General features: G+C 58.2%; 394 protein-coding genes and 8 tRNA genes (2 of these 402 cut by a window edge). 215 read left to right on the top strand and 187 right to left on the bottom strand.

Features of this window, described 5'->3' with window-relative positions:
- Nucleotides 1-389 carry the 3' portion of a 3-deoxy-manno-octulosonate cytidylyltransferase gene (gene kdsB, locus MJQ68_RS07185; RefSeq protein WP_238750351.1) on the top strand. It extends 346 nt beyond the left edge of the window, so the window shows 389 of its 735 coding nt (coding positions 347-735); the start codon falls outside the window, past its left edge; its stop codon occupies nt 387-389.
- Here the strand turns inward: kdsB and MJQ68_RS07180 are convergent.
- The 3 genes from MJQ68_RS07180 to MJQ68_RS07170 form a co-directional block, all read right to left on the bottom strand.
- Nucleotides 386-928, bottom strand: coding sequence for an NUDIX hydrolase (locus tag MJQ68_RS07180; protein ID WP_238750350.1), 543 nt, complete (start codon nt 926-928; stop codon nt 386-388). The two genes, kdsB and MJQ68_RS07180, sit on opposite strands and share 4 nt — an antisense overlap.
- An 83-nt stretch (nt 929-1,011) precedes the next feature.
- Nucleotides 1,012-2,580, bottom strand: a complete 1,569-nt coding sequence (locus MJQ68_RS07175; protein WP_238750349.1) for a RagB/SusD family nutrient uptake outer membrane protein — start codon at nt 2,578-2,580, stop codon at nt 1,012-1,014.
- A gap of 74 nt (nt 2,581-2,654) precedes the next feature.
- Nucleotides 2,655-5,798, bottom strand: coding sequence for a SusC/RagA family TonB-linked outer membrane protein (locus tag MJQ68_RS07170; protein ID WP_238750348.1), 3,144 nt, complete (start codon nt 5,796-5,798; stop codon nt 2,655-2,657).
- Between the two features lie 372 nt (nt 5,799-6,170).
- Here MJQ68_RS07170 and MJQ68_RS07165 point away from each other — a divergent pair, with 372 nt between their 5' ends.
- Genes MJQ68_RS07165 through MJQ68_RS07155 form a run of 3 tightly spaced genes read left to right on the top strand, consistent with a single transcriptional unit; the run spans nt 6,171 to nt 9,323 of the window.
- Nucleotides 6,171-7,442, top strand: coding sequence for an aspartyl protease family protein (locus MJQ68_RS07165; RefSeq protein ID WP_238750347.1), 1,272 nt, complete (start codon nt 6,171-6,173; stop codon nt 7,440-7,442).
- A gap of 35 nt (nt 7,443-7,477) precedes the next feature.
- On the top strand, nt 7,478-8,380 hold the full coding sequence (locus MJQ68_RS07160) for a septal ring lytic transglycosylase RlpA family protein (RefSeq protein WP_238750346.1): 903 nt from the start codon (nt 7,478-7,480) through the stop codon (nt 8,378-8,380).
- Between the two features lie 10 nt (nt 8,381-8,390).
- Nucleotides 8,391-9,323, top strand: coding sequence for an OmpA/MotB family protein (locus MJQ68_RS07155; RefSeq protein ID WP_238750345.1), 933 nt, complete (start codon nt 8,391-8,393; stop codon nt 9,321-9,323).
- On the opposite strand, the gene MJQ68_RS07150 is transcribed toward MJQ68_RS07155, so the two are convergent.
- Nucleotides 9,300-10,340, bottom strand: a complete 1,041-nt coding sequence (locus tag MJQ68_RS07150; RefSeq protein WP_238750344.1) for a DUF3810 family protein — start codon at nt 10,338-10,340, stop codon at nt 9,300-9,302. The two genes, MJQ68_RS07155 and MJQ68_RS07150, sit on opposite strands and share 24 nt — an antisense overlap.
- Nucleotides 10,341-10,491: 151 nt before the next feature.
- Here MJQ68_RS07150 and trxA point away from each other — a divergent pair, with 151 nt between their 5' ends.
- From trxA to MJQ68_RS07130, 4 genes are all read left to right on the top strand, one after another.
- Nucleotides 10,492-10,818 carry a thioredoxin gene (gene trxA / locus MJQ68_RS07145; protein WP_238750343.1) on the top strand — a complete coding sequence of 109 codons (327 nt, stop codon included), beginning with the start codon at nt 10,492-10,494 and terminating at the stop codon, nt 10,816-10,818.
- A 215-nt stretch (nt 10,819-11,033) separates the two neighbouring features.
- Nucleotides 11,034-11,732: a succinate dehydrogenase cytochrome b subunit gene (locus tag MJQ68_RS07140; protein ID WP_238750342.1), complete on the top strand. Its 699-nt coding sequence runs from the start codon at nt 11,034-11,036 to the stop codon at nt 11,730-11,732.
- A 26-nt stretch (nt 11,733-11,758) separates the two neighbouring features.
- Nucleotides 11,759-13,753, top strand: coding sequence for a fumarate reductase/succinate dehydrogenase flavoprotein subunit (locus tag MJQ68_RS07135; RefSeq protein WP_238750341.1), 1,995 nt, complete (start codon nt 11,759-11,761; stop codon nt 13,751-13,753).
- A 7-nt stretch (nt 13,754-13,760) separates the two neighbouring features.
- Nucleotides 13,761-14,528, top strand: coding sequence for a succinate dehydrogenase/fumarate reductase iron-sulfur subunit (locus MJQ68_RS07130; RefSeq protein WP_406612747.1), 768 nt, complete (start codon nt 13,761-13,763; stop codon nt 14,526-14,528).
- A gap of 554 nt (nt 14,529-15,082) precedes the next feature.
- Here MJQ68_RS07130 and MJQ68_RS07125 read toward each other — a convergent pair.
- The 5 genes from MJQ68_RS07125 to MJQ68_RS07105 all read right to left on the bottom strand — a co-directional run bounded on the left by MJQ68_RS07125 (nt 15,083) and on the right by MJQ68_RS07105 (nt 19,228).
- Nucleotides 15,083-16,024: an energy transducer TonB gene (locus MJQ68_RS07125; RefSeq protein ID WP_238750339.1), complete on the bottom strand. Its 942-nt coding sequence runs from the start codon at nt 16,022-16,024 to the stop codon at nt 15,083-15,085.
- Between the two features lie 65 nt (nt 16,025-16,089).
- Complete coding sequence (locus MJQ68_RS07120) at nt 16,090-16,458, bottom strand: DoxX family protein (RefSeq protein ID WP_238750338.1); 369 nt, start codon at nt 16,456-16,458, stop codon at nt 16,090-16,092.
- A gap of 8 nt (nt 16,459-16,466) precedes the next feature.
- Nucleotides 16,467-17,381 carry a DUF4421 family protein gene (locus MJQ68_RS07115; protein WP_238750337.1) on the bottom strand — a complete coding sequence of 305 codons (915 nt, stop codon included), beginning with the start codon at nt 17,379-17,381 and terminating at the stop codon, nt 16,467-16,469.
- Nucleotides 17,382-17,406: 25 nt separating this feature from the next.
- Nucleotides 17,407-18,705, bottom strand: a complete 1,299-nt coding sequence (locus MJQ68_RS07110) for an amidohydrolase (protein WP_238750336.1) — start codon at nt 18,703-18,705, stop codon at nt 17,407-17,409.
- A 52-nt stretch (nt 18,706-18,757) separates the two neighbouring features.
- Complete coding sequence (locus tag MJQ68_RS07105) at nt 18,758-19,228, bottom strand: ribonuclease H-like YkuK family protein (RefSeq protein WP_406612754.1); 471 nt, start codon at nt 19,226-19,228, stop codon at nt 18,758-18,760.
- A gap of 147 nt (nt 19,229-19,375) precedes the next feature.
- Between MJQ68_RS07105 and MJQ68_RS07100 the strand changes: the two genes are divergently transcribed.
- Nucleotides 19,376-22,039 (top strand): AAA family ATPase, encoded by a 2,664-nt coding sequence (locus tag MJQ68_RS07100; protein ID WP_238750334.1) that lies wholly within the window; start codon nt 19,376-19,378, stop codon nt 22,037-22,039.
- Nucleotides 22,040-22,041: 2 nt separating this feature from the next.
- Here the strand turns inward: MJQ68_RS07100 and MJQ68_RS07095 are convergent, their stop codons facing one another.
- Nucleotides 22,042-22,833, bottom strand: a complete 792-nt coding sequence (locus MJQ68_RS07095; RefSeq protein WP_238750333.1) for a DUF6503 family protein — start codon at nt 22,831-22,833, stop codon at nt 22,042-22,044.
- A gap of 18 nt (nt 22,834-22,851) precedes the next feature.
- Complete coding sequence (locus MJQ68_RS07090; RefSeq protein WP_238750332.1) at nt 22,852-23,946, bottom strand: endonuclease/exonuclease/phosphatase family protein; 1,095 nt, start codon at nt 23,944-23,946, stop codon at nt 22,852-22,854.
- A 34-nt stretch (nt 23,947-23,980) separates the two neighbouring features.
- On the opposite strand from MJQ68_RS07090, the gene bshC reads away from it, so the two are divergent.
- Nucleotides 23,981-25,591 (top strand): bacillithiol biosynthesis cysteine-adding enzyme BshC, encoded by a 1,611-nt coding sequence (gene bshC / locus MJQ68_RS07085; protein ID WP_238750331.1) that lies wholly within the window; start codon nt 23,981-23,983, stop codon nt 25,589-25,591.
- Here bshC and fmt read toward each other — a convergent pair.
- On the bottom strand, nt 25,588-26,538 hold the full coding sequence (gene fmt / locus MJQ68_RS07080; protein WP_238750330.1) for a methionyl-tRNA formyltransferase: 951 nt from the start codon (nt 26,536-26,538) through the stop codon (nt 25,588-25,590). The two genes, bshC and fmt, sit on opposite strands and share 4 nt — an antisense overlap.
- 104 nt (nt 26,539-26,642) lie before the next feature.
- Between fmt and MJQ68_RS07075 the strand changes: the two genes are divergently transcribed.
- Both MJQ68_RS07075 and MJQ68_RS07070 read left to right on the top strand, forming a co-directional pair.
- Complete coding sequence (locus MJQ68_RS07075; RefSeq protein ID WP_238750329.1) at nt 26,643-27,485, top strand: alpha/beta hydrolase; 843 nt, start codon at nt 26,643-26,645, stop codon at nt 27,483-27,485.
- A 302-nt stretch (nt 27,486-27,787) separates the two neighbouring features.
- Entirely contained in the window at nt 27,788-29,302 is a 1,515-nt protein-coding gene (locus MJQ68_RS07070) for a hypothetical protein (protein ID WP_238750328.1), read from the top strand.
- A gap of 4 nt (nt 29,303-29,306) precedes the next feature.
- Here the strand turns inward: MJQ68_RS07070 and MJQ68_RS07065 are convergent.
- Nucleotides 29,307-29,391 (bottom strand) — tRNA-Ser (locus MJQ68_RS07065).
- A 178-nt stretch (nt 29,392-29,569) separates the two neighbouring features.
- Here MJQ68_RS07065 and carB point away from each other — a divergent pair.
- Nucleotides 29,570-32,404, top strand: a complete 2,835-nt coding sequence (carB, locus tag MJQ68_RS07060; protein WP_238750327.1) for a carbamoyl-phosphate synthase large subunit — start codon at nt 29,570-29,572, stop codon at nt 32,402-32,404.
- A 14-nt stretch (nt 32,405-32,418) separates the two neighbouring features.
- On the opposite strand, the gene MJQ68_RS07055 is transcribed toward carB, so the two are convergent.
- Nucleotides 32,419-33,111, bottom strand: coding sequence for an L-type lectin-domain containing protein (locus tag MJQ68_RS07055; RefSeq protein ID WP_238750326.1), 693 nt, complete (start codon nt 33,109-33,111; stop codon nt 32,419-32,421).
- A gap of 202 nt (nt 33,112-33,313) precedes the next feature.
- Here MJQ68_RS07055 and MJQ68_RS07050 point away from each other — a divergent pair, with 202 nt between their 5' ends.
- Both MJQ68_RS07050 and ccsA read left to right on the top strand, forming a co-directional pair.
- Nucleotides 33,314-33,712: a cytochrome c maturation protein CcmE domain-containing protein gene (locus MJQ68_RS07050; protein ID WP_238750325.1), complete on the top strand. Its 399-nt coding sequence runs from the start codon at nt 33,314-33,316 to the stop codon at nt 33,710-33,712.
- A gap of 7 nt (nt 33,713-33,719) precedes the next feature.
- Nucleotides 33,720-36,590, top strand: coding sequence for a cytochrome c biogenesis protein CcsA (gene ccsA, locus MJQ68_RS07045; RefSeq protein ID WP_238750324.1), 2,871 nt, complete (start codon nt 33,720-33,722; stop codon nt 36,588-36,590).
- Here ccsA and MJQ68_RS07040 read toward each other — a convergent pair.
- From MJQ68_RS07040 to MJQ68_RS07030, 3 genes are all read right to left on the bottom strand, one after another.
- The gene (locus MJQ68_RS07040) at nt 36,553-36,897 is read right to left on the bottom strand and encodes a single-stranded DNA-binding protein (RefSeq protein WP_238750323.1); all 345 of its coding nucleotides are present in this window, start codon (nt 36,895-36,897) and stop codon (nt 36,553-36,555) included. The two genes, ccsA and MJQ68_RS07040, sit on opposite strands and share 38 nt — an antisense overlap.
- A complete protein-coding gene (locus MJQ68_RS07035) occupies nt 36,890-37,270 on the bottom strand; it encodes a single-stranded DNA-binding protein (RefSeq protein WP_238750322.1) in 381 nt (126 codons plus the stop codon). Before MJQ68_RS07035 ends, MJQ68_RS07040 begins: the two co-directional genes overlap by 8 nt.
- A 145-nt stretch (nt 37,271-37,415) precedes the next feature.
- Complete coding sequence (locus MJQ68_RS07030) at nt 37,416-37,901, bottom strand: hypothetical protein (RefSeq protein WP_238750321.1); 486 nt, start codon at nt 37,899-37,901, stop codon at nt 37,416-37,418.
- 59 nt (nt 37,902-37,960) lie between these two features.
- Here MJQ68_RS07030 and MJQ68_RS07025 point away from each other — a divergent pair, with 59 nt between their 5' ends.
- Both MJQ68_RS07025 and trxB read left to right on the top strand, forming a co-directional pair.
- Complete coding sequence (locus tag MJQ68_RS07025; protein ID WP_238750320.1) at nt 37,961-38,659, top strand: pseudouridine synthase; 699 nt, start codon at nt 37,961-37,963, stop codon at nt 38,657-38,659.
- Nucleotides 38,660-38,734: 75 nt separating this feature from the next.
- Nucleotides 38,735-39,673 (top strand): thioredoxin-disulfide reductase, encoded by a 939-nt coding sequence (trxB, locus tag MJQ68_RS07020; RefSeq protein ID WP_238750319.1) that lies wholly within the window; start codon nt 38,735-38,737, stop codon nt 39,671-39,673.
- Nucleotides 39,674-39,682: 9 nt separating this feature from the next.
- On the opposite strand, the gene MJQ68_RS07015 is transcribed toward trxB, so the two are convergent.
- Entirely contained in the window at nt 39,683-40,555 is an 873-nt protein-coding gene (locus MJQ68_RS07015) for a bifunctional 5,10-methylenetetrahydrofolate dehydrogenase/5,10-methenyltetrahydrofolate cyclohydrolase (protein ID WP_238750318.1), read from the bottom strand.
- Between the two features lie 89 nt (nt 40,556-40,644).
- Between MJQ68_RS07015 and MJQ68_RS07010 the strand changes: the two genes are divergently transcribed.
- The 5 genes from MJQ68_RS07010 (at nt 40,645) to MJQ68_RS06990 (ending at nt 47,715) form a co-directional block, all read left to right on the top strand.
- Nucleotides 40,645-45,282, top strand: a complete 4,638-nt coding sequence (locus MJQ68_RS07010) for a proprotein convertase P-domain-containing protein (RefSeq protein WP_238750317.1) — start codon at nt 40,645-40,647, stop codon at nt 45,280-45,282.
- Nucleotide 45,283: 1 nt separating this feature from the next.
- A complete protein-coding gene (locus tag MJQ68_RS07005) occupies nt 45,284-46,351 on the top strand; it encodes a PorP/SprF family type IX secretion system membrane protein (protein WP_238750316.1) in 1,068 nt (355 codons plus the stop codon).
- 147 nt (nt 46,352-46,498) lie between these two features.
- Nucleotides 46,499-46,756: a hypothetical protein gene (locus MJQ68_RS07000; RefSeq protein WP_238750315.1), complete on the top strand. Its 258-nt coding sequence runs from the start codon at nt 46,499-46,501 to the stop codon at nt 46,754-46,756.
- Nucleotides 46,757-46,787: 31 nt separating this feature from the next.
- The gene (gene pyrF, locus MJQ68_RS06995) at nt 46,788-47,591 is read left to right on the top strand and encodes an orotidine-5'-phosphate decarboxylase (protein WP_238750314.1); all 804 of its coding nucleotides are present in this window, start codon (nt 46,788-46,790) and stop codon (nt 47,589-47,591) included.
- 48 nt (nt 47,592-47,639) lie between these two features.
- Nucleotides 47,640-47,715: transfer RNA gene (locus MJQ68_RS06990), tRNA-His, on the top strand.
- A gap of 42 nt (nt 47,716-47,757) precedes the next feature.
- Here MJQ68_RS06990 and MJQ68_RS06985 read toward each other — a convergent pair.
- Nucleotides 47,758-48,858, bottom strand: coding sequence for a putative type IX sorting system protein PorV2 (locus tag MJQ68_RS06985; protein WP_238750313.1), 1,101 nt, complete (start codon nt 48,856-48,858; stop codon nt 47,758-47,760).
- Nucleotides 48,859-49,013: 155 nt separating this feature from the next.
- On the opposite strand from MJQ68_RS06985, the gene MJQ68_RS06980 reads away from it, so the two are divergent.
- The gene (locus tag MJQ68_RS06980; protein WP_238750312.1) at nt 49,014-50,186 is read left to right on the top strand and encodes an AI-2E family transporter; all 1,173 of its coding nucleotides are present in this window, start codon (nt 49,014-49,016) and stop codon (nt 50,184-50,186) included.
- Here MJQ68_RS06980 and MJQ68_RS06975 read toward each other — a convergent pair.
- Both MJQ68_RS06975 and MJQ68_RS06970 read right to left on the bottom strand, forming a co-directional pair.
- The gene (locus MJQ68_RS06975; protein ID WP_238750311.1) at nt 50,119-51,369 is read right to left on the bottom strand and encodes a proline dehydrogenase family protein; all 1,251 of its coding nucleotides are present in this window, start codon (nt 51,367-51,369) and stop codon (nt 50,119-50,121) included. The genes MJQ68_RS06980 and MJQ68_RS06975 overlap by 68 nt on opposite strands.
- 81 nt (nt 51,370-51,450) lie before the next feature.
- On the bottom strand, nt 51,451-52,230 hold the full coding sequence (locus MJQ68_RS06970; RefSeq protein WP_238750310.1) for an outer membrane beta-barrel protein: 780 nt from the start codon (nt 52,228-52,230) through the stop codon (nt 51,451-51,453).
- 62 nt (nt 52,231-52,292) lie between these two features.
- Between MJQ68_RS06970 and mazG the strand changes: the two genes are divergently transcribed.
- Complete coding sequence (gene mazG, locus MJQ68_RS06965) at nt 52,293-53,081, top strand: nucleoside triphosphate pyrophosphohydrolase (protein ID WP_238750309.1); 789 nt, start codon at nt 52,293-52,295, stop codon at nt 53,079-53,081.
- 85 nt (nt 53,082-53,166) lie between these two features.
- Entirely contained in the window at nt 53,167-53,736 is a 570-nt protein-coding gene (locus MJQ68_RS06960; protein WP_238750308.1) for a bifunctional nuclease family protein, read from the top strand.
- A gap of 7 nt (nt 53,737-53,743) precedes the next feature.
- On the opposite strand, the gene fabD is transcribed toward MJQ68_RS06960, so the two are convergent.
- The gene (fabD, locus tag MJQ68_RS06955) at nt 53,744-54,625 is read right to left on the bottom strand and encodes an ACP S-malonyltransferase (RefSeq protein ID WP_238750307.1); all 882 of its coding nucleotides are present in this window, start codon (nt 54,623-54,625) and stop codon (nt 53,744-53,746) included.
- 120 nt (nt 54,626-54,745) lie between these two features.
- Between fabD and MJQ68_RS06950 the strand changes: the two genes are divergently transcribed.
- The 12 genes from MJQ68_RS06950 to MJQ68_RS06895 all read left to right on the top strand — a co-directional run bounded on the left by MJQ68_RS06950 (nt 54,746) and on the right by MJQ68_RS06895 (nt 67,172).
- Nucleotides 54,746-55,141 carry a DUF423 domain-containing protein gene (locus MJQ68_RS06950; protein ID WP_238750306.1) on the top strand — a complete coding sequence of 132 codons (396 nt, stop codon included), beginning with the start codon at nt 54,746-54,748 and terminating at the stop codon, nt 55,139-55,141.
- A gap of 10 nt (nt 55,142-55,151) precedes the next feature.
- Complete coding sequence (locus MJQ68_RS06945; protein ID WP_238750305.1) at nt 55,152-55,913, top strand: 5'-nucleotidase C-terminal domain-containing protein; 762 nt, start codon at nt 55,152-55,154, stop codon at nt 55,911-55,913.
- On the top strand, nt 55,910-56,824 hold the full coding sequence (locus MJQ68_RS06940; RefSeq protein WP_238750304.1) for a bifunctional metallophosphatase/5'-nucleotidase: 915 nt from the start codon (nt 55,910-55,912) through the stop codon (nt 56,822-56,824). The genes MJQ68_RS06945 and MJQ68_RS06940 overlap by 4 nt, the downstream gene beginning before the upstream one ends.
- Before the next feature lie 330 nt (nt 56,825-57,154).
- Complete coding sequence (gene dnaA, locus MJQ68_RS06935; protein WP_238750303.1) at nt 57,155-58,552, top strand: chromosomal replication initiator protein DnaA; 1,398 nt, start codon at nt 57,155-57,157, stop codon at nt 58,550-58,552.
- A 60-nt stretch (nt 58,553-58,612) separates the two neighbouring features.
- Nucleotides 58,613-59,008, top strand: coding sequence for a c-type cytochrome (locus MJQ68_RS06930; RefSeq protein ID WP_238750302.1), 396 nt, complete (start codon nt 58,613-58,615; stop codon nt 59,006-59,008).
- A gap of 42 nt (nt 59,009-59,050) precedes the next feature.
- Nucleotides 59,051-61,417, top strand: a complete 2,367-nt coding sequence (locus tag MJQ68_RS06925) for a T9SS type B sorting domain-containing protein (protein WP_238750301.1) — start codon at nt 59,051-59,053, stop codon at nt 61,415-61,417.
- A complete protein-coding gene (locus MJQ68_RS06920) occupies nt 61,417-62,769 on the top strand; it encodes a hypothetical protein (RefSeq protein WP_238750300.1) in 1,353 nt (450 codons plus the stop codon). The genes MJQ68_RS06925 and MJQ68_RS06920 overlap by 1 nt, the downstream gene beginning before the upstream one ends.
- Nucleotides 62,770-62,880: 111 nt before the next feature.
- On the top strand, nt 62,881-63,444 hold the full coding sequence (locus tag MJQ68_RS06915; protein ID WP_238750299.1) for a YceD family protein: 564 nt from the start codon (nt 62,881-62,883) through the stop codon (nt 63,442-63,444).
- A 12-nt stretch (nt 63,445-63,456) separates the two neighbouring features.
- Complete coding sequence (gene rpmF / locus MJQ68_RS17910; protein WP_253073860.1) at nt 63,457-63,684, top strand: 50S ribosomal protein L32; 228 nt, start codon at nt 63,457-63,459, stop codon at nt 63,682-63,684.
- 104 nt (nt 63,685-63,788) lie between these two features.
- Nucleotides 63,789-64,175, top strand: a complete 387-nt coding sequence (locus tag MJQ68_RS06905) for a Rid family detoxifying hydrolase (protein ID WP_238750298.1) — start codon at nt 63,789-63,791, stop codon at nt 64,173-64,175.
- 14 nt (nt 64,176-64,189) lie between these two features.
- Nucleotides 64,190-65,050 carry a homogentisate phytyltransferase gene (locus tag MJQ68_RS06900; RefSeq protein ID WP_238750297.1) on the top strand — a complete coding sequence of 287 codons (861 nt, stop codon included), beginning with the start codon at nt 64,190-64,192 and terminating at the stop codon, nt 65,048-65,050.
- Nucleotides 65,051-65,093: 43 nt separating this feature from the next.
- The gene (locus tag MJQ68_RS06895) at nt 65,094-67,172 is read left to right on the top strand and encodes a S9 family peptidase (RefSeq protein WP_238750296.1); all 2,079 of its coding nucleotides are present in this window, start codon (nt 65,094-65,096) and stop codon (nt 67,170-67,172) included.
- Nucleotides 67,173-67,200: 28 nt separating this feature from the next.
- Here MJQ68_RS06895 and MJQ68_RS06890 read toward each other — a convergent pair whose 3' ends face one another.
- Complete coding sequence (locus tag MJQ68_RS06890; protein WP_238750295.1) at nt 67,201-68,391, bottom strand: hypothetical protein; 1,191 nt, start codon at nt 68,389-68,391, stop codon at nt 67,201-67,203.
- A gap of 79 nt (nt 68,392-68,470) precedes the next feature.
- Nucleotides 68,471-69,403 carry a citrulline utilization hydrolase CtlX gene (gene ctlX / locus MJQ68_RS06885; RefSeq protein ID WP_238750294.1) on the bottom strand — a complete coding sequence of 311 codons (933 nt, stop codon included), beginning with the start codon at nt 69,401-69,403 and terminating at the stop codon, nt 68,471-68,473.
- A 53-nt stretch (nt 69,404-69,456) separates the two neighbouring features.
- Between ctlX and ggt the strand changes: the two genes are divergently transcribed.
- The gene (gene ggt, locus MJQ68_RS06880; RefSeq protein ID WP_238750293.1) at nt 69,457-71,142 is read left to right on the top strand and encodes a gamma-glutamyltransferase; all 1,686 of its coding nucleotides are present in this window, start codon (nt 69,457-69,459) and stop codon (nt 71,140-71,142) included.
- On the opposite strand, the gene MJQ68_RS06875 is transcribed toward ggt, so the two are convergent.
- On the bottom strand, nt 71,139-72,344 hold the full coding sequence (locus MJQ68_RS06875) for a pyridoxal phosphate-dependent aminotransferase (protein WP_238750292.1): 1,206 nt from the start codon (nt 72,342-72,344) through the stop codon (nt 71,139-71,141). The genes ggt and MJQ68_RS06875 overlap by 4 nt on opposite strands.
- A 117-nt stretch (nt 72,345-72,461) precedes the next feature.
- Between MJQ68_RS06875 and MJQ68_RS06870 the strand changes: the two genes are divergently transcribed.
- Complete coding sequence (locus MJQ68_RS06870) at nt 72,462-73,829, top strand: MFS transporter (protein ID WP_238750291.1); 1,368 nt, start codon at nt 72,462-72,464, stop codon at nt 73,827-73,829.
- A gap of 16 nt (nt 73,830-73,845) precedes the next feature.
- On the opposite strand, the gene MJQ68_RS06865 is transcribed toward MJQ68_RS06870, so the two are convergent.
- Genes MJQ68_RS06865 through MJQ68_RS06845 form a run of 5 tightly spaced genes read right to left on the bottom strand, consistent with a single transcriptional unit; the run spans nt 73,846 to nt 79,126 of the window.
- A complete protein-coding gene (locus MJQ68_RS06865) occupies nt 73,846-75,141 on the bottom strand; it encodes a TRAP transporter large permease (RefSeq protein ID WP_238750290.1) in 1,296 nt (431 codons plus the stop codon).
- Nucleotides 75,138-75,632 (bottom strand): TRAP transporter small permease subunit, encoded by a 495-nt coding sequence (locus tag MJQ68_RS06860; protein ID WP_238750289.1) that lies wholly within the window; start codon nt 75,630-75,632, stop codon nt 75,138-75,140. The genes MJQ68_RS06865 and MJQ68_RS06860 overlap by 4 nt, the downstream gene beginning before the upstream one ends.
- A complete protein-coding gene (mnmH, locus tag MJQ68_RS06855) occupies nt 75,625-76,641 on the bottom strand; it encodes a tRNA 2-selenouridine(34) synthase MnmH (RefSeq protein ID WP_238750288.1) in 1,017 nt (338 codons plus the stop codon). Before mnmH ends, MJQ68_RS06860 begins: the two co-directional genes overlap by 8 nt.
- A gap of 3 nt (nt 76,642-76,644) precedes the next feature.
- Complete coding sequence (locus tag MJQ68_RS06850; RefSeq protein ID WP_238750287.1) at nt 76,645-77,895, bottom strand: FG-GAP repeat domain-containing protein; 1,251 nt, start codon at nt 77,893-77,895, stop codon at nt 76,645-76,647.
- Nucleotide 77,896: 1 nt separating this feature from the next.
- Nucleotides 77,897-79,126, bottom strand: coding sequence for an FG-GAP repeat domain-containing protein (locus MJQ68_RS06845; protein ID WP_238750286.1), 1,230 nt, complete (start codon nt 79,124-79,126; stop codon nt 77,897-77,899).
- A 122-nt stretch (nt 79,127-79,248) separates the two neighbouring features.
- Between MJQ68_RS06845 and MJQ68_RS06840 the strand changes: the two genes are divergently transcribed.
- From MJQ68_RS06840 to MJQ68_RS06810, 7 genes are read left to right on the top strand one after another with little or no spacing between them, the layout of a single operon-like run.
- A complete protein-coding gene (locus tag MJQ68_RS06840) occupies nt 79,249-80,121 on the top strand; it encodes an ATP-grasp domain-containing protein (RefSeq protein WP_238750285.1) in 873 nt (290 codons plus the stop codon).
- The gene (locus MJQ68_RS06835) at nt 80,118-81,098 is read left to right on the top strand and encodes a succinylglutamate desuccinylase/aspartoacylase family protein (protein WP_238750284.1); all 981 of its coding nucleotides are present in this window, start codon (nt 80,118-80,120) and stop codon (nt 81,096-81,098) included. The genes MJQ68_RS06840 and MJQ68_RS06835 overlap by 4 nt, the downstream gene beginning before the upstream one ends.
- A gap of 21 nt (nt 81,099-81,119) precedes the next feature.
- Nucleotides 81,120-82,034 (top strand): gliding motility-associated ABC transporter ATP-binding subunit GldA, encoded by a 915-nt coding sequence (gene gldA, locus MJQ68_RS06830; protein ID WP_238750283.1) that lies wholly within the window; start codon nt 81,120-81,122, stop codon nt 82,032-82,034.
- Between the two features lie 13 nt (nt 82,035-82,047).
- Nucleotides 82,048-82,698, top strand: coding sequence for a hypothetical protein (locus MJQ68_RS06825; RefSeq protein ID WP_238750282.1), 651 nt, complete (start codon nt 82,048-82,050; stop codon nt 82,696-82,698).
- Nucleotides 82,699-83,430 carry a gliding motility-associated ABC transporter permease subunit GldF gene (gldF, locus tag MJQ68_RS06820; protein ID WP_238750281.1) on the top strand — a complete coding sequence of 244 codons (732 nt, stop codon included), beginning with the start codon at nt 82,699-82,701 and terminating at the stop codon, nt 83,428-83,430. It abuts the gene before it with no gap.
- A 47-nt stretch (nt 83,431-83,477) separates the two neighbouring features.
- A complete protein-coding gene (locus MJQ68_RS06815; RefSeq protein ID WP_238750280.1) occupies nt 83,478-85,376 on the top strand; it encodes a RecQ family ATP-dependent DNA helicase in 1,899 nt (632 codons plus the stop codon).
- Nucleotides 85,373-86,503 (top strand): glycosyltransferase family 4 protein, encoded by a 1,131-nt coding sequence (locus MJQ68_RS06810; RefSeq protein ID WP_238750279.1) that lies wholly within the window; start codon nt 85,373-85,375, stop codon nt 86,501-86,503. Before MJQ68_RS06815 ends, MJQ68_RS06810 begins: the two co-directional genes overlap by 4 nt.
- Here the strand turns inward: MJQ68_RS06810 and MJQ68_RS06805 are convergent.
- On the bottom strand, nt 86,466-87,662 hold the full coding sequence (locus MJQ68_RS06805; RefSeq protein ID WP_238750278.1) for a ribonuclease D: 1,197 nt from the start codon (nt 87,660-87,662) through the stop codon (nt 86,466-86,468). The two genes, MJQ68_RS06810 and MJQ68_RS06805, sit on opposite strands and share 38 nt — an antisense overlap.
- A 158-nt stretch (nt 87,663-87,820) precedes the next feature.
- Between MJQ68_RS06805 and MJQ68_RS06800 the strand changes: the two genes are divergently transcribed.
- On the top strand, nt 87,821-91,012 hold the full coding sequence (locus MJQ68_RS06800; protein ID WP_238750277.1) for an AsmA-like C-terminal region-containing protein: 3,192 nt from the start codon (nt 87,821-87,823) through the stop codon (nt 91,010-91,012).
- Nucleotides 91,013-91,061: 49 nt separating this feature from the next.
- Here the strand turns inward: MJQ68_RS06800 and MJQ68_RS06795 are convergent.
- Nucleotides 91,062-91,134: transfer RNA gene (locus tag MJQ68_RS06795), tRNA-Met, on the bottom strand.
- 89 nt (nt 91,135-91,223) lie between these two features.
- Entirely contained in the window at nt 91,224-91,559 is a 336-nt protein-coding gene (locus MJQ68_RS06790) for a 2Fe-2S iron-sulfur cluster-binding protein (protein ID WP_238750276.1), read from the bottom strand.
- A 102-nt stretch (nt 91,560-91,661) separates the two neighbouring features.
- Between MJQ68_RS06790 and MJQ68_RS06785 the strand changes: the two genes are divergently transcribed.
- The 5 genes from MJQ68_RS06785 (at nt 91,662) to MJQ68_RS06765 (ending at nt 98,954) form a co-directional block, all read left to right on the top strand.
- Nucleotides 91,662-93,197, top strand: a complete 1,536-nt coding sequence (locus MJQ68_RS06785) for a SulP family inorganic anion transporter (RefSeq protein ID WP_238750275.1) — start codon at nt 91,662-91,664, stop codon at nt 93,195-93,197.
- Between the two features lie 36 nt (nt 93,198-93,233).
- Nucleotides 93,234-93,815 (top strand): dephospho-CoA kinase, encoded by a 582-nt coding sequence (gene coaE / locus MJQ68_RS06780; RefSeq protein WP_238750274.1) that lies wholly within the window; start codon nt 93,234-93,236, stop codon nt 93,813-93,815.
- Between the two features lie 48 nt (nt 93,816-93,863).
- Complete coding sequence (locus MJQ68_RS06775) at nt 93,864-94,472, top strand: hypothetical protein (RefSeq protein WP_238750273.1); 609 nt, start codon at nt 93,864-93,866, stop codon at nt 94,470-94,472.
- A gap of 51 nt (nt 94,473-94,523) precedes the next feature.
- The gene (locus tag MJQ68_RS06770; RefSeq protein ID WP_238750272.1) at nt 94,524-96,887 is read left to right on the top strand and encodes a choice-of-anchor B family protein; all 2,364 of its coding nucleotides are present in this window, start codon (nt 94,524-94,526) and stop codon (nt 96,885-96,887) included.
- 255 nt (nt 96,888-97,142) lie between these two features.
- On the top strand, nt 97,143-98,954 hold the full coding sequence (locus MJQ68_RS06765) for a hypothetical protein (RefSeq protein ID WP_238750271.1): 1,812 nt from the start codon (nt 97,143-97,145) through the stop codon (nt 98,952-98,954).
- Here MJQ68_RS06765 and MJQ68_RS06760 read toward each other — a convergent pair.
- Together MJQ68_RS06760 and MJQ68_RS06755 are read right to left on the bottom strand one after the other, a co-directional pair.
- Nucleotides 98,941-100,473, bottom strand: coding sequence for a glycoside hydrolase family 113 (locus MJQ68_RS06760; protein WP_238750270.1), 1,533 nt, complete (start codon nt 100,471-100,473; stop codon nt 98,941-98,943). The two genes, MJQ68_RS06765 and MJQ68_RS06760, sit on opposite strands and share 14 nt — an antisense overlap.
- A gap of 326 nt (nt 100,474-100,799) precedes the next feature.
- Nucleotides 100,800-101,636: a glycerophosphodiester phosphodiesterase family protein gene (locus MJQ68_RS06755; protein WP_238750269.1), complete on the bottom strand. Its 837-nt coding sequence runs from the start codon at nt 101,634-101,636 to the stop codon at nt 100,800-100,802.
- Nucleotides 101,637-101,693: 57 nt separating this feature from the next.
- On the opposite strand from MJQ68_RS06755, the gene MJQ68_RS06750 reads away from it, so the two are divergent.
- Both MJQ68_RS06750 and MJQ68_RS06745 read left to right on the top strand, forming a co-directional pair.
- Complete coding sequence (locus MJQ68_RS06750) at nt 101,694-102,149, top strand: DUF2059 domain-containing protein (protein ID WP_238750268.1); 456 nt, start codon at nt 101,694-101,696, stop codon at nt 102,147-102,149.
- A gap of 4 nt (nt 102,150-102,153) precedes the next feature.
- The gene (locus MJQ68_RS06745; RefSeq protein ID WP_238750267.1) at nt 102,154-102,927 is read left to right on the top strand and encodes a sterol desaturase family protein; all 774 of its coding nucleotides are present in this window, start codon (nt 102,154-102,156) and stop codon (nt 102,925-102,927) included.
- Here the strand turns inward: MJQ68_RS06745 and MJQ68_RS06740 are convergent.
- Nucleotides 102,918-103,568 carry a class I SAM-dependent methyltransferase gene (locus MJQ68_RS06740; protein ID WP_238750266.1) on the bottom strand — a complete coding sequence of 217 codons (651 nt, stop codon included), beginning with the start codon at nt 103,566-103,568 and terminating at the stop codon, nt 102,918-102,920. The genes MJQ68_RS06745 and MJQ68_RS06740 overlap by 10 nt on opposite strands.
- A 90-nt stretch (nt 103,569-103,658) precedes the next feature.
- Between MJQ68_RS06740 and MJQ68_RS06735 the strand changes: the two genes are divergently transcribed.
- Nucleotides 103,659-104,678, top strand: coding sequence for a Smr/MutS family protein (locus MJQ68_RS06735; protein WP_238750265.1), 1,020 nt, complete (start codon nt 103,659-103,661; stop codon nt 104,676-104,678).
- A gap of 25 nt (nt 104,679-104,703) precedes the next feature.
- Entirely contained in the window at nt 104,704-105,483 is a 780-nt protein-coding gene (locus tag MJQ68_RS06730) for an OmpA/MotB family protein (protein ID WP_238750264.1), read from the top strand.
- On the opposite strand, the gene MJQ68_RS06725 is transcribed toward MJQ68_RS06730, so the two are convergent.
- From MJQ68_RS06725 to MJQ68_RS06715, 3 genes are all read right to left on the bottom strand, one after another.
- Nucleotides 105,449-107,185: a hypothetical protein gene (locus MJQ68_RS06725; RefSeq protein ID WP_238750263.1), complete on the bottom strand. Its 1,737-nt coding sequence runs from the start codon at nt 107,183-107,185 to the stop codon at nt 105,449-105,451. The two genes, MJQ68_RS06730 and MJQ68_RS06725, sit on opposite strands and share 35 nt — an antisense overlap.
- Nucleotides 107,186-107,266: 81 nt before the next feature.
- A complete protein-coding gene (locus MJQ68_RS06720; protein WP_238750262.1) occupies nt 107,267-108,310 on the bottom strand; it encodes a PA0069 family radical SAM protein in 1,044 nt (347 codons plus the stop codon).
- 1 nt (nt 108,311) lies between these two features.
- The gene (locus tag MJQ68_RS06715; RefSeq protein ID WP_238750261.1) at nt 108,312-110,435 is read right to left on the bottom strand and encodes a heavy metal translocating P-type ATPase; all 2,124 of its coding nucleotides are present in this window, start codon (nt 110,433-110,435) and stop codon (nt 108,312-108,314) included.
- A 73-nt stretch (nt 110,436-110,508) separates the two neighbouring features.
- Here MJQ68_RS06715 and MJQ68_RS06710 point away from each other — a divergent pair, with 73 nt between their 5' ends.
- Complete coding sequence (locus MJQ68_RS06710; RefSeq protein WP_238750260.1) at nt 110,509-111,336, top strand: hypothetical protein; 828 nt, start codon at nt 110,509-110,511, stop codon at nt 111,334-111,336.
- Nucleotides 111,337-111,413: 77 nt separating this feature from the next.
- On the opposite strand, the gene MJQ68_RS06705 is transcribed toward MJQ68_RS06710, so the two are convergent.
- Nucleotides 111,414-112,997 (bottom strand): alanine/glycine:cation symporter family protein, encoded by a 1,584-nt coding sequence (locus MJQ68_RS06705; protein ID WP_238750259.1) that lies wholly within the window; start codon nt 112,995-112,997, stop codon nt 111,414-111,416.
- Between the two features lie 103 nt (nt 112,998-113,100).
- Between MJQ68_RS06705 and MJQ68_RS06700 the strand changes: the two genes are divergently transcribed.
- The 4 genes from MJQ68_RS06700 to MJQ68_RS06685 all read left to right on the top strand — a co-directional run bounded on the left by MJQ68_RS06700 (nt 113,101) and on the right by MJQ68_RS06685 (nt 118,332).
- Entirely contained in the window at nt 113,101-113,679 is a 579-nt protein-coding gene (locus tag MJQ68_RS06700; RefSeq protein WP_238750258.1) for an RNA polymerase sigma-70 factor, read from the top strand.
- Between the two features lie 114 nt (nt 113,680-113,793).
- Nucleotides 113,794-114,678 carry a FecR family protein gene (locus MJQ68_RS06695; RefSeq protein ID WP_238750257.1) on the top strand — a complete coding sequence of 295 codons (885 nt, stop codon included), beginning with the start codon at nt 113,794-113,796 and terminating at the stop codon, nt 114,676-114,678.
- Nucleotides 114,679-114,692: 14 nt separating this feature from the next.
- Nucleotides 114,693-117,380 carry a TonB-dependent receptor gene (locus tag MJQ68_RS06690; protein WP_238750256.1) on the top strand — a complete coding sequence of 896 codons (2,688 nt, stop codon included), beginning with the start codon at nt 114,693-114,695 and terminating at the stop codon, nt 117,378-117,380.
- A gap of 25 nt (nt 117,381-117,405) precedes the next feature.
- Nucleotides 117,406-118,332, top strand: a complete 927-nt coding sequence (locus MJQ68_RS06685) for a DUF4249 domain-containing protein (RefSeq protein ID WP_238750255.1) — start codon at nt 117,406-117,408, stop codon at nt 118,330-118,332.
- On the opposite strand, the gene MJQ68_RS06680 is transcribed toward MJQ68_RS06685, so the two are convergent.
- The 4 genes from MJQ68_RS06680 to MJQ68_RS06665 form a co-directional block, all read right to left on the bottom strand.
- Nucleotides 118,309-118,920 carry an RDD family protein gene (locus MJQ68_RS06680; RefSeq protein ID WP_238750254.1) on the bottom strand — a complete coding sequence of 204 codons (612 nt, stop codon included), beginning with the start codon at nt 118,918-118,920 and terminating at the stop codon, nt 118,309-118,311. The genes MJQ68_RS06685 and MJQ68_RS06680 overlap by 24 nt on opposite strands.
- Nucleotides 118,921-118,977: 57 nt before the next feature.
- Complete coding sequence (gene dnaG / locus MJQ68_RS06675) at nt 118,978-121,047, bottom strand: DNA primase (RefSeq protein ID WP_238750253.1); 2,070 nt, start codon at nt 121,045-121,047, stop codon at nt 118,978-118,980.
- A 256-nt stretch (nt 121,048-121,303) separates the two neighbouring features.
- Nucleotides 121,304-122,134 (bottom strand): anti-sigma factor, encoded by an 831-nt coding sequence (locus MJQ68_RS06670; protein WP_238750252.1) that lies wholly within the window; start codon nt 122,132-122,134, stop codon nt 121,304-121,306.
- Nucleotides 122,135-122,163: 29 nt separating this feature from the next.
- Entirely contained in the window at nt 122,164-122,784 is a 621-nt protein-coding gene (locus tag MJQ68_RS06665) for an RNA polymerase sigma factor (RefSeq protein WP_238750251.1), read from the bottom strand.
- Between the two features lie 128 nt (nt 122,785-122,912).
- Here MJQ68_RS06665 and MJQ68_RS06660 point away from each other — a divergent pair, with 128 nt between their 5' ends.
- Genes MJQ68_RS06660 through MJQ68_RS06650 form a run of 3 tightly spaced genes read left to right on the top strand, consistent with a single transcriptional unit; the run spans nt 122,913 to nt 127,639 of the window.
- Complete coding sequence (locus MJQ68_RS06660; protein ID WP_238750250.1) at nt 122,913-123,851, top strand: lytic transglycosylase domain-containing protein; 939 nt, start codon at nt 122,913-122,915, stop codon at nt 123,849-123,851.
- Between the two features lie 36 nt (nt 123,852-123,887).
- Nucleotides 123,888-125,378: a GH3 auxin-responsive promoter family protein gene (locus MJQ68_RS06655; RefSeq protein ID WP_238750249.1), complete on the top strand. Its 1,491-nt coding sequence runs from the start codon at nt 123,888-123,890 to the stop codon at nt 125,376-125,378.
- Nucleotides 125,379-125,398: 20 nt separating this feature from the next.
- Nucleotides 125,399-127,639 carry a glycoside hydrolase family 3 N-terminal domain-containing protein gene (locus tag MJQ68_RS06650; RefSeq protein WP_238750248.1) on the top strand — a complete coding sequence of 747 codons (2,241 nt, stop codon included), beginning with the start codon at nt 125,399-125,401 and terminating at the stop codon, nt 127,637-127,639.
- A gap of 5 nt (nt 127,640-127,644) precedes the next feature.
- Here MJQ68_RS06650 and MJQ68_RS06645 read toward each other — a convergent pair whose 3' ends face one another.
- Nucleotides 127,645-129,204, bottom strand: a complete 1,560-nt coding sequence (locus MJQ68_RS06645) for an amidohydrolase family protein (protein ID WP_238750247.1) — start codon at nt 129,202-129,204, stop codon at nt 127,645-127,647.
- Between the two features lie 127 nt (nt 129,205-129,331).
- Between MJQ68_RS06645 and MJQ68_RS06640 the strand changes: the two genes are divergently transcribed.
- The 3 genes from MJQ68_RS06640 to truB are packed head-to-tail and all read left to right on the top strand — an operon-like array spanning nt 129,332 to nt 131,210.
- Complete coding sequence (locus tag MJQ68_RS06640; protein WP_238750246.1) at nt 129,332-129,685, top strand: DUF3098 domain-containing protein; 354 nt, start codon at nt 129,332-129,334, stop codon at nt 129,683-129,685.
- Nucleotides 129,686-129,688: 3 nt separating this feature from the next.
- The gene (locus tag MJQ68_RS06635) at nt 129,689-130,486 is read left to right on the top strand and encodes an undecaprenyl-diphosphate phosphatase (RefSeq protein ID WP_238750245.1); all 798 of its coding nucleotides are present in this window, start codon (nt 129,689-129,691) and stop codon (nt 130,484-130,486) included.
- 10 nt (nt 130,487-130,496) lie between these two features.
- Nucleotides 130,497-131,210, top strand: coding sequence for a tRNA pseudouridine(55) synthase TruB (gene truB, locus MJQ68_RS06630; protein ID WP_238750244.1), 714 nt, complete (start codon nt 130,497-130,499; stop codon nt 131,208-131,210).
- Nucleotides 131,211-131,248: 38 nt separating this feature from the next.
- Here the strand turns inward: truB and recN are convergent, their stop codons facing one another.
- A complete protein-coding gene (gene recN, locus MJQ68_RS06625) occupies nt 131,249-132,913 on the bottom strand; it encodes a DNA repair protein RecN (RefSeq protein ID WP_238750243.1) in 1,665 nt (554 codons plus the stop codon).
- Nucleotides 132,914-133,009: 96 nt separating this feature from the next.
- Between recN and MJQ68_RS06620 the strand changes: the two genes are divergently transcribed.
- Together MJQ68_RS06620 and cysM are read left to right on the top strand one after the other, a co-directional pair.
- On the top strand, nt 133,010-134,131 hold the full coding sequence (locus tag MJQ68_RS06620) for a ComEA family DNA-binding protein (RefSeq protein ID WP_238750242.1): 1,122 nt from the start codon (nt 133,010-133,012) through the stop codon (nt 134,129-134,131).
- Nucleotides 134,131-135,003, top strand: a complete 873-nt coding sequence (gene cysM / locus MJQ68_RS06615; protein WP_238750241.1) for a cysteine synthase CysM — start codon at nt 134,131-134,133, stop codon at nt 135,001-135,003. Before MJQ68_RS06620 ends, cysM begins: the two co-directional genes overlap by 1 nt.
- Here cysM and MJQ68_RS06610 read toward each other — a convergent pair.
- Nucleotides 134,993-136,333, bottom strand: coding sequence for an HTTM domain-containing protein (locus MJQ68_RS06610; RefSeq protein ID WP_238750240.1), 1,341 nt, complete (start codon nt 136,331-136,333; stop codon nt 134,993-134,995). The two genes, cysM and MJQ68_RS06610, sit on opposite strands and share 11 nt — an antisense overlap.
- Before the next feature lie 110 nt (nt 136,334-136,443).
- Complete coding sequence (gene lipA, locus MJQ68_RS06605) at nt 136,444-137,316, bottom strand: lipoyl synthase (RefSeq protein ID WP_238750239.1); 873 nt, start codon at nt 137,314-137,316, stop codon at nt 136,444-136,446.
- 156 nt (nt 137,317-137,472) lie between these two features.
- Here lipA and MJQ68_RS06600 point away from each other — a divergent pair, with 156 nt between their 5' ends.
- The 3 genes from MJQ68_RS06600 to MJQ68_RS06590 are packed head-to-tail and all read left to right on the top strand — an operon-like array spanning nt 137,473 to nt 141,414.
- The gene (locus MJQ68_RS06600) at nt 137,473-138,711 is read left to right on the top strand and encodes an ABC transporter permease (RefSeq protein WP_238750238.1); all 1,239 of its coding nucleotides are present in this window, start codon (nt 137,473-137,475) and stop codon (nt 138,709-138,711) included.
- A gap of 34 nt (nt 138,712-138,745) precedes the next feature.
- Nucleotides 138,746-140,695, top strand: coding sequence for a DUF294 nucleotidyltransferase-like domain-containing protein (locus MJQ68_RS06595; protein ID WP_238750237.1), 1,950 nt, complete (start codon nt 138,746-138,748; stop codon nt 140,693-140,695).
- A gap of 44 nt (nt 140,696-140,739) precedes the next feature.
- Nucleotides 140,740-141,414, top strand: coding sequence for a 3'-5' exonuclease (locus MJQ68_RS06590; protein ID WP_238750236.1), 675 nt, complete (start codon nt 140,740-140,742; stop codon nt 141,412-141,414).
- Nucleotides 141,415-141,430: 16 nt separating this feature from the next.
- On the opposite strand, the gene MJQ68_RS06585 is transcribed toward MJQ68_RS06590, so the two are convergent.
- Nucleotides 141,431-143,161 (bottom strand): DEAD/DEAH box helicase, encoded by a 1,731-nt coding sequence (locus MJQ68_RS06585; protein ID WP_238750235.1) that lies wholly within the window; start codon nt 143,159-143,161, stop codon nt 141,431-141,433.
- Nucleotides 143,162-143,378: 217 nt separating this feature from the next.
- Here MJQ68_RS06585 and MJQ68_RS06580 point away from each other — a divergent pair.
- A tRNA-Leu gene (locus tag MJQ68_RS06580) sits at nt 143,379-143,464 on the top strand.
- Between the two features lie 95 nt (nt 143,465-143,559).
- On the opposite strand, the gene MJQ68_RS06575 is transcribed toward MJQ68_RS06580, so the two are convergent.
- Nucleotides 143,560-143,841 (bottom strand): hypothetical protein, encoded by a 282-nt coding sequence (locus MJQ68_RS06575; RefSeq protein WP_238750234.1) that lies wholly within the window; start codon nt 143,839-143,841, stop codon nt 143,560-143,562.
- On the opposite strand from MJQ68_RS06575, the gene MJQ68_RS06570 reads away from it, so the two are divergent.
- Complete coding sequence (locus MJQ68_RS06570; RefSeq protein ID WP_238750233.1) at nt 143,840-145,468, top strand: acyl-CoA carboxylase subunit beta; 1,629 nt, start codon at nt 143,840-143,842, stop codon at nt 145,466-145,468. The two genes, MJQ68_RS06575 and MJQ68_RS06570, sit on opposite strands and share 2 nt — an antisense overlap.
- Before the next feature lie 31 nt (nt 145,469-145,499).
- Here MJQ68_RS06570 and rbsK read toward each other — a convergent pair whose 3' ends face one another.
- Nucleotides 145,500-146,381, bottom strand: coding sequence for a ribokinase (gene rbsK / locus MJQ68_RS06565; RefSeq protein WP_238750232.1), 882 nt, complete (start codon nt 146,379-146,381; stop codon nt 145,500-145,502).
- 22 nt (nt 146,382-146,403) lie between these two features.
- Nucleotides 146,404-147,399, bottom strand: a complete 996-nt coding sequence (locus MJQ68_RS06560) for a GRP family sugar transporter (RefSeq protein ID WP_238750231.1) — start codon at nt 147,397-147,399, stop codon at nt 146,404-146,406.
- 103 nt (nt 147,400-147,502) lie between these two features.
- Between MJQ68_RS06560 and hemE the strand changes: the two genes are divergently transcribed.
- Together hemE and MJQ68_RS06550 are read left to right on the top strand one after the other, a co-directional pair.
- Nucleotides 147,503-148,525: a uroporphyrinogen decarboxylase gene (gene hemE / locus MJQ68_RS06555; RefSeq protein ID WP_238750230.1), complete on the top strand. Its 1,023-nt coding sequence runs from the start codon at nt 147,503-147,505 to the stop codon at nt 148,523-148,525.
- A 45-nt stretch (nt 148,526-148,570) separates the two neighbouring features.
- Entirely contained in the window at nt 148,571-149,287 is a 717-nt protein-coding gene (locus MJQ68_RS06550; RefSeq protein ID WP_238750229.1) for an SGNH/GDSL hydrolase family protein, read from the top strand.
- Here the strand turns inward: MJQ68_RS06550 and MJQ68_RS06545 are convergent.
- The gene (locus MJQ68_RS06545) at nt 149,246-150,481 is read right to left on the bottom strand and encodes a pyridoxal phosphate-dependent aminotransferase (RefSeq protein WP_238750228.1); all 1,236 of its coding nucleotides are present in this window, start codon (nt 150,479-150,481) and stop codon (nt 149,246-149,248) included. The genes MJQ68_RS06550 and MJQ68_RS06545 overlap by 42 nt on opposite strands.
- Before the next feature lie 59 nt (nt 150,482-150,540).
- Here MJQ68_RS06545 and MJQ68_RS06540 point away from each other — a divergent pair, with 59 nt between their 5' ends.
- Nucleotides 150,541-150,831 carry a hypothetical protein gene (locus MJQ68_RS06540; protein WP_238750227.1) on the top strand — a complete coding sequence of 97 codons (291 nt, stop codon included), beginning with the start codon at nt 150,541-150,543 and terminating at the stop codon, nt 150,829-150,831.
- Complete coding sequence (dapF, locus tag MJQ68_RS06535; protein WP_238750226.1) at nt 150,832-151,626, top strand: diaminopimelate epimerase; 795 nt, start codon at nt 150,832-150,834, stop codon at nt 151,624-151,626.
- 105 nt (nt 151,627-151,731) lie between these two features.
- Here the strand turns inward: dapF and rpsP are convergent, their stop codons facing one another.
- Entirely contained in the window at nt 151,732-152,415 is a 684-nt protein-coding gene (rpsP, locus tag MJQ68_RS18000) for a 30S ribosomal protein S16 (RefSeq protein ID WP_406612746.1), read from the bottom strand.
- 249 nt (nt 152,416-152,664) lie between these two features.
- Between rpsP and fsa the strand changes: the two genes are divergently transcribed.
- From fsa to MJQ68_RS06510, 4 genes are all read left to right on the top strand, one after another.
- Entirely contained in the window at nt 152,665-153,330 is a 666-nt protein-coding gene (fsa, locus tag MJQ68_RS06525; protein WP_238750225.1) for a fructose-6-phosphate aldolase, read from the top strand.
- 86 nt (nt 153,331-153,416) lie between these two features.
- The gene (locus MJQ68_RS06520) at nt 153,417-153,770 is read left to right on the top strand and encodes a hypothetical protein (protein WP_238750224.1); all 354 of its coding nucleotides are present in this window, start codon (nt 153,417-153,419) and stop codon (nt 153,768-153,770) included.
- Nucleotides 153,771-153,796: 26 nt separating this feature from the next.
- Entirely contained in the window at nt 153,797-155,356 is a 1,560-nt protein-coding gene (locus MJQ68_RS06515) for a glycosyltransferase family 39 protein (protein ID WP_238750223.1), read from the top strand.
- Nucleotides 155,357-155,366: 10 nt separating this feature from the next.
- Complete coding sequence (locus tag MJQ68_RS06510) at nt 155,367-155,870, top strand: metallophosphoesterase family protein (protein WP_238750222.1); 504 nt, start codon at nt 155,367-155,369, stop codon at nt 155,868-155,870.
- Here MJQ68_RS06510 and MJQ68_RS06505 read toward each other — a convergent pair.
- Entirely contained in the window at nt 155,867-156,973 is a 1,107-nt protein-coding gene (locus MJQ68_RS06505; RefSeq protein WP_238750221.1) for a CNNM domain-containing protein, read from the bottom strand. The genes MJQ68_RS06510 and MJQ68_RS06505 overlap by 4 nt on opposite strands.
- A 45-nt stretch (nt 156,974-157,018) precedes the next feature.
- Complete coding sequence (locus MJQ68_RS06500; RefSeq protein ID WP_238750220.1) at nt 157,019-158,665, bottom strand: LysM peptidoglycan-binding domain-containing protein; 1,647 nt, start codon at nt 158,663-158,665, stop codon at nt 157,019-157,021.
- 212 nt (nt 158,666-158,877) lie between these two features.
- Between MJQ68_RS06500 and MJQ68_RS06495 the strand changes: the two genes are divergently transcribed.
- Nucleotides 158,878-159,378: a hypothetical protein gene (locus tag MJQ68_RS06495; RefSeq protein WP_238750219.1), complete on the top strand. Its 501-nt coding sequence runs from the start codon at nt 158,878-158,880 to the stop codon at nt 159,376-159,378.
- Between the two features lie 3 nt (nt 159,379-159,381).
- Here MJQ68_RS06495 and MJQ68_RS06490 read toward each other — a convergent pair whose 3' ends face one another.
- The gene (locus MJQ68_RS06490; RefSeq protein ID WP_238750218.1) at nt 159,382-160,686 is read right to left on the bottom strand and encodes a dicarboxylate/amino acid:cation symporter; all 1,305 of its coding nucleotides are present in this window, start codon (nt 160,684-160,686) and stop codon (nt 159,382-159,384) included.
- A gap of 95 nt (nt 160,687-160,781) precedes the next feature.
- Nucleotides 160,782-161,276: a hypothetical protein gene (locus MJQ68_RS06485; RefSeq protein ID WP_238750217.1), complete on the bottom strand. Its 495-nt coding sequence runs from the start codon at nt 161,274-161,276 to the stop codon at nt 160,782-160,784.
- Between the two features lie 47 nt (nt 161,277-161,323).
- Between MJQ68_RS06485 and MJQ68_RS06480 the strand changes: the two genes are divergently transcribed.
- Nucleotides 161,324-161,770 (top strand): DMT family transporter, encoded by a 447-nt coding sequence (locus MJQ68_RS06480; RefSeq protein WP_238750216.1) that lies wholly within the window; start codon nt 161,324-161,326, stop codon nt 161,768-161,770.
- A gap of 70 nt (nt 161,771-161,840) precedes the next feature.
- A complete protein-coding gene (accD, locus tag MJQ68_RS06475) occupies nt 161,841-162,698 on the top strand; it encodes an acetyl-CoA carboxylase, carboxyltransferase subunit beta (protein WP_238750215.1) in 858 nt (285 codons plus the stop codon).
- On the opposite strand, the gene MJQ68_RS06470 is transcribed toward accD, so the two are convergent.
- The 4 genes from MJQ68_RS06470 to MJQ68_RS06455 form a co-directional block, all read right to left on the bottom strand.
- Complete coding sequence (locus MJQ68_RS06470; protein ID WP_238750214.1) at nt 162,660-164,513, bottom strand: hypothetical protein; 1,854 nt, start codon at nt 164,511-164,513, stop codon at nt 162,660-162,662. The two genes, accD and MJQ68_RS06470, sit on opposite strands and share 39 nt — an antisense overlap.
- Before the next feature lie 4 nt (nt 164,514-164,517).
- Nucleotides 164,518-164,892, bottom strand: a complete 375-nt coding sequence (locus tag MJQ68_RS06465) for a hypothetical protein (protein WP_238750213.1) — start codon at nt 164,890-164,892, stop codon at nt 164,518-164,520.
- Nucleotides 164,893-165,012: 120 nt separating this feature from the next.
- Nucleotides 165,013-165,771, bottom strand: coding sequence for a PPK2 family polyphosphate kinase (locus MJQ68_RS06460; protein ID WP_238750212.1), 759 nt, complete (start codon nt 165,769-165,771; stop codon nt 165,013-165,015).
- A gap of 30 nt (nt 165,772-165,801) precedes the next feature.
- Nucleotides 165,802-167,646, bottom strand: coding sequence for a sodium:solute symporter (locus MJQ68_RS06455; protein ID WP_238750211.1), 1,845 nt, complete (start codon nt 167,644-167,646; stop codon nt 165,802-165,804).
- A gap of 145 nt (nt 167,647-167,791) precedes the next feature.
- On the opposite strand from MJQ68_RS06455, the gene MJQ68_RS06450 reads away from it, so the two are divergent.
- The 4 genes from MJQ68_RS06450 to MJQ68_RS06435 are packed head-to-tail and all read left to right on the top strand — an operon-like array spanning nt 167,792 to nt 170,959.
- A complete protein-coding gene (locus MJQ68_RS06450; protein ID WP_238750210.1) occupies nt 167,792-168,790 on the top strand; it encodes an SMP-30/gluconolactonase/LRE family protein in 999 nt (332 codons plus the stop codon).
- A complete protein-coding gene (locus MJQ68_RS06445; RefSeq protein ID WP_238750209.1) occupies nt 168,787-169,218 on the top strand; it encodes a UPF0158 family protein in 432 nt (143 codons plus the stop codon). Before MJQ68_RS06450 ends, MJQ68_RS06445 begins: the two co-directional genes overlap by 4 nt.
- A 6-nt stretch (nt 169,219-169,224) precedes the next feature.
- Nucleotides 169,225-170,118, top strand: coding sequence for a hypothetical protein (locus tag MJQ68_RS06440; protein WP_238750208.1), 894 nt, complete (start codon nt 169,225-169,227; stop codon nt 170,116-170,118).
- Nucleotides 170,119-170,173: 55 nt separating this feature from the next.
- Entirely contained in the window at nt 170,174-170,959 is a 786-nt protein-coding gene (locus MJQ68_RS06435) for an Fpg/Nei family DNA glycosylase (RefSeq protein WP_238750207.1), read from the top strand.
- Between the two features lies 1 nt (nt 170,960).
- Here the strand turns inward: MJQ68_RS06435 and argS are convergent, their stop codons facing one another.
- Together argS and MJQ68_RS06425 are read right to left on the bottom strand one after the other, a co-directional pair.
- A complete protein-coding gene (argS, locus tag MJQ68_RS06430) occupies nt 170,961-172,811 on the bottom strand; it encodes an arginine--tRNA ligase (protein ID WP_238750206.1) in 1,851 nt (616 codons plus the stop codon).
- Complete coding sequence (locus tag MJQ68_RS06425) at nt 172,808-175,678, bottom strand: Npt1/Npt2 family nucleotide transporter (protein ID WP_238750205.1); 2,871 nt, start codon at nt 175,676-175,678, stop codon at nt 172,808-172,810. Before MJQ68_RS06425 ends, argS begins: the two co-directional genes overlap by 4 nt.
- Before the next feature lie 47 nt (nt 175,679-175,725).
- Here MJQ68_RS06425 and msrA point away from each other — a divergent pair, with 47 nt between their 5' ends.
- Nucleotides 175,726-176,316, top strand: a complete 591-nt coding sequence (gene msrA / locus MJQ68_RS06420) for a peptide-methionine (S)-S-oxide reductase MsrA (protein ID WP_238750204.1) — start codon at nt 175,726-175,728, stop codon at nt 176,314-176,316.
- Nucleotides 176,317-176,393: 77 nt separating this feature from the next.
- On the top strand, nt 176,394-176,975 hold the full coding sequence (locus MJQ68_RS06415) for an FKBP-type peptidyl-prolyl cis-trans isomerase (RefSeq protein ID WP_238750203.1): 582 nt from the start codon (nt 176,394-176,396) through the stop codon (nt 176,973-176,975).
- 2 nt (nt 176,976-176,977) lie between these two features.
- Here the strand turns inward: MJQ68_RS06415 and MJQ68_RS06410 are convergent, their stop codons facing one another.
- Nucleotides 176,978-177,157 (bottom strand): hypothetical protein, encoded by a 180-nt coding sequence (locus MJQ68_RS06410; protein WP_238750202.1) that lies wholly within the window; start codon nt 177,155-177,157, stop codon nt 176,978-176,980.
- A gap of 168 nt (nt 177,158-177,325) precedes the next feature.
- Between MJQ68_RS06410 and MJQ68_RS06405 the strand changes: the two genes are divergently transcribed.
- Nucleotides 177,326-177,991 (top strand): YggS family pyridoxal phosphate-dependent enzyme, encoded by a 666-nt coding sequence (locus tag MJQ68_RS06405; RefSeq protein ID WP_238750201.1) that lies wholly within the window; start codon nt 177,326-177,328, stop codon nt 177,989-177,991.
- Here the strand turns inward: MJQ68_RS06405 and MJQ68_RS06400 are convergent.
- On the bottom strand, nt 177,988-178,884 hold the full coding sequence (locus MJQ68_RS06400; protein ID WP_238750200.1) for a phytanoyl-CoA dioxygenase family protein: 897 nt from the start codon (nt 178,882-178,884) through the stop codon (nt 177,988-177,990). The genes MJQ68_RS06405 and MJQ68_RS06400 overlap by 4 nt on opposite strands.
- A 50-nt stretch (nt 178,885-178,934) precedes the next feature.
- Nucleotides 178,935-179,771: a 23S rRNA (adenine(1618)-N(6))-methyltransferase RlmF gene (gene rlmF / locus MJQ68_RS06395; RefSeq protein WP_238750199.1), complete on the bottom strand. Its 837-nt coding sequence runs from the start codon at nt 179,769-179,771 to the stop codon at nt 178,935-178,937.
- A gap of 73 nt (nt 179,772-179,844) precedes the next feature.
- Here rlmF and MJQ68_RS06390 point away from each other — a divergent pair, with 73 nt between their 5' ends.
- Entirely contained in the window at nt 179,845-180,915 is a 1,071-nt protein-coding gene (locus MJQ68_RS06390) for a zinc-binding metallopeptidase family protein (protein ID WP_238750198.1), read from the top strand.
- Nucleotides 180,916-180,947: 32 nt separating this feature from the next.
- Nucleotides 180,948-182,174: an exodeoxyribonuclease VII large subunit gene (gene xseA, locus MJQ68_RS06385; protein WP_238750197.1), complete on the top strand. Its 1,227-nt coding sequence runs from the start codon at nt 180,948-180,950 to the stop codon at nt 182,172-182,174.
- Here xseA and ribH read toward each other — a convergent pair.
- From ribH to MJQ68_RS06365, 4 genes are read right to left on the bottom strand one after another with little or no spacing between them, the layout of a single operon-like run.
- Nucleotides 182,171-182,692 carry a 6,7-dimethyl-8-ribityllumazine synthase gene (gene ribH / locus MJQ68_RS06380; protein ID WP_238750196.1) on the bottom strand — a complete coding sequence of 174 codons (522 nt, stop codon included), beginning with the start codon at nt 182,690-182,692 and terminating at the stop codon, nt 182,171-182,173. The two genes, xseA and ribH, sit on opposite strands and share 4 nt — an antisense overlap.
- 43 nt (nt 182,693-182,735) lie before the next feature.
- Nucleotides 182,736-183,707, bottom strand: a complete 972-nt coding sequence (locus MJQ68_RS06375; protein WP_238750195.1) for a threonine/serine dehydratase — start codon at nt 183,705-183,707, stop codon at nt 182,736-182,738.
- Entirely contained in the window at nt 183,704-184,624 is a 921-nt protein-coding gene (locus tag MJQ68_RS06370) for an alpha/beta hydrolase (RefSeq protein WP_238750194.1), read from the bottom strand. The genes MJQ68_RS06375 and MJQ68_RS06370 overlap by 4 nt, the downstream gene beginning before the upstream one ends.
- Nucleotides 184,621-186,936, bottom strand: a complete 2,316-nt coding sequence (locus tag MJQ68_RS06365) for an SPOR domain-containing protein (protein ID WP_238750193.1) — start codon at nt 186,934-186,936, stop codon at nt 184,621-184,623. Before MJQ68_RS06365 ends, MJQ68_RS06370 begins: the two co-directional genes overlap by 4 nt.
- A 111-nt stretch (nt 186,937-187,047) precedes the next feature.
- Between MJQ68_RS06365 and MJQ68_RS06360 the strand changes: the two genes are divergently transcribed.
- The 8 genes from MJQ68_RS06360 to MJQ68_RS06325 all read left to right on the top strand — a co-directional run bounded on the left by MJQ68_RS06360 (nt 187,048) and on the right by MJQ68_RS06325 (nt 193,188).
- Complete coding sequence (locus tag MJQ68_RS06360; protein ID WP_238750192.1) at nt 187,048-187,575, top strand: 2'-5' RNA ligase family protein; 528 nt, start codon at nt 187,048-187,050, stop codon at nt 187,573-187,575.
- A 58-nt stretch (nt 187,576-187,633) separates the two neighbouring features.
- Nucleotides 187,634-188,083: a DUF2452 domain-containing protein gene (locus MJQ68_RS06355; protein ID WP_238750191.1), complete on the top strand. Its 450-nt coding sequence runs from the start codon at nt 187,634-187,636 to the stop codon at nt 188,081-188,083.
- Nucleotides 188,084-188,109: 26 nt separating this feature from the next.
- Entirely contained in the window at nt 188,110-188,394 is a 285-nt protein-coding gene (gene gatC, locus MJQ68_RS06350; RefSeq protein ID WP_238750190.1) for an Asp-tRNA(Asn)/Glu-tRNA(Gln) amidotransferase subunit GatC, read from the top strand.
- Nucleotides 188,395-188,418: 24 nt separating this feature from the next.
- A complete protein-coding gene (locus MJQ68_RS06345) occupies nt 188,419-189,150 on the top strand; it encodes an ABC transporter ATP-binding protein (protein WP_238750189.1) in 732 nt (243 codons plus the stop codon).
- A 39-nt stretch (nt 189,151-189,189) separates the two neighbouring features.
- Nucleotides 189,190-190,578 carry a bifunctional UDP-3-O-[3-hydroxymyristoyl] N-acetylglucosamine deacetylase/3-hydroxyacyl-ACP dehydratase gene (locus MJQ68_RS06340; protein ID WP_238750188.1) on the top strand — a complete coding sequence of 463 codons (1,389 nt, stop codon included), beginning with the start codon at nt 189,190-189,192 and terminating at the stop codon, nt 190,576-190,578.
- Nucleotides 190,579-190,624: 46 nt separating this feature from the next.
- Entirely contained in the window at nt 190,625-191,425 is an 801-nt protein-coding gene (gene lpxA, locus MJQ68_RS06335) for an acyl-ACP--UDP-N-acetylglucosamine O-acyltransferase (protein WP_238750187.1), read from the top strand.
- Nucleotides 191,415-192,041: an ABC transporter ATP-binding protein gene (locus MJQ68_RS06330; protein WP_238750186.1), complete on the top strand. Its 627-nt coding sequence runs from the start codon at nt 191,415-191,417 to the stop codon at nt 192,039-192,041. Before lpxA ends, MJQ68_RS06330 begins: the two co-directional genes overlap by 11 nt.
- A gap of 61 nt (nt 192,042-192,102) precedes the next feature.
- Nucleotides 192,103-193,188: an arginine-tRNA-protein transferase gene (locus MJQ68_RS06325; protein ID WP_238750185.1), complete on the top strand. Its 1,086-nt coding sequence runs from the start codon at nt 192,103-192,105 to the stop codon at nt 193,186-193,188.
- Here MJQ68_RS06325 and MJQ68_RS06320 read toward each other — a convergent pair.
- Nucleotides 193,185-193,397 (bottom strand): hypothetical protein, encoded by a 213-nt coding sequence (locus MJQ68_RS06320; protein ID WP_238750184.1) that lies wholly within the window; start codon nt 193,395-193,397, stop codon nt 193,185-193,187. The genes MJQ68_RS06325 and MJQ68_RS06320 overlap by 4 nt on opposite strands.
- A 326-nt stretch (nt 193,398-193,723) precedes the next feature.
- On the opposite strand from MJQ68_RS06320, the gene MJQ68_RS06315 reads away from it, so the two are divergent.
- Nucleotides 193,724-194,317, top strand: coding sequence for a pyridoxamine 5'-phosphate oxidase family protein (locus MJQ68_RS06315; RefSeq protein WP_264758996.1), 594 nt, complete (start codon nt 193,724-193,726; stop codon nt 194,315-194,317).
- A 1-nt stretch (nt 194,318) separates the two neighbouring features.
- Here MJQ68_RS06315 and MJQ68_RS06310 read toward each other — a convergent pair whose 3' ends face one another.
- From MJQ68_RS06310 to MJQ68_RS06300, 3 genes are read right to left on the bottom strand one after another with little or no spacing between them, the layout of a single operon-like run.
- On the bottom strand, nt 194,319-195,902 hold the full coding sequence (locus MJQ68_RS06310; protein ID WP_238750182.1) for an FAD-dependent oxidoreductase: 1,584 nt from the start codon (nt 195,900-195,902) through the stop codon (nt 194,319-194,321).
- A 40-nt stretch (nt 195,903-195,942) separates the two neighbouring features.
- A complete protein-coding gene (selD, locus tag MJQ68_RS06305; RefSeq protein ID WP_238750181.1) occupies nt 195,943-196,977 on the bottom strand; it encodes a selenide, water dikinase SelD in 1,035 nt (344 codons plus the stop codon).
- Nucleotides 196,977-198,605, bottom strand: coding sequence for a S8 family peptidase (locus MJQ68_RS06300; protein ID WP_238750180.1), 1,629 nt, complete (start codon nt 198,603-198,605; stop codon nt 196,977-196,979). The genes selD and MJQ68_RS06300 overlap by 1 nt, the downstream gene beginning before the upstream one ends.
- A gap of 324 nt (nt 198,606-198,929) precedes the next feature.
- Here MJQ68_RS06300 and typA point away from each other — a divergent pair, with 324 nt between their 5' ends.
- Both typA and MJQ68_RS06290 read left to right on the top strand, forming a co-directional pair.
- Nucleotides 198,930-200,735, top strand: a complete 1,806-nt coding sequence (typA, locus tag MJQ68_RS06295) for a translational GTPase TypA (protein ID WP_238750179.1) — start codon at nt 198,930-198,932, stop codon at nt 200,733-200,735.
- 128 nt (nt 200,736-200,863) lie between these two features.
- Nucleotides 200,864-203,371, top strand: coding sequence for a T9SS type B sorting domain-containing protein (locus tag MJQ68_RS06290; protein WP_238750178.1), 2,508 nt, complete (start codon nt 200,864-200,866; stop codon nt 203,369-203,371).
- On the opposite strand, the gene MJQ68_RS06285 is transcribed toward MJQ68_RS06290, so the two are convergent.
- On the bottom strand, nt 203,360-204,142 hold the full coding sequence (locus tag MJQ68_RS06285) for a (Fe-S)-binding protein (RefSeq protein WP_238750177.1): 783 nt from the start codon (nt 204,140-204,142) through the stop codon (nt 203,360-203,362). The genes MJQ68_RS06290 and MJQ68_RS06285 overlap by 12 nt on opposite strands.
- A gap of 75 nt (nt 204,143-204,217) precedes the next feature.
- On the bottom strand, nt 204,218-205,567 hold the full coding sequence (locus tag MJQ68_RS06280) for a (Fe-S)-binding protein (protein ID WP_238750176.1): 1,350 nt from the start codon (nt 205,565-205,567) through the stop codon (nt 204,218-204,220).
- A 109-nt stretch (nt 205,568-205,676) separates the two neighbouring features.
- Between MJQ68_RS06280 and MJQ68_RS06275 the strand changes: the two genes are divergently transcribed.
- Nucleotides 205,677-206,978: an aspartate kinase gene (locus MJQ68_RS06275; protein ID WP_238750175.1), complete on the top strand. Its 1,302-nt coding sequence runs from the start codon at nt 205,677-205,679 to the stop codon at nt 206,976-206,978.
- A 6-nt stretch (nt 206,979-206,984) separates the two neighbouring features.
- Here the strand turns inward: MJQ68_RS06275 and folE are convergent, their stop codons facing one another.
- Genes folE through MJQ68_RS06260 form a run of 3 tightly spaced genes read right to left on the bottom strand, consistent with a single transcriptional unit; the run spans nt 206,985 to nt 209,936 of the window.
- Nucleotides 206,985-207,581, bottom strand: coding sequence for a GTP cyclohydrolase I FolE (gene folE, locus MJQ68_RS06270; protein WP_238750174.1), 597 nt, complete (start codon nt 207,579-207,581; stop codon nt 206,985-206,987).
- Between the two features lie 3 nt (nt 207,582-207,584).
- Nucleotides 207,585-208,010, bottom strand: coding sequence for a 6-pyruvoyl trahydropterin synthase family protein (locus tag MJQ68_RS06265; protein ID WP_238750173.1), 426 nt, complete (start codon nt 208,008-208,010; stop codon nt 207,585-207,587).
- Between the two features lie 30 nt (nt 208,011-208,040).
- Complete coding sequence (locus MJQ68_RS06260; RefSeq protein ID WP_238750172.1) at nt 208,041-209,936, bottom strand: GNAT family N-acetyltransferase; 1,896 nt, start codon at nt 209,934-209,936, stop codon at nt 208,041-208,043.
- Between the two features lie 113 nt (nt 209,937-210,049).
- On the opposite strand from MJQ68_RS06260, the gene pyrR reads away from it, so the two are divergent.
- The 3 genes from pyrR to MJQ68_RS06245 are packed head-to-tail and all read left to right on the top strand — an operon-like array spanning nt 210,050 to nt 212,784.
- The gene (gene pyrR, locus MJQ68_RS06255; RefSeq protein ID WP_238750171.1) at nt 210,050-210,607 is read left to right on the top strand and encodes a bifunctional pyr operon transcriptional regulator/uracil phosphoribosyltransferase PyrR; all 558 of its coding nucleotides are present in this window, start codon (nt 210,050-210,052) and stop codon (nt 210,605-210,607) included.
- 8 nt (nt 210,608-210,615) lie between these two features.
- Nucleotides 210,616-211,560, top strand: coding sequence for an aspartate carbamoyltransferase catalytic subunit (locus tag MJQ68_RS06250; RefSeq protein ID WP_238750170.1), 945 nt, complete (start codon nt 210,616-210,618; stop codon nt 211,558-211,560).
- A gap of 3 nt (nt 211,561-211,563) precedes the next feature.
- Nucleotides 211,564-212,784 (top strand): lysophospholipid acyltransferase family protein, encoded by a 1,221-nt coding sequence (locus tag MJQ68_RS06245; RefSeq protein ID WP_238750169.1) that lies wholly within the window; start codon nt 211,564-211,566, stop codon nt 212,782-212,784.
- Here the strand turns inward: MJQ68_RS06245 and MJQ68_RS06240 are convergent.
- On the bottom strand, nt 212,773-213,195 hold the full coding sequence (locus tag MJQ68_RS06240) for a Dabb family protein (protein ID WP_238750168.1): 423 nt from the start codon (nt 213,193-213,195) through the stop codon (nt 212,773-212,775). The two genes, MJQ68_RS06245 and MJQ68_RS06240, sit on opposite strands and share 12 nt — an antisense overlap.
- A 52-nt stretch (nt 213,196-213,247) precedes the next feature.
- Between MJQ68_RS06240 and MJQ68_RS06235 the strand changes: the two genes are divergently transcribed.
- The 3 genes from MJQ68_RS06235 (at nt 213,248) to MJQ68_RS06225 (ending at nt 215,445) form a co-directional block, all read left to right on the top strand.
- Nucleotides 213,248-213,877 (top strand): rhomboid family intramembrane serine protease, encoded by a 630-nt coding sequence (locus tag MJQ68_RS06235; RefSeq protein WP_238750167.1) that lies wholly within the window; start codon nt 213,248-213,250, stop codon nt 213,875-213,877.
- Nucleotides 213,878-213,914: 37 nt separating this feature from the next.
- Nucleotides 213,915-215,012: a redox-regulated ATPase YchF gene (gene ychF, locus MJQ68_RS06230; protein ID WP_238750166.1), complete on the top strand. Its 1,098-nt coding sequence runs from the start codon at nt 213,915-213,917 to the stop codon at nt 215,010-215,012.
- A 133-nt stretch (nt 215,013-215,145) separates the two neighbouring features.
- Nucleotides 215,146-215,445 carry a putative quinol monooxygenase gene (locus MJQ68_RS06225; protein ID WP_238750165.1) on the top strand — a complete coding sequence of 100 codons (300 nt, stop codon included), beginning with the start codon at nt 215,146-215,148 and terminating at the stop codon, nt 215,443-215,445.
- Nucleotides 215,446-215,527: 82 nt separating this feature from the next.
- Here the strand turns inward: MJQ68_RS06225 and MJQ68_RS06220 are convergent, their stop codons facing one another.
- The 4 genes from MJQ68_RS06220 to MJQ68_RS06205 are packed head-to-tail and all read right to left on the bottom strand — an operon-like array spanning nt 215,528 to nt 219,523.
- Complete coding sequence (locus MJQ68_RS06220) at nt 215,528-216,604, bottom strand: chorismate mutase (protein WP_406612733.1); 1,077 nt, start codon at nt 216,602-216,604, stop codon at nt 215,528-215,530.
- 6 nt (nt 216,605-216,610) lie between these two features.
- Nucleotides 216,611-217,453: a prephenate dehydrogenase gene (locus MJQ68_RS06215; protein ID WP_238750163.1), complete on the bottom strand. Its 843-nt coding sequence runs from the start codon at nt 217,451-217,453 to the stop codon at nt 216,611-216,613.
- Nucleotides 217,450-218,664, bottom strand: coding sequence for a pyridoxal phosphate-dependent aminotransferase (locus MJQ68_RS06210; RefSeq protein WP_238750162.1), 1,215 nt, complete (start codon nt 218,662-218,664; stop codon nt 217,450-217,452). The genes MJQ68_RS06215 and MJQ68_RS06210 overlap by 4 nt, the downstream gene beginning before the upstream one ends.
- A 4-nt stretch (nt 218,665-218,668) precedes the next feature.
- Complete coding sequence (locus MJQ68_RS06205; protein WP_238750161.1) at nt 218,669-219,523, bottom strand: prephenate dehydratase; 855 nt, start codon at nt 219,521-219,523, stop codon at nt 218,669-218,671.
- Nucleotides 219,524-219,875: 352 nt separating this feature from the next.
- Here MJQ68_RS06205 and MJQ68_RS06200 point away from each other — a divergent pair, with 352 nt between their 5' ends.
- The 5 genes from MJQ68_RS06200 (at nt 219,876) to MJQ68_RS06180 (ending at nt 225,494) form a co-directional block, all read left to right on the top strand.
- On the top strand, nt 219,876-220,358 hold the full coding sequence (locus tag MJQ68_RS06200) for a hypothetical protein (protein ID WP_238750160.1): 483 nt from the start codon (nt 219,876-219,878) through the stop codon (nt 220,356-220,358).
- Nucleotides 220,359-221,321: a DUF368 domain-containing protein gene (locus MJQ68_RS06195; RefSeq protein ID WP_238750159.1), complete on the top strand. Its 963-nt coding sequence runs from the start codon at nt 220,359-220,361 to the stop codon at nt 221,319-221,321.
- A gap of 76 nt (nt 221,322-221,397) precedes the next feature.
- Nucleotides 221,398-222,153: a shikimate dehydrogenase family protein gene (locus MJQ68_RS06190; protein WP_238750158.1), complete on the top strand. Its 756-nt coding sequence runs from the start codon at nt 221,398-221,400 to the stop codon at nt 222,151-222,153.
- Between the two features lie 34 nt (nt 222,154-222,187).
- A complete protein-coding gene (locus MJQ68_RS06185) occupies nt 222,188-224,131 on the top strand; it encodes a sialate O-acetylesterase (RefSeq protein WP_238750157.1) in 1,944 nt (647 codons plus the stop codon).
- 31 nt (nt 224,132-224,162) lie between these two features.
- On the top strand, nt 224,163-225,494 hold the full coding sequence (locus MJQ68_RS06180) for an MATE family efflux transporter (protein ID WP_238750156.1): 1,332 nt from the start codon (nt 224,163-224,165) through the stop codon (nt 225,492-225,494).
- A 15-nt stretch (nt 225,495-225,509) separates the two neighbouring features.
- Here the strand turns inward: MJQ68_RS06180 and atpG are convergent, their stop codons facing one another.
- From atpG to MJQ68_RS06105, 15 genes are all read right to left on the bottom strand, one after another.
- The gene (atpG, locus tag MJQ68_RS06175) at nt 225,510-226,427 is read right to left on the bottom strand and encodes an ATP synthase F1 subunit gamma (RefSeq protein ID WP_238750155.1); all 918 of its coding nucleotides are present in this window, start codon (nt 226,425-226,427) and stop codon (nt 225,510-225,512) included.
- 91 nt (nt 226,428-226,518) lie between these two features.
- Entirely contained in the window at nt 226,519-228,105 is a 1,587-nt protein-coding gene (gene atpA, locus MJQ68_RS06170) for a F0F1 ATP synthase subunit alpha (RefSeq protein ID WP_238750154.1), read from the bottom strand.
- Nucleotides 228,106-228,115: 10 nt separating this feature from the next.
- Nucleotides 228,116-228,685 (bottom strand): ATP synthase F1 subunit delta, encoded by a 570-nt coding sequence (gene atpH / locus MJQ68_RS06165; protein ID WP_238750153.1) that lies wholly within the window; start codon nt 228,683-228,685, stop codon nt 228,116-228,118.
- Between the two features lie 7 nt (nt 228,686-228,692).
- Nucleotides 228,693-229,205 carry a F0F1 ATP synthase subunit B gene (gene atpF / locus MJQ68_RS06160; RefSeq protein WP_238750152.1) on the bottom strand — a complete coding sequence of 171 codons (513 nt, stop codon included), beginning with the start codon at nt 229,203-229,205 and terminating at the stop codon, nt 228,693-228,695.
- A 158-nt stretch (nt 229,206-229,363) separates the two neighbouring features.
- On the bottom strand, nt 229,364-229,564 hold the full coding sequence (gene atpE / locus MJQ68_RS06155) for an ATP synthase F0 subunit C (RefSeq protein ID WP_116105365.1): 201 nt from the start codon (nt 229,562-229,564) through the stop codon (nt 229,364-229,366).
- A gap of 40 nt (nt 229,565-229,604) precedes the next feature.
- On the bottom strand, nt 229,605-230,951 hold the full coding sequence (gene atpB, locus MJQ68_RS06150) for a F0F1 ATP synthase subunit A (protein WP_238750151.1): 1,347 nt from the start codon (nt 230,949-230,951) through the stop codon (nt 229,605-229,607).
- Between the two features lie 120 nt (nt 230,952-231,071).
- Nucleotides 231,072-232,277 (bottom strand): saccharopine dehydrogenase family protein, encoded by a 1,206-nt coding sequence (locus tag MJQ68_RS06145; protein ID WP_238750150.1) that lies wholly within the window; start codon nt 232,275-232,277, stop codon nt 231,072-231,074.
- Between the two features lie 81 nt (nt 232,278-232,358).
- A complete protein-coding gene (locus MJQ68_RS06140) occupies nt 232,359-233,819 on the bottom strand; it encodes a PQQ-dependent sugar dehydrogenase (protein ID WP_238750149.1) in 1,461 nt (486 codons plus the stop codon).
- A gap of 65 nt (nt 233,820-233,884) precedes the next feature.
- A complete protein-coding gene (locus MJQ68_RS06135; protein WP_238750148.1) occupies nt 233,885-235,252 on the bottom strand; it encodes a PQQ-dependent sugar dehydrogenase in 1,368 nt (455 codons plus the stop codon).
- Nucleotides 235,253-235,366: 114 nt separating this feature from the next.
- Entirely contained in the window at nt 235,367-236,710 is a 1,344-nt protein-coding gene (locus MJQ68_RS06130) for a PQQ-dependent sugar dehydrogenase (protein ID WP_238750147.1), read from the bottom strand.
- Nucleotides 236,711-236,934: 224 nt separating this feature from the next.
- Complete coding sequence (miaA, locus tag MJQ68_RS06125) at nt 236,935-237,810, bottom strand: tRNA (adenosine(37)-N6)-dimethylallyltransferase MiaA (RefSeq protein ID WP_238750146.1); 876 nt, start codon at nt 237,808-237,810, stop codon at nt 236,935-236,937.
- A gap of 9 nt (nt 237,811-237,819) precedes the next feature.
- Nucleotides 237,820-238,608 (bottom strand): tryptophan synthase subunit alpha, encoded by a 789-nt coding sequence (gene trpA, locus MJQ68_RS06120; protein ID WP_238750145.1) that lies wholly within the window; start codon nt 238,606-238,608, stop codon nt 237,820-237,822.
- 70 nt (nt 238,609-238,678) lie between these two features.
- Complete coding sequence (trpB, locus tag MJQ68_RS06115) at nt 238,679-239,875, bottom strand: tryptophan synthase subunit beta (RefSeq protein ID WP_238750144.1); 1,197 nt, start codon at nt 239,873-239,875, stop codon at nt 238,679-238,681.
- Nucleotides 239,872-240,468, bottom strand: coding sequence for an anthranilate synthase component II (locus MJQ68_RS06110; RefSeq protein ID WP_238750143.1), 597 nt, complete (start codon nt 240,466-240,468; stop codon nt 239,872-239,874). The genes trpB and MJQ68_RS06110 overlap by 4 nt, the downstream gene beginning before the upstream one ends.
- Nucleotides 240,469-240,527: 59 nt before the next feature.
- Complete coding sequence (locus tag MJQ68_RS06105; RefSeq protein WP_238750142.1) at nt 240,528-241,973, bottom strand: anthranilate synthase component I family protein; 1,446 nt, start codon at nt 241,971-241,973, stop codon at nt 240,528-240,530.
- A 336-nt stretch (nt 241,974-242,309) separates the two neighbouring features.
- Here MJQ68_RS06105 and MJQ68_RS06100 point away from each other — a divergent pair, with 336 nt between their 5' ends.
- The 7 genes from MJQ68_RS06100 to MJQ68_RS06070 all read left to right on the top strand — a co-directional run bounded on the left by MJQ68_RS06100 (nt 242,310) and on the right by MJQ68_RS06070 (nt 250,352).
- Nucleotides 242,310-243,374, top strand: coding sequence for a saccharopine dehydrogenase family protein (locus MJQ68_RS06100; protein ID WP_238750141.1), 1,065 nt, complete (start codon nt 242,310-242,312; stop codon nt 243,372-243,374).
- Nucleotides 243,375-243,431: 57 nt separating this feature from the next.
- On the top strand, nt 243,432-244,166 hold the full coding sequence (locus MJQ68_RS06095) for a DUF4197 domain-containing protein (RefSeq protein ID WP_238750140.1): 735 nt from the start codon (nt 243,432-243,434) through the stop codon (nt 244,164-244,166).
- Between the two features lie 143 nt (nt 244,167-244,309).
- Nucleotides 244,310-247,585: a TonB-dependent receptor gene (locus MJQ68_RS06090; RefSeq protein ID WP_238750139.1), complete on the top strand. Its 3,276-nt coding sequence runs from the start codon at nt 244,310-244,312 to the stop codon at nt 247,583-247,585.
- A 120-nt stretch (nt 247,586-247,705) separates the two neighbouring features.
- Entirely contained in the window at nt 247,706-248,155 is a 450-nt protein-coding gene (locus MJQ68_RS06085; protein ID WP_264758995.1) for a YsnF/AvaK domain-containing protein, read from the top strand.
- Nucleotides 248,156-248,202: 47 nt separating this feature from the next.
- Entirely contained in the window at nt 248,203-249,048 is an 846-nt protein-coding gene (locus MJQ68_RS06080) for a YsnF/AvaK domain-containing protein (RefSeq protein ID WP_238750137.1), read from the top strand.
- Between the two features lie 84 nt (nt 249,049-249,132).
- On the top strand, nt 249,133-249,774 hold the full coding sequence (locus MJQ68_RS06075) for a hypothetical protein (RefSeq protein WP_238750136.1): 642 nt from the start codon (nt 249,133-249,135) through the stop codon (nt 249,772-249,774).
- A gap of 41 nt (nt 249,775-249,815) precedes the next feature.
- Complete coding sequence (locus MJQ68_RS06070; protein WP_238750135.1) at nt 249,816-250,352, top strand: YlmC/YmxH family sporulation protein; 537 nt, start codon at nt 249,816-249,818, stop codon at nt 250,350-250,352.
- Between the two features lie 60 nt (nt 250,353-250,412).
- On the opposite strand, the gene MJQ68_RS06065 is transcribed toward MJQ68_RS06070, so the two are convergent.
- Nucleotides 250,413-253,112 carry a putative LPS assembly protein LptD gene (locus MJQ68_RS06065; protein WP_238750134.1) on the bottom strand — a complete coding sequence of 900 codons (2,700 nt, stop codon included), beginning with the start codon at nt 253,110-253,112 and terminating at the stop codon, nt 250,413-250,415.
- Between the two features lie 250 nt (nt 253,113-253,362).
- Between MJQ68_RS06065 and MJQ68_RS06060 the strand changes: the two genes are divergently transcribed.
- Nucleotides 253,363-254,769 (top strand): HEPN domain-containing protein, encoded by a 1,407-nt coding sequence (locus MJQ68_RS06060; protein WP_238750133.1) that lies wholly within the window; start codon nt 253,363-253,365, stop codon nt 254,767-254,769.
- Here the strand turns inward: MJQ68_RS06060 and MJQ68_RS06055 are convergent.
- Complete coding sequence (locus MJQ68_RS06055; RefSeq protein ID WP_238750132.1) at nt 254,747-256,726, bottom strand: OmpA family protein; 1,980 nt, start codon at nt 256,724-256,726, stop codon at nt 254,747-254,749. The genes MJQ68_RS06060 and MJQ68_RS06055 overlap by 23 nt on opposite strands.
- A 170-nt stretch (nt 256,727-256,896) precedes the next feature.
- On the opposite strand from MJQ68_RS06055, the gene miaB reads away from it, so the two are divergent.
- From miaB to lon, 5 genes are all read left to right on the top strand, one after another.
- Nucleotides 256,897-258,333, top strand: coding sequence for a tRNA (N6-isopentenyl adenosine(37)-C2)-methylthiotransferase MiaB (miaB, locus tag MJQ68_RS06050; RefSeq protein ID WP_238750131.1), 1,437 nt, complete (start codon nt 256,897-256,899; stop codon nt 258,331-258,333).
- 3 nt (nt 258,334-258,336) lie between these two features.
- Entirely contained in the window at nt 258,337-259,623 is a 1,287-nt protein-coding gene (locus MJQ68_RS06045) for a sigma-54 interaction domain-containing protein (protein ID WP_238750130.1), read from the top strand.
- A 119-nt stretch (nt 259,624-259,742) separates the two neighbouring features.
- On the top strand, nt 259,743-260,786 hold the full coding sequence (locus MJQ68_RS06040) for an MlaD family protein (protein WP_238750129.1): 1,044 nt from the start codon (nt 259,743-259,745) through the stop codon (nt 260,784-260,786).
- Between the two features lies 1 nt (nt 260,787).
- Nucleotides 260,788-262,293: an NAD(P)H-hydrate dehydratase gene (locus MJQ68_RS06035; RefSeq protein WP_238750128.1), complete on the top strand. Its 1,506-nt coding sequence runs from the start codon at nt 260,788-260,790 to the stop codon at nt 262,291-262,293.
- A gap of 57 nt (nt 262,294-262,350) precedes the next feature.
- Nucleotides 262,351-264,726 carry an endopeptidase La gene (gene lon / locus MJQ68_RS06030; protein WP_238750127.1) on the top strand — a complete coding sequence of 792 codons (2,376 nt, stop codon included), beginning with the start codon at nt 262,351-262,353 and terminating at the stop codon, nt 264,724-264,726.
- Here lon and MJQ68_RS06025 read toward each other — a convergent pair.
- A complete protein-coding gene (locus MJQ68_RS06025; protein ID WP_238750126.1) occupies nt 264,723-266,129 on the bottom strand; it encodes a hypothetical protein in 1,407 nt (468 codons plus the stop codon). The genes lon and MJQ68_RS06025 overlap by 4 nt on opposite strands.
- A 210-nt stretch (nt 266,130-266,339) precedes the next feature.
- On the opposite strand from MJQ68_RS06025, the gene MJQ68_RS06020 reads away from it, so the two are divergent.
- Entirely contained in the window at nt 266,340-267,296 is a 957-nt protein-coding gene (locus MJQ68_RS06020; protein ID WP_238750125.1) for an SPFH domain-containing protein, read from the top strand.
- Nucleotides 267,297-267,302: 6 nt separating this feature from the next.
- A complete protein-coding gene (locus MJQ68_RS06015; RefSeq protein WP_238750124.1) occupies nt 267,303-267,797 on the top strand; it encodes an AAA family ATPase in 495 nt (164 codons plus the stop codon).
- On the opposite strand, the gene MJQ68_RS06010 is transcribed toward MJQ68_RS06015, so the two are convergent.
- Nucleotides 267,794-271,303, bottom strand: coding sequence for a pyruvate carboxylase (locus MJQ68_RS06010; RefSeq protein ID WP_238750123.1), 3,510 nt, complete (start codon nt 271,301-271,303; stop codon nt 267,794-267,796). The genes MJQ68_RS06015 and MJQ68_RS06010 overlap by 4 nt on opposite strands.
- A 246-nt stretch (nt 271,304-271,549) precedes the next feature.
- Between MJQ68_RS06010 and MJQ68_RS06005 the strand changes: the two genes are divergently transcribed.
- The 4 genes from MJQ68_RS06005 to MJQ68_RS05990 all read left to right on the top strand — a co-directional run bounded on the left by MJQ68_RS06005 (nt 271,550) and on the right by MJQ68_RS05990 (nt 277,668).
- Complete coding sequence (locus MJQ68_RS06005; protein WP_238750122.1) at nt 271,550-272,770, top strand: DUF4856 domain-containing protein; 1,221 nt, start codon at nt 271,550-271,552, stop codon at nt 272,768-272,770.
- A 6-nt stretch (nt 272,771-272,776) separates the two neighbouring features.
- Nucleotides 272,777-273,802 (top strand): imelysin family protein, encoded by a 1,026-nt coding sequence (locus tag MJQ68_RS06000; protein WP_238750121.1) that lies wholly within the window; start codon nt 272,777-272,779, stop codon nt 273,800-273,802.
- A gap of 13 nt (nt 273,803-273,815) precedes the next feature.
- Complete coding sequence (locus MJQ68_RS05995) at nt 273,816-275,090, top strand: HTTM domain-containing protein (RefSeq protein WP_238750120.1); 1,275 nt, start codon at nt 273,816-273,818, stop codon at nt 275,088-275,090.
- A gap of 154 nt (nt 275,091-275,244) precedes the next feature.
- Nucleotides 275,245-277,668 carry a TonB-dependent receptor family protein gene (locus tag MJQ68_RS05990; protein WP_238750119.1) on the top strand — a complete coding sequence of 808 codons (2,424 nt, stop codon included), beginning with the start codon at nt 275,245-275,247 and terminating at the stop codon, nt 277,666-277,668.
- A 16-nt stretch (nt 277,669-277,684) separates the two neighbouring features.
- Here MJQ68_RS05990 and MJQ68_RS05985 read toward each other — a convergent pair whose 3' ends face one another.
- The 13 genes from MJQ68_RS05985 to MJQ68_RS05925 all read right to left on the bottom strand — a co-directional run bounded on the left by MJQ68_RS05985 (nt 277,685) and on the right by MJQ68_RS05925 (nt 291,367).
- A complete protein-coding gene (locus tag MJQ68_RS05985; protein WP_238750118.1) occupies nt 277,685-278,173 on the bottom strand; it encodes a phosphoribosyltransferase family protein in 489 nt (162 codons plus the stop codon).
- Nucleotides 278,174-278,182: 9 nt separating this feature from the next.
- Nucleotides 278,183-280,459 carry a glycogen debranching protein GlgX gene (glgX, locus tag MJQ68_RS05980; protein ID WP_238750117.1) on the bottom strand — a complete coding sequence of 759 codons (2,277 nt, stop codon included), beginning with the start codon at nt 280,457-280,459 and terminating at the stop codon, nt 278,183-278,185.
- A gap of 78 nt (nt 280,460-280,537) precedes the next feature.
- On the bottom strand, nt 280,538-280,894 hold the full coding sequence (locus MJQ68_RS05975) for a CoA-binding protein (RefSeq protein ID WP_238750116.1): 357 nt from the start codon (nt 280,892-280,894) through the stop codon (nt 280,538-280,540).
- 35 nt (nt 280,895-280,929) lie between these two features.
- Nucleotides 280,930-281,580: a MarC family NAAT transporter gene (locus MJQ68_RS05970; protein WP_238750115.1), complete on the bottom strand. Its 651-nt coding sequence runs from the start codon at nt 281,578-281,580 to the stop codon at nt 280,930-280,932.
- 25 nt (nt 281,581-281,605) lie between these two features.
- The gene (locus MJQ68_RS05965; RefSeq protein ID WP_238750114.1) at nt 281,606-281,917 is read right to left on the bottom strand and encodes a hypothetical protein; all 312 of its coding nucleotides are present in this window, start codon (nt 281,915-281,917) and stop codon (nt 281,606-281,608) included.
- Between the two features lie 40 nt (nt 281,918-281,957).
- The gene (locus tag MJQ68_RS05960) at nt 281,958-283,130 is read right to left on the bottom strand and encodes a thiolase family protein (RefSeq protein ID WP_238750113.1); all 1,173 of its coding nucleotides are present in this window, start codon (nt 283,128-283,130) and stop codon (nt 281,958-281,960) included.
- Nucleotides 283,131-283,148: 18 nt separating this feature from the next.
- Entirely contained in the window at nt 283,149-285,545 is a 2,397-nt protein-coding gene (locus tag MJQ68_RS05955; protein ID WP_238750112.1) for a 3-hydroxyacyl-CoA dehydrogenase/enoyl-CoA hydratase family protein, read from the bottom strand.
- 63 nt (nt 285,546-285,608) lie between these two features.
- Nucleotides 285,609-286,397, bottom strand: a complete 789-nt coding sequence (locus tag MJQ68_RS05950) for a hypothetical protein (RefSeq protein WP_238750111.1) — start codon at nt 286,395-286,397, stop codon at nt 285,609-285,611.
- On the bottom strand, nt 286,394-288,877 hold the full coding sequence (locus tag MJQ68_RS05945) for a YfhO family protein (protein WP_238750110.1): 2,484 nt from the start codon (nt 288,875-288,877) through the stop codon (nt 286,394-286,396). Before MJQ68_RS05945 ends, MJQ68_RS05950 begins: the two co-directional genes overlap by 4 nt.
- A gap of 9 nt (nt 288,878-288,886) precedes the next feature.
- Complete coding sequence (locus MJQ68_RS05940; protein WP_238750109.1) at nt 288,887-289,927, bottom strand: NAD(P)H-dependent glycerol-3-phosphate dehydrogenase; 1,041 nt, start codon at nt 289,925-289,927, stop codon at nt 288,887-288,889.
- A 200-nt stretch (nt 289,928-290,127) separates the two neighbouring features.
- On the bottom strand, nt 290,128-290,526 hold the full coding sequence (locus MJQ68_RS05935; protein WP_238750108.1) for an RNA-binding S4 domain-containing protein: 399 nt from the start codon (nt 290,524-290,526) through the stop codon (nt 290,128-290,130).
- Nucleotides 290,526-290,747 carry a hypothetical protein gene (locus MJQ68_RS05930; protein ID WP_238750107.1) on the bottom strand — a complete coding sequence of 74 codons (222 nt, stop codon included), beginning with the start codon at nt 290,745-290,747 and terminating at the stop codon, nt 290,526-290,528. The genes MJQ68_RS05935 and MJQ68_RS05930 overlap by 1 nt, the downstream gene beginning before the upstream one ends.
- Nucleotides 290,748-290,803: 56 nt before the next feature.
- Nucleotides 290,804-291,367, bottom strand: coding sequence for a GNAT family N-acetyltransferase (locus MJQ68_RS05925; RefSeq protein WP_238750106.1), 564 nt, complete (start codon nt 291,365-291,367; stop codon nt 290,804-290,806).
- Nucleotides 291,368-291,494: 127 nt separating this feature from the next.
- Between MJQ68_RS05925 and MJQ68_RS05920 the strand changes: the two genes are divergently transcribed.
- From MJQ68_RS05920 to MJQ68_RS05885, 8 genes are all read left to right on the top strand, one after another.
- Nucleotides 291,495-293,129, top strand: a complete 1,635-nt coding sequence (locus MJQ68_RS05920; protein ID WP_238750105.1) for a cryptochrome/deoxyribodipyrimidine photo-lyase family protein — start codon at nt 291,495-291,497, stop codon at nt 293,127-293,129.
- 26 nt (nt 293,130-293,155) lie between these two features.
- Nucleotides 293,156-294,574, top strand: a complete 1,419-nt coding sequence (uxaC, locus tag MJQ68_RS05915; protein WP_238750104.1) for a glucuronate isomerase — start codon at nt 293,156-293,158, stop codon at nt 294,572-294,574.
- Nucleotides 294,571-295,605, top strand: a complete 1,035-nt coding sequence (locus tag MJQ68_RS05910) for a sugar kinase (protein ID WP_238750103.1) — start codon at nt 294,571-294,573, stop codon at nt 295,603-295,605. The genes uxaC and MJQ68_RS05910 overlap by 4 nt, the downstream gene beginning before the upstream one ends.
- Before the next feature lie 42 nt (nt 295,606-295,647).
- A complete protein-coding gene (locus MJQ68_RS05905; protein ID WP_238750102.1) occupies nt 295,648-296,316 on the top strand; it encodes a bifunctional 4-hydroxy-2-oxoglutarate aldolase/2-dehydro-3-deoxy-phosphogluconate aldolase in 669 nt (222 codons plus the stop codon).
- Nucleotides 296,313-297,293 carry a TRAP transporter substrate-binding protein gene (locus MJQ68_RS05900; protein WP_238750101.1) on the top strand — a complete coding sequence of 327 codons (981 nt, stop codon included), beginning with the start codon at nt 296,313-296,315 and terminating at the stop codon, nt 297,291-297,293. Before MJQ68_RS05905 ends, MJQ68_RS05900 begins: the two co-directional genes overlap by 4 nt.
- Nucleotides 297,283-297,714, top strand: a complete 432-nt coding sequence (locus tag MJQ68_RS05895; RefSeq protein WP_238750100.1) for a TRAP transporter small permease — start codon at nt 297,283-297,285, stop codon at nt 297,712-297,714. Before MJQ68_RS05900 ends, MJQ68_RS05895 begins: the two co-directional genes overlap by 11 nt.
- Entirely contained in the window at nt 297,714-299,000 is a 1,287-nt protein-coding gene (locus tag MJQ68_RS05890; RefSeq protein WP_238750099.1) for a TRAP transporter large permease, read from the top strand. The genes MJQ68_RS05895 and MJQ68_RS05890 overlap by 1 nt, the downstream gene beginning before the upstream one ends.
- Before the next feature lie 90 nt (nt 299,001-299,090).
- Nucleotides 299,091-299,972, top strand: a complete 882-nt coding sequence (locus MJQ68_RS05885) for a Brp/Blh family beta-carotene 15,15'-dioxygenase (RefSeq protein WP_238750098.1) — start codon at nt 299,091-299,093, stop codon at nt 299,970-299,972.
- Nucleotides 299,973-299,980: 8 nt separating this feature from the next.
- Here the strand turns inward: MJQ68_RS05885 and MJQ68_RS05880 are convergent, their stop codons facing one another.
- Nucleotides 299,981-300,664: an SDR family NAD(P)-dependent oxidoreductase gene (locus MJQ68_RS05880; protein ID WP_238750097.1), complete on the bottom strand. Its 684-nt coding sequence runs from the start codon at nt 300,662-300,664 to the stop codon at nt 299,981-299,983.
- A gap of 70 nt (nt 300,665-300,734) precedes the next feature.
- Between MJQ68_RS05880 and MJQ68_RS05875 the strand changes: the two genes are divergently transcribed.
- A complete protein-coding gene (locus tag MJQ68_RS05875) occupies nt 300,735-301,148 on the top strand; it encodes an OsmC family protein (protein ID WP_238750096.1) in 414 nt (137 codons plus the stop codon).
- 74 nt (nt 301,149-301,222) lie between these two features.
- On the opposite strand, the gene MJQ68_RS05870 is transcribed toward MJQ68_RS05875, so the two are convergent.
- The 15 genes from MJQ68_RS05870 to MJQ68_RS05800 form a co-directional block, all read right to left on the bottom strand.
- Complete coding sequence (locus MJQ68_RS05870; RefSeq protein WP_264758994.1) at nt 301,223-302,242, bottom strand: LacI family DNA-binding transcriptional regulator; 1,020 nt, start codon at nt 302,240-302,242, stop codon at nt 301,223-301,225.
- 36 nt (nt 302,243-302,278) lie between these two features.
- Nucleotides 302,279-303,211, bottom strand: a complete 933-nt coding sequence (locus tag MJQ68_RS05865) for a DUF302 domain-containing protein (protein WP_238750094.1) — start codon at nt 303,209-303,211, stop codon at nt 302,279-302,281.
- Nucleotides 303,212-303,399: 188 nt separating this feature from the next.
- Nucleotides 303,400-304,869, bottom strand: coding sequence for a cell division protein FtsZ (gene ftsZ / locus MJQ68_RS05860; protein WP_238750093.1), 1,470 nt, complete (start codon nt 304,867-304,869; stop codon nt 303,400-303,402).
- Nucleotides 304,870-305,040: 171 nt separating this feature from the next.
- Nucleotides 305,041-306,369 carry a cell division protein FtsA gene (ftsA, locus tag MJQ68_RS05855; protein WP_238750092.1) on the bottom strand — a complete coding sequence of 443 codons (1,329 nt, stop codon included), beginning with the start codon at nt 306,367-306,369 and terminating at the stop codon, nt 305,041-305,043.
- Nucleotides 306,370-306,442: 73 nt separating this feature from the next.
- Nucleotides 306,443-307,258: a cell division protein FtsQ/DivIB gene (locus tag MJQ68_RS05850; RefSeq protein WP_238750091.1), complete on the bottom strand. Its 816-nt coding sequence runs from the start codon at nt 307,256-307,258 to the stop codon at nt 306,443-306,445.
- Nucleotides 307,248-308,630 carry a UDP-N-acetylmuramate--L-alanine ligase gene (murC, locus tag MJQ68_RS05845; RefSeq protein ID WP_238750090.1) on the bottom strand — a complete coding sequence of 461 codons (1,383 nt, stop codon included), beginning with the start codon at nt 308,628-308,630 and terminating at the stop codon, nt 307,248-307,250. The genes MJQ68_RS05850 and murC overlap by 11 nt, the downstream gene beginning before the upstream one ends.
- Nucleotides 308,617-309,744 (bottom strand): undecaprenyldiphospho-muramoylpentapeptide beta-N-acetylglucosaminyltransferase, encoded by a 1,128-nt coding sequence (gene murG / locus MJQ68_RS05840; protein WP_238750089.1) that lies wholly within the window; start codon nt 309,742-309,744, stop codon nt 308,617-308,619. Before murG ends, murC begins: the two co-directional genes overlap by 14 nt.
- Nucleotides 309,734-310,894 carry an FtsW/RodA/SpoVE family cell cycle protein gene (locus MJQ68_RS05835; RefSeq protein ID WP_238750088.1) on the bottom strand — a complete coding sequence of 387 codons (1,161 nt, stop codon included), beginning with the start codon at nt 310,892-310,894 and terminating at the stop codon, nt 309,734-309,736. The genes murG and MJQ68_RS05835 overlap by 11 nt, the downstream gene beginning before the upstream one ends.
- On the bottom strand, nt 310,891-312,210 hold the full coding sequence (gene murD, locus MJQ68_RS05830) for a UDP-N-acetylmuramoyl-L-alanine--D-glutamate ligase (protein WP_238750087.1): 1,320 nt from the start codon (nt 312,208-312,210) through the stop codon (nt 310,891-310,893). The genes MJQ68_RS05835 and murD overlap by 4 nt, the downstream gene beginning before the upstream one ends.
- Before the next feature lies 1 nt (nt 312,211).
- The gene (gene mraY / locus MJQ68_RS05825) at nt 312,212-313,468 is read right to left on the bottom strand and encodes a phospho-N-acetylmuramoyl-pentapeptide-transferase (protein ID WP_238750086.1); all 1,257 of its coding nucleotides are present in this window, start codon (nt 313,466-313,468) and stop codon (nt 312,212-312,214) included.
- Nucleotides 313,458-314,924 carry a UDP-N-acetylmuramoyl-L-alanyl-D-glutamate--2,6-diaminopimelate ligase gene (locus MJQ68_RS05820; protein WP_238750085.1) on the bottom strand — a complete coding sequence of 489 codons (1,467 nt, stop codon included), beginning with the start codon at nt 314,922-314,924 and terminating at the stop codon, nt 313,458-313,460. The genes mraY and MJQ68_RS05820 overlap by 11 nt, the downstream gene beginning before the upstream one ends.
- 4 nt (nt 314,925-314,928) lie before the next feature.
- Nucleotides 314,929-317,052: a penicillin-binding transpeptidase domain-containing protein gene (locus MJQ68_RS05815; RefSeq protein WP_238750084.1), complete on the bottom strand. Its 2,124-nt coding sequence runs from the start codon at nt 317,050-317,052 to the stop codon at nt 314,929-314,931.
- 3 nt (nt 317,053-317,055) lie between these two features.
- On the bottom strand, nt 317,056-317,367 hold the full coding sequence (locus MJQ68_RS05810) for an FtsL-like putative cell division protein (RefSeq protein ID WP_238750083.1): 312 nt from the start codon (nt 317,365-317,367) through the stop codon (nt 317,056-317,058).
- A 118-nt stretch (nt 317,368-317,485) separates the two neighbouring features.
- A complete protein-coding gene (gene rsmH, locus MJQ68_RS05805) occupies nt 317,486-318,391 on the bottom strand; it encodes a 16S rRNA (cytosine(1402)-N(4))-methyltransferase RsmH (RefSeq protein ID WP_238750082.1) in 906 nt (301 codons plus the stop codon).
- On the bottom strand, nt 318,392-318,871 hold the full coding sequence (locus MJQ68_RS05800; RefSeq protein WP_238750081.1) for a division/cell wall cluster transcriptional repressor MraZ: 480 nt from the start codon (nt 318,869-318,871) through the stop codon (nt 318,392-318,394). It abuts the gene before it with no gap.
- Nucleotides 318,872-319,200: 329 nt separating this feature from the next.
- Between MJQ68_RS05800 and MJQ68_RS05795 the strand changes: the two genes are divergently transcribed.
- Together MJQ68_RS05795 and MJQ68_RS05790 are read left to right on the top strand one after the other, a co-directional pair.
- Complete coding sequence (locus tag MJQ68_RS05795; protein WP_238750080.1) at nt 319,201-319,695, top strand: sterol desaturase family protein; 495 nt, start codon at nt 319,201-319,203, stop codon at nt 319,693-319,695.
- 12 nt (nt 319,696-319,707) lie between these two features.
- Nucleotides 319,708-320,277 carry a hypothetical protein gene (locus tag MJQ68_RS05790; protein WP_238750079.1) on the top strand — a complete coding sequence of 190 codons (570 nt, stop codon included), beginning with the start codon at nt 319,708-319,710 and terminating at the stop codon, nt 320,275-320,277.
- Nucleotides 320,278-320,304: 27 nt separating this feature from the next.
- Here the strand turns inward: MJQ68_RS05790 and MJQ68_RS05785 are convergent, their stop codons facing one another.
- From MJQ68_RS05785 to mdh, 5 genes are all read right to left on the bottom strand, one after another.
- Nucleotides 320,305-321,144: a histone deacetylase family protein gene (locus tag MJQ68_RS05785; RefSeq protein WP_238750078.1), complete on the bottom strand. Its 840-nt coding sequence runs from the start codon at nt 321,142-321,144 to the stop codon at nt 320,305-320,307.
- A gap of 67 nt (nt 321,145-321,211) precedes the next feature.
- On the bottom strand, nt 321,212-322,726 hold the full coding sequence (locus tag MJQ68_RS05780) for an ABC transporter substrate-binding protein (protein WP_238750077.1): 1,515 nt from the start codon (nt 322,724-322,726) through the stop codon (nt 321,212-321,214).
- A complete protein-coding gene (gene guaA, locus MJQ68_RS05775) occupies nt 322,683-324,224 on the bottom strand; it encodes a glutamine-hydrolyzing GMP synthase (RefSeq protein ID WP_238750076.1) in 1,542 nt (513 codons plus the stop codon). Before guaA ends, MJQ68_RS05780 begins: the two co-directional genes overlap by 44 nt.
- 65 nt (nt 324,225-324,289) lie before the next feature.
- A complete protein-coding gene (locus MJQ68_RS05770; protein ID WP_238750075.1) occupies nt 324,290-324,610 on the bottom strand; it encodes an ArsR/SmtB family transcription factor in 321 nt (106 codons plus the stop codon).
- A 180-nt stretch (nt 324,611-324,790) separates the two neighbouring features.
- On the bottom strand, nt 324,791-325,723 hold the full coding sequence (gene mdh, locus MJQ68_RS05765; RefSeq protein WP_238750074.1) for a malate dehydrogenase: 933 nt from the start codon (nt 325,721-325,723) through the stop codon (nt 324,791-324,793).
- Nucleotides 325,724-325,884: 161 nt separating this feature from the next.
- Here mdh and MJQ68_RS05760 point away from each other — a divergent pair, with 161 nt between their 5' ends.
- Nucleotides 325,885-329,010, top strand: coding sequence for a glycoside hydrolase family 2 TIM barrel-domain containing protein (locus MJQ68_RS05760; RefSeq protein WP_238750073.1), 3,126 nt, complete (start codon nt 325,885-325,887; stop codon nt 329,008-329,010).
- Here the strand turns inward: MJQ68_RS05760 and MJQ68_RS05755 are convergent.
- From MJQ68_RS05755 to alr, 3 genes are read right to left on the bottom strand one after another with little or no spacing between them, the layout of a single operon-like run.
- Nucleotides 329,007-331,166 (bottom strand): S46 family peptidase, encoded by a 2,160-nt coding sequence (locus MJQ68_RS05755; RefSeq protein ID WP_238750072.1) that lies wholly within the window; start codon nt 331,164-331,166, stop codon nt 329,007-329,009. The genes MJQ68_RS05760 and MJQ68_RS05755 overlap by 4 nt on opposite strands.
- Nucleotides 331,159-332,118 carry an NAD(P)-dependent oxidoreductase gene (locus tag MJQ68_RS05750; protein WP_238750071.1) on the bottom strand — a complete coding sequence of 320 codons (960 nt, stop codon included), beginning with the start codon at nt 332,116-332,118 and terminating at the stop codon, nt 331,159-331,161. The genes MJQ68_RS05755 and MJQ68_RS05750 overlap by 8 nt, the downstream gene beginning before the upstream one ends.
- 21 nt (nt 332,119-332,139) lie before the next feature.
- Complete coding sequence (gene alr / locus MJQ68_RS05745; protein ID WP_238750070.1) at nt 332,140-334,494, bottom strand: alanine racemase; 2,355 nt, start codon at nt 334,492-334,494, stop codon at nt 332,140-332,142.
- Between the two features lie 26 nt (nt 334,495-334,520).
- Between alr and MJQ68_RS05740 the strand changes: the two genes are divergently transcribed.
- The gene (locus tag MJQ68_RS05740; protein WP_238750069.1) at nt 334,521-335,219 is read left to right on the top strand and encodes a hypothetical protein; all 699 of its coding nucleotides are present in this window, start codon (nt 334,521-334,523) and stop codon (nt 335,217-335,219) included.
- A gap of 2 nt (nt 335,220-335,221) precedes the next feature.
- On the opposite strand, the gene MJQ68_RS05735 is transcribed toward MJQ68_RS05740, so the two are convergent.
- Nucleotides 335,222-336,013 (bottom strand): hypothetical protein, encoded by a 792-nt coding sequence (locus MJQ68_RS05735; RefSeq protein ID WP_238750068.1) that lies wholly within the window; start codon nt 336,011-336,013, stop codon nt 335,222-335,224.
- Nucleotides 336,014-336,268: 255 nt separating this feature from the next.
- Between MJQ68_RS05735 and MJQ68_RS05730 the strand changes: the two genes are divergently transcribed.
- Nucleotides 336,269-336,703: a hypothetical protein gene (locus tag MJQ68_RS05730; protein ID WP_238750067.1), complete on the top strand. Its 435-nt coding sequence runs from the start codon at nt 336,269-336,271 to the stop codon at nt 336,701-336,703.
- Entirely contained in the window at nt 336,663-337,775 is a 1,113-nt protein-coding gene (dinB, locus tag MJQ68_RS05725; RefSeq protein ID WP_238750066.1) for a DNA polymerase IV, read from the top strand. The genes MJQ68_RS05730 and dinB overlap by 41 nt, the downstream gene beginning before the upstream one ends.
- A gap of 63 nt (nt 337,776-337,838) precedes the next feature.
- On the opposite strand, the gene MJQ68_RS05720 is transcribed toward dinB, so the two are convergent.
- The 6 genes from MJQ68_RS05720 to rpsO all read right to left on the bottom strand — a co-directional run bounded on the left by MJQ68_RS05720 (nt 337,839) and on the right by rpsO (nt 341,337).
- The gene (locus MJQ68_RS05720; protein ID WP_238750065.1) at nt 337,839-338,663 is read right to left on the bottom strand and encodes a class I SAM-dependent methyltransferase; all 825 of its coding nucleotides are present in this window, start codon (nt 338,661-338,663) and stop codon (nt 337,839-337,841) included.
- Between the two features lie 60 nt (nt 338,664-338,723).
- Nucleotides 338,724-339,053, bottom strand: coding sequence for a hypothetical protein (locus MJQ68_RS05715; protein WP_238750064.1), 330 nt, complete (start codon nt 339,051-339,053; stop codon nt 338,724-338,726).
- Nucleotides 339,050-340,144: a vWA domain-containing protein gene (locus MJQ68_RS05710; protein ID WP_238750063.1), complete on the bottom strand. Its 1,095-nt coding sequence runs from the start codon at nt 340,142-340,144 to the stop codon at nt 339,050-339,052. The genes MJQ68_RS05715 and MJQ68_RS05710 overlap by 4 nt, the downstream gene beginning before the upstream one ends.
- 47 nt (nt 340,145-340,191) lie before the next feature.
- Nucleotides 340,192-340,833, bottom strand: coding sequence for a uroporphyrinogen-III synthase (locus MJQ68_RS05705; protein WP_238750062.1), 642 nt, complete (start codon nt 340,831-340,833; stop codon nt 340,192-340,194).
- Nucleotides 340,834-340,904: 71 nt separating this feature from the next.
- Nucleotides 340,905-340,978: transfer RNA gene (locus MJQ68_RS05700), tRNA-Lys, on the bottom strand.
- Nucleotides 340,979-341,061: 83 nt separating this feature from the next.
- Entirely contained in the window at nt 341,062-341,337 is a 276-nt protein-coding gene (gene rpsO, locus MJQ68_RS05695) for a 30S ribosomal protein S15 (protein ID WP_238750061.1), read from the bottom strand.
- Nucleotides 341,338-341,488: 151 nt separating this feature from the next.
- On the opposite strand from rpsO, the gene MJQ68_RS05690 reads away from it, so the two are divergent.
- The gene (locus tag MJQ68_RS05690; protein WP_238750060.1) at nt 341,489-342,934 is read left to right on the top strand and encodes a T9SS type A sorting domain-containing protein; all 1,446 of its coding nucleotides are present in this window, start codon (nt 341,489-341,491) and stop codon (nt 342,932-342,934) included.
- A gap of 5 nt (nt 342,935-342,939) precedes the next feature.
- Here MJQ68_RS05690 and MJQ68_RS05685 read toward each other — a convergent pair whose 3' ends face one another.
- On the bottom strand, nt 342,940-343,938 hold the full coding sequence (locus MJQ68_RS05685) for a polyprenyl synthetase family protein (protein WP_238750059.1): 999 nt from the start codon (nt 343,936-343,938) through the stop codon (nt 342,940-342,942).
- A gap of 94 nt (nt 343,939-344,032) precedes the next feature.
- On the opposite strand from MJQ68_RS05685, the gene MJQ68_RS05680 reads away from it, so the two are divergent.
- The 12 genes from MJQ68_RS05680 (at nt 344,033) to ruvB (ending at nt 358,944) form a co-directional block, all read left to right on the top strand.
- Nucleotides 344,033-345,001, top strand: a complete 969-nt coding sequence (locus MJQ68_RS05680; RefSeq protein WP_238750058.1) for a YpdA family putative bacillithiol disulfide reductase — start codon at nt 344,033-344,035, stop codon at nt 344,999-345,001.
- Nucleotides 345,002-345,056: 55 nt separating this feature from the next.
- Nucleotides 345,057-346,418: a dihydrolipoyl dehydrogenase family protein gene (locus MJQ68_RS05675; RefSeq protein WP_238750057.1), complete on the top strand. Its 1,362-nt coding sequence runs from the start codon at nt 345,057-345,059 to the stop codon at nt 346,416-346,418.
- Nucleotides 346,419-346,432: 14 nt separating this feature from the next.
- A complete protein-coding gene (locus tag MJQ68_RS05670) occupies nt 346,433-348,079 on the top strand; it encodes a DNA polymerase/3'-5' exonuclease PolX (RefSeq protein ID WP_238750056.1) in 1,647 nt (548 codons plus the stop codon).
- A 361-nt stretch (nt 348,080-348,440) separates the two neighbouring features.
- On the top strand, nt 348,441-351,572 hold the full coding sequence (locus MJQ68_RS05665) for a SusC/RagA family TonB-linked outer membrane protein (protein ID WP_238750055.1): 3,132 nt from the start codon (nt 348,441-348,443) through the stop codon (nt 351,570-351,572).
- A gap of 86 nt (nt 351,573-351,658) precedes the next feature.
- Nucleotides 351,659-353,110, top strand: a complete 1,452-nt coding sequence (locus tag MJQ68_RS05660) for a SusD/RagB family nutrient-binding outer membrane lipoprotein (RefSeq protein ID WP_238750054.1) — start codon at nt 351,659-351,661, stop codon at nt 353,108-353,110.
- 24 nt (nt 353,111-353,134) lie between these two features.
- A complete protein-coding gene (locus tag MJQ68_RS05655; protein ID WP_238750053.1) occupies nt 353,135-353,656 on the top strand; it encodes a hypothetical protein in 522 nt (173 codons plus the stop codon).
- Nucleotides 353,657-353,780: 124 nt separating this feature from the next.
- Nucleotides 353,781-354,317: an NADPH-dependent FMN reductase gene (locus MJQ68_RS05650; protein WP_238750052.1), complete on the top strand. Its 537-nt coding sequence runs from the start codon at nt 353,781-353,783 to the stop codon at nt 354,315-354,317.
- 30 nt (nt 354,318-354,347) lie between these two features.
- Nucleotides 354,348-356,966, top strand: a complete 2,619-nt coding sequence (gene topA / locus MJQ68_RS05645; RefSeq protein ID WP_238750051.1) for a type I DNA topoisomerase — start codon at nt 354,348-354,350, stop codon at nt 356,964-356,966.
- A gap of 1 nt (nt 356,967) precedes the next feature.
- Entirely contained in the window at nt 356,968-357,300 is a 333-nt protein-coding gene (locus tag MJQ68_RS05640) for a DUF3467 domain-containing protein (RefSeq protein ID WP_238750050.1), read from the top strand.
- A 75-nt stretch (nt 357,301-357,375) separates the two neighbouring features.
- A tRNA-Val gene (locus MJQ68_RS05635) sits at nt 357,376-357,450 on the top strand.
- A gap of 10 nt (nt 357,451-357,460) precedes the next feature.
- Nucleotides 357,461-357,537 (top strand) — tRNA-Pro (locus MJQ68_RS05630).
- A gap of 378 nt (nt 357,538-357,915) precedes the next feature.
- Nucleotides 357,916-358,944 carry a Holliday junction branch migration DNA helicase RuvB gene (gene ruvB / locus MJQ68_RS05625; protein WP_238750049.1) on the top strand — a complete coding sequence of 343 codons (1,029 nt, stop codon included), beginning with the start codon at nt 357,916-357,918 and terminating at the stop codon, nt 358,942-358,944.
- Here ruvB and MJQ68_RS05620 read toward each other — a convergent pair whose 3' ends face one another.
- The 5 genes from MJQ68_RS05620 to panC all read right to left on the bottom strand — a co-directional run bounded on the left by MJQ68_RS05620 (nt 358,945) and on the right by panC (nt 363,584).
- A complete protein-coding gene (locus MJQ68_RS05620; protein WP_238750048.1) occupies nt 358,945-360,357 on the bottom strand; it encodes a coiled-coil domain-containing protein in 1,413 nt (470 codons plus the stop codon).
- A 162-nt stretch (nt 360,358-360,519) separates the two neighbouring features.
- Nucleotides 360,520-361,530 carry an aspartate-semialdehyde dehydrogenase gene (locus MJQ68_RS05615; RefSeq protein WP_238750047.1) on the bottom strand — a complete coding sequence of 337 codons (1,011 nt, stop codon included), beginning with the start codon at nt 361,528-361,530 and terminating at the stop codon, nt 360,520-360,522.
- 113 nt (nt 361,531-361,643) lie between these two features.
- A complete protein-coding gene (locus MJQ68_RS05610) occupies nt 361,644-362,156 on the bottom strand; it encodes a fasciclin domain-containing protein (protein WP_238750046.1) in 513 nt (170 codons plus the stop codon).
- 152 nt (nt 362,157-362,308) lie between these two features.
- Nucleotides 362,309-362,653: an aspartate 1-decarboxylase gene (panD, locus tag MJQ68_RS05605; protein WP_238750045.1), complete on the bottom strand. Its 345-nt coding sequence runs from the start codon at nt 362,651-362,653 to the stop codon at nt 362,309-362,311.
- Between the two features lie 43 nt (nt 362,654-362,696).
- Nucleotides 362,697-363,584, bottom strand: a complete 888-nt coding sequence (gene panC, locus MJQ68_RS05600; protein ID WP_238750044.1) for a pantoate--beta-alanine ligase — start codon at nt 363,582-363,584, stop codon at nt 362,697-362,699.
- 94 nt (nt 363,585-363,678) lie between these two features.
- On the opposite strand from panC, the gene MJQ68_RS05595 reads away from it, so the two are divergent.
- The 4 genes from MJQ68_RS05595 to MJQ68_RS05580 all read left to right on the top strand — a co-directional run bounded on the left by MJQ68_RS05595 (nt 363,679) and on the right by MJQ68_RS05580 (nt 368,594).
- Nucleotides 363,679-364,503, top strand: a complete 825-nt coding sequence (locus MJQ68_RS05595) for a glycogen/starch synthase (protein WP_238750043.1) — start codon at nt 363,679-363,681, stop codon at nt 364,501-364,503.
- Nucleotides 364,504-364,537: 34 nt separating this feature from the next.
- A complete protein-coding gene (locus MJQ68_RS05590; protein ID WP_238750042.1) occupies nt 364,538-365,911 on the top strand; it encodes a DUF4270 family protein in 1,374 nt (457 codons plus the stop codon).
- Nucleotides 365,912-366,030: 119 nt separating this feature from the next.
- Nucleotides 366,031-367,869, top strand: coding sequence for a glutamine--fructose-6-phosphate transaminase (isomerizing) (gene glmS, locus MJQ68_RS05585; RefSeq protein WP_238750041.1), 1,839 nt, complete (start codon nt 366,031-366,033; stop codon nt 367,867-367,869).
- Nucleotides 367,870-367,901: 32 nt separating this feature from the next.
- A complete protein-coding gene (locus MJQ68_RS05580) occupies nt 367,902-368,594 on the top strand; it encodes a DUF4290 domain-containing protein (protein ID WP_238750040.1) in 693 nt (230 codons plus the stop codon).
- An 80-nt stretch (nt 368,595-368,674) separates the two neighbouring features.
- Here MJQ68_RS05580 and rpsT read toward each other — a convergent pair whose 3' ends face one another.
- The 4 genes from rpsT to MJQ68_RS05560 all read right to left on the bottom strand — a co-directional run bounded on the left by rpsT (nt 368,675) and on the right by MJQ68_RS05560 (nt 374,330).
- Nucleotides 368,675-368,929, bottom strand: a complete 255-nt coding sequence (gene rpsT, locus MJQ68_RS05575) for a 30S ribosomal protein S20 (RefSeq protein WP_238750039.1) — start codon at nt 368,927-368,929, stop codon at nt 368,675-368,677.
- A gap of 84 nt (nt 368,930-369,013) precedes the next feature.
- Nucleotides 369,014-371,293 (bottom strand): carboxypeptidase-like regulatory domain-containing protein, encoded by a 2,280-nt coding sequence (locus MJQ68_RS05570; RefSeq protein ID WP_238750038.1) that lies wholly within the window; start codon nt 371,291-371,293, stop codon nt 369,014-369,016.
- 182 nt (nt 371,294-371,475) lie between these two features.
- A complete protein-coding gene (locus MJQ68_RS05565; RefSeq protein ID WP_238750037.1) occupies nt 371,476-372,489 on the bottom strand; it encodes a serine hydrolase in 1,014 nt (337 codons plus the stop codon).
- A 254-nt stretch (nt 372,490-372,743) separates the two neighbouring features.
- Nucleotides 372,744-374,330, bottom strand: coding sequence for a peptide chain release factor 3 (locus MJQ68_RS05560; RefSeq protein WP_238750036.1), 1,587 nt, complete (start codon nt 374,328-374,330; stop codon nt 372,744-372,746).
- A gap of 35 nt (nt 374,331-374,365) precedes the next feature.
- Between MJQ68_RS05560 and MJQ68_RS05555 the strand changes: the two genes are divergently transcribed.
- Nucleotides 374,366-374,438 (top strand) — tRNA-Thr (locus MJQ68_RS05555).
- 87 nt (nt 374,439-374,525) lie between these two features.
- Here the strand turns inward: MJQ68_RS05555 and MJQ68_RS05550 are convergent.
- From MJQ68_RS05550 to MJQ68_RS05535, 4 genes are all read right to left on the bottom strand, one after another.
- Complete coding sequence (locus MJQ68_RS05550) at nt 374,526-374,894, bottom strand: hypothetical protein (protein ID WP_238750035.1); 369 nt, start codon at nt 374,892-374,894, stop codon at nt 374,526-374,528.
- Between the two features lie 18 nt (nt 374,895-374,912).
- Nucleotides 374,913-376,094: a baeRF7 domain-containing protein gene (locus MJQ68_RS05545; RefSeq protein WP_238750034.1), complete on the bottom strand. Its 1,182-nt coding sequence runs from the start codon at nt 376,092-376,094 to the stop codon at nt 374,913-374,915.
- Between the two features lie 39 nt (nt 376,095-376,133).
- A complete protein-coding gene (locus MJQ68_RS05540; RefSeq protein ID WP_238750033.1) occupies nt 376,134-376,343 on the bottom strand; it encodes a hypothetical protein in 210 nt (69 codons plus the stop codon).
- Between the two features lie 78 nt (nt 376,344-376,421).
- A complete protein-coding gene (locus MJQ68_RS05535; RefSeq protein WP_238750032.1) occupies nt 376,422-376,586 on the bottom strand; it encodes a DUF1328 domain-containing protein in 165 nt (54 codons plus the stop codon).
- Between the two features lie 156 nt (nt 376,587-376,742).
- On the opposite strand from MJQ68_RS05535, the gene MJQ68_RS05530 reads away from it, so the two are divergent.
- From MJQ68_RS05530 to MJQ68_RS05515, 4 genes are read left to right on the top strand one after another with little or no spacing between them, the layout of a single operon-like run.
- Complete coding sequence (locus tag MJQ68_RS05530) at nt 376,743-377,336, top strand: M48 family metalloprotease (protein WP_238750031.1); 594 nt, start codon at nt 376,743-376,745, stop codon at nt 377,334-377,336.
- Between the two features lie 13 nt (nt 377,337-377,349).
- Nucleotides 377,350-377,625 (top strand): hypothetical protein, encoded by a 276-nt coding sequence (locus MJQ68_RS05525; RefSeq protein WP_238750030.1) that lies wholly within the window; start codon nt 377,350-377,352, stop codon nt 377,623-377,625.
- A gap of 19 nt (nt 377,626-377,644) precedes the next feature.
- Nucleotides 377,645-378,256 carry a TIGR02117 family protein gene (locus MJQ68_RS05520; RefSeq protein ID WP_238750029.1) on the top strand — a complete coding sequence of 204 codons (612 nt, stop codon included), beginning with the start codon at nt 377,645-377,647 and terminating at the stop codon, nt 378,254-378,256.
- Nucleotides 378,257-378,303: 47 nt separating this feature from the next.
- The gene (locus MJQ68_RS05515) at nt 378,304-380,727 is read left to right on the top strand and encodes a S9 family peptidase (RefSeq protein ID WP_238750028.1); all 2,424 of its coding nucleotides are present in this window, start codon (nt 378,304-378,306) and stop codon (nt 380,725-380,727) included.
- Between the two features lie 15 nt (nt 380,728-380,742).
- Here the strand turns inward: MJQ68_RS05515 and MJQ68_RS05510 are convergent, their stop codons facing one another.
- Both MJQ68_RS05510 and MJQ68_RS05505 read right to left on the bottom strand, forming a co-directional pair.
- A complete protein-coding gene (locus MJQ68_RS05510; protein WP_238750027.1) occupies nt 380,743-382,563 on the bottom strand; it encodes a M61 family metallopeptidase in 1,821 nt (606 codons plus the stop codon).
- A 33-nt stretch (nt 382,564-382,596) separates the two neighbouring features.
- Complete coding sequence (locus tag MJQ68_RS05505; RefSeq protein ID WP_238750026.1) at nt 382,597-384,432, bottom strand: S8 family serine peptidase; 1,836 nt, start codon at nt 384,430-384,432, stop codon at nt 382,597-382,599.
- A 165-nt stretch (nt 384,433-384,597) separates the two neighbouring features.
- Between MJQ68_RS05505 and MJQ68_RS05500 the strand changes: the two genes are divergently transcribed.
- The 3 genes from MJQ68_RS05500 to MJQ68_RS05490 are packed head-to-tail and all read left to right on the top strand — an operon-like array spanning nt 384,598 to nt 388,357.
- A complete protein-coding gene (locus tag MJQ68_RS05500) occupies nt 384,598-385,149 on the top strand; it encodes an RNA polymerase sigma factor (protein ID WP_238750025.1) in 552 nt (183 codons plus the stop codon).
- Nucleotides 385,150-385,153: 4 nt separating this feature from the next.
- The gene (locus tag MJQ68_RS05495; RefSeq protein ID WP_238750024.1) at nt 385,154-386,704 is read left to right on the top strand and encodes a hypothetical protein; all 1,551 of its coding nucleotides are present in this window, start codon (nt 385,154-385,156) and stop codon (nt 386,702-386,704) included.
- Nucleotides 386,705-386,758: 54 nt separating this feature from the next.
- Entirely contained in the window at nt 386,759-388,357 is a 1,599-nt protein-coding gene (locus MJQ68_RS05490; RefSeq protein WP_238750023.1) for a M28 family peptidase, read from the top strand.
- Here the strand turns inward: MJQ68_RS05490 and MJQ68_RS05485 are convergent.
- Nucleotides 388,354-389,640: a Pycsar system effector family protein gene (locus MJQ68_RS05485; protein ID WP_238750022.1), complete on the bottom strand. Its 1,287-nt coding sequence runs from the start codon at nt 389,638-389,640 to the stop codon at nt 388,354-388,356. The two genes, MJQ68_RS05490 and MJQ68_RS05485, sit on opposite strands and share 4 nt — an antisense overlap.
- Before the next feature lie 130 nt (nt 389,641-389,770).
- Between MJQ68_RS05485 and MJQ68_RS05480 the strand changes: the two genes are divergently transcribed.
- From MJQ68_RS05480 to MJQ68_RS05470, 3 genes are read left to right on the top strand one after another with little or no spacing between them, the layout of a single operon-like run.
- On the top strand, nt 389,771-390,130 hold the full coding sequence (locus MJQ68_RS05480; RefSeq protein ID WP_238750021.1) for a YkvA family protein: 360 nt from the start codon (nt 389,771-389,773) through the stop codon (nt 390,128-390,130).
- Between the two features lie 53 nt (nt 390,131-390,183).
- Nucleotides 390,184-390,705 carry a hypothetical protein gene (locus tag MJQ68_RS05475; RefSeq protein ID WP_238750020.1) on the top strand — a complete coding sequence of 174 codons (522 nt, stop codon included), beginning with the start codon at nt 390,184-390,186 and terminating at the stop codon, nt 390,703-390,705.
- A gap of 18 nt (nt 390,706-390,723) precedes the next feature.
- The gene (locus MJQ68_RS05470; protein WP_238750019.1) at nt 390,724-391,755 is read left to right on the top strand and encodes a PspA/IM30 family protein; all 1,032 of its coding nucleotides are present in this window, start codon (nt 390,724-390,726) and stop codon (nt 391,753-391,755) included.
- Between the two features lies 1 nt (nt 391,756).
- Here MJQ68_RS05470 and MJQ68_RS05465 read toward each other — a convergent pair whose 3' ends face one another.
- A complete protein-coding gene (locus tag MJQ68_RS05465; RefSeq protein WP_238750018.1) occupies nt 391,757-392,806 on the bottom strand; it encodes a serine protease in 1,050 nt (349 codons plus the stop codon).
- 76 nt (nt 392,807-392,882) lie between these two features.
- Between MJQ68_RS05465 and MJQ68_RS05460 the strand changes: the two genes are divergently transcribed.
- From MJQ68_RS05460 to MJQ68_RS05440, 5 genes are all read left to right on the top strand, one after another.
- Nucleotides 392,883-394,655, top strand: coding sequence for a MutS-related protein (locus MJQ68_RS05460; RefSeq protein ID WP_238750017.1), 1,773 nt, complete (start codon nt 392,883-392,885; stop codon nt 394,653-394,655).
- Nucleotides 394,656-394,664: 9 nt separating this feature from the next.
- Entirely contained in the window at nt 394,665-395,681 is a 1,017-nt protein-coding gene (galE, locus tag MJQ68_RS05455; RefSeq protein ID WP_238750016.1) for a UDP-glucose 4-epimerase GalE, read from the top strand.
- Nucleotides 395,681-396,442, top strand: a complete 762-nt coding sequence (locus tag MJQ68_RS05450) for an MBL fold metallo-hydrolase (protein WP_238750015.1) — start codon at nt 395,681-395,683, stop codon at nt 396,440-396,442. The genes galE and MJQ68_RS05450 overlap by 1 nt, the downstream gene beginning before the upstream one ends.
- A 64-nt stretch (nt 396,443-396,506) precedes the next feature.
- Nucleotides 396,507-398,375 (top strand): OstA-like protein, encoded by a 1,869-nt coding sequence (locus MJQ68_RS05445; protein WP_238750014.1) that lies wholly within the window; start codon nt 396,507-396,509, stop codon nt 398,373-398,375.
- Nucleotides 398,376-398,388: 13 nt separating this feature from the next.
- Entirely contained in the window at nt 398,389-399,156 is a 768-nt protein-coding gene (locus tag MJQ68_RS05440) for a hypothetical protein (RefSeq protein ID WP_238750013.1), read from the top strand.
- Here the strand turns inward: MJQ68_RS05440 and MJQ68_RS05435 are convergent.
- From MJQ68_RS05435 to MJQ68_RS05425, 3 genes are read right to left on the bottom strand one after another with little or no spacing between them, the layout of a single operon-like run.
- Nucleotides 399,153-399,371 carry an AtpZ/AtpI family protein gene (locus tag MJQ68_RS05435; RefSeq protein ID WP_238750012.1) on the bottom strand — a complete coding sequence of 73 codons (219 nt, stop codon included), beginning with the start codon at nt 399,369-399,371 and terminating at the stop codon, nt 399,153-399,155. The genes MJQ68_RS05440 and MJQ68_RS05435 overlap by 4 nt on opposite strands.
- On the bottom strand, nt 399,343-399,831 hold the full coding sequence (locus tag MJQ68_RS05430; RefSeq protein ID WP_238750011.1) for a bactofilin family protein: 489 nt from the start codon (nt 399,829-399,831) through the stop codon (nt 399,343-399,345). The genes MJQ68_RS05435 and MJQ68_RS05430 overlap by 29 nt, the downstream gene beginning before the upstream one ends.
- 45 nt (nt 399,832-399,876) lie before the next feature.
- The gene (locus MJQ68_RS05425; protein WP_264758993.1) at nt 399,877-400,920 is read right to left on the bottom strand and encodes a PorP/SprF family type IX secretion system membrane protein; all 1,044 of its coding nucleotides are present in this window, start codon (nt 400,918-400,920) and stop codon (nt 399,877-399,879) included.
- Nucleotides 400,921-401,149: 229 nt separating this feature from the next.
- Between MJQ68_RS05425 and MJQ68_RS05420 the strand changes: the two genes are divergently transcribed.
- Nucleotides 401,150-402,040 (top strand): bile acid:sodium symporter family protein, encoded by an 891-nt coding sequence (locus tag MJQ68_RS05420; RefSeq protein ID WP_238750009.1) that lies wholly within the window; start codon nt 401,150-401,152, stop codon nt 402,038-402,040.
- Here the strand turns inward: MJQ68_RS05420 and MJQ68_RS05415 are convergent.
- From MJQ68_RS05415 to alaS, 3 genes are all read right to left on the bottom strand, one after another.
- Nucleotides 402,027-404,771, bottom strand: a complete 2,745-nt coding sequence (locus tag MJQ68_RS05415) for a gliding motility-associated C-terminal domain-containing protein (RefSeq protein ID WP_238750008.1) — start codon at nt 404,769-404,771, stop codon at nt 402,027-402,029. The genes MJQ68_RS05420 and MJQ68_RS05415 overlap by 14 nt on opposite strands.
- A 126-nt stretch (nt 404,772-404,897) precedes the next feature.
- Complete coding sequence (locus tag MJQ68_RS05410; RefSeq protein WP_238750007.1) at nt 404,898-405,194, bottom strand: SCP2 sterol-binding domain-containing protein; 297 nt, start codon at nt 405,192-405,194, stop codon at nt 404,898-404,900.
- Between the two features lie 27 nt (nt 405,195-405,221).
- Nucleotides 405,222-407,858: an alanine--tRNA ligase gene (alaS, locus tag MJQ68_RS05405; RefSeq protein ID WP_238750006.1), complete on the bottom strand. Its 2,637-nt coding sequence runs from the start codon at nt 407,856-407,858 to the stop codon at nt 405,222-405,224.
- A gap of 348 nt (nt 407,859-408,206) precedes the next feature.
- Between alaS and MJQ68_RS05400 the strand changes: the two genes are divergently transcribed.
- The 9 genes from MJQ68_RS05400 (at nt 408,207) to MJQ68_RS05360 (ending at nt 417,131) form a co-directional block, all read left to right on the top strand.
- Complete coding sequence (locus MJQ68_RS05400; RefSeq protein WP_238750005.1) at nt 408,207-409,244, top strand: rod shape-determining protein; 1,038 nt, start codon at nt 408,207-408,209, stop codon at nt 409,242-409,244.
- A complete protein-coding gene (gene mreC / locus MJQ68_RS05395) occupies nt 409,245-410,063 on the top strand; it encodes a rod shape-determining protein MreC (RefSeq protein ID WP_238750004.1) in 819 nt (272 codons plus the stop codon).
- Nucleotides 410,060-410,584: a hypothetical protein gene (locus tag MJQ68_RS05390; RefSeq protein WP_238750003.1), complete on the top strand. Its 525-nt coding sequence runs from the start codon at nt 410,060-410,062 to the stop codon at nt 410,582-410,584. The genes mreC and MJQ68_RS05390 overlap by 4 nt, the downstream gene beginning before the upstream one ends.
- A 17-nt stretch (nt 410,585-410,601) precedes the next feature.
- Entirely contained in the window at nt 410,602-412,479 is a 1,878-nt protein-coding gene (gene mrdA / locus MJQ68_RS05385) for a penicillin-binding protein 2 (RefSeq protein WP_238750002.1), read from the top strand.
- Nucleotides 412,480-412,668: 189 nt separating this feature from the next.
- A complete protein-coding gene (locus MJQ68_RS05380) occupies nt 412,669-413,127 on the top strand; it encodes a ferritin-like domain-containing protein (protein ID WP_238750001.1) in 459 nt (152 codons plus the stop codon).
- Between the two features lie 107 nt (nt 413,128-413,234).
- A complete protein-coding gene (gene purU, locus MJQ68_RS05375; protein ID WP_238750000.1) occupies nt 413,235-414,092 on the top strand; it encodes a formyltetrahydrofolate deformylase in 858 nt (285 codons plus the stop codon).
- 1 nt (nt 414,093) lies between these two features.
- A complete protein-coding gene (locus MJQ68_RS05370; protein WP_238749999.1) occupies nt 414,094-414,744 on the top strand; it encodes an ABC transporter ATP-binding protein in 651 nt (216 codons plus the stop codon).
- On the top strand, nt 414,745-416,178 hold the full coding sequence (locus MJQ68_RS05365; RefSeq protein WP_238749998.1) for a DUF389 domain-containing protein: 1,434 nt from the start codon (nt 414,745-414,747) through the stop codon (nt 416,176-416,178).
- Nucleotides 416,179-416,213: 35 nt separating this feature from the next.
- Nucleotides 416,214-417,131: a mechanosensitive ion channel family protein gene (locus MJQ68_RS05360; protein WP_238749997.1), complete on the top strand. Its 918-nt coding sequence runs from the start codon at nt 416,214-416,216 to the stop codon at nt 417,129-417,131.
- A 120-nt stretch (nt 417,132-417,251) separates the two neighbouring features.
- Here MJQ68_RS05360 and MJQ68_RS05355 read toward each other — a convergent pair whose 3' ends face one another.
- Genes MJQ68_RS05355 through MJQ68_RS05330 form a run of 6 tightly spaced genes read right to left on the bottom strand, consistent with a single transcriptional unit; the run spans nt 417,252 to nt 422,934 of the window.
- Nucleotides 417,252-417,653: a LysM peptidoglycan-binding domain-containing protein gene (locus tag MJQ68_RS05355; RefSeq protein WP_238749996.1), complete on the bottom strand. Its 402-nt coding sequence runs from the start codon at nt 417,651-417,653 to the stop codon at nt 417,252-417,254.
- 41 nt (nt 417,654-417,694) lie between these two features.
- Nucleotides 417,695-419,329, bottom strand: a complete 1,635-nt coding sequence (locus tag MJQ68_RS05350; RefSeq protein WP_238749995.1) for an Ig-like domain-containing protein — start codon at nt 419,327-419,329, stop codon at nt 417,695-417,697.
- Between the two features lie 56 nt (nt 419,330-419,385).
- Nucleotides 419,386-421,017: a lectin-like domain-containing protein gene (locus tag MJQ68_RS05345; RefSeq protein ID WP_238749994.1), complete on the bottom strand. Its 1,632-nt coding sequence runs from the start codon at nt 421,015-421,017 to the stop codon at nt 419,386-419,388.
- Between the two features lie 9 nt (nt 421,018-421,026).
- Nucleotides 421,027-421,755, bottom strand: coding sequence for a CDP-alcohol phosphatidyltransferase family protein (locus MJQ68_RS05340; RefSeq protein ID WP_238749993.1), 729 nt, complete (start codon nt 421,753-421,755; stop codon nt 421,027-421,029).
- Nucleotides 421,756-422,640, bottom strand: a complete 885-nt coding sequence (locus MJQ68_RS05335; RefSeq protein ID WP_238749992.1) for a hypothetical protein — start codon at nt 422,638-422,640, stop codon at nt 421,756-421,758.
- Complete coding sequence (locus MJQ68_RS05330) at nt 422,641-422,934, bottom strand: hypothetical protein (protein ID WP_238749991.1); 294 nt, start codon at nt 422,932-422,934, stop codon at nt 422,641-422,643.
- A gap of 142 nt (nt 422,935-423,076) precedes the next feature.
- Between MJQ68_RS05330 and MJQ68_RS05325 the strand changes: the two genes are divergently transcribed.
- The 3 genes from MJQ68_RS05325 (at nt 423,077) to MJQ68_RS05315 (ending at nt 428,270) form a co-directional block, all read left to right on the top strand.
- Nucleotides 423,077-424,288: an acetyl-CoA C-acyltransferase gene (locus tag MJQ68_RS05325; RefSeq protein ID WP_238749990.1), complete on the top strand. Its 1,212-nt coding sequence runs from the start codon at nt 423,077-423,079 to the stop codon at nt 424,286-424,288.
- A complete protein-coding gene (locus MJQ68_RS05320; RefSeq protein ID WP_238749989.1) occupies nt 424,285-426,411 on the top strand; it encodes a 3-hydroxyacyl-CoA dehydrogenase NAD-binding domain-containing protein in 2,127 nt (708 codons plus the stop codon). Before MJQ68_RS05325 ends, MJQ68_RS05320 begins: the two co-directional genes overlap by 4 nt.
- Nucleotides 426,412-426,473: 62 nt before the next feature.
- The gene (locus tag MJQ68_RS05315; protein ID WP_238749988.1) at nt 426,474-428,270 is read left to right on the top strand and encodes a sigma-54 interaction domain-containing protein; all 1,797 of its coding nucleotides are present in this window, start codon (nt 426,474-426,476) and stop codon (nt 428,268-428,270) included.
- Here the strand turns inward: MJQ68_RS05315 and MJQ68_RS05310 are convergent.
- The 3 genes from MJQ68_RS05310 to MJQ68_RS05300 form a co-directional block, all read right to left on the bottom strand.
- A complete protein-coding gene (locus MJQ68_RS05310) occupies nt 428,267-431,566 on the bottom strand; it encodes a chemotaxis protein CheB (RefSeq protein ID WP_238749987.1) in 3,300 nt (1,099 codons plus the stop codon). The two genes, MJQ68_RS05315 and MJQ68_RS05310, sit on opposite strands and share 4 nt — an antisense overlap.
- An 86-nt stretch (nt 431,567-431,652) precedes the next feature.
- On the bottom strand, nt 431,653-432,030 hold the full coding sequence (locus tag MJQ68_RS05305; RefSeq protein ID WP_238749986.1) for a hypothetical protein: 378 nt from the start codon (nt 432,028-432,030) through the stop codon (nt 431,653-431,655).
- Nucleotides 432,031-432,202: 172 nt separating this feature from the next.
- Nucleotides 432,203-433,255 (bottom strand): chemotaxis protein CheB, encoded by a 1,053-nt coding sequence (locus MJQ68_RS05300; protein WP_238749985.1) that lies wholly within the window; start codon nt 433,253-433,255, stop codon nt 432,203-432,205.
- 85 nt (nt 433,256-433,340) lie between these two features.
- Between MJQ68_RS05300 and MJQ68_RS05295 the strand changes: the two genes are divergently transcribed.
- From MJQ68_RS05295 to MJQ68_RS05265, 7 genes are all read left to right on the top strand, one after another.
- On the top strand, nt 433,341-434,441 hold the full coding sequence (locus MJQ68_RS05295) for a mandelate racemase/muconate lactonizing enzyme family protein (RefSeq protein ID WP_238749984.1): 1,101 nt from the start codon (nt 433,341-433,343) through the stop codon (nt 434,439-434,441).
- Nucleotides 434,438-435,823: a class II fumarate hydratase gene (gene fumC, locus MJQ68_RS05290; RefSeq protein WP_238749983.1), complete on the top strand. Its 1,386-nt coding sequence runs from the start codon at nt 434,438-434,440 to the stop codon at nt 435,821-435,823. The genes MJQ68_RS05295 and fumC overlap by 4 nt, the downstream gene beginning before the upstream one ends.
- Nucleotides 435,824-436,033: 210 nt before the next feature.
- A complete protein-coding gene (locus MJQ68_RS05285; RefSeq protein WP_238749982.1) occupies nt 436,034-438,052 on the top strand; it encodes a vWA domain-containing protein in 2,019 nt (672 codons plus the stop codon).
- A 27-nt stretch (nt 438,053-438,079) separates the two neighbouring features.
- Nucleotides 438,080-439,354 (top strand): dihydroorotase, encoded by a 1,275-nt coding sequence (locus MJQ68_RS05280; RefSeq protein ID WP_238749981.1) that lies wholly within the window; start codon nt 438,080-438,082, stop codon nt 439,352-439,354.
- Nucleotides 439,339-440,292 (top strand): glycosyltransferase family 2 protein, encoded by a 954-nt coding sequence (locus MJQ68_RS05275; RefSeq protein WP_238749980.1) that lies wholly within the window; start codon nt 439,339-439,341, stop codon nt 440,290-440,292. Before MJQ68_RS05280 ends, MJQ68_RS05275 begins: the two co-directional genes overlap by 16 nt.
- A complete protein-coding gene (locus tag MJQ68_RS05270) occupies nt 440,285-440,728 on the top strand; it encodes a nucleoside deaminase (protein ID WP_238749979.1) in 444 nt (147 codons plus the stop codon). Before MJQ68_RS05275 ends, MJQ68_RS05270 begins: the two co-directional genes overlap by 8 nt.
- Before the next feature lie 79 nt (nt 440,729-440,807).
- Nucleotides 440,808-441,341: a hypothetical protein gene (locus MJQ68_RS05265; protein ID WP_238749978.1), complete on the top strand. Its 534-nt coding sequence runs from the start codon at nt 440,808-440,810 to the stop codon at nt 441,339-441,341.
- On the opposite strand, the gene gmk is transcribed toward MJQ68_RS05265, so the two are convergent.
- Both gmk and MJQ68_RS05255 read right to left on the bottom strand, forming a co-directional pair.
- Nucleotides 441,338-441,916, bottom strand: a complete 579-nt coding sequence (gmk, locus tag MJQ68_RS05260) for a guanylate kinase (RefSeq protein WP_238749977.1) — start codon at nt 441,914-441,916, stop codon at nt 441,338-441,340. The two genes, MJQ68_RS05265 and gmk, sit on opposite strands and share 4 nt — an antisense overlap.
- Nucleotides 441,906-442,787 carry a YicC/YloC family endoribonuclease gene (locus MJQ68_RS05255; RefSeq protein WP_238749976.1) on the bottom strand — a complete coding sequence of 294 codons (882 nt, stop codon included), beginning with the start codon at nt 442,785-442,787 and terminating at the stop codon, nt 441,906-441,908. The genes gmk and MJQ68_RS05255 overlap by 11 nt, the downstream gene beginning before the upstream one ends.
- 210 nt (nt 442,788-442,997) lie before the next feature.
- Between MJQ68_RS05255 and MJQ68_RS05250 the strand changes: the two genes are divergently transcribed.
- The 3 genes from MJQ68_RS05250 to MJQ68_RS05240 all read left to right on the top strand — a co-directional run bounded on the left by MJQ68_RS05250 (nt 442,998) and on the right by MJQ68_RS05240 (nt 446,360).
- Nucleotides 442,998-443,315 (top strand): HU family DNA-binding protein, encoded by a 318-nt coding sequence (locus MJQ68_RS05250; RefSeq protein ID WP_238749975.1) that lies wholly within the window; start codon nt 442,998-443,000, stop codon nt 443,313-443,315.
- A complete protein-coding gene (locus MJQ68_RS05245; RefSeq protein WP_238749974.1) occupies nt 443,315-444,100 on the top strand; it encodes a tetratricopeptide repeat protein in 786 nt (261 codons plus the stop codon). The genes MJQ68_RS05250 and MJQ68_RS05245 overlap by 1 nt, the downstream gene beginning before the upstream one ends.
- Nucleotides 444,101-444,806: 706 nt before the next feature.
- Nucleotides 444,807-446,360 carry an Rne/Rng family ribonuclease gene (locus tag MJQ68_RS05240; protein WP_238749973.1) on the top strand — a complete coding sequence of 518 codons (1,554 nt, stop codon included), beginning with the start codon at nt 444,807-444,809 and terminating at the stop codon, nt 446,358-446,360.
- 71 nt (nt 446,361-446,431) lie between these two features.
- Here the strand turns inward: MJQ68_RS05240 and mscL are convergent, their stop codons facing one another.
- The gene (gene mscL / locus MJQ68_RS05235; RefSeq protein WP_238749972.1) at nt 446,432-446,848 is read right to left on the bottom strand and encodes a large conductance mechanosensitive channel protein MscL; all 417 of its coding nucleotides are present in this window, start codon (nt 446,846-446,848) and stop codon (nt 446,432-446,434) included.
- A 67-nt stretch (nt 446,849-446,915) separates the two neighbouring features.
- Nucleotides 446,916-447,347 carry a DUF4293 domain-containing protein gene (locus MJQ68_RS05230; RefSeq protein WP_238749971.1) on the bottom strand — a complete coding sequence of 144 codons (432 nt, stop codon included), beginning with the start codon at nt 447,345-447,347 and terminating at the stop codon, nt 446,916-446,918.
- 48 nt (nt 447,348-447,395) lie between these two features.
- On the opposite strand from MJQ68_RS05230, the gene MJQ68_RS05225 reads away from it, so the two are divergent.
- Entirely contained in the window at nt 447,396-449,432 is a 2,037-nt protein-coding gene (locus MJQ68_RS05225; protein ID WP_238749970.1) for a peptidylprolyl isomerase, read from the top strand.
- Nucleotides 449,433-449,474: 42 nt separating this feature from the next.
- Nucleotides 449,475-450,656, top strand: a complete 1,182-nt coding sequence (locus MJQ68_RS05220) for a M20 metallopeptidase family protein (RefSeq protein WP_238749969.1) — start codon at nt 449,475-449,477, stop codon at nt 450,654-450,656.
- On the opposite strand, the gene MJQ68_RS05215 is transcribed toward MJQ68_RS05220, so the two are convergent.
- Nucleotides 450,649-451,578: an SMP-30/gluconolactonase/LRE family protein gene (locus MJQ68_RS05215; RefSeq protein ID WP_238749968.1), complete on the bottom strand. Its 930-nt coding sequence runs from the start codon at nt 451,576-451,578 to the stop codon at nt 450,649-450,651. The two genes, MJQ68_RS05220 and MJQ68_RS05215, sit on opposite strands and share 8 nt — an antisense overlap.
- Nucleotides 451,579-451,828: 250 nt before the next feature.
- Between MJQ68_RS05215 and rsmA the strand changes: the two genes are divergently transcribed.
- The 5 genes from rsmA to MJQ68_RS05190 all read left to right on the top strand — a co-directional run bounded on the left by rsmA (nt 451,829) and on the right by MJQ68_RS05190 (nt 458,729).
- Nucleotides 451,829-452,623: a 16S rRNA (adenine(1518)-N(6)/adenine(1519)-N(6))-dimethyltransferase RsmA gene (gene rsmA, locus MJQ68_RS05210; protein WP_238750597.1), complete on the top strand. Its 795-nt coding sequence runs from the start codon at nt 451,829-451,831 to the stop codon at nt 452,621-452,623.
- Nucleotides 452,624-452,870: 247 nt separating this feature from the next.
- Nucleotides 452,871-453,329, top strand: a complete 459-nt coding sequence (locus MJQ68_RS05205) for a hypothetical protein (protein WP_238749967.1) — start codon at nt 452,871-452,873, stop codon at nt 453,327-453,329.
- 75 nt (nt 453,330-453,404) lie between these two features.
- A complete protein-coding gene (locus MJQ68_RS05200) occupies nt 453,405-454,445 on the top strand; it encodes an HlyD family secretion protein (protein ID WP_238749966.1) in 1,041 nt (346 codons plus the stop codon).
- A 266-nt stretch (nt 454,446-454,711) separates the two neighbouring features.
- Nucleotides 454,712-457,360 (top strand): SMEK domain-containing protein, encoded by a 2,649-nt coding sequence (locus tag MJQ68_RS05195; RefSeq protein WP_238749964.1) that lies wholly within the window; start codon nt 454,712-454,714, stop codon nt 457,358-457,360.
- Between the two features lie 406 nt (nt 457,361-457,766).
- On the top strand, nt 457,767-458,729 hold the full coding sequence (locus MJQ68_RS05190) for a S1 family peptidase (RefSeq protein WP_238749961.1): 963 nt from the start codon (nt 457,767-457,769) through the stop codon (nt 458,727-458,729).
- 841 nt (nt 458,730-459,570) lie between these two features.
- Here MJQ68_RS05190 and MJQ68_RS05185 read toward each other — a convergent pair.
- Entirely contained in the window at nt 459,571-460,821 is a 1,251-nt protein-coding gene (locus tag MJQ68_RS05185) for a hypothetical protein (protein WP_238749960.1), read from the bottom strand.
- Between the two features lie 165 nt (nt 460,822-460,986).
- Between MJQ68_RS05185 and MJQ68_RS05180 the strand changes: the two genes are divergently transcribed.
- Nucleotides 460,987-461,373, top strand: partial view of a TRAP transporter substrate-binding protein gene (locus tag MJQ68_RS05180; protein ID WP_238749959.1) — the start only. It continues 606 nt past the right edge of the window; only the first 387 of its 993 coding nucleotides appear in the window; its start codon is at nt 460,987-460,989; its stop codon lies beyond the right edge, outside the window.

The raw sequence follows: 461,373 nt of genomic DNA, 5'->3' as shown, positions 1-461,373 counted from the left end.
ATGAAGCTGTAGCAATCGCAACACTGGCTACAGTAATCAGTGAGGAATCACAGCTACTCTCACCCAACGTGGTCAAGGTCGTACGCGACAGCCGCGGTGGGGCCCTATACTTCAGTCGACACGCAATCCCATTTCTACGAGATGTACCGCTGGGACGGTGGATACAGGAAGGCAAGCACCTGCAGCATATCGGCGTATACGCATACCGCGCGGATGTACTACAGTCCCTCACGAAGCTCGCGCCAGCGGCGCTGGAAACGGACGAATCGCTCGAACAACTACGGTGGCTAAACGCCGGATACCGTATTCACGTCAGCCTTACCGATCACCCCGCTATCGGGATCGATACTCCCGCTGATCTGGAGGCCGCACTGCGCATGCTATCCTAAGACCGTACGGCTGGATACGATGCCTGGTGTAGTAGTTTTCGAGGAATACTACGGTCGTGGAAGTAGTTACGCAGGGTGAATTCAGATGAGGTGAAGGCGATCTCATCCCAGGGCACGTTTTCTTCGGTAAAGAGTTGTGCATCAAGGCTTTCCTCCCCTACTCCGAAGCGACCTTCTATCAGATGACCTACGTATTGAAGGTAGACCTGATTGATCCGCTCGATGTCGTAGAGTGTGATCAGATAATCCAGCCTCACTTCCGCTAGGGCTTCTTCCTGAACTTCGCGCTTCGCGCCGGCGCGGACGGACTCTCCGTTCTCAAGGTATCCACTCGGTACGTTCCAAAGGCCGTAGGCCGGCTCGATGGCGCGTCGGCAGAGTAGAACTTTGTCCTCCCAAACGGGCAGGCACCCCGTCACCACCTTGGGGTTGCGGTAATGAATCGTCTGACAGGCCTCACATACATGACGCTGGTGCGTATCTCCCGCAGGCTGCTGGTAGCTGAGATCGGCGGAGCCACAATTGGAGCAGAAGTTCATAGCGGGTAAAGGTAGGGATAATGCAAAACGCCCCGCTACCAGGAGGTAGCGAGGCGTTGTTTAGTGTGAACTATCAGCTAGTCCTAGTAGCCAGGATTCTGGGTCAGGTTCCGGTTAGCGTTCAGCTGTGGCTGAGGGATTGGGAAGAGCTTAGCAGTCTCGGGTGTTTGCCCCTTGGCGAACCAGGGAGAGGTGAACTCACCGAAGCGAATCAGGTCCTGACGGCGGGTGATCTCGAAGAAGAACTCACGGCCCCGCTCTGCGAGCATATCGTCCAGGCTCATATTATCGTCCATGTCTTCCAGCCCGGCGCGTTCGCGGACCATATTGACGAGCATGGAGAAACCACCGGTACCCTGCCGCTGCATAGCTTCGGCTTTGTTCATCAGCACCTCGGAGTAGCGAATGATGGGGAAGTCATTGCGGATCGTGTTAGGCGAACCGATCTCGTAGCCGAACTTGAATACACGGGCGCCGGCCTGGCGGTATGCATTGGGCTCCAGCGTATTGATTTCGGGGGTAAATACTAGCTCGACTCCACCGGGATCGTCAGCCGATCCGTCGATGATTGGCGTCTCGCCGTCCTGGGCGTACTGTGGTCCGGCAAGGAAGTTACCGCGTACCTGCTGGTTGCCGTACTCACCTTTGCGGAGGTCACCGTCTTCGTAGCTGTCGTAGAACTCCTGCTGCGTACAGTAGCCGTTCCAGGGCTGATCCTGTAGGTCGAAGGTCGCCTGACTTGCGTAGTGCAGGGTCATCTGTGGGATATTGAATCCAGCTGCTACGGAAGGCTCATCGTAGGGAATTACCCACATGTTCTCCGACGTTCCGCGCAGACCGTTGTCGTTGCCCGGATCGAAGTTCTCGAAGTAGTCTTCCGTTAGGCTAAACTCTCCACTATTGATAACCTCGTCAGCAGCAGCTTCCGCTTCTGCGTAGCGGGGACTGCCGGTCATCACCTCTGCATTCAGCAGAAAGCGACTGGCGAGTGCGCGGTTAACGTAGTAGTTGATCTTACCGTAGCTGGCCGAACCGGTTTCCCGGCCTAGGTCGCCCGCTGCAGCATCGAGCTCAGAGATGACGAAGTTGTAAATCTCAGCGCGTGGCGTGGCGTTGGGTTCCTGGTTCGTAGCGTCGGAGTCTTCCGTGATCAGGGGTACGTCGCCGAAAGCGTCCGTAAGCTGGTAATAGAAGTACGCCCGCAGGGTACGCAGTTCAGCAACCCGGGGAGCCTTCTGATCTTCGGGTAGGTCCGAGTTGTTGATCAGCGCGATGACCAGATTAGCCTTCAGTGCGCCACGGTAGAGAAAACTCCAGGCGCCGTTGAACTGATTATCCTGAGCGTCGAAGGTCTGTTGGTGCGTACGCAGCCAAATACCTCCATCGAACCAGTCCGATCCGCGCTGTGGGATCAGCAATTCGTCCGAAGAGATCTCCATGATGGACATGTATCCACCGTGGTTCATCATACCGTATAGATCGGTATAGACAGACAGGTAAGAGGAGACGATGTCATCGTTGGAGGCCGGGAAGTTTGCCGGCGTCAGAGTAGAGAAAATTTCCGGCTCCAGATCCGTACAGGACTGGGTAGGAACGAGTAGCGCGCTTGCGAGAAGCACCCCACCGATTCGAGTAAATAGTTTTTTGTACATAATGATATATAGTTAGTAAGGAGAGGCGTCGACCGAGGCCGAGCCTCTCCGTCACTTAGTATGATTGGGTACTGTTAAAATCCAACCGCGATACCAAAGGTTGCGGTGCGGGTGCGGAAGAATGTATTCCGGCGGTCAATACCGGGCGCCAGGGCGTTCGGGTTGAGCGGATCTACCGTATCGGTGAAGCGAACGTTAGGATCAACGCCAGAGTAACCGGTAATGTAGAACAGGTTCTGTCCGGCAACGTAGGCGCGCAGTGTGCGGAAGCCGCTGTTGCCACCCAGACGGAACGTGTAGCCCAGCTGCGCATTGTCAAGGGCCAGGAAGCTGGCATCCTCTACGAACGTCTGGTTCAGACGGGGAGCTGAGATGATACTCTCGTTCAGGTCGGTGGTGATGATGTTATCGATCGGACGACTTACTGCATTACCCAGCTGGCTGTAGAAGTTGCGGGGTAGGTTCACCAGGTCATGACCGAAATCACCACGCAGGAAGAAGCTGAAGTCGACGTCGCCGTAGCGGAAGCTGTTAGCCAGACCGAGGCTGAAATCAGGCAGGCCATTACCCACCCGTACCCGGTCGTCGTTGTTGATCACACCGTCGGCCGCATCGAAGATGCCGTCGCCGTCCGTGTCCACATTGAGCGCCTCTACATATACGTAGCGACCTTCCTGACTGGAAGCTTCTTCGTCGATGATGAGGGTGTAGATGCCACCGAACTCCGTACCGATCTCGACACGGGTGATGGGGAAACCATTCTGACCGGGGGCTCCGGGAACAGTGGAATTAATGTCCACACCGTTACCATCGCCGAAGTTAAAGTCAGCTACTTCATCGTTCTGCTTGATCTCCGTGCTAAACGTACTGAAGGTCAGTTGAGGATCCCAGATGAATTTGTCACCCGAGGCTACGGAGTAACCCAGCGATAGCTCTACACCCGTGTTGATCAGGTCAACGTTGTTCAGATTCGCTAGTACGGAGTTGAACAGGAAGGGCGGTGTGGGCAGCTGCGTATTGAATAGCAGGTCCGAAGTCTGACGCACGTAGAAATCTAATGCACCATTGAGGCGGTAGTCCAAAAACGCGAAGTCAAGTCCAGCATTGAATTCGCCCTTCTTCTCAAACCGCAGGTTGGGGTTACCATTGGTCTGGGGAGCAACGGTGGGTAGGTAGGAGCCATTCACTGGGAACAGCGCACCGACTGCAGGAGCGAACTGCTGCAGGTAGTCGATGTCACCAGATGGCAGCGTTCCCGTGATACCGTAACCTACGCGGAACTTCAGTTCATTAGGTCCACCATCGAGAGCGAGGGCGTCGACTAAGTCGGCGCTAGCAGAAATGGCGGGGAATACATCCCACTTGTTATTGGGAGCGTTCCGGCTGGTACCGTCGCGGCGCACCGATGCGGTAATGTTGTACGCCGAGCCAATGCCCAGACGAGCGCGACCGAAAAAGCCTATGACTTTGTAGCCACTCTGGTTACTGGCCAAATTGGCTTGTCCGGTAGAAATATCATTCAGCTCGTTGAGGCGGTTGAATCCGAATACATCGGAGACAAGGCCGCTACCACCCGTGCTAAAATTTTGGAAGTTGTACTCCTGCCAGGAGTAACCGGCGAGTAGTTCCAGGCTATTGTTGCCCAGATCCAGGTCGTAGGTCGATGTCACCTCGAAAAGTTCGTTTCTGTTGTCGTCCGCACGGCGACTAGCGTTGCCCAGGCGACTGGCAGATCCACCGGCACCGCCGTTGGCCAGGCTAGTGCGGCTGCCGAAGAAGCCACCGGTGATATTTGTCCGCTGACGGCTGTAGTTGACATTCAGTACCCAGTCGTCGGTGATATCGTAACCCGTACGGAAAGAGTAGAGGATATCGGTACGTTGCTCTTCATTCGTCTGCTGTTCGGCGATGGAGACGGGGTTAATGTAATCGAAGTTCTCCACCTGGAAGTACCCGCCGTAGACGGCATTAGCGCGGTCGGCGATTTCTGTTGGCACGTTGAAGCCTGCATCATCTACACGGATAGGTGCGGTAGGATTATAGGTTGTGGCGAACTTGAAAACGTTGGAGTCAAAAAACTGCGTCTTGCGATCCGTGGTAGTGATGTCTACCCCGATGGACAGGCGATCGTTGAGTGCCTTCTGCGTTACGCTGAGGCGGCCGTTCAGTTGCTGGAAGCCATCGTTGATGAAGCCGATACCCTGGATGTCGCGGTAGTTGACCGAGGCGCGGTATGTGGTAGCACCCGAACCACCGGAGTAGCTGAGGTTGTGTACGTGGCTGATGCCGGTACGGGTCACTTCGTCAACCCAGTCCGTGTCGCCGCCGTAATCGTTTGCGGCACGCACGCCTTCCGAGGTAGGTAGATCCTGTGCATCGGGGTTCTGCGCGCGGTTCAGATCAGCAGCCCGGCCGATCAGGCGCAGGTACTCGTTGCGGTCGGCCAGTTCCGGGGACTTACCTACTGATTCAGCAGACACGTAGCCACGGTAGTCAAGTTGACCTTCACCTTCACGACCACGCTTGGTGGTAATGATGATTACGCCGGCAGAAGCCTGGATACCATAAATGGCAGCAGCTGAACCGTCCTTCAGTACGTTGACCGATTCGATGTCGTTGGGGTCCACCGTACGCAGGTCAGCGCCTACCACACCATCGATGATGATGAGGGGGGAGGTGTTACCACCGAAACTGGAAAGTCCGCGAAGACGGATGTTAGCTCCACCGTTGACGTCGCCGCCTACTTTGGAGATCGTCAGACCGGCTACCTTACCCTGAATGAGCTGGGTGGGGTCGTTGATGTTACCCGCGTTGAAGTTTTCTTCGCTGATGGTCGTTACGGCACTGGTGACTTCGCGCTGCGTAACGGTACCGTAACCCACTACGACTACTTCGTCCAGCAGTTCCCCGGAGGTAAGTTGCAGGTCGACAGTTGTCTGGCCGGTAAACGGTACTACAGTAGTGGCATAGCCGGTGTAGGATACGGTCAGCGATTCGGCATCAGCCGGTACGTTGAGCGTAAAGTTGCCGTCGAAATCGGTGACCGTACCCGTAGAGGTACCCGTCACCAGGATGCTGGCGCCGATGAGGGGGTCGCCGCTATCTCCGTCCGTAATGGTGCCGCTCACACTGGTCTGCGCTACGGCAGCTGAGGTGGTAAACAGTACCAGGAGCAGGAAGAGGCACCCGCGGTAGGCATGGTGTAAATTAAGCTTCATACTAAAGGTTATATATGTGAATGATAGTGCGGTGGGAGCACAGTAGCTCCGTACGGACCGGATGGCCCGTGAGTCGTTATCCATGGATTGGCGAACCCTAGGGTCCGGGGAAACGCAGTTCAAAACGCGTAGGGAGTTACATGATCGAATAAAGGGGTTGCTTAGAACCCTAAAACGCTACGGTTTGGCAGCGCAAGTTGCACCATTTTTACTACCTAAGCAAGCGGGGCACGCACATATGCATGTACGTACGACGATTTTTGCCGGAAGGTTTTACGATGGCTCACCGTGGCTACTGTAACCTAATTAACGTCGCCAACTTCGTTTCGCTGCCTAATGTTTATCTAGTACGTAGTTTATCCCGCTCGATCATTGCCACGCCATCCTCAAATACACCGCACCTGCGCGCCCGCCCCCCCTGCCTTTCTGCTGCTGCTGGTGGGCCTGCTGCTGAGTAGCGCACTTCAGGCGCAGCGGCTGGATATGAAGGTGCTCGGCAAGCGCAAACTGATCGAAATTCCCTTCGATCTGGAGAATGACTTTATCGTCATCGCCGTATTGCTGAACGGCACGATGCCCCTGCGTTTCATCGTGGATACCGGAGCGGAAAATACGGTGCTGCTGGATCGCTCGATGACCGATGCCCTAGCAATAAGCTACCGCCGCACCTTCCAGGTGCGCGGGGCGGACGTCAATAACGAGCTCACCGCCCACCTGGCCACGGGGGTTGACCTGCGGCTGGCGAACCGACTGCTCGCCAGAAACCGGACCGTGCTGGTGCTGGAGGAAAACTACTTCAACTTCGAGCGCATCACCGGTACCAATATCCACGGGATTCTGGGGGGTGACTTTCTGATGCGCTTCATCGTAGAGCTGGACTTTCGACGGCAGGTGATGATACTGCATGACCCCGGCAAGTTCAGGGTCCGCAAGAGCTGGACGGAGGTGCCCACGACCTTCATCCGTAACCGGCCCTACCTGAACGTTGACATAGGCGTACTGGGTGACAGTGCCTCGGCCCGCCGACTGCTGATGGACACCGGGGCCGGCCTGAGCCTGCTGCTGCACACTTACCCGGAACGACTAAGCGGCGATCTACCCGAGCAGACCATACCGGCCACTATCGCTAACGGTCTGGGGGGTACCATGGAGGGCAACGTAGGCCGTAGCCGGGTCGTCGAAATTGGCAAGCGGCGCATGGACAACGTAGTGACCTACTTTCAGGAGGTCGATACTACTAACCTCAAGTTCCTCAACAAACGGGAGGGCATCCTCGGTAACCGAATTCTGAAGCGGTTCAACGTGATCATAGATTACGTGAACCGCCGGGTGTACATGAAATCGGTGGGCAAAGCGTACAAGCGCAAATTCACCTACGATCGATCCGGACTCACGCTGCTGGCCGGAGGTGCAAACCTGCGTAAATTCAGTGTAAGTCACGTCATTCCCGGTAGTCCGGCCGATCGGGCAGGGGTGCAGGTGCAGGATCGGTTGCGGGTCATCAATGGAGTGTCGACGGGCTTAATGAGTCTACAGTCCATCGTACGTAAGCTGGAGGGCAAGCCGGGTCGCCGCATCAAGCTACGTGTGTACCGGGCCGGGCGCCTACTGGATCTTACCTTCATTTTGGAGGATCTTATTTGAGAACAATGTTTCCCACCAACACCTTACAGCAGGGCATGAAACGATACCTATTCCTTACGGTCTTTACCGCCCTGACCGGACTGTTGTCCGCACAATTACTGGGTGACAAGCAGAGTGGTCTGGCCAGTTACTACTCTACCGAGTACGACGGGGCGGAGACCGCCTATGGCGCGGTGTACGACAAGACCGAACTGGTCGCCGCGCACAAAACCTATCCATATAATAGTACGGTGCGGGTACGTAACGAGGAAAACGGGCGTAGTGTAGTGGTACGCATCATCGACAAGGGTCCCTTCATCCGCGGAAGGATAGTAGAACTAAGCGAGCGCGCAGCCCAGGAACTGGGTATGCTCGGGGAGCGTACCGTGCCGGTAGAGCTGACCCTGCTTTCTACGCCAGACCAACGTCCGGCATCGAGCAGTGAACCGCCGCCGCAGGTGCAGATCCGCCCCGCCCCACCCCGGGCAGTATCTAGCCCGCCAGCGATTGCTGCCCCTGCCCCACCGGCATATGATCCCGCACCACGCGCAGACACCCCCACACCTTCCCCGCCACCCGCACGGGAGGAAACTTCGCCCCCTCCCCCTACCCCACCGAAGCAAACCGCTACCCCGACCGCTAAGCCAATCCGTAAACCGGCAGCAACGTTCGGGGCTGGAACCTATTCCATCTCGCTGGATAAACCGACAGCAGGTGGCTACGGGGTGCAGGTCGGCAGCTTTTCTACCCTGGAGTCCGCGCTAGACAAGGTCGTCGAATTGCAGGGACGCTACTTTGACGATGTGCTACTCGTCAAGTTAAGTCAGGGACCTACGGCTAGCTATAAGGTGGCGCTCGGCCCCTTCAGCGATCAGGACAGTGCGCAGCACTACGCCCGGGACCTGAAGCAACGCTACGGCATTAGCGGCTTCACCATTACGCTAGATCGACGTCCATAACACCCACTCCATGAAGTATTTACCCGGTTGGATTATTCTTTTCTGTTGTATCACGGCCTGCGTCCCCAAGGCCCAGTACGATACCCTAGTCACCGAACGCAACTACTACCGGACACAAAGCCTGGAAACCGATAGCATAGCCACCGTCCGCCTACGCACCGCGCGAGATAGCGCGACGGCGACAGGAGTCGTGCAGCGCAGTGAACTGCGGCAGATCGAAGATCTTACGGCAACGAACCTGGCGCTCAACACGCAACTGAGCGAAGTGCGTGCCGCCTACCGTGACCTACTGAAGCAGGAAGGGCAGCTGGGCTCTGCAGTCAGTGGCGATCAGGAAGTAGCGCAACAGTCCGCACTACTCAGTCAGCGTGAAGCTGCTCTAGAGCGCCGGGAACGCGAGCTGGATGCGATGTCTCAACAGCTGAATAGTCTGCCCCGTACCACACCGACTACCTACAATAGCAAGAATGCAACGGCAGCTGATCCTATGGCCCCGCTGCCCACCCGCGACCGGCTGGCGGAAGAACTGCGGCAGGTCCTTCTCGCCGCGGCGGACTCCAACTATGTGATCCGCCTGGATGCAGTGAATGCCGCACTACGCGTGACGCTGGGGGAGCAGCTTCTGTTTGAAGATGACCGACAACTGAGCCTATCCGGTCGGCAATTGTTGCGGCAGTTGGCGACTACCCTGCGGGCCTACCCAAAAAGTTACCTCACGGTGGTCGGCCACGCTGAAAGCGTAGACGGGGATGCCCGGCTAGCGTACCAGCACAGCACCGAGCGGGCCATTGCCGTAGTGACGCAGTTGCAGCAGTTTGGTCTGGACGCCGGTCGCATGGTGGCCGGCGGCACGGGCTTTTACGGTACTACCGCTGCGGAGGATCAGCTGCGCGGCGCCGGGGTGGACCGACGCACCGACCTACTGATCGTAGTCCGAGACTGAGCGCTGCCGGTAGCCCTCTACGAGTTGCACTACCCTCCCGTAGTTTAGTAATCCTTCGTGAATGCCCTGTGCCTTGAGGTATACGGTATAGGTTGCGTCACGCAGCACGGGTGCGATGTCGGTATAGAGCGCACCGTTGTCGTAGATGGCCTGGAGGTCGTTGCGTATGCCCGGGTCAAGCGATTCGGCCCGCCACTTCAGATAGGTTTCCGGCTCCGCGTAGCGTAGTAAGCCGGCTATGGTGCGCCAGTAGGCCAGTTCCAGCGTGTACTGGAGCAGGGGATCGTCCGATTCGGCGGCAGCCAAGTAGGCCCAGAACGAGCAACTCCCCTCGTCGCCAAAACCGTAGGCGTGACTTAGCTCGTGAGCCAGCACCGCCGGACGCTGTAGGGGGTGTAGTCCAGCGTCAATATTACCCTGCGCCGCCCAGGGCCAGTACACACCGGCCGTGCTCAGACGCAGCAGGATCCCCCGGGGATAGAGCTGCCACCCCCGGGGGCGACCCGGTGCATTGAAGCCGTGACGTTGCAGCGCACTAGCGACCAGTGGTCGAACGCTAGCCTCCAGATCGTCGGGGAATACTGATAGGTCAAGGGCAAAGGTATCTGAAGCGATATTACTTCGCAGTCCGGCTAACCGCTCCGCACCTGCGTATACACGCCCCCGTAGCTCGTTGACGTCCGGCTGGTACAGGCCAAATCCCAGTTGCTCCTCTACCGGTACGCGGCCGTAGTTGTACCCCCAGAGCCACAGGAATAGAAGTATCAGGGACAACACGGCGACGACCAGCCGGCTAAGCAAGCGACGTACGCCACGGAAATATCTCCACTGATAGACGAGCCAAGCTGATACTCCGAGCCAGAACACATAGAATAGGGGGATGGGCAGGAAGCCGACGGTGTAATCCAGCACCGCTCGCACACCTACGAAAACGCCGCGGCTGTAGTACGTCTCCAGGACCGCCGGGGGTAGGAACACACGGAGCAGCACACTCAGCACGGTCAGTAGCAAGAGCACATACAGTGTGCGGTATGAACGGCGGCGGGGTGGGTGTGAAGGTGGAGCGGGATGAGTCACTTGACGAGGGCGCGTGCGCGTAAACTCAACCAATCCGGAGAGGCCCGCGTTGGTTGGTCGTGCGATCTGCACAAACATAAAGTATACCACAATGGCATTTGAACTCACCGATAGCAATTTCGAGCAGGAGGTCCTCAACAAGAAGGGCATCGCACTGGTCGACTTCTGGGCCGAATGGTGTGGCCCCTGCAAAATGATCGGCCCCGTCGTCGAGGAACTCTCCAAGGACTACGACGGTAAGGCACTGGTCGCAAAGGTCGACGTAGACGAAAACTCGGAGCTGACGGCCCGCTACGGCGTACGTAGCATTCCTACCATTCTTATTCTGAAGGATGGCGAAGTAGTAGACAAGCACGTCGGCTATGCCACCAAGGAGGCACTCGCGCAGAAGATCGAAGCGCAGCTACAGGCGGCATAGTACGCCCAATAGTAGACAAAGCCCCAGTGCCAAGATGGCGCTGGGGCTTTTGTCGTTAGATGGATCAAGTCTAAATAAGGGGGTGTGGCAGCTCCATACGGCAACCTCCCGAGCCGTCTAGCGATTTACTAGTAGCTTTGCCTTCATTCTGCAAAATATAGTTCTAGCGCATGGCATCTAGCACCGCAAAACGTAGCGTATCCCGAGTTGGTTGGATGGGTAAGTTTTTGTCCAGTAGTATCGGACAGAAAGTTATCATGTCCCTCACCGGTCTGTTCCTAATCACCTTTCTGATCGTCCACTTGATCGGTAATCTTCAGCTCATTCTATCGCAGGATGAGGGGTACAGCTTCAACTCCTACGCCTACTTCATGACCAACAACCCGGTCATCAAGCTCACTTCTTACGGACTGTACGCCTTTATCCTGCTGCACGCCATTCAGGGTACGTATCTGTACATCCAGAATAAGAAGGCCCGGGGCAGCCAGGGCTATGCCGTGACCCGCTACCGCACGGCGGGGGAGAGTAAGAACTCCATCTATATGGGTTCCCTCGGCCTGGTCATTTTGGCTTTCATCATTGTCCACATGGTGCAGTTTTGGGCACAGATGCACTTCACCGATAACGTGGGTGCCTTTACCGCCGAGGGATATGAAGGAGCTAAAGATCTTTACGCCCTGGTCAGCAAGACCTACGAGAACATCTGGATCGTCCTGTTCTATGTGGCCTCCATGGTATTCATCGCCTTTCACCTGTGGCACGGCTTTCGGTCTGCCTTCCAGACGCTCGGCCTGAACCATAAGAAGTACACTCCATTCATCAAAGCACTGGGGTGGTCGTACGCCGTCCTCGTACCCTTTGGCTTTGCGGTGATTCCCGTCGTGATGTACCTGCGCCACCAAGGCATCCTATAACCTATCTACCTACTAACCCCTCCCCCATGCCGTTTCAGTCTAACGTCCCCCCCGGTGAGCTTTCCGATAAGTGGAAGCAGTACCGCTCGTCGATGCCCCTGGTCGCTCCGAACAACAAGCGTCGGTTAGAGGTGATCATCGTAGGTACCGGTCTGGCCGGTGGTGCCGCCGCCGCCACCTTCGGCGAGCTGGGGTACAATGTGAAGGTGTTCACCTTTCACGACAGCCCCCGCCGCGCACACTCGATCGCCGCCCAGGGTGGTATCAATGCCGCCAAGAACTACCAGAACGACGGAGACAGTGTCTACCGCTTGTTCTATGATACCATCAAGGGAGGTGACTACCGCAGCCGGGAGGCCAACGTACACCGCCTGGCGGAGGTCAGCGTCAATATCATCGACCAGGCCGTAGCCCAGGGCGTACCCTTCGCCCGCGATTACGGTGGACTACTCGCCAACCGCTCCTTCGGCGGCGTACAGGTGTCTCGTACCTTCTACGCACGGGGACAGACGGGGCAGCAGCTCCTACTCGGTGCCTATCAGTCCCTGTCCCGGCAGATCAGTCTGGGCAACGTGCAGTTGTTCAACCGCCACGAGATGGTCGATCTGGTCATGGAAGATGGCAAAGCGCGCGGCATCATCGCCCGCAACTTGCTCACCGGCGAGACCGAGCGGCACGCGGCCCACGCCGTGGTTCTTGGCACGGGTGGCTACGGTAACGTCTTCTACCTCTCGACCAATGCCATGAACTCCAACGGCTCCGCCGCCTGGCGGGCCGTCAAACAGGGTGCCTATATGGCCAACCCTTGCTTCACCCAGATCCACCCCACCTGTATCCCCGTCTCGGGAGAGTACCAGTCGAAGCTCACGCTCATGTCGGAGTCGTTGCGCAATGACGGCCGGGTATGGGTGCCCCGCAAGCAGGACGACGCAGCCGCCATCCGTGAGGGTAAGCGGACCGGCCTGGATATCGCCGAGGGCGACCGGGATTACTACCTCGAGCGCCGCTACCCGGCCTTCGGTAACCTGGTACCCCGCGACGTGGCCAGCCGCGCCGCCAAGACAGCCTGTGACGAAGGACTCGGTGTGAGCCCCACCGGACTAGCCGTATACCTCGACTTCGACGCCGCCATCGAGCGCTACGGAAAGTCACGTGCCCATAGCCTGAACGAGTACTCGGCTGACGACATGCGGATCCGCGAACTCGGTGTAGCCGTGATCGCCGAGAAGTATGGTAACCTCTTCGAGATGTACGAAAAGATCACCGGCGAAGACCCCTACGTCATGCCGATGAAGATCTACCCCGCCGTGCACTACACTATGGGCGGACTCTGGGTCGACTACAATCTCCAGACCAACATCCCCGGTCTGTTTGCCATCGGCGAGGCCAATTTCAGTGATCACGGGGCCAACCGACTCGGTGCCTCCGCCCTGATGCAGGGGCTAGCCGACGGATACTTCGTGCTCCCCTACACCATCGGCACCTTCCTCTCGCAGGAGATCCGCAACCCGATGGTCGATCCCGAAGGACCGGCCTTCAAGGATGCCGAAGCCAAAGCGCAGGCCCGGATCGAGAAGATCATGTCGATCAACGGTACGAAGTCTGCGGAGACCTTCCACCGTGAGCTGGGTAAGATCATGTGGGAATACTGTGGTATGGCCCGCAACGCCGAAGGCCTGCAAAAAGGCCGCCGCATGATCCGCGAGCTGCGGGACGAATTCTGGTCGAGCGTTTACGTGCCCGGCCGCATCAAGGAATACAATCCCGAACTGGAGAAGGCCCTGCGTGTAGCCGACTTCCTGGAGCTAGGTGAACTCATGATGCTCGACGCACTGGACCGCAACGAGAGCTGTGGCGGTCACTTCCGCGAGGAATATCAATCCGAAGAGGGTGAAGCACTGCGTCGGGACGACGAGTACGCCTACGTCAGCGCCTGGGAATGGGATGATAACGACCCTATTCTGCATAAGGAAGAACTGATTTTCGAAAACGTGGAACTGAAGACCAGGTCCTACAAATAATCCCGCCATGGAGAATATGAAATTGAAGCTAAAGGTCTGGCGACAGGGCGGTAAGTACACCAAGCCACAGTTCGTGACCTACGACCTGGACGGGGTAAGTGACCACATGTCCTTCCTGGAAATGCTCGACGTGCTAAACGAAAAGCTGATCAACCTGAAGGAAGACCCCATTGCCTTCGAGCACGACTGCCGGGAGGGAATCTGCGGCACCTGCTCGCTGGTCATCAACGGCTACCCCCACGGGCCCATGCAGCAGACCACCGCCTGCCAGCTTCACATGCGGCACTTCCGCGATGGAGAAACCATTACCATCGAACCCTGGCGTTCCCGCGCCTTCCCGATCGTAAAGGACCTGGTCGTCAACCGCGATGCCTTCGATCGCATCATCCAGGCCGGTGGCTATATCAGCGTGGATACCGGACAGGCACAGGATGGCAATGCCATTGCCATTGAAAAGGACCAGGCATCCCACGCCTTCGATGCGGCAACCTGCATCGGCTGTGGCGCCTGTGTGGCTGCCTGTCCTAACGCGAGCGCTATGTTATTTACGGCCGCCAAGGTCAGTCACCTCGCCCAGATTCCCCAGGGTAAGGTCGAGGCCGATAGCCGCGTTCAGCGCATGATAGCCCAGCACGACGCCGAAGGGTTCGGCAAGTGCAGCAACATCACGGCTTGTGAAGCGGAGTGCCCCAAAGCCATCTCCGTAGAGCACATTGCACGCCTCAACCGGCAGTATATCGCGTCCAGCTTGGGCAGCGAGAAGGTTGTCAGCTAGCCGTACGCCTGTGGTGGTGATATAGCTGCGGCAGGATAGCCAGAGCTGCACCTCCGATAAGCATTAAGAGGAGCCATCTTCGATCCGCTGGTCGCTCCCCCATATGTAAATACGTCACTGGGCTATGTAGGGCAATGCCCTGCGTAGCCCAGTTTGGTATACGGTCACCCACCCCCTTGGGCGTTTCAATAAAGCCACGGACCTCCTGATCGATCGCAGGGGGTGTCCCGTCATCAACGGCCACCCACGCTATGACTGAGACTGTTACCGGATTAGAGCGAACAGCCGCAGCAGACGTGCCGGAAGCAACCAGTGGATACATAAGTACTTGTTGCGATCCGCTTTGGACCGTCATGGGCAGAGCTCCTGGTTCAGCATCTGTGATCTGAACAAAATCGGCATCTCCTACCCCCGTAGTCGCTTCTGCCAGCGTAAGACTGCGCAATTTTTGGGTGCCGAACGTGCCAGTCAGCAACCCGTTACAGCCATTGATCATCAGCATGATGCCGGCAAATAGAAGTAGCAGTCTCAGCATGGGCGCAAGATAGCCTCAGCTACTGCACCTTGAAGTTGTACGAGATCCGCCCACACTGCTCGGCGGGGGCCAGGGCGTTAGCGGCAAACTTCCACTGTTTGGCATTCTTAATGGCCGCAGCGACCAGGCTAGGATCGGCCGTAGTACTACCGTTCTGGGTATAGTTGGCCTTCGTGATCTGTCCGTCTGGGTTCACGCAGACGTCTACTACCACCGTGCCGGACGATTGGGAGTTTTCCCGCACCGGGGGCGAGGCGAGTACGCCGCGTCCGCCCAGACCGCCACTTACACGTCCGCTTCCGGTAGATATACCGCTGAGTCGGTCGGCATTAGGATCTCCGTCTTCGACGCCTTGATTACCGGGCTTGCCGGTGTTACCGTTACCACTACCGGTACCAAAACTTCCGCCGAGTTGTCCCTTCAGGGCATCGGCCTCGGCCTGCCGTTTGCGTTCGGCCTCTGCTTCCGCGCGACGGGCGGCTTCGGCGGCATCCGCCTGTCGTTTGCGTTCGGCGGCTTCGGCTTGCTCGCGGCGGCGCTCGGCGTCCGCTTCCTCCTGCTGCCGGCGGCGTTCGGCCTGGCGGGCGGCTTCTTCCCGGGCTTTCTGTTTGCGCAGGGCGATGGCAGCGGGGTCTTCGGTCACTAAGACCTCCCGCTGCTTAGGCTTTGGCTCGGGTTCGGCACTGGTAGGTGGTGGGGGCGGGATCGCGGGTGCAATGGGTGGAGTAGGCTCCGGCACCGGATCAGGCTCAGGTGTGCTGGGAGCGGCGGCGTTTTCTTCTCCCTGTCCCATATCCACGAAGCCCAGATTCACTAGGATGCCGGGCTGACCGGGCGGAGGATTCTGGAAGGAAAAGATATTGGCGAGTAGTAGGAGGATCACGAGGACCAATCCTATGGTGGCGGCAATCTTACCGACCCGGTCGCCCCTGATTTCGCTTTCGCTGAGTACTGTGTTCATAGACGATCGTATGCGCTTGGGTAAGAAAACAGCTTCGCCGTTTAGTTTATTTTATGTTTCGCTGGCTAGCGGATGGGTCCCGCACCGTAGTTTCTGGCAGAGTAGAACAACCAGCCGATGAGGACGACTTGTATAATAAGACGAATCGTCGCATTGAGTTTACTCCCCATCAGCGGCCGGTCGCGCAGCAGATCGATAACGTGAAGGGGTAAAAAAACGAGCATCAGCCCCGCTGCAGCGTATAGGCCGGCCACCCGGGTAGCTGGTACCAGCATAGCGATACCAATCAGGATTTCCGCCCCACCGCCCGCGATATTCGCCAAATCCTTAGGGAACCAGGCGGGCATAAACGGGTGATAGAACTGCGGGTTAACGAAATGGTAAATTCCGGCACCGATAAGGATGAGCGCAAAACCGTAGGCGAGTAAGGACATGCGGCAAGTTAGTCCTTCACACCGATACGGTGGCCTATCCTGAGCTCGATCTGTACCTCGTCCACCCGGGTATCGAATGCATCACTGTTGTCCGCACTAGGAAGGTACGAAGCGCTGAGTGCGATGTAATTGCGGATGCCGTTCGCACCGACGGAGATACGTCCGCGTACGCGGGCACTCAGGCGCAGACGTTCCACCTCCCGCTCGGTACCCAAAGGATCAAATGCGATAAAGCGTATCTCCGGACCTGCAATAAGCAGTGGAGTAGCAAACCAGTACTTACCGAATATGAAGGTATAGGCGTAGCCCACACCGGTACCGATCTTAGTTTGACTGAAGCGATCAATTACCGAGGTACCGGCCTCCCGGAGCGGCAGTTCAAGGCTGTCTGCCTTTATCACCTGGCGAGCTACCGCCCCGCCGACCAACCAGGAACCGGCACTTCGCAGTTGACGGTTGCGCAGCCTAAAACTCGATCGCAGACTGAAGCGCTTAGAATTTAGAATCCGGAACCCAAACAGCAGGGCGTTAAGGAAGCGAATGTCTTCGCGAAATTCCGGCGCCCGATCGGGAGAGTCTCGCTCGAAGCCTATTGTACGGCGAACATTTGCGTTGAGGTAAAAGGTGTTGCGGTAAAACTGGATGTTGGCACCCAAGGATTTAGCATCTCCCAGCTCCGATCCTGTACCTAGGTCACTGATCGGAATGCTGAAGGTGTAACCGATCCAGCGGTACCTGCCGCCGATACGCAGGGCGAGCCCCCGATTCGTCAGCGTAAGCTCCTCGCGGTCGTTGACCGAAAAGACCGCCGAGTTGTCTCGGTAGCGTATGCCTCCGTTGATACGGGAACGTTCACCGAACGTTTCTACGAAGGTAGAGTCGAGCTGCGCGGATAGTACGGACGAACTAAGTATACATAGCACCAGCCACCAGCCAGCGGATCGCTGCCTATTTTCCACGTTGACCGTGCAGGTAGTCCATCGCCAAATTGGTGTACAATTGTACGCCATAGGTCAGTCCGTCCTCATCAATAACAAAGTCCGGTGTATGGTGGCCAGGGGCGGTAGCGGGATCCATAGCGGGCGACATGCCGCCTAGAAACAGAAATAGCGAAGGCACTTCCCTGGCGTAGAACGAAAAGTCTTCCGCTCCGGTGATTGGCCGCACCAAGTGTACGTTCTCCTCCCCCACCGTGGCCTGTACGGTAGGCAGCATGCGGGCCGTCATATCGGGATGGTTGTAGGTCACGGGATACCCATCATCAATACTGACCTCGGCGGTAGCGCCGCTGCTCCCGGCGATGGAGCTTGCGGTCTGCCGGATGCGTTCGAAGATCTCTTCTTTCATCCCCTCATCCAGCGTGCGGATCGTACCGATCAGGGTCACCTGTTCCGGAATGATGTTGCTCCGCACCCCACCTTCGATTTTGCCCACACTGATGACGGCTGGTTCCTTTGTTAGCTCGGTCTGCCGGGCTACGATCATTTGTAGTCCCACGACGATCTGTGCAGCGGCGGTGATCGGGTCTACCCCCGCCCAGGGTGTTGAGCCGTGGGCTTGCTTGCCGTGCACGTCGATGCGGAAGCTGTTGCTTGCCGCCATGGCTCCACCGGGCTTGTAGTTTACGTGGCCCACTGGGGTTTGCGAGTTAATGTGGATGCCAAAAGCTGCCTCGACGCCGTAGTCCGAGAGCACACCTTCCTTGACCATCAGTTCCGCACCCCCTTCTTCACCCTCCGGAGCGCCTTCCTCGGCGGGTTGGAACAGGAAAACAATAGTCCCGGGGATTGACTCCCGCCGGGCGGTCAACAGTTCGGCCGCTCCCATCAGCATCGCTACGTGGGTATCGTGACCGCAGGCGTGCATGACGCCGACTTCCTCCCCCCGGTATTCTCCCGTAGCCTTACTGGCGTAGGGCAGATCCGCCCGCTCGGTGACGGGTAGGGCATCGATATCCGCCCGCAGGGCCACTACCCCACCCGGCTTTCCGCCCCGCAGGACGCCAACAACGCCAGTGTGCGCAACGCCGGTATGCACCTCCATACCCAGCGTCTGCAAGTGGGCGGCAATGTATTTGCCGGTTTCCGTTTCGCGATTGCTGAGTTCAGGGTACTGGTGTACGTGCCGCCGCCATTCGACGACCTTGTCTTCGATGGATGCAGCGGATGCCGTAGTGGCCGCGTAGTCGGTTTGGCCAAGGGCCAACAGCGAGATACACAGGCAGCTAAAAAGTAGTGGGTAGCGCATAGATGGAGCAGGGTTGAGGTTGGAAATATACGAAGAAGGCCAGCCGCACAAGTTAACAGACCTTATCCGCGCAGGCCGAACTGGCGAATGCATCCGGCTTAGCCTTAAAGACGAAGCCCATCCCGAGAATGTAGCCCATGGCTTCCTTGAGGGCCACATTGCTCTCGAAGTGCGGATCGGTGTTGATGTCAGCGTGCACCTCCAATTCCACGTCGTGCTTGTCTAGCGTACCGCAGAGGGCGTAGGCGATTTCTACCGAACGGCCAACCTCCAGGATCATCCGCTCGCGTAGGCTCATTTTCTTCTCGCTCTTATAGTTAGCAATGAACATGAAGCCCCCGCGTTTTTCCCGCAGAAAGACGATGACGGTAGCAAATTCTACTGTCTTTCCCCGTACCTGACTATCGGTGCCGATGCAGACCTTGAGCCGGTAACCGTCGGCACGCTCCTTTATTATTGTCGCTTCCACAGCCTCGCCGATGGGTAATTCGATGCGGCGGCCATCGTAGCGGCGCCATTTCATATCGGTCAGGGAGGTGGTGTTCATCCGTTTGGTGTTTGGGGTTGCGTAGCGTGAAGATAACTAATAGCTTAGGGCCTAAAGTTGCCAGAAGCTTACCCATCTGACAATTGCCCGACATCCGGGTAGCCGCTTAGAAACCACCCAGGTATGCTGGAACGCAAGGAACAACCCACTACTTCCGCACCCTTTAAGTTCAAGGAACTCAAGGTGTACAACTCGACGGAGTATCTGTGGGGTAACCATAAGAAGTACCGCCAGGTCTTCGATCGCTACGAAACCGCATACATCTACGCCGAGCTATCCGTATTCAATAAGCGCTTTGACGAGTCGGACTGGTCCCTACGGGTCAATTTGAAGTGCTACCGGGTACGCGAGAAGGAGAAGTCGGAGGTGTGTAGCCTCACCGTAGACAAGGAAGTGAGCAAGTTCGACGCCGTAGTACACCTGCGGGAAGGCTGGGGCAACCAGAAGAAGGGAACGTTCTGGAAGGCCGGCACCTACTTCTGGGAGGCTTACATCGACGGACAGCGTGTCGGCAGCAAATACTTCTACATCATTCAGTCGCAAAATGGTCCCCCGGATGCGGACGACAACCCGGGGCCAGGGAAGCCGCGGATCTGCGACGACTACCTGGAGCTCACCTCCGTCAAGCTGTACGAAGGCCCTTACGATGACGTCACCGTCGATGATCGGGTATACCTCAAGGCCTTCGCCAGCCAGGATACCCGCTACGTATACCTTGAGTTGGAGTTTAGAAACAAGCAGACTGAATACCCCTGGCAGTTGGAGCTATTCACCAAATTCGTCAACGAATCGAGGGAACTGAAGGGACACATCGCCCGACTACAACAGGTAGATGCCGGACAGGAGATCATCAAACTCACGGCAGGCTGGGGTGCCGCCAACCCTAATCTGTGGCGGGAAAACGCGTACACCGCCGATATCATCTTTCTAGACAGTCTGCTCGTCTCCGTACCCTTTACCGTGGGTGACGAAGCTCAGCCAGGCTTTCCCTCGGTCGTATTGCCCGGCAAAAAGCGGGGGATGATCCTCAACCCCGAGGTAGAGCAAGATGCTACATTCGAAGATATTATGGTCCGTCTGGATGCCCTGATTGGGCTTCAGGAAGTCAAACAGCAGCTTCGCGACCATGCTGTATACATTCAGTTCCAGCAACTGCGGCAGGAACGCGGCTTCGCCATGGACACTGGTATCGAGGTACACTCCGTGTTCAGTGGCAACCCGGGTACCGGTAAAACGACGGTAGCCCGCATGATGGGCAAATTGTACAAAAAGATGGGGCTGCTCAGCAGGGGCCACACCGTTGTCGCCGACCGTGTAGACCTAGTCGGTGAGTACATCGGCCAGACCGCCCCCAAAACTCGGGAGGTTATCGAGAGTGCCCGGGGTGGCGTACTCTTCATCGATGAGGCCTATGCACTGGCCCGCAGCAACGACGACGGTAAGGACTTCGGCCGGGAAGTGATCGAAATACTTGTCAAGGAGATGTCGAATGGCGCCGGTGACCTGGCGGTAGTAGTAGCCGGGTACACCGAGGAAATGAAGCGCTTTCTGGATAGTAATACGGGACTAAAATCGCGCTTCAAGCACCATTTCGAGTTCAGGAACTTTTTACCGCAGGAGCTCAGCCGGATTGCCGATTACGCCGCCCGCCAACTGGGTGTCACCCCCACCCTGGAAGCTAAGGCCCTGATCGACGAAACCATTACACTGGCCTTCCGCAACCGCGATCGCACCTTCGGTAATGCCCGCTACGTGCACGACCTGCTGGAAAAAGCCAAGGTGCAGATGGCACTCCGCCTGATGCGCAGCGATGAATCCGGTGTATCCCATTCCAATGATGCCCTCAGCACCATCGAACTACAGGACGTTGTCGCCATCAAGTCCGTGCTCAAAGCAGAGCGGCCCGCCATTCCCGTCAACGAACAATTGCTGAAGGCTGCACTGGCGGAACTGGATGAGCTCGTCGGAATGGAAAATGTGAAGGGACAGCTCCACGAACTCGTTCGATTAGTACGCTACTACCGGAAGACCGGACGGGACGTACTGAACGCGTTTCACCTACACACCGTGCTGGTAGGAAACCCCGGCACGGGCAAGACCACCATTGCACGCATCCTTGCGCTGCTGTACAGCGCCCTCGGCATTCTGGAGCGCGGTCATATTATCGAGACCGACCGGCAGGGCTTGGTAGCCGGGTACGTAGGCCAAACTGCCGAGAAGACCGCCAAGGTTATTGAAAAAGCGATCGGTGGCGTGCTGTTCATCGACGAAGCGTATGCGCTTACGCAAACTAAAACCAGTCAGCGGGGAGACTTCGGGGATGAGGCCATTCAGACCCTCCTAAAGCGTATGGAAGATCAGCGCGGCCAGTTCTATGTGTGCGTGGCGGGTTATCCAGATAACATGGATTCCTTCCTCAAGGCCAATCCGGGACTAAGTAGCCGGTTCGACAAGATTTTGCGCTTCGAGGATTACTCCCCTGCGCAACTCAGCGAGATCGCCGATCGCATGTTCCGGCAACAGAAGGCTCAGCTCACTCCTTCGGCCCGTACGCACTTAACTCGCTACCTGGAGTTTCTGTATAAATTTCGGGACGCCTACTTCGGCAACGCCCGAACGGTGCGGCAGTTAGTGATCGATATAATGCGCCGTCACGATCTGCGCAAGGCAGAGCAAGCATCCACCACAGGCAAGGGAGGTACCCTACGCATCCTGAAGGTCGATGTAGAGCATCTCAAACTGGATACCAAAGAGCTATCGATCCAACGAAAGCGAATCGGTTTTTAGGCCTAGAATTGGGTAAATACCGTATCGTCCATCTCATTGGTTACTACAATATCCGTGAGTTGCTTGGGTCCGCCACGGTCACCGCTCAGCAGGAGACCTTCATACTCCCGGTACCCATCGAAGGGGGACTCAATGGCGGGTTCGGTATCGTCCGCACTACGGAAGAAATGCCAGGTATTGATGCGATAGGTTTCTCCGTCTACATACAGCTGGTATGCGTTGCCGGGCGTATCCCCGACATCCTTGAAGGTGAGCCGCAGTACGTGTGACGCACGATCCTTCAGGGGATCGTTCATCTCGCCTACGTACTTCAGGGTAACCCCGCTATCCTTCAATTTGAAGGGCTGGACCAGCCAGTAGCTATCATTGATGAACATTGAGTTGGCCGACTGCAGATAGATCGACAGACTGTCCGGATCCGTCATCTCTACCCCCTCCTTACGCACGGCACCGGTCAGATCGTCGTTGCTGTAGTCCAACAAGTAGATAATATCCTTTGAGGGTACCTCTATGCGAACCCGCTGCTCCTCTTTATCCCAATCTAGGGTACGCGCACCAAAGAAGTTCCAGCTGAAATAGCGTGCATCGTCGTAGGCCTTGCGACCGCCGTGGTATTTCACTACACTGTCGGCAATGGCGATGGCACGTTCATCCGATCCGCTGAGATCAAAGCCATCGGCCGCCGGGTTGACGTCTACCGTTGCGACGGTAGCGTCGATACTCGACGTATCGGCAGTGTTCTGGCAGGCAGTGAGTAGGCCAACAAGTAGCAGGGGGAGGAAGTAGCGATTCATGCAGGCACTAACCGCAAACTAACGCAGCAGTTCGGCTTCCAGGTAAACGGGCTGGTGATCGCTGTAGCGGAAATCCTGTTCGATGGTCTTGAGCTGTTGAAGGCGGATGTCCGGACTGGTCAGGTAAAAGTCAATGAGGCTGCGTTCGCTGCGGTGCCGGTCGTACGCCGCATCGCTCTTTCGCACCGTGGCCCCGGTCGGGTCGTAGGCCCAGCTCCAGCCGGGCGGCATGAAATCATAGGATATGCCGGGGGGAAGCTGCGTCTCTTCTACCGTAGGGTTGAGCGTGAACCAGTTGTAGCCCGGGGGCAGCTGGTTCCAGTCCCCCCCGATGATCACGTACCGCCCGGCGGCCTGATCCTCCAGCGCGCGCTCGCGCAGGTAGCTCATCTGCTGCCGGCGTACCGATCCGTCCGCGTCGTAGGCCGACAGGTGGACGTTGTAGATCACCAATTCCTTGCCCCAGGCCGTGCGGAAGACCTGCCGCAGGGCACAGCGGTCGAGTTGAAACAACTTGGTGGGCCAGGGGAACTCCCCCGGCAGCTGCAGTCGCTCGGCCTCCACCGGGACGAAACGGCTCAGCGTGAGCAGGCCGCTCTGTACCGTACCGTAATGGTCCCAGGGCTGGAAGATGGGTAGCGGCACGTGCTTGGTCTGAAAGTTGGGGGCGTAATAGGCCGCAAAGGCAGGTAGCGTCTTGCGGGCACTTGCCAGTTGATTGGTGTAGTAGCTTCGCCGGCTGGCGGTATCTACTTCCTGCAGTAGAAAGAAATCCGTCCGCGTGCTCTGCAACGTCAGTTGCTGGCCCTCCACGTATGCATCGACGTGCGCGCGACTGGCCCGGGCCCGCCCCAGATCCGTCCAGAAAAAATCGCCGCGATTGTAGTAGAAATACTCCTCGGCCCCGAGGCCACCGTAGCCGACGTTCCACGTTGTGAGGGTGAGCAGGGAATCGGTGATCACCCGGGGGGCCGTAGCCGGGGCCTGCTGTGGATTCAGGGCTACTATACCCTTAGGCTGCCAGTCGGTGACGGTGCCGTAAAGGAGAATACCGGCGACGTAGACTACAACGGCTACTACAAGCCAGGCAATGATTTTGAGGGTACGGCGCATACCGCAAAAGTACGCGGGCAAACCTTTGCCAGCTTTGCGCGTACCCAACACCATGCAAATAGACCGGATCCCCTACACCGAAGTACCCCAGTTCTCCAACCGCGATGTAGCCTACGCATCTGGCGAGCAAGCCCTGCAGCCCTTCTATACCTATCCGGTCAGTCTAGATGAGTTCGCCAACGTACTGGAACAGCGGGCGAAGCAACCCACTGACCGCGATCTATTGGTCGACGAACTGGAGAAACAGTACGCCGCGCTGCACACCGGTGTCGCCGTTCCGGACCAACTCCAGCACCTGCGGTCGCGCAATACTTTTACCGTGATCACGGCACACCAGCCGGCGCTTTTTACCGGTCCGTTCTACTACATCATCAAGATTTGCTCGGCCATCAACCTGGCGCGTCAGCTCAATGAGCGGTACCCGGAGCACACCATCGTACCCGTATTTATCACGGGTGGCGAAGACCATGATTTTGCGGAGGTCAACCACACCTACGTGTACGGTAATCGGATCGAGTGGTCTACGGAACATGCCGGCGGGCCGGTGGGGGCACTAGCTACGGACTCGCTCGGTGAGGTATTGAAGCAGTTGAAGGAGGTACTCGGCGACCGACCTACGGCCAGGGAGATCTACACGATCATCGAGCGTACGCACACTGAGCATACGACCTACGGTGCCGCCTCGGTCGCCCTGGTCCACGAGCTGTTTGCCAAATATGGCCTGGTAGTAGCCGACATGAGCCGCCCCGCCTTCAAGCGAGCGTTCGCGCCGCTGATGGAGCGCGAACTGTTTGAATCGGTGAGCCAGCCGCTGATCGAATCCGCCCAGCAGGAACTGGAACGAATCGGCTACAGTGGACAGGCCCACGCCCGGGAGATCAACCTCTTCTACCTCACCCCCGGCCGCCGCGACCGCATCGTACGGGAGCAAGGCAGCTATCGGGTGCTGGACACGGACCATACCTTTACCGAAGACGAACTGCGGAGGGAACTCCACGATCACCCAGAGCGCTTCAGTCCGAACGTAGTGATGCGGCCGCTCTTCCAGGAACTGATCTTTCCTAACCTCGCCTACATCGGTGGCGGCGGAGAACTGGCCTACTGGCTGGAGCGCAAGGAGCAGTTCGCTGCATTCGGGCTACACTTCCCCATGCTGATCCGGCGGGCTTCCCTGCTGTGGATCGACGGGGGCAACCAGAAGAAGCTCGGTAAGCTAGACCTCGACTACCGCGAATTGTTCCGCGACGCCGATCTGATCATCCGAGACTATGTAGCCGCACAGTCCGATAACGAACTGAGTTTGGCGCAAGAACTCCGGCAGTTGGAGGATCTTTTTCAAGGTATTGCGACCAAGGCAGAAGCGATCGACCCCACCCTGGCCAAGGCCGTGATGGGCGAGCACGCGCGGCAAGCCAAGGCCGTGGAGAACCTGGAGGGACGCCTGCGCCGCACGGAAAAACAGCGGTTCGAAACCGCGATGACTCAGATCCGTGGACTGCGGGATAAGCTGTTTCCAGACAACGGCCTACAGGAACGGTACGACAGCTTTCTCAATGTGTACCTACAGGAAGGCGAGCAACTCTTCGAGACCCTCGTCGAGCAACTCGATCCGCTACAGCCGGGACTAGTGGTCATTCAACCTTAACCAAGTACGGTATGGGGCGCGACTGATGTACCGCGTAGAAACTCCTGCGTAGTCATGCGCCGGCGTCCCGCAAGCTGAAGTTCCTGCACATCTAGGTAGCCACCGGGGCAGGCTACGTGGAAGTAGGTCTTATCGTCCGTCAGTACGGTCCCCGCCCGCTCTTGGTGGTCAGTCAGGACCACCCGGCAGCGGATGAGCTTCAGTTGGGCGTTATTCATACTGGTATAGGCCGCCGGCCAGGGACTCAGGCCGCGCACGAAGTTGTGCACTTCCGCCACCGGCTTGGTCCAGTCGATGCGGCACATATCGCGGTGCAGCTTAGGGGCCGGCGTGGCGGCACGGTCGTCTTGCGCCTGCAGCGTATAGTTATCCGTTTCGATAAGCCGCACGGTCGCCAGGACCAGGTCGGCTCCCTCCTCCATCATGCGGTCGTGTACATCACCCGCGGTATCGTTTTCACCGATCGGAATACGGTGCTGCAGCAGTACATCGCCCGTATCGATCGCTTCCTGGATGAAGAAAGTCGTAGCGCCCGTCTCCCGTTCGCCCTGCATCACAGCCCAATTAATGGGCGCCGCTCCCCGGTACTTGGGCAGTAGACTGCCATGAAGGTTGAAGGTACCCAGGCGGGGCATCTTCCACACCGCTACCGGTAGCATACGGAAGGCTACTACGATCTGAAGGTCGGCCCGCAGATCCGCCAGCTCAGTTAGGAAATCTTCTGCCTTGAGGTTTTTAGGTTGTAGGACCGGGATACCTAGTGCAACGGCCGCCCGCTTTACTGGCGATTCGAGCAGTTGTTTGCCGCCCCGTCCCCCCAGTTTATCGGTTGCGGTGATCACTCCCACCACCGGATAGTCGGCGGCTACCAGCGCGCGCAGACTCGGCACGGCAAAGTCGGGCGTACCCATGAAAACGATCCGTGGCTTAGGGGCGGTAGTAGACATAGGGCGGGGCCGCAGGTGCGGTGGTTGTAGAGAGAGCGGGAGGGCGAAGATAGATCGCTGACTAGCTTTAGCCTTACTTTAGGCCCCATACCCTGGTAGCTATTATGACAGAATTTTCCTGGACGAACGATCTTGGTCACCGTATTTACGCGGTAGACTGGAGCCACCCGAAGCCGCAGGCTGTTGTGGGCATTATTCACGGTCTGGGGGAGCACTGTCGGCGCTACGATGCCGTGGCGGACTATTTTAATGAACGAGATGTAGCCGTCCTAGGCTATGACCGGCAGGGATTCGGGCGGAGTGAGGGGCAGCGGGGGCACGCGCAGGATTACCGCCACTACATCGATGGGGTGGCCCAACTGTTGGTGCAGTGCGAACGGCGGTATCCGGGCGTACCGGTATTCCTCTACGGGCAAAGTATGGGGGGACAGCTACTGCTTCATTACCTGATCAAGCGCAAGCCGCGCATCGCCGGAGCTATAGTGACCTCTCCCCATATCGATACGGGCTTTAGGCCTAATCCCTTCATTGTACAGTTGGGAAAAATTCTGCGTCGACTTCGCCCGAGTCAAACACTGGACAATCAGCTGGACCTTAGTCAGCTTAGCCGCGATCCCGCCGTAGCGCAAGCGTACCGCCAGGATTCCTTCACCCACCAACGCATCAGTGCCCAGGTCGGCATGGACCTGCTGGAGCGTGCGCGCTACCTACAGACCTACGCCGATGGCCTGCCCGTACCTACCCTGCTACTACACGGGAGCGCGGATGGGATCACCTCTCACGATGCGAGTCGGGACTTCGCTGTACGCAATCCCGGAGGTTTGACGTGGCGCAGCTATTCAGGCTACTACCATGAATTGCACAATGAGCCGGAGCGCGCTGAAGTGCTGGAGGATATTCTGCTGTGGATACGGGATCGGCTTACTGGTTCTTCAATTTCGAACTAGTCAAATTTGCCAGGAGGCGGGCGAGAAGGTAGACCCAGGTGTGAATGTAGGCGTATCGTCAATAAGCATCACAATATCTCTAATACAGACATGTACGGTACGCTTTATTCCCAATGTTGCACTTTGTTCCCCTCGTATGGTCACTTATGCTACCTTGATTGTCCTGCAGATCGCATTGACATTGCATCGCAAGCAGTACTTTAGGCCCAGAGACACCCCACATCCAAGGAGTACGTAAGCTCCTATCTTAGTTTTTTGCCTGTTGCACAGCTAGTTAGCGACCGGCGCGCTTTGAATAACACATGCGAGAGTTGAGCGAATTGATTGCGCTCCTTGGCCCGGACTTTAGTATCGAGCGGCCGAATGATAGTATTGATCCTAATGTAGTAGACCTATTCCACTTATTACACCGGCCAGATCCCGCCTGCGGTGATGCCATTGCCGCCCATTTTGAACTCGACCCATCTTCAACTGCCCTGTGTGCGCTACGCGAAGATCTCCAGTTGCGACTGCTCGACGCGGTCACTTCGGTGCATCGTCCGGGCGCGGCGGACAACCGCAGGGACCGAGACTTCAGCTATGTATGGAAGCTGATCACGGTGGCGAAACAGCTGCGCAAGCACATAGCCAGTGAGGTGCTACTTCCCTATCTGGAGGAAGCGTTCCGGATGGCGGAAGACCTGGAGTTCGTAGAAGCAGCCTATACATCTGCTACCATGCTCAGGCGACAGTACGCCAACCGACGGTTCGATGCAGAGAAGTACCAGTACTACCGCGAGCGCGCCGCGCATCATCAGGACGTCTCCCGGGCGTACCAGGACATCGTGGCCGTTGTAAACGAACTCTTCTACCTCAGAAACACCCAGGCAGCGGAGCAAGAGATCAGGACACTGGCGCTCAAAGCCCATCGACGGTTCGCGCCCTGCATCGAAGCCTACGACGTCACTATGGTGTCTTACCTGGTGTACTTACTCGAGCTCAACGTCCACCTGGTAGATAGTGCGTACCCGGCAGTGATCGAGGTAGCTACTACCGCGCTACGGTATCTAGCGCAACGCCCACGGGCACTTCCTACCATGTACCAGGTATTCGAGGCAAACCTAGCCATGGCGTATGCGCAGATCAACGATTACACCAACGGGATGACCTTTGCCCGCCGGATGCTCAATAAGACGTCGGCGGGAGAGCACAACTACTTCAAGGTGTATGAATTGATGCTGATCCTCGCCCTGCGTGCTGGACGGTTTCAGACGGCCTACGAAATCTACCACAGCATGGATACCGAGGTGATGGAATCCAATATGGTGAGCTATTACCGGGAGACCTTCCGGATTCTGGAGGCCTATCTGTACCTGCTGGTAAGCATGGAGCAAATTGTGCCGGAAGCCGGCGACCTGACCTTCCAACGCTTCCGCATCGCGCGCTTTATCAATTCGTTCGAGCACGCTTCATCGGAGAAAAGTCACCGCAACGTACACCTGCTGATTATTCAACTGGTGGATCAGGTCATCCGTCAGCAGCATCAGAAGTCGGCCCTAACACTGGAGGCCGTAGCCAAATACGCCCAGCGATACCTGAACGGTAAGGGCTACGAGCGGCTGCGGTATTTTCTGAAGGCATTGGCACAGTTATCGACCCAGGGCTACCACCGGGCGGCCGTGGAACGCCACACGGAAAAGCACATCACTGCGCTGAAGCGCTACTCGCTGGAAACAAGTACACTGGAGTACTACATGGAGGTAATCCCCTTCGAGCTGCTATGGAGCCTGCTTCTGGACCAACTGGGGTACAAACGGATCCGGATGCGGCGGGGCTAATGGGCGGAGGAAGAGGGATTCGAACCCCCGGTGCCTTGCGACACGTCGGTTTTCAAGACCGGTGCATTCAACCACTCTGCCATTCCTCCTAAAGAACGTGGGCTGCTAAGCGGCGACAAAGGTACGTGCGCTCCCGCAACTGTGCAACGTGCTCCCGCTCACTCCCCCACCGAGTCCCGGTCAGCCACCGGAGCATTGGCGCACGTAGCTATCCGACTACGTCGCAATCCACTACCTTCGCGCCAGTTTACCCAAAACGCTCCCGCTATGCCTAAGGATACCTCGATCTCTTCCGTGCTCATCATCGGCTCCGGACCCATTATTATCGGACAAGCATGCGAGTTCGATTACTCCGGCACACAGGCCAGTAGGAGCCTCAGGGAAGAGGGCATCGAGGTAAGTATCCTGAACCCCAATCCGGCTACGATCATGACCGATCCGATGACGGCCGATCACGTATTCTTGCTGCCGCTTACTATCGACAGCGTAGAACAAATCCTCAAGGAGATCAAGCCCGATGCCGTGCTACCTACTATGGGTGGACAGTCAGCGCTCAACCTAGCCATCGAGTGTGGTGAAGTAGGTCTGTGGGAGAAGTACAACGTTCGGCTCATTGGTGTAGACCTGGAAGCCATCGAGTTGGCCGAAAACCGTGAGCTGTTCCGCAAGCACATGGAAGCCATCGGCCTGAAGTGCGCTCCGGCTATGATCGCTAACTCTTTCCTGGAGGGCATGGAGGCTGCTCAGGAGATCGGTTACCCACTGGTGATCCGCCCAAGCTATACCCTTGGCGGCTTCGGCGGAGGCTTCTGTTTTGAAGCAGATGAATTTCCCGATATGCTACGGCGGGGGTTAGAAGCGAGTCCTACCCACGAAGTGCTCATCGATAAGGCTGTCCTCGGCTGGAAGGAATTCGAGTTGGAGCTGCTGCGGGATGCTGCTGACAACGTGGTCATCATCTGTACCGTGGAAAACTTCGACCCCATGGGCATTCATACCGGCGATTCCATCACGGTCGCACCGGCTATGACCCTCAGCGACACGGCCTACCAGGATATGCGCAATCAGGCCATCCTGGCGATGCGGTCGATGGGCAACTTCGCCGGTGGCTGTAATATCCAGTTTAGTCAAAATCCGGAGACGGAGGAGCTGATCGTCATCGAGATCAACCCCCGGGTGAGCCGCTCTTCCGCATTGGCTTCGAAAGCCACGGGCTACCCCATCGCCAAGATTGCCGCCAAACTCGCGCTAGGTTACCGGCTGGACGAACTCAAAAATCAAATCACCAAAACCACCTCGGCCTACTTCGAGCCCACACTGGATTACGTAATTGTCAAGATCCCCCGCTGGAACTTCAATAAGTTTCCCGGAGCGGACCACAAGCTGGGACTGCAGATGAAGTCAGTCGGTGAGGTGATGGGCATCGGCCGCAATTTCTTGGAAGCGCTACAAAAGGCCTGTCAGTCACTGGAAAACGGCCGTGCAGGACTAGGCTCCGACATCAAGGAGTGGATCAAAACGGATGATATTCTGGATCGGCTAGAGAACGTCAGCGAGGACCGGATCTTCCGTCTCAAGGATGCATTACGACTTGGCGTACCCCGCAAGACCATTCAGAAGCTCACCAAGATCGATCCCTGGTTCATCAATCAGATCAAGCGGCTGGTAGACTACGATGCCCAAGTGCTTAAGTACAATGTGCCGGAAGACCTGCCCGAAGCATTCTTTCGGGAGTTAAAAGAAGTCGGTTACTCAGACATCCAGATCGCCTACCTACTGCGCGTCAATGAGGAAGCCGTGACCAAACGTCGCTACGAACTCGGTATTCGGCGGGTATATAAGATGGTCGACACCTGTGCGGCCGAATTCGAGTCCACCACCCCCTACTTCTACTCCACCTTCGATGGGGAAAATGAGAGTGTCGTTACGGACAAGAAAAAGATTATCGTCTTAGGCTCCGGTCCAAACCGGATCGGACAAGGCATTGAGTTCGACTACTGTTGTGTACACGGACTTAAAGCAGTGCAGGAAGCCGGCTTTGAGTCGATCATGGTCAATTGCAACCCGGAAACGGTATCGACGGATTTCGATACGGCCGACAAACTCTACTTCGAACCCGTCTTCTGGGAACACCTCTGGGAGATCATTGAACTGGAGAAACCAGAGGGTATCATCGTGCAGCTCGGCGGTCAGACGGCGCTCAAGTTAGCCGAAGAACTCAGCCGCCGCGGTGTCCAACTGATGGGCTCCAGCTACGAAGCACTTGACCTGGCCGAAGACCGCGGCCGTTTCTCCCAACTGCTCAAAGAACTCGACATCCCCTACCCCAACTTCGGTACCGCAAAGGATGCCGATCAGGCGCTGGAGGTCGCCCACCGTGTCAAGTATCCCGTGTTGGTACGCCCCAGCTACGTGCTCGGCGGTCAGGACATGCGCATCGTGATCAACGATGCCGAGCTCGAACGGCACGTACTGTCCATTTTCAAGAAGGCCCCCGACGACGAAGTTCTGGTAGATCATTTCCTGGACCGTGCCAAGGAAGCCGAGATCGACGCGATCTGTGACGGAGAGGAAGTACATATCATGGGGATCATGGAGCACATCGAGCCTGCGGGCATCCATTCCGGGGACTCCTCCGCGGTGCTGCCCACGTACTCGCTTAGCGTCGATGCGGTGAATAAGATGCGGGAGTACGCCGAAAAGCTCGCCTACGCCCTCAAGATCAAGGGCCTCCTGAACGTACAATTTGCCATCCGCACCGATAAGGAAACCGGAGAAGAGACCGTGTACGTCATAGAGGCTAATCCCCGCGCTAGTCGTACCACGCCCTTCATCGCCAAAGCGTATCGCGTGCCCTACCTGAACATCGCTACCAAGGTGATGCTCGGTACGCACAAGCTGAGCGACTTCGACATCAATCCGCAGCCCAGCGGCTATGCCATCAAGGTACCCGTCTTTAGCTTCAATAAGTTCCCGAATGTCGATAAGCAACTGGGGCCGGAGATGAAGTCTACCGGCGAGTCGATCCACTTCGTCAAGGACATGACAGATCCGTTCTTCCGGGAGTTGGACCGTAACCGCAGTGTGTACCTGACGCGGTAGCGAACTCTGTAGTACTAGTCTACCAGAGCGTACACCAGTTTGCGAATACACACGTCCTGGAAGTTCATCTTCCGTCCGGTCGCCGCCGTAGCACCCCAGTAGACCTTGCTATTTCCACCGAATACGTTGGCGATTATATCGCCAGTGTAGCTAGCCCGCAGTTCACCGTCCAGGGTCACCTGCAGTGTCTGAGTTCCCGGACTCCAACTGACCGTCAGCGGCCGCTTACCCCCGTTCTCCAGATTAGGAACGCTGGTGGGTCCGGCCAGGCTACGGCCGTGGTGCAGTTGACCGTGGACCATCACCGCGACGTGATCCTCTACCGGGTCACCGAGGTGTATGTTTTGATAGGTGTCAAATTCAATACCCAGGGAGGGATACAGACCGGCAAAACCCATTCCCTCTCCGCGATAACCGGTCTGCATGGTCGGGTGGAACACAAAGACGATGCCATCGGCACCCAGATCGTTGTTCTCCCCGAGCACCAGATCGACGGTCAGTTCGAAGGGGTATTCCAGGTCCATTGGGTTCTGAAACCATGCCGACCCCGTCACGTAGGGTGTAGCGGGGGTGAGGCGTATGCACTCCTCGTTCAGGATGCGGGCCACACCGCCGAGTCTAAACTCCTGCACGCTATTCTGCGCCGCGAGCGCAGGTGCCAGCGACAGGAGAAGGGCAAGCGACAAAAAGCGGACGGCAGGGTGCATAAGAAATTGCCTGTGAGGGATTTGGTACAAAATACGGATAGTGGGTAAATAGTTGTCCGTCAGTTTACAGTAGACTGTACCGGGCCTGGCCACTAGCCTGTGCACGACACGTGCACTATGACCCAATGTTGACCGGATCGCACAACGACCGGACTACCTTCGTGTTGATAGGTTACCCTTATCGCCCGTCACAATCACAGTCATGAAAAAGTCCTACGTTCTCGCCCTTATGTTGGTCGTCATCGCCGCGATCCTATTCTGGCAGACTGGCAATGCTACCTCGGAGTACGCCAACTTCGAAAAGGCCGCTACAAGCGGAGACAAGGTCCAATTGGTGGGTACCTACGTGAAGGACAAACCCACCATTTACGATCCGCTGACCGATCCTAACTACTTCAGTTTCTTCCTGGAGGACCTGAGTGGTGCGGAGCGCGAAGTGGTTCTGCTTATGGGCAAGCCGCAGGACTTCGAGATGAGCGAGAGTATCGTGCTCACGGGCCGGATGCAGGACGAGCGGTTCATCGCTAGCGACATTCAGATGAAATGCCCCAGCAAGTACAAGGACGATGAGGCGATGATTAAGAGTTTGACGGAGAGCTAATCCCCCTATGGACGTACAATACCTCAACGAGCATCTAGGTCCTCGTTACATCGGGCACTTCGCCCTGCTGGTAGCGTTTTTTGCTGCCCTGCTCAGTTTGGTGAGCTACTTCATGGCCACCCAGACCCGTGGGGAAGTACTACGTAGTCGCGGCTGGCAACGGCTCGGTCAGTTGAGCTTTCTGGCGCACGGTGCAGCGGTCTTTACCGTGATCGGCTGCATTTTCTTTGCTATGCTCAACCAGTACTATGAGTACGAGTACGTGACGGCCCACGTCGACGGGCAGTTGCAGCAGCGCTACATCTTCTCGGCCTTCTGGGAGGGACAGGAGGGTAGCTTCCTACTCTGGATGTTCTGGCACGTCATACTAGGCTACGTGCTGATGGTCACTGCCCGCAGTTGGGAGAAGCCCGTAATGGCAGTGGTCTGCTCGGTACAGGTGGTCATCGTGTCCATGCTACTCGGGGTCCACTTTGGCCTGGGAGATATGCTGATCAAGCTGGGGTCTAACCCCCTCCTCCTGCTGCGGGAAACTGTCAATGCGCCGATCTTTCAGCAAGCCGACTACGTGGATCTCCTACGGGGTAATGGGCTTAACCCCAGTCTGCAGAACTACTGGATGACCATTCACCCCCCTACCCTATTCCTTGGCTTTGCCAGCACGGTCGTACCATTCGCTTATGCCGTAGCCGGGTTGTGGACGGGACGCCACAAAGAGTGGCTGGCTCCCGGCCTGCGGTGGAGTCTGTTTAGCGCCGGCATTCTCGGCATTGGTATCCTGATGGGCTCGGCCTGGGCGTACGAAGCACTGAACTTTGGTGGTTACTGGGCTTGGGATCCGGTGGAGAACACCAGCTTGGTTCCCTGGCTCATGCTAGTGGCGGGCATCCATACTAATTTGATCAGTAAGGCCACCGGACAGGGCATCCGGGCGACTTACATGTTCTACCTCGGCACATTCGTACTGATTGTCTACAGCACCTTCCTGACCCGTTCAGGGGTGCTCGGTGACACCAGTGTACATGCCTTCACCGAAATGGGCCTGGAGGCGCAACTACTCTTCTTCCTTGGATTTTACTTTCTGCTGAGCATCGGTCTGATGATCTGGCGGTGGAATCATATCCCCGTTCCGGAGCGTGAGGAAGCGACGAGTAGTCGGGAGTTCTGGATGTTTATCGGCAGCCTGACGCTGTTCATGTCGGTCATCCTCATCACGGGGGCCACCAGCCTGCCCGTGTATAACTCCATTCGGGAGTGGATCAATCCGGCCTTCGACGGTCTGACCCTAATTGAGCCCGAAGCTCACCACAACAAGTTTCAAATCTGGATCGGCATATTCATCGGTTTAATGAGTGGTGGTGCGCAGTATCTCCGCTGGCGCGAGCGCAACTTCGGTAAGTACTTCCGCTCCTTTGCCCTGCGCACCGGTATCGCTGTCGGCGGCTCGGTCCTACTCACCTTTTTGACCTTGCTTTGGATCCAGGCCCCTAGTATTGCCTACAAGCTACTGGTCTTCTCCGGCTGGTTCGCCATCTGGACAAACTTGGACTACCTGATCTTTTTTGCCCGTAAGGATGCGCGTATTACCGGCAGTGTAGTCAGCCACGTAGGTTTCGGCTTTATGCTGATCGGCATTATGGCCAGCGCCGGAAACAAACGAGTTGTCAGTCAGAACCAGTTCCTGATGGAAGGACTGACCGAAGACGAAGAGCTAGCCCGCAGCACCGTGCGGCTCTATCAGGATATTCCGCTAGGGATGGAGGATTACGTGGTCACCTTCAAGAGCGATACCATCGAGGGCCTTAACCGACGCTACTTCATGGACTACCAGCGAATGGATAAGGCCGGGAATGTAGTAGAAGAGTTTCAGCTGGCTCCTAATGTCCTGTACGACAAAGGTTTCGAAAAGATCGCCATCACGAATCCCAGCACCAAGCATTACTGGAACAAGGACGTTTTCACCGTAATTATGGGCCTACCCCCCGAGGAACAGAGTGTGAAAATTCGGCAGGAGACCGAGGATAGCCTCAAGTACCGCGTACTCGCCCTCGATATCGGTGAGCGAGCAACCTTCGTCGATACCGTACCGATCCCACAGCGGAATAGCTCGGTCATCTATACCTACGGGATCGAACTGACGGATTTTTCGCGGCGACCTACTCACCCGGACTATACGGCCGAGCCAGGCGACATCGGACTGAGCGCCCGCGTACACGCCGACCGCAGTGGAGGTATCGGAAGTCACGATACGGTAGCTAGCGTAGCTCTGATCTTACGTGAGGGTCTTTTGTACCATTACCCCGCTCAGATCAACGACATGTCGCTACGCATAAAGATCGACGAGAGCGTATTCGAGCAACTACTCGTCCGTGATACTGACCTGGACTATCAGGAGTATACCCTCGAGCCCGGTAGTTCGATCACGGTCGGTGATCAGGTCCTAACCTTCGAGCGGTTCGTATCACAACCCCAGGTCGATCACTTCCAACCGCAGGAAGAAGACATCTGGGTCAGCGCGCTACTCTCTACGGCCGATGGCCAGCAGATGCAACCCGTGTTTCTGATCCGTGGCAAACAGCCCAGTGGAGTACGGGACGAAATCACCAATCTAGGGCTGTACGCCCACCTGGTGAGTATCGACCCCAACACGAACGAAGCTACGCTGCGTATCGCACAGGCAAATCCAACTACGGCCCTGTCCATCCCCCTTGCGGTGGCACCCAGGAGTTATCGCACGGACTACATTACGCTACAGGCCATCGAGTTTCCTGGCATCAACCTGTTCTGGTTCGGTACGATCTCGATGATGGTCGGTCTACTGATCAGTATGGTGGTGCGGATCAGGACGCGTGTGCCCCGCCGGGCCGTGCAGTCGTAGGCTCAGCCTGCTCTACCTGGCCCAGGTAGCTATGCTCGGTAATCCGCACATAGGGTAGTTGTACCGTCTGCCGGCCCAGCCGCCGCGTTCGGTAGGCCAGGGAGCCCCGGACCATGGACCACTCACCAACACGGAGATTAGCGTGGAGATTTATGGCTAGTGGGCCCCACGCCAGACAGTGATGCACGCTGATGCGGCCACACGATTCCTTGGTTCGCAGTTGAAAGCGGGTAAGGTCTCGTCCGCGGGACGTACAGAAGTAGGTTGGTGCGGCAACCAGTTCACCGATGAGTGTCAGCTTATTCATGGTTGCGGTGGAAGGTGTGCACCGGTTCGGCAGCAAGACCGAGGTTGCGGGTGATCGATCGGGAAGACAGGACACGGAACTCGGAGAGGTGGACCTCCGACTTGATGAGCACATGCCCGTTCACCAGAAGCTTTCTGTTCACTAGGCGTCCCTGTACTAATACTGTATCCCCCCTGCGGACCCGTGCCTGCAATTGGTGCGCTAGATTGTGCCAGCCGATGAGGGTGTGTACCTGGGTTTCATTGGGCTGCTCGGAAGCGGCAGCGTCCTGATAAATCCGCAGATTAGCGCGTGGGGTGCCATCCGTGAGGGAGACTAGCTCGGGGTCGTGCCCTACCCGGCCGATGAGCTGAATGTGATTACTAAGTAGCATGGGTGCTGTGGTTAGTGATGGGACAAAAGTCCGGCAACTCACCACAGATAGTCGTCATGTAGATGAATACTTGCGTTTATAGTCGTATATAAACGATTATAGATGCGTCATCCTCACATGCATTTTGCTAATTCAGCAGTACTGGTCACACCATCCGACTGTGCCAGCTGTCCTCCAGGGGGCGCTCGAAAATCTGCCGCAACTCCCCGAGTTCCTTGACCAGGGGATCGAAGACGATGCTCTCGTTGGTGAGCTGTCCCTGGGCGTAGAGTAGCTTGAACTCTTCGCGCCCGACGGTGTGAATGCCGCCCTGTTCATCCCGGTAGCTAAAGCGCATGCGATTGAAAAAGTCTACGCCGATCTGTGCACCCAATTCCTTCACGAAGCGGACACTACCGTCGATGGAGCAGCCACTCGCTTCCGCCTGGGTCTCATCCACACCCAATACCAAAAATCGCTTGTGCAGTACATCGGCTGCCGAGGTAAGCGCCTGCTGGTGACTGACCCACTGCTGCACGAACTGCTGCGCCTGGCTGCGCACCAGCTTGGTCTCGGCGTCGGTCAGGGCACGCTCGGCGCCGTAGATCCAGATACGGCTTTCGGAAGACAATTGATCAAGTGGGCTGCTCATAAAGGCGAAGGTTGCGGCCGCAAAGATAGGTGCTAGATCCTGCGTAGCTTGCCCCGGCTATGGCAGATTCCATTTCGCTCAATAAGTTCTTATCCAGCACGGGTATCTGCTCCCGCCGGGAAGCCGATCGCTGGATCGAGGCCGGTCGTGTCACCATCAATGGCCGGGTGGCGATAAAGGGTAATCGGGTGGAGCCGGGTCAGATCGTCCGCCTGGACGGTAAGCCCGTGGGTGCGCGACCCGCCCCGGTGTACCTCGCCTTCCACAAGCCGGCCGGTGTCACGAGCACCACCGACCCAAAGGACCCGGATAATATCATCGACTTCATTAATTACCCGGAGCGGATCTTCCCGATCGGCCGGCTGGACAAGGCCTCGACTGGTCTGATCTTACTGACCAATGACGGGGACGTGGTGAATGAAATATTGCGCGCAGAGAACGCGCACGAGAAGGAATACATCGTGACGGTGGACCGTCCGGTGACGCCAGATTTCCTGCAACGTATGAGCCGGGGCGTCCCGATCCTCCAGGTGCGCACCAAGCCATGTACGGTGGAGCGAATCGGGCGGCGCAGCTTCCGCATTATACTCACTCAGGGCCTCAACCGGCAGATCAGACGCATGTGCGGCTACTTCGGCTACACGGTACTGACCCTAAAGCGTGTGCGCATCATGCACATCGAGCTCGGTACGCTGCCCGTAGGGAAGTATCGCCGGATCGACTTTCCCCTCGCACCTGCGGACGCGCCCGACCGGTGAGCGCCCGTACAACCCAGCCGGCCCACGGGTGTTAGTGAGTTAAGCTACTTTTGCACCCCGAAACGAACTAGACCCATGGGTAAAGAACCTCAAAAAACCGTCATCATCGGCTCCGGACCGGCCGGCTACACCGCAGCCATCTATGCGGCGCGCGCCAACCTCAGCCCCGTACTCTTTACGGGCCGTGAACCCGGTGGCCAATTGATGATCACGACCGACGTAGAGAACTTTCCCGGTTATCCGGAAGGCATCATGGGCCCCCAGATGATGGAGGACCTGAAGAAGCAGGCCGAACGCTTCGGAACCGAGATCAAGTACGAGCTCATCGACCGGGTCGACTTTTCTGACGATGTCAAGAAAATCTACACCGAGAGCGGCGAAGAGATCGCCGCGCACAGTATCATCGTGAGCACGGGCGCTACTGCCCGCTGGCTGGGTCTGGAGAGTGAGCAGCGGCTGACCAACAACGGCGTCAGCGCCTGCGCGGTCTGTGACGGCTTTTTCTACCGCGGCAAGGACGTAGCTATCGTAGGAGCCGGGGACAGCGCCTGCGAGGAGGCCCTGTACCTGAGTAACCTCTGTCCGGTAGTCCATATGCTGGTACGGCGCGACGAGATGCGGGCCTCCAAGATCATGCAGGACCGGGTCATGAAGCAAAAGAACATCAAGATCCACTGGAATACGGAGACCGAAGAGATCCTGGGGGACACTGAGGTGACCGGCGTCCGGGTGCGAAACCGCGTCACCGACGAAGTGTCGGAGCTTCCCATCGCGGGCTTCTTCGTAGCCATCGGCCATATTCCCAATACCAAGTTGTTCGAGGGGGTGCTGGAGATGGAAGAAACCGGCTACCTGGTACACGAGCCTAACTCCACCCACACCAATGTGGAGGGTGTATTCGTCAGTGGAGATGCCGCCGACCATGTGTACCGCCAGGCCATCACCGCGGCGGGTACCGGTTGTATGGCCGCCCTGGATGCGGAGCGCTACCTGGGCGAAAAGGGTGTGATCTAGCCTGTCTACCTACCGCTTCTGGCTAGCCTTTAGGGTGTTCATGAGCAGACTCACGACCGTCATGGGCCCTACTCCTCCGGGTACGGGAGTCATGGCGCTTACTTTGTCCTTCAGTCCCGCGTAGTCTACGTCTCCGGCCAGGCGATAGCCTTTGCTGCGGCTCGCGTCATCTACCCGGTTGATGCCTACGTCGATCACTACGGCGCCTTCTTTGACCATATCAGCGGTGACCATTTCGGGGATGCCGATGGCCGCAACGATGATGTCGGCGTGTAGGGTATGAGCCTTCAGATCCTTCGTGCGGCTATGACATAGGGTGACGGTGGCATTGCCCGGGTTGCTCTTGCGGCTCAGTAATACCGTCATCGGCGTACCCACGATGTTGGAGCGGCCCAGCACGACGACCTCCTTGCCACTCGTTTCGATACCGTAACGGTCGAGCATGACCATGATACCATTGGGGGTAGCCGGCAGGTACGCATCCAGCCCGAGCGTCATGCGGCCGATATTGACTGGGGTGAAGCCGTCCACATCCTTACGGGGGTCGATGGCCAGATTGATGGCGTCCTCGTCGATGTGTGCCGGCAGCGGCAGTTGGACGATGTAGCCATCGATGTCGGGATCTGCATTTAGTTCGGTCACGATCTGCAGTAGCTCGGACTGCGTAATGTCCTGCGGGCGGCGAAGTAGCGTGCTGCGAAAGCCGACGGCCTCGCAGCTGCGTACTTTGTTGCGCACGTACACCTGACTGGCCGGATTTTCACCCACCAGGACGGCGGCCAGGTGGGGAATTTTGCCCCCTGCTTGCCGGATCGCGTCGACCTTCACCTTCAGTTCTTCCTTAATCGTTTGGGCCAGCGCTTTTCCGTCCAATACTTGCATACTATCCTTCGTTTGCGCCAAAGATAGTGTGGGCTCCTAGTTACCCTTAGTGTATGTCGCAGTTTTACCCCCGGTGTGTTTTATTCCTGGTGTCTTGTCTTGTTACCGTTCTGAGCTTTGGTCAGGATATCGTGCGTATCGGTCAGACCGGCGGGGAGGTCGCCACGTGCAGCGGCCGGTTCGTCGACAGCGGAGGTACCGCCGGGGCACATGCGGGGCCCGGCTCCTTGCAGTCCGTGACGATCTGCTCCGATAATTCCGATAATACCAACGTTGAATTGAGCTTCAGCGTAATCGACATTCAGGGAACGCTAAGCTTCCATAATGGTCGTACGAGCGCAGCGCCCGTCCTGCGGCAACTCACGGCAGACAACAACGGCGACCGAACCACCATATCCGCTACGGCGCGCAATACATCGGGCTGTCTGACGATGACCTTCCTCAGTAGTGGCACGAAGACCGGCTGGGACGCTGCTATCCGCTGCGTAGCGGCCTGCCAGCCCATCATCGCAGTCCTCGAGCAGAGTGATCCGGGCGTCGGACCGGGGCCGGATGAGTTCCTGGACGCCTGCCTGGGTGAGGCGATCGCGCTGACGGCTACGGGGCGCTATCCCGAACGAGGCGTTACCTACCCGCAGAGCGATGCCACTACGACCTTCACCTGGACCTTTGGGGATGGCAGCCAGCAAGTCGGACGGTCCATCGATCAGCTGTATGCCAAGCCAGGAGGCTACCTCGTCAACGTTACCCTGCGGGATCAACGGGGTTGCGAGAGCCGGAACAGGATCGACCAGCAGGTCCGCGTATCGGGGCCGCCGGATGTCGGACCGAGCAGTCAACGCGATTTAGTCGTATGTCCGGGTGAACCGCTGGTACTGGGGGTAACGGGAGTAGATGACGCAGCGGTCACCTATCGTTCCAGTGGCCGCACCTACGGATTCGGCAGCCCGCAGCCCGTAGCCTCCCGCGTTGTAATTCCGGAAACCGCCAATCAGCTACGTACGTCCGTGCTGCCGCTGCGTAGTTTCGCTTCCGACCAGCGGCTAGGATCGGGCGACGGCATCGTAGAGATCTGTGTAGACATCGAGCACGACTACGTGGGTGACCTACATCTGAGCGTGGAATGCCCCAGTGGTGATTCTGTGACTCTACTAGAATACCAACGTCCACCATCGGGTGCGGAGGGTCAGTACTTTGGTACACCGACAACCGAGCCTAACTCTCCTGTGGCTGGTCAACCGGGAAAATACTGTTTTAGTGCAAGTGGTTTATTGACCATCAATGATGCCGCTACCTCGGTGCCTTCGCAGACCAAGTTCCCGGAAGACGTGCTATACAAGCCTAGTAGCTTGAACTTCTCAGCACTCATCGGCTGCCCCCTGAACGGCGACTGGAAACTGAACGTACTCGACAACGGTATCGGCAACGGCGGCACCGTATTCAACTGGTCTATTCGGTTCCAAGAAAAGCTGCAGCCCCCACGCCGTGAGTTCTCGGTACCAGTAGTCACTACCGAGTGGGAGAATAACGATCAGCTGAGCGACTATTCGGCCGAGCGGATCGAGTTCACCGGAGCCGGCCCCGGACGCTTCGATCAGGTGCTGACCAGTACGGATGATTTCGGATGTAGCTACGATACGCTCATCCCGGTGACCGTACGATCCCCCTACGCAGCGGGATGCTTCAGCTGTCCTCCACCGGTGGTAGTAGCGGCCCGGGACACCGTCGTCTGCCTGGGCGGGAGTTTCAGGGCTAGGCTGGACCTTGATATTCCCAGCCAGGTCGATACCATCCGCTGGGCTGTACAAACTGCGCGCGCTACACAGCGCAACGCTGCCGGACAGCCCGCCACACTACGGTCCACGCTCACTGTCACCGATCAGTCGCCCGACATATTTACGGAGCCGGCCCGCACCCTTACGGGCGTTTGCATCGACTACCGGTCGAGTGAGTCCCTGGCCTCCGTGCGCTTTCGGCTGGTTTCGCCCGGAGGTGTTCGAATTCCGCTGCCGCTCCCACAGGGCGCGGCGGGTAGCACCTTCAATGGTTGTATCGTACCTACCACCGGCAGTCCCTGGACCGCCCTAACTAACCAGCGTATCAATGGAGGCTGGACCCTGGAGATCGACGATGCCAGTACCAGCAGCACGGGTCAGCTACTCGGCTGGTCACTTGACCTTGTCCGCGAATCTTCTACTATGTACCGCTGGTCACCCGCCAGCTCTGACTTCAGTTGCACCGATTGTGAAAACCCCACCGTCCAACCCACCGCTTCCGGGACGTACACGCTGCGGGCTACCACCGCCGACGGCTGCACGGGCTCGGCCCAACTGACTATCGATGTACAAAATATCGCGGCAGAACTTTCGGCAGACGTATACGCGGGGTGCGCCGGCCAGAACAACGGGAGTATCACGCTTCCCGCCCCGTCGGGCACTATGCCACTGAGCTACGCCTGGAGTACTGGCAGTACCGAGCGGAACCAAAGTGGACTAGCGCCGGGCACCTACCGGCTGACCGTCACTGCGGCGAATGGCTGTCAGGATTCCGCTGTCTATACAGTACCCGCACCTACTCCCCTGACACTCGAAGTGCGCTCCATCACGCCCGTGCGGTGCTTCGGCGAGGCCACCGGCCGGTTTAAAACATCCGCGCGGGGGGGTACTCCGCCCTATACGTTCTCCTGGAGTGACCCGTCGATCGGACCGGGCGGGGACGCAGGTGCGGTATCGGCCGGAACCTACCGTGTGCGTATCACCGACAACAAAGGGTGTACCGTTGACTCCTTTCTGACCGTCCCGCAGCCTGCCCGGTTAGAAGTTGCCTTCGATACCACCCCCGTGGCGTGCAGAAATGGATCATCGGGTGCACTTACCGCCACCGGCATGGGTGGCATACCCCCCTACAGTTACCAGTGGTCGACTGGTGCGGAGACCGCCAGTATTAGCAATCTGACCGCCGGTACCTACCGGCTTACCGTGACCGATGCTGTCCGCTGTACGTTTGATACGCTAGCCGTAGTAAGAGAACCCGCTGCGACCTTTGCGATCGCACTGATCGATACACTCGCACCCTGCGCCGGCGAACGAAACGGTCAGGCCGCCGTGTTTGCCAGTGGTACGGTCGCGGCGACCTACATGTGGAGCAGTGGCGAATCTACTGCCCGGGCCACCTCCCTAGCAGCTGGTCTAAATAGTGTCACGGTAACGGACGAAAATGGATGCGCCAGGGCCTTAACTTTCTCGCTCGGTGTGCAGGACAGTGTAGCGCCAGTCATCCAGTTCGAAGGGGATAACGTGTGCGATCCCGATGTACCCGTTTACTTATCCAGCGCTACACCCTATGCTTCGTACGCCTGGTCAACCGGCGATACTACGGCCCGTGTCGGTCCGCTCACCGATGGAGAGACCTACCAGCTCACGGTGACGACCGCCCAGGGCTGTAGCGGGGACACCAGCTTCCGCTACCGGGCATCGTCCCGAATAACCTTCGCCGTGGCGATCGACTCCGTACAGTGCTTCGGTACGCGTACCGGAGCGATCGAGATCTCCAGCGTTCGGGGACCGGTCTCCGGGCCGTACACCCTGGAGTGGGGGGAAAGTACCGACTTTGCCACTGGACCCCGAGTGGACGGTCTGCTTGCCGGTGACTACACCGTCACGATCAGCAATGGCGCACAGTGTGCCCTCGATACTACCTTCCGCATACCTAGTCCCGATCTACTTATCCTTTCTACCCGGAAGCGAGACATCAGTTGCTTTGGGGCTATAGATGGCACGATCCGCACGTTTGTTTCCGGTGGTAGCCTACCCTACCGCTACATATGGTCCAATGGTGCCTTTACGGAGCAACAGACCGGTCTGGATCGGGGCACCTATACCCTACAGCTCGTGGACGCCAACGGGTGCACGGAATCGGATACGCTGGTGTTGGATAGCCCGGGGGAGATCGTGGTTTCTTCTACTACCAGTTCGGGTATTTGTGGTGGCACCGCGAGCGGTCGGATCGATGTGTTGGCATCTGGTGGACAGGAGCCGTACGAATATGCACTGGACGGTACGCAGTTTGGACGGTCCCCGTCCTTCGTAGGAGTAAATGAAGGGGATTACTCGATCGTAGTGCGGGACACGGCCGGCTGCACGGCGGTTACTTCGATCCGCGTAGAGGACGGACCACCGCTTACCGTGGACCTTGGTGAAGACATCGACCTAGTGTTCGGTGATAGTGTACGCCTGCAGTCTACCGTAACCGGATCTACCGGACCGATCGATTACCTCTGGGAGCAAAGCGAACCGGGGGGATTAAGCTGCCTGTCGTGCCCCGACCCGGTGGCGCGTCCGCCCTACGTCGCTACCTACACCGTCAGCGTGATGGACAGCCTGGGCTGTGAGGACAGCGATGTCATCACCGTACGGGTAGAAAAAATACGGGAAATCGCTGTGCCTACGGGCTTTACACCCAACGAGGATGGCAGCAATGACCGGCTGCTGGTACATGGTCGACCCGGCACCCGGATCGAGTCGCTGACCATCTTCGATCGCTGGGGAGGCGTGGTCTTCTTCGATGAGGCGGCCGATTGGATGGTAAATGATCCGGACCGTGGGTGGGATGGCACCGGAACGAACAATAAACCCCTTAATGCCGGAGTGTACCTCTACAAACTTACGGTAGTGTACGAGGACGATAGTCGCGAGACCCTGAGCGGACAGACCACCTTAATCCGCTGATATGCAAACTTCCTTTACTACTCACCTGCGCTGCTGCTTGGTACTGCTTACCGTAGTTTGCTTCTGCACCTGCGGCCGCGCCCAGGATGTACGCTATAGCCAGCTGCACGCTACGCCACTGCTGAATAACCCGGCGCTGACGGGGGTTATGAATGAGGCCCTTCGGGTGACCCTTAACTATCAGACCCACTACATGACGCTGGCCGATACCGAAGGGTTTCAGAACGTAGCGGCGGCGGTAGAGGTAAGACGCTCCGTAGGGCGACAGAACTTCTTCGGGCTAGGCGTACAGGTGCAGCACGACCGGGCGGGCAGCAGTGACTTCGTGCGTAGCCAGGGCCTGCTCAGCGGTAGCTACCAGCAGCAGATAGCCGATGGCCACTACCTGAGTGGGGGGGCACAGCTAGGCGTAGGGCAGCGCGGCTATGACCTCAATAAACTGTGGTTTTCGGAGCAGTACTTCGTAGATCCCGTGAGCCGGGCGGCCTACATCGACCGCAGTCTGCCGTCCGGCGAACCCTTCGGAGGGCGGGGCATGCAGCTGTATATGGACGTCAACGCAGGCCTAGCGTATTACGCTACTTTGGGCGAACGGCGGGGGTTCTACCTCGGGGGTGCGGTGTATCATTTAACTGCCCCTAACGTATCTCCCATACCCGAACAGAGCGATGTGCTCGCCCGGCGGTACGTCCTGCAGGGAGGCGGCGAGCTACCGCTTGGTGAGGGGGACATGAGCATCTTACCGGCGCTGCGGGTGGCCGTGCAGGGTCCGAGTAGAAGTACGTTAGTCGGGGCGAATCTGCGCTATACGGAGGGTCGGTGGCGCGAAGTAGCCCTTCGGTTCGGTAGCTATCTACAGTTTACTAACGATCGAGACGATCGCACGGGGCTGGGTGCTGTCGTAGCGATGGCCGGACTCGAGTACGAGGCGTATCAGCTGGGCTTGAGTTACGATGTCATCGTTGGAGCGCTCCAACAGGTAACGGCTAGCCGGGGAGGGTTCGAGCTAAGTATGATCTATACGCGGGCAGGGAGCAGACGACAACGCGTGACGTGCCCTACATTTTAATTACAGAATAACAAGGCATAAAATACACGTTATAAAGAATAATGTTGCTACATTAAACTAAATACAAATTTATGTATTGATTTATGGAAGAGTAGTGAACGTTTGTATGTATCATATGGTTTGTACAGAGCGCCTACTCTCAGATCTATGCAACACCATAACTTTAAAGGCTCTAGTGAGCTAGTCACCTTTGCGGCTTACGATCCAAACCAACAACAACTGTTTCTCACCTACACGGCGGGAGGCGTGACTATTGCCTATCAGAATGTAGCACCCGTGCTGTATGAGGAGCTGCTACGCTCGGCCTACCCCGATGTGTGTATCCGATTTAAGGTACAGGCCCGCCACGCATTCCGCCGGATCGAACCGGCCTATGAGCCGATCCCGAGTACGCTGATCAAGTGATCCCTACCTTCGCCGGCCACAACCCCCAGGTATGGACCGCGCGGAACTTTTCCAACGAATACAGCAAAAACGAAGCTTCCTCTGTGTAGGCCTCGATCCCGATCCGGATCGGATCCCAGCCTCCTTCGACGGCGACGTGCTCGCCTTCAACCGATCCATCATCGACGCTACGCGGGAGTACGCCGTAGCCTATAAGCCCAATACGGCGTTCTACGAAGCCCTGGGGCTGGATGGTATGCGCATCCTCCACGCTACCATCGACTACATCGGTCGGGACCATCTGATCATTGCCGACGCCAAACGCGGCGATATCGGCAATACGTCCGGCTATTACGCACGCTTTGCGTTTGAGACGCTAGGTGCGGATGCGATCACGGTGGCCCCTTACATGGGGGAAGACTCCGTGCGGCCATTCCTAAGCTACCCCGGCAAGTGGGCTATCGTGCTGGCCGTCACCAGCAACGAAGGCGGTGACGACTTCCAGCACACCGTGCAGCAGGATACCGGAACGGCGCTCTACGACAAGGTGATGCGTCGGGTCATGGAGTGGGGATCGCCGGACCAGCTCATGTTCGTGTGCGGTGCTACGCGGGCCGAAACGTTTTCCACTCTTCGGAGTATCGCTCCCGACCACTTTTTCCTGGTCCCCGGTATCGGAGCGCAGGGGGGCGATCTGCAGGCGGTGTGCCGATTCGGTATGAACGCCCAGTGCGGATTACTGGTAAACAGCAGCAGAGGCATCCTGTACGCACAAGACCCTGCGCGTGCCGCCCGCGAGTTGCAGCAGGAAATGCAGTCAGCTTTAGAAAATTATCTGCCGGAAGTTTCGCAATAAGGAGGAACTATTTACCTTTGCGGCGCCTTCATACGAAGCAGCCTATCTGGTGGTTGTAGCTCAGTTGGTTAGAGCGCTGGATTGTGATTCCAGAGGTCGCCGGTTCAAACCCGGTCTTCCACCCCCCCTTTCAGAACCCTCCGCCTCACCGTGGGGGGTTCGTCATTTACCGGGCATCCGCCGTGCGTGGACTGATCCCAAGCCGCAGACTTACGATGTGGCTATAGGTCGACCGGCCGGAATCGTCGCCGAGGTCCGTATAGGCGTAATCGACGAAGAGCTGTCCGACCTTTAGACCCAGGCCCAGGGACGGGCGCGAATTGATGGCCTCCACGTTATCGAAATCCCGGATGCGCTGCAGTTGGCTGACTCCCGCGCGCAGGAAGACGAACTTACCGTAGTCGGCCTCCAAGCCAAAGGCGGGATCCAGACTGATGGGGTCGGCACTCACCAGCGTATTGCGCGCACCATCGGTAGTTGCGATCAGGTTGAGCTCCGCGTTCAGCCCGATCTGTTCCGTAATGGAAAAAGCGCGGGCTACCCCCAGTATGAGGGTTGGATTGGTGGTCTCCACACTGTTGATTGGTACTACGTTGTCCGTCAATTCCAGGATGTCGCGCTCCGCATCGGTGAAGGAAAAGCTCCATGCATTAAAGGTGGTGGTGATGTCTCGACCCAGTAGCGCAAAGGTCCAGTCGCGCCGCTGTAGTTGCACGCCCAAATCCAGCCCGAACCCCCAGCTGCTGGCAAACTCTCCGATGTTACGGTGAATGACCTTGACATTACCGCCTACGCGGAGGGTCTGCTTACCCCTGACGTAGGCCCGGGCGTAGGTACCGAGAAAGGCATAGTCGGCGGCCGAGAATTCGGTGACGTTGTCGAAGTTGATGGTACCATCCGCTTCGTACAGCGATAGGGTATTGGGGATCTGATCGATGCCAAAGCGGATCAAACTGAAGCCCAGCCGCTGGTTCTTACTGCTGAGGGGAAGGGTCACGCCCAGGTAGTCGAAGTTCCCTACCCCACCGAACCATTCGGCGTGCATAGCTCCGATTTCCAGTCCGCGGTCCGGGTCCAGGCCGGCGAGACCGGCGGGGTTCCAGGCGGCGGCATAGATATCCTGCTGGGATGCGATCACGGCCGTACCCATGCCGTGGGCCCGGGCGCCGACACCGATGGAGAGAAACTCATTACTATACTTCTGCGCGTGAAGGAAACTGAAGCTTAGTAAGCAAACGGACAGACAAAGGCGTAGGGGTAGCTGCATAAGTAGGCAAGGTAAACACGGTACTAACGGTGGAGCGTCCGGTAGGGTACCTAAGACACACAAAATCTGGATGCTTCGGACTTATATTTTGTGGTCTGACTGCTCCACCCGAACACCGTAGGCCAGGCGGGGTACTAGTACACTAAATGCGCAACATGGGCACCGAATCTTCCCGACAGCTCGCCCGGCGGGTAAAACGGAACATCTTTTTTCTGTTGGTGGCCCTCACCACCATCGGATTCTTTGGCCTGATCGGGCCGTTCCTCCTCACCTGTTTCTGGGGGGCGGTACTGGCTATCATCTTCTTCGGCGTGTACCGCAAACTACGCGTATGGCTCGGTGGCCGCGATGGCTTAGCCGCCGGACTCACTACCCTGCTGGTCGTGCTCTTCGTGCTGGTGCCACTGGCCTTACTCACGCTGGCGCTGGTCGAGCAGGCCATTGCGGTGTACAACGATATCCAGGCGGGCAACTTCAATACCGAGATCATCTTCGACTTCGTCGACGACAACCTGCCCCGCGTAGCGAGTGCGCTCAGCGAGTTTGGCGTCAGTACCGACGATCTGCGCACGAACCTGAACGAGACCGTCGGACAAGCCGGACAGTACGCCGCCAACTGGGCCCTGGCCTTCGGCAGCGGACTGCTCAATACGATCATTCAGTTCACTCTGGTGATCTACCTGCTCTACTTCTTTTTGGTAGATGGCTGGAAGATCGAACGGGCCCTGGTGCATACGATCCCCATGGGCGACAACCGGGAACGGACGCTGTTCGCGCGCTTCGCCCTGGTGGCCCGGGCTACTCTGAAGGGTACCCTCATCGTAGCCTTCGTGCAGGGTGCCATCGGAGGTATCATGTTCGCCTTTTTGGGCATCCCGGCGGCCCTCCTGTGGGGGGTGGCTATGATGTTACTAGCTTTGCTTCCCGTCGGTGGCTCGGCCATTATCTGGGTGCCGGCGGCTATCATCATGTTCATACAGGGTGACATCACGAGCGGCATCATCATCGTAGTGGTCGGTGCGCTCATCATCGGTTTGGTAGACAACCTGCTACGCCCCCTACTGGTCGGGCGCGATACCCAAATGCCGGACTACCTGGTCCTGATCTCCACCCTAGGGGGAATAGCCATGTTCGGCCTGAGCGGGTTCGTGATCGGCCCCACATTAGCAGCCCTATTCATTACCGTATGGGAGATGATGGGTCGTGATTACGGAGGTCAGCGTGCGCTCATGGAGGGTCATACCGTACAGGCGCCAGCCGTTAAAGGGCCGCCCGCCGCTGCAACTCCTCCTCCAACATCCGCAGTTCCCGACCCGCCTCACCAGTAACGGAGGTGTTCTCCTGGGCTCGCCTTACCAGGTAGGGAAGCACTTCCCGTACCGGGCCATAGACCATGTATTTGCTCACGTTGTAGCCTCCCTCCGCTAGATTGAAGGTCAGGTGACCGCTCATTCCCAGCAGCTGGCTGAAGCGAACGTTCGGATGGTTGCGCGCCACCTGCGCGCTGCGCATAGCCTCCAGCATCGTCATCACGCTATCCTGATTGTGGCTGGCCACACAGCAGGCGATCTCGTCGTGGTGCGACAGGCAGTAGGCGGCTGCTGCATCAAAATCGCGGTGGGTACTCTGTATATCTGGCTGAATGGGCGAGGGATACCCCTGGTCGGCGGCACGTTGCCGCTCCTTCACCATGTAGGCGCCCCGCACGATCTTGAGGGCAAACTTGTAGCCTCCCTGGCGGGCACGCAGGTGCGCTGCCTTGAGGTAGGCCAGGCGATCGTGCCGGTAGAGTTGGCAGGTAGTGAAGACTACGTGTCCCTCCTGATTGTACCGGCTCATCAGGTACTCGGCCGTCTGATCGATGGTGTGCTGGATCCAGCTCTCCTCAGCATCGAGGTAGACTTCGCACCCGCGGTCGCGCCCGAGTGCGCATATTTCTTCCAGGTGGGCTACTCCGGCAGCGAGTGCAGGATGCGGTAGATTGGAAAAGTCGAGTATCGTGTCGTTGTACTGCTCCAGTACCTCATTGGGTACGAGGCTGGTCATCTTTACGACCGAGCCGATCGCGGCAGGCGTCTCGGAGGCAAATCGGGTGGCCCGCAGGCTCTCTTCAAAGGCGGCCTGCATGCCTTCGGAAGTGTCCTTGCCTTCCGCCCCGTAATCTAATATACTGTCCACCTCACGCGTAGCCAGGCGGGCGATCGCCTGTTCGGCGGCCTCGAGCGTGGTGCCGCCGACAAATTGCTTGTATAGGGTGTTTTTGACCATCCACTTAGCGCCGGGTAGACCCCAGTTAATGGCCTGCACGCCCATGGAACCCATGATGCGGGTGAGCCAGGGCAGACCCATCAGTCGAAACAGCTCCCGCGTGGCGCGCAGCCGAGTATTATCGAGGTGGCTAAAGGTGAGTTGGGTGTCGGTGAAGTCCGGCAGGGGCTGCTCGGTGGCCCACTCGGCACGTGCGCGTTCGGCGAGGGGGAAGTTCGGCACCGGGCCGTTCATGTCTTTCATAGGATAGGCTAGATGATGTCGCCGTAGGCTACATACAGGCAAAACACGAAAGTCGTAAAGAGGTTGGTGATTTGGTAGCTCCTATTCCGGGCGAAAGATAATTCCGGCTACCGGAGTCAGACCGAGTTGTTCGTGGTAGGCGGTTGTCAACGCGAGTTCTACACCTCCGTCCATAAGGTACCCTATGCCACCACTCACTTCCCGTCTACCCGAATCGACACCGATCCGCAGTACTACCCGTTCGGCCAGCGTGTATTCGATACCCATGTGGAACTGTAGACTCGTGCGTCCGGTATAGCTGACCTCTGCGTGTAGTGCTAGCTGCGCACCCGGTCGGTAGCCGATACCGAGTCGGTAGGTGCTGTAGGGTTGTTCGCCCACGAATGTGCGGTAGCTCGCGGCCACGCTCCAGTTCTCTGCCATCCGATAGCGTGCCCCCAGTCCGGCCGTTGCTGCTGACCGACCTTCGTGCTGTGGTACGGCCAGCATAGCCCCCCCGAGTTCGAGCCCAATATCCAGACGGTTCGTCAGGCTACGGCCATACATCCCCACTAGCGTAGTCTGCGCGTATCCAGCGTAGCCGTAGTGTGCTAGGCGCAGCCCGAATCCACCCGGCACCGCAAGGGCAATGCCCGCAAGTCGCAGGTCCGACAGGCCGAAACGCTGCTCTACGGTGGCGTTGCCGCTGAACTGCGCAGTACCGGCCAGTCCGGCGGGGTTAGTCCAGAGGGCAGCGGCGCCCGACTGGGTCAGGCCGGCACCGCCCAGCGCGCGGGTAGCTACGTCGGGAGGCAGCAGACCGGGCGACTGCGCATATAACAGGTTGCCAGCACATACCAGCAACCACCAGAAAGAACGCAAACGGATGGGTTTTAGGAATTCAAATATAGACCGCCGCACGAAAATTGCGGACCTTTGCTGCCATGACTGCCGCACAGACCGCCTTCCAACGCTTGCTCACCATCATGGACGAACTACGCGAGCAGTGCCCCTGGGACCGCAAACAAACGTTCCAGACGCTGCGCAAACTCACCATCGAGGAAACGTATGAGCTAGCCGACGAACTGCTCTCGGAAGATCTCGAGGGCATCAAGGAGGAAGTGGGTGATCTGATGCTGCATCTGGTATTCTACGCCAAGATCGCCTCCGAGCAGAAGGCCTGGGATATCACCGATGCGCTCAACAGCGTATGCGAAAAGCTGATCGTACGCCATCCCCATATCTACGGCGATGTAGTGGCAGACGATGAGGCCGCCGTCAAGCGCAACTGGGAGGCCATCAAACTAGCCGAGGGGAAGGGCAAGAAGACCGTACTATCCGGGGTCCCCACCGCGCTGCCGGCCGTCATAAAGGCGATGCGCATGCAGGAAAAGACCGCCCAGTTCGGTTTTGACTGGGACAATACGGAGCAGGTTTGGGACAAGGTGCGGGAAGAACTGGAGGAGTTCCGGCTCGCCGATACAGTCGCGGAGCGGGAAGCAGAGTTCGGCGATCTGCTGTTCAGCTTGATCAACTACGCCCGCTGGCAGGGCATCGATCCCGAGACCGCCCTGGAGCGCACTAACCGGAAATTTCGTCAGCGCTTTGAGTACGTAGAGCAACGGGCCGGACCGGGCGGACTGGAGGCGATGGACCTGCCCGCGATGGAGCAACTCTGGCAAAAAGCAAAAAACGAAGTATCTTCGCCGCCGCTTAGCGCGAAAGGCGGGTGACAAAACCAAGTCGCCGGCCCACTCGTTAAACACATCTAACCGGACTCACCGCAGTAGCAGCATGGACAAGATCGAGCTTAAAGTAATGGCTATTAGCCGCAGCGTCTCCCAGTCGCCCAACTACGCTGTGGTGCTGGGTGAGCTCGAGGGTACCCGTCGGCTCCCCGTCATTATTGGTAGTTCCGAAGCCCAGGCCATCGCCATCGCCATCGAAGGGATGAGCGGACCGCGCCCCATGACGCACGATCTGTTTAAGAATACGCTGGAAACGCTGCGGGCCGACCTACGCGAGATCATTATCAGCGACATTAAGGAAGGGATTTTTTACGCCCGCCTGGTGCTGGACCGCGATGGTGAGATCATCGAGGTAGACAGCCGCACCAGCGATGCGCTAGCACTGGCTACCCGCTTCGACTGCCCCATTTATACCTACGAGTTGATCCTGCAGAACGCCGGTATCGTACTCGAGGGTGACGAGGAGGAGAATATGCAGATGCAGGATGTTGCGGACAGCAGTGGCGGCGGCCGGTCGGATAAGCTGAGCAGCTATACCGTAGGAGAACTGAATGACCTACTCGAAGAAGTACTCAGCGAAGAAAACTACGAGCGGGCCGCGCAGATCCGTGATGAGATCAAGCAGCGCAGCAAGAGCTAGCTGTTCCTTAAGCCAGTTGCTCGACGGGGGTCTTTCGATCCACCTTACGGATCAGACCGGCAAGTATGCCCCCCTTTCCCCCTACTTCTACGAAGCGGTCAATGCCTGCCGCTAGCATGCACTCGATGGTCTGCGTCCACCGCACCGCTCCGGTAAGCTGCGCGATCAGCTTTTCTTTAATTTCTGTAGGGTCCAGGCTAGCCGCGGCGTCGATATTTTGGTACACCGGGCAGACTGCGGGATCGAAGCGGGTAGTCTCGATGGCTTCGCGAAGTTGCTCCCGTGCAGGTGCCATCAGGGGGCTATGAAACGCTCCACCGACCGGTAATGGTAGGACCCTCCTAGCCCCGAGATCGGTGAGCACCTTAGTGGCCGCTTCTATCCCCGCGACCGAGCCGGATATGACCAGCTGTCCGGGGCTGTTGTAGTTGGCGGGCACCACTACATCGGCGAGTTCCGCACAGGCTGCCTCGATCATAGCGTCGTCCAGTCCCAACACCGCAGCCATAGTTCCTGCCTCGGCCTCGGCAGCAGCCTGCATGGCCAGTGCCCGTTTGCTGACCAACCGCAGGGCATCGGGAAAGCTCAGTACACCGGCGGCTACCAGCGCGGAAAATTCACCCAGACTATGACCGGCCACCGCGTCGGGTGCGGGGGGTACTTCCGCCGTCAAATAAGCGATGATCGAGTGTACGAAGATGGCCGGCTGCGTGATCTTGGTCTCGCGGAGGGCTTCCTCCGTACCCGTAAACATCACATCGGATAGCGAATAGCCAAGTACGTCATTAGCCTGCTCGAAGAGTGCTTTAGCCTGTCCGCTGAGGTCATAAAGCGACTGGCCCATGCCGGTGAACTGAGCACCCTGGCCGGGGAATACGTATGCGGTCATATAACAATAAGTGTGGGGTGTATGGACGTGTGGCCGACAAGGTAGGGGACGTCCGCCATAAACGCGTCAGAACAGTTCGCTGTGGTACACTGCCGCTAGCGTCCGCCGTACTTTCGCCCCATGAGTCAGTCAAGCCTGCTGCGTACCACCGCCATTCTGGGAGCTCTGAGCGTAGGCATCGGCGCCTTTGCAGCCCACGGACTGCGCAGCCTGGTGGATCCGGCACAACTAGTCACCTTCGAGACCGGCGTACGGTATCAATTCTACCACACGTTCGCGCTGGGATTGGCTGCCGTAGCCTATACCCTACCGGCCGTGGATCCCAGAAGGATACGGCTGGCAGCCTGGCTGTGGTTGATCGGTATCGCGCTGTTCAGCGGCTCGCTGTACCTGCTCAGTTTGCGTGAGGTACACGGTGTGCCGGTCAGCTTCCTTGGACCGGTCACCCCTATTGGCGGACTATTCCTCATCGGTGGATGGGTCGCTCTTCTTTTCTCCCCCCGCCGTACCACCTAGTCTGGCTATTATGTTCCGCACCGCACACGCTGCTCTTGCCCTTACGCTATGCTGCACGCTGGTATCGTGCAATCGTTCGCTGGGCCCGCCTACGGTACAGCCGCAGTTCTACCCCATCACGCAGGTCACCGATACGCCCGCCACCGAAGCGGGGCGGGCCGTAGCAGCCACGATCTCCCCCTATTCCGCTCAGCTGACGGACCAGATGAACCGAGAACTAGCCGAGGTGGGGAGTCCGTTGCGCAAGGGGCAGCCCGAAAGTGGACTCGGCAATTGGGTGGCTGATCTCCTGTCCGAGGCGGCCACGGACCTCTTCCCGGACTACCCCATCGCCTTCGCCGTACAGAACTACGGAGGGCTACGCGTCAGTGAGATCGGAACCGGACCGCTACTCGTCTCGGAGATCTACGAGCTTATGCCATTCGACAACGAACTCGTCTTGGTAGAAGTGGATGGTGCTACCCTGCTATCCTTCGTCGACCTGATGATCCGGGATGGTGGCTGGCCGGTCAGCGCGGGCTTATCCGTACAGCGGCAGGACGAGCAGCTTACCGTCCTAGTACACAATAAAGAGATCGAGCCGACCGCCGCCTACTTCATCGCCGCCCCCGACTACGTAGCCAACGGAGGCAATGATGCGGCCATGCTAGTGGACCGGCCCCAGGTTGCCAGCGCGCGGATGGTCAGGGATCTGCTCATCGAGTACGCTGCCCAGGCCACGACTCCCATTACCGTGGTTTCGGACGGCAGCCGTTTCAAATTACAGCCATGACCGTAACGCGCCGCACCTTTCTCCACCGCGCTGCCGTAGGCGGCGGCCTGCTGCTGTTGCCCGGGCTTCTCCGCAGCGAAGTGGCTTCCCGAACGCCGCGCCTGACTATTCTACACACCAACGATTGGCACAGCCGGATCGATCCCTTTCCGGATGACGGAGGCCGCAACGCCAATCAGGGCGGAGCGGTACGCCGAGCGAACCTCATCGCGCAAGTGCGCAACGCGGAGCCCAACGTTCTGCTCTTCGACAGCGGGGATATCTTCCAGGGCACCCCCTACTTCAACTTTTTTCAAGGAGAGCTGGAGATGAAGCTGATGAGCCAGATGGGCTACGATGCCGGCACGATCGGCAACCACGACTTCGATGGCGGCATCGATAATCTGGCCACCCAGCTACAGCACGCTACCTTCCCCCTGCTGAGCGCCAATTACGACTTCAATGGTACACCCCTGCAGGACCGGATCGCTCCGTATAGGGTGTTCGTCAAGCAGGGTATACGCGTAGGGGTGTTCGGACTCGGCATAGAGCTGGACGGTCTGGTGCCGAAGTCGCTGTACGGAGCCACTGCGTACCAGGATCCCATCGAGCGGGGCAACGACACCGCCCGGCACCTGCGTACGCGCCAAAAGTGTGACCTCGTGGTGTGTCTGAGCCACCTCGGCTATCGCTACACCGGCAGCAAGGTGGATGACGTCAAACTGGCTGCGGCTTCCCGAGGCATCGACCTGATATTGGGCGGTCACACGCATACCTTTCTCGATGCGGCGGTAACGGTACCAAACGAATTGGGGGAGCCGGTGATCATCAATCAGGTCGGTTTTGGTGGCCTGCGGCTCGGGCGACTGGACATCACGTTTCCCGGGGGCGGGGCACGCCGGTGCGTTGCTTGTAGCAATTTGCGGGTATAAGTACGTGTAGGACGCGACCTGCTTATGCCATAATTGCCGGTACCTGACCCCACGGCAGGCGGACCAAATTTTTGCAATAAAAGTGGCACGATCTTTTGTCGGAGTGACGTTGAAAGTGTCATATTTGCTTTGCGCCCGAATCACTCCGGGTAGTTCGTCCTACCGAAGCCCTGGTCGTTGACCGACTGGTTACTGTCTCTGGATACTCACCTTACTCCAGATTTTGCTTGGTACAGACAGCTTACTGATCACTGAATATAGTCTTTACATCACCTGCGGCAGTGTTTACTGCTACAGGCCAGAACGTTTACTGTGCAACTGGGAACACAAATGGATCATGCTGCTGTCTGGGAAAAGTGCTTACTCATCATTCGCCAAAGCGTTGACCCACAGAGCTATCAGACCTGGTTTGCGCCCATCCGGCCGATCGCGCTGGCGACCAACGAGCTTACCATCCAGGTGCCCCACCGCCTGTTCTACGAGTTCCTGGAGGAGCACTATATCGACGTACTGAAGCGTGCCCTGCTGGCGGCACTAGGTACGGCCGGCCGCCTACAGTATCGGATCAAGCCTGCCCGTCAGGAAGCCAGCAACTTTCCCGTGGGCAAGAACGTCGGTCATCAGGCCCCTACCCCGAGCAACCCCTTCGTGATCCCCGGCATGACCCGCCCCCGGGTGGAGAGCAATCTGGACGGCAAGTACACCTTCGAAAACTTCATCGAGGGCGACTGCAACAGCCTGGCACGCAACGCTGCTAAAGCCGTATCCGATAATCCGAACAACACTGCCTTTAATCCGCTTGTCATCCACGGACCGGTCGGTTTGGGAAAGACCCACCTGCTCAAAGCCGTCGGTAACCGCATTACGGAGAAGTTCCCGCACAAGTCGGTGCTCTACGTGACCACCGATCAGTTCACTAACCAGCTGGTGACCAGCATCGGAAGCAACACCACCAACGAGTTGGTCAATTGGTATCAGAACGTGGATGTGCTGCTCGTAGACGATATCCAGCAGCTCATCAAGCGGAAGAAAACGCAGGATGTATTCTTCAACCTATTTAACGTGCTGCGGCAGCACAACAAGGCGATCGTCATGACCTGCGACCGCCCCATTATCGAGTTGGATATCGAGGAGCGACTGCGCAGCCGCTTTCAGTGGGGTCTTACCGCCGATCTGAGTGCCCCTGCTTTGGAAACCCGGATGGCTATTCTGGCCAGTAAGGCCAACGCCAATGAGGTCCTGATCGCCCCTCCGGTCATGGAGTTCATCTGTTACCACATTCAGAATAACATCCGTCAGCTCGAAGGAGTACTTAACAACCTGGTGCTCCATAGCGGAGTAAACAACGGCAAACAGATCGATCTGGAGCTGGCCCGCCAGGTGCTGAAGAACTTTGTCACGGAGATCAACCGGGAAGTCACTCCAGAGGTGATCCAGCGCACGGTAGCCGAGTACTATAATCTGGACGTAGAGAAGTTGGCCAGCGCTACCCGCCGACGCCACGTAGTGCTGGCCCGGCAGATCAGTATGTTTCTGGTCAAGCAGTTTACGGACGAGAGCCTGAAGGCCATCGGTCGGCTGTTCGGGGGTCGGGATCACTCTACGGTGCTGTACTCCATTAAGACGGTCCGCGACCTGATCGAGACCAACGACGAGATCAAGAACGACCTGGCGGACCTGGAGCGGCGCATCCGTGCCGGACAGGGTGACGGACCCGGCGAACTGTAGGTTTTGACCCAGGCGTGAGCAACCATGCATCGGGTGTGGGGTTCCCTTAGAAACGCCGCCATGCTGCGCTCGCTGCTTGCATTCTTTACGCTATTGACCACGCTCCTACTCCTAGCTTCCTGTGGTAAGACGGCCCACCTACAGGGCAAGGCACTCTACGTGACGCACTGCAACAACTGCCACCTCGAGGAAGGACAGGGCATTCGCCAACTGATCCCGCCCCTTGCGGGTGCCGACTATTTGCGCGATCATCCCGTCGAGGTCGTGCGGGGGATCCGCCACGGCATGCAGGGGCCAATGGTAGTAAACGGCGTGACCTACAACCACGAGATGCCCGGCAACATCGAGCTGACGGAGTTCCAGATCGTCAACATTCTTAACTACGTTCACACTTCCTGGGGCAACGATGTACCCCTGGTGACGGTGGAGCAAGTACGGGGGTATCTGGCGGAATAATTGCGTACTTTGGCCATCGTTCCACTCACTTGGTGCTACGCTATGGCTCGACGTTTCCTTCCCCTTTTTGCATTTTGTCTTCTATTCAGCTTCGCGGGTTGGGCGCAGACCGATCCCTGTGGATTAGTCTCGATCCTGAACAACGACGAACTGGCCATCTGCCAGGGGGACGAGGTGACCTTTCAGCTCAGCCTGCAGCTACCGGGCGCTACGATCAGCTGGTCGCCGGCCAGTGAATTCGGCGATCAGGTGAACGATTCCCAACCGACGATCGAACCGCAGTTCTCGGGCTTCTACCGCGTCACGGCCTCCGGCCCCGCCGGCTGCGTGCTCACGGACAGCGTATTTATCGACGTAGACCGCCTGGTGGTCCCGCAGCTCATCGACGCCCAGACAGTGTGCCAGGGGAGTCGGATCAATCTGCTGGATAGTCCGCTTACCGATACCGGTGATACCGAGTACGAGCTTCAGGGAGATGGACGCACCATAGTCACGGCTACCGCTCCTAACTTTCGCGTACAGGTCGACAGCGCTACGACCTATACCCTGATCGCGCGATCGGAGAATGGATCGTGTACTGAACGACAGACCGTACGGCTCGAGGTCGTAGACGGCTTCTTCGACATTCCTCAGGACACGATCTTTGCCTGCCTCGGTTCGGACTCGTTGGTCCTTACAGTTATCGATACCCCCGCGGTGGATCGCGTGATCACCTGGTCGCCGGACCGATTTAGCAACGGACGGCCTACGGGTAATCAGTTTGTGGTGCAACCGGTAGCGGACATCACCTACTTTGCCCGCACGACGATCAATGGGTGTGAGCGGGTCGACTCCGTTGCCGTACGGCTGGACAGTCTACCGCAGGATCTGGGTCTTACAGTCGACCCCGTCAAAGATCCCTACTGTCAGGGCGATACGTTTACGGTGCGCACGCCGACCTTCGACAATGGAGACTTTCCGCTGATTGAGTCGGAATGGGTGGTCGCGCCCGGGCTACAGTCACCCCGCGAGTTGCTAAGCGCGGTATTTATCGCGCAGGATACCGCGCTACTTACGCGGGTGACCCGCAACGGGGCGTGCCTCGATACGGCCCAGACGCTGGTCAATGTAGTAACGCCTCCGGTAGTCAGCTTTTCACCTATTGACCCAGTGGTATGTCCGGACGAGCCGCTGCAGATCACCGCCACGTTCGAGCAGGGGGAGGGCGAGCTGGAGTGGACCGATGCAATGGGTACCCTCAGTTGTACGGACTGCCTCAATCCGGTGGCGCGTGTCAGCAGTGATATAGAGTACACCGTAAAGGTGCTAAGCGGAGGATCGGCCTGTACCTCCGATCTCACGTATGCTATCACAGTAGATCCAGCGGTGAACCCCATCCTTACCGATGCGCTGACCCTCTGCCCGGGGGATTCCCGGCAGCTTATCGTAGGAAATATCGACTCGACCAGCACGTACCGCATCACCGGCGGCGGGGAGGAACTGACTGACCCCTTCGGCCTGGTCACCCCTACGGAAACTACGACCTATACGATCGAGTCTACCGGCGACTGCGGTACGTTCACTCAGGAACTTACACTGGTCGTAGGTGGTGCCTATACGGTCACGGCCTCCGGTCCGGAAACGATCTGCGCCAACGAAAATATTACCCTCAGCGCAGTAACTGATCCCGAAAACACAACGGGAACATTTAGCTGGACACTCCCCGGCGGGGTGGTACAGACCGGTCAGGAAATCACTGTTTCCGATCCAATTCCCGGTACATACGTAGTCACCTTCCGCGATGCAGCTGGCTGTGGCTCAGCGACGGACTCGATCAGCGTCACCATCCTTGACGACGACATTTTACCCATCATACAGGGTACATTGGAAGATGGCTCGATCGTGCCTACCAACGGCACTGTGTTCGCCGGCAGCACTATAGAGCTTAGCGTAACCAATCTACCCGTCGACCGGAACTACAGCTTCGCCTGGGAGGGCAACTACGATCCAACCTCCGGAACCGGCGACCCCTTGCGGGTGAATTTACCTAGAACACTAGACGGCCAGCAGCCGGAGAATCTGTCCTACACCGTGACCGTCACGACGGATGAAGGAGGATGCACCTTCGAAGCCCGCTACTTCCTGAACGTAGAGCAGTCGCAGGTGCAGGTCCCCGACTTCTTTACGCCGGACAACGACGGACGCAACGATCGCTTTCGCCTGTTTTTCAACGGACAGATCAGCGACTACACCATGATCGTCTACAACCGCTGGGGCCAGAAAGTATTCACCAGCAACGACCCCCTAGAGGGCTGGGACGGCACAAAGGACGGCACACCACAGAACGCCGATGTATACCTCTACCTCGCTAAATTTCGTCAGGACGGTGCGGAGCTACAGGAGGAAGGTCAGGTAAGCCTGATCCGGTAGTGGCCGGCGACAATCAGAACGATCTGGTTGCGACAGAGGCTCCAGCTTCTACCGTCGCGAAACCCAAGTGGCTGAGAAAACTGGAGCGGGAAAGTTGGCAGGCGGAACTCATCATTTCGGGTGCGGCCATTCTAGGTAGTCTGCAGCTTCCGGATCTGCTAGAACAGGCAGAAGTATACTGCCTGCTAAATTTCGACCGGGATACGATCTATGTGGCCTATATCGCCATGATCTACTGGCGCATACTGATCTATTCCCTGATCGCGGCCTTCGTCTTTCATTTCGTGGTCCGGGCATTGTGGATCGGCATGGTGGGGCTGAACTCCGTGTACACGGAGGGCTTCAAACCCAACAAGCGGTTTGCGGAGCACTACCAGGAAAAGCTTAGGGAGGAATATGGCGACATCGATGGTTTTATCCGGCGGCTTGACCGGCTCGGTAGCGGGGTCTTCGGGGTAAGTTTTGCTACTGCCCTGGTCTTCTTTAATTTCGGACTTATCGGCTCCCTGGTGGTGTACCTCCACAGCTGGCTAGTGTCCTTCGATCTACCGCCGAGGTGGATTTTACTGGGTTTGGGGCTTCTGTTTTTACCGGTGTTCCTGCTCTCCCTTGGATCCATGATCCTACAGTTGAAGCAATTCAAAAATGGAAAGATCGCACGGCGCTACCTGTGGCCGATCGCTCATATAGTTTCGCGCATCACCTACTTGGTGGCGCGCCGGTACGTCATAACTTCCAGCAACCTCGTCACATCGTACCATGCAGATAATAAGTCGTTCGGACGCTTCGCCATCGGTGGCTTCATAGTTTTTCTAGTACTGGTAATGGCTACGATCTTCAACGCGCGCTATACCTCTTATTTCATCGATCCGGTGTATCACCGCATGGGAAGCGATTCGACCAGGCTGCTTACAGCGTATGCGGATGATCTGGCCTATACCGGTATCTACGTGCAGCCGGAACTAGACGAAGTCACGCGCTCGTCGGTGAGCTTCTGGATACCGGCACCGGAACGCGAATGGGTCTATCTGGAACGACAGTGCAACGTGCCGGAGGCATCGGACGAGCTGGAGCGAATGGAGCAGCGTGTCATCAACCGTCAGCGTATCATAGACTGCGCCCGGCGTTTTTACCGCATATCCATCAACGGAGAAGAGATCACCGACTACAGCATCAAGCGGCAAAACCGGGTGAACGAAGCCGCCGCACAGGTCGGCTTCGGCGTGTATGCTGCAGTTGGCGAGCTTCGTCCTGGTCCCAACCTTATCGAAGTGGTCAGTTCATACCCCCACGACGAAACCGGTCTGCCTCGTATCACCTACACGCCGTTTCACTTTTCGCCGGCGCAATAACGCACCCTACACCCTTGCGTATAGAATTCCAAACGTTTCGTATCTTTGCGCCCACTTTGAAACGTCCCTGTGGCACCAACGGGTGCCATTGCGGTTCAAATCGTATACCCTATGTCCACTCCCGCAGCATTTGTCTTACCTCTTAAGGGGCTTGGTAAAGGATTGTACGAGTACGATCTAACCATCGATCGCGCGTTTTTTGCCGAGTTCGAGGAGAGCCCGATCCAGCAGGCGCAGGTTGAGCTTCACCTTACGGTCGATAAGCAATCGCGGGAAATGGTGATAGACTTTGACTTCACGGGCACCGTCAATACGTCCTGCGATCGCTGTCTGGCGGCCATCGATCTGCCCATTGCGGACCGGCGGCAGCTCATCGTGCAGTTCGCCGCCGAGTCTGAAGATCAGGTAGATGATGGAGACATTGTGTACCTGCATCCGGATACCAATGATTTCAACCTGGCCCCCTTCGTCTACGAAATGGTGGTGCTGGCGGTACCGATGATCAGCGTCTACGATTGTCGGGAAGGGCAGCCTCCCTACCCCTGTGACGAAGATCTGCTCAATCGGATCGAGGCGTCCTACGCAACGGCCGAGGATGCACCACTGGCAGACCCAGGGGACGAAGCAAAACCTAGTCCCTGGGACGTTCTGAAGAAACTGAATAACAACAATTAAAGCGTTTACATTATGGCACATCCTAAATCCCGGATCTCGAAGCAGCGCAAGCGTAAGCGTCGTACCCACTACAAGGCCACCGCTCCCACGCTGACGACCTGCCAGACCACCGGCGAAGTGCACCAGCCCCACCGGGCCTATACCGACAGTGAGGGCAATATGTACTACAACGGCAATTTGCTGGTGAAGGCCCCCGAGCTGGTAGTAGAATCGGAAGAAACTACGGAGGACGAGGACTAGGTTCCCGTCCGACTGCTTAATCAACCACATCCGCCCGCTGGCATACCGCCAGCGGGCTTTTCGTGTTTGCCCTACAGCGGCTATCTTGCGCGCAAACCCCGCCCATGCCAAAACAGATCATTCAGACCGACCAGGCCCCTGCCCCCGTCGGTGCATACAATCAGGCCACCCTGGCCGGTAACGTCCTCTACGTCAGCGGACAAATCGCACTACACCCCGCATCCGGCGAGCTGCTCACCGGCGACATTGAAACCGAGACCCGCCGGGTGATGGACAACCTAAAGGCCATAGTAGAAGCTGGCGGTAGCAGCATGGCTCAGGTATTGAAGTGCGAAGTATTCGTAAGCGATATGGAGAACTTCGGTCGCATCAATACGGTCTACGCTACGTACTTCGAGGAGGCCACCGCACCGGCGCGCGCGCTAGTACAAGTGGCGAACTTACCGAAGTACGTCAACGTTGAAATCAGCTGCATCGCGCTAGTCGACTAATTCACTGGCTGCCTATGATCACGTTTCTCCGTTTTGCCCGCGCCCACACCATCGTAGGTACTACCCTATCGCTGCTGGCGCTTTACCTGATGGCCTGCCGCCACCTGCATACGAGCGACTGGAGCATGTTTGCCCTCACGCTCTTCAGTTGCCTGTGCGCCAATGTGTTTATCACGGGGCTGAATCAGCTGACGGACGTAGAAATAGACCGCATAAATAAGCCCTACCTACCCCTGGCGAGCGGCGCTTACACGATGACTACGGGCTACCTGATCGTAGGCCTGTGCCTGATCGCCTCCCTGGTTACCTGCTTTGTCTACCCCCCCTTTTTACCGGCCACCGTCGTGGCTAGCCTGTTGATCGGCACGGCCTACAGCGTGCCTCCGGTGCGGCTGAAGCGCTTTCACTTCTGGGCGGCGTTCTGCATTATCGTGGTGCGTGGCCTGATCGTCAATCTCCTTCTCTACCTCCACTTTCGGTGGTGGTTGGGGGAGAATGCCGTTATACCGGATACCGTCTGGCTACTCACCGCCGCGGTGTTCTCCTTCGGTATCGTTATTGCCTGGTTCAAGGACCTGCCGGATACGGAAGGAGATGCGGCTTACGGGATCCGAACGCTATCCCTGGTCAAGAACCGCCGGTGGGTATTTCGAGTCGGCGCGTGGGTATTTCGGGCTACGCTAATAGGGGTAGCCTTCTTTGCGCTACGCGAACAGCTGCTTGGCATCTGGGTCGGGCAGCTCCTGCTCCTGATCGGTTTTGAGCTAGCGGCCAGAAAGCTCGATCTGGACCAGCAGTCCAGCATCGCGCGGTTCTACCAAAACATCTGGCTCTTATTTTTTGCCGAATATGGGGTGTTCGCCGCTTTCGGCTAGACTGTATTCGTCCCCTCTGCCCTCCCCTACCAATATCTACCCCATGCAAGCCCCCCTACCCAAGAAAATCCCTACATCCCTAGTCCTGCACGGTGACTCCCGAACCGATGACTATTACTGGATGCGGGAGCGCGAGAACCCCGAGGTGATCGCCCACTTGGAAGCAGAAAATGCCTACTTCGAGGAGCAGACTGCGCACCTGCGCGATTTCCGCGAACAACTGTTTCAGGAAATTAAGGGACGAATCAAGGAAGACGACAGTAGCGTACCCTATACCAAACGGGGCTACGTCTACCGGACTGGCTACGAACTCGGCGACCAGTACCCTCGCTACTACCGCACCCCCGTAGATGGTGGGGAGGAAGCACTGATGTTCAACGTAAATGAGATGGCTGAACCCTACGACTTCTACAACATCGGGGGGCTGAACGTAAGCGACGACAACCGCTACGTAGCCTACGGTGAAGACACCATCAGCAGGCGCATCTATACCATCCACATCAGGGACTTACTGACCGGACAGAATCTGCCGGACCAGATCCCCAACACCACGGGCGGCAGCGTCTGGAGTGCGGACGGACAGTACCTCTTCTACTCCGTCAAGGACGAAGCGCTACGCCCCTACAAGATCATGCGGCACCGGCTGGGAACTGCCCCGCAGGACGATGCCGTAGTGTACGAAGAGACGGACGAAACGTTCCGGGCCTATGTGTACCGCAGCAAGTCGCGCAAGTATATCATCATCGGATCGGCTCAAACCGTCAGTACTGAATACCGATTGCTACAGGCTGATGATCCGCTCGGAAAACCCCGTATGTTCCAGGCGCGCGAGCGGGATCTGGAGTACGGGATCGAACACCTTGACGACCACTTCTACGTACTCACGAACTACCGGGCCAAGAACTTTCAGTTGATGGTCACTCCGGAGGACCAAACCGAAAAGGAACATTGGAAAACGGTCATACCCAACCGCCCTGATGTGCTGCTGGAAGGCGTAGAACTGTTCCGCGACTACCTGGTACTGAGCGAGCGGCAGAACGGCCTGACCAAGCTTCGCGTACGGCCCTTCGATGGCGAAGAATACTATCTAGACTTTCAGGATGCAGCCTATATGGCCTATACCAGCGTCAATCCGGATATCGATAGCCATGTGCTGCGCTATGGGTACCAGAGCATGACCACGCCGCCCACCACCTATGACTTCGATCTGCGCACCCGCGAGCAGGTACTGCTGAAGCAGCAGCCGGTACTGGGTCAGTTTAGCCCGGACGACTACCGTAGTGAGCGGGTTTGGTCGGAGTCGCGCGACGGAATCAAGGTGCCGCTGAGCATTGTGTACCACAAGGACACCCCGCGCGATGGCAGTGCAGCCCTGCTACTGTACGCCTACGGTAGCTACGGCCACAGTATGGACCCCAGCTTCAGCATCACCCGCCTGAGTCTACTGACCCGGGGCATGATCTTCGTCATCGCGCACATCCGAGGGGGTGAAGAGATGGGTCGGCAGTGGTACGAGGACGGCAAGCTACTCAAGAAGAAAAACACCTTTTACGACTTTATCGATGCCGGGGAATGGTTGGTCAGGCACGGCTATACGAGTACGGACCGCCTTTATGCCATGGGGGGTAGCGCCGGCGGCCTGCTGATGGGCGTAGTGGCTAACCTGCGTCCAGATCTATGGGCAGGTATCGTGAGTCAGGTGCCCTTCGTCGATGTGGTCACTACGATGCTGGATGACACTATACCACTCACTACCGGTGAGTATGACGAGTGGGGCAATCCCAATGAGGCGGAGTACTACCACTACATCAAGTCGTATAGCCCCGTCGACCAGGTAACAGCCAGGGACTACCCCAATGTGTTGGTGACCACCGGCCTACACGACAGCCAGGTGCAGTACTGGGAGCCCGCCAAGTGGGTAGCCAAACTGCGCGAACACGCGACCGGCACGAGTACCATCCTGTTTCATACCAATATGGAGGCCGGTCACGGGGGGGCGTCCGGTCGCTTCGAGGCGATTCGCGAGGTGGCACGTGACTATGCATGGATGCTGGATCAGGCCGGCCTGGCGGACGAAAAAACTCCCGCCGGCGAGGAAGCGCGGGGCGGGAGCGAAGCCTAAATACGGAATGACTAACAAGTAAACGAGATCAGATGCGCCGGGCGCTACTAGCTAAGCGATCGGTCAGCTGCGGTTTCAATAGGGTCAGGGCATCAAAAATTAGCAATTCGTTGGTCGGGAAGGGCACGGGTTGGCTACCGATGCGTCGGCGGCTATCGGACGTCAGCGCCCGCTCGTCTCCCCGGAAGGTGCTGGCGTAGTGCTCGAACACGGCTTCAGCGCTTAGTTCGTCCTCGTCCAGCAGTCGACCGGTGTGCAGGTCGAGCAGCTGTACGCGACCGGTAACGAGGGCCGACTTCTGCTGTAGCACCTCAAGGACCTGCGCCTGTACGACGACGACTCGTGGCTGGGTGATGTCGTTACCTAAGCTATCCTTGGCGACATTGCCGCGCTCATCCAGTACGTACTCTTCCCCATCGGTAATTTTGCGCTCGTCTACATAGCTGCGCTCCGAGAGCTGATCGGCACTCACCCGTATATCGCGGAGGACGATGCGCGCACGGTAGTCGTACGAGCGATCGGATCGCGGCTCGGTGTCGAAGGTGCGCCACTGATCATCTAGTTCAGACACCCGTACGCGAAGTACTTCATCGGCAAGTTCGCGGGGTAGGTAGGCACCGCTTTCGTTGACCAGCTCCAGGGTGATGTATACCTGTCCGAGTTGCTCGGCTTCCCGGCTCAGGGTAAATGCATCGCGGTAGTTTGCGTCGTACGGCCGGATGCGCCCGAAAGAGCGATAAGCAGCCCGGGCGGCGTCCTTATTCCCCTTGCGACCCGCACTCAGCTGCGCCGCCCCCTGTCGGTACAGCTGCTCGGCGGCCTGTTTGGCGGCATCGGCGACTAAGCGTTCCACCCTGACGAAGCGAAAATTGGCCTTGCGCCCGTTCTTATCGATCAGGGGCAGGAGTGGCCGCAGGGCGTTCTGCCGGCGCATGATATTGTCGTACAGGTCGTGGACGCGGACCCAGTCCGTAGCATCCGACCGCACCATAAAGTCGGCGCGGTTCACGTCCGCTTCGTTGGCCCGGTTCACCGCTTCCTCCAGAGCGGCTACGTACTTAGGGTTCTTCTTTTGCTTGCCGGTCAGCTTACGTTGCGCTACCTCGATGGCTTGCTCGTAGTTGCCGAATTCTACGAGGGTCTGTACGGACGTACAGCCGGGCGCCAGCACCAGTAGTCCCAGCGCAAGGAGCAACGGAGAGAGGGGCGGGCGTTTCATGTCGTATACGTTTACGACAAATTTAGGCCGGCACCCTGCGCGCGGATACTACGGTAGGGTTAAGATGAATTAAGGTTTGTTAATGCTGCATGGGCAGGAAAATTTCCCCCAGCATGCAGCGGGCACTCCCCCCACCGTAGCGTTCGATGGTACCCAGGTCGCTATGCAGGATGCGGGTACCGGGCGGTTCCAGCAGGGCATCAAGCTGGGCCTGATCGAGTGCGGCGTGCGCGGAGGTAGACATCACCCACAGCGGGCCCTGCGCGGTCTCTACTTCGAGCATGTTGCCCGCGAACTGGTCCATCTGGTCCTGGGACAAGCCCACGATCCGCTTGCCGGATAGTGCAAGACTATCGGTGACCTTAGACTTCTCTCCAGCATCCGTAATGGCATCCAGGCAGATGACGGCGTGGGTAGTTCCCAGAGCCATCATTACGTTGGTATGGTAGATCACCGCGCCCCGCTGGTCATAGCCATGAAAGGTGATGGGCTTGTAGTCCATGCGCTCACACCATGCATGGACGGCCTCCGGACTACAGCGCTGGGAGATGCAGGCGTACGCTATGCGCGCTGTACGATCGAGTAGTAGGCAGCCCGTGCTTTCCAGGTAGCGCTCCTCCGCTTCCCAGGACGACAGATCGATATGATCGCTGATCGTACACCGCTCCCCCAGTTGCTCGATCACGTCCGTGCGACGTTCCATGCGGCGTTGCGGCCAGAAGGTCGGATAGGTCACGAGTACGCCATCCGCATGGGTACTGAACCAGTTGTTCGGGAACACGGCATCCGGTTTTACGGGACTAACGGTATCCTCGATGACGGTCACCTGCACACCCGCCTCCCGTAGCAGAACGACGAATTGATCGAACTCCGCTACCGCGCGCTGGCCGATGGCCGTAAAACTTTCATTGGCTACGACCTCCTGAAAGGAATTGTCGGCAACGGTCTCGCTGGCGCGGGCAAAATTAGCCGGGCGGACCATGAGTAGGTGGTGGGTGGTTTGCTTCTCCATAGGGGCTTGCTACCCTGACGGGCGGCGCTGTACTTTACACGCAAATGTAGACCATGAAGTACCTACCCCTGCTCCTTGTCCTGTTATTTGCTTGTCGGGACAAGCCCCGGATAGATTACGAGGCCCAAAAAGCAGAGGTATTCGATCACGCCGCGGTGGTCGGCCCCCACCCCCTGGCCACTGAAGTTGGCCTCGACATCCTACGACAGGGTGGCAACGCCATCGACGCAGCCGTCGCCGTCCATTTCGCTATGGCAGTCGTTTATCCCCGTGCCGGCAATATCGGCGGGGGTGGATTCCTGGTCTACCGCCCGGCATCCGGCGAGGCCATCACGCTGGACTATCGCGAGACTGCCCCCGCAGCCGCCAGTCGCGACATGTACCTAGACTCCGCCGGCAACGTAGCGGATGGCCTCAGTACCCTCGGGCATCTTGCCGTTGGCGTACCGGGCACCGTAGCCGGCATCGCCAGTATGCACGAGCGCCTCGGCAGTCTGCCCTGGGATGTCCTGGTCCAGCCCGCCATCGACCTGGCCGTAGGCGGCTACCACCTCAGCGCCTCGGAAGTAGACCGCATCAAACGCTACCACGCCGACTTCGCCGCCCAGAATACCACTACCCCGTTTTCCGACACTACCGTAGTGCCGGGGTCGCAGGTGCAGCAACCGGAGCTGGGGGCCACTCTGGTCCGTATCCAAACGGACGGACGCGACGGCTTCTACCGGGGTGAAACAGCTGCTCTCATCGCCGCCGAGATGCGCAGCGGCGGCGGACTTATTACCGTAGAAGACCTGGCAGCCTACCAGCCCAAATGGAAAGCCCCCATCAAAAAAGAGTACAAGGATTACACCATCATCTCCATGCCCCCCAGCAGCAGCGGCGGCGTTGCACTGGCGCAGATGACCGAGATGCTCGAAGACTATCCCCTGGCGGAGTACGGCTTTCAGAGCCCCCGCGCCACGCAGCTTACCGTGGAAGCCATGCGGCGCGCCTACGCCGACCGGGCGGAGTACCTGGGCGATAGTGACTTCTACCCCGTGCCCGTCGACAGCCTGCTCGACGATGCCTACCTGCGTGACCGCATGGCCGACTACCGCAGCGATACTGCCGGCACCAGCACCGCCATCGTAGCCGGCCTGATGCCCATGAAGGAGACCTTCGAGACCACCCACATCAGTATCGTAGACAGCCTCGGTAATGCCGTCAGCATCACCACCACGCTGAATGGCAACTTCGGCAGCAAGGTCATGGTAGACGGAGCCGGCTTTTTTCTCAACAACGAAATGGACGACTTTAGCGCCAAGCCCGGCGTGCCCAACATGTTCGGCCTGGTCGGTAAGGAAGCCAACGCCATACAGCCCGGTAAACGGATGCTCTCCAGCATGACCCCCACTATCGTAGAGCGGGAGGGTGAGCTCTTTATGGTCCTCGGCGCACCGGGTGGATCTACCATCATCACCGCCGTACTACAGACCTTTCTCAACGTCGTGGAATTCGGCATGGACCTGCCCGAGGCCGTCGGAGCACCCCGCTTTCACCACCAGTGGCTACCCGATCAAATTCTGTACGAGTCCGCGGCACTGACCGGCGGTACCATAGACAGCCTGACCGCCCTCGGCTACCAATTTCGTGAGGTAGAGTCGATGGCAGTGATTAAAGCCATCCTGGTGTTACCCGACGGCCGGCTCCAGGCCGCAGCCGATCCCCGCAATGCGGACGATGATGTAGCCGGCTACTAGTTGAGCGACCGTAGGGCCTCTCCGATCCGTTGTACGGCCTGCTTTAATTGCTCCTCGCTAGCTGCGTAGCTGATCCGCAGACAGCTCGGTGCACCGAAGGCGTCTCCAGTCACGGTGGCCACGTGGGCGTTCATCAGCAAGTACTCAGCCAGGTCATCGGCATTGTTGATCGTGTACTCGCCGCTAGACTTTCCGAAAAAGGCGCTGACGTCCGGGAAAATGTAGAAGGCGCCCTGTGGTCGGTTCACTTTAAGTCCCTCGATTTGCTCCAATCCCTCGATAATCAGTTCCCGACGCCGGGCAAAGGCTTCCTTCATTGCCTTGGTGGGCCCTAGGTCGCTATTAAGCGCGTGCGCACCGGCGTACTGCGCGATACTATTCGCTCCGCTGGTGCTCTGTCCCTGCAGCTTGCTGCAGGCGCTGGCGACCTCCTGGGGTGCACCCAGATAGCCCAGGCGCCAACCGGTCATCGCAAAGCCCTTTGAGAATCCATTCACGGTGATGGTCCGGTCCTTCACTTCCGGAAACGTACCGATACTGGCGTGCGCACCCGTGAAGTTGATGTGCTCGTAGATTTCGTCGGCCACCACGTACAGGTCGGGGTAGTCGGCCAGCATCCGGGCGATGGCGCCGAGCTCTTCGGAGGTATAGACCGATCCCGTAGGATTACAGGGTGAGGAGAACAGGATGAATTTGGTGCGGTCCGTGATGGCTGCTGCAATGTCGGCAGGACTCACCTTGAAGTCATCCTCGATGCCCGCACCTACGATGACGGGCTTGCCCCCGGCCACCTCCACCATAGCGGAGTAGCTGACCCAGAACGGCGCCAGAATAATGACCTCATCTCCAGGGTTCAGTAGCGCATAGCAGACGTTCGCGATACTCTGCTTAGCCCCGGTACTTACCACGATCTGTCCTGGGGCATAGTCCAGTCCGTTCTCGCGCTTAAACTTGTCCGATACGGCCTTCTTCAAGTCCGCGGTACCCGGTACGGGGGTGTACTTGGTCAGGCCCAGATCGAGGGCTTCCTTAGCCGCCTGCTTGATGTGCTCGGGGGTATCAAAGTCTGGTTCACCCAGGCTCAGGCTGATCACGTCATGGCCCTTAGCCTTCACCTCCCGGCCCAGCTGGGCCATGCGCAGCGTAGCGGATTCTTCCATTTGTAGTACGCGATCGGAAAGCAGGGAGGTCGTGGTAGCCATAGGTGGGTTGATTTCGCGGGCCAAGATACGATAGCCACTCATCGATAGTTAGGTCTGCCGCGGCCGCAGGTGCAAAGATTTTACCGATGTGGAGTCGCTAAAGCTATATTGGCCGTCATGTCACAGGTATCGATCGGTTCAACCAAGCCCAGGCTCAGCTTCTGGCAAATTTGGAACATGAGTTTTGGCTTCTTGGGGATTCAGTTTGGCTTCGCGCTACAGAACGCCAACGTCAGCCGCATCTTCGAAACACTGGGGGCTTCGCAGGACGAGCTACCCATCCTCTGGCTGGCCGCCCCCGTGACCGGCCTACTCGTACAGCCCATCATCGGCTACTACAGCGACCGTACCTGGAGCGAGCGTTGGGGCCGCCGGCGACCCTTCTTTGCCGTAGGCGCTCTACTGGCTACGGTTGCCTTGTTCCTCATGCCCAACTCCACGGCCCTCTGGATGGCCGTGATCATGCTCTGGCTACTCGATGCGTCCATCAACATCAGTATGGAACCCTTCCGGGCTTTCGTTGGCGATATGCTACCGAATGAGCAGCGGACCAGTGGATTCGCCATGCAGAGCTTCTTCATCGGCACCGGAGCGGTGATCGCCTCGGCCCTCCCCTGGATACTCACCAACTGGCTGGGCGTCGAGAACACCGCACCGGACGGTGCTATCCCGGACGCCGTACGGCTATCTTTCTACCTGGGTGGCGTGGCCTACTTCCTGGCCGTCATGTGGACGGTGTTCAATACCCAGGAGTACCCGCCTGACGATCTTACCAAGCTGCGGGAGGAAAACGCTGCGGTAGGCATTTTCGACGGCATCAAGGAATCCTTCCTGGGTATCTTTCACATGCCGAAGACGATGGTGCAGCTGTCCGCCGTACAGTTCTTTAGCTGGTTTGCGCTGTTCGCCATGTGGATCTATATGACCTCCGCGGTGACCAGCTATGTGTACGGTACTACCGACACCACCTCTGCAGTATACAATGAGGGGGCCGACTGGGTGGGCGTGTGCTTTGCCGTTTACAACGGAATAGCGGCCCTGGTGGCCTTTGTACTGCCGGTAGTAGCCAAGCGTATAAGTCGCCGGATCACCCATCTGCTAGCGCTGTTCTGTGGTGGTCTGGGGCTGCTCTCCGTACTCTTCATCAGCGACGCTAATCTGTTGTTGATCAGTATGGTTGGCGTGGGTATTGCCTGGGCTAGCATTCTCTCCATGCCCTACGCCATCATCTCCAGTATACTTCCGGCCAATAAGATGGGCTACTACATGGGGGTGTTCAACTTCTTCATCGTCATTCCGCAGATCGTAGCGGCGGGCATCCTGGGCTTCATTCTGCGCACCTTTTTCGGCAACGTATCCATCTACGCGCTGGTGATCGGCGCCGTGTCCTTCTTCCTGGCCGGACTACTCTGTCTGATTGTAGATGACAACGACGTAGTGGTCGATTTCGCCGTACCCAAGAACGCCATCGAACCGATCACCTAGACCGTGACCGCCGACATTAAACTATTCCGAGCCAGTGTGGGAAAAACACCACCACGATTAGGAGCAGCACTTGGATAATCAGGAAGGGCACGATACCCCGGTACAGGTGACCGGTAGTCACCTCCGGCGGAGCCACCCCCTTCAGATAGAAGAGTGCAAAGCCGAACGGTGGGGAGAGGAAGCTGGTTTGTAAGTTGATTCCCAGCAAAATACCCAACCAGATCAGGTCCGTCCCGTAGGCTACGAAAACCGGCGTCACGACCGGTACGATGATGAAGACGATCTCGATGAAGTCGATAAAGAAGCCTGCCACAAACACGACGACCATCACGAGGGCCAGGAACTGATATTCCGGCAGGTCACTACGCTCGATCAGGCTGACCAGGAAACGGTCACCCCCCAACTCCCGAAATACCAGGGAGAAGGTCGTAGCCCCCAGGAGAATCATAAAGACCATACTTGTCAAGTGCGTCGTATCCCGACACACCTCGCGGGTCACCAACCAGCTTAACCGGCCCTGCATCCAGGTCAATAGCACCGCACCGGCGGCCCCGACCCCCGCAGCTTCCGTCGGTGAGGCAACGCCGGCCAGGATACTACCTAGTACTGCGACGATCAGCAAAAGGGGCAGAAATAAACTCTGCAATACGCTGACCATCAGTGCCCGGTTCCATATGAGCTCTTTATCCGCTGGAGGAAATTTACTAGGTTGTAGTACACCCAGGACTAGAATGTAGACGATGTATGCGCCTACCAGCAAGAGGCTCGGATAGAGGGCCGCACGGAAGAGTCCACCGACACTGACCTGCAGCACGCTGCCGAGCAGAACCAGTACTACCGACGGGGGAATGATCTGCCCCAGCGTACCGGAGGCCGCAATCACTCCCGTAGCTAGAGCGGGCGGGTAACCCCGGCGCAACATGGGGGGCAGGCTGATCAGTCCCATCGTGATTACCGTAGCTCCGACAATACCCGTCGATGCGGCCAGCAGCGCACCCACCACTACGACCGAGACCGCCATACCACCCCGGACCGATCCGAACAGACTGGCCATACTATTGAGCATACGCTCGGCAAGACCGCTTTTCTCCAGCATGATGCCCATGAAGACGAAGAGGGGGACAGCCAGCAGCACCGCATTATCCATCACACCCATCACCCGGTTGGGGAGTAGCGTAAGGACATTGATGTCCAGGAAACAGAATGCGTAGAGCAGGCTCAGTCCGCCCAGTGTGAAGGCGACGGGGTAGCCGTACAGCACCAGTAAAAAGATGCTGACGAACAGGATGAGCGCTATAACTGCTAGGCTCACGTGACGCTGGCTTGGCGCTCCTTCCACAACTGCGCAAGTCCCTGTACAAACAACAGGGCCGCGGCGAGTGGCACGACCGCCTTGATGGGAAAGAAGTAGGGGATGCCGTTCGGATTAGGACTCCCCTCCCCCGCCCGCCAGGCCTCGGCGGCGTACTGCGAGCTGGTGATGAACAGTACGGCGGCCCAGGGTAGCAGGAAAAGGAGGGTACCGATCACGTTTACCGTGCGCTTGTCCCGGGGCCGGAAGCGCTCGTAGAACAGGTCTACCCGTACGTGACGATCCTGCTGCAGCGCATACGGTATTCCCAGCAAGAAAACGAGTGCGAAGAGGTGCCATTCCAGTTCGATCACCCAGGCGGCGGTAAGGGAAAATGTCCAGCGGAGGAAGACATCCACTACCACCAATACGATCAGCACCAGGTTGAGGTAGCCGGCGGCGGTACCCAGGTACGCTACGAGCCGTTCCACGTGATGGATCAGCCTACGCATCAACTAACAGTTGACGGGCGATATCGGTAGCATGGGGAGAGGTAGCCTCTACGGTACGCACCGGTTTGTTTTCCTTGCGTTCGCCATAGTGCGCGTAGGCTTTATCGTAGTAGACCAGCGCGATCCGGCAGGCGGTGGCGAAGTCCTGCTGCTCCAGCGCTTCCAGGGCACGTTGCAGGTGCTGTCCGCCGAGTTTCTTCCGTAGCCGCGTGAAGGCTGCAGCTAGTCCTTCGGGGGGATAGCCAGCGTAGTCGCGCACGAGATTATCAACCCGCCAGTCTAGCGGCTGCCGGAGCTCTACGGCGGGTGCCGTCACTAGCCGGTCGTAGAACGCATCGGGTTGGCATACCCGTCCGATGAGCCGGCTCTCGTCTTCGACCCACACCGGACGATCGGTAGGCAGTACGTGCAGCGCGGCGAACAGCATGTTCTCGAAGGCTTCGGAACTGGGTTGCGGATCTTCGCCGAGTGATCCGAAGGAGGACCCCTTGTGATTAGCCAGCCCCTCCAGATCCACGACCGAAGCGCCTAGCTCCCGCAGGGCAAGCAGCACCCAGGTTTTGCCGGAACCGGTCGGACCGCTCAGCACCCGCAGCTCGTGCGGACTCTCGGCCAGATACTGCCGCGCGTAGGCCCGGTATGCTTTGTAGCCGCCAGACAGCTGACTGACCTGAAATCCCGCCTGCTCTAATAGCCAGCCGACGCTGGCACTACGCTGACCGCCGCGCCAGCACTGCACCACTACGCGGTTGGACGGGGCGGCGGTTCTGGCTTGTTCCACTAGTGGCCGCATCTTGTTGCCTACCAACTCGAGTCCGCGCAGTAGGGCCGCGTCGGGGCTCGTCCGCTTGTATAGGGTGCCCACCTCTGCCCGCTCCGTATCATCGAATAGCGGTAGGCTTACGGCCCCGTCGATGTGTCCCTGCTGGTACTCCGCAGGACTGCGCACATCAAGTAGGGTGTACTGGTCCTGTTGGGTGAAATACGCTGCGGGACTGAGTTGATTCATAGGCTATTGAATGGCGTCGTTGCGCCACACGTGTACGTACTGGTGTTGGTCCCAGCCGATACTGATCAGGTCCAGGTCGCCGTCGCCGTCGAGGTCGTAAGGCTGGGCTCCCAGGTGGCTTTCTTTGCCACCGTCAATTTCCTGACGGGTGAAGTTAGCCCCACCGTCATTTAGCCAGACCTGCAGGCTAAGGCCAGGTCCCTTGTGTTCGCTGGTGACTATATCGGCGTATCCATCCTGGTTGAGGTCAGGCAAACTCAGATTATTCATGCTGTACTGCGTTACGACTTTAGTACGCACCCAGCCGGTGTCCTGCTGTAGGTAAGCGAACAGACTCGCGTCGGGCTCCAGACCGGGGTACCGCTCCTCGGCCACTACTACGTCGGTTTTGCCGTCTCCATTCAGGTCGGCGGCCTCCACGCGGTCGGTAGCGTGTACGGTAGTGCCAATTTCGTGGCGGGTCCAGTTTGGCGTGATGGTCCCCGGGTTTTCGAACCAGACTACGACGGTAGGTACCTCAGGATCACCTCCTTCGGTCCGGAACCCGCTGATCAGGTCCAGGTCGCCGTCGCCGTCGATGTCAGCTACTCCGAAGCCTTCATCCGAGGCATCCTTTCCCGCCAGCGTTACCGTCCAGGGTTCGGGAGTGCTGGGATCGAGGATGTATAGTCCCCCGAGACTGGCGTAGATCACCTCCTCATCACCGTGCTCCGCGAATACGTCGGCTACCTTATAACCCTGACCGTTGTGATGCCCGGTGGCGGGTACCTGGGCGACGATTCGCTGCTCCGTCCAGTCCGTACCGTCAGCATTGCCGGTAAAGAGTACCACGTCGGGTAGTGCTTCGGCCAGGATGGCCGGCCGGTCCTGGTAATCGATAATCAGGTTGGCGTCCACGTTTCGTCCTAGATCGAGCTTACGCCAGCTACCCGTCATACTATCGCCCGCGTTGAGGTAGACATTGCGCCCGGTCACGATATCCAGGTAGCCATCGCCGTTCAGATCGCCCGCAGCGAGGCCGAAGTAGCGCAGCCAGTCGGGACTGTCGTAGTCGCCCCACATGGTTTTTGCGCTGTCTACCTCGATGTATGTCCAGCGGTCGGTGGGCAGTTGTTCGGTATCATCGCTGTCTGCGCTACGTGCAGTACCGGCGTCTGCGTAGCCGCGCCTGAAGTCATCGGCGGGATTGCCGCAGGCCAGGAGCAGGTAGCTGAGGGCCAGCAGTAAGGCATAGCGGTAGTACACTTTAGTCATATTAGTTGGGCTGGTCGGTTTTGTTCTCTAACAGGTATAGGCTCGTGGCTTCATGCTCCGGCAGGCGGAAAATGTCGTAGTCGCCGTCTCCCTCGAAGTCTGCTACGCGGCCGTTGTAAATACCGTCCTCCGCTACGACTTCGGGGGTGAAGGTTCCGTTACCGTCGTTCACCAGCACCATCACCTCGAAGTGGTCTACACTGAGGTTGACCGCGCGCCCCTTATTGATGCCGGTGACGATGTCCAGATCTCCATCGCCATCCATATCGAAGACCTGCAGGGTATGGGCGGCGGGAATACTATCCAGGATGATGGTCTCCATCCAGTTTCCATCAGCATCCCGCTTATAGACCGCCAGGGGGTAGCCGGCGCGCTCGCTGTGACTGATGAACACCTCAGGACGCCCATCGCCGTCCAGGTCCGCTACCGCGTTCTTAGTACCGTTGGCTGACCAGTCACCGGTTTGGTTGTGCCAGCGATCGCTCAGGGTTTCACGGGTCCATTCGCCGCTCAGATCTCCCCCCGGGTTCATGAATGCATACCCGTTGACGGCTACGTCGGTATCCCCGTCGCCGTCCAGGTCGCCCACATCCATACCCTCGTGCAGACCCGGGGCGGTCAGATCCGCCACCAGCGTAGAGGTGCCGTCCGGATTGCTACGGTGGATGCGCAGGTTCTCGTTTTCGAAGGTCAGCACCGCCAGGTCGTTACGCCCGTCTGCGTCGAAGTCGGCGATACTCAAATCCTTTACCGCACCCCGGGCTTCACCTACGGTGTGGGGGGTCCAGTCGGGCGCTTCGTACCAGAATACCTCGGCGGGTGCTGCTGCATCGTCCCACTCACCAGTATGCTTTACGGCTAGTACGTCCACATCCCCATCGCCGTCCATGTCGCCGGTCTCCAGGTCACCGGAGGCGAAGGTGCCGCCAGTCGGTGGGGCCTGCGCAATAATGGTTTCTTCCCACATGCCTACCTCGGATTGTCCGCTGCGGTAGGCGAGATGACCTCCGTGGGCATTGTTATTGATGTACACTGCATCCATCAGTCCGTCGCCGGTGACATCACCGATGGTGAGAGCCCACCAGGTGTTGACGGTATCCACGATCTCGTGACTACTGAAGGCGAGTGGACCGGACTCGGAGGCTTCTGTCGTAGGTGACTCGGCAGCGGGTGCGGAAGTATTTGCGCAGCCGTATGCCGCCAGGAGAAGAAGATATGCCAGGTAACGCATGTCGGTGATTTATCGTGCGGATGCGGCCCCGATAGCGATCGAGACGCGCTGCTGTGTATACTATCGTGAGGAATATGGTCGGTTCGGAAAGATAGACAAAAAGCCAACTTACCTTTGCGGCCATGCGGATAACCGTTTTCTCCCGTGGCCCCAGTCTGTACAGCACCCGCCGGCTGGTAGAGGCCGCAGAACAGCAGGATCATTCGGTAGACATCGTCGACCATGCCCTGTGTAGTCCCTTTCTAAACGGCAGTAAAAGCGCGCTACTCCATAATGGTTCCGCCCTGCGGATAGGGCAGGTCGCTATACCGCGTATCGGCGCTAATATTACCCACCGAGGCGTGTCAATTATTCGCCAGTTGAACGTACTCGGCATCCCGCATACGCTGTCGGCGGACGCCCTACTGCTGGCACGCGACAAGAGCTGCTGCCTGCAACGCCTCACCGAAGCGGGTATAGATGTGCCACGCACGGTACTCTGCCACTCCATCTTTGAAGCCCGGCTCATTGCCAAGAAGCTGGCTCCATTTCCGGTAGTGGTCAAATTGTTGGAGAGTACCCATGGGGTAGGCGTAGCACTGGCCCACAACATGCACCAGCTGCAGCGGCTCGTGGAGGGATTCCTTCAGCTACAGCCCAGCGTGCTACTACAGGAGTACGTGCGTGAGTCCGAGGGTAAGGACATCCGTGCTTTGGTTGTTGGTGATCGCATCGTAGCCGCTATGGAACGCACCGCGGCCCCCGGTGAGTTTCGGGCCAACATGCACCGCGGTGCTACTGCCACATCCGTTACGCTAAGTGCCGAAGATCAGCGCACCGTACTACGCACCGCCGCCCTGATCGGCGTAGAGGTGGCCGGGGTGGACCTTATTTCCAGCAAGCGTGGCGCGCTGGTCATGGAGGTCAACGCCAGTCCGGGTCTGGAAGGGATCGAGACGGCCACGGGGGTAGACATAGCGGGGGCAATTATCGAATACGCAGTACGCAAAGTATGAAAGACATCGCTCCACTCACCGTCGCGAATGGTGAATTCTACCCCGGGCAGTCCGGCGTGGTCGAACTCGTGGCCGGTCAGCTGCCGAGCGGTAGTGCCGTATCCATTGTAGCTCACGTATTCCGCAGCTTTAAACCGGGCCCCACGATCCTGTTTCTTGCCGGTGTACACGGCGACGAGATCAACGGCGTCGAGATCCTGCGGCGTAGCCTGCGACAGAAAGTCTACAACAAGCTTACCGCGGGTACCGTCGTAGTAGTGCCCCTGCTCAACGTCTACGGCTTTGACAACTTCAGCCGCGACGTACCCGACGGTAAGGACGTGAACCGCAGCTTCCCGGGCAGTGTAAGCGGATCCCTCGCCAGCCGGATCGCCAGCGGACTTAGCCGCAACCTGCTAGCCCACTGCGATCTGGCCGTCGACTTTCATACCGGCGGCCGCGGCGTATTCAATTATCCCCAGATTCGCTATACCCCCGACGATGAGGTGGCCCTACTGGCTGCCCAGCAGTTCGCACCCCCGGTGCTGCTAGCCGCGCGCGCACCGATCAAGTCGCTGCGCCGCTCGGCCCGTAAGGCCCTGAATCTATCGGTGTTGACCTATGAAGGCGGTGAAAATCTTCGGTACGACGGACAGAGCATCACCGAAGGACTGGCGGGCATCAAGCGGCTTTTAGCCGCACGCGGTATGCTCGAACCGGTCTCCGATCCCTTTGCCCGCGTACCGCACGAAGTCACCCACAGTGCCTGGGTACGTGCTAGTCGCGCCGGTCTGTTTCAGTGGACTAAGCGCAGCGGCTATCCAGTGCGCAAAGGCGAGCCCATCGGTACCATCTTCGATCCCCACGGGGTGAAACCCAACAAACGCATCCTGTGTCCCCGCAATGGCTTCATCATTGGCCACAACAATGGGGCGGTGGTCGGTCAGGGTGACGCGCTTTTTCACATCGGGTACCGGGGCGACCCCACACCAGGCTAGGGCCGGCAACGTTACAGCAGTATGTCAGTACAGGTCGACTCCCTCACCAAACGCTACGGTAAGCAGCTGGCCCTGGACGGGATCAGCTTCCGCGCCGAGCCGGGTCAGGTACTGGGCTTTCTGGGTCCGAACGGGGCCGGAAAAACGACCACCCTTAAAATCCTTACCGGCTACCTTTCGCAGAGCAGTGGTACGGCTAGCGTGGCGGGCTACGACGTGACCACGCACAGCCTGGCCGTCCGCCGCTCGGTAGGCTACCTGCCCGAGCACAACCCGCTCTATAAGGATATGTACGTGCGGGAGTACCTGCAGTTTGCGGCCCGCGCCAACCGGGTACCGGACGCCCGTACGCGGATCGCTACCCTGATCGACCGCACCGGACTCGGGCGGGAAGCGCATAAGCAGATCGGTGCCTTATCTAAGGGCTACCGGCAGCGGGTGGGTCTGGCACAGGCGCTACTGCACGACCCGCAGGTGCTGATCCTGGACGAACCTACCAGCGGACTAGACCCCAACCAGTTAGCCGAGATTCGCACCCTGATACAGGAGTTGGGCCGCGAAAAGACCGTCATCTTCAGTACTCACATCATGCAGGAAGTGCAGGCGATCTGCGACCGGGTGGTCATCATCGATCGCGGCAGGCTGGTGGCTGACGACCCCATCGAACGACTGCAGCGGCGGATGCGTGGGGAGCGGTCACTGCTGGTAGAATTTGACCGGTCTGCGGAGCCCGCCGACCTGGCGCAACTGGACGGCGTGCAACGCATCAGCGCCGGTAGATCGCCGCATACCTATCGGCTCCACCTACGGGAGGGAGCCGATATTCGGGCCGCGGTCTTTCACTTTGCGGTAGCGAATCAGCTAACCCTACTTACGATGAGTCCGGAAGAGCTGAGCGTGGAGGAGGTCTTCCGGGCCCTCACTGCCCCCGGATAACTACCTTTGGATCGTGACCCAGACCCTATTCCTACTCCTGTTGCCGGTGCTTCTGTTCGCTCAGGATCGAGTATTCACCGCTGACCTACGGTTTGCAGACGGCGTATACCTTGACAATGATGCGCTGCTGGCCAATACGCCAGACCTAAGCTGGGATAATATTGAGGGCGAGATGGTGCAACTACCCGATGACTACCGGGTGCAGATCGACAACTTCGGCTACCGCGCAGGTACGCATGACGCTCCTTACGCGATCGTCCTGGATGGTCTACCCTACTACTTCGTGCGGGAGGATGCCAAGCGAGGCTACCATGAATTCGCCGGTCTGCGCACGGCCGGCCGCTACGCTACCCTGCAGTACGATACGCTAGTGCACAGCCGGCAACTCATGAAGGCATACAATCCGGCCACGGGCCAGCCCTTCCGGCAGGCCTTTGTGGAGCGAGACCGGCAGCGGCGCCTGTACCGGGTGCTGGAGGTAGCCACCGGCCGGCGGGTACCCCTGGACCGGCCTACGGTGCTTCGCCTCATCGCCACGGAGGAGGACCTGGTCACTGCCCTGGAACGGGCCCCGGTCGATGATACGGCGCGGTTGCTGCGGGCGCTGCAATTGTACAACGACCGCCACCCCCTCTACCTCTCCCCCCCACCGCGCACGCACTAAATGCTAGCTATATACCGCAAGGAGATATCCGGATTCTTCGCCAGCCTGATCGGCTACGTCGTGATCGGCGTTTTCTTGATAGTGATGGGTTTGTTCCTGTTCGTCTTTCCGGACACAAGCCTGCTTACTTATGGCTATGCAAGTCTGGGCCCCTTCTTCCGGCTCGCTCCCAACGTGCTACTCTTTCTGATCCCGGCCATCTGTATGCGCGCGCTGGCGGAGGAACGACAGACGGGAGCCATCGAACTACTGCTCACCCGTCCGCTCCGGGACTGGGATATCGTGCTGGGTAAGTTCCTGGCCTGTTTGACCCTGGTCGTGATCGCACTACTCCCCACCCTACTCTACTACTACACCGTGTACCAACTCGGTGAGCCAGTTGGCAACATCGACATGGGCGGCACCCTGGGTAGCTACCTCGGACTGTTATTTCTCAGTATGGCCTTCGTGGCGATCGGACTGTTTGCCAGCGCGTTGACTACCAATCAGATCGTGAGCTTTCTGCTAGCTCTGGCCCTGAGCTTCTGGTGTTACTTCGGCTTCGACTACCTGGCCGCCCTGCCAGTATTCTATGGCAACGGCGATCAGCTCATCGCAAGCCTGGGTATGCAGGACCACTTTCAGCGTTTAGGCCGCGGACTTATCGACACGCGTGACGTCATGTACTTTATGACGCTTACGGCACTGTTTCTACTCTTAACGGTGCTCTCCCTAGACCGCCGGCGCTGGTAATACAGCTGCACGGGACCCGGGCGGAAGTCGTAGCTTACCACCACGGTATGGAGGCACCTCTCGACATTTTACGGCGCTACTGGGGATACCCGGCCTTTCGTCCGCTGCAGGAAGAGATCATCAGCAGCGTCCTGGCTGGAAAGGACACACTTGCGCTGCTGCCAACCGGTGGCGGGAAGAGCCTTTGTTTTCAAATTCCGGCGCTGGCGTTGGAGGGTGTGACCCTGGTCGTATCCCCTCTGATCGCCCTGATGAAGGATCAGGTACGTCAACTGCGTGAACGCGGTATTGTGGCCGAGGCTATCTACAGCGGACTCCGCAATCAGGAAATCGACCGCATTCTCGACAATGCGGTCTACGGAAATACCAAGCTGCTCTACCTCAGTCCGGAGCGCCTGCTTACCGACCTGGCCAGGGAGCGCATCCGTAGGATGCCGGTAGTACAGATTGCGGTAGACGAAGCCCACTGCATCAGTCAGTGGGGCTACGACTTCAGACCAGCCTACTTACGCATCGCCGAGCTGCGGGAGCTTCACCCCGACGTACCCCTCATCGCCGTCACCGCTACGGCGACTCCGGAAGTGATCACCGATATCCAGGAGAAGCTTGTCTTCGGTGACCGGCGGGGAGTGTTCCAGCAAAGCTTTGCCCGCGAGAACCTGGCGTACATCGTGCGCCGTCCGCCCGGCAAAGAAGACCAGCTCGTCCGCGTGCTGGAGGGCGTTAGTGGTAGCAGCATCGTGTATGTCCGCAGCCGGGGCCTCACCAAGGAACTGGCCCATAAGCTTAGTCGGAGAAATATACCGGCTGCGGCCTTTCATGCGGGTCTCGAACCTGCGGAAAAGGACCAGCGGCAGGGCGACTGGATCGAGGATAAGCTACGCGTCATCGTGGCCACCAACGCCTTTGGCATGGGGATCGACAAGCCTAACGTGCGTTCGGTGATCCACTATGGTCCTCCGGATAGTCCCGAGGCCTACTTTCAGGAGGCTGGTCGCGGCGGGCGGGATGGGACGACGAGCTACGCGGTCATGCTATACCACTCTAGTGACGGGGAACGACTGATCCGTAACTGGACCTACTCCTACCCCCCCATACCCGAGATCAAACGCATGTACCGCGCGCTGGGCAGCTACCTACAACTCGCCGTCGGTGGGGGGCAGGGCGAAACCTATGCGTTCGACCTTACCCGCTTCAGTCAGAACTTCGGATTCGATATTCGGCAGGCCTACAGCGGACTCAAAGCACTCGAGCAGGCGGGGTATATCATTCTCACCGAAGACCTGGTACAAGCCGCGCAGCTTCAGTTCATTGTGACCAAGCAACAACTCTACGACTACCAGCTCAAAAACCCCCGGATCGACCGTATGGTGAAGTCCATTCTACGCACTACCCAGGGAGCGTTTACCAACCCGGTGCAGTTGCGGGAGGGCAGCCTGGCCAACTTCCTGCAACTCACCGTGGAAGAACTGCGCCGAATCCTGCATAAGCTGCGTGGCGACGGCATCATTGATTACATCCCCGAGCGTGAGGGACCGCAGATCGTGTTCGTCGAGGAGCGCATCGATCCTACTAATCTGCGCATCGATGAAGTCCGCTACCGCTTCCTGAAAGAACGCACCCGGCACCGGGTCGATACGATGATCGCTTACTGTGAGGGCGATCAGCAGTGCCGCTCCCAACTCTTACTGCAGTACTTCGGAGAGTCGGACGCTCCGGCCTGCGGCAACTGCGACGTGTGCCGCAAAGCGCAGGTAGCCCCCCCGAATAACCGGCAGGTGTACGTGAAGGTCATGGAACTTCTCGAACCCACCGGAGAGGTGAGTATCCCTGAAGTCGTGAGTGCATTCTCCAGTCTGACTGCGGAAGCCGTCACTGGCTACCTACAGACCCTGCTGAACGAAGGCATCATCGTAAAAACTGGAGATAAGCTGCGTCACCCATGAGAATCATCTGCACGGTCACGAATGACCTGAGCCACGATCAGCGGATGGACCGGATATGCACGACCCTGCAGGCCGCCGGTCACGACGTTCTCCTGCTAGGACGGTGGCTACCCGGTAGCCCCCCACTTGAGTCGCGCACCTACCGTACGCATCGTCTACGCTGCCGCTGGCACTCTGGGAAGCGGTTCTATCTCGAATACACGTACCGCCTAAGGAACTACCTCCGCCAGCAGACCGCGGAGGTAATCTGTGCAGTCGATCTGGATACTTTATTGGCGGTCAGCTTCCTGCGTAGTCCCGACACTAAAATTGTGTACGATGCGCACGAATGGTTTAGTGAGACGCCCGAGGTGGTCCACCGCCCCCTCATCCGTCGGATTTGGCGAACGGTAGGCCGCCGGCTCGTTCCTCGTACCGATGCACGCTATACGGTCGGCCCTGCGCTGGCCGAGCTACTTGAGGAGGACTATAAGATTACATTTGAGGTCATTCGAAATGTACCAGAGCAGATCGAGTATACAAATAAAGAAAATTCTGAAGGAGTAATACTGTACCAGGGTATGCTCAACCCAGGGCGCGGTCTAGCTACAGCCATTGAAGCGCTACCCCTCTTACCATCTAGTTGTAAGCTATGGATCGTAGGCTCCGGTCCTGAACTCGAACCACTCCAGCGCATCGCCGTGGAATTTGGCGTCAGCAACCGGGTATGGTTCGCCGGCTTTACACCACCAGCCGACCTGCCAGCGCTCACGGCGCAAGCCTGGCTAGGCCTCAACCTACTGGCCGATTCTAGTCCGAGCTACTACTACAGTCTCGCCAATAAGTCGCTCGATTACATACAGGCTGGCCTGCCCAGCGTACAGATGGACTTCCCGGAATACCGGGCGATTCACGTACAGTACGATGTGTTCTCACTACTCCCTACCCTTTCTCCGACAGCGCTGGCAGCGGTCATACGAGAACTTATCGATCAGCCCGATCGGTATGTACAGTTACAGGCCAACTGCCACGCAGCAGCGCGCGACCTCTGTTGGGAAGTCGAAGCTCCTAAGCTCCTGAAGATCTATTCAGATTTAGCCCGCCAGGTGACTACTTCACCGGCTCGGCTTCCCGCACGTTCAGACTGATCTTGCCGCCCTCGATGCGCATGGCAAGCCGGTCGAAGTGCTTTAGCCAGCCCACGAAATCCTCCCCGAGTAGCTCGCGGCGCCAGCCGGAGCCCAGAATACTCTGGCGGATAGATTCTTCCTGCTTCATCCGCTTGATCGCATTACGGGGCATGACCAGGGCATGGCTGATATTAGCCTCTGCGGCCCGGTACTTCATGAGCAGGTAGAGCAGTTCGATGATCATATCGTCATCCTCATCCTCCTGGGTAGTACGCTGGATCTGTTTGACGATCGTGAGTTCCTCCGGCGTGGCGGGAGTGTTGTAGAAGTCCACGAAAAGATCTCCGTGCCGACTCACGGTCTTGCCCGGTAGTCGCCGGTTTTCCATCATACTCTCCTTGCCGCCGCGGACGCCGCGCACGAGCTGACCGATGATCTTTCCCGGCAGGATCATTTCCTTCGAGTAGTTCCGCTTTTCAGCCTGCGAACGGCGCCATTCGAATAGGCGCAGCAGGAAGACCCGATCTTTCGTTTTACTGCTACGGGCGATGTTGCTGTGCAGCAACTCGTGGTTCGGATCGCGGTAGTAGTAATCGCCGTCCGTCATCAGTGCACACTCTTCCAGGGCCCAGTCCAGGCGATCGTTGGTGCGCAACTTGTCCGTAATGATATCGTACAGCTGACGCAGGTATACTACATCGTACAGTGCGTACTTGATCTGCTTGTCGCTCATGGGGCGGCGCGACCAGTCGGTGACGGCGTAGCCCTTCCCTACGCTCTCCCCCGTCTCCGCCTCGACCAGCTTAGCAAAGCTCGTAGGATAGCGGTGGCCGATGAAGGCGGCGGCTACCTGAGTATCGAATACGTTGGCCGGGGTGATACCGTGTGCGCGGTAGAGCAGACGGTAATCGTTGTCGCCGGCGTGGGTGATCTTGACCACGGCGGGGTCCTGTATGATGTCTAGAAAGGGGGTAAGATCGTCTACGGCCAGGGGGTCGAGCAGGTAGTATCCGTGTTCGCTGCTGATCTGTATCAGGCACAGCAGGGTGTGGTAGCGTTTCTCGCCGATGAATTCCGTGTCGAAGCCCATCCAGTCCACCCCCCGGTGAAGATCGGCAAACTGTTGTAGGCCCTGCGGACTGTTAATAAGTGTGTAGTCGATACCGGCTGCGGTCATGAGAGATACTTAAGGACTGGGATAACCTACTGCGATCATCCCCGGGGTGTGACGCAAAACTACGTTCAGAGTCACTCTAGCGGCACTAACAAGCCGCTACCACAAAGGTTATACCCAACCAGCCACCCCACCAAGCTGTTCCCGCTAAAATTTATCTTATGAAACTCGCCAAACGTCTGCTCATTGGTTTTGCCGTTTTTTTCGTCCTGTTGATCGGATTCCTGGTTGCCGCCCCCGTGCTGTTTAAAGATCAGATCGTCGCCAGAGTCAAGACTGCCGCCAATGAGAACCTGAACGCCCGCGTCGACTTTGCGGATGCCGATGTGAGCTTCCTGCGTAGCTTCCCGGACATCTCACTCGTCGTCGAAGACTTCTCCGTAGTGGGCATCGACACCTTCGCCGGTCTGCCCCTAGTGACCGGTCAGGAGGCCCGTGTCGACCTGGGTTTTTGGTCCGTCATCGCCGGAGGGGGCCGCTACCAGATCGATGCCGTCACCCTGGAGCAGCCCGATGTGAATATTTTAGTTCTCACGCCTGAGCTCGCCAACTACCTCATCACCATCGACGATCCAGCGGGCGCGGACGCCGGTGCGAGTGCTTCTACGGAAGGCACTATGCTCATAACGCTGGACCACTTCGCCATTAATGACGGTAGCCTAGTATACGATGATCGTACCACCGAGACCTATATCAAACTTACCGGTATGCAGGCTACCGGCGACGGTGACTTCACGGCCTCCGTATTCGACCTCACGACTCAGGCCCAGGCCGATGCCTTTACCCTACAGCAGGGCGGACTGACCTATCTGGATGAAGTGCGCCTGGACGCTGATGCTATCGTCAACATCGATGCCGACGAATTTCGCTACACCTTCAAGGACAACCGCGTAGACCTCAATGCGCTCCGTCTGGAGTTTGGTGGAAGCATTGACCTGCAGGAGAATGACGACATCGACTTCGACCTGACCTACCAGGCCCCGGCCAATGATTTTCGCCAGCTCTGGAGTATCGTCCCCGCGGCGTATACCGAAGGCTACGAACGGGTAAAGACCGGCGGCACCTTCACCCTGTCGGGAACCGTTGACGGTACCTTTAATAGTGAGCAGGAAGTCTACCCCGCCTTCACGGTTCAGAGTGATATAAGCGGAGGCAGCGTGCAGTACCCGGGCCGACCAGTTGGCATTACGGGTATCGATGCCCAGCTAGCTGTAACCAGCCCGTCCAGCGACCTCAACCAACTGGTGGTCGATATCCCACGCTTCGATTTCAACCTGGGGGGTGACCCCTTTACCGGTCTCTTTAAACTACGTACCCCGCTGTCCGATCCAAACATAGACGCCCGCATCAAGGGCACGCTCGACCTGGCGAAGTGGTCTTCCGCTATTCCGCTGGAGGGCGTCAGTGAATTAGCCGGCCGCATCGTGGCCGATATCACGGCCGCCAACGTACGGCAAAGCGCCATTGACGCCGGCCGCTACGCCGAGGTCGACCTTGCCGGTGATGTGCTGATCAGCAACCTGGTGTACGCGGCGGAGGGTACCCCCCCGGTGCGGATCGCCCAGGCGCGGGCGGAGTTCAGTCCGCAGTTCGTTGACCTGCAGCAGTTCACCGCTACCCTGGGGCGCAGTGACATCTCCGCATCCGGTAAGATCAATAATATACTGGCCTACTTTAGCCCCGAGCAGACCATGCGGGGCAGCGTCACCCTGCGCTCCAACTTCTTCGATGCCGACGAGTGGATGGTCGAGGAAGAGCCCGACCGGGTGAGCAGTCCGGCTGAATTAAACGGTCCGGCCACTGCTTCCACAGCGGAAAGCGAGTCTATGGAGATCTTCGATCGCTTTGACTTCGACGTGGATGCTGACATCAAGGAGCTCGCCTACGGCACCTACCGACCTAAAGACCTCCGCGTGACGGGCAACATCAAGCCCAACCGCCTGGAGATCGCCAATGCCGCTGCTACCCTGGAGCAAAGTAGTTTCACCGCTTCCGGAATCGTCAATAACCTGTTCGACTACACCTTCGACGATGGCGTGCTCACGGGTGATCTATCCGTCCGTTCGGGATTCTTCAACGTTGCGGATTTCATGGAGGACCCCGCCTCGGACTCCGCACCTGCGACCTCGCCCTCAGACTCCGCGCAGGCTGCCGCACCCATTCCTATTCCCCGGAACATTAACCTACAGGTGGATATGCTGGCTGACCGCGTACAGTACACGGACATCACGATGAACAACGTGAAGGGCATCATGCGTATACGCGACGGGGCGGTAGTGATCGAAGACGGACGGGCCAACCTACTGGGTGGAGCGATGGGTTTCACCGGCTCCTACGACACGGCGGAGGGAGACGAGCCGGGCTTTCATTTCTCGTACGATATGGAGAACCTGGACTTTTCCCAGGCATTCAGTAGCCTCAATACCTTTGCCATCCTGGCGCCGGTAGGTAAGTTCATTTCCGGCACCTTTAGCAGCCAGTTGGTGATGGAGGGCAAGCTAGGGGCTGATATGTTCCCCGATCTAAAGAGTATCGACGCGAAGGGATTGTTGCGCACCGCAGAGGCCCGTATCGCATCCTTCAAACCCCTGCAGGTCATCGGCAACGCGCTCAACGTGAACGAGCTGAAGAACAGTACGACCATCCGGAACATCATCGCTGCCTTTCAGGTAAACGACGGTAAGGTCACCGTGAACCCCTTCGATTTCAAGCTGGCCGGCATCCCCATGCAATTGGGGGGTACCCACGGTCTGGATACCGACATGGACTACCGTATCCGTGCCGCCGTTCCACGTACCCTAATCCAGGGTAATTTGGTGACCGGCACGGCACTATCCGCGCTAGACAAGCTATCCGGTCAGGCAAGCAAGCTGGGACTCAATATCTCCCCCGGTGACACCCTGAATCTCAATATTAAGCTGACCGGTACGCTGGCCAGTCCGCGGGCCGGCTTCGATCTGCTGGGTACGGAAGGTAGCGGTGGCGATCAGTCGCTGGCCGGCTCGGTCACCGATGCGGTAAAGGACCGCGTACAACAGGAGTTGGACACCCGTAAGGAGGAAGTGCGCAATGAGCTGGAGAATCGTGTAGACTCGGCCAAAGCGCTCGCGGGCAACCGGGCCAAGCTGGTCGAAGACAGTCTGCGCAGTGCCGCCGCCCAGCAGGCCGAGCGCCTGGAGCGCGAAGCGGCCAATCAACTGAAGGGAGCGCTAGGACTCGGACGCGACACTACGGCGAGTGCCGACAGCCTTGCCCTACCCGGGGCTGCCAAGGATGCGGTAGACGATGTGAAAAAGGAGCTGGAAAAATTCAACCCCTTCAAGCGGAAGAAGTCGGGGGACGGCGGGCAGTAAAACGCAAAAAGCCGTTACGGACGATCGTCCGTAACGGCTAATGCTAAAGTAGCGGGGGCAAGACTCGAACTTGCGACCTTCGGGTTATGAGCCCGACGAGCTACCAACTGCTCCACCCCGCGATGTAATTTTTACCACGCTACCTTCGTAACGGGCTGCAAAGATAGATACAATCCGCAATCCGCAAAAGTTTGCCGCACTTTTTAGAAAATTAATCTTCCGTTTCGGGAGCCAGCTGAACGCGCAGCCCGTCGAGCGCCTCCGTGATCCGTAGCTGACAGCCCAGTCGGCTGTTGTCCTCCACAAAGAAGGCCTGGTCGAGCATATCCTCTTCGTCGTCCCGCATTTCCGGTAGCGGGGTGTCGGACACGACGTAGCAGTGGCAGGTGCTGCACAGCGCCATGCCCCCGCAGGTCCCCTTGACGGGCAGTTCGTAGGCCTTACAGACTTCCATGACGTTCATATTCATGTCCGTAGGCGCTTCCAGTTCGTGGATCTCGCCGACGCGGTCGATGACGGTCAGCAAAATGTTTCCGGGTTCGGGCATGGGCTTGATTTGCGGGGCAAATATAGGTCGCTGCGGCGTACCTTTGCGCGCTCTTAGGCGGGGTCGTGGCATGTGTCACGTAGGTAAGTCCTTGATGCACAGATGGAGAAATATATAAACCTCTTTGATTTTTCGCAGAAGGTCAACTACCGGATCGAGATCCTCTCGGGCATTACCGTAGCCCTGGCCCTGGTGCCGGAGGCGGTTGCCTTCGCATTTCTTGCCGGGTTGCCCCCGCTCACGGGTCTGTACGCGGCCTTCGTGATGGGTATCGTCACGGCCATCTTCGGCGGTCGGCCAGGCATGATCTCCGGTGCTACCGGTGCCGTTGCCGTGGTGATCGTATCGCTGGCGCAGTCTCACGGCATCGAGTACATCTTCGCCACCGTCGTACTGGCGGGTCTGTTCCAGGTGCTCGCCGGTGTGCTACGATTGGGCAAGCTGATGCGGCTGGTCCCCCACCCTGCCATCTTCGGCTTCGTCAACGGACTGGCGATCATCATCTTCATGTCGCAGCTGGATCAATTCAAGAATCCCGCTACGGGCGATTGGCTCACGGGTAGTGCGCTGTATCTATTTGTCGGACTGGTCCTGCTCACCATGGCCATTATCTGGGGTCTTCCGAAGCTGACCAAGACCGTACCGGCTTCCCTCGTTGCTATTCTCACGGTATTCGGCGTAGTAGCTGCGCTGGGCATCGACACCAAGACGGTGGGCGACCTGGCCAGTATCTCCGGTGGCTTCCCACCCTTCCACATCCCGCAGGTTCCCTTCACTTTCGAGACGCTGCAGGTCATCCTGCCCTATGCCCTGATCGTAGCCGGCGTTGGACTCATCGAAAGCTTGCTGACTCTCAACATCATCGATGAGATCACCGAAACGCGGGGTCGCGGTAATAAGGAGGCGGTGGCGCAGGGTGCGGCGAACATTCTGTCGGGCTTCCTCTCCGGAATGGGGGGCTGTGCCATGCTCGGCCAGTCGCTGATCAACATCAGTGCCGGTGCGCGGGCGCGGCTTTCCGGTATCGTAGCGGCGGTGATGCTGCTGGTATTCATCATGTTCGGCAGTAGCCTGATCGAGCTGGTGCCCATGGCGGCGCTGACTGGTCTGATGATCATGGTAGCCGTAGGCACCTTCGAATGGGCCAGTCTGAATGCCTTCGGTAAGATGCCGAAGTCGGACCTGCTGGTGATGGTCCTGGTCACCCTGGTCACGATCTTCCTGCACAACCTGGCGCTGGCGGTCATCGTGGGCGTAATCATCGCAGCGCTCAACTTTGCCTGGGAAAGTGCAAAACGCATTCGTGCCCGCAAGCACGTGGACGAGCGGGGCGTGAAGCACTATGAGATCTACGGCCCGTTATTTTTTGGCTCGGTGGCCGTGTTCAACGACAAGTTCGATGTGCTCAACGATCCGGACGAGGTCGTGATTGACTTTGAGGAAAGCCGTATCGTAGATATGTCAGCCATTGAGGCGCTGAACAAGCTCACCGAGCGCTACCACAAGGTGGGTAAGAAGGTGCACCTACAGCACCTCAGTAAGGACTCCCGTCAACTGCTAAGCAAAGCCAGTGCCATTATTGAAGTCAACGTACTCGAGGATCCTACCTATAAGGTTGCGGTAGATCAGCCGTCGTAGGTCCGCAGGCTATCTTGCCCGGCAAAGCAGTATAGCATGGCCAAACGGATCGGTATTACCGGAAACATCGGGGCGGGAAAGACCACGGTCTGCCGGGAGTTTGAGCGCTTAGGCGTGCCGGTGTACTACGCGGATGTACGGGCAAAGGCACTAATGACTGACGATCCGGACCTTCGTCAGGCAATCATCCAACGGTTCGGAGTCCAGTCGTACAGTGCCGGCGGTCTCAACCGGGCCTATCTAAGCGAGCGGGTCTTTGGAGATGCGGATGAGCTTAGGGCGCTGAATGCCCTGGTCCACCCGGCGGTAGCCCGTGACGCCAGCCGCTGGTACGCCGATCAGGATGCCAGCTATACCCTACACGAAGCCGCTATTCTATTCGAGATTGCCGCGGCTACTCTATACGATGCTACTATCGTCGTAGCCTGCCCGGAGCCCATACGCATGCAGCGGGTCACGGCACGCGATGGGATCACGCCGGCCCAATTCAACGAGCGGGCGGCCCAGCAGTGGACGGATGCTCGAAAGGAAGCCGCTGGTACGTACCTGATCCACAACGATGGAAAGCAACTGCTGCTGCCGCAAATTCTGACCTTGGACCGCCTGCTTCGCACTTAAACAAGCGGGTGATCGTTACTGGAGCACTTAGCCTAGAATAAACCGTCCATGCGCTACCTCCTTGTTCTTGCCACCGCCTACCTATTTACTGCCTGCGCGGCTGAATACGCCGTAGAGGACCAGGCTGGTGCCCAGGGCACGTTCGCCGTATCGGGCCAGGGGGAAACACTGGGGCAGTACCCCCTCACCAATCCTGACTCAGTGCCCATCCCTGAAGCCGGATTCAATGACTCCCTCGGTGGTAGTGGAGCTAATGCTCCCACTCCGTACGGACTCACCATTCGTGAAGAAGGAGATGCTTATGCGGGCAGTAAGGGTGGCACTACGGGCCCGGCCTCCGCACCTGCGCTCGCGGCCCAGCAGTTACTTGCCGGACGCTGGATCAGCACGGACGATGCGCAGGAACAGGTAGAGCTAACGCCTACCCACTACAAGACCTACTACGAGGGTGAACTGCTGGTGGAGGAAAATATGGTGTTTCACAACGTCTGTCCGGGAGCGTGTAGCGGGGGGAGCAGTACGGGCGAGCCGTGCTTCACTATTTCAGGTGCGGCGCAGACCGATTGTTACGGTATCGTGCGCCTCGATGAGGAGGTACTGGAGCTGCAGTTGCTGGGCGTGAGCAACGAAACCATCGTTTACCGTAGAGCGGACTAACTATTCATACCTCCGGGCGCGCAAGCGGGTCCGGTAGGCGTATATACTAGCATGAAATATACCTATACCCTGCTATTCGCTTTAGCGGGTAGTCTGTACCTGTCCGCTCAGTTGAACACTACCCTATTGGGTCAGTTGGATTACGATGTAGACGTCAACGATGTATGGGGCTACGTAGCCCCGGACGGTACAGAATACGCGCTGCTGGGATTGTACGACGGCGTAGCAGTGATCTCCTTAGCTGACCCCAGTAACCCGGTAGAAGTGGCCCGCACGGAGGGCCAGAACAGCAACTGGCGGGACATGAAAACCTACGGGGAGTATGCCTACGTCGTGGCCGATCAGGGCAACGAGGGATTGACCGTGCTGGATTTGCGGGGGCTGCCGGACACCATCAGCTATACTAATAACCGGTATCGGGTGCCGGGCTTCGACCGCGCATTGGTACGTGCCCACAACGTGTATGTAGATACCGAGCAGGGCTTACTCTTCACCGCTGGGGGAGACCGCAACCTCAATGACGGCGGCATCCTGATCTTCGACGTGAAGCAGAACCCCCTCGCTCCTCCCCTGCTGGCGGTAGGTCCGGATACCTACAGCCACGATGTATTCGCACAGCATGGTCTGATGTACGCCTCCGAGATCTATAAGGGTGAACTAGCCGTGTATGACATCAGCGATCTGGCAAACATTCAGGAAGTAGGCCGTACGTCTACGCCCTTTCGCTTTACCCACAATTCCTGGGCTACGGACGACGATAAGACGGTCTTCACTACGGATGAGCGGTCGAACGCCTCGGTGGCTTCCTTCGACCTGACCGATCCGACTGACATCAGGAAACTAGACGAGTACCGCCCGCTGACGAGTCTCAATACCGGCACCATTCCCCACAACGTCCACGTGATCGGAGACTTCCTTTCAATAAGCCACTACACGGACGGACTCCGCGTAGTAGATGCCAGCGATCCGGCTAATCTGATCGAGGTAGGTAATTATGATACCTGGCCGGGAGCCGACGGAGGGTTCAACGGTGCCTGGGGTGCGTATCCTTTTCTGCCGAGCGGGCTGACGCTAGTTTCGGACCGGGCCCGCGGGTTGTTCGTCATCGATGTCGACTACGTTCGTGCGGCGCGGCTGGCGGGCAAGGTCACGAATGCTATGACCGGAGCGGCCGTCAATGGTGCGCAGGTAACTATACTATCCACGCGACTAAATATAGGTAGCAGCGGCACCGCCGGCAACTACCGTACGGGTGTGGTACTCACGGATAGCGCGGGTATGCAAACCACACCCGTTGGGGACGGGACCTATGCCGTGCGCATCAGTGCTCCCGGCTACTTCGACGATACGGTATCCGTGCGTCTAGTCAGCGGTGAAGAGGTACTACAGGATGTAGAGTTACTGCCGCGTATACTGGCTAGTATCGACGTACGGCTACTGGATCGGGCTACTGAAGCACCGATCACCGAGGGTACACTACAATTGGTAGCTGACTCGCTGCGGTTTACTGGAACAACGGATACGTTGGCCCGGGTAACCTTGCTAGATATACCTAATCGCAGCTACCGGGCCATCGCTACGGCCTGGGGGTATCTGCCTACTGTAGTAAACAGGATGGAGGCGGTCGACCTGGACCAGGACGTGATCTATCTGGACCGGGGTTATGCGGACAGTTTTGTCAGTGATTTGGCTTGGACTACGCAAAGCGACACCGCGACCGGTACCTGGCAGCTCAGTAACCTCCGGGAAGCGGAGCTTTTAATTGGTGACGTACAAATCAAGCTGGATACTCAGGCTTACCTGGTAAACTTAGACAGCGGACGCGCGGTGCTACAATCCCCCTACTTCGATTTACGAGACTACGCCGACGACGCTACGCTTTCCTATGCGTACTTCGCGGCCCAGGCTGAGAACACCGGGCAGGGTGAGCTGACCGTACAGCTGCTGCATGCCGCGGATACGGTGCTTCTAGCCAGCTACGCGGATGGTACGACGACTTGGCAACGGGACAGCTTTATGCTTACCGGTAAGCTGGCCTTCACGGATTCCATGCAGATTCAACTTACGGCCTCATCGATGGACACCGCAACGATATTCCGCGCCGGATTCGATGACTTCAGCATTCGCGGCACGCGCCTGATCTCATCGGTGGGTGATGACACAGGCGGTTCTACGCGGGTTTCAGTATTTCCCAACCCTAGTCCAGCAGCCTTTACCCTTCAGCTGGAGGATGCGAAAGCTCAGGATCACCAGCTGACGGTGTATCGGCTCAGCGGGCAGCTAGTAGAGCGGCGCTTACTGACCGCCCGGCAGCAGCGCATTGACCTCGGCGCCAGTTACCCGCCCGGAGTATATATAGTACGCCTGACGACGGATGGTAAACTGACCACTACCCTGCGGATGATCAAACAGTAGACTAGCCCAAATTTATATTTTGTTTTAAATTTGGTGTTTATTAAACAAAATGTATATTTACAGTAAATCACCTTGCTATGGCGTCTACTGGTCCCCGATTTACTGCAACTTATCTGTTGGATCGCTTATCCGGCCAACGAAATACCTCGCAACTATTGCGCAGTGCGTCAGATCGCCAACAGTACCTCACCAAACTGAGTATTTCGGCCTCCCCGAAGGGGTGATGCTGCCTCGGCTGCGCGTACCTTCGGTGGCGTGAAGCGTCGAAGCCGTGCCGCCCTGATTGCCTGTTATGTACTCATCGTACTTACGCAGCTGTACTACCCTAAGTGGCAGTACGTTGGCGGTGATGCGACCATCAGTTATGATGTTTCGGGCTACTATATGTACCTGCCCGCCGTCTTTATCTACCACGACTTGCGCGAGCTGCGCTTTCTGCCTGAACTGGTCGCGAAGTATCGCATGAGCGAAGCCGCGGACCAGGCGTTCACTACTCCCGAGGGGCACCGTGTGCTGAAGTACAGTGCTGGCATGGCAATCATGTATGCGCCGTTTTTTGCCCTTGCGCATGGTTTTGCCGTGCTCTCGTCGGCGTACCCTGCGGACGGATTTTCCCTCCCCTACCAAGTGGCGCTTAGCCTGGCTAGTCTACTTATCAGCTTCGCGGGGCTGTATGCGCTACTTACGCTGCTGCGACGGTATTATTCCGAGAGCGTCTGCGCGGTCACCCTACTCATCATCACCTTCGCCACGAACTACCTGAACTACAGCGCGCTGGACGGTGCGCTCTCGCACAACTACCTGTTTACGCTGTATGCCTGCCTCCTTTTAGCCTGCGACCGGCTGTATCGAGACCCGGAAAATCCACCAACACGTACGTTCGTCCTCATCGGCTTGCTGGTCGGGATGATGGCATTGATTCGACCCACGGAAATACTGGCTGCATCTATCCCCCTGCTGTGGTCGCTTCGGTTGACACCCAGTGGAGTAGTACAGCGTGCAAAGTTCTTCACGCAAAACAGTTTGAGAATCGCTATGGCGGTGCTGATCTGCCTGGCTATAGGGTCGATTCAGCTCCTGTACTGGAAGTACGCAGCGGGGCACTGGCTAGTGTATAGTTATCAGGAGCAGGGCTTCGACTGGTCTACCCCCCACCTTACCGAGGGGATACTCAGCTACCGGGCCGGGTGGTTAACCTATACACCAGTGATGTGGTTTGCGCTGCTCGGGTTCCTCCCCCTGGGCTTCCGCCGGCAGGGTACATTCGCCGCATCGCTGCTGCATACCCTTGCGTTCATATACGTGGCCTTTTCCTGGAGCGTGTGGTGGTACGGTGGCAGTCTGGGCCAGCGAACGATGGTCCAACTGTATCCCGTACTGGCCTTTCCGCTGGCCGCCATGGTATCCTGGGTCAGTCACCGGCCACTCTGGCTCAGTACTGCGTTTGCCGCCCTCTGTCTCTTGTGTACGGCCCACAACCTCTGGTTTACACACCAAGCCCACCGGGGGGGACTGTTTGTGGCAGAATGGATGAATAAGCCCTACTACTGGCGCACCTTATTTACATTCAAAAAGGATACGGATAACTTCCTGCTCCTTGACAATCCAGAATTCTTTCGTGGTACGCCCAAACGCATCGACACCCTCTACGTCAATGACTTTGAAAATGAAAGTGCACGAAGCTGTGACGGCCTATCACCCCGGATCGGAAACCGCGCCTACTGCATGTCAGACACGGTACAGTTTACTCCGGAATACCACATCCCCGGTCCTTTCGCCCGACGTCAATGGATTCGTGTCTCAGCTGATATGGTGAGTAGTGCATCGCGCTGGGATGTCCACAACAGCACGCAGCTTGTCTTGCGCTTCTACCGCGGCGGTGTAGTGCATAAGGAACGGCTCCATCGATTGCACCGGGTGTTGAATGACGAACCGGCCCGCAGTGTCATGCTAGAAGCACGGGCTCCCTGGGACGGCGCGGATGAAGTACGGGTCATGTTGTGGAATGGCGGGGCCACGCAACCACCGGTTCTGATTGATAACCTGATTGTTACTACTCTCGAGTAGTCTGTGGTCGTGTACGGTAGAATGATTCCAGTAGCGCAGCAGCCGGTTTACCACCGGGCGTAAAGCCGCGATCCTCCGGTTCCGTGCGGTCTGAGTAGCCGAGATAGCTTGGCCACTTCCAGACAAAGATCCCCTGCAAGCGACTGGATGCGTCAGCAGCTGCGAGCAAGGCGGCGTAGCAGCGCGCTTGATCTATAGCACTGGCGGGTCGGTCGCCGGCGTCCGCATGAGGATTAGTCCAGGCTCGTTCTACCGACCGGTAGCCTACTTCGGTCAGCCACAACGGTCGCTCAACAGCTAAGCTTATACTATCCGCCAGTTGCATCCAGGATTGGGCGCCCTGGTGAAGTTCATCATCTGTCGGATTTGTGCCTGTCGCCAGTGGGTAGTAGCTGTTGAGTCCGACGGCGTCGAGCTCCTTCCAAAAGGATAGTTGTTCGAATTCTTCCCCCCAGTTTGCCGCATAGGTGAGCTTTCCGTCGTACACTCGGCGCAGATGCTTGATCATGGTACGCCACCGGTCCGGATGGTCCAGGGTGGCGTGAACCAGCTCGGTGCCGATACACAGCGCCGCAATCCCCTCCGCCTGGGCCATGCGGGCGTAGTGAAGCATCCACTGCTCGTAGGTGGTGAAGAATTGGTCCCATTCGGTCTCCGTCGCGAACTGCACATCTCCCGGCCAGGCTCCACCTACCCAGATTTGGGGTTTGAGTAAAACGGCTAGCCCGCGCGCGTGTGCCTGCCGGATGGCATACGTTACGGCGGCATCGTTTTCCGATCCGGCGCCCGTAGGTACCGGCAATTCACCCACGCGGTTCGCTGTCTGCATGAAGGTGTAGGGCACGATGGCCAGGGCGTTTACACGAAGCGATAGCAAGCTATCCAGACTGGGTGCTACTTCCCGGCCCCCATAGCCATTGAATACTCGATAGCCCTCGTGTGCAAAGGTCATACCGGCGTAGAAGTCCGGAGTATTCTCGGTAGCGTAGATGGTGCCGGGAAGTGCGTCCGGTACGACGTGCAGGGAATTATCATCTACCTGCACAGCTTCCATACTTCCCCGCCGCAGACCAATGCGCTCTACCGTAGGGTACAGATAGATGGCCCGCAGATCGCCTACCGAGTCATTCCATATCGCTAGCCGGGGTAGCAGACTGTCGATGCGGTCAGCGCTAGCGTTGTCCACTGAATAGATCAGCAGCGTATCCACTTCCCGGACCGGTGGACCGATAGCCGGAAGCCGTATTTCTGCCTTGGCATCATAGGACCAGTCTCCCCTACTGTAACTGCCCAAGCGCCGCGTTCCCTCCCTATTGGTGACCTCGTACGCCCACTGTCCACTAAAGATGCTCCACCAGCCATCTTCGGCTGCTTCCTCTAGCTCTTCGATAAGTGTCGGTGTATCCTGGTTCAGGCGGACGGTCACCGTGCTTGGAAGTGAATCCGTAGTTGTAAGCGGGTTGAGTATGTTGTACAGCGTCAGGGTATTATCATCACTCGCTTGGAGCAGGTCAAGCACATCCCTTAACTGCGTTCGCAAGCGTGGTGGCAGATGGTCTCCAACAACCAAGGCGGGGAGCTTGGGGTCAAGACTTGCGCAATCCGTGATCCGCAAGGTTTTATTGAGCGGCCGGGCCGCAACCGTTCGCTCCGCCCACCGCAGTAGGCTGGAATCCGTAGTGCAGAGCACCAATTGCCAAGTTTCCGCCCGCAAGTTTGCACGCTGGACGGTGCGCCGATCCGGGGGATTGACAGCCACCTGCTCTGGGGAAGGCGTTGGGCGGTTGCACTGCATGGCACCTGCGGCCGCGCACAGGAGGATGAACAGCCACGCGACGTATGGCTTCATGGCGTATCGACTGCTTCCGCGATCCGGTTCGGGTAGTCCGTAATAATGCCGTCGACGCCCTGGCTGCGGAGCTCCCGCATTCGGGCTACATCATTGACCGTCCAGGGGATGACGCGCATACCCACCGCTTTGGCCTCCGCGATGATGGCCGGTGTGAGCTTGACTTCCCAGGGACTATAGATGGCCGGTACGAAGCCTATCTGACTCATCTTTTTCGCTATACCACCGGGAGCTTCGTCCAGGTATGCAAGCTGCAAACTGCTGTCCCGCGCGTGGATCACGGCCAGTGTGGAGGGGTCGAAACACTGCAGCGTGACTAGCTCGGGGTGCCCCCAGGCAGCTACGTCATCGAGTACCAGGTCGACAAACACTTCACGGGAGGGTACCAGGGCAGGCTCCCAGTCCGCTTGGTACTTCAGTTCGATATTGTAGCGGGGAGACGGGCGATTTTGCTGTACGCAGTAGCGATCGACCGCGGCGAAGACGGCAGCTAAGGTCGGCTTATGTGCGGGGCGGCTCAGCTGTTCGGGAAAGCGGGCATGCGGAAGCTGTCCGCAGTCGTACCGGGCGATCTCCGCTGCGGTCAGCTCGATAAGTCTCACCTCGGCGGTGATCGAGTCCCCACTCGGTGACTGACAGATACCGGGCTCCATCCAGGGGTCGTGACTGACGATGACACGGCGGTCGGCCGAGATGACGACGTCCAGTTCCAGGGTAGTGACCTCCACATAGCTGAGCGCGCGTAGAAAGGCGGGAATAGTGTTTTCCGGTAGCAGTCCGCGGGCGCCGCGGTGCCCCTGCCAGTCGAAGGCGGGCGCAGTAGTCAGCGGCATAGCAGTACGGGTAGTGCCGCAGCAGAGCAGCAGGAGAATGACGCTATATTTGAGGCCATGAAGCACTTAATCGTATTGGTATTGGTATTTACCATGGGCAGCGCAGTGAGCGCACAGACCACCGATAGTCTGGAGGCCAAGATAGCCCGTTTACTGGAGCTCAGCGGGGCCGAAGCACAGTTCCTCACCGCGGTGGATAATATGATCCTCATGCAGCGTCAGCAGGTCGATGCAAGTACTGTGAGTCCTGCTTTCTGGGATGAGTTCAGTAAAGAGATTCACGAAGAGGGCTGGCAGCTTATTCTGCCGGATTTGACGGCCGTGTACCGCAACAATTTGACGGAAGCGGAGATTGATCATCAGATCGCTTACCTGAGCGATCCCCTGAGTCAGCAGATCGTAGCCAAGCAGAGCACCCTGATGCAGCAGAGTATGGCCGCCGGTCAGCAGTGGGGCATGAAAATGGGCGCCCGCGTAGCACAGCGGCTACAGGAAGCCCTGGAAAAAGACTGAGCGTATGTGGAGCCACTGGCTGTTTTGGGTAGTCGCCCTGTTCGTGATCATTTTCGTACGCTACGTAGCCTTCAGCGGTGGCTATCACTATCTGCTGCGCGACCGGTTTCGCGACCGCTTCCGGCACCGCATCTTCCACCCCGAGGTAGGGGCGCGCGCGCAGGTGCATCGGGAAATCTGGCGCTCGGCCGTAGTATCGCTGATCTTTGCCGCCTTCGGCATCGCCGTGCTGGTACTGTGGCAGTATGACTACACCAAACTCTACCTGTCTCTGGATGGTAGCCGGGACTGGATGTGGTTGGTGGCCGGTCCCGTGCTATTCCTTTTGGCTCAGGAAACCTACTACTACTGGATCCACCGGTGGATGCACCGTCCCGGCGTGTACGAGCGGGTGCACAGCTGGCACCACGAGAGCATCGAGACCACGGCCTGGACGGCCTTCAGCTTTCACCCCATCGAAGCCGTACTGCAGGCGGCCTTTCTGCCCATCAGCGTGTGGCTCATTCCCATGCATGCATTTGCCTTTCTGACCTTGCTGGCCGTGATGACGCTATCGGCTACGATCAACCACGCCGGCATCGAGGTATTTCCCGCTAGCTGGACCCGTTTGCCGCTGCTCCGCGGGCTCATCGGTGCCACCCACCACGATGCCCACCATAAGCAGGCGCGCTACAATTTTGGTCTGTACTTCACCTTCTGGGATCACTGGATGGGCACGGAAAGCCCCAAATTTCGCGAGCAATTTCATCGCTACACCAGGCGACAGGATCAGGCATAAGTACAAACCCAGGCCCGGTAACTGAAGATGCGCTCGCGGCGCAGTTCTTGTTCACGGTCAATGCGCCACCCTCTTCGACTTAATGCGTTTCTATAATCAGCTGCGAGGTGCTGCTGTGGATGCAAGGCGTCCCCCGGTAGCGCCCGAAAGATCGGAAGTAGCCAGTCATGCCGGTGTACGTCACTGCTTAGGATGAGTCGCGTACCCGGTCGGGCCAGGCGCGTGAGCGTGTCCAGGCTTTGCGACCAGTCGCTGACGTGATTGATGGCATTGAAGCAGTAGATGGTACTGAAGGTCTCGTGCAATCGGGCTTCCTCCAACGGCTCGGGGAGGAAGGTCACGGTGGGGTAAGCTTCGAAGGAGAAGATGGGTAGCGTGACGTATCGCGGCAGCAGCGGATCGAGTGCCGTCACGCGCTGGCGGTCGTGCAGTAGGGTGAACACTCCGGCGGGTCCGCAACCGGCATCGAGCACCTGGGCATCGGGGTCGATGGTGAACTGGAGTTGATCCAGCAGGCGCTGCCAGTAGGCTTGCTTATCCACCAGATAGGTAGCCGGCGATCGCCCGCGCAAGTACCAGCGCCACCAGCGTAATTCCAGGTACTGGGCCGTGCGCCAGCGGAGCGTGCGAATCCACTTCATAAACTGCAAGGTATCTACTCCGATCCGAGCGCTTCGCCGCACAACATCGTGCACCCGCCATGCCTTTACAAAGACCACAACGATCAACCCATGAACTTCAAAATAGGCGACCGCGTCAAACTCGATAAAACCGGCAAAACGGGCACGATAGCCACGCTGCTGGACAAGGATATGTTTCAGGTCCGACTGGATGGCGGACTGGGTCATCTCCCCGTACCATCTCATGCTATCAGCTTGCTGGACGGACAGTCCCCGCCCCCTACTACAGACAGACAGCCAAGCGCAGTACAGCAGACTGATAACTCGCGAAAGGAGAGCGGTGTGCAGCTTGCCTTTGACCCGGTGTATAATGGAGAGGGCGAGCCGGAGAGCTACCAATTGTATCTGCTGAACGGCACCGGACACCGCATCCTTTTCGAACTGAAGGTCAGGACGGGCGATACCGCACGCTTCAACAAATTCGGTCCCCTACCCGCCCACGATAAGCTCAAACTCACCCAGGTCGCCTACCACTGGCTGAACGAACGCCTGACGCTCGACCTGGACGTGCGCGCCGCCGTGGAGGGGGGCACCGGGCCGCGCCACTTCCAGCAGCTTAAGATCAAGCCCAAGCAGTTCTTCAGCAGCTTCCGTGATGTACCCGACCTGAGTAGGGGCGCGCATGTCTATACTGTCTTCGCCCGCCTTGATAGCAGTTCGGTAGCGGACCGATCGACCGGGCCCAGCCTGAAGGAGCTCACCCGCGCTCAGCTGCAGAAGCAGCCTAAATCGGCGGCAACAAACAAAAACGCTGCAGCCCCCTCCACCCTGCAGGCTCGCACGGAATTCAATGAAACGCTCGACTTACACCTGTCCGCCCTCGTGGACGACCCTGGCCAAATCCCCCGCGACGAAGTACTCGCTACCCAGCTTCGCGCGTTCGATGCCTACATGGATCAGGCCCTACGGCTGGATGTCAAGCAGGTATACATCATCCACGGCGTGGGTGATGGAATTCTTAAAGCAGCTATTCACAAGCGTCTGCCTACCGTACCCTTCATCCGCAAATTTCACAATAGCTACCACCCACGCTACGGCTACGGCGCTACCGAGGTACTCTTTGAATCGTAACTTGCCCCGCCCAAACTATCTGATTATGAAAGCCCTCCCCCTCCTACTTCTCGTACTCACCCTCGTGGGTTGTAACAAGGCCAAAGTCACCGAATTGGAAACCAAGCTCAACAGTGCCGAACGGGAAAACGCGCTCATACGTAGCCAGCTTGAGAACGTACAACGCACCAACGGCGACCTGCTAAATCGCATGGAAGATCTGTCCGTGATTTCCAAGGAAGGTGCCACCAGTATCCGGGAGAGCATCAAGGGCTTTAGCTCACAGACCGAGCGGGTCAATGAGCTCAACCGCAGCATTCAGCGTAAGGACAGTCTTAATCTAGCCCTGGTCCGCAACCTCAAACGCAGCCTCGACAACATCAATGATGAGGACGTGCAGGTAGACGTGCGCGGCGGTAAGGTGTTCGTAAGTATCAGCGACCGTCTGCTGTTCGCCAGTGGCGCCAGCACCTTGAATCCGGCTTCCTCCGAGGTACTGGACAAAGTCAGCCAGGTCCTGAATGACCACCGCAATATCGATGTGATCGTGGAGGGCCACACCGACAATGTCCCGGTAAACAGCCGCTCCGTGAAGGATAACTGGGAACTCAGCACGATGCGTGCCGCATCGGTGGTCCGTCAGCTGGTTAACGAGTTCGGTGTAGATGGTTTCCGCCTGACTGCGGCGGGCCGTGCGGACAATGACCCCCGTGGGGACAACAACACCCCCGAGGGTCGTGCCATGAACCGCCGTACGGAGATCGTGATCACCCCCGCCCTGGATGAGTTTTTCAACCTTGCGCAGGATTCGGCACAGGCGGGTTGAGCCGGGGTGCTTCCAGCAGTGCGGGAGCTGGTGCAACGCGAATACGGGGTACGGCCAGGCGAGCGGTCACCAGCCGGCGGCAGTCGCTGTACCCACCTTCGACCGGAAGTAATAGTTCGGCTTCCACGGGTAGCGATTGCATATGCTGATCATCGATGGCACGGAGTGGCCAGCTGCGTTCGCTTTCCAGGGTCACCGTTAGCGCTCCACGGCGTGCATCGTAGGTAGCCCGGACGACGCGCGCATCTAGGACCTCACCGTGTCTGCCGTGTAGCTGAAGGGCTCCGGCCGCAAAATCCCCGGATTCGTCCAGGGGGTTTTCCCCATCTTCTACATTGATCGTCAGGTGCCACTGAAAGGCGTATTCACCGCTATTGCGACGACGAAGCTCGAAGCGGGTGCCAGCAAGGTCCACCAGCGGGTGTGCGGAGGTATTCACACGGAGCTGCACGGGAATACGAAGTTCCGGCATACCGTCGCGTGGTGACAGCACGAGATCATATCCGATAGTGACCGGCTCAACTTGCTTGTCCTGGAATAGCGCTGGAGCCGTCTGCCCCTGAATGACAAAGTGCAGTCCACCGTCACTCGTCCGGACAGATACCGTGGGGGCATCCTGATAGGCCCCGCCCCGCAGGTTGGCGATGGTCCAGCCTGCCTGCGCTAGCTCCTCCGGCAGCCCCTTCAGTTCTACGGTATGCCGGTGCGTGGCTGCTTCGCGTAGGGGTACCACGGCAGTAGAGGTAGCCGGTAGCTGACTGAAGTAGGCCGCAATCTGCTGCGGGGTAGGCAGCGGCGCAAACAGTGCAGCTCGGGAGTACGGACCGGTAAAGTCAGTATAGACAATGGTTTCCCAGTCGCTAGCCGAAAAGCTATTCTGCTGCTCCCGTCGGTGACTCAGCGAGCTGTTTATGGAGGCGCTAAGGGGGAGGTTTACATTGATGCCCACAGACTGCTCGGCTGCAACTACCTCCTCGGTGTCCGTAAGGTGTTTGATGAGTACACCTTCGAAATGCTGCAAATAATAGGCCTCTTGGCGTAGTTCGGGGTGCAGTACGTAAAACTGCCAGAGTTGGCCCAGTAGGGCGGTAGTTCGTTCGTCGCCTGCACCCAGTGCCTGTACGATGGGACTCTGAAAGGATCCGGCCATCGCCAGCACGCTGCTGCTGCGTTTAGCATCGGTATCCAGGGCAGCAGCAAAGGCTGCGTACGGTGGTTTGAATCCGCCATCAAGCGCAGCTTTTAGATAGCCACCACAATTCTTTGTGAATACAAAGCTATCGAAGCCGGCACGTGGCTCGGGCAGTACGCTTTCCTGATCCGCGGGAAAGAGGACGTTGGCGGGTGAATAGCGGAGGGCATCCAGGGGGGCAGCTATTTCGCGTTCACTGAACACATAACTCATCAGACTACCACCGTGAATATCCGCCCGCTCCACGCGTGTGCGTAAGCTCCGCTTACCCAGGAAGTTCTCGATCGTAGGTGGTGTATAGTCGCGCTTACCCTCCGCTCTACTGAATCCACAAAAGTCGTAGTGCCGGGCGAATACGTCCTGCAGCGCGCCACCGAGAAACAGCCGGCTATAGGCCCGCTCGGGGGGCCAGGACGGTTCGTCGCGCTTGCGCCGCTTCTGGGCATCGAGCAAGCCCGGACCCAAGAGTGCGAGCAGGAATAGGACAAGTAGTCGGGGGGAGGTACGCATAGACCGGTGAAGTGATCGGGTGTATGGGTACTAAAGGCATTTGTCTGCGCCTTATTGTGAGTGGCATGATGCCACGCATTCCTAAAACAGGGAGAGTTGGGGGCGCCGCCGCTGCTCGAATGGTTCGAAGTTATAGTCCGGCCAGTCTACTGGCTCGGGAAAGTACTTGCGCTGCGCGAGGCGAAACTGCTGGGCGATCAGATCAGCCAGCGCGCCCTCCCCCCGATGGCGGATCCCGAAGCGTTTCTCGCCCAGTGCACCACCCCGGCAGTCGCGAATGCGATTGAGTACGCGTTCCGCCCGGTCGGGATAGGTTTGTCGGATCCAGTCCACGAAAATATCGGCGATCTGGTCGTTGAGTCGCACGATGGAATAATTGATGCGGCGTGCACCTGCCTCAGCGGCCCGTTTGGCAATTCCCAGCACTTCGTGATCCGTCAGTCCCGGAATGATGGGGGCAATATTCACCATGACGGGTATCCCGGCAGCGCTCAGCGTTTCTACTGCGCGGAATCGCTGCGCAATACTGGCCGTACGGGGTTCTAACAGTCTACGCACATCCTCCTCCAGGGTCGTGATGCTAAAGCAGACGTGCAGCAGGTCCTCACTGGCAAGGTCCTTCAACAGGCCGAGGTCGCGAACGATAAGGCTGTTCTTGGTGATCAGACCCACCGGATGTCGAAGTTCGGCCAGTACCTGCAGACACTGCTGGGTAAGCCGGAAGGTCCGTTCGGCGGGTTGGTAGCTGTCCGTATTACCGCTCATCATGACCGGTAAAGGCTGGTAGGTCTTCTTCAGCAGGGCCTGACGGAGCAGGACTGGTGCTTCAGCCTTATACAGGATCTTAGTTTCAAAGTCCAGTCCCGCGCTGTAGCCCCAGTAGGTATGCGTGGTGCGCGCGAAACAGTACACGCAGCCGTGCTCGCAACCCTGATAGCTATTGAGCCCGTAGCCGCTACCTAGATCAGGGCTGGTGATCTTATTGAGGATGGTCTTGGGATGGGTAGGTAGATAGGTGGTGCGCAGCGCATCCTCCGGGTCGGGCAGCTCGTCGTACCGCAGGTTGTGGTAGGGATTGGCGATGTTGACCTGCGCACCCCTCCCCTTTCGGTAGCTCTCTTCCATGTTAGCGACGGTGTTTCAGACGTATCGCATTTCCAATCACTACTACATCGGAGAAGGCCATGAAGAGGGCGGCCCACATCGGGTTCAGATAACCCAGGGCTGCAAGGGGAATAGCGACGATGTTGTAGCTGAAGGCCCAGAACAGACTCTCGCGGATCGTCCGCACCGTGAGCGCTGCAATCCGCCGGCCCTCCACCAGCAGGGAAAGATCGTCGCGCATAAGGACTACCTGCGCCGCATCCAGTGCCACTGCACTCGCCCCGCCCAGGCTGATCCCTAGATCGGCCCGACTCAGCGCGGCTGCGTCATTGATGCCATCACCGACCATGGCCGTAGGTTGCTGGGTACTTAGCTGCGTGATACGCGCTAGCTTCTGCTGGGGTAACTGCCCGGCATAAATGGTGTCGATTCCCACTGCCTCGCCTACCTGCGCCGCTTTTTCTTCCCGATCACCGGTAAGCATCACAGGCTTTATGCCCACCTCCTTTAGCGATTGTATCAGTACGTCCGCCCCTTCCCGTACCTGATCGATCAGCGTAAACTCCGCGAGTACCTGCCCGTCACGCGTCAGCACAACATCGGCGTTCTCGCTGATCCCCGTAGCTGATCCTAGATAGAACGGCCCGGCGGTAAGACCACTCCCGGCAGTTTCGTGTACATCCAGCGGACCGGCAAACGCTTGGTAACCGGGGTTAGCCGGATCAGCCAGCTTTTCTTTCCATAAGTGATTGCGGATGGAAGTGGCAATAGGGTGGGAACTGTAGCCCTCCAATTCGAAAATCAGACGACCCACTAATTCGGGATCCTGTCCTTCCGTGACGAGGTATCTACCGACCGTTAGTGCTCCGGTAGTTAGCGTACCGGTCTTGTCGAACACCATAGTCTTGATGCCCGCCAGCGTTTCCACAGTACGGCCACCGCGAATAAGCACGCCGAGTCGTGCTAGTCGACCAACACCAACCATCACAGCTGTCGGAGTGGCCAGTCCCATGGCACAAGGACAGGAGATCAGGAGCACCGCGATGGCATTCATCAACGCTTGTGTAGGACTAGCATATCCACTGAGCCAGCCGAGCAGGAAAGTTAGGATACTAATGCCCACCACGACGGGGACAAATACCGCGCTGATGCGATCAGCCAAACGCTGCAACTGCGGCTTGTCGGCCTGTGCGGTCTTGACCAGTTCGATGATCCGCGCTAGAGTGCCATCACGGTAGGCCTGGGTGACTTCCAGCGTGGCCTGTCCGTAGACGACCAGACTACCTCCGAGCAGCCGGTCACCGATTTGCTTTTCTACCGGCATACTCTCGCCGGTCAGCATGGCTTCATCGACGGCAACTCCCCCCTGCCGGAGAATGCCGTCCAGCGGAATCTTATCGCCGGTATTCGCCCGCACCTGCGTGCCCGGCTGCACTTCTTCTACGGGCAACTGGACCAAGGTGCCGCTGGGCATAACTGCAGTAACGCGTTCTGGCCGCAGGGCGGTCAGGGCTCCGATGGCGGTAGTCGTGCGCTGCACGGCGCGCGCTTCCAACCAGTTGCCTACCAGGACCAGGGTGATGATGGTGGCGGCCGTCTCGAAGAAGTAGTAACGGGGCTCCTGCAGGGCTAAACCGACCAGGCTGTAGACGAAGGCCGCGGTCGCGCCCAGGAATATGAGAACGTCCATATTTAAAAAGCGCTGCCGCAGACCAGCCAGTGCAGACCGGCCAAAGTGCAGCCCCCCGATCAGGTAGACGGGCAGTGCGAGGGCAAATTGCGTCCACCCGAGCTCTAGCCACTGCAGGTGTATACCGGCTACCATGAGCAGGTGACCGAGCAGGAGCGGGAGGGTGAAGGCGGTACACAGCAACAGACGTTGCCGAGCGGTGAGTGACCAGGATCTACCGGTGGTCTCCGTCGGCTGATCGTCCACTACCCGGAAGCCAAGCTTCTGTATGCCGGCCCTGACCGAAGCGGCATCGGAGATTTCATCGTTGGGGCGGTAACGCACCTCACGGGTCTGAAAGTTGACCTGTACGTCCTCCAGACCCTGACGTTCCAGATAGCGGTGGATAGACTGGGCGCAGTTGTTGCAATCCATTCCATCGACCCGTAATTCTATGATGTCTGCGCGTTTGGTCACGAACTAAAGCTTGGTTATTACCTTCTACACGGAACGCCCGAACGGGCCAAACAGTTACTACAAACTACACGATATGAAGACTTTAACCCCACTACTGCTGCTGCTCGCCCTATTCGTATCCGGCTGCGGCGGAGATACCAACGAGATGGCCATGGATCAGGGCGGCGTCGAGGAAGAACACCCCGACGAGCTGATCGGATCGGGCAATCCCAGCAACGATGATATCCGCCTCACCGACTTCCCCGCCTCCACCGAATTTCCCGACGCGAGCATCGACAATTGGACGTTTGATGCCGGCACCTTTGACTACGAAGTGAGTAATTACGAATTCGGCGTGCAGACGCCGGACGCCGAAGAGATCATGTGCGCCAATTCGGCGAAGGGGCAGCACGTTCACCTCATCGTTGACAACGAGCCGTACATCGCAAAGTACGAGCCGACCTTCGAGCACGTCCTGTCTAACGGGCAGCATTACATCCTGAGTTTCCTGAGCCGCAGCTACCACGAGTCGATCAAAACGCCCGCCGCCCACCGTGCCGTACTGGCGAATGTCATGAACGGGGGATTCAACGAGCCGACCGACATCACCGAGCCAATGCTGTTCTATAGCCGCCCCAAGGGCACCTACGTCGGTGAGCGGGAGACGGAGCAAGTGATGCTCGACTTTTACCCCGTCAACGCGGAACTCGGCGAAGACTACCAGGTCAAGGCCAACATCAACGGTAGGGAGTTCATGATCGATGAGTGGAAGCCGTACTTCATCGAGGGACTGCCCCTGGGCGAAAACACCGTAACCCTTACCCTCATGGCCGGTGACAGTATCGTAGACGCGCCACTGAACCCCGTACGCCGCACTTTCACCCTCGAAGCCCTCCCGGCCGAGCAGGGCGATAGCAAATAGGCTACCCGTACATACACACGCAAAAAGGCCCGATCACCGTAGTGATCGGGCCTTTTCTATCTGCGGTCCTTTGCGAGTTATTCGAAGCGCGTGATCTCACCGCTCTTGATGCGTGCGCGGTAGCTGGTCAGCGCGCGCCGCACGTTGGGCATGAGGAGGTACAGCCCGAACACATTGGGAAAGCACATGGCGAAGATCATCGCATCACCGAAATCGAATACGGCGCTGGCCGAGATCGCCGAACCGATGACTACGAAGATGCAGAAGATCACCTTGTAAATGGCCTCGTTGATTTTTGATTCGCCGAACAGGTAGGTCCAGCACTTAAGGCCGTAGTACGACCAACTGATCATCGTAGACAGGGCGAATAGAATCACCGCCACACCCAGTACCATGGGGAACCAGCTGATGACGCTTTCGAAGGCCGCCGAGGTAAGGGTGATGTCACCCACCGAGTCGTTGACCTTGTTTTCAAACGCCAACTCCGCACCGTAGCCTCCGTAGTTCGTAATAATAATAACCAGCGCCGTCATCGTACAGATGACCACCGTGTCGATAAATGGCTCCAGGAGGGCTACAATGCCCTCGCTGATGGGTTCGTCGGTCTTGGCGGCAGAGTGCGCGATGGATGCCGAACCCACACCGGCCTCGTTGCTGAAGGCGGCGCGACGGAAACCCTGAATAAGCACACCGATGATGCCACCGTAGAGGGCATCCGCGTTGAAGGCACCGCCGATGATAGTACCGAAGGCTGCGGGAATATCCGCGAAGTGGTAGCCTAGTACTACGAGCGCGCCGAGTACATAGATGCCTACCATGAAGGGCACGACCTTGTCCGTGACGCGAGCAATACTCTTGATACCGCCGATGATGATGAGTCCTACCGTAAGGGCCATGGCAACACCGAAGATCCACCCCCTGCCGTAGAAGAAGCTGTCCACCCCACCGGTCACTTCGGTCAGCTGCTGGGTAGCCTGGTTGATCTGCACCATATTGCCGCCACCGAAGCTACCGCCGATACAGGCGATAGCGAACATTACGGCGAGCACCTTGCCGAGCACGGCCCAGCCCGGGCCTTTCTCCTTCAGGCCCTTGTCGAGGTAGTACATGGGACCACCGGAGACCGAGCCATCGGCGTGCACATCCCGGTACATCACACCCAGCGAGCACTCTACGAATTTAGAGGTCATGCCCAGTAGTCCGGCCACGATCATCCAGAAGGTGGCACCGGGCCCGCCCAGGGCAACTGCGTAAGCTACTCCGGCAATATTGCCTACACCGACCGTACCGGAAAGCGCCGCCGTGAGGGCCTGAAAGTGGGAGACTTCACCCTGGTCGTCCGGATCGTCGTACTTGCCCCGCACCACATCCAGGGCGTGCTTGAAGCCCGTGATGTTGATGAAGCCCATATAGAAGGTGAAGACGGTGGCACCGATGATGAGCCAGGGCAGCACGAAGGGGATCTGAACGCCGGCAATACTCACCTCGAAGAACACCACCGACTCCACTACCGCGGTGACGGGTTCGAAAATGGCCTGCAGCCGCTCGTCAATGGTCGAACCACTGGTGCCGGCCTCTTCGATCAGATCGGATTCATCCTGCGCCAACAGGTAAACGGGGCCTAGCAGAAGCAGGATGAGGGAGAATAGACGTCTGACCATGTGGGGAGTGTGAAGTAGCAAATGCGCAAGGTAGCAACTTTTCCAGAGCAACATTCCGGTCGCTTTATCAATTACGGCAAACCGACTACCTTACGGACCCGCTATGCGCAGTGCACCTTCTACCACCGATTCCGAGCTTTTTTCCGCACTGCGGCAGGGTCAGAGTAGCGCACTCGACGCGCTGTTCCGCCGTCACTACGTAGACCTGTGTCGCGTAGCCCTACGGCTCCTGAACGATGAGGCCGCGGCGGAAGACGTGGTACAGGTCGTATTCACTAAACTCTGGACGCGCCGCGACACACTGCCGGCGCACATCCCCGCCGTAGGCCCGTACCTGCGGCGCAGCGTCCGCAACCGCAGTCTGAACTACCTGCGCGACCGCAGCCGCCTGCCGCTGGATGACGGTGAGTTGCCCGACCTGCCGTCCGATCCCAGCCTGCAACCCGGCGCGGCCCTGGAAGCGGAGGAACTGCAACGGCGACTGCATCAAGCCATCGATCGGCTACCCGAACGCTGTCGACTGGTCTTCGTCATGGCCAAGGTGGAGGAGATGAGCCACCAGGAGATCGCCGCAGGCTTAAACATCAGCGTCAAAACCGTAGAAAATCAGATGACCCGTGCCTACAAGTTTCTCCGCCAGTGGCTGGCGTTCATCCTCTTTCTAATCGTACAAAATGCTTAATTTGCTATTCCCCCGTCAGCTAACGGACCAAAGCCGGGCAAAACCCGCTCAATCCCTTAGGGGGGAGGCGTACCTTTGGGGTCCTCTCCGTGAAGCGACCACTCACTTTGTTTTATGAGCCTAAATAATGACGACATCGACCGTTTGGTCATCGGGTACCGCGAGGAGTTCACGCCTGACGTAGAGCAAGGACTGCACCGTCTACGCCGCAGTCTTCGGGAGGGCGGCACGGTCGTACGTCCCATCCAGTCGGCACCTAAGTCTACCTCACGCCGTACCTTCTTAGGTATCGCTGCCGCCGTAGCGCTTTTGGTAGGCTGTTTATCCATCTTCTACTTCAATCAGGACAACCGTACCTACCTCAGCAATCCGGACCGGGCGTTCGCCATGTTCGACCTGCCTGACGGCAGCCAACTTACGCTACAGCAGGGGGCCACGGTGAGTTACGATGCCGATACCTACAACACAGCCACCCGAGATCTTACGCTTGCCGGCCAGGCTTACTTCGAAGTTCAACCCGACGCCGCGCGGCCCTTTTTAGTACAACACGCAGCCGGTGTGCTCCGCGTCACGGGTACAGCCTTCAACTTACGCACCGAGAGCGACCTGCTAGAAGTAGAGGTATCGGAAGGTGCCGTCATCCTGGAGCAGAACGGTAAGCGTATGCAAGTAGCCGCCCGCGAGTGCGGACTATTAGCCCCCGGGCAACCCATGGTACACAAACCTGCTCCTAACCTCAACCACCATGCCTGGCGGACCGGAGAGCTTAAGTTCGATCATACGCCCATCGATGAGGTCCTATCCTACTTCTACGATAATTGGTCCATTGAATGCACCTGGGCGGAAGGTGCGGCCTGCGACTATACCGTAAGCGGCAAGTATCAGAGCGGGGACGCCGGTGCCGTGTTATCCGACATCGCCAAGCTTGGAGGAGCTACCCTGACTCCTATGGACGACAGCGGTAAACGCTACACCCTCAGTGGGCCCTGCACGGAGTAAACCTATCCTAACCTATGCTGCGGCCCCTACTTCTCCTATTCGTACTGGCCGCTGCTCCGATACTTTTAGTGGCCCAGTCCGAAGCGGACCGCTATACCCTGCCCCGGCGGGTGATGCCATTGGAGGAAGCGCTCATCAGACTTACCGAGGCGGGTGCCGATCTAAGTTACCGTCCGGACCAACTCCCCAGGGTCGCCGTCCGCGTACCCGGTGGTACACGTAACCTGGAACGCTGGCTGCAGATTTTACTGCGCGGTACGGAATTCAGCTACCACCGGGGAGCAGCCGGCTACCTCATCTTGCTAGATCCGCACCTACACGGGCGTTCCTTCAATCTCTACGGTACGGTCACCGACGCGCAGTCCGGAGAGCGGCTGATCGGTGCCAGCATACAGGCCGTGTCCGCAGCCGCAGGTACTCAGACTAATGAGTATGGTTTCTATACGCTTCCCGTGGAGGGAGGCCGCCAATCACTTCGCGTCACGTATGTGGGTTACTTCCCGCTGGAGGTGGAGTTTGTCCTGCGCAGTGACAGTCTGCTGAACCTGCCTTTACAGCCCAATCTTGAGTTGCCTCAAATCATCGTTACTGCCACAGATATGGTTGATCCCGGCAGCGCTAAGCTCGAAACCGGCACGCGGATCGGCCACGCGGAGGTCGCTCAACTGGGGGGCCCGGGCGGCGAAGACGACCCCCTGCAGCTCGCCCGCCTCCTGCCCGGCGTCACCTCCGGATCCGATGGAGTGGGTGGCATCTTCATTCGTGGTAGTGAAGCAGGTCACAATTTGATCCTCCTCGACGGGGTACCGGTGTATAGTCTGAGTCACGCGGGTGGCTTGTTGAGCATGTTCAGTAATCAGGCGATCCGTCGCATCGACCTATATAAGGACGCGGTGCCTGCTCGCTTCGGGGGGCGGATCGGTGGAGTACTCGATGTGCACACCCGCGACGGCAATCTGTACGAAAACGAATTTACCCTCGGCACTACCCTACTCTCCAGTCAGGTCGCCGCGGAGGGTCCGATACGCGAGGGAGAGAGTTCGTTTTTGCTCACGGGACGGTACTTCTGGGCCGGCCGCCTGCTCAGACAGTTCAGCGAGAGCTATAAGGCAAATCGAGGGCGCAGCGGCCATACGGACTATGATGTATACGACCTCAACTTCAAGTTGAACCAGCGGGCGGGAAAACGGGGCCGGGTGTACCTGAGTCTGTTCCGGGGTGTAGACGACTACACGAACCTGAGCTACATGTCCGATACCCTGGAACGACGAGTGGTAGGCCAGACGGTGTTTGAGAACGCCCAGGTGACCGGTCGCCAGGAGCAGTCCAGCTGGAGCACTACCGTAGCGGCCCTGCGGTACAACCACGTATTCAACGACCGCACGTTCGGCAATTTCCGCCTGAGCTATTCTAATCTGGATACTGAGTCGGCCGTGGAGCGCTACGATAGTCTGGTCGAGCGCTCGCAGCCCCGACTGGATGAAGGCTTCATTTACAGTGGCTACTACGCTTCCGGTATCAAGCAATTCGGTCTGGCCTTCGACGGGCAGTATTCGGCTGGGCCGGCCGGCACGTTTCGCTTCGGCATCGAGGCCAACGCCCATACGTTCACGCCAGCGATGTACAGTGGTAAAGTGGCGCTGCGCACCTTCATCAACGAATTCGACCGGCAGGACGACGGCAGTCACCGGCCACTGCAGTTTACCGCTTACGGTAGTCAGGAGGGCTTGTTCCGCAGCATCCACTACCGGCTGGGTCTGCGGGCCAGCGTCTGGAGAAATACGGGACGGAGCTACCCTTCGCTTTCCCCCCGGCTGGTTTTTTCTGGACCCATTACGGCTAGCTCGGACTGGCAGGCCAGCTATGACCGCAGTGTGCAGCCGGTACACCTGCTAAACAGCTTCATCATCGGTATGCCGAGCGATCTCTGGGTGCCGGCCACCGCAGACATTGCACCTGCGACCGCGCAACAGTGGAGTAGCAAATGGAGGAAGCAACTGCGGGGATGGAAGCTGGAAGCAGGTGCCTACTACAAGCGCATGCGCAATCTGGTCACCTATGCCGAGGGCTCACAGACCAGCACCAACTGGTCCAGCAACCTGAGCCAGGGGCGCGGCAGAGCCTACGGCCTGGAGACGATGGTGCAGCGCAGCCGGGGAAAGCTGCGCGGCTGGCTGAGTTATACGCTGGCGCGCAGCCAGCGTACGTTCGGACGCGAGATCAATCAGGGTGAGACCTTCCCCTTCCGGTACGACCGGCGCCACGCCATTAACCTTTTATTAATTTATCAGCTCGGGGAGCGGACTACGCTGACCGGTAGCTGGCGGTTCGAAACTGGATTGGCCTACAGTCTGAGTACCGAAGTAGTGGAGAATCCCCTCGATCCCGTAGGACCCGATCTGCCCATCGTGGAGCGGCGCAACGGGTTTCGCCTGAAGCCTAATCACCGCCTGGACCTCAACCTACACACCGTTTTGAGTAAGCCAGACTCGAAATTTACCCACGCCATTGATGTAGGACTGTACAACACCTACAACCGGCGTAACCCGGTGTACTACGAAACGCAACTCGACTATTCAGTGGTGGACAACCAGCCCGTCAGCACCCAAAATTACTTCCAGATCTACGTGGCGCCGGTGCTGCCGTCCCTCAGTTACCAGCTCACCTTTGGCAGCGGACCGCCGCCCGACTTTGGAAGATAGTCGACAAAGGCGTATTTTTACTTTCATGCGAGCACGCTTTCCAGCCTTACTTCGTACTTCCTTTGCACTGGCGGTTGCCGCATTTCTATGGTCCTGTGAGGAGCCCATAGAACTGAACCTGGAGCAGCAAAAAAGCCGGCTGGTCATTAACTCTAATTTCTTTCCCGGCGAGCCGGTGCGACTGCGCGTGTCCGCGACCCGGCCGGCCGGCACGATGGCCGTACCAGTGACCAACGCACAGGTATTCCTGTACGAGGGCAACGAAATGGCCGAAGAACTCGTCTTCGTACCCAGCACAAACGATCAGACGAGTGGGAGCTATCAGACGATCGACTTCCGCCCCCAGGTAGGGCAAAGCTATACGGTGCACGTCAGCGCCGAAGGCTTCGACCCGGTCACCGCCGTCAGTAGCATACCCGCTCCGGTACCCATCACCTCACTGAGTATTGCAGATCTCTCCATCGAGCGAACTGATGAAGAACTGGTCTACGACTACCACTTGCTGGTTGACTATGCCGATCCCGAGGAGGTAGGTAACTACTATGACCTGCGCATCTACCAGCGCGTCACTCCCTATCGGGTCACGGCCGTAGGCGATACGGTGCTGCAACAATCTTACCTCAAAACGGTAGGCACGCCCACCCACCAGGCGGAGCAGTCGAAGACTATCAGCGTGCTGCTACAGGACCTGGGGCGGGGCGCGCCGGTGCGAATTCACCTACAGAGTCGCATCGATCCCAGTCGGGAATTCATCGGCGCGGTGGTAGCCGAGCTTCGTACGGTCAGTCCGGAATACTTCTTCTTCCAGCGCAGTCTGGGACCCGACCTGAGCGGAGTGAGCAGCGGGCTGTATGAGCCCCTCATCCTGTTCAACAATGTAGAGAGTGGCCTGGGCATATTTGCCGGCTATACCTCGGTAGCTCTGGACCTACAGCTTGTCGCCCCCCTGTAGTGTTGGCCCCTCCCCCTCAGTTATCCGTGGTTTGCGGGTGACGAAAGTCTCCGCCCAGCGATCGTGTAGAGCACGACTCCAGGGGTCGAGGATCATCCATACGGCGGAAAAGACCGGAAAATTGTTGCAGAGATTTACGGCAAAGCTCTGATTTAGCGGATAGTAAGTCGTGTAGTTCACATAGCTCTGCAGGCCGTCTACCTCGGCCAGCTCGGTGGAATGAAACATGCGGATCAGTACGAATAAGGTGGCGAACTGCGAGATGGCGAAGGGCAAGAAACGGACAAAGCTCTGATTGAGCGAAATCCGCCGATAGGTGGCCCGATCCACTACCCGCAATTTGAGGACCCATTTGCCCAGCGTAGCGCCAAACTGTGCTTCGCCCAACGGTTTATAGAGAAACTGCGCACCCCAGAGAGCGATCACCAGGACTAGACTCGGCCGGACGACCATAAAATAATACACCGGCAGAATCAGCACCATGAGTACTACCTGATCAATGAACCAGGCGGCCAGCCGCGGCAGGAAGCCAACGGTCGGTACCGTAGTAGGATCAGGTAAGTCGGCGTACGTATTGGTCGAGGTCACAAGGTCATCGTATTCGCCTACTATACCGTGCGGATGTTCGGATAGTTTTCGTTGCGGCTATTTACTCAGCACCACGGTACCGAGTTCCTTAGCCAGCGTGAGGCGTAGCTTATCCAGTTTCATTTGCACCTTAAGGTGGGTGCGAAGCAGATCGAGATTTCCCTCCCGCTCAAGCCGCGCGATCGTGACGGCGTTCTGCTGTGATTTGCGTTCGATCTTCTCCATACGAAAGATGTACAAGAAGGTTTCCGCCGCCAGGCGGTGGTTGTCCTCCGGGAGCTTCTGGCTCAGGTGCAGCCCGTATACCTTCTTCCAGTTAGGGCTATACGTGTAGGGACTCACCGCGGCATCAACAGCTAACTGGCGCAGCGCCTGATCGGGCTGACTAGCGTACCAGGTAGGCTCCGGGGCCTTGCTGGTAGAGCGGACGCGTTCCGTCACGGCTACTACCATGTCGCGGTACGTGCTATCGTCGAAATCCCCGAGCAGGTCTGCGACGTTGCCGGTCAGGTAAGCCGCTACGCTACTCCCTGTCTCCTCATCGTACACCTGGTGGCCATGGCGGATGAGCAGTTCTACCAGGTGCCGCTCCTGAAAGGCGTGTCCTACCGGGATCGCGGCGGGCTGCTCCTGCACATCATCGGCGGCTCGGGCGGCGGTAGGCGTGGAGGCAACCTCAGGACTGTCCGCCTCACCACCGTACCACGCTGGTTCCTCCAACCCGGCCCAACCATCCTCCCCACTGGTCCGATCGGCGGTGGGTTTACTCGTTTGGCTGCCGCCCGCTCGGCGTGCACGCCGAGCCTCACGCTCCTGATCTTTCCGCTGTTCCTTTCGCCGGTCGCCGATGGCTTTATTCACCAGGTTGACCAGCAGTGATTCCTCCAGCCCGAGACGAGCACTGAACTGCTGTAGGTAGCCGGCACGCTTCAGGGGGTCGGTAACCAGCGCGAGTGTGCTGCCGATATCCCGAATTGCCTCGGTACGCTGCCCTACATCGTCCTTGGCCTCCTCCAGCAATAGATCCGCCTTGAAGAACAGGAAGTCCTGGGCCGTAGTCTGCAGGTGAGTCTCGAAGGCCGTAGTACCTACTTCCTGCAGGTAGCTATCCGGATCGTGACCGTCGGGTAGTACCACCACCCGCACATTGAGATCGTTAGTAAGCAACACGTCTACACCACGGAGGGCGGCTTTGATGCCCGCCTTGTCTCCGTCGTATAGCAGGGTGACGTTCTCCGTAAATCGCTTCACCAGTTGTGCCTGACCGCTAGTCAGACTCGTACCGGAGGTGGCCACCACGTTCTTGATGCCATTCTGGTGCAGGCTGATCACGTCGGTGTATCCTTCCACCATATACACCAGATCCAGCTTACGCACCGTTTGCCGGGCCTGGTACATACCGTACAGCACGTCGGACTTGTGGTACACCTCCGTTTCCGGACTGTTGATGTACTTCGGTGCCTTGACGTTCTTCTTCAGAATGCGCCCGGCAAATGCGATGGGTTTGCCCGCTACGTTGTGAATGGTGAACATGACGCGATCAAAGAAGAAATCCCGTCCGTTGCGTACCAATCCCAGCTTTTCCAGCTGCTCCTCTTTGTAGCCGGCGGCGGTGGCGGCCTTGAGCAGCCCATCCCGCTGCATCGGAGCGTAGCCCAGCCCGAAGGTTTCCAGCGTTTCCTTGCGAAAGCCACGCTGCTTGAAGTAGCTCAGGCCGATACTTTTACCCTCCTCGGATTGTGTCAACTGTTCCTGGTAATAGGCCCGGGCGAAGTCGTTGGTGATAATCAGACTCTCGCGCTCCTGCAGCTCTTCCCGGAACTCGGGGCTGACCTCCTTCTCTTCCAACTGGATGTTGTACTTACCGGCGATCCAGCGGATGGCATCGGGAAACGTAAGCTGCTCTAGCTCCATCAGGAACTTGACCGGATCGCCGCCTACACCACAGCCAAAACACTTATAAATGTTGCGGGCGGGGTTGACGTTGAACGAGGGCGTCTTCTCATTGTGGAAGGGACATAGCCCACTGTAGTTGTTGCCGCGACGCCGCAGATTCACGAAATCCCCGACCACATCCTCGATCCGGGCAGAATCGATCACCTCCCGTACGCTGTCCTCCGTAATCATAGCGTAAAGATACGGACTATTATCGTCGGCCACGTGTCACACGTTGGCACACCTAAATTTATAACTTACTGATTGCCAGTATACTTAACCAACCTTTAACTAGGTGAGGGGGGGCTCGCGATGCATACAAATACAGTCCCTGTTTGTCTTATTAGTAGAATACGGCAATAGCCGCTTTACTGGAAAGAATTTAATGGGTGTTCTCATAGTGTGTGTACTGCTCCGGCCGCTTTTTTGCGGACTGGGGCAGTTTTCATTACGATCCCGTGGGGACGTTACCGATGACCTGTAGTTGCGAAAGGTCGGGGCTCGGTTTCCCACCCGCATCTTCCAGCGTGATGGCGAATGCAGCGGCGTCGGGCACGAAGCGGACGTCCAGCAAGGTCCCCGCACTGAGTTCTTCATCCAGAACGCCGAGGTCTTGCGGACCATTCGCGTCGATGGCCCAGAGCTGGTACTGCTTGCCGGCGGGGGGAGCGGGCAGATTGGAGGCTGAGAACAAGATCTCGCCGGCCTGCGGATTGTAGAACACTACCGCGCGGCTGTTAGGGGCATTGTCGGATCCGGCCAATACAATACCACGGGTGTCTGCATCACTCAGCAGGGCTAGCTGCTGTACGTTCTCCTGATTGGTGTCACGGATCTGTTCACAATCCTGCTCCAGGGTGGTAAAACGCTGTTGCAGCTCCTCGAGCGAGGTGGTCTGTGCGTTTGCCTGTTGCAGGAAGTAGTAGAGTCCGAAGAGCGCCATTCCCAGGGCCAGGGCGAGTAACCAGACGATCCAGTGAGGTCCGCTACGCCCCGCGGGGGGCTTAGGGGTCTTGCTCGATGGAGTCTTGGCCTCGGCTACCTTGGCCTGACTAGGCAAGACGGCGAGCACGCTCGTCAGAGTGGTAGAGCTGGGGGGGGTAAGCTGTCCGTTAAGGACAGCATAGCGTTCCAGGGCCAGTTCGATCTCTTCGATTTCCTGCCGCACTTCCGGGTACTGCTCCGCATACGTCTCCACCTGCCGACGTTCGTCGGGGCTGAGGCGGTCGAGAACGTAGAGTTCCAGAGCGCCGGAGTTTATGTATGCTTGAATGTCCACAGGTAGTTAGAAGTCGATTGGGAGGTTATTTAGAACAGGAAGAGGATGAAGAGGATGAGTAATTCGTGTTTTAGCAGCTCGCGCAGCTTTTGCAGGGCACGGCGTGACCGGGTCTTGACCGTACCCAGGGGCAGGTCAAGGGCCTCGGCAGTTTCGGCCTGCGTGTAGTCCTTAAAGTAGAGCAGGTCAATGATTGACCGGTAGTTGTTGTCCAGGCTATCTAGTAGCTTCGTCAAGCCGATGTGCTCTACGGGCATCGTCTCGCTGAGTGTAGTATGGTTAACTACGATGGCATCGATTGTATCGGTTTTATCATTCTGCCGGTAGCTCTTGGAGCGTACGCGGTCGATTGCAGCGTTTCGAGCGATGCGGGCCATCCAGGTGAAGAGCCTGCTCTTTTCCGGTTCGTACCGATCGATGTTCTCCCAAATGCGGAGCAACACGTCGTGCAAAACCTCCTCCCCCACTTCGGGTTCGGTGACGATACGGCTTATAATGTTGTTGAGGGCGCCCCCGTAGTGGTCGAACAAATAACGCATACCGGCCTCATCCTTGCGCAGGAGCAGCTCGTGTAGCGTGTTCTGTTGATCCTTATTCGCCGGTGAGGGCATACTGGGGGTGACAATTAGTGCGGCGGTGCGCAGGTGCAAAGTACTTAAAAAATAGTTGCGGCCCGGCATGAAATTAACTTTCAGGGGAGCAGTTTCGATAGACCATACTGGGTGATTTACTTTGTGCCCGACTTCACAAGCCACGTACACATGATAAAAACCTACGGATGAAAGCAGTGCTCGGCGGTATCGGCATCAGCCTGATAGTTCTCCTCGCCTGGTTGGTCCTACTAAGCACCAACCACGATCATCCCGCAGTGTCGCCCGGTGTACAACCCACCGGACCCGATACTACAACGCGTGGTCTGCCACAGCTGGTACACCCCATGGACCTCCATGGTCCGTTCTCGTTTGCCGGGCAGTCACTCGATCTTGCAAACTTCGACGTGCGGGAACGGCTCGATCTGGAGCTGATGCGCAATACCTACTTCCACCGCAACACGCTGCTACTACTTAAGCGCCGGTCCCGCTACTTCCCCACCATCGAACGCATCCTCCGCGAAGAGCAGCTGCCCGACGACCTGAAGTACCTCGCCGCCGCCGAAAGCGGACTGGCCAACGTGCGCAGTCCCGCCGGCGCCCGCGGCGTCTGGCAGTTCATGGCGCCCACTGCCCGGGCGTACGGACTGGAAGTCACCGCAGAGGTAGACGAACGCCTTCATCTTGAAAAGGCTACCCATGCCGCGGCGGCCTACCTTAGGGAGTATCACCGGCAGTTCGACAATTGGCACCTCGTAGCCGCCGCCTATAATATGGGTGGGCCCAATCTGAAGAAGTGGCTAGCCAAACAACGTGCGGAAGAGCTCTTCGATCTGGACATCAACGCCGAAACCATGCAATACCTCTTCCGCATCGTCGCCCTGAAGTCGATCCTGCAGCAGCCCGAAAAGTTTGGGTACCACCTGGGCGCGGACCAGGGCTACCCCGCACTCGACGCCTACCGTCTTATCACTGTAAGCCAATCGGTGCCTAACCTGGGCGACCTAGCCCGGGCCGAGGGTACGACCTACCGCATGCTGAAGCTTTACAATCCCTGGCTGGTAGCCGGAGGCCTGACGGTACGTCCGGGCAGGAGCTACGAGCTGCATATTCCCACCGCCAAATGAGGTGTCACGCCCGCACGACCTACAGTTAAATTTCCTATGCTCGCTACCCTGCTCAAACCTTATGCCCACATCATCCGCCGCCGCCTACGGTGGAAGGCCGGCCTAGCCGTGGCGCTACAGGAGGAGATCCGTCGTGACCTGGTCCGTACCGCCCGCCACACCGCTTTCGGGCGCGATCATGACTTCGGCGCGATCCACACCTATGCGGATTTTAAACAGCGCGTACCCATCGGTGACTACGAGGACTTTCGCAGTTACGCGGACCGGATCAAGATGGGGGAAGCAGATGTGAGCTGGCCCGGCACACCCGCCTACCTGGCCAAGACCAGCGGCACCACCAGCGGCGTGAAGTATATCCCCCTGACCCGGGATAGCCTGCCGAATCACTTTGGTTCCGCCCGCAACGCACTATTCAATTATGTAGCCGAAACGGGCCACAGCCGCTGGCTCGACGGCAAGATGATCTTCCTGAGCGGTAGCCCGGAAATGGGCGATACGAACGGTATCCCCACCGGCAGACTCTCCGGCATCGTCAACCACGAGGTACCGGCCTGGCTACGTCGCAGTCAATTGCCGTCGTACCAGACTAACTGCATCGAGGACTGGGAGACCAAGCTGGAGCGCATCGTCGACGAGACCCTGCAGGCCGATATGCGGCTCATCAGCGGCATCCCGCCGTGGGTACAGATGTACTACGAACGCCTGCTAGCCCGTACGGGCAAGAACACGATTAAGGAGGTGTTCCCTAATCTGGAGATGTTCGTCTACGGAGGGGTCAACTTCGAGCCCTACCGCGATAGCCTGGAGCGCCTGGTCGGCAGCCGCATCCCGAGTGTTGAGACCTATCCGGCTAGTGAAGGATTCATCGCCTTTCAGGATAGCCAGACCGAAGCCGGGCTGCTCCTGAATACCGCCAGCGGCATCTTCTTCGAGTTCGTGCCTGCGGACGAGATAGCCAACTCGCGGCCTACCCGACTTTCCTTGGGGGAAGTATCTACGGGGGTCAACTACGCGATCCTGCTGTCTACCACGGCCGGACTCTGGGCCTACAACATCGGCGACACGGTGGAATTCACCTCCCTTAGGCCGCACCGGATCCGCGTCACCGGGCGCATCAAGCACTTCATTTCCGCCTTCGGGGAGCACGTGATCGGTAAAGAAGTAGAGGCCGCCCTACGGGAGGTAGCCCCCCGGCACGGTGTGGAGGTCACGGAGTTCACGGTGGCGCCCCAGGTGAGCCCACCGGAGGGCCTACCCTACCACGAATGGCTGGTGGAGTACGGCCGGCCACCCGCGGACCCGGCCGCGTTCGCCCGTGAGCTAGACCGGGCTATGGTGCAGGCCAACAGCTACTACCGCGACCTGATCGAGGGCCGCGTACTGCGGCCGCTGGTGCTAACCGCCCTACCCCCGGGAGCCTTCCGTGAATACATGAGGCAGCAGGGTAAACTCGGCGGACAAAACAAGGTGCCCCGCCTGGCCAACGATCGCAGGATCGCCGATGCCCTGCGAAATTCTTTAGCTTAGCGCCGAACTAGATCCTTCGTATGCGCTCCTCACTTACCCTGCTTTTTGCCATCGTCCTTTGCACCTGCGGCCGCGCCCAGCAGACGTTTTCTTTTTTGACGGACGAGCAGAATGCCTTCGTGCAGTCGGAAGTGCAGCGGTTGACGCTGAAGCAGAAAGCCGGCCAGATGACACAGGTAGCGGTCGACCTGATCTTCGAAGGCCCCACCTACGTGCTTACCGTGCCCCCCATGCTCAGCGAGGAACGGCTGGAGCGCGTCGTGGGCGAGCTCGAGATAGGCTCTATCCTCAACCACCCTAGCCGGACTTACCCGACGCCGGCCGAATTTCGGGAGTACATCGGGAAGATCCAGGAAAAGGCGATGGCCACTACCGGCGTACCGGTACTGTACGGACAGGATGCGATTCACGGGGCGAACTACGTGAAGGGGGCTACCCTCTACGCCCAGCCGCTGGGCATTGCAGCTACCTTCGATACTACTCTGGCACGTGAATTAGCAGAAATCACCGCCTATGAGCTGAAGGCGGCAAGCATTCCCTGGAACTTCAGTCCGGCCATGGACGTGGGGCGCCAGCCGGCCTGGCCGCGCAACTATGAGAGCTTCGGCGAAGATCCGTACGTCAACAAGCTGTTCGGTCTGGCGATGCTACGGGGGTATCAGGGGGATGGCGTGGGCGACTCCGTCAGCGTAGTGGCCTGCCTGAAGCACTTCACCGGTTACGGCTCGCCGCTGAGTGGCCGCGACCGCACGCCCTCCTACCTGCCCGAGCGGCAGCTGCGCGAGTACTACCTGCCGCAGTACCAGGCAGCCATCGACGCTGGTGCGCTGACCATGATGATCAATAGCGGGGAAGTCAACGGTATACCCGTGCACTCCAGCAAGGAACTGCTAACTGATATTCTGCGCGGAGAGATGGGCTTCGAGGGCTTACTGGTGTCAGACTGGCAGGACGTGCGCTACCTGTACGAGCGCCATATGGTGGCTGCCGACCTGAAGGAGGCCGTCAAGATGGCCATCGACGCAGGTATGGATATGAGTATGACGGCGGTGACCACGGACTTCCCCAAGGCGGTCGTTGAACTGGTCCAGGAGGGGCAGGTGAACGAATCGCGCATCGACACCTCGGTGGCCCGGATCCTGGCCGTAAAGGTCGCCCTGGGACTGTACGAGCAGGCGCTCTACGACCCCGAAGCGTTCCCGGACTTCGGCAGCGAGCGCTTTGCCCGACGGGCCCTGCAATCGGCCGAGGAATCGATTGTACTGCTGAAGAACGATGGGCTACCGCTGCCCATTAAGTCCGACCAGCGCATCCTCGTTGTAGGACCCACCAGCGACAATATGCGCAGCCTGAACGGGGGTTGGACCTACAGCTGGCAGGGACAGGAAGCGGACACCTACCTGACCGACTTCAACACCATTCGCGAGGCGGTCCAGCAGGAATTTCCCGGCAAGGTGACCCATACGGAGGGTGTTGGCTTCGATACCCTGATCGACATCGACCGTGCCGTATCGCTGGCGCGCGCCTCGGACATTATCGTTCTGTGCGTGGGCGAACTGTCCTACACCGAGGACCCGGGCAACATCAATAGTCTGCTGCTACCCGCTGCCCAGCGCAGGTTATTCAACGCACTGGACGCGCTAGACAAGCCCATCGTGCTGGTCATGGCCGCCGGTCGGCCCCGCCTGATGAGCGGTATGTCCAGCCGCTCGGAGGCCGTGCTGTATGCACCCTACCCCGGTCCCCACGGCGGAGACGCGCTGGCGAGCATCCTATCCGGCCGGGTCAACCCCAGCGGACGGTTGCCCCTCACCTACCCCCGGGAACCGAACTCCCTGGTCTTCTACGACCACAAGCATACGGAGGCGCGCAACGGCACGTTCAACCCCCTCTACGAATTCGGCCACGGTCTGAGCTATACCGATTTCTCCTACAGCGACCTCGAGCTAAGTAGCCGCGTGCTGCGTCCCGCCGATACACTGACCGTAAGCCTGCGGGTCACCAACTCGGGCGACCGGGCCGGCCGCCACTCCGTACTGCTCTACGCTAGCGATCTGGTAGCCAGCGTGACGCCCAGCGTGAAGCGGCTGCGCAAGTTTACCAAGCTGCATCTGGAGCCCGGGGAGTCGCAGACCGTCACCTTCCAGCTCCAGCCCGAGGATCTGTCGTTCATCGGCCGCGACATGGAGTGGGTTACCGAGCCGGGTACGTTCCGGCTGACGGTGGGTGAGCTGACAGAGGAGTTTGACTACGAAGAGTAGGTGAGTTACCGCTTGGCTTCCTGTACCATCTCCTTTACTGCCTCGCGCAGCTTCACGGCGTCGTACACGATACCGTCCTTGATGGTGTAGCGGATGCCCTCCGTGGTTGTTACTTCGTTGTCTTCCGTAAGCCGTGTAGCCCCCGTACCGTAGAGGACTTTGAGGTCTGACAGAGGATTCTCGGCTACGAGCACGATATCGGCCAGTTTCCCCGGCTCGATGGTACCGATGCGGTCGGCCATTCCTAGCGCCTCGGCACCGTGTAGGGTAGCAGACTGGATCACCTCCAGCGGATGGAAGCCCGCCTCACGCAGCAATTCCAACTCGCGGATGTAGCCAAAGCCATATAGCTGGTAAATGTAGCCGCTGTCGGAGCCGGCCGTGACCCGTCCGCCGCGGTTCTTGTACTCGTTGACAAAGGTCATCCAAAGCTGGTAGTTGCGTTTCCAGGTCACCTCCTGCTCCGTGCCCCAGTGGTGCCAGTAGCTACCGTGGCTCAAGCGGCTCGGCGCATAGAAGTTCAGCAGACTGGGCAAAGTATACTCCGCGTGCCAGTCGGCATTGCGGGCCCGCATCACGTCGCGGTTGGCATCGTAAATGTTGAAGGTGGGATTGATGGTGAAGTCCAGCTCGATCAGCTCGTCCATGACCGCATTCCAGTGGTCGCTGTAGGGTTCGGCGGCCTGCTCCCAGAGTCTGCCGGCCTCGCCGAAGCGGTGCTCCTCGTTCTGGTAGTTGTAGTCTACGGGATAGTCCTGTACGTTGCGGTCCTCGAAGAGCGCCTCCGGCAGACCGTACCAATGTTCCATGGTGGTCAGGCCGGCGCGCGCTGACTTCAGCACGTTCCACTCCCCTACGTTGAGCTGGGCGTGGTGGCAGGCGCTGCGCAGTCCGATGGCCTTGTTCGCGGACAGGGCGGCTTCCATCAGGTCTGGTCGCAGTCCGAAGAGTTTGATACCATCGGCACCGGCGGCCTTGTTTACTTTGATCCATTCAGCTACCTCTTCGGTAGTCGTGAAGGGCTCTTCCACCCCCATTCCGAAGCCGGTGTAGGCCATGATGCGGGGGGCGGCAATTTCATTGGCTTCCGACCGCCGTTTGTGCGCCAGCGTCCAGTCGCGTCCATTGAAGCTGCCTGGCTCGCGCACGGTGGTGATGCCGTGACCCAGCCACAGTTTGTAGACATAATCCGGCGTCGTACCCTGCGCACGCCCGCCCGTATGTCCGTGCATATCCACGAAGCCGGGTAGCGCATACATACCCGTCGCATCGATCTCTCGGCCACCGGCCTGTAGTTGAGGTCGTGTGCCAGGGTCGATCTCCACACCCGGAAAACCGACGGTACTGGTCGAAACGATCCGGTTTCCCTCGATCACGATATCGACCGGGCCGATCGGCGGAGCCAAGTTCCCGTTGATCAGTGTCACGCCGCGGATGATCAGTTGCGCGTGCGGTCCGTCGCCGAAGGCCTCCCCCCGGTCCACGGCATCCGACATTTGCGCCAGCACGGGGGCGGGGACGCAGGTGCAACACAAATACAAAAAGACCGCAAGAAAACGTGCCATGGGAGAGTTTGATACGTGGATAGGGAAGCAGCGAATGTAGCACTTCCCCGCTAGTGGGTCGGCTGCAATGGGTGACCCTAGTGGTACGTCCCGTACCTTTGAGCCCGCGTAACTGAATTATCGCCGCATGAGCAAGCGTAAGAAGCAAAAAGGCCGTTCCAGCACCAGCGTCGCCGATCCGACCCCCCAGGCAGCTGCCCCCATCCGGGTAGTAGCCACGCCTAAAGTGGCCGAACGGCGCACCACCGCTACGGTCGACCGGTCTGCCGCACCCCTAGTGTTCGGTCCCGATACCTACCGTTGGTTGGGAGGCGGATTTCTTCTGGTCGTAGTAGGCTTCCTGTTCATGATCGGTGGGCGTGGGGATGACCCCACCGTATTCGACGAGGATGTCATCTATAGCTTCCGGCGTATCACCCTGGCTCCCCTCATTATTCTGAGCGGACTGGGCGTAGTCGTTTACGCGATCTTCAAAAAATAGCCTGTGAGTGATATTCTTCGTGCACTGGTCCTCGGGATCGTGCAGGGCCTGACCGAGTTCTTACCCGTCAGCAGTAGTGGCCACCTGGAGTTGACCAAGTGGTTATTCAACGATACCAGTCTGGCGGAGGACAGTATGCTCATGACCGTGACGCTACACGCCGCCACCGCGCTGGCGACTATCGTCGTCTTCCGCAAGGACATCGCCGAGATCCTTTCCGATCTGCTTAGGTTCGAGTGGAACGGCGGCACCAAATTTGCCCTGCTGATCATCGTCAGTATGGTACCGGCCGCCATCGTGGGGGTTATGTTTGATACTATCCTGACTACGCTATTCGACCGACAGATCGTCCTGGTCGCTTTCATGCTGATCGTTACGGGTCTGCTGTTGTTCCTTGCCGATCGCGCCAAGCGTACGGAAAAGAGTGTAGACTGGACCGACGCTATTCTCATCGGCATTGCGCAGGCTATTGCGATCCTTCCGGGGATCAGTCGGTCCGGAGCCACTATCTCGACGAGTGTGCTCCTGGGCATCGACCGGGAGAAATCGGCGCGCTTCTCCTTTCTCATGGTCGTACCGCTCATTCTCGGTAAGATGGCTAAGGACCTGCTAGACGGTGACTTCTCGGCCACCACCTCCGCCGTAGAATTGAGCGTAGGATTCGTAGCCGCCTTTTTCACCGGCATCGTAGCCTGTGTATGGATGATCAAGCTAGTCAAGAAGGCCGAGCTGAAATATTTCGCCTACTACTGCTTCGTCGTTGCCCTGATCGTACTGTGCATCAAGACCCTCGGCACCTAAGTTTATCTATATGCTTCCCGCTTCTACTACCCCACCCTTTTCCTTCCGGGACGGGGCGCTTGTTCTGATCGACAAACCGCAGGGATGGACCAGTTTCGATGTGGTCAATAAGCTGCGCTGGCGGATCCGCAAGCACCTGGGCGTGAAAAAATTCAAGGTCGGTCACGCAGGTACGCTCGACCCTATGGCCACTGGTCTGCTCAATCTATGCGTAGGTCCCTGGACGAAGAAGTTACAGCAGCTGGAAGGGCTCGGTAAAAGCTATACCGGTACCATCAAGTTAGGCGCGACTACACCATCCTACGACGCGGAAACAGAGGAAGATCAACAGTACCCTACGGACCACCTCAGTCTGGACCTACTGCGCGAGCACGCGGTGGCCTTCACCGGTGCGATCGAGCAGATTCCACCCATGTACTCAGCGATCAAGGTAGACGGTCAGCCACTCTACAAACGCGCGCGGCGTGGCGAGACCATCGAGGTTAAGCCCCGCTCGGTCGAAGTAAATGCGTTTGCCCTGTCCAACTTTACGGGGGATGCGGTAGACTTCGAGATCAGCTGCAGTAAGGGTACATACATCCGCTCACTGGCCAACGACCTGGCGCGGGCAGCCGGTAGTGGAGGGTATCTGACGGCACTACGGCGCACGGCGGTGGGGCCGTATCGGATCGAGGATGCCTGGGTGCTGGAGGATCTGCTGGAGGCTATTCCACTTGAGATTTAACCACGGATTGCGCGGATTAGGCACGGATTCTTCTAGGCCTAAACTGCCTCTATGAGTTCGCGGGCGTTCTTGAGGGCGGCGTCGCTGGGGGGGTTCTGGCTGAGCATGGTGGCGATGGCCTTTACGCGTTGCTCCTTATTTAATTCACGGACCTGAGTGATGGTGCGCTCGGCGTCCTGCTTATCAGTCTTGTAGACGAAGTAATGGCGGTGGGCCCGGCTAGCAACCTGGGGTGAGTGCGTAATGACTACGACCTGGTGGTGGGCACTGAGGTCGGTGAGGATTCGTCCCATCTTCTGGGCTACGTCGCCACTCACGCCCGCATCGATCTCATCAAAAATTAGGGTAGGCAGCTCCATGGCACTGGCTACCAGGCTTTTGGTCACCAGGGCTAACCGTGACATCTCACCCCCCGAGGCGGCGTCCTTGATACTCTGTAGCTTACCGCCCTTATTGGCGCTGAAGAGGAAGCGCACTTCGTCCAGACCATTTAGTCCCGGCTTATCCAGTGGTTTGAAGTCTACTTCGAGGCGGGCATTGGCCATGCTGAGATCGGCCAGCTGCTTGCGCACATTGGTGGCAAACTTGGGGGCTACCTTTTCGCGCCCCTTACGGAGTACCTCACCCTGCTTCAATAGGCTGGCCGTGAGACGTTCCTGCTCTTTTTCCAGCTTGATGATCTGGCTGCCTAGATCGGCAAACTCACCCAGACGTCCGGATAGCTCCAGATATACCGCGATGAGTTCTTCATTGTCCTTGACGGCGTGCTTGGTCTGTAGTTTATACAGCAGGTTCAGCCGCTCCTCTACTTCTTCCAGACGGTTGGGATTCACCTCCGTGTCTTCACCAAATGCATCCAGGTCGGAGGCAACCTCCTCGAGTTCCAGGCGGAGACTTTCGAAGCGTTCGCTGATGGACTGTAGCTTTTTATCACCCGCCGCCAGTGGGGCTAGCTTATTAGCGATGGCCATAAGCCGGTCGGTGACCGGGCTGTCGCCTTCCGTGAGGTAATGGAACGCACCGGCGGTGAGCTGCTTGATCTCATCGGCGTTGGCTAGTCGGTGGCGTTCGCCCTCCAACTCCTCCTGCTCGTTGGCCTGTAGGGAGGCTTCTTCAAGTTCCTGGACCTGAAATTCGAGAAACTCCTGCTCGCGGCGGGCCTGGGCCTGCGCCTCACGGAGTTGGCGGAGCCTGCGCTGGGCGTCCTGGAGCTTGTGGTAGTCGCTGCGGTAGTCCTTGGTAGCGGGTTGCTGTCCAGCCAGTGCATCCAGGAGTTCCAGCTGAAACTCGCTGTTGTTGATGTACAGCGTATCGAATTGCTGGTGAAGATCGATGAGGGTGGCTCCCAGTTGCTGTAGCACCTTGAGGTTGGCCGGCGTGTCGTTGACGAAGGCGCGGCTCTTGCCCGAGGGGGTGATCTCGCGACGAATGATCAGATCGGGATCGTAATCCAGATCATGCTCTTCAAAGAAAGGTTGGAGGGCGTAGGCTGCTACGTCGAACCGGCCCTCGATGACGCACTTTTGCGTATCATCGAAGAGCGTTTTGGTATCTGCTCTGCCTCCAAGAATGAGGTTAAGCGCGCCGAGTACGATGGATTTTCCCGCGCCGGTCTCGCCGGTAATGATGCTCAGGCCGTCGGCAAAGTCGAGGGTGAGTTCCTCGATAATGGCGTAGTTGCTGATGTGCAGCCGTTTGATCATACCTGCTTTTTGTTTGAAAAGTCCAAATTTACAACGGATTCGCGCAGGGCTGCAAGGTCGGGACAGATTTTGTATTCTTGTACCTCAGTTTACACCTTGCCCGCTTCTACACCTCCCCGCCAATCATCTACCTGGTCCTATACCCGCGCACAACGCGCCGGTCTGCTTCTGCTGCTGGTCTTCATCGCTGCCTGCGCGGGAGTAAACTGGTATTTCAATCAGTCTACGACCGCGTTTGTCACCACGGACGATGACACGCTGGTGCACCTGGCGGATAGTCTGCGTAACGCGCATCCTGAGCGAACCGTAAGTACACAGCGGGTACCGGAGTCTTTCCCCTTCGATCCTAATACCGTAACGGCGGCTGACCTCCAACGTTTAGGGCTGAGTGAGAAGCAGGCCGCTTCCGTACTGCGCTACCGGAGCAAGCGACCGTTTCGCCGAGCGGAAGAACTGGCTAGCCTGTACGTCCTTCGGCCCGAGCAGGCGGCACGACTTGCGGCGCTGGCGCGCATTCCGGAGCTGTCTACGGAACCTACCTCCTCAGGAGATGCTAGCTCAGTGCCGCGGCCCCCCGCCCAGCGCTTCCCCTTCGATCCCAACACCCTACCCGCCGATAGCCTGCAACTGCTGGGACTGAGCGAACGGCAGGCGCGGGCGCTGGTGAAGTACCGCAGCTACCGGGAGATGACCTTCCGCCAGCCACAGGACCTGTACCGTATGGGCGCGCTGGACAGTCAGCTAGTAACCGACCTGCTGCCACTCATGCGTATTGCCCTTCCAATAGACACCGCACCGGCGGCCCCGCCCCAGGTAGCTCAGGAGCCCATAGATGTAAACAGTGCTTCCGTTATGGACTGGCAGTCGCTGCCGGGTATCGGACCGTTTCGAGCCGCGCAGATCGTCAAGTACCGCGACCGTCTTGGAGGCTTCGCGGCACCGCAGCAAGTGGCGGATACATACGGTCTGCCTGATTCGAGCTACCAATTGATACTACCCCTGCTACGCGTCGTGAGCCCACCCCGCCCGCTGTACATCAACCGGGCGGATGCGGCTACGCTAGCGGCACACCCGTATCTGGACCGACGCACGGCCGAAATCATCGTGCGGTACCGCAATAACCACGGGGCGTTCATTTCGGTGGCCGATCTAGAAAAAGTGCGGGCACTGACGGCCGAACGCAGCGCACGCCTGTTGCCCTATCTCAACTTCGACTGATGAATAGCCTGCTCGACCTGATCGGCAACACGCCGCTGGTAGATATTTCCACCCTCCAAGCCAATCCTACGATCAGACTGTACGGCAAGCTGGAGGGGCAGAACCCCGGTGGGTCGGTCAAGGATCGTGCGGCACTCAGTATGGTCCGCGGTGCACTGGAGCGCGGCGTGATCGGTAATGGAACGCGTATCGTGGAGGCTACCAGCGGCAACACGGGTATCGCCATCGCGATGATCGCGGCGACCTACCGCGTACCCGTCACGCTGATCATGCCGGAAAACAGTACTGAGGAGCGCATCAAAACGATGCGGGCGTACGGGGCGGAAGTGATCCTGACGCCGGCCGATCGCACCATTGAATATAGTCGCGAGCTGGCCCAGGAGATGGAGGACAGCGGTGAGTATGTACAGCTGAACCAGTTCAGCAATGATGATAACTGGCGGGCACATTATGGAAGCACGGGTCCGGAAATTTGGCGAGATACGTCCGGTCAAGTGACTCACTTCGTGAGTAGTATGGGCACTACCGGTACCATTACTGGAACTGGCCGGTACCTGCATGAGCAGTCCGATCAGGTACAGATTGTGGGTGTACAACCTACGGACGGTAGTAGCATCCCGGGTATACGTAGGTGGAGTCCTGAATTTCTACCGGCTATCTACGATCCTACCCAGGTCGATCGGGTCATCGACGTAAGTGAAGCGGAGGCGGTGGCCACCATGCACCGTCTGGCCACCGAGTGCGGGGTGTTCGCCGGCACGAGCTCCGGGGGCGCGACGGCTGCTGCGCTGCGGCTAGCTGAAGGGCTGGACGAGGCGCTCATCGTATGCATCATATGTGACCGGGGCGACCGTTACCTATCTACTCTCTAGCTTCCGGCAGAACCCATGGCTTGGTAGTCATCCAGCTCCACTCGGTGCGCGCGAGATCTACCGAGGGATCGATAAATTGCTGGTATCGGCGGCCATTCAGGCGCACGGTAAAATCACCGTATACGGCTACATCCTGACCGACGCTAGCCCGCTGATCTCGCAGGTGATGAGCATACTGTAGTATCATGTCGGGATGGGTGCACATCTTGTAGTACTGCCGGCGGTCCAAACTGTCTGCGGGTTCAATTAAGGTCACCGCTCCGGTTTCACGGTCTACCAGCCGGTAGTCTCCTTTCCCCTGTTTGCTGCGCAGCATCATCCGCCAGCTGTAGCGATGGCCTTCCTCACTCCAGTTCACGTCAGAGGCAAACAGGTAGTTCCTCAGAGGAAGGAATACGTGCAGGAGTACTAATGACGCAAGAGCTATACCACGGTACTGGCTACCGAACAGCGAGCTTACCCCGGCCGGCAACTGGTGTGCCACGCACGCTACCCAACCGTCTCGCCACCTTCTGATACGCTTGCTTCGCGCGGCGAGCCACTTGACCAAACGCAGGGGCCAGTCCGGCGCGAAGAACATACTGGTGAGTACCATGGACAAGTAAGGGAAGATGCCAATATTGAAGATCAGGTGATTGGTAGCGTGAAACAGGATGAGAAAACCCAAGGCTACCCACCGCAACCGCCGGTGGATCAGCATGAACGGACACAGCAGATCGAGTAGCATACCACCCCAGGCCATGACATAGGCAGTCTCCTTCAGTGCGAAGAGTGGTCCCAGTATAGGCATGCTCTCCCGTCGTTCCAGCCACATGTGCAGTGGCATCGCTTCGATGAGCCAGTCGTGGTTGATCTTGTTGATTCCACCGAAGAAATACACGAGTCCCATCAGTAGGGGGAAGACGTATACGTCCCACTTCGGCACGGCGGGCGTCCACTGACTAGGATCACGGCGCACATCGAGCGACCATTCCCGCCAGGCCGGGGAAAAAGCCAACAACCAGGCGAGCCAGGCGAATAGGTAGGCATGGTTGAGGTAGTGCGCCTTTTCGAGTAGAAAAAGATAAGTGAACGCCAGTGCGAAAAGCGGGGCGGTGATACGAAATCGCCAACCCAGGGCTACGGCGATACCTAATCCAAAACCTACGATGAAAAACAGACTGAGGAAGGGTTCCGGAAGGGGATGTACCCATTCGAAGCCGAAGTAGCGAAAGGTGAATCCGGAAAAGCTGTCGAGGTACCAGTGGTAGTAGATCCCATTGCCCAGGATGTCGCCGGCACCCAGTATTCCCAGCGCAATGCGGAGCCACACCAGGGTGTAGATGGGCACTACCGGAGTCTTCCGATCGGGACTTCGGGAAATTGATATACCATGGGGTCCGGCGGTGGTTCCTGAGGACATGGTTGTTGTTCCTTGCCGCCTCGGCAGACGAGCCTAAGCTAGAGGTGACGCTCGGCGTGGTAGCTGCTGCGTACCAGCGGGCCGCTCTCTACAAAGTCAAAGCCCTTGGCCATGCCTACGGCTTTGTAGTGTGCGAAGGTATCGGGGGTGACGAAGCTATCTACGGCCAGGTGCATTGCGGTGGGTTGTAGGTACTGCCCGATGGTGACCACATCTACGCCGACAGCGATCAGGTCATCGAGGATGCGCTCCACTTGTGCTTCGGTTTCGCCGAGTCCGACCATGAAGCCGGTCTTAGTCCGCTTGCCGGCTTCCTTGATCCGACGCAGCTCCTCCAGACTACGGGCGTACCGACCCTGCGGCCGCACCTTTCGGTAGAGCTCCTCCACGGTTTCCATATTGTGGCTGACTACTTCCTGGCCACCGTCGATCATGCGGTACAGCGCATCCCAGTTACCGCGAACGTCTGGAATGAGTGTTTCGATGGTAGTCTGTGGGGTACGCTCTTTAATCTGGCGTACGGTCTGGTACCAGATCTCGGCGCCGCGGTCCTTGAGTTCGTCGCGGTTGACGGAGGTAAGTACGGCGTGCTTGACCTGCATGAGGTCGATGGCTTCGGCTACACGGCGGGGCTCGTCGGTGTCGTACTCCGTGGGGCGGCCCGTTTTGACGGCGCAGAAGCTGCAGGAGCGGGTGCAGACGTTACCCAGGATCATGAAGGTAGCCGTACCGGCGCCCCAGCACTCGCCCATGTTGGGGCAGTTGCCGCTCTGGCAGATGGTATTGAGCTTGTACTCGTCGACCAGCTTGCGCACCCGCTTGTAGTCGGGTCCGATGGGTAGCTTGACACGTAGCCAGTCGGGCTTGCGCTGGCGTTCGGCACGGGAGGGGGCTAGGGGGAGATCGATCATCGGCGTTCGGTGGTCATCAGGCGCACGGTCCCGGGAGTATCAGCGGGGCGTCGACCGACTACTGCAACTACAAAGCTAAACCCCTTTTAGTTGAAGCTAGGCCGTTGGTCGAAAAAGCCCGGAGCGTGGCCTACTAAGGCCCTACATTTGGGTCCTATGGATACGATGGAAAATATCCGCGTCGCGTTGCGGAGCGTGGGTGCCAATTGGCTGCGTGCACTGCTGACTACACTAATTATTGCGGTAGGTATTATGGCCCTGGTGGGCATACTCACCGCCATCGACGCAGCGATCTACTCGCTGTCGTCCAATCTGTCTAGTCTGGGTGCCAATACCTTCGAAATCGAGCGCAAGAGCGAGCAGGTGCGGTCGCGCGGTGGACGCAACAACCGGGGCAAGCGGTCTGAACCCTTCACCTTCGATCAGGCGATGGATTTTGCCGAGAGCTACAATTACCCCGCCAGCGTCAGCATCAGTTTTTTCGCCCGGGGAGCCACCACGGTAGCTTATGAAGACCGGGAGACCAACCCGAATGTATCCCTGTTTGGTATGACCAGCAACTACCTGACTAGCAAGGGGTACGAAGTGGAGGCCGGACGGAACTTCACGCGGCGAGAGGTCACCGAAGGTGGAAACTTTGCCATCCTTGGTGCCGATTTGGTAGATGAGCTCTTTTCCGGTAAGCATCAGTTTGCCGTAGGTAAAGAAATCAGTGCAGCGGGCGTGCGGTACACCATCGTCGGCACGCTGGCTAGTAAGGGCAGCAGCCTGAACAACAACGACAAGCGCGTACTGATCCCGCTACAGACCGCGAAGCGCTACTACGGCTCCAATCGTACCAACTACGATATACTAGTTGCCGTACCGGACCCCAGTGGCATCGACGCAGCCATGTCAGAAGCTACCCTCACCATGCGCCGCGTGCGGGGGCTGCGGGCCGGTCAGGAGAATGACTTCGAGGTAGAGAACAGCTCCGATCTGGTCAGTATAATAAAGGAGAATACCGTTACTCTGCGACTGGCCGCCATCAGTATCGGACTCATGACCCTACTGGGTGCTGCCATCGGACTGATGAACATCATGCTCGTATCCGTTACCGAACGGACCCGCGAGATCGGTGTGCGTAAAGCGCTGGGAGCCACACGTCGGAACGTACTCCTCCAATTCTTGGTGGAGGCGGTTATCATTTGTCAGCTCGGGGGTATACTCGGTATCATTCTCGGCGTGATGGCCGGTAACGCCGTAGTCTTCTTCACCGGAGGTAGCTTTTTGATCCCGTGGTTATGGATTGGACTTGCGCTCGTCGTATGTACGGTGGTAGGTCTTATCTCCGGACTCTACCCAGCCCTGCGGGCTGCGGCGCTGGACCCCATCGAATCGCTTCGGTACGAGTAATGACGTGCGGGCCGTCGGGCTTACCTTAGCTCCCATGCCTAATCAGGTTGCCTTCCGCATTTACGACTACCTCAAGGACATCGAGCCGTTCAGCTACCTCGAGCAGACCGTACTACTACGGGTAGCCTCCAAGGTGGAGGTACGCTACCAGCCTCCGGGTACTGTGGTGTTCTGTCCCGGGGAGCCGCCGCGCGATCGCTTCTTCGTCGTTAAGGAGGGAACCATCGAATTATTCAGTGAGGAGACCGATGGGAGCGAACTGCTGGTGGAGCGCTGTGGGGAGGGCGAGGTGTTTGGTATCCGCCCCCTCCTGGCCGGCGATAATTATGTCTTTCTGGCTCGCGCGGCGGAAGAGAGCTTGCTATATGCCGTAAATAGCGAAGGCTTCCAGGAATTGATCGCTGATAATCCCCGCGTGCTACAGTACTTACTGACTAGTATGGCCGGCAGCTCGCGGTATGCCCGTGAATACCGGGCCGCCGCTGCAGCCAAAATTGCGGTAGCGGATGACAACAGCGGAGCGCAGCGAACGCCTGACCTTCAGTCCATGCAGTTTGTCCGGCAGACCCGGGATCCGATCGTATGCCGCCCGGATCAAACCATTATCGATGCAGCCCGGTATATGACGGAAGCCGAAGTAGGTTCTATTGTAGTGGTGGATGATGCACGCCGGCCGGTAGGTATCGTCACCGATCGCGATCTGCGACAGAGTGTAGCTACCGCGCTGGTAAGCCGGCAATCGCCAGTGGCTGCGATCATGTCCAGTCCCGTACGGTGTATTGGTACGCGCGCTACGATCGCGGACGTGCAGATCGAGATGCTTCGCAGCGGCGTCCATCATCTGGTACAGACCGAGGACGGTACCAACCGTTCGGCCGTCGTAGGCGTGGTGAGTGAGCACGACGTGCTACTCGTACAGGGAAACAATCCGGCGGTGCTGATTCAAGAGATCGGACGGGCCCAGTCATCTCGTTACCTGCGGGACCTGCGCGATCGGGCGGAAACCATTCTGGCAGGCTTCCTGGAAAAGGAGGTAGCTATCTCGTACATCACTACGGTGATGAGTCAGATCAACGACGCGATCATCCGCAAGTCGATGAAACTGGCGCTTGCACGTATGCAGGCGGATGGCCACGGTAATCCGCCAGCCCTGTTCGACTGGCTAGCGCTCGGTAGCCAAGGACGCGGCGAACAACTACTGCGAACCGACCAGGACAACGCCCTGATCTTCGAGGATGTACCGGAGGAGAAGTACAATCAGGTCAAAGCCTACTTTCTACAGCTGTCCGACTACGTGACTGAATACCTCAACGACGCCGGCTACAGCTACTGCGACGGAGACATGATGGCCAGTAATCCCAAGTGGTGCCTGAGCGTAAGCAAGTGGAAAGCCCAGTTCAGCCGGTGGATGCACGATAACACGGCCGAGAATATGCTGCATACGTCCATCTTCTTCGACTACCGCGGGGTATGGGGTGACGGTAGCCTACCCGATAAACTGACGGCCCACATCTTCGCAGAGATGGAAGACCACTCGACGCGCTTCCAGGCCTCCCTGGCACAAGCCGCACTGCAAAATCCCAGTCCACTTACCTTCTTCCGAAACTTCGTAGTCGAGCGCTCCGGTGAGCACAAGGATCAGTTCGACCTCAAGGCCCGCGCCATGCGACCGCTGACCGATGCAGCCCGCGTACTGATCCTCACCGCGCGACAGGGCAACATCAACAATACCTTCCTACGCTACGAGGCGCTGGCCAAGTTGGAACCACAGAACGCACAGCTCTATCACGATGCCGCCGAAGCCTACGAAGTACTGATCCGCCTGCGGGCCGTGCTCGGTCTGGCCCGGGGGGATTCTGGCCGCTTCGTAGCCCCGGCCGAGTTGTCGCGTGTACAGCGATTACTGCTCCGTAACAGCTTCACTCCGGTACGGGAGATTCAGCAACTGCTGGAGATGCGCTTCCAGCTCAACTTCCTGCGCTAGTGGCGAATGGCAAGTGGATGGAGCGATTAAAGCGGCGGTTGGGTTTGCACCCTACCGACGCGGATTCGGAAGATTGGCCCCCGTGGTACCGCGCCTACCGCGATATCTTAGCCCAATCGGAAGTACCCGCCGCGGATAGACTGCTCAATACCATCACCATAGTTGTACTGGATGCGGAAACTACGGGACTCGACGTTCGCACGGACCGCATCCTCAGCCTGGGGGCACTGCGGGTGTACGGTAACAGCATTCACCTGGCGGAAAAATTTGAAGCTTATCTACCCAGTCCGAGCAGCGTAGAGAATAGCCACGCTATTCCTATTCATGGAATTATTCCAAATTCGCGCCGGTATACCTACAGCGACGAGCCCAGTATGCTAGCCGAGCTACTGGACTACTTGAGGGATAGCGTCATAGTAGGCCACCATATCGGCTTCGACATCGAGATGATCAATCGGGCACTGGCCAGACATGGCGCCGGCCCGCTCAAAAACCGCGTGGTCGATACCGTTGGATTAGCCAAACGGCTACGCCCCGCCGGATACTGGACGCCCGAAGGCGATTACTCCCTCGACGTACTGGCTAGGCGCTACCGCATACCACTGTCCGACCGGCATACGGCCCTAGGCGATAGCTATATCACGGCGGTACTGTGGCTCAAGCTACTGACCCGACTGGCGGTCAAGCTGGATCGCGATCTTCGCATCTCCGACCTGTAGCGCACGGGTGTAGGAGCTATTTGCCCTGCCCCTTGCGGTGCTTCTTCTTGCCCTTGCTGAAGCCACCTTCGAAGCCGCGGTACTTGTTGCGCTGCTGGCGATCGCCGTCGCCCCCTCCCGCGTTGCTGGGCATATTGCCATCGTATACGCTGAGGTTGATGTCCTGCCCCTTGTCCTGCACACCACTGAGGGCGGCCACGACACGGCTGGCTTCCTTCTCGTCCACGTCGATGAACGTTAGGTTGTTCTGCAGGTCGATCTTACCCAGGTCGATCTTGCGGCCCGGTACGTTCTTGTTCAGCATGCCGATGACCTGGGGTACGGTGTAACCCTGTCGCCGACCGGCGGCCATGCACAGGCGGGTGTAGCTGACATTGCTCCTGCGCTCGCGGCGCTCCGTCCGATCGCGGGGATCGTCGCGGGGCGATTCTACTTTGCGTACGCTGCCTAGTTGCTTGGAGAAGTCGGCCAGACTGTAGGCAATGAAGTGCTGGATGAGTTCTTCCCGATCCAGACTTTCGAGTCCCTCAGTGATCTCGGGAAGTAGCTGCTGAAGCTTCTTGTCCTTCAGTTCGGCTTGCTGGATGGAGGTGACGAAGCTCATCGCACGGCGGCGGTACACTTCATCCTGGCTCGGGATAGGAGCCTCACTGATCTCCAGCTTACCGTAGCGCTCGATATCGCGGATCTTGCGGAGTTCCCGACCGGTGACGATCGATACGGCGATACCCTCCTTACCGGCCCGACCGGTGCGACCACTGCGGTGCACGTACACCTCGGGGGCGTCGGGTAGGTTGTAATTGATAACGTGGGTGAGGTCGCTCACGTCCAGTCCGCGGGCAGCTACGTCGGTGGCCACCAGCAGTTTGATGCGCCCCTTGCGGAAGCGCTTCATGACATCGTCGCGCTGGGCTTGGCTCATATCACCGTGTAGGGCATCGGCAGCGTGTCCGGCAAAACGCAGGTCTTCGGCTACACCATCTACTTCCCGCCGCGTACGGCAGAAGATGACGGCGTACATATCCTCATTCAGCTCCACCAGCAGCTTGACCAGACTGAAGCGGTCGCTGCCCTTCACCTTATAGTACACGTGGGTGATGTTGGAATTTCCGGCATCCGTATGATCGATGCTGATCTCCTGCGGGTCGTTCATGTAGTCCGTAGAGATCTTGCGGGCCTCCCGGGGCATGGTGGCCGAGAAGAGCAGGGTCTGCTTTTCCTTCGGCGTGGCGTCCAGAATACCGTTAAGCTCTTCCTGGAAGCCCATATTGAGCATCTCGTCGGCCTCGTCCAGTACTACCCGCTTGAGCGAGTCCACGACGAGCTTGCCGCGATTGATAAGGTCAAGGGTTCGACCCGGCGTGCCGACTACGATGTTGCCCCCCGAGCGGATGGCCCGAATCTGGTCGCCAGCGCTGGCACCACCGTATACGGCAACCACGTTGACGCCCTTACGGAAGCGAGCAAACTCGATTAGGTCGCGTGCGATCTGTAGGCAGAGCTCACGGGTAGGACAAAGGATGAGCGCCTGTACCGCGTACGTTTCGGTGTCGATACCGTTGACTACGGGCAGTCCGAAGCCGGCCGTCTTGCCGGTACCCGTACGGGCCAGCGCGATCAGGTCGCGGTCGGAGTCGAGAATGGCCGGGATGGTCTTTGCCTGGACCGGCGTGGGGGTCGTGAAGCCGAGTTCGGCCACGGCGCGTTTGACGTCATCGCGGAGTGACGTCTCGTTAAAGCTTTCCATTTCACCTGTTTTATACGGGTGAAACGGTCTACTACAATGTGCATCTAGGCACCCCAGCGTAAGCCCCTAACCCACCCGTGTGTGCTAAGAAGCCGCAAAGGTACGGAAAAAGGAGTTAGGGGGTTAAAGGGATAGGGACTATATGTCGGGGCCGTGGGCCCTTAAGACGCACCTAACACCGATCTCTCATAAACTTCAATTACCTTTGTCCCGTGCCGCCCGGATGGCGGAACTGGTAGACGCGCTGGACTTAAAATCCAGTTCTCAGTACTGAGAGTACGGGTTCGATCCCCGTTCCGGGTACATACACATAGGTGAGGCAGCAGGTGGCACTGGTCCGCTCTGCTGCCTTCCTGTTTTAGCACTGCACCGGCGGCCGCGCCCGGCGTGTTGAGTGCTTAGGCGAACAGGGCCTGGACGTCGAATAGGAGATTGAGTAACATGACGGCTGCCAAGGCGAGCCCCAGGTAGCGCATCCAGGTGGCGTTCTCTTGGCGGAAGGACTCGGCGCGGGCCCTGGTCTCTGGGGTGCCGGCCTGGACGAGCCCGCGGGAGAACAGGTAGAGGTACACCCCGATCGCGAGAAAGATGAGGTGAATGACGAGGCCGACGATGCTGCTGTCCATGCTGGGAGGGTTACTGCGAATATCGTACTTTTCGGCCGCCCAACCCCCGATCATGACCAAAGAAGAACGCACGGCTGCCGCCCACGAAGACGGTATGCTCCTCCAAGTAGCTCGCCTCAACCACCGCCTCGAACGCATTCTCGAGGGTGGCGGGGCCAAACGCGTAGCCAAGCAACACCAAAAAGGAAAACTGACGGCCCGCGAACGGGTCGCAAAACTCATTGATCCCGGATCCGAATTTTTGGAGTTCGGCGCCTTTGCCGGCTACGATATGTACCCCGAACACGGTGGCTGTCCGGCAGGCGGCGTAATTACGGGCTACGGACGGGTAGCCGGCCGACTCTGTGTCGTCGTGGCCAACGATGCCACCGTAAAGGCCGGTGCCTGGTTCCCCATCACGGGCAAGAAGAACCTGCGCGCCCAGGAAATCGCCATGGAAAACCAGGTGCCGATCATCTACCTGGTCGACAGCGCCGGAGTCTTCCTGCCGATGCAGGAGCAAATCTTTGCCGACGCCGATCACTTCGGCCGCATCTTCCGCAACAACGCCCGGATGAGCGCCCTGGGCATCACGCAGATCGCGGCCGTCATGGGCAGCTGCGTGGCGGGTGGCGCCTACCTGCCCATCATGTCTGATGAAAGCCTGATTGTCGACGGCACCGGCAGCATCTTCCTGGCCGGACCCTACCTGGTACGTGCAGCCATCGGCGAAAAGGTGGAAGCCGAAGCCCTGGGGGGTGCCGAGATGCACACCTCGGTCAGTGGGGTGATCGACTATAAGTGTACCGACGATACGGAGTGCCTGTCCACCATCCGCGACCTCATGGGTCGGGTACCCGAGAAGATCCTTTCCCCCTTCGATCGCAGCGAACCCGTAGCGGTAGATGAAGCAGCTATTCTGGGTGTACTTCCGGAAGAGCGCGCCAAGCCCTACGACGGCCGTGCCCTCATCGGTGCGCTGGTCGATGGCGGCAAGTTCACGGAGTACAAGGCCGAATACGGCAAGACGATACTCTGCGGTTATGCGCGGATCGATGGCTGGTCCGTAGGCATCGTGGCCAACAACCGCGAGGTCGTCAAGAGCGGCAAGGGCGAGATGCAATTCGGCGGCGTGATCTACAGCGACTCGGCCGACAAGGCGGCGCGCTTCATCATGGTGTGCAATCAGAAGGAAATCCCGCTGGTGTTTCTGCACGATGTGTCGGGCTTTATGGTCGGTAGTCGATCCGAGCAGGGCGGCATCATAAAGGATGGCGCCAAGATGGTCAGCGCGGTCAGTAACAGCACCGTACCGAAGTTTTCTATCGTAGTAGGCAACAGCTACGGGGCGGGGAATTACGCCATGTGCGGTCGGGCATACGATCCGCGGCTGATGCTGGCATGGCCTACAGCCCGGATCGCCGTCATGGGTGGCGAGCAGGCCGCCAAGGTGCTACTACAGATCCAGGTGAGCAGCCAGAAAGCTCGTGGCGAAGAAGTCAGCGAGGAGGAAGAAAAGGCGCTGCTGAAAAAGATCATGGAGCGCTACGATAGTCAGACGAGTCCGTACTACGCCGCGGCGCGCCTGTGGGTAGACGAGCTGATCGATCCACGGATGACCCGGGCGTACATTTCGGCGGGCATCGAGGCCGCTACGCACGCACCTACGGAGCGGTTCAATGTAGGTGCGGTGCAGACTTAAGGGGGGCGTTCAATCGCAGATTCTTGCGGAATTAGCGCAGCTCCGTCAGGTAGGGGGCGGAGGTCTGGGCGCCCATGCGGGTCACGGACAGGGAGGCGGCACGGATAGCGAAGGCGACGGCGTCCCGCATGCTGCGCCCTTCGGATAGTGCTACCACCAGTGCTCCGTTGAATACATCGCCGGCGGCCGTGGTGTCTACGGCCTTAACGCATGGCGCGGGCGTTATGAAGGAAGATGCAGGCCCCTGGTAGTACGCGCCGGCGGCACCCATGGTGATGATGACGTGCTGCACGCCTTTTTGACGCAGGAGGGTGGCCGCGGCGGTTGCACTCTGCTGGTCGGTTACCCGAACACCGGTGAGGAGGCGGGTTTCGGTTTCGTTGGGGGTAATCAGGTAGACGCGCTGGAGCAGATCATCGGGCAGTTCGCGAGCCGGGGCGGGATTTAGCACTAAGCGGTCGGTACGCTCAGCCAGCGCCATCACCGTTTCGAGGGGCGTTTCAAGTTGTGTGAGAACGTACTCGTTCGCTTCTAAAGAAATGGGCGCGAGCAACGCGGAACGGAGCGCATCGTTGGCTCCGGAAGCTACCACGATGGTATTCTCACCGGCCTCGTTGACCGTGATCAGTGCTGTTCCCGAAGCTAATTGTGGATCGGTGCTGACGGCACTACAGTCGATGCCCTCGCGCTTAAACCCCTCGAGCGCTTGCCGGCCAAACAGGTCATCCCCTACCCTGGCTACGAACCGCACATGCCCGCCCAGGCGTGCCGCGGCCACCGCCTGGTTGGCTCCCTTGCCCCCGGCAAACAGGAAGAACTCGCCGCCCAGTAGGGTTTCTCCGGCCTGTGGAAAGCGGGGCGTTCGCACGACCATGTCGGTATTGCTGCTTCCTACTACGGTAATTCGGGGCATGGATAGAGGGTTTTGGTATGAGTCATCCCGCAGCTACGATGAGCCCCAGACCGATGAGGTAGCAAACTAGCATCAGATTTAGGATGGTCTGCGTGCCGGATGGAGCACCGGCAAATTCGCGCCATACATAGATGCCCCAGAGGGCCGCCACAATCGTGGCCCCCTGACCGAGACCGTAGCTGATGGCCGGTCCCGCCTCGTCACTGGCCAGTATGCTGAACGACATGCCGATGCACCAGATCACGCCGCCCAGTACGCCCATCAGGTGATTGCGGGTGGTACCCCGAAAATAGTCTGCGAACCGCAGCGGAGGACCCTCGAAGGGGTAGCGCATCAGCAGGGTATTGAACAGGAAGTTGCTCAGTGCTATGCCTACGGCGAACACCAGCACGGCGGAGTACGGACTCAGTTTGCCCGGTACCGGCACCTCGAAGTCTTCAAACATGGAGTTAGCCACATATTTGTAGAACAGCCCCATCAGACAGCCGGCTACAACGGCGAGTACTAGGCCCCTGGTCGGCGTGCTGTTACCCCCTGCACCCGCCCGACGGTACGCATAGGCGTTGAGCAGGATAGCTACGGCCACCAGAAAGGTGCCGCCAAATAACAGCGTAGCATCCCCCTCGGGCCGGTCCAGGTAGTTCACCACCACGCCGATCACCAGGGCCAGCCCGATACCGGTCGGGAAGGCCACGCTCATCCCCGCAAGCGCGATACTAGCCACCAGCAGAATATTGGCCGCATTGAAGAGCACCCCGCCGAGCAGTGCCGAGCCTACGTTTGACCAGTCCGCCTGCAGCAGATCGGGGAACATGCTGCGGCCCACCGCACCCGCGCTCCCCGCCGTAAGTCCGAACAGCAGTGCAAACAGCAGGATACCGATCACGTAATCCCAGTAAAACAGCTCGAAGCGCCAGCCTCGCGCCGCCAGCTTCTGGGTATTGGCCCAACTGCCCCAGCACAGCATCGTGATGATGCAAAAAAAGACGGCCAGGGAGTAGCTACCGATGATGAACATACGCGGGTGAGTGTGTAGTGAATGTAGTAATTGTTCGGTCAAATAAGGGGGCGCCGTCAGGTTGCGCCGCACTCCCCCACCCCAAACTGCCTACTTTCGCTGCATGTATACCAACGACCTCTTCCTACGCGCCGCCCGGGGCGAAACCGTCGAACGCCCCCCCGTCTGGCTCATGCGCCAGGCCGGCCGCATCCTGCCGCAGTACCGCGCCCTGCGCGCCAGCCTGAGTGGCTTCAAGGAACTGGTCTCCACGCCGGACCTAGCCGCCGAAGTCACCGTACAGCCGGTAGACGAACTGGGGGTTGACGCCGCCATCATCTTCAGCGACATCCTGGTCATCCCCGAGGCTCTGGGACTGGACTACACCATGATCGAAAAAGTAGGTCCCCGCTTTCCCAAGACGATCGCCAGCGCCCAGGACGTAGCTGCCTTGCGCCCCCCGGAAGAAGCGCCCCAGCACCTGCGCTACGTCTTTGACGCCCTCGACGCGACTAAACAGCGACTGGACAATCGCGTCCCCCTGATCGGTTTTGCCGGAGCGCCCTGGACGATCTTCGCCTACATGGTCGAAGGCGGCGGCAGCAAGACCTTCAGCAAGGCGCGTCGCATGCTGTACCAGGATCCGAAGCTCAGTCACCAGCTGCTGGAAAAGATCGCCATTGCCACGGCGGCCTACCTGAAGGAAAAGGCCCGCCACGGCGCCGACCTGATCCAACTATTCGACAGTTGGGCGGGCGTGCTGCCTCCGGCGCACTACCGGGAGTTTAGCCTGCGCTACATCGACCTGATCTGTAAGGAACTGGGTGATACCCCCGTCACGGTATTTGCCAAGGACGCCCGTCACGCTATCCCCGACATCGGCCGTCTCGACTGCCAGGTCGTGCAGCTCGACTGGATCGCGGACATTGAGGCGGCGCGGTCGCAGGTGCAGGGCCAGGTGCTACAGGGCAATATGGATCCCACCCAACTCTACGCCCCGGTGGAAGACATCGAGCAGGCCACCGTGCGTATGCTCGATGCCTTCGGCCGTAAGCACATAGCCAACCTTGGGCATGGAGTATATCCCGACACCCCCCTGGATGGGGTGAAGGCCTTTGTCAACGCCGTTAAAGGGTATCGGTACTAGCTGCTGCAGGACTATAGTCAGGACGAGCAGGCCCAAAGTCACCTCATGCGTACTACCCTACTTTACCTGGTTTTACTGCTCTTACTGGTAGGCTGTAGTCCGGAGGCCCCGATCGAAATCACCCCACCCATGCCTACCACCGCCGTGGATACGACCATCTCCTTTCTGGCGCTGGGCGATAGCTACACCATCGGTACAAGCGTCAGCGAAAGCGAACGCTGGCCAGTGCAGCTGGCGCAACTCCTCCGAAGTCGGGAAGGTATCGAGGTTGACCCCCTGACGACTATAGCACGCAACGGCTGGCGGACCGACAATCTGTCCATCGCCCTGGACGCTGACCCGCCGGAGCAAACCTACGATCTCGTCTCTTTATTGATTGGGGTAAACGATCAGTATCAGGGCTTCAGCCAGTCGGGCTACGCAGCGCGCTTCGAACGCCTGCTACAACGTGCCATCGGCTATGCTGGGGAGGACAGCAGCAAGGTCTTCGTCGTGTCGATCCCCGATTACGCCTTCACCCCCCTGGGCGGAGGCAGCGAAGAGATCAGTCAGGAAATCGGCTCGTTCAACCAGGCAGCCCGTACGGTAGCTGATCGCTACGGCGTGCCCGTATACGACATCACGCCCATCTCGCAGCGTGGACTGGCCGAGCCCCAATTGGTAGCTTCGGACGGACTACATCCCAGCGGGGAGCAGTACCGGCTTTGGGTCGAAGAAGTACTACTGGGCCAGGTGACTACCCAGATCCGCCGTCGCAACTGATGCGGTACGGCCTGGATACAACAGTAAAGCCGCCTGCAGGCAATCCATCGCTCGCTCCAGATCATCTACGTTGAGTACGTAGGCGATGCGGCATTCGTCCTGCCCGAGCCCCGGTGTAGCGTAGAATCCCGGTCCCGGACTGAGCATTACCGTGGCACCGTGGTGATCAAACTCTTCCAATAACCATCGGCAAAAGTCCTCGCTATCGGCTACGGGGAAGCGCGCGAAGCAGTAGAAGGCACCGCCCGGCTTATAGGAAAACACTCCGGGCATGGCCTGCAGCCGGCGGTAGACCGTGTCGCGCCGCAGGGTGTAATCATCCTTCACGCCCTGTAGGTAGGCCCCATCGTCCTGCAGCATGAGCTCACTGAGTCGCTGTCCTAGACCCGGGGGACTGAGCCGCAGTTTCGCGTACCGGTCCACACTTTCCCGTACCGACGCATTGCGGCAGATCAGGGCACCCACCCGTGCGCCGGTGGCGCTGTACCGCTTTGATACCGAGTCAATCACTACGGCATGCTGATCTAATCCGGGTAATTGAAGAATACTCTGCAGGGGACTATCGTAGCTGAACTCCCGGTACACCTCGTCGGCACAGAAGAACAGGTCGTGTTCCCGCACGATGGCCGCCAATCCATCCAGCGCCACTCGGCTGTAGCAGGCCCCCGTCGGGTTATTGGGATTCGTGATAACGATAGCCTTGGTGCGCGGCGTGATCTTTTGCGCAAACTCTTCGGGGGCGGGCAGGCGGAATCCCCGTTCGATGTCGCAGGTGATGGGCACCACTCGGATCCCGGCCATGTGGGCAAAGCCGTTGTAATTGGCATAAAAGGGTTCGGGAACGATGATCTCGTCGCCGGGGTCCAGGCAGGACAGCAAGAAGAACAGGATGGCCTCCGAGCCACCCGTGGTGATCATGATCTCGTCGGCTGAAAGGGTGACCTCAAAGCGCGCGTAATACTCCCGCAGGGCCTCCCGGTACGAATCTATGCCGTTACTAGGGCTGTAGTCTAAAATTTCCCAGGGTAGCTGACGAAATTTAGCTACGGCCGTCGGGTGTGTCGGTATGTCCGGCTGCCCGATGTTCAGGTGGTAAATGTGCTTACCGGTAGCGCGGGCGCGATCGGCCAGCGGTATCAGCTTTCGGAAGGGGGATAGCGGTACGGACTGAGAGCGCTGGGAGATGTGCGGCATAGTACGGAAGGCAGTAAGCTGTAGCGAAGATACGCCGGCCTGCTTATGGCTTTTGTAGAATGCTATTCCCCTGGCTGAGCACGGAGCATTACTTTTGTACGGTGAAGTTCAACTCTCCTACCGAACAAGAGCCACCTGCCTCGGGCAACATCTTTGGCTGGCGCATCAGTCTGATCGGTCTGGCGGTGATCCTATTCCTGGCCGGACTGGCTGCCTATCGCACCTACTCGCTGGACGTACCCGTCGGATTCGATGACCCGCTCGCCCAACCCGCCGAGCGCGACTACTATCACGAAAAGGCCGATCGCGAAGCCGCCCGGGAAGACTCCATCCGCAACGCCCGCCAGTAAATGATCCTCGACTTCCATAAGTACCACGGTGCGGGAAATGACTTTATTTTACTCGATGACCGACAGAGCGATCTCGTAACCACACTGACCCAGCCCCAGATCGCTCACCTGTGCCACCGACACTTCGGTATCGGTGCGGACGGCCTGATGCTCCTTCGCCACGCCCCATCGCCCTACGATTTCGAGATGGTCTACTATAACAGTGATGGCCGTCCGAGCAGCATGTGCGGCAACGGTGGACGCTGCATCGTGCGGTTCGCCGCAGACCTGGGCATCGCTCGCTCACGCTATCACTTCCTGGCCGTCGATGGGGCCCACGACGCATACCTTACCCCCGAGGGCAATGTCTCATTGGGTATGAACAAGGTCGATGAAGTGCGCCGGATCGGCGAGGACTGGGTATTGGATACTGGCTCCCCCCACTACCTTCAATTTGTAGAGTCTGTCGATGCCGTAGACACGGTGGAGCAGGGACGCAAAATCCGCTACTCACCGACATTTGCCGAAGCCGGTATCAATGTCAACTTCGTGCAGCAGACCGCCGATGGCCTGAGGATCCTGACCTACGAGCGCGGCGTAGAGAACGAAACGCTGGCCTGCGGCACGGGGGTAACTGCCGCCGCCATCGGTTCCATACTCCGCCAACCCAACACGCAGGACGGACCGTTTCGCATACCGGTAGAAGCCCGCGGTGGCCAGTTGTATGTCAATGGGAAGCGGCAGGGGGATACGTTCAGTCACCTTCAACTGATCGGTCCGGCAGTAGCAGTATACACTGGCACGATCAGACTTTAACGGCCAGTACACGCCGACCACGGGGCCGGGCCGCAGGTGCGGAGTAGACACAACAATGCCCCGATTGCACGTGAGCAAACGGGGCATGATTGACTAGTCTTTAGTCTAGACTTCCTTAGCGATGTTTCCGGTACCGGAGTCGTCCTTCCCTTCGTTGGCGGCTTCGAGTGCTTCACCGGCAGCCTCGGCGGCTTCCGCTTCGGCCTTAGCTTCTCCGGCTACATCAGCAGCGGCGGCTTTAGATTCAGGAGTACTTCCTTCAGCTTCGGCGCGGGCGGCATCCAGTTCGGAAGTGGCCGAAGGTGGGGTGGTGTCCTCTGCGGTAGCTACATCGGTAGCTTCTTCCGTAGCGGGCTCTGGCTCGGGCTCGGGGGGTGGCGGAGGCGTACCCGATACTTGGGCACGGAAGTCGGCGTCCTTCTGCTCCTGGGCGGCACGGCGCTCGGCTACGGTACCTTCCTTCTCAGCGATCCATTCGTCGAACTTGCGGTCGGCGTCTTCCTGCGATAATGCACCTTTATCTACACCACGCTGCAAATGCTTGCGGTAGAGTACGCCCTTAAAGCGCAGAATGGCACGGACGGTATCGGTGGGCTGTGCGCCCTTGAGCAGCCACTGGTAGGCGCTGTCACGATCCAAATCGATGGTGGCGGGAACGGTCATGGGATTGTAGGTCCCGATCTTCTCGATGAACTTACCGTCCCGGGGAGCGCGAGCATCCGCAATGACGATGTGGTAGAATGGGCGCTTGCGGCGGCCCTTGCGCTGAAGACGAATTTTAACTGGCATGGTGACAACTGTCGTTAGTTAGTAATACCGACCTACTCCCGCAAGGGGGCAGCCGGTTTTGCCGGGGCGCAAAGGTAGGTATTTTATCCGTGCTACCCTGTACCTTACGGTAGAAGTTTCTTTCCATACCGTAGCATGCCCGATCCACCACTCAGCGTAGCGGTGCAATGGGGTCCAAGATACCCGGCATGGGGGGAAACATCGCAGCGGGTGCTATGTTAGCGCCTTAAACCAAGCAAATTCCGCCGCATGAAATTCTTTATCGATACCGCCAACCTCAAGGACATCCAAGAAGCCGAAAGCCTCGGCATCCTCGACGGGGTCACCACCAACCCCAGCCTAATGGCCAAGGAGAGCATCAGCGGTGACGACAACGTACGGGCACACTACAAGAAGATCTGCGACATCACCCCCGGCGACGTAAGTGCCGAGGTTATCTCTACCGACCTCGAAGGCATGAAGCGGGAAGCCGCCGCGCTCGTCAAGATCGCCGACAACATCGTAGTCAAGATCCCCATGATCCGCGAGGGCGTCAAGGCCCTGGCCTGGTGCCGCGATCAGGGTATCCGCACCAACTGCACCCTGGTCTTTAGCGCAGGACAAGCCATTCTCGCCGCAAAGGCCGGTGCGACGTACGTGAGCCCCTTCATTGGCCGCATCGATGACATCGGCTGGGAGGGCATGACTCTGATCAGTGACATCGCCGAAGTCTACGCCGTGCAGGGTTTTGATACCGAAATCCTGGCCGCTTCCATCCGCAGCGGTAGCCATATCGTAGCTGCCGCCAAGGCGGGTGCCGATGTGGTCACCTGCCCACTGAGCAGCTTCGAAAGCTTGTTCAAGCACCCCCTGACCGATATCGGACTCGAGAAATTTCTGGCCGATCACAAGAAAGCCCTTAGCGTAGTATCTTAGATTAGATCAATGGTCGCCCGAAGTCCTCACATAGACTTCGGGCGATGTATTGTCAAGCACACCAAGTACGTCCCACCTACCCGCGCATGAGTAAGCCCCGTGTCATTAAAAACTATGACAAGCTCGACGACGAGCTGCTCGAGCAGATCAAGCTCAATTACCCCAATGGCTTCGACCGCAACCTGATCCGGTTCACGGATGTCAACGGTCGTATGGCCAGTGCCCTACCCTTTGAAACCGAGGAAAAGTACTACCTGATCCGTATGACCAAGACGGAGGCGCTTCTCATCATCGAAGAGGATGATGACTACGACGACGATGGAGTACTCACCGATGAGGCACGCGAAGGCTACGAGGACAAATTCGATGATGATATCGAAGAGGCCGACATCGACCTGGATGAATTATCGGAGGAAGACCTGAATCGCGACGAGGACTAGTACTTTTACGCATTCAATGCCCTTGTTTGCGTACCCATCAGATTGTCACGCTGCTAGTATTTCTGGCCTACTTCGCGGTAGGTTGGGCGGTCGTAGATGACTACGGCATCACTTACGATGAAGCTGTGCAGCGTCGACATGGCCACGTCACGGTTACCTATGTCGCTGACGCACTCGGCATGGACCATCCGCCGCTGGATACCGAAGGGCGATCCTTCTCGGAGTACGGTATGATCTTCCAGATGGTGGCTACGCTGATCGAAATTCAGCTCGGCGCTCTCGACGATCCCTATCAATATTACCGCATCCGGCACGTGCTGGGCTACCTGCTCTTTGGCATCGCCCTGTACTTTTTCTACCGCACCCTGCGTCTGCGCTGGCCCGCCACCACCTGGTACCCCCTGCTGGGCACGGTGATGCTGATGCTGAGTCCACGCATACTAGCCCATGCCTTCTTTAACCCCAAGGATCATATCCTCCTGGTTTTCTACGTCGTCGCCACCTATACCCTGGCTAGATTTCTGAAGCACAGGACGTACGCCGCCCTGGCCTGGCACGTCCTGGCTACCGCACTCGCGCTCAATACCCGTTTTCCGGCGCTCACCCTGGTGGGTGCTACCGTAGCGTTCCTGATCTGGGAGCAAGTGTTCGACCGACCGGGGAATGTGAAACGCATCGTACAGGTAGCGATCTACCTGCCGGCTACCCTGCTGTGTATGCTCCCCTTCTTTCCCTACCTGTGGGTAGATACCGGTAGTCGGCTCACCGGGGCGATCTCCCACATGAGCTCTTACACCTGGGATAGCACCAATCTGCTTTTCGGCGATAGCCTGAGTGCCGTCGACTTGCCGGCGTACTACGTGCCCGCATGGATCTTGATCACCACCCCCCTAGTATACCTGCTGCTCCTGTTTACCGGCCTGACGCGCACCATCACCGCGTCATTACGACACCTTCGGCAGGGCAAGCTGTGGAGTGACTATAGTTCGCAGCTGGATTTTATGCACCTGGGGCTGTCTCTTGCTCCGATCCTGGCGATCATAGTCCTTCACTCCACGATCTACAACGGGTGGCGGCATCTGCACTTCATCTATCCGGGATTGATCTTCCTGGCCATGAGCGGCTTCGCCTGGCTACACAGCCGCTACCGTCTACCCGCCGCACTGCTGCTTGCACTCGGCATAGTCGGCACAGCCGTAAATATCGTGCGGATGCATCCGCTGCAACAGGTGTACTTCAACGTACTGGTAGGAGGCCAACTGACTGCGCGATTCGATATGGACTACTGGGGAGCTGGCTACCGGGAGGCCCTGCTGCAGCTTGCCGAGCAGGTTCCGGACGGTGCGACCGTGCGGGTTAAGTGTCAGAACTGGCCGTGCGTCGACAACATCAATGCGCTGCCACCCGCTGCCAGGGCAAAGATTATCCATGAACCCGACTGGGGGAAGGCAGACTACGTAGCCACCAATTTTATGTATCCCCAGGAATCAGTCGACGTCGCGAATCGTGTGCTGATGTTTGCTCATCCAGCCGTCGAGCTTGCTCCACGGGGGGATCTGGTGGTTGGTATTTACCATAATCAATAGCACTCTCTGCATGCGTATCGGCCTTCTATCGGACACCCACTCCTACCTAGACCCGGCTATCCTGACCCACTTCGCCAACTGCGACGAGGTGTGGCATGCTGGTGATGTTGGAGATCCGGCCGTGCTGGACCAGCTGGAAGCATTCCGACCGCTACGGGCAGTCTACGGCAACATTGACGATACGGTAGTACGCCAGCGGCTGCCGCTCAACAATGCATTCGAAGTAGCCGGTCTCCCCGTGCTGATCACCCACATCGGCGGATACCCGGGGCGGTATACCCCACGGGTACGCAAGCTACTGGATACCCTTCGCCCCACGCTGTATATCTGCGGACACAGCCATATTCTGAAGGTCATGATGGACAAGCCCCGCGGTGTGCTACACATCAATCCCGGTGCCTGCGGCCGTCAGGGATTCCACAAGATGCGTACCGCAATACGCTTCACGATCGCGGCGGGGCGGGTACAGGATCTGGAAGTGATCGAGCTGGGCCTACGGGGTAAGATCGACTAATCGGTCATCGTCTCCGGCAATTCCAGTCCCATCAATTTTGCCCGGGCTTTCCACCGTTCGCGGGCAAGGGATTGCATGTCTCTGGTACTGTCCATCTCATCCATAATTTCCAGGCCCAGCAATGTCTCCATGGCATCCTCCATAGTGACCAAACCTTCCAGGCCCCCGAATTCATCCACGACCATCGCGATGGGTTCCCGGCGCTCCAGCATCAGGTCGATCAGTTGGTGCAGGGAGGTCTCCTGAGCTACCGAGAGTAAGGGTCGGATCAGACTCTCAATGGTATTGCTATCTCGCTGTTCGATGATTGCCTTGTACACCATATCCTTCAGGACGTAGCCCTTTACCTGATCACGTGTTTCACCGAATACGGGGTAGCGACTGAACGGACTGTTATCAAACTTCTCGTAGAACTCACGAATAGTGAGCTGAGCTTTCGCTCCCACCACCACGGTGCGCGGCGTCATCACATCGTGCACGGTCAGTGATTCGAAGTTCAGCAGATTGCGCAGGATACGACCTTCTTCTTCCTTGAGTCCACCGCTTTCCGTTTGGGCCTCGGCCATCATGGCAAACTCCGTACGCGTGAGTGCCGTACTGTGCGCGTCGCCTCCACCCAGCACGCGGTTGATCTGGTTCGATAACCAGACAATGCCAAGTACGCGGAATATTTTGACCAGTATGTTGAGCGACTTGACCGTAAACGGCGCGAGCTGCTTCCAGTACATGGCCCCCAGGTTCTTAGGGATTATCTCGGAGAAGATGAGGATAGCCAGCGTCATCACTACACTGACCAGGACTTCGTACGAAAGCTCGTACCCGATGAAGGGTATTTCGATACCGCCCTCTCCAAACGCAGCACCCGTACTGGCACCCACCAGGATGGCACCTACGGTATGGGCAATCGTGTTGAGGGACAGAATAGCGGTAAGCGGCTCATTCAGTTCGTTCTTGAACTGTTGCAGCAGGCGCCCCATCTGCTGCCCCTCCTGCTGCTTGATCTGCACGTAGCTGGGCGTAATAGAAAGCAGCACAGCCTCAAAGATGGAGCAGAGAAAGCTGAAGGCGATAGAGAAGAACGCAAAGAGGAGTAACGAGACCATAAATACATCTACGAGTTGTGCCCATAGAAGGCAGCCCCTACGGTATTAGTTTACGTACAGCTTCTGGTGAGGCACGATGACCGCCGAACTGCCCAGTGCATTCAGCCGCTGCAGATCACTCACCCCTACCCCATACTGCCGGGCAATGGCGTAGAGGCTCTCCCCCTCCCGTACCACGTGGGTCGTGCGTCCGCCACCATAGGCGGGAGGCAGCGGCGTGTTCGGAGCCGTTGTATCCTGTCCTACGCCGGCCAGCGGACGGGCGGGGGGCACCACGATCTGGATCACGTCGGGTCGGGGAGCCGGAGCAGGGGGCGGACTATATGGGTTGGCCGTAGCGGGCGCTTGCTGTTGTACGAACTGAGCGGGCGAAGCCGACACCGTATGCGGACAACTACAGTGGGAGGTGCGCAGCTGTTGGCCTACTAGTGCCACCTGCTGTCCCTCTATACCATTGAACGTCCTGAAGCGCGACTCGGTGTAGCCAAAGCGCAGGGCCAGGCTAGCAATCGTTTCACCCGGCTGTACCACGTGGTAGTCTCCGGAAACCGGGCTCGCCGGCAGGTTGACCACTGTGGGTACGCTGACTGGGGCGCCAGGTGTCTCATACCGGTCGGCTACCGGCGGGGTGGCCGGTGCGACTTCGGGAGTTTGCTGTGCGATGTATCCTTCATCTGATCGTGACACCACCAATTGCTGACCCACGTATATAGTATTGCTGCTCAGGTCATTGAGCGACTTGATCGTATTTACGTCCACCCCGTACCGCACGGATACCCGGTAGAGCGTCTCTCCCGCCACCACGGTATGCACTACGTCCGTCATGGGGGGCGGGGACGCAGGTGCGGCAGCAACTGGCGCCGGCTGGTATGTCGCAGTCTCAGGCGCGCTGTTAGCTATCTGAGGTATTTCGGGTGCTTGATCCGCCTCCACGTAGTAGGGTGTGTAGGTGGTCACAGGCGGCGGCGTAGGAGCCTCGTCGCGGGCGCATACGTCGGCGATATAGGTGCTTAGCGGTAGATTATTTACCTCCAGTGCGCTGATCCGCTCCGATGTAGTGTAGGTACCATTTCCCTCCAGGACACGTTCGGTGATACCCAACCGGGGGGTAAATTTGTAGCGAATCGTGGGATAGGCACTGTTGCTGTTCTGTTGCACGAATAGGTAATCGCCGCTACAGTCGCCACCCTGTCGTCCTTCGAAGTATACGCGAGCACCTTCGGTACCACGATCCAGGTTTTCCCCGATTACCGTGGCGCTAAGGTTAAACGCAAAATCTGCCATAGGGGAATGATAGCTTACATCCTCACCGTCCTGCGTGACTACGGCGGCCATCACTACGGGTTGCACTTGATAGGTTGCCCCACCGTTTTCTGCGATCAGCACTGTGAGCTGGTCAGTACCGGCGTTGATCCGATCGATCAGAGCATCAGAAAGTACTGCGGTAGTGCAGCTCAGGTAACTGTCGGGTAGGTCGGAGCGATTGCTACTGCCTTCGCTATCCGTCTCCAGAATGTAGCGGCTACGCCCGTCGGTGAAGACGTAGGCATAGTAATCGGGTGCGGACTGCTGTTCGACGCTACGGCGGTAGCGAATTTGCTGTCCACATTCGTCGGAGAACAATAGATAGACCTGTTCGGCGTGTACGCCCCACCCCGTCAGTAGACTGAGCGTGAACAGTAGTAATTTCATTGACTAAGTGGTTTGGCGAAGTAAGTGGAACGGGGCGACAAGCGGAGAACGGGGCCTATACCGCAAACTTGTCTTAGCACTTTAGTTAACTACTGCCGGTTTCTTAGTCATATACCCGGCTTGCCGACAAGGTAGGAACAAATGTGCAGTCTCGCGAGCGGTATACCAAACAATTAATGGCCCAAACCACCTCTACCCGCAAAGACCGCGCAATGCAATTATTTATTCTGTGTGCCACTACCCTATTCCTGCTCTTTAGCTGCTCCGGACCCGTGGATCGCCAGGAGATCGACCTCAGCGATCAGGTAGTAGCGCAGCCCGTCGACGGGGTCGGTCACTACGTGTACGCGATGAGCATTCCGAAGGAAGTCGCCGTGGGAACAAAATTGGACGCTCAGATGGAATGGCGTACCGTTGGTAGCGTAGACCCCAATGCACGCTATACTATGGATATCCAGTTTAGCGGCCCCGATAATAAAATCTATTCCTACCCCTCCGGTGCCAACACGGTGGGTGAACTGCACCTGGCTAACTGGCTGAGTTACGACTTATTAATTCCACCCGACTTCACCCCAGGTGCGTACACCTTTGGTGTGCGACTCCGTGACAGCAACCGGGACTTCGAGGCAGTACCCCTGGGGTATCGCACCGACCTATTGGGGACGGATGGCTTCTATACGCTCGCGGAATTTGCTGTCACTCCCGCTGAATAGCAATCAGACCTCTACGTAGTAATCGTCCAGCTTGCGCTCCTTCGGTTCGCGCAGCTTACCTACGGATTTGCCTACCAGCATGGCGACGGTAGCGTCACCGGTCACATTGGCTACCGTGCGGCACATGTCCAGCGGCCGGTCTACGGCAAAGATCAGTGCCAGGCCTACCTCAGGGATACCCACCTGCCCCAGTACGATGACCAGCATGACCATCCCCGCACCGGGCACGGCGGCAGACCCGATACTGGCGGCAAGCGCCGTGGTGATGATGGTTAGTTGATCACCAAGATCGAGCTGCATACCGTAAGCCTGAGCAATAAAGACCGCCGCTACGGCCTGGTACAGGCTCGTACCGTCCATATTGATGGTCGCACCGATCGGTAGCACGAAGCTGGTGACCTCCTCATCTACACCCAGGTGTTCCTCCACCCGCTCCATGGTCACCGGCAGGGTGGCGGCACTCGAACTGGTGCTGAATGCCAGCAGCTGAGCGGGACTGATGCCTGACATGAAGGAGCCATAACTACGTCCGGTGAAAACCCGCACCATCATGGGGTAGACGATAAATACCATAATACCCAGGCCACCCAGTACACAAGCACTGTACTTCAGCAGAGCAAAGAACAGGTCCTTACTCGGTGCCTCCACAACCAGTGCGGCCAGCAGGGCAAATACGCCGAAGGGGGCAGCTAGCATGATCAGATCGATCAACTTAAGGACCACCTCATTCACTCCATCGAAGAAGTCCTTGACGGGTTTAGCCTTGACCGGGTCGATCAGGATGAGACCTACGGCGAAGAAGATGACAAAGAAGATCACCTGCAGCATGTTACCGTTGTTGCCGGCGGCAGCTACGATATTTTCGGGCACCAGATCGACCAGAGCCTGTAGGGGGCCGGCCGAAGCCTGAGCACTTGCATCGGTGATCCGCGCACCTGCGTCCGCGGCGAAATCATTCAGGAGGTTGTCGCGGGTGGTCTGATCCAGTCCCCGGCCCGGCCCTACTATGTTGACGATGCCGAGTCCAATGACAATCGCGATAATCGTGGTCAGGATATATAGCCCAATGGTCCGCACGCCCATGTTGCTGAGCTTGGAAATGTCCTGCAGGTCCGTGATGCCTTTGATCAGACTGGCGACGATCAGGGGTACGGCGATCAGCTTGAGGCTATTGATGAAGATGGTGCCGAAGGGCTTGATCCAGTCGCCTACGAAGTCGCCCCACCCCTGGCTGGAGGCCAGCACGCCGAAGCCCACGCCCAGGACCATGCCAAGTAAGATCTGCCAGTGCAGTGCAAGCTTCTTCATGAATTACGGTTGTGAGCCCCCAAAGTAGCTTACGCACGGCGAACGTAATGGACGGCCCGCGCGCAAGCTCCGCGATAGTACAGTATGGCAGCGGCCTAGATCAGGTCGGGGTACTCGTCTTCCGGTGGCTTTGCGATGGGGTCCAGCATCGGCAGGTCCATCACCTTGGCCTCCTTGGGTCCTACGGTAATAAAGCGCAGGAATCCACCGTGGGCTTCGGCGATGTGCCGGGCGAAGGTGCGGAAGTTGTGGTAGTAGAGGTAGCCGTAAGGTTCGCGCAGTTTGGCTAGGATCGCATTGAGCTTGCTCAGTTCGCGCACGATATTCTTTTCGCGCTCGACCACGCCGTTCTGCATGCCGTTGTAGAGCTCCTGGATGCGGTCGGTAAGGCCCTCGTCGATGTGCTCGTAGAAGGCATTGAGCCGGCCGCGGTTGTTGTAGCTGCGGATGTCGGCCAGGCGCTGTGCTTCGCTGAGTTCTACCTCGTCGAGGTGATTGTCCGCCGCAGCCACCAGAATGGTGATCAGGGGGATCGCATCGAACATGAGCTGCTGCTCCTGCTCGGTCAGGGTGTTAAATTCTCTCAGCATTACTTTCTACTTTGGGCCAGCAAACATACAGCCTACACCCAAAGCCCATGCAGCAAACACTCCTTTTTTTGATGGCGGTAGCCGCCGGTGCGATGCTGGCCATCCAGGCGGGGCTCAATAGCGGCCTGGGTAAGGCGGTCAAAAGTCCGGTCTACGGGGCCCTGCTTTCCTTCGTTGCGGGCGGACTGGCCCTGTTCGCTTACTGCCTGGCTACCGGCGTGCCGCTGGGCAATGTCCGCAAGGGATTCGAACTGCCGTGGTACTACTGGATGGGCGGCGTGCTGGGGGGCTTCTATGTATTCGCCATCATCGTGCTGGCACCGCGTCTGGGGGTGGCGCTTACGATCGGGCTTACGGTAGCCGGTCAGATGATCTTCAGCCTCATCATCGACCACTACGGAATGATGGGCATACCTACGCAGCCCGTCAACTGGCTGCGCGTAGCGGGCGTCGTACTCATCATCGGCGGGGTCGTCATGCTACGCACCAACTGACCGGACCAGCGGGCGGACGTTGTACGGGCGCTATGCCCTACGTACCTTTGCCGCCTGCTAACTAACGTATATGGGCTGGTTCAAACGACTCAAGGACGGCATTCAGACCGCCACTCGCAACAAGAAGGAAGCCCCTGAAGGGCTCTGGTACCAGTGCCCGCGCTGCAGCGAAACCTCCACCCGTAAGGAGCTGCGCGAAAATGTGTACAAGTGCCCCAACTGCAACTACCACGATCGGATCGGCAGCCAGGAATACTTCGAGCTCATTTTCGATGGCAGTTTCGAAGAGTACGAGGCCGATATGGAAGCCGTAGATGCCCTACAGTTCAAGGACCTGAAATCGTATAAGGACCGGCTGAAGGCCGCAAAGAAAAAGACCGGCCTGTCGGATGCCATTCGCGTAGCGCGGGGCAAACTCAACCGCCGGCCGCTGCTGATAGCCGCTATGGACTTCAGCTTCATCGGTGGCAGTATGGGTAGCGTAGTGGGTGAGAAGATCGCCTTTGCCATCGATGAGGCCCGCAAGACCCGTACTCCGCTACTCATCGTCTCCAAGTCCGGTGGTGCCCGCATGATGGAAGCGGCCCTCAGCCTTATGCAGATGGCCAAGACCAGCGTAAAGCTCAGCCAGCTGGCCCGTGCCGGCGTACCCTACTTCAGTCTGATGACCGACCCGACCACCGGCGGGGTCACGGCCAGTTATGCCATGCTCGGCGATATCAACCTGGCAGAGCCGGAGGCCCTCATCGCCTTCGCCGGCCCGCGCGTCGTGAAGGAAACGATCAAGAAAGAACTGCCCGAAGGCTTCCAGACCTCGGAATTCCTGTTGGAGCACGGCTTCCTGGACTTCATCATCGACCGGGCCGACCTCAAGGAGCGTCTGGGCGACCTACTCTACCTGTTCGAGTCTACCCAGCGGCCGGCCTGAGGCCACCTCCTGGAGTACCCGCCGCACTTCGCGGGCCAGCAGCACACCGAGTCGTATCCACCTCTGAGGCGCGCTGAGTGTAGCCAGACTTCGGATCAACAATGCCGTCACACGCAGGAAATAAGCCGCCCCGCGCTGCATATCCGATACATACCGCTGGTGCATCCGTATATCCTCCACGCTTGCCGTACGGTCTGTAAAGCACACGGTATCGAAGTCCAGGGCAAACCGCGTGAGCACGACGGGGCGCTCCTCCCCTACCCCGGCACCCAGGGAAATGAAGGGTCGTCCCAGCAGATAGTGGCTGAAATAGCGAAAGCCGGTAAAAAACAAGCTCCCCGCTTCCTGGACCCGTTTGACTACGGCCTTTACAAAGTCGAACACCGCCCCCAGAAGCTGTCGTACCCGATCCCGGATCCAGCTTATTACTACAGTGATGGCCCGCACAGCGCCGCGAATCAATCCCCGCAGCCCGTAGTACACCCGTCGGTGGGGATGATGCTCCAAGTGACCGTACAGTGGCCGCAAACTGGCCTCCCGGTCTAGCAGTTGTTCGTCCAGTGTCTCTGCTACCCCCGCCGCATCGATGGCCTGCCACAGATGGGCTTCTTCCCGCTGCGCTTCGACCTGGGGTGGTGGGGCGTACGCGTCCAGCAGTATACCGACGAGGCGCAGGTCGACCAGCACCTCCTCTCCCACGGAATTTACTACGCGATCGAGCTGACGCGGACCGAGTACCGGACGGACCGCTTCTCGCTCCTGCGCCACCAGGGCAAGCAGGGCGCGGTGGCTCTGCAGGCCGAATACCCCGTCAAGCACGCCGATATAGCATCCCGCGCGCCAGAGCCCTAGCTGCATGAGGCGTATTCCGAGTCGGTTGCCGCCGGTATCGATGTACAGGCGGGCGTTAGTCAGTTTGCGCTTGGTCCGCCGACGCAGGCGCAGTAGACGACGTTGCTCCTCCTTCGCGTCGGGTACCACAAGGTCTTTTACTTCACCCGTTCTGGGTTCCAACTGATATAGCAGGTAGTAGCTACCCCGATCCCTGGCCGTAAAACGGTTTGCACGTCGGTATGTAGCGAAGAGTAGCGTTGCGTCTAACAGCACACGCTGTATGCCTTCGTCGAGCACTGTAGCATCCCGCCCGGGCAATGACGCGGCAAGGGCGCCACCCAGGGAGTTATTGAGGCTGTAGAGTAGCGGTAGCAGCTTGCGATCGAAGTACGCTTTACGGCTATTGGTGTGCCCCCCCTGGTAGTCCCTAAAGTAGACGCGCATTCTGAAGGCGAGCGACCGCCCGAAGGCCGACCGGTCCCCGATGCGGTACTGCACGTCCGGCGATAGGTCTCCGTCGAACGAGGTGTAGCTGCTGGCACGGTACACCAACTCCGTCAGGTGATGCTCTACCCACCGCTGTTGCCGGGCTGCATCCTGGGTGGGCATAGCAGGTACGAGGGAGGTCGTCCAGAAGGGGTCTTCCGTCCAGAAGGCACGTACCGCCTTGACCAGCGAGGCTATCTGCCGTGCCGTAGGCGGCTGGTCGGCGGCTCTGCGCTGGTGCCAACTGGAAAAGAATTTTGGGGTCAGATACGCCAGGTCCTTCAGGTGCTGGACCAGTTCGTGCCACTGCCCTCTGCGGTGCCGGCTCGGTCGGCCACCCCGTCGGAAGGTGGTGGTGACGTCCGGACTGAACGGAATAGCAAAGTGATCCGGCATGGCGACTTCGACCCCTTCCCGTACGGACTGTATGACCTCCGCTGAGCGATCCAGTCGCTGCAATCGCTCACAGCTCGCGATGAACTCAGCCGGTTGCATATCCTCAGCCTTTACTGCCCAGCAAGAGTTTGGTAATGCCATCGGCCATCGCGGCCCTGGCGATACCGGCTGCCTTGACGGTCTCATTGTGAAACTCCAGGTACACGGCTTCCTCCGGCGTCAGGTTTTCCTTGACGAAGGTGACCGTATCCTTGTCCAGCGATACATGGGTCGCGGCCAGGGCGTGGATCTTGGAGTCCTTCTTCATGATGTTTCCCTCTAGCTGCTGCATGATGCGACCGAATTTAAGGGATTCTCCGTCGCCGCCGGCCGCTCGGCCTTCGAGGTCATTGACCTGTACGGTCAGGTTGCCGGTAAGGGTCACAACGTCTAGACTAGTCATGTCGTTGATAAAGTCGCCGAAGCTTTTAGTGGCCATGCTAGAATAGTTTGGGTTTAGATTATAGGTGGGTGGAAGGCTTAGCTCATTCGTGTTGGCGCGCTCCGCAAGCGCTACGTACTCGGTTCACCGGTACGAATGCCATGCGCTCGTCCTTTGCTACTGGTGCGTGAGTTCGGTGGCTAGTGCCGGCCAGCTCATGTTTAGTCCCTCCAGGGCATTCAGTACTACTTCCGTCATCACGTAGTCGCGGTACCACCGCTGGTCGACCGGTACGATGTGCCAGGTTAGTTCGCTGCGGCCAATGACGTCCTCATAGGCAGCGCGGTAGTCGTCCCACCGCTCGCGCTCCGCCCAGTCCCCGTCGTTATGCTTGTAGTGCTTTTCCGGTTCTTCCAGGCGTTCCCGTAGCTCCTCCTCCTGCTGCTCGTAGCTCAGGTGCAGGTAGAACTTGAGGATCAGGGTGTTATTATCCTGCTGCAGCAACTTTTCGAAGGCATTGATGCTAGCGATCCGCTGGTCGACTTGCGCCTCACTGATCCAGCCGTGTACGCGCTGAATGAGCACGTCTTCGTAGTGGCTCCGGTTGAAGATGACCAGCTCCCCCTTCGCCGGCACTTGCTTGTGAATACGCCACAAAAAGTCATGGGCGAACTCTTCCTCCGTAGGTTTCTTCCACCCCACGGCGCGTAGTCCAAAGGGAGAGCAAGCACCGAATACCCGTCGCATGGCCCCGTCCTTGCCACTGGCATCCATCCCCTGCAGAATAACGAGGACGGCATGCTTACGCTCGGCCACCAGCTGAGCATGTAATTCAGCGATGCGCTCGGCGCGTTGCGCGCTTATTTTTCTAGCCTCATCCTTATCCAGATGTTCTGGCGCGCGGGTGGAGATAGTGCTCAGGTCGATGGTTGACATAGTAGTAGCTATTGAATGGTGCGTAAGCCACTACCAGAAGTAGCCCACCAGAATCGCGGTAAGAAGAAGCAGGATGACGGCCTGGTAGCGGTAATTCTGGTACCAGGGCAGCTCGCGGAGCTCTTCAGTTTCTTCTGCGATCAGTCGCTTACTCCAGGTGTAGTTGGCCACCTGCTCGGCCCGCGGCGGGGCGGTCTGGTAACTGACGCCCAGATTGATGAGCGCGCACACGATGAATAGGTACACCGTGCGGTGCAGGAAGTGCATCTCGGTGAACCAGCTGTCCCAGCCGAAGGCATCGGCAAAGAGGTAGATCACTGAGATCGCCGCACCGGCCATCAGGCTCACGAACGCGCCCGTGCCGTTAGCGCGGGTGTTGAACAGCCCTACGATGAAGGCTGCCGCAATCGGCGGAGCGATGAACGACAGTACCAGCTGCAGGTACTCCCACAGCGAGTCATACTTCTCGATCTGTGGAGCCCACAAACACGCTAATACTACCAGCACCAGGGTGGAGATTTGACCGATACGCACCAGCTGCTTGCTGGTCAGGTCGGGCTTGATCTTGATCGCAAAGTCCATCGTAATCAGTGTAGAGGCCGAGTTGAACGTTGCGGATACGGACGACATCATCGCCGCCAGTAGCCCCGCCAGTACCAGTCCCAGGATGCCGGTGGGAAGCATCTCGAAGAGTAGCACGGGATACGTCGCGTTCGGACAGTCCACCAGGTTCTCGCAGATGCCCCCTCCGGGCAGCTGGTAATTGATGGTAGAGATATCGAAGCCTTCCGCCAGCCCGCCCTGCTGCTGGATGTAGACGATAGCCGCCGTACCGGGCAGTACCATGATGAACAGAACGGGTAGCTTTAACAGACCGGCAAACAGGGCACCCCAGCGGCCGTGGTTGATGTCCTTGGCACCGAGTACCCGCTGTACCATGAACTGGTTGTTGGCCCAGAAGTAGAAGCCCAAAATGGGCGCGCCGAGCAGCAGGCCGGTCCAGGGCATAAAGCCGTCCCCACCGGTTCCGAGTAGGAACTCCCGCAGGGTATCGCCGGTAGGACGTACCAGACTCAGTACTTCCTCGGCCGAGCTGGGGGCATAGCCCGCCGAATCATAGACCCGCTCCGCTAGCGGAATGACGGATGTAGCCGTACCCTGCGGATAGCCCGAGGCTACCGCGTCCACCCCGTTCGGATTAGGCAAGGTGCCGGCGGCGCCCATCTCGTTGAGGGTAGCGATCATATTGCTCCACCCCCCGATGGCATCGAAGGTGTAGTAGGTGATCAGGCAACTACCGAATATGAGTAGGATGGCCTGGATCACTTCGGTCTGGATCACGGAATTCAGTCCGCCGGGTACCGTATAGGCCGCTGCAGCGAGCGCCAGGATCGATACGATGGCAAAGGTGCTGAGGTTGGGGAACAGTAGTTTGAGGATGACCGTACCGACGTATAGGCCGGCCGCCGTGTCCAGCATGACGTTGCCCACGATGGTGATGAAGCTGAAGTAATACCGACTGCGTACATCGTACCTGCGTTCCAGAAACTCCGGCATCGTATACACCTTAGACTTGAGGTAAAACGGCAGGAAGAAGACGGCAAAGAATACCAGGATGACCGAGGCCAGCCACTCGTAGTTGAAGACGTTGGTATTGGTCTTGTACGCATCGCCGGCCAGACCGACCAGGGTGGAGCTCGAAATGTTGGCCGCGAAGAGCGAAATACCCACGATGGGCCAGGTCATGTCCCGCCCGGCCAAAAAGTATTCCTCCGAACTTTGCGCCTTGGCGGAGTACAAGCCGTAGCCGATAATGAATACGGCATAGATCGCCATGACCGCCAGGTCAATGGTGGTAAGTTCAAACGAATTCATAGATCGACTTTACTATAGTGTGTGTACTCCTCCGCAAACGGAGCGTAATTATACGCAAATCATCTGCATCGGTGACCCGCCCTCCCCGCTCCTTACTCCTGCACCCGCGCACCGCGCCCCGAGTTTTTACCCTAATTTTGCGGACGTGACTATCCGATTCATTGTCTTTTCGCTGCTCGTCCTGCTGGCGTGTGCTCCCCAGCCCGCCAAACGCGGGGACGCGGACACCGGACTGCGCATCGAATCGATCCTGGCCGAACCCACACAGCAACTCTTCGGCCCTACCCCTCGCATCGAGGTGCTCGTCGATGGCCTGGACTGGTCGGAAGGCCCCCTGGTCTTGCCGGACGGCCGCGTACTCTGCTCGGATGTACCGCGCAATCATATCCTGCAATGGCAGGAGGGTAAAAGCAGCATTTGGCTCGCTAACTCCGGAGACGCCGCCGACGACTACAGCCGCGAACCCGGCAGCAACGGACTCGCGCTGACCACCGCCGGCGACCTGCTACTGTGTCAGCACGGAAGCCGCCGTGTAGCCCAGCTGGATGCCCCACTCGATGCGCCCCTGCCGCGCTACCTCAGCGTGGCGGACCGCTATCGGGGCAAGCGCTTTAATAGTCCTAATGATCTGGTGGTAGCCAGTGACGGGAGTATCCTATTCACCGACCCGCCGTACGGACTACCCCAGGACGCCGAGCGCGATCTGGAATTCTGCGGCGTGTACCGCGTAGACCCCCGGGGCCTGGTGACTCTGCTCACGAAGGCGTATAGCCGGCCAAACGGGATCGGCCTGAGTCCGGACGAGAAAACTCTCTACATCGGCAATTCGGACGGAAAGCGCGCCGTAGTGACCGCCACACCGATCGACGCGGAGTTTAAGCTGGGTACCCCCCGTACCCTACTTGACGCGACCGAGCTGGTAGGTCAGGTGCCCGGACTGCCCGACGGACTGGCCGTTTCCCGCACCGGACGCATCTTTGCCACCGCACCCGGGGGGGTCTGGGTCCTGGAAGCCGATGGTACCCTACTGGCCAAAGTGCGCAGCGACGCTCCGGTCTCCAATGTCGCCTTATCGCCGGCGGAGGACTGGCTCTATATGACGAATGACGACCGCCTGGTGCGGGTAAAACTAACCCCCTTATGATACAGTTGAACGAGCACGACCTACAGGAGGCGGCCACAGCAATCCGCCGCGGCATGGACGTATACATCCACAAAGCGCACGGCCGAATGATGATCGCCGACGACCCGGAACGCAACGTGCGCGCCGATCCGGAAGTCTTCGAAGCCATCATGCAGGACGTGAATACCGACCCCGACGCCTACGTCCACGTCGAACGCATGAGCGCGCCGGATGCCATCAAAATTATGGCGGCCTTCACCGACCGCGTGCGCAATCAGGAGCTCTGGCAGGCCCTGACCTACGCCCTCAAGCGCCCGAACCCCTTCCAGAATTTCAAGGCCGAGCTGAGTCGCTTTCCCAAGAATTACGAGAAATGGCGCGGCTTCCGGCAGATACAGTATGCCGACTACGTGCGCAAACAGGTCGCTGACGGCCAGCAGGAAGCCTAGGCGGTAGTGGCCGACGTACGCTACCTACGGCGTAGCGCCATCGATACCGCACGCTGGGATGCAGCCGTACGCAGCGACCCGCGTCCCCTCCCCTACGGACTCAGCTGGTGGCTCGATGCCGTCACCGACGGCCAGTGGGATGGCCTGGTCCTTGACGATTACCGCGCGGTGCTCCCCCTGCCGCGTCAGCGCCGCTACCGGCTGCTCCCCACCTACGGTCGGCCGCCCTTCACGCAGCAGCTGGGTCCATTTGGTGTACTGCAGGCCGGCGATATCGACCTGCTACTCCAGCACTTGCCCCGGAGGTGGCCGGTCAGTCTGCCCCTCCGATATGCCCCGGACCATATTGCTGCCGCACCCTCCCTTACCTGCCGCCGACGCGTCAATTACGTGTTGGACCTGAGTCTATTATATGCCGAGGTCACGGCCGGTTTTCCCAAAAAATTACGGCAGTACAGCCGGCGCTGGGCTACGGATCAGTTGGAAGCTTGTACCCCGAAAGCAGTAGTCACGCTGTATCGCAACGAACTTGGCGAACGGGCCGGCCTCCGGGACCTTCACTTTCGCCGACTTGAAAAACTGATGCACGAGGCTGTTGCACGAAATGCGGGTCACTGCTACCAGCTCCGCGATGGCGGGAACTTGCTAGCTGCAGGCTTTTTTCCCTACCTGACCGGCCGCACCATCAATCTGGCCGCAGCATCTACCGAACTAGGGATGCGGGAACGGGGTATGAGCCGGCTACTCTTCCAGCTATTTCGCCAGCGGGCGGGGCACGCAGGTGCGGTGTTTGACTTCGAGGGTAGTGAATTGCCCGGTGTACGCGAGTACTTCGCTAAGTTCGGCGGCGTCGACGAAGGCTACTACCTGGTCGAGCGGCGACTCTTCGGTTTGCTATAGCGCAGACGGCCATCAACCGTTGGTCTGATTCATCGTTAGGGAGGCAAAACCTGCTATGCCTGAGCTCCCCGAAGTCCACAATTTTAAGCTCTATTTCGATGCCGCCGCGACCGGACAGACCATAGCGGGGGTCACCGTGCACGATGATTTTATCATTCGCAATATGCCCGGGCCGGCCTTTGCCGATGCGCTCACCGGGCGCCGTATCGAGGATAGCCTGCGTCGGGGCAAGTACCTATTTGCCAATCTGGATAATGGACATGCCCTGCTACTTCACTTCGGTATGACGGGGGATCTCAATCTCTATCAGGATGAAGTAGACCGGCATAAGTTCGAACGCTTTGCCCTGCACTTTGCCGACGGTAACACCCTAGGCTTCGACGATCCCCGCAAGTTTGCCCGCATTCTTTACCTGGATGACCGGGATGCCTACATCGCGCAGATCAAGCTAGGCCCTGACGCACTGGATATTACACTAGCTGAGTGGATGGACGCAGTAAAGGGCCGCAAGACCACCATCAAGGGGGTGCTGCTCAATCAAAGCATCCTGGCCGGCGTAGGCAACCTCTACGCAGACGAGATCTGCTACCGTACCCGCATACACCCCGCCGCCCGGGTCAATACGTTAACGGACGAGCAGCTTCAGGCGATCCACGCCGAGACCGTAGCCGTGATGACCTATGGCACCGAGAACGCTCCCTACTACAAGGAGTATCCCGAAAACTGGTTCTGGCACGTCTGGCGCGAGGAGGGAAAGCCCGGTCCGGAAGGCGTCGGCGAGGTCAGGATCACGAAGGTGGCCGGTCGCACGACCTACTACGTACACGGCTGGCAGGAGTAGCTTACATGCGCTCGGGCATCTCGATACCCAGCAGACCCATACCGTGCTTTAGCACATTTCCTACGGCCCGGCAAAGACTCAGTCGGAAGGCGACCGCCGCGGGTGAATCCGCATTGAGAATGCTTACGTCGTGCCAGAACTTGTGTAGCCCCTTGGCCAGTTCGTAGCAGTACATCGCTACCTGGGAGGGGTCGTACTGCGTGGCCGCATCCCGTACCAGCGCGGGATAGGCGTAGAGCTGACTGATCAGCTCGCGCTCCGTGGGTTCCAATTGCTGGTAGTCAGCCGCTGCAGCGAGATCGGTATCGGGGGCCTTGCGCCATACGGCCCGGGTGCGTACGTAGGCGTTCTGTACGTAGGGACCGGTCTGGCCCTGCAGGTCCACACTCTCCTTGGGGTCGAAGGTCATGCGCTTTTGCGGGCCGACCTTGATGATCTGAAACTTCAGCGCGGCCATGCCGATCATACGGATGATTTCGCGCCGCTCGTCTGCGGAAAGCTCGCTGGTGGCGTCGCGCTCCAGGCTGGAGTTGTAGGCCTCCTGGATCACTTCGTCCATCAGATCGTCGGCATCGACTACCGTACCCTCGCGGCTCTTCATCTTGCCCGTGGGCAGATCGACCATGCCGTAGCTCAGGTGATAAAGGCCGGCAGCGTACGGCTCCTCCAGCCGCTTGAGGATTTCGAAGAGAACCTGAAAGTGATAATTCTGCTCGTCGCCGACGGTATAGACCATTCGGGTGGCACCGAAGTCGTCGTAGCGCAGGCGGGCGGTGCCCAGATCCTGGGTGATGTATAGGCTCGTGCCGTCACTACGTAGGATGGCTTTTTCGTCCAGCTTTGCGTCCGTCAGGTCCACGAAGACGGATCCGTCCTCCTTCTGGTAGAACACGCCCTTCTCCAGTCCGGCCTGGGCCATATCCTTGCCCAGCAGATAGGTATCTGACTCGTAGTATAGCTTATCGAAGCTCACGCCCAGGCGGCGGTACGTCTCGGTAAAGCCTTCGTACACCCAGCCATTCATGCGTTTCCACAGTGTGATGGTGTCGGGATCCTTGTCTTCCCAGCGCAGCAGCATGTCCTTCGCCGCGCCACCCAGCGCGCTGTAGGTATTGAAGTAGGTATTCTTGTATGCCTTCCAGAACGCCTCTTCGGGGAGCTGCTTCGGGTTCTTGTCCTGTAGGATGGTCTTGGCGGTTGTCGTTTGCTGCCAGTCCGCATACTCCTCCTGGAAGCGCTGCTCGAACAGTACGTAGAATTGTCCTACGAAGTGATCGGGCTTGACCCCCTTACCGGCCGGCGTAGCTTCCTCTCCATAGCGCTGCCAGGCGAGCATCGACTTACAGATGGCGATACCGCGATCGTTGATGATCTGCACGCGCTTCACGTCGAAGCCGGCCGCCTCGAGCAGTTGACTGGTGGACCAGCCCAGCAGAATGTTGCGGACGTGACCCAGGTGCAGGGGCTTATTGGTATTGGGGCTACTGAACTCGACGACAACCCGCTCGTCGGTCTTCGGTGAGCGGCCGAAATCCGTAGCCTGGGCCTGTTGCAGGAGAAACTCGATCCAGTACCGGTCGGTGATCACCAGGTTTAGAAAGCCCTTGATCACGTTGTAGTCGCTTACCTCCTCGAGCTCGGTCTTGAGGTACTGCCCCAGTTCCGCTCCGATCTGCTCCGGCTTCTTTTTCGCCAGGCGGGTGAGTGGGAAGGTGACGATGGTGAATTCGCCGTCAAACTCCTTGCGGGTCGACTGGAGGGTGATGTCCAGGTTCGGGTCAGTCACCTGGTAGAGGGCCTGGAGTCCGTCGCGTACGCCGGCGGTAAGTAGATCGGGAAGCTGCTGCGTCATAAGGCGGGCGAAGATAGGGCCGGGGCCAGCGTAGCGCGTAGTTGCTCCAGGGCTTCTTTAGCGACCAGGCGAATTTTCTTGGGGGAGTCGGGTGCTACGGCGTAGTGCGCCAGTAGTGGCAGATACTGCGGATCGTTCAGGGTACTGATCAGGCGCAGCGCAGCCACCTTGAGCGCGTTGTCGCGCGCCCGCAGGGTTCTGCGCAGCGATTTAAACTCCTGACGGCGCAGCTCCGGTACATCGGCATCTACCGCTAGGTATCCGGCACCGGCTTCGCTATTCATCCGTTGCCGCCGGTCGAGTAAGGGAATAATGAGTCGCTTCAGCGATAGCTCCAGCAGGTTGTCGAGGAACTCGATACCACTGACCTGGATCGCCACCGTATCACTGCGCAAGGCCAAATGGACGGGAATGATATCGGCCGGCGGGTACCGGAGCCCCAGTAGCCGAAAGAGCCGGTTGAACGTGCCGGTCATACGGCGCTGAAGCAGGGCGGCGTAGGCTTCACGGTAGTCCAGCTCTTCCTGCGACCGTGTGAAGTGGAGTAAAATGTGCTGCACGTTTATGCGCTGCTGCTGAGACTCGTAAAGGCGGGCCTCGGCGACTATGCGTCGGTAGACGAGTTTAGTCGGCACCTTCCGTTGCGGGAAGTCGCGACGCTGGGTGTTCAGCGCATGCAGTACTTCCATGCGTAGGGGAAGGTCATGGGGGAAGTGCCGTTCGATCAGGGATAGTAGCACGTCTACAGACTGCTGCCGGTCGATCTTCTCCAGTACCCGGGGTAGTCTGCGCACTTCGTCGAGCGACAGCTCACCGGACCGGATCAGACCGGGGATGAGACCCAGTAGTCCGGCCTGGTACTGCACTAACGCATTGATGACAAGTGTCCGCACCTTTGGATTCATGATCAGGTGCAACAGGGGCACAATGAGGTCTTCGTGCTGACTCTCCCCAGCGGCCAGCACGGCATGGCGGAGAATTGCCTCGTTCTCCTTGAGCATACAGCGCTGGATGAAGGCCCGACCCGTGGCGGTGTTTGACCGACCGGCGGCCGTAAGCAGGAAGGGATACCAGGCAGCGCGTACGGCGGGACTGTGGGTAGGTAGCTGGCGGATGCGACGGCGCAGTCGTTTGCTGACCTGCCACTGTCGGCGACTAAAGGCATTCGTAGCGGTTTCCGAGGCCAGACTGACCAGCGCCGCACCGGCGACCTCCGGCTCCGCACTGTCCAGTAAGGGCTCTAATACGCTACGCCCTACGGCATCCGGACGCGAGAACAGGTAGTCGAAGGCGGCAGAGCGGACCTGACCGTCGGTGTCCTCCAGCAGGGGGATCACCTCATCGACCAGCTCGGCCCCCGGCTGCAGGTAGAGGCTGCGCAGCGCACGCGAGCGTACGCTGGCCGAGGGGTGTGTAAGCAGCTTGCGCACCGGTTCGCGGAAGGTCTCCCCACCGAGGTCGTCGGTACGCTCCAGTACGTAGAGCAGCTGTTTTTCGTGAGTGCTCATCTGTCCCGTTTCCAGCACCTGCAGGAAGCCGGCCATGACCTTGCGGTGGTGGCTCTTGAGGCGGTTGCGCTGCTTCTTCGGTTTGAGGTGCGAGAGCTGAGCCCGGAAAGCCTCGATGTACTCCTCACGGATCAGCACCACGCTGCCCAACCAGCCCACCACCAGCAGCAGTACGCACCAGCTGATGGACGGCGCGGAAAAACCCAGCACCTGCGTCAGCGCAATAAGCAGAATACCACCCAGGCCACCCGCCAGGCTATCGATGAATACGTCGATGTAGGTCTTGACTTTTTTCTTGGTGTCTTCATCCAGTGGTAGGAAGAGCATCTCCACGCTGGCTCTACTCAGACTCTGCTTCAGACTGCCGTCGACCGAGCGGCTCAGGGTGGCTGCGTTGAGCCCGGGCATGAGTAGCATTACCATGGCTCCTATTCCCAGACCGATGGGGAGGAATAGCAGGGCTCCGCTCACACCAAGTCCCTGCACCACCCGCTGAGTGAACAATAGCTGGATGACCAGGGCAACGATATTGAAGGTGGAATACCAGAAACCGAAGAAGGCGGCCAGGCGGTCCTGATCCCCGTAGCGCTCCGCGGCCAGTACGCTGAACTGGTAGTCGACCAGCTTGGCCGCCGTCACGCTCAGGGCCACGATACCGCAGAGTAACATCAGGTGCTTACTGCCCAGGATGAGCCGGTGGGGAGCCTCGTAGGCGGCATTCACCTTCTTCTTGCGGTCTACCGCACTTTGTTTGCGGGCCACGTACTTACGCCAGATGACCGCGGTAAGGATCAGGCAGGGCACCAGCAGACTGGCCGCCAGCAGCACCAGGTTGCGGGTACCGATCTCACGAGCTAGCAGGGTAGTCAGGTAGCCACCGGCGATACCACCCGCAATGGCTCCGGCTCCGATCAGGCCAAAGAGCCGCTTGGCCTGTCGCACGTCGAACACGAAACTGGCCATCATCCAGAACTGGGAGGCCGCTACGACGCCGAACAGCGCCGTCCACAAATAGAGCGTAGCCGCCACGGCAGGCCGGGCGAGCGGATAGCGGATGAAACTGGCGCATACCAGCAAGACCATCAGGCAAACCACCAGCGATACGGTACTGACCCTGAGCAAACTATACCGCCGCAACGCAGCGGAATAACCCGTACTGACGATGGCCGCCAGTACGGCCGTGGCCAGGAACATATAGGGTAGTCCTACGGCGCCGTATTCCGAGAGGAACATCGCGCTAGCCGTGGGTTTGACGATGAGCAGGGTACAGATGATTAGAAAGACGAGCAGTTGGAGCAGCACAATGGCCCCCCACTCCCCCGGGCGGGCACGAAATAGCTTGCTCAAAACCTGCTGCATACCGATGTGTTACCTCACGTATACCCCTAACGAAGAATCCCCCTGACATGTCTACTTCACCGCGATTTGGCGAAGCGCTCGCCGAGATCAACAACACGCCCCACAAAGAAACCATAATTCTCGGCGGCGGCTGCTTCTGGTGTGTCGAAGCTGTCTTTCAGGACATCCAGGGAGTCGAACGCGTCATCAGCGGGTATTCCGGTGGCACGGCCCAAACGGCCAACTACGATGCGGTGTGCAGCAAGCAGACAGCGCACGTCGAGGTAGTACTGGTAGAATTCGATCCCACCGTTATCTCGCGCGACGAAATGCTCGAGATATTCTTCGCCGCCCACGACCCTACCACGCCCAACCGGCAGGGCAACGACAGCGGACCGCAGTACCGCAGCGCGATATTCTATACTGATGACGCACACAAGGCAGCAGCGGAACATGCCATACGGATGGCAACGAAACTGTACGGCAAGCCAGCCGTCACGGAGCTGCTTCCGTTTCATACCTTCTACCCCGCCGAGGCCTACCACCAGAATTACTACACCAAAGTGGGCGACCGCAACAGCTACTGCAGCTTCGTGATTACCCCTAAGGTGAGTAAGATCCGTAAGAAATACAGCCACCGTCTAAAATCCCGCGCATGAACCCGGTCCTAGCTTCCTGTGTATTCCTCTTTTTTACTTGCCCCGCCCTAGTCGGGGCCCAATCCCCATCCACCCCTATGGATACCACCTCATATAGTCTCGGCATCGTGCTGAGCCAAAACCTGAAAAGTCAGGGTTTCGATGGCATTGACGCCAGCAGTCTGGCCAAAGGCTTCGAAGAAGGCTTCGCCGGCACCGCCAATATCACCACCGAGCAGGCCAACCAATACATCCAGCAACACCTGGCCAGGGCAGCCGAGAGCGCAGGTGCGGAGGCCCGCCAGGAAGGCGAGCAGTTTCTGAGCCAGAATGCCAAGCGTCCCGAGGTGAAGGTCACCGATTCCGGTCTGCAGTACGAAGTGCTACAGGAAGGCAGCGGGGCTAGCCCATCGGCCACCGAGACGGTGCGCGTGCATTACCACGGTACCCTGACGAACGGTAAAGTGTTTGATAGCTCCGTGGAGCGCGGAGAGCCCATCGAGTTCCCCCTCAACCGCGTGATTCCCGGCTGGACTGAGGGACTGCAGCTCATGAAGGAAGGAGCGAAATATCGCTTCTACATTCCCTACGATCTGGCGTATGGTCCCCAGGGATCGCCCCCCACGATTCCGCCCTTCGCCGCCCTGGTGTTCGACGTAGAGCTCTTCGAGGTTAAGTAAGCTTAGGCCACCGGCTGGCTGCTAGTAGTGGTAGCGATGAGCTGCTGCAGCAGTTCTACCAGCTGGTCGGTGGCTCCTACCATGTGGGCGGCTCCGGTGAGGGTAGCAGCGGTGATGAGGAAGGTGATCGTGCGGGCCTGACGGCGACGCTTGCGGTCGTTCTTTAGCGTGATGTAGCTCATAGTGGTATCAGTTTGACGTTATATAAAGGCAACGCCTAATATAGTGGACGGCTTGTGCCGCTCACAAGACGTAACACAAGTTTAAGCCTCTATCAGTCACCGGCTTACGGAACGGTAGGTCACCGGCCGTAAACGGTCGAACCCCGCCCTACCCCATTACCTATCTATATGACCCTCCAAGAAACCTATACCGCCCTCGGCCGGGAGATCGCCGCCGCCGGTGCCCGGCTCATTGCCGTAAGCAAAACGCATCCCGTCGACCGGATCAAAGCGCTGTACGACATGGGGCAGCGCGACTTCGGTGAAAACCGCGCGGAAGAACTGGCGGAAAAAGCCGCTCAGCTACCGGACGATATCCGTTGGCACTTTATCGGGCACCTGCAACGCAATAAGGTCCGCCTGATCACGCCCCACACCCATTTGGTTCATTCCGGCGATAGCCTTCGTCTGCTCCGTGAGCTGGACAAGCGCGCCCAGGACCGACGCATCGATGTGTTGCTCCAGTATCACATTGCCGCCGAAGAGAGCAAGTACGGTCTGACCGAAGCCACCGGGCAGGCACTGCTCGACGAGTTGAACACCACCCCCTTACAGCACGTCCGAATTATCGGCGTTATGGGTATGGCCACCTATACGGATGATACGGAACAGGTGGAAACTGAATTCCGTACACTGCACGAAATTTTTCGTGCAGTGAAGGAAAACTACTTCGTCGACGATCCGGCCTTCACCGAGCTTAGTATGGGCATGTCCGGCGACTACCCCATTGCGCTGCGGCAGGGCAGTACCCTGGTCCGCATAGGCAGTAAGCTATTCGGCGAGCGCGAACATTAGGCGGGCGCGAACGCAGGTGGCGTATAGAGGAGTGGGAAGAACTGCCCGTCCATTTTTGCTCCCTCCGGTACGGCCGGCACCCCCTGTAGCAGTTGCTCATTCACGTTCGATCGGGTACCGTCGGCAAACACGTTCAGTACGAAAGCGCGCCGTGAGTGTTCCGACCGGTTGGCATAGGAGCCGTGGACCAGTAAGGGGTGATGAAAGGTCCCGTAGCCGGCCGGCATTTCGATGGCTACCTTTCGATCGAACGCACGCTGCTGGTCTGCATCCAGGTGTTGATATAGCCCATCCATGTCGCCGGCCAGTGCGGTCTTGTCCAGCAGATTCCAGCGGTGGGAGCCGGGGATGTAGTGTAGGCAGCCGTTGGCTACGGTAGCCTCATCGAGTCCGGTCCAACAGGTAAGGTGTTGGATGGGGCCGGTGCGGGTCCAGTAGCTGTAGTCCTGATGCCAGGCTACTACCCCGCCGTGCCGCGCGGGTTTGGAGAACAATTGGTCGTGCCAGAATCGCACGGCCCGGTTACCGAGCAGCTGGGAGGCGGCCACTACGAAGCGCGGGTTCCAGAGTACGTCGTGAAAGCCCGGGGTGATGCGCCAGTGCCCCAGGCTGTGAAAGAGTACCGCATCGGGATCACCACTTTCGTTGCTGTGGAACTCGTAAAAGAGTGCATTGCCCGGGTGCTGCGGATCGGTAATTGCGGCAAGTTCATCACGTAACTGCTTGACCTGCTCCTGCTCCAGAAGTTTGACGTGACTCAGGTAGCCGTGCTCGTGAAAAAAGGCAAGCTGCTCATCCGACAGGTGGTAACGATCCCACGCTTCTTCCGCGCTCAGGGCGGGGAACATGCGGCTGACCGGAGCGGCGTCGAAGGATAAGTCACGGTATGACATGCTGTGTATGGATTTACCACGATGAATATACTCCCGAACGGGTCAACCGCTTAGAAGCACCACGCCAGTACCCGCATTTGCTTGTTGCCCTGGTCCAGGGCCAGTACCCTGACCTCCCTGGCATCGAGCCGATCCAATTGCTGCCGCGCCGCGGACAGGTAACCTTTTTTACTCACGAGGGTCGTGAACCACCCTACCTGCCGGGCATACGCCTTGCTCTCCTTGATCATATCGTGGAGAAAACGCAGCTCGCCACCGGGTGTGTGCAGTTCTTTGTCGACTCCCCCGAAGGTCAACCCCCGATCCGAGGTACCGAGCTTGCGCCACTTGGCGCGCCCCGCGGCGACTGCTGTAGGGCGATCGGCGTGGAAGGGTGGGTTGCACATCGTGAGATCAAAGAACTCCCCGGCTAAGATCATATTCTGAAAGATGCACTCGCTGCGCGTTTGCTGGCGTACGGTGACGTCCGAAAGACCGGAGTTGAAGCTGACAATCGCCCTGGCGACTTTAACACTCACGGGATTAATATCCGTAGCCACGAAGGACCAGCCGTACTCCCGGCTACCCAGAATGGGATAGATCAGGCTCGCCCCCGTGCCGATGTCAAGTACGCGACTGGCTTGGGGGACCAGGTCGGCCAGGAGATGAATGTAATCCAGCCGTCCGGGAATGGGAGGAGTCAGGTAGCCCTTAGGGAGATCCCAGTGGGCCAGGCGGTAGTCCCGCTTGAGTAGCGTCCGGTTGAGTAGGTAGACGGCCCGTGCGGTACCGAAGTCGAGGGAGGTCCGTCCATCCGGGGTGCGGATCAGGTGTTCCGTGAGCTCGGGTTCCAGTGCGCATAGGGCAGCCAGGTCGTACGGTCCCCGGTAGCGGTTCTTAGGATGCATGGCGCAAATTAAACATATCGCTTGTCCGCACCCCGGATCAATGCAGCGGTTTAGATTCTTACATCCCTAGATCATGAAGCTATTCCACTGCGGTAATTGTAATTACCCGGTTTATTTCGAGAACGTTGTATGCAGCAACTGCCAGCACTGGTTGGGGTACTCCAGCGCGGAAGATCAGATGGTCGCCCTGACGCCTGGCCAGGACAGTTGGCAGCCATACAGTGACAGTAGCACGACCTATGTATACTGCGACAACCACCGCCACCAGGCCTGCAACTGGATCATTCCGGCTGACGATCCTACGGGCCGCTGTATTGCCTGTGACCTCAACCAAACTATCCCGAACCTCAGCGACCCGGAACAACTCAGGGAATGGCAAGAACTGGAAGTCGCCAAGCACCGTCTAGTGTATGCCCTACTCCGCCTCCGCCTACCGGTACAGGATAAAATGACGTACCCCAACCACGGCCTGGCCTTCGACTTTCTGGCCGATCAGGCGGGCGAGGACCGGGTCATGACGGGTCACGACGATGGACTCATCACCCTCAATGTAGAAGAGGCAGACTCGGCCACGCGGGAAGCAAACCGGGTGCAACTCCATGAGAAGTACCGTACCCTCATCGGTCACTTTCGTCATGAGGTGGGTCACTACTACTGGGACGAGCTAGTGGCCGCCGATCCGGCCCTACTGGAGGACTTCCGGCAGCTGTTCGGCGACGAGCGGGCGGATTACGGAGAGGCACTCCAGAAGCACTACCGCGACGGAGCACCGGCCGACTGGGAGAGTCGCTTCATCAGTACGTATGCCACCTCACATCCCTGGGAGGACTGGGCCGAAACCTGGGCCCACTACTTCCACCTGCTGGATCTGCTCGAGACCGCCTATACCTTCGGCATGCAGGTGACCCCGCCGGACGTACCCGAACGCATGATGCAGGCTACGGCCGACTTCGACCCCTACGTCAACCGCGACATGGAGGCCATTCTGCGCACGGCGGTGCCGATCACCTTTGCCGTCAACAGTATCAATCGCGGCATGGGCCGCCCGGATCTCTACCCCTTCGTACTGAACGGACCGGTACGGGCCAAACTGTCCTTCATCGATCGAGTGGTGCGTAAATCGGCCGGGACGACCCTGGCCTAGCGCTTCCCGCCGGGGGCTGTACTTTGCCGGCGATGGAAACCCTCCCCCTCTCCGAACTCGCTGCATTCATCCGTCGCGTGTTCGCGCTCAACCTCCCGGAGGCCGTCTGGGTATCCGCGGAGCTCGGCCAGGTCAATACGTCCCGCGGACATACTTGGCTGACCCTTGTCGAAAAGAGTGAGCAGGACGATTCGATCGTGGCGCAGCTCGATGCCGTGGTCTGGGCCAGCGGCCTTAAGCGCATCCGCAAAACTCACTCACTGAAACTGGTGAATGGCGTATTCCAGGAAGGGATGTCGGTACGCCTGCAGGTCACCGCCTCCTTCCACGAGCGCTTCGGGCTAAAGCTGATCGTAGCGGATATCGACCCTGACTATACGCTGGGTAGCCTGGAAAAGCGCAGACAGGCGACCCTGGAAGCGCTACAGGCCGCTGGCCTCCTCGACCGCAACGCCCAACTCCCCCTACCCGTACTGCCCCAACGCCTGGCGATCATAAGCGCCGATACGGCTGCCGGGCTTGCTGACTTCCAGCGACAGCTTGCGGACAATCCCTACGGCTATATTTTTCATACCGACCTATACCCCGCTGCCATGCAGGGGATGCAGACGGGTGACGAAGTGATGGCTCGCCTGCGACAAATTGCGCGGCGTAGCCACGAGTACGATGCCATCGTGCTGGTGCGCGGCGGAGGAGGCAAGACCGATCTGGCCGCCTTCAATGAATACGCGATCTGTGAGGCGCTGGCTGATGCACCGCTTCCCGTACTGGCTGGTATCGGTCATGAGATCGACGACACGGTAGCAGATCGTGTAGTGCACCGCAGCCTGAAGACCCCAACCGCGGTAGCCGTGTTCCTCATCGAGCAGCTGTCGCAACTCGAGGCGCGGACCCTCCACCTGGGGAGAGCAATCGCTACTACGGCGGAACAGCTGCGAAGTCAGGAAGTACGTACCCAGCTCCAGTACGCCAGTCAACTGCAGCAGACCGCCGCCGCCTCCCTACAGGCATCGCACCTGCGCACCGCCGCCCTCACGGAAGAGGTGCAGCGGGCAGCACGGCTGGCGTTAAAAACCGCAGAGACAAAACTGGACCACCAGAAAGATCTATTGGACGCGCTACGACCCGAAACCACGCTGGCACGTGGGTATGCGCTGGTGAGTCAGAACGGGCGACTGATCACCGCGCCCGGTGAGGTACAGAAGGGAGAAGTATCCGTGCGCCTGCGGGACGGCAGGATACGCCTTCGCCAGGTCTAGGCGCCGAAGCCGATCGACTTCTTGGCCGTCTGACTGCTCCGGTAGAGTTCACCCATCCGAATGGCCGTGACGGCTGCTTCGACACCCTTATTGCCATACTTTCCGCCGGCGCGATCGACGGCCTGCTCGTGCGTATTGGGCGTCAGAACGCCGAAAATGTAGGGCTTTCCGGTAGCAATGCTGAGGTTGACGAGGCCCTGGCTGACGGCGTTGTTGATGTATTCGTCATGCTTGGTTTCGCCTTTGATCACGCAGCCCAGACAGATGACGGCGTCCAGCTTCTCGCGCCCCGCCAGAATACGCGCCGCGGCGGGCAGCTCGAAGGTGCCGGGCACCTGGACGGTATGAATATTGACTTCCGTAGCCCCGTGCTTGAGTAGTGCATCGAAGCAGCCTTCGTAGAGTTTGTGGGTGATATCCCTGTTCCAATCCGCCACTACAATACCGAACCGCAGGGGGCTGGCGTCGGGTACATTGGATTCGTCGTAGGTGCTAAGGTTGCTGCGTGCGGAGGCCATGGATAAGGTTTAGCAGGGATACGCCCGCTGGGGCCGCGTGGTTCTATCCGAAGGGCAAGCGGTCTACATCCACGTTACCGCCCGTGAGAATAATGCCGACATGCTTGTCCCGAAACACTTCCGGATAGCGGAGGATCGCCGCCAGGGGAACCGAACAACTGGGCTCCACGATGATCTTCATACGCTCCCAAATCAGGCGCATGGCCGCCACGGTCTCTTCGTCGCTGACCACGAAAATGTCGGTTACGTATTTGTGGATAATGGGAAAGGTGCGCTCTCCGAGGTGGGTACGCAGTCCGTCAGATACGGTGTGGTTGGTTTCGTTCTGCTCGATCTTTCCGGATTTGAGGCTACGGGCGGCATCGTCTACACCCTCCGGTTCGGCGCCGAAGACCTTAGCGCGAATGCTGAAGTAACGGGCTGCCAGGGCCGTGCCCGATAGAAGTCCGCCGCCCCCGACAGGCGTAATGATATAGTCCAGTACGCGGTCCACATCCTCAATCAATTCCATGGCAGCAGTTGCCTGTCCGGCCACTACCCCATAATCGTCGAAGGGATGGATGAAGGCGGCGCCCGTTCGGGCCACGACCTCCTCCAGGGCAGCCTGCCGTTCGTGGGGGGTGTTGTTGCAGTAGGTGATCTCCGCTCCGTAGCCCTTCACGGCCGCCACCTTCACCCGGGGGGCGTCGTGCGGCATCACGATGTAAGCGGGCACGCCCAGCACCTGCGCGGCGCGGGCGACGGCCTGAGCATGGTTGCCGCTGCTGTGGGTGGCCAGGCCCCGCTCACGTTCTGCTTCCGTGAAGCGCAGAGCAGCCGAGGCCCCACCGCGCATCTTGAAGGCACCGATCCGCTGAAAGTTCTCACACTTAAAGCTGAGACGGGCCCCCGTCAGCTCATCTAAACTAGTGCTGGTAAGGATGGGGGTGCGGTGTACGAAGGGGTGGATGGCCTCGTGGGTGACCAGCAGATCAGCCTGGGTGGGTACGCGGTGGAGGGGGGATAGAGCGATCATCGGGTAACGAATAGTTGGGTGATCCACGCTACGGCCTCCTCGAGCCAGTGGCTCACCGGACCATCCAGCTCACGGGCTGAGGCAAATCCGTGGTCACCGTTGGCGTACAGCCGCAGGTCAGCCGGCACCCCGTGGGCGATCAATCGCTCGTAGTAGCGTAGGCTGTTGCGGGGACGTACCCCGACGTCATCCGATGCGTGAAAGAGGATGGTGGGAGGGGTGAGCGAATCGATCTGATCCGGCAGATTGAAGTAAGCCAGGCGGTCCGGATCAGGCTCCGTACCGAGTAGCGCATGTTGGCTTCCCCGGTGTCCGCTAAAGGCGGTGTCCATCAGAACAACCGGATAGACGAGCAAACTGAAATCGGGTCTAGTCGATAAACCGTCGACCTGCCGGGCGTGCACCGAGAGGGAGCCGGCCAAGTGCCCCCCGGCCGAAAAGCCCATCACCCCTACCCTATCCGCGCGGTAGCCCAGCGAATCGGCCGACTGGCGAATGCGCAGTATCGCGGCCTGCGCATCCTGTAAGGCTACTGTCGATTTACAGTCCGTAGTGATACCGGCCGGCAAGCGGTAGCGCAGCACGAAGGCGTGAACGCCCCGGGCGGAGAAGTAGCGCCCCATATCCGTGCCCTCATGGTCAAAGGCCGCGACCGTATAGCCGCCTCCCGGTATGATCAGCAGCGCCTCCTGCCGACCGGCACGGGGCACGGGAGCGTAATAGTCCATCCCTGGCTCCCGTACTGCGGCGAGCACCTCTCCAATGCCCGCCTCGTAGTAGGACGAATCGGCCGTTACGGCCTCCAAGCAGGGAGCAGTAGTGTCATAGATCGGGATGGTAGGAGCTTGTCCGGACAGTGACAAGGACAGGGCTACGCCCAGCATTCCCAGTATCCGGTGGCAGACCGAAGGCCTCACTCCTTGACGTAGCTATCACCCTCCAACCGCAGGATGTAGGCCCCGCTGTAGCCCGCTGCCAGGGCCCGGTTGCGCGCACCCTCGGCCTGCGAGAGGCTCTGTAATCCGTCGAGATAGAAAACAGTGAGCGCGCCCCGCATCATCTGGCCCAGGCTACCGAGCTGGGAGGCGGTCACCCGATCGAAGTTTTCCGGTTTACTGAACGCGCCGAGCTGCACCCGGTAGGGTGACTGTACCGTAGCCGTTGCAGTAGCAGGCGCGGTAGCGGTCATCGCAGGTGCGGGCGCGGTCGCAGGTGCGGACCCGGTCGAACGAAGCGCATCGGTACCGGGTGCTGGTCCGCTGACGATAAAACTACCGGCATACCCCATGTCTTTGATCTCGCGAGCGGCCACCGCGGCGGCCTCCCGGGTGGAATATTGACCGATACGCACCTTGTAGTTACCCGCGTCCTGGACGGCAAATACCGGTCCGACCGCAGCTAGCTTGCTGTATTCCGCAAGGTCCGGCGCGGAGGCCACGCTGGCGATCTGAACACTGAAGGCCGTCACGGATGGGGCTTCTGTAGTCTGACTATCGGCAGGAGTACGCTTCGGGGGTGAAGCTGCCGTTACGGGTGTACTATAGGTCGTGGGCTCTACGGTAGGTGCCGGTGGACTTACCGTGTCATAGGTGGTCTGTATGGGCAGCAGCAAGATGTTACCGAATGCGTCCGGCCTGGTCGTGGCCTCCGTAGTGACGGGAAAGCTGATCGACTCGTACCCCGCCAGTGCTACGTTGACGTCGTATACCGTGCGGGGTTCTACTTCGACGTAGTAGGCCCCCTCCGTATCCGTGGTGACGGTAGCGGCCTGACCGGAGCTGCGCTTTGTGATGGTCACCGTGGCATCAGCCAGGGGAAGGCTGCTCTGAATACTACTCACGTAACCGCGTACCGTGCCGAAGGGCACGGGTTCTCCAGCACGGACGCCCTGGGGGACGCCGGACTGTGGGCCGGTCGCTATGGCATCCGTATCCGTAGCGTCCGTACCGGAGGTGGCTACGGTAGGAAGTGGATCGCTGAATTTGACCACGTACAGGTCTTCCGCGCCCTGTCCGCCGGAGCGGTTGGAGGTGAGGTAACCCGTACGCTGACCGGCGTCATACACGAAGCCCATATCGTCCCTGGGGCTATTCACCGCGCTGCCCAGGTGGTACAGGGTGGTGGGCCGACCGGCGTCATTCATTTCGGCGCGAAACACGTCGTAGGCACCCAGTCCGGCGTGCCAGTCGCTAGAAAAATACAGGCTGCTGCCATCGTAGTACGGGGTGATTTCGTTGCCCTGAGCGTTTACCGCGGGGCCAAGGTTCTCGGGTACTGCTTCCCAGTTACCATTGATCAGGCGGGCGCGGTACAGATCGTAGCCCCCGAATCCACCGGGGCGGTCGCTAGCGAAGTAGAGCGCGCGGCCTTCGGCGCCGAAGGTGCCGAATCCAGTACTAAAGCCATCGCCGTTGAAGGGGAGTGGGCGCACATTGCTCCACATGCCGGCTTGGTTCACGTCGGCGAGCATCAGACTCATGCGGATACCGGCCTCGGGCACCATACGGGTGCCGGGGGTGAAAGTATTGCGGGTAAATACGACCAGCGTGCCATCGGGGCTGAAGCTGACGGGGCCCGCGTTACCGCCGCGGCTCAGGTAGCCGGTAGACAGGGGCACGGGGGCTTCGAAATTGCCCAGGGTATTGCGCTGGGCTAGGTAAGGCCTGTTCTGCGCTACCCCATCGAAGCCCTCCTGGATACGGGAGGAATTAAAAACCAACTGGTCTGGGCCAGGCATCGCCGGACCGAAGTCCGCCTGAGGGCTGTTGAACGGAAAGGGGCTAACCGTGTAGCCGGCAGATTCCGACTGCTGGGCCAGCGCGAAGTCGATACTACTGACGTACTGCTGGCCGACCGTCTGATCTGCCTCACTGGCGTAAGCGGCAAACAGCGGACGGGCCAGTGCGTATTCTCCGAGCGACTTGAGGGTCTGGGCGTAGCCCAGCAGCGTAGCCGGTTCCACCCGGGTCTCTGCACCCATAGCCCGTGCGTAGTACTGCCGTGCGGTGTCGAGGGCACCCAGCATGCGGTACGATTCTGCGATACGGGCCAGTGCTTCCGGATCGTCGGGCCGCTCGTCCAGAGCCCGCCGGTAGCCCTCGATGGCCAAATTGTATGCACTGAGCTCGAAGGCTTTATCGGCCGCGCGCTTCTCGCTGCGAAACTGAGCGGAAAGCGGAAGGCAGAGCCCTCCGCAGACCAACAATAGAAAGGTGGTACGTATCGTCATGGCTGTTCACTAGGTGGCTGTAAACATAGCGGTTTTTTGGCAGGGGGCCCGCCGCTCAGCAGGTACGAATACGCCCGAACTAACGGGCCCTGCAATCCGTAGTACAGGAGCATGAACCTGCCCCCGGAAGCCGAACGCCCCCTGATCGTAACCGCCTGGATCGATCCCACGGATCTGCAGCCATTCAACCGTCTGCGCGAGCGCTTCTTCCCCCCGGAGCGGAACTACCTGCAGGCACACGTGACACTTTTTCACCACATTCCGGGCGAACTTATCGATGAACTACTGACCGCAATTCGCGTGCAAAACCTAGGACGCACTGCGGTCAGCGTGCCGGTAGTAGGGGTATTCTCCATGGGGCGCGGGGTGGCTTACCGGCTGGAGGCCGATGCGCTCAACGACATCCGGCAGCCACTGCGGCAACGGTTTGCCGACCGGCTGACGGCGCAGGATCTACGGCCCTGGAAGCGCCCGCACATTACGGTACAGAATAAAGTGCGTAAGGAAGAAGCTGGTCGATTGCTGCGCCATCTGCAGTACCGCTTCGTACCGTGCCATGTGAGGGTGCTGGGGTTATATGTACACCGGTACGACGGGGGGCCGTGGACGAAGCTGGCTGCACTACCATTCGGGGAATAAACACCGCACCGGCGGCCACGCCCCTGAACCCTCCTGCCGTCCCCTTAGTTACTGCCGTATGGCCGAGAACGAGGAAGAAAAGGTAGTGAACCCCATAGACGGGGATAAGGTGGCGCTCAACCCCCACCTGCTGCCCTACGCGCACGAGCGCGGGGGAGCTACCATCAAGCCCATGGACCGCGGCAAGGTGAAGGGTCTGGCGATGAGTGCTATGTACGAGCAGACCGATATGCAGCTCGACCAGATCCGCGCGCAGATCGAACTGCTGGCCCGGCAGGCCAATGAGATACAGCAACGGATGACGGTGAGCGAGCGCATCTACGAAGCCGAGATGAACATCAACCCCATCGTCTCGCGCACCTACTACCTCTACGCCCGTAGCAATGGCAAGAGCGTACTGAGCCTGGTGAGCCCCGCCGAGTGGGGTGCCCGCCCGCCGTACGACTACATCGCGACGGTCAAACTACTGGGAGATCACACCTGGGAGGTCGTGGAACGTCGTGACTAGGATTACCTTCGTCGAAAAGCCCCCCCATGGTAGTAGACGACGCCCTAGTATTGCGCTTAGCCAAACTGGCCAAGCTCGCTCCTGCTCCCGAACGCGTGGATCAGCTGCGCGGCGATCTGGTCCGTATTCTCGCGATGGTGGAGAAGCTCGACGACCTGGACCTTCAGGACGTGAAGCCCCTACGATACGTCACCGAAGTAGAACACGCGCTGCGGCCGGACGAAGTGGGCGACCACATCGACCGCAGCGTGGCCCTGGCCAATGCACCCGACTCCGACGGGGAGTACTTTAAGGTACCCCGCGTCATTTAACACCCCTTACCCCCCCTGACGCCCATGGCCGCCGTAATCGATATCAATGACCTCACCAAAACGTACGATATGGGGCAGACCAAGGTGCACGCGCTGCGTGGCATCGATCTGCAGATACAGACCAATGAGTATGTGGCCCTGATGGGACCTTCGGGATCCGGTAAGTCTACGCTGATGAACTTGCTGGGTTGTCTGGACACCCCTACCTCCGGCCGCTACCTACTCGACGGTAAGGACGTGAGTATGATGGATGATACCGAACTGGCCAACATCCGGAATGAAAAGATCGGCTTCGTCTTTCAGACCTTCAACCTACTGCCGCGGCAAACCACGCTGGAAAACGTAGCACTACCCCTCGTGTACGCCGGACTGGCCAAGCGGGAGCGGCAGCAACGGGCGGCCGAAGTATTGGACAGTGTGGGTCTGGGCGATCGCCTGGACCACCGCCCAAATGAGCTCTCCGGAGGGCAGCGTCAGCGCGTGGCCATTGCGCGGGCGCTCGTGAACCGACCCGCCATTATTCTTGCTGACGAGCCGACGGGAAACCTGGACACCAAGACATCGATCGAGATCATGGAGATCTTCGAAGACATCCAGCGACGGGGCAACACCGTCATCCTGGTGACCCACGAGCCGGACATTGCCGAGCACGCGCACCGGATCGTGCGATTACGCGATGGAGAAACGGAGAGTGATGAGCCAAACGAGCACATCATTCGGGCTAGTGATCCGACCCACCGGTACAATCAGACCTAAGGGCCTATATTTGCCGCCTCACTCAGTGGGTTAGTATATATGAATCAACGTACGATTGCCAGCACCGTCTCCATCAGCGGGGTGGGCTTGCATACGGGTAAGGAAGTCAACCTCCTGTTCAAACCCGCTCCCACCGGCCATGGCGTCAAGTTCAAGCGCACCGATCTGGCCGATCAGCCCCTGATGAACGTAGACGTCAACCGGGTAGTGAGCACCGAACGCTCTACCACTCTGGGGAGTGGAACGACTACGGTATCCACGATTGAGCACCTGCTAAGTGCCCTGTCGGGCCTACAGATCGATAACGTGCTCATCGAGATCGATGGTGGGGAAGTGCCCATACTGGACGGCAGCGCCAGCCCCTACGTCAATCGGCTGCAGGAGGCCGGCGTAGAAGAACAGGATACGGCCCGCGACTACTTTATTGTGGAGGAACCCATCACCTACCGCGACGAGGCCACTGGATCGGAAATCGTGGCCCTACCCTACGATGGCTTTGAGGTGGTGTCCATGATCGACTTCGATAGCCCCGTGCTGGGGCAGCAGTATGCTACCCTACGCGGCTATGAGGACTACGCCGAGGAGATCGCTCCCTGCCGCACCTTCGTCTTCCTGCACGAGCTGGAGGCGTTATTCGAGCACGACCTGATCCAGGGTGGGGATCTGACGAACGCGATCGTTATCGCCGATCGGCACATCCCTCAGGACCGCCTCGACGCCCTGGCCCAGAAGATGGGTAAGGATACCGTAGAGGTGACCGAGCAGGGCATTCTAAATACCCTGGACCTGAAGTTCCACAACGAGCCAGCGCGGCACAAGTTACTGGACGTGATGGGCGATATCAGTCTGCTCGGCGTGCCCATTCGCGGCCGTATCCTGGCGACGAAGCCGGGGCATCGGGTAAACGTAGCCTTCACCAAACTGCTCAAGAAAGCCTACCTGGATCAGCGGCGCCTCAAAGGCCGGCCGCACTACAACCCCAACGACGAACCGGTTTTTAATGTGGAACAGATCCTGGAGATCATGCCCCACCGCTACCCCTTCCTGCTGATCGACAAGATCATCGAGATGGGAGACGACTACATCGTGGGCCTGAAGAACCTGACCTTCAATGAGGCCTTCTTTCAGGGGCACTTCCCCAGCAACCACGTGATGCCCGGCGTCTTGCAGATCGAGGCGATGGCGCAAACGGGCGGACTCCTGGTACTTACCCAGCAGGAAGACCCGGGCAACTGGGATACGTACTTCCTCAAGATCGAGAATGCCAAGTTCAAGAACTTCGTAGTGCCCGGTGATACGGTACTCTTCAAGATGGAACTGATCGCTCCCGTGCGGCGGGGGATCTGCCAGATGCGCGGCACGGCCTACGTAGGTAACAAGCTGGTTTCCGAAGCCGACCTGGTGGCCCAGATCGTACGCCGTAGCTAAGGCCATTGCGGTACTGCCCCGCTTATTCACCCACTCAAACCTGTTCATGTCCATTCATTCACTGAGCGTCGTTCATCCTAATGCAAAAGTTGGAGCCGGTGTCGTCGTAGGCCCGTTCACCACCATCGAGGACGACGTCGTGATCGGACAGGGCAGCACGATCGGACCCAATGTCACGATCTACGCCGGTGCCCGCATCGGGCAGAACGTGCGCATTTTTCCGGGCGCGGTCATCGCAGCTATCCCACAGGATCTGAAGTTTCGCGGTGAATACTCTACGGCGGAGATCGGTGACAACACGACAATCCGTGAGTACGTGACCATCAACCGTGGTACGGCCGCAGCCGGCACGACTAAAGTAGGACGCAACTGCCTACTGATGGCGTACGCGCACGTGGCCCACGACTGTATACTGGGTGACCACATCGTCATCGCAAATAATGTTAACCTGGCCGGCCATGTGGTGCTGGAAGACTACGTCATCATTGAGGGGCAGGTAGGTGTACAGCAGTTCGTGCGCATCGGGCGCCACAGCTTTATCGCCGGGGGCAGCCTGGTGCGTAAAAGCGTTCCTCCCTACATCCGCGCCGCCAGGGAGCCGCTGAGCTACATCGGAGTTAACCGTATCGGTCTTCAGCGACGGGGGTTTACCATCGCGCAGATCAATGCGATCCACGAGATCTACCGGATCCTCTTCGTAAAGGGACTCAACATCACCAATGCCGTGACGGAGATCGAAGCCTCGGTGCCCCTGTCTGACGAGCGCGATGAGGTGGTGAGTTTCATTGGCGCCACGGAGCGGACGGGCATCATCCGCAGTTTCCAGGCGCTGGATAATGGGAGCTGAGGCCGCCAGGATCGACGTACAGCTGGATAACGTATCCAAGCGCTTTGGTCGCGAGTGGGTGATCAAGCAGCTATCCGTACACTACAGTAGCGGTAGTATCTACGGTATACAGGGGCGCAATGGCTCCGGAAAGTCTACCCTGTTGCGCATGCTTGCAGGCCAACTGAGCCCCAGTCGGGGGCAGGTCAGCTACACCGTGGATGGGCAGTCGATCGGAGTACGCGATGTATACCGATTGGTCAGCTGGACGGGTCCGTACCTCGAGATCATAGAGGAGCTAACGGTGGCGGAGTCCCTTGCCTTTCACTTCGGGCTAAAACCGCTACTAGCCGAACTTACCATTGAAGGCGTCCTGGACCGAATCGAACTGCGCGACTACCGGATGCGATCCCTGCAGGACTGCTCGTCGGGTATGCGACAACGGGTTTTACTGGCCACCGCACTGTATGCCGATACGCCCATGCTGCTGCTGGACGAGCCAACCGTGACACTCGACGCGGCGGCAGCCAAATGGTTCGCGGGAGAACTTAAGCGGTACGCTCCGGGTCGCTTGACTGTAGTAGCCAGCAACGATCCGCGCGACTTGGCATCCTGCACTACAGTGCTGACGCTATAATAGCTGGTCGCGATCCACCGCATATTTCGGATATTACCGAAAAGTAAACGCCCCCGCGCGGATGTTCTTCAACTACGCAGAGAAAAATACTCCCTTTACCCTCAGTCCGGAGAGTCTGGACTGGCACCTAGCCAAGGGCTGGTACCGTATGGGGTCTACTATTTTCACTACGCACTTTTTGTTCTTTAAGAACCGCCCCTACTCGGCGATCTGGATTCGGGTGGACCTGCGCGATTTTGCCTTCTCCAAAAGTCAGCGAAAACTACTGCGCAAGAACGCCCAGCTATTTGACGTGACCATTGCGCCCCGGCAGATCGAGGAGGAACACGAAGCACTCTACACGCGGTACGCGGCGGACTTCGACGGTCGGCTCTCGCCCACTATTGCGGATAGCCTGGAGGACTACGATGGGGAGGTCGTATTCAATACCTACGGAATAAACGTACGGGATCGGGTGAGCCAAAAATTGGTGGCCTGTAGCTACGTCGACCTGGGCAACGATTCGGCAGCAAGCATACTGGGTATCTACGACCCACTGCTTAAATCCTTTAGTCTAGGCTACTACACGATGCTGCTAGAGATCCAGTACTGTCTGAACCAGGGATTTAGCTACTATTACCCGGGCTATGTCGTTCCTGACTATCAGCGCTTCGATTACAAACTCCGTCTGGGTAAGTCGGAATACTACGATGTGCGTAGCGATAGCTGGCATTCTTATGACTCCCTGGATCCCGGTCGCGACGGCCCGGTAGAGGCGCAGGTTCACGCCCTGACCACCTTCGTGGATCAGCTAGCGGACCGGGGATACAGCAGCACACTAAAAATCTACCCCCTATTTGAGGCGGGACTCTACGACATCTGGAACGACGACTACTTTCCTTACCCTTATTTGGTGCTACTGTCGGACCTATCCCAAAAGGACATTCATGTGGTAGCCTTTGATCCTAAGGAGCGCAATTACTTCGTGCTGGAGTGCCGGCACATGGCGCAGACTCAGCTTCTTTTTAATGCGGAGTACTTGAGGACCTTTCAGGCCGGAGGATTCGTGACCGATCTTCTGGCAGTACGCCAACTTATCGTAAAAAGCCCGCAGGTGGAGTATATCGTGGAAGTCTGTAGTGCATTGCGCAGTGTGCGCAGGCACTAGACCTTGGGCATCTCCGGAAGTTGACACTCTTCATCGGATTCTTTGCCGCATACATCGCACTTCCCGCCCAGCTTATTTTGAAGCATAGGATTGTTACTGGAGCAAGTACCCCGAAACTCATTACCGGTGACGATGTGACGTACGTTGATGAGTAAGAAGCTCAGGCCGAATACGGCGAAGATGACGGCAAACAGGGTCAGGAAGCTCATACGCGGTGGTTAGTAGGTCGCAAAGATAGAACGATGGAGCAGGTGACAGGGTTGTGTGCAACAAAAGAGGGTTCGGGCCGTAGCCCAAACCCTCCGGAAAAACACCTAAAACCCATATTCATGAGTTGAGAGACACTTCAGTTCTTTGGATAGTTATCCCAGCGTAGCGGGTGCGGGGATACGTTCTTGTGACGGAACAGAACGAATAGGGTCACTTCAACCGATTATTTTCTTTGGTTCAATTATATGTATCTACATACGTAGAGAAACATATTTTGTGTTTGGAAACGAACATTATTTTTTCATTTCGTCGCAACTCCCTCTTTATGAGCGTTAAGATAACGTCTTTAACCCTTTGGACGCAAGCTTGGAGGCTAATTAAAGAGGGCGCAGCCCGAACAGACCACTCCTACAGCCTCGTCGCGATGGCTAATTGCGGTGCGCAGGGCATCCCCCGGCAGCGTACGGTTGTGCTGCGCAACGCAGACGAAGGCAGCGCCACGCTCTATACCTATACCGACCGACGATCAGTCAAAGCGAGCGAACTAAGGCAGCATAATGTACTGAGTTACCTGTTCTGGGACGCGGACAGTCGCATCCAGTTCACCGGTCACGGTCCTACACACTGGCTCCCCGAGGAGGAAGCACGCGCGCTGTTCGACACGCTGCCCAAGCATTCACGAAAGGCCTACGCAACCGTCCAACCACCGGCTACCCCGATCGACCGTCCACAGGATGGCTTGCCCGATGATTGGCCTACCCGAGCAATCACCGATACCGACTATGCCGCGGGACACTTCGGAGTACTAGTGACTGAGCTACAGTATGCCGAAGTACTGAGGCTAGACCGCGAGCACAATCTGCGATTGTCCGGAGTCCGGACTGGAGCTGAGTGGACGCTGACCTGGCTGATACCCTGACCTAATTCTTGGCGACCTGCCGGCACAATTCGAGCCAGTCCTGTCCCTTCAGTTCCGCTACCGGGGGCAACTGTCCTAGTGCCATGAGCTCGTTGATCGCGGCGGTATCGGCATCGCGTTTAACTCCCAGACACGCCTGGACGTGATCGTCCTTCACGTAGAACGCCAGGAACGGACCCTCCCCAGGTACCCCGTCAAAGACGATATCGTTATAGTCCGTGCCGTGTCCTACATAGCGGAAGTTCGTGCCCTGCTGGTTGCTCCAGAAGTAGGGGACCATACGGTATGGCTCGTTTTGCCCCGCCATATTCCGGCCCGCGATCCGCCCCTGCTGGGCGGCTACCTTCCAGTGCTCGATACGCACCATGCCTTCGCGATCCGGGTAGGTGGCGATATCGCCGACGGCGTAGGCCTCATTAGCGTGTACCCGCAGGTGACCGTCTACGGCCAGACTGTGGTCATTTTGGAAAGCGATACCCTGTACGAAGTCCGTGGCGGGGGTGACGCCAATACCTACGATCACCACCTCCGCCGGCAGCGTACTGCCGTCGTCGAGTAGTACACCGGTTACCCGATTTTCTCCGGACAGGGCGGTGGTCTTGCGTCCAAGTTTAAAGGTGACGCCCTCCGCTTCGTGCAGGCGCTGAATGTAGTCTCCTACTTTAGCTCCGAATACACGTTCAAATAGCGTCGTATCCGGTGATACGACCGTGATATCACCGCCGCGCTTGCCGAGACTCATCGCGGATTCCAGGCCGATGAAGCTGCTGCCGATGATGACCACCTTCGTCCCCTGTGAGGTAGCCTCCCGTGCCTGCAGCGCATCTTTAGCCTTACGTACCGTGTGCACACCCCGAAGCTGCATGCCCGGCTGATCGAGTGTACGGGGCGTGCCGCCCGTAGCCAGTAGAACCTTATCGTAGGTCACCGTGCTGCCATCGGGTAGTTGTAGTGACTTAGCATCCAGATCCAGCTGTTGCACCCGCGTTCCCGGCATGAAATGGACGCCTAGTTTGCGATAAAAGTCAGCGTCGCGCAGGGGCAGTTTGTCCTTGGACATATCATCCTGCATGAAGCCCTTGCTGACCTTGGTGCGGTCGTAGGGCGGCAGCATCTCCTTGCTGACCATGAGCAGGCTGCCGGTAGTGTCGTTGCCACGGATGGACTCGACGGCATAGGCAGCAGCGGCACCGCTACCCACCACTACGTAAGTGTAGTGCTGATCGGATGGTATGGGTATATCTAGCGGACTATCGGTAAGGGTGGGTTTGTTGGTGCGGGTGGGTTGCTCGCTGACCATAATATCGTCGTCCTGCACCGCTACGGTGAAAGTGGCTACTCCGTCGATCCCCGGAGCCTCCAGCTGCTCACCAGTGCGCAGATCAAAGGCGGCGTGGTGCCAGGGACAGCGGACGCGGTGCTCGCACATCGCACCCTTCGTCAGGGGTGCACCGTAGTGGCTACACTTATTCTCGATGGCGTATACCTCACCGGCCACGTTGGCGAGCAGGACGTCGTAGTCACCGACGGCTACCTGATGCATGTGGCCGGCGGGAAGCTGGGAGAGGGAGAAAACCTTGATCATGATGGACGTTTGGAGTAGAAGTCCAGGTCCGACCGTTGGTTCACACGATCTGAATGCGGCGACCGGAACCGGCGGCTAGCATCTTACCCAGCGGGCGCACCGGATGGCCCTCCGCCGCGCACCGCGCGGTAAAGTCATCGGCCTGTTCAGGAGCTACCGCAACGAGCAAGCCGCCACTGGTCTGTGGGTCGGCGAGTAGCCACTTCGCCCGATCATCGTCGAGGTGTACATGGTGGCCGTAGCTCGTCCAGTTCCGTTTCGTACCGCCGGGAATACAGCCCTGTCCGAGGTAGTAATCCAACACGGCAGTATCGATCAGTGGTACCTCATCGAGGTAGACTTCCGCACGGGTGTCACTGGCTCCGCACATTTCACTGAGGTGACCCAGTAGGCCAAAGCCCGTGACGTCGGTCATAGCGTGTACGTAAGGCAGTTTAGCCAGCACCAGGCCGATGGTGTTTAGGCGCACCATCTGCTCGGTAGCTAGTAAGGCATCGGCTGGACGCAGTTTTTTCTGCTTCTGCGCGGTACTCAGAATACCCACCCCGATGGGCTTGGTGAGGAACAGCAGATCACCGACCCGTGCGCCACCGTTCTTTTTGAGGTGCTTGATATCGACCCGGCCGCTGACGGCTAGTCCGAAGATCGGCTCCGGACTGTCTATGCTGTGACCGCCGGCTAGCAGAATACCGGCATCGGCGCAGGCTTGCCGACCGCCCTCGACCACCTGTCCGGCTACCTCGGCGGGCAGTTCGTTGACGGGCCAGCCGAGAATAGCGATGGCCAGCAGCGGTGTACCTCCCATGGCATAGACATCACTGATCGCGTTGGTCGCGGCGATGCGCCCGAAGGTCAGTGGGTCGTCCACGATGGGCATAAAGAAGTCCGTGGTGGAAATCATGGCCGTACCATCACCCAGGTCGTAGACGGCCGCATCGTCCCGCTCCGCATTTCCTACCAGCAGCAGGGGGTTGGGTTGGGAGGGCGTAGTCTGGGCCAGAATGGTGTCGAGTACCGCAGGAGCTATTTTACAGCCACATCCTGCGCCGTGGCTAAATTCAGTAAGTCGGATCATTAAAATTGCCGGAGGCTTTGGTCGCGTTCGGGGGCACGTTTGTTCTTGCCCTTGGTCCGCTCTGCGAGCTTGACGGCCGTGTAGGCATTAGCTAGTCCGCCGGTAGCGGAGAGGTCGCTGAATTTGATGGTCTCGCCCTCAGCGCCGGGCTTATTGACGTCCAGATTGACGGGCAGGGCACTTTCTTCGATGATCTCCTTGACCTGCTTGGCCTTGAGATCGGGAAAGTAGCTGCGCAGCATCGCGGCGATGCCGGCCACCATGGGCGCGGCCATCGAGGTACCGTCGAAGGTAGCGTACTTGTCATCGGGGATGGTGGAGTAGATCTGCGCACCGGGTGCGAAGACGTCCACGTACTTCTTGTTGTAGTTGCTGAAGGAGGCAGCTAGTCCGGGACCATAGTCGCTGCTGGCAGCGCCCACCTCGATCCAGGTCTTGCCGGTGCGTTTCTTGCCCTCGTAGGTATCGTTGGGGTAATTATTGGCCAGGGTGAGCAGTTTACCGTCGTTACCGGCGGCGTGTACCATCAGGACATCATTCTTCTCGGCGTACTTCATGGCTGCATCTACGGCCTTCTTATTCGGGCTTTGCCCCTTACCGAAGCTCATATTGATCACCTTGGCACCGTTATCTACGGCGTAGCGGATGGCGTTGGCTACGTCCTTGTCGCGCTCATCGCCATTAGGCACGGTGCGGATGCTCATGATGCGGACGTTGGCACCGCCTACGCCATTTACTCCGAGGTCGTTGTCCCGTATGCCGGCGATAATGCCCGAGACGTGGGTACCGTGGGCGGCATCGGGTCCTTCTACGTCATTGTTACCGTAGTAGCGCTCGTTTACATCATTCGGATTGTCACCTACAATATCGCGGGCGTCGAACTCCGTGTTGTAGTTATACTTCAGTTGACTGTCGAAGTACGTATTGGCCCCTTCCAACTGCTCGTACAGCTCTGCAAAAGTGCCACCACCGGCTGTGGCGCTAGCGACTACATTCTTGACCATCAGGACACTCTGGTCGTCACTCTTGAAGTTGGCGACATCCTCAGCAGTCACTTCCTCAGCGTCCTTTTCCATGGCCGTAAGCATGCCGTCTACGGCGTCCTTGATCGACCGGTACTGTTGAGCGGTGGGGCCGAGTTCTTTTTCCTTTGCCTCGATCTGCTCCTTGTACTCGATGTAGCGATCGTATTCGGCGCGCTCCTTCTTTTTCAGTCCGTCCCGGTTGCGGTTATTGTACTTCGCGTGCAGGCTATTGTACAGGCGTACGACCTCCAGGTTCTCGTAGTTCACGTTGCGGCCGTCGGCGCCGCCAATGAAGTTCCAGCCGTGTACGTCGTCGATGTAGCCGTTCTTATCGTCGTCGATACTGTTGTCGGGGATCTCATCTTCGTTGGTCCACACGGCGGCAGACAGGTCCTCGTGCTCGATGTCCACACCGGAGTCGATCACGGCTACTACCACGGGCTCGGCCTTCTTTCCCTGTAGGTAGGTGAGCGCTTTGCCGGCACTCACTCCGGGGAAGGAGTTGTCGGTGCGGTCCAGATCCCACCAATTGTTGGGTACGTCTGTTTGGGCCGTAAGACTCAGGGTGGCGAATAGACTAAATGCAATAAGTAATCCTTTCATTCGGTAGGGTATTTAACTACTAAGGAGGGCGGCGGCGCGCGGGTGCGCAGGCCAGTCCATACAGCCAAGAGAAACGGACGAGCAGCGGAAACGTTGGTTAGTGAAAACTTAAGTTCTATCCTTCTACCCGAAATCACCGCCTCGAACCAGTGTGCTAGCAGCGATGTGAGCCATTGTTGTTCCCTATTCCTAAACAGCGCTACGGCCCAAACCACACCACTTGTGGAAGCAGGCAACGGCCGGAAAAATTCGTACTGACTTTACCACCTAAATATACCGTACCTTTGCGCGCTCAAACGCGAGCCCTCGCGGAAAACTCTTTGTATGCAATCCATTCGTAACATCGCCATCATCGCCCACGTCGATCACGGCAAGACCACCCTGGTGGACAAAATGCTGCTAGCCGGTCAGCTCTTCGGCGACCACGAGCGGCCCGGCGACCTGATCATGGACAGCAACGACCAGGAGCGCGAACGCGGCATCACCATTCTGGCCAAGAATGTCTCGATCAACTACAAGGGGACCAAGATCAACATCATCGATACCCCCGGTCACGCAGACTTCGGTGGCGAGGTGGAGCGGGTACTCAACATGGCCGACGGCGTACTGCTGCTCGTAGATGCCTTCGAAGGCCCCATGCCGCAGACCCGCTTCGTCATGGACAAGGCCCTGAAGCTCGGCCTGAATCCCCTCGTGGTAGTCAATAAGGTCGATAAGCCTAACTGCACCCCCGAGGAAGTACATGAAATGGTCTTCGACCTGATGTTCAGCCTTGATGCTACGGAGGAGCAGCTCGACTTCCCCACCATCTACGGCTCGGCCAAGAACGGCTGGATGAGCGAAGACTGGCGCAAGGAAACCGATAACATCCTTCCCCTCCTCGATGCCATCCTGGAGCACGTGCACCCACCCGAGATCCCCGAAGGCAACACCCAATTGCTGGTCACCAGCATCGAGTTCAGCAAGTACATCGGCCGCATGGCCATTGGCCGGCTCAGCCGAGGCACCCTCAAAGCCAACCAACAGCTTACCCTCATCGGCCGCGATGGCACCGAAACCAAGGCCCGCGCCCGCAACCTGTATGTTTACGAAGGCTTCGGTCGCGTGGAGGTCGACGAGGTTCAGTCCGGCGATATCTGCGCCGTCTTCGGTGTAGAGGGCTTCGAGATCGGTGACACCATCGCCGACGGTGAGGAGCCGGAAGCGCTGCCCACCATCGACATCGACGAGCCCACGCTGAGTATGGTATTTACCATCAACGATAGCCCCTTCTTCGGTAAGGAGGGTAAGTACGTCACCAGCCGCCACATCAAGGACCGGCTGACCGCCGAGCTGGAGCGCAACCTCGCCCTGCGGGTAGAGGATACCGACAGCGCGGATAAGTTCCGCGTATTCGGACGGGGCGTAATGCACCTCTCGGTACTCATCGAGACCATGCGCCGCGAAGGATACGAACTGCAGATCGGCCAACCCCAGGTCATCGTCAAAGAGATCGACGGCGAAAAGCAGGAGCCCGTGGAGGAACTGACCGTGGACCTACCCGACGAAATGTCCGGTACGGCCATCAATATGATCACCCAGCGCAAGGGCATGATGCTCAGCATGACACCGAAGGGTGAGCGTGTTGTACTGGAATTCGAAATTCCCAGCCGCGGCATCATCGGCCTTCGGTCCAATATGCTGACCGCCACCCAGGGTGAGGCTATCATGACGCACCGCTTCAAGGAGTTCCAACCCCACAAAGGTGAAATTCCCGGTCGTCTGAACGGCTCCCTGATCTCCATGGAGAATGGCAAGGCCATCCCCTACTCGATCAATAACCTGCAGGATCGTGGCCGCTTCTTCGTGGACGCTAACCAGGAGATCTACGAAGGTCAGGTCATCGGCGAGAATAGCCGTGCGGTCGATCTCGTGATCAACATCACCAAGACCAAGAAACTCACCAACATGCGCTCGTCGGGCAACGACGACAAGGCCCGCCTGGTCCCCCCCCGCAAGTTCTCGCTGGAAGAGGCGCTGGAATACATTCAGGCCGACGAGTACGTAGAGGTCACCCCGGAGAGCCTGCGCTTACGCAAGACCCTGTTACGGGAGGCCGAGCGCAAGCGCGGTGAGAAAATCTATAACTAGGTATAGACCTCCGAACGAACCGGCCACTGAAGCACTTCAGTGGCCGGTTTTTTTTTGCTGGTAGCGGACCAAGTCCCGGCGTATTCCAAGCTTCTATCCGGCGGCGGCTTACCTTGAGGAGTCACGCTATGACTTACGTACTTCGTCTACTTTTACTGCTGCTACCCCTTCTGAGCTATGCGCAGGAGCCGCAGTGCACTGGACCGAGCTACGCCCAGTTGCACGCCGATCCAGCGGGTCAGGACGTACGTATGACCTGCCTGATCGACTACCGGCAGGGTTCCGCATCCGGCAGTATGCTAGCCGGTGGTATGATCGGCGGCGACGTGTACCTCTCCCGCCGAGACCCCAGCGGGGCGCGCGTATGGGAAGTATCCTTTCCCACGGGCAGCGAGAGTACCGAACTGTCTACGCTCAATGCACTATTGGTCGATCCGGATGGCATGATCGCGGGTGTAGGAAGTGTATTCCGGTCCGGCGAGCAGTTTGCCTATCTGTTTCGCTACGACCCGCGGGCCGGTCAGCTACTCTATCTGCGCGAAGCCACCTTCTCCAGCGATCCCAATACGCTGCTGCTGGACGCCCGCGGAGACTACCTGGTGACCGGTGCGCGCCTGGGTGAACGGGCACCGGAGTTTTTACGTGGCTACCAACAGCATCTCGACCGGCGGACCGGTGAACCCCTAGGGCCGGCGGCCCTTCTCGATCTTGATGGCGACGAACGGCTGTTCGATGCCGTCCCCCACCCCGGCGGCGGACTGGTCGTGACCGGGCAGGCCGTGCGCGGCGGCGGCGCCGGAAGTGTACGCACCGTAGTCTCCCGGATGGGCGAAGCCGGTGACCTGTCGCAGTCCGTCACGGGCTTTGCGGCGACCGGACGAAATGCACGCGTTTTCGGCTACGATGTGGAGGTGATCGATCAGACCATATACGTACTGCAGTGGGCCGATCTGGATACCCTGACCGGCTCCATCGGCACCGCACCCTTCCTGTCTGCCTTCGATCTGGAGCTCAACGTGCTCTGGACCAAACGACTCGACGTACAGGACTACGATGGTGAAGTAGGTATCGAACTGGAGCCCCACCAGGACGGTCTGCTCATATACGGCTACGCCTTCGGGCGTGCCCGTAACATATTCCTGATTCATACGGACCTACAGGCCAGGGTACGCTGGGCTAAATCCTACCTGTTTCCCGGTCGGGTACTGCTATATCCCCGGGCCAACCAGCAATTGCTGCCCCGCCCTTCCGGTATTGCGGTTGCCGCGACCTACACCTTCAACGGACAGCGCAGCCACGAGGGACTGGTCTTGCAATTGACGCCGGACGGAGCCTCGCTTAGCAAATGCGTCACGGTGGGCGATCTTGACGTGGCCATCAGTGACCCGGTTTCCGTATGGCAACCCGCTATACTTCGCAGATCCTCATTGGCAGTAACTAACATAGGACTACCACTGAGATTATCTTCTTCGTTGGCGCTTGCCGTTACGGATGATTGTGACATTCCCTGCGACAACTGCGAGCGCCAGTCCTTTACTACCCAGTCCATTTGTGCGGGCGACTCCGTTCGGCTATACGGCGTGTGGCGCAGTCGCCCGGGGATCTATCGCGACACACTGGTCTCCGATACCCTGGAATGTGATTCGATCACCGCTACCGAATTACTGCTTCAAAGTGGTCCAGTAGCCAGCTACCGTCAGGTACAGAGTTGCGGATTGCCTACTGCGGAAATCCGCGTTGAAGTGACCGGCGGAGTGCCGCCCTACACCTACGTCTGGTCCGATGCGTCCATTACGGGTAGCGAGCCGGTGCTTTCCCCTGGTTCGTATTCAGTTACCATCACCGATTCGCTAGCCTGCTCGCCGACCGTGCTACCGGTCGTTGTCGATTCCGTCGAGCAGACCTTCTCGCTAGATATTTTACCCCCGTCCTGCTTCGGCACGCGTACGGGGAGCGTACGGCTACTTCCCGCCGGCAGTGGGTCGCTGAAGTTGCTTAGAGATTCGACCTTCACCCCCGACAGCCTCACAAATCTGGCAGCTGGTAATTATGGACTGATCGTACGTACGCTAGCGGGCTGCGAAGTATTCCGCGAGCTCGTCGTGCCCGCTGCCGATACGGTTGACGTACGTATCGTGGGACCGCAGCGGGTCGAAGTCGGCGCAGCTGTGGCCTACACCGCTCAGCCTATCGGTTCTACTCCAGTCGGAAGCTACCTATGGGATCCGGCGGAGCGGCTGAGTTGTACGACCTGCCCCGCACCGGTGGCCAGACTGTTCCGAGATACGGTGATCAGCCTGCAGATCACGAACCTGGATGGCTGCATTGCCACCGATAGTTTAGTGGTGGAGGTGCTACGCGGCGCACCGCGCGTATTTATTCCTACTGCCTTCAGCCCGAACGGCGATGGGCAGAACGATAGCTGGATACCTGGCTTGGGTCCGCAGGTAGCGGGCGTTGACAGCTGGCGGGTTTTTGACCGTTGGGGAAGCGAGTTGTGGGCTTTCGATCCGGCAAACGGACGACCGTGGACGGGCGGGGACGCGCCTGCGGGGGTATACCTATATACGATGACGCTGCGCTTGCTGGACGGGCAGCGTACTACCCGTTCGGGTACGGTAACGCTAGTGCGCTAGCTGACGTACGATCAATTCGCTCAGATCGTACACCATGACCTCTTCCTGCTTCTCCCGGCTAGTGACACCATCGGTCATCATCGTAAGGCAGAAGGGGCAGTTAACGGCGATGACATCGGCGTTCAGGCTCAGTGCCTCATCCGTACGCTCGGTATTGATGCGCTTTTCGCCCGGCTCGTCTTCCTTCCACATCTGTGCTCCACCCGCGCCACAACAGAGTCCGTTCTGCCGGCTGCGCTTCATTTCTACCAGCTGACCGTCGATCGATTCAAGTACCTGACGGGGGGCTTCATATATCCCGTTGGCCCGACCCAGATAGCAACTGTCGTGGTAGGTGATGCGCTTCCCCTTGAAGCTGCCACCCTCGGTCATCTTGATCCGGCCGTCGTCGATGAGTTGCTGCAGCAGTTGGGTATGGTGCACGATATCGTAGTGCCCCCCCAGCGCCGGATACTCGTTCTTGATCGTGTTGAAGCAGTGTGGACAGGCCGTCACCATCTTCTTGACGCCGTACATATTCAGCGTCTCGATGTTCTGTAAGGCCACCATCTGGAACAAGAACTCATTGCCGGCACGTCGGGCGGGGTCGCCGGTGCAGGCCTCCTCATCGCCCAGGATAGCAAACTCGATACCCGCTGCGTTAAGGATCTCGGCAAATGCACGCGTCACCTTCTGCGCACGGTCGTCGAAGGAGCCGGCGCAGCCTACCCAGAAAAGGATCTCGGGGGTCTTGTCTTCGGCGGCAAATTCCGCCATGGTCTTTACGGTCATGGTATTAGTCTTCCGGGTATATCACAATGCACTAAAGCTCCTATTGGGTAGTCTTAACGCACTTACGTGCAGCGTTTAATCTTGCTCGATCCAGGCGGTACGTGAATTCGAGACGCTCCAGGCGCGCTGCTGGTTTTCGATGCTATTGAATAGTGGCATCCAATCGCTTGGCCCCTTGGCTTCGGTGAGGATTTCGTGCCGCCGCAGTTTGTTGATCATTTCCAGGGGATTGATCAGAATGGGGCAGGCTTCCACACAGGCATTGCAAGTCGTACAGGCGTGGATCTCTTCCCGTGTGATATAGTCCCAGAGGTTGCGGCCGTCATCGAAGTTGTCTACGCTGAGTACACCTTCATTATTCGGTGCGTACTCGGTATTGCCGGAGCGGATCTTATTCCCGATCTCTTCGGCCCGATCGCGCACGTTCATGACGATCTTGCGGGGGCTGAGCTTCTTGCCCGTGATATTGGCGGGACATACAGAGGTACACCGCCCACATTCGGTGCAGGAGTAAGCGCCGAGAATGTCGATCCAACTCATCTCCGTCACATCGTCGGCGCCGAACTCAGGCAGCGGTGCGTTCATATCGGGTTCCGGGGCATTGGGGTCACCGAGGCCCATCATGGACTTCACCTCGTTCATTACCTCCGGCATATTAAGCATCTCACCGCGGGGCTTGAGGCGAGCAAAGTAGGTATTGGGGAATGCCAGTAAAATGTGGAGGTGCTTGGATTTGGGCAGGTAGTTTAAAAAGACGAACACCATAGTGATGTGCCCCCACCAGCCTACACGCTCCAGGATATGGAGGGTCGAGGCATCCATGCCGCCGAAAAGCACGGGACCGAGAAAGCCGCTCACCGCGAAGTTCGTAGCGCGGTAGTGATCGGGGTCTAGGTCCTGCAGAACGACATCCGTACCGTTCATCGTAAAGATGCAGGCCAGCAGGATCAGTTCGAATACCAGGATGAGGTTAGCGTCCAGTTTAGGCCAGCCCTGCATTTCCGGCTTATGGAAGCGGGGAATGAACAGCACGTTACGCCGCACCAGGAAGATCACCGTAGCCACGAAGGCTAGTATACTCAGTAACTCGATCGCACTGATGATCCCATTGTACATGCCGCCCAGTGGCCCCAGAAACCAGCGGTGCACCCCGAAGATGCCATCGATGAAGATTTCGATCAACTCGATCTGCGTAAACACGAAGGCCACGTACAGCATCAGGTGCAGCACGGCCGGAATGAGCCGCTTGAACATCTTTTTCTGTCCGAAGGCTACTAGCAACATATTCTTCCAGCGCGCAGTGGCCGGCCCGGTCACGGCCTCGTCCTTACCCAGCAAAATATTGGCGCGCACTTTACTGAACTGGAAGTAGGCGAACCCCAGCGCCAGCAGGGCCACTACCGCAAAAACGATCGACTGTAGCATGCAGTAAAGGTAACGGGGCGGGGTGGCCCCACAAAGGATCGCTAGCGAAATTTCGCAAACTGTCAACTGTCTGCACCCGCGGCCCCGCCCGCTTTATATTTGCGCGCTTATGCAACACGTCAATGTATTCAAATTCGGTGGCGCCTCCCTGAAGGATGCCCCCGCCATCCGCCACGTCGGTAACATCCTGAAGACCTTCGCCCAGCAGCCACTGGTCATCGTCGTCTCCGCCATGGGGAAGACCACCAATGCGCTGGAAGATGTGGCCCACGCTTACTGGCACGGCCGGCCGGAAGAAGCTCGCGGCAAGCTAGACCGCATTCACGGAGAGGCTACCGCAATCATCGACGCGCTGTTTCAGGAGGTGCCGGAGGAGCTTACCGTAGCGGTTAACGACCTGTTCGTGTCCGTCGAGTGGGCCCTCGAAGAAAGCCCCAACGCGGAGTACGACTTCGACTACGATCAGATCGTCTCCCTGGGCGAACTGCTCAGCAGTCACATCGTAGCCAGCTACCTCACCCGCATCGGGCTACCCAGTAGCTGGCTGGATGCCCGCGACGTGATCCAGACCGACAATACCTTCCGCGAGGGCTGGGTCCGCTGGCCCGAGACCACCGAGCGCGCCGAACGCCTCCTTCCCCCCCTGCTGCAGCAGACCAAGTTCGTCGTCACCCAGGGCTTCATCGGCAATACTAGCGAGAACTACACCACCACGCTGGGTCGCGAGGGTTCCGACTACTCGGCCGCCATCTTCAGCTACTGCCTGGATGCTGAAGCCATGAGCATCTGGAAGGATGTACCCGGTGTACTGACGGCCGACCCGCGCATCTTCGAGAACGTCAGCAAGATCGACCGCATGAGCTACCGGGAGGCCATCGAGATGACCTATTACGGGGCTAAAGTGATCCACCCTAAAACCATCAAGCCGCTACAGAATAAGAGCATCCCGCTCTACGTACGCTCCTTCCTGGAGCCGGAACTGGAAGGCACCTTCGTCACCGACGACGCCGGCGATGCCTATCCCCCCATGGTTGCCGTAGAGCGCGAACAGGCCCTCATCAACATCAGTACGCGCGACTTCAGCTTCGTAGCCGAGCACCACATCAAGGAGCTCTTCGAGCACATCACCACGACCCGCCTGCAGGTCAATATGATGCAAAATACCGCCATCAGCTTCAACGTAGTGGTCAACGACATCGACGACCGCGTACAACGCTTCTGTACCCTGGTCGACGATCAGTTCAAAACCACCGTAGACCGTAACCTGGAACTTATCACCGTGCGCCACTACACCCCGGAAGTAGTAGAAAGCATGCGTCGGGGCAAGGTCAATCTCCTGGAAGGACGCCTACCCCTCACCCTCCAAATGGTGGTAAAGGACGTACCGGTGATGCGTCGCAAGGACGGGTAGTTAGTACTACCCCAGGTCACTCGTGATCAGCTTCAAGAATTCATTCCGCGTGCGTTCGGCCTTGAATGCTCCGGTGAAGGCCGAGGTGGTGGTGACGCTGCTCTGCTTCTGCACGCCGCGCATCATCATGCACATATGCTGGGCCTCGATGACTACGGCTACGCCGAGCGGATTGAGGGTGGTGTGGATGGCCTGCAGCACTTGATCGGTGAGCCGTTCCTGCACCTGGAGCCGTCGACTGAATACTTCAATGACCCGGGGGATCTTACTCAGTCCCACGATATAGCCGTCGGGGATATAGGCGACGTGCGCTTTGCCAAAGAAGGGCAGCAAGTGGTGCTCGCAGAGGGAGTACAGCTCGATATTCTTGACGATGACCATTTCGGAGTAGTCCTCGGCAAACATGGCGGAGCGGAGGATATTCTCCGCGTCCAATTCGTAGCCCTGGGTGAGGAACTGCATGGCTTTGGCGGCGCGCACGGGAGTTTTGAGGAGGCCTTCGCGGTGGGGGTCTTCGTTGACTCCGGCGATGATCTGGGCGTAGTGGTCGCTGAGGACCTCGGTGGTGGTCTCGTCGTACGTAACGGCGTTGGTAAAGGGCATAGCTTAGTTTCTTCCCGCCGGTCCGTAGTAGTCGGCGTAGATGTTTTCGGTCTCGTAAAGGCGGACGCGGTAAAGGGTAGAGCCGGCGGCGGCGATCTCCGCCTCCAGGTGCTCCCAGATCTTCAGGGTAAGGTTTTCCGTGGTGGGTTGAATGCCCTTGAACCAGTCAATATCCAGATTGAGGTTTGAGTGGTCCAGCTGGTCCACCACTTGCCGTTTCACGATGGTCGATAGCACCTTGGCGTCCATCACGAAGCCGGTCAGCGGATCGGGGGTACCACTGACGGTGATGCGCAGGTCGTAGTTGTGGCCGTGCCAGTTGTGGTTGGCACACTTGCCAAACACTTCCTTGTTGCGCTCATCCGACCAGTCCGGATTAGCGAGCTTATGGGCAGCATTGAACGTCTCTCGGCGGGTCAGGTAGTGCATCGGGTGGTGGGGTAAGGCGGGCAAATGTAGTTATTCACCGCGCAGGTTCAGGTGGCGCAACTTATCCAACAGCACCGCTACCCGCAGGTTGAGCCGTGCGCCGGCATCGAAGTACTGCCCGTCGACGAGCAAATGGCCGTCTTGCCGTACCACATTTCCCAGGGTCGTGTAGGTCACCGCACCGGCCGGTTGCAGCACGTTTTTCCAGTACAGCGTGCTATCGGTAAGGGCAAATCCTTGTTTCCCATTACCCAGCAAGCTCTGGTCGCAGATAAATAACAATCGTTCATCCCGTCCCGCCCGCAGGTAGGTCTGGGTGGCGTTACGCAGCACCTTCTGCGGGGTGGTCACGAAGTCGGTATACACCGTCTCGGTCTCCTGGTCCATATCGAGGTAGTCGAGTACGAGTTGAAACAGGTCCACCTGCGCCCAGTCCACACTTTGGTAGCGCAGCAGGCGTTGCGGCAGGGCTCCGGAATGCAACGCCGCACTGGTTTCTACGACAAAGTACTCCACCAGTCCGGCCAGCACGCTGTCGCGTCGACGGTTGGCCCTACGCCGCTCCGGTTCCTGCTGCATGTATTGCGTCAGACTGCGCAAACTGACATCACGAATCTGGCGAAATTTTTCATCCCCGCAATACACCGCCAGGTAGTCCCTCAGTTTATCGGCACCGAAGTAGGCCGTCAGGCGATCGCCCAGCAGGTCCTCGAAGGCGGTCCGTACATCGTCCATGGTGAGCTCCGCTTCGGGCGGCGGCGGGGCGGCAGGTGCGGGCTCTTCGATCTCCCGAAGCTCCAGTACCTCATCCTGCTGCAGCGCCGTACCACAGTTGGGGCAAAAGCGGGCGGCCGGTGGCAGGTCCGTCCCACAGTTGAGGCACACCGGCTCCGGCACCGAAGGTTCAGCGGGCGGGGCCGCGGGTGCGGAGGACGGAGCGGCGGCGAAGGCGAAATCAAAGGCAAAGGCAGGTTCCGAATCTTTCGCTTCTTCGGTAGGCGCCCCGTCGGTTACTTCGTCTGCCTGATCACTGCTAGCGTCCACCTCCTGCGGGTTATAGGCTCCTACGACCTCGAAGGGAATATCCGGCTGACGCTCCGACGGCTGATCCGGCTCGGGTTCGGTGGCTGATTCATCGGACGGGGTGGAGAATAGATCAGTCGTCACTAGATTTTTTTTTTGCGCGGTACCGGCGGCAGCCTGTTCCTCTTTCCGGGCCTTCGCTTTGGCGATGAAGTCCTCGAGGGTGGACCGCTGTTCGTCGTCGAGAAAGGAATCGGCGGGATCGAAGGGGGAGTCAGTCTCTACGGTCAGCGAATAGTCGGGGAGTTCGTCGCGGTAGGGGGCATCCGCTTCAGTGGGAAACGTGTAGTCTGACACTACTGGTGATTCGGGGGGTTCCTGATACGTGGAAGTAGCCTCTGCAGCCGCTGGTGTTTCCACTGCTTCACGAATCATGAGGATGCGATCGATGGCGTAGTCACCCGCTGATTCTCCGGTGTCGGTGAAATCATGCTTAGCAAAGAATGCGATGGCCCGTGCATTGTAGGCGCGTACAGCCAGTTGTATGCCCTGGTACGGTCCTACTTCCTGAAGGGCCTCTTTGAGCAGGCCCTCCCCTACCCCCTTGCCCCATTCACTACGGCGTATGATGAGTTGGGTAACGGTAGAGTACTCTCCGGGGTTTCCTTCGAGAATAAGGTAGCCGGCTAATGATCGCCGTCGCTCGTCCCAGGCCGTGAACACGCTGTACTCCGGTTGCTCTAGGGCGGTGAGTACCTGCGTAGTTGCCTGCGCTACCATGGCGTCGTTCTCAGCCTGCTGCTCCTCGGTGAGGCCGGGCACGTCGAAGGCGGGAAAGATGGCCTGCCAGACAAAAGTTTCCAGGTGGGTGAAGTCGCTTTCCCTGCCGGGGCGGAACTGCATAGGCTGAAATTGAGGATAGTGGCTAGAATACCGATACACCCGCCCTCTTGTTTATTCATTGCACTGGCGACCGCGCCCGGTGTGTACCGATACCGTGGCGTGCTTAGAGACGAATGCAATACCTTCGCGGCGTGCCCGATACGCGTACCATACACGATGCCGCACGCTTTGCCCTGACGGTAGAGCGGCTCTGCCGTCACCTTATCGAAGAGCACGGGGATTTCAGTCAGAGCTGCCTCATCGGTATTCAGACCGGCGGGGTGCAACTGGCCCGCCGGCTGCACGATCGTCTGACGGCCCTGGGTATCGTGGATCTGCCCTTTGGCAAGCTCGATATCACCTTCTACCGCGATGACTTTCGGACGAAAGTAGGACCGATGACGGCCCACCCCACCGAGATCGACTTTCTGGTGGAAGACAAGCGGGTCATCCTGGTGGACGACGTCTTGTTCAGCGGGCGCACCGTACTGAGTGCGATGACGGCTCTGAACCACTACGGCCGTCCGGCTGCCGTGGAGCTACTCGTGATGGTCGACCGGCGGTTCCGGCGTACGCTACCCGTGCAGGCCAACTACCGGGGGCTGGTGGTGGATACGCTGACGGATGAATACGTGGATGTGCAGTGGGCTGAGTCCCACGGCAGCGATCAGATCTTACTTACCGGTTCCTAATCACAGCAATGGCGTCCGTTCAGCAACTTTCTACCAAACACGTCCTGGGCATCAAGTACCTGACGGCCGGCGACGTAGAGCTCATTCTGGACACGGCCCGGGAGTTCAAGGAAGTGATCAATCGGCCGATCAAGAAAGTCCCCAGCCTGCGCGATATCACCATCGCAAATCTCTTCTTCGAAAACTCCACCCGCACACGCATCAGCTTCGAGCTGGCCGAAAAACGCCTAAGTGCCGACACCGTCAACTTCAGCGCGTCAAGCTCCTCGGTCAAGAAGGGTGAAACCCTGCTGGATACAGTCAATAATATCCTGGCCATGAAGGTCGATATGGTCGTGATGCGCCACCCGGCTCCGGGAGCCCACCACTTCCTGGCCGGCAAGATCGACGCTAGTATCGTCAATGCCGGCGACGGGACCCACGAGCACCCCACCCAGGCGCTTCTGGACGCCTACTCGATGCGCGATGCGCTGGGCGGCAACCTGATCGGCAAGCGGGTCTGCATTTTTGGCGATATCACCCACTCGCGAGTCGCACTGTCTAATATCTTTTGCCTGCAGAAGCTGGGGGCGAAGGTACGGGTGTGTGGACCGCCGACTCTGATTCCCAAGCCCATTGGTAGTCTGGGCGTAGAAGTGAGTTACGACGTACAGGACAGCCTGCAGTGGTGCGATGTAGCTAACGTGCTGCGTATTCAGCTCGAGCGGCAGGACACTAAGTACATTCCCAGCCTACGGGAATACAATCGCCATTTTGGCATCACTACGGCCCGCATGGACCGGCTCGACAAGGAGATCGTGATCATGCACCCCGGCCCCATCAACCGCGGCGTGGAGATCGACACTGCGGTAGCCGATAGCAAGCACAGCATCATCCTACAGCAGGTCGAAAACGGCGTTGCGGTGCGTATGGCGGTCCTTTACCTGCTCGCGGCGCGGCGCAACGAAGTCTAGCCAGTGATATACCACCTGGTCCGCCCGGTAGCCCGCTACGTGCTGCGCTACTATTACCGTAACATCGACCTGACCGGACTGGAGAATATCCCACAGAACGCCGCCGTAATCCTGGCTGCCAATCACCCTACTGCCTTTATCGAACCCTGTCTGCTGGCCTGCTTTCAGCCGCGGCCGCTGCACTTTCTGGCTCGGGGCGATTTGTACAAGAACCGCGTGGCTAGCTGGCTACTCCGTGCACTCCAAATCTTGCCCGTGTACCGCCTCAAGGATGGGGGCTACCAACAGTTGACCCGTAACTACGCCACCTTCCAGGAATGCTATGACGTGCTGAGTCAGCAGCAAGCGCTGATGATTTTAGCTGAGGGAAGTTGTGTACACGAGAAGCGACTCCGCCCCCTGCGTAAGGGCACGGCGCGTATCGCCCTAGGCGCCCTGGATCGAGACCCTTCGCTGAAGGAAGTTTACATCGTACCCATCGGGGTCAACTTTACCGCGGCCGAGCGGGTGCGCAGTGACGTGATGATTCGCTGCGGCAAAGCGATCCACGCCCGGCAGTTTATGCAAGCCTACTTAGCTAACGAGGCGCGGGGTATTCATGCGCTGACCGAAGCCCTGACATCGGCCCTCAGTGAGCTGGTTATTCAGTTGCCGAACGCGGCTACCGATACCAACTATGAAGCGGCTCTGCAGGCCGTACAGAGTGTAGTACTGGGTCGATCTGCCCGGGGGGTCACGACTTCAGGAGCAGCCCTGGACCTGAGCTTGCGGACGGTAAGGCGGTACGATCCGATGGATCAGCGCATCCCCGATTTTAATGCGCAGCTGCGTAGTGAGGGGCTACATCCGCAGGATGTACTAGCTGCTACTGAGGACACCACCAGTTCGCCCCGTTTGCTGCTGCCGGCGGCACTCCTATTGCTCCCTCAACTCCCCCTGTGGGGCCTAGCAGAACTGATCGCCCGCACAGGTCCGAAGACCATCGAATTCTATAGCCCGGTACGCTTTGCCGTGGTGGCCGTGGGTACGCTGCTGTATGTTCCCCTCGTGCTGCTCCTTCCGTGGTACGCAGCGGTATACCTATTGGCCAGCGCAGCAACGACCACCTGGTGCATCACGCAGGTCGAGGAATGGCTAGCCTGGACCCGTGCGAAGCGTGCCCGACGACTGGGCCGGAAACCGTACGACAAGTTGCGTACGCTGGTCTCTCACCTAATTAAGTAGCATGTTGTCGAACACCTTGACTACATCGAACTTGGCTTCATGGTCCTCGACAAACTTGAGGTGGGTAGGTGAGACCTGGTAAGCATCGTGCCCGGCTACGTCGTCAAACCACAGGACCAGCGAGTAGTCGAAGCTATTGTCGACCACCTCGCGCGAGGGTGTAGCGGCCGGAGCACCGACGAACGCGCGGCGCACGGACGGGGCGGCCTGCAGGCTCTTCATGCCGGCCTCGAAGGATGCTAGTTCCTCGGCGGACAGGCCGTCCTTCAGCCAAAAGTAAACGGTATGTGCCATGCCTGGCGTGGAGGGGGTAGCCATAGGGGAAGTAGATTGGGCGGTATTGACGCTACAGGCGGGCAGTAGCAGGCCGAGAAACAACAGGCAGGTCAACCAAAGGGTACGGTGCATCATTCTTGTAGCTTAGTGACGGGCCAAGATAGTTTCCGTAGCTCAACCTTCGTCTATGACCATCATCATTATCGCCCTGACCGTGTTGATCAGCTGGCAAGCCTTTAATAATCCGGCCCTGAAGGCACAGCTTCTTTTCGTACCTGCGGCGGTGAAGGAGCGCGGGGAATACCATCGGTTCCTGACCCACGGCTTCATTCATGCCGACTTCCAGCATCTGCTCTTCAATATGTACGCCCTATACATTTTCGGGGGCTCCGTCGAGTACGTGTTCTCGGAGTACCTGTTCGGCCCCACGGTGGGCAAGGTGGCCTACTTACTCTTCTACCTCGTAGCCATTGTGGCAGCTAGTGTGCCCGACTTCCTGCGCCACCAGGATAACCGCATGTACGCCAGTCTGGGCGCATCCGGCGGCGTGGCGGCCATCATCTGGCCCTACGTGATGCTCGACCCCTGGAACTGGTTCATCTTCCCTCCGCTGCCGGCCATCCTCTTGGGTGTCGGTTACATCGCCTACTCCAGCTACGCCGATAAGCGGGGCGAGGGCAACATCGGTCACAACGCCCACCTCTGGGGAGCTGTATTCGGACTAGTAGCCTACTCCGTATTGGTGCTCGCCTTCGAACCCGCCCTGATGCAGTACTTCCTGCAGGAGCTCATGACCCCGCGCGGACCTAACTTTTAGCTTACCTTTGCCGCCCTTTAGCAAAACCAGTCTAGCTATGGGATTAAAGTGTGGCATCGTAGGTCTACCCAACGTCGGTAAGTCGACCCTCTTCAACGCGTTGACCTCGGCTAAGGCCCTGGCCGCCAACTACCCCTTTGCTACTAAGGACCCCAATCTGGGTGTCATCACCGTGCCCGACGAGCGGTTGGACAAGCTGGCCGAGCTGGTGAGTCCCCAGCGCATTATGCCCACCACCGTCGACATCGTCGATATTGCCGGACTCATCAAGGGGGCCAGCAAGGGCGAAGGACTGGGTAACCAGTTTCTCGGAAACATCCGGGAGACCGACGCGATCCTGCACGTCGTCCGCTGCTTTGAAGATGACAATGTCGTTCACGTTGACGGCAGCGTGGATCCCGTGCGCGACAAGATGATCATCGATACCGAGCTCATCCTCAAGGACATCGAAACGGTCGAAAAGAAGATCGAGAAGTTCCGCCGTACCGCGAAGAGTGGCGACAAAGAGTCGAAGCGTATCGTCGAAGTCGGCGAAGCTCTACTGGCCCATCTGGAAAGTGAAAAACCCGCCCGCACCTTCGAGGCTGAAGAAGACGATCAGGCGATGGTCCGCGAGCTCATGCTGCTGACCGGCAAGCCCATCCTGTACGTCTGTAATGTAGACATCGACAGCATCGACGACGGCAATGCCCACACCGAAGCCTTCCGTGCCGCCGTGGCTGATGAAGCGGCCGAGGTCATCCTGATCTCCGCAGGCATCGAAGCCGACATAGCCGAACTGGAAACCAAAGAAGAGCGCGCTGAATTCATCGAAGAGATGGGACTCACCGAGCCTGGGGTCAACAAGGTCATCCGTGCCAGCTACTCGCTGCTCGACCTGGTCACCTACTTTACTGCGGGAGAAAAGGAGGTACGCGCCTGGACCATCCGTAAGGGCACTAAGGCGCCCGGAGCGGCGGGGGTTATCCATACCGACTTTGAAAAAGGCTTTATCCGTGCCGAGGTCATTCACTACCCCGATTACGTGGCCTTCGGCTCCGAGTCTGCGGCCCGCGACAACGGCAAATTAAACGTGGAAGGTAAGGAGTACGTCGTAGAGGATGGGGACGTGATGCACTTTCGGTTTAATGTGTAGACGGCCGGAGGCCGGTTAGACCGCTTCGCGGGTAGATCGCCTTCGGCTTGGTAGACCCCTTCGGGGGTAGATGGCTGTGCGGGGGAGTAAACCGGTGGGGATTGGATGGGTTAGGGGGTAAATATCCCTGACCATGTCTGAGCAACTGTACCTGATGGCTCATTTTGAGCTGAACACCCCCGATGAGTTTGCACCCACGTTTGCGGAGCACGCCAAGGCTAGTCGCGCGAAGCCCGGCTGCCTGTTCTTCTACCTGATCCGCGACCGCGACAACAGCGCCAAGTTTGCCACCATGGAGTGCTGGGAAGACTACAGCTACTTCGAGCAGCACGTAGCCGACGACGAGCACACCACCTTCCACGCTAAGATCAAGCAGGTCTGGAAGGGCGAACCCAATGTCATGGAATGTGACCTGGTGATGGGAATGGAGTAGGTAGTTCTGTAGTCTGGTAGTTCGGTATTTCTGTAGTGCCTGTACTACCAGCCTACAGAACTATTAAACTACTCCCTCTCCCCTACCCTCTGTTTACGATAGCGTCCTGGTGGTCGATACTTTCCTGGTGGATGGCGCGGAGGTAGGCGTTCATAAAGTCTTCACTCAGGCCGTGGGCGCTGCCTTTCTTGCTGGCTTCGGTGATGACCTCTTCCCAGCGGTCGGACTGCAGGACGGCGATGTTGCGTTCGGCTTTGAACTCGCCGATCTGGTCGGATAGCTTCATGCGGCGGCCGATCATACCGATGAGGTCGGCGTCGATCTCGTCGATCTGGCGGCGGAGCTCGGTGAGGGGTTCCATTTCTACTTCGTCGACGGTGGGCTTGCGCAGACGGAGGTTCTGGAGGAGCTCGCCGAATACCTGGGGCGTGATCTGCTGGGCGGCATCGGACCAGGCTTCGTCGGGGCGTGGATGTACCTCGGTCATCACGCCATCGTAGTTGAGGTTCAGGGCTTCTTGGGCCACTTCGGCTAGCATGTGGCGGTTGCCGCAGATGTGGCTGTTGTCTACTACCATCTGGAGATCGGGGAAGCGGCGCTTCATCTCGATGGCCATCTGCCAGCGGGGTACGTTGCGGTAGATGGTCTCGCCGTGGTAGCTGAAGCCGCGGTGGATGAGTCCGATGCGGGTGATGCCGGCCTTGTAGATGCGTTCGACGGCACCGATCCAGAGCCCCAGGTCGGGATTGATGGGGTTCTTGATCATGATCGGTACGTCAGCTCCACTCAGTGCGTCGGCTACCTCCTGCACGCTGAAGGGATTTACCGTGGTGCGTGCTCCGAGCCAGAGTACATCGATACCCGCCTTGAGGCAGTCGTAGACGTGGCTGGCCTTAGCTACCTCGGTGGTCGTGCGCAGACCGGTCTCTTCCTTGACCCGCTTGAGCCACGACAGACCTTCCTTGCCCACACCCTCGAAGCTCCCGGGGCGCGTGCGTGGCTTCCAGATGCCGGAGCGGAAGAGATCCACTTGGTTCAGTTTGGCCAGGTCCTTGGCGCACTGCATGACCTGTCCTTCGGTCTCGGCGCTACAGGGTCCGGCAATGACGACACCCCGGCCGGGCGTGGGGGTGATGACCTTCTTGATCTGCATGTCCATGGTGAGTTACTTTAGAATTTTTTCAATTTGATTGGCGCGTTCAATTCGGGCGTGGAAGCCCTCGAAGTCGCGTTTAATGAGTTGAGTCCGGAAGCGGGATAGCTGCTCGATGTGTTCGTCTAGCACGTCTAGCACATGATCACGGTTCTGTCGAAAGATCGGTACCCACATATCGGCCGAGCTTTTCGCCAGGCGTACGGTGGATCCGAAGCCGGAACTGGCCAGCTCGAAGATCCGCTGTTCGTCTTTTTCCTTTTCCAGTACCGTCAGGGCCAGTGCAAAACTTGCGATGTGTGAGATGTGGCTCACGTAGGCGCAGTGCAGGTCATGCGCGCAGCGGTCCAGGTGGGTAAATCGCATGCCCGCGCTACCGAATACGCGTTTAGCCGTATCGACTGCGTCCGGAGCACTGTCCTGGGCATCCACGATCACGCAGGTCTTACCGGTGAATAGATTCGGCACGGCTGCCTCCGGCCCGCTGAACTCCGTGCCTGCCATCGGGTGACAGGCTACGAACCGACCGCGGTTCGGGTGATTCTTCACCAGTTCCAGTAGGGTCTCCTTGGTGGAACCTACGTCAACGAGCGTTTGCTGCGCCCCTACCCGGTCCAGCAGATCAGGCAGTAGGGTGAGCATGGCATCCATGGGCGTAGCCAGTACGATGAGCTCGCAGGCTGACAGCGCTTCACCGAGCGGTAGGTCCTCATCGATGAGGCGGCGGCGCACGGCTTTATCGAGATTAGCCTGACAGGCATCTATACCGATGACATGGCTAGCTAGCCCACTCTCCTTGAGGCTAATGGCGAGCGAGCCGCCGATGAGTCCTATGCCGATGATGCCGACGATCATTGCCCGTTTGCTTTACTGCGCACCTGCGCGCTGCCGCCCAGTCGGTCGAGTGCCTCCTGGAGTACCCCGACCGGACTACACAGGCTAATGCGTACATAGTCTTCTCCCGCCGTACCGAAGATGCCGCCCGGGGTGATGAATACGTCGTGGTCGTAGAGGGCGCGGTCGCAGGTGCGATAGCCATCGGTACCGGCCGGGGTCTTGGCCCAGACGAACAGTCCGACCTGATCGCGCTGGTAGGTACAGCCCAGGGTATCCATGATTTGCAGGGCGACAGTGCGGCGCTGTCGGTAGGTGGTGTTGAGCTGATCGTACCAGTCCTGGCCCAGGTCGAGCGCAACCGTAGCGGCGCGCTGCACGGGCAGGAACATGCCACTATCCATGTTTGATTTGAAGCGGAGTACAGTCTGTAGGTAGGCCGCGGCACCGGCCAGAACGCCAACGCGCCAGCCAGCCATATTCTGCGCCTTGCTGAGGCTAGATAACTCCAGCGCTACCTCGCGTGCACCCGGCACGGCTAGCAAGCTCTGCACGCTATCGGTGAGGATGAAGGCGTAAGGATTGTCGTTGACCAGTAGGATCTGATGCTCGCGGGCAAAGGCGATCAGGCGGGCGAAAAAGTCCGGCGGGGCGGCGGCACCCGTGGGCATGTGGGGATAGTTGATCCACATGATCTTTACGCGGCCGAGTCCCTCGGCGGCCAGCGCGTCCAGATCGGGCAGCCAACCCTGGTCGGCACGCAGGTCGTAGGTCCTAGCCGTACCGCCGGCCAGTTCGGTAGCGGAGCGGTAGGTGGGGTAGCCGGGATTGGGGATGAGAACTTCGTCGCCCGGATTAAGAAACGCCATGCTGATGTGCATGATGCCCTCCTTGCTGCCCATCAGGGGGAGCAGCTCGGTGGCGGGGTCCAGGTCGACATGGAAGAAGTTCTGGTACCAGGTGGCGAACGCCTGCCGTAATTCGGGGCAGCCGGTGTAGGGCTGGTAACCGTGGGTGTCACTCCGGCCGGCTGAGTGCGTAAGTGCGGCAATGACTTCGGGAGCGGGGGGCAGGTCAGGACTCCCTATACCCAAATTGAGTATATCCTTACCCCGGGCGCGTAGCTGCGCGATCTCGCGCAACTTGCTGCTGAAGTAGTATTCCTTGGTGTCGCCCAGGCGGTCGCTGACGGGAAGGATAGGGGTAACGGTGGCCGGTGAGGTCGTCATCATAGCATCAGGGTTTTTGGCCGGCGGTATAGATGCCCAGCACGCGGAGTTCCTGGGTAATGGGACGAATACCAGCCAGCGCCTCGGTCACGGATACCGTACCGTTGAGCATAAAATCCACGTAGAAGCGGTACTGCCAGGGGCGACCGATGATGGGCGTACTCTGGATCTTGGTCAGGTTGATCTTGTAGGCATCCAGGACCATCAGCACCCGCGAGAGGCTACCGGCGGCATGGCTTACACTGAAGCTGAGGCTCACCTTGTCGCCGCTATCCTGATCGGTGTCCCGGCCCTTGCGCAGCACCAGGAAGCGGGTGTGGTTAAGTCGGTTCGTTTCGATGCCTTCGGCCAGGATGTCTAGTTCATACAGCTCGGCCGCCAGGCTGTGGGCCACCGCGCCGCGACTGCGGTCCTCGCTCTGCCGCACGTGCAGTGCGCTCAGGGCGGTATCGGCGGATTCTACCAGTTTGATCTTGGGCCAGGCATGGAAAAATTCACGCACCTGCATGAGCGCAATGGGATGTGAGTACACTTCCCGCAACTCGTCGATCGCCACGCCGGGCAGGGCCATCAGGTTCTGGCGGATGCGTAGGTATACCTCGGCGGTGATGCGCAGATCGGAGCGTTGCAGCAGGTCGTAGTTGGTCATCAGGCTACCGGCCAGGGTGTTCTCGATGGCCATCAGGGCGGTGTCGCTCTCGCCGGACTCCACCTGCTCGATCACTTCGGCGAAGGTGTGGCCGGGTACGGTGATGACCTCGCGATCCTGGAAGTGCGCCCGGGCGGCGGCCTCGTGGAAGGCACCGGCGTAGCCCTGGATACTGACGCGTAGGGGGGGTGAGAGTACTGGCGGCGGGGTCATTGGAAGATGGGGTGAAATAAAAAAAGCGGTGCCCGTAGTATGGGGGACCGCCGTTGTCTGTCATTCTAGTGTACGCAGCTCGGTCCCTACTCGCGCAGGTAGTAAAAGCTAAACCAGAAATAAACTGTGCTTGGGTGCATGGTCCGACAAAGCTAGCGTATGGGATTGGATTCGCAAAATGTTGTCATAGCAAGGGGGGGAGGGGCCTACGGCCTTAGATCGCCTTCGGCTCGGTAGATCGCTTCGCTCGTTAGACCGCCTTCGGCGGGGTAGACCCTTCGGGGTAGACCGCTGCGCGGGTAGATCGTGTGCGGCGGGGGCGTGGTGTATCTTTGCGCGCTAATTGCGAACTATGCGTATAGGAATTTTTATTACCGCGGTGCTGCTCTGTTGGGGCTGTGGGCAGGACGGGGGCACCAGCTTCCGGGCCCTGGATCTTACGGAATACAATATACCGGTCACCATACAGGCGCCGGACAGCGCGCGGGTGGTAGCGGGCAAGCTCAGTGGCATCATCGAGGATGTGACGGTGAAGAGTCCGGCCGACCGCTATGCGGTGCAGATACTGGCCAGTACGGCGGCAACGAACGATATGACGCGGCTGAAGGCGACTGAGCTAGAGGCGGTGCGTGATAATCGCTACTTCGAGCGTATCGTAAGTGAGGATCCCGCAGGTTTCATCTTCGAGAACAAGATCGATACGACCTCCGCCTTTGGGTTCCGGTACATCGTCTACCAGGGCGACCGGGAGATCGTGTTCCAGAACACCTTCGATGGGGTGTATACGCTGGATGAGACCACGGCCATGTACAACAGTGTAAAGCCGACCGAGTAGATGAATATCGCACTGATCCTGAAGGGCATGGCTATGGGTATTGCCGAGGCGATCCCGGGCGTGAGCGGGGGTACCATCGCCTTTATCACGGGCATCTACGAACGCCTGCTTCGGGCCATCGGGGCCATCCTGGGCACTAAGGTGGCCGGCACCTTCCGCAGGGAAGGCTTCAAACCCGCCTGGCGGGAGGCCGACGGAGGCTTTCTGTTGCAACTCGGCGGGGGGATGGTCATCGGTCTAGGTATAGCGGTGGTGGCTATTACGGCCCTGCTGCGCGACTTCCCTACGGTGGTCTGGGGCTTCTTCTTCGGTCTCATTATTAGCTCGGCGATCTACGTAGGCCGGCAGATCAAGGGCTGGGGACCGGCCACGGTCGCCGTCCTCGTAGGGGGAGCAGTTGTCGCTTATATGCTTACTACGATCAATCCCCTCGGGGGCAGTGCATCGCCCCTGCTGGTCTTTTTATCCGGCTCGATTGCTATATCCGCCCTCATCCTGCCGGGTGTGTCCGGTAGCTTCATCCTGGTGTTGCTGGGTATGTATACGGTAGTCTTCGGCGCGGTACGTGGCCTGGCCGAGGGGCAGGATGGCGCACTGTTGATCGTCGCCTGCTTCGCGGCGGGTTGTTTGGTGGGCCTGGCGCTTTTCTCCAAGCTACTTACCTGGACCTTCCGCACCTACCCCAATCGCACCTTCGCCCTGCTGACCGGCTTCATGATCGGCTCGCTCAACAAGCTCTGGCCCTGGCGCAACGCCATCACTACGCGTGTAAACAGCGGCGGCGAGGAAGTACCCGTCCTGGAAGCCAATGTGTTGCCGGCACAGTACCTGGGCGGTGAGCCCTATGTTGTAGCTGTACTAGTAGCTGTAGTAGTCGGTCTGGCCGTAGTATTCATGCTGGAGGCCAGCGCTACCCAAAAGGTACAGGAGGGCGCGGACGCAGGTGCAGGAGACATCACCTGATACGCGCTCCCGTCCGGTAAAGCCCTTCTCCTACCCCCCCCTGCACCGGCGTACGCGCCCCTACCCTTCTATCCATATGCCTACGTATGCCCTGCTCGGCTACCCGCTTACACATTCCTTTAGCCGGACCTACTTCACCAAGAAGTTTGCTTCGCTTGGGCTGGCGGATACGCATCGGTATGTGAATTTTGAACTACAATCAGTGAATCAATTAGAGGAAAAGCTGGATGAGTATAATGATGTAGCGGGGTTCAACGTGACGATCCCCCACAAGCGGGCAATCCTTTCACTGCTCGATGCGATCGACCCCATCGCGGCGTCCATCGGAGCGGTCAATACGGTGATCGTTCACGATGGTAGGCTTACGGGCTACAACACAGACTACCTAGGCTTTCGGGATGATCTGCTGGAGCAGTTGGCAGCACGGGGAAGGAATTTACCCACAGAAAGCAAAGCCCTCATCCTGGGTACCGGGGGTGCATCGCTCGCCGTAGCAGCTGCACTGGATGATCTGGGTATAGAGCATTCGTTTGTTAGTCGCAGTGCAGGTGCAAATCGCCTGACGTATGACGCTCTTAGCGGTGAAGTGCTGCAACAGTGTCGACTACTGGTGAATACCACGCCACTCGGTATGTACCCGAACGTGTCGGCGGCGCCGTACTTGGATTACGGAGCTTTAACCGCTGAGCACTTCTGCTACGACCTTACGTACAATCCGCCGGAAACAGCCTTCATGCGCCGTGCTAGGGCGGCCGGGGCCGGGGCCGCAAACGGGCAGGGCATGCTCGTCAAACAAGCTGAGGCGGCCTGGAAGATTTGGACCGCGGAATAAATGCGATCTTCCCCGATCACTAAAGGGATCGATCGTGCATAAACTACTTCTGCTTAAGTGCCTGTTCCTGGGCGGCATGCTTACGGCACAGGACTTACAGGTATTCGAGGTTTTCACCGACCACGCAGTTCTACAGCGCGATAAGGAGCACCCGATCTGGGGCTGGACTAAGCAAAACCGCCGGGTGAGCGTAAGCTTAGATGGAACGACTGTCCGCACCAAAGCAGACCGCGACGGCCGTTGGGAGACTATGCTACCAGCCACCGAGGCAGGCGGGCCCCATACCATCAGCATAAGCGATGGTAAGCAGACCCTCACACTAGAGGATATCTACTTTGGTGATGTATACCTGCTGTCCGGACAGAGCAATATGGAGTGGCGACTGGCCCAGTCCGATCCGGATAGCACGCGCGCCGGGGCGATAGCCGATCCGCTCATCCGTCAGGTGCTGATCGACAAGACCAGTGCGGATACACCACTCGATCACATCGCGCTCAATGAGCCGTGGAAGCCCGGTACGGTGGACGAGATCGCCGACTTCAGTGGCGTAGGGGCATACTTCGCGCACTACTTGCGGGAGGCGGGTATTACGGTGCCTATCGGTCTGCTGCACTCCAGTTGGGGCGGAAGTCGGATAGAACCCTGGCTCAGCGCCGATATGCTCGATACGGATGCGCTAGCCCAGGTAGACAGCCAACAGGCTGAATCTCTGTCGACGGAAGACAGGGTTCGTGCGCTATACCGGCGGGAGTTTCCCGGACAGGGTGAGCCACCCACGGAAGATCGCGGTGCGGAGCTAGGCTACCTCGATGACGAAGTCGATGTAGCTGATTGGGCCACCGTAGAGCTGCCCGGCGCCTGGGAGTCCCGGGGATATACCAACGTAGATGGGTATTTTTATTACCGGCGGGAGTTTACGCTCACGGAGGCTCAGGCGGGTAGCGGAGCGGTACTCTACCTAGGACCCATTGATGATGGCGATAGAACCTACGTCAACGGCATACAGGTCGGTGATACGCCAAATGCTTACAGTACGAAACGGGAGTATCCCGTGGGGGCTGATGTGCTCCGTGCGGGAAAAAACACCCTCGCTATCCGTGTATTCGACGGGGGCGGTGGGGGCGGATTCATGGGTGCGCCAGAGGGCATGTATCTGCGCACCACTACGGGTGATGTGCCACTGAATGGCCGCTATGCGTACCGGATCGGCGAGTTCCGGATCGGGCAGGGCAGTCCCAACCAGGTCCCTACCCTACTCTATAATGCCATGATCGCACCCCTGAGGGCCTGGCCCCTCACCGGCGTACTCTGGTATCAGGGCGAAAGTAACGCCGGCCCGGGCGACGCAGAGGCCTATGCTGACTATATGCGCACGCTGGTCACCTCCTGGCGGGAACGCTTCGGCCAGGCTGAGCTACCCTTTTACTGGGTGCAGTTGGCTAACTACGAAGCCCCTCCAAGCTCGCCCGACGAGCCGGGCTGGGCGGTGCTACGAGCTAGCCAGACCGCCGCTACCGATCTGCCCCAGACCGGACAGGCCGTGATCACAGACATTGGTGAGGCAGATGATATTCACCCCAAGAATAAGTGGGAGGTGGGTCGGCGGTTAAGTCTGCATGCGCTGCGTGACGTGTATGGACAGGAGGTACAGGCGAGTAGTCCAGTCGCGACCGAGATACAAGTGGAGGGTGATCGCGCGTATGTCATGTTTTCCGAGATCGGTACGGGATTGATGATTCGTGGGCCGCAAGAGGAGCGCTACCCCATAGTTAAGTCGCTGAGCGTGCAGGATACGGAGGGGCAGTGGCACTGGGCCATAGGATTACTCCACACTAGTACAAATCGACTCGAAGTGATTAATCCGGCTGGCACCGGCATCCAGGCGGTACGCTATGCCTGGTTCAGTAATCCTGACGATGCAAACCTTTTCAGTCGGGAGGGGCTGCCGGTTACGCCCTTTGAACTGCGGGCAGACTAGCGAATACCTCGCATCGCCTACCTTCGCGGCCTTGGAACTTACGACCTCATACCGGAGCATCTGGAAAGTTAGCATCCCCATCATTGTCGGCAGTGCAGCCCAGAATGTGGTAGCGATGACCGATTCGGTCTTTCTCTACTACCGCAGCGAGGACGATTTTGCGGCCATCGGCTTCGTAGCCGCCTTTTACATCATCGTGGCGGCCGTGGGCTTTGGCTTCAGTCGCGGCGGACAGATCATGATCGCCCGCTACGTAGGGATGAATAAGCCCGCGGAGGTAGGCCGATCGTTCTATAGTACGGTGTACTTCGAGTTGGCGCTAGCCGTAGCGGTGTTTCTATTTATGACCTACGGGGCGTACTGGCTTTTTGCCTCCCTGGTGGACTCTGATGTCATCTTCTATAAATCCCTGGAGTACCTGGAGACCCGCAAGTGGGGGGTATTCGCCAGCTACCTGGGGGTAGCCTGCATTGCACTGTACACTGGTATCGCTAGACCGGTATTCATCGTGGTGGATACCGTGATACTGGCCATCACGAACATCTTTCTCGACGAAGCCCTGATCTTCGGACGTTATGGCTTTCCGGAGATGGGTATCGCCGGGGCCGGTCTGGCCAGCACGATCGCCGAGTACGTTGCCCTTGCGGTGTTTGTAGCCTACATGATCGGTGATCGAAAGAACCGCATCTACCTACGGGGTAAGTTGCCCAGGTACGATCCGGCGCTGATCAGAGAGATCGTGGGGCTATCTGTGCCTATCGTTACCATGTCCGTAGTGGGGTTGGGTAGTTACTTCTTCTTCACCGGACTGGTCGAAAACTTCGGCCCCCGCGCCCTGGCGGTCAACAACATCATCCGGATCGCCTACCTCATCCTGAGTATACCGGCCTGGGGCTTTTGTACGGGGGTAAACACGCTGGCCAGTTACTTCGTGGGCCGCGACGAGCGCCGCAAGGTGAAGGTTGTACTCTGGCGTACGGTGGCCCTTTGTCTGGGCGTGACCCTGCTCATGGGCTTGCCAATTATTTTATTCCCCCGGCAGGTCCTGTATCCACTCCTGGGAGACGAGCGCGTATACCTCATTCAGGCGGCCTATCCGGTCTTCTGGGTACTGCTGGGCATTTTGGTCACCTTCAGCTTTGCAAGCATCTTTTTCAACGGGCTGATCGGGGCGGGACAGACCAAGAAGGCACTCATTTACCAGACTACCTGTGCCGTAGTATATATGGCCCTGATCTTCGTCGTAGTGCGTAGCGGCTGGGGCAACCTGACGGTAGCCTGGAGCATGGAGATCGTGTACTGGGTACTGATGTTCGGCCTCAGCTTTCGTTACTTCCGACGGCCACGCTGGCGCGCGGCCTAGCAATAGGCCAGCTAGTTACGCAGACTCTAGCGCGGCGGCACCCCCCACGATCTCGAGGATCTCGTTGGTGATCGCTTCCTGGCGTGCCTTATTGTAGCTGATCTTCAGATCACGGAGGAGATCCTGCGCGTTCTCGGTGGCCTTATCCATAGCGGTCATTCGGGCACCGTGCTCGGAGGCATGGGTATCCAGTAGAGCGGCCTGAAATTTAGTCTGCAGAATACTGGGTAACAGGTACGCCAACAGTTCTTCCTTACCGGGCTCGAAGATGTAGTCTGCTTTGTACCGACTGGCAGCCGGAGCAGGCGAATTACCATCACCCTCCACAAGTAGCGTATCCTCTACGGGCAGGAACTGCTCGCTGGTAGCATACTGCACCGCAGCGTTCTTGAAGCGTGCGTAGGCTACATAGACGCGGTCGTAGCGACCGGACCGGAAGCGGGCCATGATCAAATCGGGTACCTCCTTCGTAAAGTCGAAGGCTAGATTATCGAACAGGTTGACAAAGTCAGTAACCACTTTGACATCGTCGCGCTTACCGTAGTGCTTGCGGAAGTACTCCGAACCCTTGCGGCCGATGCAGATGATGTCGAGCGGTCCGCTAAATTTGCCCATCTCCTTGATGGAGGCTTCGGCGGCTTTGATGACGTTGGTGTTGAACGCGCCGGCTAGTCCCCGATTAGATGTAACTACCACCACGCAAGCACCCGTGAGGGGGCGCACCTTATTGAACTCGGTATCGGCATCCCCCTCCAGACCGCTGAGGATGTTGCGCAGCATCTCGTCGAGCTTATCGGCGTAGGGCCGTAGCTCGACAATCGCTTGCTGCGCACGCCGCAACTTGGCCGCGGAGACCATCTTCATCGCGCTGGTGATCTGCTGGGTGTTCTTTACCGAGCGGATGCGTTCACGTACTTCCTTGAGGTTAGCCATATTGCAAGGGGTTATGGAGGAAAGGGGTTAAGGGGTTGTGGGGTGGCAATCATGCTGCCTTAACCCCTTAGCCTCTTAGCCCCCTAACTCCTTACTTCTTAAACTGTGGGGTCAATTCGCTAGCCAGTACTTCGAGCTTCTTGAGGTCTTCGTCCTGGAACTTCTTAGCGCGGAAGTTCTCCAGTACTTCCGGGTTCTTGCGGCCTAGCTCACCGAGGAACAGCTTCTCGAAGTCCTTGATCTGATCGACGGGCACGTCGCGCATCAGGTTCTTGGTACCGAGGTAGATGATGGCGGTTTGCTTCTCTACCGATACGGGGCTGTACTGTGGCTGCTTGAGGATCTCTACGTTGCGCTTACCCTTTTCGAGGATCCGCATGGTGGAGGCATCAAGATCGGAGCCGAACTTAGCGAACGCTTCCAGTTCGCGGTACGACGCCTGGTCGAGCTTCAGCGTACCGGATACTTTCTTCATCGGCTTGATCTGGGCGGAACCACCTACCCGGGAGACGGAAACCCCTACGTTGATGGCCGGACGGATACCGTTATTGAACAGCGTCGATTCGAGGAAGATCTGACCGTCGGTGATCGAGATCACGTTGGTGGGGATATAGGCGGATACGTCACCGGCCTGCGTCTCGATGATGGGCAGGGCGGTCAGTGAACCACCCCCCTTTACGATACCGGCTTCGCTGAGCGAAACGGGCAGGTCGTTCATGCTCTGCGCGATCTTGTCGTTGTTGATCACCTTGGCGGCGCGCTCCAGCAGGCGGCTGTGGAGGTAGAATACGTCACCGGGGTAGGCTTCACGTCCTGGAGGACGACGCAGTAGTAGCGATACCTCGCGGTAGGCTACGGCCTGCTTCGACAGATCATCGTAGATGATCAGTGCGGGACGGCCAGTATCGCGGAAGTATTCCCCGATCGCCGCACCGGCGAAGGGTGCGTAGAACTGCAGCGGCGCGGGCTCAGAGGCCGAGGCAGCTACGATGATGGAATAGTCCATCGCGCCGTTCTCTTCCAGGGTCTTGGCGACCTGGGCTACGGTGGAGGCCTTTTGTCCGCAGGCTACGTAGATGCAGTATACGGGCTCTCCGCGGTCGTAGAATTCCCGCTGGTTGAGGATGGTGTCGATGGCGATGGCTGACTTACCGGTCTGGCGGTCACCGATGATGAGTTCCCGCTGGCCACGGCCGATGGGGATCATAGCGTCGATCGCCTTTACACCGGTCTGCAGGGGTTCGTTTACCGGCTGGCGGTAGATTACACCGGGGGCCTTGCGCTCCAGGGGCATGTTGTAGGTCGTACCGGTGATATCACCTTTACCATCGATGGGCTGACCCAGGGAGTTGACTACGCGGCCCACCATGCCCTCACCTACCTGGATGGAGGCAATACGGCCGGTGCGTGACACGCGGCTACCTTCGTGGATACCGGAGGCACTACCCATGAGTACTACACCCACGTTGTCTTCTTCCAGGTTCAGTACGATGGCTTCGGTGCCGGTCTCGAAGGTGACCAGTTCACCCGCCTGCGCGTTGTTGAGGCCGTAGACACGGGCGATACCGTCACCTACCTGAAGTACGGTACCGTACTCTTCCAGCTCGGTGGCCGTATCGAATCCAGACAACTGGCGCTTGAGGATTGCGGAGATTTCGTCGGGTTGAACGTCTGCCATGGGGTTATTTTTAGTCGATTTGAGTTACGTAGACGTTGGGTTTGCGTAGTTCGGTGCGCATATTACTGAGCTTATGGGCTACGCTGGCATCGTATACCTGGCCGTCAAACTCCAGGATGAAACCGCCGATCAGCTCGGGGTCGATCTGCGTCTCCAGATCGATAGTATCTTCTGTCTTGCCACTGGCTACCAGCTGCCGCTTCACCGCTGCAAGGGTGTCGGCGGTCAGGGGGGCAGCACTGGTCAGGCGCACCGTAGAGATGTGCCGAATGGTCTTGTACTGCGCGTCAAATTCCTTCAGGATGCCGAGCATGTCCACTTCGCGGCCCTTATCGATGAGTAGCTTCACGTACAGCTTGGTGAGCTGGTCCGCGTCGGCCTTTTCGAGCAGTTGGGTAAGAATGGCTTGTTTCTTAGCGGGGTTGACGACCGGACTGCTGAGCAGAAGGGCGAACTCGCGGTTCTTGCCCATGGCCAGCAGGGTGTCTACATCGGCCTTGATGCGTTCGAGCTGTCCGCGCTCCTGCGCCAGTTCGATCAACGACTGGGCGTAGCGGGCTGCTACTCTGGGGTTGGTCATTAGGTGCTTAGTTTAGGTCGCTTACGAGCGCCTTCACGAAGGCTTCCTGGTTGGCGTCGCTCTTGAGGTCCTTCTGCAGGATCTTCTCGGCGATCTCGATCGCCATGGTGCCTACTTCCTTCTTGAGGTCTACCATAGCGGCTTTGCGCATATTGTCGATATCGCGCTTGGCATCGGCGGCTACCTTCTGGGCGGCAGCGCGGGCTTCATCGCGGGCGGCGGCAATCATCTCTTTGCTCTGGCGCTCGGCCTCGGTGATGATACGGGTACGCTCCTCACGGGTCTCGATGAGCAGGCGTTGGTTCTCATCCGACTGCGCCTGCATTTCGGCGCGGGCCTCGGCGGCTTTGTCCAGGCTGGACTGTATCTCGCTGTCCCGTTTTGACAGGGCGCGCTGGATCGGACCCCAGGCCAGCTTGGCCAGGATCGCGTACAGTAGCAGGAAGATGACGAGCGTCCAGAAGATCAGGCCCAGGTCAGGCTTGAGGACGTTGAAATCTACTAAAAACAGGGTGGACATGAGAAGAAGGGTTAGTAAGCTAAAAAACTCGGCAGTCGAGCCCCGGTATACTCCGAAGAGCGTACCGGGGTCGGCTGACAAGATGGTTCGACCGGCGCCGCTGCCAAGCGCAGTTCGGTGCCAGTCGGTGGGGTGGTTCAGCCGGAGCTAAGCCGCTACTAGAGCAGCTTGTCCAACAGACCCACGATGATCGCGAACAGTGCGGCACCCTCGACGAAGGCGGCAGTAAGGATCATGGCACTACGAATATCGGCAGCGGCTTCGGGCTGACGGGCGATGCTTTCGGTGGCTTTGCTACCGATAAGTCCGATTCCGAGTCCAGCGCCGAGGGCGGCGATACCTGCTCCAAGAGCTCCCATATTGAATGGATTTAAAGAATGAAAAAAGCTGTTAATATTCTTAGTTAGCGGGCGTATGCATGCCGGTCACGGCACCTCCCATCGCGCCGCCTTCGGCTACTTTTTCTTCCCCGTGGTGGCCGAGCTCGTCGTGGTGGTGCGCGTCTTCGACGGCCGCCCCGATGTAGCTCGCACTCAGGATCGCAAAGATGAAGGCCTGCACGAAGGCGACCAGCAACTCGATGCAGTTCATGAACATGGTAAAGGCGATACTTACCACCGCACCCGCGCCCGCGCCCACCAGGCTCTCTCCGTTCTGACCGAAGATGAAAATCAGGCTGATGAGGCTGAGGATGATAATGTGGCCCGCCGTGATGTTGGCGAACAGACGCACCATCAGCGAGAAGGGCTTGATCACCAGACCAAGTACTTCGACTACCGTAAGCAACGGCTTGACCGCCGTAGGTACACCGGGCATCCAGAGGGTGTGCTTCCAGAAGTGCGCGTTGCCGTGTACATAGGCTACGACTGCGGAGATGACCGCCAGGGCCATCGTCACACCGATATTGCCCGTCACGTTGGAGCTTCCAGGAAAGATCGGGATAAGGCCGAACAGATTGCAGAACAGCACAAAGAAGAAGATCGTCATGATGAAGGGCTGGAAGCGCTCGTAGTGCTTTTCGCCGATCATGGGAATGGAGATCTCATCGCGCAGAAACACGAAGAAGGGTTCCATCAGGCTCTGAATGCCACTAGGGGCACGACCCTCGTTCTTCTTGTACTTCGCCGCTACGGCTCCCCACAGCAGAATCAGTAAGAAGGCAGAGAGCAGCATCGTGAACACGTTCTTGGTGATACTGAAGTCGTAAAAGCTGGTGATACCGCCACCGAGCAGTCCGCCATCGCCCACAGAGGGTGCATCCAACAGGTACTCCTCGCCGTCGATCCGGGCGGAGTAGATATCGGCAGTCTTTCCTTCCTCCGAGGTGAAGACCTCGTGGCGGATACACTCTACATGGTGGTGACCTTCCAGCAGCTCATCCGGCGCGCCGGAGATGCGGTTGATCCGGCCGTGGTTCATGACGTAGCCGTCTACCGCCTCCTGTCCGTGGTGGAACATGTTGCTGAAGCCAACGGTAAAGCCGTGGTCGGGTGCGTAGAGGATGACGGGTAGGGGAATCGTAAAATCCCCGAAGAGATGAAACTCGTTGGCATCCGCAATGTGGTGCAGGATGACGCCGGCCGGATCGTACTCGGCCGCATGGCCGTCACAGCTCATATGCACCTCGGTCATGTCCCCCTCACCGCCGTAATCTCCGGTCGTGCCGTGATCCTGAGGCTCCTGACCGGCAAGACCGATACTGAGGCAAAACACACAAAGAAACAGGAAGCGGGCGCGGAGCGTCATACGGGGGGAAGATTTACAGTCCCTGAAATGAGCCGCAAAGGTAGCAAACACCAAGCTAAGGTTGGTAAGGGGCGGGTTTGTTTTTTGGAAAGAGGATTGGGGGGAGGTAGTTCTGTGGTTCTATAGTTCCAGCTCAGCGCCCACCTTCTCGTGCCACTCTAGTCCGTGCTTGCCCAGCACCTCCAGGAAAGGGTCGGAGTTGAACTGCTCTACATTGAATACACCGTGGCCTTCCCACTTGCCCTGAATGAGCATCATGGCTCCGGTCATGGCCGGTACACCCGTGGTGTAGCTCACGCCCTGGGCGCGGGTTTCCTTATAGGCCTGCTCGTGCTGGCAGTTGTTCCAGATGTAGTAGGTCTGCTCCTTACCATCCTTGATACCATGGATGCGACAGCCAATGCTGGTCTGACCGCTGTAGCCCTCCCCCAGCCCACCCGGATCGGGCAGTACGGTCTTGAGGAACTCGAGGGGAATGATCTCCACGCCGTGATGCATGACCGGTTCGATACTGGCCATGCCGATGTTCTGGATCACGCGGAGGTGGGTCAGGTACTCCTCCCCAAAGGTCATCCAGAAGCGGGCCCGCTTGAGGGTGGGAAAGTGCTTGACCAGACTCTCCAGTTCCTCGTGGTACAGCACATAGCTTGGCTTGGGTCCGATGTCCGGATAGGTGAGGTCCTTGCGGATACTGAAGGCGGGTATTTCTACCCATTCTCCGTTCTCGTAGTATTTCCCCGGCTGGGTGATCTCGCGGATGTTGATCTCCGGATTGAAGTTGGTCGCAAACGCCTTACCGTGGTCACCGGCGTTGGCATCGACGATGTCCAGGTAGTGCATTTCGTCGAAGAAGTGGCTGGCCGCCCGCGCCGTGAAGATGCTCGTCACGCCGGGGTCGAATCCACAGCCCAGAATAGCGGTCAGCCCCGCTGCCTTGAACTTCTCCTGGTAGGCCCACTGGTGGCTGTACTCAAACTTCGCTTCCTCCTTGGGCTCGTAGTTGGCGGTGTCCAGGTAGTGCACGCCGGCCTCCAGACAGGCATCCATAATGGTGAGGTCCTGGTACGGCAACGCCACATGGATCACCATGAACGGATCGTAATCCCGGATCAACTGCGTCAGGGCGGGCACGTCCTCGGCGTCTACGCTGGCCGTAGTGATCTTGTCGTAGCCCAGGTCGGTTTTGATGTCGGCGGCAATTTCGTTGCACTTGCGCTGCGTGCGACTGGCGATCATAAACTCCGAAAACACCTCCGGGTACTCTGCACACTTATAGGCTACTACCCGTCCGACACCTCCGGCGCCAATGATCATTACTCGCGACATACTTCTTGCTTTTGTCCCCCCCAACACCGGGGCGGGGCCGCAGGTGCGCGGTTTGTGGACAAAGATGCCTTCGGAGTACTCTTAGTGCTGGACCGTCAGACGTGCCGTGCCCCTGCGCTTACCGGCTGTCAGCTCGATGGTGTATGCACCCGGCACCAGGTTGGGTAGTGATAGTTCGATCTGCTGACTACCGGCGGGGTATAGCTGGCTCATGACTTCTCGTCCATCTGCGGCGTACAACACTACACGGAGGCGGTCGGTAAAGTCCGTCGGCACGTCGATCCGCAGGTGTTCGCGTGCCGGGTTTGGGTATACGGCTAGCGTGGTGGTCCGGGCCGGTGCAGTAGTCGGCGTAGTGCCGTCGCCGGTGATCAGGTAGATGGTGCCACTGCGGAAGTGGGCTACGAACAGTTTGCCGTCCCGTCCTTCCCCAAAGGTAGACGTACTCTGCAGGGGCAGGTCGCTGCGTACGGTGAGCCGGTCTTCCTCGGCCAGGTCGGCCCGGTAGAAAAAGAGGCGTGGTGCGGCAAAATCGGCAAAGATGTAGTAGCCCTGTAGGTTAGCAGCCGGACCCCGGTACACGAAGCCACCGGTTATGCTGGCTCCGTTTACTCCATCGTTGCCCCGGTGCGGGTAGTCTAATTCAGGGGCGTTAAACGTCTTCTCAGTATCTCCACAGTAGCGATCGGTGGATCCGCTGTAGGTGCTGAAGCCCTCCCGGCAGTTCCAACCGTAGTTCTGTCCACCCGTGGAGCCGGCCGCCTGGAAGTCTACCTCCTCGCGCTCATTTTGTCCTACGTCGCCGATCCACAGATCGCCGGTCTGCCGGTCGAATGAAATGCGCCAGGGGTTGCGCAGGCCGAGCGACCAGATTTCGGCCAGGGTGTCCTCGGAGCCTACAAAGGGATTGTCCGTTGGCACGGCATACTTGCGCGGCTCCGACGTAGTAGGATCCACACCTTGCTTATCTACGTCGACCCGCAGGATCTTGCCGAGTAGCGAACTGGGATCCTGCCCGTTGTCAAAGGGATCTCCTCCACCGCCACCATCTCCGGTTGGAATATATAGGTAGCCATCCGGCCCGAAGGCCAGATCACCGGCGTTATGGTTGGTAGCGGGCTGCTCAATGGCAAGTAGTATTTGTTGGCTTGCCGGATTTGGGCTGCCATCCACTCCCAGGGAGAAGCGTGCTACAGTAGTAACGAGGTGGCGACTCAGCTGCGATGGCTGGGTGTAGTTGACATACACGTATGCACTATCCGGCTCGGGATGAAAGGCCATACCCAGCAGCCCGCCCTCGCTGCGATCATCTACCGACTCCGAAAGGTCCAGCCAGAGCGTCTTGGTTCCACCGATAGTATCCAGCGCCTGCACCCTACCTTCCTTCTCTACGATGTAGAGCTGTCCATCCGTACGTGGGTCCGCTACGATATCGGTCGGCGCGTTGAACTGTTCAGCCAGGGGCAATAGTCGCACGGTGGGTTGTGCGCTTAGCGTACACGTGAGCAGGCAGAAGACACCTGCCGATAGGTACTGGAGCATAAAGGGTGCTTTACCCCATCAACTTCTTTTGGCCACGCTTAGTTTGCCCGAGGCAGGACCGCGGCTTACTGGATGATCAATCGCCCGGCAGCAACACGTCCCTCGGTAGTCACCTGTAGTGTATACAAGCCAGTCGGAACGTCGGGGAGTGAAAGACGGAGGCTTTGTTGCGACCCGGCCTGCTCGATCCAGCGCGCTAGCTCCCTGCCGGTGCCCGATAGCAGTTGGATCAGCGACGTACCCATTCCACCGGGCGGCAGCTCAAACTGCACCTCGGTGTGAGCCGGATTGGGGAATAGGCTGAGGCGGGCGGGAGCAGATAGGCCCACGCGACCGGTGCTGATACTGTCCTCCACTTCAATGCGGAATATCTTACCGTTGTAGCTGGCTACGAACATCGACCCGTCGTTGCTTTCGCCAAAGCACGAGATGTTACTCACCGGTTCGTCCGGCGTCACGTTCCATACGGGATTGTCCGAGCGTTCCGTATCGTACACGTACAGGCTGCTGCCCAGGAAGTCACCGAAGAAGAAGTAGCCATCGAGTTCCTTGACCGGTCCGCGATAGACGTACCCCCCTACGATGAATGCCCCGTTGACTCCATCATTTCCACTGACCGGATAGGCGAAACGCGGCGGATCGTATGCCCTGGGAATTTCACACGATGCGCGGTCGCGATCGGGGTATAGCTGAAAGCCCTCCGTACAGCTCCAGCCGTAGTTCTGACCGCCCCGGTTGCCCGCGGCCTGGTAGTTCATCTCCTGGTAATTCAGGGCTCCGATGTCACCGATCCATAGATCTTCAGTCTTGCGATCGAAGGATAGTTGCCGGGGATTGCGAAGCCCCATGGACCAAATAGCCTGTAAGGTATCCGTACTACCGTAGTAGGGGTTGTCCGTTGGGATACTGTAGTTGAGGGAATCACCCGGTACGTCTACGTCGATCCGCAGTAGCTTACCCAGCCGCGACATGGGATCTTGCGCCGCTCGGTACTCGTCGTTTTCGAGCGAACCGTCACCGCTGGGAACGTATAGGTAGCCATCCGGTCCGAAGGCCACATCGCCCAGGTTGTGGTACTGCCCGGGCTGGTCGAGCTGCAGAATAGTGTATTCGCTATCTAGATCGGCCACGTCGTTCTCCCCCATCGTAAACCGGCTGATCCGCGAAACGAGGGCAATACCCGGTCGGGTGGGCTCGGCGGTGTAGTTGACGTAGAAGTAGCTGCTATCCGGAAACTGCGGGTGAAAGTCCAGTCCGAGCAGTCCGCCGAGCGTCTTGGATTCCACGATAGAGGTGAGGTCGAGCACTAGTCGAGTTTTTTCATCACCTCGTGAATAGCGGTACACTTTTCCCAATCGCTCGGTGATGTAGATATCGTCCGTTCCGTCCTGTGCCTTGGTCATATCAACCGGCTGGTCGAATTCAGTATCCAACTCTATCAGTTTGAGCTTCGGTTGTGCCCGTACCGAGCAGCTCCAGGATAAGACTAGAAATAGTGCGAGCCTACAAATATTCATAACGAAGAAAGGCAGAGTGGTGGTTAGGGCTTATTCTACGATCAGGCGGGTGGATGCTGCACGGTCCGCAGTGCGTACCACTAGCACGTAGACCCCTGCGGGTAGTGCGGGTAAGGACAGATCAATGGTCGGTGCTGCCGTAAAGGATTCAGCGCTCTGGTACACCCGGCGCCCGTGGAGATCCGTGATCGAAGCGGTGGCCCGACCGGTCATTTCCGCCGGTCGGCTGATGGTCAACCGATCCTGTACGGGGTTGGGATAGGTGGTCAAGGCTAACGGAGCCGCATGCCGTGTACTGGTAGGCTCCTCGACGGTGGCACCAGGCGCGCCGATGCGGTACACGCTACCGGCGTAATCGGTGGCGTACAGCGCGCCCTGATTGTCTATGCCAAACGTGGTCAGATTATAGAACGGCACGTCCAGAATGACCCGCACCGAATCCTCGCCGGTGCTGCTTGGATCGTAAATGAACAGCCGCTGCGAAAAAAAGTCACCGAATATGTACAATCCGTGTAGGGAGGTGTCCGGACCGTAGTAGACCTCACCACCCGTGACGGAGCCGCCCTTTAGGTCTTGGTTACCATCCCGACCGTACACCAACCGGGGTGCATCGTAGGCAGTCAGGTCACTGCCACAGAAGCGCAGGGAGGAAGGGGTCGATTCTTCGAATCCTTCCATACAGTTCCAGCCGTAATTCTGCCCGCCGGTGTTGCCGGCAGCCTGGTAATTGATCTCCTGCCAGTAGGTGTTCGCCTTATCGCCGATCCATAGGTCACCCGTTTTATCGTCGAAGGCGATGTGGAAAGGATTGCGCACCCCGAGGGACCAGATCTCACCGAGCGTATCCGTGCTGCCCGCGAATGGGTTGGTGGTAGGAATGCCGTAGTTGCGCTCATCAGTCGATTCATCGACATCAATGCGGATGATTTTGCCCATCAGCGACTGCGGGTTCTGTGCGTTCTCGAACTGGTCATAACGTCCTCCCCCGTCACCGATACCGACGTACAGGTAGCCGTCCGGGCCAAACGCCATTCCACCACCGCTCTGACTCTGGCCCGGCTTGGGGATCGTCAGTATTAAGCGCTCAGTTGTCGGGTCGGCCAGGCCGTCCTTGTCTAGTGTAAATCGACTCAGTTCAAGGGTACTGGGCTGCAGCGGTCCGCTTCCCGGCACGGTGTACATGATAAAGAAGGTGTTACTGTCCACATTGGGGTGAAACGCGCCACCTACTAAGCCTCCCTCCCCGACCGTAGTGAGACGCTCAGCCAGATTGAGGAAGGCTGTCTTTTCGTGGGTCTCGGTATCGTACCGGTGTATCCCGCCGTCCTTTTCGATTATATAAATATGGTTACTACCATCACCACGAGATACCAACCCGAGAGGTTTAGCGAAGGTGGAATCTAGTGCGGTGAACTGGACCTCCGGCTGAGCCGTGAGGGCTAGAGTACACAGGAGTGCACAAAGCGTCAACGTTGATTGCATGCCACAACAAGATGTGTATCCGCCATTCTGGCGAGATACCGTGATCGAATATGCGGTTCAAAAGAACCTGTATCATACTCGGAAACGCAAGAATTGCCCATGGGGTATGCGGAAACTCAGATATTTCGTACGCTTTTTACTATCTCGGACAAATCATCTACGGACTGATACTCCCGGAACCAGGTCAACTGCCGCTTGGCGTATCGGCGACTATTCCGCTCGATCAACATCTGCACCTCCCCGATAGTCCCTTCACCCACTATATAGGGCCACCATTCCTGGTACCCGACGGTCTGCATCGGACGGAGATCGCGTAGCGGGTACAATTTCCGCGCTTCGGCCTCCAGTCCATTCTCTAGCATCCTGCGCACGCGCCCTTCGATATGACGGTAAAGCAGCGTACGATCTATCCGGGGCATGAAGCAGTGAGATATGAAGGGGCGCTCCACACGCTGACCCAGAAAGCTGCTGTAGGGACGGTCAGCGGAATAACTTACCCGCAACGCACGCTGTAGGCGTCGTCCGTTCTGTCGATCAACGGTAGCATAGTACACCGGATCGACCTGTTCCACGGCGCGCTGTAAGCCCGGCAGGCCCTCGCGTTCTTCCAGCGCCGCTACGGCTAGCGTAGCCTCTGGCGTGACGGGGGGGAACTCATCGAGCCCCTCACACAATGCCCGCAGGTAAAGCCCACTTCCACCTACCGCGATGACCACATCGTGGCGTGCATGCAGATCAGCCAGCCGTACCAGGGCTTCGTCAGCAAACGCGCCGGCCGATAAGGGAGCAGTCACGCTACGGTCCGCAATAAAGTGGTGGGGAGCGGCGTCAAGCTCTTCCTCCGATGGACGAGCATTTCCAATGCACAACTCCCGGTAGAACTGCCGGCTGTCGGCACTGATGATCTCCGTGCCGTAATGCTGGGCCAGCTGAATGGCCAGCGCTGTCTTGCCGCTGGCCGTAGGACCGCCAATGACGATGAGGTGCTTCATCCGATCCGCTCAGGCCGTGACCGGGGCAAGAATTCCGTGCACGAACTCCCGGGTCGCCTCCGCTACCCGCTCGTCCTGCCCGTGGAGTGCGCGGATGAATGCGCTGCCAATGATGGCCCCATTGAAGTACTCACAGGCCGTGCGGAAGGTCCGGGCGTCGCTGATCCCGAAGCCGATAAGTTTTGGGTTATCTAATCCGAGTGCGGCGATGCGGTCGAAGTAGGCCCGCTGCCGGTCACTGATCTGTGCACTGCCCCCGGTGATGCTGCTGCTGGACACCACGTACATGAAGCCGGTGCTAGTCGCCGCGATCTCGCGGATGCGCTCGTCGGTAGTCTGGGGAGTGACCAGGAAGCTGATCTCCAGACCGGCGCGCTCGGCGATGTCGCGGAAATCACGCTGGTACTCATAGGCCGGCAGGTCGGGTAGGATCAGGCCGTCTACGCCTGCCTCGGCGGCCTTGTCTACGAAGCGGTCGGGACCGTACTGCATCAGCTGATTGTAGTAGCCCATCAGTACCAGGGGCACCTCGGTGTGCCGCCGTGCTTCGGCGATCTGCTCGAACAGCAGCTTTAGGGTCATGCCGTTGGAAAGCGCCTGCATGCTGCTCCGCTGGATGGTCTCGCCGTCGGCCATGGGGTCGGAGTAGGGCATACCGATCTCGATCAGGTCGGCTCCGGATTCGGCCAGGGCAGTGATGACCGGCACGGTACTATCCAGGGCGGGATAGCCGGCGGTAAAGTAGACGTTGAGTACGTCGCGGGGCTTATCGGCGAAGAGCTTAGAAAGGCGGTTCATGGCAATGAATTAGGTCGAGGCGTTGTACGCTGAGTGGATGTAGGTTGGGGAATCAGCGTACTGTTCCTGCTTACTTGAGCGGTTCACTATCGAGGTAAGAGGAGAAGGCAGCCAGGTCCTTATCTCCTCTCCCACTCAGACAAACAACGATCACATCATCCGCACTATATTCCATCTGGTCGAGCGCGGCAAAGGCATGGGCGGTTTCCAGGGCAGGGATGATGCCCTCCTGTCGGGCTACGAAGAGGGCGGCGGCCAGGGCATCAGCGTCCGTGACGCTGATGGCTTCGGCACGATTGCTATCGATCAGGAAGGCGTGGAGCGGACCAATACCGGGGTAATCGAGTCCGGCCGAAATGCTGTAAGGCTCTACGATCTGTCCGTCTTCGGTCTGCATGAGCAGGGTGCGGCTACCGTGGATGATGCCTTCGGTACCGAGCTGACTGGTCGCGGCGGACTCCCCGCTATCAACCCCCAGGCCGGCGGCTTCGACGGCTACCAGGCGGACCCGCTCATCGTTCAGGTAGTGGTAGAACGCTCCGGCGGCATTGCTTCCGCCACCCACGCAGGCGACGACCGCATCGGGGTAGTCTCTACCGATCTTTTCCTGTAGCTGCCACTTGGTCTCCTCGCTGATCACTGACTGAAAACGGGCCACCATATCGGGGTATGGGTGCGGTCCTACGACCGAGCCGATGATGTAGTGGGTGTCCTCGGGATTATTGATCCAGTCGCGGATCGCTTCGTTGGTCGCATCCTTAAGCGTACGGCTACCGCTGAGGGCCGGGCGTACCTCGGCACCTAGCATCTTCATGCGGGCTACGTTGGGAGCCTGGCGTGCAATGTCGACCTCACCCATATAGACGATGCACTGCAGGCCCTTGAGGGCACAGACGGTAGCCGTAGCTACGCCGTGCTGACCGGCACCCGTCTCGGCGATGATGCGCTTCTTCCCGAGTCGCTCGGCCAGTAGGATCTGACCGATAGTGTTATTGATCTTGTGCGCCCCGGTGTGGTTGAGGTCTTCGCGCTTCAGGTACACCTGGGTACCGTAGTGCTTGCTGAGCCGCTCGGCGTAGTACAGGGGGCTGGGCCGACCTACGTAATCCTTTAGCAGCAGGTCGAACTCCTCCCGGAACTTGGGGTCGGCGGTCATTTCGCGGTAGCTACGGCGTAGTTGCTCTACGTTACCGTGCAGCATTTCGGGGATGTAGGCTCCTCCGAAGCGACCGTAGTAGCCGCGGGCGTCGATATCGATATGTTTCATGCGGGGGTGGCAGTGCGTGCCTTTACGTAGGTGAGTAGATTATGGATCATGAGCCGGCCGTGCTCGGTCATGATGCTTTCGGGATGAAACTGTACCCCAAAGATCGGGAACTCCCGGTGACGCAGCGCCATGATGCCGCCGGCCTCGTCAGTGGCCGTGACCTCCAGCTCTGCCGGTAGCGTAGCCGGATCGATGACCCAGCTGTGGTAACGACCGGCGCGAAAACTGTCCGGTACGTCTGCAAACAAGACATCGTCCGTTTGGATGCGTTGCATGTCGGTTTCAATGCCGTGGTGCACCTGGTCCAGGTTGTGTAGCTTAGCTCCGAAGGCCTCCCCGATCGCCTGATGCCCCAGGCATACACCAAAGATTACCTTGTCTTCCTTATAGCGCTGGATGAGCCCCGGCATGATACCCGCCTCGGCCGGCAGTCCCGGTCCCGGACTCAAGACAATCAAATCATAGGCCCCCACCTCATCGAGCGAGATTTGGTCATTACGGTATACGTCGACGCGTTCGCCCAGCTCCTCCTCCATATAGTGGACCAGGTTGTAGGTGAACGAATCGTAGTTGTCAAGAATTAGCACTTTCATACGTAGCAATTAAAACCAATAAAATCCGTGCCTTTAAACTGTATTATTCGGGGTTGAACCTAAAAGCTAGCCGCCAGTCCCTCCGCCTTGGTCAGTGCCTTAGTTAGCGCCCCCAGCTTGTGGTACACTTCCTGCAGCTCGCTCTCTTCGTCGCTGGCCGCCACCACACCGGCGCCGGCCTGGTAGTACAGCGTATTGTCCTGACTAAAGAAGGAGCGTATCAGGATCGCCTGGTTCATCCCCCCATCGAAGTCGATAAAGCCGATGGCCCCACCGTAAAATCCTCGCTGCTGATTCTCGTACTTGTCGATGAGTTGGATGGCCCGGTACTTCGGCGCACCGCTCAGTGTACCGGCCGGAAAAGTGTCGCCAAAGATGCGCACGGCTTCATCCTGCCGCTCCAGCTTGCCGTCTACCGTACTCACCAGGTGGATCACGTGGCTGTAGTAGTGCACTTCCCTTAGGCTACGCACGGTTACGTCGCGGGTATGCCGACTCAGGTCGTTGCGGGCCAGGTCCACCAACATGACGTGCTCGGCATTCTCCTTTGGGTCGGCCAGTAGCTGCTCGGTGGCCAGGCGGTCGCGCTCCGCATCGCCACTGCGGCGGTAGGTGCCGGCAATGGGGTTTAGCCGCGCCAGTCCGTCGCGGATCACCATCTGGCTCTCCGGACTGCTACCCATGATCCGGTAGTCGCCGTAGTCGAAGTAGAACAGGTAGGGCGAGGGATTGATACTCCGCAGCGCCCGGTACACCTGAAACTCATCGCCCGTAAAATCCTGCCGAAACTGCCGGCTCAGCACGATCTGAAATACGTCACCCACCTGGCAGTGGTGCTTGCCCTTGCTGACGAGGTCGCGGTATTGCGCATCGGTCAGGTTACTCCGCTCCTCCCCCTCCGTATCGAAGGGATGCACGGTGCCCCCGGCGCGGATCGCTTGCTCTACCTCATCAAGCCGACTCTCCTCCCCCACCGGCAGGTTCTCCAGTAGCAGCAGCTCGTCGCGGTAATGATGGAACACGAGCACGAAGCGGTACAGGTGGTACCTCAGGGCGGGGGACCGCAGGTGCGAAGGATTGGAAAAGCGCAGTGAGTCGAAGTACCCCACCCCCTCGAAGTTGGTGTGGCCGATCAGGCCGTTGAACTGCCGCACGAGCGGGGTGGTCTGCCCGTAGTCGATGTCGAAAGACTGCAGATAGGCCGATAGGTCCTTGCTCACCGTATCGGTGTCCGTGACCGGCAGTGTAGTGGTCTCCTGCCCTATCCTGCCGCGGCTGATGGTCTGTTCATCCACCCGGTAGTAGGCCAGCGTATCCAGGCCGATGATACTGAAGTAGTGTTCGTTGTGCCGCGTCTCGTTAGATTCCAGGAGCACCGGATCGGTAAAGCGGTCGCGCAGGGAGAGGTACAGCGACACGGGGGTGAGCTGATCGGCCGTCAGGCGGCGGGTGACCACCCGTAGGGCGGTAGTCGAAGGAGGAGCAACGGTAGCGGAGGTAGACAAGGGGCTAAAGAGTTTATTCGGTACCCGACGGGACGGAAAAAGGCCCGCCGGAGCATCCGACGGGCCTTTTATATTACGTGCAGGACCTTAGGTGCTCAGGAATGAGTACGTACGGGCCACCAAACAAGCATTTGCTTCTGCATGCCCCAAAGATAGGCACAACATCCGGAGTGCCAAAGTTTTTACACCTTGCGTGCCTCCACCTCCCTCTCCCCCTCACACCAACCACCGCACCCGCGCCCCCGCCCTACGCTTACCACCTCCAACAGTCCGCCTTAACCCCTTCACCCCTTAACTCCTTCTCCCCCTACCTCCCTCTCCCCTTAACCCCCTGCCATGACCGACTTTCTACTCTACGGCGCCTACGGCTATACCGGACGCCTGATCGTACGCATGTGTGCCGACTACGGACTCACCCCCCTGCTGAGCGGTCGCAACGCCGAGAAGCTGGAGCAATTACACCACGAGTTCGGCTACCCCTACCGGGCGGTAGACCTGCGCAATACGACGGAGTTGACCGATCTACTGCAGCATCAGAAGGTGGTACTACACGCCGCCGGCCCCTTCATCGATACCGCCGATGCGATGCAGCAGGTGTGCCTGGCAACGGGCACTCACTATCTGGATATCACGGGGGAGATACCGGTGTTCGCTATGGGCGCCCGACGGGCGAAGGAGGCGGAAGCTGCGGGGGTGATGCTGATGTCGGGCGTAGGCTTCGACGTAGTACCTACGGACTGTATGGCCGCTTACCTCAAAGAGAAACTGCCGCAGGCGACCGAACTGATCTTGGCCTTCGCGTGGAAAGGCGGTATGCTGAGCCACGGCACGGCCAAGACGATGCTGGGCGGATTAGGATCGGGAGGAGCCATCCGGGAGCACGGTAAGATCAAGCCGGTGAAGGCGGCTTACGCTACGCGGAGCTTTCCGTTTACGGAGCAGGCCTCCCTGCAGGCGGTGACCATACCGTGGGGTGATGTGTTTACGGCCTTCTTCACGACCGGTATCCCCAATATCAGTACTTACTTCGCCGTGCCACCGGCGCAGATCAAGACGATGCAGCGCAGCAACTACCTCGGTCCCCTGCTGCGATTGGGCGTAGTCAAAAACTACCTGCGCAAGAAGATTGAGGCCCGGCCGGCCGGTCCGGATGATACCCAGCGCGAAAAGGCCGAGAGCTACGTGTATGGCGAGGTGAAGGATGCCGGGGGCAAGACCGTTGCCGCGCGACTGCGGACGCCGGAGGGCTACACGCTCACCGCCATCACGGCTCTCATCATCGTAAAGCGCGTACTGGCCGGGGAAGTGAAGCCGGGCTACCAGACGCCCGCCGGACTCTACGGCGCCGACCTCATCATGGAAGTAGAGGGCGTCACGCGGGAATACCTCGTCACTTCTTAACGATTCGGTAGTAATCTTCGGCCGTCCATAGGTGTTCTTACACAAATACCTGCCCTTATGCGCCGCATCCTACTGCTATTTATCGCTCTCGCCTGTCTTTCCCTTCCCGCCACGGCCCAACTCGGTAAGCTCGGCAAATTAGCGGATAAGGCTTCCGGTATCCTCAGTGGGGAGAACCCGTTGAGTGATGAGGAGGTCGGCAGCGCCCTCAAAGAAGCACTGGACCAGGGAGTGGGCAAGGCCGTCACTTCGCTATCCGCTCAAGACGGCTACCTGATGAGTCCATACAAGATCCTGCTACCGGAGGAGGCGCAGGCTATCGTGAGCAGGGTCAGTGCCCTGCCCGGTTTCGGCAACGTCGAGCAGGACCTTACCTTCCGCATCAACCGGGCGGCCGAGACGGCGGCTAAGAAGGCTACCCCCATCTTCGTCAGCGCCATCAAGGGGCTCACCTTTAAGGATGCGATGAACCTGCTGATGGGTGAGCAGGATGCAGCGACCCGTTACCTGGAGTCTAACACGTCTTCGGCCCTGACCGGTGAATTCCAACCGGTGATTCGGGCAGCCCTCGACGAGGTGAACGCCAACGAAATATGGGCCAAGGTCGTTGCGGCCTACAACAAGATCCCGTTTGTGCAAAAAACGGAGCCGGAACTGGATACTTACGTGACCCAGCGCGCACTGGAAGGAATGTTCGGCCTGATCGAGGTCAAGGAAACGGAATTGCGTGAACAGCCCGCGCTGCGGAATACGGAGCTGCTGCGCACCGTATTTGCCCGTCAGGACAAGTAAGGACACGGGCGCGTACGCGGGTGCGGGGAGGAAGGACTAGAAAAGGTTAACACTGAGTTAACATGAAGGTGGCCGACACTTCGGACCTTTGCGGCAACTTAGGAGTCACTGCTCCGGAACCTAATCAACTAAATCCTTCCTTGATGCGATTTTTCACTTCATGCTTTACGGTACTGCTGGTACTGCTGCTGCCCCTGGGGCTGGTGGGCCAGGGGGTTACGACCTCTTCGATCTTTGGTCAGATCACTGATGGCACGAACGGCGAACCCCTGATCGGTGCTACCGTCCAGGCGGTGCACACTCCCTCCGGTACAACCTACGGCAACGTTACCGATGAGGACGGCTTTTTCCGTCTTCCGGGTCTGCGCGTAGGCGGTCCCTACACGCTGTCGGTAACCTATATCGGTTTCGACCCCCTCATCGAGGAAGGCAAGCAGCTACAGCTCGGTCAGGCCCTCAACTTCAGCCGTGCACTGGGTGAAAGCTCGGTAAACCTGGGTGAGGTGACCGTGATCGCGAACCGTTCCAGTGTCTTCGACGGTGGACGTACCGGTCAGGAAACTACGATCAGCGAAGAGCAGATCGAGGCCCTGCCTACCGTGAACCGGAATATTGCCGACTTCGCGCGCCTCAACCCCCTGGCGAAGATTACCGAAGGCGACGGCTTTGCCATCTCGATCGCCGGCCAGAACAACCGCTTCAACTCGATCTACATCGACGGCGCGGTAAACAACGATGCGTTCGGACTTTCCGGTTCCGGTACCAACGGTGGCCAGACGGGTGTCTCTCCCATCTCTATCGATGCTGTAGAGCAGTTCACCGTATCGGTTGCTCCCTTCGATGTACGGCAGAGTGGTTTTGCTGGAGGTTCGATCAGCGCTGTGACGCGCTCCGGTACCAACGACTTTGAAGGCAGTGCGTACTATTTCTTGCGTAACGAAAGCCTGACGCGTAACCAAGAATACACAAACAACGATCGGTACGATTTCGATCCTATCTCAGAATTTTCGGCTAAAACGTACGGAGCTCGTCTGGGCGGTCCCCTTATCAAGGACAAAGTATTCTTCTTCGTCAACGCCGAACTTCAACGTGACGAAACCCCACAGCCCTTCAGCTTCGGCAACTACGAGGGTGAATCTACCTCCGCCGACGTAGACCGCCTACGCAATTTCGTGCAGAGCAACTACAATTACGACCTGGGAAGCTTCGACAACAACACGGCCTACCTGAATAGCGACAAGATCCTGGCTAAGCTCGACTTCAACCTGAGCGACGTACACAAGCTCAGCGTACGCCACTCTTACGTAAGTGCGGAGAACCTGGAAGCGCGGGGATCCAACGCGCGCAACCTAGACTTCATCAACGGATCGGAGTTCTTCATCTCCAACACCAACAGCTCGGCACTGGAACTGAACTCGATCTTCAACAACAATACCTCGAACAATCTGACGGTAGGTCTGACCATCGTACGGGACGATCGTGACCCCTTCGGTCCCGACTTTCCCACCGTACGCATCAACGACGGTGACAACGGCGCAGGCTTTGAGTTCGGTGCCGATCGTTTCAGTACGGCCAACCTCCTGAACCAGGACGTTCTCACCGTCAAGAACGACTTCAGCATCTACAAGGGACGTCACAATATCCTGATCGGTGCCAACCTGGAATTCTTCAAGGCCGGCAACCTGTTCGTGCGCGAAAACTTCGGCTCCTACCAGTACAATGGTATCGGCGACACGACCGGTCTGGACCAGTTCCTCCTCGGCCTGCCCTCCAGTCAGTTCGACCGCAGCTTCAGCCAGGTCGACAACGTCACGGGAGATGATAGCGAAGCCATTGCTACCCTCAAGCAGAGTCTACTCGGTTTCTACATTCAGGATGAGTGGCAGGTCACGGATGCGCTGCGGCTTACCGGCGGCATTCGGGCAGACGTCTCGCTGTACCCCAACGATGTACCCATCAATGCACAGTTCAATAACGAGACCATTCCAGCCCTCGAAGCGGCCGGTTATGACCTCGAAGGTGCGCGCACCGGTCAGGGTATCAGCTCCAGCATCCTCTTTAGCCCACGTCTAGGCTTTAACTACGATGTGTTGGGCAACCGTACCCTGCAGCTGCGCGGCGGTATCGGCATCTTCACCAGCCGGGCCCCACTCGTTTGGGTAGGTGGTGCGTACAACAACTACGGATTCAATATCGGTGGTGTACGTCTGCGGGATGAAGTCGTGTTCAACCCTGACATCAACTCCCAGGAGCCTGGTGATATCAACGTAGCCGACCCCGATCCATCCGGACAGATCGACCTGTTTGCGGAGAACTTCAAGCTTCCACAGACGACCAAGATCAACCTTGCGGTAGACTATAAACTGCCCGGTGATATCAACCTGACCCTGGAAGGTCTGTACACGAAGTTCAACAACTACGTACGCTACCAGAGCCTGAACCTCGATCCCAGCAACCAGAAGCGGCTGACCGGCTCGCCAGACGACCGGGTGTACTACACCAATCCCGGCGCGATCGACCGCACCTACACTGGTATCTACCTCGGCAGCAACACGGACAAGGGTTACAGCTGGAACTTCTCCGCCGTACTACAGAAGCCCTTTACCAATGGCTTCATCGGTACCCTGGGCTACTCCTACGGTGATTCCTACAGTCTTTTCGACGGTACCTCCAGTCAGAACTCCTCGCAGTGGCGGGGATACTACAATCCAGAAGGACGAAACAACGAGGGTCCGGTGCAGCGCTCCGCCTTCGCCGCAGGTCACCGGATCTTCAGCTCGGCGTCTTACGCCATCGATACGAAGTATACCAAGACCACCTTCGCTATTTTCATGAATGGCGATCAGGCACAACCCTACACTTACGTGATCGGTGCGCGTAACCGTGATCTGGTTAACGATTTCGGATTCGATTTCAATGAGGTCGTATACATCCCCGCATCGGCAGACGATATTAATCTGGTAGAGAACAGAGACGGAGTTAGCGCCGGACGCCAGTACGATGCACTTAATGAGTTTATTGAGGCCGACAACTACTTGAGCGAGAACCGTGGTGGCTACGCGGAGCGCAACGGCGCCTGGGGTCCCTTCAAGGTGATCTTCGACGCGCGTGTGCTGCAGGACTTCAAGGTCGAGATGGCAAATGGTAAGACCAATATCCTTCAGCTGTCCCTGGACATCTTCAACCTCAATAACCTGCTGAACGCGAACTGGGGTAAGTTGAATAATCTCGGCTTCGGTACCTACTCACTGCTTAACCTGGAGGACGTTAGTGAGGATGGCGTGCCTACCTACACCGTACCCAATGAGATCCTCGAAGGCGGATCGCCCGGCACGATCTTCAACGACAACCTCGATGACAGTGGACTACGGAGCAGCCGCTATACCATGCAGGTAGGTGTGCGCTACATCTTCCGGTAGGTTCCCTATCATACGGTAGGTCCGCCTATTGAGCGCAAAGCCCCCAGTCACACCGAGTGATTGGGGGCTTTTTTGTGCATTTTCCGAACAAAGTATGGGACGCTTGACATACAATAGACGATGGCGGATCACACAAAGCAATTTCCCGAACAAGCGAATAAGACCACAGAAGTCGTGGACGAAAGCACTATATCGGTAATCAAAGAGCAGTTGTCAGTCACCACGCGTGAGGTAGTCACCGGGGAAGTTAATGTGCATAAAACAGTGCAGACCGAAACGGTTGACGTACCCCTTACTACCATTCATACCGCATATCGCGAGACCCGGGTACCCATCAATCAGGTAGTTGACACTATGCCGCAGCCACGCTACGAGGGCAAGAACCTGATTGTACCCGTAGTACGGGAAGAGGAGGTCATCACTAAGCGACTGGTACTTGTAGAAGAGATACACCTCATTCAGGAGACCCGCTCCGAAGAACACACCGAGCGGGTGGAGCTACACACGGAACAAGCCGTAGTAAGCCGCTCCCCCCCCACCACAAACACAACCGCTCCACTACCCGAATAGGTAGTGAGCATATTCTTATCACTTAACCAATAAATTTAGCATTAGTAATGAATAACCAGACAGTTATCGGCGTATTTGACACCATGGCACAAGCCAACAGCGCCAAGGAGGCCCTCACCAAGCAAGGCTTCACCAGCAGTGACATCGACGTTTCCAAGTACGGCAGCCACGGCAACCGCGCAACGGACCGGAAGCACGACGATGACGACAACGCCATCGAGCGGTTCTTCGAAAACATCTTCGGCGACGATGATGACGACTACGAGCGCCGCCGCAAGGTCGGCCGTGAAGTAGCCAGCCGCGGCACGGTAGTCACCGTACACACCAACGGCATGGAAAAAGCCAAAAAGGCAGCCTCTATCCTGGATCGTTTCGGTGCCATCGATATGGACGATCGCTACAAGCAGTACGAAAATAAAAGCTTCAACGCTGACACCAACCGGTCGCGCCTGAACGAACGCTTCGGCAACGTCGATACCGACGGGATGATCGAAGTCGTCAAGGAAGACGTAGCCATCGGCAAGCGTGAAGTACAGACTGGTGGCGTCACCGTGCGCAGCCACATTATCGAGCGTCCGGTAGAAGAAGCTATCCGCCTCCGCACCGAGCACGTAACCGTAACACGTACCCCCGTAGACCGTCCAGCCGACGCAGCAGACTTCCGCGACAAGACGATCTCCATGAAGGAGACCGCCGAGGAAGCCGTTGTATCCAAGACCGCCCGCGTAGTGGAGGAGATCAACATCAAGAAGGATGTAGATACCCGCACCGAGACCGTGCGTGAAACCGCCCGGGAAACCGAGGTAGACATCGTGAAGGATGCCGGCGACAAACTGCGTAATGCAGATGGCACCACCCGCACCAACACCAAGCGTAACGACGACCTAGTCTAAGCTCCTCGTTCGCATCAATCGCCGGCAGCCTGGTCTTAGCGGGCTAGGCTGCCGGCATTTTATATCATATAATCATACACTGTTATGGCACAAATACGCATCGAAGAAAAGAAAGCCAGCGGCGGATCAATCTGGCCCTGGATTATTGGCTTACTCCTACTAGGACTTATCATCTGGGGAGTCGCTGAAGCATTCGAGGAATCGGATGAAGTACTTACCGAAGAGGTAATCGAAGAAGACGACACCGTAGCACCCGTTGCTGCTGAAGTGGACGAAGCGGACTATGCAGAGTTCATGACCGCCAAAGAAGCCTTCATGGCCACCACCGCCAATATGGAAGGTGAGATGGGTCTTGATCATGAGTTCAGCCACCAGGCCATTACTCAACTGGCTAATGCCGCTGCCGCTCTTGCAATTGCGGAAGGAGTAGCCGATGAGGCTAACGTCGACAGCAAAGTCAGCCGCGCAAAGAAACTGGCCGACGAGATCACCCGCGACCCCATGGCCGGCGACCACGCCGACAAGATCAAGATGGCCAGCATGCTCATCGTAGAGATCTTTGAAGATGTCGACCGAGTCAATGGTAACGCTACCAGCGACGCGATCAGCAACCTCCGCTCTGAGGCGCAGGCAATGACCGCCGAGTCACTCACACTCAATCAAAAAGAGAACGTTCGCTCCTTCTTCGGCCAGGCCCGGGAAGTACTGAGCATGATGGGATCATAAGCATCCCCTCCCCTCTTTTTGCAACTAAAAAATTATCCATTATGAGTACTATTATTAATGACACCGAAAACACCCGGCTGAAGTTCCTCGAGGATCTATCCGGCTACAAAGTCCACCACGACGACGTAGACCCACGCGGCTACAGCGTCAAGCTGAGCTCTGATGAGACCATCGGAGAGGTAGAAGGCCTACTCGCTGATACTTCCGCCAATTTGGTCCGCTACGTCGAGGTAGAGATCGACGATGATGTCATCAAGCGGCACACCGGAGACCGCTACACCGAAGAAGACCGTCACGCGCTCATTCCCGTCGGGCTGGTGCACCTGAATGCCTCATCCAACACGGCGACCCTACTGGGGCTGACCTTCGATCACCTGGTCGACTACCCACGCTTCCGTAAGGACAAGGGCTACACCACCCGGTACGAGATCGACACCAACGATTACCTGGCAGACTTCCACGAGTACGGTAGCAGCTACGATCGCAGCCGGTTCTCTACCAATGAGTTCCGCAACGCCAATACCCTGGACGATGACTTCTACACCAGTGGCTTTTATACCACCAAGATGCCCCGGTAAGTTTACCCTCCGGCAATACCTACCCAACCCGATGTATCATCTGCGATACATCGGGTTTTTTTACCTCCCGAACTGTCGCTGCCCGTCGTAGCGATTCTGGTTGACCGGCACCTCGAGGAAGTCGAAAACACCTGGCTTAACGGCGATACTGAACTGATAGGTATTTACCTGGGGAGCCCAGCTAAAGCGCATCTCCCAGCAGTGCAGGTCGCGCGCAAAACTGAGATAGGGATAAGTGATACGTTTACTGGTAAAGTCATAGCCGATCTGACCGATGTTGACGCTCCAGTTCTCCGTCAGGTTCAGCGCACCCCGCAACTCTATACTGTTGGCCGTCGTATTGAACCGCAGGGTATCCCGGGCCCCCGGTACCTCAGAGGTAGCGATCTCCCGGTCGAGCCGGAAGTTGAGGGTGTGCCGGATGCTGAAGTTTTCGAATAGACTTAGAATGTCCGTCTCCTCAAACAGCGTAGCCTCCTCCTCCCGGCGCTTGCGTCGCTCTTCGGCTACATCGGTGACAAATTCTTCCTCCTGCCCCTGGAACAGCTCGCGAAACTTGGCTACCGTAAGGTTTGTCGAGATCGTCCCGTTGAAGCTACTAAGCTGTACGGGCACGCCCCGCTCGCTTAGCGTGGTACGGTCTACCCTACTCACCTGCCGGGTACGCTCGTTGTAGGTACTGATGTAGGGATCGAACTGCGCACGCAGCGACACCTGACTGAGTCCCTTGAAGAAACGCGTACTACCGTTCACGCTGATGGGACTCCACTGTAAGCTATCGGCGCTCAGCTGGTAGCGGCCGCTCACCCCGATATTTTGGAAGAGCTTGACGATTTTATCCGTGCTGTCTTTGCGGCTGTAGACCTTCGCCTCGAAAAGGTTGCTCAGACTGTAGTTGATGCCCAGATTGCCCTCCGTGCGGGTGGGCTGACCAAAGAGCTGTCCGGCAAAGGGAGTCACGAAGCGCTCGGCGTCCCCGCGTTCCGGGTCGATCTGTGCCTGTGAGATGAAGTACGGCAGCCCGCTGATGAAGTCCGTCGCATCGCGGTTGTCCGGTTGGTAGCTAAGCGAGGCAGATGGTTTGAGTACGTGTCGCAGCCCCTTCAGTCCGAAAATTCCGCGGCGGCGCCCGAACAGGATCTTACCGAATAGCTGCGTACTCACGCTCACTGCCGCGCTGAAGTTGCGAAAGCTGGCCAATCCCGGGTTGAGCAATTCTTCAATGGTGGCAAAATCCGTGGTGTCCAGAAACGGATTACCATCCTCATCGAGCGCCTCCGTAGTCCTGATCGTTGTAGTATCGAGGAAATAATCCAGCGTTTTACCGTAGTAGACCTCCGAGTAGTTCATGCTCGGGCTCACGTTGAAGTACTTCAGCACGTTCAAACTGAGGGAAGCACTGGCATCCTGCTGAAAGCCGTAGCGGGCGTTCGTAAGCGTTTGGGCCGTGAAAAAGCTTGTATCGAGGCCCTCAAATTCCGTGCGTAGTTGGTTGCCGTAGCGTACGGCCAGCTTCTTGTACCACTTGCGCTGACTCCCCGGCAGATTTCGGAGGGGGTAGATCGTCTGGGTCTGAAAGCGTGCATCGGGGAAGTTGACGCTGATCTCGCGGGTCTGGTTATTCTGACTGTGATTCAGTCCTGCAGTGAGCGTAGACTTAAGCTTCGGGAAGGTCTTGGTCAGGTTCATCGACGAGCGGATCACGTTCTTACTCGCCGCATCGTAGGTATTGATGAAGCGCTGATCGACCAGGTCGGTCTGGAAATTGATGCTACCACCAAAGGTGAAGGTGGGATGCGCGCGGGGATCTTGTCGGTGCGTCCAGTTGATAGAAATACCCTTACTGATATCTTCCTCCAGGCCTTCGCTGATGGGCGTCTCGTCGCGCAGGCGCCGGTACGAAAAAGATGCGTTACCACTATACTTGTACCGCCGGCGGTAGCTGCTGGCTAAGTTGATGGTATAGGTACCGTTCAGGTAGATGTCTCCCGTAGCCGTGAGGTTGACGTGCTCGCCCAGTGGGAAGAACCAGCCGATCCCCTGAAAGCCGAATCCCCACTGTGGACTGTACTGGTAGTCGCTGGGGAAGAGCAGGCCGCTCGACCGACCGCTCTTCAGCGGAAAGAAGCCGAAGGGCAACCACAGCGGCGTAGGTACGCCCATGATCTCCAGGTTCGACGGACCGATGATGGCCAGTTTATTCGGCACGATCTTGGCCCGCTGCGTCCGTACGCCGAAGTGAGGATGCTCCAGCGAGCAGCTGGTAAAGATGGCTCCTTCGGTATAGATCACGTCCGAGCGGGTACTGTCGTTGCTCTGGATCGCTCCGCTGACGAACTTTGACTTACCGCCACGGATAAATATCTCATCCTGCGTCGTCACGGTCTCCCGCACGATCCCCTTCTTGCTCTTAAAGTTATACTCCAGACTCTTTGCCGTAAATTCCTGACCCCCATCACTGAATAACGGGTCACCTACCAAAACACCTGCGCTATCCGGGTAGGGTTCGGCCCGCACCACGTTGGTGCCGTAGTCCAGGGTGATATAGTCTGCTTCCAGGCTGATCTGCTGGTAGTTCACCCGAGCGGCGCCGTACAGATGTATACGCTGATTGACCAGGTCTACGTCCATACTATCCCGGGCCTGGTAGTCGACTGCCGCGTCCAGACTATCCGGACTGACACGGTAGGCTGCCGTGGAGCCGGTAAAGGCTACAACCGGGGGAATACTATCCACCTGCGCCCCCGCAAAAGAGGACATACAGTGCAGGCAAAACAGGAGGGCGGCGGCGCGCAGGTGCAAGGGAAATACGGTTGAACTACAGGGTCGGTGGATAGACACGGACAACGGTCTGCACGTTAAAGTCGCGCCCCGAATTTTATGCCTTTAACGCTTTCTTAAGGTGAGCCGGCAAAGGTACGATAAAGGGCCGCGCGGGCCCGGGTCAGTCAAATTTGGTATATTTCCCGGTACACTTATTTCTTCTCCCCCCTCATCAACTATCTATGATATGCCCTCCAATTTTGTCTTCGAGCTACTCTGTATCGACCCCGAAGATATCAATGACCAACGCGGATTTATACACGCCATCAGTTACTCCAATGATGTCTGGAACGGCCGCTCCCCCATCATCACCTCCGATAAGAATGGCAACGATTACATCAAGGGAGACGGGCTTGCCGTCACCGTCATCAATGTAGACACCAGTAAAATTCTTACCGACCTTGTTGAAGCAGCCTTCGTACTCCGGGTAGAAAGCCCCATGTTCGAGCCCCTCGAACCCTTCCGGCAGCGGCTGCTGCGCCACCTGAGTGACAAACTGCGCTTCAAGCACCTGCGCGTGCTGCAGGACGATATCAGCTCCGAGATCGCCAACCAACTCTACCCCAAGATCAATGCGGTGGAAAATCTGTTGCGGCGGTACCTGATCAAGTTTTTCTTCCAGCGGGTGGGGATGTCGTGGTGGGAAGTGACGGCCACCCCCAAGATGATCGACAAGGTCAAGGCCCGACAGCGCAACCGCTCTAATCAGTTCAGCTACTTTATCAACTCAGACATCGAATTCGCTGATTTCGATGACCTTGGCCTACTGATATACAAGCAATCTACCGGCTTCAACGAACCGGAAAAGGTGCTGGAACGACTCTCCCACATCGATACCGTCGAGGAGCTACGGGAGCTCAAGAGCAACCTGGAGGGCAACTACACGAAGTACTTCAAGACCTTTTTTCGCGACAAGAACTTCGAGCGGCTCTGGAAGGAGATGTCCAAGATCCGCAACAAGGTCGCTCACCAGGCGACCTTCTTCCACTCCGAACTGCGCAAGGGTATCGAACTGTCGGCCGAGCTGACCAGCATCATCAAGGAAGCGGAAAGCCACATCGACGAGATCGTACTATCGCTGAAGGAGAAGCAGGCCATCCACCAGGCCGCCGCAGAAGTGGTACGCGAGGAGCAGGTGGAGGCTGCCGTCAACCAGGTACTCGATCTGAACGGGCAGCGCACCCAACAGGCCACCAACGAATCGGCTAATCTGCTGAACCCCACCGACGACGAAGCCGACAGTGACCATCGTGTCAAGCTGACCGGACCGAAGGTGATCGGTAAGATCAAACTGGAGCATAAAACCAATAGCTACCGCGATACCGCCCCCCCGGGCTACCGCGTCATCACGGCCGAAGAGATCGTCGAGGAACTACACGACGCACTGCACCTCAACTTCACGACCTACGTGGGCCTGAAGTGGTTCGTCACCCAGTACCTGGCCAACAAGGGCTATGCGATCGGTACGACCTACTCGCTGGTCAATATCCTGATCGAGCAGACGCATATCGAACTGTACGATTACGAGAGCTCGGAAGGCTACATGATCAAGGCCGTGCGCCTACCGTCCACTACTCCAAAATCCGAAACGTAGTCCGCCGGTTGCGCTGATGCTCCTCCTCGGTACAGCGTTCGCAGATGCATTCGGCGACCGGCTGGCTTTCCCCGTATCCGCGGGCGGATAGGCGGCCAGCTTCGATACCCGCCTGCACCAGGTAGTCGACGGCAGCTTGTGCGCGGGCCTGAGAAAGGGTTTCGTTGTAGGCGTCCCGGCCGCGGCAGTCCGTGTGACTTCCCAGTTCGATAGTGATATCGGGGTTCCGGCTTAGCAGCTCGGACAGTTCGTTGAGCGTAGGCTGTGCGTCTTCCCGGATGAAGCTCTCGTCGTAGTCGTAGTAGATGTTCTCCAGAACGATCTCTTCGTTGCGGAAGATCTTTTCGATCTCAAGCTCGAGTTCGTAGCGCTGTTCGGGGGCGTCGGGGTCCCGCGGCAGATTGCGACTACTGAACCGGCCTTCGGCAGCCAGGTAGTCGGGGCGTTCGGCGCGGAACTCGTAGCGCTGATCATCGACCAGCACCAGGCTGAGTTGACCCTCCTCGTCGGTGGTCACCGTCCGGCTCTGATCGCCCACTTGTGCGATGACCGTAGCGTTGGGTACGGGTCGCACGCCGAGCACCCGGCTGGAAGGATTAGTGGGATCTTCGCGAATCTTCTCTACCACCGTGACATCCAGTACGTTGCGGTAGGCAATGGGCGTCGTATCGGGAGGTGGTGGGGGCAGCTGCGTTTTGGTGTACGCGTAGATATCGTCACTACCCGCACCGCCGGGCCGGGAGCTGCTGAAGTAGCCCGTGGTAGTTGACCCTATGCCCGTACCGTCGCGCCGCACGATGGTGTAAGCAAAATCGTCAGCTCCACTGTTGATGGGCAGCCGCAGGTTCTTGGGAGCGTTATACCGTCCATCCTCGAGCGGCCAGGTGCGGAAGATATCCAGTCCTCCGAGCCCTTCCAGCCCGTCGCTGGAGAAGTATAGGGTATCGCCGTCCAGGGTGGGGAACTGTTCGTTACCGGCGGTATTGATGGCGCGGTTCATGAGGTCCGGGGTGCCCCAGGCACCGTCGGCTCCCTTAGTGACCCGGTACAGGTCGTAACCGCCCCACCCTTCCACGAGATTCGCGGAGAAAATGAGCGTACTTCCATCGGGGCTGAGGGCGGGGTGCATGTAGTTGGCGTCGGCCGTGACGAAGGGAAGCTTTTCCGCTTGTCCCCAGCCATCGCCCACGCGCTCGCTCACGTATAGCCCACAGTAGGCATCCGTGCGTTTGGCGGGCGGACTGCAGCGGGTGAAGATCATGGTGTTACCATCGGCGCTGAAGGAGGGGGTGCCTTCGTTGTCCTCCGTATTCAGCGTGGCGGTAAATCCGGTGACGTCGCTAGCCGTAGGGTCTACCGAGAACAGGTCACTGAAGCTGCGTCCGGTCCAGTTGTACGTCTGGTCGCCGGTAGCCGCGCCGCGGTCGCTGGTGAATACTAGGGCGTCGTTAAAGGGTACGGCGGCGTAGTCGGCCTGCGGGCTATTGAAGGCCACGGGGTTCACTTCGTATTCCTGACGGTCCTGTTGGGCCTGCCGCTCCTTGAGCTTCATGGCGAGTTCGGCGCCGGCAATGTCCTTGCGAAACTCATAGCGGCTTCCGATTTCGAAGCCTAGATCGGTATACGTTTGGATAGCGTCTTCGTAGCGCTCCAGCCGCTTCAGTGCGGCAGCTTTCTCGCGCAGGGCATCCGGTCCGACGCCGTTATCGTAAGCGGTCTGGAACCACTCTACGGCCTGCTCATCCCGGCCGGTCTCCCGCAGGCTGATGGCCAGGTTATTGGCGATCTCGCCCTGCTGACCGCGCGACTTGGCGCGCTTGTACTCCCGCTCCAACATGGGAATAGCCACCTCATACTGCTTGCGGTCTACGGCAGTAGCCCCGTCGGTGATCTTGGCGGTATAGGTACAGCCCGCGAGTAACAGAAGGACGAAGACGGCTAGGCAGGCACGCAGCATAAGAGTAGACTTTGCACGAAAACGACTGGGAAGTAGCATTGTTGGCCTGGGTGCGTCGGCTGCCCGTCGCACCCGCGTACGCGCCCAATTTGGATGTAAAACAAAAGTGGTTGAAACTGCCAATCTGTCAGCGCCTCACCCTACCTTTGCGGGCCAAAGGCGCCAATACTATGTATAATGATAATCCGACGATCGAGCGACTCGCCCCCAAGGTAGTTGACGAATCTGCACAGGGAAAGGTGTATGAAGCATTTGACACCCAGTCCGACGCCAGTAAGCGGTTCTATATAGAGAGCTATGGCTGTCAGATGAACTTCAGCGATTCGGAGATCGTGGCGTCTATTCTGGGGGAAGCAGGGTACGGTCCGACGCGCGATCTGGAGGCCGCCGATCTAATCCTGATTAACACTTGCTCGATCCGCGAGAAGGCGGAGGATACCGTACGTAAACGCCTGCGGGTATTCGACAAAGTGAAGCGCCGCCGGCCGGGCACGATGGTGGGCGTACTGGGCTGTATGGCCGAGCGCCTGAAGGCGAAGTTTCTGGAGGAAGAAAAGCTGGTCGATCTGGTGGTCGGGCCCGATGCCTACCGCGACCTACCCAAACTGGTAGCCGGAGCCGAGGAAGGTGATCGGGGGGTGAACGTGTTCCTGAGCCGCGAGGAGACGTACGCCGATATTAACCCCCTCCGCCTGCAGAGCAACGGAGTGACGGCCTTCATTTCCATCATGCGGGGCTGCGATAACATGTGTTCCTTCTGCGTAGTCCCCTACACCCGGGGCCGTGAGCGAAGCCGCAGCGCGTTCAGTATCGTAGCCGAGGCCACGGATCTGTTCGATCGGGGATTCCGCGAGGTGACGCTGCTGGGCCAGAACGTAGACAGCTATAAGTGGGCGCATCCCGAGACGGGACAGGTGGTCACCTTCGCGGAGCTACTGACGCTGACCGCGGCGGTGGACCCCGACCTGCGCGTGCGCTTCAGCACCAGCCACCCTAAAGATATTACCGACGATGTACTGTACGCGATGCGGGATCACCAGAATGTGTGCAAGTACATCCACCTGCCCGTACAATCGGGCAACAGCCGCATCCTGGACCTGATGAACCGCACCTACGACCGGGCTTGGTACCAGCAGAAGATCAATCGCATCTACGAGATCATGCCGGACTGTGCCATCAGCTCGGACGTCATCACGGGCTTCTGCACGGAAACGGAGGAGGAGCACCGCGATACACTGACTATGATCGACTACGCCCGCTACAGTATGTCGTACATGTTCTACTACTCCGAGCGCCCCGGCACGCCGGCGGCCCGCAAGTTCGAGGACGATGTGCCCCTGGCGGTGAAAAAGCGACGCCTGCAGGAGATCATCAATCTGCAGACCGGAATCAGTCACGAACTGAATCAACAGGACATCGGCAAAACGTTCCGGGTGCTCATCGAGGGGGAATCCAAACGGTCGGACGAAGACTGGAAGGGGCGAAACAGCCAGAACAAAATGGTGATCTTCGCAAAGGATGGCACGCACCGTCCGGGTGACTACGTACACGTCCGCGTGACGGCTGCCAGCTCCGCTACCCTACTCGGTCACCATGTACAGTCCTAAGTCATGGCAGCGATAGCAAGTGTAAAGCGACGCTACGGCATCGTGGGGCGTTCGCCCGCCCTGGAAAATGCGCTCAATACCGCCCTGCGGGTAGCCCCCACGGAGTTGAGCATCCTGATCACCGGAGAGAGTGGTGTGGGCAAGGAGGTATTCAGCCGCATCATCCACGATAACTCGCCGCGCAAGCACGAGAAATTTATCGCCATCAACTGCGGTGCGATCCCCGAGGGCACGATCAACAGCGAGCTGTTCGGTCACGTCAAGGGGGCCTTCACCAATGCTACCGGTGACCGCAAGGGCTACTTCGAGACGTACGACGGAGGGACCATCTTCCTGGACGAGATCGGCGAGATGCCTCTGGATACCCAAACTTACCTGCTGCGGGTACTGGAAAGTGGCGAGTTCATACGCGTAGGGTCCAGTACGACCCAGCGTACGGACGTGCGTATCGTAGCGGCCACCAATCGGAAGCTGAGCGAGCGCATCGAGGCGGGTAAATTTCGCGAGGACCTGTTTTACCGGCTGGCCACCGTCAACATCGAACTGCCGAGCCTGCGGGAGCGCCCCCAGGACGTGTACCTGCTGTTTCGCTATTTCGCCAACAATTTCGCCGAGCAGCAGGGATTCGAGCCCATCCAGATCGACGATGAGGCACGGTGGTTGCTCGAGAACTACCAGTGGCCCGGCAACATCCGCGAACTAAAGAACGTAGCCGAGCAACTAAGTATCCTGGCCGAAAAGCGGGAACTGACCAGTGTGGACCTGCTCACTATGATGCCCAAATTGCGGGACCGTAACCTGCCCGCCATTACCCGGCAGAACGGGGGCGGGGGCGACGGGATGCAGGAGCGGGAGATCCTGTATAAGGTACTCTTCGACATGAAGTCTGACCTCAACGACCTCAAGGGGCTGATCTTCGAATTGATCCGCAACAACGATCTGCGGGTGCCGGATATGCAGAAGGTGCGCTCGCTGCAACTGCCGGCGACCTACCCCGCCGCGGCGGAAGAGATCGACCGCCGCGCCGGCGGCGATGCCGGTTACGTGGAGCCGGTCAGCCGCCGCCCGCCCACCGTGGAAGACCCCATCATTGTCGACTCCAGTATGCAGCGCGCCTACGACCGCAGCGAGATCGTGGAGGAAGACCTCAGCCTGGCCAATGCCGAGCGTGAGCTTATCCGCAAGGCGTTAAAGAAGCACAATGGCAGACGCAAGGAAGCGGCCGCCGAGTTGGGAATCAGTGAACGGACGCTCTACCGCAAGATCAAAGAATACGAGATAAACGGTTAGCCGGCTCCCCCGACTGCCGCCCGCCTGCCCCCGTGCAAACCTATGTAAAGACCATAGCGTTACAGTGCCGTAGATAATCAACCCGCGGCGTCCCCCAACGCTTCCCTAGTATCCCCCCTATGCGTAACGAAGTAAAGATTGGAATCCTGGCTGTAGTAGCCATACTACTCGCCTTTTGGGGGTTCAAGTTTATTCAGGGAAGCAACCTTTTCTCCTCCTCCCAAACGTACTACGTAGACTACGCGGATGTAGCCGGACTTACCGTCGGCACACCCGTACAGATATCGGGCGTGAACGTAGGTACCGTCAACGAAATCCAGCTGGATCAGGTCAAGAAGCTCGTCCGGGTCACCCTGGAGATCCGCAAAAACGTCAACGTACCCACCGGCGCCAAGGCGTACATCAGTACCGTCAGTCTGCTGGGTGAGAAGGCCGTCCAGCTAGAGTACACCAAGCCCTGCTTTGGGGACGGAGACTGCGCCGAAGACGGTAGCTACCTGGAGGGCTCTTCCAAGGGCATCCTATCCTCCTTCCTTGGTACGGACCCGGATGCAGACCCGGCCGACGGCATCAAGGCACAGTTAGGGGAGGCGGTAGATAGCCTGCAGTGGACGCTCTTCAGTCCGGAAAGCGATAACCCCATTGCCCGCTCCTCCCGCGATCTGGCCGCTACCATGGAGAACCTCCGCGCCGCCTCCCAACGGTTCGAAACCCTGCTGGATGCCAACAGCCGAAGCATATCTACCACGACGCGTAATTTAGCCAGTCTGACCAATACGCTAGATGCTCAGGGGGAGAGCATCGCGCACATCTTATCGAACACCGATACCCTGACCACCAACCTGAGCCGCCTTCAGCTGGACCAGACCGTCGACGAGGTCAATACCAGCATCGTGCAGCTGCGTGGTACGCTCGACAATGCCGACCGCGCGCTGAACGGCATCACTGACGTATTCAATGATGTGCAAAACGGGAACGGTACGCTGGGCAAACTGCTCACCGACGACGAGATCTACAACCGGCTCAACCGGGCCAGCCTGGCTGCCGATACCCTGCTGACCGACCTGCAGGACCGCCCCTACCGCTACGTACCCTTCAAAAGCCGTAAGCGGGTCATGAAGTTCGACCGTAAGGACGCCGAGCTGCAGGAGGAAAGCAATTAGCATGAAGGTCCTTGCGGCTGAGCAACACCGGGAGCTAGACGCCGCTACGCTGCAGGAGCAAGGCATCAGCAGCAAGCAGTTGATGGAACGGGCCGCAACCGCCTGCTTCGACGCTTTGTGCAGGCACTTTCCAGCTACCTCACGGCCATTTACTGTTGTTGTCGGTAGCGGAAACAACGGAGGTGACGGATTGGCCATCGCCCGGCTGTTGCACGTCGCGGCATATACCGTGCGGGTGGTGCTGGTAGACGTTGCACCTGCGTCCGCGGATAATGAAGCGAATCGACAACGGGCCCGGGAAGTGGGTGTACCCCTCATACCGTGGGCAGCCGGTGAACCGCTTCCTACCATCGAACGAGGCTGCGTACTGATTGACGCGCTGTTTGGCACGGGCCTCAGCCGACTGATCAGCGGACCGCTCGCCGCGCTGATTGACCACCTGAACGCCCAGGATGTCACCCGCGTCGCGATCGATCTACCGAGTGGCTTATATGCCGACCGGCCGGCTGCTGGATCGATCATCCGGGCCGAGCGTACGCTAAGTCTGGGATACCCCAAGGCGGCGCTGTTCGCGGCGGCTAACGCAAGCTACCTGGGCAAGTGGGAACTGATTCCCTTTTCACTGTCAGCGCCTTATGTAGATGCAGCGGAAGTAAATCACCACATGCTTACCGCCGATATGGTAGCGGCTTACCTGCGCAAACGGGAAGGTAGTGACCACAAAGGGACCTTCGGCCACGCGCTACTTGTGGCTGGTGCGTACGGCAAGATGGGGGCCGCCGTCATCAGTGCGCGATCCGTACTACGGGCCGGTGCGGGGCTGGTGACTACCCACGTCCCGAGAGCCGGATACGAGATCATGCAGATCAGCTTTCCGGAGGCTATGTGTAGTGTGGACGTGCACAAGTACCACTTCACTTCAGTGGACGCTCCCTCCCGCTATGATGTAGTAGGTATCGGACCCGGGCTCGGTACGGACGAGGCTACGGCTAAGGGGCTGGACCGCTTGCTGAAGGAGTACGCCCGGCCAATGGTAGTGGATGCCGATGCCCTCAACCTGATCGCCGAGCGCGGATGGATCGATCGCCTTCCGCGGGGAAGCATCCTGACCCCCCACCCGAAGGAGTTCGAGCGCCTGTTTGGTCCTACCGCAGATGACTTCGCGCGCTGGGAGTTACAGCGCGACCGGGCCATGACCCTCGGTGTAATTGTACTCTGCAAGACGAATCATACTAGTATCGCTACGCCGGACGGACGCCTGTACTTCAACACTACCGGCAATCCCGGGATGGGTACCGGCGGCACCGGCGATGCGCTTACCGGAATACTTACCGGCCTGCTGGCGCAGGGATATTCCAGTGAGCAGGCGGCGCAACTTGGTGTATACCTGCACGGGCTGGCTGGTGACCTGGCAGCCGTGGCACTCGAGCAGGAAAGTCTGCTCGCGGAAGACGTGGTACGCTACCTGGGCAAAGCATTCGGCCACCTACATCGGCGCAAAACCTAAGCCCGAACAAATGGGGGCTCGCAGGCTTTGCACCGAACGTAAACACCCCCACTACCATTGGAAGACTTTCCACAAGACGAATTCGAGGAAATGGCTAACGGCGCGATGCAACTCGTCGACCCCAGCCTACCCCAGTTGCTCACCGTACTACCCCTTACCCAGCGGCCGATATTTCCCGGCACCGCCCTGCCGATGACGTTCACCGGTACGGACAAGCTAATGGCCATCCGCATTGCCGTAGAGCAGCACGAGGGCTTTATCGGGGCCGTCCTGGAGCGCGAATCCGATGACGATGACTACCGGGAGTCCACTTACTACGACGTAGGTACCGTATATCAGATCCTCAAGGTCATGCCGATGGGCGACCAGGTGATCCAGGTGCTGGGCCGCACCATGAAGCGCTTCCGGTTACAGCGCGTGGTGCAGACCGAACCCAGCCTGCGGTGGCGCGTGCAGTACGACAATCAGCCCAACGCCAAGCCCGACCCCGAACTGAAAGCCTATATGCTGGCCATCAGCTCCGACATCAAGAGCCTGCTGGCGCTGAACCCCCTGTTTCAGGAGCAGGTCAACATGGTGGTCACCCAACTCAACTACGAGAAGCCGGGGCAAACGATCGACGTGATCTCCAATTTGGTCAGCTCCGAGAGGGATAAGCTGCAGGATCTGCTGGAGACCTGGAATATTGGCGAGCGCGCCAAGAAGCTGCTGGATATAATTAAGGACGAGCTACAGGTGGCAAAGATCCAGTCCCGCATCAACAAGCAGATCGAGGAAGGCGTCAACGCCAAGCAGAAGGAATACTTCCTGCGGGAACAACTCAGTGCCATCCGCCGGGAACTCGGCGAAGAACAGGATGACGGGGATTCCATCGTAGAGCGTATCGAAGCCCTATTAGAAGGCAAGGAGCTACCCACTTCGGTCCGCGAGGTATACGATCGGGAACTACGCAAGCTGACCAGTCTGAACACCCAGAGTCCGGAGTTCAACGTGACCCGTAACTACCTGGAAACACTGGCGGGCCTGCCCTGGGGCACCTACAACCAGGAGACCGACGATATCGCCGAGGCACGGCGCATCCTGGATGAGGACCACTACGGGCTGGAGGATGTAAAGGACAATATCCTGGAATTCCTGGCCACCATCATGAAGCGGGGCTCCGTAGCCGGCGGCGTGATCTGTCTGGTGGGCCCTCCCGGGGTAGGCAAGACGAGCATCGGACAGAGTATCGCCCGCGCACTCGGCCGGCAGTTCTACCGCTTCAGTGTAGGGGGTATGCGCGACGAGGCAGAGATCAAGGGCCACCGGCGCACCTACATCGGTGCACTACCCGGCAAGCTCATTCAGGCGATCGACCGGGCTAAAAGCAGTAATCCGGTCATCCTGATCGACGAGATCGACAAGCTGGGTAGTGGACAGGGGGATCCCGCCTCCGCTTTGCTGGAAGTACTGGACCCGGAGCAGAATGATGCCTTCGTCGATCACTACCTGGACGTGCCGTACGATCTGTCGAACGTCCTCTTCCTCACCACCGCGAATCAACTCGACACCATCCCCGGTCCCCTACTCGACCGCATGGAGGTGATCCGCCTGAGTGGTTACATCAAGGAGGAAAAGATCAAGATTGCCCAGCAGTACCTCATTCCCAAGCAGCTTAAGGACCACGGCTTTGCCACCGACGAAGTGACCTTCACCGATGAGGCGCTAGACTTTCTGGTCGACCGCTACGCTCGGGAAGCCGGAGTGCGCAACCTGGAAAAACAGCTCCGTAAGGTGATCCGCAAGCTTGTGCTCAGGCAGGCAGAATCCGATCAGCACTCCTTCGAAGTAAGCGCCGCGGACGTAGAAGACATGCTGGGCCGGCCCCGTTTCAATACGGAGCAATTGTACGACAAGCCCCTGGCAGGCGTAGTCCTCGGACTGGCCTATACCACACTCGGTGGTGCCACCCTCTATATCGAGGCCCGCGGCGTAGCCGCCAAGACGGGCGGTTTCCGCCTTACCGGACAGCTAGGTGACGTGATGAAGGAAAGCGCGCAGATCGCGCTCAGTCTGGTGAAGTCCATTCTACCTCCCGACCGGATATCCTACTTCGAAGACCATCAGGTACACCTGCACGTCCCCGCCGGTGCCACACCGAAGGATGGGCCCAGTGCAGGTATAACAATGGCCCTGGCGCTTTACACGCTGGCCACCGATCAGGCTCCCATAGATAATCTGGCAATGACCGGTGAACTCACGCTGACCGGCCGGGTACTGCCCATCGGAGGAGTTAAGGAGAAGACCATCGGCGCCCGGCGGGTGGGCATCACTACCCTGGTGTTTCCGGAGGAGAACCGGCAGGACTTCGAAGACCTCGACGACTACATCAAGGAAGGAATTACCGCGCATTTCGCCCGCACCTTCAGTGATGTACTCGCTATTGCGCTCTAGGCTTCGGCCGTGGGCTTGCGCTTGCGGGGAGTCTTGAAGAACTCCTTGAGCTGCTTGTCGGTCATGAAGCCGTAGTCGCTCCAAGTGGCTACCGTGGTCTTCTTGATGTCCCGGTAGTCCTTGCCGCGCTTATTGGTGTGCACCTTGATGAGCCGCTTCGTGTAGCGAATAGCCAGCCGGCGCAGTTCCTGGTTGAACTGCTCGTTGGCAAACACCTTCATGTACACCGGGAAGAGCTTGCCCGTCGTGGCGAACCACTCGTTGTAGTCGTCCGTGCCCAGGCTAGCCGCCAGGTCGCTGACGTACACCAGGATGGTGCGGCGGATATTCTCGTTGAAGTCACTCAGTCCGTCCTGCTTCAGCACCTGCTCCTGGATCGCTTCCTGCACTTCGGGATCGTCGTAGCCCTCGCTGTGGATACGGTCCGTAAGGTTGAAGTAAGCCGTGAGGTCGTCATCGACGCTGCGGTCCACGATCTGACCGAGCTTCGCTTCCTCGTCCTTGCCGAAGGTGACCGCACTGTCATTCTTAAGCCGCAGGATGAAGGTGAGGATCTGATCGGAGACCCGCTTGGGGTCTTCCTTGCGCTCACGGTTGAGCACTTCGGTGAGTGCAGCCTGTGCCCCCTCCTCCACGGGCAGGTAGGCGCTATAGATCACCAGTGGCTCGATGAGCTCCTTGCGTCCCGCAAACTCCTCGTTGGTCACGAAATGGTACAGCGGAGCGGGCAGCGCATCGTTATTCAATTCTTTGTTGGATACCCGGTAGAGCAGGAAGTCGACAAAGTGCTTACTGTGGCTGATCAGTTCCGGCACGCTCTGGGGGGCGGGCGCGTACTGGTAGTTGCGGCTCTTGAACTGCCGCTTGTAACGGTTGAAGATGGCGCTACGGCCCTGCTGGGTACGGGCGTCGTCCGACTTTTGCGTCATCAGGAACTGCCGCACGCGCTTGCTGGGAATCTCGTCGATCAGTCCCGTCACGTAGATATCGCTACTCAGGGCGAAGCCGACCTGCACGGCCTGTCCGATCCGGCTGCTGAGCTGGTCGAAGTTCACGTTACCCGCGATGTAGTTGAGCAGCGTACCGAAGTGGTCGTTCTGCTGGCGGTAGTAGAACAGTTCGTTGATCTCCGGACGCAGCACGCTGTAGCCCAGTACGCGGGGCAGGAACAGGCCCTCGAAGCGGTCGTCCATGAGGTAGCGCTCGAAGGATTCGATCTCGAAGGGCGAATGGTGGTTGATCTGCTCGTGGGCCGCCTCGATCTGGGGTTCGAACTCGGCCTTCAGGGCCTCGTACTGCTCGTCTTCTTCCTCCTCCATATACTGGGCTAAGTGGGGACTGGCCTGGATGGCTTCGGCGATCGCATCGAGGTGCGCTTTGTAGGTATCGTTGAGTTCGTACATGACGTTCAGATTGGCGTAAGTAAAAGAAAACCCGGTAGTGCCATTTAAGGCAGAACCAGGTCTGACGGCTCCCGTGAGCACGTCGTTTCGGCAAATATAGGCATTCGCACGCTACCATCACCAGTGGGCGCGTACGCAGGTGCGGTGCCGGTGAGGGAGTAGCCGCAACCCCCTATCCGTTATGTTGTTATATTACCCTAAATAGTACGTATGGAACTCATAGTTCTTATCCCCCTGATCCTTCTGCTCCTCATCATTACCGGCAGCTTCTTTACCGTCAAGCAGCAAAGCTCGGCAGTACTAGAACGCTTCGGGCGGTTTAGCTCCATCCGCGGACCGGGCTTTCACCTAAAGGCCCCCTTCATCGATAAGGTAGCCGGCAAGGTCAGCCTCAAGGTGCAGCAGCTCGACGTAAACGTGGAGACCAAGACGAAGGATAATGTATTCGTCAAACTGAAGGTAGGCGTGCAGTTCGCCGTGGGACCGGATAGCGTCTACGATGCGTTCTACAAACTCGATAATCCCTACGAGCAGATCAATTCCTACATCTTCGACGTAGTCCGCGCCGAGGTACCGAAGATGAAACTCGACGATGTCTTCGAGCGCAAGGACGATATCGCCAACGCCATCAAGACCGAGCTACAGGAGGCCATGCAGAACTATGGCTTCAACATCGTCAAGGCACTGGTGACCGATATCGATCCCGACGCTACCGTCAAGGTGGCCATGAACCGGATCAATGCCGCCGAACGCGAGAAGCTAGCCGCCGAGTACGAAGGTGAGGCCGACCGGATCCGCATCGTAGCTAAGGCACGTGCTGAAGCCGAATCCAAGCGACTGCAGGGTCAGGGTATTGCGGATCAGCGGCGGGAGATCGCCAAGGGTCTGGAAGAGTCCGTAGACATTCTCAACAGCGTAGGCATCAACAGCCAGGAGGCCTCCGCCCTTATTGTAGTTACCCAGCACTACGATACGCTCCAGAGCATGGGGGAAAACGTGAACTCCAACCTGATCATGTTACCCAACGCTCCTACGGCCGGTTCCGACATGCTGGCTAATATGACCGCTAGTTTTGTAGCCAGTCAGCAGATGGGCGAAGAGATGAAGGCCACCAGCGAGAAGCTCAAGGCCGAAAAGAAGCGGGAGAAGATCAAGCTGGAGCGCTAGTTGACTGTGCGGGTAACCGGACCGGAAAGCTCCGGTAAATCTACCCTTGCGCAGACCCTGGCCTGGTGTCTGGACGGCACCTACGTAGCCGAACAAGCACGTGCCTACCTGCACGCTCTGGCACGACCCTACACTGAGGCAGACCTAGCCCTGATCTGGCAGGCACAGCAACGGGCCGAAACGGCCGCGCGGCAGAGTGGTGCATCTTACGTGATCTGCGATACCGGCCCTGAGGTCCTCCAAATCTGGTCTGAAGTGAAGTATGGACGGTGTGCGGCTACCTTGTCGTCACAGACAGCTACGCGGTCATACGACCTCACCCTGCTCTGCGCACCAGACCTAGCCTGGACATACGACCCCCTGCGCGAGCACCCGAATGAAGCCGATCGCTGGACGCTGCACGCACGCTACCGCAGCCTCCTACCGGGGGCATTAGGCATCACTGGTGCCGATCGTGTTCAGCAGGCCCTGAGCGCTATACAGGACACTTCGCTCCACTAGCCGGCCGCGCCGATCCGTACTACTAAGTCATTGGCTTCGACGAGCGTCTTTTCCTTCAGGGGGAGTAACGTCACCTCACCGGCTAGGGGACTAGTGATAGTCGATTCCATCTTCATGGCCTCGATCACGAATAGTGGATCTCCCGCGGCTACCGTATCACCGACCTTGACCAGGATGCGACTGAGGTTGCCCTGTAGCGGACTACCTACTTCGTTTTCTCCGCCGGCCTTCACGTGGGCCTTCACCTTACTGTCGATCTGCTGATCACGCACGGTTACGCTCCGTGTCTGACCGTTCAGGGTGAAGAAAACCAGCCGGTTGCCGAGCTCATCGGCGTTGGTCATGTTCAGGTACTTGATCGTGATCCGCTTACCGGCACTTATGCGCACCAGGATCTCTTCATTAGGCTTCAGGCCGTAGAAGAAGGCTAGCGTGGGGATGTTAGCTACCTGCCCGTAGTCATTCTGAAAGGCTTTGTAGTCGGCAAATACTTTTGGGTATAGCTGATGACTCAGCAGATCCATGGTGGTAGGCTCCTCGTCGAATTGCTCGCGGTAGGTGACGGCCGCTGCCTCGAAGTCTACCGGATCCAGGTGGGCATTGGGGCGATCGGTGTAGGCCTGTTCGCCCTTCAAGACCATGCGTTGAACCTCCTCGTCGAAGCCCCCTTCGATCTGCCCCAGATCGCCGCGCATGAGACTCTTGACGCTGTCCGGGAAGTCCAGCTTATCGCCGCGTCTGCGGACGTCCTCCGCCGTCAGGTCGTTGCTGGTCATGAACATAGCCATGTCACCTACGACCTTGGAGCTCGGCGTCACCTTGACCAGGTTACCGAACAGCTCGTTGGCGGCAGAGTAGTTCTTGCGGATAGTGGGGAAGCGGTCCTCAAGACCCAGTCCCCGGGCCTGCGGCCGTAGGTTGGAGTACTGCCCACCGGGAATCTCGGTATCGTAGATCGTGGCGGTGCCGGCCCGCAGCTCGGTTTCGAAGGGGTAGTAGTAGTTGCGGACAGTCTCCCAGTAGTCGGCATACTCGTTGAGCAGCGGCAGGTTGACCGGATTTTCCCGCTCGTGGCCCTGCATCATGGCCGCGATACTGTTGTAGCCCGGTTGGGAGGTGAGTCCGCTGAGGCTGTTGATGGCGACATCGACGATGTCTACACCGGCATTGATGGCCTCCAGGTAGGTAGCGCTCTGAATCCCGCTGGTATCGTGGGTATGCAGGTGGATGGGCAGGTCGACGGTCTCGCGCAGGGCGGTAATGAGCTCCCGGGCGGCAATGGGCTTGAGTAGGCCGGCCATGTCCTTGATGGCGAGCAGGTGCGCACCCGCTCCCTCCAGCCGCTTGGCCAGCTCGAGGTAGTATGAGAGGGTGAACTTGGTTTCCTTACTGTTGGTAAAGTCTCCGGAGTAGCATATACAGGCCTCGGCCAGACTATCCGTGTTTTCGCGGACCGTGCGGATACTGACCTCCATGTTTTTGACCCAGTTCAGGGAGTCGAATATGCGGAACAGGTCGATGCCCCCCGCGTAGCCCTCTTCCCGGCCATCCACGTCGTATAGCATGGAACCGCGGGCCGCTTCTTCGATAAACTTGATGATCAGGTTATCGGGATAGGCTTTATAACCCACTGCATTACTCCCGCGCAGGAGCATCTGGAAGATCGTATTCGGGATAGCCGTGCGCAACTTGCGCAGTCGACGCCAGGGGTCTTCCTTCAGAAACCGCAGGGCGACGTCGAAGGTGGCGCCCCCCCAGACCTCCATACTAAACAGATCGGCCGGCTGGTTGGCCGCATAGCTCTGTGACACATTGAGCATGTCTATCATGCGCATCCGGGTAGCCAGCAGGCTCTGGTGGGCGTCGCGGAAGGTGGTATCAGTGTACTGGATCCGCTTTTCCTGCTTGAGCCAGTCGACGAAGCTGTCACGCCCCAGATCCTTGAGCCGGTCGCGGCTTCCCTTGGGCAGCTCGGCATAGACATCGAAGGGGGGCACTACCGGCTTGAGGAAGGTGCGGCTGGTGTCTACGTACTTGACGTCCGGATTGGAATTTACGATCACGTCAGCTACGTAGCGCAGCAGACGAGTACCCCGATCCCGGAAACCCCGCAACTGAAGCAACTCCGGATGGTCGGGGATAAAGCGTACGGTCGCCCTACCCTCCTGGAAATCTTCGTTCTCCAGTAAATTGAGCAGGAAGCCGATGTTGGTCTTTACGCCACGCACCCGGAACTCCCGCAGGGCACGGTGCAGCCGCTCGGCCGCACCCTTGAGCGTGCGGCCCGTACCCGTCACTTTGACCAGCAAGCTGTCGAAGTAGGGCGAGATGGTGGCGCCAGGAAAGGCCGAGCCTGCATCGAGACGGATCCCCATACCACTTGCCGAGCGGTAGGCGATCAGCGTGCCGTAATCCGGCTTGAAGTCGTTGGCGGGATCTTCGGTAGTGACCCGGCACTGAATAGCAAAACCGTTCGCCTGAATATCCTCCTGACTGCGGATGAAGATCGTCTTGTGGTCCAGGGCGTAACCCATGGTGACCAGAAACTGCGTGCGCACCAGGTCGATGCCCGTGATCTCTTCCGTGATGGTATGCTCTACCTGAATGCGGGGATTGACCTCGATGAAGTAGATCGACTCGTCCTGGTCGACTAAAAATTCGACCGTACCGGCACAGTAGTAATTCACCTCCCGGCCCAACTGCAGGGCGTAGTGGTACAGCTTATCCTTGGTTTCCTGAGAGAGGTTGGCTGCCGGTGCCACCTCTACGACCTTCTGGAACCGCCGTTGTACGGAGCAGTCCCGCTCGTAAAGATGGACCAGGTTACCGTGCCGGTCACCCAGTAGCTGCACCTCGATGTGGCGTGGATTTTCGATAAACTTCTCCAGGAAGATCGTGCCGTTGCCGAAGGCCTTCTCGGCTTCGCTACTGGCTTCGATCACTTCGGTGCGCAGCTGCTGTTCATTGCGAACCACCCGCATCCCGCGTCCCCCGCCCCCGGCGGCCGCCTTGATGATGACGGGATAGCCGATCACCGCGGCTTCGGATGCTGCAACGGCCGGGTCGCTGATGTCCTTATCACTGTCCTGAATAAGGGGGACCCCCACCCTACGGGCGAGCTCCTTGGCGGCCACCTTGTCGCCGAGCTGGTCCATACTATCGGGGGAGGGACCGACGAACTCGATGCCGGCGGCCAGACAGCCACGGGCGAATTCTACGTTCTCGGATAGGAAGCCGTAGCCCGGGTGAATGGCGTCTACCTTTTTGTCTAGCGCCAGTTTGATGATCGCCTTGATGTCGATGTAGGGACGGAGGGGCTCATCGTCCGGACCGATCTGGTAGCTCTCGTCCGCCTTGTAGCGGTGTAGGCTGTAGCGGTCTTCGTAGGTGTAGATAGCTACCGTACGCATCTGTAGTTCGCTGGCGGCGCGCAGGATACGGATGGCGATCTCCCCCCGGTTGGCGACGAGGATCTTGTTGAAACGGCGTTTGTCTTGGGCGAGCATAGTGGGGGGGGTTCATGGGGGTGGGCGGAAGATAGGCAGTCAGGCCACTTTGTAGCGCTCAATCTTTTTTCGGAAATCCGACACCAGTGCATCCTTATCTACCGCTGGCAGTTATAGGAGCAACCAAGGGGTAAAACGCTTAATCTTATTTAGACAAGATAAAAATAAGGCCCCTGATGCTTGGTTGGACGCACCTAGGTACGCTACATTTGCGCTTATTAAGACTCAGTATAGATAGTAACCGCTATGATTCGTACGCTTCCCTTCCTCCTGCTTCTCGGTCTATTACTCACCGCCTGCCAGGACGACGACGATCTGCCCGAGCCCGTTCTCGAACTACCCGCTACCTACACCTTCGAGCGGGCGGGAATGTCTACCGTATCCTTTGACGGACAAACCACCCGCATCGCTATGGCCGAAGCACTCGTAGCAGCCCTATTGGACACCACGCGCAGCGAATCCGATCTACTGGCTATGTTCCGCAACGCCGGACCCAACGGAGAAGACGTATCCCCCTTCGTCGATGCCGCGCTGAACGCCTCCGACAAATCACTGCGCAGCAAGGTCGCCGCCAGTGCCGACTACTTCAGCGCCAACGCTACGGATGCAACGGCCATCCGCACAACCTTCGATAGCTACCCCCGCCGGCAGGCAAGCGAAGTATATCCCGCCTGGAACACCGTAGCGCAGGCCGGCCAGGCCGGTCAGGTGGCGGATGGGACCAGCACCCGCTACGTCAATGCCGGCGGGCTAGAATACAACCAGGCCTTCGCCAAGTCGCTGCTCGGTGCTCTGATGCTCGATCAGACGCTGAATAACTACCTCAGCCCCTCCGTACTGGACGAGGCGCGGAACCGGGAGAATCAATCGGCTGGAGTCACGGAAGACGGAGCGGCCTACACTACGATGGAGCATAAGTGGGATGAAGCGTATGGCTATGTGTTCGGTGCTTCCCCCACCCCCGCTACCCCACTCACCAGCTTGGGTGATGACGACAGCTTCCTCAATGAGTACCTGGACCGGGTCGATCAGGACGATGACTTCAGTGGTATCGCCGAAGACGTCTTCCGGGCCTTCCTGCGGGGTCGGGCCGCGATCGTGGCGGACGACTTCACCGAGCGCGACCAACAGGCGAACCGCATTCAGGAGCTGCTCAGCCGCGTTATCGCCGTGCGGGCCACCTTCTACCTGGCCCGGGGATCTACGGCGCTGGAGTCGGCTAACGGCCCTTCAGCGGGCTTCCATGCGCTGAGTGAGGCGTACGGCTTCGTGTACAGTCTGCAGTTCACCCGCGACCCCGCTACGGGAGCCCCCTACTTCTCCCGCGCCGAGGTCGGCACCATGCTCGACAGCCTGTACGGAGACTACCCTACCGGCTTCTGGGCCGTTGAACCGGCTACGGTCCGTGAACTGGGACAGCAGATTGCCGACCGCTTCGCCTTTTCCTACACCGCCGCCGCTAATTGATCAGTTATGTACCGATTACTCTACCTGCTCCCGCTGCTTCTACTGGCCTGTGAGCCCGAGCCTGCCGAAGTAGACACTGCATCCTTCGATCGCGGTAAGATGCTCACCTTCTGGGCCGATCAGATCATCGTACCTGCCTACCAGGACTTTACTGCTGCCGCCCGTACGCTGGATGCGTCGGTCAATGCATACGCTACGGCACCCGAGCCTACCGCACTGGCTACCGTGCGGACAGACTTCGCTACGGCCTATCTGAGCTGGCAGCGGCTGAGTCCCTTTATGGTTGGTCCGGGACAGCAGCTGCGGCTGCGGGAACAGCTTAACGTATACCCCACCGACAGCAGTCGGCTGTTCGCTCAATCGGATGCCGACCTCACGCTGCCGTCTAATACCGACATTCAGGGCTTCCCCGCCCTCGACCTGCTTCTCTTCGGCACCGGCGACCCCGCCCAACACGTCGAGCAGTTGCAGCGGCTGACTGATCGCATACTGTATCTGGCTACCGAGGCAGAGGATGCGTGGACCACGACCTACCGGGCGACCTACGTGGCCAATTCCGGAAATAGTGCTACGGCGTCCGTGGATCGTACGGTCAACAGCTTCGTGCAGTGGTACGAGCGCAATCTTCGCGCCGGCAAGGTGGGCATTCCCGCGGGCGTGTTCGGCAACGGACCGCTGCCCGATCGCGCGGAGGCGCTCTATAGTGGCGACCTCAGTCGGGCGCTATTTTTGGAAGGTCTGGATGCTGCCAGTAACTTCTTCGACGCTGAACTGGGCCTGGCTACTTACCTGGATGCCCTTGGCGTGCGGCGTGATGGCGACCTACTCAGCACGCGGATCCGGGCACAGTTCCGGGAGGCGCGTACCCAGGCCGCTTCGCTCGACCGGGACTTTGCCACCCAGGTTACGACCGATAACGGTGGTATGCTGCAGCTCTACGATGCCCTACAGCGCAATGTTATCCTGCTCAAGGTGGACATGCTGCAGGCCCTGAGCATCAACGTCGACTTCGTGGATGCGGACGGAGATTAGTGCTAGCCCCTTAGTGGTTTTTCGTACCGGCTTCGGACTGATGATGCTGCTCAGCATCATCCGCTTCTGGGCGTACGGCTGGATCGATAAACTGTACCTCCAACCCGACTTTCACTTTTCCTACCGCTACTTCGAGTGGGTGCAGCCCCTGGGCGTGTACACCTACGGCCTTTTCGCGGTGGCAGCCGTGGCCGCCTGCTGCATCACCGTAGGCTACCGCTACCGACTGGCGATGGTGGTCTTTTTCCTCAGTTTCACCTACATCGAACTGATGGACAAGACCACCTACCTCAATCATTACTACTTCATTAGCTCCCTTTCTCTGCTGCTTTGCTTCATCCCCATTCCGGCGGGTTGGGCGGCGGCACGCGGGTGCAAGATCGATCCCCTGTACGGCAATGTGCTACGCCTCTTCGTGGCCGTGGTCTACTTCTACGCCGGACTGGCAAAGCTCAATTCAGACTGGTTGCTGCAGGCGCAGCCACTGGCCATCTGGCTACCGGCGAAGTACAGCATCCCACTGCTCGGTGACCTATTGCAGCAGCGGTGGGTCCATTACGGCTTCGCCTGGGGCGGGGCGGCGTATGACCTGGCGATTCCTTTTCTCCTATACTGGCGGCGTACCCGCACGATGGCTTTCGCACTGGTGGTGGTATTTCACGTGCTCACCCGCGTGCTGTTCCCGATCGGGATGTTCCCCTACATCATGATCGTGAGTGCGCTGATCTTTTTCGGTCCGGAGATGCATGACCGCATTTTGGCAGTGCTGTCGCGAATCCGCCTGCCGTCTATGCCATCCATCACGTCCATCTCCGGCAGGGATACCAGGTGGCGGCATGTAGCAATTACCATTCTTCTACTGGTCCATCTACTCCTCCCCCTACGGTACCTGCTCTACGACCAAGAGCTATTCTGGACGGAAACCGGCTACCGCTTTTCGTGGCGGGTGATGCTGATGGAAAAGGCCGGGCTGGCCACCTTCACGGTGCGGGACGCACAGAGCGATCGCCGCGCGGTAGTAGATAATCGGCAGTACCTCACCGCCTTCCAGGAAAAGCAGATGGCTACGCAGCCTGACTTCGTACTGCAGTACGCCCACTTTCTTGCCGAGCGGTACCGGGCGGAAGGCTTCCTGGAACCCGCCGTGTACGTCGATAGCTATGTGGCGCTGAATGGGCGGCTGAGCCAGCGGTACGTCAATCCCGAGGTGGACCTGGCGGCTATCGATATCGACGAGCCGGTGGAACGCTGGCTCATGCCCTTCAACGACACGATCTATGGATTTTAAAGCAGTACCACTACCTGTTCCAGCGGAATGCCAAGGGCGAGGCATTGCACGCCGAGTCTACGCTATCCGTAGATTCATTCGGATAGGGGACCGATCGTGCTGGCCTGGCGTGAATCGGCTCGGACTTCTGGTGGCCTGCTTGCTTACATCCTGCTTGCTTCTCAGCCAGTCCATCAGCTTGGTCACTGTAGTGGACAGTGGTGGGATTAGTATTCCTGCAGCCGAACTCTACGTAGCGGAAACCACAACGCTCGTATCGACCGGGGCCGATGGTAGCGCAGCGGTTAATTTTCCGACCGGTATAGACACCCTGACCCTTACTGTTTTCGCTACTGGCTTCACGAGCCGACAACTTCAACTGAGCAGCGGCACAACCGCGCTGCGGATAACTCTACGCCCGCTCAGTCAAACGTTGAGTTCCGTACTGGTAACCGCTGAGGCCGAACGTAGGGCTGCCCTTACCAGGCTCCGGGCTGTCGAGGGGACAGCCATCTATGCCGGTCGGAAAACGGAGGTAGTCAGTCTCGACGCACTGACCGTAAACCTGGCGACGAACCAGGCGCGACAGATCTACGGGGAAGTGTCCGGATTGAATATCTACGAAAACGATGATGCCGGATTACAGCTTAACGTCGGTGGCCGCGGCCTTGATCCCAATCGCTCGGCTAGCTTCAATACCCGGCAGAACGGCTACGATATTAGCGCTGATGTGCTGGGGTATCCAGAGAGCTACTACACCCCACCGGCAGAGGCCCTGGCCCGGGTGGAGGTGATTCGCGGTGCCGCTAGTTTACAGTACGGCACCCAGTTCGGCGGACTGGTCAATTTCATTCTCCGCGAGCCCAATCGGGCCAAAAAGATCGAGCTGATTAGCCGGCAGACCGGCGGCTCGAACGGGCTATTTACGTCCTTCAATAGCCTGAGCGGACAGCTGGGTCCAGTCGGTTACTACGGCTTCTATAACTACAAGCGTGGGGACGGCTTTCGCTCCAATAGCGGGTTCTCCGCCCATACCGCCTTCCTGCACCTCGACTTCGCACCTGCGTTCTCGCCCAATACGACGGTCAGTCTGGAGTATACCTACCAGGACTACCTGGCACAGCAGGCCGGGGGACTCACCGACGCGCAGTTCTATAGTGCCCCCTACAGCAGCAACCGGGCGCGCAACTGGTTTGCGGTGAACTGGAACCTGTTCAGCTTAAGGGTCGATCACAAATTTACCGATCGGCTCACCTTCAGTCTGCAGGCCTTCGGACTGGATGCGTCGCGTGACGCGGTGGGCTTCCGGACTAACCGGGTAAGCCAGATCGATGACCCTACGGCTCCGCGCGATCTGCTACTGGGTACATTCCAGAATTACGGCGTGGAGGCCCGCCTGCTCCACCGCTACCGCCTGGCGAGCCGCGACGCCATCGCCCTGATCGGCGTGAAAGTGTACCGGGCGGAGAATACCGCCGTGCAGGGGCCCGGCACGGCGGAGGCAGAAGCGAACTTCCGTCTGGCCGCGGACCGCTACCCTAGCTACCCCAATCAGTCTCAATTCAGTTTTCCGAACCGCAACGTAGCCGTATTCGGGGAGCACATCTTCTACCTCTCCGACCGGCTCAGCGTGACGCCCGGTGCCCGCTACGAATATATCCGCACGGCCTCAGATGGTAGCTACCGGCAGATCGACTTCGACCTGGCGGGCAATCCGATCCGCGACGAGCGGTTTTCTGACGATCGAGTGTTCGAACGTAACCTGCTGCTGCTGGGAGTAGGCCTGGGCTACCAAGCTAGCGAGCGCCTGGAGCTATTCGCCAACGTGAGCGAGAACTATCGCTCGGTCACCTTCAGTGACATCCGCATCGTGAATCCGAGTTTTCAGGTCGATCCTAATATCCGTGACGAACGGGGCTTTACGGCTGATATCGGACTACGCGGCCGCTCCGAACGCTGGACCTATTCCGCCAATGCCTTTACGATCCGCTACGGAAATCGATTGGGGGAAGTACTAACACCGGAAGTACGGCAGAATGCGGACGGCGAAGCGGTCGAAACCGGCCGCATCGTACGGCTACGGGGCAACATCGGGGCCGCCACGCTCTTCGGCCTGGAAAGCCTCGTCGAACTTAATGTACTCACCGGTGCTACCGGTCAGGAAGTCCCCTACACCCTCACCACCTTTGCGAACACCAGCGTGACCAGCTCCCGGTACACCAGTTCGGCCACGGCCGGCGTGGTAGGTAACGAGGTCGAGTTCATCCCCCGTCTGAATGTAAAGACCGGACTGCGCTTTGGCTACGGAGACTTGCTGGGATCCCTGCAGTACAGCTACCTCACCCGTCAGTATACCGATGCCAGTAATGCCCTCCAGGACCGCGCAGACAACCAGAGTGGCATTGTAGGTACTATCCCAGCCTACGGCGTAGCGGACCTCAGCCTCAGCTACCGCTGGCGGCGTCTGACCATTGAAAGCGGCATCAACAACCTCTTTGACGAAACCTACTTTACCCGACGCGCCACCGGCTACCCCGGACCGGGCATCATACCTAGCGCACCCCGCTCCTTTTACCTTACGGTGGGCGTACGCCTGTAACTTCGGTCGGGTCTTCCTACTCCAGCACTGCCACATCCTCCTGTCCGAACTCCACCAGGATATTATCTCCCAGGGTAGTAGAAAGGACCATGCCACTATAGGTGACGTAGATGGGCCATGCTTTGTGCCGGCGATCGACCAGTACGGCTACTTCGATCTTCTTGGGCAGCACCTGCTGCAGAGGAGCCAGCGCGTAGAAGAGCGTACGGCCCGTATTGGCTACGTCGTCTACTAAGAGCACGGGTTTGCCGTCCAGTTCCTTGACGTCATGATCCAGCACCGCACCGCCCCCCAGGGGATCGCGGGGATCGATGCGCACGTTCCATAAATGAAATGGCGCATCGGATAGTCGGCTCAGATCCTGGGTCAGCCGGCGGGCGAGCTCCATACCCCGGCGGTTGATGCCGAGGATGTAGAGCTCGCTTTCCTCCGTATTATGCTCGAGGATCTCCATGGCCAGGCGGGTCACCTTGGCGTTGATCTGCGTGTGGGTCAGTAACTGCATAGTCCGGGCTTATTCCTGAATCATTTGCAGCAATTTACGGACCTGGTCTACGATGGTGACCTTGCGCTTGCCTTCGGCCGTGCGGTTGGCACTGCGTAGCTTGAGACGGAAGAGGTACATGCTGCGAGAGCCTAGGAGAAACTTCTCATCGGCCAGGTACAGCTGTTCTACCGGCACTTCACTGGAGTGCGTGTCTAGGAGCAACTCCCAGCGGGTGAATTCCTTAACGCCCGGCAGGGTGAACTCGACGCCTTCCCAGTAACCGTTAAGGATCATTAGGAAAATATCATCCTTGATGCGCCTCCCTCGCTCGTCGTACTCGTCCATGCCCTCTCCGTTGAGGATCATACCGAGACTGCGCTGATTGGTGTCGGACCAGTTTTCATCCGTCATCTCGTGGCCCGTGGGGTTGAGCCACAGGATATCACCCAGGCTCTTCTCTTCCACTTTGCGGCCGTTAAAGAAGCGGCGGCGGTGGAATACGAAGTTATCCCGGCGCAGTTCGATCAGGGTACGGGTGAAGTTATGCATGGCCTTCTGCTCGTCGGTCCAGTCCCAGTTGAACCAGCTGATCTCGTTATCCTGGCAGTAGGCATTGTTGTTCCCGTTCTGGGTACGACCGTACTCATCGCCCATGGATAGCATCGGGACGCCCTGACTCAGGAACAGGGTTGCCAGTTGGTTTCGCTGCATCCGCAGGCGCAGTTGTTGGATCTCGGGATTATCGGTAGGTCCTTCTACCCCGCAGTTCCAGCTGTGGTTGTGCGACTCCCCGTCGCGGTTCTCTTCCCCATTCGCTTCGTTGTGCTTCTCGTTGTAGCTGTATAGGTCCTTGAGGGTGAACCCGTCGTGGGCCGTAACGAAGTTGATGCTGGCCATCGGCCGCCGGCCGCTCAGTTCGTACAGGTCGCTGCTTCCGGTGAGTCGGTACGCGAGGTCGGCAACGCCCTTGGCGTCTCCCTTCCAGAATTCGCGTACACTATCGCGGTACTTGCCGTTCCATTCGCTCCACAGCACGGGAAAGCCGCCGACCTGATAGCCACCAGGGCCTACATCCCAGGGTTCGGCGATCAACTTGACCTGACTGATGATCGGGTCCTGGTGAATGGTATCCAGGAAGGTGCTCAGCTTGCCAACTTCATACAGTCCGCGCGCCAGGGCACTGGCCAGATCAAAGCGGAAGCCGTCGACGTGCATCTCGGTGACCCAGTAGCGTAAGCTATCCATCACTAACTGAAGCGGACGGATATGGACCATGTTAACGGTATTACCCGTACCGGTATAGTCCATATAGAACTCCTTATTGTCCTCGACCAGTCGGTAGTACGCCTGATTATCCAGGCCTTTCATGCCGATCATCGGTCCAAAGTGATTGCCCTCGGCGGTATGGTTGTACACAACATCCAGGATGACCTCCAGACCAGCCTTGTGCAGGGCCTTTACCATATCCTTGAATTCGTTCACCTGCTCACCGGCCTTGCCCGCTGCCGCATAGTCGGCGTGTGGGGCTAGAAAGCTCTGGGAGTTATAGCCCCAGTAGTTGCGCAGCCCCTTTTCTACCAGGTGACTGTCCTGCACGAAGTGGTGTACCGGCATCAGCTCTACCGCCGTGACGCCGAGGTCCTTCAGGTAGTCGATGATGACCGGATGGGCCAGGCCCGCGTAGGTGCCGCGAAGCTCTTCGGGTACATCGGGGTGCTGCTGCGTCAAGCCCTTTACGTGCATCTCGTAAATGACCGTAGCGTGCATGGGGGTTTCCAGTAGGGTATCTCCTTCCCAGTCGTAGGTGGTATCGATTACCACGCCCTTGGTCAGAAACGGACCGCTATCGGACGTATCCATCTGCAGGTACCGCTTAGGATCGCTATCGTGAATGGGGTACGGAAAGACGGCGGGGTTCCACTCGATCGTCCCGTCAATAGCCTTTGTGTATGGATCGATCAGCAGCTTATTCGGGTTGAACAGGTTTCCTACCTGGGGATTCCATTCGCCGTGTGCCCGGTAGCCGTAGCGCCAGCCGGTCTCTAAATGTGGAATGAAACAGTGCCAGACCTGATCGGTCTGCTCCATGAGTTGGATGCGGTAGGCTTCTACGTTGGGGCTCTCGCGCCGGTACAAACACAAGTCGATCTGGGTAGCGTGCTCGCTGAAGATCGCAAAGTTCACCCCGGCGGGCGACCAGGTCGCTCCGAGGGGATAGGGGCGGCCGGGCCATACTTCAATATCCTTGAACTTACCGTAGGACTTTTTCTCTTGTAGTTGGGCGATGGGGTGATCTTGCGTCATAATTACGTTTTCCCCGGCGCGCTGGCGGCCGGTGGTCTATGCTAACGAAGCAAATCGAATGCCGTTCAGTAAAGCTTGTTAATATGTCCCGCCGGCGAGCATCACTAGTGTGCAGCCGGCAACTACCTCGATGTCGTTCTCCCGGGCCAATTTCATCAGCTCGGCATTCTCCGTGCCGGGGTTGAAAATGATCCGCCGGGGTGCTACGCGGAGCAGCCAGTCGTAATACTGTGGCTGGTGGACGGGGCCTACGTAAAGCGTCACGGTATCTACCTCGGGTACGTCCGGCAGGCCATTCAAAATTTCCGCTCCCTGTACCTTGCCCTGCTTGATCCCTACGGGAATGATTCGATGTCCCCGCGATACGAGTCGCTCCGCGGCAAGGGAAGCATAGCGCGTGGGGTTCGTAGTAGCACCGAGAATTAGGGTAGTCATGTGGATCAGGGGTTTAACGTACCGACACAAGAACGCTATTTCCGCATCATTTCTACCTGCGGCCAGATGTCACCGATCAGGCTGACCAGACCGTAGATCAGCAACTGTATACCAATGGCCATGACCAGGAAGCCCATAATGCGACTCAGCGCCGATAAGCCCACCCGCCCCAACAATCGGAATAACACGGGGGCGAAGTAGAGCGTAAAGAAGATCAGCAGGGCCATCACGGCGACTACCCCCACGATCAGCACACTGTTCTGCCAGTCCAGATCCGCTGCCGACAGACCAATAAGTAGCGAAATACTACCGGGACCGGAGAGCATGGGCATGGCCATGGGCGTGAAGCTGATGTCGTCTTTTTGCTGCGCTTCCTCCTCCATCCGGCTGCTCATACGGCGGCGCTCGGATTTGGAGTTCAGCAGGCCGTAGCCGCTGTTTACGATGATGAGTCCGCCCGCTATACGCAGCGCATTAAGCGAGATTCCGAAGAAGTTCAGGATCACCGTACCGGCGAAGAAGAAAGTCACCAGGATCATCATGAAGTACAGCGCCGTGCGGCGGGCCGTAGCGGCGCGCTCGTGGGGGGTATAATCGTTCGTCAGCGTAAGGTACATGGGTACCGCACCCAGGGGGTTGACGACCGAGAATAAGGAACCCAGCGTGGCAAAGAAGAGACTAAGCATACGGCGGGTAACGCCGGTGCAGGGGCTAAGTTCTGGGGGACTTCCCCCGCCACTCCAGGCTACGCATGTTCATCATTTCGCAAGCGCTACGATCTGCGACAACTTCATTGCCCAACTCGATCGCTCGGCGCAATTGCGTTTCGCTCAGTTGGTGGATGGCGGGCTTTTTGGGGTCGAGTACCTCCTGCCACTTTCGCTGAAATAAATTGTCATACACCACGCGCAGGAAGCAGTGGTTCATCACGATAGGATAGCCATCGCGACGGGCCACGGTGGGGAAGGTTTGGTTCGCCTGGGCGCGCAACTGCTCCTTAAGTGCCTCAATACCTTCACCCACTGTGCTCCATCTTTAGACGATTCGACTGTTTCCTAAGATACTACAGGCGTTCATAGATGCCCGCAATACCCTGACCGCCGCCTACGCAGGCCGTGACCATACCGTACTTGAGATCGCGACGCTTCATCTCGTTGAGCAGTTGGATAGACAGTTTGGCGCCCGTACAACCCAGGGGATGGCCCAGTGCAATCGCCCCGCCGTTGACGTTTACGATGCTGTCGTCGAGCCCGACCTCCTTGATCACGGCCAGCGACTGAGTAGCAAATGCTTCGTTGAGTTCTACCAGCTGGATATCACTCAACTGTAGTCCGGCCTGCTTTAATGCCTTAGGGATAGCTACGCAGGGACCGATACCCATGTACAGCGGATCGACACCGCCTACCGCGCAGCTGACCAGACGCGCTACGGGCTCGAGACCTAGTTGCTTGACCATCTCTCCACTCATCACAATGACGAAGGCCACTCCATCACTGGTCTGGCTGGAGTTACCGGCCGTCACTACGCCGTTGGTCTGAAAGACCGGACGCAGTCGACCGAGACCTTCCATGCTAGTGCCCCGACGTAGTCCTTCATCTACGGCTACGGTATGCGTACTGGTCTGACGCTTCCCGTCCTTTACGAATACTTCCTCTACCTCTACGGGTACGATCTCATCCTCGAAGCGTCCGGCATCGATGGCTGCGGCGGCGCGTTCATGGCTTCGCACGGCAAAGGCATCGGCCTCTTCGCGGGTGACGTTATACTTCTTAGCTACTGCCTCGGCCGTGATGCCCATACCTACTACGTAGTCGGGAGTCGTGCTGGCTACCTCATAGCTAGGGGCTAGTTTATAGCCCGTCATGGGGATGTTGCTCATGCTCTCGGCACCGCCGGCTACGTAGCACTCCCCCATTCCTGCCTTCACCTTGGCTACCGCCATGGAGATGGTCTCGAGTCCGCTGGCGCAGTAGCGGTTGACCGTCACACCGGGTACGGACTTACCGAGTGCGCGCAGGCTGATCTGGCGACCTACCTGCAGGCCCTGCTCCCCTTCGGGATTGGCACAGCCTACTAGAACATCGTCTACGATCGCCGGATCGATATCGGGCTGGGCGTCGAACATGGCCTTGATAACGCGTACGGCGAGATCGTCCGAACGAAAATTCTTGAATCCGCCGCGACCGGCTTTACCTACGGCCGACCGGAGTCCGCTGACTATATATGCTTCTTTCATGATATGCTTAGCTTTTGATTAATTGCGCAGGGGCTTGTTGGTCTGCAGCATGTGCTGGATACGTTCCAGTGTCTTCTGCTCTCCGCAGAGGCTGAGGAACGCCTCCCGCTCGATGTCCAGCAGGTACTGCTCGCTCACTTTCTGCGTACCCGTAAGGTCTCCCCCACACAGCACCCAGGCCACTTTATGCGCGATCTTGATGTCGTGCGCGCTGGCGTAGTGTCCACGCTTGAGCTCGTTAGCTGCCGCATAGAGGGCGGCCAGTCCACCGCGACCGAGTACGGTCACGTCCTGCCGGCGGCGGGGCATGGTGTAGCCATCGTCAGCTAGGTCTAGGGCCATGCGCTTGGCTTCGGCGATGTTACGATCCTTATTGACCACCACCTTGTCGCGGCCCTCGATCAGGTAGCCGTAATCGTATGCCTCATGCGCACTGGTAGATACGCCCGCCATCGCGATCGCCTTAAAGCGCTCGATCAGCGTAGGGATCATTACATCTCCCTCGAAGAAGCTGTCACTGGCCCGCACGGCAAATTCTTTCGTGCCTGCACCGGCTGGGATCAATCCGATGCCTGCTTCTACGAGTCCGATGTAGCTCTCCGCGGCTACCGCGGCACCGTCGCAGTGCATCAGGCTTTCGCAGCCTCCACCAAATACATAGCCCTGGGTAGCGGCAATGACGGGAATGGCGGAGTACCGCAGCCGCATCACGCTCTGCTGGAACAGGTTGACGGCCATATTGAGCTCCTCGAATTCCTGCTGGTAGGCAAGCTGGGCGATCATCATCAGATTAGCGCCCACGCTGAAGTTCTCGGCGTTGTTACCGAGCACCATGCCACGCCAGCCTTCTTCTTCAAGTTTGCTAATGGCCTCTTCGTAGCCCCGCAGTACCCCTTCGCCAATGCTGTTGTAGGCGCTGGTGAATTCGAGACAGGCAATGCCGTCGCCGATGTCGTGCAGCGTCACCTCACTATTCTGGTACACGGGCTTGTTGTCCCGCAGGTTATCCAGGATGACGAACTGCTCCGTTCCCGGCTTGACCTTATAGGACTTGGACTCGATGTCGTAGTACTTCAGCTTACCGTCTTCGCGCTTGTAGAACGTTGCGTGACCGGCAGACTGCATGTCCTTCACCCACTGGGCGATGGTGTTGCCATCAGCTTCGGCGGCTTCGATGCCAGCGGAGAGACCGACCGCGTCCCAGTACTCGAACGGCCCCATCTTCCAGGCATAGCCGGCCCGCATCGCATCATCGATGCTGTAGATGTTATCGCTGATCTCGGGAATCCGGTTAGCGGAGTAGGCGAAGAGTCCGGCCAGACTCCGGCGGACTAGCTGCCCCCCGGCATCCTCTTCGTTGAATAGGGTCTGCACCCGGCGCTTAGGATCGTCGACCTGTTTGGCCGTCTTCAGGCTCTTCAGGTCACTCCGCTGGCTGGGCTCGTACTCCAGTGTTTTCAGGTTCAGTCCGAGGATCTGGCGATTGCCCTCCTCGTCGAGTACCTTTTTGTAGAAGCCCTGACCGGACTTATTACCCAGGAAGTTCTTGTCGATCAGGAACTGGTAGTACGACGGAATTTCCATTACGGCAGCTGCCTCATCGCCCGGAGCGTTCTCCCGAATGCCGGTCATGACGTGAGCGGCCGTATCGTGGCCGACCAGATCTCCCAGACGGAAGGTTCCGGTCTTGGGCCGCCCGAGGGTAGGTCCGGTCAGACGATCCACGGTGTCGATAGACAGATCCAACTCGTCCGTCAGGCTATAGATTTTAGCCATACTGTACACACCGATCCGGTTGCCAATGAAGGCCGGAGTATCCTTGGCCAGTACGGTGGTCTTGCCGAGGTACAGATCGCCGTAGCGCATAAAGAAGTCGATTACTTCCTTCTTCGTGTCGGGTCCCGGAATAATCTCAAACAGGCGCAGGTAGCGTGCCGGGTTGAAGAAGTGCGTACCGCAAAAGTGCTGCCGGAAGTCCTCACTCATCCCCTCCTGGATCATCCGGATCGGTATACCGGAGGTATTGGTGGTGATCAGACTTCCCTTTCGCCGCACACGGTCTACCTGACTCAGCACTTTTTGCTTGATGTCGAGCCGTTCCACTACTACCTCGATGATCCAGTCATAGTCACCGAGCTTCTCCATATCGTCGGTGAAGTTGCCTACCGTGATGCGCTGCGCGAAGTCCTTACTGTACAGCGGCGCGGGCTTAGACTTGATGGCGGTAGTCAGTGCTTTGGTAGCGACCGAGTTGCGCACGGCTGGCTTAGTCTCCGTAGCGTCCATATCCCGGGGGAGGATGTCCAGCATGAGGACGTCCAGTCCAACGTTAGCGAAGTGGCAGGCAATGCCGGAGCCCATCACCCCGGAGCCCAGAACGGCAACGCGGCGAATGTGGCGGGAGGTAGCAGTCATATCATGATCGTTTAGCGAAAATTCGCTGGCCAAGGTAACCAAAAGCCGGAGATCACGCAATGCTTACTCCCGCCGTACCAGCTTTTCGTGGATAATGTAGCCCTTTTCCGCCTTCTCATCCCACGAGAGATCTACGCAGGTCGCGGTATTCTGGTTACAGCACACGCGGCACTGCGTATGGCGAGCATCGACGAAGCGTTCGATCAATCCCAGACCGGCGGCGTAGCGTTCGTAAGCGCGCCGCAGGTCGATCTGGTTGTCCAGCACCTCGGCCTGGGTGACGGTGAGTACGCTATCCACCTGCAAACCGGAGGCCAGTGTAGCAGTATCACCAAGTGCAGAATAGCGGTAGTCCCAACCGAAATACACATCCAGAAACTCACCCCCCACACTCACCGAGCGCCGCTCGTCGAAGGCCGCGTTACCATCCCAGCTGCTGCCCTCGCGAAGCGGCAGGGTGAGCTTGGTAAACGTCAGATTATCCTCGCTGCGCTCCACGGTACGCGGTGTGCGACTGACCGTGAAGGTGCGCTCAAAGCGAAAAGCCTGGGTATCGTTTCTCCGCACCCAGCGTTCCCCGCGATAAACGGTCTGACCGTCCGCGGCAACGAACGACTCCACCAGCGTCTCGCGCGCCTCGCTCCGGCTACTGTCGTACCGGGTCCCCCCCACGACGCCCCGCAGTACAATACTGTCTACGGTATAGAATGCGGGGCGGTTAAGCTCCAGCGGATAGTACGTTTCCAGCTCATCCATGGACGATGGGACAAAGTCCTCATCATCGCAGCCTAGCAAGCCGCCGATCAGCAGTACACAAGCAAGTAAGTAAGGGAGGGTACGGGTCAGGATCATGCAGTAGCGTTGAGGGGCGTGGCACCTGCGGCCCCTCCCCTGTTACGGAGCAGTGGGTACACGATAGCGGCGACGACGCCCAGTAGAATCAGAACGCTGCAAATGAGCGAAATGGTGCGCCCCAGGGCATAGCTGCGTGGTGCAAAGGTCATACGAATGGTGTGCTCGCCCGCCGGCACACGCAGGGCACGGAGTGCGTAGTTGGCCCGCAGTAGCTCGGCGGGCTCGCCATCTATGGTCGCTTCCCAGCCCAGGTCCGGTCCGTACCAAATCTCTGAGAATACCACCAGCTGCTCAGACGGCGAACTGAAGCGGTAGCTCAGGTCGTTGGGCTCATACGCGGTCAGTTCCACGCTACCTTGTCCACTGGGATCGAGGGCGGAGACCGCAGGTGCGAAGTCCGGTCCAATAATGGCGGTGCGCTTTAAGTCGGCAGTAGTACCCAGGGCGGCAAACTCCGCATCCGGTCCATCCACCAGCGTGATTTCATCTACCAGCCAGGCATTACCGAAGGCCTGTGGGTTGGCCTGAGCGGTTAAGGTGCCGTCTTCACCCGGGATCAGGAAGTACTTGGTATTCAGCATATTGATCACTCCGGGATCACGTTTGCTTAGGTAGCCATCGATCAGGTCCTGGTAGCGGCGCAATTTGACGGCCGAGTAGCCGCCGATACTCTTGTGGAAGTAGCTGGTCAGGGCGTCCTGGTCGAGGGCCCGGGATAGGTTTAGCACCCGATAGTTAGGGTCGGGATCCTGCAGGATCTGTTGATCGGCGGGACTTGCCTGCACCACGTTATTGACTACTCGATTGGGCTTAAAATCATCGTGCGTGAGGTAGCGGCCGTTGACGCCTACGAAGTCTGCCAGTCCGAGTACCGCAAGAAGTGCCGCGGCGGGCAAGATGGATAGCGATCCCTTCCACCAAAAGTACAGTACTGCATACACCAGACCGACGAAGAGCAGGCTACGTAGCGCATCGCTGGTGTAAACGTCCATGCGGGTAGCTACCAGCGGGCTGACTAGCACGGCCGCATCGATCTGCCCACCAGTAAAGCGACCTAGTTGAGCGAGGTCCTGTGGACTGTTGAAGTCGAGGGCAAAGCCTAGTAGTACGACCAGAATGCCCAGTGCGGCACTGGTGAGTCCCGCCTGCCGCAGTTGCTTGCCGGCGCGCAACGGATCGACGGCCCGTAGCGTAAGCCAACGGTTGATACCCAATAGACCCAACGCGCCCATCAAAAAGGTAGCAATACTCAGGGCGGAGTTGGGCGTGCGAAAGTTATCGAGCAGCGGCAGCAGGTCGAAGAGCGGACGGTTGATGAACTCGGCGTTCTTGCCCAGGCTCAGAATGATAACGATTAGTGTACCTCCCCCGAGCCAGACCCGGGTGGGCGTAGATGCGGTAAACAATCCGAATACGAAGAGCGCGAAGATCACGGCACCGAGGTAAATGGGCCCCTCCGTAAAGGGCAGACTACCGTGGTACAGGGGCGCGGGGATGGTGGCCAGCACGCGGAAACCGGCACGGCTCATCGCCTGTCCAAAGTCGGTCTGCTTGCTTACCTGCTGTCCACTTCCCCCGCCGGCGGCCAGGGGGGCGTAGGTGGCCAGGAGATCCTTGAAGCCGTTACTCCACTGCATGGCGTAGTCCCAGTCCAGACCGCCGGATTTGGCACTTTCGTCGGATATCTCTCCGGCGGCCGCGCCGGTCAGTACTGCCCCACCCCGGATGGATTGTGGCAGGTATTCCGTGGTGGTCAGCAGATTACTGGCTCCCGCACCGAGTGCCAGTCCGAGTCCCACCAGTAGTGCGCCCATCGCCTTGGCGAATACGGGCAGGGTCTTCTGCCGGAGATGCCGCACAAATTCCGCGATACCGAGCAGGGGCAGGGTGAGGCCGAAGTAGTACAGCATTTGGGGGTGGTTGGTCAGGATAGCCAGTCCCATGCCTAGGGCGAATACCGCACCGCCCACCAGGTACCGCTGCCGGAAGGCAAGGAGTACGCCGGCAGCTACCAGGGGCAGGAAGGTGATGACGCCTAATTTACTGACGTGACCGGCCCCATAAAGCACGATATTATTCGTGGCCAGCCCTACCGTGACCGCACCGGCTATGGCGAGCCAGGGGTTCACGCCCACAAAGCACATCATCAGGTAAAAGCAAAGCATGCCGCTGAATACGTAGCCGGCCGGCCCGGTCAGAAAGCCGAAAAACGCTCGTTTGGCTACGGTCAGGACGTTACCATCGGCGACCGTAGATATTTGGTAGGTAGGCATACCGCCAAACATGCCGTTGGTCCAGTTGGTCCGCTCGCCCGTGCGGTCGGCGTAGTTGCGGAGCTCGCTGCTAGCGCCACGGTACTGTACGATGTCGCCCTGTTGGAGACTTTTACCCTGAAACTGTGGTAGAAACACGACGATGACCGTGACCAGGAACAGGCCCAGCGCTAATAGGTGTGGGAGTAGGGACTTCAGGTTCATACGGTAAGCTTAGAGGAAATCAACGTCAACGTCGTACGGGTAGGTGATCAGGTAGTTCATGGCTTCGGTTACCGGGTACTGCTCGAAAACGATCTGGTAGAGCATCTCGGTGATGGGCACCCGCAGTCGCATGCTCCGTGCCAGGTGGCGGGTGATCATCAGGGTACGTACCCCCTCGGCTAATTCCTGGCTGGTGGCGGTCACCTCTGCCAGGCTTTCACCGGAGCCGATGCGGTAGCCAAACATATAGTTACGGCTTTTCTTAGAGGTCGCCGTAGCGATCAAATCCCCGATGCCGGCCGTACCGAAGAAGGCGCGCTTATCACTGCCCAGCGCCTGACCGAAGTGCACCATTTCCACCAGTCCGCGGGTAACGAGCATGGCCTGAATATTCTTGCCCAGCCCGACTCCCTTGAGGATGCCAGAGCCTAATGCGATCACGTTCTTGAGCACCCCGGCCAGCTCAGCACCCAGCATATCGTGGGTACCGAATACGTGCAGCTGGCTGGATTTAAGGACCAGCTTGGCCCGGTCGATCACCTCGTCGAACTTGCTGGCGATAACCGAAGCGGACGGCTGTCCGTCGAGCAGTTCACGCGCCAGATTCGGACCGGTCAACGCACCTACGCGCACCACCACGCTCTCCTGGCGGATGACGTCCGTCATGGTGTGCACATTCCTGCGCTCTATGCCCTTCTTGGGGATATCCAGCTCGTCCATACCGGTAATATCCAAGCCCTTAGTACCGTGGATTAGCAGGTGACTTGGCCGCAGGTGGTCGGTGATGCTACGCATCATCTCCCGGAAATTGTTGGACGGCACAATGGGAAAGAGCAGTTGGCAGCGCTCGGCGATGAGGCTAAAATCATTTACTACCGTGACCCGCTCGTGCAGCGGTACGCCGAAGCGAAAGCGTTCGCGGTTGAGGCGTTCGGTAAGCTCCGCACTGCGGCTGTACATGAGTACGTCCGTGTTGTATGCCAGTAGATTGGCCATGGCGGTGCCGAACGTGCCCGCTCCGATTACACCTACGGGTTCTGCGCTTGCCAAGAGTGGATGGGATTGAATGGGCTAAGGTAGTGGGATAGTTCTGTAGTATGGTAGTACGGTGACCTGGTAGTCCTATGTTGATAGCTGCGATAGGCAATGCAAGACTGCATCAACAGCACCCAACCACCTCTAAGTATGCCGAGCTATCCAGCACTTCTCACCGAACCAGGTAACCGCGGAACTAAAGCACTACCCCACCCCTACCCTTCGTCACCAAAAACATCTTCCTTGAATCCCTCCAGATCGCGGCGCTCCCGCTTTGTGGGTCGGCCGAGTCCTTTCTCCCGGTGTTCTCCCTTGGATTTTCCGACGAACCAGTCCTTGTACTTGTTCATCTCATCGTCCGTAGTATGATTGAGGTAGGCCGTTATGGCAAGGGGAGCGCCCACCCTTTTGTTGAGCAGCTTGACGACCTCGAGGTCCAGGTTGAAGCCTTCCTTGACCACCGTAAGCCGGTCACCGACCGTGACGTTACTGCTCGGTTTGACGGGGTCTCCGTTGAGCCGGACCTTGCCTTTCTTAACCACATCGGTGGCTAGCGTGCGGCTCTTGAAGATGCGCACGGCCCAGAGCCATTTATCTATTCGGACCTTGTCCATTACTCGACCAGCTCGTAATCGATGTCAAGCTTACGCAGCGCCCGGTAGGCGGAACTCTCGTTGAAGGAGACTTCGATATCGACGGGAGAACCCGCTAGCAGAATGTCAGTGAACTCAGCGGCCAGGTTGCTGTCCACATCGTCAGCAATGTCCTCGATGGTGCGGGAAATGGCGCGACGGTCCGGACGGATCGCATCGCAGCTCAGTAGTTTGATCGTCATAATGGGCGCAAGGTACAGGAAGGATAAAATATATACAAATTGTTTGAATAAATTTTTTAATTCGCTTTCTGCGTACGTCGTGCTTCCCATTCAGGCCGTAGAATGCGGTAGGACCGCACGGTCTGCGGTATACCGTTTTTGACCATGTAGTCGTCCAGTGTAGCCTCCAGCGTCATGCGGTTGTGCAGCAATACTCCCCCGGATGCAGCATTATCAATGCGGTGAATGGCATGGATGCGTTGCAGCTCCGTGTACCCGAAGCCGGCGTCGATCACCGCGCCTACGGCCTCCGCCACGTATCCCTGTCCGCGATGGGGTGCGCCAATCCAATAGCCTATTTCAGCGTGGCCGTACTTTTTATGCAAATGCAGCCCCACCGCCCCCATAAAGGACCGCTGTTCCGGGGAGCGGATGGCGTAAATGAAGCCTGTCTCCGTCTTCCTGGCTGTATTTACCAGGTGTAGAAATTGTACGGCGTCCGCTTCCCCGTACGGCGAGGGGATCGCCAGGGTCATTTCCGCGATCAGGGGATCGTTAGCCAGCGCGATGATGGCCGATGCGTCCGCCAGTGCGGGTGGACTGAGGAGTAAGCGATCGGTAATGAGCTGCTCGGGTAGCATGGTGCAAAGGTGTGGGGAATTAACGTAGGGGGTGACCTTAAAATGCTGTCAAGCTACTCGCTAGTTGCGGCCACCTTGCACGATCGCACAGTATCGAACCTTTATTCCTCTGTTCGGTCTGAATAGTATGGCTACTAACTGCATCTACTGGCTCAAGCGCGACTTCCGACTCTACGATAACCCTGCCCTCACCGCGGCGCTGCGCGACCACAGCAGTGTCATGCCGGTCTTCATTCTTGAGCCTTCCGCGCTAGATGCGCCGGAAACCAGTGCCTTTCACGTACACGCCCAGTGTGACGCCTTCAACGGCTTGCATAAGAACATCACGTCGGCAGGCGGTACCCTAGCGTTCGCACACGCTGAAGTGGTGGACTATCTGGACCAGCTCCATCGGCTGCGTCCAATTACTCATCTGGTGAGTCATATGGAGACCGGGGGTGCCCGTACCTACAGCCGGGATCGGGCGGTGGCTAGCTGGTGCCAGACACATGGGGTGGAGTGGACCGAGTACCAGCAGTTTGCGGTCTTTCGCGGCAAGGTGGATCGGAATGAACGCCACAAGGCTTGGGAAGCCTTTACGCGGGCGGATCTGCTGGCGGTACCCCCGGGAATCGACCGACTACGGGTACCCGATGTGTACCGTACTATCGTGCAGCTTCAGGGTATAGATTCCGTTCGTTCTCCTGACAATAGTAGTCCCCCTGCACCGGCGGCCCCGCCCCCGACCGCAACGCTGACTCCGGACAAGTGGATGCATAAACCCGAGTGGCTCGGTGTCCTGGCCGAAGGACCAATGAAAATGATGCATTTTAAGAAAACACTGAATGAGGAACAACAGTCATATATCCAACCAGTAAACGAAGATGCCGCTGCACTGACGCTACATACCTTCCTGGAAGCGCGCGGGATCAACTACAGCAAGGGAATGAGTTCTCCCAACTCCGCATTTTATAACTGTAGTAGGCTGAGTGTCCACTTCGCCTGGGGTACGATCAGCGTGCGAACGGTATATCAACGCGTGAGTAAACGGGTCGAGGAGTTGAAGGCTGCGGGTGACCCCTGGAGTAAGGCCATGGCGCGCAACCTGCGTAGCTTTTTGAGCCGGCTGCACTGGCACGATCATTTTACTCAGCGGTTGGAGACCGAAGTGGAAATGGAGGACCGTCCACTGAATCCAAACTTTTGGGAGTTAAAGTTAGAAAACAAGCCGGAGCACCTTACTGCCTGGCTCAGTGGGCGTACGGGCTGGCCGATGGTAGATGCCTGCATGCGCTGTATGGCTACCACTGGCTTTATGAACTTCCGGATGCGGGCGATGATCACGAGCGCCGCCACGCACCTGTTGCACCTGGACTTTCGCAGTATCGATAAGGGAATGGCGCGCCTGTACACGGACTACGAACCCGGTATCCACCTCTCGCAACTGCAGATGCAAGCGGGTATGGTGGGGATCAATACGCTACGGACCTATAGTCCGGAAAAGCAACTCCTGGACCACGATAAGGAAGGTACGTTCGTACATCGCTGGGTGCCTGAACTTCGGGAGTTTACCGTGAAGGAGATCGTACAGCGCGATCCCGAGCGGGGATTGGGCAGCTACCCCCCCGTGCGGGTAGAGCGAAAATCACGGGCCGTAGCCTACAAAAAACTACTCAACGATCTAAAGTACCGTCCGGGCGGCGAGGAGATTAATCAGCGGGTGTTTGCAAAACACGGTAGTCGCAAGGGACCAAGAAAACGTCCGGCGGCACGCAGAAGCTAGTAGCGGATGCCTATATTGCCGTCCAGATGACTACTCCCACTACGAATCCGCTGGTTGCCCCTGATTTTCTGTTGGAATCCGCGGCGGCCCGTGAGCTGTACCATGACTACGCTGCAGGTATGCCCATTATGGACTACCACTGCCACCTTTCTCCTGAGCAGATCGCTACGAACCATCAGTTTACCAGCCTGACGGACGTCTGGCTGCGGGGCGATCACTACAAGTGGCGGGCGATGCGCGCTAACGGTATTCCGGAATCCGGTATCACGGGCTCGGCTACCGACCGGCAGAAGCACGCCAACTGGGCTGCTACCCTACCCTACACCATGCGCAACCCCCTGTACCACTGGTCGCACCTGGAGCTGGACCGGTATTTTGGGATCAGCGATCTGCTGGGTCCGGACAACGCCGACACTATTTACGACCACGTTGGCAATCGGTTGCATGAACCTAAATTCAGGGTTCGTGGACTATTGGAGCAGATGGATGTGCGCATCGTTTGCACTACGGACGATCCCACCGACAGCCTGGAGCACCACCGTGCGCTGCGTGAAGAGGGGTACGGAATACGGGTTTATCCGGGCTTTCGCCCCGATAAGGCGCTGGCGATCGACGGAGCGGGCTACAACGATTACATTGACCGACTGGCCGACGTGGCGGATCGGGATATCGATAGTTATACCGATCTGCTGGAGGTCTTGATCCAGCGTATCGACTACTTCCATGCGCTAGACGGGCGGGTAGCCGATCACGGACTGACCCGGCTGTACGACGTGGACTACACGGAAGGTGAGCTGACGCAGGTGTTTGCCCGACGGCGTAGCGGGAAGAACGTCACCCCCCACGAAGCGCAGGTGTTCCAGACCGCCGTGCTCATCGAACTGGGCAAGGCCTACCACCAACGGGGCTGGGTACAGCAGTTCCACCTCGGCGCGATGCGCAATAACAACAGCCGCATCCTCGACACCCTGGGCGCGGACGCAGGTGTGGATAGTATTGGAGATTACCGTCAGGCTCCTGGACTACAGCGTCTGCTCAACACCCTGGACACCACCGACCAGCTCGCCAAGACGATCGTCTACAACCTCAATCCGGCCGACAATGCCGTGCTGGCTACCATGGTTGCCAACTTCAACGACGGCAGCGTAGCGGGTAAGATGCAGTACGGGGCCGCCTGGTGGTTCCTGGACCAGCTAGATGGTATGGAAGACCAGCTCAATGTGCTGTCCAATATGGGCCTACTGAGTCGCTTCGTGGGCATGCTCACCGATAGCCGGTCTTTCCTATCCTTCCCCCGTCACGAATACTTCCGCCGGCTGCTATGCAACATGATCGGTAACGACATCGGGCGCGGAATGCTGCCGGACGACCGGCCCTTCATCGGCAAGATGATCCAAGATATTTGCTATACCAACGCACTCAACTACTTCAATTTTCCTAAATGAAAGTCGTCACCTTCGGAGAGATTATGCTCCGCCTTACTCCCCCCGGTCACCTACGTTTTTCCCAGGCACAGCAGTTCGATGTCATCTATGGCGGCGGCGAAAGCAACGTAGCCGTAGCGCTGGCCAATTTTGGCCTGGACGCCCACTTCGTAACCCGGCTGCCCGACAACGACATCGGCAACTGTGCGCTCATGGAACTGCGTAAGCGCAACGTGCAGACCCAGCACATCATCCGGGGTGGCGAGCGCCTGGGGATCTACTTCCTGGAGATGGGTGCCGTGCAGCGGGGCAGTAAGGTTGTATACGACCGTGCGTACTCCGGAATGGCTACCATCGAAAAAGGTATGGTAGACTGGGACGAAGTATTCAAGGATGCCGACTGGTTTCACTGGACCGGCATCACCCCCGCTCTAAGCCAGGGTGCGGCCGATGCCTGTCTGGAAGCCATACAGGCCGCCAACCGGTTAGGGGTGCCCGTATCCACCGACCTCAACTACCGCAAGAAGCTCTGGAACTACGGCAAAGACCCACAGGAAGTTATGCCCGCCCTCGTAGAGGGTTGCGATGTCATTCTGGGCAACGAAGAAGATGCTGAAAAGCACTTTGGCCTACACCCCGAAGAGGTAGACGTAACGGCTGGTGGAGCGGTGGACGGTACCAAGTACCTTCCTGTACTGAAGGAACTGATGAAGCGCTTCCCCCGCTGCAAGATGACCATTACTACCCTACGGGGTTCGATCAGTGCCAGCCACAACAGCTGGGCGGGTGTGCTCTACGACGGGGAGACACTATTCGAAACGGAGACCTACCAGATCACGGATATCGTGGACCGGGTCGGGGGTGGCGATAGCTTCATGTCAGCACTCATCTACGGTCTGCTCACCTACAAAGACGACAAGCAGCGTGCCCTGGACTTCGCTGTAGGAGCTTCCTGCCTGAAGCACACTATTTACGGAGATGCTAACCTGGTCACCGTAGACGAAGTGCTCAAACTGGTCGATGGTGACGGCAGCGGCCGCGTCAGCCGCTAGGCTAGATTACCCTATTACGCTCATCACTTAAATACGCTCTACTTGTCCCTTCACACCCGCCTCGAAACACTCACAACGATCCACGCGCAGGGCATCATGCCACTGTTCTACCACGCCGACGCCGACCTGGGCAAACAAATTCTGTCCGCCTGCCACGCCGCGGGCGGTCATATCATGGAATTTACTAATCGTGGCGACTTTGCGCACGAGACGTTCCGGGAGCTTAGCCTGTACGTCCGCCAGGAGCTGCCCGAAATGGTGCTCGGCGTAGGCTCGATTAACGATGCCGCAACGGCCGCCCTGTTCATGCAGTTGGGGGCCGACTTCATCGTTTCTGCCTCCTTACGGGAGGATGTAGCGTTGACGTGCAACCGCCGCAAGGTGCCCTACCTGCCTGGCTGTGCTACACTGTCTGAGATCGGCCGCGCGGAGGAGCTGGGCTGCGAAATTGTAAAGCTCTTTCCCGGAAGCGTGTACGGACCGGAGTTTATCAAGGCGATCCGCGGGCCGCAGCCCTGGACCAGCATCATGCCCACCGGCGGGGTCACCACCGAGCTGGACAATCTTACGGGCTGGTTCAAAGCCGGTGCGGTCTGCGTTGGTTTGGGATCTCAACTGATCGGAAGCTCGGTGTTCAAGGATCGGGATATGGACGGACTCACCGAAAACGTGCGCAACGCGCTAGCTACGGCCAAAACCCTGCGCTCGTGAGATTGGGCGTCGCTATACTCCTCCTACTGACTGTTCTGGGCTGCGCGGACAAGAACGCAGGAACCGTACTTCACCTGGGGCACGGTCTGGACACCGGTCATCCGGTACACCTCGGCATGGAATTTATGGCCGAGGCGCTGGCGGAGAAGTCCGGTGGCACAGTCACCCTGTCTATTTACCCCAATCAGCAGCTGGGTAGCGAACGACAGTGTCTGGAACTGGTGCAGATTGGTAGCATGGCGATGACCAAAGTATCGGCGGCCGTACTGGAAAACTTTGCTCCCGCTACGGCGGTGCTGTCCCTGCCCTACCTATTTACGGGCCGCGAGCACGTATACAAGTTTCAGGATAGCCCCCTCGGCCGTGAGCTGCTTACGGAGAGTGAACAGTTCAGACTGCGCGGACTGGCCTACTTCGATGCCGGCCAGCGTTCGTTTTACACCAAGGACCGGCCCGTACGTACACCGACCGATCTGGAGGGGCAGAAAATCCGTGTGCAACTTAGCAATACCGCCATCACGATGGTTAAAGCGCTGGGCGGCTCCCCTACGCCTATTTCATACGGCGAGCTCTACACGGCCCTGCAGCAGGGTGTCGTCGATGGGGCGGAGAACAATCCACCGAGCTTCTACACCAGCCGTCACTACGAAGTGTGCAAGTACTATACGCTGGATGAGCATACTGCCACCCCGGATATACTCATCATCGGTACCGAAGCCTGGCAGCGCCTGAGCGCCCAGGAGCAGACCTGGGTTCAGGAGGCTGCAGATGAGGCCGTCGTCTTTCAGCGCAAACTGTGGCAAGAAGCCGAGCAGGAAGCACTGGAGGCCGTTATCGCTAATGGCGTGGAGATCATCCGCCCGGACAAGGCACCCTTCATGGAGCAGACCGCTGCCATTCTGGAAAGCTACCGGGATGATCCGGTGATCTATCCCCTGATTCAACAGATACAAACTATGGCAGCACGTGAAAACTAAGGTAGATCGACTCCTCGGTGGAGTCCTTGTCGTTATGCTTGCCGTAATGACGCTGGATGTCCTCTGGGGGGTTTTCACGCGCTATGTGATGGCTGACCAGGCTAGCTGGTCCGAAGAGCTCGCCCGTTTCCTGCTTATCTGGATTGGGATCCTGGGGGCGGCCTACGCCAGTGGACAGCGGATGCACCTTTCCATCGATCTGCTAGCGAATAAGCCGGTCCGCTTGATTGCCGCCCTGATTATCCTGTTCGCCCTTGCGGTACTCGTAGTGGGTGGCACCCGCCTGGTATTACTTACTGCTGCGCTTGGGCAGACTTCTCCAGCTCTGGGCCTCCCCATGTCGGTAGTGTACGCCGTCGTACCCCTGAGTGGTCTGCTCATTATTTTTTACCGCCTCCCCGACCTAATTACTCCCCGCTAATGGAAGTCGCTATTCTCGTACTTTCCTTCGTCGTCCTGATCGGTCTGGGTATGCCCATTGCCTGGTGCATCGGCATCAGTGCTACCATAACCATGCTGGTCAGTATTCCAGCACTACCGGCACTGACAACCGTAGCGCAACAGACCGCCACGGGTCTCGACAGCTTCGGACTCCTGGCCATACCCTTTTTTATCCTGGCTGGTGAGATCATGAACCGCGGGGGCATTGCCCGGCGGCTCATTGCGTTCGCCCGCTCGCTGGTGGGCAGTCTTCCCGGCGGACTGGCCCACGTCAACATAATCGCCGCGATGCTTTTTGGCGCCATTGCGGGCTCGGCGGCCGCGGCCGCATCGGCGGTGGGTGGCACGGTGGGCAAGGCGATGGAAAAGGAAGGGTACAGCAAGGAATTCTCCGCTGCGGTAAACATCACCTCCTCGACTACTGGATTGATCATACCGCCCAGTAACATCCTAATCGTCTATAGTCTGGCCAGTGGCGGTGTATCGATTGCTGCCCTCTTTTTGGCGGGCTATGTACCGGGCCTACTGGTTGGCTTCCTGCTGATGGCCGTAGCGGCTATCATCGCCAAGCGCAAGGGCTATACCACTAGTGGTAGTTTCTCTATCCGAGAGGTGGGCCGTTCGTTCGTACAAGCGCTACCCAGTCTGGCGCTGCTGTTCATCGTCATCGGAGGTATCGTCGTTGGAATCTTTACGGCTACGGAGGCATCCGCTGCTGCCGTCCTGTACTGTTTGCTGCTATCTTATTTCTACGGTGAGGTCACGCTAACCCAGCTACCCCGTGTATTTCTCAACGCGGTAGGTACGACCAGCATAGTGATGATCCTGATCGCTACATCCATTTCGATGTCCTGGATCATGGCCTTCGAAAACATCCCGCAGGATATCACCTCCTTCTTGCTCGCAACCAGCGATAATCCGGTGGTCATCATGATCATCATCAACCTGATCCTGCTCTTCGTAGGGGTGTTCATGGACATGACGCCGGCGGTACTGATCTTTACACCGATCTTTCTACCCGTTGCCGTTCAGATCGGTATTGACCCGGTGCACTTCGGCATCATCATGATTCTCAACCTGTGTATCGGTCTGTGTACTCCGCCGGTGGGCTCCATTCTCTTCATTGGGGTCGGTGTGGCGGGCACGACCATCCGCAAGGTGGTACGCCCCCTCCTCCCCTTCTTCGTTGCCATGTTACTGGCCCTACTGATCGTCACCCTGGTCCCCGGCCTGAGTACGTGGCTTCCCGCTCAGTTTGGTTTCTAGGCAAGCAAGGTGTTTGTTTTACGATCGAAGCAACTGGGCTGAACTTACTATCCCGTAGCAGGATTAAGTAGTTCTAACTCCATTTGCACGATGAGCGGCAATACGCTTTCCTGGATCATCCGCGGGTGCAGTCTGCTCCTGCTCATTGTGTTGCAGTACAGCGCAGCGCGTACTGATCTGTCGGCGAGCTCGGTAGCAGTGTTGCTTATCGTACTGGGTATTCCGCATGGAGCAGCGGATCACCTCATCTTCCAGGCCCGGTATCCGGGGCAGTCGTGGCGGGTGCAGCGGTGGAAGTTCTTTGCCTTTTACCTCGTATTGATGCTGTTGTACGGCGGACTGTGGCTGCTACTCCCCCTGCTGGCCCTGCTGCTCTTTCTGGGAGTCAGCGTGTACCATTTCGGGCAATCCTACGGAATAGGCAGTCTAGCCTCCCGCATGGCCTGGGGACTCTTCGTCCTCTCCTTTCCCGTACTACTTCACTGGCCGGAAGCACGGCCGATCATTGAACGGATGGTAGGAAGTTCTCTGCCACCCGATGGTACACTAACCATCGTACTATGCGGCGCGCTGGTGGCTGCTAATCTGCTGCTTCCCCTACTCGATCTGCACGCTGACCGGACCAATCGCCGCGCCACGCTACGTCGATTGCTTGACGTCATCCTCCTGACTGTTGTATTCATGTCGACCGATCTACTACTTGGCTTTGCTGTATTTTTTCTACTGTGGCACTCCCTGCCTGCGGCGGTCGAGCAGTGGGGCTATCTACACCGGCATAGGCTATCGGCAGACGTATGGGCGTATGGCCGACAGCTACTTCCCCTGAGTTTGGGTGCACTGATCAGCCTGGGTGCAGTCTATGGTTGGCTGGCGCAGGGCACAGTAGAAGGAATAGACCTGGGGATAGTATTTATGCTCGTGTCGCTAATTACCCTCCCCCACGCCTTCCTGGTAGACCGGGTATATCGCTAGCTATTCCGCTACCAGGGCATCGGCTCGCCGTCGCGATAGAAGCCGCCCGTGGGTCCGTCATTGTCTAGCAGCGCCGCCCATACAATACTCTTCGCACCCTCTTCTACGCTACGCGTGGCGTCTTCCCCGCCCATCCGGGTACGGACCCAGCCCGGACATACTGCATTGACCAAAATATTAGCATCGGCTAGATCATGTGACATCTTGACGGTAAGCATGTTTAGCGCAGCCTTAGAAACGGCGTAGGCTGGAGTACCCGCCCAGGAATCCACAAAGGAACCGCTAGCACTGGAAACATTAACTACCCTTCCCCCTCCACCCTTACGCAGGTGGGGATAGAGGGCTTTGGTTAGTCGCCACGGTCCCAGCGTGTTGACCTGCCAGGCCTCCTCTACGATGGCGAAGTCAGCGGTAAGGGTATTCTGATAGGTGTCGTAGTGGATTCCCGCATTGTTAACTAGCACATCGACGGTGCCGATCTCGGCGGCTACATAGGCTATCAGCTCATGAATACTGCTTACATCCGTGACGTCGAGTTGGTGATATAGCACCGCACCCTGTATACCCTGCACAGCACTTGCCCCATCGCCGGACCGGCTGGTAAGAATGACGCGCATGCCAGCGGCAGCGAGTTGCCGTACTACTTCATTACCCAGGCCGCGGTTGGCTCCCGTTACGATAGCTGTCTTCATGGGGGGAAAGGTAGACAGGTGCGAACAAAAGCACCGGCGATCCAGTAAGCAAAAGAAAAAACCAAGCTAAATGAAACGTACTGCATCTGCACACTGGACCGGCTCACTTGAGGATGGCAAGGGTAACCTGACCACCAAGAGTAGCGTCCTGGACAAAACCAATTATTCCTTCAAGAGCCGCTTCGAGGACGGCAAGGGAACGAACCCCGAAGAGCTGATCGCCGCGGCCCACGCCGGCTGCTTCACCATGGCGGTAAGTCACGCTCTCGGCGAGGCCGGCTACGAAGCTACCGCACTCGATACCGATTGCGCCATCGATTTTCAGGACAAGACCATCAAGGAGAGTCACCTCAACCTTAAGGCGAAGGTGAAGAATATCGAAAAGGATGCCTTCGACAAGATCGTCAACGGCGCCAAGGAGAACTGTCCGGTGAGTCGCGCCCTCAATGCGGACATCACCCTCGAGTACACGCTCAACGCGTAAGTCCTGATCTACCATGAGCCCCCCATCGATCCCGGTCGATGGGGGGCTTTTTTATTGATCTAGATCGTCCGGATTCACTGCCTGTGCGAAGATTCTCGCAAGATCAACTCACCGTCGATCACTACCCGCTCCGGAGCAAGGGGTTCGCTGTTACTGATCTGTCGAAACAGTAGCTCCGCGGCAGCAGCACCCATTCGTTCACTAAACTGCTCAATGCTACTAATAGCCGGCACGATGATGCTAGTGAACGGCTCATTGGCGAAGGACATGAAGGCCAGATCGGTCGGAACCGCAATCCCGTGATCTTTGCAATATTTGGCGATCCCGAGCGCCGTCCAGTCCGATGCCGAAAAAATTGCCTCGGGCGGGTCCGGTAGTTGCAGCAGCTTTTCAGTAGCCGGATACCCCTGCTGCTCGGTGAGGCAGTTGCGGTCGATATACTCCGGGCGTAGCGGCAAGTTGTTTTCCCGTAGGGCACGCACATATCCTTTGTACCGGTTGGCGTAAATATTTACACTATCCGGTCCGCCAAGGTGGGCGATCTTGCGCGCTCCCTGCTCCAGCAGGTGCTGCACCGCACGGTATGCGAGTCCCTCATCGTCCACTACTACCCGGTGACCGATGAAGTGGTCGGGTACTCGGTCAAAGAAGACAAGCGGAAAATGACGCTTTTGCAGGACGGTGAAGTGGTCCATCGTATCCGTTTCCAGGGAACAACTGGCCAGAATACCGTCGACCCGGGCGGCCGTCAGCGCCATGACGTTCTCCCGTTCGGCAGCTAGCCGTTCGTTGCTTTGGGTGATGATGAGTTGAAATCCATGCCGGCGGGCCACTTGCTCAATCCCACTGATCGCATTGGCAAAAAAGTCGCGGTTAATACGCGGTACAATAAGGCCGATCGTTTTGGTCGATCCGCCCCGTAGGCCGGCAGCCACACGGTTGGGTTGATAATTAAGCTGGGCGGCAGTATCGGCGATCAACCTCTTGGTATTGGTATTGATCCGGGCATCGTTGCGTAGGCCACGGGACACGGTAGATGGGCTCAGCCGGAGGCGCTGAGCTATATCATATATGGTGACGGCCTTTTTCTTCATTGTCTGGAGCGCACCTGCAGGTGCTTTAAGATAGCGCTATCTGCCTAATGCGATTTCTGTCAACTGCGCCAGGGCATCCCGTATGGTCGCTGATTCGGGAATATCGCGGTCCACACCGTGGCGCTCAGCCAGGTAGAAGGGATCATTATATGCTACGGTCACGTCTCGGTCGCCTGACGCATAGACCAGCATTTTCTGAGGCAGATCAATGCCAATAATTTGCTCATCCTGCAGCAGTGGCGTGCCAAGGGCTGGATTCCCGAATACGATGAGCCGGATGGGAGGCAGGTCGAGACCTACCGACGCGGCATTGGCCTGATGGTCCAGTTCCGCTACGATTGTAATATCCGGATTATTAAATAGCGCGGCGCGTAGGCGCATGTAGACTGAGTCTACCGTGCCTTTATCAGTCTGACCTATTACCCCCTCATTGAGGGCTACATCATTGTCCTCAGCGTCCTCAACATCACCCATACCCGTTGTACCCGCCAGATTTCTGAGTGCATCCTCAATGGTCTGTAGCGTAGCGGCACTTCCCACACCGTGCCGGTTAGCGAGGTACGTAGGCGTATTGTATGCCACGATCACCTCATCGTCCCCCGGACGGTAGACCAGCATCTTCTGAGGCAGGTCCAATCCGGCCTGTGGGTTGATCTGCATAAGTGGGGTACCGAGGCGCGGATTACCAAAGAGTACCACCCGGGTTGAGTCAAGTTGCTCGTTGATAGCTTGCGCATTCGCCTGATGGTCTATCTCCGCGACGATACTAATGTTAGCATTGGCACGAAGCGCGGAAGTAAGCGCTGAATAGATGGTAGCCAGACCCCGATCTTCGGGTGCCTGCACGTAGCTCAGGCCCACCACATCGTCGGGTTCGTTGCGATCAAGCGGTTGAAACGTGCCATCATCATCGTTGCAACCAACTGCTAGAATAGATGCAATGAGCAAGAGTAGGGAGCGGAAGGTCATGCGGTAGAGGTAACTGTCTACTAAGGACACGGACTACCCCACCCAAGTTCATGACAACAAAAAGCGGGCAGCAGGATTGACCCCCCGCTACCCGCGTCCAAAGCTAAACTGGTGTGATTGCTAAGGCTGATATCCCGGGAGATACCAGCATTAACTTGGATATAATAAACTAAACTTCTTGGGGTCGACTAGTCGACGTTGTCGTGCAGGAAGGAGTTATTGCGCCGTAAGGGCCGCTCCTCATCATCGTTTATCGTCCAGCGACTCATCTCCTGCTGGTTGCTCGGGGCGGTGTTATCGAGTTGAATATTCCGCCGAAGGTAGGCGGGTTGATTTTCCAGTTCGTTGACCACCTTGGGGTTACTGAGTTTAGGCAGTTCGCTGCGTTGACGCAGGGCCTCACGGCGCTGCTGGTCGCGCAGTTCCTGCTCGCGGCGTTCGGCGGCCCGACGGGCTTCTTCCTCCTCCTGAATGAAGCTTTGGGTAAAGCTGCCACTCGTCCGACGACGGGCCTGGAGTCGCGCTTTTGCCTCCTCCATATCCTCGAATTCGAAGGTGGTGGTCTTGCTGTTGCCGTAACCTACGGGATCCTCCTCTCCGGTGATCTCGTTGAGCTTGGTGCGGCGGGGGGTGGTCTCCTCCTGCTCTTCCTCCAGGTGCACGGTCTGCCGTTCCGGTGCTACACTACGGTTGGCGGCCTTGCGGTCACCGAAGCCGGTAGCGATTACCGTCACACTGATCTTATCCCCCAGCGCTTCGTCAAAACAGTTACCCCAGATGAGGTCCGTGCCGTAGCCCGCCTCTTCCTGTACGAACTCCGTGATCTCGAAGATCTCGTCCATCGTCACCTCCCGGGTGCCGCTGGTAATGTTCAGCAGGATGTGGTTGGCCCCACGGATATCATTGTCTTCCAGTAGTGGAGAATGGAGTGCCTGGTCTACCGCTACGCGGGCACGGTCATCACCCTCGGCATTGGCCGTACCCATGATGGCTACACCACTGTCCCGCATGACGGTGTTCACGTCCTCAAAGTCAACGTTCACGTAACCGGCGACGGTGATGATCTCGGCGATGCCCTTGGCGGCCGTCGTCAGAATGTTATCCGCCTTAGAGAAGGCGTCGCTTAGGTTAAGATTACCGTGGATCTGCCGCAACTTATCGTTGGAGATCACGATGAGGGTATCGACATTGTCCTTGAGTTCCTGCAGACCTTCCATTCCGTTGGTAGCCCGTCGGCGCCCCTCGAAGGTGAAGGGCAGGGTGACAATACCTACCGTGAGAATATTCATTTCCCGGGCGGTCCGCGCAATGATGGGGGCCGCTCCGGTACCCGTACCACCGCCCATTCCGGCGGTGATAAATACCATGCGGCAGTTGTTGTCGAGGTATTTGCGGATCTCCTCGATACTTTCTTCGCAGGCCAGTTTACCTACGTTAGGCTTCGAGCCGGCTCCACGGCCTTCGGTCAGGTGGGGACCCAACTGCACCTTGGTCGGTACGGGGCTTAGCTCCATGGCCTGATGGTCGGTATTGCAAATAGCAAAGTCCACGCCGATGATGCCTTGCTCGTACATGTGATTTACGGCATTGCTTCCGCCGCCGCCTACGCCAATCACTTTGATAATGGGAGATTCTCCCTGTGGGAAGTCGATGATCATGTCTATTTATTACACTCGTCGGTTCTACATTTTCTTCAGCTTGGCTTACTGAAAATGGACCGTCGGGTTAGGTACTCTAATTTAATTGAATTCGCTGACATTTCAGCGTTTAAGGTACACCCGGGCGGGGGGCCGCGGGTGCGGTGCGGGTATCAGAACCCCCGTGCACGATTAGAAATCGCGATCGGGTTCCGCCTCGAACCATTCCTTGGTGCGCTTGAAGACGTTATCGAACCAATTCGGCGCGTTGGCATCCTCCTTGATTTGCTCTTCCAGCTCCAGCTCAGTGGTGGGCTCTTCCTTTTTGGGCGGAGCGATCTTCACCCGACCGGCGTCTATGTCAGCAAAGCCCTGCAGGAGTAGTCCTACTCCCGTAGCGTATATGGGGCTGGTCAGCTTTTCGGTATAGCCGTGAGCCAAGTGCTCCACGGGGGATCCTACGCGGCAACTCATGCCGGTATGCAGCATCGTCAGTTTGTCGAAGTCCTTGAGTAGGGCACCACCACCGGTCAGTACGATACCGCCGATGAGCTGACTGCCATCGAAGCCGGAGCGACGGATCTCCCAGAGCACGTGATCGAGGATCTCCTCGGCGCGGGCCTGAATGATGAGACTCAGATTCTTCTCGCTGATCTCTTTGGGTTCGCGTCCGCGCAGGCCCGGGATCACGATCATACGGTTCTCGTAGACTTCGCTGGCCAGGGCACTGCCGTAATTGACCTTGAGCTTTTCGGCGTGCGCTTCCATCACGGTACAACCCGCTTTGATGTCCTTGGTGATCACGTGGCCACCGAAGGGTATGACGGCAGTGTGCCGAATGATTCCTTCCTGGAAGATGGTGATATCCGTGGTACCGCCGCCGATATCGACCAGGGCTACACCGGCAAACTTCTCATCGTCGTACAGTACGGAGGCCGAACTAGCAATCGGCTCCAGGGTGACGTTAGCCATCCGCATACCGGCACGCTCCACGCAGCGGTTGATGTTGTTGCTCGCGGTAATCTGACCAGTGATAATATGGAAGTTCGCTTCGAGCCGCGAGCCGGACATTCCAATGGGATCTACAATACCCTGCTCGTTGTCCACGGTATACTCCTGTGGAATTACGTGTAAAATCTTGTCGCCGGGGGGCAGCACTAGTTTGTGCATATCACCGATCAGGCGATCGATGTCGCGCTGTCCGATCTCCGAATGTGGGTTATCCCGCATTAGCATACCGCGGTGTTGCAGGCTCTTGATATGCTGGCCCGCAATGCCTACATGGACGGTCTCGAAGGTCTGTCCGCTAGCTTGCTCGGCCAAGCGACGGGCTTCGGTGATTGCGCGTACGGTCTTCTCGATATTGGAGACTACGCCGCGCATGACGCCCTCCGATTCGACCTTTCCGGTGCCGAGTATTTCCACCCGTCCGTTGGCGTCGCGTCGACCGACGAGCGCGCAGACTTTGGTGGTGCCGATATCGAGTGCGGCGATTGTGTTCAAATGTGTGGTATCAGTCATTATATCCCAAGGTTTGAAAAGAGTGTATGAAGGCAAAATGGGGTCATCATCGTGCCGTCAGAGAATGTGTGCGTTAAACTTTCTTTGCTACCACCTGATCGGCGTAGCGTAGGTCAAAGCTCCGGTACTTCCTCCAACCCTCGTACGGAAGTCCTTCGCGGTAAAATATCTTAAGGCGCTCGAGGCGCTTAGGGGTTTCTCGTTTGTCGTAGCGGCCCAGGTAGATCAGCTGATCGCCGAGTTTAGGGGCCAGCACCAGTTCACCACTTGCCGTCAGGTCGATCTGCTCGATCAGGGCATTCAGGAAGGCGTCCTTGCGTAGGTAATGACCTAGTTCCATCAGTTGGTTCAATTGGTGGGCGGATTGATCCAGATAGTCGTTCGACCAGGCTACGACCTTGCCGGTCACCACGGGTACGCGCACCGTATAGTTAGGGCTGAGGGGCAGGCGCACGCCATCGAGATCAAGGTAATAGTTTTGTCCGTTATCGGCGATGACTCGCAGTAGGGGGATCCGTTGCTCGGCGGTAATGTGCAGCACCAGGTCGGCATCCACGTAGGCCTCAGCATCACCCACGAAGGCCTGAGCTTCCAGTACTTCCTCAACCCGTTCGATGTCTACGTCGGATAGCATCAGCTCGTCCAGTGGTTTAGTAAAACTGGACTGAAGCAGAGCAAGCAACTCTTCCGGTTCCACGAGATTGGCATTCTCCGGCAGGGGTTCCACTACAGCCTGCACAGCGCTGATGTGGGCCGCCTCGCGCTCGGTGATAGCCGATATGGCCAGCACTGCGACGAATAACAGCACGAAGATCCAGCCGTACTGCCGTACCGCGATGAATACACTGGCTAATGCCTGTCCGAGTGCAGTCGTTACTTTATTCGCCATGATGTACCGTTTTAGTGTGCTGGGCTACAATGCGCTGTACCAAGGCATCGATATTACCCGCGCCGAGCAACAGAAGTACCCCATCCGTAAGTTGCGCCGTCACTTCCAACATTTGCACGTCCGTCAGCAAACGCCGCTTCTCGTTCTTCATCATACCGTAGACCAGCTGGCTGGTCACCCCGGCGATGGGAGCCTCCCGCGCGGGATAGATCGGTATGATGATCGCCTCGTCCAGTCGATCCAATGCGCGGGCGAATCCCGGCGCGAAGTCTTGTGTACGGCTATACAGGTGGGGCTGAAACACGCCGCGGATAGTCCGGTCAGGGTACAGCTCGCGCGCCGCACGGATGGTGGCGTCCAGTTCCGTCGGATGGTGGGCATAATCATCGATAATCACCAGTTCATCAGTCCGGTAGACGGTCTCGAAGCGCCGCGCGATACCGTGAAAGTTGGCCAGCCCCTCCCGTAGATGCACCTCGTCACCGCCCGCGAGCCTCGTCACCGCACAGGCAGCCACCGCGTTCTCGACATTATGCCGGCCGGGTAGCGCCGTACGGAGGTTCTGGATCAGGTGGCCATCCGGTTCCCGTAGGTCAAACTCGAAGGCTCCGTCCACCACGCGGATATTGTGGGCGCAGAAGTCGCCCCGACCGATACCGAAGGTCGATACGAGCACGCTGTCCAGATCAGTAAACTGATCGGCAATATCGTAGCGCACGATCAGTTGCCCGCCCGCCTTGATCTGCCGGGCGTAGGCCCGGTAGCCGGTCTCGATCATCTTCTCGTGGTCACCGTAAATATCCAGATGGTCAGGGTCGGTAGATAAGATTACCGCGATCTCCGGATGCAGCGTAAGGAAGCTACGGTCGTACTCGTCCGCCTCTACTACCACCCAGTCACTGTCACCGTGCACATAGTTTCCGTCGAAGTCGCGCGCGATTCCCCCCAGAAATGCCGAAGGATCCAGCCCCGCGGTCATCATCAGGTAGGTAGTGATCGTGGTCGTAGTCGTTTTCCCGTGGGTACCCGCGATACCTACGCACTGCATGGCTTCACTGATCAGGCCCAGCACCTGTGACCGCTTCATCAGGGTATGCCCACCCGCCCTGGCACGCTGCAATTCCGCAAAGTCAGTGGGAATAGCGGGTGTGTAGACGACCAGCAGGTCCGCTGCCGGTGCAGGCAGGAGTTCGGGTCGAGCAGTGTAGTGGATTTGCATCCCCTCTGCCTCCAGTGTCCTGGTCAGGGTGGTAGCCGTCTTGTCGTAGCCCATGACTTCGAACCCACGGCTACGGAAGTAGCGTGCTACGGCCGACATACCGATGCCGCCGATGCCAATAAAGTATACGCGTCGGACGTCAGACAACTGCATGCACATCGGTTTGTGAGGTAGGTGTGGGGATTAGTTGCAGCACTTCTTCGGCAATGCGGGTAACTGCACCCGGGTGAGCCAGAGCACGTGCGTTGCGGCTGAGTCTGTCCCGCTCCTGCGGATCGTCGAGCAGCTGCAGTACCCGGGGCACAAGGTCGTCCTTTACCCGCTGATCCGGCACTAAAATGGCAGCCTTTTCTTTGGTTAATGCCTCGGCATTTTTAGTCTGATGGTCTTCAGCTACCCAGGGGCTGGGTACGAGGATGGTGGGCTTGCCCAGGTATTCAATTTCCGCGATGGTGGTGCTTCCCGCCCTGGCGATCACCACGGTGGCACTAGCATAGGCTTCGTCCATCTTATCGAGGAAGGCCGACAGGTGCACATTCTCCAGCGCTGCCGTGGTGCTACCCGCGTAGGTCGTCAGGTAGGAAGCACCACACTGCCAGATCCACTGCACCTGCGGCCGCGCCCGTATGAGCTCGGTGCTGGCTGCCATGGCTTCGTTGAGAGAACGGGCGCCGCCCGATCCGCCCATGAGGAGAACGGTGAGCTCCCGTTCGGGCTGTCGTGCTTCGAGCTGCTTGACCCGGTCGAGCAACTGCTCGCGTACCGGATTACCCGTAATGATGAGTTTATGGGCGGGGAAGAACTTAGCCATCCCGGCAAACGCAACGCATACTTTATCTACCCGGCGGCCGAGCCACTTGTTGGCCAGACCGGCAAAGGCATTGGGCTCCTGGATCAGGGTAGGAATACCCATGCGCGCGGCGGCATACAGGATGGGCGCCCCGGCGTAGCCACCCGTACCTACTACTACGTCCGGACGGAACTGCCGTAAAATGGTGCGGCAGCGGAATAGACTGGTCAGCACCTTCACCGGTACGCTTAGGTTGTCCAGACTGAAGGCCCGCTTGAGTCCGCTGATCCACAGTCCTTCGATGCGGTAGCCGGCGGCGGGTACCTTGGTCATTTCCATACGCCCCTTGGCGCCGACGAAGAGAAACTCCGCGTCGGGGTGCAGCCGCCTGAGCTCGTCGGCAATGGCAATGGCCGGGAAGATGTGTCCCCCGGTGCCGCCGCCGCTAATGATGAATCGGGGAGGTCTAGGTAGCATCGGCGGTCACGGCTTCTATGTACTTCGATACCGACATCAGGATGCCCAGCGAAATACAGGTAAATAATGTGCTCGTGCCCCCCATACTCACCAGCGGCAAGGTCAGTCCGGTGACGGGCAGCAGGTCGAGGTTGACCGCTATATTGAGGAAGGCCTGGAGGAGGAGCGATAGCCCGATCCCGAAGGCCACCATGGCCCCGAATGCTTTACTACTCCTGGTCACCAGGCGGATCACCCGGACAAATAGGAGTAGATAGATACCGATCAGGGCGATCCCACCGACCGCGCCATATTCTTCGACGATGATGCTGTAAATGAAGTCCGACTGGGCGCTGTACAGCGTGTGCCGCTGGGTAGAGTTGCCAGGGCCTACGCCGATCACGCCCCCGTTGGCAATGGCGATCATGGCCCCGGTGATCTGCCGGCGGTCGTCCACCTGCGCAGCGGCGGGGTTGAAGTAGGTTTCGATCCGTTTTTCCCAGGTAGCGGCGCGCGGCACCAAATTCGGATACTTAGATCCCACCATGACCAGAATGCTGAACACGCTGATGCCCAGCAGGATAAGCATGACGATATACTGGATCGCTACCCGCCCTACGATCATCATCAGGATACAGATCAGAAAAAGCATAATGGCAGACGATAGATCCGCCAGCGCGATCAGCAGACACACCGCCAGCACCGGCAGGATGATCGGCACGAAGGCTTCCTTAAAGTCCTTGATCACATCCTGCTTTGAGCCGATGGCCCGGGCCACGAACAGGATCAGCGACAGTTTCGCAAAGTCGGAGGTCTGGAACGTCTGGTTGATGAACGGAATAGTCAGCCACCTCCGCGCGCCGTTGATGTCCGTACCCGCTACCTGTGTCAGCAGCAGTAATACGATCGATATGATGAGCATCGTCGGGGCCCAGCGGGAGTACTTGGTGTACGCCAGCAGGTGGCCCACGTAGATCACCACCAGACCGAAGCCCAGTATGATACCGTGCTTCAGGATGTAGCCGTTGACCGCCCCACCGGAATTGCGGTAGGCCAGGTTAGCCACCGCGCTGTACACGGCGACCATAGAGATGAGGGCGAGCAGGACGATAATGGCCCACATCACACGGTCACCCCGCAGTTCGGTCGCTATGCGCGTCGATAGGTTCATCCGGCAGTTTGTTGCACGCTGGCCCGGAACTGGTCGCCCCGGTCTACGTAGTTCTTAAATAGGTCGAAACTGGCGCAGGCCGGGCTTAGTAGCACCGTGTCCCCCACCCCGGCATAGCGATCAGCGAGCTGTACGGCATCAGCGGCGCTTTGGCATTCTTCTATGCGTGATACCCACTCGAAGGTCTCCTTCAGTTTCTCGTTGTCGAGGCCTAAGCAGATGAGGGTGTGGACCTTATCGCCCATCACTTTGTGTAGCGGACTGTAGTCATTACCCTTATCCGTCCCGCCGGCGATCCAGACGGTAGGTCCCGTCATCGCTTCCAGGGCGAAGTAGGTGCTGTCCACATTGGTGGCTTTGCTGTCATTGATCCAGGTACGGCCGTCTGAGGTAGCGATAAGTTCCATACGGTGCGGTGCCGGGCGGAAGCTGTCCAGGGCCAGTTGAATTTCCTCGGCACTTACGCCAAGTTGTAGGGCGATCTGCACGGCAAACAGGGCGTTCATGGCATTGTGCCGTCCCCGCAGCTGTCCGGTGCCTAGCGCAAAGGTCTGCGCTCCTACCTGGATAGTACTTCCCTGAATGGCCGTTGCTGGCGTTATTTCTGTAACCGCGGCGCGTGTCGGGTTGCGGCGGCGCGCGGGTGCGATGGTCTTGGCATCCTGCAGTACGATCAGGTGATCCCCCGGATGCTGATTGTGGGCGATCCGCAGTTTGCTATCTGCGTAGGCGTCCAGACTGTAGTTGTAGCGGTCCAGGTGATCGGGCGTGATGTTGAGCACGGCAGCGATCTGCGGCCGAAAGCGCACGATCCCATCTAGCTGAAAGCTACTCAGTTCGAGCACGTAGATATCCTGCGGGGCGTGGTCCAGCAGGAGGCGCGCAAAACTGTCGCCCAGATTTCCACCGGCTACCACCCGCTCACCGGCCATGTGCAGTAGGTGGTGGGTAAGCAGTGTAGTGGTGGTCTTCCCGTTGCTTCCGGTAATACCCACCACGGTAGCATCCGGATGAACGAAGCGGGCGGCAAATTCGATCTCGGAAATCACGGGAATGCCGGCCTCCCGCAGCGCGACCACTGGTGGTGCGGTTTCCGGTATGCCAGGACTCTTGACGGCCACATCAGCTCGGAGCAGCTCGGCTTCGGTGTGCCCACCGATCTCGACGGCTATTCCAGCGGTGGCGAGCTCCTGGAGGTACTGTTCGCTGCCCCTGCCCGCGTCGCTGACAAACACGGTATAGCCCTCACGCTGCCCCAGGCGGGCGGCGCTTGCTCCGGACTCTCCGGCTCCCAGTACGACGAGGTGCTGTGCCATCTTAGCGGATTTTGAGGGTTAGGATGGTGGCTACGGCGAGCAGGATGCCCACGATCCAGAAGCGGATCACGATCTTCACCTCCGACATACCCGCCTTCTGGTAGTGGTGGTGGAGGGGCGACATGCGCAGGATGCGGCGTCCTTCCCCGTACTTGCGTTTGGTGTACTTGAAGTAACTCACCTGCGCCATCACCGAAAGATTCTCAATGACGAAGATGCCGCAGAGGATCGGGATCAGGAGTTCTTTGCGCAACAGAATAGCCAGTGCCGCAATCACCCCACCCAGAGCGAGCGATCCGGTATCGCCCATAAAGACGGCGGCCGGGTAGCTGTTGTGCCACAGGAAGCCCAGGCAGGCACCCAGCAGGCATCCACTGTAGATCACCAGCTCCTCCGTACCCGGCAGGTATAGGATACCCAGGTAGTTGGCTGCGATGGCGTTACTACCCACGTAGGCGAACACGGCCAGGGTGCCGGCGATGATGGCCGAGGTACCCGTAGCCAGGCCATCGAGTCCATCGGTCAGGTTAGCGGCGTTAGAGACGGCCGTCACGATGAAGACGATCAGGGGTACGAAGATGATCCAGGCCAGTTGCCGACCGATGCCGAATACGTTGGCGTAAGTGAGTACGCTATTCTTCAGGAAGGGTACGTTGGTGAGGGTGGTCCGGTAGTCAGCCCGGTCGACGGTAGTACCGTTATCGAGTTGTACGTGGCGTACTTCCCCCACCCGTTGGATGTCGGTGATCCCATCGGCCTCCGCTGCGCTGACGTTCATACGCACCACCACCTGCTCACTTAGGAGCATGATCGAGGCGATGAGTAATCCAAGGCCGACCTGACCGGCTACCTTGAATTTACCGGCCAGACCGTCCTTGTTCTTATGCTTGATCTTCAGGTAGTCATCGATAAAGCCGATGGCCCCCATCCAGACCGTGGCGACCAGCATCGTAATCAGGTATACATTGTCCAGCTTAGCGAACAACAACGATGGAAGCAGGACAGCCAGGAGAATGATCAGACCGCCCATGGTCGGGGTACCCTTCTTCTCTAATTGTCCCTCCAGCCCAAGGTCGCGCACGCTTTCCCCGATCTGTTGCCGGCGGAGGTAGCGGATAATGCGGCCACCCGTCACGATACTTAATAGCAGGGACACGATGATGGCCACGCCGGCCCGCACGCTGAGAAAGCTCAGCAGGTTCGCACCCGGAAAATCGCCGAAGGTGGCACGCAGCCAATCGAATAGCTCAATTAACACGGGCCACAGTATTTAGAGCGTGAGCTAATTCCTCCCGGTCGTCGAAGGGGGTACGTACTCCCGCCACTTCCTGGTAGGTTTCGTGCCCCTTGCCGGCCACCAACAGTACCTCCGGCCTGAGGCGTACAGCCGTGCGGATGGCCTGACGGCGGTCCGTAATGCGCAGCACCTTATGCGCGAGGTGTGCCGGTACACCGGCCTCCATCTCATCCAGGATGGCTTCGGGAGACTCTGAGCGGGGGTTGTCGCTCGTTAGGATCGTCTGATCAGCGAGTTCTGCGCTGATGCGGGCCATATCCGGTCGTTTGCTGCGATCCCGGTCACCGCCAGCTCCCACCACACAGCTAAGTTGGTGTCCGCTGGGTAGCAGGCTGCGCAGTGTTTGCAGGACATTTTCGAGCGCATCGGGCGTATGGGCGTAATCCACCAGCGCGGTGGTGCGACCGCTGGGATCGGTCACGTGCTGCATGCGCCCCTCGGCACCCTGTAGCGCGCTGAGTGCCACGAGCGCCTCCTGCGGATCTTGGTCCAGCAGTACCGCTACTCCGTAGGCGGCCAGGAGATTGTAGGCGTTGAAGCGACCCAGTAATTTGAAGAAGACTTCGGTGCCGGCGATGTCTAGTTGCAGGCCCTGTGATGTATTGGCCAGCAGCCGGGCGTGGAAGTCGACCAGTGTGCGCAGACTATAACGGTGTACGGTAGCTGCGGTGTTTTGTACCATGACCCCACCCCGCTTGTCATCTGCGTTGATCAGCGCAAAGGAGCCGGTGGGTAATTGGTCGAAAAAGGACTTTTTAGCTGCCAGGTAAGCGGCAAAGGTGCCGTGGTAGTCGAGGTGATCGTGACTCAGGTTGGTAAACACCCCACCGGCGAAATGCAGACCATGCGTACGCTGCTGGTGAACGGCGTGACTGCTGACCTCCATAAACACATAATCGACCCGCTCATCGCGCATTTCCGACAAACTGGCCTGGATCGCCAGGGCATCCGGGGTAGTGTGGGTAGCACTGCGCCGCGCCTTGCCTATGCGGATCTCTACCGTAGATAGTAGTCCGGCCCGGTACCCCAGCTGGGTAAAAAGATCGTGTAGCAGGGTGGTTACCGTAGTCTTACCGTTCGTACCGGTGACACCGACTAGCTGGAGCTCCTGGCTAGGCGATCCGTACCAGCAATCGGCGAGTTGCGCCAGGGCTTTTGCGCTATCTGGCACCAGGATTACGGGCACGGGGGTGGCATCGGCGGTGTAGCGACCTTGCTCGGCGACCACGGCCACCGCACCTGCGTCCACCGCCCGCTGGATGTAGGCATGCCCGTCTACCTGCGTACCGTGAATGGCGACGAACAGGTAGCCTGCCTGCACCTTGCGGCTATCGAAGGCGATCCCGTTGATCTGGGTATCCGTGAAGTCCGGCGAAGAACGCTGTGATAAGGAGTGGATGAGGTGTTGGAGCTGCATGGACTTAGCGGAGGATTAATTCGACGTCCTGTCCGCGCTTACCGCGTCCGTCACTCTGCCAGCGCATATTGACCACCCGGCCGACGCCGCGGGGGTGTACGACGTAGCCTTCATTCTCTAGTACGTAGACCGCGTCGCGCAGTCGCATACCGCGCACGTTAGGAAACTGCTGCCCCCCCGGTGAGATGGCGGCGAGTTCTACATGCTCCTCGGCGCCGTTGACCGTTACCAGTTCAGACTGGGGCAGCGAATCCACGGTCACATTAACAAAATCGAGCACCTCGACGAGCTCACTGGAGAAGCCGGCGTCGCGGCTGGGCAGTTCACTGGCATAGAGCACGGGCCGTGGACCCTGATTGATGGGCTCGTGCACCTCGATCATGCTGTTGTAGATATTGTCGGCGATCTCGCGGAAGATGGGTCCGGCCACCTCGCCCCCGTAGTAGGCGCCCTGGGTAGGATCCTTGACTACCACGATGATGGTGTACGTCGGGTTCTCCGCCGGGAAGTAGCCGGCAAAGCTGGCCTGATACTTCTTCTTACGGTTCTTCTGGCTGTAGTTCTGCTGGCTGGTACCGGTCTTGGCGGCAAAGCGGTACTGATCGGTTTTGAGACGCTTGGCGGTGCCGCGATCGACTACACCTTCGAGGAGCGATTGCAGTTGCTCGATGGTCTTTGCGCTGGCGATCTTCTTATCGATCACCGTTGGTTTGTACTCCTCTACTACGCGGCCGTTGCGTTTAATATCCGTAACGAGGTAGGGCTTCATCATGCGTCCTCCGTTGGCTACCGCATTGTAGAAGGTGAGCATCTGGAGCGGGGTGAGGCGACTTTCGTAGCCAATGGCCATCCAGGCCCGCGATATACCCGAGAAACCCGCCCGACTGGTGTCGTTAATGAAGGGTGCGCGTTCGCCCTCCAACTCGATGCCGCTCTCGGAGCCCAGGTGAAAGTCCTTGAGGCGCTGACTGAACTCATTGTCCTTATAGAGGCTGTCGACCAGCTTGGCCATGCCAACATTGGAGGACTGCTCGAAGGCATCGCGTACGGAGATGGTACGCCACCCCTTGCTGAGCGGGTTGGAGTCTTCCATGGTGAGGTCATAGAAGGTCTTGGTACCGTTTTCGATATCTACCTCACTATCCAGATCGATGTGACCATCTTCGAGCAGGGCCATCATAGTGGCCAGCTTAAAGGTAGACCCCGGCTCGTTGGAGCGGGAGATGGCGTAGTTGTACTGTTCGGCGTAGCGGTCACGGGCCTTGTTGACCGCCCCCAGGTTGGCCATGGCGCGAATGGCACCGGTCTTTACGTCCATCACGATGGCCGAACCCCACTCCGCCCGGTGCTGGCGGACGGCGCGCTCCAGGGCGTTCTCGGCGATGTCCTGCATATTGACGTCCAGGGTAGTATAGACGTTGTCGCCGGCCGTGGGCTCTACGATGGTCAGGTTGTCGGTCGGCAGCCAGACGCCGTTGCCCATATTGAACATCTCCTGCTTACCGCTACTGCCCGCTAGCTGGGTATCGAAGGCCCCTTCTAGACCGACCTTGGCCCCGCCCGGATGGCTATATCCGATGGTGCGGCGCGCCAGCCAACCGAAGGGGCGCTTGCGGGCCGCACGCTTTTCTACGATGAGTCCACCGCCCATTCGCCCCTGATTGAAGATGGGAAACTTACGGATGCGGGACAGCTGGCTGTAGCTGACGCTTTCGGCGAGTCTGAAGTAATGGTTGGCCGGTCCGGTGACGCTATCGCGCATCATCAGCAGGCTGTCGCGCCAGGCACCGGGGGTGTGATCGGAGTCGATGTGGCGGCTCAGTAGCAGGGCCAGACTATCGATGTGATCGTAGTAGTCGCGGGGGCTGGCGACGTAGGGATCGAAGTGCAGACTGAAGTAGGGTACCGAGGTGGCCAGCAGATTATCGTTGGCGCTGTAGATGTTGCCACGCTCGGCCTGTACGGTGACGATACGGAATCGGTCGCGGCCCAGCTCCTGGAACTCGGCCTGGCGTACGACCGCAATATCGACCGTGCGGTACACCAGCAGGCCGGCAACGGGCACGATGATGACCGCCAGGATGGCGAAAATGCGTACGAGTACTTCGTCTTTAAAATTTACCGCCATGGCCTACTTCGCTACGGGAGCGTAAATTTTTTTGGGTTTACCCCGGTGGAGGCGGAGGCCATTGGGCCGTACCTGATCGACAATTTCGGAGCGCAGCCCATTGTACATATTCTCGCTCTGCAGCGACATGTAAAGCCAGCGTTTTTCCTTGATGTCCGATTCGAGTTCCTGTATACGGCGGACGTTGTACTCGGCGTAGTGGGCGTTGCCGATGTAGATTAGGGCCAACACGCCCACAAAGGCGAGAAAGCCAAGATTATCCAGGATGAGCGCGGGCACAGAAATAGTGGTGGCGCGCTTACGTTTTGCTGCCATTTTGAATCACACCTAGTCTATAATACTAACGGCGCCGGTACCCAACGATCGGCAGTCGAACGTTCCGGGGTGCTCTGGTGGGCACCCCGGAACGGATTCGGCTGACGACGGCTCAGCATTAGCGCCGCGTCCCGGCACGCAGTTTAGCACTACGGGCACGGGGATTTTGCTGAATCTCTTCAGCGGACGGCAAAACGGGTTTCTTCGTCAGAATCTTGTACGGGCGGTCAATATTCCCGTAGAAGTCCTTAACGACGGATCCATCCGCGTTGCCGGTTTTGAGGAAGTTTTTAGTGATGCGATCCTCCAGTGAATGGTAGCTGATCACGCTGAGACGGCCGTGTGTAGGTATCAGTAAGTCGGTGGCCTGAGCCAATAAATCAGTTAAAGCGCCAATCTCATCGTTGACCTCAATGCGTAGTGCCTGGAACACCTGCGCCAGGTAGCGCGGGCGACTTCCCCGGACCCATGGGTTGACCACCTGCAGGAAGTCCTGAATGGTAGCCATGGGTGCTTGCTCCCGGGCCTCCGCGATGGCGAGGGCCAGGGAGCGGGCGTTGCGCACTTCGCCGTATTCGCCCAACACCTTCTGTAGATCCTCCGGGCTGTAGTGATTCACTACATCGGCGGCCGTACGGTCGGTGGTCTTCGTTCCCATGCGCATGTCCAGCGGTGCTTCAAAGCGGTAGCTGAACCCACGCTCGGCCTCATCAAACTGATGACTGGAAACACCCAGATCAGCGAGTAGACCGTCAATTCGCGTGACGCCATGTAGGCGCAGGAAATTGCTTAGGTGACGGAAGTTGGCGGTTACGAAGGTAAATCTGCTATCATTCAGGGCATTGGCCTGGGCAGCCTCATCCTGGTCAAAACCGAACAGGCGCAGGTCTTTCGATCCGGCCTGCTCGAGGATAAAGCGGCTATGGCCACCGCCCCCGAACGTAGCATCAACGTAAACTCCTCCAGAGCGGAGGTCCAGAAGACCGACGCTTTCGCCGGCCAGAACGGGAACGTGGTAGGCCACCTAAGCGACCTCCTCTATTCCCGTGCTCGAACCACCGAGTACGTCCTCTGCCAGCGCGGCGTAGTCTTCCAACTCGCCATTCAGCAGTGCTTCGTATTCGGTTTCCGCCCAAATTTCAATGCGATCGTTCAGGGCATTAAGCACGAGGTTCTTCTCGACGCGGGCCCAGGCCAGCAGCTGTTTGGGCAGCAGCAGGCGGTCGGCCGAATCAGGAACAAGCTCGCTGGCGCCGCGGTAGAAGAGCCGCGTAAACTGCAGGTTCTTCCGGTTGAATTTATTGAGTGCGTCCACCTCGGCCTTGATGTCGTCCCACACTGGTTTTGGATATAGTGTGAGGCAGTGATCAAAGCCCCGATTGACGACAAACTTTAAGGTGTCGCGGTCACCGAGCCCCTTCAGTAATCCACTGGGTAAACGAAAACGACCCTTGGCATCGAGTGCCACGTAGAATTCGCCCAGCAAGTCATACTGATGTGCCATAAAACAATCATGGGCGGGTACGCTTACCCACCGCTAACGCTAAGGTAACACCTTGTCCCACAACTTACCACTTTGCGACACTTTTTTTCCCCCCACAAAAGAAGAAATTTGCCACTACATGTTCAAACCACTTGAGGTGACGGCGATCTGCTGTCAGATGCAAGATAATACGCCTTTCGCGTACGGTTTGGAGCGAGAACTGCGCACCGGCGGCCGCGGCCGGAATATTTTTGCGTACTGAACGGCTGCCTTAGTAGGTGGTAAATTGTGGGAGGGCCGAACCGCTGCCGCGCATAAACCAATCCCCTACCCCGGCGTTTTGATGACCTATGGACGTGCTACTTTATACCTCGATCACCTTGTTTACCGTGGCCGGTATGGAATTCGTAGCCTGGGCGGCCCATAAGTACCTGATGCACGGTCTGCTATGGGTGTGGCACGAGGATCACCACCGCCCGCATCATGACAAGGAGGGCTTCTTTGAAAAGAACGACCTGTTCTTCCTGGTCTTCGCCATTCCTAGTGCAGCGGCCTATATAATAGGACTGAATGTTTCCGGCTGGTTCTGGCTCACCTTTGTAGGTATCGGGATCAGTATTTACGGGGCGATCTACTTTTTGATCCACGACGTATACATCCACCGGCGCTTTTCCTGGTTCAAGCAGCTGGACGGATCGTACAGTCGGGGCATCCTCCGGGCGCACGGACACCACCACGCCGTCACCGAAAAAGATGGTGCCGAAAGCTTCGGTCTGCTGGTCGTAGCCAAGAAATACTTCGGCAAGCGCAGTGATTGGAGCAATAGCCCAACGACAAAGACGTAATTTAGCCGCCGGATGGAAGACCGGTTACTGGATAAAATTGCGGAGCCCTTTAACCTGCAGCTGCCGGAATACGCCACGCTCGAGGCGATGATCGATGGCGTGCTCCCCGCTGTCGCTACCTTCAGTGAGCGCAACCTGCTCGAAGAGGGTGCACCCCTGTATACGACGAACTGGGTCAAGATGACGGACCGCCCCGGAGCCACTGCCGTAGAGCTCTACCGTTTTCAGGGCTTCGAACGTGGCGAGATCCGGGTGGTGACCGATGGCGTCGTCTCGGCCCAAGCCTATGAAGTAGAAGAGAGTGGCGACCGCATCATTATCGGCCAGAGCATCATGCGGGACAGCTTTCTCTACGAACTGGCCTTTATGGATGCCGACTTTCTGATCTTTCAGCGCCACGGTAACAAGGCTAACATCACCCACCGCTACCTGTTCTTCTGCCGCGAGGCCATCGGTACCCGGCTCACGTGGAACGAAGCGCTGGAGCGACTGGTCGACAAGTACCGCAACAGCCAGTTTCCGCTGCTCGCCGTCGGACTCATCGTAGCCGCACTGATTGCCGTCATGCTATACCTGCGCTAGTCAGGTCGGGGCGTACAACACCTACACTTAAGCAAACAGGCTTGCAGCCACGCGGTACGTATTGGCGTGCGCCTCAATGATAGTAGCCAGTCGTTCGCTGTAGCCCCCACCCATAGCTACGGCTACGGGTATCTGTCTGTCCTGGCAGCTTTGCAGTACGAAATGGTCCCGCTCTTTACAGCCCCTTAGGGTCATTGCTAAGCGGCCGAGTTTGTCGGTAGCCAGCACGTCCACTCCACTGAGGTAGAAGACCAAGTCAGGTTGAACACCGTCCAGCAGTTTTGGCAGGTGATGGTAAAGGGTGTCGAGATACACCGCATCACCCGTACCATCCGGCAGACCGATATCAAGATCGGATTTTTCCTTGCGCGTCGGGTAGTTGCGCGCACCGTGCATACTGAAGGTGAACACCTTGGGCTCCTGTGCGAACAGCCGGGCCGTACCGTTGCCCTGGTGTACGTCGAGGTCTACGATAAGAATCTTTTCCACCTCTCCCATGCGAAGCAACTCATTAGCCGCTACAGCGATGTCGTTGAATACGCAAAATCCTTCACCATGATCGGCAAACGAATGGTGGGTGCCCCCGGCAACGTTTAGCGCCACCCCGTCGCGGAAGGCGTAGCGCGCACAGTCTAGCGTACCCTGCGCGATCACCCTACCGCGCTCGATCAGATCCGGCCGCATGGGGAAGCCGATGGCACGAACTTCCTTCACACTCAGGGTATTCGTGCTTAGTTTAGTCCAGTACTCGGCGGTGTGGGTGCGCAGGATTGCAGCTTCCGACAGGGGGCTGGCGGTGAAGAATTGGTCTTCGGTAATGGTGCCCTCGTACAGTAGCTGCTCCGGTAGCAAGCTGTACTTGTCCATCGGAAACCGGTGTTTAGCCGGTAGCTGGTACCGGTATACTGGGCTGAAGGCTACCCGCACGGTCGTACTAGTTGACCCGCCGGTAGGCGTAGTCGCTATACCGCAGGATGTTGACGAACTTATTTTCGAAGCGGTCGATGACCGCTTCCTCCAGGTCCGTAGCCGAGGCGGGTACTACTGCCACCGGTGCAAAGCGGAAGCTCGTGTGCAGCAGATCCTCCGGGTTGCGCTCCAGCTCGAACTGGAAGCGGGTGCCGTAACGGGCAGCCATTTTGAGGAAGTAGCGGGTGATGTCGTAGCCGATATAGGCCTCGTCCCGGGGCAGGGTGGCGAAGCGGTCATAAAATTCCCGGCGGAACTGCCGCACCCCGGGATCCAATGGATCCAGAAAGACGCTGCTACTGATGTGCACGTTGGTCCCCTCGATGAAGTCTCCGTTCAACCGCTCGAAGCCCGCCCACTGGGGTAGTCCGTAAATGGCTACATTATCTCCCCGCTCACTAACGGTATTCTGGTACGCCTGCCGCAGAAAGTTAGATACGAAGGCCTCGTCCGCATACACGGGTACCATAAACACGGTACGACGACCGCGCAGGTACTGTGATAGATCGGGCACCGCCCCACTAATAATTAGTTCTTCCAGGGGCTCTACCTGATCGTCGCCCGTCAATAGCTTATACTCGTCCTGAAAGTAGGCTAGGCGCTGACGCTCACCAGCCGGCGCCACCAGCACGATACGGTCTGCTCCCTGGGTCCGAAAGGCGTGTCCGAGAAGGCTTCGCAAGTGCGTTTCCAGCGTAGGATTGACCTGGATGTAGTTCGTGTTGGATTCCGTGATACCGGTAGCTGCACTGTAGGGAGAGATGAGCACCTTCTCCAGTCCGCGCACGGCCTCGGCTACCTGAGTGACCTGCTCCTTTACGTAGGGACCGATAATGAGCTGCGAGCGCTGGAAAGCATCCGATCCAATTACTGCATCCAATTTGGATACACTGGCCCGGGAGTCCTGCACGCGCACATCGAAAGAGATGCTCTCCGTCCGTAGCTCGTCCAGGGCCATTTCCGCTCCACTGTAGAAGTGGAGTGCCCAAAGGCTATTGGGGTCGATCTGCTCCTGCTCACCACGGTTGCGATCGGTGAGGAAGGGCAATACAAAGTCAACCCCATAGCCCGTCAGCAGGCGCGATCCATTCCGACCGGTTCCAGTCTGCCGCACCGGCGGCAGGCCGGGGGCCGCAGGGATTGGTGCTACGTATACAAAGGAGGTATCGGCGGTGATGGGACCATTCTCCCCGGTGGTCACCTCCGTCCACTGTACGGTATCCATGGGAATGGTGGGTGCATTCACCGTCACGTACGTACCCGTCTCGGGATCGAATACGCGGCGGCTCTGCACGGGGTCCAGGTCCTCCTTTTCCCGGTCGGTACGATCGGTGGTCGACGGCCGGGTAGAGTCCACGGGCCGAAACAGCTCACAGGACGACACGCTCAACAGCGTCAGCAATACGGCCAGTAGACCTAGGGGAAAGGCCGGCGGATTACTCCCACTCGATGGTAGCCGGCGGCTTGGTACTGATGTCATATACGACGCGATTAATTCCTTTTACATTATTGATGATCGAGCTCGACACGGCGGCCAGAAACTCGTACGGCAGGTGACTCCATTCGGCCGTCATGCCATCGGTACTGCTCACAGCCCGTAACGCAACGGCCTGCTCGTAGGTGCGCTCGTCTCCCATCACACCGACCGACTGAACGGGCAACAGGATCGTACCCGCCTGCCAGACCTGATCGTACAGCCCGTACTCCCGCATTTTGTCGATGTATATCGCATCAGCCTCCTGCAGCAGATGCACCTTGGCCGGAGTGATATCGCCGAGGATACGGATGGCCAGCCCCGGACCCGGGAAGGGGTGCCGGCCGATCAGGTGGGCCGGCATGCCGAGTTGGGTACCTACACGACGCACCTCGTCCTTAAACAAGTTGCGTAGCGGCTCCACGATCTTCAGTCCCATCTTTTCCGGTAGTCCGCCCACGTTGTGGTGGCTCTTGATGGTGACCGACGGTCCATGGACGCTTACGCTCTCGATCACGTCGGGATAGATCGTACCCTGGGCGAGGTACTTAATGTTGGTCAGCGTCTTAGCTTCCCGCTCGAAGACCTCGATGAATACCCGTCCGATGGCCTTGCGTTTCTTTTCCGGATCGGACTCACCGGCCAGCGCGTCGTAGAACTCCTGCTTGGCGTCGATGGCCGATACATTCAGTCCCATGCCTTCGTAGCTCTGCTCCACCTCCTCGAACTCCCCCTTGCGGAGCAGGCCGTTATCGATGAAGAAGCAGAATAATCGGTCGCCAATGGCCCGGTGCAGCAGCATGGCGGCTACGGAACTGTCAACCCCGCCACTCAGGCCCAGTAGCACGCGGTCTTCGCCGATCTTCTGGCGAAGTTCTTCGACGGTCTGGTCGATGAAGTGAGCCGGAGTCCAGTCGCCCGTGCAGCCCGCAATGTCGATCACGAAGTTGTGCAGCAATTGCTTGCCGTCCAGGCTGTGGTACACCTCGGGGTGAAACTGGATACAGAATACCGGGTGGTCGAAGCGTCCGTCCGTGCTGCCGAAGGCAGCGACTTCTACGTCGACGGAACTGGCCAACAGCTCGAAACCCTCCGGGAGGTGCTCGATGGTATCGCCATGCGACATCCAGACCTGTGAGCCGGTTTCAATACCGTTGAACAGACTATCGCTCCTGCGTACGCGCCCTAGATTGGCTTTCCCGTACTCGCGCTTGAGGCTGCGGCTGACCGTGCCACCGTAGTAGTCTGCGATATACTGTGCACCGTAGCAAATGCCGAGAACCGGCCGGCTACCAATGAACTGATCCAGATCAGGACGTAGCGCGCGTTCTTCGCGGACGCTGAATGGGCTGCCGCTTAGAATGACGGCCTTGTAGGTGTCGTCGAGTTCGGGCACCTTGTTGTAGGGTACGATCTCGGAGTACACGTTGAGCTCCCGGATTCGGCGGGCGATGAGTTGGGTGTACTGGCTACCGAAGTCGAGAATAAGGACCTTTTCCGTCATGGCCGCAAATATAGGCTAGCCGAACTTGGGCGGCGGGTAGGCTAGCGGCCCGTAAGCACGCATACTTACATATTGCACTGGCAGTTTTCCAGGCACTCGATGATGAGGCTGACGTCGCGTTCCTTGAGACTATACATGACGGAGCGACCGTCGCGCTTAGCACTCAGGATACCCTTCAGCTTCATGGTCTGCAGGTGATGACTGACCAGCGATTGTTCGGATTCGAGCGCTTCGGTGATGCTGCTCACGCTGAGGCGGGGATGCTGCTCCAGCAGGTGTACGATACCGAGCCGCAGGGGGTGGGCCACCGTCTTGAGTATAAAGGCGATCCGCTCGAGTTTCTCGGCTTCCTGCGGATTCAGAACGGTAGGCTTGACGGGCGGCATGGATGGACGGTTGAGCAACGGTAGGTCCAAAGTACGTGTGGGAAGGGGTTAAGGTTGTAAGGGGTTAAGGGGTTAAGGGCCGGGATGCTCGCTTCGCTCGTCCCACTGTGCGTGCCGTAGGCACCCTCCATGTCCTTAACCCCTTTATTCCATAACCCCTTAACCCCTTCACTCCTTCTACTAAATATCCATACCCTCGAACACCTCCATGACCTCGCGTACGTGGTCGGCGCTGGTGTTGAGCAGGCCCATCTCTTCGTCGTTGAGTTTGAGCTCGATGACCTCGGCGATGCCTTCCTTACCTAGTTTGACGGGTACGCCGAGGAACAGGTCGGACATGCCGTACTCACCCTGTAGTTGGGCGCAGCAGGGGAAGATGCGGTTTTCGTCGCGGACGATACTGGCCACCATCTGGGCGGCGGCGGCGCCGGGGGCGTACCAGGCGGAGGTACCCATCAGTTTGACGAGCTCTCCCCCACCCTTCTTGGTGCGGTCGACGATGGCTTCGAGGTCTTCGTCGGAGATCATCTCCGTGACCGGGATACCACTGACGGTTGTGTAGCGGGGCAGGGGCACCATGGTGTCACCGTGACCGCCGAGTAGCATGGCCTGGATGTCCTTGGGGCTGACGTCGAGGGCGGTGGCCAGGAAGGCGCGGTAGCGTGCCGTATCCAGGATACCCGCCATACCGAATACCCGGTTGCGGGGCAGGCCGCTGGCTACGTGGGCGGCGTGGGTCATCACGTCCAACGGATTGGAGACTACGATGATGATGGGATTAGAGGAGTGCTCCATGATGGACTTGGTGACCATCGTGACGATCTTCGCGTTGGTGCTGATCAGGTCGTCGCGGCTCATACCGGGCTTGCGGGGGATACCGGCGGTGATAACGACGATATCACTATCGGCCGTATCGGCGTAGTTTTCCGTGCCGGTCAGGCGGGTGCTGTAGCTATCGATGCTGGCCTGCTGCCAGGAGTCGAGCGCCTTGCCACGGGCCATGTCGCCCTTAATGTCAAGCACTACTACTTCGCGGACCAGGTCCTTGTGGGCTAGTACGTTGGCTACGGTGGCTCCGACATTTCCGGCGCCTACGACGGTTACTTTACTCATAGGGGGGGTGCTGATTAGTTTAGCGTATACCCATTAGGTAGTTGATCTACCCGCGGTATGTTTTATGTGGTGGCGAATGTAGCCAAATTTGCCCGATCCAAGGTCTTGCGGTGAGCCGCCGTATCACCATCCCGAGTTGGGGACTAACGTATATTTAGCGCATGCGAAATTTGCTTCTTCTACTTTTTCTGTGTTCCCTATTTTCCGTAGCGGCTCAACAACAGTTTGTCCAAAACCCCCTGACCTTTGCCGTCAACCGGCTACCCGCCCACGCTACCTTGTACCGGTATGCGGACACTATGACCGCCCGGACTGGAGGGCCCCTGGCTGGTCGCACCAGCCTGGATGGCAGCTGGAACTTCGAGTACATCCCGCACGGAAAGAACACGGCTCCGGCTGCTACCATAACGGCAGATCGCTACCCCAGCGGTAAGATCGAGGTGCCCGGCAACTGGGAAACCCAGGGATACGGAGCACCCATCTATACCAATATCGAATACCCCTTCCGGCCCGTCATCCCCCCCTTCGTACCCGCCCAGGCCGGTAATACGGAACACGACCGCAACGCTATGGGTATCTATCACCGGGCGTTCGACCTGCCGGATTATGTAAGTACCGACCGCCAGGTGCTGCACTTCGGAGGGGTCAGTTCAGCCTTCCATGTGTGGGTCAACGGCAGCTACGTCGGCTATTCGACCGGAAGTCGCACACCGGCGGAATTCGATATCACTCACCTCGCCCGGTCTACGGACAATCAAGTGTACTGCGAGGTGTACCGCTACAGTGCCGGCTCCTACCTGGAAGACCAGGACCACTGGCGAATGTCCGGCCTGCACCGCTCGGTGTACGTACAGAGCACCCCGGCTACCTACGTGTACGATCTATTCCTGAAGGCCTCCCTGACCGAGTCCCTGGACAGTGGCCTGCTCCGGATCGAACCCCAGTTTCACTACCGGGATCCGGCGGAACTGGTGGACAAGAAGCTCACCGCACAACTCTACACCCCGGGCGGTCAGCCAGTACTCGCTCAGCCCGATACGCTCGACCTGCAACCCATCCTGAAGTTCCTACAGTACGGGACCAACAACGGCGCTTACCAGGTGCACCGCTTCCACGGCCTGGACCTGACCATACCCGACGCCCTACCCTGGACGGCAGAAACCCCCAACCTCTACCGACTCGTAGTCACCCTACTTGACGAAAGCGGTGCAGCAACGGACGTGATCGGCGAGAACGTCGGCTTCCGCAACCTAAGCTGGGGAGCGGAGGGCTTCTTGGTTAATGACAAGGAAGTGATCCTGTATGGTGTCAACCGCCACGATCACTCGGCCACGGGCGGCAAGGCGGTGACCCGCGCCGAGATGTATGAGGATCTGCGCCTCATGAAGGCCTTCAACATCAACGCCATCCGCACCAGCCACTACCCTAACGACCCCTACCTCTACGCACTGGCCGACAGCGTAGGGCTCTACGTACTGGACGAGACCAACATCGAGACCCATAAAGTAGGTAGCCAGATCAGCAGCCTGCCCATGTTCGCCCCCGCCATGCTGGACCGTGCCATCCGTATGGTGGAACGCGACAAGAACCGCCCCTCCATCGTCGGTTGGAGTCTGGGGAATGAATCGGGCACCGGCCCCAACCACGCCGCCATGGCCGCCTGGATCAAGGACCGTGACCCCAGCCGCTGGCTGCACAATGAGGGGGCTGCCGGACTAGACTTTGCTACCCCCCGCGTACCGGATGCCGCCTACGTCGACATCCGCAGCCGCATGTACACCGACCGCACCAAGATGCGCGAGCTGCTCACCGACCACCCCGACTGGCCGTTGATGTACTGCGAGTACGCACACTCCATGGGCAACTCGACCGGCCACCTCGATACCTTCGTCAATCTCTTCCGCACCTACCCCAATATGGTCGGCGGCTTCATCTGGGACTGGATGGACCAGGGCCTCTATAAGACCCGCGAGGACGGCACCCGCTTTCTGGCCTACGGCGGAGACTTTGGCGAGGAAATCCACTCCGGCAACTTCCTGGCCAATGGTTTGGTATTCTCTGACCAAACGCCACAGCCCGCCCTCTACGAGGTGAAGCATAGCTATCAGCCGCTGGACGTACAGCGGGAAGAGTCGGTTCTGTTACTCCGGTCGTGGCTCACCCACACCAATGCCGATCAGTACGATATGGTAGTCCGGCACGTGCGCACCTCCGGTACTACGGAAGTCCTTCGCACCCGCGCGCCCGCCCTACTGCCGGGTGAACGGGTGCAACTGCCCGATCTGCTGGCGGAGGTACCTGACGATGTACGCGCTATCGAGATCGCCTTCTTGCAGCGTACGCCAATTGTGGGTCGCCCCGCCGGACACGAGGTGGCATTCGAGCAGATCGTACTGCAGGATATAACTAGTCTTCCGGACTACCCGGAGGCAGCTAGGGCACAGTACCAGGAATCACCCGCCGGTCTGCTACTGTCGAGTGGGGATACGGAAGTGACGATCGATCGCACGACCGGCGTAGTACAACAGCTTACGGTAGCCGGGCAAGAATTACTCGACGGGCCACTGGAACCTGATTTCTGGCGCGCAGCCACCGATAACGACCGTGCCGCCAGGCTGCCGCAGCGCTACGCGGCCTGGAAAGATGCCCAGCCTACACTGGTAGACGCCACCTTCGCCGGCAATACCCTGAAACTTACCCGTACCTATCTGGAGGGCAAAGTCACGGAATCCGTACGCCTGCGCATCGACGCAGCCGGGGCACTAGCCGTAGAACAGACCTTGCGGCGGAGCGCGGGTGCGGAGGACGTATCGGGTGTGTTTCGCTACGGCGTGCGCACTCGTATCGACCCAGCTTACGCGGAGGTCAGCTGGTTCGGGCGCGGACCGTTCGAAAGTTACGTGGACCGTAAAGAAGCCGCCAGACTGGGTAGCTTCACCCTGGCGACCGATGCGCTGAACAGCGACTACATCCGTCCGGTAGAAAATGGTAATCGCAGCGAGGTGACCGAACTGACCCTCACGGGCCCCGCACTGACACCCATTCGAGTTCAGGGTAAGTTCGACTTCAGCCTTAACCCGAATCGGGACGACGAACTAGAGGAGGCGATGCACGGCGTAGACCTGCCTGATACCGACACGCAGTACCTACACATCGACTACGGGCAGATCGGTCTTGGCGGAGACGATACCTGGACCCCACAGGCAGCCCCCTACCCCGAGCACCTACTGCCGCTGAATAAGTCCTATACCTACCGCTTCACCATCGGTACTGTGGCGACGCGTTAGCGCGAGCTGTTGACCAGAGTCATCTCCTGCACCAGGTGGGGCGCGCCGCCGAGTTTGTCGATCAGGAAGAGTACGTAGCGGATGTCGACCATGATGTTGCGGCAGATGCTGGGGTCGTAGTACACGTCGGACGTCGTGCTCTGCCACGTGCGGTCGAAGTTGAGGCCTACCAACTGTCCTTTTCCGTTGAGGGCGGGGCTGCCGCTGTTCCCGCCGGTGGTATGGTTGGACCCCAGTACGCAAACGGGCAGCTTGCCGGAAGCGGTGGCGTAGGGGCCGTAGTCCTTGTCAGCGTGGAGTTGACGCAGCTTCTCCGGCACGTCGAATTCGTAGTCGCCGGGCACGTACTTTTCCATTACACCGTCCAGGTAGGTCATGTAGTCATTGGTCGTGCCGTCCAGTCCCGTAAAGCCTTCGAATTTCCCGTAGCTGACCCGTAGGGTGCTATTCGCGTCGGGGTACAGATTGCGCTCGGGGAAGAAGGCCAGGAGGCCCTGCATATACTGGCGTTGCAATGCATTGATCCGCTCGGCGTAGGCATTGTAGACATCCACGACCTCTCGCTCATTATAGCGGTTGAGCTGGCGGGCGTACTGGAAGGCGCGATCGGCGCGCAGCCGTTCGATAAAGTCAGCCGGGTTCTCGCGCAATAGTTCGGTAAGGCGCTCCCCCCGGGAGAGGTAGCTGCCACTGTACAAACCATCGATCAGGGCATCGTAGCTGTCGGCGAACGCTAGTTGATCCATCACGTAGGCATCGCGGTACTGCTCCGGAACCTCCTCATAGTAGGCGGACAGTAGCGCACGGGCTACCTCCCGGTCTACGGCAGCACTGTAGCCCGCGTAGAATTTTTCCAGGTAGCTGAGGATGCCCGGCACCCGCTGCCGAAAAGCCTCTAGTCCGTTGTTATCCGCTACCTTGAACTGAGCGTCGAGGTAGTTGGCCATGCGGAAGAGGTCTATATTGTAGTTGATCTCTCCGGTATACGCTCGGGTCTGCTCCAGCTGCTCGCGCTCGGCGTATAGGCGATCTAGTTGGGGCAGGAGGTCACCGTACCGCGCCTTGGCCGATGGCTTGGCCTCCAGCCGCTGCATGAATTCTTGCTCGAAGGTCCGACGCTTGTCCAGTGCATCCACGGCGGCGACCCCCTGGCTTTCCCCCCGCCACTTCTTCCAGGCATTGGCAATGCGGGCCTGCTTTGAGGCGTAGTCGATTTTGATCTGCGGATCGGCCCGCATGGCGCTGTCGATGACGGCCAGACTCCGGTCGCGCATCCCCACCCGAATGGGATTGATCACCTCGGTCCGCTGCTGCATGGCCGATGCAGGCAGGTACTGATCGGTCGTACCGGGAAAGCCGAAGATCATGGAAAAGTCCCCCGGCACCACGCCGGCCATACTCACCTCCAGGTGCCGCTTGGGCACCATCGGTACGTTGGTTTCGGCGTATTCAGCGGGGCTGCCATCGGGTGCGGTGTAGATGCGGAACAGACTGAAGTCTCCCGTATGGCGGGGCCACTCCCAGTTGTCTGTATCGGCGCCGAACTTACCCACCGACGAGGGGGGTGCACCCACCAGCCGCACGTCATTATAGGTCTTGGTGACGAAGGCGTAGTAGGTGTTGCCCTCGTAGAAGGGTTTGACCAGCACATCCTCGAAGGCTTCCAGGGTGTAGCCAGACTTTAGCCGGGCGGTGTTCTGCTGGATCATTTGGCTGCGATCCTTGACACTGAGGCTATCGCTTACGCCTGCCAGGACCTGATCGGTCACTTCCTCCATGCGTTCGATGAAGGTGACGTACAGGCCGGGATTAGGTAGTTCTTCTGCACCGTTCATCGCCCAGAAGCCGTCCTGCAGGTAGTTATTCTCCAGGGTGCTGTGGTCCTGTATGGCCGAAAAGCCGCAGTGGTGGTTGGTGAGCACCAGTCCCTGCGCGCTGATCACTTCGCCGGTGCAGAAGCCACCGAAGTGTACGATAGCATCCTTAAGGCTGCCAAAATTGATGCTGTAGATATCCTCCGCCGTGATCTCCATGCCTATGGCGCGCATTTCCTCCTCGTTGAGGTTCTCCAGGAGGAGGGGCAGCCACATACCTCCGCCGGCGCGTAGGGTAGGAAGTAATACTAGAGTCAGGGAGAGGAGTAGTACGCTACGCATGGTTGGTGGTGGTTTGGGCAAAGGCTTCGGTGATCTTCCGGTACAGGGTGCGGGCGTGGCCTTCTTCGGCCTCCACACTCCAGCCCGCGATGTGGGGAGTGAGCACGGTACGGTCGCTGCGCCGCAGGTACTGGTAGGGTTCGGGCAATTCGTCGGGGTTCAGCTTTACAAAGCTTTGCTCCTCGTATTCGTTCACATCCAAGGCAGCCCCCAATACCTTATTCGCTTTTATGCCCGCCACCAGATCAGCGGTATGCACTACCTGACCACGGGCCGTGTTGATCAGATAAAATGGTTTGGCAAATGAGTTTATCCATCTGGCGTTGACATAGTTGTGGTTGCCCTCCAAGAATATATGTAGGCTCACTACGTCCGCCGCTTGTTGCAGTTGTTCCAGGCTCACTGCTTCGGCGTAGTCATCCCCGTAATCCGTTCGGAAGCGGTCATGCGCGATGACCTTACAGCCAAACCCCGCTAGCCGGCGGGCGGTCATCTGCCCCATATTGCCGTAACCGATGATGCCCACGGTGAGGTACTGCAGCTCAGTTCCCGTGTTCTCACGTCTCACCCATTTGCCCTGCCGCACCTGTCGGTCGGCGCGGCCCAGGTGGTTGAGTAGCATCAGCAGCATACCTACCGTGTGCTCGGCTACCGTATGCTTGCTCCCCTCCGGACTGTTAAATACGCGTATCCCCCGCTTGCGGGCGTAGTCCAGATCAATATGGTCCGTCCCGACGCCCCAACGGGCTACGAATTTTAGTCGCCGAGCCGCGTCGAGCAGTTCGCGGTCCACGTCGAAACGCGAACGGATCATCAGTCCATCGTACTGCGGCAACAGTTCCAGTATTCGAGCGCGGTCGCAGGTGCAGTGCAGGTCTACGGTGTGCCCGTCTTGTTCCAGCGCCTGCCGCAGAAAGGGGTGCGCATCCTTGTCTAAAAAGATCACCTTCATAGGCTGTAAGGTACTAGCTACTTATTCTCCGACGTAGATGCGGTGCACGCGGGAGCCGATGCCGGTCAGGATCTCGTAGGGAATGGTACCCACCGCATCTGCAAGTAATTCCACTGGATGCGCGGCGCTGAAAATGGTTACCTCCTCCCCCACCCGAGCGTCCGGCACCCCGCTTACATCGACCATACACATATCCATACAGATGGTGCCAACGGTTGGAGCTAGATGCCCCCTTATCCACGCCGCAAAGCGGCCCTCCCCCGACGCCCTGGGTAAGCCGTCGGCGTAGCCTATGCTCAGCACCGCAATGCGGGCTCCGGCCGCCGGGATGTGTCCGCGACGTCCGTAGCCGATGGACATGCCCCCGTCCCGCTCACTAATGGAGCTGATCGTGGCGGTCAGTTCGAGCGCTGGTTGCAACTGCCTGGCCTGTCCGGCGTCACCGATACCGTATAGTCCGATCCCGAGACGCACCATCTCGTAGGTCGCCTGGGGGAATCGACCAATGCCATTGCTGTTCAGCACGTGGCGTTGAACTTTTCCGCTTGTCTGCGGGTCACTCCCCGCCAGGTAGGCCCGATACGCCTCGTCAAAGGCAGCGAGTTGCTGAAGAGTAAACGCATCGTGGCGGTCATCCTCGCTGGCGGCCAAGTGAGTGAATAGGGATGCGACGAGGGGAGACTGCAATCGCGGTACAAGATCCACCAACTGCTTCGGTGTAAATCCAAGGCGGCCCATTCCAGTATCCAGTTCCAGGTGCATCCGTAGTCCCAGCCGGCTAGCCTGTTCGAACTGCGGCAGGTTATGGATTACAGGCTCCAGCCGATCGGCTACCATGCCCGCCAGACTGTAGGCTGCAGCGTTGAGGACCAGAATAGGAAGCTGTATCCCCCCACGCCGCAGCGCATGTCCCTCCTCCGGGTAGGCGACAGCCAAGTAGTCTACTCCTGCGTCCTGTAGCACCTGAGCGACCGGCAGCGCTCCGCTACCGTAGGCGGAGGCCTTGGCCATGACCAGCAGCTTACACTGCGCCGGCAGGAGCGACCGGTATAGCCGTAGGTTGTGACGCAGGGCAGATAGATCGATCCGAAGCTGCGTACGGTGCAGTTGCCGGCTCAACGCATCGGCGATACGGTCAAACCGCTCGTAGCTAGCCCCCTTGACCAGCACGGTCTGCTGAGAAAAGTCGCATGTTGGTAGCTCCCTTAGAAGCTCATCCAGGCTACCGTATAGTATGGCATCTGGCATACGCTCGGCCAGCTTAGCATGCGCTGCGCCGACCAGGACCAGGCGATCTACCCGCCCGTTGAGTAAAGTCTCCAGGCGATGCTCCAATCCTGGCAGCGGCTGGACTGTACCAAGGATGAGGGTGAGCCTGTCGTACGGGTTCTGCGTCTCGGCAAACTGCAGGGCGGCAGCCAGGGCACTGAAGTCGTTGCTGTAGCTATCGTTGATGACTGGCCCCCCGTCGCGACCCTCCCGCTGTTCGAGCCGGCCGGTGAGTGGCCGCAGGAGTGGTACACCGCTTGTAATTTCGATTTCGGGCAGACCAAGCGCACGGGCGGCAGCGATGACTAGCCCAGCGTTCTTTCGGTAGACGCCGTCGAGAGTAGCAGATGACGGTAAGACCTGCTGCACCGTAGACTCTGCATCGATGGGACAAACATCCACCGAGGAGTATAGCTCGCGTGTACGGGCTAATGCGTTAACCTCATCGGTAGGTAGTATAAGCCACTCCACTTCAGCAAACAGGCTGAGTTTTTCACCTAAGTGCCGCGCCGGGCCGGCGAAGTTTTGCAGGTGGGCCGTACCGATATTGGTAAGCAGTCCGCAGGTAGGCTGAATGATCATGCGAAGCTGATCCATCTCTCCGGCCTCACTGATCCCCGCTTCGAAAATTCCGATCTCATGGGCGGCGGTAAGCTGCCAGACGCTAAGGGCCACCCCGATCTGTGAATTATAGGAACGCGGGGAAGCACACACCCGGAAAGTAGCCGCGAGCAACTGACTGAGCCAGTCTTTTACGATCGTCTTCCCATTGCTACCGGTAATGGCAAGTACTGGCAGAGCGGGAAACTGCCGACGGTGGAAAGCAGCCAGTGCCTGCAGTGTGTGTAGTGGATCGTCGACCACGGTAAAACTAGCCTCGGCATTCAGCTGCTGTGCCGGCGGAGTGCGCACCACGAAGTGCCGTACACCCTGTGCATAAAGCTCTGGTATGAAGTGGTGGCCATCCGTGCGCTCCCCCGTCAGAGCGATGAACAAGGTCTGTGAAGGGCGGCTGACCTGCCGGCTATCTACCACCAGATCATAGCTCTGATAGTGGCGGTAGAGCTCCTCGATCGCCGGCTCCGTATGGTGTACCGCTTCCCTCACCCCGCAAAGATCGTACTTTCGCGCCCATGCAAGTGCCCAAGATTCGCCAGTACGTGGCGGGCTTTACCCCCTGGATGCTCACCGAAGAGGCCCGCGAGTACCTCCCCCTCTGGGAAACCCAGCAAAACTGGCAGACCCACTTCAACGTAGAGGCCAAGGATCTGGCCGGTAGCTACGACGCTGCCCTGGATAGTAAGACCAATCGACGCCACTACCGGCGTGGTGGGTACGACCCCAAGCGCTCCATGCTAGCGATCATGGAATGGGAACCCGATTTTGTGCGGGATGCCTTTCGGGATTTGTACAGTCAGGATCGCGACCTGGAGGGGCGCATTCAACGCTTCGTTTTCTACGTCAACGAGCTCTTCAACCGCTACCGGGACGCCAAACCAAAGGCGCGCGTCCCAACGCACTACCACGACGATGACTACAATATGGTCTCGATCTACCTGATGGGACAATACCCCGCGCAGTATGCACCGTACTCCACGGAACTGTTACAACTGATATGTACCAAATTAGGCGCGAAGGATGTACCCGTAGCGGCAGACTTCCCGCGCTATACGAAACTACTGCAAACCCTGCGCAGCTTTCTAGCGGATGAGACTATTCAATCCAACTACCGCGAGACGCTACGGGACATTGATTATCAGGGGAATAGTGCGCTCCTTGTGTACTGGTTCTTCAAGTACATCGAGTCCGTCGAGCAGGCAGTAGCCGTTTAACTTCAGGCTGCCACGCGCTGCAACTGCCGTACCAGTTCAAGGTCGGCGGGGGCAGTGAATAAGCCCTCCCCCTGCCGGTCGTCCGTCACCTCCAGGTGCATCGTATCGGCGAGTTCCCGCGCTAGCTTGCCGAGCTGGGATGCATAGGCGATGCTATAGCCCTGTGCAGCGTAGTGATCTACGATACCTACCCGAATACACTCCAGAGGATCGTGGCGGAACAGCAACTCGCGCACCCGGTGGCTGCGGGTGAAGGGAACTTTACGCTCCGTCAGTTGCTCCCGCAATTCATCCATAGTCGTCTTGACCACATTGCTTACGCGGTACTTATTCCAGTAGTCGCCCGATCCGGTGCGGCGGACGTATGCATTCAGGTGACGCTCCTCGGCAGCGATCTGGCAGCTGAAGCGGGTCATTGCTTTGGTCTGCTCCAGCAGCTCAAGCGTCTGCTCAGCGGTAAGCTGTACGGTCTCGGGATACACCGCTTCTTCCTTGGCCAGCTTCGTAGCAATAGCCTGCTTCACCCGTGACTTGGTTGAAAGGGCGACCAGACGGGCAAACTCCAGATTGAAGTAGTACTCGTGCACCACATCCGTCTTGGTGTGGGGCGATCTGGCGTAATCCTGCATGCCGGCGGGTTTGCGAATGCCGTCAGCAAACTGGTACACATCCTTGATCCAGCTGCGCACATTTCCCTGGTAATGGTGATCGGCCAGCCCGAGTGCACGATGCAACTCGGACGCCTTGACGACCCGTGTACCCTTTTTGCTTACTCTGATTGTTAATTCCATCATAGGACAACTAAATGATGTACCAAAGTTACTCCTTGTTGGAACGATAAGCAAGTTTAAAACAAAATATTTGTAATTATTATGCTAAGTTTCTCACCCGCTCTACTATCCATCAGACAGTTGTAGGTATTGTGACCCTATTTTGCGTATATTCTACCAAATAAGGATGTTATCACAGTCCCACGCCGTGTTGGAACGCGGCGCGTCGCGACGGTACCCCAATACACGCGGCCTATCTTTGGGCCAAAGTCAGTGCATATGATCCGTACACTCGTCAAACTAGGGCTGTTGGTAGTCGTCACCTTACTAGCCTACAACTACTTCCTCGGCACGCCGGAGGAAAAGGCCAGCAGCCGGGAGATCGTGGGCAAGGTTCGGGAACTAGGTAGTGATGCCTGGCAGTTGCTGCGCAGTGAGCGGACCAAGCTTAAGGAGGGCAAGTACGATGACGCACTCGACCGGCTGGAATCGCTCTACGCCAATCTAAAGGAGGTCGCCGTCACTACCCGCGACTCCGAAACCCTCCAGCGATTAGAGGAGTTAGGGCAGCGTCGGGAAGCGATCGAAGACCGCCTACGCGGCTCCGAAGACCTGGACGCCAAAGAGCAGCAACAACTCGATGAGCTTACATCCGACACGGAGGACCTGATGCATGAAATGGAAGCGAAAGGCCAATCGCCGGCCCCTTACTGAGACGCGCAAGATCATCCATATCGATATGGATGCCTTCTTCGCCAGCGTAGAGCAGCGGGACAATCCCGAACTGCGGGGCAAGCCCATAGCAGTAGGTGGAAGTAAAATGCGCGGCGTGGTCGCCGCAGCGAGCTACGAAGCGCGCGTCTTCGGCGTACGAAGTGCGATGCCCAGCGTAACGGCCCGGCGCCTGTGTCCAGAGTTGATCTTCGTAAAATCCAGCTTCGATAAGTACCGGGCCGTGTCGGACCAGATCCGCGAGATCTTTTACTCCTACACCGACCTGGTCGAGCCCCTGAGTCTGGACGAAGCGTACCTGGACGTCACCGAAACCTTGCGCGGACCAGCCTCAGCCACACTGATCGCCCAGGCCATCCGGCAAGAGATCTTCGAGGTCACCCAGCTCACCGCCTCGGCCGGCGTTAGCTTTAACAAGTTTCTGGCTAAAGTCGCTAGCGACATCAATAAGCCGAATGGCATGAAGGTCATCATGCCCGCCGAAGCTCCGGCTTTCCTCGCCGCCCTTTCGGTAGAAGACTTCCACGGTATCGGCAAGGTCACGGCGGCCCGGATGCACAAGATGGGCTTTCGCACAGGTGCGGACCTGCTCAAGCTATCGGAAGTAGAGATGGCTCAGCGTTTCGGCAAGGTCGGTCGGCATTATTATCGCATCGTCCGGGCCCTGGACGACCGCCCCGTCAACCCAAACCGCAATCGGAAGAGCGTTGGCGCCGAACGCACGTACAGCGACGACATCGGTACCCTATCCGAAATGATGGAAAAAACGGACTGGCTAGCAGAAAAGATCCACCAGTACCTGGTCGAGCGCGACAACTTCGGGCGTACCGTCACCCTGAAGATGAAGTCGCCAGAGTTCGTCATCCACACCCGCAGCCGTAGCTTCAGCGGAGAGGTGAGAAAACTGGATGATCTGAAGGAAACCGCCTACCAGCTCCTCCGCGAAAATATCGATGAGGTACCTATAGTGCGCTTGCTTGGACTCAGCGTGAGTAACCTGGAACGCGAGGGCGGTGAAGGCGTACAGCTACTTCTGCCCTTCGAAGAGGAGTAGGTTTTAGTGGGGTAGTTCTGTAGTGCCATACAGAACTACAATACTACAGAGCTACCCTACTACCTACCCATTCATCTTCTGGAACATGAGAATCCCCCAGTCCAGACAGCCGTCTTCGGCTAGCTTGATGAAGTTCTTGTAGGTCTTGATGCGGTCCTGCACGAAGCGTTCGCTGCTTTGCTCGACCAGGGCTTCCTTATTCGCCTGCAGGGTGTAGAGTACCTTGGTGTAGTGGTGGACCAGCTGATCCGATAGCTCGATGCTGTAGATCTGTTGGAGGAAGCCGCGCTGGGCATCCTTACCGTATTGCTCCTCGGTGATGAGCTCTTCCAGGGGTAGCTTCTTGATCAGCTTTTCTGATTCCGGGTTATCGCAGGTTTCACTACGCATTAGCGCACTGATGATCAGTCGTCCCTCTGGCTTGAGTACGCGATGGATGGCGCGGAAGGTCTCGCGCTTCTTACCCGTCAGGCTAAAGGCATCCTGTCCGATCACGAAGTCGAAGTAGTCGGGCTCGTAGGGCATATACTCTACGAAGCCTTTGGCCACCTTCATTTTCTTGGTCAGCTCGAGCTCCTCGATCTTGCGTTCGTTGTACTCGTTTTGCTTCTCATCGTCGTTCAGGCACCAGACCTTGCACTTGTACTCCTCGGCGATATAGCGGGCGGCTCCCCCGAAGCCACTCTGGATGACCAGTACCCGGGAGGCACGCTTGATCTTCGGCAGCAACTTAATCATGCGCTCCGTCGTCTTGCGATTGGCCTCGTACAGGCTCAGGTCCTTCGGCCGGTAAATACCGATGTGCAGATCGTCGCCCCCCCAGACATTATGGTAGATATGCTGTCCTTTTTTCTCTTCTACAAACAGTTGGTTGGGGTTGGTCGACATAAATTGGCTTTAGTCAGATAAACCCTTAATTCCTGCTTTTGTTCGCAAATTGCGTACAAACTAGTCACGCTTCGTTAGCTCCTGCTGCCAGGTCCGCACCTCTCCCAGACGGAAGCGAACGGGAAAACGGGTAGCATCTTCGATGTCCAGTTCCAGTCGGCAGAAGAAGGCCAGATGTGGCTTGGTCCGGGAAAAATCAAAGGCTTCCGGCTCCACCACCGGTAGATCGTCATAGGCAACCGGTCGGGCGGGTACGCGGGTATGCAATGCCTCGAGAGGGGCAACGCGGAGCGCTAACGGTTCGGCACCCGCGCCCCCGCCCGGTGTGAGTTGCGCCTGCACGGACGAAGCACCTAGCAGAAGTAAGGCAGGAAGTAGGTAGCGCGTCACTTCTTCTTATTGTTCTTGTAGTCGCGGAAGACGAAATCGCCAAGTCCCTGCAGACCACTGTAGTACGCCTTACCTCCATTCGTCTCGGTGAAGCTCTGTACGAACTGTACGAGGTAGGGATCGCGGGCGATCATGAAGGTGGTGACCGGTACGCTGATCTTACGCAGGCGGGCGGCCAGATTGAGCGTGCGATTGACGATGGTCCGGTCCAGGCCCATGCTATTCTTGATGTAGCGCTTGCCCCGCTTGATGCAGGTGGGCTTCCCGTCGGTGATCATAAAGATCTGCTTGTTGGGGTTACGGCGCCGGCGTAGGATGTCCATAGCCAGCTCAAGTCCGGCCACCGTATTGGTATGGTACGGACCGACCTGTAGGTAGGGCAGATCCTTGATCTCAACCGGCCAGGCGTCATTTCCGAATACGATGATGTCTAGGGTATCCTTGGGAAAACGGGTGGTGATGTACTCGCTCAGGGCCATGGCGACCTTCTTAGCCGGCGTGATGCGGTCCTCTCCGTAGAGGATCATGGAGTGACTGATGTCGATCATCAGCACGGTAGACATCTGCGCCTGATAGTGGGTCTCGTAGACTTCGAGATCGTCCGTCGTGAGCTTGAACTCATCGATGCCATTGTTGATCTGCGCGTTGCGCAGGCTCTCGCTGACGGCCATCTTATCCAGGGCGTCGCCGAATTCGAACGGCCGGCGCTCGCTGGTGGTCTCGTCGCCGCGGCCGCTGTACCGGGTCGAGTGATTGCCGCGCTTGGTTTTCTTAATGTCGCCGAAGATATCCTTGAGGGCCTTCTGGCGCAGCTCGCCTTCCATCTTGGCGGTGGGCACGTAGCCGGGGCTGCCGGGTCCGTCACCGGGCTCGATGTAGTTCTTATCGATCAGCTCCTGAATAAAGTCGCCGATACCGTACTGATCGTCCGTAAGTTCGTACTGCCGGTCCAGATTAGTGAGCCACTGTAGGGCCTCTCCTACATTACCGGAAGTGTGCGTGAGCAGCTCCTGAAAGAGTTTCAGTAGCTTTTCGAAGGGAGTCTCATCGTCCTCCCCTGCGATATAGTTTGAGAATTTCCATCCGATCATACTGGGGAAACGGGTGGATAGTGGGATGGTTGTGGGGCAGGCAACGACTACACAACATGCCTTAGCATCTTCACCAATTCCTCATCGGTAGGCAGTACCGGCCAGCTACACGGCACACCCCGTCGCACGAGTTCGCTTCCCGTGCTGGGTCCCAACGCCATGACCCGCGCCCCAGCGGGCAACTCCCAGTGATCAAGATAGGCGGCGACGTTGAGCGGACTAGTAAAAATATAGGTGTCGGCTACGATCGCTGCCGTAGGGGGAACGGGCTGATTGTCGTAGCAGATGGCATCGAGCACCGTCACACGGTCCGCCAGCAACATTTGTACGCTACGCCTACTCTGCCGGGCACGGGGAAAGAAGACACGCTGCCCCTCGGCGACAGCCAGAAATTCTTCAGCTACGGCGCGGGGTTCGCCCGTGCCGCAGAAGTCTACCCGGCCGGCGTGCCGGTAGAGACTGGCTGCGGTAGTGCCCCCGATCGCCGCAGTTCGTACGGTCGGTGGAATGGCACCTGCATACTGCACGGCACGGGGGCTGTAGAAGAACCACCAGTGGGCATCACCGGGGGGGGTAAAGGCTACCGGGGCGAAGGTGAGCAGCGATCGGTCGTCGATGGTGTCGCCCTGGCTGGCGACCCACGCACGTAGCGGACTGGAGTCAGAAAGGTGGCGGCTGATGAAGATCACGCCGCAAGTTAGCCGGCATGACTACAAATGCAAAGGTCCCACTCACGCAAGCGCAAATGGGACCTAAAACGTGAGCCCCCAGGGGCTCGAACCCTGGACCCCCTCATTAAAAGTGAGGTGCTCTAGCCAGCTGAGCTAGGGGCTCTGGAGGATGCCTTGCTGTAAGGCGTCGCAAAGGTAAGTCCGGCCGCTTTACTTGTGCAAGCGACCGGACTAGAATCTTTGTGATTACTTGCGGATGCCTAGCTTGGCAATCAGTGCGCGATACCCCTCGAGGTCGCGGCGCTTGAGGTAGTTGAGCATCTTGCCGCGGCTACCGACCAGACTCAGCAGGGCCTTACGGCTGCTGTGATCCTTGGGATGCGCACGGAGGTGATCGCTGAGCGACTTGACGCGGTAGGTGAACAGAGCGATCTGTCCTTCGGTGCTGCCGGTGTTCTGGGCAGAGCCACCGTATTCGGTGAAGATTTCATCCATCTTCTCCTGTGGGAGGTAAATTGGCATAGAATAAGGGCCTTTAGTAAACAGTCCCCACCGGGCACTGATCAGTTGAAGCGATAATTTCGGGCTGCAAAGGTAAGGAGAATCTACATACTACACTAGCCCGCCGAACGCAGTACCCTCTTTTTATCTTATAGCACGTAAATTCACGGCAATGAAGCACCTCTCTACCCTACTAGTTCTCCTCTTTGTCTGCACCTGCGTACGCGCCCAGACGGCACTGAGTGTAACGCAGCAGAACACCGATCTAGCCATCAACCTGGCCTTTGTGGTGCCGGGTGCCGAGTACGACGTGGTCAACTATAAGGTGGTATATACGACCATCGACGCCCGTGGCCAACCCGATACGGCCAGTGGCCTACTGGCTATCCCGCTCAACCGCGATCTACAGTTTCCGCTCGCTGCCTACATGCACGGTACGGTCAGTAACCGGGAAGCCGTACCGAGCCGGGAGGGCGTACTAGAACGCCGGCTAATCGCTGCCTTCGCTACTAATGGCTACATCGTAGCCGCACCCGATTATATCGGACTGGGCGACAGCGAAGGCTTTCATCCCTATGTGCATGCCGATAGCGAAGCAAGTTCCGGACGTGATCTGCTCCTTGCGGCCAAAGGCTGGATGGATGAGCAGGGCATCGCGTACAACGATCAACTATTCATCACCGGCTACAGCCAGGGGGGCCACGCCGCCCAGGCCCTGCACCGGGATATTCAGGAAAATCCCAGTTCGGACTCACTCTCGGTCACCGCCGGAGCGCACCTCTCGGGCCCCTATAGTATCAGTGACGTGATGCGGCGCGCCAGTCTGTCCGAGACCCGGGCTACACTACCGGGCTATATCGTCTACACTTATATCAGCTACGATACGGTCTATAATCTATACGATAGCCTGGAGCAGGTCTTCGTACCCGCTTACACCGATCTGATCGATTCATTCGAGCGCCAGGTTATCAACCTGGGTGACTTCAACGTACGACTAGACACCTTATTACAGCGGCGGGGCGAGGTCGTGGCCGATATTTTTCAGGATTCGATCCGCCAACAACTGGAAACTAACGATACGAGCAGTCAGGTGATTCAGGCACTACGCCGCAACGATACCTACCGCTGGGCCCCTGATGCTCCTACCCTACTATTTTACTGTACGATGGACGAACAGGTACCGTTCGAAAACGCGCTGCTGGCCGATAGCGTCATGACCCGCCTGGGAAGTACTACGGTACAAACCATGACCGGTGGCGCGCTGACCCACGGGGAGTGTGTCGTCCCCGCGGTACAGGCTACCCTGGGCTTTTTTGACCAATTTGCTGTAACTCAACCCACCACGGCCACCCGGGGGGTACCGATCACTGTGTCTGATCTGAGTGTCAGCCCCAATCCAGTATCCGCCGGTGGCGAGCTCTTGGTGACCGGTTTGACGCCCGGAATGAATTACCGATTTGCCGTGACTGACCTGAACGGTCGGCTCGTACAGCAGGGTCAACTGAGCGGCCAGCAATCCCGTGTGCGGCTCTCCGACGGTCTCAGCCGTGGGCTGCACCTACTGCGCATCGTGCACAGCAACGGTGATTTTACCGTTAGTAAGTTGGTCGTCCAGTAAACTGCCTAGCTGTTACGCTGGAGCAGGTTCTCGGTGAGCTCGCGCAGGACCTGTTTGTACCGTGGGTTACCCTTCACCTCGTCCAAATGAGCGTAGGCCTCGGCCTGGAACTCATCGCGAAGCTGGGCGACGAGCTGCGGCACATCTCCTTGTTGCATCAGGGCAGTCACACGGGCTACTTTAGTGGCGGGGTCGGCGGGTGAATGACTGAACCAGTGGATCAGCTCCTGTTTATCCGTATGGTTGAGTCCCTCCAGCGTCTTGAGGTACAGGAAGGTCTTCTTGTTCCGAATGATGTCATTGCCGGTCAGCTTACCGGTTTCTACCCCATCGCCGAAGGTGTCCAGCAGATCGTCGTGGAGCTGAAAGGCCAGGCCAGTCAGGCGACCAAACGCGTATAGGTGACTTGCCGTCTCCGCGGAGGCACCCGCTGCCAGTGCCCCGAGTTCGAGTGCTCCGCCCAGTAGCACGGCGGTCTTGAGCTCGATCATGTGCAGGTAATCCTCGATGCTTACATCGTGGCGAACTTCGAAGTCGACGTCGAATTGCTGTCCCTCACAGACCCCCGTGGCCACCCGGTTGAAGGTGCAGAGTAGGTCGGCAATGCGGCCCCTGACCGGCACCGCACACAGGTGCTCGTAGGCCTGGATAAGCATCAGATCACCGCTCAGAATGGCGGTATTGACGTCCCATCGCTCGTGTACGGTAGGCTGGCCCCGACGCAGTGGACTATCGTCCATGATGTCGTCATGCAGCAAGGTGAAGTTGTGGAACGTTTCTACAGCCAGGGCTACGGGCATACCGGCGCGCAGTTCTTCGTCGTCCCCACAGATGCGCGCGGCGAGCAGGGCCAACAGGGGGCGGACGCGTTTGCCACCAATACGGAGGATGTATTCAATGGGTTCGTACAGCCCCCTGGGTTGGCGGTCCGCGGCTACGTCGGCGAGCTGCTCGACGAAGCGTTCACGGAGGTCGGAAAGGGTGCGTACGGTGGACGGCTGCATGGGGGCTAAGCTAGGGTGGGGCAAACATACGAAGTCAGGCTCCACGACGGGGCGACGGGGACAACCACTCGCACCGGCCCGCGTTAGTTTGCCTATGTACGATCTGATCATCATCGGCGGTGGCCCCTCCGGCATTAATGCCGCCATCAGCGCGAAGCGGGCCGGGCTGCGGTACCTTATTCTGGAGAAGGGCGTAATCGCCAACAGCCTGTTCAACTTCCCGGTCAACATGACCTTCTTCAGTACCTCCCTGAAGCTGGAGATCCAGGATACCCCCTTCATCAGTCATATGGATAAGCCGACGCGGACCGAGGCGCTGGAGTACTACCGCCGCCTGATCCAGCACTTCGACCTGGACATCAAGCTGTACGAAGGTGTCGAGCGCATGCGGGCCATTGAGGGAGGCTATGCTGTAGAAACCCGCAAGGCTACCTACCCTAGCCGTAACGTAGTGGTAGCAACAGGTTTTTACGACACACCCCGCAAGCTGAACATTCCCGGGGAAGACCTCCCCAAAGTCCGCCACTATTACAACGACCCTCACGCCTACATCGGTCAGGACGTGCTCGTCATCGGTGCAGCCAACTCCGCCTGCGATGCGGCCCTTGAGTGCTGGCGCAAAGGGGCCCAGGTGACTATGGCGGTGCGCGGTGGGGAGATCAGCGACCGGGTCAAGTACTGGATCAAACCCGACATTGAGAATCGCATCAAGGAGGGAAGCATCACCGCTTACTTTAATACGACTACGGACGAGATCCAAACGGATACCGTAGTACTCGGCACCCCGGATGGCCAGGTGAGGCTGCCAAACGATTTCGTACTGGCCATGACCGGCTACCAGCCCAATTTTGCCCTGTTTGAGCGATTGGGACTTCCGGTGGAAGATGCGGATGTATGCAAGCCCATCTTTAACCCCGACACCCTGGAAACCCTGCTGCCGGGTGTATATATGGCCGGCGTAGCCTGTGGCGGCAAGCAGACCAGTAAACTGTTCATCGAAAATACGCGCGACCACGGCGACATCATCGTCGAAGCGATTCAGGGGCAATCCGTACTGAGCTGACAACATTTGGGGGTGCCACCCGCTTACACCCTTTGAGTGTTAAGAAACTATCCGTATGTCAGTAAAGGAATTTGATGTGTTGGTCGTAGGGGCCGGCGCAGCCGGTGAATCCGTGGCCATCGCCGCCGCAAAAGCCGGCAAAACCGTTGCCATCACCGAAGGACGTGCGTACGGAGGCACCTGTCCGCTACGGGGCTGCGACCCAAAATTGGTCCTTCACGCCGCCGCCGAGGCAATGTTTCACGTAGACCGGCTACGGGGTAAGGGCTTCACCTCCGCCCCCGGTTTTAGTTGGCCCGATCTGATGGCCTGGAAGCGGACCTTTACCGAGCCGGTTCCCGAGGGCGCGCGCAAGAAGATGAAGGAACACGGTATCGAAGTATACCGTGAATATGCCGCCTTCGTAGATCCCCACGTCATGCAGGTCGGCGATGAGCAGCTCAAGGCAGAAACTATCGTGCTGGCCACAGGCATGAAGCCCGCCCCCCTGGATATACCCGGCAATGAATTCCTCTACACCAGCGATGACTTCCTGGAGATGGACGACTTACCCGCCGAGATGATCATCATCGGAGGGGGCTACATCGGCACGGAATCCGCTCACGTCGCCGGCGCGCTGGGTTGCCGCGTGACCCTGATCGTCTCCGAGTCCGTACCGCTGGATAAATTCGACAACGACCTGTCCCGCCTCTTACTCGAGTCCGACCAGCGGCGGGGCATGAAGTTCCAGCTCAACAGTAAGGCGACGGCCGTTCGCGAAAAAGGTGACCGCTTCGAGGTAGATGTAGAGGATGAAGATGGTAAGCTGACCACACTGACCACCGACCGCGTACTCCACTGCGCCGGTCGCGTCCCCAATACTAAAAAGCTACAGCTCGACGCCGCCGGCATCGGCTACACGGACTCGAAGAAGATCAAGGTCGACACGAAGCTGCGGACCAATTTGGCGCACGTTTACGCCATTGGCGACTGCAGCGACAGCGGCCTGCCGCTCACTCCGGTAGGCGGCTACGAGGCATCCATCGTCAACGCAAACCTGTTCGAGGGCGGGGATGAGTCAGCTGACTATTACCCGATCCCCACCGTGGCCTTCTGCCTACCGGGCATGGCCTCCGTAGGGATGACCGCCAAGGAATATGAGAAGCTGCCGGCCGGCCATACCGTCGAAGTATTCCACAAGGACATCACCGACTCCTACCACGCCCGACACCTTAACAGTCCGGTATACGCCTATAAACTGTTCGTCGATACAGAGCGGGATATTCTGTTGGGCGCCCACCTGTTGGGTCCCGGCGCACCCGAGATGATCAATATGCTGTACCTGGCGATCAAAGAGAAAACCCGGGTATCCAGACTACGCAAACTGCTGTACACCTACCCCACCGCCTGTTCGACGGTCAAGTCCATGCTGGGCTAAGTTACCTTTGGCCCATGACCAACCCGGAGATCGCCCGCCACTTCCGCGAGCTAGCCAAGCTCATGGAGCTATACGGCGATAACCCCTTCAAGATCCGCAGCTACACCAACGCGTACAACAAGCTGCGCAAGGACGAGCGTGACCTGTCCGGTATGTCAGAAGCACAGCTGCAACAACTGGAAGGAGTAGGCAAAGCCATCGCCGGCAAGATCCACGAACTAGCCACCACCGGTCGCATGGAAACCCTCGAAACGTGGCGCGCCCAGACGCCGGAGGGCATCCGCGAAATGCTGCACATCAGCGGCTTCGGCCCCAAAAAGGTCAAAGCCGTATGGGACGGACTCGGGGTCACTACCGTAGGACAACTCCTCTACGCCATCAACGAAAACCGGCTGGTGGAGCTCAAGGGGTTCGGCCTGAAGACGCAGGAGAGCCTACGCCAGAAACTGGAGTTTTTGCAACGCAGCCGTGGCCAGTTCCACTACCGTACACTCGAACGGGTAGCGGACGCTCTGCTGCTGCAGCTGCGCACGGCCTTTCCCGACGAGCACTTCGAGACCACGGGGGCGTACCGCCGTGCCTGCCCTACCCTGTCTACGGTCTCCGTTCTCACTACCCTGGCACCCGCGCTCGCGCCCCGTATAGCGGGTCTGGAGATACGGGAGCAAACGGACGAGAAAACGATGGGCTCGGTAGACGACTACCCCGTCACGCTCCACCACTGCACGGCCGAAAACTTTGGCAGCAAGCAATTCAGGCATACAGGCAGCCCCGAGTTTCTGCGCGCCTTCATCGATCGCTTTCCAAACCGCGACTTCACCGATCTGCCCGATGAACATGAGGTGTGGGCGCGTGCGCAGGTGCCAAGTATTCCCCCTGAGCTGCGCGAGTCCGACTGGGTGCTGGAGCTGGCGCTTACGGGTGAGCTACCACAACTGATCGAGGAGTCGGACATCCGGGGGGTGATCCATACCCACTCTACCTACAGTGATGGCATCCACTCGGTACGGGATATGGCGCTGGCCGCCCGGGAGCGCGACTACGAATACCTGGTGATGAGCGATCACAGTCGCGCGGCCTTCTACGCCAACGGGCTGGACGAGGCACGGGTACGCGAGCAGTGGGCGGAAATCGATGCGCTGAACGCCGAGCTGGCCCCCTTCCGCATCTTTAAAAGTATCGAGTGCGACATACTGAGCGATGGTAGGCTGGACTACACGGATGAGCTACTGGCGGGCTTCGATCTGGTGATTGCCTCCGTGCACAGCACGCTTAGTATGGACGAAGCGCGGGCTACGGAACGCTTACTGAATGCGATCAGTAATCCCTTCACGACCATCTTAGGTCACCCGACGGGGCGGCTCTTACTGAGCCGGGAGGGGTACCCCATCGACCACCGCCGCGTCATTGACGCCTGTGCCGAGCACGGTGTAGCTATTGAGTTGAACGCCAACCCGTACCGGCTGGACCTCGACTGGACCTGGATTCCCTACGCCCGGGAGCGCGGTGTGCTGGTGGCCATCGATCCGGATGCGCACAGTACGGCCGGGATCGATGATATCCGCTACGGAGTGCTTGCCGCGCGCAAGGGCGGGTTGACTGCGGCAGACTGCTTAAGTGCTCGTTCGCTAACAGAATTTTCGAAGCACCTGAATGGGTAGTAAGTGAGTCACTGGATATTCGCAGATCGGCTGATCTTGCTCATCAACCGTACTATTGGTTTAAACACCAAAATTTTATTTGGCACCTTCTGAGATAGCTAGGTAAAAAGCAGCGGAATTTAGCCGTAGGCAGCGAACGTAGGTCGCATACCGTTAGAGTTTTGTTACTTTTGCACCATCCGGCACTCCTCTGTCCGGTGGCCCTTAATCAACTTCCTCTCCCCAGTATACCGCGCCGTCGTCGCAAACCGTATCCCACATTGTTGTAACAATCAATGCACCAACAGTCTTACGGGGCTGGTGAACGGCTGCCCGTATGCTGAGACGAAGTCATCGAATTACTCGCTAACAATTTCAAATTATGGATCGATTTAGACTTTTACTTGTGGTCTTGCTGCTCGGCGGTCTGACCGCCCTGCAGGCGCAGGGCATCACCGGTACCATCTCCGATGGAGATGGTGTACCCCTCATCGGCGCCTCCATTTTGGTCGACGGTACCACCTCTGGAACCGTTACCGACATCGACGGCAACTTTACGCTTGAGGTGCCCGCCAACACCGAAACGATGACGATCAGCTACACGGGTTTTGAGACCATGTCCGTGCCGGTCATCGTCGGTCAGAAAGTGTACGACATCACCATGCTCGAAGGCTCTACCAGCCTTGACGAAGTGGTAGTTACCGCACAGGGTATCGAGCGGCAAAAACGCGAGCTAGGCTACTCGGTAGCCACCATCTCGGGTGACGAAGTAGGTACCGTACGGGAAACCAACGTAGTGAACTCACTGCAGGGTAAGGTTTCCGGTGTACAGATTTCGCAGCAGAGTGGTAATCTGGGTGGATCGACTAAGATCCTGATCCGCGGTGTAAACTCGCTGTCCGGCAACAACAACCCCCTGTGGGTAGTAGACGGTGTACCCATCTTCGATAACAACGTTACTACGGGTAGCCAGATCACTGGTGGTTTTGACACCGGTAACCGGGCGCAGGACATCAACCCCGATGACATCGAAAGTATCAGCGTCCTGAAGGGTGCTAATGCAGCTGCCCTCTACGGTAGCCGTGCAGCCAATGGTGCTATCATCGTCACTACTAAGAAAGGTGGCAAGGGTAACCGGGCAAACATCACCTTCAACTCTACTTACCGTGCCGACACCCCGCTGCGTCTTCCTGACTTCCAGAACGAGTACGCGCAGGGAACGAATGGCCGCTACGACCTGGATAACCTAAACGGTTGGGGTCCACGTATTGAAGGACAGCAGGTAGAAAACCTGGGTGGTGAAACGGTGGCCCTACAGGCTTACCCCGACAACGTCAAGGACTTCTACGAGACGGGTAGCACCCTGATCAACAACCTCGCCATCGGCGGAGGTAGCGAGAAGAGCAACTACCGCTTCAGTGCTACGGCCCTGAACCAGGAAGGTATCTTCCCGGGCTCGGAGCTTGACCGGATTACACTTGGCCTGAATGCCGGGCAGAAGTTTGACCAGAAGATCAGTTCTAGCTTCGGTATCAACCTCGTACGTACTACTTCAGGTGGTCGCGTAGCACAGGGTGGTAACGACCCTAACGTACTGGTGCCCATCATCAACGGTTTCCCGCGCAACCTCGACCTGAACCAGATTCGCAATTACATTGACGAATCTTCGGGTGTGGGTGAGCAGCTGAACTCCCTATCGGAAACAACCAACAACCCCTACTGGGTCGCACTGGAGAACCAATTCAATACCGAAGTAGACCGTGTATTCGGAAACTTCGCCCTGACGTACGAACCGCTGTTCTGGCTATCCTTCACGGGCCGCCTGGGTGTGGACTTTATCGCGGACAATCGTTTTCGCTCCAACCGCAAGGGTACCCTCGGTCGGGTACAGGGTGACTTCACCGATGACCGCATCGAGCAGCGTCAGTTGGACTACAACTTCCTGGCTACTGCCGGCAATAACCTGACGGACGACATCTTCGTCAAGGCCATCGTAGGTTTCAACTACAACACGCGGGTCTTCGAGCGGCTGCAGAACCAGGCAGTCAACCTGACCGTCGATCAGCTCTTCAGCACGGGTAACGCAGAGGTCAATAACGTATCCAATAGTTTCAGCGAGCGTCGTCTGTTTGGTGTGTACGGTGATATCACCTTCACCTTCCGTGACTACTTGTCGCTTAACCTGACGGGCCGGAATGACTTTTCTTCTACCCTGCCCCTGGACAACAACAGCTACTTCTACCCCTCCGCCGGTTTGAGCTTCATCTTCACCGATGCGCTCAAAATCGACGATGGTATTCTGAGTTTTGGTAAGATCCGGACTAGCTATGCAGAAGTAGGTGGCGACACCAATCCGTACCAACTGGCCTTCAATTACTTCCCTCAGACCACGGCCTTCGGCCAATTCGGTACGGGTACGAGTTTCCCATTCGACGGTCGCCTGGCTTTCTCCGGCCCCGGTACGATTCCCCCCGAGGCGCTTCGTCCCGAGAGTGTCCAGAGCTTCGAGATCGGTACTGAACTACAGTTCTTTAACGGTCGCTTCGGACTAGACTTTACGTACTATAACGTCACTACTGAGGATCAGATCCTTGCCGTGCCGATTCCTGAATCCACTGGATTCTCGTTCCAGCGCCTCAACGTTGGTGAGACCAGCAACAAGGGCTTCGAAATTACGCTGAATCTCACGCCGATCAAGACAGAGGCTTTCACGTACAACTCCCTGATCACCTTCACCCGCAACCGCTTTGTGGTAGAGGCGCTGAGCCCCGGTACCGATCGCTTGGTCATCAACTCCGGCTTTAACAGCCTGCAGATTGTGGCGGAGCCCGGCGAGAGCTTCGGCCTGTACGCCAACACATTCCAACGGGTAGAGGCCGACAGCAGCCTGGCCCTAGCCGATCAGCGCGTACTGGTAAGCTCCGAGACGGGCCTGCGCAGTGCTGGTGACAATGAGCGCATCGGTGATGTATTCCCCGACTTCATTGCGGGCTGGACCAACAACATGACATTCAAGGGCGTAAACCTCCGGTTCACGTTTGACTACCGCCAGGGTGGTTTACTGTTCTCCAACACCGTGGCCGATCTTCGGTCCAGCGGTCTGGCCGCAGAAACCGCAATTGGTCGCGACGGATCATTTATCGATCGGGGCGCATTTATCGAGGAAGCTGACGGAACGGTACGTCCTAACGACATTCCCGTGACGGCCCAGGCTTTCTGGCAGAATTACTCCGATGGTGGCATCACTGAGTACAGCATCTTCGACGCCAGCTTCATCAAGCTGCGTGAGATCGCGCTGAATTACACGATTCCCTCTTCGGTCCTCTCTAAGGTGCCGTTCCAGACGATTACCCTGGGTGTAGAGGCGCGTAACCTAGCGATTCTGTACAGTGAAATTCCCCACATCGATCCTGAAACCAACCTCTTCGGTTCGGCTAGTGATGGAGCTGGTATTGAATTCAATAGCCCTCCCACCACGCGTACGTTTGGTGTGAACCTGCGTCTTGGCTTCTAGCCGACTACAGAAACAGGCCAAGCTTAAACCTAACACTAGCGGGAGGACGTATCTACATACCTCCTCCCGCTAAATCAAACTAACTAATGAAAAAGTATTTACACCTTCCTCTGGTAGCAGTGCTGTTCCTATTCGGAACATCCTGTGACGACCAGCTGGATATCAACGAAAATCCCCTGGCGGCTACCCAGGTGGATGCCAACTTGCTCTTCCCCGAGATTCTGGTGAATTTCTCCAATATCCGTGAGTCAGAACTAGACGCACGTATTGGAACTATTCCCCAGTACTATGAGCCCGCTTTCGGCGTCATTGGCGATTACGCCCTTGGCCTACGTAGCAACACCTTCCTGATGGGTAACGTGTGGAGTAACATCTACACTAACGTCCTAAAAAACAGTGGCTTGTTGGAACGTACCGCTCTGGAAGCGGAACCCGGTACGCGAAACAATATCATCGCTCAGGCCAAGATCATCAACGGACTTGCCTACTGGCAGGCTACGATGCTCTGGGAAGATGTACCCTACACCGAAGCGGTCGACTTTGTGACTCAACTTCCTAAGTTCGATTCGCAGGAAAGTATCCTTCGCAACATCGCGGCCGATCTTGCTACCGCGGTATCGCTCATCGACGAGGGTTCCGCGAAGATCGAATCCGGTGACCTGGTCTACGATGGTGATATGGACCTTTGGCGTCGTGCTGGCAACAGCCTGCGCATGAAGATTCTCATGTACATCGCCAATAAGGATGAAGGTAGTGTAAGCGGTGATATCGCTGCACTAGCTGCCGGTCCCCTACTGGAGACAGCCGATCAAAACGCCCAGCTTTCGTACCTGGATGCGCCGGGTAACTACAATCCGTACTGGAACATTCTGAACAACTTTGCAAACGGCGTTAACCCTACCTGGTACATCGCCAGTGAAGCGTCCTTTAACCTGATCTCTAGCCTGGATGACCCCCGGCTGAGCGTCTACTACGACGAATCAGAAGACGCTGCCACGGTTGGTACCGGTGATTTCGGGCCGGTATCATCCCCCGGAACCTTCAATGGTTTCGGCCGTACTGCCGCCATCCTGAGCTCGACACTGATTCGCCCCGACCGTCCTGATACATATATCGTAGCGAGTGAGACGCAGTTGTTGAAGGCCGAAGCTATCCTGCGCGGACTAGCGAGTGGAGACGCACAAGCCGCCTTTGAGGCCGGTATTCGTGCCAGCATCAATGAGTACGACGGAACGGATCGTGAGGTCGCAGATTCCGAAGTCTCTGCTTACATAGAAAGCTTAGGTTCCCTAGACAGCAAGAGCGACAATGCCGCCCTACTGGCCGTGCGCCAGCAGCTTTACATTGCCAACTTCGAGCGTCTGCCCGACGGATGGTCCGAATGGCGTCGTACGAAGGTTCCTACCCTACAGGCACCCTCGGGTAGCCAGGTAAGTGGAGTGGTCCGCCGCTTCTTCTACCCACCGGATGAGGTAGGTGCTAACACCAACGCTCCCAGTCCAAAAGCTCTCGATGCCCCGATGTGGTACGAGAACTAATCACACACTTCCTAAATAGATAATATGAAACGCTTTAATATAATCCTCCTGGCAGTGTGTGCCCTGTTCGTAGCAAGCTGCGACTACGACACCTACGAGGATGAGAATGCGGTGACCCAGCTGGAGAACGGTGAGAAGTTCGTTCGCATCCTCACCGGAGGAGCGGACGGCGAGCAAACCGTAACCGTAAGTGAAACCACCCCGGGTCTAATCCCAGTTGAGGTAGAGAATCTCTTTGCCTTCGGTGAGGATGTAACCGTAGAGTACGGTCTGGGTGGCAGTGCCGCCTTTGGAGCAGACTACACCGTTGAAGGTGCCAGTGCTTCCGGCGGTACCGTAGTAGTCAATGCTGAAAATGATGACGCTGAGGATAACTCTCCCTCAACCGGCGTCATCGAAATCGAACTGTTTGTTGACACCCTTGTCAATGGACCGGAGACCATCATCGTGGAACTACTCTCCGCAGCAACGCCAAGTAACACCACCATAAATGTGGGACAGGGTTCGCTACGCAAGACGCTTACGATCAACTTAGTGAACGACTAGTATCGATCATATTCCCCGTAACTAACGCCCCGCTTCCCAACCGAAGCGGGGCGTTTTGCATTTCCCCCGCACCCGCGGCCCCGCAATCCTGCCGTAAGTTTGCGGCCCTTAAGCCCCCCACCCTATGATCACCGTCATTTCCGGTACGAATCGGCCCGATAGCCGGACCCTCGTGTTCGCCCGCCATTACGTTCGGCAACTGGAATTACTGGGCGAGGAAGTCGAGTTACTGGACATGGCTGACCTGCACCATGGCTACTTCGCCGGAAAGATGTACGATCCACTGGGAAGCGACGGGCAGCTACTTAAGTGGCAGCAGCAGTACATCAGCGCCGCCGATAAGCTAGCCGTCTTCGTGCCGGAGTACAACGGGAGCTATCCAGGAGTACTAAAGCTGTTCATCGACGGGATCTCCGTAATCGACTATACAGGAAACTTTGCTGGTAAGCACGTGGCCCTGGTCGGCGTAAGCTCGGGCCGGGCGGGTAATCTGCGCGGTATCGATCACCTGGCGGATGTCTTTGCGCATATGGGTGCGTGGGTACTTCCGAACCGGCTGCCATTATCGAGTGTAGAAGGGCTGCTGACGGACGATGAGATCAGCGATGCAGAGACTAAAAAAAGCCTTAAACAGCAGGCAGAACAACTAATTGCGGCGTAGAACCGTACACCAAGAGCAAGGAAACTGTGTATGTCGAAGAATTTATTGATCGTTGAGTCCCCCGCCAAAGCGAAAACCATTGAGAAGATCCTGGGGAAAGATTATACCGTTAAATCGTCCTTCGGGCATATCCGCGACCTCGACAAGGGAGACGGTGCGGTCGACGTAGAGCGGGACTTCGCCACCCGCTACGTCGTCTCCCCCGAGAAGCGCAAGGTGGTCAAAGAGCTCAAGGCCGCCGTCAGCAAGGTCGATACCGTATGGCTTGCGACGGACGAAGACCGCGAGGGGGAAGCCATCAGCTGGCACCTGTGCGAAGTGCTGAAGCTACCCGTCGATACGACCAAGCGAATCGTATTCCGGGAGATCACACCACCCGCAATTAAAGCTGCGATCAATAATCCGCGGACGGTAGATGTCAATCTGGTCAACGCCCAGCAGGCCCGCCGGGTGCTGGACCGATTGGTAGGTTATGAACTCTCTGGCGTACTCTGGAAAAAAGTGAAGTTCGGCCTCAGTGCCGGGCGCGTACAGTCGGTGACCGTCAAGCTCGTCGTCGAGCGGGAGCGGGAGATCATGGGCTTCGAAGCCAAACCCTTTTTCCGGGTCAATGCGATCTTCGGTGTACGCAACGAGCAGGGAAAGGAAGTGGAGCTGAAGGCCGAAAGCCCCGGCCGCTTCGATACGCAGGGCGATGCGGAGGCTTTCCTCAAAAAGTGTATCGGTGCCGAGTTTAGCATCAGCGACATCGACGTCAAGCCCACCAAGCGTAAGCCTGCGCCGCCCTTCACCACCTCTACCCTACAACAGGAGGCCAGCCGTAAGCTGTACATGAACGTAGAGCGGACCATGCGCGTCGCTCAGCGCCTGTACGAGGCCGGTCTGATCACTTACATGCGTACCGATAGCATTAGCCTGTCGGAAACCGCCCTGCAGACCATCGAAGCGGAGGTAACCAAGGAGTATGGCCAGCGCTACAGCAAAATGCGCCGCTTCAAAAGTAAGAAGAAGGACGCCCAGGAGGCGCACGAAGCGATCCGGCCCAGCTACGTCGATCGCCACACCATCAAGCAGGGAGATCGCGACGAGCAGCGACTGTACGAGCTGATCTGGAAGCGTACCGTAGCCAGCCAGATGGCTGATGCCGAACTGGAAAAGACTACGGTGAATATTGCCATCGATAAGGCACCGGATGAGCGACTGCGTGCCCAGGGTGAAGTTCTTAAATTCGATGGCTTCCTGAAGCTCTACATCGAGAGCAACGACGACGATGAGGAGGACGAGACCACCGAGGGCATTCTGCCCCCGCTGCAGCAGGGTCAGATCCTGCCCCTGAGCGAGATGACCGCTACCCAGCGGTTCACCCGTCCGCCCGTTCGCTATACGGAGGCATCTTTGGTAAAGAAGTTGGAGGAGCTCGGTATCGGCCGCCCGTCCACCTACGCGCCGACCGTGTCAAAAATTATGGACCCCAAGCGGGGCTACGTCACCCGGGAAAACCGGGATGGAGATGAACGCGCTTACGCCGTGCTTACGCTGAAGGACGGGTCGATCACTACGGAAGAGAAGACGGAAATCACCGGCACGGTCAAGAACCGCCTGTTCGCCAGTGATATCGGCATGGCGGTAAGTGACTTTCTCGACGAGCACTTCGTGGATGTGATGACCTACCAGTTCACGGCCGACATTGAAGACAAGTTTGACGAGATTGCCGACGGTCATGTGACCTGGACGCAAATGCTGGAAGACTTCTATACGCCCTTTCACGAAACGGTAGAAGAAACCACGGAGAGCGCCGAACGCGTCACTGGCGAACGCATACTCGGTAACGATCCCGTATCCGGGAAGACCATCCTGGTCCGCTTGAGCCGCAACGGTCCGGTGATCCAGTTGGGTGCGCCGGACGAGCTCGTACCGGACGAAAAGCCGCGCTACGCCAACTTGCCCGCCGGGCTAAACATGGACGAGGTCGATCTAGAGACCGCCCTACCCCTCTTCGACCTGCCTAAAGTACTGGGCGAGATCGACGGGCAGGAAACCGCGGTGGGAATTGGTCGCTTCGGCCCCTACATCCGCTGGGGGGAGAGCTTTGTCAGTCTGCCCAAAGGAGCTGACCCACATTCGGTCACCTTTGCGGATGCGAAGGAATTGGTTGCCGCGAAGAAGAAGGCGGACGCCCCCGTAATGTCGTACAAGGAATTGCCCGTCACGAAGGGTGCCGGACGCTTTGGTCCCTTTCTGAAGTGGAATGGCATGTTCATCAACATTCCCAAGCGGTACGAGCCCGATAACCTGAGTAAGGACGACATGATCGAGCTTATCCAGGCTAAGGAAGAGAAGGAAGCGCTGCGCTATATCCAGCGATTCGAAGCTGAGAAGATCGACGTGGAGCAGGGCCGCTGGGGTCCATTCATTCGGTTCAAGAAGAAATCACTGAAGCTGCCCACCGTAGACGGCAACAAAATGAGCCGCGAGCAGGCCGGTGAGCTTTCTTTGGAGGAGGTAAAGGCCATCATCGAAGATCACATGCCCGGCGCATTTAAAGCCAAAGCGAAAAAGGCAGCGGCAAAGAAGAAACCAGCGGCAAAGAAGAAGGCTACCGCCAAACGAAAGGCACCGGCTAAGAAAAAACCCGCCACAAAGAAGTAATATGGCAGACGACAAAAATAAAGCCGCGCAGAACCAGCTCAGTATCGACCTTCCAGAAGATATTGCTGAGGGGGTCTACTCTAACCTGGCCATCATTACCCACTCTAGTTCGGAGTTCGTGATCGACTTTGTACGCATCGTACCGAATGCGCCGAAGGCAAAGGTGAAAAGTCGCGTGATCCTTACCCCCGAACACGCCAAACGCCTGCTCTCGGCCTTGGCCGATAACGTACAGAAGTACGAGCGGCAGTTCGGTGCGATCAGTCAGCACGGTGGGAGCAACAACGGACCAAACTTCCCTCCGACCACTTTTACGCCTACGGCGCAAGCTTAGGATGAAATAGTTGGGTGGAACTTTTGCACTCTGCCGGGGTGGTGTATATTTGCAGCCGCTTACGTCATTACCGACGGTCGATTAGCTCAGTTGGTTTAGAGCGTTGCATTGACATTGCAGAGGTCACTGGTTCGAATCCAGTATCGACCACGTATAAAAGCGGGATGTGGCGCAGCCCGGTAGCGCACACGCCTGGGGGGCGTGGGGCCGCTGGTTCGAATCCAGTCATCCCGACCACAACGGAAAGGTCAGCTTGCTTGCAAGCTGGCCTTTCGTGGTTATAGCGATATATGCTTCAGTAATCCTTTGGTGGCCAGACTTGAGACACTACCTTGAGCCTGGTCTCGGATTAGTGAATCCAGTATGTGTTTGTACGACTATGGGCGATTATCTTATTGTATTCAACGCCTTTATTTCGTACACCTATAAACACATAGTTCCCATGCTCGAGGATGAATTGTGCTAAGGCACAACCCACTCCACGGACATTACATTTAATCCACACTGACCAGACCAGTCATGGGCGGAGCGATCCAGTATCGCTTCGCCCTTTCTGTTCCTTCCGGTCACCCGCCACTAGAAGTTGCCACAAATTGTGTCCTATCTTTGCGGGCCATGAACCAGCACCTAGATCCCTCCCCCAATCAGCTCACGCCCGAAGACGGTGCTATGGAGCGGGCGCTACGTCCCGATAGCCTTAGTGAGTTTAGCGGTCAGCCCAAGATCGTGGCCAACCTCAAGGTATTTATCCAAGCAGCCGTGCAGCGGGGCGACACCCTGGATCACGTACTTCTACACGGCCCCCCGGGTCTGGGTAAGACCACGCTAAGCCACATCATCGCCAACGAACTGGGATCGGAGCTGAAGCTGACGAGCGGTCCGGTCTTGGAAAAACCCGGTGACCTGGCCGGCTTACTGACCAATCTCAACGAAGGTGACGTGCTGTTCATCGATGAGATTCACCGGCTCAACAACGTAGTAGAGGAATACCTGTACTCGGCTATGGAGGACTACCGCATCGATATTATGATCGATAGCGGCCCCAACGCCCGCTCGGTACAGATTAACCTCAATCCCTTTACGCTGGTCGGTGCGACCACTAGGATGGGACTGCTGACCGCACCGATGCGCGCCCGCTTCGGGATCAACTGCCTGCTCGACTACTACGACGTCGATACACTGATCAAGATCATTACGCGATCGTGCGAGATCATGAGTGTACCTATCACCGCCCAGGGTGCGGTAGAGATCGCCCGGCGTAGTCGGGGTACGCCCCGGATCGCAAACGCCCTCCTCCGCCGGATCCGCGACTTCGCCCAGGTGAAGGGGACGGGAACGATCGATCAGGAGATCGCCAACTATGGACTAGCGGCGCTCAATGTAGACGAAGGTGGCCTGGATGAGATGGACAACAAGATACTAGACGCCATCATACATAAATTCAAGGGCGGTCCGGTGGGTGTATCCACCATTGCCACCGCAGTGGGTGAGGAGACCGGTACCATCGAGGAAGTGCACGAGCCCTTTTTGATCATGGAAGGCTACCTGATGCGGACACCACGCGGGCGGCAGGCCACAGAAAAGGCGTACCACCACATTGGTGCTACGCCTCCCGGTACGGTCAATACGCTGTTCGAATTCTAGCTACTCTTCCTCAGAGATCACCCGGGCGGTAGCCTTTACGGTATCTACTACGGACTGCACTTCGTGCTGTGCCTTTTCGATCACCTCGTCTACTACTTCGGTAGCCTGTTGGAGCAGCGAGGGTGCCGCAGTACGTTGCTTTCCTTTCACTTTACGGGGAGGATCCACTTCGCCGGCCAGTACCTGAGAGAAGGCGGCAAAATTCGCGGCTACGTCCCCCGGGGCAGCCTGACGTAGTTCTTTACGGTCTGCTTTTCCCTTGCGCTTCCCCTCTTTGATCAGCGCAGCGGCAGCGGCCAGCTTGGCTTGCTCTTCCGGGCTAACCGTGCGGCTACCCATCTCGGCGGCGATCTTGGCGCGTGCGGCATCTTTGGCAGCCCGCTCGGCTGCCTTGCGGGCCTGCTTTTCCGCGCGCTGCTTGTCTTTTTCGATACGCCCCTCCAGCATGGCCTTGGTCTTGACCATATCGGCAAGCTTCTCGTTCTTGCTGGCTACGCGACTCTCGATCATCACGATCTTGGCCTGACGGATCTGTGCTTCGAGCTGGCCGTCCGTACGCTCAATGCGGCGACGCTCGAATTTGAGGTCTTCCTCGTCGCGGCCGATGCTTTTTTGCATCCGTTCCATGGCTTTGAGCAGGCCCTGGTAGCGCGATTCATTACGGCCCAGAGCGGCAGTAGCTGCGCTGCCCCCGTCACTGCCCTTGCCACCGCCGCGTTTTTCCTTTACTGCTTTAAAGGCTGCATCAATACGGCCGTATACGTGGTCGCGGTCGGTCTTGGTAAACTTCACACCGTGGAACTTGCGCTGCAATTCCCGCAGTTCCTGGAATACCTTATTCAGGTGAGTACCCTCCACGATGCGCTTCTCCACATCATCCAGCAGCGTGGCGAACTTTGCTTTCTGCTTGCCGGATTCTTCTTCGTACTGGGCGTTGACCGCTTCACGCAACTCCTTCAACTTGGCAAACACCGCATCCGACCGCTTACGCAGTTCGTTGCCCTGCTCGCGCATCAGCGTCTTGTCCTGTAGCTGCCCCTGCACCTTTTGCCAGAACGCCTTGGCCTGATTCCACAGATCGCTGCTGTAGGCTCCGGCCCGTTCGATACGGTCTTCGATCTCGGCGAGCTCGCTGCGGTAGTTCTGGGCAAGCTTTTCGCTCAGTACGTTGAAGTGCCATTCCGTTTGTGCACGGACAATCATGTCAGTCTGCTCGGCCTTGAGGTCTTCGGGCAGCAGGCCGTCCGTGACACTGAGCTCACGGGCGATCACGCGGTCGGGTTCGGGTAGCTCCGCGTCCTGGCCTTTACGCCACTTATCCATGAATGCGGTGTACACTTCATCCGTGACCACCTTTTCGGGAAAGGTCTGAATACGGACGATATTATCGGTGACTTGTAGCTCAATGGTCATGAGCACACGTTTTTCCTGGGCATCACGCCCCCAGACGGCAATTCGGTTTCGCATAGCGATGGTCTCACCCTGCCGGCTCAGTAGCGTACGGTGTACGCTTCGTCCAACAAGTGTTGGTTAGGTTCGGTAAATGAACGGTCAATACAGCACGAAGTTCCCACCCTATGCGGTCACGGCCGTTCCGATCAGTCCGTGTTGAAGTAAATATTCCGCGATTTGTACCGCATTGGTGGCAGCTCCCTTGCGGAGATTGTCCGATACGACCCACATATTCAGTCCGTTGTCGATACTCTCATCCCGACGCAGGCGCCCCACGAACACTTCATCACGGTGCTTGGCCATCAGGGGCATGGGGTATATGTTCTGTTTAGGATCGTCCTGTACGACGAGTCCCGGTACTGCCTCCAGCAGCTCCCGCACTGCCTCAATTGTAAAGGGGCGCTCGAACTCAATATTCACGCTCTCGCTGTGACCACCATCTACCGGCACCCGCACTGCAGTAGCTGTAATGGCGATGGAGGGATCATTAAGGATCTTGCGGGTCTCGTGCACCAGCTTCATCTCCTCCTTGGTGTAGTCATTTTCCAGAAACACGTCACAGTGGGGAATGCAATTGGCGAAAATGGGATAGTGGTAGGCCGGATCCTCGCTTGTCCCGCCCCCACGCTCGGTCTCGTACTGGCGAACGGCCTTCACGCCCGTACCCGTAAAGGACTGGTACGTAGAAATCACCAGACGCTTGATCTTAAATGCCTCGTGCAGCGGGGCCAGTGCTACCACTAGCTGGATCGTACTACAGTTGGGGTTGGCGATGATGCGATCCGTAGCGGTGAGCGCTGCGGCATTTACCTCGGGAACGACCAGCTTCTTGTCCGGGTCCATGCGCCAGGCGCTGCTATTGTCGATCACCGTAGTACCTACGGCGGCGAACTTCGGGGCCCACTCCAGGCTCGTCGAGCCGCCGGCGGAGAAGATAGCCACGTCGCAGCGGGCGTCGACGGCAGCTTGCATAGACACTACGGTATAGGACTTACCCCGGTAGTCGAGCTGTTTTCCCACCGAGCGCTCCGACGCTACGGGGAGCAATTCCGTGATGGGAAAGTCATGCTCCCGGAGCACTTCGAACATTACGCCTCCGACCAGGCCCGTGGCTCCGACTACCGCTACTTTCATAATCCAGTTGTTTGGGGTAGGCGAAGATAGCCCCTCCACCTAAAACGGCTCCACACCAATGGGTGCGGAGCCGTACATACGAGACACTATAGTAGGTCGTCGGGAGGGCCAGCTTACTCGCCGAGTAAGGCCTCCACGTCAAAGCCCTCGGGGATCAGTACCTGGTCAATGAGGTACACCACGCCGTTCGAAGCGGTCAGATTTTCACCCACGTTCACTTGTCCTTCCTCGAGTACGCGCGACATGGTGTCGCTAGACTCCGGGTCGGCACTATTGATGAAGTGGTACGAGAGCAGTGCGGTGAGCGACTCGCTATTTTCGGGCAGTAGCAGCGCATCTACCAGTCCGTCGGGCAGCGCGGCGAAGGCCGCATCGGTGGGGGCCAGTAGGATGAAGCTCCCGTCAGCGTCCAGGTCGGCGGTCATCCCCGCACTGTTGAGCGCGGTGCTGAGGGTGGTCGTTTGGGCATTTTGTCCCACGGTCTGCCCGATCGTCTGTTCGGCCTCAGCATACGCTTCTTCCTGCGGTTCTACGTCGGTGGGGGTGGGTACTTCCTCCTGGGCGTGCAAACCGGTGGAGAAGATGGTAGCTGCGAGCAGCAGCAGAAAACTGAATAAGGATTTCATATCGGTTGGTTTAAATGAAGCAAACGCAACCGGGGTGTAATACGTAGTTCGGCAGGTAAACGGCATAGTACTGGTGGTAGTTGCCTATATTTTGGTGACCAAATGTTAAAGTTTGCGTGATGGCGCGTCCGCGGGTGCGGTGCCGGTGGGGTCTATACCCGGTTACCTTCACCGGGGAAGGCCACCCTGGGCTCGAAGGCGAGCGCTTCCTCCGTGGTCATGTATCCGTAGGCAATGATGATGACCACATCACCTACCTGGCACCTGCGCGCCGCCGCCCCGTTCAGACAGATGATACCAGAACCTTCTTCCCCACGGATCGTGTAGGTCTCGATGCGCTCACCATTATTGTTATTCACGATCTGCACCTTTTCGCCTTCGATAATGCCGGCGGCATCGAGCAAGAGCCCGTCTATGGTGATGCTACCTACGTAATTGAGGTTGGCCTCGGTGACGGTAGCGCGGTGAATTTTTCCTTTAAAGCGTTGGATGAGCATAATCGGTGGTGGTGGTGGTGGGGCAAAACTTAAGTGCCGGGCATCAAACGTCCCGCTTGATCGTAGGGTTGGCCGTACCGGCAATACGGTTATCGATGAGACGGACCTGCCCGACGCGGACGGCGGCCGCGACTACGAGCTCTTCGACCGGCTGGCCGTCCTGGTAGGGTTGCAATCTACGACCGTCTACTACCATGACGTATTCGGGCTCCAGCAGGGGCACCTGCGAGAGGTGATTCATGGCGAGTTGCTCCAACTCCCGGGCAGGTCGGGCCGATCGGAGTCCGGCGGTAACGGCGGCGAGTTCACGGTTGATTTCCGCCGCCGCACGACGCTCCTCGGTAGTCAACAATCGGTTGCGACTGCTCAGGGCTAGTCCGTCATCTTCGCGCACGGTGGTGACGGTGTGAACCTGCACGGGTAGGTTGAGCCGTTCGATCATATAGCGCACTATGGCGACCTGCTGGTAGTCCTTTTGCCCCAGGTAGAGGGTGGTAGGCTGCACGATGTCGAGCAAGCGGCGGACTACCTGCACCACGCCGGCGAAGTGTCCGGGTCGCTGCCGGCCTTCCATATGCTCGACGAGGTCACCCAGATCCAAAGCGGTCTCCGTGGTAGCTGCCGCACCCTGCGGATAGACGTCGGCTTCGCCCGGGAGGTAAAGAAAATGGCATCCGTGTTCGGCCAGTAGCTGCTGATCGGCTAGCGGCGTGCGGGGGTAGGCGGACAGATCGGCCGACTCGTTGAACTGCGTAGGGTTGACAAAAATGCTGGCAACAGTGATATCGTCCCGCAGTACACTGCTATCGATGAGTGCGGCGTGCCCCTGGTGTAAGGCACCCATGGTGGGTACGAAGCCGATGGTCTTACCCTGGGCCCGGGCGGGTTGCAGGGCATCGGCAAGGGCGGCGGCGGTGGTCAGGGTAAGCAATGCGGGGAATCTACGGGCGGCGAAGATAGGCGTGTCGGCAATATTTCATACCTTTGCCGGCCCGAAGGGGGAACTAATAAAGCGATCCAACGATATGAGTAAGACCAAGGTACTGATTGTAACCCAGGAGATGGATCCGTACACGGAGCTGACCGATATCGCTACTACCGTACGGGCACTGGCTCCTTACCTTCAGAAAAACCAGATGGAAATTCGGGTGCTGATGCCCCGTTATGGTACCATCAACGAACGCCGGCACCGGCTACACGAAGTCGTACGCCTTTCGGGTATGAACATCATCGTGGACGACGACGACTACCCGCTGATCATCAAGGTCGCTTCGCTACCCGACAAGGGCGTACGGATGCAGGTATACTTCCTGGACAACGAAGATTTCTTCAAGCGCAAGTTTGTACATGTCGACAAGGCGGGTAAGCCGTTTGACGATAATGCCGATCGCGCCGTGTTCTTCTCCAAGGGTGTCATCGAGACCGTACGCAAGTTCGGCTGGCCACCCGACATCATTCACGTACACGGCTGGATGACCAGCTTGATTCCCTTCTACCTGCGCACCGCGTACAAGAACGAGCCGCTGTTTAAGAACAGTAAGATCGTCTACAGCCTGTACCAGAGCGGACCGGAGGATCATATCGCGGATGACTTCGCCATGAAGGCAAGCATCAACGCGCTGAGTGAAGATGACCTGGCTCCTTACCTGGAAGATGGAAAGCCAGCGCTACACCGCGGTGCCATCAAGTATAGCGATGCGGTCATCCGAGGCAACGCGGAGCTATCCGAGAAGCTAGAGACTGCCCTCACGGAGGCCGGTATCCCTACCCTCGATGTGCAGGGCGAAGAGGCTCCCAAGGCCAGCGTCGAATTCTACCGCGAGCTGCTGACGGCCGAGGTTGAGAAGTAACCAACCCGGCGTAGCTCACCGTACTCTATCCCATATGAAGAATGTGCTTTTTGCTACTACCCTGCTACTTGTGCTGGGTAGTTGTACGGACCCTATTACGGTAGGGTCGGAACTCCTCCAGGCCGATCGCGCCACGGTCGGTGAGATGGATATCCCTTTCACCACCCGGGTAGTGGAGGATGACAGTACGCTCACGTTACAGGGGCTCTCTCCCGTCGGAGCCTCGGGCTATTCGTTCGGCCAGTTGGACGATCCCACCTTCGGTACCACGACCCACAGCCTTTACCTCAGCCTACAGCCGCCCCGCTCCGTCACCGGACTGACGATATTGCCGCCCTTCGTACGGTTTTCGAGTGTGAAGGTGGACTCGGTCATTATGATCCTGCCCATCGATACGCTTAAGGCCTTCTACGGACCCGGGCGGGACTTCCCGTTCCAGGTGGTGGAATTGGCCGAACCGGTCAGTGCATCGGCGGAATTCTATTCCGATGCGGAACTGCCCACGCGGGGAGGGAATTTAGCCGCGAATACTTCCTTTACCGCAACGGCTACGCCCACACTAGTGCGCGATACGGCGATCACGAGCCCCGCCCTGCTACGGGCTCACGTACGGGTCCGGATGTCGGACGCCTTCGCAGATCGGATCGACAACCTACCGGCAAGTGCCTTCGATACCGATTCTATCTTCAGGAATAACCTTCCCGGCGTGTTGATCGAACCCGATGGTTCGTCGGATGCGCTGGTCTACCTGCTCCCACCACAGCGCAGCAGCGATACACTATACCGTGGAATTAACGTGCACTTTCGCGATACGAGCGGCACGCAGAGTATCTACCGTATCGACTACCGACAGGTCATTCCGAACTACAGTTATGACTATTCGGGCTCGCTGATAGAGACCCTTTTGGCGCAGGATACCGCACAGGATCTAGTGGCACTACAGGGACAAAGCGGAGTAATTACCGAGCTTACCCTCACTGACCTGGCATCCCTGACGGGGCGGGTCGTGAACCGTGCCGTGCTACAGCTACCCGTTGCTAGTGTAGCCGGAGTTAGCTACAGCGACTATTCACTCCCGAGTCGCGTAGAGCTCTTTTACCGTACCGGCGACGGTACCCTGACCGTGATCACGGACCGCCTCGAGCTCATACGCTCGCAGGCCGGTACCGATGCGATCGACTTTTTGATCGGCGGCCGACTGGAGGAGGAGAATGGTGTTCAGCTGTACGATCCGGCCTTCTCCGTCCATCTCCAACGTATGATCGATGCAGAGGTACCCCCCAGGATATACCTGCGGGTCACGCCGCTGCTTAACAACGAGATACGCGCGTCCCGGGTGTTGCTGAATGGCCCCGGAGCGGCAGAGCGGCCGGCCAAAATTCGGGTGACGTTTACGAACATCGATTAGGCGGGGCAACTAATAGAGTGCTACCTCGTTTGAGTTCGAGGTTTGTGCCTCCCCGGGCGTATATTAGTACAGCACAGTCTACATCACGCCCTTTCTTTCATCCTAATAGCTAATTACGCATGTGTGGAATCGTCGGATATATTGGTCACCGTCAGGCTGACGCGCTCATCATCAAAGGATTAGAGCGTCTGGAGTACCGGGGCTACGATAGCGCAGGTATCGCCGTTCTTAGCGATACGCTGTCCATCTGGAAAAAGAAGGGTAAAGTAGCCGCTCTGCGCAAAGAGATCAAAAAGAGCGATACGACCGGTACGGTAGGTATCGGACATACCCGCTGGGCTACCCACGGTGAGCCCAACGACGTCAACGCACATCCCCATACGGGAGGAGCCGGCCGTCTGGCTCTGGTACACAATGGTATCATCGAAAATTACGCCGTACTCAAGAATGCCCTTATCGCCGAAGGACACGTGTTCGAAAGCGAAACGGATACGGAAGTACTGGTGCACCTGATCGAAGAAATTCAGGACGAAGGAAACCTCCCCCTGCAGGAAGCCGTACGCCTCGCGCTCGGTCGGGTAGAAGGCGCCTACGCCATCGCCGTAGTGGACAGCCGAGATCCCGGCGTACTGGTGGGAGCCCGCAAGGCTAGTCCCCTGGTAGTCGGTATCGGTGAGGGTGAATACTTCATCGGATCGGATGCCTCACCCTTCCTGGACAGTACGCGCCGCGTAGTGTATCTCGACGACAACCAGATCGCCACCATCACGCTCGCCGATGGACTCAAGATCAAGAATACCGACAACGAGTCGCAGCCGCCCTTTATTCAGGAATTGGATATGCAGATCGAGGCGCTCGAAAAGAATGGCTACGATCACTTCATGCTCAAGGAGATCTACGAGCAGCCCACGACCATCTTCGATGCGATGCGGGGTCGTATCAGCAGCAAAGAGAATCGCGTCACGCTTCGCGGGATGGAAGAGTACGCCAACCGCTTCGTACGCGCCAACCGGATCATCATCGTCGCCTGTGGTACCAGTTACCACTCCGGATTGATCGGTGAGTACCTAATCGAGGATCTCGCCCGCATCCCCGTCGAGGTGGAATACGCCAGCGAGTTTCGCTACCGCAATCCGATCCTGAACGAACGCGACATCGTGATCGCACTCAGTCAGAGTGGAGAGACCGCCGATACCTTGGCTGCTCTCGAACTGGCTAAGAGCAAGGGAGCAATGATCTACGGTATCGTCAATGCGGTAGGTAGCAGCATTGCCCGTCTAACGGACGCCGGCAGTTACATTCACGCCGGACCGGAGATCGGCGTAGCCAGTACCAAGGCCTTTACCGGGCAGGTCACCGTGCTCGCGCTCCTGGCCCTGAGTTTGGCACAGAAGCTGAGTACCATCAGCAACACCAAATTCCAGAAGCTGGTCACCGAGTTGGAAACCATCCCGGCGAAGGTGGAGGAGTGCCTGAAAGAAAATGATCACATCCGCTACATCGCCAAGGAGATCAAGCACCACCACAATGCCCTCTACCTGGGCCGTGGCTACAATTTCCCCGTAGCCCTGGAAGGCGCCCTCAAGCTCAAAGAGATCAGCTACGTCCACGCGGAAGGATACCCCGCCGCGGAAATGAAGCACGGCCCCATTGCGCTCATCGACGAGACTATGCCGGTCATCGTGACGGCGACCAATCGGTCTGCCTACGAAAAGATCGTGAGCAATGTACAGGAGGTCCTGGCCCGCAAGGGTTTTGTGATCGCCATTGTGAACCACGGTGAAACAGCCATTAGTGAGATCGCCAACCATGTGATCCACGTACCCGATACCGAAGAACAGCTCAGCCCACTCCTCTCGGTAATTCCCCTACAACTCCTTAGCTACCACATCGCCGTCGAACTCGGCCGCAATGTCGACCAGCCACGCAACCTGGCCAAGTCGGTCACCGTGGAATAGCCGGAGTTTCATTTTACAAAATTACCGACCCCATGGAATGGGACATAGACTATAATACCAGCAACGCCGAACTCATCTACAGTGAGTATGGCCGAGCGGTGCAGGACCTCCTGCTCAAAGCCAACGAGATCGACGCCGACGAAGAGCGGCAGGCCTACGTGGAACGCGTCATCAAGCTGATGCTCCAGATGCAGCCCAGTGTCAAGCAGCAGGAGAATTACGAAGAGCGCCTCTGGAAGCACGCCTTTCGCATAGCCGGCGGCGAGCTCAACGTCACCGTGCCCGAAGGCATCAACGCTGCCCCCGACCCCGAGGGCGTACAGCCAGAGCCGCTACCCTACCCCGACACCAGCAAGCGCATGCTCCATTACGGTAAGAACGTACTGGCGCTGATCGACGAGGGTAAGAAGATGGAGGACGGTCCCGAACGTGACCTGGTCACCTATACGGCTGCCTACTACATGAAGGTCGCTCTGAGCGACTGGCGCGACGGCAAGTTCTACAATGAGGAGATGATCCGTAAGGACCTGTACGAACTCAGTGATAAAGTCCTCGTACTACCCCCCAATGCCAAGATCGGTGAGCCTACCGGCAGCCAGCCTTCGCAGGACGATGGGAGCCGCCGTAAGAAGAAAAAGAAGAAGGGCGGTGGTAACAACAATCACAACCGCAGCAACCGTAGTAACAATAACAATCGCAGCAGCCGCAATCGCCGCCGGAGATAGTTGATGCTACCTACCTACAAAAAAAGCCCCGTCGCAGTACTGCGACGGGGCTTTTTAATGGGTACTGGACCCGGAGTACCTTAGGCTAGTCCGTTGACGTGCTGCGCCAGACCAGACTTCAGGTTGGACGCTTTGTTGGGGTGCCATAGATTGCGCTTCGCTAGCCGGTCGATCATGCTGAACAAGCGGGGCAGCTGCCGCTCGGCCTCTGTACGATCTTCGAGATCGCGAAGCTTACGGATCGCCGTACGGGTTGATTTCTTGTAGTAGCGGTTGTGAAGACGCTTCTTCTCATCCTGACGAATCCGCTTCTTTGCTGACTTATGGTGTGCCATCTAATTCTAGTTGTAATGATTGCTTACGTGTTCTCCTAGTGACAGCACGTAATTAGTCCGCAAAAGTACGGGTATTTTCGTAACTCACCAAGCATAGCTCGCGCGAATATTCAGGCTCCGCCCCGGTGCATCGGCAAAGTAGCGTTGGCGGTCCAGGTAGTCCCGGTAGGAAGTATCGAGAATATTCTCTGCCTCCAGCGTAAGCAGTAGCGACCGCCGGCCGATCCCGATCGATCGCGAAGCCTGAACATCTACCAGTGTATAGCCGGGCGGCGGGGGCAGAAAGTCCTGTTGCTCGCGAAGATTTCCCTGTCGGGTTACCAGTAAGGTCGTGGCGGTCATCCGCCATTCACCTACCGGCACACCTACCGTAGTGCGCCAGTTAAGGGGTGGCAGGTAGATAAGGGGTAGCTCGTCCGTACGGTTACGTCCGCGTACGTAAGCCAGTTGGGTACTGAGGTCTACCCTACCCCACTGCGTCAGCATATTGACTTTCCCCCCCCAGAGCGTAGCATCTACACCGCGGTACTGGAACAGGGGGAACGCTCCGCGGAGCGTCAATCTGAACTCCGCCTGCGGCTCAAGATTGATGAAGTTAGCTACCCGTTGTACGAACCCGCTTCCGGATACTGTCCATTTCCCATTCGCGCTGCCGTAGTGTAGCCCAGCGTTCAGCTTCAGGGAGGCTTCCGGCACCAGGGTGCTATCGCCCTCCTCTATGCCACTCACCCCCTGGTGAAGCCCCTGGCTGTACAGTTCGTTGATCTGAGGGGCGCGCTGGCGGTAGGTGAGTTCCACGTCCGTACTCAGACGTGCATTCACTTTTAGTCCCGCACCGGCGGCCCCGCCCAGGGCATCGTAGGTGTGCTGACTTCGCACGATACGCCGCGGAAGATCGCGACTGATGCGGACTGCCCGGTAGGACTGCCGGTCGTAGCGGGCCCCGAAGTGATAGCGCAATGTGGCGACCTCCCGGTGGTAGGTGGCGTATGCCGATCCCCGCTGCCCCGAGTAGTCGGGAATCAAGGGCAGAATGCCGGTACCCGGTTGGTTCTCATTGCTGACGTGTTCGTACTGCAATCCACCCTCCAGGTGCTGCTGGTCGCCGAAGTCAAGGTGATAATTTGCTTCCAAGAAGTGCGTGAGCTGCAGCAACTGCAGGGCGGCGCGATCATCGTCTCCGCGGCGTACGTCGTACTCCTTACGGTCATCCAGCTGGCCGCCATAGCGCAGTAGCAGACGCTGCCCCTCCGTGGGGGTATACTTCAGTTCTCCCTTGATCAGGTGATGACTCACGGTCTGACGGGGTGAGGCGATACCGTAACTGAAGGAAGAATCGGTGAAGTAAGGTTGCGCACGTCCGATCGCATCCTGTAGGTCGCTGAGGTTACCGATATGAGATCCCCGCAGCACACCGACCTCCGCGTTAAACAAGCTATAGTAGGCGTTGGCCGTCCACTGGGGAGAGAAAAACTTGGCTACCTGCAGCGCTACGTTACCTTCTCGCCGGCCCGTATTGGTCAGGAAATAATCGGGCGCGCGCTGGTCGCCGGCAGCCTTGAGGGTAGCACTGAGCCGATAGGTGACGAAGGTAGAATCCGTGATACGGGCGTTCAGGGTGTGGGCCAGTCCGTTCGACCGCAAGCCGTAGGCGACCTTGCCTTCGGGGCCGGTGCGGGACGTCAGGTCCGCCGGCTCGATCAGTACGGTGGGCCCCAGCGTACTGCCGCCGTAGCGCAGCGCGTCTACTCCTTCCACCACCCGCACGTAGGCAGCTACCCAGGGGTCGATCTCCGGAGCGTGGTCGTTACCCCACTGCTGACCTGACTGTGCGACGCCGTTATTCTGAATGCTGAGCCGGTTGCCAAACAGCCCGTCGTACACCGGCTTGGCCGCAGCCGTGCCCGTCCGGAGGGTACTGACCCCCGTGATACCTGCCAGCACCTCGCTGAGCTGCTGATCGGACTGGGCATCCAGTCGTTCTTCGTAGCTGGCCTGGGCGGCGGTACTCGTCACCGTCACCGTCTGGGTATAATTGTCGTGGTGGTGGAGGTAGACCACCAAACTAGTATCTCCACGAAAGTCCAGACGCACCTCCTCCGGGTCACACCCGATATGGCTGACGCGCAGCGTCAACTCCCCCGGGCACACACCCTCGATACGAAACGCCCCGCTTTGATCCGCCTCGATACCTCGCTCGCTCTCCAACATATAGATAGCGGCAAAGGACATGTCTTCGGCGTCGTGGGCATCCATCACCCGGCCCGTGATGGTACCCGTACACGAGGCCGCCCCCTGTGCCATCAGGGCGGGGCCGCAGGTGCAAAGGATCAGTAGCAGCAGAATGAGCCGAAGCACTGCCACTACGCGCTGAGGATGATCAGAAAGAGCGGAGAACGCGAGGCTAGGGTCATTTGTGAAGGTTTCCGGGGGTGGACGCAAAGGTACACCGTGCAGTAAAAAGTCCCTCTCACGCAAGGTAAGAGGGACTGTAACGGTCACGTGTTATGCCCGGCGGCTGCTCTTGGCAACTGCCCGGGGAAAGATTACTTAGCCGATTGACGCGCGAGCCGGTCCATAACGGCACCGAGGTCGCGAATGATTTGCTCGCCGCCGGCATCTTCGACCAGGGCGGTCATGATGTAATTGCGGTCGGGGCCCTGTACCATCGCGCAGTCGGCGTGGTAGACACTCCACGAGCCTGACTTGCGGTAGACCTTGGCGTTAGGTGCTACCCGGTCCAGAGTGTTGACGAATTTATGGTGCAGCTGGGGGTCGACGAGGTAGCTCATCATCTTGGCACTGCTGCTTTCGCTGACCAATTTGCCGTTGGCGAGCAGGTAGAAGTAGCGGCAGACCTGCTCCGTAGTGGCGGCATGGCTGATGCCCTTCATGGGGTCGGGGTAGCGACGGCCGCCGGCAGCATAGCGCTTGCCTACCCACAGTCCTCCGCCGTTTGCGGGATCGTACAGCTTATGGCGGGGGTCGCGCATGGTGCGCTCGATGTGCTCGAAGCCTACCCGGTCGATCATGCGGGTGGTGGCAGCATTATTGGATTTGGCGATCATGAGGCGCATGTCGTGCTTCACCTCGGCAGACTCCTTGAGCTCACCGCGCTCGATGGCGTCGTGGGCTGCTGCGAGCACGGCGATCTTTGGCAGGCTGGCAGCGTACATCATGTGCTTGCCGTTGAGGGTGGCGAAGCGGGGCTGAGCCTCGTTGCTCATATCTACCAGACCGACGGATAGACGCTTCGATTTGTAGAGCTTCGCCCAGATAGGATTGGCGAGGATGGCGGCTTTAAGCTCGGCCTTGAACGCCCGGTCTTCGTGGTTTCGGAGCTTGTAGTCAGGCGTCTCGGTAGCTACGGGGAATTCCGCGACTACATCGGTGACGCGGGTGGGTAGCTTCTTAGGGCCCGTCTCCAGGCTGACCGGCACATAGAAGGCGGAAGCGGTGGAGTACTGGTCGCCTACATAGCGGGTGATGTCAAACTCGGCACTGCTCATTAGCAGAATGGTACCGAAGGACAGGAGCAGAAGAAACGACGATTTTAGCATAGGTAGAAAGCGTAGATGATAAAGTCGACCCCGGGCGAAGAATCGGATAAAATGCTAAGTCGTGTCTGATTGCTGGAAAGGAGCGCGAATACGAACCCACTGAAGGGTAGCAAAGGCAACGGATGTGGGCGCTTGACTGGATACAATACGAATATACGTTAGGTTGAGCTTCCACCCCATACATATGGGGTATCCTCACATTCTTAACAGCACCTTAACGCAGTGTAGTGTAGCGACAGTACGCGAACTTCGTGTTATAACTCCGAGGTGGAGTGGAAGACGATCTCCGGGTGGTTGTCTCTGGCCATCTGCAGGGTCCAAGCGCTGTCGGCCAGGTAGACCAGGCGGTCCTCCTTGTCGGTAGCGATCTGCTGCCGGCGGCGGTCCCGAAAGGCCTGTAGCGCAGCTTCATCCTCGCAGGTCACCCAAAGGGCTTTGAACAGATTAATGGGTTCGTAGAGTACCGTGGCTCCGTATTCATGCTCCAGGCGGTACTGGATCACGTCGAACTGCAGGGCACCTACCGTACCGATGATCTGCGCGTTGTCTACCCCGCGGGTGAAGAGCTGGGCTACGCCTTCGTCCATCAGCTGATCGATCCCCTTGGCTAGCTGCTTGGATTTCAGGGGGTCGCCGTTGAGCACCCGCCGAAATTGCTCGGGACTAAAGCTCGGGATGCCCTTGAAGTGCAGTTCCTCCCCTTCGGTAAGGGTGTCACCGATCTTGAAATTACCGGAGTCGTACAGACCGACTACATCGCCGGCGTAGGCCTCGTCGATCACCTCCTTGCGGTCGGCCATGAAGCTCGTCGGATTAGCAAATTTGAGTTTGCGCCCCTGCCGGACGTGCAGGTAATTGGTGTTCCGCTCGAACGTTCCCGAACAGATACGCAGAAAGGCGATCCGGTCGCGGTGCCGGGGATCCATATTCGCGTGGATCTTAAAGACGAAGCCGGCAAACTGATCCTCCCCGGGTAGCACCTGCCGTTCCTCCGTCGGGCGTGGCATGGGTGGCGGGGCGATACGTACGAAGCAGTCGAGTAGCTCTTTGACCCCGAAGTTATTGACCGCGGAACCGAAGAACACTGGACTGACGTTGCCAGCCAGGTAGGTCTCATGGTGAAACTTGGGATAGACCGCGCGGATCATCTCTACTTCCTCGCGCAGTTCATCAGCGGCGTCCTGACCGATCAGCTCGTCCAGTTCCGGATCGTCCAGCTTATCGAATTCAATCGTCTCTTCGGGCCGTCCCTGCTTGTTATCGGGCCGGAAGAGTACGATGCGCTCCTCGAATAAGTTATACACGCCCTTGAAGCGATCGCCCATACCGATGGGCCAGCTCAGGGGTACCACCTTGAGCAGTAGCTTTTGCTCTACCTCGTCCAGCAGATCGAAGGCCTCCTTACCCGGCCGGTCCATCTTATTGATGAACACGATGACGGGCGTTTTGCGCATTCGGCAGACCTCGACGAGTTTTTCGGTCTGTTCCTCCACACCCTTGGCCACATCGATCACCACGATCACGCTGTCAACGGCGGTGAGGGTGCGGTAGGTGTCTTCGGCGAAGTCCTTGTGCCCGGGGGTATCCAGGATGTTGATCTTCTTATCGGCGTAGTCGAAGGCCATTACCGAGGTGGCGACCGAAATACCGCGCTGCCGCTCGATCTCCATGAAGTCGGAGGTCGTGCTTTTCTTGATCTTATTGCTCTTCACCGCACCGGCTTCCTGGATCGCTCCGCCGAAGAGCAGCAGCTTCTCGGTTAGCGTGGTTTTGCCGGCGTCCGGGTGGGCAACAATGCCGAAGGTGCGGCGGCGGGCAATTTCTACGCTTTGCTTGGTCATAATCGGCGGCAAAGATATATCTTTGCCGGCCAATAGCCATCCTAGCTCAGTTGGTAGAGCAATTCATTCGTAATGAATAGGTCGTCGGTTCGAGTCCGATGGATGGCTCTTCGGTAGCCTCACGGCTACTTCCGCACACACGAAAGGCCCTTCGCTTGCGCGAAGGGCCTTTCGTGCTTGGTAGCCGCTGGCTGGCTACTGCTTGCGCTTCTGCTCATCACCGGGCGTGATCCCGCCCTCTACCTGATTGGCGGGATTAGTGGTCGAGGTGGAGTAAGCCGCTTCGTACTCATCGTCGGTGTAGGTCGGTGTGACCAGGGTATCCCGCACCGTACGGATCGAGTCGGCACGCTGGGCATAGTTGGTCGTATTGGTCGTCGATACGCCGCGGGCGGATTGCTCTTCGTACGTGACCTCGCCGTCGTCATTAGCGTCGGAGTCATTGTGCTCGGAGGCGTTCTCACTGTCGATACTCTGCTGACTCTCCTCAATGCTTTCATCGCCACAGGCAGTGATGGCCAGGGCTAAGCAGAGGAGCAGGCTATAGGTGAATAGCTTATTCATTAGTTGATGCATTTTAAATTAGAGGTTGGTCGTGTCGGCCTCTACGGCGTAGCGGTATATCGCACAGGCGTCGCTGCTGGCTACGGGTAGATCCGTGGCGGCTACGTTGTATACCCGTGCACCCGACTGTACGGCCCGCACGGCAGCCAGATTAAGCAGCTCGGTCGCGTTCTTATCCTCATCGGTCATGATCTCGACCCCGTTATTCTCGGCGTGGTACTCACCGTATACGTAGGTATCCTTGTTGAGCCAGAGAGCGGCTACCCGGCCGTTCACTGCCGCGGGTACGACGGTGGTTACATCACTACCTGCTTCGTTCTGAGCTGCGTTGTCGCCGTATAGCTGACGGTCGCGGTGCCGCTGATCTTCAAAATGCGTACCGATCACCGCCCAGGCCTTTTCGTGCAGCATGGCGGGGGCGTCCTCTTCCAGGTTACCCTTTACGTGGTTCTGGGTGTAGAGGTGGTCATAGCCGTTTGCCTCCTCGTAGATCGGGATCAATTGTTCTACGCCACCGAGGACGAGGGGGGCGTTATCGTCGCACAGGTAATCGCTGATTCCGGCGTCTACCCGATCGAAGTAGGCCTTCAGGTCCTCCACCTCATCGCCGGTCTTTCCTCCGCGGCTAAAGAACACACCATTGTTGCTTCCCCGCTGGCCTTCGGCACCGCCGGCGCGCCCCAGGGTGTTGTCGGGGGTGTCCTGCATGAGCGCATCGTCCATATTGGTAGGTACCAACCCCTGCAGGTTTACCTCGGCGATGCTGTACTCGCTGCCGGTATATAGCTTGATCGCTCCACGGCTGAGGGCCAGGAAGTGAAACTTACTCTCCTCACCGAGCAGCGGCACCAGGGGGCGTAGGTAGAATTCCGGCGCTACGTAGATCATAGTTTCGAAGTCGATCGGACAGGCATAGTGTTCCATGCGATCCGGACCGATGAACACGGCAAGGCCGTCGCTCTGGTTCTTCCAGAATTCCTGATTGTCCTCCAGAGCGGAAGCCTCTGCGAGAAAATCGGTGGCCTCCTGTTCGGATAAGTCGTAGCGCTCGATCAGTTTTTCGTGGGCTTTTTTCAGGGCATTCTTAAAGCGAATCTGATCCTCCTGTTGGTTACCGACCCGGTAGGTAGGAATGAAAATACTGACGGAGTAGTCATTGGCTTGAGCGGCGAGCAGGTCGAAGTTGGTTCGGGTAAACATAGTAGAAATTGAAGGAGGAATAATAAAGGATGCCGGTGCTTAGGCGCGCTTGCGGCCCCGTAGTAGTACGAAGATCAGTAAGCCAAAAAAGATCACGGCGCAGAAGATTACTACACCATTCGTAGCCCAGAAGTCGCCGGGGGGATCCTCCAGGGTGGAAGAACTATAGGGGCTCTCGTCGGACGCCTGAGCGAGCAGGGAGCTAGCGGAAAGCATCACTAGCGCAAGGGAGGAATAGATACGCGACATAACTGGATTTTTTGGGATGGGAAAGGCCGCGAACGGGTCGATCCCGGACGCGGCCTTTCGTATGCGAAGCTTATGTGCTTAGGCCCGGTTGAACAGGCGGGAGATCAGACTGATCACCAGTAGCACTAAGAAAATGTAAAAGAGTATCTGGGCGATACCGGCGGCAGCGCCGGCAAATCCGCCGAACCCGAGAATACCGGCTACAATGGCGATTACAAAGAAGATAAGTGCATAGCGTAACATGGTGTAGGTATTTGGTTAGAGTGAATGAAAGTCATGTATCCGACACACTTGTCATCACCTGCTTTCTGTGTTTATAACTCTGCGTCGTTATTGGATGTTCGTTGGCCGTAAAATTTGCGGAGCCCAACTTAGGGGGTGAATTCGGGTTGACTCGGTATGCCGCAGCCCCGCCACACCATCGTCTACCAACACGTCAGCAGCCCCCACCTACGCGAGTGGTTTGCCGAGACCCTGGCTGCCTATCCCGAGCTCCTCCCCCACCCCATCTACCTGCGCAAACTACCTACTAAGTACAGCACCATGCGGGCCCAGCCCGTATTCAACCTCCAGTTCTGGCGCCGGGCTACCCGCCACTACCGCGTTGATTTCAGCAGCCACCTGGAGGTCACCGAGCACGTGCGGGTGCGGGAGCTGCCCAAGGAGGTGGTCGTCGGTTGGTTCGCCCACGAGCTGGGTCACATTGTCGACTACCTGCACCGGCCCTGGCGTGGCATGATCGCCTTCGGCCTGGGTTACGCGCTCTGGTCGCGCTACATGCGGGAGGCCGAACGACGCGCCGATACCATTGCGGTAGACCACGGCTTCGGCAGCGAGGTCATCGCCACCAAACAGTACCTCATGGAGCACGCTACCCTGCCCGACCACTACAAGAAACGCCTGCGTAAGTATTACCTTTCGGCGGACGAGATCGAAGCCCTAGTAACTGCCTACGAAGCGCACGGCGAAATGCCCGATATCGTTGAAATTTAAGCCCCCCCGTAGTATGCCTAATGCCTACGACCGCCACCAACAGTACCGCAGCTGGATCACCAAAGCCCCCCTCGGCCTGGTCCTGACCGGCTTCGGTGCCAGTCTGATCAGCGCCTCCGCAGTCCAGAAACAGTCCGGTGCCCCGCCCCTGCAGTGGATCGTCGGAGGTACGATCGCCCTGGCCGTGTTCAATAGCGGACTCAGCATCCTGGCCGACGCCAGCAAGCACCGCGCCCACTACGAACGTCTCCGCGACGCCCCAAATCCCCCCTCCCCTGTACCTGCTTAAACTGCTGGGCAAGGCCCTATTGCTACTCGTAGGACTGCTCGGCTGCTACCTTGCCATCGCCGTGCTGCTCTCGCTGATTCCCACGCGGCCGGACCCGGTGACCGACCCGCAGGATCTTCCCGTGTATATATCCAGCAACGGGGTGCACACCGATTTTATCCTGCCTACCCACCTGGTCCCCGAAGACATCCGCACCCAACTGGGGTATCTGGCAGACTATCCCTACCTGGCCTTCGGTTGGGGAGACAAAGGCTTTTACCTCGACACCGAGACCTGGGCCGATCTGCGCCCCAGTGTTGCCATTCGCGCCATGCTACTGCCGAGCCCCACCGCCGTGCACGTGACCGGCTACACTACCGTAGGTACCGACTGGGCCACCCTACAGCTGGCGCGGTCGCAGGTGCAGGAGCTGAACGAATACATATACGCCACCTTCCGTACGGACCCCCAGGGCCTGATCCATATCAACGACTCAGGCTACGGCAGTAACGATGAGTTCTACGAAGCCCTGGGCAGCTACAATGCCGTGTACACCTGCAACAACTGGGTCAATCAGGGCCTGAAGAAGATCAACGTACGCACCGCGATGTGGTCCCCCTCCGAATGGGGGATCATGCGTTGGCTGGATTAGACGGCCAAGCGATCGCCCCGTATCTTGTACCACCAATCCGTCATACTATGCGCACCACGATCATTACCCTTACTCTTCTTGTCTTCAGCACCTGCGTACGCGCCCAGGAGAACGTAACGTACCAGCTACCGCCTGAGGAAATACTGGAGCTAGTGGACGTGCCGCTGGCCCCACGGGTGCTCATGAACCACGATCGCACGCACATGGTCATGCTCTACCGCGACGCGTACAAGACCATCGCCGAGCTATCGGAGACGGAGCTGCGGCTCGGTGGCTTGCGGATCGATCCGGTCACCAATATTGGCAGTCGCACTACCTACTACAACGACGTAAAGGTCAGGGCAGTAGATGCGGAAATGGGTACGGAGCAGTCCCTCAGCGGTCTACCGGAGAATGCCCGCCTGGCCAACATTAGCTGGTCGCCGGACCAGCGGATGGTAGCCCTGACCAATACCACGCCGGAGGGAGTAGAAGTCTGGGTAGCCGACCTGGCCGAGGCCAGCGCACGCCGTCTCACCGACGCGCGCGTCAATGCAAACCTGGGCGACGTGATCAGCTGGGCGGAGGACGGGCAGTCGCTCCTCGTCAAGATGCTTCCGGACGACCGCAAACCGCTCATAGATGTAGCAAATGCGGTACCTACCGGCCCGACGATCTCGACCGCTAATGGCGAAAAGGCGCAGAACCGGACGTACCAGGACCTGCTCAGTAACCCGAATGACGAATACAACTTCGAGCAGCTGGCCCGCTCGGTAATTTACCGCGTGCCGTTGGAGGGGGATACCGTTGCCTTCCTGCCTACGGGGATGTACGATGAACTGCGCTTCAGTCCGGACGGCAGCCATCTGCTGGTCACCACGATCGAACGGCCGTTCTCCTACATCGTGCCCTACTACCGCTTCCCGACCACCACCACGGTCTATACCAGTAGTGGCGACAGCGTACAGACCGTAGCCCGCCTGCCCCTCATCGAGGTGCTCCCCCAGGGTTTCATGGCCACCACGACCGAGCGGCGCAGTATACAGTGGCGCGACGATCTGCCCGCCAGCCTGGTGTACGTTCAGGCGCTCGACGGCGGCGACCCCGAGCAGGATGCCGAGTACCGCGATGAGCTGTACCAGTTGGATCCTCCCTTCGCCGGAGCAGGTACGCCCCTACTCAAACTGCACAACCGCTATGCCGGTGTACAGTGGGGAGATGCGCACACAGCCATTGCCTACGACCGCTGGTTCGATACGCGCAACCTCAAAGTGTACACCTTCGATCCGGCTGGCGAGGACGCGCCGACGGTACTCTTCGATCGCAACTACCAGGACCGCTACAGCGACCCCGGAAGCTTCGTGACTACCCGCAATGCATACGGCAGCGAGGTACTCGCGCTGGAGGACGAACGGGCCTACCTGATCGGTGATGGATTTACCGAAAGCGGACAGTTTCCCTTCCTGCGGTCCATCGATCTAGCGAGCGGTGCTAGCGAGGAACTCTACACCTCTACCTACCGCGACCGTCTGGAAGAACTACTCGATTACGACCCCGCCACCGAGGAGCTGCTGGTGCGTGAAGAATCCGCGATCGATTATCCCAACTACTACATTCGCGATCTAGGCACCCAGGAGACCCGCCAGCTCACGGACTTCGCCAATCCCTTCCAGAGCCTGCAGGATGTACATAAGGAAGTCATCACCTACCAGCGTGCTGACGGACTAGAGCTATCCGGTACGCTCTACCTGCCGGTGGGCTACGATACCGTGGCGCGCGAGAAAGTGCCCCTGATCCTGTGGGCCTATCCCCGGGAATTCAAGGATAAGGCCAGTGCCGCCCAGAATACGTCCAACCCCAATCAGTTTACCTACCCCTATTACGGTTCGCCGGTGTACTGGGTGACCCAGGGCTACGCCGTGCTGGACGATGCAGCCTTTCCCATCATCGGCGAGGGCGAGGAGGAACCTAACGACTCGTTCCGCAAGCAACTGGTCGATAACGCCCGTGCCGCCATCGATGCGGTAGACGAACTCGGCTACATCGACCGGCAGCGTGTCGCGGTGGGTGGCCACAGCTACGGCGCCTTTATGGTCGCTAACCTCCTATCGCACTCCGACCTCTTCGCAGCTGGTATTGCCCGCAGTGGAGCCTACAACCGTACGCTGACGCCCTTCGGCTTCCAGGCCGAGCAGCGCAATTACTGGGAGGCACCGGAGGTGTACTACAATATGTCGCCCTTTATGCACGCCGACAAGATGAAGTCGCCCCTCCTGCTGATCCACGGGGAGGCAGACAACAACTCCGGCACCTACCCCCTGCAGAGCGAGCGGTACTTCAACGCCCTGAAGGGTCTCGGTGCTACCGTTCGGCTCGTAATGCTTCCTAAAGAAAGCCACGGCTACCGGGCCAAGGAAAGTATCCTGCACCTGCTTTGGGAGCAGGACCAATGGCTGGATGAGCACGTCAAGAACCGGGACGTCAGTCGCTAGGATGTAGCTGTCGCGCTACTGGCCCAGCCAGTCCCGCCGCCGGCTGAGTTGCGCTGCATTCGCGCCCTCTTCTAGTTTACCTATATAGCTGGGGTCGGCAGTGGCCGTAAACTTCCCCGATTTCTCCCGTCCTAGTTGCCGGAAGGTGATGGGGTAAGCTGATCCGATCTTCAACCTACGGACCACTGTATCCCAGTCCGCCTTCGTGCTGACTGCTATGCCGTCTACCGCAGTGATGATGCTAGCCCGATCCACTCCCGCCGCGTAGAGGGGGTTGTTCTCATACACCGTGCCGGCTACCTCCAGTCCTGCTTCAGTATCGCGCAGGCGCAGTCCGTAGAAGCCTACGCTATCCGGCTGCCGCTGCATAAGTTCAAGCCCGTAGGGCTGGAGCAGCGGCGTGAAGTCGGGCAGCGCGCTGCCGTAGATATGCTCCGCGAACCACTGCCGCGCCCAGGCGGAGTCCTGCACCACCGTGCCGAGGGCCAGTTGGATGTCGCGGATGTGGTAGGGGATCTCCGGTTTACCGTACTGCTGCCACATGAGGCGCATAAGCTCGTCCAGGGTATGTCCACGTTCCCGGAGTTGAAGATCCAGAGCCAGTGCGATGGTAGCTCCGTAGGAATAGTAACTCACGAAGGTATTATCGAAGTTAGTCGGATCGTTGGCCGTAGCTGCGTCGACGAAAGGAGCCTGCTGACTCATGGCAATGGGTCCGCGGTGCTGCCGGCCGGGCCGGTGGACGACGTAGTTCAGCTGATTGGCCAGGCTACTGGCGTAGTCCGCCGGTGTCAGTATGCCAGCCCGCAGCAGGGCCAGGTCATCATAGTAGCTGGTAAAGCCCTCGGCGAACCAGAGTTCGCCGCTCATATTGACGTGATCGAAGGCGAAGGGCTCCAGGCTGGCCGGGCGGATGCGCTCTACGTTCCAGCAGTGGAAGAACTCGTGACTCACGGTACCGATCAGCGACTGTTCGTTACCCGCCAGCTCTACCGGGGCGGAGCAGATGGTGGAGTTGCGGTGCTCCATGCCGTCGCCACCGATGTATGCATTGTAGGCGCACAGGAAGGTATAGCGACCATAGTCGAAGGCCGGCAGCTCACCGTAGATATGTTGCTGTGCCCGCACTACGCTATCCACCATGACGACGTAGGCCTCAAAGTCCTCCTGACTGCCGTCGTGCATCATCGCTACCTCGATCGTATCGGTACGTGAGCCGCTGGCTACGGTGAACTCCTGGCGCATCATGGAGCCCACCATCGTCGGAGAATCGTAGAAGTAGTAGTAATCCGGGGCGGCAAAGCGGCGTCCGCCCAGATCGACCAGCTGCGTGGCCACCTCCCAGTCCGGCCGCTGGCCTTCCGCAAACAGTAGCAGCACCGGCCGGTCGTTCAGCTGCTCGCCGTAGGCGAAGGTGGCGGGCATATTGAGGTGCAACTTGCGGTCATCCACCCCAGAATAGGTACCGTCGCCCCCATTGGTAAACAGGGTGTAAGAGAAGGTGACCTGGCCGGCGTGGCCCGTCACGGCCCAGGTGGTGGGGTCTACCCGGTTCACCAGTACTGCACCCGCGTTCGCGCCCGTTACCGCCACGTCGTATACGTTCTTCGCAAAATTATGCTGGGCGTAGCGGCCGGGGCTAGACTGGGGCATTTTGACGTAGAACACACCCGGTGGCACGGCCGGAAAGTCAATGTGTATCCGCAACTCGTGCTGCTGTACCCGATCTAGCTCGAGGGTATAGGTGATGGTGCCCGGATGGTCGGCTACCCACCCTAGTTGGGCAGATAGCAGTGTCGTACAAAGGAAAAATAGTGAGGTGATGAGGTAGCGCATATGAGTGGCGTAGGTGCGCCCAAATATACTGCCTCAGGCTACCGTAGCCAGCTCCCGTACGAAGCCCGGGTAGCCCGCGGCACGTACCCGTGGGAGTTGCGCGCGTGCCTCATCCGCCGTATCGAACTGCCCCAGAATAAGCTTATAGAGGGTGCTCCCCGCGCCTTGTTCTTCGCTGATCAGCACCGGCAGGTCGAGGGTTTGCCGTAGCTGTTTACTGAGCTGCACCACTCCGTCCTGATTGCGGTAAGCGCCGATCTGTAGGCCGTACCCACTGCGCGCGCGGTCCGCCACCCGCAGCTCTACCAGAGGGGGCGGGGCCGCAGGTGCGGTGTCAAGTCCACGCAAACGCAGTGCTTCGACGACGGCGCGCTCGGCATTGACGCGTCCGTAGCCGAACTGCTCGCTGTACCCGCTAGCGTCGTAGGAGGCTGGGCTACCGATCTTGTCGGCGGTACGTTCCAGCACGGCCTTCACCTCGGCAGCAGTCAGTTCTGAGTTGGCCGATAGCATCAACGCACAGATACCGGCTACGAGGGGGGTGGCGCTGGAAGTGCCTCCGAAATGCTTGTGGTGGGGCCCTCGGTCGCGGCCGTCGACGTAGTATTTTTTAGCACCATCCGCTCCACTGATCCCGGTGTCCCAACTGGCGCGGGCGGCGAGTACCGGCCAGCCGCCGTCGCTGGGGGCTACCACACTCAGGCCGCGTCCGCGGTTGGAATAGGCCGGATGGGTATCGTTGCTGGTACTGGCGCCGACGGCGATCACCCCGGGTAGTTGGCAGTAGTAATTTAGGTAATCGCGGCCCTCGTTGCCGGCGGCGAAGAGTACGATACAGCCCTTACCACCACGCCCTTCCGTGGTAGCCTTCCGGACGGCAAGCTCGTGGTAGCGGCCCGGCCGGTAGCGGCTGTCGATGGTGCCCCAGGAACAGGAAATGATATTGGCACCCCGGCTTACGCAGTGGCTGAACATGCGCTCGGTGAGGTAGCTCGAGTAGGTCAGTCCGTGCAGGGGCATGAGCCGGGCGTTCGGCGCGGCCCCCACGATACCCAGGCTATTGGCGGGAGCAAGGGCAATGCTGGCGCAGGGAGTACCGTGATCGCCGTAGGCACTCCCCCGGGGCACGGTGGCCTGATTGGAGTGCACCGTAAGGGCGTGGCTAGCCTTGCCCCGCAGGTCGGGATGCTCTAGGTCGAAGCCGTTATCGATGACCGCGATGGTGATCCGGTCGGATCCCAGGCTACCCAGTCGGGACCACGCCGCGCGAATACGGGCATCCGCGCCGGGTTTGAGGGGGAAGTGGGGTACGTTAGGCACGCTGCCGCTATTGTCCAGGTACCACTGCTCGGCAAACAGACCGTCGCGGGGGGCAGTATAGTACTGATCTAGCGGTACGTCGATGTCCGGCGTAGTGGTCTGGACCATCGCCAGTTGCTCCAGCGCGCTGGCTACGTGTAGCGGATTGCGGCTACGGGAAGTGACGGAGAGCACGACTGTTCCATCCGCCCGACGCTCCAGGGTGTCGAGGTGGAGCGATTCGAATACGCGCTGGCTTTCGGCTTCTCCTACGCCCGGGGCGAGTTGGCAGTAGATCAGTCCCGTAGGTACAACCGGACGGTCGTCGGAGCCGGCGGTGTATACGTGGGTACCGACCCGCACGGTGTCGCGTTCGCGTATATCGTCCAGCGCTCGATCGATATCTACCGCCTCCGGCAGTCGCACCAATTCAAAGCCCCCAAGCTCGGAAAGCACTGCATCACTGGCGGTAGCGCTCTCCTGGCTACCGTCCCGTTTGAGCCCCACCAGGGAAGCGCTCTTGTGTAGGTGCAGCCGGCCGGCCGGGGAAGAAATGGTCCATTCTTTCATAGGTAGCGGAAGGTAAGGTGGTAAATGTGTGCCAAGTGGCATTTAAATTGCGCGTTTGGCAGCGTATCTTGTCCTGCAGCCGTTTATCTTACGGTATTCTCCGCTGAGGATACGGTAGTTCCTTCGGATCTACCGGTTTGCAGGCGGTTTACCCGACGCTTTTTTATGGACTATACGATCTGCCTGGCGCATGATGAGGAACAATTCGTAGCCGCCCTTTGCCGGGGCGACCGCGAGGCGCAGCGTGTCCTGTACGAAACCCACTACAGCCCCCTGATGGCCATTTGCCAACGGTATGCAGGTAGTGAGGATGAGGCCATGGACTTGCTGCACGAGAGCTTCATCAAGATATTCGGAAAGATCGGTCGGTACGAATCCGGCACGGCCCTACTGGCCTGGATGCGGCGCATCACGGTCAATACGGCCATCGATCACTACCGGCGCTCGGTGCGCCGGCGCACCGAGGACATCGAGCGGGCCTACCAGCTCAGCAGTGATGCCCCGGACGTGATCGCGCAGTGCTCGGCCGATGAAATCCTGGCCGCCGTGCAGCAGTTGCCGCCGACCTACCGCACCATTTTCAACCTCTACGTGATAGAGGGCTATAGCCATAAAGAAATCGCCGTTCAGCTTTCGATTACTGATTCCACCTCACGTTCCAATCTCGTCAAAGCACGCGCCAAGCTGCAAAAGACGTTGACCGCCCCCGGGCGCTAGTAGTATGACACCGCACGCAATAGATGACCTGATCCGCCAACGGATCGCCGAATTGCCCCCGCAGGCTCCGCGAGGCTGGGAAGCGCTCGAGCAACAGCTCGATGTCACCACTCCCGTCCCCGAGGCATCTATGGATGATATGGTGGCTGACAAGCTCGGTACGCTGGCACCCGCCCCCACTATGGGCAGTTGGCAGGCCTTCGAGCAGAAACTGCGCGCCGCCGAGGTCGGCACGTCCAGCAGCGTAGATACAGCCGTTACCGAAGGGCTGGAACGCTCGGCCCCCGCGCGCGTTTCCGGCTGGGCCCAGTTGGCCGCCCGTCTCGACACCATCGGCAAACGCCGGGAAATGGTGGGCTGTATGAAAGTGACCGAAACGGCCTTCCTGCTGAGTATGCTCGTGCTGTTCGTACAGTTCACCGAGCTGGATATCGCTTCGTCCGCGCATATTGCCTCCGTTACTACCGAAGCTACCCCTCTGGAGAAGGGTGATTTTGACACACGCTCCGTAGCGGCGCACCCGGCGGTCAGCAGTACGGCAACCAGCGGTACGGAGGTTTCGCTGCGCTCCCCCCTGACGACTCAGGCAGATAGTCCGCGGAATACGCAGCCAGCCCAGACTATACCGACTTCCCCTCCATCCCGGATAACCGATAGTTCAGATGCAGCCGTCACGTCCGGTCCTGCGAACGACATAGAGTCTACGGTCGATATGCCTACCCTGGCGCAATTGCGCTATGGCGTGGAGCGCGATACTCCAGATCTGCATCCTGAGCTACAGCTAGGTCTGTTGGATGATACCCGTCCGATCCGGTACTACGTTAATGTATTCGCTTCGCCAATGGACCTGAATCAGGTCAAGACGCGCAGAAACGAGAATTTCGGCATTCCGGAGCGCACCCTGCTGTCGAAGGACTGGAGTGTAGGTGCTCTGCTTGACATCTCACAGGGGAAGAACAGTATCCAGACCGGCATCATCTACGCCAACCGCTCGTACGTGCCGGCCGAAGTACTCGTACTGGAAAATCAGTTTCGCCGTAGGAACGAGAACAACCGCATCCGCTTCGGCCGCCTGCGCTACAATACCGTAAGCATCCCGTTGAACTACCAGCGGGTAGTGCGGCGGACCAACGACTGGCAGTTCAGTGCCGGACTGGGCGTGGCCGCCAACGTGATCCTCGCTTCTGAATTCAAACTGGCAAACAACGTAACCCGCGAAGAACTGGAGCATCAGATCGAAGTGTTCCGTGCGGAATCGGCCCAGACCGCTACCGGTAAGAACCAGTCCCTGTTTCTGAAGGGTAAGAGCAACTTCGTAGATCCCTCCCAGGGCTACCTGCAGGGCGGATCACTCATCGACAACACCAGCCTGTACATCAGCGGAAACATCCGCGTGGAGCGGCTGCTGGACGATCGCTGGAGTCTATACTTTTCGCCCACGGTATCCCGGCTATTCACCCTGCGGGAGGAGGATGGCGGCAAGGGACCCCTTCAGGACCGCATCCACAATACGATGCTCCGGCTGGGCACGCGGTACCGGCTTACCAACAAATAGACCGGGGATTTCGCCGGCCTGCATCCATCTACCCGCTCTTCGCGTTTAGCCGCTATGATGATTCGTATTTGCCTGTCGCTGACCGCCCTCGTCTGCGCCACTACCCTATTGACCGCCCAGCGCGCAGCTCTACCCACCACGGATGCCGAAGCACGTGTGCTCGCCGCGACTATCAATGTAGAAGACCTTCGCAAGCACCTCACTACACTGGCTGATGATGCGATGGAGGGGCGAGAGACCGGTCAGCCCGGTCAAAAGCGCGCCGCAAACTACCTACGCGCACAGCTCGAGGACCTTAGCCTGCCCGCTATAGGCCCAGATAGCAGCTACTTCCAGTCCATCAAGTTTAGCCGTCAGGCCTGGGAAGCTATCCGACTAGTTCACAATGGCACCGAACTGCGACACCTCTGGGACTATTATGCGTCTCCCGGCACCAACACCAGCCGCGACGCGATCGATATTGAAGAGATCACCTTCCTAGGGTACGGGATCGATACGGATACCTACAGTGACTACCGCGACCACGACGTAGCCGGTAAGACGATCCTTATTTTGGCCGGCGAGCCGCGCACCCGTAAGGGGAACTTTCTGCTTACCGGTACGAAGGACCCCAGCGACTGGAGCCTCAACGACGGGCGCAAACTCGAACTGGCCAAAGCCCAGGGCGTAGAGACTGTGCTGATCATCGACCCTGCCTTCCGCAGAAATGTACAGGACATCCGCAAGGAAGTACTGGATGGCCGCTTGCGCATGGTAGAGCAGACCGAAGCCGAGCGCAGTTTCGCCAATGCGGTATACATCACGCCGGACCTGGCACGCACCCTGGTCGGCAAGAAAAACAAGAAGGTAGTAAAGGCCCGCCGGCGCATCGAGAAGTCCGGCAAGCTGCGCCCCGTCACCGTAGCCACTGATCTACAGCTCACGCAACGCAAGGCGGTCTCCGAACTGATCGGCGAGAACGTGCTGGGCTACCTGGAGGGGACGGACTCTTTGCTAAAGGAGGAAGTTCTGGTAGTGAGTGCACACTACGATCATCTGGGTAAGCGCGGGGAGGCGATCTTCAACGGGGCGGACGACAACGGATCCGGCACTAGTACCGTACTGGAGGTGGCGCAGGCGTTCGTGCTGGCCAAGGATCAGGGACTGGGGCCCCGTCGCAGTGTGCTCTTCCTCTGGGTGAGCGGCGAAGAAAAGGGGCTTCTGGGATCTGAGTACTATGCGACCCATCCGGTGTTCCCGCTGGAACAGACCATCGCCGACATCAACGTTGATATGGTCGGCCGGGTAGATGAGAAGCACGCCGGTGACCCCTACTACATCTACGTCATCGGTAGCGACCGGCTGAGTAGCGAGCTTCACCAGATCAACGAGACGGTCAATCGCGATTTTACCCAGCTCGAACTCGACTACACCTACAATATGGAGAGCGATCCGAATCGCTATTACTACCGTTCCGACCACTACAATTTCGCGCGCAACGGTATTCCAAGCATCTTTTTCTTCAACGGCAGTCACGCGGATTACCACCGGGACACCGACACGGTCGACAAGATCAACTTCGAAAAGATGGTCCGTATCGGTCAGCTGGTATTCTACAACGCCTGGCAACTTGCTAACCAGGACAAGCGTATCGAGGTGGACGTACGTCCCTAGAGGCCGAAGAGTGAACTACCGGCCGGCACAGTGTCGGTAGCCTGCATATTGTAGTAAACGGCCGCGCCGATGAATGCCAGTACCGCCGTGATAAAGCCGTACAGAAATACGCTGTAGCAGACACGCAGGTAGGCATACTTCTTGGCCAGCACCACCCCCAGGTAGTATAGGTCGCGGGACATGGTCGCGTACAGAAAGTCTTCGTCCTGCAGCATTTCCGACATGCCGTACTCGTACTCCTCCAGCGTCATATTGTAGAAGTTGCCGAAGAAGAGTAGGTTGCTTCGTTTGGCCTTGATATCTTCCATACTACTCTTGCCCTCCGTGACCTTGGGCCGCGTGGCCTGGATGGCGAAGAATAGCGACGACAGGCACACCCCCATCAGGATGATGGTAGGGACCGTCAAATGCGGGTTGGTATCCAGTTTAGGAAATAGGTTAGCTGCCGAGATACTCAGGATGATGGCATTGACCGAGAGCATGATATTGGCCTTGCTATCGGCCATGCTACTGAGATTGACCTGTGACCTGTAGGTAGCGCGGTACATGGTCTCCACGCCGCGGCCCGGCTTGTTCGGCTCGGTCTTGCTGCGCTTTTTAGTGACCTTACGGTGGGGCTGACCGCGCTCGAGTTCCGCTAGGTTCGTCGGGGTGGGATCGGGGTAGAGGGCTTTCTTACGTCGGTACAATTCCTTGACGTGCCGCTCCTTTTGCTTGCTGTAGAGCTCACGCGCCGCTTCGGTATGGTACTCGTGATCCAGGAGGAAGGCCAGCTCGAAGTCGACCCACTGCTGGTCAGACATCACGATCTGACGGGTCAGCGCAAACTCCTGCCGCACGCGGCCGCAGCGGTCCCAGTAGCTCCATTCGCCCAGGTGGCTCAGGTCGGCATCCGCTAGGATCTCCTGCACCAGCGTCCGCGGCTCCTGGGGTACGCGGGTAGCAAGGATAGCTGCCCGAACGGCCTGCACCAGGGTCTGGCTTTGCCGGCCCTGCTCGCGCAGGAACGCCTCGGCGTAATCGGCGCTGCGCTCCTCGTGGTCCTGCCAGCCCTCGGTGTAGCCCGTATCGTGAAACCAGGCGGCAAAGCGAAGCGTGAGTAGTTCCTGTTCGGTAAGCTCGTAGTGACTGGCCAGTTCGTTGGCGGCTTCGACTACGGCTAGGGTATGCTGAAAATTGTGGTAGACGTAGTCCGGGCCGATGGTGCGGCGGATATGGTCTTCCACGTACGATTCTACGTCTTTCAAAAGGTCGACCGGTCGGTGTAGGGTGTTTACTTCCATGGGATTATCGTGGCCTGACGGTCAGGGGCGGGGCTAGTACGCATGCTGTCCGTCTGGCACGTTCGTAGAGTAAACTTAACCAAGTCTGCTTTTGGTGCGTTTTGGTGAGTAATATAACGATCGTCCTCCCGTGCGCTATCCTAAATTACTACGTCGTCTCGCCAAACTGGCCAAAGCCATCGGAAGCCGTACCGCCTATACGGCCCTGCTACTCTACTACGCCTACCAGCGCAAGGATACCCCCGCCTGGGCCAAGCGGACCATCCTCGGCGCGCTGGGCTACCTCCTGATGCCGCTCGATGCACTACCCGATCTGACGCCCGTGCTTGGGTATACGGACGACATCGCCGTGCTGGGTACGAGTCTGGCTATAGTAGCGGCCTACATCAACGGAGACGTACGGCAGCAGGCGCGTACCCGACTTGCCGCCTGGTTCCCCGAGGGTGAGGCGATGGGCGTGGCCGATACGGTAGATGAAGAGCTTAGCTAGGTGGCTCCCCCAACCACGCACCCCTTACCTTTGTCTTCCATAAAATACCCCCGATGTCCGGCACCAACAACCGCTTTGCCACCGCCCTCATGAAAGCCCTCGAGAAGAAAAACCTCGATGGGTTTGATTACCTGGAGTGGAAACAGTCGGTCGGTCGGCTTACGGAGATCGGAATGGATCAGGATACGGCCATCAACTCGGCCTACATCACCGGTTCCTCCGTGGGACTGACCAAGGAGAAGCTCATCAAGACCGCCAACTACTATACGGAGGTGCTGCAGGACGAGCAGGCGCAGTTCATGCGGAGTCTCGAAAAGCACTTGGTCGACAACGTAGAAGGTAAGGCCAAACAGACCAGCGAGCTCAAGAAGAAGATCGCGAATTGGGAAACCAAAATCGAGCAATTGCAGGAGCAGATCCGTGTAGCCACCGAACAGATCGAATCGGCCGATTCTCAGATCGCCTCCGCCCGCTCCAAGGCCGAGGAAAACCAGCAGGGCTTCGAAGCAGCACTGGAGGTTATTACCAATACCATCAATCAAGACATAGCTGATATCCAGCGTGTCTTGTCTTAACGCCCTATACCTCCAATGATGCCACCGGCCTCCCCGACAAAGTCATTCTGGCAACGCCCCGAGGGGGTCACGGGACTGATCTTCCTGGTGGCCATTCTGGCCGGGCTCGGATTTCTGTTCACCACCTTCGCCGGCTTCATCCTGCCCTTCCTGTCTACCACCCTCGGACTGGTGGTAGCTGCCGTTGCGCTGCTGACCGTACTGTTCGCCATCGTGGATCCGCGCACCCGTACGCTACTGAGCTATATGTATAAGTCCGGGATGCGTAAGGTCACCGGCTTGTTCGTCAATATCGACCCCATCGGTATCCTGAAGTCCTACGTGGAAGAACTGGAAGGCAACCTGCAGGAAATGCGCAAGCAGATCGGTAAGATCCGTGGACAGATGCGCCACCTGTCTACCCTAATGGAAACCAACGAAACGGAGGTCAAAAAGCAGCTCAAGCTTGCCGCCCTGGCCAAGGAAAAGGGTAAGAACCAGCAGATGATCCTGAGCAGCCGCCGCGCTGCCCGCCTACGGGAGAGCAATCAGAAGTACCAGGTGCTACTCACTAAAATGGAGGTACTCAACCGCGTGCTAAACCGGATGCACCAGAACAGCGAGGTGCTGCTGGAAGATACCCGAGATCAGGTCGACCTACGCATTCAGGAGCGCAAGGCCATCCGCGCCAGCCACGGTGCGATGAAATCTGCCATGAGCGTGATCAATGGTGACCCCGACCAGCGTGCCCTCTTCGATCAGGCCATGGAGGCCATCGCCGAAGACGTGGCCACCAAGGTGGGAGAAATGGAGCGGATGATGGAGCTGAGCAGCGATTTTCTGGCTAGTGTAGACCTGCAGAACGGCGTATTTGCCGACGAAGGGCTCCGTATGCTGGAGGAGTGGGAGAAAAAAAGCGAGCTGCTCCTGAGCGAAGGACATATCGAGTTCGATCTGGACGATCGGAAGGCAAGCCAGGAATCCACCCTCGACCTAGACGAAATCCCCCGTCCGGAGGCTAAACCGCAGGGCCGCTCCGATAGTGGCAGCTACGACCAATTCTTCCAGTAGGCTAGCGCCAGAGCGCTCCGTACGTTTCTACTAGTACGTCATCGTACGCATCGGCCTGTTCGAACAGCTCCTCGAAGCGGGGAAGCGCGGTAGCCAGCGAAAGGTAGCGATCGTAGATGAGCAGGGACAGAATGATGTCCCTACCGTAGGTCGAGAAGGTAAGCTGCCGCAGCCGGTCGTTCTCCCGCAACAGGAAGGCGAACAGGTCCGGACTGGGTAGCTCGGGGAGCCGACAGAGGTAAGCATCGCCGGTGATGAGCCCGCTGTCTTCGTGGTAGGTCACCTGGATGGTGGCACTGCCCTGGCGGATCCGCCAGAGGTTCGGTCCCCTACGGGCCAGCCGGGGATCATGTCCTGCAGCAACTAGAATTTCCTCTACCGTAGCCTCTACACCGATAGGCGTAACTTCTTCAATCAGGGAGGGAAGCACGAGTGGTTGTCCGCAATTCGGGCAGAAGCCCTTGGGGTTAGCGGCTAGCTCGAAGGTGATCTCCCGACAGTGAAAACACCGCGCGGCAGGCTTGCCTTCTCCACGGCCGAATGCAGCGAGGATTTGCTCAAGCGTTTGTGTAGGCAGGGCCAGTGATTCGGTGCTGGAGCCACGTACATTCATCATATTGATACCCGCCAGCGCTCCCTCCGCGTCAAGGAGCGCCCCGCCAACTACCGTATCCCCCTCCCGGGCCGTGTGGAGCAGGTACTGGATCCCGTGGTGCATCAGCTTATCGTCCAGCAGCTCCCCCGATAGTTCTCGCAGGGGCTCCCCCATATACTGAGCCAGTGAAGTGACCGCATCCCCAATCTGCGGGGGCGTGCTGGTCCAGGCTAGCGATGTGACCTCCAGCGCTACGCGTGGCCGCAGAAAAGCCAGATCGTAATAGGCATCCAGGTAGACCACTTCGGCAAGTTGCTCGGAATAGGCATCCACTTCTACCACTACGGTACTATTACTGCGCACGACGTGCTCGTTGGTGATCACCAGCTGGTGGTCTGCCAGATACAGACCGGTACCGGTACTGAATGGGGTAGCAAGCTGGACAAGTGGGGTCAACAAGGGTGGCTTTAGCGGATAGAGGGTCCAAAGTACAACGCGCCCTCCTTTACCGGCTTCTTCGCATCTTTGCTATGTGTCCGCCGCCCGAACTTACTACACCGAGCTATCCGTAGCCGCCGCCCGCCGTGCCGCTACCCTGCAGCAGCGGTACGACCGGCTGGCCATCGCCCGCCTGATCGGCTTCTTCGTGTTTATCGGAGCGCTGATCCTTAGCTTTTCTACGGCCCTCTATATCGGCGTACTGGCGCTGGTGGTGGGATTACCCCTACTGAGTCTGTCCGTTCGCTGGCACCTGCGCATCGGAGGGCAGGCAGCCCACGCACGCGTGCGGCATGAACTGGCCGAAGGGGAATTGCTGGCGCTCGACCACCGCTTTGCCCACTTTGCCGACGGGCGGGCGTACCGCAGTGCCGATCATCCCTACGCTGTGGACCTAGACCTGTTCGGTCCGCACTCCCTCTATCAGTTTATCAACCGTACCGTAACGGCCATCGGGGCGGAGCGGCTTGCCGGTGAGTTGCTGCATCCGGCCCCGGTAGCGGTAGCGCGGCAGCGGCGGCAGGCCGGTCAGACCCTGGCCACCCGTATGGACTGGTGCGTCGAGTTTCGCGCGCTGGGAGCCCCGCTTCAGGATGACATCCATACTTCGCGACGCTTACTGGAGTGGGTGGAGCGTCCACCCGTCATCGTAGGCGCTTTCCCGCTTGCGATGCGGTGGCTCGCTCCCGTGCTAGCTGTGCTCGGGCTCTGGTGGTGCTTCACACAACAACCCTGGCAACTTGGCCTGCTCTGCTTCGTTCCGGCCTTCATTCTTCTGCGGCGCTTCGGCGAGGCCGCTGCCGTGGAGCACGGATACACCCAGCAGGCCGGTGCCATGCTGGCCAGGTACCAGCAACTGTTCTTACACATCGAGGGGCAGCCCGACCGTAGCCTCGATGCGGCCGGACCGATCGGTAAACTATCCTACGCCATCACCCAACTGGACGTTCGCAACAATCCATTTGTCTTCATCCTGGAGATCACCGGTCTGTGGAGCATTCAGTGGTTGGCACGGCTAGACCGCTGGCGTAGCGCGCACCGCGACCAGTTGGCCCAGTGGTTGGAAGAGCTCGCCGAGGTCGACGCCCGCGTATCCTGGGCTACCCTGCGGTACAACCACCCGGACTGGACGGAGGCAGAGCTCACGGACGAGCGCGTGCTAGACGGACGGGGACTGGGTCACCCCCTACTCTCCCCCGAGGGCCGGGTAACTAACGACCTGCACATGTCTACCGACGGGCACATCCACCTGGTCACCGGTAGCAACATGGCCGGTAAATCTACCTGGCTGCGCACGGTGGGCATTAACCTGGTACTGACCCGTGCGGGTGGACCGGTCTGTGCACTGCACCTGCGCACCGCCGCCCTACAGGTGTGGACCTCCATGCGAACGCAGGACGATCTGAGCGAGAACACCTCTAGTTTCTTCGCCGAACTGAAGCGGCTGAAGGCCGTGATTGAAGCGGTACAGGATCCTGATCAGGAAGTGTTTTTTCTCCTCGACGAGATCCTGAAGGGTACTAACAGCCGCGACCGGCATACCGGGGCCCGGGCCCTGATCCGCCAGCTCATCCGCGAACGGGGGGCCGGCATCATCGCTACGCACGACCTGGAGCTTGCCGCGCTGGAGGACGAGCCCCACAGTAGAGTGGAAAACTACGCGATGGAAGTACAGACCAATGACGGCCAATTAGTGTTCGACTACAAACTCCACCGGGGCGTGAGCCAGAGCTTCAACGCCACGGCACTGATGGCCCGGATGGGCATCGAGATAGACCCCGCCGACATTTCACTCACCCACGATTAATACCCTACTATGGCTAACGGAAAAATACTAGTGACTGGCGGAACCGGCTACATCGGCAGCCATACCGTCGTGGACCTCATCGAGAACGGCTTCGAAGTGGTGAGTGCCGACAACTACCAGAACAGCAAGGCTAGCGTACTAGACGGCATCGAGGCGATCACCGGCGTACGGGTCGTGAACCACACGATCGATCTAGCCGATCCCGTAGCTACCGCCAGACTATTCGAAGACACGGCCTTCGACGGTGCCATTCACTTTGCAGCCCATAAGTCCGTCGGCGAGAGTGTAAAGCAGCCACTAGCCTACTTCCGCAATAACCTGAACAGCCTGCTCAACGTTATCGACGGTCTCCAGTCGCAGGGAAGCAGCAACCTGGTCTTTTCCTCCAGCTGCTCGGTATACGGCAATGCCGACGAGCTGCCCGTCACTGAACAAACGCCGCGCAAGGAAGCCGAAAGCCCCTACGCCCGCACCAAGCAGATGGGTGAGGATATGCTGTACGACTACTGTGCGGCGCATCCTGACTTCGCCGCTATCCTACTCCGCTACTTCAACCCCGCCGGTGCCCATCCCAGTGGCAAGATCGGCGAAGATGCCTCCAACGCAGCCAGTAATCTAGTGCCCGTAATTACCGAGGTCGGTGCCGGTAAGCGCGAACGCATGACCGTATTCGGCACCGACTACCCTACCCGCGACGGTAGTTGCGTACGCGATTACATCCACGTGGCGGACCTGGCCCACGCGCACACCCTGGCCCTGCAGTACCTGATCGAAGGCAAGGCCTCGGAAAACCCTGCGCTGTTCAACCTCGGTATCGGCGAGGGGCTCACCGTACTGGAGGCGATCGAAGCCTTCGAGCGCGTAGCCGGTCAGTCGCTGAACTACGAGCGGGGCCCCCGCCGGCCCGGCGACGTGGTCGCCGTATACGCCGACCGTAGCAAGGCCAGTCGCGAGCTCGGCTGGCAACCCCAGTACGGGGTAGACGACATCATGCGCACCGCCTGGGCCTGGGAACAAAAACGGTAGTGCCTCAACTCGAACTCACCGGTACGGCTACCTCCCAGGGGGTACCCGTCATTGGCTGTACCTGCGCGGCCTGCACCTCCACCGATCCACGCGACCGCCGGTTCCGCAACAGCGCAGTGCTACGGGTGGGCGAAGCGCGGCTGGCCATCGATGCCGGTCCGGACTTCCGCAGCCAGATGTTGCGGGCCCGCGTGACGCGGCTGGACGGTGTCCTGCTTACCCACGAGCACAACGATCATACGGCGGGCATCGATGATGTGCGTCCGTACTGCTTCATGCAGGGGGTGGATATGCCCGTCTACTGCCTGCCCCGTGTGGCCGCCGAGCTCAAGGAGCGATTCGCGTACACCTTCACGGACTACCCCGGGGTGCCGCGGCTGGACGTACGGGAGCGGACCTTCGGCGACTACATTTCGTTCGCGGGTCAGGACATCCGCCTGCTGCGTGTCGATCACGGCAAGCTGCCTATTCTAGGCTTGCGGATAGGTGGCTTGGCCTACCTCACGGATGCCAAGCGACTGAACGAGACTACCCTGTCTGCCCTGCGGGGCCTGGATACCCTGGTACTGTCCTGTCTGAACCAGCGCGGCACCCATAGCCACCTTTCCGTAGCCGAGGCGTTAGCGTACGTAGATCTGCTCCAGCCCCGTCAGACCGTGTTGTTTCACCTGAGTCACCGCCTGGGTCCTCACGCACAGTTTCAGGCCAGTTTACCGCCGGGTGTGCGGGTGGGCTACGACGGTATGCTGCTCGATCTTTAAGGCAACGTTAAAAGCAACGTCTCCGGGGGGCGGGGCCGCCGGTGCAATCGTTTAATCCTCTGACATGCGCTACCTCGTTTTCTTTCTCCTCTTGTTAGTTTCTGGTTCTGGGTGGGCGCAGGCCGACACGGCTAGGTCGGAGACGATAGGGATCGATCACGCCGACGAGCTACGCATGCTCGACAAGGGGCGGCGGCAGCGATTGATCGGGGCGGTGGAATTAAGCCAGGACAGTATTTTCATGTACTGCGATAGCGCCGAACTGGTCAGTGAAGTGCAGGTGTTCGCCTACGATAACGTGATCATCCAGCAGGGGGACAGTATCGCTGCCTTTTCCGACTACCTCGACTATAATGCGGGGACCCTGCTAGCCAAACTTCGTGAAGATGTCGTGCTCAAACGGGGTACAACGGAGCTATTCACCGATCAACTAGACTACGATCTGGCTACCAAATTAGCTACCTACCATATGGGGGGGCGGGTCACGAACGGCACCACGGAACTCAGCAGTACCCACGGCTACTACTACGCCGACAGCCGCAACGTCTACTTCCGCGACAGCGTGGTGGTGGTAGACGAACGCTTTGAGATGCGGGCCGACACGCTCCGCTACGATCTGGCCAACGAGCGGGTCTATTTCCTCGGCCCCACCGTGATCCGCGGCGACACGCACACGATCTACTGCGAGAGCGGCTACTACGACGTGGCGCTCGATGAAGCGGTGTTCAGAAACAATGCGCAGTACCGCAGCGGCGACCGGCTGGCGGCGGCCGACTCCATCCGGTACTTCGGCCGGGATGAATTGTACGTACTAGCTGGGGACGCCTACGTAGCCGACGGCGCATTCCAGCGCGCGACCGCCGATCGCATCAATTACTTCCGCGCCCGCGACCGCTACCAGTTGGCCGGCAATGCCCGCGTGGTCGACTCCCTGCAAGTAGTCACGGGTGACAGCATCGACTACAACGCCGCCACCGCCAGCTACAGCGTAGCCGGGGGCAGACCACGGGTGTCCAATCCCCCCATGCTGATGGAAGCCGACCGCATGTACTCCGACGAAGCGACGGGACTGGGGCGGGCCTCTGGTAATATCGTCTGGCAGGATACCAGTGCCAAGCTAACTATCGAGGCGGAGCGTGCGGACTACAGTCAGTACACCGGCTACCTGAAGGCTTACGGGGGGCGCCAGGATCGCGCGCTACTCACTACCCTACTCGATCAGGACACGATGTACCTGGCGGCCGATACGCTACTAAGCTACCAGACGGATGAGGTAAACGATCTGGGTGACACCATCCGCCAACTAGCAGCCTACACCGACGTGCGCATCTTTAAGCGTGATTTGCAGGCGGTCGCCGACTCCCTTTCGTTCAACACCGTGGACTCGGTACTGACCTTATACGACGACCCCATCCTGTGGCAGGATACTAGTCAACTGACCGCTGACACCATCGAACTATACCTGAAAGACGAAGCCCCCGACCGGGTGGTACTGCAGGAGAATGGCATGGTCGTCACCTCCCCCGACCTGATATTCTTTAACCAGGTCAAGGGTAAGGAGATCATCGCTTACTTCGATAGTAGCCAGCTGCAGCGCACGGAGGTAGCCGGGAATGCGGAGGCGATCTACTATGCGCAGGATGAAGCCGGAGCCTACATCGGCGTGAATAAGACGGCCTGCAGTAAGATGGTGCTGTACTTCGAATCAGGCGGAGTGGATCGCATCAAGTTTCTGAGCGCCCCCTCCGGCCGGCTCGACCCCATGAGCGCCATCGACCACGCTACACGGCGCCTGGAGGGGTTTCGCTGGGAGCCGGAGCGTCAGCCCCGTAAGCTGTCCGATCTGTTCGGGCCCCGTAAGCAGCCTCCCGCACCGTCACTGGCACCTCCTCCCCCGGTCTTTGAAGACGCATCCCTGCCGAGTGGGGAGTGACTACTTTTGCCCTATGTCGCGCTGTATTTACTGTGTTCTACTGCTGTGTTATAGTCTATCCTTAACCGCTCAGGACAGTTCCGGCTATACTATTGCTGAAGCCAGTCGCGAACTCGCGGCCGGCGATTACGCGCACGCCAGCGAGATACTGGACAGCCTGGAGCGTAAGGATGGGCTATCGGCCACAGCCTACCTAGGACTGGGAAATGCGTATTTCGAAGTAGGCAAAACAGGACGCGCGATTCTTGCCTACGAGCGTGGACTGCGGCTGCGGCCCGGCCACCGGGCCTTGCGTAACAACCTGAAGTACGTGCGGGAGGAAGCCGGTCTGACTACACCGGTCCTACCCGAATTCTTTCTACTGCGGTGGTGGCGTGCGGTAGGTGCATTCCTCGGTAGCACCGTCGCCTACATTGTGGCGGCCTGTTGCTGGTGGATCGCTGTAGTAGGCGGCGTATACTGGTACCTTCGCCGGCGGACCATGGCGGAAAAGCGTCGCTTCGTTCTCCTTCCCCTCGCCGTTACCTTCCTGGTACTTGCTGTCGTCCTGTACGCGCTGGGCCAATCCCGTTACGAATACTTGAATAGTACGGATGAAGCGGTGTTGCTCACAGCCGGAGCCGCACTGCGGGTAAGTCCCACCGAAGCGGCGTCCGTAGAGGATGAGCTACCCGCGGGCAGCCACCTGAGCATTACCGACCGGGTAGGCAAGTACGTAAAGGTCACGCTCGCGGACGGTCGGCAGGGCTACTTACTCCAGGACGAGCTGGCGATCATTTAGAGTAGATCCTTGACACTTACGTAGAGTCCACCGACCACCCCGATCAGACTCATCACGATCGTCAGCCAGGGATTAGTCCCCAGTTGGGCGTCCGCATACAGACCAGTGCCGATGCAAATCCCGATCATGCCGATCAGTTGTGCTCCGATACCCATGTACTTGGTCCAGGCGCGACTGTCTTCGGCACTACGCTTTGGCGGGGGCGGGGGTGCCATTGGCAGGAGTATTTTTAGTAGACGTACGGTCTGTATCGGCCGTATTCGTGGTGGCTGACTGTTCCGTCACGGTGACCTGGCCTTCTAGCGTACATCCGGCTTCCATAGCAAGCCTACGGGCCCGAAGGGTACCCATGACTGCGCTACTTTCCCGAAGAGTGAGGAGCTCCTGAGCCACGATCTTGCCGCGGTAAGTGCCTTCGATCAATCCATCGATGCAATCCACGTCCCCTTCAATCAGACCGGTAGTGCCTATGATCACCCGTCCCTGACACCGTAGGTTGCCAATCAGCTTGCCGTCGATGCGGATGTCGCCACCCGCTTCTAGATCGCCCGTGATGGTAGTGTGGGTGTCGATGGTGTTGACTCCGCCGGCACTGGTGACGGTTTGTCCCCGGCTACCGGCCGTAGAGGGGCGTTCACGCTTCGGTGATTTCTTCTCCTTACTCCCTCCGAACATCTAGTGGCGCTTATGTGGCGAACCGCGCGGCGTGGGGCGGCCCTGTTAGAATTGCGGACAATATACACCGCGGCGCTGGTTGCCGCATATCTTGTACTGCAGGCTAAGCTCGAAGCCGCCGTTGCCGTCAGTGGCCACGTTAAGGTCACTCGTATTGAGATCGTAGCTGAATCCCAGGGCGAAGTTCTCGTAGTCGAAGCGGGTGCTCAGGATGAGGGCATCGGTCAGCACGCTGCTGTCGAGGCGGTTACTGATCCGCGTCCAGACACCAACCTGGAACGACTGGCTGGCGGAGTTGCGGCCGCTGTCGAGCAGGAATTTCACATTGGTACCGGTGTTGACCTGAAAGCTGGGTCCCTGACTCATGATAATGACGCCGGGTACCAGACCGAAGCGATCGGTGAGCATGAACTCGCCCCCTGCATGGCCGGTGTAGCGGCTGTAAAGCAGGTCTTCGCCTTCATCAGAAAAGCTTTGGTTCGCCCGGTTTAGGTGATGAAATGCACCACCTACGTAGAGACTGTTGTTCTCGTCGAAGACCATAAACCAGAGGAGTCCACCGGCCATGTCGGCAAAGAGGAATTGGTCTCGGTCCAGGCCGGTCTCACCGCTGGCCGCATTGGGGTCGAAGCCACCGTCGCCGTCGTGCTGTGAGCCCCAGCGGAGGGCCAGGAAATCGAGGCTACGCTGTGCGGCACCGAGTTCGGCTCCGGCCACGAGGTAGTTACCAAATTTGCGGCTACCTCCGATCTTTTTGGAGTAGCTGGCGGAGACCTTTCCGGTGGTGGTGGCAAAATTGGCCTCCCCCGCCCGATCGCCCCAGAAGGTGCCACCGATGCCGAAGAAGTCATTGCGCCCGACAGCGATGCGTTGGTCGTAACTTACACTATAGGTCTGAAAAGCATTTTCACCGAGCACCGAGGCCCACTGGCTACGGTAGTTGATGGCAATGCGGCTGTTACAATTCATCACCCCCGTCATGGCCGGGTTAAGGTTGAGGGGCGACATGTAGAACTGCGAAAAGTGTATGTCCTGAGCCTGCAGGCCAAGGGCGGCAAGCACAAGTAGGAGGGTATAGACTATTTTCATAATCGGCGGGAAGAGGCGGTTTGAAAGCAAGTTTGCTGGAGAGACTGCCGGGCACACACCCGGTACAAAGGTAACGACCGCCCCCTGGCGGATAGTCTTTATCCCACAGAAAAGACCGGTTGCGAATACGCAACCGGTCTATGAATAAACACCTAAAACCCTATTAATGTCTTTCAGCCTACCACAATTATAGCCGTAATTCTTCAATCTTAAAAATATTGTTCTGGCAATGCTTGACTTCTTAATCGCGGCCGTCCTGGCGCTGATCATGTTTTCCATTGGACTTAGTCTCCGCCCAAATGACTTTCGTCACCTTATTTTAAGCCCTAAGGCCCTATTTACCGGTCTTTTCCTGCAATTGTTTGCACTTCCCGTCCTGGCATTCACCGTGACCGGCTTGTCCGAAATCAACACATCGTTTGGTCTAGGTTTTTTGGTGCTTGCCGCCTGTCCCGGTGGACTATCCAGTAATATGGTGTCTTTCCTCCTGCGCGCCAACACGGCCCTCGCAGTCAGCCTTACCCTGTGCAACTCCCTACTTTCAGTGTTGACCGTTCCTATCCTGGTCAATCTAGCCCTGGACCGATATGCTCCCCCGGGCACGACTGCTCACCTGCCCCTGATCGCAACCGCCCTGCGTATTTGTCTTATCGTCTTGCTACCGGTCCTAGTCGGTATGGCGGTCCGCTATCTACTTCCCAACCTGGCGCGCAGTGTGCGACCGTACACCCGGCGGGGAGCACTACTACTGCTGGCCAGTGTGTTTCTGCTGAAGTTATTTGCTCCCGTCCAACAGGGCGGCAGCGCGCTTACCCTGCTGGAAGTGCGCAGCATCCTACCCATTGCGTTACTGATCAACGTATCGGCGCTTTCACTTGGTAAGCTGGCCGGCATGGTCCTTCGGCTGGGGCGTGACAACGAGCTTACCCTCGGGGTGGAGGTAGGTATCCAGAATACCAGCTTGGCCTTCCTGATTGCGGGCACCTTTCTGCACAACGAGCAGGCCCTGAAGCCCGCCCTGATCTACGCCATGTTTACCTTCTTCACGGCCCTGGCCTACGGGCTCCTACTTAAACCCCACATGCGGGAAAAGCTGTACGCAGACCTTACCGGTTGGTGATGAGCTCGACATAGCCGCTTATGGGACTCTCACTCTGGGTGATACCGGTAAACCGGCGCTCGAAGATCTGCCCGATATAATAGTAGGTACCCGAGGGGAGCGGGTCGCCGTTCAGGTTCGTTCCGTCCCAGTCGATACTCGGGTTGTCGGTCTCGAAGACCAGCTGACCCCAACGGTTGAATATCTTGAGATCCACCCGCTCGACGAAGCAGAGCGCCCGCGGCTGCAGCAAGTCATTCTGGTTGTCCGCATTCGGGGTAAATACATTGGGTAGCTCGTAGATCGGACAGTTCTCGACGCAGACCCGGTTACTGGGCTCGCTCTCGTTGCCGTTGCCGTCCACGGCGGTGACGGTATAGCACCCCACGATCCCATCGGGAGGTGTATGGTTGAAGGTGAGCAGGCCGGGCGATTCGATGTTGCCCACTAACTGCGGTGCGCCACTACTATCTACCGTGAAGTAGACCCGGTACCCCACCACATCGGTAGCGCCGCAGTCGTCTATGGGTGAAGTCCAGTCCAGTATGTTAAACAGATTACCCGTATCGGTGCAGTCTACTTCCCGGTCGCAGACGCTTTCCACTACCAGTACGGGCGCACAGGGCGCTACATCGTCCTCCGGTACTACGCACACTTCCTGACTTCGATTCAGCAGGGGGGAAGGAATGTCCTCGATGTTGTAGGAGCCGACCGAGCGGATGTAGTAGCAATATTCCAGACCGTTTTGTAGTCCGGTGTCCCGATACATCATCTCGGTCACCGTAGCCACCGGACTAAAGACGGTAGCTCCCGGATCGCGACGGAAGACTTCATACTCCAGGTTAGTCCACGGTACGATCTCCGTCCAATCCAGGGCAGCAGCACGGTCCGTAGGGGTACCGTTTAGTCGCACGCTGGTAGCCGGCTGTCCCGGCCCCACCGGCTCACGCTCGTCCGCTACGAATAGCTCGATCCGGTAGCTGAACGCACTTCCTTCGGTATCTAGGTTGGTGTCCGTATAGCAGGTATCCACCCCCCCACCGAAGAAGGTAGATTCAAAGCTGGTGATGGCAGTGAAGTCCGCAGGGTCGGTCGTCTGTCCGTTTGCCCGGCTGAGCACGTAGCGGTATGGACCGGAGTTCACCACCGTATCCAGGCTCGTCGGATTCGGCAGGACCCAGCAGATGTCGATGATTCCTGCCGTGCTCGATGTTTCCACCACGTCCACCTTAGTAAGTAGTGGGATGTCGCGGTCCAGTTGGACACAAATTTCTTGCGAAGGGATGGACTCGATCTCCTCGAAGATCAGACCCGTGCGGGGGGTGCGCCGCGCCATCACGGCCAGTACCCGGTAGCAGTAGGTACGTCCGCGGATCACGTCCATGTCTTCGAACACGTAGCGGCCGTCAGCTTCATCGGTTATCTCCGTATCGGTGAGTTGTATGTAGCCGCGGCCGGCCAATCCGGTTTCACAGGTATCGGGTGCGAAGTTGTTGCTCCCCTCCCGTCGCCAAACGGTGAAGCCTAGAAAATCCGGATCATCGCTATCCTCGCAGCTATACGGATTAGCCCAGCTGAGGGTGATGAGGTCTTCCTCGATCCTGGTCTGCAGGTCTTCCGGTGGTGGAGCGACCACCTTGATCGATACGGTACGCAACGTAGCTAGACCCGACGGACGGGGTGCCCCATTATCTACCGCGCGCAGCACGACGAAGTATTCCTGGTTGCTGATGTCGCTGCACTGCGTCTGCCAGCGGAACGAACGCCGCACCGGATCTTCCTGAAAGCCGTCTCCATTGGGCAAAAAAGTAGCCGGATTACCGGGCAGGTCGAACGGTCGTCCGCTGGCGGTCAGACTGACCTGCTGCTCAGTATCGCTGAAGGGAGCCCCGGCCACTACGTCAAACTCGACTAACTCACCGGCTACAACACAGATCTCCTCGCGGGCGATCTCGATGACGGGTGGCTCGTTCGAACAGTCGTCGACAAAGATCTGCATGTCCCGCACCAGCGTATCCAGTGGGATGCCGTTGCGGAAGGATTTTACCAGGAAAGCCAGGTTGTACTCGCCGGGCAGCGAGGGGGTATCCCAGGTGATCTGACCGGTGCGGGGGTCAATGCGCAGATCCCCCGAGGAGCCGGTCACCTGATTGGGCAGTACGTAATTAGGGATAGGTGCTCCAGGAGCGAAGTTCGCCTCCGTAAATTCGAACGCCAGGCTATCGCCGTCGATGTCGAACGCGCCGGGATTGTGGGTCCACACCGAGCCGATACAGGCATTATCGATCGGGCTCTGCGTTAGTTCCGGCGAAGAGTTACAGCCATTCAGTATGGGGTTGACCAGCGAGTAGGACGTCGTGACGCTGAAGGGAATATTCACCGATCCGGGAATGTTTCGCACCCCGCGTACCCGGTTCACATCCTGAAAGCTCAGGGTATACCGACCGAAGGCCGCATAGCGGTGGCAAAAGGTATACTCGTTGCGCTGGATACCGGGTGTACTGGTCGGTACCTCCACGTTGCGGCCGATGAATTCGCTGCTTCCATCCCCCCAGAAGATCTCCAGGCTATCGCGGTCTACCTCCGTTTGCGCCGTTTCCGTATAGGTCACGATGGTGGCACAGACCGTCAGTTGGTCCGACGGATTGTCGCAGCCCGCCGCCCGCACGATGATCTCACCCGCCCGGTTGTGGGTAGCCAGTAGCACCACGGGGAAGAGTGCAAAAAAACAGAATAGGAAACGTAGACGCATGTGCCGTTCGGTTAGTCATTCACGGCAGCAGACTGCCAGTACCGAAAGTAACGCATAATCGCGCGGATTGCTTCGCCCCGCAGGTCGGCAGGGAGCCAAATCGCCGTTCCCTGGTCCGCTGTGTACCTAGCTGAGCAGGCCCTGCAGCTTCATGGCAAGACCCATGTCACCCTTGACCTTCACCTTGCCGCTCATCATGGCCATCATCGGATTGAGCTTGCCCGAGCGTAATTGGTCCAGCACGTCGACCGAGGTAGTGATCACCGTGTCGGCTTCCTTATCATCGCCGGTGACCTGGGCGCTATCGCCGGTCATGTCGATGTAGATGGGCCCCTCGTCGAGCTGTAGCTTGATGGATTTGCCCAGCTTGGGGGCGGTTTCTGCGGCTTTGGTAATGCCGGCCTTTAGTTCGTCGAAGGTCATATTGGTAGGATTTGGGGCAAGGTAAGATTAATTCCGTGCGGCCAGTAGTTCCCGGGCCTGGGCCAGTGCGGCGGGTATCCCCCCGGGCGCCTTGCCGCCGGCCGTAGCAAAGAAGGGCTGCCCTCCCCCACCCCCGCGGATGTGTTTGGCCAGTTCCCGGATCATGGCACCTGCGTTCACCGCCCCGGTTTCTTTTCCTGCCAGCCCCTTGCTGACGGCCAGGGTGAGAAGCGCCTTGCCGTCCGACTCGCTGGCCAGGAGGACTAGCGCCCGCTCATTTTCACCCGTGAGCTGAAAGGCGAGGTTCTTGATGGCCGCGGCGTCGGTGAGTTCGACCTTTTGGGCCAGGAATTTCACGTCGCCGACCTCCTCGAAGGCCGCCTCCAGGTCACCCTTAAGATTATTGGCCTGACTGGCCTGTAGCTTCTCCAGTACTTTTTTCAGACTGCGGTTCTCTTCCTGCAGACTCGCTACGGCAGCCACTGGGTCGCTCGTATTCTTAAGCTGCTCGCGCACGCCGTCCAGGGCAGCGAGGCGACCCCGGACGTACCACTCGGCCCGCTCGCCAGCTACCGCCTCGATACGGCGCACCCCGGCCGCCAGGGCACTTTCGCTGGTCAGTTTGAACAGGCCTAGTTCGCCGGTATGGGGCACGTGAGTCCCCCCGCAGAGCTCGGAACTGAAGTCGGGATCGAAGGTGATGATGCGCACCGCATCGCCGTACTTCTCGCCAAAGAGCATCATAGCACCGGAATTGCGCGCCTCGGCAATGGGTACGTCGCGCTGTTCCAGCAGTGGTATGTTTTGCCGGATCTTCTGATTGACCAGCAGCTCGATTTGCTCCAACTCCTCCGGCGTGGGCCGCTCGAAGTGACTGAAGTCGAAGCGCAACTTTCCGGCCCGCACGTCCTGTCCTTTTTGCACGGCATGCTCGCCGAGTACCTCGTGCAGGGCTGCGTGGAGCAGGTGCGCAGCGGTATGGTGAGCGCTGATCTTCTGCCGGTCGGCGTGGTTCACTTCGCTATACACCTCTGCCTGGGCGTCGGTGGGTAATTTATTGACGATGTGCACCGTAAGGTCGTTCTCCTTGACCGTGTCTAGCACCTCTAGCCGTTCGTCTCCCACCCGTATGATGCCGATGTCGCCGGCCTGTCCGCCACTCTCGCCGTAAAACGGCGTGCGGTCGAGCACCAGCTGGTACTGCGGCTTGTCCTTCACCTTCACCGTGCGGTACTTGGTCACCTGTGCGCCGGCGTCGGACAATAGGTCATAGCCGATGAATACGGAGGGCTCCGGACTCAGCACGACCCAGTCGCCTACCTCCCGCGCGGCGTCCTGCCGGCTACGGGCTTTCTGTTCCTGGAGCGCGCGCTCGAAGCCCGGCTCGTCTACCCGTAGTCCCTGCTCCTCGGCCAGCAGCCGCGTCAGGTCGATGGGGAAGCCGAAAGTGTCGTAGAGCTCGAAGGCATCTTTTCCGGCAATCGTTCCTCCCTGACTATCCAAGCTGGCGAAGCGGGTTAGTCCGTTCTCCAGCGTCTGCAGAAACGACCGCTCTTCGCTCTGTACGATGCGCGCGATCTGCTCCTGCTGGCGGGCCAGCTCCGGAAAAGCCTCGCCCATCTCGCGCACAAGCACGGGTAGCAACTGGTACATGAAGGGCTCCTTGCGGTCCAGAAAGGAGTAGGCGTAGCGCACCGCCCGCCGCAGGATGCGCCGCACCACGTAGCCCGCTCCGCCACTGCCGGGTAGCTGGCCGTCGGCAATAGTGAAGGCTACGGCACGCAGGTGATCGGCCACCACCCGGAAGGCCATATCGGCCTTGGCGTCCGGCGCGTAGCTGCCGCCGTAAGTATGCCCGGTCAGCCGCTCGATCGCGGCGATGGTGGGCGTGAAGATGTCGGTATCGTAGGTGGCTGTCTTTCCCTGTAGCACCATACAGAGTCGCTCGAAGCCCATACCGGTGTCTACGTGACGCTCCGGCAGGTTGACCAGACTGCCGTCGGCCCGGCGGTTGTACTGAATGAATACATTGTTCCAGATCTCCACGACCCCGCTACCGTCTACGTTCACGCCCTCGCGGCCGGGGCTGGCGGCGCGCTCGGCGTCGGTGCGCAGGTCGACGTGGATCTCGGTACACGGTCCGCAGGGACCGGTCTCGCCCATCTCCCAGAAGTTGTCCTTCTTATTGCCGTACAGGATGCGGTCTTCGGGCAGGTAGCGTAGCCAGTGTTTTTTAGCTTCATCGTCTACCGGGATATCTTCCTCCGCTGCTCCCTCGAAGACCGTGGCATACAGCCGGTCGGCGTCTATACCGAGGCGGTCGGTCAGCAGTTCCCAGCTCCAGGCGATGGCCTCGTCCTTGAAGTAGTCGCCGAAGCTCCAGTTGCCCAGCATCTCAAACATGGTGTGGTGGGTACCGTCGCGCCCCACGTCGTCCAGGTCGTTGTGCTTGCCACTTACGCGCATACACTTCTGGGTATCGGCTACGCGGCGGCTGCTGGGCACGCTATCCCCCAGAAAGTAGTCCTTGAACTGGTTCATGCCCGCGTTGGTGAACAGCAGACTGGGGTCGTCTTTATTCACGATCGGGGCGGAGGGGACGATCTTATGTTGCCGTTCCCGAAAGAAGTCGAGGAAGGCGCGGCGGATTTCGGCGGAGGTCAAGCGGTAAAGGGGTTAGGGGGTGAAGGAGTATAGCGCGGCGGCAAAGGTAAACAGGGGGGCGGGGCCGCGGGTGCGGTAATCGGTTCGTGGCTTCCAGCCGCGGTATGTAGTGGTTCGTGGCTTCCAGCCGCGGTGACTGGTGTGTATTAGTGCTTATAAGCTATGTAGCTACAGATTAACCCCGGCAAGGATGACGGGAACCGAAAAGCCATACAGCTACAGACCAGCCCCCCGGCAAGGATGCCGGGAACCGGGCGGTAAAATAATGTTGCGACGCTCCCCGTCTTATTTACGACCTTTGCCAGCTGAATGCCACGGGGCCGTGCTTACGGCCCATAAACTAGGGGAATGCGCTTTTTAAATTTCTTTAAGCAGGAGCTCGCCGTCGACTTGGGTACGGCCAATACACTCATCATGCAAAACGGGGAAGTCGTGATCGACGAACCCAGCATCGTCGCCGTCAACCGCAAGAGCGAAGAGACCATCGCCGTAGGCCGCCGGGCCATGCAGATGCACGAAAAGACCCACGAGAACATCATCACCGTCCGCCCGCTCAAGGACGGCGTGATCGCCGACTTCCGCGCCGCCGAGCAGATGATCAAAGGACTCATCGACATGATCGGTCCCCGCCGGGCCTTTTTCTCCCACCTTAAGATGGTGATCTGCATCCCCTCCGGCATCACCGAAGTAGAGAAGCGCGCCGTATTCGAAAGCGCCGCCCGGGTAGATGCTAAAGAAACGTACCTGATCTACGAGCCGATGGCCGCCGCCCTGGGTATCGGACTGGATGTAGAAGAACCGGTCGGTAACATGATCATCGACATCGGGGGAGGCACCACCGAGATCGCCGTCATCGCGCTCTCCGGTATCGTGAGCGACCAGAGCATCCGCATCGCCGGGGATGAGCTGACGCAGAACATCCTCAATTACATGCGCAAGACGCACAACATCCTGATCGGTGAGCGCACCGCCGAGCAGATCAAGATCCACGTCGGCAGTGCCCTACCGGAGCTCGACGACCCACCGGCCGACTTCAGCATCAATGGCCGTGACCTCCTCAACGGCATCCCCCGTCAGATCACGGTCACTTACCAGGAGATCGCCGGAGCCCTGGACGAGGCCGTCGGACAGATCGAAGACGCCGTCATCCGCGCCCTCGAGACGATCCCGCCCGAGCTTGCAAGCGACATCTACAGTACGGGACTCTACCTGACTGGCGGCGGAGCCCTCTTACGCGGACTGGATAAGCGCCTGAGTCGCAAGACCCAACTCCCCGTCCACGTAGCCGAGGAACCCCTGCTGGCCGTAGTGCGCGGCACCAGCAAGGCCCTGCAGGACACCATTCGCTACAAGGCTATTCTAGTACCCGCAAGCAGTGTAAGCTAAGTGGGTCGGCTGCTACGGATCATACTCAACAGCAGCGGCCTGTTCACCTTCCTTATCCTGGAACTGGTGTGCGTGTACCTCATCGTGCACCACAACGATACCCAGCGCGCGATCTGGGCCGAAACCAAGAGCGTATACGGCAGCTACTTCACCGAGCAACTGAACCGTAAGCTGGCCTTCCTGGATGTGGCCCGCGAAAATGAGATCCTGCGTCGTGAGAACGCCGCCCTGCTGGCCCGCATCCCCGGTAGCGGATACGATACTTCGGTAGATACGCTGCAGGTCGCCGATTCGCTGTTTCAGCAGCGCTTCACCTACTTGGCCAGCCGGGTAGTCAATAAGTCGCCCTACGGCCCCTACAATACCCTCATCATCGACCGCGGGAGTAACCTGCAGGTAGAACGGGGACAGGGCGTAGTGGCTGACGGCGGACTACTGGGCGTCATCAGCGAGGTCACCCCCCGCCACGCGCGGGTGATCAGCGTGCTACACCTCGATACCCGCATCAGCGCCGGACTCGACAATAATGCCTTCGGTACCCTGCGGTGGGACGGCAGGGATCCCCGCAGAGTCACCATCACGGATATGCCGGACTACGTACCCGTAGCACCCAACGATACGATCTACACCACGGGCTACTCCAATGTGTTCCCCACCGGTCTGCCCATTGGCACGGTGGAATCCAGTCTGCCGCTGGCCGGTACGGGTAGCCAAAACCTCACCGTTGTCCTCCTGAACGACCCCCTGCAGGCCACCAATGGCTACGTAGTGCGCGACCTGTTCAAGGAAGAACTGGACCGACTCAACACCGTGCGATGACCCTGGCGGCCTTCTTCAGCAATTTCCTGCGCTTCGTGCTGCTGCTGCTGGCCCAGGTCTTCGTGCTCAATCAGATCGCCTGGGGCTGGGGTGGACGCGCCTACCTTTTCGTATTCGGCTACCCCCTGTTCGTAGCCCTGCTGCCGCTGCGCACGCCCCGCCCCCTGGTGATCGGTCTATCCTTTCTTTTAGGCCTATCCATCGACTTCTTTAGCGAAACGCTGGGGCTGCACGCCGGCGCACTTACGGCTACGGCCTACGCCAGACCGCTGATCCTGCGCAGCTTACGCCCGCGTGATGGCTACAATATAAAGGCGCGTCCGAGCATTGCTGACCTGGGTACTGGCTGGATGGCACAGTACCTGACCCTGCTGCTACTGGTACATCTGCTGGTCTTTTTTCTGCTGCAGACCTTCTCGATCCTCTTCGCGGGGGAGATCGCCATCAAGACGGCCCTTTCGCTACCGGCTAGTCTGTTGACTACTGGTATCTTTGTCCTGCTCTTTTCCTCCAAGACCTAACCCCCCCTGCCCCCTCCGTGAAAGATGCCGTCGATATCCGGGCGATAAGTATTCGCGCTGTGATCGCGCTGATCACGCTACTGCTGCTCGGCAAGGCCTTTCACCTCCAGGTCGTAAGCGATACCTGGCGCACGCGTGCCGACCGGGTGGGCAACAGCCAGATCGATCAGTACCCGGCCCGCGGCCTGATGACGGACCGTAACGGGAAGCTGCTGACCATCAACGAGCCCATCTACCAGATCGAGCTGACCTACAACCAATTCAAGAAGCACAGCGCGACCTTCGATACCACGCGCTTCTGTCAGTTGCTGGGTATCACGCGGATGTACTTTGAGGAAGCCTTCCCCAAGCAGTGGGGTGGCAAATACAGCCCGTCCAAACCGTTCACTTTTCTGGCCAATGTGTCGCCCTCCGTGTATGCGACCTTTCAGGAAAATCTGTTTCAGTTTCCTGGCTTTTCGGCTACGCTCCGTTCTTCCCGCAACTATCCCCATACCGTAGCGGCCCACCTGCTGGGGTATATGGGCGAGGTGAGCCAGCGCACGATCGACCGGGGAGCGGGGCGCTACACCTCCGGCGACTACCACGGCATTTCGGGACTAGAATATCAGTACGAATCCGAACTGCGCGGGGCGAAGGGCCGCCGTCTCGTGTACCGCGACCGCCTGGGGCGTGAGGCCGGCGAAGTACTGGACGGGGCGCTGGACGTAGATGCAACAGTAGGCACCGACCTGATCACTACCATCGACCTGGACCTACAGGCCTACGGCGAGGCGTTGATGGTGAACAAGGTAGGCAGCATTGTAGCCCTGGAACCGGCCACCGGGGAGATACTGACGATGATCTCGGCCCCTACCTACGACCCGAAGTCGCTGCGTATTGGCCGCGACCGCGGACGCTCCTTCGTGGAACTACAGCGGGATACCCTTCAGCCGCTACTGAATCGTGCCATCAACGGCAAGTACCCCCCGGGCTCCCCCTTCAAGACGCTCGTGGCGCTCATCGCCATGCAGACCGGCACGCTCGCGCCCGATCGCGGGATCAGCTGCGCGGGAGGCTTTACCAGCGGAGGGCGCGTATTGCTGGGTTGTCACAACCACCCCTACTGCAGCAACGTCGAGGATGCTATCGCCCAGAGCTGCAACGCGTACTTCGTCACGGCCTGGCTCGAGAACGTCAACCGCTACGGCAGCCTGTCCCCCACCCAGGGGCTGGATGAGTTTAATGACTACCTCTACCAGTTCGGGCTGGGCAGTAAATTGGGGATAGACTTTCCGGGTGAGATCGCCGGTCACGTACCCACCTCCACCTACTACAACGAACGCTTTCAGGACGAGCAGTTCTGGCGCGCCATCTGGATGCGGTCGCTGGCCATCGGCCAGGGTGAATATGAGCTCACCGCCCTGCAGACGGCTAACTTCGTTGCGGCCATCGCAAACCGCGGGCACTGGTACACGCCCCACCTGGTCAAGGAGGTGCAGGAAGGCAACGACGGGCAGCTCCGTAGCATCACGCCCGAGCGGCACGACATCGACATCGACCGGCGCTACTTCGAGACCGTGGTGCGGGGCATGCGCAAGACCGTCACCGAGGGTACCGCGCGGGTTGCCAACGTACCCGATATTGAGATTTGCGGCAAGACCGGCACCATTCAAAACTCCCACGGCGATCACTCCAGTTTCGTGGCTTTTGCTCCGGCCGATGATCCCAAGATCGCGATCATGGTCTACGTGGAAAACGGCGGATTCGGTGGTTCGGTAGCCGCCCCGATCGCCAGTTTAATGATCGAGAAATACCTGCACGGCGCCATCTCCGACCAGCGCAGGTGGGTGGAAACGCGGATGCTGGAAAAAGACATGACCCAGCGGGGAGAAAGCACGATCCGGGTAAAGTAAGTGCGCGTCCGCCGGTGCTATGAATTGCACCCGCGACCCCGCCCCGCCCGCCGGACTAATTTGCGTACCGTACCGAACGTCTATCCGTATTCTGCGTTACGAAACCGTAAGCAAAGCGGGTGTCCGCCTAGCTTATACACCCATATTCATCCGCCGGAAGCTAAGCTTTCGCAATAAAATTGATTATCCATGGATAACGTCAGCAACGAACAGACCAAAGGTCTCAACAAACTCATCACGACCCTCTACGACGGAGAAAACGGCTACAAAGAAGCTGCCGAAGAAGTAGATAGTGTATCGCTCGCCACCAAGTTTCGCGAGCTTAGCCAGCAGCGCTACGATTTCGGGCATGAGATCAAGCCCCACATCACCAAACTGGGCGGTAAGGTAGATAAGGGAGGCAGCGCCGGTGCCGCCCTGCACCGGGCGTGGATCGACATCAAGTCGGCCCTCTCCAGCCAGGATGAAGCAGCCGTGATCGCCGAGTGTATCCGCGGTGACGAGAGTGGTATCGATACCTACAAAGAGGTACTGAAGGACACTACCCTATCGGCCGATGCCCGCCAGACCGTAAGCCGTCAGATGCAGCAGTTGGAGCGTACCGTAGCGGAGCTCAAGCAGCTACACCGCACCTACGACAAGGCCTAGGACCTGAGCCATCCGGTCCAGACCTAGGAGAAAGCCTCCGCCCCGATTCGGGTGCGGAGGCTTTTGTGTTTTGCTATCTTGCGGCCCCTTCGAACCCTCCCGCCTCCTTGTCCAATCACGCCATTCTACTGATCCACTGTCCTGACCAGCCCGGTCTGGTAGCGCAGGTGACCGAGTTCGTGCACAAGAACCGCGGCAATATCCTGAACCTGGATCAGCACGTGGACCGGCTAGCCGGGCGGTTCTTTATGCGTATTGAATGGGACCTGGACGGCTTCCTCATTCCGGTGGATAAGATCGATGACTATTTCGGTACGCTGATCGGCCAGGCGCATGGGATGAACTGGCAATTGCACCTGACCCGCCGCCGGCCCCGGATGGTACTGTTCGTAAGTAAGGCCAGCCACTGCCTGTACGACCTGCTGCAGCGCCACGGAACCGGAGAATTCGACTGCGAAATACCCGCCATCATCAGCAACCACGAACAGCTCCGGTATATCGCCGAGCGGTTCGATATTCCCTTTCACTACGTGCCGGTGACCCAGGCCACCAAGGCGGAGCAAGAGCAGCGGACCACTATCCTCCTACGGGAGCTCGGAGCGGACTTCATCGTGCTGGCGCGCTACATGCAGATCCTGTCGGACGACTTCTGCGCGCAGTGGCCCCACCGCATCATAAATATTCATCATTCTTTTCTACCCGCCTTTAAGGGGGCACGGCCCTACCACTCGGCCTTCGAGCGGGGGGTAAAACTCATCGGTGCCACGAGCCATTACGTGACGGCGGACCTGGACGAGGGGCCCATCATCGCGCAGGCGGTGGAACCCGTGAGCCACCACGACGCTATCGACGACCTGAAGCGCATCGGTAAGGATGTGGAGAAGCGGGTACTGGCCCGGGCGGTGTACCTACAGCTGCGTCACCTGATTCTGCCGTATGGCAACCGAACCATCATCTTTTCCTGACATGCTAGAGGCGACGAATATCCGGAAAAGCTACGGCACGCTGGACGTACTGCGGGGTGTGGATCTGACGGTGGACGACGCCGAGATCGTGAGTATAGTCGGCAAGAGCGGCGCGGGAAAGAGTACGTTACTGCACATTCTGGGCACCCTGGACCGGCCCGATACCGGTCGGCTCCGAATCGGCGGCGAGGAGGTGTTCGCACTGCGGGACCGCGACCTAGCCACCTTCCGCAACCAGCGTATTGGATTTGTCTTTCAGTTCCATCACCTGCTACCGGAATTCACGGCGCTGGAGAACGTCTGTATCCCGGCCTACATCGCGAAGAGCGATGTAGACGCTACAGAGCGTAAGGGGATGGAGTTTTTGGATTACCTGGGCCTGGCGGACCGCGCCCACCACAAACCCGCCCAAATGAGCGGCGGCGAGCAGCAGCGCGTAGCCGTGGCCCGGGCACTGATCAACGCACCAGCCATCGTGTTTGCCGATGAGCCGAGTGGTAACCTCGACTCCGCCAGCTCACAAGAATTGCACGACCTACTCTTCCAACTCCGGAAGGACTTCCGGCAGAGCTTCATCATCGTGACGCATAACGAGGAGCTTGCACGCATGAGCGACCGGCGCCTGGAAATGATTGACGGGATCCTGGTATAGATGGAAAAACAACAACGCACGGAGGGCTCGGACGAGATCACGCCCGGCCAGGGAGGGATCAAGCTGTGGTTCCGCGAATTTATGGACCTACGTGAGGGAAGTGACCGCGAGGGAGCCGTAGCCACCATTACCAGCGGCAAGCTGATGCGAGGCAGCAACGCCTGGATGCTGGTCTGCTCCATCATGATCGCCAGCCTGGGCCTGAACCTGAACTCCGGGGCGGTCATCATCGGCGCCATGCTCATCTCTCCCCTGATGAACCCCATATTGGGTATCGGTCTGGGAGTAGGTACCAATGATCGCGACATGCTATGGGCGGCGCTGGTCAACTTCGGCGTGTCGATCCTCATCGCGCTAGTGACCAGCTCGGTCTACTTCCTATTCACTCCACTCGATCTATTCACCCCGGAAATGCGGGCGCGCACCGAGCCTACGGTTCTCGATGGCCTGATCGCGGTGTTTGGCGGACTGGCAGGTATTATCTCCGTCACCCGGGCGGATAAGACCAATGCGATCCCGGGGGTAGCCATCGCTACAGCCCTGATGCCTCCGCTGTGCGTGGCGGGTTATGGGCTTACGGTAGGACTGCGAACGGGAGGAGATTTCACTATTTTCTGGCGTTCGTTCTACCTCTTTTTTCTCAATAGCTTCTTTATTGCCGCCACCGCCTACCTGATCATTCGGCTACTGCGCTTCCCCTTCCGCAAGTACATGAACACGCAGGAGACGCGCCGCAGTCAGCTGATCATCGCAGTGGTCAGTATTCTAATGATCCTACCGGGCTACTACATCCTTACCGATGTGCTGGAACGGCAGCGCAACGCCAATGCCGTAGAGGAATTTACGGCAAAGTACTTTCCTTCGAGCGCCAGTTCGTCCATCTTCGACCGCCGCAATCCTAAGCGTCCCCTGCTTATCTATCCGGTCACGGACCGGCAGGTCTCGATTGATAGTCTGACGGTCTACAGTAAAATGTTACAGTCGCCTCCGTACAATGTAACTGGTGCCCGGGTGGTGGTAGATACTAGTTTCAGCCCTTCCGAGATTGCGGGGATCAAGGGGGAGTTGGCTACCCTGGACGACATCAACGACCGGCTGCAGAATCTGGAGGAGGCCGAGGTAGTCATCTTGCGGGAACAGCAACGGCTAACTAACGACCTGTCTGCTTACCGAATGGATACAACGGCCTTTCTGAACTTCTCGAAACAGTTTCTCCTGGCGTTCCCCCAGGTGCAGGAAGTGCGCCTCGCGCTGGCACAGAGTACGCAGCGGTACGGGCCGGACGACGATCCCCCCTACACCGGCCGGCTTCCCCTGGTGGTCGTGAGTGAAACAGACCAGCGCGTCCCGGAGCAAGAGGAGCAGCGCATGCGTGAATACCTGATGCTGACCTTGAAGGTCGACTCCCTACTCCTCGTACGGGAGTTGCGCTGAGCCAAACCTGAAGTCGCTTATTGGGTTCATGGAGCATGGATGACGAAGTCAAAGATCTGGGCACCGTATTTACTAATACCTGGGAGTCGTTTCTGGAGTCTATCCCGGGACTACTGCTTGCCCTGATTATATTTATCGTGGGCCTCTTCATAGCCCGCTACATTGCCAAATTTTTCGGTAGCAGGATTCTGTCCCGCATGGACGATCCGCTGATGGGGCGCTTCCTGGTGACGTCCCTACGGCTATTGATCATTACCGGAGCCATACTGCTTGCCCTACAGGCGGCCGGGCTGAGCGGTATTGCCAGTGCCATCTTCGGTGCGCTGGGAGCCAGTGCAGTCATTCTCGGTTTCGCCTTTCGCGATATTGGGGAGAACTTCATCTCCGGTATTATTCTGGCCTTCAACCGGCCGTTCGGCGTCAACGATACGATTCGCGTAGTAGACCACTTTGGGAAGGTGAAGAGCCTGCAGTTTCGCTACACGCACATCAAGACCTTTGACGGCAAGGACGTTTATATTCCTAATTCCGACGTGCTCACGCAACCGGTACAGAACTATACGGCGGACGGATTCATCCGCTATGATTTTATGGTGGGTATCGCCTATGAAGACGATATACAGGGTGCCAAGGATTCTATCCAGCACGTGCTCGACAACCACAGGCTAATCATCCGCGATGATACACACATCAATTTTGTGGCGGAGGACGAGCTGGCCGCCAGCACCGTCAATCTAAAGGTCTATTTCTGGGTAGATACCACGGACTTCCGGGCGGGGGCGCTACAGGTGCGCGGTGAAGTGATCCGGGACATCAAAAACCAGATCGATAAAACGGGTTACAGCCTGCCGGCGGATATTACGGAGATCAAACTATACGGCAGCGAGCGGGATATTCCGATACGCGTAGAGTTCGACGATACGCCTAACTCGGAGGCGGAGAATCTAAAGTGAATGGGTTAAACACGGATTACACGAATATTTGGCACGGATGAAGTACAGATTGTATGAACCGCTGCCCATAGTATCCGTGCTTAATCTGTGCCCTTCCCCGTGTAATCTGTGTTTAATCCTTTACGAGTTGGCCGAGCGACCTTCGGGGAAGGGGATCGTCAATTCCTGACCGGGAAAGATCTTATTGGGATCATCGAGTACATCGGTATTGGCCTGGAAGATCTTCTTATAGGCCATGGCATCGCCCAGGTATTCTTTGGCGATCTTGGACAGGCTATCACCCTTTTCCACGGTGTGCTTGGCGTAGTAGCTGGTGTTGGCCACTTTGATATCGACCTGGACATCGCGGGGGTTTTCACCACCTACGCGCTTGATCTCGTCCCAGAGCAGGTCCTTCTGCCGCAGCGTATCTACGGTACTGCCCATGCGCAGTACACCATCGGCTTCCTCGACGTAACCATCGCGGGGGTTCATCTTTTCGCCCATCTCCAGGACGCTGCGGTATTTTTCTTTTACTGACACTATCGTACGTGTTTGGTGAGCTATGGCAACGGTCCGCTTACTTACATGTTCTCCAGGTCAATTACTTTCTCCACTTCCCAATTGGCCCGCAGCGGCTCGATGGTAAACCGTTGTACACGCTCGGGTTGGAGACCAAATCGCAGGTCGCCAAGGTCGAACCGACGGTTGTTGTTGCTGTCGTAGATCAGTTCCATCCTGTAAGTACCCGGTGCCAAACTGCGGTACACTGCCGTGTACTCGAACTCCTGATCAATAAAGCGCCGCGTACCTACGATCACTTCCCCGTTTTCGTTGACCAGGCGTAGAATGTAGCTGACCGCGCCATTTAGGTTCTGAAGGATAATGGATAGCTGGCCATAGCTTTCTACCGCAGCTACATTGAGCGCGCTGACGATGCTATCCCGCGATGCGGTACCATACCAGTCCGTGACCGCGCCCGGCAACAGTTCCAGCCGGTAGGGCGCCGCATCCCGCCAACCGGCCCGGATGCGTAACTCCGCCGGATACACACTATCGATACTATAGCTAAAGGGCACGGGCCGTAGCAGCGTATCCCGGTACAGTCGAATACGTGAGGTATCGACGGCTTCCAACGGCCGGTTGAACACCAGGCGGATTCCCTCCCCGGGGTTGACCTTCCCACGAGTCTGCTGAACCACGGACAGCGCCGTGGTCGGCGCATCGCCCGCATCGGTACCGCTTATGCGTAGCGTATCGGAATAGCGTCCGTCACGACCCAGCAAAATGGTATCCGCGGCCGGTTGTCGGTAGTACAGGCGGATGGTGTCCTGAAAGTCATTCCGTAGGTACTGCCGTCCGTAGTCCAGGTCGACGTTCTCGGCCGGCTGGTTGACTCCGATCGTGATCAATCCGTACTCTTCCGTGCCTACCTCCGTAATGCGGGGGTCAATGGGTATGGTAGAGAGTGGGACCGGTCCGATCGCATTTTCGGAATCGGCCACGGTGATGATGCTGTCCAAAAAGCCTGCCGCTGTAGGTGGAAAGACACCGGAAAAGTCCGCGAAGTAGTTCGTGGCACCCGGGTTGCGCGCTAGGGCGACTACCCGGTACCGACCCGGTTTGACATTACTGACGGTGAACCTACCGTCTTCATCGGTCTGGGCGAAGTAGGTGGGGTTCTCCGTGAATACGGCGGTATCCGCCAGGTTGGCATAGAGCGTAAGGGCCGCATTTTCGACGGCTTCCTGCGTGAAAGCATCGACTACCATACCGCTGACCGATGCGGTATCCAGCGTGGGTCCAGTGGAGAAAACAAACCGCAGATTTTCGGTAGGGTTACCCTCGTTCAGGTCCTTCACGGCCGCTCCGATGTTGAAGACATAAGTGACGCTATCCAGTAGCTCTAGTCCCTGCAGCGGAATGATTAGGCTCTTTCGTTGTAGCACGGGCCGGTTATCACCCACCAGGGCCAGTGGCGGTGATACGAAGATCTGTTGCTGTGCATCTACTTCGACCCATTCATCGAATGCTAAACGGATCACCTCGGGCCGAAAATTGGTCTGGAAGTTGGGGGTGGATTCCTCCAGTTGCAGGACCGGCCCGATCGTATCGCGGTCTCCACCCCGCGGCGGGGTTGGCGTAGCACAGCGTTGCAGGGTGAAACACTGAGCGAGCAGAAGGAGTAGCAGGAAGGAGGCGGCGAGCAGTTGGCGCAAAGGCGGAAGGAATATGGAAGGTGGTGAATAGACGCCCGGATCGCCTCGATAGTTGTCTAGCGGACCAATTGCACCGCGCCCCGCTCCTGCGAGCGATCACCACTGCGAAAGTCGACGTCCATCGTCCATACGTACATCCCCACGGGTGCGGAGAGCCCCCCTACCCTGCCGTCCCAACCCAGCTGTGGGGCGTTAGTCGGTAGTTCCGTAGCCTCGAAGACCACCCCGCCCCAGCGATCGTATACGGTGAAGCGGCGAATGCGCAGGATATCCCCCGCGTCGAGCGGAAAGAAGGTATCGTTAGTACCGTCATCGTTAGGCGAAAAGGCAGTCGGCACGTAATAGTCCCGGCAACTACTCAGGTCTACATCCACCTCATCAAACTGCGTACTACAGGGATGCTCCAGGGTAAACGCATAACGGGCCGGCGTACGGATATCGAGGGTATCGAAGGCTACTCCGTTGACGAAGGCCTGCGCGTCAGGATACACGCCTAGAATACGCAGCGTATCGCCGCTACAGAGTGTAGTATCCGACACCCCGACGTCGAAGTCCGGAATGGCGTACTGCTCCACTACGATACGATCGGCGGCCGTGCAGATAATATCCGTACGGGTAGCCGTGACGGAGTATATGCCCGGACTGCTTACTCGTACCTGGGGGCCCTGCAGACTACTATCGCTCCAGGTGTACAAAGCCGTGGGTACCCGGACGTCGAAGTCCAGCGATTCCCCGGGGCAGAGTGTAGTATCCGCGCCTAGCTTGACGAAGGCACTATCGCCCGCCACGCGTACCCGTACGGTATCCAGCAGGGGTAGGCCGCAGTCATCGAAGATCCGCACGGTATACACGGTCGTACTATCCGGACTGGCCTCCACGCTCGGGGCGGTAGTGCTACTCAGCCCGGCGGCCGGACTCCACAAGTAGCTCGCTCCACCGCTTACATCCAGTAGCGCGGTACCGCCCGGACATACCGTCACGTCCGCCAGCTGCTTTTCGAAGGAATTGAAGGTAAAGCAGACCGACTGCACATTGCCCAACCCACCGGTAGCCGCCGCGAAGCCATAGTATACCAGGGGGTCGCCGTCAAAGATGGTATTGACGATATCAGCCGTATAGTCCAGGCGCAGCTCGCAGTCAAAATACACCTTCAGGTTGCGGGCGGGAGCGTCCCAGGTCACGCGGAAAGGGAAGGAGTTACAGGTCTCGATGTTGGTAGCGTTCTTACGTGCCTGCACCGGTCCGGCCAGGTTGCCGCTGCCCCCGTGGGTTACCGTACCGTTGGCCATGATCGCCACGTGGTCGAATACCGGGTCGTTGCGGTTAGGGTTATAGTGGGTGTCGAATTCTACCCCCAGAGCCGGCGATATGCCACCGATGCCCAGTCCTTCTCCTCCGCTGCCTACACTGGCACTGACCGGTTGCAGACCGAATACGATGCCATCGGCACCGAATTCGTCCTTGCAGCCGAAATTCATCTCCATGACCAGATCGAAGCTGTTGCGCAGATCGACCTTGTCCGGATACCAGATGCTGCCTACCTCGAATAATGCGCGGTCCGGCGTGAGCTGAAAGCAGCTGTCGTTGGTCTGGGTAGCCGTACCATTGACAAAGAAGTCGCGGCCCTGCCCCCACGCCGTCAGGAGGGGCAGTAACAAACAACTAATGAGGAGTAATTTACGCGGCATGACGGTAAGTTACACGCCGCCCGGTGATTCACCCCGCACCTGCGTGCCTCCGCCCTGCAGGGTATCGACGGCCGCCAGCACGGCATAGTATACGGTGGCTACCACACATACCACCCGCCACAGGGGGCTGGGCTCCGGGTAGTAGTACACGTTCATAATGGCCGAGCCGATGAAGGCGACCGTAGCTGCGATGGTGAGTCCCCACCAGCGTCCGCCGCGGCTGGGGTAGGCAAACAGTATGGGAAGAAAGTGCATGATTGCAAAGGCCACCACCAATCCCACCGTAGCCCATGCGGGGAGGTCCGGCAGCACGAAGACCAGCACGTAAACCACCATATTCCAGAGCACGGGGAAGCCCACGAAGTGTCGGCCATCGGCGCTGACCATACCGTCTAGTCCGTAGTAGATCGCCGCCGAGAGCAGCATGGCGAAGGCACACAGCAGCCGGGGCAGGTAGGCCAGGTCGACCGCCATGTAGAACAGGTAGGCGGGCAGAATGGCGTAGGTGAAAAAGTCGATCACGTAGTCGATCGTTTTGCCACTCACGTCGGGCAGCACCTCCTGTACGCGGGCCATCCGGGCGAAGGTGCCGTCCACGCCGTCGATGACCAGCGAAACCAGGATCCACCACATGGCGCCGCGGTAGTCGCCCTCCGTGACGGCCAGCAGGCCCATGAAGCCGGCTAGGAGTCCGCTGGCGGTAAAAACGTGGACGGACCAGGCGGCAAGGCGTTGCATCTAGGTGGTTTTGCGCGCGCGCCGGGCGGCCTTGCGGTCGGCCTTGCGCTGCTGTTTGATCTGACGGGCCTCGTAGCGGCGCTGCTCTTTCTCGCTGCGCTGATAACCCACCAGGTGGAGGTCACTCTTCTCACGCAGCACGATCGCGGCGGCTACCGAAGTGACCAGGGGCCCCAGCACCGTACCGAACACCGGCACCTTGAGCATCAGGAAGAGCGGAAGCCCCAGCCCCAAACATACCCCGATATAATTGCGCCAGAAGTAGCGCAGGCTCTGCCGGATCCCCAGATCGAACTGCTCGCTGTAGTTGTCGGCGATCGCGAAGCCTAGCACGGCCGACTGTACGGCCAGGGCGAACCCCCAATCCAGAACGCCCGGTAGCAGGCTGGCACTCAGTCCCACCAGACTTTCCTGCACGATCAGGGCTACTAACGACACCTTGATCATACGGACCTGGGCCTGCAGAAAGGGCTTGAACAGGTGGGCGTTCTCGACGTCCTTGTCCAGGACCACCCGCAGCGTCTGCCGCATAAAGTGGTAGATCACTACTTCGAGCAGCACCAGTACCACCCAGTTGAGCGCTCCGTCGGACAGGCTCTCGTAACCCTCCCAGAACCAGCGCACGACCAGGCTGTCCGCGCCGATGGCCATGGCCGTGATCGGTGCGTCCGCGTGCTCGTTCCACCATTCGACCACCTCGGAGATCATCGTCAGACCGATCAGCACACCGATCACTACCAGGCCGCGCGCTACCCAGCCGTACTGCCGCAGGCCGCGCCATAGCTGGTGGTTGCGCATGAAGCGCCAGGCCCGCGGAAAGGTCATCAGGGTATAAAAAAATTCGTGTACGCCGTAGCGCAGCCGTGTGAGCCGGTCGCGCTCCACCTAGCTCGCGGTAGTACCCTGGCAGCGGGCGAGTTCCCGGCGCAGCCGGTCGTTCTCTTCGCGCAGTTCCTGTACATTCTCGAAGGTAGCCGGGGCATCGCGGTAGCTCTCCTCGCTCGGCACGGTAGCATCGCTATTATCGACCTGCTCCGGCTGGTCCATTCCGAGCCAGCCCTTCACGTTGGCTACCGGGTCTTCCCCGTTGTAGTAGGCCGCTCCGGCATATACGATGGGTAGGGCAAAGAGCAAAAAAATGAGCAGTCGGCTGAAGCCGGTAAGTTTGGTCCTGGGCATGGTCAGATAGTTTTCTCCTAATGTACGGAGGGCGGGGCCGCCGGTGCAAAGGTAATTCGACCAATGCAAGGCATATCCCTACCGGAGCGAGCGCCGCCACGTGCCTATATTGTGGTCCAGCCACCAACCCCCCCGCCCCGCCTTGCCCACCGAAGCCTTTATTTACGATGCGCTACGCTCGCCCCGGGGCCGCGCCGCACAGCCCGCCGACCTCTACGAAGTGAAGCCCATCGAGCTACTGGCTCAGTGCCTTACGGCCTTTCAGCGCCGCAGCGGCCGCGAAGATTTACCCACCGAGATCGACGACCTGGTGATCGGCTGTAACACGCCGGCCGGCGACCAGGGCTACAATATCGCACGGGCCGCACTGCTGTACGCCGGCTGGGGCAAGGCACGTGGCGGGCTCCAGATCAATCGCTTCAACACCAGTGGCTTAGAAGCAATCAATCTGGCCGCCGCCCGCATCACGGCGGGATACGGCGAAATCATCATCGCTGGTGGACTAGAGGTCATGTCACGGGTACCCACCTACCTCAACAGCGGCCCGATGATGAACGACCCGGCCACCGTCATCAACAGCCACTACATCCCACAGGGAGTGGCCGCCGATCTGGTGGCCAGCACCCACGGCCTCAGCCGGGAAGACCTGGATGCCTACGCCCTACGCAGCCACGCCAAGGCAGTAGCCGCCCGGGAGGCCGGACACTTCGCCCCCAGCCTGGAGCCCATTACGGACCAGAACGGCATGATGCTGCTGGAGCATGACGCCATACCGGACCCCAGCCTGACCGCCGAGCAACTGGCTACCCTCGGTGCCCGCTTTGCGGAAATGGGCCTGGCGGGTTTTGACGAGATGGCCCTGCACCGCTTTCCCCTGGTCGCCGAAGTCAACCACCGGCACACGGCGGGCAACACCAGTCCGGCCGCCGATGGCTGCGCACTCTGTCTGCTCGGTAACCGCCCGGCGGGCGAGCGGCTGGGACTCAAGCCCCGGGCCCGCATTCGCGCCGTGGCCATGTCGGCCGTCGACGCTACCCTACTGACCGGCGGGGTCAACGCCAGCGACCTGGTACTGAAGCAGGCCGGACTGGAGCGCAGCGATGTAGACCTCTGGGAATTCAATGAATCATTTGCCGCACCCAGCATCCGCTTCCAGCACCGACTGAATATCGATGAGGCACACTTCAACGTACTAGGCGGTAGCATTGCGCTGGGCGAACCCCTCGGCGCCGTAGGGGGTATGATGCTCTGTCAGATACTGGATGAACTCGAACGGCGCGACCTGACCATCGGTAGCCTCACCATCGACGCCGGAGCGGGACTTGCCGTTTCCACCATCATTGAACGTTTATGATCCACTACCGCAAGGACACCGACCACATTGCTACCCTGATCCTGGATATGTCGGGCCGGGCCGGCAACCTGCTCAACCACCAGATCGTAGCCGCCTTCGCCCCCGTGATCGCGCACCTGAAGCAGGAAAAAGCGGCCGGCAAGTTGAACGGCGTGATCATAACGTCCGCCAAGCAAGACTTTCTGGAATCCGGCGACCTGGACTACCTCTACCGGCTGGAAGACCCCGCCAAGGCCTTCGAGGCCGCGCAGCAGCTCAAGCAATTTCTGCGTGACCTGGAGGTACCCGGCGTGCCCGTAGCTGCCGCCATCAATGGCGATGCACTCGGCACGGGATTCGAACTTACCCTGGCCTGTCATTACCGCATCGCGCTGGCTGACTCTAAGCTGCGCATGGGTCATCCGGAGGTGAAGATTGGACTCATCCCTAGCGGAGGGGCCATTATCCGTCTCATGTGGCTGCTCGGCATCGAGCGGGCGTATCCTCTGCTGCTGGAGGGCAGGAGATATAGCCCACAGGAAGCCCATAAGGTAGGCCTCATCGATGCCCTGGCTACCGACCGGGAAGACATGATGGCCAAGGCAAAGGCCTGGTTGCTCAGACACCACGACGTGGCCCGACCCTGGGACGATCCCAACGGAAGCATTCCCGGGGGCACGGCGGCCGACCCCAATTTGGGTCACCGTATCCGCCTATTGACCGCCCGGCTTTCCGCCCACACTAACGACCTATACCCCGCCAAGCGGGCTATCATCGATCTGCTGGCGGAGGGCTCCAAGCTTGACTTCGCGACAGCCTACCGGCTGGATAGCCGCTACTACGCCCGCGTGGCCACCGATCCGGTCACCAAGAATATGATCTCGACCTACTGGTTCGACAAGCAGGCCGTGCGCGGGGGCGTCGGCCGGCCGAAGGGCTTCGGTAAGTTTCGGGCCCGCAAGGTGGGTATCATCGGAGCGGGGCAAATGGGCTCCGGCATCGCATTTCTCTGCCTACGCAACGGACTACAGGTCGTACTGAAGGATGTCAGCCAGCCCATTGCCGACCGGGGGAAGGAATACGTAAGCGCCAAAATAGACGAGTACATCGAGCGCGGCACCTTCCAACTGGAGGAGCGGGAACAGCTTCTCGAGCGCGTCACTACCACCAATCAAAGCGATCTGTTCAAAGACTGCGACATCGTAGTGGAGGCCGTATTTGAAAACAAATCGGTCAAGACCAAAGTGACCCGCGAAGCGGAGGAACACCTCGATGAGTACTCGGTCTTTGCCACCAATACGCTTTCAATTCCCATCACGGAATTGGGTAAGGAAAGTCTGCGACCGGCCAATTACGTAGGCCTACACTTCTTCAGTCCCGCTGAGAAAACCGCTGTCGTGGAGGTGGTGGCCGGTGCGGCCACGAGTGAAGAGACGGTGGCCCGGGCGTTCGATTTCGCCATATCTATCCGCAAGCTGCCCGTGGTGGTGAAGGATAGCTGGGGCTTTTTCGCAGCCCGTGTGCTCAACACCTACATTCTGGAGGGCATCACCATGCTCAGTGAGGGGTACTCCGCCGCGCTGATCGAAAACATGGGGCGGCAGGCGGGAATGAAGTCCGGCCCCCTCGCCATGGCGGATGATCTCGGCCTCAAACTCGTACTCCGCTACGAACAGCAGGCCGCCGAACACTACGGGGAACGCTACAAACAGCATCCGGCGGTGGAGGCTCTTACCGTAATGCGGGACGAACTGCAGCGTACCGGCCGGAGCAAGCGACTAGGTTTCTACGATTACGAGGAAAACGGAACGGCGCGTCTCTGGGCCGGTCTGGCAGATCACTTTCCCGTGACGAAAGAATCCTACGACCGCACGCGGATGAAGGACCGCTTTTTGTTCGCTCAGGTGATCGAGGCCGGCTGGTGCCTGCAGGAACACGTGATCGAGCACATCGAAGCGGCCAACCTGGCCAGCGTATACGGCTGGGGGTTTCCGGGCTATACGGGTGGTGTGATGCGGTATATACACAGCTACGGAGAGGACGAATTCGTCGGGCGCTGTGGCGAACTGCGCAAGCGCTACGGGCAGCGATTCACGGTACCGAAGTACCTGCGTGAATTGGACAATGCCGTACTCACTCCCTAGCCATTGGAGTTAGTGTCATCTTGCAACATAGATTACCTTACCGAAAATTATATCTTTATCAAATGCCAGCAAACGGTCCCCTGATTGAACGGCTGGTTGATACAAATCCCCTTCCCGCTTTCGTAGCGTTGGAAGACGGCACGATCAAGGCGGCCAACGCCGCTATGCTCAAGGCTGCCGGTCAGCCCAAGTTGGTGGAACTGGATCGCTCGCTGTTCGGTCTCGGAATCTTCCACAACCGCGCGGAACTACGGGGCTTCCTGCAGAGCTTCAAGGATTCATCCGGCCCCCGGCGGCTGGTACTTCCCGTAGGTCGGTTGGGGGTCAATAAGCAGTCCATCATCTTATATGCTTCACGGGTCGAGTGGCAGCGACAGCCCGCGCTGTACGGCGTGTTGTCCAAGCTCAAGCCCAGTGAACTGTTCTCCCTGGAGGACGATTCGCGGCACGTCATCGCACTACTCGACCGCCTACCCTTTGCAGCGCTCACCATCGCCACCGATGGCACCATCTCGTTGATGAACGCAGCACTGCGGGCGGATCTGAACCGCCGGGAGGGGACCACGGGCCTACACCTGCTCGATCTCGACGTGGAAACCGACCGAACTGCCCTGACGCGGCACGTGGAGCAGGCGTATGCACAGGGCCTGACTACCTATGAAACCTCCCTACAGCGTAGTGACGGAAGCCTGCTGCCCGCGCGGATCACCGTGACCCCCCTGCAGCACGCCAACCCGGTCAGTGGCCTCTTGGTGACCGTCGTAGACATTACGGAGCAGAGAAAGAGCCAGCGCAAGCAACAGGCACTGGAGTTAGAAAACGCTACCCTGGTCACGCAACTCGAGCGACGGAGTATTCTGGTCAGCGAAAAATTCGACGCGGCACCCGAGCAGTACCGCATCATTACGCAAAGTCCGCAGTATAAGCACATCCTTCACCAGGTCAGGCAGGTCGCCCATACGGACAGCACCGTATTGATTACCGGAGAGACGGGTACCGGTAAGGAGCTACTGGCTCGCGCGGTCCACAGCCAGAGCGGACGGGCTTCCCGCCCCCTGGTTATACTCAACTGTGGGGCGCTTCCCGCTGACCTCATCGAAAGCGAGCTCTTCGGCTACCGAAAGGGTGCCTTCACCGGAGCGCGAACCGATCATCTGGGCCGCTTCGAACTAGCCGACGAGGCGACCCTGTTTCTCGATGAGATCGGGGAGATGCCCCTGGCGCTACAGACACGGCTACTACGGGTACTGCAGGACGGAGAATTTACTCCCCTGGGGGCACGGACCAGCGTACAGACTGATGTGCGCATTATAGCGGCTACCAATCAGGACCTTCGGGAGCAGGTAGAGCAAGGCACGTTCCGCTCGGACTTGTACTTTCGGCTCAATGTATTTCCCATTCATAGTATACCGCTGCGGGAGCGGCGGGAAGATATCGGGACGCTGGTAATGCACTTCATCAAAAAGTACCTGCCGGATGACAGTGAGCTACCTACCCTACAAGACCGCGATCTTCAACTACTGCAGGAACTTCCATTTCCGGGTAACATACGCGAGCTCGAAAACATGATACAGCGGGCGCTCATTCTCAGTACCGGGCCCTACCTGAACCTGGATTTTGCTACGCGTCGTGCATCAGCTGGTCCCCGAAGTACCCCTGCCACAGCTAACGGGCGTAGTACGGACGTTAATGAGGTCCTACCATTCGACGAAATGCAGCGCCGCCACATTCAATCCGTACTTACACTAACCGGCGGAAAGGTGAGTGGGCAGGGAGGGGCAGCAGAGCTACTAGGGCTGAACCCCCAGACGCTGTTCAGTAAAATGCGCAAGCTGGGGATTTCCCGGAGCCGTGGCTAGCTCGTCTGTAGCACTTCAAAACTTATCAGCACCATTTCATCATCGGCAAAGACCGGACGGTAACGCACGCGCAGTGCCTGCGTCTCCTCGAGAAGCTCTTCATCCGGGTAGTTCACCTCGATGGTTTTTTGGCCCTGCTTGAGTTGTTCTACGGCCCTGCGGAAACGGTTTACACCCTCCGGACTGAGTAAATCCGTTATACTTCGCTGCAAGTAGTAGGTATGCTTACGGGCCAGCGTGGTCCGCTCGTTCATGAATACGATCCGCTCGTTCATATCGAATAGCCCCGCCGGCTGCGACACATGACTAAGTAGTCGTTCGTAGCGCTGTACGACCTGGTCGTACTCAATACGCTGGTTTTCGTGTGATGTGATATCGTGGATGATGATCATCGTGTGAGTGACCGTACTTTCCTTGGCGGTCAGCGGATCAGTCGAAGTGGTTAGAATGGGAATAAATTCAGCCTCTACCCGGGCCGCCTCATCCCCGGTGCTGGGTAGGCTGAGGGCAAGCACGTCAACCTGTCGGTGATCAAAGGCGGCGCGGAGCATTTCGGTAAATTGCACTTTACCCGGGTCGTCGAGGACTAAGTCCGTAAAGTAGGTATCCAATAGCTCCTGCTTGCTACGACCGGCGAGGGAACGATTGATCTCCTTGATCCGACTGTTATTTTCGACGATGGCGATGACCTCCTGTGTGTTCTGAAAAATCGCCTCATACTTATGGGCAAGGTCGGTGAGCCGGCGGCGGGTCATCACCAAGTCATTGGTGTCCACGAAGGTGATCACCGCCCCCTGGGGCTGATCGTCCTGAGTCAGGTAGGGAATCAAGCGGAGAAGAAAGTAGTTGCCACTTCTATCCTGCACTTCGGTATCGTAGCGCATTTTGGTGCGTAGAACTTCCCTGGCGAGCTGCTCAATATCTACCCCGTCGAACGGATTGGCGAAAGCGGCGAGCGGACGACCTAGGTCATAATTCGTAAGGTTAAACAGTTCACCGATCCCGGGGGTGAAGCGACGAATGTTCAGGTCATTATCTACGAAAACAGTGCTGATCTGCGTGCTCTTCAGCAGGTTATTGATATCGTTATTCGTATTTATTAACTCGTCATTCTTTCGTTGATATTCGTTGTTAACGGTATACAGTTCCTCATTTACCGACTGTAGCTCTTCATTCGTACTCTGCATTTCCTCATTGGAGGCCAGTAGTTCCCGGTTACTGGATTGCAGCTCTTCGTTGGTTGCTTCCAACTCGTTGTACAACTTCTGCGCGCGACGCTCGGAGCGCAATAGTTCAGCTTCCAGTTCACCAACTTTTTCTAATAAGCGACGGTCCACATCGTACACTTCCGTATCACCGTTCTCGTCCGTGGAGCCCCCGTTCTTATCGTTTGTCGCATTCATAAACTCCAGCATGACGACCGGTTCGTTCACACTGGTGGAGTCGAACAAACTAAAGCGAACCTGTAGCCAGCGGGGTGGCTCAGAATCTGCGGCTACATTGATGCGTTCGAATAGTCCAGAACGGTGGCTGCTGAGCACCCGGTCTACCCCGGCGATCAGTAAGCTCTGTACATCTTCGTTGATCACGGTACGCAGCGAAAGCAGTGCATCAAACCGGGGCAACCGAAGAATACCGGTGAACTCACCGTTCAGGTAAAGGATATCGTATCGCTGATTTACAAATAGCGTGGTAGGCGCATAGCGCTCGGAGAGGAAACGGGAATATTCGTCCATAGAGACTCTGGGCGGATTGGGATGAACGGATTGCGGACGTACCGCCTCTAGGTTGACGGATGCACTGTGTGTAGGAGCCATAGTGGGAACGGTAAGCTTTCCGGTACGCAGGGAGGAATAAGCTCTGACGGTGGTACGCGGACTCGGCGCAGCGCCGTCCGGCCGCTTTTGGTAGATCTTCCAGCGGCGATCTACCGTAGTGAAGGTGGCCTGTAAACTCCCAAGGTGCTCGCTAGGCCCGAGAAACAGGTAAGCGGCGGGGTTGAGCCCAAAGTGAAAATTGGATAGAATCTGCTGCTGCGCGTCCGCATTGACGTAGATCAAAAAATTGCGGCAAGAGATCAAATCAACCCGAATGAAGGGTGGATCGTCCAGTAGGTTTTGGACGGCGAACAGGATGTGTTCCTTCAACGCATCGTTGATGCGGTAGCCCTGGCTACTACGGATGAAATACTGCTGGAGAAATTCAGGTGGCACGTCCGCCTGTATAGTCTCGTCATACCTGCCCTGACCGGCGTAAACGATGGAGCGGCGATCTACGTCGGATCCAAATATCTTGTAACTGCGACGGACGGACTGGCTGTCGAGGTAATCCTCCACGAGCATGGCGATGGTGTACACCTCTTCACCGGTAGAGCACGAAGGCACCCAGATACGCAGGTCCTGCTCCTCTGGCGTGCGCGCAAACAGGTCAGGGATGACGTGTTCCCTGATCCGGGTGAATGCCTCACTGTCACGGAAAAAGCGGGTCACCCCGATGAGGAAGCTCTGCCGTAGGATTTGCTGCTCACTCTCATTGGTGAGCGCATAGGCGATGTACTGTTCTAGCGACTCGATCTGAGTGATCAGCATCCGCTTCTCGATCCGGCGGTGGATGGTTGCCGGACGGTACCGCGTAAAATCGATGCGTGTAGTAGCGTGGACCCGCTCTAATAAAACCCGGTAGATGTTGTCCTGGTCAGTCAGGTCGATGCCGGGAGATGGGGGCTGTACGCTATTGTGCCGCAGCATCATAGCCAGTCGGCTCGCTAATTCCGAAGGAGGCAACACCACATCAGCGATATGCTGACGGAGCGCGGCGGAGGGCATCCCGTCAAACTGGGCACTCCGGGGAGTCTGTACCATTACTAAGCCGCCCTGCGCCTTTATTTCCTTTAGTCCACGACTTCCGTCGGTCCCCATACCCGACAGAATGATGCCAATAGCATCCTCCCGGCGACTCTGCGCCAGGCTGAAGAAAAAATCGTCGATGGGCAGGTACAACGCATCGTTGCCAGACTGCCGGGGAAGGAGGGTAAGCTGATCTCCTACCCGCACCTCGTATTCGGGTCGTTTGACGTACACGTGGTCGGCCTGGGGTACCGTATCCTCGTCTAGGGAACGCACCTTGAGCGCCGTGGCACGCTGAAGAATGGAATCCATGTTACTTACGTGGTCCGGCGATAGGTGCTGTACCACTACGTAAGCAACACCCAGACCGGTGGGTAGCTCCGAGAAGAACGTTTCCAGCGCCTGTAGACCGCCCGCTGATGCACCAATTCCCACTATTCTAACGGCCATACAGCGAATGTAAAAAGAGCTTGCTCCCCGAAGGAAGCAGGCTCGCAAAAGGGAATATCAATACCTTAGTGTCTCTGTCGCTCGAGCTAAGCCGCAAAATCCTGCCGACTAAACTCATTCCAGATAGAAGACCATTTTTCGAGGTACTGCTTATCATCGCAGTGATCAGCGATCATCATAGCACCGACCTTGATTTGGTACTGCATGACCTGCGGCAGCAGGGCGCTGTGCATTATTCGTAGTTCTTCCTGTACCTCGCCATCGCAGCGTTCCAGCTCCCGACGGAAAAAGGCTAGCTTTTGTCGGGTAATTCGCCAGGATTGGGCCAATTCAGCGTGTAATTCGCTTGGTAGGGGCAAGGTGTTGATCAGGTTCACCACTTCGAGTGCCCGCTGGTTAAGTCGATCAATATAGGTGGCTGTAGGATCACCGTACCCTGTTTGATCGTCGTGGGAGATTTGCATAGAAATGGACTAATAGATGTAATCACCGCTATCAATCCCCGTGCCAAAATCATAAAAGCCTAACTATCAATAACTTATAGAAACATCATTTGGCTTGGTGTCATTCGCCTCTCAATTGAACGCAATACAATAAGACTATTTATCAAATAGCATCATTTATTTCATTCAATAATTACTGGATGTGGGGCAGTGCCTCACTGCCCGCCGCAGATAGATCGCTCTCCTCAATGGCCAGTTGCACACGTACGGCCTGTTCCTGACTTGCTGCAGCGCGCTGCCGGTACACGGCGGCCATTTCATAGTCCTGTGCGTGCTCCATCTGCTCCGCCAGCGTGTCGAGCAGGACCTTACTCTCTTCCATGCCCCGCATAACCTCCCACATACTTTTTTCTACGTTGTCGTTGACACTTGCAAGTAGACTCTCTACCGTATGTGCGTGACCGGTATGGCAGCGGAAGCGAAGCAGCCGGCCTTCCTGGAACTTGGCCAGTACGCCGTGACACTCCGGACAGGCCAGAGACGATGGATTCCCGATGTCTAAAATTCCCATTTTCATACCGTTCGCTCCTTTTGCTACTGCTATTTCTAATTCTACCTTAGCGGCTTCCTCCTCTGAGTGTCCGTTACCCGTCGAGGGAGTGATCTCCTTACGACACAGCGTACCGAGCAACTGCCCGATCTGACTAGCCGGTAGCACGTGATCTACTTCCGTATACTGCATGGTCTCCCGGGGCATATCGGAAAACATGGCTTCGTCCGGATCCTGCACGATCGATGTACCGCCGAACCGTTTAATGGTCCAGGTGCCGGAGCTACCATCGTTCAGTGCCCCACTGACTACCACGCCGATGACCCGGTCGCGGTAGGCGTGAGCGGCAGAGCGAAAGAGTGCGTCCACTGCTGGCCGAAACCGATTCTCCCGTGGCCCCTTGGATACTACGACCCGCCCGGGCTCCACCATTAGGTGACGGTCCGCCCGCGCGATGTAGATCGTATTGGGCTCGATGCGCGACCCATCGATCGGCTGGGTAACGCGGAGTTTAGTGTGCGACTGGATCACCCGGTCGATGTTACTGCGTGCGTAGGACGGAATATGTTGCACCACAAATACCGCGGCACCCAGATCCTCCGGCAGCTCCTCCACAATGGCCAGGATAGCTTCCAATCCACCGGCGGAGGCACCGATGACTACAATATTTCGGTAGTTTTCTTCTAGCTCGACCATAGCTTGCAAATATAGCGTGAATGGTTCGGAAATCGGGCATTTCGCCCCCTCCCATTCGTTAGTTTAAGCTCATCTTACACCCCCAATGTTCGTTCATCAGATCAGCTTATTCCCTCTGCGGGTCGCCCTACGGCGCCCGTTCGTCATCTCCCTGGGCGCGCTCACCCATGCCGAAAACCTGTTCGTCCGGGTGCGTACCACCGACGGTCAGGAAGGCTGGGGCGAAGCCAGTCCCTTTCCCACCATTCACGGCGAGACCCTGCCGGGTGCCGTCGCCACCGCGAAGTGGCTAGCCCCCGGTCTGCTGGGATGTGCCATAGACTCCGCACCAGCGTACACCGCCCACCTCAACCGCAAACTACACGGGAACTACGCGGTCAAGTCCGCCTTCGATATGGCCCTGCACGACCTGGCCGCTCAGCAGGCTGGACTGCCACTCTACCGTTTCCTCGGAGGGCGCAGTAACCGTACGCTGTATACCGACTACACCGTGAGTCTGAGCACTCCAGATGAGATGGTAGCCGCGGCACAGGAGATCGTCGCCGCGGGCTTTCCCGTCATCAAGGTGAAGCTGGGCCGGGGAGCGGAGGACGATGTCGCGCGCATCGCCGCGATCTCCGCCGCCGTGGGACCGGACATTCCCCTGCGTATCGATGCCAATCAGGGATGGACCTTCAATGAGGCCGTAGTGGCACTGCGGGGCATGGAACGTTTTCACATCCAACACTGCGAGGCACCCATCGATCGCTACGACTGGATGCGCCTACCGGAGCTGCGCCGACAGACCAGCATCCCGCTGATGGCCGACGAAAGCTGCTGGAACGCCGATGATGCCCGCCGCTTGCTCGCCATTGGAGCCGTAGACCGGATCAACATCAAGCTCAGTAAGTCCGGCGGCCTATACGGTGCACAAAAAATTGCACAGGCTACAAATGTACCCCTCCAGGTAGGCGGCTTCCTGGAAAGTCGGTTGGGCTTCACCGCCGCGGCCCACTTCGCCCTAAGTGCGGAGCGGGTAGCATACTGCGACTTCGATACACCGCTGATGCAGTCCCAAGACCCCGTGGAGGGCGGCATCGTCTACGGAGCCGACGGCGCGATCACCGTGCCCGACACCCCCGGTCTGGACGCCCATCTGCGCCCCGAATATCAATTACCTTCGTGCCCGCAAATAAATATATCATGACGACCCGCCAGGAAAAAGACAGTATCGGTACCATCGACGTGCCATCTCACCGCTACTGGGGTGCCCAGACCCAGCGCAGCTTCACCAACTTCGATATCGGGGGGCAGAAGATGCCACAGGAAATTATCCGCGCATTCGCTATTCTGAAGAAAGCAGCTGCTACCACCAATGCCGCACTCGGCGTACTGGACCAGGACAAGGCCACGCTGATCGGCCGCGTAGCCGACGAGATCCTGGCCGGCGAGCTCGACGAGGAATTTCCGTTGGTGGTCTGGCAGACCGGCTCCGGTACCCAGTCCAATATGAACGTCAATGAGGTGATCGCCAACCGCGGCCACGTACTGCAGGGCGGCAAGCTGGAGGAAGGCAACACGACGCTGCACCCCAACGACGACGTTAACAAAAGCCAGTCGAGTAACGACACCTTCCCCACGGCCATGCACATCGCGGCCTACGAGGCGCTGCTCAGCAATACCATCCCCGGCGTGGAACAGCTGCGCGATACACTGCGGGCCAAGTCGGAGGAGATGTCGGACATCGTCAAGATCGGCCGCACCCACTTCATGGACGCCACGCCGCTCACCCTGGGTCAGGAGTTCAGTGGCTACGTCAGTCAGCTCGACCACGGTCTGCGCGCCCTGCGCAACACCTTGGACCACCTGTCGGAGTTGGCCCTGGGCGGCACCGCCGTAGGTACCGGACTCAACACCCCTGAGGGCTACGCCGTGAAAGTGGCCGAAGAGATCGCAAGCCTCACCGGTCACCCCTTCCGCACGGCGGAAAATAAATTTGAAGCCCTGGCTGCCCACGACGCCATCGTCGAGGCCCACGGCGCGCTCAAAACCCTGGCCGTGAGTCTGACCAAGATCGGCAACGACGTGCGCATGCTGTCTAGCGGACCCCGTTCCGGTATCGGCGAGCTCATCATTCCGGCTAACGAGCCCGGTAGCAGCATCATGCCCGGCAAGGTAAATCCTACCCAGAGCGAGGCGCTCACCATGGCCATGGCCCAGGTGCTCGGCAACGACGTGGCCATCAACATCGGCGGCATGACGGGTCACTTCGAGCTCAATGTCTTCAAGCCGATGATGGTGTACAACTTCCTCATCAGCGCCCGCCTCATCGGCGATGCCTGCCGCAGCTTCGACACCAACTGCGCCCAGGGCATCGAGCCCAACCGCGGCCGCATCGAAGAGCTGCTCAACAACAGCCTCATGCTCGTCACCGCCCTCAACACCAAGATCGGCTACGACAAGGCCGCCAAGATCGCCAAGAAGGCCTACGCCGACGACACCACCCTACGCGCCGCCGCCCTCGAACTGGGCTACCTGACCGGTGAGGAGTTCGACGCCTGGGTACGGCCTGAGGATATGGTGGGGTAGGTTTTTAGTTCGGTGGTTCTGTAGTTTTGTAGGCGGGCGTTACAGGCGTAGTAGGCGTTACGTGTGTTGTAGACGTTGCGTGTGTAAAAGCATTATGCGAAAAGCAGCGTTACACTTACCACAACCACCCAGATCAGGGGCGGGGCCGCTGGTGCAACACTTATACCAACAGCCTACAGAATTACCCCCTACAGAACTACCGTACTACCCATGTCTTTCCTGAATCCCACTTTCCTTTACGCGCTGGCAGCCCTGGCGGTACCGATCGTGATCCACCTGTTCTACTTCCGGCGGTTCCGTAAGGTGTACTTCAGTAACGTGCGCTTTTTGCGGGAGGTGAAGGAGGAGCGGAGTATGCGCAGCCGGTTGCGAAATCTACTGGTGCTGCTACTTCGCTGTTTGGCCGTCGCGGCCCTGGTGGTTGCCTTTGCCCAGCCCTTTCTGCCGGTAGCGGAGGGGGTACGGAGCGGCCGCAAGGCCGTGAGTGTGTACGTAGACAATAGCTTTAGTATGGCGGCGGAAAGTGACCGGGCACCGCTACTACAGCTGGCGCGGGACCGGGCGCGGGACATCGTAGGGGCTTACGGACCCGAAGACCGCTTCCAGGTCATCACGAATTCTGCCAGCGGACGCAGTCAGCGATTGGTCGGACAGGAGGCGGCGCTAGAGGAGATCGAGGCCATTCGCGTGAGTCCGGAGACGCGCCCTCTGAGCCAGATCCTGGACCGGCAGCGGGCGGCGCTCGCTACGGCCGACTTCGACAATGAGCTAGCGTACCTGATATCGGACTTTCAGCGCAACGTGACCAACCTGGAGGTCACTGACACGAGTATGGCCGTCAACCTAGTGCCGCTGGAGGCACTGCGCAGTCGCAACGTAGCGATCGACTCCGTCTGGTTTGATGCACCCGTGCCCCAGTTGGGACAGAATAACCTCCTACTCGTGCGGGTGCGCAACTACGGCGACGTAGCACTGGACAACGTGCGCCTTTCCCTGGGCTACGAGGGGCAGAGCAAGCCGGAGGGCACCCTGCAGCTGCCGCCGAACGACTTCGTGATCGACAGCGTCTACCTGCCCATCCAGCAGGGGGGCAACGGACAGGCGACTCTGACCATCACGGACTTTCCGGTGAAATTCGATGACGTGTACTACCTCAGTTTCCAGACGACGGACCGGGTGCAGGTACTCAACATCGATGCCGACGGTACCCCCGACCGTAACCTGGCCGCTGCCCTGGCACTGCGGGTGTTCACCCCCACCTACACCTCGGCCCAGAACATCGACTACGGCACCCTGGCGGACCATCAACTGGTGATCCTGACCGAACTACCGAGCGTCTCATCCGGGCTGGCCGAGCAGCTGCGACAGTACGTCCGGGAGGGCGGCAACCTACTCGTATTTCCGCCCGCGGCGGCCGACCTGAGCAGCTACGGCAGTTTCCTGTCCGGCTTCCCGGTGGGTACGTACCAGGGCTTTCAGGAACGCGAGCGCGAAGTAAGCGGCATCAACGAAGAGGAATTCGTATTCAGCGACATCTTCGAGGGCAGCCGGCGTGCGCTCAATCTGCCGCGGACCCTGGGGAACTTTCCGCTAGCGCGCGGAGGTACCCGGGGGCAGGAGCAGCTACTCACTTACCGCGACGGAAGCAACGCCGTAGTGAAGTACACCGTAGGCGAGGGCAACCTCTACCTGAGTGCCGCTCCCCTACCCACCGAGTGGAACAGTCTGGTGAGCAACGCAGAGATTTTCATTCCCATGCTCTATAAGATGGGCATCGGTACCGGCCAGCGCCGTCCGCTAGCCTACACCATCGGGCAGGACGAGGTAGTGCGTACCGGCCGGCGCCCATCGAGCGGCGACCTGGTGTACAAGCTGCGCGGGCCGGGGGGAGAATTCATCCCCCAGCAGCGTACCGTAGGCAGCCGCGTAGCACTGGGCGTGAGTGGACAGCTGCCCGAAGCCGGTGTCTACGACCTGCTCCTGAACGAGGAGGTAGTCGAGTCTTTTGCCTTCAATTACGACCGCCGGGAGTCTGACCTACAGTATACCGCTCCGGAAGAGCTAGCTGAGCTAGCTAACGTCACCGTCCTGGATGCCAGCAGCCAGGCCGCGCTAGCGGGTGAGATACGCGCCCGCAACGAAGGTCGGCCGCTCTGGCAGTACTTCGTCTGGTTGGCGCTGGTGAGTCTGCTGGCCGAAGCACTGCTCCTACGATTCTGGCGGGTTTAGGCCGGCTTGCGCTACCTTTGCGCGGCCATGCTATTACGTGCCGTCACCATTACCGATCCCGCCAGCCCCTACCACAACCAAACCCTCGACGTGCGGGTACGGGACGGGGTGATCACCGCGCTGGGCGATGCGCTGGTGGCAGAGGAGCAAGAGCAAATTTTTGCTGCGGAAGACAGGGTGCGCCTCGCCCCCGGATTCGTCGATATCGGTGCCTATCTAGGGGACCCCGGCCACGAAGAGCGCGAGGATATCGCCAGCCTGACGGCTTCGGCCCGGGCGGGCGGCTACGTCGCTGTAGCCGTTCTGCCCAATACGGTACCCGTGCGGCAGTCGGTAGCCGATATGACCTACCTGGCCAGCCACAACGGGCAGAGCGCGGTAGACCTGCTGCCCATTGCCGCCCTGAGTCACAATACCCTGGGCCGGGACCTGACCGAAATGATGGAACTCGGCGAGGCCGGCGCCCTGGCTTTTACCGACGGATCGAGTCACGCGGCCTCCGGCAGTCTGCTGAAGCGGGCGCTGGAGTACGGTAAAAGTTTCGGTGGGCTGGTACTCGATACCCCCCACGACCGCGACCTGGCCGAAGACGGACAGATGCACGAGGGTACGGTAAGCGTACAGCTCGGATTGCCGGGTATCCCTACCATGTGCGAGACCATCCCGCTGCGCCGCGATCTGTCGATCCTGCGCTACACCGACGGTCGGCTGCTCGTGCACCTGCTCTCCTCGGCAAAGGGCTTGGCACTGGTCACCGACTACCGTGAGCAGAGTGCCGGACTGGCGGGCTGCACGGTGAGCGCCCATCACCTCACCTTCACCGACGACGAGTTGCTCACCTTCGACCCGAACTTCAAGATGCTGCCCCCCCTGCGCGCTGCCAGCGACCGGGAGGCACTGCAGCAGGGACTGATCGAAGGGCAGATCGACGCCATCGTATCCCACCACCGGGCCCGCCACGGAGAGGAAAAGGACCTGGAGTTCAGCTACGCGGCCTTTGGTGCCCTCGGGCTGGAAACTGCCCTGCGGCAACTGCTCCCCCTGGCCGATGACCGACCCAGTATGCTGGATGCCATCGTGACCGCCCTTACTGCCGGACCACGCCGGCTGCTCGGCCTGCCCCCGGTGACCATTACAGAGGATAGTCCGGCGCAGCTCACGTTATTTACCACCGAGGGCTCTCAGCAGGTGGACCGGGGCAGCCTCAAGGGTAAGTCCACCAATAGCCCGCTTCTGGGCCGCACACTACCGGGTCGCATCCTGGCAACCATCAACCACGGCCGGCTATGGACATCAGCGTAGTCGTCCCCCTATTCAACGAAGAAGAATCCCTGCCGGAACTGACTGGCTGGATCGACCGTGTCATGCGGGCTAATGCATTCTCATACGAGGTCTGGCTAGTCGACGACGGCAGCACCGATGGGAGTTGGGGGGTAATCCAGCAGCTGGTGGCCAAGAACGAGTGCCTGAAGGCCATCAAGTTCCAGCGTAACTACGGTAAGAGTCCCGCCCTCAATGTCGGCTTCCAGTACGCGGAGGGGGATGTCATCATCACCATGGATGCCGATCTGCAGGATAGTCCGGACGAGATACCCGATCTCTACCGCATGATCATGGACCAGGGCTACGACGTAGTCTCCGGCTGGAAGAAGAACCGCAAGGATCCCATCGGAAAGACCCTGCCGTCCAAGTTCTTCAACTTCGTGACCCGCAAGGCTAGCGGTATCGAGCTGCACGACTTCAACTGCGGACTGAAGAGCTACCGCCGCAACGTCATCAAGTCCATCGAGGTATACGGCGATATGCACCGCCATATGCCCCTGCTGGCCAAGTGGGCCGGCTTTCAGAAAATAGGCGAAAAGGTGGTGGAGCACCGGGCGCGCAAGTACGGCTACTCCAAATTCGGTCTCTCACGGCTGGTCACCGGCTTTCTGGACCTGCTCAGCCTGATGTTCGTAGGTAAGTTTGGCAAGCGGCCGATGCACCTGTTTGGCACGATGGGTACGGTGATGTTCTTGATCGGACTGGTCACGGCCGTCTACATCGGTACCGCCAAAGTGTATGCGCTGGCCAACGACATGCCTAAGACGCTGGTGACCGATAATCCCTGGTTCTTCATTAGTCTGACGACCATGATCCTGGGTTCGCTGCTCTTCGTGACCGGCTTCCTGGCCGAGCTCGTGGCGCGCTCCAACCCCGACCGCAATCACTACCTGGTAGAAACCGTGCTGGATGCTTGAGGTATACGACGATGCCTACTTCATGCGGCAGGCGCTGAAGCAGGCCGAACTGGCCGGCACTGCGGGCGAGATCCCCGTAGGTGCCGTAGTGGTGGCCGATAACCGCATCATCGCCCGCGGCTACAACGAAACCGAGCGGCTCAATGACGTAACGGCCCACGCCGAGATCATCGCACTGACCGCCGCAGCCAATCACCTGGGGGATAAATACCTGCGCGGCTGCACCCTCTACGTCACCCTGGAGCCCTGCCCCATGTGTGCCGGAGCCCTGCACTGGGCACAGACCAGCCGCATCGTATACGGAGCCAGCGACGATAAGCGGGGCTTCATGCGCTTCGGGCGCGAACTGCTGCACCCCAAAACTAAATTGGAATTCGGTGTACTACACGAAGACTGTGCCCGGCTCATGCAGCAGTTCTTTCGGCAGCGACGTTAAACTTCGCTTAAACCAGACCCGGCCCTGCACCCGCGGCCCCGCCCGGTGCTTCCTTGTGGTGTAACCTAAGTGCTTCAGTATGTACCGTCTCCTTCCTGCCCTACTCTTTTGTGTTATCGCATGTAGTGCGTGCGGGCCCCGGCTCAGTCCCTTCACCCAGCGGCTGTACGACGAGCAGGGCTGGGGGGAAGACGAACTCCGACGAATCCAGTTCTACCTATCGGAAGACGTGGTGTTACAGCGCGAACTGCGCAACGATCGGACGCAGATCACCCGCGGAACCGTCAAGGTCATCAACGGACGTGAGGTAGAGCAGCTAGTCTTCAAGCGCAATACGCCGGGGGTATTCACTTTTCAGCCCAAGACTAACCGGGTGGCTATTAGCTTCGAAGACGACGCGGATAATTTCCTGGTCTTCGGACCCAATCCCAAGAACGGCGACCGCTATACGCTGCTGGCCAGCGACTGGACACGCAGCGCCGGCAAGGTGACCTATGCCGGACAGCAGTGGCAGGTCTCCAGCGCGGATGCCTTCGCCAGTCTGCTCATCCCCCTGAAGCGACTCCGCACGGGCGATACCCGCGGGCGGGTCGTGGGCGGACGCAAGCTTTAATCCAGAAATTCCGCCACGAGGCGCTCCGCCTCCTGCAGGGCGACGGGCAGATCGTCGTTGACCAGTACCCGATCGAAGCGGTCGCGGTAGTCCAGCTCCTCCCCCGCCCGGGCGATGCGTACGCGCAGGCTGTCGGCGTCTTCGGTGCTGCGGTCGCGCAGGCGTTGGAATAATATCTCTTTGGAGGGCGGTGCCACGAACACGGCCAGGCTATCGTCGGGATAGTGGCGCTTGATGTTGGTGGCTCCCTTGACTTCGATGTCAAATACGACGGCCTTGCCTTCGGCCCAGATGCGGTGTACCTCGCTGTGGAGGGTGCCGTAGAAGCGGCCGGGGTACACCTCTTCGTACTCCACGAACGCGCCCTCGGCTACGCGGCGGGCAAACGCTGTGGGGGTGAGGAAGTGGTAGTCATGGCCGTCCACCTCACCGGGCCGCGGCGGCCGCGTGGTGGCGGATACGGAGAAGGCCAACTGCGGAAACTTATCGAGCAGGTGGCGGACGATGGTGGTTTTGCCGGCCCCCGAGGGAGCGGTAAAAAGGAGGAGCTTTCCCCGGGCGGGCTCAGGCGACATTGGCCAGCTGTTCTTTGATCATTTCCAGGTGTTCCTTCATATTGACCACTAGCTTCTGCAGGTCGGCCGAGTAGGCCTTGGCACCCAGGGTATTAATTTCCCGGCCCATCTCCTGGCTGATAAAATTGAGCTTTCGCCCTTTTATATCGTCCTCATTATCAAGTATTTCGCGGAAGTATTCACAGTTCTGCTGCAGGCGCACCTGCTCCTCGTGAATGTCCATTTTTTCGAGGTAGAATAGCACTTCCTGTTCGTAACGGTTCTGGTCTACGTTGGCGCGGCCTACGTAATCCTTCAGGTGGCGTTCCATACGCTCGCGTACCGCTTCGATACGCTGGGTATCGAAGTCGCTCACACGGGCCAGCAGGTCTACGATGGCGCGGACGCGGGTGCTAAGGTCTTCGGCCAGGGTGAGTCCTTCCTGCCGGCGGTAGTCCTGGAAGCGGGTCAGGCAGTCGCGGGTAACGGCCTGGATGTGCTGCCAGTCCTGCTCCTCTACGGTGCCGGTGCTGGCTTCGATGATGCCGGGGGTGCGCAGCAGGGCGGGGACCAGTCCGTCCATGCTGCTATCGGGCAGGGAGGCCTTGAGATTGAAGTAGATATTGGTGCTGAGCTCGGCCAGTAGGGGCAGATCGACGCGGAGCTTGCTGGCGGTGCTGGCATCGGTGATCTCCAGGGTAAGCTCCAGTTTGCCACGCTTGACGGCATCGAGCACCAGGGTACGCAGTTCGAGCTCGTGTTGCTGCAGGGCCTGGTTGCTGCGTAGGCGCAGATCGGTCTGCTTGCTGTTGAGGCCCCGCAGCTCGGCGGCGTAGGTCTTGGGCCCTTCGCTGAGGGTAGCGCGACCGTAGCCGGTCATGGAGAGGAGCATGTAATGGGGTCGTTTAGCGTGGCGCGAAGGTACGCAGCCGGTCATTCACGGGCCGGAGCGTGGCGGCCAACGGCGCGGCACTGAAAGTGGTTCACCGAGATAACTCATTGATTTTAAAAGAAATAGTGGGGCGAATGGAGCGAAATTCGGCAGAAAAGCAGATATTTGCCCCGCTTTTGAGAACCCGCACGCGGAGCTAAATAATGGAGAATGAGAAAAGCTGATGTAGTAGCTAATATTGCCGACAAGACGGGCATCGCGAAGGTAGATGTACTGGTGGCCCTGGAGAGTTTCTTCAAGGAGGTCAAGGGTAGCCTGGCCGAGGGGGAGAATGTCTATATCCGTGGTTTCGGCTCCTTCGTGGTCAAGAAACGGGCTAAGAAGATCGGTCGTCACATTCAGAAGAATAAGGCCATCGAGATTCCCGAGCATTACATTCCGGCCTTCAAGCCGGCCAAGATCTTTGTGGAGCAGGTGAAGGATAAGGTGTCCAGCCTGCCCGACGAAGACGAAAGCGACCTCGACTGATGCACCGTCCCCAATGGATCGCTGCGGCCATCACGCTGCTGCTCATCGCCGTGACGTACTGGGGCTGCCCGGTGCGCCCTCCCGAGATGGAGGAGGGATTTAACCGCGCACCCAGTGCTGCCACCGGCGTACAGTCGCTGATCCGCGAGGCCCATACCCAGCTTACCCCCGCGCAGCGGGCTACGCTATCTACGCTGGAGGACCGCCTGGCCAGTCAGGAAGAAGACAGCGCCCGGGTAGAGGTACTGCAGCAGTTGGCCAGCGAGTGGTACAAGGCCGGACAGCCGGGTATCTCGGGAGCCTTCGCCGCCCAGATCGCAGAGCTGGAAAATACCGAAGACGCCTGGGCCATTGCTGCTACCACCTTTAGTCTCTGTCTGCGGCAGGAGGGCGTGGCGCAAAAGACCCGGCAGTACTGCACGGATCAGGCCGAGCAAGCGTATCAGGCGGCCATCAGCCTTAATCCCACCAATGCCGAGCACCGGATCAATCTGGCGGTAACCTATACCGACAACCCGCCGCCGGAAAATCCCATGAAGGGTATCCTGATGCTACGGGAGCTGGAGCAGCAATATCCCGAGGAGCCTAAGGTATACATCACCCTGGCCCAATTGGCCATCAAAACCAACCAGCTCGACCGGGCCGCCGAGCGCCTGCGCAAGGCCGATGACCTACAGCCGGGCAACCCCGATGTGGTGTGCTCGCTAGCCAAGGTGTACGAGAACCTGGGGCGTGCGGGTGAGGCGGACATCTTTGCCCGCAAATGCTCGGACTTGCTGCAGTAAATGCTACCGGCTATTTACCGTATCTTCGCGGTCCGCTACACTGCCCCCCGGGTAGGTGTGGCCACAACTATATGACTGTACGGGGCGTTTTGATCCCATACTTTAGTCTGTTATCACCTTGTTTACCTAATTTAAACGACAACCTATGCCGTGTGGAAAAAAGCGGAAGCGTCATAAAATTGCTACGCACAAACGGAAAAAGCGCCTGCGCAAGAACCGTCACAAGAAGAAGAACCGCTAGTCACCCGACTAGCAGCATACCTTTTTACGGCCGGAGAACCTCCTGAAGCAGGATGTTTTCCGGCCGTGACCGGTACCGTTCATTGCCCTCTTGCTACCGCCCCGGTGCTATTCTTATTTCGAGATATTCGCGACGCCCGACTCCTTAGAGCCCGTTTCCCGCGACCATTCCGTGCTTCTGCGGCTTCCTTTCCGTGAGATCTTGATCGCGCCAACGCACTTCAAGTACTCCGCCAAGAAATTTTCCGCCACCTGCCAGTCCCTATCGGGTGCTGAGCGGCGGACAACCCCAGCCGATTCGCAGACGTAATTGTTCTCGACCCCCGTAGCCTCGACCGCGCCAGCCCTATGGCCTGAGCCTTACCGGACGGGGGTATGCATCAGTGTACCGGATTCACGTACTCACCCTCCGACCTAGTTGCTACTGGCGGGGGGATGGCGTGTATCCACCTAACCCTGTTGCACAGTGGAAAAAGAAATGATCGTCTCCAGTACGGGCAAAGAAGTAGAAGTTGCCTTACTCGAAGACGGAAAGCTGGTAGAGATACATCGCCAGCGCTCGACCGACCAATTCACCGTAGGTGATGTATTCCTCGGCCGGGTAAAACGGGTCACGGCCCCCCTCAATGCCGCCTTCGTCGATATCGGACATAAGAAGGATGCCTTTCTGCACTATACCGATCTCGGTCCTAAAGTCCGCACGCTGCAGGCCTATTCCGAACTGGCCATCAAGGGCAAGCTACCCAACGCTACCCTGGATAAGGCCAAGTACGAGCCCGAGATCGTCAAGACCGGGAAGATCGACGAGGTCATATCTAAGAAACAAGTCGTACTCGCCCAGGTCCTCAAGGAACCCATCAGCACCAAGGGCCCCCGCCTGAGTTGTGAGATCACCATTCCCGGTCGCTACCTCGTCATCACGCCCTTCAGCGAGACCGTAGCGGTAAGCAAGAAGATCAGTACCAGTGAAGAGCGTAAGCGGCTACAGTTGCTCGTAGAGAGTATCCGGCCGGCCAACTTCGGCGTGATCGTACGTACTGCAGCCGAAGGACGCGGGGTCGGTGAACTCCTCGAGGAGATCAACACCCTGATGGATAAGTGGAAGACCATCGTAGAGAATGCTAAGGGGGCTACCCCACCGGCTAAGCTGCTCAGCGAAGTGGACAAGACCACCGGACTGCTGCGCGACCTACTCACGCCGGACTTCACCAAGGTGGTCGTCGATGACAAGGACCTGTTCGAGACGATCCAGGATTACATCAAGGACATTGCCAAGGACCGACCGAACCTCGTGCAGTATCATAAGTCCAGCAAACCCATCTTCGATGCGCACGGCGTGACCAAACAGATCAAGTCCAGCTTCGGCAAGACAGCCACCATGCCCAGTGGCGCCTACATCGTGATCGAGCATACGGAAGCGATGCATACGATCGACGTGAACAGCGGCAATAAGATGCCCAGCCAGAATCAGACCGAGGCGGTACTGAAGATCAACCTGGAATCCGCCGAAGAGATTGCCCGCCAGATGCGGCTGCGCGATATCGGTGGCATCATCGTGATCGACTTCATCGACATGCGCGATGCCGAGCACCGCAAGCAGCTCGTGACCACCATGCGCAACGCGATGAAGAACGACCGCGCCCAGCATACGGTACTCCCGCTGAGCAAGTTCGGCCTGATGCAGATCACCCGCCAGCGCGTACGTCCGGAGGTAAAGATCACCACCGCCGAGAAGTGCCCAACCTGTAATGGTACCGGTAAGGTGAATGCTACCATCTTACTGACCGACGAGATCGAGCGCGACCTCAACTTCATCATGGACGCTCGGCCCAAGGCTAAGCTCAAACTGAAGGTGCACCCCTACATTTCCGCGTTCCTGAAGCGTGGCTTACCCAGCGCTCAGATGAAGTGGTACATGAAGCACTACCGCTGGCTGGATATTCAGTCAGACAATGACTTCCCCATCACGACCTTCAAGTTCTTTGACGGGAAGGATGATGAGATCAAGCTGAAGAATTAGGAGAGCGGTGGTGAAGACCGTGGATGTGCGCTGTGCGCGTCCTGTCCTTCACCACCTCCACCTTCACGCCTTTACAAGGGTCTGCGCGCCAGTTGGTCGCGGATTTCGATAAGAAGCTCCGTTTCGGTAGGTCCGGCCGGGGCTTTTTCGACTACTTCGGGCTTGACCGTCATGCGGTTGTAGCTACGGATGATGAGGAAGATGACGAAGGCGATGATCAGGAAGTCGATGATCGTCTGGATGAAGCGACCGTAGCGGATAGCCGCGCCTTCTTCCAGTACGGTACCGTCGGGGCCGATCACGTCCTCGGAGAGGGGAATCATCAGTTCGGAAAAGTCTACCCCGCCCAGCGCCTGACCGATGGGGGGCATGAGTACATCATTGGTAAAGGAGGTAACTACTGCACCGAAGGCAGCAGCGATGATGACCGCAGTGGCCAACTCCAGTACGTTGCCCTTCATGATGAAGGCCTTGAATTCCTGGAACATAGTGTGTGGGTATATGCAGCGGTCCGATCCACGGACTGCCAGTGAATGACTAGTACCCAAATATATGCTACCGCAGGCGATCTGCGCTACGTACCAATTTTTCGTCTTTATGGATATACCGGGCCGCGAAGGCGGCGAATACGATGGTAAGTATCGGTAAAGCCAGCCCGAACTCCGGCTCGGCCTGGGCAGCGGCGCGGTCCGTATACCAAAGCAATACACCGTAGGCCGCATAGGCTACCGTGATGAGAATAGCTACGTTGCAGAGGATCTTCTGGAGCCGCCGGTTGGTGTACAGGAAGATGGCGGCCAGCGTGAGGGCACCCACCGCGGCCACTCCCCCGATCAGGATGGGGCTATCAAAGAGCGTGAAGTGCGCATCGGCAAACACCGGACTATCGGCGACGGGCGCGGCCGTTTCGGCCACATCGGTGGCAAATAGTCCGAAGGTGCACAGGGCGGCCAGGGCCAGGAAGATGGATTGAATACGTTGGATCATCGCAGGTCAATGGTTGGAGCCGCAAAGGTAGCCGCTTATCTTTACCCCATGCCCCTCTGCCGTCTAGTTTCCCCGCTTCTACCGACCGGATTTATTGTGTGGGGCTTCGTTCCATTAGCCCTATTGCTGACCGCTTGCATTCCCCCGAGCGAACCGGTCAGTCGCACTACCGTAGCCATCGACCTCGCGGATACTACTACCCGACAGCTCTTCGACTGGCAGAACGCCCGGCAGACCGACAGTCTGGTATCTTACTTGCACCACAGTAATCCCACCTACCGCTATTTGGCCGCCCGGGCCTTCGGAAGCTTCCCTACCCTTACGGACGCGGCCCGCGATACGCTGATCACACTGCTCAGTGACTCCGAGACGGTAGTACGCGTCCAGGCCGCATACGCTCTGGGACAGAGCGGTCAGGAGCCGGTCGCAGATGCACTGGTTGCGGCCTTCGACCGTAGTGGCTCCGCCCCATCGTTTAATGCCGCGGTATTGCAGGCGGTTGGCAAAGTCGGTACGGATGATCAGGCTGCATTACTAGCGAATATTACCACCTATACCCCCCAGGATACTGTATTACTAGCCGGCCGGATGTACGGTATGTTGTACGCCGCACTCAGGGGATACCACCCGGCTGCCGCGGATGCTGCCACTGTAGGACTAGTACTGGACACTAGCGTACCGAACGAAGTGCGCTATCCAGCCGCACAGTACCTGCAGCGGATAGACATTGAGCTAGACAGCAGTCAGGAGCGCCGCCTGCGTGATCTGCTACGAACAACCTCTGATCCGCTGATCGCAATGGGGGTGATCCGGACACTGGGTCGTAGTGGATTACCGCCGGCGCGGATCGCCCTGCTGCGCCGCCTGGAAGCTGGTACGGACTGGCGCGAACGCGTCGAGATCGTGCGTGCCCTGGCTGGCTTTGAGTACGCCTCCGTCCGGGAATCGGTGATCGAAGCCTTGCGCGATCCACATCCCCTGGTCGCGCGCACCGCGGCGGACTACCTGATAAATCATGGTATCGCAGCCGATGCGCCCCTCTACTTACAGCTGGCGCAGGACGATCTACCCCCGGCGATCAGCGCCCAGCTCTACCGCGCTGCGAACCGGCACCTGTCACCGTTTTTGACGGATTACCGCGAGCGTATTACTACCAATCTTCGGCAGCGCTTTACCACGAGCAGCGATCCGTACGAACGGGCCGACCTGCTCCGCGCCCTGGGAGAATTCCCGTGGATGTATCGGGTACTGTATGGCTACCTGCAGGAATCAACAAGCCCCGTGGTACGCACCGCCGCCGCCGAGGCCCTGCAGACGATCAGCGATCGGCCGGACTTCGACGACTACTTTCGCAGCAGCCGTCAGCGCATACGCGCCGAACTGGCGAGTTTTTTCCGGGAGCTGATCGAGGGTAGGGAGGAAGGTCCGGCTTACCACGCTGCCCTGGCCCTCACCGAAGGGGCGGGGGTATACCGCTCGATCTATCCCGACTTAGCCTGGCTGGACACCGCCCTAGAAGGCTACGCCCTGCCCCGCCAATTGGAAACCTACACCGAGGTTTACCGGAGTCGCAATGCCCTGCGCGGGGAAGAGCAAGCCTTGCCTTCCGCCCCGGCCCAGCGGGTACTGACCATCGACTGGAATCTGTTGGCAGCATCGGCGGACCGCACCGTCCGTATAACAACCGCTGACGGCATCATAGCGCTGCGCCTCTACCCTACCGTCGCTCCGGCTACGGTTACCAGCTTCCTGCAACTGATCGACGAAGGCTACTACGACGGAAAGACCTTTCACCGTGTGGTCCCCAACTTTGTAGCCCAGGGCGGCGGACCGCGTGGCGACGGCTTCGGCTCGGAAGACTTTACCCTTCCCACTGAAACGCCACTACTACACTGGGACCGCGCCGGACTGGTCGGTATGGCCAGTGCGGGGCGGGACACCGAGGGGGTACAGTTCTTCATCACCCACCGCCCTACCCCCCACCTGGACGGGAAGTATACCATCTTCGCCGAGGTCATCGAGGGACAGGACGTAGTGGACAGCCTCGTACCGGGAAGTCGGATCGAGGGGATTGAATTAGAGTAGCAAGCACCGCTAGGAGTGTATGGTCGCACTACCTTGCGTTCCATGAATGACCCTGGCACCCGCGTACGCGCCCTGGCGGAAGAAACGGCGGCGGCTACCGTGACGGACCGGCGGCACCTGCACGCTCACCCCGAACTGAGCTTTGCGGAACATGCGACCGTGCAGTATGTGGCCGACCGACTGACCGAACTGGGCATCCCCCACCGCAGGATCGCGGGTACGGGTCTGGTAGCGGAGATCCGCAGCGGAGCGGGACCAACCGTAGCCCTGCGCGCCGACCTCGACGCCCTACCGATTCAGGAAAACAACGCGGTGGACTACCGCTCGCGTACGCCCGGGGTGATGCATGCCTGTGGACACGACGTCCACACTGCCGCCCTGCTAGGGGCCGCCCGGATCCTGATGCCACTGCGCGACAAGCTCCGGGGCACGGTACGGTTGCTCTTCCAGCCCGGCGAGGAGAAACTGCCGGGAGGGGCTACGCTGATGATCCGCGACGGCGCGCTGCGGGACCCGGTGCCGGGGGCACTGTTCGGACAGCACGTGCATCCGCCCCTGGCGGCGGGCAAGGTGGGCTTCCGGCCGGGCATCTATATGGCGAGTACCGATGAGCTTGGACTGACCGTGTGCGGTCGGGGTGGCCACGGCGCCATGCCGCACCAGGCAGTGGACCCCATCGTGATCACCGCCCAGGTCATCACCGCCCTGCAGCAACTAGTGAGCCGGGAGACCGACCCTACCCTACCCGTCGTACTTACTTTCGGACACATCGCCAGCGAGGGAGGCGCCACTAACATCATACCCAATGCCGTACACCTGCAGGGTACGCTGCGTACGCTTGATGAAGCCTGGCGCAAGGAGCTGCACCAACGGTTACGGCGCACGGCGGAGGGCATCGCTTCGGCTTTGGGCGGCACGGCGGAGCTGGAAGTCCGCCACGGCTACCCGTTCCTGAAAAACGACGAACCGCTCACCCGCTGGGCGCAGGTGGAAGCACGGACCTTACTCGGGGAGGAGCAGGTGGTCGACCTGCCCATCCGGATGACGGGGGAAGACTTTGCCTTCTACACCCACCACGTACCGGCTTGCTTCTACCGGCTGGGCGTGAATGGACCGGGGCATGCGGGTAGCCCCGTGCACACCGACACCTTCGACGTGGACGAAAAATGCCTGCAGACGGGGGCATCCCTGCTGGCGTGGTTTGCGCTACGGCGGCTTAGCTGAGCTGCTGCCGCCAGTCGAGGATGATGTAGACGCCTTCGTCGGCCGTGACGAAGAGGTGTTTGTGGACGACGGCCAGGTTGACCGCCGTTCTGTCCAGTTTAATCTTGCCGCGATAGTTACCGATGAGGTCCGAGACGTAGATTCCGTCTCCTCCGCCGACCAGAAAGACATCGCCGTCCGTGAGGCAGCCGTCGGGTACGCCCTTATCTACGGCGAAGGCGTAGCGGGGATCATTGGTGATCTTGCCCGTACTGGGGTCGAAGTCGAAGAGGTACACCGCGCGGCGACGTTTAAGGGTCACCCCGTCGTCGTGGGCCCCATCGTTGCTGGTATCGGTGACGAAAAGTGTACGCTCGTCGGGACTGAGGGCCAGGCCGTGCGGCATTTCCAGTCCGCAGTCGAAGGCGAAGGGCTCACCATCCCGGGGCAGCACGTACAGGCTGGGTTCCAGCACCGGGGGCGGACGAAAGTGCTGCCGAAAGCCGTAGTCCGGATCGCTCACGATGAGGTGCCCCTGCTGGCTGCGGATCACTTTATTGAGACTGTTTAGCGGCTTGCCCCGGTAGCCATCGAAGAGCACGCTGCGCTCCCGGGTATCCAGGGCGAGCCGTGTGAGTCGGGCGGGGCGGTCCATGTCCCCCTGTTCGCACACCAGTAGGCCGTTGCCATCTTCACTCAGACACATGCTGTTGGCCATATTGGCGTCGTGTAGCCACTCCCTGGCCTGTAGAGAGGTGACCGATTCATCTAGCCGCTCTCCCCATCGCGCATCCCGCGCTAGATCGTAGGCGCTAAAGTCTAGGTAGCAGATACCCACCCGGTGCGGATCCTTCTTCTTAGTCGTCGTGAAGTACAGGCGCTGCTGCTGCGGCACCCAGGTACAGCCCTCGTGGGCGTCGGCGGGAATGAAGTAGGTGGGCAAGGGGTTAGGGGGTTAAGGGCGTGGGAGGTGTTGGAGTAACCCTGTTGGGCAAGGGTGTTGTTCGGGGCCGGGGTCGCGGGTGCAAAGGGTTTGATGATAGCAACGCGATCCCTAAGTGCCTACATCGCGGTACCTTGCGTCCCTACCCCACCATCCCTCCAATCATACCTATCACACCTCCCCCATCCACCTTAACCCCTTAACCCCCTTATCCTTAACCCCTTAACCCCTTCCCTCCCTAACCCCTTGAATCCCCTTCCCTCTGCGCGCTAAGAAATCCTACGGGCAACATTTTCTCACCAACGAGCACTACGCCAAGGCCATCGCCGAGGCGCTGCAGCTGACGGACCAGTACAGCAACGTGCTGGAGGTGGGCCCCGGCCAGGGTATGCTTACCAAGCACTTGCTGGAGCGTGGCGAGGACTTTCATCTCCGGGTGGCCGAGGCGGACCGCGACATGATCTCCTACCTTAATATTCACTATCCGCAGTTGAGCGAGGATATTCTGGAGGGCGATTTTTTGCGGTTGGATATGGCGGAGGTGTTCGGGGGAAAGCCCTTCGGACTGGTGGGGAATTTCCCGTATAACATCTCCAGTCAGATCCTCATCAAGCTGCTCGACAACTATACGCTGCTGCCCGAGATGGTGGGGATGTTTCAGAAGGAGGTGGCTGACCGGGTCATCAGTGGTGAGGGCAGCAAGGTGTATGGGGTGATTGGTGTACTGGTACAGGTGCGGTACCTGCCGGAGCTCTGCTTCAATGTGGGGCGCGGCAATTTCCAGCCGCCGCCGAAGGTGCAGAGCGCCGTGATCCGGCTGGTGCGCCGCACGGAGCCACTGGTGGCCGATGAGCATTACGGTACCTTCAAGCACGTGGTGAAATCAGCCTTCGGGCAGCGGAGAAAAATGCTGCGCAATAGCCTTAAGTCAATCTTCCCGGCCGACCAACTGATGAACGAAGAAGTATTCCGGCGGCGGCCGGAGCAGGTATCGCTGCTGGATTTCGTGGAGTTGACGGAGCGGGCGGTGCGTCTGGGGATATAGGTGATTACTGCGGTACAATATATATGGTTGAACACATTACTGTCTCGCTATAATAGAATTTATCGAATTTAGATAAATACGTTATACGCTGAAAATCAGCTATTTAGTTGATTTTAGCCTCCAGAACCATCCTAATCTACCCTCCGAAACCGCTGCATAGGTGTCCTATGTTTCGTGATTAGGTCGTCTGATCTTTGCCGTACCAATAGGGGAAATACATTCCCTACGGCTACTCATCAAACGATCTATGCACCACCTATCACCCTATTATTCGACTTATATATCGGCCTGCCGCCGGGGGCTCCAACTGAGCGTCCAGCTCGGCTCGCCGCGCACGGCCCACTGCGCTTCGCTTGGTATCTGTAGTATGCAGCCCGTGGGATTTGTACCTGCGGCGGACTGCGCCCGGGTCGTCGAAGCGTACTTACGTATCGATGTGCCTACGGGCCGACTGCTCGTCCACTTCACCAATACATCGATAGCGCCAGATACAAGGCAGCAGCATTTTTCAGGGGCCGTATTCACCGTACGCGACAGCTACCGCCTGCCGAGCTGGGTGGTGGAGCAGCTCGGTCTGCCACCGTCCGTGTACCGCATCACACCGGGCCGCTATCCCAGCCTGGAGGACGACGCCTTTACGAGTCTGTCCGTACGGCTTAGCGGCTCGGTCACCGTATCCCTATCCGTTGATCGCCTGGCGGCCTAAGCACACCGCCTTTCTTTTCTACCCACCGCATCCTGCGGCCCCGCCCGGCTAGCTCGAGCGAAAACAACACCTACTATGGACCCAAAATTATTTCCCTTCCCGCTGGTGAACGGCGTAGAAGGTCTGCACGCCCGCCACCGCCGCAGCGGACGCCTAATCTACCTGACGGTGGTATTTGGCCTGCTCCTGGGCGCTACCGCACTGCCCTTCATCGACGTAGAAGTCAATAGCCAGAGCCGCGGCATCCTGCGGCCTACGATGAAGCTGACGCCCGTGACTACGCCGGTGAGCGGACAGGTCACCTACACCAATCTGCGGGAGAACGCCACCGTGACGGCCGGCGATACGCTACTGATCGTCAGTACCGCCGAACTGAGCGCGGAGGCCGACCACCTCCGCCAACAGCTTAACGAGCGCAATCACCTGCTCCAGGACCTCCACCACCTGACTGCCTCTGCCCCCGACTCGCTCACTATCTACCCCACCCTGACCACTGACGTATACCAGCGCGACTACCGCGACTACCGGCGGCGGAGCGACGCACTACACCTGAAACTGCAGCACGCCACGCGCGAGCTGGATCGGCAGACCGAACTGATCCGGACCGGCGCGATCGCCCGTATGGCGTACGAGCAGTCGGCCTACGAGCTGACCCTGCTGCAGAACCAGCAGCGGCAACTGAGCGGGCAGCAAGCCCACGTGTGGACGCAGGACCTGCAGCGCATCCGCCGCGAACGGGCCGAACTGCGGCAGCAGCTTACGCAATTGCACGAGCGGGCCCGGCACTACGTGGTCACCGCGCCGGTGGACGGACAGCTTACCCAGACCGGCGGACTCCAGGCCGGTGCCTTCGCCAGTGCCGGACAGCAGCTGGCCCACATCTCGCCAGACGGGGAGCTGCGGGTGGAGGCCTACGTGAGTCCGAGCGACATCGGGCTACTCCGCGAGGGACTGCCCGTGCGCCTGCAGCTCGACGCCTTCAACTACAATCAGTGGGGACTGGCCGAGGCTACCCTGGCCGAGATCGGCAAGGACGTGACGGAGGTGGACGGGCAGGCGGCCTTCCTGGTCACCTGTACACTGCACAATAAAGTTGTACTACAAAGAATTATCTAATTCAAGGCGCTTATCATAGCATACCCCACACCAATATTACAACTAAATAATTGAGTGCGGAAAAGCTTTGTAATGGCAAATATATGTACATATATATTTATAGGACAGAAGTGAAAACAGTCGTTAAGACCGAGGTTACATAATCCCATATGTAGACTTTACATTAATTCAACAGTGCGTTTTTTACGATCTCAGTTAATAGTTGCAAATGATGTCGTAGATTTGACTTAGGAAATATTTTTTTGAGAAATAAAGCACTTCTATCCATGTCGAGTATAAATCTTCAGCGCGAAATCAGTATGCTGCTGAGCATAACTGCAAATGATATAATTATTTCAAATAAGGGTTTTGGGTATTACAACATAAATAAATATATTGAACATGCGATTTGCAGAATTTTTGAGATTATTTACGACAAAGAATTTGCGGTATTGGAGACATACACTACAAATCATCCTGGAGTTGATATTGGATCGGCGGATGGAGATATGTATATTCAAGTTACTTCGGACAATAGCGCAGACAAAATCAAGCACACATTAGTATCTATTGTTAGAAATAAAGTTCATGAACATTATGATACATTAATAATACTTTTTTTAGTCCCACAATATAAACCAACTATAACTAACGGAAAACTTCAACAATATTTAGATACAACATTGACCAATTCTAATGTCAGCCTTGAAGACATAGGGTTTGACATTAATAGATCAAAAATTGATCTTACCGATTTTGGCGCATTGATCAAAAATCTGGTGTTTGGCATCAACAAACTAACCAGTATAGTCGAAATTTTAAGAACTGAATACGCAGACTTCAATTTTAGAGCGGGTTCATCCGCTATGCCGTCTTTGATAAGAGTTTCTGACTCACTTAATAGCAAATTACGTAGAACCGAGTATTCTAAAGCGGTTCTTCAGATCATAAGCTATTTCGACCCAGCAATTGTAATCTCAAGCAAATTATTACTATCACTATATCCATTTAATGAACGTAGGTGTATTGAAGTGTCAAATTTCATACTTCGAGTAGATGACGCTAAACTTTATAACTCTTTGTTTCACCTGTTGAAATTACAGTCAGATATTGATTGCAAATTGCAGGTGTCAACCTTCTTTAGATTTAATGGAATTCTACGTATTTCCCTACATGGTACTGACGAGTCCTTCGCAGTACCTAACACTTCAGGCTCAAATGTATGTAATTGTGAGCGATGTAGTTTATTGCGCTTTGACTATAAAACACTTACAAAAAAGTTGCTTACCGTTAGGTCTACGAGAGACTTTGATCAGCTGGAGAACCCACTTAGAACAGCGTATTCCGCAACAATGATCGGTGACTACGAACTTGCAAAGCTTATTTATTTATATCTTAAATCTAAATTTCAATTTTCATCAAATTTTATAGCTAGATACTTCATCGAATTAGGCTTATATCACCTAACTACGTATTTTGGGGTATCATTGGACGAGGAAGACACCCACCAAATCGTTAATCCAAATTTGATAATTTCTTCTTTTGTTAGTCAGGGGTGTGAGCTAGAGAAATCGGACTTTCTTTTCTGGACTGATAGGCAAACATATTTACACGATTCCTTGGCAGGCCTCGAACGCCTTAGGATAGATGCAAGAAGGGATTTTGAAAATATTCAATACGGTTACGCACCCTTACACGATCCAAGTTTTGAAGTTCTAGATGCCTATTCAATCACCTCATATACAACATTTGGCAACCTTTTACCTATCTCTTCATCAGATCTTTATCAAGATTATTTGTGCAAGTCGTTAGAAATATTTATCTATTCACATTCAACTAGAGGGAGGCAACCTAGTAAATCATATGGTGAGTTTTATTATCAGACTTGGATTAGAGAAATGGTACCATCACGAATGACTCGATTATTTCACTCCCTTCCGTACTTAAGATTTAACCGAACGGTATTTGTTGACCAATTCGGAACACTTGCAATTATTGCTGATCTAAAGTCGATGCTTGATAGTGTTGACTCTATTATTCATTATCACGAATTAGCAAGAATTGACTCTATTTTCAATCATGTGTTCAACATCTTGGAAAATACATTAACACTATTCATAAGAACAAATATTTCGAATGAGGAAAGTGATAAAATTGCGAATATAGTTTGCGCGATTGCTGGGAAGCTCGAATTTCTTTCAAAGAGTGTTGCTGTTAAGTTCTCTTCGTTTCTTACAGTGTATTTTCATGATTTTTCAAGCGAGACAAAGAATATAGTATTCGAGTCCTACAACCATATTACGGTCTTAAATGAGTATGTTAGGCCAGAGATATTTAAAAGCGATAGCAACATCGGCAGAAAGTTTGGTCCTGAATACGATAAATATATTGACTTCCTTGAGGCCTCAATTAGTGGTCATGGAATGGGATATGAATTATCCCATTTTCTAGCTGATTTCAAGTTTTTGGATGACGCTGCTAAAACTCGAGTTGCGAATATTCTGATATTGGCTCTAAAAAAGCGCCCTACCGGTTACTTAATATACAAGGGAGTTATGAATGACGTCATAAATCTCGACGATTACCTCGATAAATATATATCAGACACTCTAAGTACAAAGCGTGATAAATATAGCGTACTGAACGACGGGCAATCGCAAGATTTTGATCAACTACTAGAAATGCTTTTGTACCTAGACATGAGTTTTGACCAAATAGCTCATTTGCGGCCTAACACTGAGTACTATAACTGGCTGATTGATATACATAAATTCGATTACAGAAAATTTAAACATATGTGGATTCTTCGACTTCAAGGCCCTTACTTTGTTCGACTATATAAAGGTTGCGATTTGCTCATAGACCAAATCATTTGTCAGCAAAGTAAGAATCTCAATGTAGGTGTAAGCAAACTATACTTCGAGTCATTGGCATAATGCACCAGGACTGTTACCAGGCGAGAATGCAAAATTTATCACATGTAAATTAACATAGTGAAATCATTTTGACCTACCTCGAACACCATACATTAAAGCAACTATTTTTGAGTGGTCAGAATAAATTAGTAGTAGTGGTTAATCTCAAGTCGTCTGTTAATCAACGGTATAGTTCACCAAGATACAAACCAATACAATTATATGTCCTGCACTGAAGTTGAGGGAAATTTGGAACTTAGAAGGTTCTCTTGAAAGTCCAGGCACAGAACATTATTGCATATCTTATCGTTTGAACTTTATAATAAAAATTACCATGATCTTTACGAAGTGCATATTCAAGACTATTTGCCTTAACCTATGTATCTATTTAATTAGTCTGCCTGTACTACATGGCCAAGATTCTACTATGATGAATACGTGGCATGATGCTCTATTTAATGTACAAAGCTTTCTTCCAGACACCTCATATACAGAACATAAGAAAAGGCAAATAAATAACTTAGAATCCCTATTGGCAGAAGGGAAGATCACTACAGACTATTATCAGCAAGAAATTCACTCGCTGTTGGAAGAGTACTCCACTACAGGTACAGCAATCTATTTTTATTCTAATGATCAAAAGCTTCTATTATCCGCCGACCACGTTTTACGAGTTCCGCTATACGAATATGGTGTTTTTGACAACAGTGGTAATCCTTATAATAAAAGACTACTGAAGTACGTGTTACCACCTATGATAAGAATACTTCCCAGATTTAAATCATATGCAGATACTTTATATGAGTTCAAAGATTTTACGGTAGTTCGTGAAGATATATTTGATTATACTGGAATCATTACTAGATGGCCAGACGCTGACCTTACATTATGGAACCTCACAGATCTGATTGACAATTTTGACAGTACTAGGATAGATGAGGAATACGACCCAATTGATATCAGTAATTTACTTTATCCTAAAGTACCTGACATAGGGACACGTATTTTTGCTATCGGCTTTCCTGTATCTGTCAGCAACTTACATGCTGAAAAATTTTATGGTTCTGATGGTACTCTACTACCAAAGCCTAACCTAACTTTACCGATGACGAGTTGGGGAAGAGTCGGTCTGTCTAACCCAGAATTTGGATTCACATATGTCGACATTAGTGTATACCCCGGAAACTCGGGGGGACCAGTTATCGATATTGATTCTGGCAAACTCATTGGTATAGTATCTTCACAATCCTCAGAGCAAGTTATGTACAATGGGAGCCCAACATTTCTGCGTCATCGTATACCATTTGCTACTATTGTGAATACAATTGGAATATCTCAGCTTTTTTATATGCATCAAGCTGCAGTTCAAAAACGTGATTCAGGTCAATAAAAATAGCCATAATTTCTTAATCGAGAGTGACAATAAATAGCCTTCATATTAGTACTAACAGCCCATCGACTTTGTCTTCCATTATAGTGGCGTTTACTATATTGCTTTATGGTTATCATAATACTGAACAAGCACTATACCATTCCGATCGTACTAACCAGTCCTGACATACTGGCGACCTAGAAATAGTCGATTTCGAATTAATAATATTTGGCGATTTTTTGGCTATTTTAATTTAGGCAAGAACGGCTACTTGTGTAAGGCTTGCCACACATATAAGCACTAGTTAACGGCACAACCGATAGAATCATCTAGCCCTACTATATGCGCCATTCCCAAACCACCAGCTCCAAAAAGTCAGTAGTACTTATCCTACTTCTAACGCTAATGTTCTCCCTCTGTTTCTTCTTCGTCCACGGACTAGGCGAAGTTGCCGGACGCTTATGGTACTGGGCCGGAGGGGAAATCTAGCAGGGCTATTAGCTAAATGATTGCGACTTTTCAACAGGACCAGAGACGTCCCCCCTCTCCCCTGGAGAGGGGCCGGGGGAGAGGAATACCCCCATGCCATGAACAGCCGCTGCCCTACCTCTCTGCCTCACCCTACTGGGTAGCTGGAGCTGTAGCACGTCCGCTACCGAGGCCAACGAGCCGGAGTTCCTCCTACGCGCCAGTCTGCCCGTAGCCGAAGACCACACCTGCTTTCGGGCCTTCACCCACTTCGGGGAGTTGCTGGAGGAGCGGTCCGGCGGACGCGGACAAAGGGCATTCTTAACTAGCTGACAGCAACGGTGCCGTCTACACGTGTACTAGCTCCATCGCCCGTACCTTATGCAGTACCCTATCTATACGTCACCACAAACGTCTTTTCCCAGATCGGCTCTAGCGCGTTGTTCTCATACACCTGCATGCGGGTGTATATGTGGCGCGGCGGGAGGGGTGCATCGGGATTCTGGTAATCAGGATGTCTGGGTTCGATATGAAGGTCGATAATTAGATCCACGGCACCGGTCCGGTTGGTGGTGAATACCCGGGAGGTGTCCGACTCTTCGCGGTCTGTATAGTCCCAGCCGCTATCGCTGGATGGAAGACCAAATGCCCAATTCGACCCGGCGATCTTTACGCGCAGCTGCGTAGATGCAGGCAGATCGGCGTGGAGGGAATAATGACCCTGGGTATATGTCACTAGGTTGGTGTCCAGCAGGTTCGGCCCGTAGGCGCCCTGCTCGGCATACCGAATGGCATTGGTCTGCTCGTAGGCGGTGGTTTCTATGAACGAGGCGACGTAGATCTCGAAATCCGGAATGGCCGCGTTTTGACCTAATTGCGCATACCGCGCTTCCAGTTGCTCCCGGATAACGGCTGGCCGTAGCAGGGTGGCATTATTGATGAGTTGTGACCCTAGGGCGCTGCTTTCCAAGGTTCCATCTTCGCGGATGTCCGTACTGATATTGGCCAGCAGTTCGGAGAAGTCCGCTACGTCCAGGTACCCCTGTAGGATGACGGATATGGCCAGTAGTTTGGCGTTGTCGGTACCGGCCAGCGAGATATCCAGTAGCTCGCTGGACTGCGCATCCTCCTGCTCGATACCAAAAATGGCAAAGATCTCCCGCTGTGCCTGCGCCTTGGCTGCGCTAAAGGATGTTCCCTCATCCAGCAGGTATTCCACCCGCGCTTTTTCTAAGTGGGAAAGTAGGTTGACATTTAGGGCATCATGCTGGGTAATGTCAGAGAGCGCGTACAAGGTCAATTGCGCCGAGGAGCTTTCGTCAGTGACCTCGTTGTAGTAAAATCCATCGGCGCGCAACTGCACGTAGGGTGAACCCAGTTGCACATTGCGTAGCGCGAATGATCCCGTATTGTCCGCAATTTGCGCTGTGAACGAGCTACCCGTCGGTGCGAGGGACGTGGTCAGTTCCGCCAGCTGAATGGACGTACCGTTCAAGAACGGACCCTTCTGTACAAAGCCGGCAATCCGCTCGTAGGTGCGTACGGGCTGCGCTTCCGGCGCATCGACAGCCTCCTTGGTGCAGCCATAAAAAAATAGAATACTCAGCAGAAGAGCGAGCGGATAGGTAAGTTTCAAGTTCAATGGAATCGGTTTACGTTCGGATATACTCACTAGGACGTCCTGCCGGTCCATCCATTGCGCATTAAGATTTCCTGCCGTTAGTCCTTTAGAGGTCCCAATAGATTATCCGCACAGCACCCGCGGCCCCGCCCGCATCTCCCAGCAAACCCCTAGCTTCACCCCCCCATGCCACGACCAGCCGCCGTCCTCCTGTTCTGCCTCACCCTGCTGGGTAGCTGGAGCTGTAATCCGTCCGCTACCGAGGCCGACGAGCCGGAGTTTCTGCTGCGCGCCAGTCTGCTCGTAGCCGAGGACCATACCTGGTTTCGGGCCTTTGCCTACTTCGGGGAGCTGCTGGAGGAGCGGTCCGACGGGCGCATCGTGCTGCAGACCTACCCCTCCGAGCAGCTGGCCAAGGAGATCGAGGCGATCCGGATGATCCAGTCCGGGGTGATCGATATGACCACCACCAGCGCGCTGCTGAGCAACTGGACCGAGATCATGACCTTCTGCGAGATGCCCTTCCTGAACGACTCAATGGAGGAGGTGGACACGATGCTGGCCGGCCCCGTC

The sequence above is a fragment of the Neolewinella maritima genome (genome assembly GCF_923081025.1).
Classification (GTDB): Bacteria; Bacteroidota; Bacteroidia; order Chitinophagales; family Saprospiraceae; genus Neolewinella; species Neolewinella maritima.
Note: the sequence above shows the minus strand (reverse complement) of the source record. Positions and strands in the feature narration are given on the sequence as shown.

Coding starts and splice junctions, on each gene's coding strand:
- MJQ68_RS05305 (WP_238749986.1), bottom strand. CDS start 432,030: ATGCAAATCTCCCACGACGATCAAACAGGGTACGGTGATCCTACAGCC.
- MJQ68_RS05205 (WP_238749967.1), top strand. CDS start 452,871: ATGCACCACCTATCACCCTATTATTCGACTTATATATCGGCCTGCCGC.
- MJQ68_RS05420 (WP_238750009.1), top strand. CDS start 401,150: ATGCTTGACTTCTTAATCGCGGCCGTCCTGGCGCTGATCATGTTTTCC.
- MJQ68_RS06850 (WP_238750287.1), bottom strand. CDS start 77,895: ATGACTAAAGTGTACTACCGCTATGCCTTACTGCTGGCCCTCAGCTAC.
- MJQ68_RS05785 (WP_238750078.1), bottom strand. CDS start 321,144: ATGGACAAGTACAGCTTGCTACCGGAGCAGCTACTGTACGAGGGCACC.
- MJQ68_RS06860 (WP_238750289.1), bottom strand. CDS start 75,632: ATGCGTAGGCTGATCCATCACGTGGAACGGCTCGTAGCGTACCTGGGT.
- MJQ68_RS06890 (WP_238750295.1), bottom strand. CDS start 68,391: ATGAAACGCCCGCCCCTCTCTCCGTTGCTCCTTGCGCTGGGACTACTG.
- MJQ68_RS06650 (WP_238750248.1), top strand. CDS start 125,399: ATGCGCTCCTCACTTACCCTGCTTTTTGCCATCGTCCTTTGCACCTGC.
- MJQ68_RS06470 (WP_238750214.1), bottom strand. CDS start 164,513: ATGCAACCGGCTGAGTTCATCGCGAGCTGTGAGCGATTGCAGCGACTG.
- MJQ68_RS05640 (WP_238750050.1), top strand. CDS start 356,968: ATGGCAGACGACAAAAATAAAGCCGCGCAGAACCAGCTCAGTATCGAC.
- MJQ68_RS06040 (WP_238750129.1), top strand. CDS start 259,743: ATGCGTAACGAAGTAAAGATTGGAATCCTGGCTGTAGTAGCCATACTA.
- MJQ68_RS05255 (WP_238749976.1), bottom strand. CDS start 442,787: ATGCTCCTCTCCATGACCGGCTACGGTCGCGCTACCCTCAGCGAAGGG.
- MJQ68_RS05950 (WP_238750111.1), bottom strand. CDS start 286,397: ATGATCCTGACCCGTACCCTCCCTTACTTACTTGCTTGTGTACTGCTG.
- MJQ68_RS05225 (WP_238749970.1), top strand. CDS start 447,396: ATGCCCCTCTGCCGTCTAGTTTCCCCGCTTCTACCGACCGGATTTATT.
- MJQ68_RS06980 (WP_238750312.1), top strand. CDS start 49,014: ATGGGCACCGAATCTTCCCGACAGCTCGCCCGGCGGGTAAAACGGAAC.
- xseA (WP_238750197.1), top strand. CDS start 180,948: ATGGAAACCCTCCCCCTCTCCGAACTCGCTGCATTCATCCGTCGCGTG.
- MJQ68_RS06285 (WP_238750177.1), bottom strand. CDS start 204,142: ATGACCGTAAAGACCATGGCGGAATTTGCCGCCGAAGACAAGACCCCC.
- ccsA (WP_238750324.1), top strand. CDS start 33,720: ATGGACGTACAATACCTCAACGAGCATCTAGGTCCTCGTTACATCGGG.
- MJQ68_RS07155 (WP_238750345.1), top strand. CDS start 8,391: ATGAAGTATTTACCCGGTTGGATTATTCTTTTCTGTTGTATCACGGCC.
- glgX (WP_238750117.1), bottom strand. CDS start 280,459: ATGACGCAAGATCACCCCATCGCCCAACTACAAGAGAAAAAGTCCTAC.
- MJQ68_RS06520 (WP_238750224.1), top strand. CDS start 153,417: ATGAGTAAGCCCCGTGTCATTAAAAACTATGACAAGCTCGACGACGAG.
- MJQ68_RS06355 (WP_238750191.1), top strand. CDS start 187,634: ATGGCCGAGAACGAGGAAGAAAAGGTAGTGAACCCCATAGACGGGGAT.
- MJQ68_RS05195 (WP_238749964.1), top strand. CDS start 454,712: ATGTCGAGTATAAATCTTCAGCGCGAAATCAGTATGCTGCTGAGCATA.
- MJQ68_RS05360 (WP_238749997.1), top strand. CDS start 416,214: ATGGATGACGAAGTCAAAGATCTGGGCACCGTATTTACTAATACCTGG.
- MJQ68_RS05935 (WP_238750108.1), bottom strand. CDS start 290,526: ATGGACAAGGTCCGAATAGATAAATGGCTCTGGGCCGTGCGCATCTTC.
- dapF (WP_238750226.1), top strand. CDS start 150,832: ATGATCCTCGACTTCCATAAGTACCACGGTGCGGGAAATGACTTTATT.
- MJQ68_RS06915 (WP_238750299.1), top strand. CDS start 62,881: ATGTCCACTCCCGCAGCATTTGTCTTACCTCTTAAGGGGCTTGGTAAA.
- MJQ68_RS06445 (WP_238750209.1), top strand. CDS start 168,787: ATGATACAGTTGAACGAGCACGACCTACAGGAGGCGGCCACAGCAATC.
- MJQ68_RS05560 (WP_238750036.1), bottom strand. CDS start 374,330: ATGACCAAGCAAAGCGTAGAAATTGCCCGCCGCCGCACCTTCGGCATT.
- MJQ68_RS07130 (WP_406612747.1), top strand. CDS start 13,761: ATGGAGAATATGAAATTGAAGCTAAAGGTCTGGCGACAGGGCGGTAAG.
- MJQ68_RS05670 (WP_238750056.1), top strand. CDS start 346,433: ATGACCAACCCGGAGATCGCCCGCCACTTCCGCGAGCTAGCCAAGCTC.
- MJQ68_RS07095 (WP_238750333.1), bottom strand. CDS start 22,833: ATGAATCGCTACTTCCTCCCCCTGCTACTTGTTGGCCTACTCACTGCC.
- MJQ68_RS05870 (WP_264758994.1), bottom strand. CDS start 302,242: ATGAAGAAAAAGGCCGTCACCATATATGATATAGCTCAGCGCCTCCGG.
- MJQ68_RS05820 (WP_238750085.1), bottom strand. CDS start 314,924: ATGCAGCTCCAACACCTCATCCACTCCTTATCACAGCGTTCTTCGCCG.
- MJQ68_RS06025 (WP_238750126.1), bottom strand. CDS start 266,129: ATGTACGAACTCAACGATACCTACAAAGCGCACCTCGATGCGATCGCC.
- MJQ68_RS05985 (WP_238750118.1), bottom strand. CDS start 278,173: ATGCAGTTACTGACCCACACGCAGATCAACGCCAAGGTGACCCGCCTG.
- MJQ68_RS05815 (WP_238750084.1), bottom strand. CDS start 317,052: ATGGCGGTAAATTTTAAAGACGAAGTACTCGTACGCATTTTCGCCATC.
- MJQ68_RS06755 (WP_238750269.1), bottom strand. CDS start 101,636: ATGCCGCTGACTACTGCGCCCGCCTTCGACTGGCAGGGGCACCGCGGC.
- coaE (WP_238750274.1), top strand. CDS start 93,234: ATGGCCAAACGGATCGGTATTACCGGAAACATCGGGGCGGGAAAGACC.
- MJQ68_RS06005 (WP_238750122.1), top strand. CDS start 271,550: ATGATTCGTACGCTTCCCTTCCTCCTGCTTCTCGGTCTATTACTCACC.
- MJQ68_RS06225 (WP_238750165.1), top strand. CDS start 215,146: ATGTCTGAGCAACTGTACCTGATGGCTCATTTTGAGCTGAACACCCCC.
- MJQ68_RS06505 (WP_238750221.1), bottom strand. CDS start 156,973: ATGGTCTCGTTACTCCTCTTTGCGTTCTTCTCTATCGCCTTCAGCTTT.
- MJQ68_RS06815 (WP_238750280.1), top strand. CDS start 83,478: ATGGAGGCACCTCTCGACATTTTACGGCGCTACTGGGGATACCCGGCC.
- MJQ68_RS06485 (WP_238750217.1), bottom strand. CDS start 161,276: ATGCTGAGAGAATTTAACACCCTGACCGAGCAGGAGCAGCAGCTCATG.
- MJQ68_RS05800 (WP_238750081.1), bottom strand. CDS start 318,871: ATGGCACATCAGTATGACTTGCTGGGCGAATTCTACGTGGCACTCGAT.
- MJQ68_RS06960 (WP_238750308.1), top strand. CDS start 53,167: ATGGCTATTAGCCGCAGCGTCTCCCAGTCGCCCAACTACGCTGTGGTG.
- MJQ68_RS06845 (WP_238750286.1), bottom strand. CDS start 79,126: ATGCGTTACCTGGCATATCTTCTTCTCCTGGCGGCATACGGCTGCGCA.
- MJQ68_RS06235 (WP_238750167.1), top strand. CDS start 213,248: ATGACCATCATCATTATCGCCCTGACCGTGTTGATCAGCTGGCAAGCC.
- pyrF (WP_238750314.1), top strand. CDS start 46,788: ATGGACCGCGCGGAACTTTTCCAACGAATACAGCAAAAACGAAGCTTC.
- MJQ68_RS06290 (WP_238750178.1), top strand. CDS start 200,864: ATGACTTACGTACTTCGTCTACTTTTACTGCTGCTACCCCTTCTGAGC.
- MJQ68_RS06500 (WP_238750220.1), bottom strand. CDS start 158,665: ATGAAATTACTACTGTTCACGCTCAGTCTACTGACGGGGTGGGGCGTA.
- MJQ68_RS06345 (WP_238750189.1), top strand. CDS start 188,419: ATGGCCGCCGTAATCGATATCAATGACCTCACCAAAACGTACGATATG.
- rpsP (WP_406612746.1), bottom strand. CDS start 152,415: ATGCCAGTTAAAATTCGTCTTCAGCGCAAGGGCCGCCGCAAGCGCCCA.
- MJQ68_RS06775 (WP_238750273.1), top strand. CDS start 93,864: ATGCGCTACCTCCTTGTTCTTGCCACCGCCTACCTATTTACTGCCTGC.
- MJQ68_RS07050 (WP_238750325.1), top strand. CDS start 33,314: ATGAAAAAGTCCTACGTTCTCGCCCTTATGTTGGTCGTCATCGCCGCG.
- MJQ68_RS06325 (WP_238750185.1), top strand. CDS start 192,103: ATGTTCTTCAACTACGCAGAGAAAAATACTCCCTTTACCCTCAGTCCG.
- MJQ68_RS05390 (WP_238750003.1), top strand. CDS start 410,060: ATGACCCTGGCGGCCTTCTTCAGCAATTTCCTGCGCTTCGTGCTGCTG.
- MJQ68_RS06240 (WP_238750168.1), bottom strand. CDS start 213,195: ATGATGCACCGTACCCTTTGGTTGACCTGCCTGTTGTTTCTCGGCCTG.
- MJQ68_RS05730 (WP_238750067.1), top strand. CDS start 336,269: ATGATCCGTACACTCGTCAAACTAGGGCTGTTGGTAGTCGTCACCTTA.
- MJQ68_RS06925 (WP_238750301.1), top strand. CDS start 59,051: ATGGCTCGACGTTTCCTTCCCCTTTTTGCATTTTGTCTTCTATTCAGC.
- MJQ68_RS06770 (WP_238750272.1), top strand. CDS start 94,524: ATGAAATATACCTATACCCTGCTATTCGCTTTAGCGGGTAGTCTGTAC.
- MJQ68_RS05850 (WP_238750091.1), bottom strand. CDS start 307,258: ATGGCGAATAAAGTAACGACTGCACTCGGACAGGCATTAGCCAGTGTA.
- MJQ68_RS06985 (WP_238750313.1), bottom strand. CDS start 48,858: ATGCAGCTACCCCTACGCCTTTGTCTGTCCGTTTGCTTACTAAGCTTC.
- MJQ68_RS06315 (WP_264758996.1), top strand. CDS start 193,724: ATGAGCGTTAAGATAACGTCTTTAACCCTTTGGACGCAAGCTTGGAGG.
- MJQ68_RS06375 (WP_238750195.1), bottom strand. CDS start 183,707: ATGATCGCTCTATCCCCCCTCCACCGCGTACCCACCCAGGCTGATCTG.
- MJQ68_RS06220 (WP_406612733.1), bottom strand. CDS start 216,604: ATGGACATGCAGATCAAGAAGGTCATCACCCCCACGCCCGGCCGGGGT.
- MJQ68_RS05720 (WP_238750065.1), bottom strand. CDS start 338,663: ATGTCGACCAACCCCAACCAACTGTTTGTAGAAGAGAAAAAAGGACAG.
- MJQ68_RS05615 (WP_238750047.1), bottom strand. CDS start 361,530: ATGAAAGTAGCGGTAGTCGGAGCCACGGGCCTGGTCGGAGGCGTAATG.
- MJQ68_RS06545 (WP_238750228.1), bottom strand. CDS start 150,481: ATGCCGCACATCTCCCAGCGCTCTCAGTCCGTACCGCTATCCCCCTTC.
- MJQ68_RS05925 (WP_238750106.1), bottom strand. CDS start 291,367: ATGCTACCCGAGCAGCTCATTACCGATCGCTTACTCCTCAGTCCACCC.
- MJQ68_RS06785 (WP_238750275.1), top strand. CDS start 91,662: ATGGAGAAATATATAAACCTCTTTGATTTTTCGCAGAAGGTCAACTAC.
- MJQ68_RS06945 (WP_238750305.1), top strand. CDS start 55,152: ATGTTCCGCACCGCACACGCTGCTCTTGCCCTTACGCTATGCTGCACG.
- MJQ68_RS05380 (WP_238750001.1), top strand. CDS start 412,669: ATGGATAACGTCAGCAACGAACAGACCAAAGGTCTCAACAAACTCATC.
- MJQ68_RS06090 (WP_238750139.1), top strand. CDS start 244,310: ATGCGATTTTTCACTTCATGCTTTACGGTACTGCTGGTACTGCTGCTG.
- MJQ68_RS06975 (WP_238750311.1), bottom strand. CDS start 51,369: ATGAAAGACATGAACGGCCCGGTGCCGAACTTCCCCCTCGCCGAACGC.
- trxA (WP_238750343.1), top strand. CDS start 10,492: ATGGCATTTGAACTCACCGATAGCAATTTCGAGCAGGAGGTCCTCAAC.
- recN (WP_238750243.1), bottom strand. CDS start 132,913: ATGATCAAACGGCTGCACATCAGCAACTACGCCATTATCGAGGAACTC.
- fumC (WP_238749983.1), top strand. CDS start 434,438: ATGACGACCCGCCAGGAAAAAGACAGTATCGGTACCATCGACGTGCCA.
- MJQ68_RS05295 (WP_238749984.1), top strand. CDS start 433,341: ATGTTCGTTCATCAGATCAGCTTATTCCCTCTGCGGGTCGCCCTACGG.
- MJQ68_RS07100 (WP_238750334.1), top strand. CDS start 19,376: ATGCTGGAACGCAAGGAACAACCCACTACTTCCGCACCCTTTAAGTTC.
- topA (WP_238750051.1), top strand. CDS start 354,348: ATGTCGAAGAATTTATTGATCGTTGAGTCCCCCGCCAAAGCGAAAACC.
- rpmF (WP_253073860.1), top strand. CDS start 63,457: ATGGCACATCCTAAATCCCGGATCTCGAAGCAGCGCAAGCGTAAGCGT.
- MJQ68_RS05345 (WP_238749994.1), bottom strand. CDS start 421,017: ATGCCGCGTAAATTACTCCTCATTAGTTGTTTGTTACTGCCCCTCCTG.
- MJQ68_RS05960 (WP_238750113.1), bottom strand. CDS start 283,130: ATGAAAGAAGCATATATAGTCAGCGGACTCCGGTCGGCCGTAGGTAAA.
- MJQ68_RS06145 (WP_238750150.1), bottom strand. CDS start 232,277: ATGTCGCGAGTAATGATCATTGGCGCCGGAGGTGTCGGACGGGTAGTA.
- MJQ68_RS05530 (WP_238750031.1), top strand. CDS start 376,743: ATGCCGCAGCCCCGCCACACCATCGTCTACCAACACGTCAGCAGCCCC.
- MJQ68_RS06060 (WP_238750133.1), top strand. CDS start 253,363: ATGCCCTCCAATTTTGTCTTCGAGCTACTCTGTATCGACCCCGAAGAT.
- MJQ68_RS06730 (WP_238750264.1), top strand. CDS start 104,704: ATGAAAGCCCTCCCCCTCCTACTTCTCGTACTCACCCTCGTGGGTTGT.
- MJQ68_RS05310 (WP_238749987.1), bottom strand. CDS start 431,566: ATGGCCGTTAGAATAGTGGGAATTGGTGCATCAGCGGGCGGTCTACAG.
- MJQ68_RS05975 (WP_238750116.1), bottom strand. CDS start 280,894: ATGACTACCCTAATTCTCGGTGCTACTACGAACCCCACGCGCTATGCT.
- ruvB (WP_238750049.1), top strand. CDS start 357,916: ATGAACCAGCACCTAGATCCCTCCCCCAATCAGCTCACGCCCGAAGAC.
- MJQ68_RS06330 (WP_238750186.1), top strand. CDS start 191,415: ATGGGAGCTGAGGCCGCCAGGATCGACGTACAGCTGGATAACGTATCC.
- MJQ68_RS05945 (WP_238750110.1), bottom strand. CDS start 288,877: ATGAACCTGAAGTCCCTACTCCCACACCTATTAGCGCTGGGCCTGTTC.
- MJQ68_RS05665 (WP_238750055.1), top strand. CDS start 348,441: ATGGATCGATTTAGACTTTTACTTGTGGTCTTGCTGCTCGGCGGTCTG.
- MJQ68_RS05485 (WP_238750022.1), bottom strand. CDS start 389,640: ATGGAAGTAAACACCCTACACCGACCGGTCGACCTTTTGAAAGACGTA.
- miaA (WP_238750146.1), bottom strand. CDS start 237,810: ATGAAGCACCTCATCGTCATTGGCGGTCCTACGGCCAGCGGCAAGACA.
- MJQ68_RS05910 (WP_238750103.1), top strand. CDS start 294,571: ATGAAAGTCGTCACCTTCGGAGAGATTATGCTCCGCCTTACTCCCCCC.
- guaA (WP_238750076.1), bottom strand. CDS start 324,224: ATGACGGAAAAGGTCCTTATTCTCGACTTCGGTAGCCAGTACACCCAA.
- fsa (WP_238750225.1), top strand. CDS start 152,665: ATGAAATTCTTTATCGATACCGCCAACCTCAAGGACATCCAAGAAGCC.
- lipA (WP_238750239.1), bottom strand. CDS start 137,316: ATGATCGATCTCCCCCTAGCCCCCTCCCGTGCCGAACGCCAGCGCAAG.
- MJQ68_RS05510 (WP_238750027.1), bottom strand. CDS start 382,563: ATGCGCTACCTCATCACCTCACTATTTTTCCTTTGTACGACACTGCTA.
- MJQ68_RS05565 (WP_238750037.1), bottom strand. CDS start 372,489: ATGCTAAAATCGTCGTTTCTTCTGCTCCTGTCCTTCGGTACCATTCTG.
- MJQ68_RS07075 (WP_238750329.1), top strand. CDS start 26,643: ATGACAGAATTTTCCTGGACGAACGATCTTGGTCACCGTATTTACGCG.
- MJQ68_RS06560 (WP_238750231.1), bottom strand. CDS start 147,399: ATGTTCATCATCGGTAGCTACTCCCTGGCCGTCTTTTTTTGCATCATC.
- MJQ68_RS05750 (WP_238750071.1), bottom strand. CDS start 332,118: ATGAAGGTGATCTTTTTAGACAAGGATGCGCACCCCTTTCTGCGGCAG.
- MJQ68_RS06600 (WP_238750238.1), top strand. CDS start 137,473: ATGGATACGATGGAAAATATCCGCGTCGCGTTGCGGAGCGTGGGTGCC.
- MJQ68_RS05425 (WP_264758993.1), bottom strand. CDS start 400,920: ATGAAAATAGTCTATACCCTCCTACTTGTGCTTGCCGCCCTTGGCCTG.
- cysM (WP_238750241.1), top strand. CDS start 134,131: ATGAATAGCCTGCTCGACCTGATCGGCAACACGCCGCTGGTAGATATT.
- MJQ68_RS05885 (WP_238750098.1), top strand. CDS start 299,091: ATGAGCGGCAATACGCTTTCCTGGATCATCCGCGGGTGCAGTCTGCTC.
- MJQ68_RS06065 (WP_238750134.1), bottom strand. CDS start 253,112: ATGTCCTCTTTTGCGGGGGCGCAGGTGGATAGTATTCCCCCGGTTGTA.
- MJQ68_RS06550 (WP_238750229.1), top strand. CDS start 148,571: ATGCGTACTACCCTACTTTACCTGGTTTTACTGCTCTTACTGGTAGGC.
- MJQ68_RS07025 (WP_238750320.1), top strand. CDS start 37,961: ATGGCAGATTCCATTTCGCTCAATAAGTTCTTATCCAGCACGGGTATC.
- MJQ68_RS06095 (WP_238750140.1), top strand. CDS start 243,432: ATGCGCCGCATCCTACTGCTATTTATCGCTCTCGCCTGTCTTTCCCTT.
- MJQ68_RS06835 (WP_238750284.1), top strand. CDS start 80,118: ATGAAAGACATCGCTCCACTCACCGTCGCGAATGGTGAATTCTACCCC.
- MJQ68_RS06405 (WP_238750201.1), top strand. CDS start 177,326: ATGACCCTCCAAGAAACCTATACCGCCCTCGGCCGGGAGATCGCCGCC.
- MJQ68_RS05865 (WP_238750094.1), bottom strand. CDS start 303,211: ATGACCTTCCGCTCCCTACTCTTGCTCATTGCATCTATTCTAGCAGTT.
- folE (WP_238750174.1), bottom strand. CDS start 207,581: ATGCCCTTTACCAACGCCGTTACGTACGACGAGACCACCACCGAGGTC.
- MJQ68_RS05660 (WP_238750054.1), top strand. CDS start 351,659: ATGAAAAAGTATTTACACCTTCCTCTGGTAGCAGTGCTGTTCCTATTC.
- MJQ68_RS07105 (WP_406612754.1), bottom strand. CDS start 19,228: ATGAAATGGCGCCGCTACGATGGCCGCCGCATCGAATTACCCATCGGC.
- MJQ68_RS05410 (WP_238750007.1), bottom strand. CDS start 405,194: ATGACCTTCGACGAACTAAAGGCCGGCATTACCAAAGCCGCAGAAACC.
- MJQ68_RS06200 (WP_238750160.1), top strand. CDS start 219,876: ATGCGTATAGGAATTTTTATTACCGCGGTGCTGCTCTGTTGGGGCTGT.
- murG (WP_238750089.1), bottom strand. CDS start 309,744: ATGCTACCTAGACCTCCCCGATTCATCATTAGCGGCGGCGGCACCGGG.
- atpF (WP_238750152.1), bottom strand. CDS start 229,205: ATGTCCACCCTGTTTTTAGTAGATTTCAACGTCCTCAAGCCTGACCTG.
- typA (WP_238750179.1), top strand. CDS start 198,930: ATGCAATCCATTCGTAACATCGCCATCATCGCCCACGTCGATCACGGC.
- MJQ68_RS06205 (WP_238750161.1), bottom strand. CDS start 219,523: ATGACCCCGCCGCCAGTACTCTCACCCCCCCTACGCGTCAGTATCCAG.
- murD (WP_238750087.1), bottom strand. CDS start 312,210: ATGGCACAGCACCTCGTCGTACTGGGAGCCGGAGAGTCCGGAGCAAGC.
- MJQ68_RS06585 (WP_238750235.1), bottom strand. CDS start 143,161: ATGGAAAGCTTTAACGAGACGTCACTCCGCGATGACGTCAAACGCGCC.
- MJQ68_RS07175 (WP_238750349.1), bottom strand. CDS start 2,580: ATGTACAAAAAACTATTTACTCGAATCGGTGGGGTGCTTCTCGCAAGC.
- MJQ68_RS06640 (WP_238750246.1), top strand. CDS start 129,332: ATGAGCAAGCGTAAGAAGCAAAAAGGCCGTTCCAGCACCAGCGTCGCC.
- MJQ68_RS06750 (WP_238750268.1), top strand. CDS start 101,694: ATGAAGCACTTAATCGTATTGGTATTGGTATTTACCATGGGCAGCGCA.
- ribH (WP_238750196.1), bottom strand. CDS start 182,692: ATGGCCTCCGCACGCAGCAACCTTAGCACCTACGACGAATCCAATGTA.
- MJQ68_RS06575 (WP_238750234.1), bottom strand. CDS start 143,841: ATGATCGGGGGTTGGGCGGCCGAAAAGTACGATATTCGCAGTAACCCT.
- MJQ68_RS06085 (WP_264758995.1), top strand. CDS start 247,706: ATGGCGGATCACACAAAGCAATTTCCCGAACAAGCGAATAAGACCACA.
- MJQ68_RS06950 (WP_238750306.1), top strand. CDS start 54,746: ATGAGTCAGTCAAGCCTGCTGCGTACCACCGCCATTCTGGGAGCTCTG.
- trpA (WP_238750145.1), bottom strand. CDS start 238,608: ATGAACCGCCTTTCTAAGCTCTTCGCCGATAAGCCCCGCGACGTACTC.
- MJQ68_RS06055 (WP_238750132.1), bottom strand. CDS start 256,726: ATGCTGCGTGCCTGCCTAGCCGTCTTCGTCCTTCTGTTACTCGCGGGC.
- gatC (WP_238750190.1), top strand. CDS start 188,110: ATGGTAGTAGACGACGCCCTAGTATTGCGCTTAGCCAAACTGGCCAAG.
- hemE (WP_238750230.1), top strand. CDS start 147,503: ATGTATACCAACGACCTCTTCCTACGCGCCGCCCGGGGCGAAACCGTC.
- MJQ68_RS06900 (WP_238750297.1), top strand. CDS start 64,190: ATGATCACGTTTCTCCGTTTTGCCCGCGCCCACACCATCGTAGGTACT.
- uxaC (WP_238750104.1), top strand. CDS start 293,156: ATGACTACTCCCACTACGAATCCGCTGGTTGCCCCTGATTTTCTGTTG.
- atpA (WP_238750154.1), bottom strand. CDS start 228,105: ATGGCAGACGTTCAACCCGACGAAATCTCCGCAATCCTCAAGCGCCAG.
- murC (WP_238750090.1), bottom strand. CDS start 308,630: ATGCAGTTGTCTGACGTCCGACGCGTATACTTTATTGGCATCGGCGGC.
- atpE (WP_116105365.1), bottom strand. CDS start 229,564: ATGGGAGCTCTTGGAGCAGGTATCGCCGCCCTCGGCGCTGGACTCGGA.
- MJQ68_RS05445 (WP_238750014.1), top strand. CDS start 396,507: ATGCGCTACCTCGTTTTCTTTCTCCTCTTGTTAGTTTCTGGTTCTGGG.
- MJQ68_RS06700 (WP_238750258.1), top strand. CDS start 113,101: ATGCGCAGTGCACCTTCTACCACCGATTCCGAGCTTTTTTCCGCACTG.
- MJQ68_RS07040 (WP_238750323.1), bottom strand. CDS start 36,897: ATGAATAAGCTGACACTCATCGGTGAACTGGTTGCCGCACCAACCTAC.
- MJQ68_RS06365 (WP_238750193.1), bottom strand. CDS start 186,936: ATGACGATACGTACCACCTTTCTATTGTTGGTCTGCGGAGGGCTCTGC.
- rpsO (WP_238750061.1), bottom strand. CDS start 341,337: ATGCCAATTTACCTCCCACAGGAGAAGATGGATGAAATCTTCACCGAA.
- MJQ68_RS06710 (WP_238750260.1), top strand. CDS start 110,509: ATGAAGACTTTAACCCCACTACTGCTGCTGCTCGCCCTATTCGTATCC.
- MJQ68_RS06080 (WP_238750137.1), top strand. CDS start 248,203: ATGAATAACCAGACAGTTATCGGCGTATTTGACACCATGGCACAAGCC.
- MJQ68_RS07070 (WP_238750328.1), top strand. CDS start 27,788: ATGCGAGAGTTGAGCGAATTGATTGCGCTCCTTGGCCCGGACTTTAGT.
- MJQ68_RS06480 (WP_238750216.1), top strand. CDS start 161,324: ATGCAGCAAACACTCCTTTTTTTGATGGCGGTAGCCGCCGGTGCGATG.
- MJQ68_RS06390 (WP_238750198.1), top strand. CDS start 179,845: ATGAAGCTATTCCACTGCGGTAATTGTAATTACCCGGTTTATTTCGAG.
- dinB (WP_238750066.1), top strand. CDS start 336,663: ATGAAATGGAAGCGAAAGGCCAATCGCCGGCCCCTTACTGAGACGCGC.
- MJQ68_RS05685 (WP_238750059.1), bottom strand. CDS start 343,938: ATGCAGCCGTCCACCGTACGCACCCTTTCCGACCTCCGTGAACGCTTC.
- MJQ68_RS05655 (WP_238750053.1), top strand. CDS start 353,135: ATGAAACGCTTTAATATAATCCTCCTGGCAGTGTGTGCCCTGTTCGTA.
- MJQ68_RS05650 (WP_238750052.1), top strand. CDS start 353,781: ATGATCACCGTCATTTCCGGTACGAATCGGCCCGATAGCCGGACCCTC.
- accD (WP_238750215.1), top strand. CDS start 161,841: ATGGGCTGGTTCAAACGACTCAAGGACGGCATTCAGACCGCCACTCGC.
- MJQ68_RS07125 (WP_238750339.1), bottom strand. CDS start 16,024: ATGAACACAGTACTCAGCGAAAGCGAAATCAGGGGCGACCGGGTCGGT.
- MJQ68_RS06655 (WP_238750249.1), top strand. CDS start 123,888: ATGCTCGCTACCCTGCTCAAACCTTATGCCCACATCATCCGCCGCCGC.
- ctlX (WP_238750294.1), bottom strand. CDS start 69,403: ATGGAGAAGCAAACCACCCACCACCTACTCATGGTCCGCCCGGCTAAT.
- MJQ68_RS06465 (WP_238750213.1), bottom strand. CDS start 164,892: ATGGCCACTAAAAGCTTCGGCGACTTTATCAACGACATGACTAGTCTA.
- MJQ68_RS06260 (WP_238750172.1), bottom strand. CDS start 209,936: ATGCAGTTCCGCCCCGGCAGGGAAAGCGACTTCACCCACCTGGAAACT.
- rlmF (WP_238750199.1), bottom strand. CDS start 179,771: ATGCATCCTAAGAACCGCTACCGGGGACCGTACGACCTGGCTGCCCTA.
- MJQ68_RS06400 (WP_238750200.1), bottom strand. CDS start 178,884: ATGTCATACCGTGACTTATCCTTCGACGCCGCTCCGGTCAGCCGCATG.
- fabD (WP_238750307.1), bottom strand. CDS start 54,625: ATGACCGCATACGTATTCCCCGGCCAGGGTGCTCAGTTCACCGGCATG.
- MJQ68_RS05370 (WP_238749999.1), top strand. CDS start 414,094: ATGCTAGAGGCGACGAATATCCGGAAAAGCTACGGCACGCTGGACGTA.
- MJQ68_RS05245 (WP_238749974.1), top strand. CDS start 443,315: ATGCACCGTCCCCAATGGATCGCTGCGGCCATCACGCTGCTGCTCATC.
- MJQ68_RS06140 (WP_238750149.1), bottom strand. CDS start 233,819: ATGCTCCAGTACCTATCGGCAGGTGTCTTCTGCCTGCTCACGTGTACG.
- dnaA (WP_238750303.1), top strand. CDS start 57,155: ATGGATCATGCTGCTGTCTGGGAAAAGTGCTTACTCATCATTCGCCAA.
- MJQ68_RS06195 (WP_238750159.1), top strand. CDS start 220,359: ATGAATATCGCACTGATCCTGAAGGGCATGGCTATGGGTATTGCCGAG.
- ggt (WP_238750293.1), top strand. CDS start 69,457: ATGAAGTACCTACCCCTGCTCCTTGTCCTGTTATTTGCTTGTCGGGAC.
- MJQ68_RS06280 (WP_238750176.1), bottom strand. CDS start 205,567: ATGCTACAGTCGATCGTTTTTGCGGTAGTGGCCCTGCTGGCGCTGGGG.
- MJQ68_RS05550 (WP_238750035.1), bottom strand. CDS start 374,894: ATGAATAAGCTATTCACCTATAGCCTGCTCCTCTGCTTAGCCCTGGCC.
- MJQ68_RS06790 (WP_238750276.1), bottom strand. CDS start 91,559: ATGCCCGAACCCGGAAACATTTTGCTGACCGTCATCGACCGCGTCGGC.
- MJQ68_RS06805 (WP_238750278.1), bottom strand. CDS start 87,662: ATGACCGCAGCCGGTATCGACTACACACTTATTAACAGTCCGCAGGGC.
- trxB (WP_238750319.1), top strand. CDS start 38,735: ATGGGTAAAGAACCTCAAAAAACCGTCATCATCGGCTCCGGACCGGCC.
- MJQ68_RS07090 (WP_238750332.1), bottom strand. CDS start 23,946: ATGCGCCGTACCCTCAAAATCATTGCCTGGCTTGTAGTAGCCGTTGTA.
- MJQ68_RS05265 (WP_238749978.1), top strand. CDS start 440,808: ATGTACCGTCTCCTTCCTGCCCTACTCTTTTGTGTTATCGCATGTAGT.
- miaB (WP_238750131.1), top strand. CDS start 256,897: ATGTATAATGATAATCCGACGATCGAGCGACTCGCCCCCAAGGTAGTT.
- MJQ68_RS07055 (WP_238750326.1), bottom strand. CDS start 33,111: ATGCACCCTGCCGTCCGCTTTTTGTCGCTTGCCCTTCTCCTGTCGCTG.
- MJQ68_RS06895 (WP_238750296.1), top strand. CDS start 65,094: ATGCAAGCCCCCCTACCCAAGAAAATCCCTACATCCCTAGTCCTGCAC.
- MJQ68_RS06075 (WP_238750136.1), top strand. CDS start 249,133: ATGGCACAAATACGCATCGAAGAAAAGAAAGCCAGCGGCGGATCAATC.
- MJQ68_RS06660 (WP_238750250.1), top strand. CDS start 122,913: ATGAAAGCAGTGCTCGGCGGTATCGGCATCAGCCTGATAGTTCTCCTC.
- MJQ68_RS06265 (WP_238750173.1), bottom strand. CDS start 208,010: ATGCACTACCTGACCCGCCGAGAGACGTTCAATGCTGCCCATAAGCTC.
- MJQ68_RS05470 (WP_238750019.1), top strand. CDS start 390,724: ATGCCACCGGCCTCCCCGACAAAGTCATTCTGGCAACGCCCCGAGGGG.
- MJQ68_RS05320 (WP_238749989.1), top strand. CDS start 424,285: ATGATCCACTACCGCAAGGACACCGACCACATTGCTACCCTGATCCTG.
- MJQ68_RS05880 (WP_238750097.1), bottom strand. CDS start 300,664: ATGAAGACAGCTATCGTAACGGGAGCCAACCGCGGCCTGGGTAATGAA.
- MJQ68_RS05755 (WP_238750072.1), bottom strand. CDS start 331,166: ATGCGTAGCGTACTACTCCTCTCCCTGACTCTAGTATTACTTCCTACC.
- MJQ68_RS06725 (WP_238750263.1), bottom strand. CDS start 107,185: ATGCGTACCTCCCCCCGACTACTTGTCCTATTCCTGCTCGCACTCTTG.
- glmS (WP_238750041.1), top strand. CDS start 366,031: ATGTGTGGAATCGTCGGATATATTGGTCACCGTCAGGCTGACGCGCTC.
- MJQ68_RS06320 (WP_238750184.1), bottom strand. CDS start 193,397: ATGAGCTTCCTGACCCTGTTTGCCGTCATCTTCGCCGTATTCGGCCTG.
- MJQ68_RS05430 (WP_238750011.1), bottom strand. CDS start 399,831: ATGTTCGGAGGGAGTAAGGAGAAGAAATCACCGAAGCGTGAACGCCCC.
- MJQ68_RS05280 (WP_238749981.1), top strand. CDS start 438,080: ATGCTATTACGTGCCGTCACCATTACCGATCCCGCCAGCCCCTACCAC.
- MJQ68_RS05810 (WP_238750083.1), bottom strand. CDS start 317,367: ATGGCAGCAAAACGTAAGCGCGCCACCACTATTTCTGTGCCCGCGCTC.
- MJQ68_RS05500 (WP_238750025.1), top strand. CDS start 384,598: ATGGACTATACGATCTGCCTGGCGCATGATGAGGAACAATTCGTAGCC.
- MJQ68_RS06215 (WP_238750163.1), bottom strand. CDS start 217,453: ATGATCGTCGGCATCATCGGCATAGGACTCATCGGCGGCTCGCTCGCC.
- MJQ68_RS05970 (WP_238750115.1), bottom strand. CDS start 281,580: ATGCTTAGTCTCTTCTTTGCCACGCTGGGTTCCTTATTCTCGGTCGTC.
- MJQ68_RS06740 (WP_238750266.1), bottom strand. CDS start 103,568: ATGAAGTGGATTCGCACGCTCCGCTGGCGCACGGCCCAGTACCTGGAA.
- MJQ68_RS05580 (WP_238750040.1), top strand. CDS start 367,902: ATGGAATGGGACATAGACTATAATACCAGCAACGCCGAACTCATCTAC.
- MJQ68_RS05270 (WP_238749979.1), top strand. CDS start 440,285: ATGCTTGAGGTATACGACGATGCCTACTTCATGCGGCAGGCGCTGAAG.
- MJQ68_RS06190 (WP_238750158.1), top strand. CDS start 221,398: ATGCCTACGTATGCCCTGCTCGGCTACCCGCTTACACATTCCTTTAGC.
- MJQ68_RS05620 (WP_238750048.1), bottom strand. CDS start 360,357: ATGACCATTGAGCTACAAGTCACCGATAATATCGTCCGTATTCAGACC.
- MJQ68_RS06020 (WP_238750125.1), top strand. CDS start 266,340: ATGGAACTCATAGTTCTTATCCCCCTGATCCTTCTGCTCCTCATCATT.
- MJQ68_RS05930 (WP_238750107.1), bottom strand. CDS start 290,747: ATGACGATCAAACTACTGAGCTGCGATGCGATCCGTCCGGACCGTCGC.
- MJQ68_RS06875 (WP_238750292.1), bottom strand. CDS start 72,344: ATGGCTACCACGACCTCCCTGCTTTCCGATCGCGTACTACAAATGGAA.
- atpH (WP_238750153.1), bottom strand. CDS start 228,685: ATGACCAACCCCAGAGTAGCAGCCCGCTACGCCCAGTCGTTGATCGAA.
- ychF (WP_238750166.1), top strand. CDS start 213,915: ATGGGATTAAAGTGTGGCATCGTAGGTCTACCCAACGTCGGTAAGTCG.
- MJQ68_RS06720 (WP_238750262.1), bottom strand. CDS start 108,310: ATGGAAGAGAGCTACCGAAAGGGGAGGGGTGCGCAGGTCAACATCGCC.
- MJQ68_RS05790 (WP_238750079.1), top strand. CDS start 319,708: ATGGAAGACCGGTTACTGGATAAAATTGCGGAGCCCTTTAACCTGCAG.
- MJQ68_RS05515 (WP_238750028.1), top strand. CDS start 378,304: ATGCGCACCACGATCATTACCCTTACTCTTCTTGTCTTCAGCACCTGC.
- MJQ68_RS06870 (WP_238750291.1), top strand. CDS start 72,462: ATGTCACAGGTATCGATCGGTTCAACCAAGCCCAGGCTCAGCTTCTGG.
- MJQ68_RS07170 (WP_238750348.1), bottom strand. CDS start 5,798: ATGAAGCTTAATTTACACCATGCCTACCGCGGGTGCCTCTTCCTGCTC.
- ftsZ (WP_238750093.1), bottom strand. CDS start 304,869: ATGATCATCGACTTCCCACAGGGAGAATCTCCCATTATCAAAGTGATT.
- rbsK (WP_238750232.1), bottom strand. CDS start 146,381: ATGCCCCGAATTACCGTAGTAGGAAGCAGCAATACCGACATGGTCGTG.
- MJQ68_RS06745 (WP_238750267.1), top strand. CDS start 102,154: ATGTGGAGCCACTGGCTGTTTTGGGTAGTCGCCCTGTTCGTGATCATT.
- MJQ68_RS05275 (WP_238749980.1), top strand. CDS start 439,339: ATGGACATCAGCGTAGTCGTCCCCCTATTCAACGAAGAAGAATCCCTG.
- mazG (WP_238750309.1), top strand. CDS start 52,293: ATGACTGCCGCACAGACCGCCTTCCAACGCTTGCTCACCATCATGGAC.
- MJQ68_RS05760 (WP_238750073.1), top strand. CDS start 325,885: ATGCGAAATTTGCTTCTTCTACTTTTTCTGTGTTCCCTATTTTCCGTA.
- MJQ68_RS07005 (WP_238750316.1), top strand. CDS start 45,284: ATGCAAACTTCCTTTACTACTCACCTGCGCTGCTGCTTGGTACTGCTT.
- MJQ68_RS06645 (WP_238750247.1), bottom strand. CDS start 129,204: ATGGCACGTTTTCTTGCGGTCTTTTTGTATTTGTGTTGCACCTGCGTC.
- pyrR (WP_238750171.1), top strand. CDS start 210,050: ATGCAATACCTTCGCGGCGTGCCCGATACGCGTACCATACACGATGCC.
- atpG (WP_238750155.1), bottom strand. CDS start 226,427: ATGGCTAACCTCAAGGAAGTACGTGAACGCATCCGCTCGGTAAAGAAC.
- MJQ68_RS06735 (WP_238750265.1), top strand. CDS start 103,659: ATGAACTTCAAAATAGGCGACCGCGTCAAACTCGATAAAACCGGCAAA.
- MJQ68_RS05955 (WP_238750112.1), bottom strand. CDS start 285,545: ATGACTGCTACCTCCCGCCACATTCGCCGCGTTGCCGTTCTGGGCTCC.
- MJQ68_RS05780 (WP_238750077.1), bottom strand. CDS start 322,726: ATGACATCAGTACCAAGCCGCCGGCTACCATCGAGTGGGAGTAATCCG.
- MJQ68_RS05475 (WP_238750020.1), top strand. CDS start 390,184: ATGTCCGGCACCAACAACCGCTTTGCCACCGCCCTCATGAAAGCCCTC.
- MJQ68_RS05740 (WP_238750069.1), top strand. CDS start 334,521: ATGCAAGTGCCCAAGATTCGCCAGTACGTGGCGGGCTTTACCCCCTGG.
- galE (WP_238750016.1), top strand. CDS start 394,665: ATGGCTAACGGAAAAATACTAGTGACTGGCGGAACCGGCTACATCGGC.
- MJQ68_RS05330 (WP_238749991.1), bottom strand. CDS start 422,934: ATGCCCAGGACCAAACTTACCGGCTTCAGCCGACTGCTCATTTTTTTG.
- MJQ68_RS07030 (WP_238750321.1), bottom strand. CDS start 37,901: ATGAGCAGCCCACTTGATCAATTGTCTTCCGAAAGCCGTATCTGGATC.
- MJQ68_RS05595 (WP_238750043.1), top strand. CDS start 363,679: ATGAGTAAGACCAAGGTACTGATTGTAACCCAGGAGATGGATCCGTAC.
- MJQ68_RS07015 (WP_238750318.1), bottom strand. CDS start 40,555: ATGCAAGTATTGGACGGAAAAGCGCTGGCCCAAACGATTAAGGAAGAA.
- MJQ68_RS05285 (WP_238749982.1), top strand. CDS start 436,034: ATGTCTTTCCTGAATCCCACTTTCCTTTACGCGCTGGCAGCCCTGGCG.
- MJQ68_RS05675 (WP_238750057.1), top strand. CDS start 345,057: ATGTCAGTAAAGGAATTTGATGTGTTGGTCGTAGGGGCCGGCGCAGCC.
- MJQ68_RS07140 (WP_238750342.1), top strand. CDS start 11,034: ATGGGTAAGTTTTTGTCCAGTAGTATCGGACAGAAAGTTATCATGTCC.
- MJQ68_RS06310 (WP_238750182.1), bottom strand. CDS start 195,902: ATGATCAAGGTTTTCTCCCTCTCCCAGCTTCCCGCCGGCCACATGCAT.
- MJQ68_RS07110 (WP_238750336.1), bottom strand. CDS start 18,705: ATGCGCTACCCACTACTTTTTAGCTGCCTGTGTATCTCGCTGTTGGCC.
- MJQ68_RS06100 (WP_238750141.1), top strand. CDS start 242,310: ATGACCGACTTTCTACTCTACGGCGCCTACGGCTATACCGGACGCCTG.
- MJQ68_RS06360 (WP_238750192.1), top strand. CDS start 187,048: ATGAACCTGCCCCCGGAAGCCGAACGCCCCCTGATCGTAACCGCCTGG.
- MJQ68_RS06510 (WP_238750222.1), top strand. CDS start 155,367: ATGCGTATCGGCCTTCTATCGGACACCCACTCCTACCTAGACCCGGCT.
- MJQ68_RS07120 (WP_238750338.1), bottom strand. CDS start 16,458: ATGTCCTTACTCGCCTACGGTTTTGCGCTCATCCTTATCGGTGCCGGA.
- MJQ68_RS05610 (WP_238750046.1), bottom strand. CDS start 362,156: ATGAAATCCTTATTCAGTTTTCTGCTGCTGCTCGCAGCTACCATCTTC.
- MJQ68_RS05535 (WP_238750032.1), bottom strand. CDS start 376,586: ATGTTACGCTATGCACTTATCTTCTTTGTAATCGCCATTGTAGCCGGT.
- MJQ68_RS05400 (WP_238750005.1), top strand. CDS start 408,207: ATGCGCTTTTTAAATTTCTTTAAGCAGGAGCTCGCCGTCGACTTGGGT.
- MJQ68_RS06810 (WP_238750279.1), top strand. CDS start 85,373: ATGAGAATCATCTGCACGGTCACGAATGACCTGAGCCACGATCAGCGG.
- MJQ68_RS05710 (WP_238750063.1), bottom strand. CDS start 340,144: ATGATCGGATGGAAATTCTCAAACTATATCGCAGGGGAGGACGATGAG.
- atpB (WP_238750151.1), bottom strand. CDS start 230,951: ATGACGCTCCGCGCCCGCTTCCTGTTTCTTTGTGTGTTTTGCCTCAGT.
- MJQ68_RS05190 (WP_238749961.1), top strand. CDS start 457,767: ATGATGAATACGTGGCATGATGCTCTATTTAATGTACAAAGCTTTCTT.
- trpB (WP_238750144.1), bottom strand. CDS start 239,875: ATGAAACATATCGATATCGACGCCCGCGGCTACTACGGTCGCTTCGGA.
- MJQ68_RS06340 (WP_238750188.1), top strand. CDS start 189,190: ATGAATCAACGTACGATTGCCAGCACCGTCTCCATCAGCGGGGTGGGC.
- MJQ68_RS05835 (WP_238750088.1), bottom strand. CDS start 310,894: ATGAACCTATCGACGCGCATAGCGACCGAACTGCGGGGTGACCGTGTG.
- MJQ68_RS05890 (WP_238750099.1), top strand. CDS start 297,714: ATGGAAGTCGCTATTCTCGTACTTTCCTTCGTCGTCCTGATCGGTCTG.
- MJQ68_RS05300 (WP_238749985.1), bottom strand. CDS start 433,255: ATGGTCGAGCTAGAAGAAAACTACCGAAATATTGTAGTCATCGGTGCC.
- MJQ68_RS06940 (WP_238750304.1), top strand. CDS start 55,910: ATGACCGTAACGCGCCGCACCTTTCTCCACCGCGCTGCCGTAGGCGGC.
- MJQ68_RS06300 (WP_238750180.1), bottom strand. CDS start 198,605: ATGAAAGGATTACTTATTGCATTTAGTCTATTCGCCACCCTGAGTCTT.
- MJQ68_RS05505 (WP_238750026.1), bottom strand. CDS start 384,432: ATGAAAGAATGGACCATTTCTTCCCCGGCCGGCCGGCTGCACCTACAC.
- MJQ68_RS06035 (WP_238750128.1), top strand. CDS start 260,788: ATGAAGGTCCTTGCGGCTGAGCAACACCGGGAGCTAGACGCCGCTACG.
- MJQ68_RS06800 (WP_238750277.1), top strand. CDS start 87,821: ATGAAACTCGCCAAACGTCTGCTCATTGGTTTTGCCGTTTTTTTCGTC.
- panD (WP_238750045.1), bottom strand. CDS start 362,653: ATGCTCATCCAACGCTTTAAAGGAAAAATTCACCGCGCTACCGTCACC.
- mdh (WP_238750074.1), bottom strand. CDS start 325,723: ATGAGTAAAGTAACCGTCGTAGGCGCCGGAAATGTCGGAGCCACCGTA.
- MJQ68_RS06540 (WP_238750227.1), top strand. CDS start 150,541: ATGCTATTCCCCTGGCTGAGCACGGAGCATTACTTTTGTACGGTGAAG.
- lpxA (WP_238750187.1), top strand. CDS start 190,625: ATGTCCATTCATTCACTGAGCGTCGTTCATCCTAATGCAAAAGTTGGA.
- MJQ68_RS06010 (WP_238750123.1), bottom strand. CDS start 271,303: ATGCTCGCCCAAGACAAACGCCGTTTCAACAAGATCCTCGTCGCCAAC.
- MJQ68_RS06495 (WP_238750219.1), top strand. CDS start 158,878: ATGCAATTATTTATTCTGTGTGCCACTACCCTATTCCTGCTCTTTAGC.
- MJQ68_RS06570 (WP_238750233.1), top strand. CDS start 143,840: ATGACCAAAGAAGAACGCACGGCTGCCGCCCACGAAGACGGTATGCTC.
- MJQ68_RS06070 (WP_238750135.1), top strand. CDS start 249,816: ATGAGTACTATTATTAATGACACCGAAAACACCCGGCTGAAGTTCCTC.
- truB (WP_238750244.1), top strand. CDS start 130,497: ATGCTTCCCGCTTCTACTACCCCACCCTTTTCCTTCCGGGACGGGGCG.
- MJQ68_RS05540 (WP_238750033.1), bottom strand. CDS start 376,343: ATGTCGCGTATCTATTCCTCCCTTGCGCTAGTGATGCTTTCCGCTAGC.
- MJQ68_RS05770 (WP_238750075.1), bottom strand. CDS start 324,610: ATGCCGCCCGTCAAGCCTACCGTTCTGAATCCGCAGGAAGCCGAGAAA.
- MJQ68_RS05315 (WP_238749988.1), top strand. CDS start 426,474: ATGCCAGCAAACGGTCCCCTGATTGAACGGCTGGTTGATACAAATCCC.
- MJQ68_RS06905 (WP_238750298.1), top strand. CDS start 63,789: ATGCCAAAACAGATCATTCAGACCGACCAGGCCCCTGCCCCCGTCGGT.
- MJQ68_RS05440 (WP_238750013.1), top strand. CDS start 398,389: ATGTCGCGCTGTATTTACTGTGTTCTACTGCTGTGTTATAGTCTATCC.
- MJQ68_RS06415 (WP_238750203.1), top strand. CDS start 176,394: ATGGATACCACCTCATATAGTCTCGGCATCGTGCTGAGCCAAAACCTG.
- MJQ68_RS07160 (WP_238750346.1), top strand. CDS start 7,478: ATGAAACGATACCTATTCCTTACGGTCTTTACCGCCCTGACCGGACTG.
- selD (WP_238750181.1), bottom strand. CDS start 196,977: ATGATCCGACTTACTGAATTTAGCCACGGCGCAGGATGTGGCTGTAAA.
- msrA (WP_238750204.1), top strand. CDS start 175,726: ATGTCTACTTCACCGCGATTTGGCGAAGCGCTCGCCGAGATCAACAAC.
- MJQ68_RS06595 (WP_238750237.1), top strand. CDS start 138,746: ATGCCTAATCAGGTTGCCTTCCGCATTTACGACTACCTCAAGGACATC.
- MJQ68_RS07180 (WP_238750350.1), bottom strand. CDS start 928: ATGAACTTCTGCTCCAATTGTGGCTCCGCCGATCTCAGCTACCAGCAG.
- MJQ68_RS06705 (WP_238750259.1), bottom strand. CDS start 112,997: ATGGTCAGACGTCTATTCTCCCTCATCCTGCTTCTGCTAGGCCCCGTT.
- mnmH (WP_238750288.1), bottom strand. CDS start 76,641: ATGAATCAACTCAGTCCCGCAGCGTATTTCACCCAACAGGACCAGTAC.
- argS (WP_238750206.1), bottom strand. CDS start 172,811: ATGACGCAGCAGCTTCCCGATCTACTTACCGCCGGCGTACGCGACGGA.
- MJQ68_RS05875 (WP_238750096.1), top strand. CDS start 300,735: ATGAAACGTACTGCATCTGCACACTGGACCGGCTCACTTGAGGATGGC.
- MJQ68_RS06045 (WP_238750130.1), top strand. CDS start 258,337: ATGGCAGCGATAGCAAGTGTAAAGCGACGCTACGGCATCGTGGGGCGT.
- MJQ68_RS05735 (WP_238750068.1), bottom strand. CDS start 336,013: ATGATGGAATTAACAATCAGAGTAAGCAAAAAGGGTACACGGGTCGTC.
- MJQ68_RS05490 (WP_238750023.1), top strand. CDS start 386,759: ATGATGATTCGTATTTGCCTGTCGCTGACCGCCCTCGTCTGCGCCACT.
- MJQ68_RS07135 (WP_238750341.1), top strand. CDS start 11,759: ATGCCGTTTCAGTCTAACGTCCCCCCCGGTGAGCTTTCCGATAAGTGG.
- MJQ68_RS05690 (WP_238750060.1), top strand. CDS start 341,489: ATGAAGCACCTCTCTACCCTACTAGTTCTCCTCTTTGTCTGCACCTGC.
- MJQ68_RS06455 (WP_238750211.1), bottom strand. CDS start 167,646: ATGAATTCGTTTGAACTTACCACCATTGACCTGGCGGTCATGGCGATC.
- MJQ68_RS05250 (WP_238749975.1), top strand. CDS start 442,998: ATGAGAAAAGCTGATGTAGTAGCTAATATTGCCGACAAGACGGGCATC.
- ftsA (WP_238750092.1), bottom strand. CDS start 306,369: ATGACTGATACCACACATTTGAACACAATCGCCGCACTCGATATCGGC.
- MJQ68_RS07000 (WP_238750315.1), top strand. CDS start 46,499: ATGCAACACCATAACTTTAAAGGCTCTAGTGAGCTAGTCACCTTTGCG.
- MJQ68_RS06250 (WP_238750170.1), top strand. CDS start 210,616: ATGGCGTCCGTTCAGCAACTTTCTACCAAACACGTCCTGGGCATCAAG.
- MJQ68_RS05415 (WP_238750008.1), bottom strand. CDS start 404,771: ATGCGTCTACGTTTCCTATTCTGTTTTTTTGCACTCTTCCCCGTGGTG.
- MJQ68_RS06685 (WP_238750255.1), top strand. CDS start 117,406: ATGCGAGCACGCTTTCCAGCCTTACTTCGTACTTCCTTTGCACTGGCG.
- MJQ68_RS06690 (WP_238750256.1), top strand. CDS start 114,693: ATGCTGCGGCCCCTACTTCTCCTATTCGTACTGGCCGCTGCTCCGATA.
- rpsT (WP_238750039.1), bottom strand. CDS start 368,929: ATGGCACACCATAAGTCAGCAAAGAAGCGGATTCGTCAGGATGAGAAG.
- MJQ68_RS05545 (WP_238750034.1), bottom strand. CDS start 376,094: ATGTTTACCCGAACCAACTTCGACCTGCTCGCCGCTCAAGCCAATGAC.
- dnaG (WP_238750253.1), bottom strand. CDS start 121,047: ATGATTACGGAGGACAGCGTACGGGAGGTGATCGATTCTGCCCGGATC.
- MJQ68_RS05230 (WP_238749971.1), bottom strand. CDS start 447,347: ATGATCCAACGTATTCAATCCATCTTCCTGGCCCTGGCCGCCCTGTGC.
- MJQ68_RS05525 (WP_238750030.1), top strand. CDS start 377,350: ATGCCTAATGCCTACGACCGCCACCAACAGTACCGCAGCTGGATCACC.
- gldF (WP_238750281.1), top strand. CDS start 82,699: ATGCTAGCTATATACCGCAAGGAGATATCCGGATTCTTCGCCAGCCTG.
- fmt (WP_238750330.1), bottom strand. CDS start 26,538: ATGTCTACTACCGCCCCTAAGCCACGGATCGTTTTCATGGGTACGCCC.
- mscL (WP_238749972.1), bottom strand. CDS start 446,848: ATGTTCCAGGAATTCAAGGCCTTCATCATGAAGGGCAACGTACTGGAG.
- MJQ68_RS06210 (WP_238750162.1), bottom strand. CDS start 218,664: ATGATGACGACCTCACCGGCCACCGTTACCCCTATCCTTCCCGTCAGC.
- MJQ68_RS06435 (WP_238750207.1), top strand. CDS start 170,174: ATGCCTGAGCTCCCCGAAGTCCACAATTTTAAGCTCTATTTCGATGCC.
- MJQ68_RS05200 (WP_238749966.1), top strand. CDS start 453,405: ATGGACCCAAAATTATTTCCCTTCCCGCTGGTGAACGGCGTAGAAGGT.
- gldA (WP_238750283.1), top strand. CDS start 81,120: ATGTCAGTACAGGTCGACTCCCTCACCAAACGCTACGGTAAGCAGCTG.
- MJQ68_RS06460 (WP_238750212.1), bottom strand. CDS start 165,771: ATGTCAACCATCGACCTGAGCACTATCTCCACCCGCGCGCCAGAACAT.
- MJQ68_RS06275 (WP_238750175.1), top strand. CDS start 205,677: ATGCAACACGTCAATGTATTCAAATTCGGTGGCGCCTCCCTGAAGGAT.
- MJQ68_RS06110 (WP_238750143.1), bottom strand. CDS start 240,468: ATGAAAGTGCTAATTCTTGACAACTACGATTCGTTCACCTACAACCTG.
- MJQ68_RS06695 (WP_238750257.1), top strand. CDS start 113,794: ATGAGCCTAAATAATGACGACATCGACCGTTTGGTCATCGGGTACCGC.
- MJQ68_RS06000 (WP_238750121.1), top strand. CDS start 272,777: ATGTACCGATTACTCTACCTGCTCCCGCTGCTTCTACTGGCCTGTGAG.
- MJQ68_RS05435 (WP_238750012.1), bottom strand. CDS start 399,371: ATGGCACCCCCGCCCCCGCCAAAGCGTAGTGCCGAAGACAGTCGCGCC.
- MJQ68_RS06490 (WP_238750218.1), bottom strand. CDS start 160,686: ATGAAGAAGCTTGCACTGCACTGGCAGATCTTACTTGGCATGGTCCTG.
- MJQ68_RS06840 (WP_238750285.1), top strand. CDS start 79,249: ATGCGGATAACCGTTTTCTCCCGTGGCCCCAGTCTGTACAGCACCCGC.
- MJQ68_RS05590 (WP_238750042.1), top strand. CDS start 364,538: ATGAAGAATGTGCTTTTTGCTACTACCCTGCTACTTGTGCTGGGTAGT.
- gmk (WP_238749977.1), bottom strand. CDS start 441,916: ATGTCGCCTGAGCCCGCCCGGGGAAAGCTCCTCCTTTTTACCGCTCCC.
- MJQ68_RS06930 (WP_238750302.1), top strand. CDS start 58,613: ATGCTGCGCTCGCTGCTTGCATTCTTTACGCTATTGACCACGCTCCTA.
- MJQ68_RS06410 (WP_238750202.1), bottom strand. CDS start 177,157: ATGAGCTACATCACGCTAAAGAACGACCGCAAGCGTCGCCGTCAGGCC.
- MJQ68_RS05495 (WP_238750024.1), top strand. CDS start 385,154: ATGACACCGCACGCAATAGATGACCTGATCCGCCAACGGATCGCCGAA.
- MJQ68_RS05340 (WP_238749993.1), bottom strand. CDS start 421,755: ATGCAACGCCTTGCCGCCTGGTCCGTCCACGTTTTTACCGCCAGCGGA.
- carB (WP_238750327.1), top strand. CDS start 29,570: ATGCCTAAGGATACCTCGATCTCTTCCGTGCTCATCATCGGCTCCGGA.
- MJQ68_RS06425 (WP_238750205.1), bottom strand. CDS start 175,678: ATGCAGCAGGTTTTGAGCAAGCTATTTCGTGCCCGCCCGGGGGAGTGG.
- MJQ68_RS05220 (WP_238749969.1), top strand. CDS start 449,475: ATGAATGACCCTGGCACCCGCGTACGCGCCCTGGCGGAAGAAACGGCG.
- MJQ68_RS07035 (WP_238750322.1), bottom strand. CDS start 37,270: ATGCTACTTAGTAATCACATTCAGCTCATCGGCCGGGTAGGGCACGAC.
- MJQ68_RS05680 (WP_238750058.1), top strand. CDS start 344,033: ATGTACGATCTGATCATCATCGGCGGTGGCCCCTCCGGCATTAATGCC.
- MJQ68_RS05365 (WP_238749998.1), top strand. CDS start 414,745: ATGGAAAAACAACAACGCACGGAGGGCTCGGACGAGATCACGCCCGGC.
- MJQ68_RS05795 (WP_238750080.1), top strand. CDS start 319,201: ATGGACGTGCTACTTTATACCTCGATCACCTTGTTTACCGTGGCCGGT.
- MJQ68_RS05920 (WP_238750105.1), top strand. CDS start 291,495: ATGGCTACTAACTGCATCTACTGGCTCAAGCGCGACTTCCGACTCTAC.